This is a genomic window from Ramlibacter montanisoli, assembly GCF_013087525.1.
Taxonomy (GTDB): Bacteria; Pseudomonadota; Gammaproteobacteria; order Burkholderiales; family Burkholderiaceae_C; genus Ramlibacter; species Ramlibacter montanisoli.
Window position 1 is genome coordinate 1,967,246 of record NZ_JABFCS010000001.1, and the last position, 461,373, is coordinate 2,428,618.

Here is a 461,373-nt window from a genome sequence, read left to right on the forward strand (position 1 = left end):
GGACACGCACATCTTCCGCGTCAGCAACCGCACCGGCCTGGCGCCGGGCAAGACGCCGCTGGAAGTGGAGGAGCGGCTGATGCAGCGCGTGCCCAAGGCCTACCTGCAGGACGCGCACCACTGGCTGATCCTGCACGGGCGCTACGTCTGCGTGGCGCGCCTGCCGAAATGCTGGCAATGCGCGGTGGCGCGCTGGTGCGACTACCAGCCCAAGACGCCGCCGCCGGCGCTCAAAACCTGAGCGGCGCGGCCGATGTCACAATGGATCGAACGAGGAAACGCGATGGACCAGGACCAGGAAATCAGGGAGACGCTCGACGTCCACCGGCAAAGCATCCAGGGGTTGGTGGACAACCAGCTGATGCTGGCCGCGCAGGTGCACGTGCTGCAGGCCGCGCTGGCCACCATGCTGCTGCACCACAACGACCGGGCCACCCTGCTGCGCACCTTCAAGGGCTACATGAAGATCTCCAAGGAGTCGACGCCGCAGCTGGCGCGGCACATGGAGGCACTGGAAGGCGGGATGCTGGCGCTGCTCGGGCAGGACACCGAGCCGGAGAAGAAGTAGCGCTGCGCGCATCGCTGGGGTTCCTGCGTCACCCCAGCCTACGAAGCCAGCCTCCTGTAGGCTGGCGGTGAGCCGACGGGCGATCGAGCGCCGCTGCGGCGCGTAGTCTCAGGAGAAGGCGATCAGCCGAACCTGAGGAACCCCAGCTCGCTACGCCGACCAGTCCCCGAACACGAACCTGAACACGCGCGGCTTCGCTTCGCCGTTGCGCGTCATCTGCAGCTGCATTTCCTTCGGCCTCGGCTGGATGGCGATGAACTTCAGGATGCCGGCGCGGTGCCGGCCGCCCGCCTTCTCGCCTTCCCAGGCCAGCGGCTTGATGCGGCGGCCGTCGGCCACCAGCACCACGCTGTCCAGCACCTCGTCGTCGAGGCGCCGGCCCTGCGAATCGAAGGCCACCGCGAAGTCCCAGATGCTCGCGTCCTCGCCCAGGTTGCCCGGCGTCACGGCCACGGTCACGCCCTGCACCACGCTCTTCTGCGTGACGCTCGGCCAGGCGGCCACGCCCACCGAGATGAGGACCGCGAGGATCAGCGCGAACTTGCCGTTGCCCATGGCGGGAAGGTACTCCCGCACGCTGACGGCCATTTGACGCGCGTCAAATGCCCCCGCGCACGTGAGGGGCCTAGAGCCCGCGCCAGCCGCCGCCGAGCGCCTGGATGAGCGCCACCGCCGCCAGCTGCCGGTCGATCTGCGCCTGCACCAGCGCACGGCGCGCCGCGGCCGCGTTCTGCTGGGCCGTGATCACTTCGGTGTAACCGACCTGCCCCGCCTGGTAGCGGTTCAGCACCTGCTGCTCCACCAGGTCCGAAGCGCGGCTCGCCTGCTGCCGGAAGGCCTGCTGCTCCTGCAGCACGCGCAGCGCGACCAGCTGGTCCTCGACGTCCTGGAAGGCGGTCAGCGCGGTCTGGCGGTAGCGCGCGGCAGCTTCGTCCAGCGCGGCACGCGACTGGTCCACGCGCGCGCTGGTGGCGCCGGCGTCGAAGATCATCTGCGCCACCGAGCTGCCCAGCGCCCACACCAGGCTGGACGCGCTGAACAGCTCGCCGATGCTGGCGGCGCTGAGTCCCAGCGAGCCGGTCAGGCTGAAGCTGGGGAAGAAGCCGGCGCGCTGGATGCCGATCTGGTGGTTCGCCTGCGCGACGCGCCGTTCCGCCGCGGCGATGTCCGGGCGGCGCTGCAGCAGCGTGCTGGGCACCTCCGGCGGAATCGAGGGCACGCGCACGTTCCACTTCGGATCGGCCGGGATGCTCAGGTTGGCCGGCGCCTTGCCCACCAGCACCGCGATCGCGTGCTCGAAGGTCGCGCGCTGCCGCTCCAGCGCCAGCAGGTCGGCCTGGCTGTTGGCGAGCTGGCTCTCGGCCTGCAGCACGTCGGTGCGCGCCACCACGCCCGCCTCGTAGCGGTTGCGCGTGATCTGCAGGCTGCGCTGGTAGCCGGCCAGCGTCTCGGACTGCAGGCCGCGCAACACGTCCGCCTCGCGCAGGCCGAAGTAGTTGAGGGCCAGCTCGCCCTGAGCGGCCAGCCGCGCCGCCGCCACGTCGGCCAGCGCGATCTGCTCGCCGGCGCGGGCGCTGTCCACCGCATTGCGCAGCCGGCCGAACACGTCCGGCTCCCAGCTCGCGCCGATGTTCACGGCGTAGGTGCGGCGCGTGGGCGTGTCGCCGCCGCCGCCGGTGACCCGCTGCGACTGGTCCAGGTCCACGCGCGGGAACAGGCTGGCGCGCTGCTCGCGCGTGAGCGCCCTCGCCTGCGCATAGGCGGCGACGGCGGCGGCCACGTTCTGGTTGGAGACCTCCACCTGCGATACCAGCGAATTCAGCACCGGGTCGTCGAACAGTTCCCACCAGGGGCCGCGCTCCAGCGTGTCGCCCGGCGCCGCCGCCACCCAGGCGCCGCGCCCTTCCTTGAAGGCCACGGGCGTGTCCACCGCCGGCACGTCGTACCTGGGCGCGAGGTTCGCGCAGCCGGAAAGCACCAGGGCCGCCAGCAGCGCGGACAGGAGGGGACGCGGAAGGGGACGCAGTTTCATTCGGTTCAGGTCGTTTGCAGCGTGTCGCCGTGCCGCCCGAGCTCGCGCTCCAGCGGGCTGCGGCGGCGCAGCTTGTCCATCAGCAGGTAGACCACCGGCGTCGTCAGCAGCGTGATCACCTGGCTGGCGATCAGGCCGCCGACGATGGCGATGCCCAGCGGCCGGCGCAGCTCGGCGCCCTCGCCGAAGCCGATGGCCAGCGGCAGCGCGCCGAGGATGGCGGCCAGCGTGGTCATGAGGATGGGGCGGAAGCGCAGCAGGCAGGCTTCGCGGACCGCGTCGTAAGGCGACAGGCCGCGCGAGCGCTCGGCGTCGAGGGCGAAGTCGATGATCAGGATGGCGTTCTTCTTGACGATGCCGATCAGCAGGAACAGGCCGATCAGCGCCATGATGGAAAACTCCAGCTTGAACAGCAGCAGCGCCAGCACCGCGCCGACGCCGGCCGAGGGCAGCGTCGAGAGCACCGTGACCGGGTGCACCAGGCTCTCGTACAGCACGCCCAGCACGATGTAGATGACGATGATGGCGGCCAGGATCAGCAGCGGCTGGCTCTGGTTGGTTTCCTGCGCCTGCCGCGCCGTGCCCTGGAAGCTGCCGCGCACGTTGATCGGCATGCGGATCTCCGCCTCGGCCGCGCGCACCGCCGCCTCCTGGCTGTCCGCCAGCGTCGCGCCTTCGGCCAGGTTGTAGGAGATGGTGGTGGCGAGTTCCGCGTCCTGGTGGTTGATGGAGGTCGCGGTCGGCCGCTCGTAGAAGCGCGCGATCGCCGACAGCGGCACCATGTTGGTGGGCGTGGAGCTCACCGCCTGGCCGGTGGAGGCGTCGCGTAGCGAAGGATTCGCGGAGCTGGCGGTTGTGGCCGCGGTGCTGGTCGCTGTCGCCGGTGTCGAAGGCATCAGCGATGCCGCCAGGTCGGTGGGCGCGCCGGTCCCGCGTGCGGGCACGTAGATGTCCTTGAGCGCCTCCGGGCTGCGGATGTAGCGCGGCGCCATCTGCATGATCACGCGGTACTGGTTCACCTCGTCGTAGATGGTCGCCACCTGCCGCTGCCCGAAGGCGTTGTACAGCGCGTTGTCCACGTCGCGTGAGGTGATGCCCAGGCGCGTGGCGCTTTCCTTGTCCACTTCGACATAGGTCTCCACGCCGTTTTCCTGCTGGTCGGTGTCCACGTCCACCAGCGCGGGCTGCCGCTTCATGGCATCGGCCAGGCGCTGCGCCCACAGCTTGAGGTCGGCCTCGTTGTCGCTCTTGAGCGAGTACTGGTAGGTGCTGTTGGACTGCCGCCCGCCCATGCGCAGGTCCTGCACGGGGTTGAGGAACAGGCTGATGCCGGTCACGCGCGCCAGCTGCGGCCGCAGCCGCGCGATCACCGCCTGGCCGCGCTCGGCCTTGTCGCCGCGCTTGAGGTTGACGAACATGAAGCCGCCGCCCGCGCGCCCGCCGCCGGTGAAGCCCACCACGGTGTCGACCGCGGGGTCGTTGCGGATGATGTCCACCGCTGCCGCATCTTGTCCTGCATGGCCTGGAAGGAGATGCTCTGGTCGGCCCGCATGCCGCCCTGGATCTGCCCCGTGTCCTGCTGCGGGAAGAAGCCCTTGGGGATGCGCACGAACAGGAAGCCGTTGAGCGCGATCACCAGCACCAGGATCAGCAGCACCAGCCAGCGCGCGGCCAGCGCCCAGTCCAGCGCCAGCTCGTAGGACTTCTGCAGGCCGCCGAAGCCGCGCTCGGACCAGCGGGCGAGGCGCCCCGGCTTGCGCGCATGGGCGTCCTTGCGCAGCAGCCAGGCGCACATCATGGGCGTGGTGGTCAGCGAGATCACCAGCGAGATCATCACGGCCGCCGAAAGCGTGACGGCGAACTCGCGGAACAGCCTGCCGACCTGCCCGCCCATGAACAGCAAAGGGATGAACACGGCGACCAGCGACAGGCTGATCGAGAGCACGGTGAAGCCGACTTCGCGCGCGCCGCGCAGGGCGGCCTGGAAGCGGTCCATGCCGGCCTCGATGTGGCGCGCCGTGTTCTCCAGCACCACGATCGCGTCGTCGACCACGAAGCCGGTGGCCACGGTCAGCGCCATCAGCGACAGGTTGTTCAGCGAGAAGCCCAGCAGGTGCATCACGCCGAAAGTGCCAGCAGCGAGACGATGGTGGCGACCGCGGGAATGAGCGTGGCGCGCACGCTGCGCAGGAACAGGCTCACCACCAGCACCACCAGCAGGATGGAGATGCCCAGCGTCACCTCCACTTCGTGCAGCGAGGCGCGGATGGAGTGCGTTCGGTCGGACGCGACCTCCAGCTGGATGTCCTGAGGCAGCGCCGCCTGCAGCGAGGGCAGCAGCGCCCGCACGCCGTCCACCGTCTCGATCACGTTGGCGCCGGCCTGCAGCGTCACCAGCACGATCACGGCGGGACGGCCGTTGAACAGGCCGATGGTGTTGATGTTCTCGACGCCGTCGCTGATCTCGGCGACGTCCGCCAGGCGCACCGCGGCGCCGTCGCGCCAGGCGACCACCAGGTTGCGGTAGTCGGAGGCGGACTTGCCGTTGTTGGCCATGCCGGTGCCGGTGTAGATCTGCAGCCGCTGGCCATTGATCTCCACGTCGCCCTTGGGCCGGTTGGCGGTGCCGGCCTGCAGGGCGGCACGCACGTCTTCCATCGCGATGCCGTAGCGGTTGAGCGCGAAGGGGATCAGCTCCACCCGCACGGCCGGCTGGGAGCCGCCGCCCAGTTCGACGTCGCCCACGCCCGGCACCTGGGCGATCTTCTGCTGCACGATGTTGGACACCGCGTCGTAGATCTGGCCGGGCGAGCGCGAGGGCGAGGTCAGCGCCAGGATGATCACCGGCGCCGCGGAAGGATTCGCCTTGCGGTAGGTCGGGTTGCTGCGCAGCGTGGACGGCAGGTCGCTGCGCGAGGCATTGATCGCCGCCTGCACCTCGCGCGCGGCGGCATCGATGTTGCGGTTGATGTCGAACTGCAGCGTCACGCGCGCGCTGCCGTTGCCGCTGTTGGAGGTGATCTCGTTGACGCCGGCGATGGTGGCCAGGCGGCGCTCCAGCGGCGTGGCGACGCTGGTGGCCATGGTCTGCGGGCTGGCGCCCGGCAGGCTGGCGGACACCGAGATCACCGGGTAGTCCACCTGCGGGAGGGACGCGATCGGCAGGTTGAAGAAGGCGGCGATGCCGGCCAGCGCCAGCCAGACCGTGAGCAGGACCGTGCCGACGGGGCGGCGGACGAAGGGGAGGAGAGGTTCATCGGGCCCCTTCGGGAGCGCCCCCGCCCCTACCCTCCCCAGGGGGGGGAGGGAGTCCCTGCCCTGTCCCTCCCCCTCCGGGGGAGGGTTAGGTGGGGGCGCTCGGCATCCTTGCGCCACCGCCGCCCCAGGCTGTCGAACCCGAGATAGATCACCGGTGTCGTGAACAGCGTCAACAGCTGGCTCACGATCAGCCCGCCGAAGATCGCCAGGCCCAGCGGCCGGCGCAGTTCCGCGCCCTCGCCCCATCCCAGCATCAGCGGCACGGCGGCGAACAGCGCCGCCAGCGTCGTCATGATGATGGGCCGGAAGCGCAGCAGCGCCGCCTGGTGGATGGCCTCGCGCGGGGACTTGCCCTCCTCGCGTTCGGCATCCAGCGCGAAGTCGATCATCATGATCGCGTTCTTCTTGACGATGCCGATCAACAGGATGATGCCGATGATGCCGATCACCCCGAGGTCGTTGCCGGTGACCATCAGCGCGAGCAAGGCACCCACGCCGGCCGAGGGCAGCGTGGACAGGATCGTCAGCGGGTGCACGTAGCTCTCGTACAGCACGCCCAGCACGATGTACACGCAGATCACCGCCGCCAGGATCAGCCACAGCTGGTTGCTCAGCGACGACTCGTAGGCGCCAGCCGCGCCCAGGAAGGTGACGTTCACCGTCGCCGGCAGCTTCATCTCCGCCAGCGCGCTGCGGATCGAATCCACCGCGCTGCCGAGCGCCACGCCGGGCGCGGTGTCGAAGCCGATGCTGGCCGCCGGGTACTGCGCCACGTGCGTCACCTGCAGCGGCGCGCGCCGCTCGGTGATCGTGGCCACCGCCGACAGCGGCGTGGGCTCGCCGGCGCTGCCGCGCAGCTGGATCGATTGCAGGCCGTTGGCCGACGGCTGCGCTTCCGGCCGCGCCTCCAGCACCACGCGGTACTGGTTGGTCTCGGTGAAGATGGTGGAGACGATGCGCTGGCCGAAGGCGCTGTACAGCGCCTCGTTGATGGCGGCCGTGCTGATGCCCAGGCGCGCCGCGGTGTCGCGGTCCACGTCCACGTACATCGCCGCACCTGCGGCGCCCGCATCGGTGGTGACGTTGGCCAGCGGCCGCTCCTGCCGCAGCCGGTCGACCACCCGCAGGGCGGTCTCGTTCACGGTGGCCGTGTCGGCGCCTTCGATCGCCACGCGGTACTGCGTGGGGCCGCTTTCCGATTCGATGGTGAGGTCCTGCACCGGCTGCAGGTACAGCTGCACGCCCGGCACGCGCTGGCCCAGTTCGCGCAGCCGGTTCATCACGCCCTGCAGGCTGCCACGCGAGGACTTCAGGTTCACCAGCATGCGGCCGGTGTGCAGCATGGTGTTGTTGGCCGCGTCCACGCCCACGAAGCTGGCGATCGACTCCACCGCCGGGTCCTCCAGCATGCGCCTGGCCACGTCCTGCTGCAGTTCCGCCATGCGCGGGTAGGAGATCGACTGCGGCGCCTCCACGCGCACCTGCAGCTGGCCGGTGTTCTGCGTGGGGAACAGGCCCTTGGGGATGGCGATGTACAGCAGCACCGTGAACACCAGCGTGCCCAGTGCCACCAGCAGCGTCAGGCCCTGGCGCGCCAGCACCCAGGTCAGGGCCCGGTCGTAGTGGTGGATCACGCGGTCGAAGCCCTGCTGCATCCTGCCGCCCCAGCCGGTCTCGGGTGCCGTGTGCGGCTTGAGCCAGCGCGCCGACATCATCGGCACCAGCGTCAGCGAGACCACCATGGAAATCAGGATGGTGATGGCCAGCGTCACCGCGAACTCGCGGAACAGCCGGCCGATCACGTCGCCCATGAACAGCAGCGGGATCAGCACCGCGATCAGCGACACCGTCAGCGAGATGATGGTGAAGCCGATCTCGCTCGCGCCCTTGAGCGCCGCCTGCATCGGCGGGTCGCCGTCCTCGATGTGGCGCGCGATGTTCTCGATCATCACGATGGCGTCGTCCACCACGAAGCCGGTGGCGATGGTCAGCGCCATCAGCGACAGGTTGTTCAGGCTGTACCCCAGCAGGTACATCGCGCCACAGGCCCCGACCAGCGAGATGGGGACGGCCAGGCTGGCGATCAGCGTCGCGCGCGGGCTGTGCAGGAAGGCGAAGATCACCAGCACCACCAGCACCACGGCCAGGATCAGCTCCAGCTGCACGTGGTGCACCGAGGCACGGATGCCCGTGGTGCGGTCGGCCAGCACGTCCACCTGGATCGATTGCGGCAGTCCGGCGGTGAGCTCCGGCAGCCGCTGCTTGATCGCATCGACCGTGGCGATCACGTTGGCGCCCGGCTGCCGCTGCACGTTCAGGATGATCGCCGGCTTCAGGTTGGCCCAGGCACCGAGCTTCACGTTCTCGGCGCTCTCCACGACCGAGGCGACGTCCTTGAGCCGGATCGGCGCCCCGTTGCGGAAGCTGACGATCAGCTCGCTGTAGTCCTCCGCGGTCAGCAGCTGGTCGTTGGAATTGATCGTGTACGCGCGCGTGGGACCGTCGATGCTGCCCTTGGCCGCGTTCGCATTGGCCGAGCCTATGGTGGTGCGGATGTTGTCCAGCGTGAGCCCGAGCGAGGCCAGCGCGCGGTTGTCCGCCTGAATGCGCACGGCGGGCCGCTGCCCGCCCGAGAGCGTGACCAGGCCGACGCCGCCGACCTGGCTGATCTTCAGTGCCAGCCGCGTGTCCGCGATGTTGCGCACTTCGGTCAGCGGAAGCGAGGACGAGGTGATGGCCAGCGTGAGCACGGGCGCGTCGGCCGGGTTCACCTTGGCGTACACGGGCGGCGCCGGCAGGTCCGCCGGCAGCAGCGAACCGCCGGCGTTGATCGCCGCCTGCACCTGCTGCTCGGCGACGTCGAGCTCCAGGCCCAGGCCGAACTGCAGGGTGATGATGGACACGCCGGCGGCGCTGGTGGAACCCATGCGCGACAGCCCCGGCATCTGCCCGAACTGCCGCTCCAGCGGCGCGGTGACGGTCTGCGCCATCACCTCCGGGCTCGCGCCCGGGTACAGCGTCTGCACCTGGATGGTCGGGTAATCGACTTGCGGCAGCGCCGATAGCGGCAGGAAGCGCAGGCCCACCAGGCCCGCGAGCACGATGGCCACCATCAGCAGCGAGGTGGCGACCGGCCGCAGGATGAAGGGGCGCGACGGACTCATTGCGGCTGCGCTGTGCCGGCCGCTTCACGGGCGGCCCGGCGTTGCCGGCGGCGCTCCTCGCGCTCCTCGGGCGTGAGCTTCTCCATCTCGGCCGCCCGCGCCGCGCGCTGTTCCGGCGTGAGGTTCTGCCAGCGGCCCGGGCGGGCGGGGTCGCCGCCGGTGCCGGCGGCAGGAGCCGCCTCGCCGGCGCGTGCCCCCATCATCGCGGAGGCACCGGCGAAGGGCGAGGTGGCTTCGCGCGCCGGAGCGCGGCGGCCGGGCGCCTGCGCGGCCGATGCGCCGGTGAAGGGTTCCGACGCTCCGGGCAGCGCCGCCGATGCGGCGGGCGCGGCAGCCGGTGCGCCGGCAGCCGGTGCCGAGGCACCGTCGCGGCGGCGTCCACCGCCGGCTCCGCCGCCCTGCCCCCTGGGCGTGTCGCCCGGCAGCATCACGCGCGCGCCATCGCGCAGGCGGTCGGCGCCCTCTGTGATCACCTTCTCGCCGATCTGCAGTCCGCTGGTGACCTGCACGCGGTCGCCCACCGGCTGGCCGCGCACCACGTTGCGCAGCTTCACCGTGCGGTCGTCCTGCAGCACGAACACGTATTCGCCGCCGCCGCTTTGCCGCACGGCGGCCACCGGCACCACCACGGCGTTGCGGATGGTGCGGATCTGCAGCTGCACGTTGACGAACTGGCTGGGGAAGAGCTGCTGGCGCGCGTTGTTGAAGCGCGCCTTGGCGCGCACGGTGCCGGTCTGGGTGTCGATCTGGTTGTCGAGCGACGCGAAGGTGCCCGCGTCCAGCAGGTTGGTGCGGGTGCGGTCGAAGGCCTTCACTTCCATGAAGCCGCCGGCGTTGTGCTGCAGCCAGGAGGCGTGGTCCTGCGGGATCGCGAACTCCACGTCGATCGGCGACATCTTCGTGATCACGGCGATGCCGTTGGTGTCGCCCGTGCTCACCTGGTTGCCCACGTCCACGTTGCGCAGGCCCACGCGCCCTTCGATGGGCGCGACGATGCGGGTATAGGACAGGTTCAGGCGGGCCGTGCCTTCGGCGGCCTTGGAGCCGACCACCGCCGCCTCCAGCTGTTTCACGGTGGCGGCCTGGGTGTCGACTTCCTGGCGGGCGATCGAATCCTGCTTCCACAGCGTCTCGAAGCGCGCCAGCGTCACGCGCGCGGCGGCCAGCTGTGCCTCGTCGCGCATGCGCTGGCCCACGGCCTGCTGCAGCGCCATCTCGAAGGAGCGCGGATCGATGGTGGCGAGCAGCTGCCCGCGCTTGACGCTCTGGCCTTCCTTGTAGAGCACCTGCGTGAGCACGCCATTGACCTGCGGGCGCACCCGCACGGTGGCCTGCGGCACGACGGTGCCCAGCGCCTCCAGGTTGACCGGGATGTCGGCCGCTTCCGCCACGGCGAAGCCCACCGTGGTGGCGCCACGACCACCACCGCCGCCGGCCCCGCCCGGGCCGCCAGGCGCGACGCCCGCACCGCCGGCGCCGCCGCGCGCACCGGCTCCGCGTTGCATGGACGACAGCTGCTCGGGCCGCGTCAGGTCCCACGCCAGCCAGGCCAGCCCCGCGGCGACCAGCAGCGCCACCACCGTGCCGATCAGGGAGGCGCGGCGGCTCAGCTTGCGGCGCGGCGGCGGCGCGGCCGGCATGGGCTGCTCGAAGGATTCGGGGGCTCGGCGCGGGCCGGCGGCGGCGGTGTGGGCATCGTGTCTTTCTTGTTCCGTCCGGATGGCGGCCAAGTTCAGCAGGCGCAGAGCGTGCCTGCCGGTGGCTCATCCAGCCGACAGTTCCGGGCGCGAACCTTTGTAGGTCGAATTCTGCTGTGGTCCGCACCTCGAACTGCAAGGGTGCACGATACCCGTAACACGGGCGTAAGCCCCTTGTTGCCCGCAAGTGAAGTTGGCCGCCGTGGCCGACGGCTGGCGCTCAGCGGGGCGCGATCGGCAGGGGCCGGCCCTCGCTGCCGCCCGGCGGCGGCACGCCGAGCAGCCCGGCCAGCGTGGGCGCGATGTCCGCCACTTCCACCCGCGTGGCCACCGGCCCGGCCTTCACCCAGCGCGGGCCCCACATGAGGATGGGCACGTTGGTGTCGTACTCGTAGGGCGAGCCATGGGTCGCGATGTTGGTGCTGGAGCCGTGCATCCAGTAGGGCTTGAGCGCGTACTGCACGTCGCCGGAGACGTCGCGGTGCCAGGTCCTGCGCATCTGCTCGAACATCGGCGCGCCGGCGCGGCTGCCGCCGGCCAGCTCGCCACGGGTATAGGCAGCGGCGATGGCCGGGTGGGCGGCGAGCGCATCGCGGGCGATGCGCGCCACGGCCTCGGCATCCAGTGCGCGTTCGGCCAGCAGCTTGCGGTCGAGCACGATGGCGGAAGCGGACAGCGAGGCGGCCAGCTTGGGCACGCCGAAGCGCTGCTCCAGCGCCGTGTTCACGGTGGCCAGCAGCTGGCTGCCCTGCACCCGGCCGGCGTCCAGCCCGCGCGACTGGCTGACTTCCGGCGCCGGCATGAAGCCATGGTCGGCCGTCAGCACGGCGACGTAGTTGTCGCGCCCGACGGTGCGGTCCAGGTCGGCGAAGAAGGCCTGCAGCATGCGGTCCAGCTGCAGCAGGTGGTCGTGCGACAGGCGCGACTCGGCGCTCCACTGGTGGTTCACGTAGTCGTGGCCCGAGAGGCTGACCGACAGGATGTCTGGCGCGTCGTCGGCACCGAGCTGTTCGCCGGCGATCGCGGCGCGCGCGAAGTCCAGGGTCAGCACATCGGCGAAGGGGCTGCGCAGCAGCGCGGAGTAGTAGTTGGGTCCCGGCGCCTCGTCGGCCGCGGTGCCCATCAGCATCGGCAGCTTGCCGCCGCGCGGGCCGAACCAGGGCTGGCCGTCCGGCAGCGAACGTGCATAGGCGGTCTCGGCCAGCAGCGGCTTCCATTCGGTCTTGAAGAAGCGGTCCGCGGGCTTGGCGGCATTGAAGGCGTTGACCCAGGCCGGATGCTGCTGCATGTAGTAGGTGGTGGAGGCGAACTGGCCGCTGCTGGTCATGTACATGTAGGCCGTGCCGGCCTTGCCCGCCGGCAGGATGGCGCCGCGGTCCTTGCCCGAGATGCCGATCACCTTCGAACGCGGCTCCAGCCGGCGCAGCACGTCGCCGACCGTTTCCACCTTCAGGTTGCGCGGGCTGGTGCCGTCCAGGGCGCCGGTCCGGTGGCCGATGTAGCTGGCCGTGTCGTCGCCCGCGCAGTACATGGGCTTGCCGGAGGCGATGTCCAGCCATTCGTTGCCGATGATGCCGCTGCGGTGCGGATAGGCGCCGCTCAGCACGGTGGCGTGGCCGGCGCCGGTGACGGTGAAGGCGTAGCCGTAGTGCGCCTGCTCGAAGGCCGCGCCGCGTTCCAGGAAGCGGGCGAAGCCGTCGGGCGCGAGCTGGTCACGGTAGGCGGTGACCTGGCGCTGCGGCAGGCCGTCGATCACGAACAGCACCACCAGCTTCGGCCGGGCGGCCGGCGGCTGCGTCGGCGCGACCGCGGTGCACGCGGACAGGGTGGCGGCAAGGAGCAGCGGCGCCCAGCGGCGCAGGAAGGCGTTGGCAGGCTTCATGCGCGGGAGGTTACCGCGACCCGGCCTCCCGCGACGTAGATGCCAACCCAGGGGAAGCCGCGGACTTCGAAGGAGTGAAGCCTTTTGGCCAACATGGTCCAGGGCTGCTCCAGGCCGTCGAGCGAGCTCACGGAATACAGCGCCGCGCCGAGCACGAACAGGTTGGTGGGCACCATCCAGGGCGGCGCCCACTGCAGGCCGCTCGCCACGACGCGGGCGCCCGGCTTCAGGTGCGCGAGCACGTGGTCCAGCGCCGCGGGATTGCGCAGCACGTCGTGCGTGAAGTGGAACAGCGCGGCGTCGGCCAGCCCCTGCAGCGGCGCCTGCTCCGCAACGGCCTCGAGCAGCGCCACGCCGCTCCAGCCATGGCGCGCCACGCGCTTGCGCGCCAGCGCCAGCATCTCGGGCGAGGGATCGACGCCGACGATGCGCCCGGTGGGGCCGATGCGCTCCAGCAGCGGCGCGAAGCTCAGGCCGGTGCCGCAGCCGACGTCCAGCACGGTGTCGCCCGGCCGGGGCGCGAGCATCTCGATGGCCTTGCGGCGCACCGGCTCGAAGGGCGCGAGCTCGAAGTCGTAGTGGGCGGCGCGGAAGCGGTACTTGCCGCGCGAAGACCCTGCTACTGCGTGATCACGACCAGCACGCTGCATGGTGCGTGCTCGATCAGCGCGCCGGAGATGGAGCCGCGCCACCAGCGGGCCGCCCAGCTGTCCAGGTGCTTGTGGCCCACCACGATCAGGTCGGACGCTATCCTGCGCGCGTACTTGGTGATCTCGTCGATGGCCTCGCCGGTGACCACCTCGCCGCGCGCGGTGAAGCCGCCTTCGGCCAGGCGGCGCAGGCCGTCGTCCAGCACGCCGCGGTATTTCTTCTTCTCGCGCTCCTCGAGTTCGACGTCGTAAACGCCGCCCTCGAGCCCGACGAAGCTCATGGCCGACGGCATCACAGCGACCAGGTGCAGTTCGGCCTGGCTCCACTGCGCGATCTCTCCGCAGTCCAGCAGTGCCTTCTGGCCCGCCTCCGAGCCGTCGTATGCCAGCAGGATCTTCTTGTACATCGCAACGCCCCCAAGACGTGCCGCGGCCCCGTGCCACGGCTGGCCTAGTATGGACCGCAAAACGCGGCCAGGGCAACCTTCCTTGTTACGGCGTTTCCCCTGACTGCGCGGCATCGTCCGGTGCGAGTGCGATGCATTCCGCCTGCCCGAAGGCCAGGCCCTCGCGCGGCCAGTCGCCGGCTTGCTGCGGCAGCGCGATGCCGGCGGCCAGCAGACGGACGGCACGCACCACGCCGCCGTGCGTGATCCACAGGGCGTCGCTGCCGGCGCGGCGCGTGTCGGCCAGGGCCTGGCCGACGCGGGCCATCAGCTGCGCGACGCTTTCACCGCCGCCGCAGCGCCAGCCGGGGAAATCCGCCATCCAGGCGTCGAACTCCGCGCGCGCGATCGCGTCCCAGCGCATGCCCTCCCATTGGCCGAAGTCCATCTCGGCCAGCCGCGGATCCTCGCTGCAGGCGAAGTCGGGCCGCAGCGCGCACAAGGCGTCGGCCAGTTGCCGGCAACGCCGCAAGGGCGAACTGCGCAGCGCCAGGCCCGCCGGCAGCTGGCCGGCCAGCTCCTGCGCGGCGCGCAGCGTGGCCTGCGGATCGGCCGGCACGTCGCTCGCGCCGTAGCAGGTGCCGCTGTTCACCAGCGGCGGGCCATGCCGCAGCAGCCAGAGCTTCACAGGGCGAGCGCCAGTGCGAGGTAGCAGGCGATCTCGCAGGCCTGCTGGGTCGCGCCCAGGCAGTCGCCCGTGAAGCCTTGCAGGCGGCGGCGGAACAGCTGCGCCATCACGGCCAGGGCCAGCGCGGAGGCCGCCAGCGGCACCAGCACGAAGGCAGCGCCCTGCAGCGCGCCGATGGCCGCGGCGGCCGCGGCGGCCCACAGCCAGGCGGCGGCCAGGCTGCCGGCGCTGATCGCATCGGCCATGGGCTTGGCCCGCGTGCCGGCGACGTCGCCGACGTAGGGCAGCCAGCGCACCAGCAGCAGAGGCCAGGCGCGTGACAGCACGTGCGCCAGCACCAGCCCCGCGCCCAGCGCGCGCGTCGAGGGCGCCGAGCAGCGCCAGCAGCGACACCTTGGCCAGCAGCGCCAGTCCCAGCGCCAGCGCGCCGAAGGCGCCGATGCGCGAGTCCTTCATGATCTCCAGGGCGCGCTGCCGGTCCAGCGAGCCCCGAGGCCGTCGGCGACGTCGGCCAGGCCGTCCTCGTGCAGCGCGCCGGTGAACAGCACGGTGGCGATGGTGGCGAACACGGCGGCCACCAGCGGCGCGTAGGCCACCGGCGGCAGCAGCGCCAGCAGCCCGCCGGCCACGCCCGCGGCCAGCAGGCCCACCAGCAGGCCGATGCCGGGGAAGTGGGCGGCGCTGGCGCGCAGCATCTCCGGGCTGTAGCCCACCCAGCCGGCCAGCCGCCCCGTCACCGGCACGCGGGTGAAGAACTGCAGCGCCAGCAGGTAGTGCCGCAGCCAGGCCATCAGGCGCTGCGCCCGGACACGCCGGCCGATTCGAAGCTGGCCATCTCGGACAGGATGGCGCAGGCCGATTGCAGCAGCGGCCACGCCAGCACCGCGCCCGAGCCCTCGCCCAGGCGCAGCCCCAGGTCCAGCAGCGCGCGCGCCGGCGTGCGCGCATCGGGGCCCAGGTGGCGCAGCATCAGGCCGTGGCCGCTTTCGTTGGAGCGGTGCGAGAACACGCAGCGCTGCACCACGTGCGGCGCCAGTCCCTTGGCCACCAGCACGGCGGCGCTGGAGATGAAGCCGTCGACCACGATCACGCGCCGTTCGGCGGCGGCCTGCAGCACCGCACCCACCAGCGTCGCGATCTCGAAACCGCCGAAGGCGGCCAGCGCCTGCAGCGGCTCCTTCGCCCCCGCATGCCGCTGCAGCACCTGCGCCAGCAAGGCGCGCTTGCGCTCCATGCCCGCCGCATCCAGGCCCGTGCCGGCGCCCACGCATTCGTCCAGCGGCAGGCCGGCCAGACGCGCCAGCAGCAGGGCGGCGGCGGACGTGTTGCCTATGCCCATCTCGCCCAGCAGCACCGCGTTGCCCGGCAGGCCGGCGACGATCTCGCGGCCGTTGGCGATGGCCTGCTCGCACTGCGCCGCGCTCATCGCCGGGCCCTCCAGGCTGTCGGCCGTGCCGGCCCCGCACTTGCGGACGACCAGGCCGGGACGCGGTGCGAAGTCGTGGCGCACGCCGCAGTCCACCACCGTCAGCGCCAGGCCGTGCTGGCGCGCCAGCACGCTGACGGCGGCGCCGCCGGCCAGGAAATTCTCCACCATCTGCCAGGTCACGTCGCTCGGATAGGCCGAGACGCCGTGCGCGGCCAGGCCGTGGTCGCCGGCGCACACCAGCACCTGCGGCTCGCGCAGGCGCGGCGTCTCGCTGCCCAGCACCAGGCCGATGCGCAGCGCCAGCGCCTCCAGCTGGCCGAGGGAGCCCTGCGGCTTGGTCTTTCCGTCCAGCTTCTGCTGCAGGCGGTGGGCGAGTTCGGGGTCGTGGAGGTCGTTGATGTTCATGTCAGGGGCAGGAGATCAGGCCGGGCAGCACGCCCGGCGGGAAGTGGGCATCGACGAAATCGGCGAGCCCGTCGAACACGGTGTCCAGGGTGGGGACGGCGGCGCCGAACAGCGCGTGCAGCACGGCGGGGTCCTCGAACAGGCCGTGCAGGTACACGCCCAGCACATTGCCCTCGGGGTTCTGCCAGCCCAGGCCGTCCGGCAGCACCGCGGGCGCCGGCGCCATCGCCGGATGCTGCGCGCTGCGGCCATGGTGGATCTCGTAGCCGGCCACCTCGACACCGGCCAGCGCGGACCAGGCCCCGGTGACGGCGCCGAAACGCGCGTGCGTGCGCCGCACCGCCTTGGCCGGCTCGAACTGCGTGACCAGCGGCAGCAGGCCGAGGCCCGGCGCGTTGCCATCGATGCCGTGCGTGTCGACCAACGCCTCGCCCAGCATCTGCAGCCCGCCGCACACGCCCAGCACCGTGCCGCCGGCGCCGGCGTGCTGCGCCACGGCGCGGTCCAGCCCCTGGCTGCGCAGCCACGCGAGGTCGTTGGTTGTGTGCTTGGAGCCGGGCAGGATCACCCAGTCGGCGCCATCGAGTTCCCCCGCGCTGCGCACCCAGCGCAGGCGCACGCCGGGCAGGTTCGCGAGCGGCTGGAATTCGTCGAGGTTGCTGATGCGCGGATAGGCGATGACCGCGATCGTGCGCGCGCCGCTGCCCGCTTTCTGCGGCAGCTGGAACCAGCCGTCCTCCTCGGGCAGGCCGTGCTGCCACCACATCGGCAGCGTCGCCACCGTCGGCACGCCGGTCAGCCGCTCCAGCATGTCCGGTGCGGGCGCCAGCAAGGCGGCATCGCCGCGGAACTTGTTCAGCACGAAGCCCTTGATGCACTGCCGCTCGGATGCGTCCAGCAGCGCCCAGGTGCCGTACAGGTGGGCGAAGGCGCCGCCGCGGTCGATGTCGGTCACCAGCAGGCAGGCCGCATCGGCATGCTGCGCGACGCGCATGTTGACGATGTCGCTGTCCTTCAGGTTGATCTCGGCCGGCGAGCCGGCGCCCTCGATGACGACGACGTCGTTCTCCCGCGCAGTTCGTCCAGCGCCTGCGCGATCCGCGGCCAGACGCTGGCGCTGCGGCCGCGCCAGGGCTGGCGCGTCAGCGACTCGTCCACCTGCCCGAACAGGATCACCTGGCTGTGGGTGTCGCGCTCGGGTTTCAGCAGCAGCGGGTTCATCCGCACTTCGGGCTCGGCGCGCGCCGCCAGCGCCTGGAAGTACTGGGCGCTGCCGATCTCACCGCCGGCCACCACGCGCGCGTTGTTGCTCATGTTCTGCGCCTTGAAGGGCGCCACCTTCAGGCCCTGGCGCGCATACCAGCGGCACAGCGCGGTCGCCAACCAGCTCTTGCCGGCACCGCTGGTGGTGCCCAGCACCATGACGCAGCGCGCGAGCTTCATGGCGCGCGGTCCTCGCTGGGCAGCGCGATCCAGCGGCCATCGAGCGCATGCACCTGCAGGCGCTGGTCGAACACGCGCGCCAGCGCCGCGTGGGTCGCGGGATCGGCGCAGGCGCCCTGGTGGACGATGCGGCCGGCGGCCATCACCACCATCTCGTCGGCCTGCAGCGCGAACGAGATCTCGTGCAGCACGCTGACCACGGTGCGGCCGGCCGCGACCTGCGCGCGCGCCAGCGCCAGCCAGTCGGCCTGGTGCGGCGGATCGAGGTTGGCCAGCGGTTCGTCCATCAGCAGCACGCCCGCCTCCACCGCCAGCGCCCGTGCCAGCAGCACGCGCTGGCGCTCGCCGCCGGACAGGCGCCCGAGCATGCGCCCGCGCCAGTCCCATGCCTGGGTAGCGCGCAGCGCCCGCTCCACCGCGGCCCGGTCGGCGGGGCCGGGCGGCGCCAGCCAGGGCCGGTGCGGCAGCCGCCCCAGCATCGCCACGTCGTAGACGGTGAGGTCGTCGGCCCCGCCCTCGTTCTGTCCCATCCAGCACAGCCGCCGCGCCCGCTCGCGCAGGCGCAAGCCGTGCAGGTCCGCGCCCTGCAGCCGCACTTCGCCCTCGTGCGGCAGCAAGCCCGCCAGAGCCCGCAGCAGCGTCGACTTGCCGGCGCCGTTGGGTCCGACGATGCTGGTCCAGCGGCCCGCGGGCAGCCGCAGGTCGATGGCGTGCAGCACCTGCTTGCGCTGGCCGCCGCGGCCCAGCGCGGCGCGGACGGCGCGGGCTTCGAGTGCGGCGACGCTCATGCGAAACCGCTCCCGCGATTGCCGCGCCGGTGCATCAGCCACAGCAGGTAGCTGCCGCCCAGCACCGCGGTGAGCACGCCCACCGGCAGCTCCTGCGGCGCCACCAGCCAGCGCGCCAGCAGGTCGGCGGCCATCAGCAGCAGCCCGCCCATCAGCGACGCCAACAGCACCAGCCGGCCATGCGGCGTGGGTGCGATGGAACGCACCAGGTGCGGCGCGGCCAGGCCGACGAAGGCGATCAGGCCGGTCTGCGCCACCGCCCCGGCGGTGGCCAGGGCCAGCACCGCCACCAGCGCCGCGCGCACCGCGCCCAGCGGCAGGCCCAGGCTGGCCGCCGTGGCCTCGCCCAGCGCCAGGCCATCGAGCATTCGGCCCAGGGCCCAGGCCAGTGCCAGCAGCGGCAGCAGCAGCGCCAGCATCAGGCCGCAGGAACTCCAGCCGACGAAGCCGGTGCTCCCCAGCATGAAGGCCTGCATGGCCTGCAGGGTCTCGGGCAGTGCCAGCGTGACCAGCTCGCGCGCGGCGCCCAGCACCACGCCGACGATCACGCCCGCCAGCAGCAGCCGCAGCGTGTGCAGCACGCCGTTGGCCAGCAGCAGCGTGAGCAGCACGCCGCCCACCGCGCCCACGAAGGCCGCGCCGGTCAGGCCCAGGCGCACCAGCCACTCGGTGGCCAGCGGCGCGACGCCGAACAGCGCCAGCGCGCAGGCGACACCGAGTGCCGCGCCGGAAGCGCTGCCCAGGAGGTAGGGATCGGCCAGCGGATTGCGGAACAGTCCCTGCGCCACCGCGCCCGCCAGCCCCAGCAGGGCGCCGGCGCTCCAGGCACCCAGGGTGCGCGGCAAGCGGATGTCGCGCACGATCTGCCAGGCCACCGGGTCCTCGCGCGCCGCCAGCACGTTGTCGAAGCCGGTGCTGCCGATGCCGGCACCCAGCAGCAGCAGCGCCGCGGCCGCTGCAAGCAAGGCCAGCGCGAGCCCGTAGCCGCGGCGATCCGCCACCAGCAGCACCGCGCTCATGCCTTGCCCTTCGCGGCGATGCAGCGCGCGAGCAGGCGCGCGGCCTCCGCCATGCGCGGGCCGGGCCGCACCAGCACGTCGGCCTCGTCGGGACTGAACACGCAGATGCGGCCTTCGCGCACGGCCCGCAGGCCGGCCCAGCCGGGACGCTGGCGCAGGTCCGGCGCATCGCGCGCGCCCATCATCACCAGGTCGGGATCGGCGCGCACCACGTACTCGGGATTGAGCAGCGGGAAGGGCCCCAGCTCCGGCGCGACGATGTTGCGCATGCCCAGCCGCTGCAGCAGCTCACCGAGGAAGGAACGCGGCCCGGCGGCATAAGGGCCGCGGCCGACCTCGAAGTAGACACGCGCGTTCCGCACCGCCGGCGGCAGCGATTGCGCCGCGGCCGCCACGCCCGCGTCGATGTCGCGCCAGACGCGCGGCGCATCCGGCACCTCCAGCAGCTGGCCCAGCGTGAGCAGCACGCGTTGGGCGTCGGCGGCGGTCTGCGGCTCCAGCGCGAGCACCTTCAGCCCGAGCGACTCCAGCCGCTCGGCGCCACGGGCCGAACGTGCCATCAGCACGACGTCCGGCCGCAGCGCGACGATCGCCTCGATGTTGGGGTCGATGCCGCCGCCCACCTGCGGCAGCGCGCGCACCGGGGCCGGGAAGTTCGAATAGCGGTCGACGCCGACCAGCCGGCGGCATGCGCCCAGCTCGCACACGGTCTCGGTCAGCGAAGGCAGCAGGCTCACGATGCGCTGCGGCGAGCGCGCCAGCGTCACCGTGGCGCCGCGGTCGTCGGTGAACTGCAGTGCGGCCGCCGGCAGCGCGCAGCACAGGGCCAGGATGGCCAGCAGCTTGCGGATCACGCCTGTCCCTTCAGCACCAGCGGCAGTCCCGCCGCCATCAGCGTGACGCGTTCGCAGGCCAGCGCCGCCTGCTGGTTGATGCGGCCCAGCGCGTCGACGAAGGCGCGGGTGTCGGCGCCCAGCGGGATCACGCCCAGCCCGATCTCGTTGCTCACCAGCACCAGCGGCCCGGCCGCGGCGGCGAGCGCTGCGGCGATCGCGTCGTCGGCGGACTGTGCCGACGGCGCCACCCCGGCCAGCGGCAGCAGCCGCGCGGTCAGCCAGAGGGTGAGGCAGTCGACGATGACCAGGGTGTCGGCGCGGCTGTGCGCGCCGATCGCGCGCGCCAGTTCGTCCGGCTCCTCCACCGTCTGCAGCGCCGGCACCCGCTGCGCCCGGTCGCGCCGGTGGCGCGCGATGCGCTCGTGCATCTCCTCGTCGCCGGCCTGCGCGGTGGCGATGTACACGGCGCGGTGCGCGGCTGACTGCGCCAGCCAAGCCGCGGCCAGCGCCTCGGCGCGGCGCGTCTTGCCGCTTTTCTGGCCGCCCAGGATCAGCTCGCTGCGGGCCACGCGCAATTCAGCCATGGCGGGCACTCCACTCCAGCACGATGCGGTGCAGCTGCTCGACGCCGTCGGTGAGCGCCGCCGGACCCGGCTGCAGGATGTCGGCCGACTTGACCTCGAACAGCTGGCGCTCGCGCACGGCGGTCACGTCCGCCCAGCCGGCGCGCGCCGCCACCTTCTCGGGCCGGAACTTCTTGCCGCACCAGGAGCCGATCACGATGTCGGGATTGCGGCGCACGATCTCGGCGCCGTCCGCGATGATGCGGTCCTTGCCCAGCGGCTGCACGGCGAGCTCGGGAAAGATGTCGTCGCCGCCGGCGATGCCCACGAGCTGCGACACCCAGCGGATGGCGCTGATGTGCGGCTCGTCCCATTCCTCGAAGAACACGCGCGGGCGCTTCGGCAGCGCCCTGCCCGCGGCCTCGATCGCCAGCAGGCGCGCGCGCATGCCTTCCAGCAGTTTCAGGCCGTCGTCGGCGCGGCCCACCATCGCCGCCACCTGGTACAGCATGGAGAAGATCTCGTCCACGCTGCGCTGGTTGAAGATGGTGACCTGCACGCCGCGCTTCACCAGTGCGGAAGCGATGTCGGCCTGCAGGTCGGAGAAGCCGAACACGCAGTCCGGCTCCAGCTCCAGGATCTTGTCGATCTTGGCGCTGAGGAAGGCGCTCACCTTCGGCTTCTCCTCGCGGGCGCGGCGCGGCCGCACCGTGTAGCCGGAGATGCCGACGATGCGCGCCTCCTCGCCCAGCAGGTACAGCCATTCCGTCGCTTCCTCGGTGAGGCAGACGATGCGTTGCGGTCCGCGCGGAATGGCGATCACTGCGCGTCCTCCTAGAACTGCACGCGCAGCGAGGCGCTGAACTGGCGGCCCGGCTCGGGATAGATGGCCGAGGTCTCGCCGCCCGCGCAGCGGAAGGCCTGCGTGAAGTACTTGCGGTCGAAAAGGTTGGTCACGCCCACGGCCAGTTCCGTGTTGCGCAGCACCTGCCAGGCGTAGCGCGCGTCGGCGGTGGTGTACGAGGGCATCCTGCAGGCATTCTCGAAGTCCGGATGCTGCGACGATACCCAGTTCACGCCGCCGTGCAGGCGGTGGCCTGCCGCCGGCGTCCAGTCGGCGCGCAAGGCGACCGCGCGGCGCGGCACCAGCGGCACGTCCTTGCCGGCGTAGGGGCCGGAGCGGAAGCTGGCCTTGCGGGCGGCGGCGTTCAGTCGCAGGCCCAGGCTGGCCGTGAGCGCGTGCGACCAGTCCAGCTCCAGGCCCTGGCGGCGGCTGGGGTCGAAGTTGACGTTCGCGCCGGAGAAGCCGAAGTGACCCACGGCATTCGGGTCGAAGCCGATCTCGTCGCGCAGCCGGTTGCGGTAGGCGCGCGCCTCCAGCTTGCCGCCGGCATAGGACCAGCGCGCGCCCAGCTCCGCGTCGTGCGAGACCTGGGGCCGCAGCGCGGCGCCGGGCGAGGTGAAGTTGAACTCGTCCACGTTGGCCATGCGGAAGCTGCGGCCGACGCGCGCATAGCCGGTCAGCGTGCGGCCGAAGGGATGGCTCACGCCCAGTTCCCAGGCCTCCTGGCGGTCGGAAAAGCCGGTGCCGCTGGAGCTGTTGTCCTTCTCCACGCGCTCGGTGCGTCCGCCCAGCGAGATGCGGGTGCCGCCCGGCAGCGTGACGTCGTCCTTGGCGTAGAAGGCGCGCGACTGCTGCGTGGCCACCGAGCCGAAGCTGCCCAGCACCTCGCGCCGCCAGTCGCCCACGTCGGTGCCCAGGACCAGCGCGTTCTTCAGCGGGCCGAGGGCGGCTTCGTGGCGGGCCCGCAGCGCGTACGTCGTCGCCTCGATGTCGTAGTCGAAGGGAAAGCCGAAGTTGATGCTGCGCACTTCCTTGTCGCGCCGGCCCGCGTCGAAGGCGAGCTGCCAGGCGCCGAGCTCGGCGGCCTGCGCGAAGGCGCTGAGGCGTTGGTTGCGGACGCTGCCGCGATCGTCCGGCGTGGTGGTCTGGCGCGGGTCGGCGGCGTACTCCTGGGCGGTCAAGGCTCCCGGCAGGCGGGCGTCGAGGTCGTCGCGCGCGACGCGCGCACCGAGGCGCAGCCAGCCGCTGGACCACTGCCCGCCGACCGAGCCGGCCTCGCTGTCGGAGGCGGAGTTGGCGCGGTGGCCCTTGGTCTCGCGCTTTTGCGCATGGCCGTCGAAGGTGAAGCCGCTGGCGGTGCTGACGGTGGCGCTCGCGCGGCCGTCGCGCAGCGCGTGCGTGCCGGCGGCGCCATAGAGGCTGCCGCCCGTGGCCTGCTGGCGGCCGGAGCCGGCCTTGGTGGTGATGACGATCACGCCGCCGGTGGCGCCTTCGCCATAGAGCACCGCGCCGCTGCCGCGCAGCACCTCGATGCGCTCCACCGATTCGATCGGGATGCCGGCCAGGCGCGTGCCGCCGAGGTCGGACTCGGTGAGGCGGATGCCGTCGACGACCACCACCTGGTTGTTGTCGGCGGTGGCGCCGAAGCCGCGCAGGTCGAGCGTGAAGTCGCCGCCGTTGAACAGGTCCTGGCGGGCCGGCACGCCGAGCACGCGGATGATGGCGTCGTTGACGGTGGTGGCGCCGCTGGCGCGGATTTCGTCCGCGTTGATCACGCTCACACCGAAGGGCAGCGAGGCGTCGGCTTCGGCGAAGCGCGTGGCGGAGACGCGCGTCTCGGACAGCGTCGGGGTCTGGGCGGAAGCGGGAGAGGCGCACAGGAGACCGCGGCTGCCAGGAGGCAGGCGGGCGCGCGCAGGGGATGCACGATCGTTGTCATTGTGGGTACGGATGGCTCTTTGCCCGCGCCGGCTTCCCCGCTGGCGCATTGGGCGATCACGGCCGCGCGCACGCGCGCAGCCACCTCGTTGGCCGGTATCCGGGCTGGCGGAAGGACTTCCATCGCCTTCCCAGGGCGGCTGTTTCAGGCGCGCCCCAGTGGCTTGTGAGTGATGGACGTGACGCAGGCGATGAAACCCGGTCTCCGCTTACCGTTGCGGGGGCAGCGCAGGTTGGCCTTTGCACGTGCGTGCGCGGGCCCCCTGCTTCCCGTTGAACTGCGGCATGCGAACCACACCGCGAGCACCAACGCGTTGATTCTAAAGCCCTTGAATTAACAAAACCCTACAATTCGCGCATATGGCCAGCGGCTCCCCCATCGACCCCCTCGTCGAACGCGTCGAGCGCCTGCTCGTTCGCTACGAGGAGCTGCAGCGCACCAACGCGCTGCTCGCCGAACAGGTGGAGCTGCTCACGCAGGAGCGCGACTCGCTCAAGTCCCGCCTGTCCGCCGCCGCGCGCGCGCGTCGACGCGCTGCTGGAACGCCTGCCCGACCTGAACACCCCCGCATGAAGCAGCTCGAAGTGCAGATCATGGGCCAGAGCTACCTGCTCGGATGCCCCCCGGCGGCGAGCAGCGGCTGCTGGAAGCGGTGGAGAAGGTGGACACCGCCATGTGCCGCATCCGCGATGCCGGCAAGGTGAAGGCACGCGACCGCATCGCGGTGCTCGCCGCGCTGAACCTCGCCTTCGACGCAGAGCGCAGCGCATCGCAGCAGCAGCTGCACGCCGCCAGCTTCGCCAACGGCGACCACACGCTCAATGGCGCGGCGAACCTCGGCGACGAGGTACGGCTCGCGCAGCTGATGGTCCGCATCGACCAGGTCCTCGGCGACGACGGCCGCCTGCTCTGATTTCCTGATCCCCCAAAGGAAAACGGGCTGCCTTGGGCAGCCCGTTTCGGTTGTTGGCGTCTGCGAGTGGCACCGGACCGCATCCTGAACCGGGGTTCAGGTGGGCGAGGTCAGCACTGGCGTTGGGTTCGTCTGACGCGAGACGATCACGCTCACCAGGCGATGTTCCAAGCCCGCGCTCAAAGAGCATTGGTTCAAGGAAATATAAAGCCCGATACACACTGCAGACGAAGCCATTCTAGGACGCAAAACACGGGTGCGGCGCAAATCCCGCGTGAAGCCATGCAAGTATTCCGGGCTTGACATGCACGTTCCTGACTGAACTGTGCGAGACCGCACGCGCGGGCGCCCGCGCACGCCCTGCGACAATGCGGCCTGCGCCTGCGGCCCCGCGCCCACAAAACAACATGTCGTCCGTGCTGGACCTGCAACTCGTTCTCGAACTCCTCCTGATCGGCACCTGCACCGGCTTCCTCGCCGGCCTGCTGGGGATCGGCGGCGGCATGATCATGGTGCCCTTCGTCACCATGATCCTCACCTCCAAGGGCTACCCGCCGGACTACACGGTGAAGATGGCGGTGGCGACCTCGCTGGCCACCATCTGCTTCACCTCGATTTCGTCCGTGCGCGCGCACCACCGGCGCGGGGCGGTGCTGTGGCCGGTGGTGAAGGTGCTCGCGCCCGGCATCCTGGTGGGCTCTCTGCTCGGAGCGCAGGTCGCCGTGGCGCTCCCGGGCAAGCTGCTCGGGATCCTGTTCGCCGTCTTCGTGGCCTTCTCCGCCACGCAGATGTTCCTCAATCGCAAGCCGAAACCGAGCCGCACGCTGCCGGGACCGCTCGCGACCTTCGGCGTGGGCAACGTGATCGGCATGCTGTCCGCTCTCGTGGGCGCGGGCGGCGCCTTCGTGTCGGTGCCCTTCATGACCTGGTGCAACATCAAAATCCACGATGCGGTCGGCACGTCGTCGGCGCTCGGTTTCCCGATCGCGCTGGCCGGAACGCTTGGCTACATCTGGGCCGGCCAGGGCCTGCCGCAGATGCCGCCCGGCTCCATCGGTTATCTTTACCTCCCGGGGCTCTTCATCATCTCCGCAGCCAGCATGCTGATGGCGCCGCTGGGCGCGCGCACGGCGCACCGCATGGACATCCAGCCGCTCAAGAAGGTGTTCGCGGTGGTGCTGTACTGCCTGGCGGCATACTTCCTGTTTCGCTGATACCCAAGAAGAAAGCTACGGACATGGCGCGCATTGCATTCATCGGCCAGCAGGAGTTCGGCAAGGCCGTGCTCGAAGCCTTCATCGCCCGCGGCGACACCATCGCCGGCGTCTTCTGCATCCCGGACAAGCCGGGCGCCAAGCAGGATGCGCTGAAGGCCGACGCGATCGCGCTCGGCCTGCCGGTGTTCACCTTCGCCAGCCTGCGCAGCCCGGAGGCGGAAGCGGCCATGCGCTCGCTGGACGCCGACATCGGCATCATGGCCTACGTGCTGCAGTTCGCGCCGCAGGACTTCGTCAACATCCCCAGGCACGGCACGATCCAGTACCACCCTTCGCTGCTACCGCTGCACCGCGGGCCGTCCTCCATCAGCTGGCCGGTGGCCCTGGGCCGGCGCGAGACCGGCATCACGATCTTCCGCCCCACCGACGGCCTCGACGAGGGCCCGGTGGTGCTGCAGAAGACCTGCGCGATCGCGCCGGACGAGACGCTGGGCGAGCTGTACTTCAACAAGCTGTTCCCCCTGGGCGTGCAGGCGCTGCTGGAAGCCGCGGACCTGGTGATGGCCGGCCGGCACGAGGAGCGCGTGCAGGACGAGGCGCACGCCACCTACGAAGGCTGGATGCAGGACGAGGAGTGCGAGATCCACTGGCCCGGCCACGTGGACACCATCTACAACCTGATCCGCGCCTGCAACCCGGCGCCGGGCGCGTGGACGGTGCTCGATGGCGTGAAGCTGCGCGTGTACGACTGCCGCAAGCACGTGGTGGGACGCTTCGTCTCGCGCGGCCACAAGCCGGGCGACGTCGCCGGAGTGACCGATACCTCGATCGTCTTCTGGGCCCAGGGCGGCCTGATCGAGGTGCTCAAGCTGCGCGCCGAGGGCGGCGGCAAGATCAGCGCCGGCGAGTACGCGCGCCAGCGCGGCCTGCCTATCGCGACCGACTGGCAGTCCTGGGTGCGGCCCGCGTAGGCGTCTTCATCCCCAGCGCCTGGTCGATCAGCCGGGCGCCGTCGGACAGCAGGAAATTCTTGAAGGCCTGCGCCACCGGCGGCAGGCGCTTGCCGTTGCGGTGCACGACGTACCAGTTCAGCATCAGCGGGAAGCCCTGCACGTCCAGCACCGTCAGCGCGCCCGACTGCAGCTCGCGGCTGATGGTGTGCGCCGACAGGAAGCTCACGCCCATGCCGGCGATCACCGCCTGCTTGATCGTCTCGGTGCTGCGGATCTGCATCGCGATGTTCAGCCCGGGCAGGTTGGCGCCGAAGCCTTCCACCATCGAGTTCCAGGTGTCGGAGCCCTTCTCGCGCACCACGAAGGGCTCGCGGATGATGCGGTACACGGGAATGCGCGGCGTCTTGGCCAGCGGATGCGTGGGTGCGGCGACGATCACGTAGGGGTGCGGCGCGAAGGGCTCGGACAGCGTGTCGCTGTCCTCCGGCGGCCGCACCATCACCGCCAGGTCGGTCACGTTCTCCTTGAGCTGCGTGAGCAGTTCCTCGCGGTTGCACACGCCGAAGTTGAGCGTGACGCCCGCGTGCCGCTGCGCGAACTCCACCAGCAGGCGCGGGAAGTAGTAGTCGCCCGCGCTGATCACCGACACGTTCAGGCGGCCACCCGACACGCCCTTGAACTGCGCCATGGCCTCCTCGGCCTCCTGGAACTTCTGGATGATCTCGCGGCTGGACTGCAGCATCTGCGCGCCCGCGGGCGTGAGATGGATCTTCTTGCCGAGCTGCTCGAACAGCGGCAAGCCGGCGTGCTCCTCGAGCTTGCCGACCTGCGTCGACACGGCCGGCTGCGTCAGGTGCAGTTCCTCGGCCGCACGCGAGAAGCTGCGGTGGCGCGCGACCGCTTCGAACACCTTGAGCTGGCGCAGGGTGGCGTTTTTCATGGCTGCGGATCATAACGCCAGACTGATGGAAATCATCAAATACTTTCACTATCATTAATCGTTGCCGGCTCCTAAAGTTGCCTCCATCGAGATCAAGGAGACGACCATGGGCAAGGACATCTACACCGCCGACGACGAGCTGGACCTCAGCCGCGAATGGCAGAACCTGGCAGCCGACCGCGAGGGCTTCCGCGCCTGGCTGGAGAAGGAGCGCCCGCACCTGCTGCGCTCCTACGACGCGGACTTCCTGGCGAACGCCGTCGAGCGCGCCCGGGAACCGGTGCAGGGCAATCGCTGAACAGGGGAACATTCACGCGCCGCGCGGTGGCCCACTGCGCGGCGCGTTTTCATTCGCACACGTTTCGCATACGTACTCGTACGGATGCAGCTCCTCCCTTGCGCGCGCCATCGTTCACCTTCGTCTTCACGCGCGCGGCGCAACTCTCGGGACTTACCCTAGAAGCCCCTTTGACTTTTGAAAAATTGACCGCAGTCAAGTGCGAACAGGTAGTGTTGGTCGGACCATGCGCTGCGGTCTCGCGATGAACGTCATCAAAGGCCAGATGGCGCGGGCGAGGCGAAACCACAGGAGACAAACCGTGAGACTCACCACCCTCAAGACCGGATGTCCGTCGCTGCCGCGACCGTCATCGCATCGTGCGCGATGCTGGCCGCGCCGCTGGCGCACGCGGCATGGGAACCGACGAAGCCCGTCGAATTCGTGGTGCCCGCAGGCACCGGCGGCGGGGCCGACCAGATGGCGCGCCTGATCCAGGGCATCGTCGTCAAGCACAACCTCATGAAGCAGCCGCTGGTGGTGGTGAACAAGGCGGGCGGCGCCGGCGCCGAGGGCTTCCTGGACGTGAAGAACGCCAAGGGCGAGCCGCACAAGCTGGTGGTGACGCTCTCCAACCTGTTCACCACGCCGCTCGCCACGGGCGTGCCCTTCAACTGGCGCGACATGACGCCGGTGTCGATGATGGCGCTGGACAACTTCGTGCTGTGGGTCAATGCCGAGGCCCCGTACAAGGACGCCAAGTCCTACTTCGACGCGGTCAAGGCCGCGGGCCCGAGCAAGATGAAGATGGGCGGCACCGGCTCCAAGCAGGAAGACCAGATCCTCACCGTCGGCATCGAGAAGGCCACCGGCACCAAGTTCATCTACGTGCCGTTCAAGGGCGGCGGCGAAGTCGCCGTGCAGCTGGTGGGCAAGCACGTGGACTCCACCGTGAACAACCCGGCCGAGGCCGTGGCGCAATGGCGTGCCGGCAAGCTGCGCGCGCTGTGCGTGTTCGACGCCAAGCGCATGCCCTACAAGGAAAAGATCACCGACACGCAGGCCTGGGGCGACGTGCCCACCTGCAAGGAAGCGGGCGTGCCGACCGAGTACACGATGCTGCGCGGCATCTTCATGCCCCCGGGCGTGACCAAGGAGCAGACCGCGTACTACAACGACCTGCTGAAGAAGGTGCGCGCCACGCCGGAGTGGAAGGAGTACATGGAGAAGGGCGCCTTCAACCAGACCGCCATGGACGGCGAGAACTTCAATGCCTGGCTGGGCAAGGCCGAGCAGACGCACCGCGAGCTGATGAAGGAAGCCGGCTTCATCGCCAAGTGAGCTGACCCGCACGCCCCCGCCCCGCGGGGGCGTGCCGCTTCCCCGACCCCTTTCCCCTTCCCCGCTTCCCCACAAGAGCATTGCCGGCCCCACCGGCAGGAGACAAGCGCATGGATTCCCCCAAGAGCTCGCCACCGAAGAGCGCACCGGCGTCCCCACGTTCGCCGTCGAGGCCGCCGTCGCGGCGCTCGTCATCCTGCTCGGACTGGTCGTCCTGTTCGGCAGCCGCAACCTCGGCTCCGGCTGGACCACCGACGGCCCCGGCGCCGGCTACTTCCCCTTCTACATCGGCCTGATCCTGTGCATCTCGGGCGCGGGCACGCTCTACCAGGCACTGCTGGGCAAGAAGCGCAACCACGACATCTTCGTGGACGGCGAGCAGATCAAGCGCGTGCTGTCCGTGCTGGTGCCCGCCGCCGTCTACGTGCTGGCCATCCAGCTGGTCGGCATCTACATCGCCTCGGCCGTGTACATCGCCGGCTTCATGATCATCCTGGGCAAGTTCTCCAAGGTGAAGAGCATCCTGCTGGGGCTGGCGATCGCCGTGTTCTTCTTCGTCATGTTCGAGGTCTGGTTCAAGATCCCCTGGCCAAGGGCATGCTGAAGCCGCTCGAGTTCCTGGGCTACTGAGCCCGGCGACCCCTTCCCACCGAACCGCACCGACTCCAGCGTCATGACCGAACTCAGCGCACTGTTCCATGGCTTCAGCGTCATCCTGACGCCGATGAACCTGCTCCTCATGTTCGTGGGCATCACCCTCGGCGTGCTCATCGGCGTGCTGCCGGGACTCGGCGGCGCCAACGGCGTCGCCATCCTGCTGCCCCTGACCTTCTCGATGTCGCCCACCTCGGCGATCATCATGCTGTCCTGCATCTACTGGGGCGCCCTCTTCGGCGGCGCCATCACCTCGGTGCTGTTCAACATCCCGGGCGAGCCGTGGTCGGTGGCCACCACCTTCGACGGCTACCCGATGGCGCAGAAGGGACAGGCGGGACAGGCGCTCACGGCGGCCTTCACCTCCTCCTTCATCGGCGCCTTCGTCGCCGTGGTGATGATCACCTTCCTCGCGCCCATGGTCGCGAAGTTCGCGCTGAAGTTCGGCCCGCCCGAATTCTTCGCGGTGTACCTGCTGACCTTCTGCAGCTTCGTCGGCATGGGCAAGGGCTCCCCCTTCAAGATCCTCGGCTCGATGGCGATCGGCTTCGCGCTGGCTGCCGTCGGCATGGACACCGTCACCGGCCAGCTGCGGCTGACCTTCGGGCTGGAGGAGCTGATGCGCGGCTTCGACTTCCTGATCGCGGTGATCGGCCTGTTTGGCATCGGCGAGATCCTGCTGTCGATGGAGGAAGGCTTGGCCTTCTCCGGCAAGTCCGCCAAGATCAGCCCCAAGGTGGTGTTCGAGACCTGGAAGCAGCTGCCGCAGTACTGGATGACCTCCATCCGCAGCTCGCTGGTGGGCATCTGGATGGGCATCACCCCCGGCGGCGCGACGCCCGCGTCCTTCATGAGCTACGGCCTGGCCAAGAAGATGTCCAAGGACGGCGCCAAGTTCGGCACCGGCCAGCTCGAAGGCGTGGTCGCGCCGGAAACCGCGGCGCACGCCGCCGGCACCAGCGCGCTGCTGCCGATGCTGGCGCTGGGCATCCCCGGCTCGCCGACGGCTGCCGTGCTGCTGGGCGGCCTGCTGATCTGGGGCCTGCAGCCCGGACCGCTGCTGTTCGTGGAGCAGAAGGACTTCGTGTGGGGCCTGATCGCCTCCATGTACCTGGGCAACCTGGCCGGCCTGATCGTGGTGCTGACCACCGTGCCGCTGTTCGCCTCGATCCTGCGCATCCCGTTCTCGATCATCGCGCCGGTGATCATCGTGATCTGCGCGATCGGCGCCTTCACCGTGCACAACGCGATGTTCGACATCTGGCTGATGCTCGGGTTCGGCATCATGGGCTACGTGTTCAAGAAGCTCGACTACCCGCTCGCGCCGCTCGTGCTGGCCCTGGTGCTGGGCGACAAGGCCGAGGACGCCTTCCGGCAGTCGATGCTGCTGTCGCAGGGCGAGATGTCCATCATGGTGGCCAACCCGCTGGTGGGTTCCATCACCGGCCTGGCGCTGCTGCTGCTGTTCTGGCCGCTGATCGCCCGCCTGATCGCCAAGGTGCGCCCGCCCAAGCCCACCGGCTTCGCGGCGGAACAGCCGGTCGACTGAGCACGAGAACAAGAGAAGGAGGATCGCCATGGCCGTGATTGCACTGACCCAGGAGATGGGCTCGCTCGCCAAGGACGTCGCCCTGCGCCTGGCCGAGGTCGGCCAGCTCGCCGTGATGCGCAACGAGGTGGTGGACAACATCGCCGGCCGCATGCACGTGCCGGCCAGCCTGATCCGCCGCCTGCGCGAAGGCCAGGCGGGCCTGGTGGAACGGCTGTCCACGGACAAGGAGCAGATCGCCCTGTTCACCGCCGAGGAAATGTTCGCGCAGGCCGTGCGCGGCAACGTGGTGCTGCGCGGCTGGGGCGCCACCGTCCTGCTGCGCCCGGTGCGCCACGTGGTGCGCGTGCGCGTCACGCGGCCCTTCGAGCAGCGCCTCGCCTGGCTGATGGACCACCTGGGCACCACCCACCGCGAAGCCGCGGAAACGGAACTGCGCCGCAGCGACCAGGCGCACGCCTCGCGCATGCACGCGGTGTTCGGCGTGACCTGGGGCGACCCCTGCTCTACGACCTGGTGCTCAATACCGAGCACGTCTCGGTGGAAAGCTGCGTCGAGCAGATCCTCGCGCTCTCGCGCCGCCCCGAGTTCCAGGAGACCGCGGACTCGCGCGCCACCCTGGAAGGCCTGGCGCTGAGCGCGCGCGTGCGCGCCGCGCTCAAGGCCAACGAGTCCACCAGCAACGTGGACGTGCAGATCGAATCGCGCGACGGCCGCGTCGTCCTCAACGGCATCGTGGTGAACGAGCAGGAAAAGGCGGAGACCGAGCGCGTGGCCACCGCGGTCGCGGGTGTCGGCAAGGTGGACAACCGCCTGCACCTGATGGCGATCACCCGCAAGTTCACCTACGCGAAGACCTAGATCTTTCCCCGCTGCTTCAGCCTGCTGAGAGTCTCCGCCGACAGGTTGAGGTAGGAAGCGAGTTCCTTCTTCGGCAGCCGCTCCGCCAGTTCCGGGTGCTTGCGCAGGAAGCGCTTGACCCGGCCAGGCGCATCGAGCAGGTGCAGCGTGATGGTGTGCGCCATGATTTCACTCATGTGGTGCATCACCTCGTACTCGAAGACCTGCTTGAGCCCCGGGTGGCGCTCGATGAAGGCGACCCATTCGCGCAGCGGCAGCTTGGCGACGCGCGCGCGACGCACACGATGCTGTAGGGCGCCGGCGTGCCCAGGCGCCAGGCGGCGTAGCTGGTCTCCATCTGCCCTTCGTCGGCGAAGCGCAGGATCATCTCCTTGGCCTCCTGGTTCGCAACCACGCGTTTCAGGATGCCGTCGAGGATGAAGTACTGCTCCATCTCGTGCACGCCCTGGTTCAGCAGTGCCTCGCCCTTCTGGCAATCCACCACCACCAGGTGGGGTTCCAGTTCCGCCATCTGGGCCGCCGTCATGCCCTTGAGCACCAGGTTGTGCGCCAGCTGCACGCGGATCACGTTCCGTTCGGGATGCTTGTCGATGGTGGACATTTCTTCTGTGGCGAGGGATTCCCCGAAAGTGCCCGGCAATTTTTCGAAAATTGACCGCAGTCAAGAGGGATTCCAGAGGGCGACTCCTACCATTCTCGCACTCCCAAACCAGGACCCGAGACCATGACCACCGACACGCAGGATCGCGAGCAGACCGACGGCTTCCACCTCGTCATCGACGCACTGAAGCTGAACGACATCGACACGATCTTCGCCCTGCCCGGCATCCCGATCACCGACTTCCTGCGCATCTCGCAGGCCGAAGGCATGAAGGTCATTTCCTTCCGCCACGAACAGCACGCAGGCAATGCCGCCGCGGCCGCGGGCTTCATCACCGGCAAGCCCGGCATCTGCTTCACGGTGTCCGCGCCCGGCTTCCTCAACGGCCTCACCGCGCTGGCCAACGCCACCACCAACTGCTTCCCCATGATCCTGGTCTCCGGCTCCAGCGAGCGCGAGATCGTCGACCTGCAGCAGGGCGACTACGAGGAGATGGACCAGCTCGCCATCGCCAAGCCGCTGTGCAAGGCCGCCTTCCGCGTGCTGCACGCCGAGGACATCGGCGTGGGCATCGCGCGTGCGATCCGCGCCGCCGTGTCCGGCCGCCCCGGCGGCGTGTACCTGGACCTGCCCGCCAAGCTGTTCGCGCAGAGCATGGACAAGGAAGCGGGCAGGAAGTCGCTGATCAAGGTCGTCGATCCCGCACCGAAGCAGATCCCCGCTCCCGACGCGGTGAAGCGCGCGGTGGACCTGCTGAAGTCCGCCAAGCGCCCGCTGGTGATCCTGGGCAAGGGCGCCGCCTACGCGCAGGCCGATGCCGACATCAAGGCCTTCGTCGAGAAGAGCGGCATCCCCTACCTGCCGATGTCCATGGCCAAGGGCCTGCTGCCGGACAACCACAACCAGTCCGCCTCCGCCGCGCGCTCCTACGTGCTGGCCGAAGCCGACGTCGTGATGCTGGTGGGCGCGCGCCTGAACTGGCTGCTGTCGCACGGCAAGGGCAAGACCTGGGGCGCCGAAGGCTCCAAGTCCGCGGGCAAGCAGCAGTTCATCCAGGTCGACATCTCCCCGACCGAAGCCGACAGCAACGTCGCGATCGCCGCACCCGTGATCGGCGACATCGGTTCGTGCATCTCCGCCTTCAACCAGGCCATGGGGTCCGGCTGGGCCAAGCCGCCGGCGGACTGGACCGGCGCGATCGCCGAGCGCAAGGACAAGAACCTCACCAAGATGGCCGAGACGCTGGCGAAGAACCCGCCGGTGATGAACTTCCACAGCGCCCTGAACGTGATCCGCAACACGGTCAAGGAGAACCCCAAGGCCTACCTGGTGAACGAAGGCGCCAACGCCAACGCGCTGGACTTCACGCGCTCCATCGTCGACATGTACGAGCCGCGCCGCCGCCTGGACGTGGGCACCTGGGGGATCATGGGCATCGGCATGGGCTTCGCCGTCGCGGCGGCCGCCGTCACCGGCGAGCAGGTGATCGCGGTGGAAGGCGACAGCGCCTTCGGCTTCAGCGGCATGGAAGTGGAAACCATCTGCCGCTACGACCTGCCGGTGTGCATCGTCGTGATGAACAACAACGGCATCTACAAGGGCACCGACGTCAACCCGCGCGGCGACGCGATGGCGCCCACGCAGTTCGTCAAGAACGCGCGCTACGACATGATGATGCAGGCCTTCGGCGGCGTCGGCGTGGTGGCGAAGAACCCCGAGGAACTGAAGAAGGCGCTGGACGAGGCCGTGGCCTCGCGCAAGCCGACGCTGATCAACGCCATGATCGACGAGAGCGCGGGCACCGAGTCCGGCCGCATCACCAGCCTGAACCCCGCGGCAGCCAAGAAGAAGTAAGCACGCGGGACGAGTTTCGAAACTTAAGCGATAGGAAAGCAAATGGGCAAAGCACTCGACGGCATCAAGATCCTCGATTTCACGCACGTGCAATCGGGTCCCACCTGCACGCAGCTGCTGGCGTGGTTCGGCGCCGACGTGATCAAGGTGGAGAAGGCGGGTGAAGGCGATGCCACGCGCGGCCAGCTGCGCGACATCGACGGCGTGGACAGCCTGTACTTCACCATGCTGAACCACAACAAGCGCTCCATCACCCTGGACACCAAGAACCCCAAGGGCAAGGAAGTGCTGATCGAGCTGATCAAGCAGTGCGACGTGCTGGTGGAGAACTTCGCCCCCGGCGCGCTGGACCGCATGGGCTTCTCCTGGGAGCGCATCCAGCAGATCAACCCGCGCATGATCATGGCGTCCGTCAAGGGCTTCGGCCCCGGCCCCTACGAGGACTGCAAGGTGTACGAGAACGTCGCCCAGTGCGCGGGCGGCGCCGCCTCCACCACCGGCTTCGACGACGGCCCGCCGCTGGTGACCGGCGCCCAGATCGGCGACTCGGGCACCGGCCTGCACCTGTGCCTGGGCATCGTGACCGCCCTGTTCCAGCGCGAGAAGACCGGCCGCGGCCAGAAGGTGCTGGCCGCCATGCAGGACGCCGTGCTGAACCTGTGCCGCGTGAAGCTGCGCGACCAGCAGCGCCTGGCGCGCAAGGGCGTGATGGAAGAGTACCCGCAGTACCCCGAAGGCGAGTTCGGCGAAGCGGTGCCGCGTGCCGGCAACGCTTCCGGCGGCGGCCAGCCGGGCTGGATCCTGAAGTGCAAGGGCTGGCAGCACGATCCCAATGCCTACATCTATTTCATCACCCAGGCGCCGGTCTGGGGCGCGATCTGCAAGGTGATCGGCGAGGAGAGCTGGATCACGGACCCGAGCTACTCCACGCCCAAGGCGCGCCTGCCGCACCTGAAGACGATCTTCTCGCGCATCGAGGAGTGGACCAAGACCAAGACCAAGTTCGAGGCGATGGAGATCCTCAACAAGTACGACATCCCCTGCGGCCCGATCCTGTCGATGAAGGAAATCGCCGAGGAACCCGCGCTGCGCGCCACCGGCACCGTGGTCGAAGTGGACCACCCCACCCGCGGCAAGTACCTGACCGTGGGCAACCCGATCAAGATGTCCGACAGCGAGACCGAGGTGAAACGCTCTCCCCTGCTGGGCGAGCACACCGAGGAAGTGCTGGCGCAACTGGGCTACAAGCCCGACCAGATCAAAGAACTGCGCGAGGCCAAGGTCATCTGACCTTTGCCTGGATCCGAGACGAGACAAACCATTTTTAAGGGGCACAACATGGCCAACTTCCAAGGCGACAAGCAGAAGGTCCGCGCGATCCTGGACGCGGTGAAGAAAGAGGGCCGCGATTCGCTGACGGCACCCGAGGGCAAGCTGGTGTGCGACGCCTACGGGATCAACGTTCCCAAGGAAGGCGTGGTTTCCAGCGCCAAGGAAGCCGGCACGCTGGCCGGCTCCATGGGCTTCCCGGTGGTGATGAAGATCGTCTCGCCCGACATCCTGCACAAGACCGAAGCCGGCGGCGTGATCGTGGGCGTGAAGAACGCCGACGAGGCCGTCACGGCCTACGAGCAGATCATCGCCAACGCCAAGAAGTACAAGGCGGACGCCAGGATCGTCGGCGTGCAGGTGCAGCAGATGATCAAGGGCGGCACGGAAGTGATCGTCGGCGCCATGACCGACGACAGCTTCGGCAAGCTGGTCGCCTTCGGCATGGGCGGCGTGCTGGTCGAGGTGCTCAAGGACGTCACCTTCCGCCTGGCCCCGGCCACGCGCGAGGACGCCGCCTCCATGCTCGACGGCATCCAGGCCGCCGAAATGCTCAAGGGCGTGCGCGGCGGCAAGCCGGTGAGCCGCGAGGCCCTGCAGGACGTGATCGTGCGCGTGTCGCAGCTCGTGTCGGACTTCCCCGAGATCTCCGAGCTGGACCTGAACCCGATCTTTGCCAGCGAGAACGGCGCCATCGCGGCCGACGTGCGCATCGTGGTGAACTTCGACCAGAAGCCGGCGCGCTTCCGCCCGGACGAGAAGGCCGTCGTCACCTCGATGAAGCGGATCATGCAGCCCAAGGCGGTGGCCGTGGTCGGCGCCTCCAACGAGGCCGGCAAGATCGGCAACTCGGTGATGAAGAACCTGATCAACGGCGGCTACAAGGGCAAGATCTACCCGATCAACCCCAAGGACCCCGAAGTGATGGGCCTGAAGGCCTACAAGAGCGTCAAGGACGTCCCGGACGAGATCGACACCGCCGTGTTCGCGGTGCCCGCCAAGTTCGTCGCCAGCGCGCTGAAGGAATGCGGCGAGAAGAAGATCGCCGGCGCCATCCTGATCCCCTCGGGCTTCGGCGAGACCGGCAACATCGAAGGCCAGGAAGAACTGCAGCGCATCGGCCGCGAGTACAACATCCGCCTGATGGGGCCGAACATCTACGGCTTCTACTACACGCCGTCCAACCTGTGCGCCACCTTCTGCACGGCCTACGACGTCAAGGGCTCCACCGCCCTGTCCTCGCAGTCCGGCGGCATCGGCATGGCCATCATCGGCTTCTCGCGCTCCGCCAAGATGGGCGTGTCGGCGATCGTCGGCCTGGGCAACAAGTCGGACATCGACGAGGACGACCTGCTGCTGTTCTTCGAGCAGGACGACAACACCAAGGTGATCGCCCAGCACTGCGAGGACCTGAAGGACGGCCGCGCCTTCGCCGAAGTCGCCAAGCGCGTCTCCAAGAAGAAGCCCGTGATCGTCCTGAAGGCCGGCCGCACCGCCATGGGCGCCGCCGCTGCTTCCCACACCGGCGCCGTCGCCGGCACCGACAAGATCTACGACGACGTGCTGCGCCAGTCGGGCGTGATCCGCGCCAACAGCCTGCGCCAGATGCTGGAGCTGTCGCGCGGCGTGCCGATCCTGCCCACCCCCAAGGGCGAGAACGTGGTGATCATCACCGGCGCCGGCGGCTCGGGCGTGCTGCTGTCCGACGCCTGCGTGGACAACGGCCTGAAGCTGTTCAAGCCGATGCCGGACGACCTGGACGCGGCCTTCCGCAAGTTCATCCCGCCCTTCGGCGCGGCCGGCAACCCGGTGGACATCACCGGCGGCGAGCCCCCGATCACCTACGTGAACACGGTGCGCCTGGGCCTGGAGGACGACCGCATCCACGCGCTGATCCTGGGCTACTGGCACACGATCGTCACGCCGCCGATGGTCTTCGCCCGCAACATGGTGGAAATCGTCAACGAGATGAAGGCCAAGGGCAAGACCAAGCCCGTGGTCGCCTCGCTGGCCGGCGACGTGGAAGTCGAGGAAGCCGCGCAGTACCTGTACGAAAACGGCATCCCGGCCTATGCCTACTCCACCGAACTGCCGGTGGAAGTGCTGGGCGCCAAGTTCAAGTGGGCCCGCTCCGCCGGCCTGCTGAAGTAAGCGAGTCACGATGGCTGGACATCGCGTCATCCCCATTGCCGCGGCCGCCGCGCTCCCCTGCGGGAGCGCAAGCGCCAGGGTCCCAAGGGGCGCAGGCCCACGGACCAGGCGCTGGCCGAAGTGCGGCAGCTGCTCGGTGACGCGTCGCGCCAGCGCGACCTGCTGATCGAGCACCTGCACAAGCTGCAGGACCATTTCGGCCACCTCTCGGCGGCGCATCTCTCTGCCCTGGCGCAGGAGATGCGCCTCGCCCAGAGCGAGGTGTACGAGGTGGCTTCGTTCTACCACCACTTCGACATCGTCAAGGAAGGCGAGGACGCACCGCAGGCACTGACCGTGCGCGTGTGCGACGGCCTGTCCTGCGAGCTGGCCGGCGCGCAGCAGCTGCTGCAGAAGCTGCCGTCCATCCTCGGGCGCGAAGTGCGTGTGATCGCCGCCCCCTGCATCGGCCGCTGCGAACAGGCACCGGCCGCCGTGGTGGGCCAGAAGCCCGTGCCCTGCGCCACCGTGGACAAGGTGCGCGAGTGCGTCAAGGAAGGCGCGACCAGCCACGAGCCGGAAGGCTACATGGGCCTGTCGCAGTACCGCGCGGCCGGCGGCTACAAGCTGCTGGAGCAATGCCTCTCGGGCGAACGCGACGTGGAGTCCGTCATCAAGGTGATGGAAGCATCCGGCCTGCGCGGCCTGGGCGGCGCAGGCTTCCCGGCGGGACGCAAGTGGCGCATCGTGCGCAACGAACCCTCGCCGCGCCTGATGGCCGTGAACATCGACGAGGGCGAACCCGGCACCTTCAAGGACCGCGTCTACCTGGAGCGCGACCCGCACCGCTTCCTGGAAGGCATGCTGATTGCCGCCTGGGCGGTGGGCGTGTCCGCCATCTACATCTACCTGCGCGACGAGTACCACGGCTGCCGCCAGCTGCTGCAGCAGGAGCTCGCGCGGCTGCAGGCCGACCCGCCGTCGGCGGGGCTGCCGAAGATCGAGCTGCGCCGCGGCGCCGGCGCCTACATCTGCGGCGAAGAGTCCGCGATGATCGAATCCATCGAAGGCAAGCGCGGCATGCCGCGCCTGCGCCCGCCCTACGTGGCGCAGGTGGGACTGTTCGGTCGGCCGACCCTGGAGCACAACTTCGAGACGCTGTACTGGGTGCGCGAGCTGCTGGAACACGGCCCGGAATGGTTCTCCTCGCAGGGCGCCAACGGCCGCAAGGGGCTGCGCTCCTTCTCCGTGTCGGGCCGCGTGCGCGAGCCGGGCGTGAAGATCGCGCCGGCGGGCGTGACCATCCAGGAGCTGATCGACGAGTACTGCGGCGGCATGGCCGACGGCCACAAGTTCTACGCCTACCTGCCGGGCGGCGCTTCGGGCGGCATCCTGCCGGCCTCGATGAACGAGATCCCGCTGGACTTCGACACGCTGCAGCCCTACGGCTGCTTCATCGGCTCGGCGGCGGTGATCGTGCTGTCGGACAAGGACACGGCGACCGGTGCGGCGCGCAACCTGATGCGCTTCTTCCGCGACGAGTCCTGCGGCCAGTGCACGCCCTGCCGCGCGGGCACCGCCAAGGCGCATGCGCTGATCCACCAGCCCCGCTGGGACGTGCCGCTGCTGGCCGAACTGTCGCAGGTGATGCGCGACGCGTCGATCTGCGGCCTGGGCCAGGCCGCACCCAACCCCGTGGACTGCGTGGTGAAGTACTTCCCGCACGAGCTGGGCTGAAAGAAAGAACAACGATGAACGCCGTCACGCGCGCCGAACTGGCGCAGATCGAAACCCCGGTGGTCAAGTTCACCCTCAACGGCAAGCCGGTCGAGGCGCGGGCCAACGAGACCGTGATCGAGGTCGCGGACCGCGAAGGCGTGGAGATCCCGCGCCTTTGCTACAAGCCGGGCCTGGACACCGCGGGCAACTGCCGCGCGTGCATGGTGGAGATCAAGGGCGAACGCGTGCTGGCCCCCAGCTGCTGCCGCAATCCGACCCCCGGCATGGAAGTGACCACCGACAGCGAACGGGCGGTCAAGTCGCAGAAGATGGTGCTGAGCTGCTGCAGGCCGACATGCCGGAGGCCGAGTACACCCGCCACAACGAGGTGGACCAGTGGTCCGCCAAGCTGGGCGTGGGCAAGCCCCGCTTCCCCGCGCGCGGCCAGGTGAGGGCCGACGTCTCGCATCCGGCCATCGCGGTGAACCTCGACGCCTGCATCCAGTGCACGCGCTGTCTCCGCGCCTGCCGCGACGAGCAGGTCAACGACGTGATCGGCCTGGCCTTCCGCGGCGAGCACGCCAAGATCGTGTTCGACATGGACGACCCCATGGGCGTGTCCACCTGCGTGGCCTGCGGCGAGTGCGTGCAGGCCTGCCCCACCGGCGCGCTGATGCCCGCGCGCGGCGCCGCCCTGCCCGTGCCCGACAAGCAGGTCGACTCGGTCTGCCCGTATTGCGGCGTCGGCTGCCAGCTCACCTACAACGTCAAGGACAACAAGATCCTGTACGTGGAAGGCCGCGACGGTCCCGCGAACCACGGCCGCCTATGCGTGAAGGGCCGCTACGGCTTCGACTACGCCAACCACCCGCAGCGCCTGACCAAGCCGCTGATCCGCCGCGAAGGCGCGCCCAAGCTGCCGCACGCCACGCTCGATCCCGACCGCGTGCTGGAAGTATTCCGCGAGGCGAGCTGGGAAGAAGCGCTGGCGGCCGCCGCCGGCAAGCTCAAGACCATCCGCGACACCGCGGGTCCCAAGGCGCTGGTCGGCTTCGGCTCGGCCAAGGGCAGCAACGAAGAGGCCTACTTGTTCCAGAAGCTGGTGCGCACCGGCTTCAAGAGCAACAACGTCGACCACTGCACGCGCCTGTGCCACGCCTCCTCGGTGGCGGCGCTGCTGGAAGGCATCGGTTCCGGCGCGGTGTCGAACCCGGTGATGGACGTGACCAAGGCGGAAGTGATCGTCGTCATCGGCGCCAATCCGACCGTCAACCACCCGGTGGCCGCCACCTGGATGAAGAACGCGGCGAAGAACGGCGCCAAGCTGATCATCATGGATCCGCGCAAGTCGGACCTGACGCGCCTGGCCTACCGCCACCTGCAGTTCAAGCCGGACACCGACGTCGCGATGCTCAACGCGATGATGCACGTGATCGTCCATGAAGGCCTGGTCGACCCCGGCTTCATCGAATCCCGCACCATCGGCTTCGACGAACTGAAGAAGAACCTGGTGGGCTACAGCCCCGAGGAGATGGCGCCCCTGTGCGGCATCGACGCGCAGACGCTGAAGGAAACCGCGCGCCTGTTCGCCACCTCGCGCGCCTCCATGATCCTGTGGGGCATGGGCGTGTCGCAGCACGTGCACGGCACCGACAACGCCCGCTGCCTGATCGCGCTGTCGCTGATGACCGGCCAGATCGGCCGCCCCGGCACCGGCCTGCATCCGCTGCGCGGCCAGAACAACGTGCAGGGCGCGTCCGACGCCGGCCTGATCCCGATGATGCTGCCCGACTACCAGAAGGTCGTGGAGCCCGGTCCGCGCCCGCTTCGAGAAGCACTGGAACCTGAAGCCCGGCACGCTGGACGCCCAGCCCGGCCTGACGGTGGTGGAAGTGATGCACGCCATCGGCGAAGGCAAGGTCAAGGGCATGTACATCATGGGCGAGAACCCCGCGATGTCCGACCCGGACGCGAACCATGCGCGCGAGATGATCGCGGCGCTGGACCACCTGGTGGTGCAGGACATCTTCCTGACCGAGACCGCCTGCCTCGCGGACGTCGTGCTGCCCGCCAGCGCCTTCCCCGAGAAGACCGGCACCTTCACCAACACCGACCGCCTGGTGCAACTCGGACGGCAGGCGATCGATCCGCCGGGCGACGCCAAGCAGGACCTCTGGATCATCCAGGAGATGGCGCGCCGCCTGGGGCTGGACTGGAATTACGGCCACGTGTCCGAGGCCTTCGACGAGATGCGGCACGCCATGCCCAGCATCGCCGGCATCACCTGGGACCGGCTGGAACGCGAGCACGCGGTCACCTATCCGTGCACCAAGGAAGGCGACCCCGGCGACCCGGTGGTGTTCATCGAGGACTTCCCGCGCGCGGACGGCAAGGCGCGCTTCGTGCCCGCCGACATCATCCCGGCCGCGGAGAAGCCCGATGCGCAGTACCCGATGGTGCTGATCACCGGCCGCCAGCTGGAACACTGGCACACCGGCAGCATGACGCGCCGCGCGACGGTGCTCGACGCGATCGAGCCCGATCCGGTGGCGCTGGTGCACCCGCTGGACCTGGCCGCCATCGGCTGCAAGCCGGGCGACCTGCTCACCATCGAGTCGCGCCGCGGCAAGGTCACGCTGTACGGCCGCGCCGACGAGGGCTCGCCGCGCGGCGCGGTCTTCGTGCCCTTCTGCTATTACGAGGCGGCAATCAACCGGGTGACGAACGACAAGCTGGATCCGGTGGCGAAGATCCCCGAGCTGAAGTACTGCGCCATCCGGGTCACGGCGGGCGGCACGGCGCCGGAGCAGGTGAGCTTCGGCGGGGGGGGCAGCTGCTGCGCAGGATCGAGGAAAACGCGGTCTGACCGTCATCCCCGCGCAGGCGGGGACCCAAGGCTCCCAGGAAGCGCCGCTCATGCGGCGCTTTTTCTTTGTGCGCCCCACCCTTGCCCCCCCCTCCCCCGCCGCTAGCATCCGCGCCAAGCCACCGTTTCGCTTTCTCGTGACCACCCCAACCAAGGAGAGACGATGAAGACGGAGCTGTTCTACCTGGCCCTCGTGGCCGCGCTCACGGGATTGCTGTGGGTGCCCTACATCCTGGACCGCATCGCGACCTGGGGGCTGGTCCCGGCGGTCGGCTACCCGCAGAACCCGCCGCCGCAGTCCCCGTGGGCCCAGCGCCTGATGCGGGCGCATTCCAACGCGATCGAGAACCTGGCGGTGTTCGCCGCGCTGGTGCTGGTGGCGCATGCTGCCGGCATCAGCAACGGCGCGATCGCCACGGCCAGCATGGTGTATTTCTGGGCCCGCGTCGTGCACGTGCTGGCCTACACCTTCGCCGTTCCCTGGGTGCGCACGCTGGCCTTCACCGTGGGCTTCTTCGCGCAGGCCGTCATCGCCTGGCAGATCCTCGTGCGCTAGGGTCGGACGTGCTATCTTGGCGGCGCAACCCCAGGCCGCCATGCTCGCCGACGCCCTCGTCCGCCTCGCCGTCCCGGCCGATGCCGGGGCGATCGCCGCCATGTCCCGCGAGTACATCGAGCACGGGCTGCCCTGGAGCTGGCTGCCCGCGCGGGTCGAGCGCGCGATCCGCAATCCCGACACCAACGTCGCCGTGGTCGATGCGCCCGACGCGCCCGGCACGCTTGCCGCCTTCGGGATCATGTCGTACCGCGAGAGCGATGCGCACCTGCTGCTGTTCGCGGTGCACCACCGCCGCCGCCGCGAGGGCCTGGGCAGCGCGCTGCTCCTGTGGCTGGAGGAGGTGGCGCGCACCGGCGGGGCCCGCCGCATCCGCGTCGAGGCGCGCTGGGACAACGTGGCCGCGCGCAACTTCTACAGCGAGCACGGCTACCACGAGCGCACCCTGCGCAAGGCCATGTACAGCGGCACGCTGGACGGCGTGCTGCTGGAGAAGTGGCTGGTGGCGGACAACGGCGGGAGTTGAACGTCGCGGTGCGGCTGCGCGCGCACCACGACCTACAGGGAAACGATCAGCTCGCGAAGGGCGGAAAGGACCAGCTCCGGCTCGGTGAGCTGCGGGAAGTGGCCGCTTTGCTGCGCGATCACCTGCTCGCCCAGCGGCGACAGGCGCGCCAGCTCCTGCTGCTTGGCACGCTTGGCGCCCACGACGGCGGGCGAAGTCGCCGCGGCGCGGGGCGTGAGGCCGCCGGTCACAACGCGCAGCGGCACCGGCGGGAACTCGCCGGCCGAGGCGATCTCGCGCGCGGTCTCCTCCGCGCAGCCCAGTTCAACTTCCACGTTCGCGCGCAGGAACAGTTCCGGCAGCTCCAGCAGCTTGCCCAGCGAACGCACCAGCTGGTCCTCGTGTCCCTGCAAGGCTCCCTGGTCCTCGGGATGCGTCGCCTCCAGGAGCAGGACGCCCGCGACTTCCTGCGGATACAGGCGCGCGTACAGGTTGGCGTACAGGCCGCCCAGCGAGTGCGCGACCAGCACGTAGGGCGGCTGCAGGCCGGCGTAACCGAGCAGCTCGCGCAGCGAGCCGATCACCACCGTGCCGGTCTGGCGGTCGCCGGGCGCATCGCTGCCCTGCATGCCGAAGCGGTTCCATGCGAACACGGTGCCCAGCTGCTCGATCTCCGGGTACAGCGGACGCCAGCCTTCCAGGCTCACGCCCGCGCCGTTGAACAGGAGGATGGCGGGGCTGCCCTGCCCCGACTTCACGTACGTGAGGCGGCCGGAGCGCGTCTGCAGCGCGCGGATCGGCGGCAGCGCTCCCAGCCGCGGCGGCTGCATGCCGCGTTCAGGCGCCGGCACCCACGACGCCGGTGCCCTTGCAGTTGGGGCAAGCGGACGCGGCGATGCGGCCGCTGCCGCCGCATTGCGGGCACGGGGTCGCGCGGGCCGCGGGCGTGCCGTCCTCGGCACGGTCCTGCACGTCGATGGAGGCGCCAGGGTCTTCCTCGCCGGCGACGGAGTTGGTGAGGTCTATGGGGTCGCTCTTCGCGGGCATGGTGCACCTCCGGGGAACGACCCATCCTAGGCAGCGCGGCGGCGGCGCTGCGTAGGACGGAATCGACGGTGCGCAATGCGTAGGGTGGGCTGGCCGAAGGCCACCCCACCGCCGGACCGGTCGTTGGGGTGCGCTTCGCGCAGCCCAACCTACAAAATCAGCGGCCTTTCCAGGCCGGAGGCCGCTTCGCCACGAAGGCCGTGACGCCCTCGCGGAAGTCCTCGCTGCCGTAGGTGCGGCGGATCAGGTCCTCGGCTTCGGGCAGGTCGTGGCGCAGCAGGCGGTTGAGCGCCTCCTTGCTCACCTGCTGCGTCACCGGCGCCAGCGAAGCGAGCTTCGCGCACAGCTTCTGCGCCGCCGCCTCGATGCCTTCGGCCGCGACCACCTCCAGCACGTAGCCGCAGGCCTGCGCCTCCTCGGCGCCCACCATGTCGGCCAGCAGCAGCAGGCGCTGCACGCGCGGACGGCCGAACATCGCCACCAGCCCCGCGATGTTGGCCATCGACAGGCAGTTGCCCAGCGTGCGCGCGATCGGCACGCCGAACTTGCTACCCGGCGTGGCGATCCGGAAGTCGCAGGTGCTGGCGATCGCCAGGCCGCCGCCGATGCACCAGCCCTGCACCACGGCCACGGTGGGCATGGGCAGGCCGGCCAGCAGCTGCATGGTGGCGTCGATCTGCGTCTCGTACTGCACGCCGCGCTCGCCGTTGAAGTCCTGGAACTGCGCGATGTCGGTGCCGGCGACGAAGGCCTCGCCGCCGGCGCCCTGGAAGCGCACGACCCGCACCGAACGGTCCTCGCGCAGCCGCTCGCAGTGCGCGCGCAGCTGCTCGTACATCGCCCAGGTCATCGCGTTGCGCGCTTCCGGGCGGTCGAAGGTGACGGAGGCGATGCCCCCGTCGACCTTCAGGTGGACGGATCCTTCAGATGACATTGCAATCCAGTGAGGTAGTTACCCAGTGCCACCGCGGAACCGGCTTTGCCGGGCCGCTGGTGGCGCCCCCTCTCGGGGAGGCGGCCGCAGGCCGCTTCGGGGTGGGTCAATCCGTCAAGCATCCACCTTGACGTTGGCTTCCTTGATCACGCGGGCCCACTTGGCCAGTTCGACGTGCATGAACTCGCGCATCTTCTCGGTGGAGCCGCCGCCGTCTTCCGCACCGGAGGCTTCCAGCTTCTCGATCACGTCGGGCATGGCCAGCGCCTTGTTCACGTCCTCGTTCATGCGCTTGGCCAGGGCCGGCGACATCTTGCCGGGGCCGACCAGGCCGTACCAGGTGGTGGCTTCGAAGCCGGGGAAGCCGGACTCGGCCATCGTCGGCACGTTGGGGTGGCCGCCGGCGCGCTTCAGGCGGGTCTGCGCGATGGCGACGGCCTTGCCGTTCTTCACGTGCGGCGTGGCGGCCGTCATGGTGTCGAAGCTGTACTGCACTTGGCCGCCGATCAGGTCGGTCAGCATCGGGCCGGAGCCTTTGTAGGGCACGTGGATCGCCTTCACGCCGGCCTGCAGCATGAACATCTCCAGCGCCAGGTGCTGGGCCGAGCCGGGGCCGGCGGAGCCGAAGCTCACCTTGCCGGGCTCCGCCTTGCACAGCGCCACCAGGTCCTTCACGGTCTTGGCCGGCTGCATCTGGCCGCAGATCAGCAGGTTGGGCGTGACGCCCACCATGGCGATCGGCTGGAAGTCCTTCTCGGCGTCGTAATTGAGCTTCTGCAGGTTCGGGACGATGGCATGGCTGTTGATGTGGGCCATGTGCAGCACGGTGCCGTCGGCAGGCTGCTTGGACACGTAGTCGGCGGCGATGGTGCCGGAGGCGCCCGCCCGGTTCTCCACGATGATCTGCGTCTTCCACATCTCGGCCAGCTTCTGGCCGATCACGCGCGACAGGATGTCGGTGCCGCCGCCCGGGGCGAAGCCCACGATGATGCGGACCGGGCCGCTGGGCAGCTGCTGCGCACGGGCCATCGGCAGCGCGATCGACGCTGCGACGCCGGTGACGAAAGTTCTACGTTGCATGTTGTCTCTCTCCTGAGGGGTGGATGGGGGTAGCCGCGGTTATGCCGCTTTTTGGAGCGCCAGGGGAGCGGGATGACCCGCAAAGAACTCCATGGCCGCCGCGACGCCCGATCCCGACAGGCGGACGCCCGACAGCTTCAGGCCCATTTCGCAGCCCGAGAGCGCCGCCATCAGGGTCAGGTCGTTGCAGTCCCCCAGGTGGCCGATGCGGAACATGCGGCCCTTGACCTTGCCCAGGCCCGTTCCCAGCGACAGGTCGAAGCGTTCGTAGATCAACTTGCGCACGGCGTCGGCGTCCACGCCCTCGGGCATGATCACGCCGGTCAGCACCGGCGACTGGCTGGCGACCTCGTTGCACTGCACTTCCAGGCCCCAGGCCTTGACGCCCGTGCGCACGCCCTCGGCCCAGCGCCGGTGGCGCGCGAACACGCCCTGCAGGCCGCCGAAATGCGGGTCCAGCAGCATGTCGCAGGCCTCGGCCAGCCCGTACAGCAGGTTGGTGTTGGGCGTGTAGGGCCAGTAGCCCGTCTTGTTCATCTCCACGATCTCGTCCCAGGCCCAGAAGGCCTTGGGCAGCTTCGCGGACTTGCTGGCCTCGAGCGCCTTGGGCGACAGCGCGTTGAAGCTGATGCCCGGGGGCAGCATCAGGCCCTTCTGCGAGCCGGAGACGGTGACGTCCACGCCCCACTCGTCGTGCTTGTACTCGGCGGACGCCAGGCCCGAGATGCTGTCGACCAGCAGCAGCGCCGGGTGCCTGGCCGCATCGATCGCCTTGCGCACGGCCAGGATGTTGCTGGTGGCGCCGGTGGAGGTCTCGTTGTGCACCACGCACACGGCCTTGATGCTGTGCTCCTTGTCGGCCTTCAGGCGCTCCTCGATCAGGTGCGCCTGCACGCCCTTGCGCCAGCCTTCCACGCCGGGGAGGCCGAGGAACTCGGGCTTCAGGCCCAGGCGCGTCGCCATCTTCTGCCACAGGGTGGCGAAGTGGCCGGTCTCGTACATCAGCACGTGGTCGCCGGGGCTCATGGTGTTGGCCAGTGCCGCTTCCCAGGCGCCGGTGCCCGAGGCCGGATAGATCACCACCGGGTGCTTCGTCTGGAAGATCTGCTGGATGCCCTTGAGCACGCGCAGGCCCAGCGCGCCGAACTCGGGACCGCGGTGGTCGATGGTCGGCATGCTCATGGCCCGCAGGATGCGGTCCGGGACCGGGGACGGACCCGGGATCTGCAGGAAGTGGCGGCCGGTGGGGTGGAAGTCGAGCGTGACCATGTGAGCGGGCTCCGTTGAAGGTCCGCCATTTTTTGCATACAAAATTCTCTTGTCAATACCCGATCACTCTGGATATGGATTTGCACCTTTGCCTTTTTGCATACAAAATCGCCTCCATGTCCGCAGAAGTGATCCCCATCCCCCGCGCGGCCCTGCACGAGCAGGTGGCGCAGCGCCTGCGCCAGATGCTGGTGGAAGGCCGCATCGCGCCCGGCGCCAAGCTCAACGAGCGGGAGCTGTCCGAGCTGCTGAACGTCTCGCGCACGCCCCTGCGCGAGGCGATCAAGATGCTGGCCGCCGAAGGCCTGGTCGAACTGCTGCCCAACCGCGGCGCGGTGGCCGTGTCGCTGAGCGAGCAGGACATCCTGGACACCTTCGAGGTGATGGCCGGGCTGGAAGCGCAGTCGGGCGAGCTGGCCGCCCAGCGCATCACGCCCGAGGAGCTGGCCGAGATCCAGGCCATGCACTTCGAGATGATGGCGGCGTACACGCGGCGCGACCTGTCCACCTACTACGCGCTGAACTCGCGCATCCACTCGGCGATCAGCGCCGCGGCCAAGAACCCGGTGCTGGCGCAGGTGTACCAGCAGGTCAACGCGCGCCTGCAGGCGCTGCGTTTCCGCTCCAACCAGGACGGCGAGAAGTGGAAGCGCGCCGTGAAGGAACACGACAAGATGATCGAAGCCCTGGCGGCGCACGATGGCGCGGCGATGCGCGACGTGCTGCTCACCCACCTGCGCAACAAGCGCGAGGTGGTCCTGGAACAGATGCGTGACGTGCGCCGCAAGGAGGCATCGTGAACGCTCCCCTGCCCCTGGAAGTCACGCGCGAAGCCGCCGGTGCGGCCTACGACAGCGTTTCGAAAGCCAGCAACGAGGTCGCCGGCCGGCTGGCCCAGCGCCTCGCCTCGGAAACGCAGGGCGAAGTCCTGTTCTCCCCGCCGACCGCGGCCGCTATGCCACCGACGCCTCGATCTACCAGGTGATCCCGGTCGGCGTGTTCGTGCCGAAGTCGGCCGAGGACGCACGCATCGCCCTGGACATCTGCCGCGACCTGAAGGTGCCGGTGGTGCCGCGCGGCGGCGGCACCAGCCAGTGCGGCCAGACCGTGGGCGCCGGCCTGGTGATCGACTTTTCCAAGCACGTGCGCAACGTGCTGGAAGTCGATGCGGCGAACCGCACCGTGACGGTCGAGCCCGGCATCGTGCTGGACCACCTGAACGCGCAGCTGAAGAAGACCGGCCTCTGGTATCCCGTGGACGTATCCACCGCGGCCCAGGCCACGCTGGGCGGCATGGCGGGCAACAACTCCTGCGGGAGCCGCAGCATCGCCTACGGCAACATGGTGCACAACGTGCTGGGCGCGCAGGCCTGGACCTCCGACGGCCAGCTGCACAGCTTCGGCCGCTTCGAGGAAGCGACCGGCACGGCGCGCCTGCTGGGCGAACGCGTGCGCGAGCTGGCAATGGCTCTCAAGCCCGAGATCGAGGCGCGCTGGCCCAAGGTGCTGCGGCGCGTGGCGGGTTACAACCTGGACGTCTTCCACAACCAGAACGAGAAGCCGTACACGAACGACGGCAGCGTCAACCTGGCCCACCTGCTGGTGGGCAGCGAAGGCACGCTGGCCCTCACGCGCAGCCTGAAGCTGCAGCTGTCGGACCTGCCCAGGCACAAGGTGCTGGGCATCGTGAACTTCCCCACCTTCTACAAGGCGATGGACTCGGCCCAGCACATCGTCAAGCTGGGCACCGACGGCACGCTCACCGCGGTCGAACTGGTGGACCGCACGATGATCGAGCTGTCGCTGCAGAACCCCGCGTTCGCAGCCACCGTGCGCACCGCGCTGATCGGCTCGCCCGACGCCGTGCTGCTGGTGGAATTCGCCGGCGCCGACAAGACGACGCTGCTGCGCAAGCTGAAGGACCTGGAAGCGCTGATGGGCGACCTGGGCCTGCCCGGCTCCGTGGTGCTGATGCCCGACGAGACGCCGCAGAAGGCGCTGTGGGAAGTGCGCAAGGCGGGCCTCAACATCATGATGAGCCTGAAGGGCGACGGCAAGCCGGTGTCCTTCATCGAGGACTGCGCGGTGCCGCTGCAGCACCTGGCCGAATACACCGACGCGCTCACGCAGGTGTTCCGCAAGCACGGCACCAAGGGCACCTGGTACGCCCACGCCTCGGTGGGCACGCTGCACGTGCGGCCGATCCTGGACATGCGGCGCAACGGCGCGCCCGAGATGCGCCACATCGCCGAGGAAGCCTCCGAACTGGTGCGCAAGTACAAGGGCGCGTATTCGGGCGAGCACGGCGACGGCCTGTGCCGCGGCGAGTGGATCCGCTGGCAGTTCGGCCCGGCGATCGATTCGGCGTTCGGCGAGATCAAGCGCATGTTCGACCCGATCGGGCTGCTCTCGCCCAAGCGGATCATCGATCCGCCGCGCATGGACGACACGCGGCTGATGCGCTTTCCGCCCTCGTACAAGGTGATCCCGCTCAAGCCCGCGCTGGACTGGAGCGCCTGGGACGTGCAGAACGATCCCGCCACCGAGCAGACCACCGCGCCGGGCACCGGCGGCGACCCCGCCAAGGGCTTCGCCAAGGCGGTGGAGATGTGCAACAACAACGGCCACTGCCGCAAGTTCGACGCCGGCACCATGTGCCCCAGCTACCGCGTCACGCGCGACGAGCAGCACCTCACCCGCGGGCGCGCCAACACGCTGCGCCTGGCCGTGAGCGGCCAGCTGGGCCCCGACGGCCTGGTGAGCGACGCCGTGCGCGAAGCGCTCGAGCTGTGCGTGAGCTGCAAGGGCTGCAAGCGCGACTGCCCCACCGGCGTGGACATGGCGCGCATGAAGATCGAGTTCCGCCATGCCGATGGCAGGAAGAACGGCTGGTCGCTCAAGGACAAGCTGGTCGCCAGGCTGCCGGACTATGCGGCCACCGCCAGCCGCTTCGCCGGACTGCTGAACCTGCGCAACAAGAGCGGCCTGCTGGCCGCGCTGGGCGAACGCGTCCTCGGCTTCTCGGCCAGGCGCTCGCTGCCCGAATGGCAGGGCCGCCACTTCTTCAACAGCGGCGTGACCGGCGCCAGCCGCGAGCAAGTGCTGGCCGCCGCGAAACCCGTGGTGCTGTTCGTCGACACCTTCAACGGCTTCTTCGAATCCGCGAATGCGAAAGCGGCGTTCGACGTGCTGCAGGCAGCCGGCTACACGGTGCACATCGCCAGCAAGCAGACGCCGGACGGCAAGCACCTGTGCTGCGGCCGCACCTACCTGTCCAGCGGCATGGTGGACGAGGCGCGTGCCAAGGCAACCGAGCTGCTGGACGCGCTGCATCCGCTGGCGGCCAGGGGCATCGCCATCGTCGGCCTGGAGCCCTCCTGCCTGCTGTCCATGCGCGACGAGATGACCACCATGGGCTTCGGCGAGCGTTCGCAGGTGCTCGCGAAGCAGTCGCTGCTGCTGGAGGAGTTCCTGGCCCGCGAGGCGGCTGCCGGGCGGCTGGAGGAGCTGAAGCGCAAGCTCAGGCCGCTGGACAAGCCGGTGCTGGTCCACGGCCACTGCCACCAGAAGGCTTTCGGCGCGGTGTCGCCGGTGCTGGATGTGCTCAAGCTCATCCCCGGCGTGCAACCGCAGCTGATCGAGTCCAGCTGCTGCGGCATGGCCGGCAGCTTCGGTTACGAAGCGAAGCACCATGCCGTGTCCATGCAAATGGCCGAGCTGAGCCTGCTGCCGGCCGTGCGCGCGGCTCCCGACGCCATCGTGGTGGCCGACGGCACCAGTTGCCGGCACCAGATCCAGGACGGCGCGCAGCGCGAGGCGCTGCACGCGGCGGTGGTGCTTGAAATGGCCTTGCGGGCCTGACCCGCAACCCATCGGCACAGGCACAATGGCCGGGTGACCCCGACGACGCCCTGCACCATCCGCGCCGCCCTGCCCTCCGATGAAGCCGCCTGGCGCCTGCTCTGGCGCGGCTACTGCGATTTCTACAAGGCCCAGCTGCCCGACGAGGTGACCGGCCGCACCTGGAAGCGCATCCTCGACCCCGATTCGCAGGTGATGTGCATCGTGGCCGAGGTCGACGGCCAGGTTTACGGCTTCGCCAACTGCGTGGTCCACGAGAACACCTGGGAGACCCAGGCCGTCTGCTACCTCGAGGACCTGTTCGTCATGCCGGCGGCCCGCGGCCACGGCCTGGGCACCTCCCTGATCGAGTGGCTGCGCAACGCCATGCGCGCCGAGGGCTGGGCGCGCCTGTACTGGATGACGAAGGCGGACAACGTGCAGGCGCGGCGCCTGTACGACCGCTTCGCCCAGGCCGACGGCTTCGTGCGCTACGTCATCCCGCAAAGATGAAGTTGCCGGGTCCAGCCCGCACCCTGCGGTTCCGGCTGTTCCTTCTGGCCGCCAGCGGCCTGCTGCCCCTGGCCCTGGTGGCCGGCGTGGTGCTGGCCTACGTGACCGGCGAGCGCGAACGCGACATGCAGGACACCGCGCTGGCGGTGTCGCGCGCCCTGTCCACTGCCGTGGAAGCGGAACTGAATGCCACCATCGGCGTGCTGCAGAGCGTGGCGCTGGCCGAGGAACTGCAGTCGGGCGACCTGCCCCGCTTCCACGCCCTGGCCCGCCGCGTCGGCGGCAGCCAGGGCTGGCGCGCCATGGTGCTGTCCGACACCGGCGGGCGCGTGGTGCTGAATTCGGCCGTGCCGCTGGAGGCCGTCCGCCCGCAACCGGTGGAACAGGAAAGCATGCGGCGCGCGCTGGCGACCCGCCAGCCGGTGGTGGGCACGGTGGCCGAAGGGCCGCAGCGACAGGGCCCCGCCTTCGCCGTGCGGGTGCCGGTGATGAAGGGCGACGAGCTGGTGCACATCCTGTCGGCCGTGGTGCCGGCGGAACGCATCCTGGCCGTCGTGCAGCGGCAGAGGCTGCCGCCCACCTCGGTGATCGCCATCTTCGACCAGAGCGGCACGCGCGTGGCCCGCTCCATGCTTCACACCAGTCCCCGCCCTTCGCCCTCGCTGCAGGCCTTGCTGGCCAAGGGCTTGCCGGAAGGCGTGGGCCCGACCCACACCCTGGAGGGCGTGCGCAGCGTCACCGGCTACGTCAGGCTGCCGGAGTCCCAATGGGTCGTGGCCACGGGGATCTCGGTGGAGGAAGCCAACCGCGGCTTCTACCAGGTGCTGGCCGCCGTGGCCGCCGGCCTGCTCGCCTCGCTGGGGCTGGCCGCCTTCGTCGCCTGGTATTTCTCGCGCGACGTCACCGCGCCGATCGACGCGCTCAAGGCGGCCGCGGGCGCGCTCGGGCGCGGCGAGCCTGTGCACCTGGCGCCGCTGGGCATCGCGGAGTTGCGCGATGTCGCCCAGGCGCTGGAGCAGGCCTCGGCCGACCGCGACCGCGCCGCACAGGAGCGCGAGACCCTGCTGGCCCGCGCCACCGAGGCCCTGCGCCGCGCGGAGGAGGCGGGCCGCAGCAAGGACGAATTCCTCGCCATGCTCGGGCACGAACTGCGCAACCCGCTGGCGCCCATGGCCACCGCGCTGCACCTGATGGCGCGCAGGGGCGACCCCGGCACCCGCGCCGAGCGCGAAGTGATGGAGCGCCAGGTCGCGCACATGAAGCGGCTGGTGGACGACCTGCTGGACGTCTCGCGCATCACCGGCAAGCGCCTGGAGATGCGCATGCAGCCCTTGCGCATCGCCGACCTCGTGCGCCACGCCAGCCAGTCGGTGCAGCCGGTGCTGGGCCTGCGCCGCCTGGCCGTGGAGGTCGACGAGCACGCGCGCAACCTGTGGGTATCGGGCGACGAGGTGCGACTCGGCCAGGTGCTGAACAACCTGCTGGGCAACGCGATCAAGTTCACCGGGCCCGAAGGGACCATCACGCTGCGGCTGCGCCGCGCGGCCGACGGCCACGCCGAGATCAGCGTGCTCGACACCGGCTTCGGCATGCCGCCGGAGGTGCTGGAACACGTGTTCGACCTGTTCTACCAGGCACCGCAGGGCGCCGACCGCTCGCGCGGCGGCCTGGGCCTGGGCCTGGCCATCGTGCGCAGCCTGGTGGAGATGCACGGCGGCTCGGTGCATGCCGAGAGCGGCGGCGACGGCCGCGGCAGCGTCTTCACCCTGCGGTTGCCGACGATCACGCCGCCGGTGGCGCTCGGCGATCACGGCGAGGCTGGGGCGGCGGGGACGGGGCAGGGACGCGTGCTGCTGGTGGACGACAACCAGGATGCGGCCGACACGGCCTCCGCGCTGCTGGAGATCTCCGGCTACGAGGTGAAGGTGGCGTACGACCCCGGCATCGCGCTCACCATCCTCGACCAGTTCAGGCCGCAGGTGGCCGTGCTGGACATCGGGCTGCCGGGCATGAGCGGCTACGAACTGGCCACGCGGTTGCGCGGCCATCGAAATGGGGCAAACTGCTACCTCGTGGCGCTCACCGGCTATGGGACTTCGGCGGACGTCGCGAACGCCCTCGAGGCCGGCTTCGACCAGCACCTGGTGAAGCCGGCACCCCCGACGCCCTGCTGGACGCGATCCGCCGGGGCATGCAGGACAGGACCCGACGCATGACACGACCGCTCCTCCTCGGCTGCATCGCCGACGACTTCACCGGCGCCACCGACCTGGCCAACAACCTCGTGCGCGCCGGCATGAAGGTGGTGCAGACCATCGGCGTGCCGCGCGGCCCGGTGGAAGGCGTCGATGCCGTGGTGGTGGCGCTGAAGTCGCGCACCATCCCGGCGGCCGAGGCCGTCGCGCAGTCGCTGGCCACGCTGCACTGGCTGCGCGAGCAGGGCTGCGGCCAGTTCTACTTCAAGGTCTGCTCCACCTTCGACTCGACGCCGCAGGGCAACATCGGCCCGGTGGCCGAGGCGCTGCTGCAGGCGCTGGGCGCGGACTTCTGCTGCGTGACGCCGGCCTTCCCGGAAAACGCGCGCACCGTGTACCAGGGCTACCTGTTCGTGGGCGAAGTGCCGCTGAACGAATCGGGCATGCGCAACCATCCGCTGACGCCGATGACCGATGCCAACCTGGTGCGCGTGATGCAGGCGCAGTCGGACGGGCCCGTGGGCCTGATCCCGCACGCGGTGGTGCGCGCCGGCAGCGAAGCGATCCGGCAGCGCATCGCCACGCTGCGCGCGGACGGCGTGCGCTTCGGCGTCGTCGATGCGGTGGCCAACGAGGACCTGATGGCGCTGGGCGCGGCGATCGCCGACGCGCCGCTGGTGGTGGCCGGCTCCGGCGTCGCCATCGGCCTGCCGCGCAACCACGGCCTGGCGCCATCGCCGGCCGCGGCCGCCCTGCCCCCGCCGCGCGGCGCGCAGGCCATCGTGTCGGGCAGCTGCTCGCTGGCCACGCAGCAGCAGGTCGCCGAGTTCCAGCGCAGCGGCGGCGCCTCCTACGTGATCGAGCCGCTGCAGCTGTCCCAGCGGCGCGAGGCCGTGATCGCCGCGGTGCTGGAGTGGGCGCAGCCGCGCCTGGCCCAGGGTCCCGTCCTCGTGTATTCCACCGCGACACCGGACGCCGTGCGCGCCGTGCAGCAGGACCTGGGCGTGCAGCAGGCCGGCGAGCTGGTGGAACAGGCGCTGGCCGCGATCGGCCGCGCCCTGGTGGAACGCGGCGTGCGCCAGCTGGTGGTGGCCGGCGGCGAGACCTCCGGCGCCGTCGTGCAGGCGCTGGGCATCCAGCAGATGCGCATCGGCCCGCAGATCGATCCCGGCGTACCATGGTGCCACGCTGCCGCGACGGCCTGCGAAGCCGAGCTGCATCTCGCGCTGAAGTCCGGCAACTTCGGCACTCCCGATTTCTTCCGCAAGTCCTTCGAAAGGCTCGCATGACCGAATCCCAGGCCCGCGAGGAAATCTGCCGCGTCGGCCGCAGCCTCTACCAGCGCGGCTACGTGCACGCCACCGCCGGCAACATCAGCGTGCGGCTGGACGACGGCTTCCTGATCACGCCGACCGATGCCTGCCTCGGCTTCCTCGACCCGGCGACGCTCTCCAGGGTCGACAACGAGGGCCGCCAGCAGGGCGGCGCGCCGGCGAGCAAGACGCTGGCGCTGCACCGGCGCATCTATGCCGCCAGCCGCGGCGCCGGCTGCGTGATCCACACGCACAGCACCCATTGCGTCGCGCTCACGCTGTCCGAGCCGAGCGGCGACCTGCTGCCGCCGATCACGCCCTACTTCGTGATGAAGGTGGGGCACGTGCCGGTGGTGCCGTATCACCGCCCGGGCGCTCCCGAAGCCGCCGATGCGGTCTCCGAGCTGATCGGCCGCTACGCCGCGCAGGGCACGCCGCTGCGCGCCGTGATGATGACCCGCCTGGGCCCCAACGTCTGGCACGACACGCCGGCGCAGGCGATGGCGGTGCTCGAGGAGCTGGAGGAGACGGCCCGGCTCTGGGTGCTGGCGCGGCCGAAGCCGCAGCCGCTGCCACCCGAAGCGATCCAGGAACTGCGGGTGGCCTTCGGGGCGCGCTGGTAAATCTCCTTCCTGCGGCGCAGGCACGGGGGAACCCCATTGCCCGCGCAGCACGCCGCCGCACAGAATCGTCCGGTCACCCCCACAGGAGATCGGCGCGATGAGCGAAGTGAAATGGACCGGCGGCACGGAACACTGGACGCGCAAGGGCGACGTCAAGCTGTTCCTGTGGAACAAGAAGGCGGCGCCGGGCGTCCCGCACGCGGGCACGCTCTTCTTCGTGCACGGTTCCTCCATGGCCTCGCAGCCCACCTTCGACCTGCACGTGCCGGGCCGCCCCTTCTCCTCGGCCATGGACTGGTTCGCGCAGCAGGGCTTCGACACCTGGACCATGGACAACGAGGGCTACGGCCGCTCGGACAAGCACCGGCCGATCAACTCGGACATCAGCAACGGCGCCGACGACCTGGAGGCCGGCACGGCCTACGTGCGCAAGGCGACCGGTGCCAAGCAGCTGCTGATGTACGGGATTTCCTCCGGCGCGCTGAAGGCCGCGCTGTTCGCGCAGCGCAACCCGGGCGTGCTGGCGAAGTTGGCGCTGGACGCCTTCGTCTGGACCGGCGAAGGCAGCCCCACGCTGGAGCAGCGGCGCAAGAAGCTGCCCGAGTTCCTGGCGAAGAACCGGCGGCCCGCGGACCGTGCCTTCGTGCACAGCATCTTCAACCGCGACCATCCCGGCACCGCCGACGAGGCGACCATCGAGGCCTTCGCCGACGCGATCCTCACGCTCGACTCCTCCCTGCCCACCGGCACCTACGTGGACATGTGCTCGAAGCTGCCGGTGTGCGACCCTGAGAAGATCGACGTGCCCACCATCATCCTGCGCGGCGAGTGGGACGGCATCGCGAGCATGGAAGACCTGCTGGCCTTCTTCCACAAGCTGCCCAACATGCAGAAGCAGTTCAGCGTGATGCGCGGCATCTCGCACGCGAGCTTCCAGCAGAAGAACTACATGATGGTCTACCAGATCCTGCATGCCTTCTTCACGCTGCAGGATCCCGTCTACACGGGGTGACGCCATGAAGTTCCAGGTCCCTGCCCTCCTCCTCGGCTGCGCGCTGTCGTTCGCGCTGCCGCGCCGGCCGCGGCGCAATCGCCCGCCGCGGGCTACCCGAACCGGCCGGTGAAGCTGATCGTGCCCTTCGCACCGGGCGGCTTCACCGACGTGGTGGCGCGCATCCTGGGCAACAAGCTGTCGCAGTCCATGGGGCAGCAGTTCGTCGTGGAGAACAAGGCGGGCGCCGGCTCCACCATAGGCACCGACTTCGTGGCCAAGGCGCCGCCCGACGGCTACACGCTGCTGATGGTGTCCAGCACGCACGTGATCAGCCCCTGGCTGTACAAGAACCTGCCCTACGACCCGGTGAAGAGCTTCGCCGCCGTCGGCAAGCTGGTGGACTCGCCCTACGTGCTGCTGGTGCACCCCAAGGTGCCGGCGAAGAACGTGCAGGAGTTCATCGCGCTGGCCAAGGCCGCGCCCGAGAAGATCCACTACGCGTCCTCCGGCAACGGCAGCGCGCAGCACCTGATGGGGGCCTGTTCGCCGCCATGACGGGCGCGCCCATCAAGCACGTGCCCTACAAGGGCAGCTCGGGCGCCGCCAACGACCTGGTCGCGGGCATCGTCGAGAGCAGCTTCGCCGGCGTGCCCAATGCGCTGGCGCAGGTGCCGCAGGGACGGCTGAAGGCGCTGGCCGTCACCACCGCCCGGCGCGCGCCGCAACTGCCCGACGTGCCGACGCTGCAGGAGGCCGGCGTGGCCGGCTACGATGCGTCGGTATGGTTGGCCCTGCTGGCGCCGGCCGGCACGCCGCCGGAGATCGTGCAGAAGCTCAACGCCGAAGTGGCGAAGCTGATGGCGTCGGCGGAGACGAAGAAGGCGCTGTTCGATGCGGGCGTCGAGCCTTCGCCGTCCTCGCCGCAGGAGATGGCGGCCTACCTCGGGGTCGAGCTGGAGCGCTGGGGCAAGGTGGTGAAGGACGCGGGCGTGAAGCTGGAGTGAGCCTCACACCAGCAGCGCCACCAGGAAGATCCCGATCATCATGAAGGCCAGGACGAACTTGGCCAGCATGCCCGCCATCAGGCCGATCCAGGTCGAGATGCCCACGCGCACCGCCTGCTGGTGGTTGCGCCGCGCCAGGTACTCGCCGGCGGCCGCGCCCACCAGCGGCATGAACAGCACGCCGACGATGCCCAGGAAGATGCCCGCGACCGTGCCGATCGCCGCGCCGATCACCGCCTGGCGGCTGGCGCCGGCGCGCTTGGCCCCCAGCATCGCCGAGATGTAGTCCATCAGCCAGGCGAGCACCGCCAGCACCGCGATCGCGGCCAGCGCGAACCAGCCCACGCGCGTGAAGTCGTCGATCCAGGCGCCCAGCACCAGCCCGGCGAGCACGAGGATGGTGCCGGGCAGCGCGGGCAGCACGATGCCGGCCAGGCCCACCAGCACGAGGCCGGCGCTCAGGATCCACAGCAGGGTCGGGTTCAAGCGGAAATTTCCTTCCAGGTGTCGAACAGGCCGAGGCGCCAGGCGGAGGACCAGGCCTTGAACACTTCCACGCCGCGCACGCTGTGCCCATGCCTGTCGATGGGGGTGAGTAGACGGCCAGGCCCATGCGGCCGGGCACGACGGCGAGGATGCCGCCGCTGACGCCGCTCTTGGCGGGCAGCCCCACCTGGTAGGCCCAGGTGCCGGAGGAGTCGTACATGCCGCAGGTGAACATCAGCGTCAGCACGTCGCGCAGGTGCTCGCGCTTCAGGGCCTGCTCGCCGGTCACCGGCTGCATGCCGCCGTTGGCGAGCGTGGCGGCCATCATGGCGAGGTCCCGCACGTCCACGTCCACCACGCACTGCCGCGCGTACAGCTCCAGCGCGCCGTCGATGTCGTCGCCGATCACCCCGAAGTGCCGCAGCAGGTGCGCGATCGCCAGGTTGCGGTGGCTGCCCTCCAGGCCGGAAAGGTCGGTCGCCTCGTGCAGGCGCGCGGTGCGCCCGAGGTACATGCCGAACATCTCCATGACCTGCTGCGCGGCGCCCTCGGGATCCGCGTGGTGCAGCAGCGCGGACATGGTGATCGCCCCGGAGTTGATCATCGGGTTGTACGGCAGGTGGTCCTCCTCCAGCTCGATGATCGAGTTGAAGGCTTCGCCGGTCGGCTCCACGTTGACCTTGCGGTGCACCGCTTCGCGGCCGAAGCGGTCCAGCGCCAGCCCGTAGACGAAGGGCTTGGACAGGGACTGCAGCGTGAACAGGTGCGTGTCGTCGCCGGCGGAGACCAGCTCGCCGTCGACGCTGGCCACCGCGATGGCAAAGGTGGCCGGATCGGTGGCACCCGCTTCCGGCGTGTACGGCGCGGGCTCGCCGCCCGACACGCCGCGGAAGCGGTCGAGCAGTCCCTGCAGGAAGGCGCCGGCATCGGCGCGGTGGCTCTTCATGGCTGATGAAGATTACGCAAGCCCCGCCGGAGCCTCTGTAGGTGCGTGCCGCCTCCCGCCCGGGCGGCCGGCGTCAGCGCGCGCCTTTCTCCTGCACCAGCAGCCCGAGTGCCGCCCAATCCAGTTCGCCGCGGCCGCCGTCACACAGCTCGCCGACCAGCTGCTCGGCGAGCACCGCACCCTGCAGCCGCGCGCCGGCCGCGCGCGCGGTGGCCAGGGCGATGCGCAGGTCCTTGCGCATCAGGCGGGCGCGGAAGCCCGGCTTGAAGTCGCCGGAGATGACGCGCTCGCCGTGCTTTTCCAGCACGAAGCTGCGCGCGGTGCCGCCCAGCAGCACGTCGCGCATCACGCGCGGGTCTACGCCCTGAGACTTCGCCAGCGCGATCGCGTCGGCCACGCCCAGCAGCGCGCCGGCGACGGCGACCTGGTTGCAGGACTTCACCGTCTGCCCGGCGCCGCTCGCGCCCACGTGCGTGATGGCCTTGCAGAACGCGTTCATCACTTCGCGGCAGGCCCCGACGGCCTCGGCCGGCCCGCCCGCCATGCAGGCGAGCGTGCCGCTCTCGGCGCCCTGCTGGCCGCCGCTGATGGGCGCGTCCAGGAAGGCCACGCCCTGCTGCTTGAGCTTCTCGGCGAAGCGCCGCGCCGAGGTCGCGGCGATGGTGCTGGTGTCGACGACGCACCCGCCCGAGGCGATGCCCTGGGCGACCCCGCCCTCGCCGAACAGCACCTCTTCCACCGCCGCATCGTCCGAGAGGCACAGGAAGACCAGCGGGCAGGCGCGCGCCACGTCCGCCGGCGATGCCGCGCGCCGCGCGCCCGCATCCACCAGCGGCCGCGCCGCCTCGTCGCGCCGCGCGAACACGTGCAGCGCGTAGCCCGCGCGCAGCAGGCAGTGCGCCATGCCGCTGCCCATCACGCCCAGGCCGATGAAGCCGACGGCGGTTTGCTTGTCGAAAGTCCTGGTCACTTCGCGATTGCCTTTCCCATGCGTTTCGGACGCCTCCTCGATCATCGCCTCGATTTCCGCCGATGCCCCGGACCGAGGCCGTCCGGGCATTGCCTAAAGGCCCCTGGGAATGCCCCGTGCGGAAAGTCACAACCCGCGGCGGGCCCGCGACCGGCGGTGCGCTGCTGCCGGTGCACGGTCACGGAAATCCAGCCGGCGCCGATAACCTGTATCAAATAGATACAACTTCTGGAGCACCCGGAAATGACGGTTCTGAAGACGAAAGCGGATTCACTGTTCTCCTGGCGCCGCGCCACGGTGGCCATGCTGCTGGCCGGCGCTGCCTCCGCGCAGGCAGCGGAAACGCCCCCCACCCTGGCCGGGGTCACGGTGGTGAGCGCCGAACAGGCGCGCAAGCTGGCCGACGGCGGCGTGCCCGTGATCGACACGCGCGTGGCCAACGAGTACGTGCAGGAACACATCAAGGGCGCGAAGAACATCCCGTACAAGGAGAAGAGCGCCAAGGACGTGAAGTTCGACGCCAAGGAAGACAGCTTCGACCTCTCGAAGCTGCCCGCCGCGAAGAACGCGCCGGTGATCTTCTATTGCAACGCCGGCGAATGCTGGAAGAGCTACAAGGCCTCCAAGGTCGCGGCCGAAGCGGGCTACTCGCGCGTGCACTGGCTGCGCGGCGGCATCCCGGAGTGGAAGTCCAAGGGCTACCCGGTCGAGTGACGCGCTCACGCGGGGAGAGTCCATGAAGCGGAGCCTGACGCTGGGAATCCGGCAGAAGCTGTATTTGCTGGTCGCCGTCTGCCTGGTCTGCGCGCTCGCGCTGGCCGGAGCGGGCATCGTGTTCTCCAGCCGCGTGATCAACGACCAGCGCCTGGCGCCACTGGCGCGCCTGCAGGAGCTGGATTCGCAGCTGAAGGAAGTGCGCTTCCGGCTGGCCGGCGTGCTGCTGGACCAGATGCCGGTGCAGGGCTCGCGCAACCAGCTGCGCGAGACCATGCAGCAGGCGCCCGAGCTCTGGCGCGGCTTCAAGGCCACCGCCAGCCTCGGCACCGAAGCCGGCAAGCTCACCGCGGAAATCGACGGCAACCTGCAGTCGCTGCAAACCTTCGCCGGCTCGCTGGACAAGGCCTACGAGGCCGGCGACCGCAAGGCGATGCATGGCCTGCTGGAAGACGGCTGGCCCGAGGTGCACCTGAAGGTCGTGAAGCCGCTGGACAAGCTGCTGGCCACCTTGAGCACCGCCGCAGCGGAGGAAACGGAAGCGCTGCAGGCGGCAGCACGCCAGTTCCGGTTGCTCACCGCCGTCGGCGCGGCGCTGCTGGTCGCGCTGGCGCTGCTGCTGGTGGGCCTGATCATGCGCTCGCTGATGCAGGGCCTGGGCGATGCGCTCGCCGCGGCCAAGGCGCTGTCGGCCGGGGACCTCACGCACCAGGTGCGCGTGCGCACCAGCGACGAGATGGGCGAGCTGGCCGGGGCGCTGCAGGAGGTCAACGCCACCCTGCAGCGGCTGGTGGGCCAGGTGGCCGAGCGAGCGCGCAGCGTGTCGGACACCAGCACGCAGATCGCGCAGGGCAACCTGGACCTGTCGCAGCGCGCCGAGGAACAGGCGAGCACGCTGGAGGAAACGGCCAGCCAGATGGAGGAACTCACCTCCACCGTCACGCAGAACGCGGACACCGCGCGCCAGGCCAGCGAGCTGGCGGTCGGCGCCTCGGAAGTCGCGCGCAAGGGCGGCGAGGTCGTGGGCCAGGTGGTCGCGACCATGAACGGGATCTCGGCCTCGTCCAGGCGCATCGCCGACATCATCGGCGTGATCGACGGCATCGCCTTCCAGACCAACATCCTGGCGCTCAATGCGGCGGTGGAAGCAGCGCGTGCGGGTGAACAGGGCCGCGGCTTCGCGGTCGTCGCCGCCGAAGTGCGCAGCCTCGCGCAGCGCAGCGCGGAGGCGGCCAAGGAGATCAAGGCGCTGATCGGCGAGTCCGTGCAGACGGTCGATGCCGGAGGCCGCCTGGTGCAGGCCGCGGGCCAGACCATGGGCGAGATCGTCGCCTCGGTGAAGCGCGTGAGCGACCTGATCGCCAAGATCGCCACCGCCAGCGCCGACCAGAGCGCGGGCATCGGCCAGGTCAACACCGCCGTCGCCCAGATGGACCAGGTGGTTCAGCAGAACGCCTCGCTGGTGGAGGAAGCCACCGCCGCCACCGAGTCGATGAAGGAACAGGCCGCGGCGCTGCTGCAGACCGTGGCGCAGTTCAGGCTGGAGCAGGACGCGGCATCGGCCCGGCCGGGGGTGATCGCCTACCGGCCCTCTGCGGCGACCGCGGCTGCTCCCGCGGCCCTGCCGCTGCGCGAAGCGGTCAACGGCGCCTGGCAGGCGTTCTAGCGGCCAACGCCGCCACCACTTCCTGCGTCACCCGCCGGAAGGACTGGATCGCCGGCGTCTCGTGCCCGCGCCGCCAGGCCAGCGCCACGTGCACCGGCTCGGCCTTGTCGGCGATCTCCAGGAAGCGCACCTGCTTGGGATGCAGGTTGCGCCCGCTCGCCGGAACCACCGCGACGCCCAGCCCCGCTCCCACCAGCCCCACCACCGTGTGGATCTGCGTGGCGTGCTGCACGATGTCCGGGCTGAAGCCGGCCTGCTCGCACATCGCCTGCACGCGCGCGTGGGAACAGCGGCGCGCCGTCCTTGGAGAACATCACGAAGGGCTCGCCCGCCACGTCCTTCAGGCGCACGCGGGTGCGCGCGGCCAGCCGGTGCTTCGCCGGCACCGCCAGCACGAAGGGATCCGGCATCACCGGCACCACTTCGAGCTCCGCCGGCGCGGCCTGCACGCGCAGCAGCCCGAGGTCGATGGTGCCGCGCACCAGCGCCGCGTGCTGCGCGGTGATCGGCAGCTCGTGCAGTTCCAGCTCGATGCCCGGATAGAGCTGGCGGAAGCGCCCGATGATCGAGGGCAGCAGCCCGTAGGTGGACGAGTGGATGAAGCCCAGCGCCAGCCGCCCCAGCTCGCCGGCGCCGGTGCGGCGCACATCGCTCAGCGCGCGCGCCAGGTCCTGCTGGATGGCGCGGCTGCGTTCCAGCAGCAGCGCGCCGGCCGGCAGCAGTTCCACGCGGCGCTGCGTGCGCCGCAGCAGCGGCGTGCCCAGTGCCTCTTCCAGCTGCTGCACCTGCCGCCGCGACAGCGCCGGCTGCGCGATAGCCAGGCGTGCGGCGGCGCGGCCGAAGTGGAGTTCTTCGGCGACGGCCTGGAAATAGCGCAGCTGGCGGATATCGACCACGGTCTTGCGATGCCTGCAGGGCATCAATCCCGGCCCGATTATGTATTGGACGCGCACCGTCCGGCTGGCGGACACTGGCGGCTCCCATGCAGATCGATCCCTCCGCCGGCACCGCCGCCGCAGCGCCGCCCGGGCTGGCCCCTCCCGCGCGCACGCCCGCTCCCCCGCTGCCGGCCCGCCTCGGCCACGTCCTCTCGCTCGACGACTTCGAACAGGCGGCGCGCCGCCACCTTCCGGCGCCGGTGTTCGCGTACATCTGCGGCGCCGTGGAGCGCAACCAGTCGCTGCGCGCCAACGCGGCCTCCTTCGCGCAGTACGAATTCCTGCCGCGCATGCTGGTGGACATCTCCCGGCGCACCACCGCCACCACCCTGTTCGGCAAGCGCTGGTCCGCGCCCTTCGGCCTGGCCCCCATGGGCATCAGCGCGCTGTCCGCCTACCGCGGCGACCTGGTGCTGACGCAGGCGGCGGCCGCCGAGAACGTGCCGATGGTCATGAGCGGCTCCTCGCTGATCCGGATGGAGGACGTGGTGCAGGCCAATCCCGACGCCTGGTTCCAGGCCTACCTGCCGGGCGACGAGCCGAACATCGTGGCGCTGGTGCAGCGCGTGCAGGCCGCCGGCTACCGCACGCTGGTGATCACGGTCGATGCGTCGATCGCCTCCAACCGCGAGCAGAACATCCGCGCCGGCTTCTCCACGCCGCTGCGTCCCAGCCTCTCGCTGGCCTGGCAGGGCATCACGCATCCGCGCTGGCTGTTCGGGACCTTCCTGAAGACGATCGCGGTGCACGGCATGCCGCACTTCGAGAACAACCACGCGCGGCGCGGCGCCCCCATCCTGTCGCCCAGCGTCGAGCGCGATTTCTCCGACCGCGGCCACCTGAACTGGCAGCACTTCCGCATGATCCGCCGCATCTGGCCGGGCCAGCTGGTGATCAAGGGCATCCTGGACGTGCGCGACGCGCGCATCGCCGTGGGCTGCGGTGCCGACGGCATCATCGTGTCCAACCACGGCGGCCGCCAGCTCGATGGCACGGTGCCGCCGCTGCGCGTGCTGCCCGGCATCGTGCAGGCCTGCCCCGAAGTGCCCGTGATGGTGGACAGCGGTTTCCGCCGCGGCACCGACGTGCTCAAGGCGCTGGCGCTGGGCGCGAAGTTCGTCTTCATCGGCCGGCCCTTCAACTACGCCGCGTCGGTGGCCGGCGAGCCGGGCGTGCGCCGTGCGATCACGCTGCTGCGCGAGGAGGTTTCACGCAACATGGCCATGCTGGGCGTCAACACGCTGGGCGAACTCGACGCCAGCTACCTGGTCAAGGCCGGCGGCTGAGCCCTTCCCCCAGGCCCCTAGCGAATCAACGAAGGCAGGGCGGCGGTCCGGGCACGCAGCGCGCGGTCGAGCACTTCGTCGTGCCCGTAAAGGTCGGAGTAGAAGAACAGGCGCCCGGCCTTGGCGATCACCGTGCTGTAGGCGATCAGGACGGGCAGCGGGTGCTTCAGCGGGATCGTGCGGGACACCCCCGCCTCCATCGCCTCACGGATCTTCTCCTCGCTCCATTCCGGGCTGTCCTGCAGCACGAACTTCGCGAGCTCCACCGGCGCCTCGATGCGGATGCAGCCGTGGCTGAAGTCGCGCCGGGCCTGCTGGAACAGCTGCGGCGCGGGCGTGTGGTGCAGGTAGATGTTCTGCTTGTTCGGGAACACGAACTTGATGTCGCCCAGGGCGTTCTTCGGCCCCGGCCGCTGCCGGATGCGCCAGGCCCCGCGCAGCACCGCATCGAGCGCACCGGCCGACAGGCTGCCCACCACTTCACCGGAGCCGGTGACGAACTCGAAGCCCTGTTGGTCGAAATAGCCGGGGTCGCGCCGCAGCCGCGGAATCACCTCGCCGCGCGCGATGGAGGGCGGGACGTTCCAGTAGGGGCTGAACTCGATGAAGCGCATGGGCTCGTCGAACAGCGGCGTGCGCGTGTCCATCGCCTTGCCCACGATCACCTTCATCTGCAGGCGCACCCGCACCTGCGTGCCCTCGACCTCGTAGGCGCGCAGCACGAACTCCGGCACGTTGACCACCACCATGCGCGCGGCCTGCAGCAAGGGCGTCCAGCGCAGGCGCTCCAGGCCAAGTTCGATCTGGCGGACCCGCCGCGCCGGAGGCACGTTCAGCTGCTGCAGCGTGGCGGCGCCCAGCACGCCGTCCGCCGCCAGGCCGTGCCGCTCCTGGAAGGCCTGCAGCGCCGTGACCAGCGTGCCCTCGTAGCGCGGGGGCACGGCGCCACCCGCGGGCAGGTCCCCCAGCGCCTCGAGCCGCTGCGCGAGCACGGGCAGCTGGTCGTAGGCGTCGCCCGGCGAGAGCTTGCGGCGCGGCATGCTCAGGCTGCCGCGCCAGGCCGGATGGTCGGCCAGCGCCCGGTACGCCACCAGCGCGCGCCGCAGCGCCGCGTACATCGGGATGCGGGGCTCCGCCTCGGCGAGCGCCTGCGGCAGCCGCTGCTGCGACACGGCCTCGCGCAGCACGGAGGAAGCGTCGGGGGCGGGCCTGCGCTGCACGTCGAAGCGCGCGTGGATCTCGCGGGGTCGACCCTGCCCACCTGCAGGTCGGCGAGGTAGCGGCGCAAGGCGGCGCTCAGTGCCGCATCGAGCGCTGCCTGCCGGTCCGGCGCGAGCGGCGGGCCGGCCGCCGCGCCGGAGAGCGCTTGCTGCAGCGACGCCGCCTGGTAATCGCGCGGGTCCAGCCCCTGGTCGGCCGCGGCCTGCAGCACCGCCACGGCCTGCGCCGCCGCAGGCACGGGGCGACCTGCGGAGAACCACGCAGGCGCTTCGTTGCCCGCGGCCCGGGCCCCGTCGACGAGGAGCAGCAGGCTGCAGGCTGCCAGGAAGAACGAGCGCCGCGGAAAGGTCATACGGGTGCCCAGTGTGCACCACGCGGCGGGGTGCGCCCCGCGACGGCGCCTGCGTTCGCTAGGCGCCGGAAATCGAACCGCCCGACTGCTCGAGCCGCCGGCGCGCTTCGGCGGCGTCGACGCCGGAGCGCCACATCACGATCGCGGTCTTCACGTGGCCGCCCGACGCATCGAGCAGGCGCGTCGCCTCCGGCCGGTCCACCCCCAGCGTTTCCATCAGGATGCGCTCGCCGCGGTCCTGCAGCTTCTGGCAGGTGACCTGCAGGTCCACCATCAGGTTGCCGTACACCTTGCCGGTGCGCACCATGGCGCCGGTGCTGATCATGTTCAGCACCATCTTGGTCGCGGTGCCGGCCTTCATGCGCGTCGAACCCGTCACGACCTCCGGCCCCACCAGCGGCGCGATCACCACGTCGTGCGACTGCAGCAGTTCCTCCGACGGGTAGGTGCACAGCAGGAAGCCGGTGCGCGCGCCGCGCTCGCGGGCACGCGCCAGCGCGCCGTGCACGTAGGGCGTGGTGCCGGAGGCGGCGATGCCCAGAACGAAATCGCGTCGGTCAACGTTGCGGTCGTCCATCGCCGCGGCGCCGTCGCCGGGATGGTCCTCGGCGCCTTCCTGCGCCCGCAGCAAGGCTTCGTAGCCGCCGGCCATCACGCCCTGGACCATGTCCGGGTGCGTGCGATAGGTGGGCGGCATCTCCGATGCATCGAGCACGCCCAGGCGCCCCGAGGTGCCTGCGCCCACGTAGACCAGGCGGCCGCCCCGACCGAGGCAGTCCACCACGAGGTCGATGGCGCGCGCGATCTGCAGGCGCTCCTCGCTGACCGCGGCGGCGACGAGGCGGTCCTCGTTGTTGATCAGGTCCACGATCTCCAGCGAGGAGAGCTGGTCGATGCGCATGCTGCGCGGGTTGCGCTGCTCCGTCAGCCGCGCGTCGAGCGGCGGCGTGGCGGGAGACGGCGATGACGGCTTGCGCGCGTCCATGGTGGGCGGAACGGCCTTCACTTCAGGCATGAGGATGTCCCATGGTAGAGGTGATGCGATCCTCCTGCCATGCGAGGGGTCAAGCTGTAGGAACTGCGAGGAATCCTTTGTGGTATCCAGGCCGCAAAGCCCTCGCGTGCTACCTCAGCGGCACCTTTGCGGTGCGAACTCAGCCGCGCTGGGCTTCCACCGGCGTCAGCAGCGTCTCCCCGGTCGCCACCAGCTTCTCGCCTTCCGCACCCACGGCGAACAGTTCGCAGGCCGTGAACACCTGCGTGCGGCCGGGCTTCACGACGCGGGCGCGGGCGATGAAGCGCTGCCCCACCGCCGGGCGCAGGCAGTTCACCGCGTAGTGCGAGGCGAGCACGCGGCCCACGACGGTGGCCGCCGCGAAACCGCAGGCGGTGTCGATCAGCGCGCCGACCAGTCCGGCGTGCAGGAAGCCGGAGTACTGGCCCACGTCTTCGCGCCAGGGCATCGCGATCTCGGCGCGTCCCTCGCCGGCGGACAGCACCTCGATGCCGCACCAGCGGTTGAAGGGGGCGCCGGCATTGATGCCGCGGATCAGCGTCAGCGCATCGGGGGTGGGCGAGGTGTCGGCCATGGCGTGCTCCTGGGGTCGAGAGCCGCAATCTACGGGGGCGTTCGCCACCGCCTTGTCATCGCAGCGACCCTCGGTCGCCGCAGCGACAGTGCTAGCGCACCGCCGCCCAGATCAGCGACAGGCCCGAGCAGAGCATCAGCCCGTCGATCAGCGAGCGGTACGCCCCCGGCGACAGCGCCAGCACGATGTAGCGGCCGGCGAAGGAGCCCGCCATCAGCGTGAGGCCGACCATGAGTCCCTGCACCAGCACCTCCAGCGGAAAGGCGCCGAAAGCCTGGAAGGTGGCGACCTTGGCGAGGTACACGCCGATCGATCCCGCCGCCTCCGTGCCCAGGAAGGCGCCGCGCTCCAGGCCGTAGAAGGTGAACAGCGGCACGGTGAGCGGGCCGGTCGAGACCACCAGTCCCGTGAGCAGTCCGAGCGGGCCGCCGAGCAGCACCAGGTGCACCAGCGACAACTTCAGCTCGTGCTTCGCCAGCCAGCGCCGCACCGGGATCAGCGAGAGGAAGAAGATGCCCAGAGCCAGTTCCGCCACGCCCGGCGGAATGGCGAGCAGCAGGCGTGCACCGAGCACCGCGCCCGGCACGGCGGTGGCGCAATACGCGAAGCAGGCACGCCAGTCGATCTCGCGCCGCCAGGCCAGCACGCGCCCCAGGTTGCCCATGATGGCCGCCACCGCCATGATCGGCACGGCATGGCGCGGCCCGAACATGACCACCAGGATGGGCATCAGCACGAGCGAGGAGCCCGTGCCGACGATGCCGCCCAGCGTGCCGGCCAGCAGCCCCGCGACCAGGACGAGGAGGTAGTCCACGCCCCCGAGCGTAGCCGCAGCGGCTCAGCTGCCCTGCCCCGGCGTGTTCCAGGTGTTGGCGTCGCCGGGGAAATCGGCGCGCTGCGGCCGCACGACGCAGAAGCGCTGGCCGGTCGGCGCCTCCATCACCCACCAGCGCTTGACGAACTGCACGCGCTTCGCGCCCAGCGCCTCCAGCCGCGCCACCTCGGCCTCGACGTCGTCGGTCTCGATGTCGATGTGCACGCGGCTGGGGTGCGACACGGCCTGCACCAGCACGGTGGGCTGCTCCGGCGGGCTCGCGAACACGCGGTAGTTCGCGTCCGCTGGATCCTGCAGCGGGCGCGCGGGCCAGCCGAGCGCCTGCGACCAGAAGGCGGTGGCGGCCTCCACGTCCTGCGTCTGGCAGTCGATGACGATGGTGCCCAGGCGGCTCCTGTGCATGCGCGCCGACCTCAGCCCGGGATCTCGGGCTCGACCAGCTGCTTGAGCAGCTGCAGCGACTCCTGCCAGCCCAGGTAGCAGGCCTCGGCGGGGATCATCTCCGGAATGCCTTCCTGCACCACGTGCATCTCGGTGCCCACGGACACCTTGCGCAGCGTGACGGTGGTCGTCATCTCGCCGGCCAGGTTGGGGTCGTCGAAGGCGCTGGTGTAGCGCAGCCGCTCGCCCGGCACCAGCTCCAGGTACTTGCCCCCGAAGGAGTGCTTGTGGCCGTTGCCGAAGTTGGTGAAGGACCCGTGCCAGCTGCCGCCCACCTTGGCGTCCATGCGGTCGAACTGGGCGGTGAAGCCGTTGGGCGGCAGCCACTTGGCCATCGCCTGGGGATCGAGGAAGGCGCGGTAGATGCGGTCGGGCGGCGCGGTCAGGACGCGGTGCAGTCGTACGGTGTTGCTCATCGTGGCTCCTTGGCTGGCAGAGGATGGCCCTCTGCCTGCACGACGAACGACTATCGGGGAAATCGACGGCGGCAGGACCGGGGAAACCCGCAAGGCCCCACCGCCGTGTCGGGACTCAGAAGCGCATCTCCATGTCCTGCGCCAGCAGCCACAGGTTGCCGGCCGTGATGGCCGCGAAGAAGGCCAGCAGCGGCAGCATCATCTTCAGCCGAATGGCGATGCCATCGCCGGGCATCAGGCGGCGGGCCTGGTAGCGCGCGATCTGCACGGCCAGCCAGAAGCCCAGCACCATGAAGCCGGCCTGCAGGGTGAACACCACGCTCTCCGGCGCCACCACCTGCATCATCAGGTCGTGCCGCTCCACGCTGGTCAGCGGCTTGATGCCGATGCCGAAGGGATTGATCAGCAGGCGCAGCACGTCGCCGCCTTCGCGCAGCAGGTGGTCCATGTTGTGCGCCAGGTGGTAGGCGAAGGCCAGCGGCAACGCGGTGAAGGCGAAACCGCCGAACAGCTTGCGGTAGGAGGTGAGGCCCTGGCCGCCGACGTTGGCCGCGGCGATCGCGATGCCGTAGACCAGCACCGGCAGCGCCGACGAGGCCAGCATGCCGGCGACGAAGCTGAAGTAGTACTGGCCCGTTTCGCCGATGGCGGCGGCGGTCTGCTGCAGCCACTCGCCCCACTGCGGGATCATGGTGACGCCGTGGAAGCTGGTGATGCCCAGCAGCAGCAGCATGAACCAGGCGGCGTCCCAGCCGGGCGTGCCGGCCTTCTTCGCCTCGTTGTCCATGGTGCGCAGCTGCCAGGACACGTTCTTGCTCGGGCAGCTCAGCACGCAGTTGCCGCAGGACAGGCAGTTGGTGTTCTCGCTGAAGCGGCCGACCACCAGCTTGCTCGGGCAGGGCTCGATCAGCTGCGAGCCGTGGTAGCACTCCATGGTCTTGCAGCTGTCGCAGGTCGACTGCAGCTGTGGCCGCACCGCGATGGGCGACAGGCGCGAATAGAAGCCGAGCGTGCGGCCGACCGGGCAGGCGTAGCGGCAGAAGGCCTTGCGCTCGAACACCAGCAGGAAGACCACCGACAGCACCAGCATGAAGACGGCCAGCGCGGCGGTGATGACGGGGCTGCCGGTCACGCCCATGCCCAGCTCCAGCCAGGCCAGGCCCATGAACATCAGCAGCGCGATCCACACGTTCTGCAGGTAGCGCGGCACCTGAGGTTCAGGCCGGGGTGCGGCGTCACGCGCTTGAACCAGCTGCGGCGCACGATCCAGCCGGCCAGCGTGTCCCAGGGGCAGATCGCGCACCAGGCGGAGCCGATGAAGAACACCGCCACGATCACCAGCGGCCACCAGATGTTCCAGACGAAGGCGGTGGCGATGTTGTGTTCGGGGTGGATGGTGCCGAAGAAGCCGGCGGAAATCACGACCAGGAACACACTCACCGCGGCCAGGCGCGCGGCCAGCAGCGGATAGGGACTGGCGTTGAGGAAGCGCACCAGCCCGCCGATGACGGGCACGCCCGCCAGGTTGATGCTGCGCGGCGCCGACTCGGCCGCCTTGCCCGCGAACAGGCTCCACAGGCCGATCACGCCCATCAGGGCGATGGAAGCCTGCAGCCATTCCTCGGGCAGGCCGGGGTGGACCATGACGTTCGCGCCTTCGGCGGGCTGCTGTGCAGCGGCGGCGGCCGCCGGTTGGCCCGACCCCGCGACCTCGTCCGGTGCCGCCAGTTCCGTGGCGGTGGAAGGTGCGGCCGCGGCCGGCCGCGGGTCGCTGCCGTGCGCGAACACCGGGCTGAAAGCCACGGTGGCGACCAGGAGGATGAGGGCCAGGAGGATGCGCTTGAACATGGTTGTCCGCGGCAGCAGGGCCGCGCCGGTTTTCCTTGGCCGGGATAGCGCAAGTTCCAGGCCGGGTTGCGGACGGGCAAAGCAGCGTGGCTGCAGCCCGAAATCAGGGGTGGAACGTCCCTTTCTTCCCAAACCCGAAAAAAGCGGCTGGTTTTGGCAACCAAGCCTGGGAACCCCGGTTGCCTCCGGTCCGGGCCGGGATGGGACTGTCCGCCTCTGCGAATGTCCCCCGGCGGGGCCTGAAGGCCCCGCCTCCTCCTTTACTTCGCCGAGTCGGACAGTCCCATCCCGGCCCTGCATCGTGCGGGCGCGGAATGCGTGGCCACCGCTGGTTCGAAGGAGGCAATTCGCCTGGCGCGGCTCTACGCCGACGCAGCCATCAACCGGTGATACGCCTCCGCAATGACCGAGAACGCCTGCGCGAAACCGGCCACGTAGCGCACCGCGCGCGGCTGGATCACGAACAGCGAGAAGTCGCCGAAGCCGAACATCGGCTCGCTGTCCGGGAAGCGCGCGAGGTAGGCGCCGCGGGCCGCCGCGTATTCCGGCGCCTCGGGCGGGCAGCGGCGGGCTTCCCCGTGCAGGGAGGCGCGCGGCTGTTGCTGCGGGAGCATGCCGGCCGTGCGTTCGCCCAGCACCAGCAGGCCCACGCCGGGGTGCTCCTGCATGTCCTTCGTGTGGGTGGCCAGCTGGCTCACGTGGATGACCAGGCTGCCGTCGGCCAGCAGCGCGTACGGCACCATGGAAACGGCCGGCTCGCCCTTGTGCAGCGTCGCCAGGGCCGCGACGTCCTGCTGCTGCAGCAGGTCCTTCAGGGAAGCGGAATGTTCGTCATTCATGACCTATCCTCCTGCGAGGTTGCGGAAGATGTAGCGGCCCAGGGCCGGCCAGAAGTCGCCGCCGGGGTTCTGCTTCGCCAGCGCGCTGAAGTCGGTGTAGCCCTTGTGCAGGATGACGCCGATGATCGCGGCCAGCGCGGCGATCGCCAGCACCTGCAGCACCGTCTTCGTGATCTCGTCGCCGCGCTTGCCCATGACCGGCATTCTGCCGGTTCCGCGCTCAGGCGAGCCCGCACCACTCCGCGACGCGGTGGGCCATGTCCATCCACAGCGCCCAGGCCGCGGTGGCGGCCAGCAGCAGGCCCGCGATGCGGGTGCCCCAGTCCTTGCGCAGGCGGTTGCCCATCTCCTGCAGCTTGCGGAATGCCGAAGGCGCCAGGCCCAGCGAGATGCCGCTGCCGATCGCGAACAGGGCCATGCTGAGCGCGCCTTCCAGCAGGCCGCCGGACAGGGAGGCCACCAGCAGCGCCGAGTACAGCAGGCCGCAGGGCATGAAGGCCCACAGCGCGCCGGTGGCCAGCAGGCCGCCGCGGCGTTGCGCCATCGGGCGGATGCGGCCCCAGACGGTGCGGCCGGCCGATTCCACCCAGGCCGGCTGGCGCGCCTGCGACAGCAGCACCAGGCCCCACAGCAGCACGGCCAGGTGGAACAGGGTCCACACCGGCTTGAGCGCCGCGGTCTGCGAGGACAGCCAGGCGAAGCTCTGCACCGCCAGGCCGGCGGCGCCGCCCGCGATGGAATAGCCGAGGAGGCGGCCGCCCTGGAAGGTCCACATGCCGCGCACCGGCTTGGCGCCGGCGCCGCGGACCACGCCGCCGCAGGCCGCGCCGCACATGGCCATGCAGTGGGGTCCCCCACCAGGCCCATGAGGAAGGCGGTGCCGGCGAGGGTCAGGCTCATTTCAGATGATTCGCGAGAAGCGCGCGCGGTTGCGGTCGGCCTGCAGGTACTTGTCGAACTGCATGGCGACGGCGCGCACGAAGAACCAGCCTTGCGCGGTCACCTGGATGCCGGTGTCGTCGATCACCACCATGCCCTGCTCCTGCAGCTGGCGCATCTGCTCCATCTCGGCGGCGAAGTAGCTCTTGAAGTCCAGCAGCCAGGCGGTCTCGATCGACTCGTACACCAGCTGGCCCTGGCACATCAGCGCCATGATCACCGCCCGGCGCGCGAGGTCGTCGCGGGACAGCGCGAGGCCGCGCACCACCGGCAGCTTGCCCTGGTCCAGCAGGTCGCAGTATTCCTCCATCGTCTTCGCGTTCTGGCTGTAGGTGGCGCCCACCTTGCCGATCGAGGAGACGCCCAGCGCGATCAGGTCGCAGTCGGCCTGGGTGCTGTAGCCCTGGAAGTTGCGGTGCAGGCGGCCCTGGCGCTTGGCGACGGCGAGCGAGTCGCCCGGCAGCGCGAAGTGGTCCATGCCGATGTACACGTAGCCGGCGCTGAGGAAGGCGGCCAGCGCCTGCGACAGCATGTTCACCTTGGCGGGCGCACCGGGCAGTTCCACCGCGATGATGCGGCGCTGCGGCTTGAAGCGCTCCGGCAGGTGGGCGTAGCCGTAGAGGGCGATGCGGTCCGGGCGCAGCTGCGCGACCTGCGACAGCGTGCGGGCGAAGGATTCGGGGGTCTGCCGCGGCAGGCCGTAGATCAGGTCCACGTTGACCGAGTCGAAGCCGATGCGGCGCGCGTCCTCCATCAGCGCGGCGACCTGCTCGTAGGGCTGCACGCGGTGCACCGCCTTCTGCACGTCCGGGTCGAAGTCCTGCACGCCGAAGCTGATGCGGTTGAAGCCCAGGTCGGCCAGCACCTGCAGGCGTTCGGCCGTCACGGTGCGCGGGTCGATCTCGATCGAGCACTCGGCGCCCGGCGCCACCGCGAAGTTGCGGCGCAGCATGGCCATCAGCTGGCGCAGTTCGTCGTCGGACAGGAAGGTCGGCGAGCCGCCGCCCAGGTGCAGCTGGCTCACCGGCTGGCCGGTGCCCAGCACCTCGGTGTGCAGTTCCACCTCGCGGCTGAGGTAGCGCAGGTAGGGGGCGGCGCGCTCCTTGTGCTTGGTGATGATCTTGTTGCAGGCGCAGTAGTAGCACAGCTGCTCGCAGAACGGGATGTGGACGTACAGCGACAGGGGGTGGCCATGGCGGCAGGGCCGTCGCGGCGCTGGGCCAGGGCCTGCAGGTAGTCGGTCTGGCCGAACGCCTCGACGAAACGGTCCGCGGTGGGGTACGAGGTGTACCGCGGCCCGGGGACGTCGTACTTGCGCAGCAGGTCGGGGGAGATCGGAGAGGTCATGGCAACGTGTTCCATTGAGCCCAGATGGTGGGGGGGGGGAAGGCCGACCCGGTTGATCTGAGTCAACCGCGGGGCCCAAGCGCCCGGGACAATTTGACCCACATCAGAGGCCTATCCATGCACTCCTCCGTGAGAACCCCAATGTCCATCTCCGCTGCCAACGATCCCGCACCGCCGCCCAAGCTCAGCCCCGCCAGCGTGAAGGTGGCGTGCTCCAACTGCAGCCTGCGCGAGCTGTGCATGCCGATCGGGCTGTCCGAGGAGGAACTGGCGAAGATCGACGAGCTGATCGCCACCCGGCGCAAGGTCAAGCGCAAGACGGCCCTGTTCCGCAACGGCGAAAAATTCCACGCGCTCTACGCGATCCGCACGGGCGTGTTCAAGACCTGCGTGACCGCGGAGGACGGGCGCGACCAGGTGACGGGCTTCCAGATGGCCGGCGAGATCGTGGGCCTGGACGGGATCGTGAACGACCACCACACCTGCGACGCAGTGGCGCTGGAGGACGCGGAAGTCTGCGTGCTGCCCTTCGACCGCATCGGCGAGCTCTCGCGCGAGGTCGGCGCGCTGCAGCACCACCTGCACCGCGTCATGAGCCGCGAGATCGTGCGCGAGCACGGCGTGATGCTGCTGCTGGGAACCATGCGGGCCGAGGAGCGGCTGGCGGCCTTCCTGCTCAACCTCGTGCAGCGGCTGCAGGCCCGCGGCTTCTCCCGCTCCGAGCTGGTGCTGCGCATGACGCGCCAGGAGATCGGCAGCTACCTGGGGCTGAAGCTGGAAACGGTCAGCCGCACCTTCTCGCGTTTCGCCGAGGAAGGAATGATCGACGTGCACCAGCGCCACGTGCGCATCGTCGACGTCGAGCGCCTGCGCGCCGTGCTCGCGCAGCCCGGCAGCACGTTCTAGCTTTCCGCCGACCCAGGGCGTGGGAATTCACTGATTCGGCCAGGGCCGCCAGGCGCGATCCTCGAGCCGCAGCCGGCGCGCCGGCGAAGGAGAGTCGGATGGATCCACGAGCCCTGCGCGGCCTGCTGGCCGCCGCCGTCGTGACGGCCAGCCTGCCCGCCCTGGCGGACCCATCCTCCCCGGCCTGCGAGCTCCCCGCCAGCGAGAGCGACCCGCTGTCCGACCGCGCCGGCATCCTCGCCCAGTACGAACGCCTGCCCCAGGCCTGCCTGCGGGAGATCTTCTCCGCCTGCAGCACCGCCGCCAGCATGAGCCTGCTCGACTTCAGCAGCGCGGCCGTCTGCTCCTTCGGCTACGAGGCCCTCCTCAAGCAGGGCTTCGGCGGCAACTTCCGCGCGCTCATGGCCTGGTGGCAGGCGCAGCGCGGCCAGACCCTGCAGTGAGCCATGGCCGGCTGTAGAAGCAAGCGGACGGCAATTGCGGCCGCTGGCCACTGCCGGGATGACCGTGATGGCCCAACATGGAAAGCATCAACCACTCATCGAGGAGTTCCGGATGAACAAGCACCAGATCAAGGGCATGACCAACCGCGCCACCGGCGAGATCAAGCAGCAGGTGGGCCGCCTCACCGGCGACAGCAGCACCGTGGCGCGCGGCCAGGCCACCGAGGCCAAGGGCCGCCTGCAGCAAGGCCTGGGCGACGCCAAGGAAGCCGTGCGCCACAAGGAGCGCAAGGTCGAGGAACGCGAGATCGATCGCGAAGTGTCCCGCCGCTCGGGTCGCTGAGCGTCCTGCAGGACATGAAGAAAGCCGGGTCGCCCCGGCTTTCTTCATTGGCTCGCGTCAGGCGCGGGCGAGGTGGCGCTGCCGCTCGCCTCTCTCACCGGCGCCGGGGCCATGAGGTTGCCGGTGGGTTCGCCGTCGATGATGGGCGCCATCCGCGGGCGGACCGGTGCCACGGGGCGAACTCACGCGCCGGCGGCGGCGACGCCGGCACCGCGTCGCGCGCGGCACCCATGGACGACGTCGAAGGCGACGTGGTCGCCGCAGGCGGCGGTGCCACCCGCGCGGGCTGCGCCGGCGCGCGCACCACGTCGGCGGGCAGCGAGGGATCGGGCATGCGCACCGTGGCCTCCGGCACGCGATAGACCTGGGTGCCCGGCACGGTCTCCACCGGGCGGCCGGAGGATTCCAGCGGCCGCGGGAAGGCCGGCACCCGCTGCGGCTCGGAAATCACCGGCGCGTCGGGGGTCACGGGCGGCAGCGGCAGCGGCGCCGGCATGGCCAGCGACTTCGGCGGCGGCTCCAGCGAAGGCGGCTCCAGGCTCACCTCGGGCAGCTTCACCTCGGGCACGGCGGCCACCGCGGGATCGGTCGCCGGCGAGGGCGTGCTGAACACGCTGTTCCACCAGTCGCCCGCGCGATCCAGCAGCGAGGGTTCGTCCTTCATGCGCGGCGCGGCAAAGGCGGCCTTGGCGTCGAGCTTGCCCGCCTTGACCGACTGCTGCATGAAATCGCCCACCACGAACAGCGCGTTGTGCGCGCCCTGCCCCCAGTACTCGCTGCGCATGGTGACGCGGTTGTCGTTGAATCCCATCCAGGCGCCCGCCACCAGCTGCGGGTGCATCAGGATGAACCAGCCGTCAGTGTTGTCCTGGGTGGTGCCGGTCTTGCCGGCGAGGTCCATGCCGTTGAGGCCGAAGCGCGGGCGCAAGCCGGCGGCGGTGCCGCCGTCGACGGTGCCGCGCAGCACGTCCAGCAGGGTCTGCGCGGCCTGGTTGTTCATCGCCTGCTCGGAGGCGCGGGCCCCGAAGCTTTCCAGCACGTTCTTCTGGCGGTCTTCCACCGCCGTCACGATCACCGGCTCGATGTAGTTGCCGCCGTTGGCGATGGTGGCGAAGGAGGCGACCATCTCCTTGAGCGTCACCGGGCTGGTGCCCAGCGCCAGCGAGGGCACTTCGTCCAGCTTGCTCTGGCGCACGCCCATGGAGCGGGCCAGGCTGGCGACGCGCGAGGGCCCCACCCGCATCATCAGCTGCGCGGTGATCGTGTTCTTCGATTTCGCCAGGCCTTCGCGCAGCGTCATCGGCGCGTTGGTCATTCCGTGGAGGTCGGTCGGCCGCCAGACCTTGTTGCGGTCGATCTGGATCTCCACCGGCCCGTCGATGAGGGTCTCGCCCGGCTGGATGCCCATCTCGAAGGCGGCGCCGTACACGAAGGGCTTGAAGGTGGACCCCGGCTGGCGGCGCGCCTGCTGCACGTGGTCGAACTTGTCGTCGTTGTAGTCGCGGCTGCCCACCCAGGCCTTCACCGCGCCGGTGGCCGGCTCGACGGCCAGGAAGCCGGCCTGCAGCATGGTCTTCTGGCGCTTGAGATTCGCCATGAACTGCGCGTTGCCTTCCAGCTGCTTGAGCGCCTCCTCCTCCGACTGGCCCTGTTCGCGCGCCTGCCTGAATTCGGAGGAATCGCGGATCCAGCTGCGCACCAGCGACTTGTTGCTGTTCCAGAAATAGTCGAAGGGAGCGGCCTTGCCGCGCGCGGCGGCGTAGGCGGCGGGGTCGCTGCCCAGCGCGGGCGTCGCGCTGCGGCTCCACTCCACGTCCGCCACCGCCTGCAGCGCCTTGCCCTGGCGCTCCACCGCCTGGTTGGCGATCTCCTGCAGGCGCGAATCAATGGTGGTGCGCACCACCAGGCCGTCGGCGTAGATGTTGTAGTCGTGGCGGTCCGCCCATTCGATCAGCCAGCGGCGCAGGTACTCGGCCAGGTGCGGCGCGTCGCCGCTGAATTGCGGCAGGCGCTCGAAGTCCAGGCGCAGCGGCTGGTTCTTCAGCCTCGAAGCGCGCTTCCGGCAGCTTGTGGTCCTTGACCATCATGGCCAGCACCGTGTTGCGGCGCTGCAGGGCGCGCTCGGGGTTCATCACCGGGTTGTAGTAGGCCGTGCCCTTGAGCATGCCCACCAGCGTCGCGGCTTCCAGCTCGTTCAGGTTCTTGGCCGGCTTGTCGAAGTAGGTGCGCGCGGCCATCTCGATGCCCCACGCGTTGTAGAGGAAGGAGACGGAGTTGAGGTAGGTCTCGAGGATCTCCTCCTTGCTGTAGATCGCCTCGATCTTCAGCGCGGTGATCGCTTCCTTGATCTTGCGTGTGACGGTCTGCTCGCGGCCGATCTGCGACGGGTACAGGTTGCGCGCCGCTGCTGCGTGAGGGTGGAGCCGCCCTCGACGTCGCCGGTGAGCGTGTTGAGCACCGCCTTGGTCGTGCGCTGGAAGTCGATGCCGTGGTGTTCGTGGAAGCGCTTGTCCTCGGTGGCCAGCAGGGCTTCCACCACCTTGGGCGAGATGTCCTCCAGCTTCACCCAGTCGCGGTTGGCGCGCTTGAACACGGCCAGTTCCTTGCCGTCGGCGGAGAGCACCACCGAGGGCGACTCCTGCTTGGACTTGCGGATGTCGCCGATGCTGGGGGTGAAGGGGTACAGCGCCGCCACGTAGAGGACCAGCGCCAGGGGAAGGGCCGCGACGGCCTTGACGGGATGCCGGCGCATCCAGCCACCGACGCGGCGCAGCCGCTGCCCGATGCCTGCCATCACTTCCTCGATTGCTGCCTTCATGATTCGCCTGTCCCAAGTAAGTTCAGGGAATCTACGAAGGTCGGGCGTGACCCGACTGTAGGACGGCTGCGCGACGGAAGGGCGGCTTTCCCCGAGCCAGCGCGTCGCGGCGACTACGGTCCAGGCACCCTGTCGGGCGGGCGACTACATGAGCTTGCGCGCGCGTCCGACATCGGAGCCTGCCGCCGTGAAGGCCCCGGGCGCGATCGCCGAAGCAAGATCACGCCCATGCCAAACGCCCTCGCGCCCGCCGCCTTCATGAGCCGCCTGTTCGGTTTCTCGACGCCGGAACGACCCCGCGTGACCCGCCGGTACGCGGCGCACGTGCGGCAGGGGGCCACCCGCGAGATCGTCCCGCCGTCCGGGCGCATCACGGTGCACCTGCGCGACGGGGAAGCCTGGATCACCCACGACGGCGATCCGCGCGACGTGCTGCTGCAGAAGAACCAGAGCTACACCGCCGACAACGGCGGCCGCATGACGCTGCATGCGCTGCGCGGGACCTGCGTGCTGGAGATCCAGGTCGACGACTAGGAACCCGCAGAGCGCGAACTCCTAGACCGGGTCCGCCAGCCCGTGCTTGATGGCGTAGCGCACCAGCTCGGTCGAATTCGCCAGCCCCAGCTTCTGCATCAGGTTCGCCTTGTGCGTGCTGACCGTCTTGACCGACAGGTTCAGCTTGGCGGCGATGTCGGAGACCGCGTCGCCGGCCACCAGCAGGCGGAACACCTCGAACTCGCGGTCCGAGAGGCTTTCGTGCGGCAGGCTTTCGCTGCCGCCGGGCATGGCGCCCAGCGCGAGCTGTTCGGCGACTTCGGCGCTGATGTACGCGCCGCCGCCCGAGATCTTGCGGATCGCCTGTTCCAGTTGCGCCGGCGCGCTTTCCTTGGTCAGGTAGCCGCTCGCCCCCGACTTGATGGCGCGCACCGCGTACTGCATCTCCTGGTGCATGCTCAGCACGAGGATGCGCAGCTTCGGCTTCTCCGCCTTCGCCAGCTTGATCAGTTCCATGCCGCTGCGCCCGGGCATGGACAGGTCCAGCACCAGCACGTCGAAATCGAGTTCGCGCACGGCGCGCATCGCCTCGGTGCCGTCGGCGGCCTCGCCCACGACCTGGAAGTCGGTGACGTCGGCAACGATGCGCTTGAGGCCTTCGCGGACGATCGCGTGGTCGTCCGCCAGGACGATGCGGACCGTCATGCGGGGCGCTTCCAGACCGGGATGCGGGCCTCGATCACCGTGCCGGTCCCCGGGGCGCTTTCCACCTTGACGTCGCCGCGCATCAGCATGGCGCGCTCGCGCAGGCCCACCAGGCCCAGCGACTGCGGCTTGCGGGGCGCGTTCGGGCGGAAGCCGATGCCGTCGTCCTGCACCCGCAGCAGCAGGTCGTCCCCGCTCGCCTTCACCTCGACTTCCACCTTGGTGGCGCGCGCGTGCTTGCCGACGTTGACCAGGGACTCCTGCACGATGCGGAAGACGCCGGTGGCGAAGGGCTCCTCCAGCTCCAGCGATTCGTCCACCTGCAGCTCGCAGGGGATGCCGGTGCGCTGCGTGAAGTTCTGCGCCACCCATTCGATCGCGGGCACGAAGCCGAGGTCGTCCAGCACCAGGGGCCGCAGGTCGGCGGCGATGCGGCGCACCGACGCGACGGCGGCGTCCAGCATGGACAGCATCTCGGAGATCTTCTCCTGGGCCGTCGCTTCCTCGTCGCCCACGTGGTCGCGCATCCAGATGGTGTCCATCTTCAGCGCGGTGAGCGACTGGGCCAGTTCGTCGTGCAGCTCGCGGGCGATGCGCGACTTCTCCTGCTCGCGCACTCCGGCGGATTCGGCCGCGAAGGACGCGAGCTCCTCGCGCGCGCGCACCCGCTCGGTCACGTCGCGCAGGATCACGGTGTAGAGCTTGCCCTCGGGCGTCTGCAACTGCGAGATCGACGCGTCGATCGGGAATTCGGTGCCGTCCTTGCGCAGCGCGTACAGGACGGTGTTGTCCCCCATGCGGCGCGAGGTGGTGCCGGTGGCCCCGAAGCGGCGGACCTGCTGGTTGTGGCCGCCCCGGTAGCGCTCCGGGATCAGCAGGTCCAGGGGCTTGCCCTGCACTTCGCTGCCGGTCCAGCCGAACATCTTCTCGGCGGCGCGGTTGTACATGACGACCCGCTGGGAATCGTCCACGCTGATGATCCCGTCCATCGCGGAATCCAGCAGGCCCACCAGGCGTGCGGCGGCGTTGGCGTCAGTGAGGAGGGACAGCGGCACTGGGAGTCGTCCTTGGCATCTCCCAAATTACAGCACAACCTCAGGCGTGGAGCACATCCCCTTCCGATCGGGGGCATCCTGGCGCGGGTGGAAGGAGTAATCGCAGCAGCACCCGGCCTCCTGGGCTTGCAGCACCGAATGCACGAAGCCGAGATCCTCCATGGCGGCCGCGAAGGCCTTGACCTGCGCATGGCTCTCCAGCATGGCCGAAGCGAGCAGCTCGCCCCGGTCGTCGCGCACGCCCACGGTCCATGGGCCGTCGTCGCTGCCGGCCACCTGCTTCGCGCGCTCGAGGGCCACGCACATGCCCTGGAAAGGAAGGTTGGGGGATTCGATGACATGCTTCATCCTAGGCACCGGACGCAATGGCTCGGGTAGGAGGCCATCCAGGGTGCTTGTCCACGCCAGCGTGACGCCCACGTCCTACACCCCTGGCCGTGCGGCCCTGACACCTTGCGGGGAACCCGAAAGCCAGACTGCCTTGCCAATCCGGACCTTTCAGGAAGACCGCAGTGCTCGCCATCGAAGATCCGATCGTCACACCCGCCGGGGCCGCGCCGCCGCTTGCCATGGATGCCGCGCCGCAGCGCCAGCGCAGCCTCGCGCGCGCCGCGCAGCACGACATCCTGCGCCGGCTCGCGCCCCCGCTGCGGCACGACATGGTGGTGCACCTGCAGTCGCTGGGCATGATGGCCGAGGCCCTGAGCGCGCGCATGGAACGCGGTGCGGTGGCGTCCGACGACCTGGGCGGCTCGGTCTCCAAGCTGAACCGCCTGTCGCGCCAGGCCGTGGCCCGCTGCCTCGAGGTCTGCACGTGGATGGAGCCCTCCGAAGACGACAACGCACGCCTGGCCGAGGGCGTCACCGAAGTGGTCCGCCTGCTTTCGACCAGCCTGAACTTCCGCGGCTTCGACCTGCGCACGGACCTGGGCGAAGGCGAGCTCGAGGTCTCGCGCAGCGCGCTGCGCTACCTGCTCGCCGCCGCCATCCTGGCGCTCACCGATGCGGCGCCCGCACCGGGCGAAGTCAGCGTGCGCACCGAACAATCCTCCTCCCATGGCGTGATCGCGGTGGAATACCACCCGCAGCCCGAAGGCAGCTTCACCCAGCTGCACGAGCCGGGCGAGGCGCCGCTGTCCTGGCTGGAAGTGCAGGCGCTGGCCGCGCAGCACGGCGTGGAGATGCTGCGCAACGGCCAGACCATTGTCCTGCGCCTGCCGCGCGCGGTGGTCACGACGCCACTGAAGATGGTTCCGGTCTGAGCGGCACGCCGGCCCCGCCCGCGGCGGAGTCGATGAACGCTTCCAGCTCCTCGATCGGCAGCGGCCGGCAGAACAGGTAACCCTGGTAGCGGTGGCAGCCCTGGCGCGCGAGGAAGGCGCGCTGCTCCTCGGTCTCCACGCCTTCGGCGATCACCTCCAGCCCCAGGTTGCGGCACAGCCCGATGATGGTCCCAGCGATGGCCGCGTCGTTGCCGTCGACCAGGATGTCCTTGATGAAGCTGCGGTCGATCTTCAGTTCGTCGATCGGCAGGCGCTTCAGGTAGGACAGCGAGGAGTAGCCGATCCCGAAGTCGTCCACCGACAGGCGCACCCCCAGGTCCTTCAGGTTGCGCATCTTCGCCATGTTGGCGTCGATGTTCTCCGCCAGCAGCGATTCGGTCAGCTCCAGCTTCAGGCGGTTGGGCACGATGCCGGCGCGGCGGATGCAGCTCAGCACCTCGTCGATGAACTCGGGATGGCGGAACTGCCGCACGCTGACGTTGACGGAAATGCTCAGGTGGGCGCGGTCCGGCCGCCTGGCCCAGACCGCAAGCTGCGCGCAGGCCGCCTCCAGCACCCAGTGGCCGATCGGGATGATCAGCGAAGTCTCTTCGGCGGTGGGGATGAATTCGGCAGGACCGACGATTCCACGCTCGGGATGCTCCCAGCGCAGCAGCGCTTCGACGCCGCTCATGTTGCCGTCCATGCCCACCTGCGGCTGGTATTCGACCTTCAGGTGGTTCTCGCGCCAGGCCTGGCGCAGGTCGGTCGCCAGGGTCGCGTTCGCCGTGGCCACGGCCTGCATCTCGGGATCGAAGAAGCGCACGGCGTTGCGGCCGGCCGCCTTGGCCTGGTACATGGCCAGGTCCGCCTGCTTCAGCAGTTCGTTGACGCTGGACGGATTCCTGCCGAACAGCGTCACGCCGATGCTGCAGGTGCTGTGATGCAGGTACCCGGGCAGCACGTAGGGTTCGCCCAGCCCGTCGAGGATGCGCTGGCTGACCACCTGCGCCGCGGTCAGCGGATCGAGCGGTTTTTCCGCGGTGTTCTCCAGCAGCACCACGAATTCGTCGCCTCCGAGCCGCGCGACCAGGTCGCCCTTGGCCACGCAGTTGCGCAGCCGCCGCGCCACCTGCTGCAGCAGCAGGTCGCCCTTCTGGTGGCCCAGGGTGTCGTTCAGCACCTTGAAATTGTCCAGGTCGATGAACATCAACGCGCCGTCTTGCACCTCGCCGCCTTCGTCCACCGCGCGGTTCAGGCGGTCCAGCAGCATCTGGCGGTTGGGCAGCTGCGTGAGCGGGTCGTAGAAGGCCAGGTACTGGATCTTCTCCTCGTCGCGCTTGCGCTCGGTGATGTCGCGGCCGACCGCCACCCAGTGCGTGAGGCGCCGCGTATCGTCCCAGACCGGCGACACGTCGAGGTCCACCCAGTAGGGTTCGCCCGCCTTCGTGTAGTTGATCAGGTCCACGCGCACGCGCTCCCACTGCTCCAGCGCGGCGCGGATGCGATCGAGCTGCGCGCGCTGCGTGTCCGGCCCCTGCAGCAGGCGCGGCGACTGGCCGATCACCTCCTCGCGCGAATAGCCGGTGCGCCGCTCGAAGGCCTCGTTGACGAACACGATGCGCGGCCCCGGGCTGCGGAAGGGCGCCGCCTCCGTGATGATCACGATGTCGTTCAGGCGGGCGATGCTGCCCTCCAGCAGCGTCAGGTGCTGCTGCGCCCGCCGCCGCGCCGACACGTCGCGCAGGTGCAGCGCCAGGCCCGCGCCGAAAGGAAAGCCGCGCAGCTCCAGCCAGTGGCTGACCTGCGCATCCATTTCCTCGAGCTCGATGGCCTCGCGCTTCTCCAGTGCGTGCACGAAGCGTTCCTCCAGCGACAGCCGCGCGCGCTTCTGGAAGAAGCCCCAGATCCGGCGACCGAGCAGCGGCTCGCCGGCCGCCCCGAGCATCTGCTCGGCCTGTTCGTTCGCGTAGCTGATGCGTCCCTGCCGGTCGATCGTGACGAAGGCTTCACCGCTGCCCAGCGCACCGCCCATGCTGACCGTGTGGCGCAGCAGGGTGCCGGGCTGGTAGCCCGCCGGAGCGATCTCCTGCACCAGGCCTTCGGCGCCGGCGATGCTGCCGTCCTCCGCGCGCAGGGGCTGGCCGACACAGCGCACCCAGATGCGCCGTCCCTGCAGCGTGCGCACCTGCACCTCGATGTCGAAGGGCGTGCCCTGCTCCTGGCAGGCGCGCAGCCGCTGCGCGACCTCGGCCCGGTGTTCCTCGGCGTAGTGGTCGAGCGCGTGCTCGAACGTGGGCATGTAGCCTTCGGGCGCGCCGTGCAGCCGTGCAAGTTGCTGCGACCAGTAAAGCGCCCCATGCCGCGCATCGAAGCGCCAGAAGCCCACGAAGGCGCTGCGCTCGACCAGCTGCAGCAGATTCCCTGGGTTGTTCTCGATCACCGGGTCCATGCAAGTCCTTGTGGGCCATCTTACGTTGCGCGTGCGGACAACGGGTTGACCGTAGGCGGGCTCCTACAGGCGGACGCGTACCCCATCCGTACAGGGCGCCGGGCCGCCGGTCTAGAGTGCCAAGCTGCCCCAGGGCCTTCCCCTCAACCCGAGCGAGCGCGTGCAAGTTGCAGCCTTTGTCGTCGAAGACAACACGGAGATCCGAGAGAATCTGGCCCAGGCGCTGGAGGAGCTGACCTGCGTCAAGGTGGTCGCCAGCTCGGCGACGGAGGAGGAAGCGCTCGCGTGGATCGCCGGACACCAGGACTGGGACCTGCTGCTCGTGGACCTCTTCCTCAAGGGCGGCAGCGGCCTGCGGCTGGTGCAGCACGTGCAGCGCACGCGCCCAGGACAGAAGATCGTCGTGTTCAGCAACTACGTCAACGCCAGCGTGCGCAAGCGCTGCGCACAGCTGGGGGTGGACGCCGTCTTCGACAAGTCCACCGAGATCGATGCCCTGGTCGACTACTGCTCGCAGCAATGCGCGCGATAGCCGGCGCACCGGCGCCCTAGGAAACGAACCCGCTTTCGCCGGGGCAGCCGGCGGGACGTTGCCCGCGGTCGAAGGGGCACTCGTTGACTTCCGCGGGGGTGATGCGCAGCAGCGTGGTGAGCGCGCACGCGACCATGCTCACCAGCCAGAACGCGAAGAAGCTGGCCGTGTACACGGTCTGGCGCGACCAGCCGAGCGCCTGCCCGGACCACTGCAGCTCCAGCGGGTCGACGAAAGCGAACACCAGCAGTTCGAGCATGCAGGCGGCCAGGAAGGCGGGCCAGGCGATCCACATCATGCGGTTGACCATCGGTTCCCTTTCTCCTTGTGCTGCGGGGCGCGCCGCTTTCAGGGCGCCACCGGCGTTGCCGCGTGGTTGCGTCCCTGAAGCGCCGGCAGCTGGCTCTTGTCGCGCGCCGCGAGCGTCTTGTTGATCTCGATGCCGCGCTTGTAGTAGTCGGCCGCGACCACCGGGTCGGCGCTGCGCACCGCGATCACCGTGGTGGCGATGCCCGCGAGGATCACGGCCACGGGCCCCGCGATCAGCAGCCACACGTGGCCGTGCTTCCACCAGGGAGCGCCATCGCGCGTCGGGGCTTCGGGGTTCATGGAGGTCTCCTTCACTTCAGCGGGGCACGAGGAACACCGACTTCTCGCGCACGTGGGCTTCGGCGCCCGTGCTGACGATGTCGAAATGGATGGGATGGGAGCCGGGCGCGGCCGTGTGCCGTAGGGCAGCTGCAGGCGCACCGCGACCCAGCGGGATTCGGCGGGGCCCACGTCGACCTCGCGCTCCGAGGCCACGGCCAGGCCTTCCAGGCCGTCGGCCGTGATGCGGTAGCGCTGCGGCGCCTCGGTCGCGTTCATCACCTGCAGCCGGTACACGTTCTCCAGCTTGCCGCCGGCCACGATGCGCGAAAGCGCGGCGCGATCGCGCACCACGTCCACCTTCAGCGGCGTGCGCAGGGCCAGGCTGAACATCATGCCGGCCGTGAGCGCCAGCAGGACCGAGCCGTACACCAGCACGCGCGGCCGCAGCACGCGCTTGAGGATGAAGTCGCGCCCGGCGCCGCCGGTCTTCACGGCGTGCTGCGTGGTGAAGCGGATCAGCCCGCGCGGATAGTTCATCTTGTCCATCACGCCGTCGCACACGTCCACGCAGGCCGCGCAGCCGATGCACTCGTACTGCAGGCCCTTGCGGATGTCGATGCCGGTGGGGCAGACCTGCACGCACAGCTCGCAGTCGATGCACGAGCCCAGGCCCATGGCCTGGAAGTCCTGCTTGCGCCCGCGGGTGCCGCGCGGCTCGCCGCGGCGCGTGTCGTAGCTGACGATCAGCGTGTCCTTGTCGAACATCGCGCTCTGGAAGCGCGCGTAGGGGCACATGTACTTGCAGACCTGCTCGCGCATGAAGCCGGCGTTGCCGTAGGTGGCGAAGCCGTAGAACAGCACCCAGAACCATTCCCAGGGGCCGAAGTTGAGCGTGAACGACTCGGCCCACAGCTGCTGCACCGGCGTGAAGTAGCCCACGAAGGTGAAGCCGGTCCACAGCGCCAGCGCGACCCACAGGAACTGCTTGAGCGCCTTCTTGCCGAACTTGCCGGCGGACAGGGGGCGGCATCGAGCTTGATGCGCTGGTTGCGGTCGCCCTCCACCAGCTTCTCGATCCACAGGAACATCTCGGTGTAGACCGTCTGCGGGCAGGCGAAACCGCACCACAGGCGCCCCGCCACCGCGGTGAACAGGAACAGCGACAGCGCGCTCACCACCAGCAGCCCTGTCAGGTAGATGAAGTCCTGCGGGTACAGCACGTAGCCGAAGATGTAGAAGCGGCGCGCCGCCAGGTCGAACAGCACCGCCTGGCGCTCGCCCCACTGCAGCCACGGCAGGCCGTAGAAGATGATCTGGGTGAGCCACACGAAGGCCCAGCGCCAGCGGGCGAAGGTGCCGCTGACCGCGCGCGGGTAGAGCTTCTTTTCCGATGCGTAGAGTCCCTGGACCTCGCCGTCTTCCGCGGGGGTGACAGGGATGATGGGGATGACTTTCATGTCTCCCGATGATCGGGGGGCAGGCGGGCCGACCGCACTTGACCTTGATCAGACGCAAGGAAATCGGCCGGGGAAAAAAAAAAAAGGCGGCCCGGGGGCCGCCTTGCGGTTCCGTCCCGCTGTTATTGCTTCGCCGCGACCCCGGCCGGCCGATTCGACAGGCTCCAGACGTAGCCCGACAGCACGTGGATCTGCGCCGGCGTGAGCTTCTCGTCCTGGGCGGGCATCTGGTTGGTCTTGCCGGCGACGATCATGTTGATGATCGCCTGCTCGCCCCAGCCGTGCAGCCAGACGTCGTCGGTCAGGTTGGGCGCGCCCATGGCCGGGTTGCCCTTGCCGTCGGCGCCGTGGCAGGCCGCGCAGGCCGCGTACTTGCCCTTGCCGAGCTGCGCGCGCAGCGAGTCGTGCGGGCTGTTGGACAGCGACAGCACGTAGTGGGCGACGTTCTTCACGTCGTCGCTGCCGCCGACCGCCGCGGCCATGGGCGGCATCATGCCGTTGCGGCCCTTGGCGATGGTCTCCTTGATCTTGTCGCCGCCGCCGCCGTGCAGCCAGTCCGCGTCGGCCAGGTTCGGGAAACCCTTGCTGCCGCGCGCGTCGGAGCCGTGGCACTGCGCGCAGTTGTTCATGAACAGGCGCTCGCCGATGGCCATCGCGTTCGCGTCGCCGGCCGCTCCTCCGGCTTCTTGGCCGTGAACTGCGCATAGAGCGGCTCGAGTTCCTTGTTGGCGCGGGCCACTTCGGCGTCGTACTCGCCCTTCTGCGTCCACTTGAGCTCGCCCTCGTAGGAACCGAGGCCGGGATAGGCGACCAGGTAGCCCAGGCCGAACACGATGGTGATGACGAACAGGCCCACCCACCACATCGGCAGCGGGTTGTTCATCTCCGTCAGGTTCTCGTCCCAGACATGGCCGGTGGTGTTGTCGGTGCGGGAGGCGACCTTCTTGCGGCCGGCGATCCAGAGCAGCACGCCGCAGGCGATGATGCCTGCCAGCGTGATGCCGGCGACGTAAAGCGACCAGAAGCCGCTGGTGAAATCGCTCATGGTCTCGTCCTTATTCGTCTTGTTGGAAGGGGATGCGGCCGGCTTCGTCGAAGCCGTCGCGGTTGCGGCGGGCCCAGGCCCAGCCCCAGATCCCGATGAAGGTGACCAGCGAGGCCACGGTGGCGATTTCGCGCAGGATGTTGATGTCCATGGCCCCTCCTTACTTCAGCGTGCGGCCCAGCGACTGCAGGTACGCGACCAGCGCGTCCATCTCGGTCTTGCCCTTCAGGTCGGCCGGCGCCTTGGCGATCTCGTCGTCGCTGTAGGGCGCGCCCAGGGTGCGCAGCGCCTTCATGTGGGTCTGGATGCTCTTGTCGTCGGCCGCGTTCTTCTCCAGCCACGGGTAGGCCGGCATGTTCGATTCCGGCACGACGTCGCGCGGGTTGTTCAGGTGGATGCGGTGCCACTCGTCGCTGTACTTGCCGCCCACGCGGTGCAGGTCCGGGCCGGTGCGCTTGGAGCCCCACTGGAACGGGCGGTCGTACACGAACTCGCCGGCCACCGAGTAGTGGCCGTAGCGCAGCGTCTCGGCGCGGAACGGGCGGATCATCTGCGAGTGGCAGTTGTAGCAGCCTTCGCGCACGTAGATGTCGCGGCCCGCCACCTGCAGCGCCGTGTAGGGCTTCAGGCCGGCGATCGGCTCGGTGGTGGACTTCTGGAAGAACAGGGGAACGATCTCCACCAGGCCGCCGACGGCGACCACCAGCAGGATCAGCACGATCATCAGGAAGTTGCTGGTCTCGATCTTCTCGTGCGAGAAGGTGGCCACTTGTGCGTTGTTGTCGCTCATGGTGATGCTTTCTCTCGGGTCAGGCGTGGGCGACGGCGGCGGGCACGCTGAAGCGCACGGCACGGCCGTTGGCCACGGTCATCCAGGTGTTCCAGGCCATCAGGATCATGCCGCCGAGGTACAGCAGGCCGCCCAGGACGCGGATCACGTAGAAGGGATAGGTCGCCTTCACCGATTCGACGAAGGTGTAGGTGAGCGTGCCGTCGCCGTTGATGGCGCGCCACATCAGGCCCTGCATCACGCCGGCGATCCACATCGCGGCGATGTACAGCACGATGCCGATGGTGGCGGTCCAGAAGTGCACCTCGATCGCCTTGACCGAGTACATCTTCTTCTGGCCGAACAGGCGCGGGATCAGGTAGTACAGCGAGCCCATGGAGATCAGGCCCACCCAGCCCAGCGCGCCGGAGTGCACGTGGCCGACGGTCCAGTCGGTGTAGTGCGAGAGCGCGTTGACCGTCTTGATGGACATCATCGGGCCCTCGAAGGTGCTCATGCCGTAGAACGACAGGGACACGATCAGGAAGCGCAGCACGGGGTCGTCGCGCAGCTTGTGCCAGGCACCCGAGAGGGTCATGATGCCGTTGATCATCCCGCCCCAGCTCGGGGCCAGCAGGATCAGCGAGAAGATCATGCCCACCGACTGGGTCCAGTCCGGCAGCGCGGTGTAGTGCAGGTGGTGCGGGCCCGCCCACATGTAGGTGAAGATCAGCGCCCAGAAGTGCACGATGGACAGGCGATAGCTGTACACCGGGCGCTCGGCCTGCTTCGGGATGAAGTAGTACATCATCCCCAGGAAGCCCGCGGTCAGGAAGAAGCCGACCGCGTTATGGCCGTACCACCACTGCACCATCGCGTCCTGCACGCCCGCGTAGGCGGAGTAGGACTTCATCAGGCCGGTGGGCAGCGCGGCGCTGTTGACGATGTGCAGCAGGGCCACCGCGATGATGAAGGAGCCGTAGAACCAGTTGGCCACGTAGATGTGCTTCACCTTGCGCGTGCCGATGGTGCCGAAGAACACGATGGCGTAGGCCACCCACACCAGCGCCAGCAGGATGTCGATCGGCCACTCGAGTTCGGCGTATTCCTTGCCGGAGGTGTAGCCCAGCGGCAGGCTGATCGCCGCTGCCACGATCACCGCCTGGTAGCCCCAGAAGGTGAAGGAGGCGAGTTTCGGGGCGAACAGCGTGACCTGCGAGGTGCGCTGCACCACCCAGTAGCTGGTGGCGATCAGCGCGCTGCCGCCGAAGGCGAAGATCACCGCGTTGGTGTGCAGGGGGCGCAGGCGCCCGTAGCTGAGCCACGGAATGCCGAAATTCAGTTCGGGCCAGGCGAGCTGGGCCGCGATGAACACGCCGACGAGCATGCCCACCACGCCCCAGACAACGGCCATCAGCGAGAACTGCCGGACGACGGTGTCGCTGTAACTGGCAGGAGTGACGGAGGGTTGGTTCATGAAGCACCTTTTTCAGATGCTTCGAGTCTCACTTCCGGGAGTGGGTGGGCAGTTGATGAAAATCAAGCGCGCCCGGACTCCGCGCGGAATAGAGTGTCAGTCGTTGCCCAGGATGCGCTCGCCTTCGGCGTCGACGCCGTCGAACTGGCCGCGCCACACGGCCCACCCGAGCGCGCCCAGGATGGCGAGCGCGAGCGCGACGGACAGCGGGATGAGCATGAAGAGGATGTCCATCAGGCAACCTTGGGCAGGCGCGCCAGGCGCGCCGCATTGAGGACCACGAACAGGGAGCTGGCGGCCATGCCCAGGCCCGCGAGCCAGGGCGGCATCATGCCGGCCACCGCGAGCGGCACGCACACCGCGTTGTAGGCCGCGGCCCAGAACAGGTTCTGGCGCACCACGGCGCGCGAGCGGCGCGCCTGACGCAGCACCACGGCCACGCCATCGAGCTGGCCACCCTGGATGATGAAGTCGGAACGCGCCTGCGCCACCGGCACGGCCTCGCCCAGCGCGATGGAGACGTCCGCGCGCGCGAGCACGGGGCCGTCGTTCATGCCGTCGCCCACCATCGCCACGCGCCGGCCCGCGGCCTGCAGCTGCGCGACGTGGTCCAGCTTGTCCTGCGGGGTCTGGCGGCCCAGGGCCTTCTGGATGCCGGCGCGACCCGCCAGGCGTTGCACCGCCGGCGTCTGGTCGCCCGAGAGCACCTCCAGCTGCGCGCCCATGCGGCGCAGGCCCGCCACGGCGGCCAGCGCGCCCGTGCGCAGGTTCTCGTCGAGGTCGAAGGTGGCGACCCAGCCGCGGTCGTCGGCCAGGAAGACCTGCGGCGTTTCCGCCTCGGTGGCAGGCCGCAGGCCGCAGAAGGACGCGGAGCCCAGGCGCACGCGGCGCGGCGTGTGGCCGGCCAGCGCGGGCAGCACGCCCTCGACGCCCTGCCCCGCATGTTCCTGCACCTCGCCCAGCGCGATCTCGGGAGCGCCGACGGAGGACGCCACGATCGCGCGCGAGGCGGGATGCAGCGAGTGGCGCGCCAGCGCGCCGGCGAGCGTGAGCGCCTCGGCCTGGCTGGTCCCGTCGCGCGTGCGCATGGCGCGCACCGCGATGCGGTCGGTGGTGAGCGTGCCGGTCTTGTCGAAGATGACGGTGTCCACGGTGGCACCGGATTCCAGTGCCTCCAGCCGGCGCACCAGGATGCCGCGGCGCGCCAGCGCGCCGGCGGCGGCCAGCGTCGCGGCCGGCGTGGCCAGCGACAGCGCGCAGGGGCAGGTCACGATCAGGATGGCGACGGCGATGCCCAGCGCATGGCCGGGGCCTTGCGGCCACCACCACCAGGCAGCCGCGGCCGCGGCGACCAGCACCGCGCCGAGGAAGGGACTGGCGATGCGGTCGGCCAGCCGCGCGATCGCCGGCTTCTCGTGCGACGCGCGCTCCATCAGCGCGACGATCTGGCCGAAGCGGGTGGCGTCGCCGACGCGCTGCACCGCCACCAGCACCGTGCCGCTGAGGTTGCAGCTGCCCGCGATCACCGGCTGCCCCTTGTGGCGGGGCACCGGCGTGGACTCGCCGGTCAGCAGGGCCTCGTCGACCTGCGTGTCGCCGTGCAGGATCTCGCCGTCGGCGGGGAACACCTCGCCGGGCTGCAGCCGGACGTGGTCGCCCACGCCGATGCGGCGCACCGGCACGCGTTCGCTGCTGCCGTCGGCGCGCACGCGCTCCACCGTGTCCGGCAGGCGGCGCATCAGCGCCTCCAGCGAACCCGCGGTGCGGTCGCGCAGCCGCTGCTCCAGCAGGCGGCCGGACAGCAGGAAGAACACGAACATGGTGACCGAGTCGTACCAGACCTCGCCGCCCAGCGGACCCTGCGGGTCGAAGGTGGCGGCCGTGCTGGCGCCGAAGGCGATCAGGATGCCGATGGACACCGGCACGTCCATGCCGATGCGGCCGTGGCGCAGGTCGCGCCAGGCGGAGGAGAAGAAGGGGCTGCAGGAGAACAGCAGCACCGGCAGCGTGAGCAGCCAGGAGGCCCAGCGCAGCAGCGCGGCGACGTCGGGCGTCATGTCGCCCGGCTCGGCGATGTACGCGGGCAGCGCATACATCATCACCTGCATCATGCAGAAGCCGGCCACCAGCCAGCGCCACAGCAGCAGGCGCTGGGCCTGCCGGCGCGGCACGGCGGCGAGCTGGTCGCCCGCGGGCAGGCCGCGGTAGCCCGCGCGCTCCAGCGCGTGCAGCCATTGCGAGGGCCGGCCCTGTGCCGGGTTCCAGACCAGGCGGGCGGTGGCGGTGGAGCCGTTGACGTCGACTTCGGCGACGCCGGGCAGGCCCGTGAGCGCCTGCTCGATGGTCAGCGAGCAGCCGGCGCAGTAGATGCCTTCGATGGCGAGGTAGGACTCCCAGCAGCCGGGGCGCGCTGCCACCGGGCGGCTGAAGGTCTCCCATTCCTCGCGGAGGTCGATCGCGGCGGCTCCCTCGTGCGGAGCGCACGCCGGCACGTCGCCCGCGAGCAGAGGCGAAAGGGTCGCAGCTTGCATGCAGCAAGCCTAAGGGCCGCCCCCGCCCCTCCCGTTGACAAATGTCAACCGGCTCCGGGCCCGCCCCCGTAAGCTCGAGCTCATCGGTTACAAAGGAGACCTCCATGTACAAACGCATCCTCGTGCCCACCGACGGCTCGGCCCTTTCGAAGAAGGCGGTGAAGAGCGCCGTCGAACTGGCCTCCTCGCTCGGGGCCGAGGTCGTGGCGCTGAACGTGGTGCCGCGCTACCCCACCTCGTACTTCGAGGGCGGCGTGTCCATCTCGCCCAGCGAGGTGGCACGGGTGGAGAAGCAGTGGGCCGAGCAGGGCCAGGCACTGGCCGACGAAGTGGAGAAATTCGCCGAGAAGGCCGGCGTGCATGCCAGGGCGGTCACGGTCCGCTCGGACCTGGTGGCCGAGGCGATCATCGCCGCGGCAAAGAAGCACAAGTGCGACGTGGTGGTGATGGCCTCGCACGGCCGCCGGGGCCTCAAGCGCCTGCTCCTGGGCAGCGAAACGCAGCACGTCCTGACGCATGGCAATATCCCGGTGCTGGTCCTTCGCTGACCGGCCCCTTCCCGCAACGACAAGAAAGACCCGAATGAAGATCGTCCTGGCCGCAGACGGCAGCAGCTACACCAAGAAGGCCCTGGCCTTCCTCGTCACCCATGAAGAGATCGCCGGAGGCGATGGCCACGTCGTCGTGGTCAACGTGCAGCCGGCGGTGCCGCCGCGCGTGAAGAGCATGGTGGGCGCCTCCGCCGTGAACGACTACCACGCAGAGGAGGCCGCCAAGGTCCTCAAGCCGATCGAGAAGTTCATGCAGCGGCACAACCTGAGCTACACCACGCGCTGGGCCGTCGGCGCTCCGGGCATGGAGATCGTGAAGGCCGCCAAGAAGGAAAAGGCCAACCTGATCGTGATGGGCACCCACGGCCACGGCATCCTGGGCCGCGCGCTGCTGGGCAGCGTCGCCCAGAACGTGCTGACCGAGTGCGACATCCCGGTCCTGCTGGTGAAGTGACGCGCGGGGCGCCCCGGGCGCCCGTGCGACGCGGCCGCTAGGCTCCCTCGGCGAGCGGCAGGCTGACGGTGAAGGTGCTGCCCAGGCCGGGCCCGGCGCTGTGCACCTCCACCGTGCCGCCATGCATCTCCACCAGGCGCCGGACCAGGGACAGGCCGATGCCCAGTCCGCCCTGCGCCTGGTCCGCGTGGTCCCGCACCTGCACGAACAGGTCGAACACCGTGCCGAGCATGTGCGCGGGGATCCCGTTGCCCGTGTCCGCGACCCGCACCACGCCGCGGTCGCCCGCCCGTTCCACGGCCACCGTGATCCGGCCGCCTCGCGGCGTGTACTTCGCCGCGTTGTTCAGGAGGTTCACGAACACCTGGGCCAGCCGGACGGGGTCGCCCTTCACCTGCAGCGGCTGCGCCGGCAGCTCGACGCGCAGCTGGTGGCCGGCGGCCTCGACCAGGGGCCGGCTCGTCTCCAGCGCCGCCTCGACGGCGGACTGCAGCGAGACCCTGGCCACCTGCAGGGCCACCTTGCCCTGGCCGATGCGCGCGACGTCCAGCAGGTCGTCCACCAGCCGCACCATGTGCACCACCTGCCGGTCCAGGATGTCCACCGCCTTGCCGGCATGCGGGCTGGCCGGGCCCACCCGGCGCAGCAGCTGCACGCTGTTGCGGATCGGCGCCAGCGGGTTGCGCAGTTCGTGCGCGAGCGTCGCCAGGAATTCGTCCTTGCGCTGGCTCTCCAGGCGCAGCGCCTCCTCGCCTTCCTTCTGCTGCGTGATGTCGCTGACGATCGAGAGCAGGTGGCGCACCTGGCCATCCGGGCCGGCCTCGGGCAGGAAGCGGCTCAGGAAGTGGCGGCGGCCGGCGGGCGTGTCATAGGCGAATTCGACGGTCCCGCGCTCGTTGCGCTCGAACGCGCCGCGCAGCGCGGCATCCCACAGGTCGCACAGCTGTGCCGGCATGCCCAGTTCGCGGTTGGTGCGGCCCAGGAAGTCCTCGCGCGGGATTCCGGTGGCGCGTTCGACGGCGGTGTTGACGAACACGTGGCGCAGCCCGGGGTCGAAGCGCGCGACGATGTCCGGCAGGTTGTCCGCCAGCGTCTGCAGCTCGCGTTCGCGCTCGCGCAGCGTCTGCTCCATCCGCACCCGGTCGGTGACGTCGATGGAAGCGCCGATCAGGCCGATGACGGCGCCGTCCGCAGCGCGCAGCGGCGCCTTGGACGACAGCCACCAGGCCGGCGAGCCGTCCGGCAGGCGCACCTCTTCCAGCAGCTTCTGCGGCATGCCGGATTCCATGATCCGCCGGTCGTTGGCCATCACGACCTGCGCCTGCGCGCTGTCGTCCAGGAACTCGGCATCGGTGCGGCCGATGACCTGTTCGGCCGGCTTGCCCACGAGGTCCAGCACGCCGCGGTTGGCCACCAGCATGCGGCCGGCGCTGTCCTTGGCGTACACCACGCCGGGCACGGCCTCGATGAAGGTGCGCAGCAGCGCATTCGCCTGGTCGCGCTCGGCCTCGGCGCGCCGGCGCTCGCCGATGTCCAGCAGCACGCCCGGGAAGCGCAGCGGGGCGCCGTCGGCGCCGAGCTCGACGCGCCCGTTCGCCTCGATCCAGTGGTACAGGCCGTCCTCGCGCCGCACGCGGTACTCGCAGCGGTAGGGGCCGCCGCGCGCCATGGATTCGGCGATCGCGTCCCGCACCCGCGGCAGGTCCTCGGGATGGATCGATTCCATCACCTGCTCGAGCGACAGGCCCTCGCGGCACTCGCGCGGATCCAGGCCGAAGGAGCGCGCGAACAGCGCGTCGGCCGCGAAGTGGTTGGTCGGCACGTGCCAGACCCAGGTGCCGATGATCGCGCCGGCATCCAGGGCCAGCTGCACGCGTTCCGCATGCTCCGCTGCGGCGTGGCGGTGCAGGAGCGCCAGTTCCTCCTCGGCGGCTGCCGCGCGCTTGCGCAGGCTGATGTCCACCACGGTGCCCATCATCAGCTGCGGCTCCCCGTCCGGGCCGTAGCTCGCCCGGCCGCGGTTCTCCACCCAGACCGTCTCGCCTCCGGGGCGCACCACGCGGAATTCGCACTCGTAGGGGCTGCGGGTCTCGATGGCGGCGCGCACCGTGCGCTCCACCCGCTCGCGGTCGTGCGGATGCACCAGGAGGAAGAAATCGGCTGCGTGCTCCGGCTTCTCGTCGCCGCCCAGGCCGTGGATGCGGAAGCACTCGGCAGACCAGCCCACCGCCTCGGTGCGCAAGTCCCAGGTCCAGAGGCCGGTGCCGGAAGCCTCGAGCGCCAGCCGGATGTGGTCCATGGTCGGTTCGAGCAGGTCGAGCGGCGCCAGCCCGCCCGGGGGCAGATCGGGTTTCCACGTCGCCTGCGTCGGCGTGTCGCCGCAGCGGGCGCCGGAATCTGCCATCTTTCTTTGGTGCGGGTGTCGAACCCGGCGATGGTACTCCTCGAAGCGATGTGCATGCGATGTGCGTCCGGCCCGGCCCGCCCGGCGCATGCCGGCATCGGCGCAGGCGCCTGCTCCTACACCAACTTTCGCCGCATCGGTCGTCGCGACGATCCCGGAAAGCAGGGACGCGGGCCCCTGCCCGGCCCATCATCGTCGGGTCAGCAAGAAACGGAAACGCGGATGGAAACGATCGATGGCGGCGCGGAGCCCACCGGCGTGGCGGGACTCGACCAGATCCTGCGCGGCGGCCTGCCGGGCGGGCACATGTACCTGCTGGAGGGCGCCTCCGGCGCCGGCAAGACCACGCTGGGCCTGCAATTCCTGATGGAAGGGCTGCGCCGCGGGCAGCGCGTGCTGTGGTGCACGCTGGCCGAGACGGAAAAGCAGCTGCGGGCGATCGCCCGCTCCCACGACTGGGACCTGCAGGGGCTGGACATCCTCAACATCGCCCACGACCTGCGCGCCAGCGGCATGCTGGACGACGAGTACACCTTCTTCTCGCCCGGCGACGTGGAACTGCAGGACGTGATGCGTTCCGTGGCGGACCGCGTGCGCCGGCTGCGCCCCGCCCGCATCGTGTTCGACCCGTTCTCGGACGTCGAGCTGCTGGCCCGCGATCCCCTGCGCTTCCGCCGCCAGCTCATGCAGTTCCGGGAACTGTTCGCCGAGACCGGGACCACGGCGCTCCTGATCCAGGAGCACGCACTGGAGCGCTCGCGCGAGCCCTCCGGGGAGGGCCTGATGCACGGCATCATCGCGCTGTACCAGACCGCCCCCGCATACGGCAAGCCGCGCCGCCGCCTGCGCGTCCACAAGTTGCGCGGGCTGGACTACCGCGAGGGCTTCCACGACGTGGCGCTGCGCTCGGGCGGGCTGGTGGTGTATCCCCGGCTCACCGCCGAGGAGCACCAGCTGCCGGAAGAAGGCGGACTGATGCGCAGCGGCAGCGTGGAACTCGACGCGATGCTCGGCGGCGGCCTCGACCGCGGCGCCAGCCTGCTGGTGGTCGGTCCCTCCGGCGCGGGCAAGAGCACGCTGTGCACGCAGTTCGCGCTGGAGCGGGCGCGGCACGGCGAGCGTGCCGTGATCTTCCTGTTCGACGAGACCGCCAGGGCCTTCCTGCGGCGCGCCGACGGCCTGGCCATGCCGCTGCGCGAGCGCATCGCCCAGGGGCTGGTGAACCTCGTGCAGGTGAACCCCGCCGAGTTCTCGCCGGGCGAGTTCGCCCACCGGGTGCGCCACGCGGTGGAGGAAACGGGAGCCTGCCTGCTGGCCATCGATTCCCTCAACGGCTACATGAGCGGCATGCCCGACGAAAAGCACCTGGCCATGCACATGCACGAGCTGCTCAGCTACCTGGCGCTGCGCAACGTCGCCACCCTGCTGACGCTGAACCAGTCGGGCGCGCTGGGGGAAAGCGGCTCCGAAGCGGGCGACATCACGCACATGACCGACGCCACGCTGCTGCTGCGCTATTTCGAGGACGGCGGCGCGGTGCGGCGCGCCGCCGCGGTGCTCAAGCGCCGCTGCGGACCGCACGAGGAGGCCATCCGCGACATGCGGATCGCCAAGGGCGGGGTGTTCTTCGGTGCCGCCCTGCAGTCGCTGCAGGGCATCCTCACGGGACAACCCGACCGGGTGGACGCCTCGTCGCCGCCGGAGCAGGAATGACGACGCAGCCGCAGCCCGCCGCCGCCCGCGAAGCCGGCACCTCCGCCCCGGCGGTCCTCATATGCGCGCCCGGCCGCGATGGCCGGCTCGCGTCCGAAATGCTCGAGAGGTACGGCTTCCGCTGCGTGCACTGCGACGGGCCCGAGGCGATGCGCGCGCAGCTCGGCGACGGCACCGGCGCCCTGGTGTTGGCAGAGGAAGCCCTCGACGGCGTCACGCGGACGATGCTCGACGACTGGCTGCGCAGGCAGCCGCCCTGGTCCGACCTGCCGGTGGTGATGGTGGCGCGGGGCAACGATCGCGGCGCCACGCCCGCGATGGGCACGGAGGTCAATGCCAGCGTGCTCACGCGCCCGATGCGGCCGGAGGAGCTGCGCAGCGCCATCTCCGCCGCGCTGCGGGCGCGGCGACGCCAGTACGAAGTGCGCGACCTGCTCGCCGAACTGGAGGACCAGAACCGGCGCAAGGACGACTTCCTGGCCATGCTGGCGCACGAACTGCGCAATCCGCTGGCGCCCGTGCGTTTCGCGGCGCACGGGATCCTGAGGGAAGCGGACGGGGAGCGGCTGCGCCGCCTCGCCGAGGTGGTGGAGCGCCAGGTGGGACACATGGCCTCGCTGATCGACGAACTGCTGGACGTCTCCCGGCTGGCCCGCGGGCAGATGCGGATCGAGCCCGAGACGCTGGACTTTGCGGAAGTCGTGCGCCAGGCGCGCGAGTCGCACCGGGTCACCGCCGAGGCGCGCGGCGTGCGCATCGAACTGGACGCCGCGGCACCGGTGCCGGTGCGCGGCGACCGCACCCGCCTCGCGCAGCTGGTGGAGAACCTCCTGGACAACGCGCTGAAGTTCACGTCCCCGCCGGGGCGCGTGAAGCTGACCGTCGCCGCCGAGGGCGATGCCGCCGTGCTGCAGGTGGAGGACGACGGCGCGGGCATCCCGGCGCACCTGCTGGCGCACCTGTTCGAGCCGCTCACGCAGGCCGATCGATCGCTGGACCGCACGGGCGGGGGACTGGGCCTGGGGCTCACCCTAGTGCGCGGGATCGCGCAGCTGCATGGCGGCACGGCGAGCGCGCACTCGCCCGGCCCCGGGTGCGGCAGCCGCTTCGAGGTGCGCCTGCCCCGCGCGCCGGCGGAAGACCGGGAGCGCAGCCTGCCGTCCACCGCGCCATCCGGCGACGGCCTGGACGCCGTGGACGCCGCGGGCCGCTACATCCTGCTGGCGGAAGACAACCGCGATGCCGCGGCCACGCTGCAGCAGCTGCTCGAGCTGTCCGGGTTCCAGGTGCAGGTGGCGGCCAGCGGCACGGAGGCGGTGCAGGCCGCGCTGCGCCGCCGCCCGGACATCCTGCTGTGCGACATCGGGCTGCCCGGACTCGACGGCTATGGCGTCGCGCGCAAGCTGCGCGCGCGTCCGGGCTGGGACGCGGTGCACATGATCGCGCTGACCGGCTACGGGTCCGAGGAGGACAGGAACCGCGCGATGGAAGCCGGCTTCGACGACCACCTCGCCAAGCCGGTCGCCCCCGACCGCCTGCTGCGCTTCCTGGCGGCCGGGCGCGGCGAAACCGCGTCCTAGCAGTCCGCGCGGCAGGCACCCACGGGCCTGCGCCGTTGACCTGCATCAAGGCCCGCGCGGCCCGCCCTCCTAAGCTGCGGGAGACGTCCCCCGACCATCCGTGCAAGCGCCCCGCACCCTCTCCGCCAAGCTGGTCGCCACCGGGACCAGCCTGCTGGTGCTGGCGCTCGCGTCCATCAGCCTCACGCTGTGGGTCACCTGGAACCTGCAGGGCGGCGCCGCGGCGGTGAACGAGGCGGGCCGACTGCGCATGCAGGCCTACCGCATGGCGCTGAGCCTGGCCGCCGGCAGCGGGCGGGCCGAGCAGCAGGCCCTGGCGCGCAGCTTCGACGAGAGCCTGGAGTTGCTCAAGGACGGCGATCCCTCGCGGCCCCTCACGGTGCCGTGGTCGGGCGAGTCGCGCGAGCGCTTCGACCAGGTGCGGCTGCACTGGGACGCGCTGCGCAGCCGCTGGCTGGCCGACGCGCCGCCCGCGGACCTGCGCAAGGACGCCGATGCCTTCGTGCTGCTGGTGGACGGCTTCGTCGCCGCCATCGAGGCCCAGATCGCGCGGTGGACCGCCATCCTGCACCTGTTCCAGCTGGCGCTGGTGGCGCTGGCCATCGCCGCAGCGGTGGTGATCTTCTATGCCGGCTACCTGTTCGTGCTCAACCCGCTGGCGCGCCTGAAGCGCGGTCTGGCCGCGGTGCAGGCGGGCGACCTCGGCACCCGGGTGGAGGTGGACGGCAGCGACGAGTTCGGCGAGCTCGCGGCCGGCTTCAACGAAATGGCCCGGACCCTGCAGTCGCTGTACGACGGACTGGAGGAAAAGGTGCGCGAAAAGACGCTGCGCCTGGAACTCAAGCGCCAGCGGCTGGCCGACCTGTACGAGGTCACCTCCTTCGTCGCGCAGGCGCCGGCGCTCGACGCGCTGGCCCAGGGCTTCGCCCGCCACGTGCGCCGCATCGCGCACGCCGACGCGGCGGCGGTGCGCTGGTGCGACGAGGGGCGCAAGCGCTACCTGATGCTGGCGCACGACCAGCTGCCCGAAGGGATCGCCGCCGGCGAAGCCTGCCTGGAATCCGGCAGCTGCCAGTGCGGTCCCGCCGCCGCCGACGCGGCCACGCGCGTGTTCGCCACCGGCGGCGGCCAGGGCCTGGGCCACTGCGCGCGCGCCGGCTTCGCCAGCGTGGTGTCGGTGCCGGTGCGGCTGCACGAGCGGATGCTGGCCGAGGTCAACCTGTTCTTCCGCCGGCCCACCGGGCTGGGCGAGGAGGACCGCGAGCTGCTCGATGCCCTGGCCAGCCACCTGGCCAGCGCCATGGAAGGCCTGCGCGCCGCCGCCATGGAACGCGAGACCGCGGTCGCCGAGGAGCGCAGCCTGCTCGCGCGCGAGCTGCACGACTCGATCGCCCAGTCGCTGGCCTTCATGAAGATCCAGGTGCAGCTGCTGCGGCAGGCGATGCAGCGCGGCGACCCGCAGGCCATGCAGCGCGTGGTGGGTGAGCTCGAGGCCGGCGTGCGCGAGAGCTATGCCGACGTGCGCGAGCTGCTGCTGCACTTCCGCACGCGCACCAGCCAGGAGGACATCCAGGCGGCGCTGCGCACCACGCTGCAGAAATTCGAGCACCAGACCGGCCTGCCGGCCCGCCTCACCATGGAAGGCTGGGGGTGCCGCTGGCGGCCGACGTGCAGGTGCAGGTGCTGCACATCCTGCAGGAGGCGCTGTCCAACGTGCGCAAGCACGCGGGAGCCCGGCAGGTCGAGCTGCGCGTGAGCGCCGTGCCGCAATGGCGCTTCGAGGTGAGCGACGACGGCGCCGGCTTCGACCCCGACGACGGCAGCCGCGGCGAGACCCACGTGGGCCTGCGCATCATGCAGGAGCGCGCGCAGCGCATCGGCGCGCGCGTGAGCGTCAGCTCCGCGCCCGGCGTGGGCTGCACGGTGACGCTGGTGCTGCCCTCGTCCGCGCAGGAACCGGCCGGCGCGCTGCGCCCCGAGGAGGCGGCCGCCTGATGGAGAAACCGCAATGACCCCCGTGCGCCTGCTGGTCGTCGACGACCACACCCTCTTTCGCCGCGGCCTGCTCGCGCTGCTCGGCATGGACCCTTCGCTGCAGGTCGTGGGCGAGGCCGGGGACGCGGCGGAGGCGGTGCGCAAGGCCCAGGCGCTGCAGCCCGACCTGGTGCTGCTGGACAACCACCTGCCCGGCGCCACCGGCATCCAGGCGATGGCGGACCTGAAGGAGGCGGCACCGCACGCGAAGATCGTGCTGCTGACCGTGAGCGAGGACGAGAACGACCTGCAACTGGCGCTGCGCGGCGGCGCCAACGGCTACCTGCTCAAGACGATCGAGGGGGACGTGCTCACGGCGGCGATCCACCGCATCGTCGCCGGCGAGCCGGTGATCAGCCCCGAACTGATGGGCAAGCTGGTCGCCGCGCTGCAGGGCGGCGCAGGCGCCGCATCGGCGCCCGCGCCGATCGCAGTGGCGGCCGACACCGGCCCGGCGCTGTCGCCGCGCGAGCAGGAAGTGCTGCGCCAGATCGCGCGCGGCGCGAGCAACAAGGAGATCGCGCGCACGCTGGACATCGCCGAGACCACCGTCAAGATCCACGTGCAGCACATCCTGCGCAAGCTCGGCGTGAGCTCGCGGGTGCAGGCGGCGGTGGCGGTGATGAGCGGGGGCGTGCGGGTCTAGCGCGGGAGGCCTCCCGGGCGCGCCCCGGTCCGGCCTGCGGGATCCTTGATATTTGTCAAGGCCGGCCCGGGCGGCTCGCAGAACAATAGGTGCATTCGAAATGCACCTTATGGAAAGAGGAGCCCGCATGACCCAGACCGCATCCCGCATCGACGTGCGCACCATCGCGCCGCGTGAGCGCCACCCGCTGATCTTCTCCACCTTCAATGGCCTGGCGGCAGGCCAGACCCTGGAGCTGGTCAACGACCACGATCCCCGCCCCCTCTACTACCAGTTCAACGCCCAGATGCCCGGGCAGTTCAGCTGGGAGTACCTGGAGCACGGCCCGGACGTCTTCCGCGTCGCGATCACCCGCACGCAGGCCGGCCCGGCGGCGGAAAGCGGCAGCTGCTGCGGCGGCGGCTGCGGCGGCTGAGCACCCCATCACGGAGGAAAACCAAATGTTGAGAAACGTTCCCACACTCTGGCGCTGGCTGGCACTGGTCTTCGTGCTGTCCTTCGGCGCCCTCGGCTACCTCGGCGTGCAGATCTACCAGTCGGCACCGCCCATCCCCTCCGCGGTGGTGACCACCGGCGGCGAGGTCCTCTACACCGGCGAGCAGGTCCAGCGCGGCCAGCAGGTCTGGCTGGCCGCCGGCGGCCAGCAGCAGGGCAGCGTCTGGGGCCACGGTGCCTACGTGGCGCCCGACTGGTCCGCCGACTGGCTGCACCGCGAAGCCGAGGCGCTCCAGGCGCTGCGCAGCAAGGCGATCGCCGCCGACCCCTCGGCCCTGACCGCCTCCCAGCGCGGCGCCGTCCAGGCCGGGCTGCAGGAAGAGATGCGCCGCAACACCTACGACGCGGCGACCGGCAAGGTCACCGTGAGCGAAGAGCGCGCGCAGGCCATCCGCCAGACCGCCGGCCATTACAGCGCCCTGTTCGGCAACGACCAGAAGCTGTCCAAGCTGCGCGAGCAGTACGCGATGGTCGAGAACAACATCCCCGCCAAGGCCGACCGGGAAGCGCTGACCGCGTTCTTCTTCTGGAGCGCCTGGGCCGCCGCCACCGACCGTCCCGGCGAACAGGGCGTTTCCTACACCAGCAACTGGCCGCACGAACCGCTGGTGGGCAACACCATGACCGCCTCGTCCGCCATGTGGTCCATGGTCTCCATCATCCTGCTGCTGGCCGGCATCGCCGCCATGCTGTGGTTGCACGGCGCCGGCAAGCACGAGGAAGAAGCCGTTCCGCCCAGGAGCGACCCGCTGGCCGGCGCGAAGGCGACCGCCTCCATGAAGGCCACGCGCAAGTACTTCTTCGTGGTGATCGGCCTCATGCTGCTGCAGATCGCCATGGGCGTGGTCACCGCGCACTACGCGGTGGAAGGCCAGTCCTTCTTCGGCCTGCCGATCGGCGAGATCCTGCCCTACGTGACCAGCCGTACCATCCACACCCAGGTCGGCATCTTCTGGATCGCCACCGCCTGGCTGGCCACCGGCCTGTACATCGCGCCCCTGCTGGGCGGCAAGGAACCGAAGTTCCAGCGCCTGGGCACCGACTTCCTGTTCTACGCGCTGCTCGTGATCGTGGTGGGTTCCACCGTGACCAGCTGGCTCGGCACCCTGCAGCGCAGCGGCACCGACTTCAGCTTCTGGATCGGCAACCAGGGCCTCGAGTTCACCTCGATGGGCCGCGTGTGGCAGTACCTGCTGTTCGTCGGCCTGCTGCTGTGGGCCGTGCTCCTGGGCCGCGCCCTGTGGCCGGCACTGAAGACGCCTTCAGAGTCCCGCGGCCTGATCGCCATGGTGTTCCTGTCGGCCACCTGCATCGGCGGCTTCTACGCGACCTCGCTCACCTGGGGCCAGAACACCCACTACTCGATGGTGGAGTACTGGAGGTGGTGGTTGGTGCACCTGTGGGTGGAAGGCTTCTTCGAAGTGTTCGCCACCGCGGTGATCGCGCTGATCTTCACCAAGCTGGGCCTGGTGCGCGCCGCGAGCGCCAACCGCGCCATCGTCGCCGAGACCATCGTGTTCCTGTTCGGCGGCATCCTGGGCACCCTGCACCACCTGTACTGGACCGGCACGCCGGTGTCCGTGATCGCCGTCGGCGCCGTGTTCTCCGCGCTGGAAGTGGTTCCGCTGACGCTGATCGGCCTGGAAGCGCTTCAGACCTGGAGGCGTTCGCAGGGCATGCCCTGGCTGGCGGCCTACAAGTGGCCCGTGCTGTGCTTCGTCGCGGTGGGCTTCTGGAACACCGTCGGCGCCGGCCTGCTGGGCTTCGCGATCAACCCGCCCGCCTCGCTGTACTACGTGCAGGGCCTGAACATGACCGCCGCCCACGGCCACGCCGCCCTCTTCGGTGTGTACGGCATGCTGGGCATCGGCCTGATGCTGTTCTGCCTGCGCGGCCTCTATGCGCGCCACCTGCATGCCGACCACCTGATCAAGCCCGCCTACTGGGGCCTGAACATCGGCCTGGCGATGATGGTGTTCATGTCGCTGCTGCCCGCCGGCATCTACCAGGCGTACGCGGCGATCACCAAGGGCCTGTGGTTCGCCCGCTCCGCGGAGGTCATCCACTCCCCGGTGATGGAAACGCTGGTCTGGCTGCGCGTGCCCGGCGACATCCTGTTCGCCATCGGCGCGGTCTTCCTGGCCCTGTACGCCTTCCGCCTGCTCGGCAGGGGTGGCCGGCAGGCCGAGCCGGTCCTCGGTGGAGACACCGCATCGGCCCGGGGCTGATCCACGTCACACGGCCGGCTCACGCCGGCCTTATTCTTTGGGGAGCGCCATGAAACTCACCTCCTTCACCGACTACAGCCTGCGCGTGCTGATCTACCTCGCCGCCCAGCCGGGGAGCGGGCGACCATCGCGCAGATCGCCACCGCCTTCGACGTCTCGGAGAACCACCTGGTGAAGGTGGTGCATTTCCTGGGCAAGCAGGGCTGGCTGGCCAACGTGCGCGGCAAGGGCGGCGGGCTGAGCTGGGCGAGGCGCCGGAGAAGATCGTGGTGGGCCGCGTGGTGCGCGAGACCGAAGGCAAGGCCGTGGTCGCCGAGTGCTTCGGCGAAAGCGGCGGCGACTGCCAGATCGCGCCCAACTGCCGCCTGCGCGGCGTGCTGGGCGAGGCGGTGACCGCCTTCTACGCCGTGCTGGATCGCTACACGCTGGCCGACCTGGTCAACAACCGCCAGCAACTGGCGCGCATGCTGTTCATCGACCGTCCCGCGCCGGCCAAGTCCGCCCGGGCGGACCGGGGGCACGCGTGAGCGAGGAACGCTTCACCTACGAAGGTCCGCCGGACCTGCTGCCCGTGCTCGTCCAGGCGCTGGAGCGCGTGGTCGATCCCGAGGTGGCCATGAACATCGTCGACGTCGGGCTGGTCTATGGCGTGAAGGTCGCCGACGGCCGCATGGACGTGGACATCACCATGACGTCCGCCGCCTGCCCGGTGACGGACATCATCATCGAGGACGTGGAGAACGAGCTGGACAAGTCGCTGCCGCCCGATCTGAAGATCCACGTCGAACTGGTATGGGAGCCGCCATGGACGCCGCAGCGCATGAGCGCCAAAGCCCGCAGCTTCATGGGCTGGTGACGCCGCGCCGCGCGGTCGCCGCGCTGCTGCTGGCCTGCGTGGCCGCAGCGCTGCTGGCGGGCATCGCCGGCGGCCTGCTGCGCGTGGGCATCGCCCTGGCGCCGGCCGATGCCGCGTGGCTGGGTCGCGCCGCGCTGGCGCATGCCGCGCTGATGATGTGCGGCTTCATGGGCACGGTGATCGGCATCGAACGCGCCGTCGCCTTCAAGCACCGCGCCGCGTGGAGCGCGCCGGTGGCCTCCGGCCTGGCCGGCCTCGCCCTGTTGAACGGAGCCGACGCATTGGCGGCCTGGCTGCTGGTGGCCGCAGCCACCGCCTTCGTGGGCGTGAACCTGTTGCTGCTGCAGCGGCAGCGCGCCAGCCACACCGGCCTGCTGCTGGTGAGCGCCGCGGCCTGGTTCGTGGGCAACGTGCTGTTCGCAGCGGGTGCCAGCCCGGTGGCGGTGCTGCCCTGGTGGTTCGCCTTCCTGGTGATGACGATCGCCGCCGAGCGGCTGGAGATGACGCGGCTGATGCGGCGCCGGCCCGGCGCGCAGCCGGCGCTGTACGTGGTGCTCGCCGTGCTGCTGCTCGGTGCGGTCGCCTCCCCGGTCTCGCCGCTGGCGGGCGGCCTGCTGTTCGGCCTGGCGCTGATGGCGCTCTCGGCCTGGCTCTTCACCTTCGACATCGCGCGCCGCACCGTGCGCGCCGACGGCCTGTCGCGCTACATGGCCATCTGTCTGCTCGGTGGCTACGTGTGGCTGGCGCTGGGCGGACTGGGCTGGGCCGCGACGGCGATCGGCCTGCCGGCGCGCGATCTGGCGCTGCACGGGCTGGGCCTGGGCTTCATCGTCAGCATGATCATGGGCCATGCGCCGGTGATCCTGCCCGCGGTGGCGCGCGTCAAGCTGCTGTGGGGGCCCTTGTTCTACCTGCCGCTGGCCGCGCTGCACGGCTCGCTGCTGCTGCGGCTGGCCGGCGGCTTCGCCGACTTCCAGTGGCGCGCGCAAGGCGCGCTCTTCAACGCACTGGCGATCGCGCTGTTCGCGCTGACGGTCGCCGGTTCCGCATTCGCATGGCGCCGCCGCCACGGGCCGGCCGCCGCTCCCAGGGAAAAGACTTCATGAGCTATCTGCGGATCGAGGAGCCGGCGCCGCCGGCGCCTCCGCGCGGCTTCGCGCTGTGGGAACTGGGCTTCCGCCCCTTCTACCTGCTGGCCAGCAGCTTCGCGGCCCTGTCGATCCTGCTGTGGTCGCTGCAGTTCACCGGGCTGCTGCCCGCGCCCTACCTGTCGGGGCCCGTGTGGCATGCGCACGAGATGCTGTTCGGCTTCACGCTCGCCGTGATCGTCGGCTTCCTGCTCACGGCCGGTCGCAACTGGACGGGCCGTCCCACGCCGACCGGATGGAAGCTCGCCGCGCTGGCCCTGCTCTGGCTGGCGGCGCGCGTGCTGGTGCTCACGCCCTGGGGCTGGGCCTCGGCCATCGCCAATGCGGCCTTCCCGCTGGCCGCGGCGGTCGCGCTGGCGGTCCCCTTCGTCGCCGCCGGCAACCGGCGCAACTACTTCTTCGTCGCGCTGCTCGCGCTGCTGTCGCTGGCTTCGCTGACCGTGCACCTGAACCAGCTGGGCGTGATTTCGCTGCCGGCCGGCGTCGGCCTGCAGGTGGGCCTCGACGCCGTGCTGTTCATCCTGTGCGTGATGGGCGGCCGCGTGATCCCCATGTTCACCAACAACGGCGTGCCGGGCGCCAACGCCCGCCGGCAGCCGCTGCTGGAGAAACTGGCGCTGGGCCTGGTGCTGGCAGTGCTGGCGGCGGACGTGCTGCACGCGCCCGCCTGGCTGGTCGGTACGGTGGCGGCACTCGCCGCGCTGGCGCACCTGGCCCGCTGGCTGCTGTGGCAGCCCTGGGCCACGCTGCGCACGCCGCTGGTATGGGTGCTGCACCTGGCCTATGCCTGGATCCCCGTGCACCTCGCGCTGCGCGCGCTGGCGGCCGCGGGCTGGGTCACTCCTTCCGCTGCCGTGCATGCACTGACGGTGGGCGCGGTCGGCGGGCTGATCATCGGGATGATGACGCGCACGGCGCGCGGCCACACCGCACGGCGGCTGCAGGCGGACCGCTGGGATGTCTGCGCCTACCTGCTGGTCGCCGCGGCGGCCCTGGTGCGCGTGCTGGTGCCGCTGGCCGCACCGGCGTGGACGCTGCAGGCGATCCTCTGCTCCGGCGCGCTGTGGTCGCTCGGATTCGCGGTGTACGCCGTGCGTTATTTCAAGGTCCTGGCCCGTCCGCGGCTCGACGGCAAGGCCGGCTGATTGACCTGGATCAAAGGTGCATTTGCAATGCACCTTCACCTTGCGCTGCATCAAACCACCGAGGACGCGGGCTGCCTACAGTCATTCCAACGGTTCCAAACAAGAAGCCGTTGGCCCCGCGGGGGTCTCACCCGCGAATGACAAGAAAGTCAGGCAGTCCAGATGTTCAACCGCATCGTCGCTCCCATCCCCACCGCCGTCGCCCTGCTGTTCGTGGCGGCTCCCTTCCTCGGCTCCGTTGGGGCCACCGCCATCAACAAGCAGGTCTCGACGACTCCGCAGGCCGTGGCCGCGGCGCCCGCCGGTGCCGTGCAGAAGATCGTCCTGAAGACCGGCATGGCCGGCGGCAAGATGGTGTACCTGGACGAGAAGGGCACCGTGAACCCGGTGCTGCGCGGCAAGGTCGGCGAGACGCTCGAGATCACGATCACCAGCGGCGAAGGTGCGGAGCACGACATCGTGTTCCCCGAACTCGACGCCAAGTCCGAGAAGTTCACCGGCAAGAGCGCACCCGTCAAGCTGCTGGTGAAGCTCACGCAATCGGGCGAGTTCACCTACTACTGCTCCATCCCCGGCCACCGCCAGATCGGCATGGAAGGCGTGCTGGAAGTGACCGGCCCGGCCGACGCGAACGCGAAGGCCAAGCCCGCCGCCCCGGCCGCCACGGTCATGGGCGCCGCCACCGCCAACCCCATCGCACCGGCGGCGAAGAACGCGGTGGTCATCTCGCAGGACCCGAACGCCGTGCCGCAGCCGCTGGGCGCGCGCGCCCCGACGCTGGTGAAGTACGCGATCGAGACGGTCGAACTCGAAGGCAAGCTCGACGACGGCGCCACCTTCACCTACTGGACCTTCGCCCGCAAGGTGCCGGGCCCGATGCTGCGCGTGAAGAAGGGCGACATGGTCGAGATCAAGCTGAGCAACAATCCGAACAGCAAGGCCGTGCACTCGATCGACCTGCACGCCGTGACCGGCGGCATGGGCGGCGGCGAGCACACCCAGGTGGCGCCCGGCGAGACCAAGACGATCACCTTCAAGGCGCTGAACCCCGGCCTGTACGTCTACCACTGCGCCACGCCTTCGGTGGCCCACCACATCTCCGCCGGCATGTACGGCCTGATCCTGGTCGAACCCGAGAAGGGCCTGCCCAAGGTGGACAAGGAGTTCTACGTGATGCAGGGCGACCTGTACACCAACCACGCGTTCGGCACCAAGGGCCATCACGAGTACAGCCCCGAGAAGGCAGCCGACGAACTGCCCTCCTACTTCACCTTCAACGGCTCGGTCGGCGCGCTGACCAAGGAGCACAAGATGTCCGCCAAGGCGGGCGAGACGGTGCGCGTGTTCTTCGGTGTCGGCGGTCCGAACAAGGTCTCGTCCTTCCACGTGATCGGCGAGATCTTCGACAAGGTGTACAGCGAGGGCGCCACCAACACCATCAAGCAGAACGTGCAGACCACGCTCGTGCCCGCCGGCGGCGCCACCATCGTCGACTTCAAGGTGCAGTACCCCGGCAAGTACCTGCTGGTCGACCACGCGCTGTCCCGCGCAGCCAAGGGCGGCATCGGCGCCCTGGAGGTGACCGGCCCGGCCGACGACAAGGTGTACAAGGCCTCCGAACCCGGCCACGGCAACATGGCGCACTGAGCGGACACCCTCCCCTGCTCAGTCTTCGGCCCGCGCCTGCGGGCCTTTTTGTGGGTGCGGCGGGCGTCGCTCGGAGCACACCGCAAATGAAGAAGCCCGGCTGAGCCGGGCTTCGATCCCCGCTGCGCGGGGTGGCGCTGATCGCGCCAGGGGTCCCGCCGTGGCACCGGCGGGTGAAGTCATGGTGGCACTGCGCGTGCCCCGAGTCTTGCGCCAGGTCAAACATCGCGCGCGAGTAGTTCCACGGAACGATCCCCCTCCTCCTTCACGACCGCCCGTGCTGTGCCACCGGGGGATGTTGCGAAGCGCGCGCACGCGCGAAAGTCCCATGCGTCGAGACAGAGAGAGAAACGGAGAGCGACGTGTCCACTGCAACCCTTCCCGCCGCCGGCAAGGCCTCCGGTGCCGCCGCCACGGCGACCGGCCAGGCCTGGTCCGTGCTGGCGGTCAGCACCCTGGCCTTCACGGTCTGCTTCATGGTCTGGATGATGTTCGGCGTGATCGGGATCCCGATCAAGAAGATGCTGAACCTCAACGCCACGGAGTTCGGCCTGCTCACCGCCACCCCCGTGCTCACCGGCTCGCTGATCCGCGTGCCCCTGGGCATCTGGACCGACCGCTTCGGCGGCCGCATCGTGATGGCGGTGCTGATGGCGGCCACGGTGCCGGCGATCTTCCTCATGGCCTACGCCACCGCCTACTGGCACTTCCTGGTGATCGGCCTGTTCGTGGGCCTGGCCGGCGGCTCCTTCTCGGTCGGCACGCCCTACGTCGCGCGCTGGTTCCCCAAGAAGCAGCAGGGCTTCGCGATGGGCGTGTACGGCGCCGGCAACTCCGGCGCGGCGGTCAACAAGTTCGTGGCGCCGGTGATCCTGGTCGCGCTCGGATGGACCGCCGTCCCCACCGTCTACGCCGCGGTGATGCTGGGCACGCTGGTGCTGTTCTGGATGTTCAGCTACAGCAACCCGCAGCACCTGGTGCCGCACACCGTGAGCTTCCGCGACCAGCTCAAGGCGCTGAAGGACCCCAAGGTGCTGCGCTACTGCCAGTACTACAGCATCGTGTTCGGCGGCTACGTCGCCCTGTCGCTGTGGATGGTGCAGTACTACGTCGGCGAGTTCGGCCTGGACATCCGCGTGGCCGCCCTGCTGGCCGCCTGCTTCTCGCTGCCCGGGGGCGTGCTGCGCGCCATCGGCGGCTGGCTCTCGGACAAGTACGGCGCCCACAGCATGACCTGGTGGGTGATGTGGGTCAGCTGGATCTGCCTGTTCCTGCTGTCCTATCCGCAGGCCGACTTCACCATCGTCACCGTCAACGGGCCGAAGACCTTCCACGTCGGCCTGAACGTGTACACCTTCACCGCGCTGATGTTCATCCTGGGCATCGCCTGGGCCTTCGGCAAGGCCAGCGTCTTCAAGTACATCAGCGACGACTTCCCGAAGAACATCGGCGCCATCTCCGGCATCGTGGGCCTGGCCGGCGGCCTGGGCGGCTTCCTGCTGCCGATCATGTTCGGCGCCCTCATGGACCTCACCGGCATCCGTTCCAGCGCCTTCATGCTGATGTACGGCGTGGTGTGGGTCTCCCTGATCTGGATGTACTACACCGAGGTCCGCAAGACCCAGGTGATGGGCAGCCATGCCGCTGCATCCCCCTCGTTCACGAACTAGCCAAGGAGCATCGCCATGGCCATCACCACCACGCCCGAAGTCGCCCTGGGCCGCAAGGGCCGGACCCTGACCGTCTGGACGCCGGAAGACAAGCAGTTCTGGGAAACGCAGGGCGAAGCCGTCGCCAAGATCAACCTGTGGATCAGCGTCCCGGCGCTGTTCCTCGCCTTCGCCGTCTGGCAGGTCTGGAGCGTCGTCGCCGTGGGCCTGCCCGGCCTCGGCTTCAAGTACTCCACCAACCAGCTGTTCTGGCTGGCGGCGGCGCGGCGGCGCTCTCGGGCGCGACGCTGCGCATCTTCTACTCCTTCATCGTGCCGCTGGTGGGCGGGCGCCGCTGGACCGCGATCTCCACCGCCACGCTGCTGATCCCGGCCATCGGCATCGGCTACGCGGTGCAGGACAACACCACGACCTACCCGACGATGCTGATGCTCGCGCTGCTGTGCGGCCTGGGCGGCGGCAACTTCAGCTCCAGCATGGCCAACATCAGCTTCTTCTTCCCGAAGGAGCGCAAGGGTTCCGCGCTGGGCGTGAACGCCGGCCTGGGCAACCTCGGCGTCTCGGTCGTGCAGTTCCTCAGCCCGCTGGTGATCACCGCCGGCGTGTTCGGCGTGCTGGGCGGCGATCCGCAGACCATCATGAAGGGCGGCCAGCAGGTGCAGGTGTGGACGCAGAACGCGGCCTTCATCTGGGTGCCGTGGATCGCCATCGCCTCCGTCGCCGCCTGGTTCGGCATGAACGACATCGCCGACGCCAAGGCTTCCTTCGCCACGCAGGCGACCATCTTCGGCAAGAAGCACACCTGGCTGATGTGCCTGCTGTACCTGGGCACCTTCGGCTCCTTCATCGGCTACGCCGCCGGCTTCCCGCTCCTGATCAAGAGCCAGTTCCCCAACGTGAACCCGCTGGCCTACGCCTGGATGGGGCCCCTGGTCGGCGCCGTCATCCGCCCCTTCGGCGGCTGGCTCTCCGACAAGCTGGGTGGCGCCCGCGTGACCTTCTGGAACTTCGTGGTGATGGCCGGCGCGGTGCTCGGCGTCCTGTACTTCCTGCCGGTGGCCGGCCAGGGCGGCAACTTCACCGGCTTCTTCCTGATGTTCCTGGTGCTGTTCCTCACCACCGGCATCGGCAACGGCTCGACCTTCCGCATGATCCCGGTGATCTTCCTGAACCAGGCGCTGCAGGGCGTGCCGGCCAACGACAAGGAAGCCTTCACCCGCGCCAGCCGCGAAGGCAACACCGAAGGTGCCGCGACGCTGGGCTTCACGGCCGCCTTCGCGGCCTACGGCGGCTTCTTCATCCCCAAGAGCTACGGCACCTCGATCACGATGACCGGCGGCCCCGAGGCGGCGCTGTACGTGTTCGTCGCGTTCTACCTGCTGTGCATCGCCATCACCTACTGGTACTACGCGCGCAGGAACGCGGAGATGCCCTGCTAGCGCCCCACCCCAGCCCTCCCCCGCAGGGGGAGGGAGCCAAACCGGAAGGAACGAACAATGAGCCATTTCCTCGACCGCCTCACCTGGTTCCAGCAGCCGCGCGAGTCCTTCGCCGACGGCCACGGCCAGGTGACGAACGAAGACCGCAGCTGGGAGCAGGCCTACCGCGACCGCTGGGCGCACGACAAGATCGTGCGCAGCACCCATGGCGTGAACTGCACGGGCTCCTGCTCGTGGAAGATCTACGTCAAGGGCGGCATCGTCACCTGGGAGACGCAGCAGACCGACTACCCGCGCACCCGCTGGGACATGCCCAACCACGAGCCGCGCGGCTGCGCCCGCGGCGCCAGCTACAGCTGGTACCTCTACTCCGCCAACCGCGTGAAGTACCCGCTGGTGCGGGGGCGCCTGCTCAAGCTGTGGCGGGAAGCCCGCCGCACGCTGCCGCCGGTGGCCGCCTGGGCCAGCCTGGTCGGTGACGAACAGCGCCGCAAGAGCTGGCAGGAAGTGCGCGGGCTCGGCGGCTTCGCGCGTTCCAGCTGGGACGAGGTCAACGAGATCGTCGCCGCCTCCAACATCCACACCATCCAGAAGCACGGCCCCGACCGCGTGATCGGCTTCTCGCCGATCCCGGCGATGTCGATGGTCAGCTACGCCGCCGGCTCACGCTACCTGTCGCTGATCGGCGGCGTCTGCATGTCCTTCTACGACTGGTACTGCGACCTGCCGCCCTCTTCGCCGCAGATCTGGGGCGAGCAGACCGACGTGCCGGAATCGGCCGACTGGTACAACAGCAACTACATCATCGCCTGGGGCTCCAACGTCCCGCAGACCCGCACGCCCGACGCGCACTTCTTCACCGAGGTCCGCTACAAGGGCACCAAGACGGTGGCGATCACGCCCGACTACTCCGAGGTCGCCAAGCTGGCCGACCTCTGGATGCACCCCAAGCAGGGCACCGACGCGGCGCTCGCCATGGCGATGGGCCACGTGATCCTCAAGGAGTTCTACTTCGACCAGCGTTCGGAGTACTTCGACGACTACGCGCGCCGCTACACCGACCTGCCGATGCTGGTCATGCTCAAGGAGCAGGTGCTGCCCAACGGCCAGACCGCGCTGGTCCCTGACCGCTACGTGCGCGCCTCGGACTTCAACGGCAAGCTGGGCCAGTCCAACAACCCCGAGTGGAAGACGCTCGCCTTCGACGCCGAGGGCAAGGTCGTGGTGCCCAAGGGCGCGATCGGCTTCCGCTGGGGCCCGGATGGCCGCCCGGACGCGGGCCAGTGGAACTTGGAAGCCAGGGAAGCGCGCGGCAACGCCGACGTGAAACTCAAGCTCTCGGTGCTGGAAGGCGAGAACAAGGAAGCTTCCACCGCCAAGGTCGCCTTCCCCTACTTCGGCGGCATCGCGCACGAGCACTTCCCGCACAGCGCGCACGGTGACGTGCTGGTGCGCACGGTGCCGGTGCAGCGCATCAGGCTGGGCAAGGCCGGCGAGGAGCGCCACGCCACCGTCGCCACCGTGTTCGACCTCCAGGCAGCGCAGTACGGGGTGCCGCGCGGCCTGCCGATGGAGTACGCGGCGAAGAACTACGACGAGGACACGCCCTACACGCCCGCGTGGCAGGAAAAGATCACCGGCGTGCCGCGCCAGCAGGTGATCACGGTAGCCCGCCAGTTCGCCGAGAACGCGCACAAGACGCACGGCCGCTCGATGGTGATCATCGGCGCCGCCATGAACCACTGGTACCACAGCGACATGAACTACCGCGGCGTCATCAACATGCTGATGATGTGCGGCTGCATCGGCCAGAGCGGCGGCGGCTGGGCGCACTACGTGGGCCAGGAGAAGCTGCGGCCGCAGACCGGCTGGACCGCGCTGGCCTTCGCGCTCGACTGGATCCGGCCGCCGCGGCAGATGAACTCCACCTCCTTCTTCTACGCGCACACCGACCAGTGGCGCTACGAGAAGCTGGGCGTGGAGGAGGTGCTGTCGCCGCTGGCCGACCCGGCCAAGTACAAGGGCAGCCTGATCGACTACAACGTGCGCGCCGAGCGCATGGGCTGGCTGCCGTCGGCGCCGCAATTGCAGACCAACCCGCTGCAGGTGGTGAAAGACGCCAAGGGCGGCGACGTCAGGACTACGTCGTCAAGTCGCTCAAGGACGGCTCGCTCAGGATGTCCTGCGAGGACCCGGACCATCCCGCCAACTGGCCGCGCAACCTGTTCGTCTGGCGCTCCAACATCCTGGGCTCCTCGGGCAAGGGCCACGAGTACTTCCTCAAGCACCTGCTGGGCACCTCGCACGGCGTGCAGGGCAAGGACCTCGGGGCTGACGAGGCCAAGCCAACCGAGGTGGTCTGGCACGACAAGGCGCCTGAAGGCAAGCTCGACCTGGTGGTGACGCTGGACTTCCGCCTGTCCACCACCTGCCTGTACTCGGACATCGTGCTGCCCACGGCCACCTGGTACGAGAAGAACGACCTCAACACCAGCGACATGCACCCCTTCATCCACCCGCTGTCGACGGCGGTGGACCCGGCCTGGGAAGCGCGCAGCGACTGGGAGATCTACAAGGGCTTCGCGAAGAAGTTCAGCGAGCTCGCGCCCGGCCAGCTGGGCGTGGAGAAGGAAGTGGTGCTGTCGCCGCTGATGCACGACACGCCCGCCGAACTGGCGCAGCCCTTCGGCGTGCAGGACTGGAAGCGCGGCGAGTGCGAGCTGATCCCCGGCAAGACGGCGCCCAACATCGCGGTGGTCGAGCGCGACTACCCGAACGTGTACCAGCGCTTCACGGCCCTGGGCCCCTTGATGGACAAGGTGGGCAACGGCGGCAAGGGCATCAGCTGGAACACCCAGGACGAGGTGCAGCAGCTGGCCGAGCTCAATGGCAAGGTGCGCGAGCCCGGCGTCAGCCAGGGCATGCCCAGGATCGTGACCGACATCGACGCCTGCGAGGTGATCCTGCAGCTGGCGCCCGAGACCAACGGCCACGTCGCGGTCAAGGCCTGGGAGGCGCTGTCCAAGGCCACCGGCCGCGAGCACGCGCACCTGGCGCTGCACCGCGAGGACGAGAAGATCCGCTTCCGCGACGTGCAGGCGCAGCCGCGCAAGATCATCAGCTCGCCCACCTGGAGCGGCCTGGAGAGCGAGAAGGTCTCGTACAACGCCGGCTACACCAACGTGCACGAGCTGATCCCATGGCGCACGCTCACGGGGCGGCAGCAGTTCTTCCTGGACCACCCCTGGATGAACGCCTTCGGCGAGCAGTTCTCCAGCTACCGGCCGCCGGTGGACCTGAAGACCACGGGCGCGATCGCGGGCATCAAGCCGAACGGCAACCGCGAGATCCAGCTGAACTTCATCACGCCGCACCAGAAGTGGGGCATCCACTCCACGTACAGCGACAACCTGATCATGCTGACGCTCAACCGCGGCGGCCCGGTGATCTGGCTGTCGGAGGACGACGCGAAGAGCGCGGGCATCGTCGACAACGACTGGGTCGAGCTGTTCAACGTCAACGGCGCGATCACGGCGCGCGCGGTGGTCAGCCAGCGCGTCAACCCCGGCATGGTGCTGATGTACCACGCGCAGGAAAAGATCGTGAACACGCCCGGCTCGGAGATCACCGGCGCGCGCGGCGGCATCCACAACTCGGTGACCCGCATCGTGGTCAAGCCCACGCACATGATCGGCGGCTACGCGCAGTTCAGCTACGGCTTCAACTACTACGGGACCATAGGGACCAACCGCGACGAGTTCGTGGTGGTGCGCAAGATGAACAAGGTGGACTGGATGGACAGCGAAACCGAGTCCGCCGCTGAAGGAGCACAGGCATGAAAGTCCGCGCACAGATCGGCATGGTGCTGAACCTGGACAAGTGCATCGGCTGCCACACCTGTTCGGTGACCTGCAAGAACGTGTGGACCTCGCGTCCCGGCATGGAGTACGCGTGGTTCAACAACGTCGAGACCAAGCCCGGCATCGGCTACCCCAAGGAGTGGGAGAACCAGGGCAAGTGGCAGGGCGGCTGGATCCGCAACGACGACGGCTCGATCGAGCCGCGCCAGGGCGGCAAGTGGAAGCTGCTGATGCGCATCTTCGCCAACCCCAACCTGCCGCAGATCGACGACTACTACGAGCCCTTCACCTTCGACTACGAGCACCTGCAGACGGCGCCCGAGATGAAGGCCGCGCCCACGGCGCGCCCGCGTAGCCTGATCACCGGCCAGCGCATGGAGAAGATCGAGTGGGGCCCGAACTGGGAGGAGATCCTGGGCGGCGAGTTCGCCAAGCGCAGCAAGGACCAGAACCTGGCCACCTTCGACCGCGTGCAGAAGGAGATGGTGGGCCAGTTCGAGAACACCTTCATGATGTACCTGCCGCGCCTGTGCGAGCACTGCCTCAACCCGGCGTGCGTGGCCTCCTGCCCCTCGGGCTCGATCTACAAGCGCGAGGAGGACGGCATCGTCCTGATCGACCAGGACAAGTGCCGCGGCTGGCGCATGTGCGTCTCGGGCTGCCCCTACAAGAAGATCTACTACAACTGGCAGACCGGCAAGGCCGAGAAGTGCATCTTCTGCTACCCGCGCATCGAGGCGGGCCAGCCGACGGTGTGCTCCGAAACCTGCGTGGGCCGCATCCGCTACCTGGGCGTGGTGCTCTATGACGCGGACAGGATCGACGCCGCCGCCAGCGTGGAGAACGAGCAGGACCTGTACGAGGCGCAGCTGGGCGTCTTCCTCGACCCGAACGACCCGGCCGTGATCGCGCAGGCGCGCAAGGACGGCATCCCGGAAGCCTGGATCGAGGGCGCGAAGAACTCGCCGGTGTGGAAGATGGCGATGGACTGGAAGGTCGCGCTGCCGCTGCACCCCGAGTACCGCACGCTGCCCATGGTCTGGTACGTGCCGCCGCTGTCGCCCATCACCTCCGCCGCCAACGCGGGCTTCGTGGGCGTCAACGGCCAGTTGCCGGACGTGTCCGAGATGCGCATCCCGGTGCAGTACCTGGCCAACCTGCTGACCGCCGGCCAGACCGGCCCGGTGATCCGCGCCCTGGAACGCATGCTGGCCATGCGCGCCTGGCAGCGCGGCAAGCACGTGGACCACGTGGAGAACACCGAGGTGCTGCTGCAGGCGGGACTGACCGTGGCCCAGGTCGAGGACATGTACCGGATCATGGCCATCGCCAACTACGAGGACCGCTTCGTGATCCCGTCCACGCACCGCGAGTACGCGGAGAACGCCTTCGACGTGAAGGGCGGCTGCGGGTTCAGCTTCGGCAACGGCTGCTCCGACGGGGCCAGCGAGGCCAGCCTGTTCGACGGCAAGAAGAAGCGGACGATCCCGATCGCGGTGGAGAAGGTGTGAGCATGAACAAGAACACGAAGATCAGCCACACGCTGCGCGCGCTGGCGCTGCTGCTGTCCTACCCGGACCAGAAGGTGCGCGACCTGCTGCCGGCCCTGGCGACGGCGATCGACGAGGAGCGCGCCCTGTCCACGGAGCGCTGCTCGGAGATCCGTTCCCTGGCCTCCGAGATGGCGGTGGCCGACCCCATCGCCGTCGAATCGCGCTACGTCGAACTGTTCGACCGCGGGCGCAGCACCTCGCTGCACCTGTTCGAGCACGTGCACGGCGATTCGCGCGACCGCGGCCCGGCGATGATCGACCTGGTCAAGCACTACGAGGCCGCCGGCCTGTTCTTCGACGGCAAGGAGCTGCCCGACCACCTGTGCGTGGTGCTGGAATTCGCTTCCACCCAGCCGCCCGCGCAGGCCAAGGAGTTCCTGGGCGAGATGGCGCACATCCTGCAGGCGCTGTTCAGCGCCTTGCGCCAGCGCGAGAGCGGCTACGCCTCGCTGGTCGCCGCGGTGCTCGAACTGGCCGGCCAGAAGGTCGAGGCCGTGCCCGTCACGCCCGACGAGGCGCTCGACGCGAGCTGGGCCGAGCCCGAGGCCTTCGGCGGCTGCAGCACGCAGGGCCAGGCCGCGCCCGGCCAGCCGCAACCCATCCAGATCGTCCGGCGGCCCGCCGCCACCCAAGGAGCACGTTCGTGACTTACTTCGACCGCTTCCTGTTCGGCTACTACCCCTACCTCGCGCTCACGGTCTTCCTGCTCGGGAGCCTGGTGCGCTTCGACCGCGAGCAGTACACGTGGAAGAGCGACTCCTCAGCTGCTGCGCCACGGCACGCTGCGCTGGGGCAGCAACCTGTTCCACGTCGGCGTGCTGTTCCTGTTCGTCGGCCACGGCATCGGCATGCTGACGCCGCACTTCCTGTACGAGCCCTTCCTGGGCGCCGGCACCAAGCAGCTGCTGGCCATGGTCACCGGCGGCATCGCCGGCTTCCTGGCCTTCATCGGCGTGAGCCTGCTGCTGCACCGCCGGCTGTTCGACGCGCGCATCCGCGCCACCTCGCGCACCGCCGACATCGTGCTGCTGGTGCTGCTGTGGGTGCAGCTGGTGCTGGGACTGGCGACCATCCCGCTGTCGGCGCAGCACCTGGACGGCTACATGATGCTCAAGCTGGCCGGCTGGGCGCAGCACATCCTGACCTTCCGCACTGGCGCGGTGGAACTGCTGGCCGAAGCGGGCTGGGTGTTCAAGGCCCACATGTTCCTGGGCATGACGCTGTTCCTGGTGTTCCCCTTCACCCGCCTCGTGCACGTGTGGAGCGGCTTCGGCACGCTGGCCTATGTCGTGCGGCCCTACCAGGTCGTGCGCACCAAGCGCCGCATCGTTGCGCAGGCGGCGGCGCAGGTGGCAGCGCCTTCCGCGATGCCGCAGCCGGTGCCCGACTTCGAAGCCCGGAGGCCGGCATGAGCTGCGGCGGAACCGGCGCCTGTACCTGCGGCGGCAAGTCGCAGACCGTCGCCGCCATCAACGGCATCGCCCTGCACGAAGCTGGCGAACAGCTGACGGCGGAGGAGCTGCGCGAGCGCGCCTGGGGCGAGCTGCTGCGGCAGGAAGCGGTGCGCCAGGGCCGGCTGCCGCTTCACCGCGAGCTCACCTCGCCCGGCATCAGCCAGGGCGACGAGGCCGTGATCCAGGCCATGCTGGAGGAGCAGGTGCCGCTGCGCCAGCCGGGCGACGAGGAGTGCGAACGCTACTACGCGGCCCACCGGCAGCGTTACGTGCAGGGCCGCCAGTCCCAGGTCAGGCACATCCTGTTCGCGGTGACCGGTGGCGTCGACGTGTCCGCCCTGGCGCGGCGCGCGGAGCAGGCGCTGCTGGAACTGGCGCACCGCGATGCGCCGGCGACGCGCTTCGGCGAGCTGGCGCGGGAACTGTCCAATTGCCCCAGCGGTGCGCAGGGCGGCGATCTCGGCTGGCTGCGGCCCCAGGACTGCGTGCCCGAATTCGCGAAGGCGATCTTCGACGAGAGCGACGCCAGGGGGCTGCGGCCGCAACTGGTGCACAGCCGCTTCGGCTTCCACATCGTCGACGTGAGCGCGCGAGAGTCGGGCGAGGTCCTGCCTTACGCGCAGGTGCGCGAGCGCATCGCCATGGAACTGGCGCAGCGCTCGCGGGCGACGGCGCTGCACCAGTACATCCGGGTGCTCGCGGGCAAGGCGGTGGTGGAGGGCGTGGAGCTGGAAGCGGCCGAGACGCCACTGGTGCAATGACCGACAAGGGAAGCGACGAACTTCTGAGCCGCCTGCGGCGCTTCCACTCCGACTATTTCCCGCGCCACCAGCAGCGCTTCCAGGACCTGGTGGCGCAGGGGCAGCACCCCAAGACGCTGTTCATCGGCTGCTCCGACTCGCGCCTGGTCCCTTACCTGCTCACGGGCGCGGGACCGGGCGAACTGTTCATCGTCCGCAACGTGGGCGCCTTCGTGTGCCGCCTTACGACGGCTCGCACGGCCTGCACGGCACCACCGCGGCGATCGAGTTCGCGGTGCTCACGCTGGAAGTGGAGCGCATCGTGGTCTGCGGCCACAGTCACTGCGGCGCCATCCGCGCGGCCTATGAAGGCGTGCCGGACGAGGCCATCAACCTCAAGGAGTGGCTGAAACTGGCCTCCGAGGCCCTGCTCCCGGTCCGCGCCTGCCCCGAGGCCCTTCGGCGCACGGAACAGCGTGCCGTCGTGCTGCAGCTGGAGCGGCTGATGGAGTATCCGATGGTAAAACGACAGGTCGAAGCCAGGAAACTGTCGCTCTACGGCTGGCATTACGTCATTGAGGATGGAGAAATCCATGTGTTTGATGCGGCGCAACTGGCCTTCGTGCCCGCTTCGGTAGCCTCCACACCCGGAACCGGTCCTTACCGGGAATACGTGGAACACGATGGACAAATCCTCTGTGACTGACATGGCCACCGCCGCCGGCCTGAATTTGTGGCAATTCCGGGGGCGTGCGCTGTTGCCGGTCGTCCAGGGGGCATGGGCGTGGGCATCTCGGCCGGCCGCCTGGCGGGCACCGTCGCGTCCTTCAACGGCGTGGGCACGATCTCCTCGGTGGACCTGCGCCGGCTGCATCCCGACCTGTGGGAAAAGACCGAGCACCTCGAAGGCCCTGAGGCCAAGGCGGTCATCGACGCCGCCAACCGCGAAGCGCTGGACCGCGAGATCAAGCGCGCCCGCGAGATCTCCGGCGGCCGCGGCCTGATCGCCGTCAACGTGATGAAGGCGCTGGACCAGTACGAGACCTACGTGCGGCAGGCGCTGGAGAGCGGCGCCGACGCGCTGGCCGTCGGTGCCGGCCTGCCGCTGGACCTGCCCGAGCTGGCCAAGGACTTCCCGCACGTGGCGCTGATCCCGATCCTCTCCGACGCGCGCGGCGTGCAGCTGCTGGTGCGCAAGTGGGAGAAGAAGGGGCGCATCCCCGACGCGATCGTGATCGAGCATCCGCGCCTGGCCGGCGGCCACCTGGGCGCCGCCAAGATCAGCGACCTGAACGACCGCCGCTTCGACTTCGACGTCGTGCTGCCCGAAGTGCTGGAGTTCTTCCGCAAGTCCGGCATCAGCATTCCGCTGATCGCCGCCGGCGGCATCTCCACGCACGAGGACGTGCGCCACCTGCAGGCACTGGGTGCCGCCGCCGTGCAACTGGGTACCGCCTTCGCCGTCACCGTGGAAAGCGACGCCAGCGATGCCTTCAAGGAAGTGCTGGCCGGTGCCAAGCCCGAGGACCTGGTGGAGTTCACCAGCGTCGCCGGCCTGCCGGCGCGCGCGGTGCGCACGCCCTGGCTGGACAAGTACCTGCGCCTGCAGGACCGCATGCAGAAGGCTGCCCACGTCAAGACCCACTGCACCATGTGGTTCGACTGCCTGGCCAACTGCGGCCTGCGCGACGGCCATGCCAGCTGGGGCCAGTTCTGCATCGACAAGGTGCTCGGCCATGCGTTCGACGGGGACGTCCGCAAAGGGCTATTCTTCCGGGGTGCAGGCCGCCTGCCCTTCGGCAACCAGATCCGCCCGGTGCGTGACCTGCTGGCCTGCCTGATGGGCAACGTGATGCCCGCCGCCCTGACCAAGAACGCCATCCAGACTGCCGAGGTGCAACCCGCATGAAGCGCGATCCGTCGCCGACCGAACTGCCCGAACTTCCCGCCCAGCCCATCAGCCAGGACGTCCTGCGGGAGAAATACCTCAAGACCGGAGAAAGCACCGAAGCCGACCTGCTGCGCCGCGTGGCGCGCGCGCTCGCCTCGGTGGAAGCGGAGCCCGCCCGCGCAGAGTGGGAACAGAAGTTCTTCGACAACATGCTGGCGGGCGCGATCGGCGCCGGCCGCATCATGAGCGCCGCGGGCACCGACCTGCAGGCCACCCTGATCAACTGCTTCGTGCAGCCCGTGGGCGACGCCATCCAGGGCCGCGACGACGAAGGCTTCCCGGGCATCTACGAAGCGCTGCGCGAAGCCGCCGAGACCATGCGGCGCGGCGGCGGCGTCGGCTACGACTTCTCGCGCATCCGCCCGCGCGGCGCCGAGGTGCGCGCCACGGCTTCGCAGGCTTCCGGCCCGTGCAGCTACATGGACGTGTTCGACCACTCCTGCTCCACGGTGGAAAGCGCCGGCGCGCGCCGCGGCGCGCAGATGGGCGTGCTGCGCATCGACCATCCCGACGTGCTGGAGTTCATCACGGCCAAGCGCACGCCGGGCCGCTGGAACAACTTCAACGTGTCGGTGGCGGTCACCGACGAATTCATCCGCACCCTGCAGGCCGGCGGCGACTGGGCCCTGGTGCACAAGGCCAAGCCGGGCGGCTCGCTGGTCGCCCAGGGCGCGCACCTGCGCGGCGACGGCCTGTGGGTCTACAAGACCGTGCCGGCGCAGCAGCTGTGGGACACGGTGATGCGCTCGGCCTACGATTTCGCCGAGCCGGGCATCCTGTTCGTGGACACGATCAACCGCGAGAACAACCTGCGCTATGCGGAAGGGATCACGGCGACCAACCCCTGTGGTGAGCAGCCCTTGCCGCCCTACGGCTGCTGCGACCTCGGCCCCATCATCCTGACGAAGTTCGTGCGCCACGCCTTCGGCTTCGGCGGCGTGCCGCAGTTCGACTTCGCGGCGTTCGCGCGTTCGGTGGCGACGCAGGTGCGCGCGCTGGACAACGTGCTGGACCTCACCTTCTGGCCGCTGGACCAGCAGAAGAAGGAAGCTGCGGCCAAGCGCCGCATCGGCGTGGGCTTCACCGGCCTGGGCAACGCGCTGGCCATGATGCGCGTGCGCTACGACGCACCCGACGGCCGCGACCTGGCCGCGCGCATCGCCCGCTGCATGCGCGACGCCGCCTATGCGGCCTCGGTGGAACTGGCGAAGGAAAAGGGCGCCTTCCCGCTGTTCGACGCGGACAAGTACCTGGAGGCCGGCACCTTCGCCAGCCGCCTGGACGACGCGCTCAAGCAGGACATCCGCAAGCACGGCATCCGCAACAGCCACCTGCTGTCGATCGCACCGACCGGCACGGTGAGCCTCGCCTTCGCCGACAACGCCTCCAACGGCATCGAGCCGCCCTTCTCCTGGACCTACCGCCGCAAGAAGCGCGAGTCCGACGGCAGCACCAGCGAGTACGACGTGGAAGACCACGCCTGGCGCCTGTACCGCTCGCTGGGCGGCGACACGACCAAGCTGCCGCCCTATTTCGTCTCCGCGCTGGAGATGCCGGCCGCGGGCCACCTGGCGATGATGGAAGCGGTGCAGCCCTTCATCGACACGGCGATCTCCAAGACCGTGAACGTGCCGGCGGACTACCCGTACGGCGACTTCCAGGGCCTGTACCTGGAAGCCTGGCGCGCCGGCCTCAAGGGCATGGCCACCTACCGGCCGAACGACATCCTCGGCTCGGTGCTGTCCACGACGCCCGAGACGAGCGAGCGGCCGCCCGAGAAGGAACGCCGCAAGACCGACCCGATGCGCTCGGTGATCGAGAAGCGCCCCAAGGGCCAGCTGCCCGCGGTGGCCGAGAAGGTCGAGTACTGGACGCAGCAGGGCCGGCAGACGCTCTACATCGTCGTGTCGTTCATGCCGACGGAAGACAACCGCGAACGCGCGGTGGAGTTCTTCATGCCGGTGGGCCAGAGCGGCGAGTCGCAGCAGTGGATCACCTCCAGCATGCGACTGCTGTCGCTGGCCGCGCGCGGCGGCTTCCTGGACCGCGCGCTGGCCGACATGCGCAAGGTGGCGTGGGACCGCGGTCCCGTGCGCCTGGGCACCTATGCCAAGCCGGACGGCGGCACGGTGCCGCTGTGGCACGACTCCGAAGTCGCCGCCATCGCCTACGCGGTGCAGAACATCATCTCGCGCCGCAACGGCGAGCCGGTGGCCGAACTCGCGACGCCGCCCACGCCCGCCACTTCCGCGCCGCCCGCCATGGCCGGTGCCAAGTGCCCGGAGTGCGGGGCGCACGCGATGATCCGCAAGGACGGCTGCGACTTCTGCACGCAGTGCGGCCACGTGGGAGCCTGTGGGTGACCCAGCCCGTGGATGCGGCGCTCGCCGGCGAATGGGCCGACGCGCTGATCCACGGCCGGCGCACCGTGCTGCCCAAGCGGCTGGCGGCCCCGGGCCCGACGCCACGCAGCTGCAGCGCATCCTGGGCGCCGCGGCGGCGGCCCCTGACCACGGCGAACTGATCCCGTGGCGCTTCGTGATCATCCCGGACGACGCGCGCTCCTCGCTGGCCGACGCGTTCGCCGCCTCGCTGCGCGAGCGTGACGCGCAGGCCACCGAGGAACAGCTCACCCAGGCACGCGACAAGGCCTTCCGCTCGCCGCTGCTGCTGCTGGCGGTGGCGACCATGGGCGAGCCCGCCGGCGACATCCCCCCACCGAGCGGCTGCTGTCGGCCGGCTGCGCGATCCAGAACATCCTGCTGATGGCCACGGCCCTGGGCTTCGGCTCCGCGCTCACCAGCGGCAAGGCCCTGGGCTCGCCGGCCCTGCGCGCGCTGTTCGCGCTGGCGCCCGAGGAACAGGCGCTGTGCTTCATCAGCATCGGCACCATCGCCGGCGCGCGCGCGCGCGCACGCGGCCCGGCGTCGAGCGCTACGTGAGCGAACTCAAGGTCCGCCGATGATCCAGCCGATCCGACTGCAGTCGCTGGTGGCCGCGCCGGCGGCGGGCTTCGAGCAGCCCTTCGAGATGCTGGAAGCCTGCCACGAACGCGTGCACCGCATGCTGGCGCTGCTCGCCCGCCTGCGCGAGCACCTGCGCGCGCACGGCGCCGACACGCAGGCGCAGCAGGCGGCACGCGACGTGATGCGCTACTTCGACCAGGCGGCGCCGCAACACCACCAGGACGAGGAACTGCACGTGTTCCCGCCGCTGCTGGCCCAGGGCGACCCGGAGACCGTCGCCGTGGTCGCGCGCCTGCAGCAGGACCACCTGCAGATGGAGTCGCGCTGGGGCGCCGCGCGCCAGGTGCTGGCGCTGGTGGCGGAGGGACGGATCAATGCGCTGTCCGCCGAGGACGAAGCGGTGCTGGATGCGTTCACGGGGTTATACGGCGCGCACATCGAGGCGGAGGAAGGGATGGCCTACCCGGCCGCGCGTGCGCTGTTCGACGAGGCCGCGACGGCCGCGATGGGGGAGGAGATGATGCGGCGACGGGGGTGAAATAGCGCCGGTGCGCGCCCCGCCCCCACCCCAACCCTCCCCCGGAGGGGGAGGGAGAAAAAGAGAACTCAGCGCAGCCGCGGCGGCGCCGCCAGCTGCTCCGGCGTCGTGAAGTAGTCCGCCCACTTGCCCCGCTGGTCCCCCGCACGGCGCAGTTCGCCGCGCGCCACGGTGCGCAGGTGCACCTCGTCCGGCCCGTCCATGATCCGCAGCGCCCGGCCCCAGGTCCAGAGGTAGGCCAGCGGCGTGTCGGGCGACAGGCCCATGGCGCCGAAGACCTGGATCGCGCGGTCCACCACGCGGGTCTGCAGGCGCGCGGCGACCACCTTGATGGCCGCGATCTGCTCGCGCAGGTCCGGCGGCGGTTCCGGCTGGTCGAGTGCCCAGGCCGTGCGCAGCACCAGCAGGCGGGCCTGGTCGATCTCGATGCGCGAGTCCGCGATCCATTCCTGCACGTTCGACTGCTGCGACAGCGGCTTGCCGAAGGCGCGCCGCTCCAGCGAGCGGTCGCAGGCCAGCGCCAGCGCCAGCTCGCACTGGCCGATGGTGCGCATGCAATGGTGCACGCGGCCGGGCCCCAGGCGCGACTGCGCCAGCGCGAAACCCTCGCCCCAGCGGCCCAGCAGGTAGGCTTCGGGCACGCGCACCTGGCGGAACAGCATCTCGCAATGGCCTTCCAGCGAGGTGTGCTGCACGATCGGGATGTTGCGCGCGACCTCCACGCCGGGCGCATCGGCCGGCACCAGCACCAGGCTGTGCGCGCGGTGCTTCTCGTCGCCGTTGGCGTCCGCGTTGCGGCAGACCACGATCAGGAAGCGGCAGTCCGGGTGGGCGGCGCCCGTGATGAACCACTTGCGGCCGCTGATCACCTGCTGGCCGCCCTCGCGCCGCACCTCGGTCTGCAGGTTGGTGGGATCGGAGGAGGCGACGTCCGGCTCGGACATCGCGAAGGCCGAGCGGATCACGCCCGCCAGCAGGGGTTTCAGCCACATCTCGCGCTGCGCCGGCGACGCGTGCTTGAGCAGCAGCTCCATGTTGCCGCTGTCCGGCGCATTGCAGTTGAAGACCTCGGCGGCCCAGGGCAGCCGGCCCATCGCTTCGGCCAGCGGCGCGTAATCCAGGTGCGGCAGCGCGGTGCCGGGGGCGTCGGCGGGCAGCGCGGGCAGGCACAGGTTCCACAGGCCTTCCTCGCGGGCCAGCGAGCGCAGGTCCGCCATGAACTCCGGCTGCCGCCCCTGCGCGGCGCTGGCGTGCCAGGCCGCGTTGAACGGCAGCAGGTAGCGCTCCAGGAAGGATTCCAGCCGTCGCAGCCACTGGTCGGCGCACTCGGACTGGCGGAAGTTCATGGCCATGGCCCACCATAGCCGCCCGTTTGGGGGATGGCCCTGACCTGGGTCAACTGCGAAGCTTCGCACTGTCGCGTACCGGTCATCCCACGGTCCCCGCCGCCCGGCCCCCTTTTGCCGACGTGCCGGGAGCCGCTGGCGAGAATCCGGAAGGCGCCGATTGCAGGCTCTCCTGAAAGCTGGCCCTCCCTGTGCGTGTCCTGACCGATCCCGACCACATCGTCCCGCTGCTGCTGGTGGTGCTGGCGATCGCCGCCGCCGTGGTGCTGTGGCGGCTGCGCGCGCGCATGGTCAAGCGCGCGGCCCTGCGGCGCGCGGCCGGCTACCAGCTGATGGACTGCCTGAAGGCCTACACGGTCTGGATCGACTGGCACCGCGACGAGCCGCTGCTGCACCAGGACCCGGAGACCCTCAGCATCCCCGCGTCCCTCAAGCAGGCCGTGGAGCTCAAGGACGAGCACTTCCCCGAGCTGGCCAAGCTGATGCTGCAACTGCTGCAGACGCACCGCGAGCTGATGAAGTACCTGTGGGAAGAGAACATCCTGCGCATGACGCATTCGACGCAGCGGCCGCACTACGCCGACCCGCGCTACCACCAGCTGCGCGACACGCAGGACGCGGCGCTGGACAGCCTGTTCGTGCGCTGCCGCCAGCTGATCGGCGACAGCAACGGCGAATGGCGCCGCACCCGCAGCGACTTCAGCTTCTCCAGCGGCATGGAAGGGCCTTCCCGCCCCTCCACGCCGAATTGACGAACTGAATCAGGTCCAGGGCAAGGCCTCGAGCACCCGCTCCCAGTCGGCGTCGCCCGTTTCGGCCAGGGGCGGCTGCATGGGAGCCACGGCCGGTGCACTGAGCAGGCGCTCGCCGTCCCAGCGCAGGCTGCGGTCGGGCGTGAGCAGGATCCAGCGGCTCGAGGGGTCGCGGGTGGCGAGCCAGCCGCCGACGATCTCGCACACGTAATGCGCGGGCTCGTACCAGGCCACGGCGACGCCCTGGCCCTTCAACTGCAGCAGCCGGAAACTCAGCTTGCCCTTCATCTTCTGGATGTCGCGCCGCACGGCCTGCGCCATCTGCCGCAGCCTGGCCAGGTCGTGGTCGCCGAAGTCGTGCTTGAGCTCCGGCTCGTACACCAGGCGCCACAGGGAGCGGTAGAGCAGGTCGAAGCGATCGGGGTCGCGGTGCAGCACCACCAGCTCGCTCATGCGGATGAAGGACTGCGGGATGATGGCGCGCGCGGCGCGATTGCGGATGGCCGCACGGCCGGCCTCCAGCGGCTCCTCATCCACGGATTGCGCAGGCGCCGCGGTCCACTCGACCTTGTGCGGCGGGACCTGCTGGGCGAGCAGCCGCGTGGCCTCGCTGTGGAAACCGGCAATGTCGACCTGGTGGGACAGCGGGACGTGCACCGAGTGCAATCAGTGAGAAGACGCCAACATTGTGCGCGCCCCGCTTTGGGCGCGGGGCACTTTGTTGCACTTTTTCCGCCCGGCCTTGGAACAAACTGCTGCCGCGCGCCGGCAGCGCTCAGCTCGCCGGCAGGAAGCCCTCGACCGAGAGATAGCGCTCGCCGGTGTCGTAGTTGAAGCCGAGCACGGTCGCGCCCGCCGGGATGTCCTTGAGCTTCTGCGCGATGGCCGCCAGCGTGGCGCCCGAGGAGATGCCCACCAGGATGCCCTCCTCGCGCGCGGCGCGGCGCGCCATCTCGCGCGCGGGCTCGGCATCGACCTGGATCACGCCATCGAGCAGCGAGGTGTCCATGATCTTGGGGATGAAGCCGGCGCCGATGCCCTGGATCGGGTGCGGCGAAGGCTGCCCGCCGGAGAGCACGGGCGATGCCACCGGTTCCACGGCGAACACCTTGAGCTGCTTCCACTGCTGCTTGAGCACCTTGGCGCAGGCCGTGATGTGGCCGCCGGTGCCCACCCGGTGATCAGGTAGTCCACGCCCTGCGGGAAGTCCTCGAGGATCTCGCGCGCGGTGGTGCGCTCGTGCACCTCCACGTTGGCCGCGTTCTCGAACTGCTGCGGGATCCACGAACCTTCCGTCTGCGCGGCCAGTTCCTGCGCGCGCGCGATCGCGCCCTTCATGCCCTTCTCGCGCGGGGTGAGGTCGAAGCTGGCGCCGTAGGCCAGCATCAGCCTACGGCGCTCGACGGACATGCTGTCCGGCATCACCAGCACCAGCTTGTAGCCCTTCACCGCGGCCACCATCGCCAGCCCGATGCCCGTGTTGCCCGAGGTCGGCTCGATGATGGTGCCGCCGGGCTTGAGCTTGCCGCTGCGCTCCGCGTCCTCGACCATCGAGAGCGCGATGCGGTCCTTGATCGAGCCGCCCGGGTTGGAGCGCTCGGACTTGATCCACACCTGGTGGCCGGTTCCGAACAGGCGGTTGATGCGGATGTGCGGCGTACGGCCGATCGTGTCGAGGATGCTGTTGGCCTTCATGGGGACTCTCCTTCGGGAAGGAGGGTATTGTGCCGCCCCACCAGCTGCAGGCAGCGATGGCGCAGCGCGAGCACGCACGCCGCGTGGCGGTCGCGCCGGGCGGCCAGCTGCGCGAGTCCATCGGCCGTGCCGCCGGACTGCCCCTGCCACAGCAGGTGCATCAGCTCCGCATGCGCGATCAGCAGTTCGACCCATTGCAGGCCGGCCACCGGCAGCGCGTTGCTGTACATGCGGATCGTCTCCACCTGCTCGCCCACGCTGCGATACAACGCCATGTCCGGCCAGCCCGCGACCATGGCGGCCGCGTCCCTGTCGTAGGGATCGAGGGCCGCGGCCAGCTGCAGGGCGATGGCGTCGAGGGCGGGAGCTTGCGATGCGGACATTGGCGCCAGTTTACGCAGCGCCGACTGCACGATCCCAGGAAAACCGCCTATGGATTCCAAAAAATCCTGGCAGCAGTCCGCGGACAGCGCCAATGTACGGATTCGTACTCAGGCGAACAGCGTCTTGTGCTGCTCGCGCAGCAGGTTCTTCTGCACCTTGCCCATGGTGTTGCGCGGCAATTCCTGCACCACGAAACAGCGTTTCGGGATCTTGAAATTGGCGAGCTGGGACTTCAGCGTGGACAGCAGCTGGTCGGCCTCGATCGCCGCACCCGGTTTCGGGATCACCACCGCCACGCCAACCTCGCCGAAGTCCGGGTGCGGCACGCCGACCACCGCGCTCTCCGCCACGCCGGGCATGTCGTTGATGTAGCCTTCGATCTCCGCCGGGTACACGTTGTAGCCGCCGCTGATGATCAGGTCCTTGCTGCGCCCGACGATGGTGACGTAGCCGCGCTCGTCGATCTTGCCGACGTCGCCGGTCTTGAACCAGCCGTCGGCGGTGAACTCTTCCTTCGTCTTCTCGGGCATGCGCCAGTAGCCCTTGAACACGTTGGGGCCCTTCACCTGGATGCCGCCGATCTCGCCCGCCGGCACTTCCTTGCCCTGGTCGTCGCGCACGCGCACGCCCACGCCGGGCAGCGGGAAGCCGACGGTGCCGCCGCGGCGCTCGCCGTCCTTCTCGTCGTAGGGGTTGGAGGTGAGCATGATGGTCTCGCTCATGCCGTAGCGCTCCAGGATGGTGTGGCCGGTGCGTTCCTTCCACTCGTTGAAGGTCTCCAGCAGCAGCGGCGCCGAGCCCGAGATGAACAGGCGCATGTTGCGCGCCACCACCTTGTTCAGGCGCGACTCTGCCAGCATGCGCACGTACAGCGTGGGCACGCCCATGAAGACCGTGGCATCCACCATGCGCTCGATCACCTTCTTCGGGTCGAACTTCGAGAACCAGATGATCTTGCTGCCATTGAGCAGCGCGCCGTGCAGCGCGACGAACAGGCCGTGCACGTGGAAGATCGGCAGCGCGTGGATCAGCACGTCCCCTTCGCGCCAGCCCCAGTAGGTCTTGAGCACTTCGGCGTTGGACAGCAGGTTGCCGTGCGTGAGCATCGCGCCCTTGCTGCGGCCGGTGGTGCCCGAAGTGTAGAGGATGGCCGCGAGGTCGTCGTCGCCGCGCTGCGCCGGCTGGTGCCGGTCGGACTGCCTGGCCGCGCGCTCCAGCAGCGAGCCGTTGCGGTCGTCGCCCAGCGTGAACACGTGCTGCGTGCCGGCCTGGAAGGCGATCTTGCTCACCCAGCCGAAATTGGCCGGGCTGCACACCACCACCGCGGGTTCCGCGTTGCCGACGAAGTATTCGATCTCGGCCTTCTGGTAGGCGGTGTTCAGCGGCAGGAACACGTAGCCGGCGCGCAGCGTGGCGAGATACAGCATCATCGCCTCGACCGACTTCTCCACCTGCACCGCGATGCGCGCGCCCGGCTCGATCCCAAGCGAGTCCAGCAGGTTGGCGATCATCGCCGTGCCGCGCTCCAGGTCGCGCCAGCTGTAGTGCAGGCCGGTTTCGGTCTCGACGGCGACGGCGTCGAGGTCTTGCGGGAAGGCGGCGCGCAGCGCCGCGAACAGGTTGCGGTTTTCCATCTCTGTCGGGGTCCGTCTTAGAAGCGAGGGGTTCTTTTTTCGAGGAAGGCGGAGATGCCTTCGCGGTGTTCGGCGCTGGTGGCGTAGTCGTAGGCGCGCTCCAGCAGGTCGACCGGCGGCGGCGCGTCGGCGGCGCGCCCGGCGACGCGCCGCAGCGTGCGCTTGTTCATGCGCGCCGCCTGCGGCGCGAGCTGGGCGATGCGCTCGGCGGTGGCCTGCACTTCCAGTTCCAGGTTCTCGGGCGGCACGACGCGCTGCAGGAAGCCGCGCGCCTTCATCTCGCGGGCGTCCAGCTGCACCGCCTCGAGCAGCATCTCGCGCAGCGTGGCCTCGCCGGCGACCGCGGCGACCAGCTGCGCCTCGCGCGGCGCCATCGGGAAGCCGAGCCTGGCGATCGGCGCGCCGAAGCGCGCGCCGGTGTTGGCGATACGGATGTCGCAGCAGCAGGCGATCTCCAGGCCCGCGCCCATGCAGGCGCCTTCGATCTGCGCGACCACCGGCACCTCGCAGGCAAGCATGGCCGACAGGCCGCCCCACACGTCCTCTTCATGGAAGCGGCGCAGCGACTCGGGATGGAAGCGGAACTGCGGGTACTCCGCGATGTCGCCGCCGGCGCAGAAGCCGCCGTTGCTGCCGCCCACCACCACGCAGCGCAGCTCGCGCTGGCCCTGGATGGAAAGGAAGGCCTCGCGCAGCTCGCGCCACATGGCGCGCGACATCGCATCGAGCTTGCCGGGGTGCGACAGCGTGACCCGCGCCACGGGGCCCAGCAACGCCAGTCGCACCTGTCCGGCCATCTTCTTCAGTCCGCCTTGACGTTGGAGGCCTTCACGACCTGCGCCCAGCGCTTGATCTCGGCGTCGATGAAGGACGCGAACTGCGGCTGGCTCAGGTTGGGGAACTCGGCACCCTGGTTGGCCCACACGGTCTTGAGGCGTTCCGACTGGATCGCCTTGCGGATTTCCTCGGCCATGCGCGCCTGGATCTCCGGCGGCGTGCCCTTGGGCGCCCACACGCCGTACCAGGTGGTCACGGTGTAGTCCGGCAGGCCCAGCTCGGAGGCGGCCGGGATGTCCGGGAAGGCCGCCACGCGCTTGTTGCCCGCCACCAGCAGTCCCTTGATGCGGCCGCCCTTGATGTGCGCGGCGGAGGAACCCAGGCCGTCGAACATCAGGTCCGCGCTGCCGGTGATCAGGTCCTGCAGGGCCGGGCCGGCGCCGCGGTAGGGGATGTGCGTGATGAAGGTCCTGGTCTGCAGCTTGAACAGCTCGCCGGCCAGGTGGTGCGAAGTGCCGTTGCCGGCCGAGGCGTAGTTGTACTTGCCGGGGCTGGACTTCACCATCGCCAGGAACTCCTTGTAGTCCTTGGCGGGGATGCGCGTCGGGTTGACCACGATCACCTGCGGCACGCGCGCCACCAGCGAGATCGGCACCAGGTCCTTTTGCAGGTCGTAGTCCAGGCGGGGGTAGATCGAGGGCGCGATCGTGTGGTGCACGGCGCCCATGAAGAAGTTGTAGCCGTCCGGTGCCGCGCGCGAGGCGAGCGTGGCGCCCACCGTGCCGCCGGCGCCGCCCTTGTTGTCGATCACCGCTGCTGCTTCGTCTGCTCGGCGAACTGCGCCGCCAGCGGGCGCGCGAACGCATCGGTGCCGCCACCCGCAGGGAAGGGAACGATGATCTGCACGGGCTTGTTGGGCCACGCCGAGGACTGCGCGTGCACGAAGGGCACGGCGGCCGTCGCGCCGGCCGCAGCGGCCACGCGCAGCACGTCGCGCCGGGTCAGGCGGGTGGGTTGCATGTTCTTGTCTCCTAATGAAATGCCGTCTGGAAAAACCGGCTAACGGTACAGATCCTCGATGGCCCCTGCTATCGGGATTTCACCTTGCGACAGCATGGTGCGATGCTTGTCGAGCCGCTTGGGATCGTACAAGTAGTTCACCATGAGGCCGAAAGACTGTTTGATGCCCTTGGTGGACGGATCGCCCGCCCAGTTCAGGCGCTCCACGCGCGCGCCGTTCCCGAGGTGGAAGCGCGCGACCGGGTCGACCGGCTTGCCGTCCTGCAGTTCCTTGCCCAGGTACTGCGCCGCCCACGCGAGCAGCTCGGCCCGCTCGGGCGACTTGGGTCCGAGTTCCAGCGGCTTGTCCCAGGATGCGAGCTTGTCCGCCGGCACCTGCTTGACGAGCCAGGAACGGAAGCCCGGGATCGGCGACAGCGTGGCGAAGGTCTTGAGCTTGGGGAACTCCTCCTTCAGCGTCTCCACCACCCGCTTGATCAGCGAGTCGCCGAAGCTCACGCCGCGCAGCCCGGTCTGGCAGTTGCTGATGGAATAGAAGATCGCGGTGGTCGCCCTCTTCAGGTCCGACGCGGCGGCGTGCTCGTCCAGCAGCGGCGTGATGCAGTCGGAGATGCTGTCGGTGAGCGCCACTTCCACGAAGATCAGCGGGTCGCCATCGAGCTTGGGATGGAAAAAGCCGTAGCAGCGGCGGTCGCTGTCCAGGCGGTTCTTCAGGTCCGCCCAGCTGCGGATGTCGTGCACCGCCTCGTACTTGATCAGCTTCTCGATCAGCGAGGCCGGCGAGTCCCAGGACAGCCGGCGCAGTTCGAGGAAGGCGACGTCGAACCAGGTGGAGAACAGCGTCTCCAGTTCCGCGTCCAGCGCCAGCAGGCGCTTCTCGCCCTTCAGGTGCGGCAGCAACTCGGCGCGCAGGTCCACCAGGAAGCGCATGCCTTCCGGGAAGGCGGCGAAGCGCTGCAGCAGGCGCGTGCGCGGCGACACGAAGGCGCGGCGCAGGCGGATCTCGGCCGCGCCCTCTTCCGGCGTGCCTTGCGCGGCCTCGTACTGTTCGCGCGCGGACTGCAGCTTCTTCGGGTCCGGGCCGAACTGCTCGCTCATGAGCAGCCAGGCATCGTGCCGCTCTTCGGCGCTGGCGCCTCGGTACCAGGTGGCCAGCGCCAGGGCGCGGCGGCCGCCCTCGACCTCGCTCACCTTGGGATCGACCACCGCCTGCAATTCCGCCAGCGTGCGCCGCAGCACGCGCGGCGACAGCGCTTCCTGGCCCTTGCGCCAGGTGGCCTGCAACCGCTCGCGCGTGGTGCGCGAGGAAGGCGGCTGCGACGCGGCACCGGGCACCGCGGACGCGCTGGGCTTGGGCTCGCGGCCCGTGCCGGCGGAGGCTTTCTCGAAGCCGGGGCGCCAGAGGGCGACGCCGCGGGAAATCCAGTCGACTGGGCTCACTTGGGGCCGCCTTTGCACGGAGTTTGGAAAAGGTGTTCGCACATCACGCCAGCCTCGGCCGGTGGGCCCGTGCGAGTTCGCGCAGCGCTTCGCTGGCGCGAGAGATGGGTGCGCATGGCGGCCTCGGCGCCCTCGGGGTCGCGCGCCTTGAGCGCCGCGAACACCGCCAGGTGCTCGGACAGGCTCTGCTCCAGGCGCCCCGGGGCATGCAGCTGCTGCAGCCGGGCGAGCTTCACGATCTTGCGCAGGTCGCTGATCACGCCCGCCAGCCAGCGGTTGCCGGCCAGCGCGATGATCGCCTCGTGGATCGCGAAGTTGGTATCGTAGTACTCGTTGATCCGCTTGGCCTTGGCGTGGCGGCTCAGCTTCTGGTGCATGTCCTCCAGCGTCGCCAGGTCGGCATCGGTGGCATGCTGCGCCGCCTCGAAGGCGCAGCGCCCTTCCAGCAGCGCGATCACCGGGAAGATCTCGTCCAGGTCCTTCTCGGTCACTTCGTTGACGAAGCAGCCCCGGCGCGGCTCGTGCCGCACCAGGCCTTCGGCCGTCAGCACCTTGAGCGCCTCGCGCAGCGGCGTGCGCGAGATCTTCAGCTGCTCGGCCAGCCGCACCTCGTCCAGGAACATGCCCGGCGTGAGCTCCCCGAGAAGATGCGCTCGCGCAGTTGCGCCGCGACTTCGTCGTGCAGGGAGTTGTGGACCAGGCGCATGGAGGGCAGCCGATAATTTTGCGTAATTACGCATAATTATGACCAGGAAAGGCCGATTCGTGTTGCCGGCCAATCTAGGGAATACCCCGGCAGCCGGGGCAGGACGGGCTAGCGCGCCGCCGGCCGGTGGCCCGCGGGTGGCCGGCCGGTGCTGTCCGTGCGGGTTTCCGCCCAGACCCACAGCAGCACCCCGCCCAGGATCATGGGGATGCACAGCCACTGCCCCATGCTCATCTTCAGCGCGACGATGCCCAGGTGGGCGTCCGGCTCGCGGAAGTACTCGGCCGTGAAGCGCGCCACGCCGTACCCGATCAGGAACATGGCCGAGACCTGCGCCTCCTTGCGCTGCCTGCGCGCATAGAGCCACAGGAAGACGAACAGCACGATGCCTTCCAGCAGCAGTTCGTACAGCTGCGAGGGATGGCGCGGCACGCCGGTGCCGCTTTGCGGGAACACCATCGCCCAGGGCAGCTCCGGGTCGGCGGCGCGCCCCCACAGCTCCCCGTTGATGAAGTTGCCCAGGCGCCCGGCCCCCAGGCCCAGGGGCACGCAGGGCGCGATGAAGTCCATCAGCTGCCAGAAGGGCTTGTGGTGGGTGCGCGCGTACCAGATCTGCGAGACGATCACGCCGATCAGCCCGCCGTGGAAGCTCATGCCGCCCTGCCAGACGAACAGGATCTGCAGCGGGTTCGCGAGGTAGAACGCCGGCTTGTAGAACAGGCAGTAGCCCAGGCGCCCGCCGATCACCACCCCGAGCACGCCGATGAACAGCATGTCCTCGATGTCCTTCTTGCTCCAGGCGCCGGGGCCCTGGACCGAGCGGAAGGGCTCGTGCTTCAGGCGCATGTGCGCCAGCAGCATGAACAGGCCGAACGCCAGCAGGTAGGTCAGGCCATACCAGTGGATGGCCACGGGGCCGAGCTGCAGGGCGACGGGATCGATCTTCGGATGCACGAGCATGGCGCGATTGTCGCCCAGGCTCGGGACGGCAGGGGTTGGCGGCGGTGGGGGCGGGCCCCGCCCGCTGGCATACTCGACCTTCTCCCGCACCGACAGCACCGCACCATGGACAAGAAGACCATCCCGATCCGCCCATTGCGCAGCGACAACATCACGCAGGGCAAGTCGCGCGCCCCGAACCGTTCCATGTACTACGGCATGGGCTACAAGGAGACGGACTTCGGCAAGCCGATGGTGGGCGTCGCCAACGGCCACAGCACCATCACGCCCTGCAACAGCGGCCTGCAGAAGCTGGCCGACGCGGCGGTGCGCGGCATCGAGGAGGCCGGCGGCAATCCGCAGATCTTCGGCACGCCGACCATTTCCGACGGCATGGCCATGGGCACCGAAGGCATGAAGTACTCGCTGGTCAGCCGCGAGGTGATCGCCGACTGCATCGAGACCTGCGTGCAGGGCCAGTGGATGGACGGCGTGCTGGTCGTGGGCGGCTGCGACAAGAACATGCCCGGCGGCATGATGGGCATCCTGCGCGCCAACGTGCCGGCCATCTACGTCTATGGCGGCACCATCCTGCCCGGCAAGTGGAAGGGCCAGGACCTGAACATCGTCAGCGTGTTCGAGGCCGTGGGCCAGAACGCCGCCGGCAAGATCAGCGACCAGGAATTGAAGGACATCGAGCAGCACGCGATCCCGGGCACGGGCTCCTGCGGCGGCATGTACACCGCCAACACCATGTCCTCCGCCTTCGAGGCGCTGGGCATGTCGCTGCCCTTCTCCTCCACCATGGCCAACCCGCACGACGAGAAGCAGAACTCGGCCAAGGAATCGGCGCAGGTGCTGATGGAGGCGATCAGGAAGGACCTCAAGCCGCGCGACATCGTCACCAAGAAGGCGCTGGAGAACGCGGTGGCCGTGATCATGGCCACCGGTGGCTCCACCAACGCGGTGCTGCACTTCCTGGCCATCGCGCATGCGGCCGAGGTCGAGTGGACCATCGACGACTTCGAGCGCATCCGCAAGCGCACGCCGGTGCTGTGCGACCTCAAGCCCTCGGGCAAGTACCTCGCGGTGGACCTGCACGAAGCCGGCGGCATCCCGCAGGTGATGAAGGTGCTGCTGAACGCGGGCCTGCTGCACGGCGACTGCATGACGATCACCGGCAAGACCATCGCCGAGACGCTCAAGGACATCCCCGCGCAGCCGCGCAAGGACCAGGACGTCATCCGCACCATCGAGAACCCCATGTACAAGGAAGGCCACCTGGCCATCCTCAAGGGAAACCTCTCGCCCGAAGGCGCGGTGGCCAAGATCACCGGCCTGAAGAACCCCGTGATCACGGGTCCGGCGCGCGTGTTCGACGACGAGCAGTCGGCGCTGCAGGCGATCCTGGACGGCAAGATCAAGGCCGGCGACGTGATGGTGCTGCGCTACCTCGGCCCCAAGGGCGGCCCGGGCATGCCCGAGATGCTGGCGCCCACGGGCGCGCTGATCGGCGCGGGCCTCGGCGAGAGCGTGGGCCTGATCACCGACGGCCGCTTCTCGGGCGGCACCTGGGGCATGGTGGTGGGCCACGTGGCGCCGGAAGCGGCGGCCGGCGGCACCATCGCCTTCGTCAAGGAAGGCGACTCGATCACCATCGATGCGCACCAGCTCAAGCTGCAGCTGAACGTCCCGGACGCGGAGATCCAGAAACGCCGCGCCGGCTGGACCGCGCCCGAGCCGCGCTACACGCGCGGCGTGCAGGCGAAGTTCGCGTTCAATGCGTCGAGCGCGAGCAAGGGCGCGGTCCTGGACCTCTATTGACGCCACCCCCGCGCAGGCGGGGATGACGAAGGCGCTGCTGTCGTCCCCGTCCTACGGCTTCCTTCCGGAGCGCTGCCTACGATGAGGTCTTTGGCAGGGAGGTCTTCATGGAGACGCTTTCCGTCTGGCGCGGCACGGCAGCGCCCACCGGCTACGCCATGCTGCAGGGGGACTTCACCGCCGACGTGCTGATCATCGGCGGCGGGATCACCGGTGTCACGCTGGCCGACCTGCTGGCCGAACAGAAGACCGCGAACAAGCCCAAGGTGGTGCTGCTGGAAGCGGGCGAGCTGGGGTGCGCCGCCACCGGCAATTCCACGGGCAACCTGTACGAGACCGTCTCCGGCGGCATGCGCGAGATCGTTTCGCGCTGGGGCGCGGAGGTCGCGCGCCAGGTCGCCAACGAGCGGCGCGGCGCGGTCGCCTTCATCGAGGAGCGCAGCCGTTTGCTGGGAGACGTGGGCTTCCGCCGCTGCCCGCTGGTGCAGTGGGCCGATGCCGCGAACAACGAGGCGCTGCAGAAGGAATACGACGCGCTGCGCGCGGCCGGCTGCGCGGTGGACCGCGGCGGCTCCATCCCCGCGCCATTGCCGCCCGCGGAAGGCGACGTGCTGGTGCTGCGCGACCAGGCACAGTTCCAGCCGCAGGCCTATGTCGTCGCCATGGCGCGCCGGGCCGCCGAGGCCGGCGCGGTGATCCACGAGCATTCGCGCGTGCTCGAACTGGACACCAAGGCCAGGCGTGCCGTCACGGCCACCGGCTCGGTGACGGCGAAGGAAATCGTGATGGCGACGCACACGCCGCTGGGCGTGCACCTGGTGCACACCGAGATGCCGGTGCACCGCGAATACGGAATCGCCTTCGAGTGGGCCGGAGAAGCGCCGCCCGGCCCCGGCACCTGGTGGTGGAAGGCGACCGATCGCCTGTCGATCCGCACCACGCAGCATGGTGGCCGCCACTACCTGGTCTGCGTCGGGCAGGAGCACAAGGTGGGCATCCACAACGCTACCGCGGGCCTGCTGGCGCTGGAGCAGCTGGCCAGGAAGCATTTCGGCGACCGGCCGGTCACGCATCGCTGGTCCGCGCAGAACTACCGCGGCGCCGACGCCCTGCCCTACATCGGCCGCAACCATTCGGACTGCTTCATCGCCACCGGCTTCGCCACCGACGGCCTCGTCTGGGGCACGGTGGCGGCCCGCCTGGTCGCCGCGGAGCTGCTCGGGCACAAGGCCTCGTTCGCGGAGCTGGTGAAGCCGGGACGGCTCTCGCCCCTGAAGGGCGGCAAGAACATCCTGGAGGAGAACGTGCTGGTGGTGAAACAGCTGGTGAAGGACTACCTGACGAAACGCCAGGACGAGAAGCTGTCCTCGCTCAAGCCGGGCGACAGCGCGATCGTGGACGCCGAGGGCGAGACCTTCGCGGCCTGGCGGTCGCCGGACGGGGAGCTGTTCGCGGTGTCCAACGTCTGCACCCACGTGGGCTGCAAGGTGCACTGGAACAGCGTGGAGACCAGCTGGGACTGCCCCTGCCACGGCAGCCGGTTCCGGCCGGACGGCACGGTGATCGAGGGTCCGGCGATCCGGCCGCTGAAACGGAAGGAGGCGCCGCCCCTGGGGGACGGCTGAAGCCGGCTCAGCGCCGGCCGGATTTCTTGGTGCCCAGGCCGAGCTGTTCGCGGCTCTTGTCGATGCGCGCCTGGCGGCGCGCGTTCTCGCGCTCGACGGCCTTGCGCTTGGTGTAACCGGACCAGTCGGCCCAGGCCCACCAGGCCACCGCCAGGGCGAACGGGGACAGCACGCCCCACCAGGACCACTGGGCCGGCGGGCCGATTTCCAGGTACTTCATGGCCAGCAGGATGATGCCCAGTCCGAGCAGATACATTCGTCCCTCCAGGTTGCAATTCCAGTCCGCCGGGCGGGGTCAACGCCCAGCCGTACAATGGCGTTGAAGCACTGTAACTCAACGAGGACGCATCACCATGAAACGAGCCCTGTTTGCGCTGGCTGCCCTGGCCGCCATCTCCGCGCCGGCTCTGGCCGACCAGGCGCTGGCCACCGCCAAGAACTGCATGGCCTGCCACGCCACCGACAAGAAGCTGGTCGGCCCGGCCTACAAGGAAGTCGCCATCAAGTACGCGGGCCAGAAGGACGCCGTGGACAAGCTGGCCGTCAAGATCATCAAGGGCGGCTCCGGCGTCTGGGGTCCCGTCCCCATGCCCGCCAACGCCCAGGTCAGCGAAGCCGAAGCCAAGAAAGCTGGCTTCCTGGGTGCTGACCCAGAAGTAAGCCCCGGGATCTTTCCCACGGCACGAAGGCCTGCGCGAGCAGGCCTTTTTTCTTGCCGCTGCGCTAGGCTCCTGCTCCATGGACATGCTGCTCGACCCGAACATCTGGATCGCCTTTTTCATGCTCACCGCGCTGGAGATCGTGCTGGGCGTCGACAACATCGTCTTCATCTCCATCCTGGTCGGGCGGCTGCCGCCGGAGCAGCGCACCCGGGCCACCCGGCTCGGCCTGGGCTTTGCGATGCTCACGCGGCTGGGGCTGCTGTTCTCCCTCAGCTGGGTGATGGACCTGACCAACCCCCTGTTCACGCTCCTGGGCCGCGGCTTCAGCGGCCGGGACCTGGTGCTGTTGGCAGGGGGCCTCTTCCTGCTGTGGAAGGCATCGCACGAGATCTTCGTGGAGGTGGAGGCGCGGGAGGAGCAAGGCACGGCGTCGCAGGCGCGCTGGCGTGCCGGCGGCGCGGTGTTCTGGAGCATCATCGGCCAGATCGCGATCATCGACATCGTGTTCTCGCTCGACTCGGTGATCACCGCCGTCGGCATGGTCGATGAACTGCCGGTGATGGTGGCCGCGGTGGTGGCGGCGGTGGCGATGATGATGTTCGCGGCGCGGCCGGTGGGCAACTTCGTGCAGAACCATCCCTCGGTGAAGGTGCTCGCCCTGGCCTTCCTGGTGATGGTGGGCATGGCGCTCACCGCGGAAGCCTTCGCCTTCCACGTGCCCAAGGGCTACATCTACGCCTCGATGGCGTTCTCGCTGGTGGTGGAAATGCTGAACATCCGGGCCCAAAGAAACGCCGCGCGTTGCGCGCGGCGGCTTGAAGGCCTGTTGGGGTGCGCTGCGCGCAGCCCAACCTACCGGGAATCACCCGATCAATTGCTTTCAGACAATTGATCGAGGATTGCGGGGTTTTCCAGCGTCGTGATGTCCTGCGTGATCTTCTCGCCCTTGGCGACGCTGCGCAGCAGGCGGCGCATGATCTTGCCGGAGCGGGTCTTGGGCAGGTTCTCGCCGAAGCGGATGTCCTTGGGCTTGGCGATCGGGCCGATTTCCTTGGCCACCCAGTTGCGCGCTCGTTGGCGATCTTCTTGGCTTCCTCGCCGGTGGGGCGCGGGCGCTTGAGGACCACGAAGGCGCACACGGCCTCGCCGGTCAGGTCGTCGGGACGGCCCACCACGGCGGCTTCGGCCACCAGGTCGGTCTTGGACACCAGCGCCGATTCGATCTCCATCGTGCCCAGGCGGTGGCCCGACACGTTCAGCACGTCGTCGATGCGGCCGGTGATGCGGAAGTAGGCCGTCTTGGCGTCACGCACCGCGCCGTCGCCGGCCAGGTACAGCTTGCCGCCCATTTCCTCGGGGAAGTAGCTCTTCTTGAAACGCTCGGGGTCGTTCCAGATCGTGCGGATCATGGACGGCCAGGGGCGCTTGATCACCAGCATGCCGCCGGAGCCGTTGGGGATGTCGTGGCCGGCCTCGTCGACGATGGCGGCCATGATGCCCGGCAGGGGCAGCGTGCAGGAGCCCGGAACCGTCGGCGTGGCGCCCGGCAGCGGGGTGATCACGTGGCCGCCGGTCTCGGTCTGCCAGAAGGTGTCGACGATCGGGCAGCGCTCGCCGCCCACATTGCGGTGGTACCACATCCAGGCTTCGGGGTTGATCGGCTCGCCCACCGTGCCCAGGATGCGCAGCGTGGACAGGTCCCAGTTCTTCGGGTGCACCTTCTCGTCGGTCTCGGCCGCCTTGATCAGCGAGCGGATCGCGGTGGGCGCCGTGTAGAACACGCTGACCTTGTGCTTCTCGATCATCTGCCAGAAGCGGCCGGCGTGCGGGAAGGTCGGGATGCCTTCGAAGATCACCTGCGTGGCGCCGGCCGCCAGCGGGCCGTAGGCGACGTAGGTGTGGCCGGTGATCCAGCCGATGTCGGCCGTGCACCAGAACACGTCCTTGGCGGTGATGTCGAAGGTCCAGTCCATGGTCAGCTTGGCCCACAGCAGGTAGCCGCCGGTGGAATGCTGCACGCCCTTGGGCTTGCCGGTGGACCCCGAGGTGTAGAGGATGAACAGCGGGTGCTCGGCGCCCACGGGCTCCGGCTTGCACTCGGTGGACTGGCCCTTGAGCACTTCGTCGAAGCTCTTGTCGCGGCCGCCGACCATCTTGCAGGCGGTGGGCGTGCGCATGTAGACCAGCACGCTCTTGATCGTGTCGCAGCCGCCCATGTCGAGCGCCTCGTCGACGATGGACTTCAGGCCCAGTTCCTTGCCGCCGCGCATCTGGAAGTTGGCGGTGATGACGGCCACGGCGCCGGCGTCGATGATGCGTTCCTGCAGCGACTTGGCGGAGAAGCCGCCGAACACCACGCTGTGGGTGGCGCCGATGCGGGCGCAGGCCTGCATGGCGATCACGCCTTCCACGCCCATGGGCATGTAGACGATGACGCGGTCGCCCTTCCTGATGCCCTGCGCCTTGAGCGCGTTGGCGAACTGGCTCACCTTGGCCAGCAGTTCCTTGTAGGTGACCTGCGTGACCTTGCCGTCGTCGGACTCGAACACGATGGCGGTCTTGTTCTCCACCGGCGTGCCGACGTGCTTGTCCAGGCAGTTGGCGCTGGCGTTCAGCTCGCCGTCCTCGAACCACTTGTAGAACGGCGCCTCGGACTCGTTCAGGGTCTTGGTGAAGGGCTTGGTCCACTTCACGTTCTCGCGCGCCAGGCGCGACCAGAAGCCTTCGAAATCCGTCTCCGCTTCCTTGCACAGGGCCTGGTAGGCGGCCATGCCGGAAATGCGCGCGGCCTTGACGGTCGCCTCGGTGGGGGGAAGACGCGGTTCTCGACCAGGACCGACTCGATGGCGCTCATTTGCTTTGTCTCCGGAGAAAGGTGAATGCGGCGGTAATGTCAGTTTTGGCACTTACAAGCCACTGACTGGCGCGGGACTTACAGGCAGCGCCCAATCTACGCCCGCCGGGCCGGAAACTACAATCGCGCGGACCCGTAGAAACCCACTCCATGCGAAAAGAACCCGTCCTCGGCACCGCCTCCCCCTGCGCCCCCTCCCCAACCTGATCTTCGCCAGCCGCTGGCTGCAACTGCCCCTGTACCTGGGCCTGATCGCGGCGCAGGCGGTGTACGTGGTGCACTTCCTGCTGGAACTGCTGCACCTGGTGGAAGCGGCCGCCGGCAGCCAGGCGGCGCTGCAGCAGCTGATTTCCAGCATCGGTTACAAGACCACCACCCAGATCACCTCGCTGAACGAGACCATCATCATGCTGGTGGTGCTGGCGCTGATCGACGTGGTGATGATCTCCAACCTGCTGATCATGGTGATCGTAGGCGGCTACGAGACCTTCGTGAGCCGGATGAACCTGGAGGGCCATCCCGACCAGCCCGAGTGGCTGAGCCACGTGAATGCCTCGGTGCTGAAGGTGAAGCTGGCCACCGCCATCATCGGCATCTCCTCGATCCACCTGCTCAAGACCTTCATCAACGCCGAGAACTACTCGGACAAGGTGCTGATCGCCCAGACGGTCATCCACATCACCTTCCTGCTGTCCGCCATCGCCATCGCGTACACGGACAAGCTGATGTCCGCCCCGGCGCACCGCAACACCGAAGTGCTCTGAGCGGCCGGCCTTCCCGCCGCAAAGTGTCGACGATTCGCGTGACAACGTCGACAGGATTCCTATAATTGCCGACATCGCCGCCCCGGCGGCGGTGCCGCCCCGCCCATGAACGCCGTCCCCCATCACCACCGCCGAAGGCCTGTCCCGCAGCATCGCGGAACAGCTCAAGCAGGCGATCTACGCGGGCGAATACAAGGCGGGCGACCGGCTGAACGAGGCGGCGCTGGCGGTGCGCATGGGCACCAGCCGGGGCCCGATCCGCGAGGCGATCCGCATCCTGACCGGCACCGGCCTGGTCACGCCGGTGGTCAACCGCGGGGTGTTCGTGCGCAAGGTCTCGATCCAGGAGATGCTGGAGATCTACGACCTGCGCGCGCTGGTCTTCGGCTTCGCCGCGGAACGCGCCTGCGAGCACGTCACGGACGCCGACCGCGCCAATTTCGAATCCTTGCTGGAAGGCATGGACCAGGCCGCGCAGGCGGGCGACAGCGGCCTGTACTACGACCTCAACGTGCAGTTCCACGCGCTGGTGCTGGCGCTGTCCCGCAGCCAGCGGGCGCACCAGCTGTACGACAGCTACGTGAAGGAACTGCACCTGTACCGGCGGCAGAACTTCAACGCGCCGGGCAACATGCGGCGCTCGAACGTGGAGCACCGGAAGATCTTCGAGGCGATCTCGAAGGGGAATGCAGCGAAGGCCAAGCAGTATGCCGAGGAGCATATCCAGGCGGGGCGGCAGCGGCTGCTGGCGCTGGCGGATTCGTAGGTTGGTGGTGAGCCGAAGGCGAACCCCAGCGCTTTCGCGCATCGCTGGGGTTCCTGCGTCACCCCAGCCTACAGGTTGCCGATCACCGCGCGCGTGAAGCTCTCCGTGTTCCCGTAGCCGCGAATATCCCCCGTCCGCGCCTTCCCATCCCCCAGCGCCGCTGTCAGGCCCTTCTCCATGCTGCCCGCCGCCGCCACGGCCTCGGCGATGCCCTTCCTGCGCCCCAGCCAGTCCAGCAGCATCCGCGTCGAATCCACCATCGCGTAGGGATTGGCGATGCCCTTCCCCGCAATATCCGGGGCCGAGCCGTGCGTGGCCTGCGCCATCGCGAAGTCGCCGTCGCCGATGCACAGGCCGGGTGCCATGCCCAGGCCGCCCACCAGCCCCGCGGCCTCGTCGGTGAGGATGTCGCCGAACATGTTGGTGGTGACCACCACGTCGAAGTTCTGCGGGTCGCGCACCAGGCGCATCGCCATGGTGTCCACGATCACCTCGTTGACCCTCACGTCGGGGAAGTCCTTCGCGGCCTTCAGGCACTCCTCCACGAACATGCCGCAACCGAGCTTGAACACCGTGTTCTTGTGCACCACGGTCAGCAGCTTGCGCCTGCTGCGCGCGAGCGCCAGCGCCACGCGCGCGACCCGTTCGCTGCCCTTGCGCGTGATGACGCGCACCGAGATCGTCATGTCCTCGCTCGGGCGGAACTCGCCCGAGCCGGCCACCACGTTGCGGTCCGGCTGGAAGCCTTCGTTGTTCTCGCGCACGATCACCAGGTCCACGTCGTCGCGCAGACAGCCGATGTCGGGATAGGAGCGCGTGGGCCGCACGTTGGCGAACAGGTTGAAGTGCTTGCGCATGATCGGGTGCGGGTTGATCGCGCCCGGCCCCTTCGGGTAGTCGCGGTGGCCGATCGGACCCAGCACGAAGCCGTCCATCTTCGCCAGCGTCTCCAGCGTGCCGGCGGGCAGCGTGGAGCCGTGCGTGTCGAGCGCGCGCCGGCCGACCGGCATCGGCTTCCATTCGATGCGCAGGCCGTGCTTCTCGGCGGCGGCCGACGCGATCTGCACGGACGCCGGCACCACTTCGTGGCCGATGTCGTCGCCTTCGAGCACGCCGAGGATCAGGTGGGGATTTTTCATGCGTGTGCGTCGTTCCGGCGCGCCAGCGCCATCCGCGCCGCGATGCGCAGCGCCTGTTCCAGCGCGCCGGTGTCGGCCCTGCCCTCGCCGGTGATGTCGAAGGCCGTGCCGTGGGCGGGCGTCGTGTACACGGTGCGCAGGCCGGCGGTCACGGTCACGCCCTTGTTGAACCCGAGCAGCTTGGTCGCGATCTGGCCCTGGTCGTGGTACATCATCACCACGCCTTCGTACTCGCCCTTGAGGGCCTTCAGGAAGATCGTGTCGGAGGAGATGGGGCCGCTGACGGCGATGCCCTCCTCCGCCAGCAGCCGCACCGTCGGCGCGATCAGCCGGATCTCCTCGTCGCCGAACAGGCCGCCTTCGCCGCAGTGCGGGTTGAGCGCGGCCACGCCGATGCGCGGGCGCGCGTGGCCGGCGGCGCGCAGGCTGCGGTCGGCCAGCCGCACGGCGGCGGCGATGCGCTCGGGCGTGACCAGTTCCAGCGCCTGCCGCAGCGCCACGTGCGAGGTGACGCGGAAGGTGGAGAACTGCTCGATGACGTTCATCTCGCCGAAGAAGCCCTGGTGCCCGTTCCAGGCCGCGAACATCTGGTGCTCGTCGTGGTACTTCCAGCCGCCGCGGTGCAGCGCCGCCTTGTTCAGCGGCGCGAAGGTGATGCCTTCCAGCTCGCCCTGCAGCGCGAGCTCCGTCATGTGGTGCAGGGTCTCGCCGGCGAGCCGCCCGGCATCGGGCGAGACCTCGCGGCGCGTCAGCTTCGCGGGATCGACGTTGCCCAGGTCCACCAAGGGGATCTCGTCGAGCGACCAGTCGATCGCCGCCACGCTGCGGTAGGCGCGCCAGGCCGGCTGCACGCGCGCGTCCCGGCAGCCCATCTCCAGCACGCGGGCGTCGCCGATCACCGCGATGCGGGCCACGTCCTGCAGCCTGCCACTGGCGAGCAGCTTCGCGCTGATCTCGGGGCCGATGCCGGTGGGGTCACCGAGCATCAGGCCGAGGATGGGCTTCATGCGACCAGTGCGTTCGTCAGCGCCGAAATCGAAGGCAGCGACTCCAGGTCGCGCACCATCGCCACCACTTCCTCCGCGCGCGCCTTGGAGAACTTGGCGAACTCGGCGTTCTCGCGGAACTTGTCGGCCACCTCGTTGTAGCTCATGGGCATGGCGGGGCTGCCCTTGCCGAAGTCGGCGCGGCCGGAGATCTTGCGGCCGCCGGCCAGCTCGATGTCGATGAGCGTGGTCATCTTGTGGTATCCGGCGGCTTCCGCTTCCTTGTCCACCACGAAGTCGACCTTCTCGATCATCTTCTGCACGTCGGGGCGCAGCACGACTTCGTCCGTGAACTCGTTGAGGCCAGCGCGGCCTTCGATCAGCAGGATCGCCATGCAGAACTCCATGGAGAACTTGGCCTGCAGCTCGTTGGTCGGGCGGTGGTGGATCAGCGCGTTGGGCATGTTGTGGTTGGTGCCCACGCGCACGCGCACCACGTCCTTGGCCTGGATGCGGTGCTCGCGGATCAGGCGCAGCATCTCGGTCATGCCGGGGTGCGTGAGCGAGCCGCTCGGATGCGGCTTGATCGACACGCCCGGCTCGGCGAAGGTCCAGGGCCTGCCCAGGCGGCCGGCGATCGCGTTGGCGTCGTAGCCGCCGCCGGCGGCGCTGAAGAAGCCGCGCGGCGCTTCCAGGATCCTGTCGGTCGCGGTCCAGCCGTAGCCGGCGAACTGCGCCGCCGCCACGCCGCTTTCCGAGGAGCGGCCGGCGTGGAAGGGCTTGGTCATGGTGCCGAAGTTCTCGCGCAGGCCGGCCGACTGGCTGCCGGCGATCGACAGCGCGCGGCAGGTCGCCTCCTCGCTCAGGCCCATCAGCTTCGAGGCCGCGGCGGCGGCGGCAAAGGTGCCGCAGGTGGCGGTCGAATGGAAGCCGGTCTGGTAGTGCCGCGGGTTGATCGCCTCGGAGATCTTGCACTCGACCTCCACGCCCAGGTGGTAGGCCAGCATGGCCTGCGCGCCGCTGGCGCCGGTGGCTTCGGCAACGGCCAGGGCCGCGGGCAGCGCCGGTGCGGTGGGGTGCGTGAGCAGCCCGTACACCCGGTCGGTGGCCACCGCGAGCTGCGTGTCGTCGTAGTCGTCGGCGTGGATGCCCACGCCATTGGCGAAGGCGGCGAAGCGCGGCGCGACCTTCAGGCGCGTGCCGATCACGGTGGAGGGACCGGTGCCCAGGTTCAGCTCCCCCAGGTGCTTGCGCACCAGCGCGCCGCAGTGGCTGGCACCGCCGGACAGCGCCAGCCCGAGGCCGTCCAGGATGGACTTCTTGCCGAGCCCCACCACGTCCTGCGGCAGGTCGGCCAGCTTGGTGCCGCAGATGAAGTCGGAAACGTAGTGCGTCAGGTGTTCCGCGGCCTGCTGCTGGATGATGCTCACTTCTTGGCTCCTCGTTGTGTCGGTGTTGGCGGAAAGCTTGCGGATTCAGTGCGCGAGCGCGCGGCAGTTCTCGGGCGCCAGGTGCAGCCACACCGGCGAGCCGGCGGGGATGCTGGTCGTCGAAGGCGTCACCGCGCGCACGGTCTCGCCGTCAGCCAGCTGCACCAGGTAGTCACGGTGCGAGCCCAGGTAGATCTGCCGCGTCACCGTGCCCTGCACGCCATTGGTGGGCCCGGTGGGCGCGCGGTCGCTCAGGTGCACGTCGTGGTGGCGCACCGAGACGGCGGTGTCGCCCTCGCCGGCGAACTCCCCGAGCCGCAGCGCAGGAGCAGGCCGTTGCCGCAGGCCACGCCGTCCGATCGGTCCCAGCGGCCCTTGAAGATGTTGGTGCCGCCTATGAAGCGCGCCACGAACTCGGTGCGCGGCCGCTGGTAGATGTCCTCGGGCGTGCCGGCCTGCTCGATCACGCCCAGGTTCATCACCACGATCATGTCGGCCGTGGTCATGGCCTCGGACTGGTCGTGCGTGACGTACACCGTGGTGTAGCGGAACTTGTCGTGCAGCCGGCGGATCTCGAAGCGCATCTCCTCGCGCAGGTTGGCGTCCAGGTTGGACAGCGGCTCGTCCAGCAGCAGCGTCTCGGGCTCCACCACCAGCGCGCGCGCCAGCGACACGCGCTGCTGCTGGCCGCCGGACAGCTCGCCGGGATAGCGCGGCGCCAGCTGCGACAGCTTGGTGGCGGCCAGGATGGTGTCGGCGCGCTGCTGCGCGTCGGCCTTGGTCAGGCCGCGCAGCTTCAGGCCGTAGGTGACGTTCTCCATCACCGTCATGTGCGGCCACAGCGCGTAGCTCTGGAAGATCATCGACATGTTGCGCCGCTCGGGCGCCTCGGTGTCGCCGGGCGCCGAGACGCGCCGGCCGCCGACGCGGATCTCGCCGCCGTCGGGCTCGAGGAAGCCGGCGATCAGCCGCAGCGTCGTGGTCTTGCCGCAGCCGGAAGGGCCCAGCAGGCAGACCAGCTGCCCCTTCTCCACCCACAGCGACACCTCCTTGACCACCGCCGCCGTGCCGTAGTGCTTGGTCAGGCCTTTCAGTTCCAGGAATCCCATGCGTTCTCGTGGGTTGGTTAACGGAGCACCGGCACCCGCTGGTTGCCCAGCACCGGCAGGCGGTTGGCGATGATCACCACCGTGAAGGACACGACCAGCAGCATGATCCCCAGCACGGAGATCGCGCCCATGTCGCCGCTTTCGTTCAGGTCGTAGATGACCACCGACACCAGCTTGGTGTTGGCCGTGGTCAGCAGGATGGTGGCGGAGAGTTCGCGGATGGTGCCGATGAACACGAAGCACCAGGTGGCGATGACCGAGGTGCGCAGCAGCGGCGCGGTGATCAGGCGCAGCGTCTTCAGGCGCGAGGCGCCCAGGATGCGGCTGGCATCCTCCAGCTCCGGATGGATGCCGTGGAAGGCGGCCGACATCTGCTGGTAGCCCGCCGGCATTTCGATGGTGAGGAAGGCGATCAGCAGGATCCACAGCGTGCCGTACAGCATCAGCTGCGGATGCGAGTAGGTCAGGAACATGCCCACGCCCAGCACGATGCCGGGGATGGCCACCGGCGCGGTGGCCAGCATGCCCAGCGCGCCGGCGCCGCGCACCGGCGCACGCGAGACCATGTAGGCCGCCACCAGCGCGAGCCCCGTGCCTATCGTGGCCGTGGAGAAGCCGAGCAGGAAGGTGTTCCACATCGCCTTGCGCGTGGCGGAGAACTCGAAGAACACGAAGTTGAAGTTGTGCAGCGTGAGCGTCGCCCAGGTCAGCGGCTCCGACACGTTGCGCGTCAGCGCGGTCTTCAGCAGCGCCATGTAGGGCAGGATCACGGTGAGCGAGAGCACGAACACCGCGAAGGCGACGCCGGCGATCTTCCAGCGGCCCATCTTCAGGATGCGCGGCTCGCCGCTCTTGCCGCCCAGCACGGTGTAGCCCTTGCGGCCCAGGATCCAGCTCTTGCCCTGCAGCAGCAGCACCGTGATCAGCAGCAGCGGCAGCGCCGCGGCGGCCGCCAGCCCCGGCTTGGGCGGGAACTGGAACAGGCTCCAGATCTTGGTGGTGATGACGTGGAAGCCGGCCGGCAGCGCCAGGATGGCGGGCGAGCCGAACATGGTCAGCGCCTGCAGGATCGCGATCAGCGAGCCGGCCAGCATCGCCGGCAGCACCAGCGGGATCGTGATCTTGCGCAGCGTGGTCCAGCGCGCGCGCCGAGGATGGACGAGGCGTCTTCCAGGTCCGAAGGCACGCGGTCCAGCCCGTTGGCCACCAGCGTGAAGACGTAGGGGAAGGTGTAGCAGGAGATGGCGAACACCAGCCCGGGAAAGCTGTAGATATTGAGCAGGGGCGCGTCATACGGCTGGCCGCCGGCGAGGTAGCGGTAGAAGACGTTGATCAGGCCGCTGTTGGGCGCGGCCAGGATCTCCCAGGCGATCGCGCCCAGGAAGGGCGGCGTCACGAAGGAGGCCGTGACCAGCGCCCGCACCAGCCGGCGCCCGGGCAGGTCGGTGCGCGCCACCAGCCAGGCCAGCGGCGTGGCGACGGCGCAGGACAGCACGCCGACGCCCAGCGCCATGGCGATGGCGATGGCGAAGGGCCGCCGCAGCGTGGCGTCGGTGACCAGGGTCGCGAAGTTGGCCAGCGTGAGCTGGCCGTCCTTGTCCACCAGCGCGTAGTACAGCAGCCACGCGAGCGGCAGCACCACCAGCACGGCCAGGATCGCGGCCAGCGCGTAGAACGCCGGCCGGACCAGGTCGATGCGGAAAGGAGCCTTGGCGAGCGATTCGGCAGCGGGAACGGCAACCGTCATCGCGTCCTCAGGTGCCGAAATACTCTTCGTACTTCTTCTTGATGTTGTCCGGCTGCAGCTGCGCCGGGTCGGAGTTCAGCAGCTTGATCTGCGACAGCGGCATGCGGCCCGCCTTCTCCTTCACCTCGGGGTGGAAGGAGCGCAGCCCGCCGACGTCGCTATTGAGCTGCTGCGCCTCGTGCGTGAACATGAAGTGGTAGAACAGGCGCGCCGCGTTCGGGTTGGGCGCGTTCTTCAGCAGCGCCGCGTTGCCGATCACGATCGGCGTGCCTTCGGTGGCGTACACCGGCTCGATCGGCACGCCGCTTTCCTTGAGCACGAACACGTTGTATTCGTTGCCGTCGGCCATGACGGGCCGCTCGCCCTGCGCCAGCTTCTTGGGCGGCTCGGTGGACGACTGCACCTGCATCACCTTCTGCTTGCCCAGCTTCTCGAAGTAGCTCCAGCCCAGGGGCGACTGGCTCAGGGCCTGGGTGCCGGTCATGATGGTGCCGCTGTAGCCCGGGTGCGCCTTCACCAGCTTGCCCTGCCACTTGGGATCCAGCAGGTCGGCGTGCGACTTGGGCGCCTGCTCCTTGGGCACCAGCTTGGTGTTGTAGGCGATCACCGAGAGGTGGGCGCGGTAGGCGGCGTAGGTGCCGTCGGCGTCCTTGTATTCCTTGGGCCAGTGCTTCGCCACTTCACTGGGCACCGCCGGCTGCAGCCAGCCCTGCTTCTTGAAGTGCACGAAGTGCACCGCGTCCGAGGTCTCGATGACGTCGGCCGCGTGGATCTTGCTGCCGTATTCCTGGTTGATGCGCTGGAACAGGCGCTCGGCGCCGGAGCGCTCCACCTGCACCTTGATGCCGGGGTACTTGGCCTCGAAGGCGCGCGCGAGCTTCTCGGCGACCTGCACGTCGGTGGCCGAGTACCACACGATCTTGCCTTCCTTCTGCGCGGCGGCCACCAGCTGCGGCGTCGCGTCGTAGGGGGCGGGAGCTTGGGAATGGGCCACACCCGAGGCGAGTGCGGCCACGAGCGCCAGGACGGCGGCGGCGGGCTGGGCTGACATGTTGTCTCCTTGACGCGGTTTCGCTGCGAACCGCTGCGGGGAGATACTGAACGCGCTTTCCTGAAGTGTCAACAGTTCAGACCATAACGTCGACACTGATGGGGAAGTCTCAAACCATGTCTTGCGGCCGCACCCACTGGTCGAACTGCTCCCCGGTCAGGTGGCCGGAGGCGACCGCGGCCGCGCGCAGGCTGGTGCCTTCCTTGTGCGCCTTCTTGGCGATGGCCGCCGCCTTGTCGTAGCCGATGTGCGGGTTCAGCGCCGTCACCAGCATCAGCGAGCGGTCCACCAGTTCGGCGATGCGTTCGCGGTTCGGCTCTATGCCCACCGCGCAGTGGTCGTTGAAGCTGCGCATGCCGTCGGCCAGCAGGCGCGCGCTCTGCAGGAAGTTGTGCGCGATCATGGGCCGGAACACGTTCAGCTCGAAGTTGCCGGAGGCGCCGCCGAAGTTGATGGCGACGTCGTTGCCGAACACCTGGCAGCACAGCATGGTCAGCGCCTCGCTCTGCGTCGGGTTGACCTTGCCCGGCATGATCGAGGAGCCCGGCTCGTTCTCCGGGATCGTGAGTTCGCCGATGCCGCTGCGCGGGCCACTGGCCAGCCAGCGGATGTCGTTGGCGATCTTCATCAGGCTGGCCGCCAGCGTCTTGAGCGCGCCATGCGCATGCACCAGCGCATCCGCCGCCGCCATCACCTCGAACTTGTTGTGGGCGGTCACCAGCGGCAGGCCCGTCAGGCGGGCGAGCTCGCCTGCGACCTGCTCCGCATAGCCCTTGGGCGCGTTCAGGCCGGTGCCCACCGCGGTACCGCCCAGTGCCAGCTCGCACAGGTGCGGGATGGCGGCGTGCAGGTGCCGGTCCGCCTGTTCCAGCTGCGCGACGTAGCCGGAGAACTCCTGCCCCAGCGTCAGCGGCGTGGCGTCCTGCAGGTGCGTGCGGCCGATCTTCACGATGTCCCGGAAGGCGTCGGACTTCGCGGCCAGCGTGTCCCTCAGCTGCGCGAGCGCCGGCAGCAGGCGGTTGCGGATCGCATCGACCGCGGCGATGTGCATCGCCGTCGGATAGACGTCGTTGGAAGACTGGCTCTTGTTGACGTCGTCGTTGGGATGCACCTTGCGGCCTTCGCCGCGCGCGCCGCCCAGCAGCTCGCTGGCGCGGTTGGCCAGCACCTCGTTGACGTTCATGTTGGTCTGGGTGCCGGAGCCGGTCTGCCACACCACCAGGGGGAACTCGGCATCGTGCCGGCCGGCAAGCACCTCGTCGGCGGCGGCGACGATGGCGGCCGCCTTCTGCTGGTCCAGCAGGCCGAGGAGGTGGTTCACCACGGCGGACGAGCGCTTGACCTGCGCCAGCGCACGGATGATCTCGCGCGGCTGCCGCTCGCCCGAGATGTCGAAGTTCTGCAGGGAGCGCTGCGTCTGCGCGCCCCACAGCCGGTCGGCGGGCACCTGGATGGGCCCGAAGGTGTCGTGTTCGATGCGCGTGGCCATGCGCGGACCCTAGCAGCTTTGCCCGCGGGCGTGCAGCGATGCCCTTTACTGACGAGCATCAACAGGCGATCCGCGACCGCACTTTTTCGCAGGGATGCGCGATGCGCGCCGGCCGCCCTGTGATCCAATCTCCTGCGCAGAGGCAGATCCCGTGGCATCCCCAGAACCGCACCAGTGCACCCAGGCCAGGACCGGGCGCTCGCTGCGGCGCGCCTGCGCCGTGGCGATCGTGCTTTCCGGCACCGGGTGCGCCGACCTGGAACAGGCAGCGCGCCAGCTTCCGCAGCCGGCCGCCGGCGGCGGCGGGGGCATCCGCGAGCAGCGGGAAATCGAGATGAACCGGCGCTGGCAGGACCAGCCGCTCACGCAGCTGGTCGCGGAACTGGGCAAGCCGATGCTGACCCTGAACATCCCCGGCGGCGGCACCCCACCCGGTTTCGTGGTGGTCTACGGCGAACACGGCTCCAGCGGCTGCATCGACGCCTTCGCCGTGAACTCGGGCGGGGAGCCCCGCATCCGCCTGTACTACTGCCGCTGACCGGCCGGCGCGCCTGCGGTCGCGCTGGCAGCGGCCGCTGCCACAATCGGGCGATGTCCCTGTTGATGCATTTCCTGCGCTCGCTGCTGGCATCCCCGTCGCCGCAGCCAGTCACCGGGCCCGCCATCGCACCGCCGCAACTGCCTCCGCCGGCCGATCGGCCCGCTCCCAGGGCCGCATCGGACGAGCCGCCGGCCTGGCGGCTGCTGGAGGCACAGGCCGGCGTGCAGGACCTCGATTACGGCGACCACGCGCGTCCCGGCATCCAGCACCTGTTCGGGCACCAGCCCCGCCGCATCCTGGACATCGGCTGCGCCTCGGGTGCCGTCGGCGCCGGGCTGAAGGCGTCGGATCCCGGCCTGTGGGTGTGGGGCTGCGAGCTGAACGAACGGGCGGCGCGCGTGGCCGCCACGCGCCTGGACCACGTCACCCCCGTCGCGCGTGCGCAGTGGCCCGAGTCCGACCGGGCACTGCTGAAGTCCGTGGACACCGTGCTGCTGCTCGACGTGCTGGAGCACATGTACAACCCCTGGGCGGAACTCGAGTTCCTCTCGGAGCACCTGCCCGACGAAGCGCAGGTGATCGTCAGCCTGCCGCACGTGGGCCACCTTTCGGTCATGACGCAGCTGGCGAAGGGCAGCTTCGACTACCGGCCCACCGGCATCCTGGACGTGACGCACATCCGCTTCTTCACGCTGCCGGGCATGCACGAGATGTTCGACCAGACCGGCTTTGCCGTCGACGAACAGTGGGTCCTGAGCAGCTCGCGCAACATCGCGATCGAGAGTTTCCCGACGCAGGTGCAGGCCGGCGAGCTGAAGCTGACCGTGGAAAGCGCCGAGGAGTGGGAACGGCTCAACGTCATCCAGTACGGCTTCCGGCTGTCGAAGAAGCGGGGGTCTCGCGTGGCTGCGGCAGACGACACGCCGGCCTGGCGGCTGCTCGCGGCGCAGGCCGGGGTACAGGAACATGACTATGGCGAGGGGAGCGGCTCGGCGTGCGCGAGCTGTTCGGCCACGCACCGCGCCGCGTGCTGGACATCGGTTGCGCCGCCGGCGCCATCGGCGCCGGCATGAAGCGATCCATGCCGGGGCTGTGGGTGTGGGGCTGCGAGCTGAACGAGCGCGCGGCCAGCGTGGCCGCCGGCCGGCTGGACCACGTCACCACGTTGCCGCGCGAGCAATGGAGCGCCGCGGACCGGGAGCGGGTTGCCGGCGTCGACACCGTGCTGCTGCTCGACGTGCTGGAGCACATGTACAACCCCTGGGCCGAACTGCAATTCCTCTCGGCGAACCTGCCGCCGGACGCGCAGGTGATCGTCAGCCTGCCCAACGTCGGCTACCTGTGGGTCATCGAAGCCCTTTCGCGCGGCGTCTTCCAGTACCTGCCGGCCGGCGTGCTCGATGTCACGCACATCCGCTTCTTCACCCTGGACACCATGCGATCCATGTTCGAGGAGACCGGCTTCGAGGTGGAGGCGATCGCCGTCCTGGGCAGCTCGGGCGAGCAGATGGAACGCTTCCCCGCGCCGGTCGCGTGCGGCAAGCTGCTGCTGACGGTGGAGAGCGCCGAGGAATGGACGCAGCTCAATGCCACCCAGTTCGGCTTCCGCCTGCGCCCGAGGCGGCGCGGGCCTCACGCCGTGTAGCAGTCGGCGGGGCTCAGCCTCCGCCGCGCCGCGCCGGCCCGCCCTGTTCCAGCGTGACCGTCGGGATGTCGTCGGCATGGGCGATCACCTGTCGCTGCGGCAGGTAGTGCAGCAGCAGGTCCGTCTCCCTCTTCACCACGCGGTAGCACTCGCAACTGAGGGATTCGAGGCGTGCGCGGTCCATCACCCTGATCATTCCCCGTTCATAGGAGATCACCCCGAGGTGTTCCAGCTTCGAGGCGGCGACCGTCACGCCCGGCCGGCGGACCCCGAGCATGTTGGCGATGAATTCCTGGGTCATCGTCAGCCGGTTGTGCGACAGCCGATCCATGGAAAGAAGCAGCCATCGGCAAAGCTGCTGGTCGATCGTGTGGTGCCGGTTGCACACGGCGGTCTGGGCCACCTGCGTGATGAGTGCCTGCGTGTAGCGCAGCATCAGCAGCAGCACTCTCCATGCCGGTTGAATTCATCCTTCACCCGCGGCCTCGGCAGGCGGTAGGCATGGCCCGCGCTTTGCACGATGGAGCGGCTGGGCGTGCCCTCCCCTCCCATGTACAAGGTGATGCCCAGCAAGCCCTCGTTTCCCACGACCGAGATCGCCGTGGAGGCACCGTTTTCCATCAGGTACTGCATGGAGATGATGGAGTCGGTCGGGAAATAGACGTGTCGCATGGGCCGCCCCGCCTCGTACATCAAGGCGCGCAACGGCAGTTCGGCAAGCTCCAGGTGCGGGAAGAGGCGCCCCTGGACCTCGGGGGACAAGGCGGCGAGCAGGTGGTTCTGCCTGGGTTCCGGAGGGGGAGCGGCATGGGGAGATCCCTTGCGGCCGGCAGGTGGTTGCGCCATGTCCGCAGTCTAGATGCAGGCGGCGCTTGCCGGGGAGTGTAAGAAGGTGCTCAGCAGCGTTTGGGATAATGGACCCGGACCCTCCTTCACCCTTCCACACCATGCCCACCACGATCAAAGCCGCCGACCTGATCGAATCCGTCGCCGCGGCGCTGCAGTACATCAGCTACTACCACCCCGCCGACTACATCGCGCACCTTTCGCGCGCCTATGAGCGCGAGCAGAGCGCCGCTGCCAAGGACGCGATCGCGCAGATCCTGACCAACAGCAAGATGAGCGCGATGGGCCACCGGCCGATCTGCCAGGACACCGGCATCGTCAACGTGTTCCTCAAGATCGGCATGGACTGCCGCCTCGAAGGCTTCACCGGCAGCCTGGAGGACGCGGTCAACGAAGGCGTGCGCCGCGGCTACCTGCACCCGGACAACACGCTGCGCGCCTCGGTGGTCGCCGATCCGCAGTTCGAGCGCAAGAACACCAAGGACAACACGCCGGCGGTGGTGAACGTCGAACTGGTTCCGGGCAACAAGGTGGACGTGACCGTCGCGGCCAAGGGCGGCGGCAGCGAGAACAAGAGCAAGATGGTGATGCTCAACCCGAGCGATTCCATCGTCGACTGGGTGCTCAAGACCGTGCCCACCATGGGCGCCGGCTGGTGCCCGCCCGGCATGCTGGGCATCGGCATCGGCGGCACCGCGGAAAAGGCGGTGCTGCTGGCCAAGGAAGCGCTGATGGAAGACATCGACATGTACGAGCTGCAGGCGAAGTCCGCGCGCGGCGAGAAGCTGTCGAAGCTGGAAGAGATGCGCCTGGAGCTGTTCGAGAAGGTCAACGCGCTGGGCATAGGCGCGCAGGGCCTGGGCGGGCTGACCACCGTGCTGGACATCAAGATCAAGATGTTCCCCTGCCACGCGGCGGGCAAGCCGGTCGCCATGATCCCCAACTGCGCGGCCACCCGCCATGCGCACTTCGAGCTGGACGGCTCCGGCCCGGCCTACATCGATCCGCCGAGCCTGGACCTGTGGCCCAAGATCGACTGGGCGCCCGACACCCAGAAGAGCAAGCGCGTCGACCTGAACACGCTGACCAGGGAAGAGATCGCCACCTGGAAGGCCGGCCAGACGCTGCTGCTCAACGGCAGGATGCTCACCGGCCGCGACGCCGCGCACAAGCGCATCCAGGACATGCTGGCCAAGGGCGAGAAGCTGCCGGTGGACTTCACCAACCGCGTCATCTACTACGTGGGCCCGGTCGACCCGGTGCGCGACGAAGTGGTGGGACCGGCCGGCCCGACGACCTCCACCCGCATGGACAAGTTCACCGACATGATGCTGGCGCAGACCGGGCTGATCGGCATGATCGGCAAGTCCGAGCGCGGCCCGGAAGCCATCGAGTCGATCCGCAAGCACAAGGCGGCCTACCTGATGGCCGTGGGCGGCGCGGCCTACCTGGTGTCCAAGGCCATCAAGAAGTCGAAGGTGCTGGGCTTCGAAGACCTCGGAATGGAAGCGATCTACGAGTTCGACGTGGTCGACATGCCCGTCACGGTCGCGGTGGATTCCAGCGGCACCAGCGTCCACACCACCGGCCCGGCCGAGTGGAGCAGGAAGATCGCGACCGGCGAGTTCAAGAAGATTCCTGTCGCGGCGGCCTGAAGCTGTCTGGCAAGGCGGGGCTCCCGTCCCGGTAGAGTCACGGGCATGGACCGTGACCGCCCCATCGGCGTATTCGACAGCGGCGTCGGCGGGCTCAGCATCCTGCGGGCCCTGCGCGCCGAGCTTCCCGGCGAGGACTTCGTCTATTTCTCCGACGCGGGGCATGCGCCCTATGGCGAGAAGGGCGAGGAGTTCGTGTCCAACCGCTCGCTCGCCATCGCGGTGGACCTGCTGGAGCAGCACCGAATCAAGGGCCTGGTGATCGCCTGCAACACGGCCACCGCCGCGGCGGTGCACCTGGTGCGCGCGAGGCACACCCACCTTCCCGTGGTCGGCGTCGAGCCGGCCCTGAAGCCGGCCGCGGCCCTGACGAGGACCGGCCACGTCGCCGTGCTCGCCACCCGCGGCACCCTGTCCAGCGCCAAGTTCAAGGCCCTGCAGGAATCCTTGAAGGACCAGGCGGAGTTCGTGCTGGTGCCCTGCGACGGCCTGGCGGCGGCCATCGAGGCGCACGACGAGCCGCGCATCCGCGAGCTGTGCCGGCGCTACACCCGCGAGGCCTGCTGCTTCGGCACCGGCCCGGGCGAGATCGACACCCTGGTCATGGGCTGCACCCACTACCCCTTCGCGGCGGACGTCTTTCGCGAGCTGCTCGGCCCGGACGTGCAGCTGGTGGAGACCGGGCAGCCGGTGGCGCGCCAGACGCGCCGGCTGCTGGAAGCGCAGGACCTGCTCAATCCCGCCGGCAGCGGCCGCGTGCAGTGGCACACCACGGGGTCCGCGCAGGAGCTGCAGCAGGCCGCCTCACGCTGGCTGGGCCTGTAGCGCCGCCGCGCGCCCGCGCTGCACGTCGATCTTCGTCAGCAGCACCAGCCCCACCACGAACATCGCCGCCGTCGAGAGGATCGCCAGCCGCTGGTTGCCGCCGGTGGCCCAGGTGATGGCGCCGTAGGTGAGCGGCCCCACGATGCTGGAGAGCCGCACCGCGAAGGTCCACAGCCCGTAGAACTCGGCGAGCTGCCGCTGCGGCGCGAACATGCCCGCCATCGCGCGGCCGGCCGACTGGCTGGACCCCATGCACAGGCCCGCGATCGCCGCGGCCCACCAGAACTGGCCCTTGGTCGCGGACAGCGCCGCGATGACGCAGGTGAGGATCCAGCCCACCAGCGTGCTGCCCAGCGCGATCTTGTGGCCGATGCGGTCCTGCAGGTAGCCCCAGGCGAAGGCGCCGGCGGCGGCCGCGAGGTTCAGCACGAAGATCAGCACCATGGTTTCCTGCGGCTGGAAGCCGATCACGGTCTCCGCGTAGATCGCCGCCAGCGTGATGGCCACCGCCACGCCGCCCTGGTAGAACACCGCGCAGGCCAGCAGCCACATGAAGTCGCGGTAGCGCCGCGCGTCCGCGAAGGTGCGCTTCAGGCGGTGCAGCGAAGCCGCGAAGCCGCCTTCCTGCAGCGCGCGCGGGTTCGGCTGCGCGCGCTCGCGCAAGAGGCGGAAGGTCACCAGCGAAGCCGCGCCGTACAGCACGGCGGTGATCAGCATCGTCACCGGCACGAAGTCGGACGCGGGGATCTTCTGCCCCTGCGCCCACAGCACGTAGCCCAGGCAGATGCCCAGGGCCAGCATGCCGCCGAAGTAGCCGAAGCCCCAGCCCCAGCCGCTGACCTTGCCCAGCGAGTCGGGATGCGCGAGCTCCGGCAGGAAGGCCGCCGTCAGCGACTCGCCATAGCTGTAGAACACGTTGGACACGATGATCAGCAGCATCGCCATCGCCACCGCGCCCGGCTTGGCGAGCGCCAGGGCGGCGGTCCCGAGCACGCAGCCCGCGGTGACGATCATCAGCAGCCGCTTCTTGGCCGCCCGCAGGTCCGCATAGGCACCGATGCTGGGCATCGTGAGCATCACGATCGCGTAGGAGATGCTCAGGGCCAGCGTCCAGGCGAAGGTGGCCCATTCCGCCTTCTGTGCGATGCCGCCCACGAAATAGGCCGCGAAAACGGCGGTGATCACCACCGTGGTGTAGCCGGAGTTCGCGAAGTCGTACATCGCCCAGCCGAACACCTCGCGCTTGCGCACGCCGGGATTCAGCGCGTCCTGGGAAAACAGGGCCATGGGCACCTCCTGGGGCGCAGAGCATAGCCGAGCCGTGCGCGCAGCGAGCGACCTTGATCTGCCTCATGGCGCCGTCCACCCACGCGCCAATACTGTGCGAAGCCGTACCGGCCTCGCCCGGCGACAGGAGACAACGATGCCGCAAGCGTCCGCCCCGCCCACGCTCGACACCATCGCGTACGCCGACGCCTGGACGCTGCCCGCGCTGTTCGAGCGCCGGTACCAGCGCTCTCCCCAGGCCGAGGCCTACCGCCAGTTCCAGCCGGCGATGGGCAGCTGGCGCAGCTACACCTGGGGCGACCTGCACGCGCTGGTGCGGCGCTGGCGCGGCGCCTTCGTCGTCCGCGAGGCGCTGCCGGCGGGCGCCCGCGTGGCCGTGATGCTGCGCAACAGCGTCGAATGGGTCTGCTTCGACCAGGCCGCGCAGTCGCTGGGCCTGGTGGTCGTGCCCCTCTACGCCACGGACAACCCCGAGAACATCGCCTACATCCTGGGCAACTGCGGCGCGCGCGTGCTGCTGGTGGGGGACGCCAGGCAGTGGCAGGCGCTCGCGCCCCACGCCGCGCAACTGCCGCAGCTCTCGCGCGTGCTCCTGTGCGCGTCCGGCACGGCGCCGGAAGCCGGCGACCTGGTGCGCACCGTGGACCAGTGGCTGGCCGGGGTGCACGAGAGCGACGCCCGCGTGGGCGTCGACGCCGACGCGCTCGCCACCATCGTCTACACCTCCGGGACCACGGGCCGGCCCAAGGGCGTGATGCTGTCGCACCGCAACATCCTGTCCAACGTGGACGCCGTGCTGCAGACCGTGCCGGTGTACCGCGAGGACCTGTTCCTGTCCTTCCTGCCGCTGTCGCATGCGCTGGAGCGCACCGTGGGCTACTACGCGCCCATGGCCACGGGCAGCGCGGTCGCCTTCTCGCGCTCGGTGCCGGACCTCCCGGAGGACCTGGTGACCATCCGCCCCACCGTGCTCGTGTCGGTGCCGCGGATCTACGAGCGCATCTACGCGAAGATCCAGCAGGGCCTGGAGGCCAAGGGCGCGCCGGCGCGGCAGCTGTTCGCCTGGGCGGAGACGGCGGGCTGGCACCGCTTCGAGGCCGCGCAGCATCGCGGCGAGCCGCCCGGCCCCGCGGCCGACATGATGTGGCCGGTGCTGCGGCACCTGGTGGCCGACAAGCTGCTGGAGCGGCTGGGCGGGCGCCTCCGCATCGCGGTGTCCGGCGGCGCACCGGTGTCCAAGAAGCTGATGCACTGCTTCATCGGCCTGGGCCTGCCGGTGCTGCAAGGCTACGGATTGACCGAGGCGGCGCCCATCGTCTCGGCCAACCGCCCGGAGGACAACGTGCCCGAGTCGGTCGGCCGTCCGCTGCCGGGCATCGAGGTGAAGCTGGGGCCGGCGGACGAACTGCTGGTGCGCGGCCCGAACGTGATGCAGGGCTACTGGCAGGACCCGGCCAAGACGGCCGAGACGATCGACCCCGAGGGCTGGCTGCACACTGGCGACATCGCCCGCATCGACGAGGGCGGGCACGTCCACATCGTCGGGCGGCTCAAGGACATCCTGGTCACCTCCACGGGCGAGAAGCTGCCGCCGGCGGACCTGGAACTGGCGATCACCGAGGACCCGCTGTTCGAGCAGGTGATGGTGATCGGCGAGGGCCGGCCCTTCGTGGCGGCGCTGGCGGTGCTGAACCGCGACGAGTGGGAGAAGCTGGCCACCACCCTGGAGCTGGACCCGCAGGCGCCGTCCTCGCTGCAGCGGCCGGCGGCGACCGAGGCCGTGCTGCGCCGCATGGCGGAACGGCTGGCGGCCTTCCCCTCCTATGCGCGCGTGCGGCAGGCCTCGCTGACGCTGGAACCCTGGAGCACGGACAACGGGCTGATCACGCCGACCATGAAGCTGCGGCGGCGCCAGCTGGAGGCGCGCTTCGAGCGCGAGATCGAGGGGATGTACGCGCCGCGGTGAAGGCTAGTGCAGGTGCCGCGGCCGGCGCCCGCCGCCATGCCCTCCGCCGCCACCGCCGCTGCCGCGCGGCGGCTTGCCCAGTTCCAGCGAGCTCACCAGCTTGTCGAAGCGCTCGGCGAACAGCTTGTCGATCTCCGCGACCACGCCGTCGAGCTCGTTGGGCTCGAAGTGCCGCTCCATCAGGTTCACCACGTCCTGCACCAGCAGGTCGCGCTGCACCTGCATGATGGCCGCCGGCGTCGGGCCGACGAACAGCATCACGAAGTCGTCGCGCGACTCGGCGTCGGCCTCGGCCTCCTCCTCGTCGAACTCGGCGTCGTAGAAGGTCACCTCGATCGCGGCGCCCTCCTCGGCCAGCTCGTTGAGCGACATGCACATCTCGTCGAGCTGCTGGCGAAAGTCCAGGTCGCCCGCGACCGTCCAGCACATCGTGAGCATGCGCTCGGGGGCGTCGAACTTGATGCCGGGCTCTTCCTCGTAGGCGCTCTCGGCGCCGTCGGCCAGCGACTTGGCGCCGGCATAGGTCCACAGGGGCTTGAGCGCTTCCTGCAGCTGCGCGTAGGTCACCCCGGTGCGAAGCGGCACGTCGCCGTGCACGTGGATCTCGAAGGGGGCATCGTATTGGGACATGGTGCTCTCCGGCCCTATTGTGGACTCGTCCGGCCGGTCGTAAGTTCTTCTGCAGGGATGGCTGGTGCCTCGAGCCGGGATCGAACCGGCACGCTCCGGTCAGGGAGCGGCGGATTTTAAGTCCGCTGTGTCTGCCAATTTCACCATCGAGGCGGCAGTGGCACTGTACGGCATCAACGAAACAGCCCCGGCAACGGCGGTTGGCGGGGCTGGAGGTCTGGAGGCGCGTCCCGGAGTCGAACCGAGCTAAACGGATTTGCAATCCGCTGCATAACCGCTTTGCTAACGCGCCGCACTCTAAGGAAAAAGGGAAGCTTGCGGCTTCCCTTTTCGGATCTGGAGCGGGAGAAGAGTCTCGAACTCTCGACCTCAACCTTGGCAAGGTTGCGCTCTACCAACTGAGCTACTCCCGCGTCGAAGCCGAAATTATAGCGGAGTTTTTGCGGCTCCTGACGAGTTCCTGAAAAAGGTGCCGCACCTGCGCGCGGCACCTTCCGCGGGCTCCTTCAATGCTTCACGGCGACCGGCGTCGCGCCGCCCACCACGGGCGCGGCCGCCTGCGGCTCCTCGTCCGGCAGCGGCGTAGGGTGGCGTTCCAGCGCCACTTCCAGCACCTTGTCGATCCAGCGCACGGGGACGATCTCGAGGTCGTTCTTCACGTTCTCGGGGATGTCCTGCAGGTCCTTGGAGTTCTCCTCCGGGATCAGCACCGTCTTGATGCCGCCGCGCAGGGCCGCCAGCAGCTTTTCCTTCAGGCCGCCGATCGCCGTGACCTCGCCGCGCAGCGTGATCTCGCCGGTCATCGCAACGTCGGCACGCACCGGGATGCCGGTGAGCGCGGACACGATGGCCGTCGTCATCGCCGCGCCGGCCGAAGGACCGTCCTTGGGCGTCGCGCCGTCGGGCACGTGCACGTGGATGTCCTTCTTCTCGAACACGTCGTCCTTGATGCCCAGGGCGCGGGAGCGGCTGCGCACCACGGTGCGCGCGGCTTCCACGGACTCCTTCATCACGTCGCCGAGCGAACCGGTGCGCAGCACGTTGCCCTTGCCGGGCATCAGCGCCGCCTCGATCGTCAGCAGGTCGCCGCCGACTTCGGTCCACGCGAGACCGACCACCTGGCCCACCTGGTTCTGCTGCTCCGCGCGCCCGTAGGTGAACTTGCGCACGCCCAGGAAGTCGTTCAGGTTCTCGGCGTTGACCTTCACCAGCGGCGTCATCTTCTTGAGCTGCAGGCCCTTGACCACCTTGCGGCAGATCTTGGACAGCTCGCGTTCCAGCGAGCGCACGCCGGCTTCCCGGGTGTAGTAGCGCACGATGTCGCGCACGGCCGATTCCTCGACCAGCAAGCTCGGTTTCCTTCACGCCGTTGTTCTTCATCTGCTTGGGCAGCAGGTAGCGCATGGCGATGTTGGTCTTCTCGTCCTCGGTGTAGCCCGAGAGGCGGATGACTTCCATCCGGTCCAGCAGCGCCGGCGGGATGTTCATCGAGTTCGAGGTCGCCACGAACATCACGTCCGACAGGTCGAAATCGACCTCGACGTAGTGGTCGCTGAAGGTGTGGTTCTGCTCGGGGTCCAGCACCTCCAGCAGTGCCGAGGCCGGGTCGCCTCGGAAGTCCTGTCCCAGCTTGTCGATCTCGTCGAGCAGGAACAGCGGGTTGCGCGTGCCGACCTTGGACAGCGACTGCAGCACCTTGCCCGGCATGGCGCCGATGTAGGTGCGGCGGTGGCCGCGGATCTCCGCCTCGTCGCGCATGCCGCCCAGGGCCTGGCGCACGTACTTGCGGCCGGTCGCCTTGGCGATCGACTGCCCCAGCGAGGTCTTGCCGACGCCCGGGGGCCGACCAGGCACAGGATGGGCGCCTTGACCTTGTCCACGCGCTGCTGCACCGCGAGGTATTCCAGGATGCGGTCCTTGACCTTCTCCAGGCCCCAGTGGTCCTCGTTCAGCACGTCTTCCGCGTACTGCAGGTCGTGCTTGATCTTGGTCTTCTTGGCCCAGGGCAGGCCGGTGAGCACGTCGATGTAGTTGCGCACCACGGTCGCTTCCGCGGACATGGGCGACATCAGCTTGAGCTTCTTGAGTTCCGCGTCCGCCTTCTTCTTGGCGTCCTTGGGCATCTTGGCCAGCTTGATCTTCTTCTCGATCTCCTCGATGTCGGCACCTTCCTCGCCTTCACCGAGTTCCTTCTGGATGGCCTTGACCTGCTCGTTCAGGTAGAAGTCGCGCTGGTTCTTTTCCATCTGGCGCTTCACGCGGCCGCGGATGCGCTTGTCGACGTTGAGGATCTCGACCTCGCGCTCGATCTGCTCGAACAGGTTCTCCAGGCGCTCCTTGACCTCGGCCAGGTCCAGGACCACCTGCTTGTTGTCCAGCTTCAGCGGCAGGTGCGCGGCGATCGTGTCCGCGAGGCGCCCCGGGTCGTCGATCGAGGCGATCGAGGTCAGGATCTCCGGCGGGATCTTCTTGTTCAGCTTGACGTACTGGTCGAACTGCTGGAGCACGGCCCGGCGCAGCGCCTCGATTTCGGGCGACTTGCCGTCTTCGGCCGTGTTCTCCACCGGCACGACCGTGGCGGTGAAGTGGGCGTTGCCGTCGGTGATCTTGGCGACGCGGGCGCGCTGCTGGCCTTCGACCAGCACCTTTACGGTGCCGTCAGGCAGCTTGAGCATCTGCAGTATTGTGGAGATGCAGCCGACCTCGAACATGTCGGCGACCGAAGGCTCGTCCTTGGCGGCGGCTTTCTGGGCCACCAGCATGATGCGGCGCTCGGCCTCCATCGCGGCTTCCAGGGCCTTGATGCTCTTGGGCCGGCCCACGAACAGGGGGATGACCATGTGGGGAACACCACCACGTCGCGCAGGGGCAGCAGCGGCAGGTCCATCGGGTCAGCAGGCAGGGGCGTGTGTCCGGACATGGAGATCCTTATAGTGACTCAACGGAATATGGCTGGCAAAAGTCCATTTTCAACCCGGCCGCACCCTTGCGGGGTCGGACCAGGGCCAATGGCACCAAAAAATGAGGGGGACAGGAGGGTCGGCCGTTGCGGCCTGAAGGGGGAAGTTCCTGTTCCCGGGTCATCAGGCCTTCTTCGCCGCCTCGCGGTACACGAGCAGCGGTGGCTTGCTTTCCTCGATGGTGTTCTCGTCGACCACCACCTTCTCCACGTTACTGATGTTCGGAAGTTCGAACATCGTGTCGATCAGTGACTGTTCCAGGATCGAGCGCAGGCCGCGGGCGCCGGTCTTGCGGTTCAGCGCCTTGCGGGCGATCGCCTTCAGCGCGCTGGGCCGCACCTCCAGCTCCACGCCTTCCATGGCCAGCAGCTTGGCGTACTGCTTGACCATCGCGTTCTTGGGCTCGGTGAGGATCTGCACCAGCGCGTCCTCGGACAGCTCCGCCAGCGTGGCGACCACCGGCAGGCGGCCGACCAGCTCGGGGATCAGGCCGAACTTGATCAGGTCTTCCGGCTCGACCTCGCGGAACATGTCCGACAGGGTGCGGTCCTTCTTGCTGCGCACGTTGGCGCCGAAGCCGATGCCGGAGGCTTCCGTGCGCTGCTCGATCACCTTCTCCAGGCCGGAGAAGGCGCCGCCGCAGATGAACAGGATGTTGGTCGTGTCGATCTGCAGGAAGTCCTGGTTCGGGTGCTTGCGCCCGCCCTGCGGCGGCACGCTGGCCATGGTGCCTTCGATCAGCTTGAGCAGCGCCTGCTGCACGCCCTCGCCCGACACGTCGCGGGTGATCGACGGGTTGTCCGACTTGCGCGAGATCTTGTCGATCTCGTCGATGTAGACGATGCCGCGCTGCGCCCGCTCCACCTCGTAGTTGCAGTTCTGCAGCAGCTTCTGGATGATGTTCTCGACGTCCTCGCCGACGTAGCCGGCTTCCGTCAGCGTGGTGGCGTCGGCCATCACGAAGGGCACGTCCAGCATGCGCGCCAGGGTCTGCGCCAGCAGCGTCTTGCCGGAGCCGGTGGGACCGATCAGGAGGATGTTGCTCTTGGTGAGCTCGACGTCGTCCTTCTTGGCCTTTTCCTTGTGGCGCAGGCGCTTGTAGTGGTTGTACACGGCCACCGACAGGGCGCGCTTGGCGGCTTCCTGGCCGATGACGTAGTTGTCCAGGTTGGACTTGATCTCCAGCGGCGTGGGCAGGTCGCCGCGCGACTCGCGCTGGTCGTCACCCGCGGGCAGCTCGTCCCGGATGATTTCGTTGCACAGGTCGATGCACTCGTCGCAGATGAAGACCGACGGTCCTGCGATGAGTTTCTTGACCTCGTGCTGGCTCTTCCCGCAGAACGAGCAGTAAAGCGTTTTCTCGCTGGAAGAACCTTTTCGGTCGGCCATGGGTCCGTGCCTTCGTAACTGGATTCAATGATAACCATACAACAAACGGCGCCCCGGTTTCCCGGAGGCGCCGTCGTTGCCGTTCTGCAACCGAGGGGGCGGGATTTACGGTCTTTTTGCAATGACCTGGTCCACGAGGCCGTAGGCCCTGGCCTCTTCGGCCTCCAGGAAGTAGTCGCGATCGGTGTCGCGCTCGATCTTTTCCAGGGGCTGGCCGGTGCGTTCCGCCAGGATCTTGTTCAACTGCGCCTTGGTCTTGAGGATGTCGCGCGCGTGGATCTCGATGTCCGTCGCCTGGCCCTGCATGCCGCCCAAGGGCTGGTGGATCATGATCTTGGAGTTGGGCAGCGCGAAGCGCTTGCCCTTCTCGCCCGCCGCCAGCAGGAAGGCGCCCATGGAGGCCGCCATGCCGGTGCACAGGGTGGACACCGACGGCTTGATGAAGTTCATCGTGTCGTAGATCGCCATGCCGGCGCTGACGCTGCCGCCCGGGGAGTTGATGTAGAGCGAGATGTCCTTGTCCGGGTTCTCGGACTCCAGGAACAGCAGCTGCGCGACGACCAGGTTGGCGGTCTGGTCGTTCACCGGGCCCACCAGGAAGATCACGCGCTCGCGCAGCAGGCGCGAATAGATGTCGTACGACCGCTCGCCGCGGCCGGACTGCTCGATGACCATGGGGATCAGGCCCAGGCCCTGGGTTTCAAGTGCGCTCATGGGGGAATGTGCTCCGAAAGACTTGGCTGTACTTTAGCCTGAATGGAATTGGGGCCGGACCGGCCTTTCGCAAGACCGCTCCGGCCCCATGGCGGGTGCTGGGAGGCTTTACGCCTGCTGCTGCCCCATCAGCTCGTCGAACGCCACGTTCTTCTCGACGGTCTTCGCCTTCGACAGGATGTAGTCGGTGACGTTGTTCTCGATCACGATCGCCTCGACCTCGGCCAGGCGGCGGTTGTCGCCGTAGTACCAGCGCACCACGTCGGCGGGGCGCTCGTAGCTGGCGGCCAGCTCCTCGATGTGCTGCTTGATCTGCTCCGGCTTGGCTTCCAGGCTGTTGCCGCGCACCAGCTCGGCGACCACCAGGCCCAGGCGCACGCGGCGCTCGGCCTGCGGACGCACGATGTCCTCGGGGATCGGCAGCTTCTCCACGTCCTTCAGGCCGCGCTGCTTGAGTTCGTTGCGCTGGGCTTCGATCAGGCGGTCGATTTCGTTCTGCACGATGGACTTGGGCAGGTCCAGCTCGGACTTGGCGACCAGCGCGTCCATGGCGGCCTGCTTGTTGCGGGCCAGCAGGCGGAACTTCACCTCGCGCTCGAGGTTCTTGCGGATGTCGGCGCGCAGCGCTTCCACCGTGCCGTCGGGAATGCCCAGGGACTTGGCGAAGGCCTCGTTCACTTCCGGCAGGTTGGACGCCTCGAGCTTCTTCACGGTGACCATGAAGTCGGCGGTCTTGCCGGCCACGTCCTTGCCGTGGTAGTCCGCGGGGAAGGCAAGCGGGAAGGTCTTGCTCTCGCCGGCCTTCATGCCGCGCACGGCCTCGTCGAATTCCTTGAGCATCTGGCCTTCGCCGACCATGAACTGGAAGTCCTCGGCCTTGCCGCCCTCGAAGGGCTCGCCGTCGATCTTGCCTTCGAAGTCCACGCTCACGCGGTCGCCGGCCTGCACGGTGGCGTCGTGCGGGCGCTGGGCGAAGGTGCGGCGCTGCTTGCGCAGGATGTCCAGCGTGCGGTCGATCGCCTCGTCGGTCACCTCGGTGCTGATCTTCTCGACCTCGGCATCGGCCAGGTCGCCGATCTTCACTTCGGGGTAGACCTCGAACACGGCGTCGAAGGCCAGCTCGCCCTCGGGCGCGCCTTCCTTCTCGGTGATCTTGGGCTGGCCGGCCACGCGCAGCTTGGCCTCGTTGGCGGCGGCGGCGAAGGCCTCGCCCACCTTGTCGTTCATCACCTCGAACTGCACGGAGTAGCCGTAGCGCTGGGCGACGACCGACAGCGGCACCTTGCCGGGGCGGAAGCCGTCCATCTTGACTGTGCGCGCCAGCTTCTTCAGGCGGGAATCGACTTCGGACTGGATGGCGTTGACGGGCAGCGTCAGCGTCATCTTGCGTTCCAGCTTGTCCAGGGTTTCTACGGTCACGGCCATGATCAATCTCGGTTGGGAAAAGAGTGTGGTGCGCGGGGGGGACTCGAACCCCCACACCATTGCTGGCGTCAGGACCTAAACCTGGTGCGTCTACCAATTTCGCCACCCGCGCCGGTCACTGGAAAGGGAAAAGCGGACGGCCAGGACACCCTGACCGCCCGCTCGAATCCGGTCAACAAAAGATTTTAACCGACCGGAGGGCCCGCCAGCTCTGCCGGTGCCAGCGATCAGGGCGGCTGGATGGTCGACTTGCCGGTTTCGTTCGGGGTCGCGGCCAGCGGCGGGAAGGCGGCGAAGGACTTCGTGACCGAATAGCTCCTGGCCATGGCGATGTCGATGCCGTCGTTGGCCTTGTTCTGGTTCATCACCGGGAAGTACATCTCGAAGTGCTTCATGGGAAAGCAGTCCTGCCGGAACTTGCGCGCTCCCGCGGGGGAGATCGTGTACGCCGGGATGCCGACGGTCCGGTCCAGCGCGAGGGGATACGACGGGGTCGTCAGGGCCTGGAAGCCGTCCATGTTCTCGCACAGCAGCTGGTGGTTGAACAGCATGACCGCCGGCGTCACGCCCGGCAGGGACATCAGCGAGATCACCGAGTCCGTGTTCCAGCCCCAGAGGATGAAATCCCAGTCGGGCGGCAGGTGCGCCATGAGCTTGCGCGACGCCTCGGGGAAATCGAGGCGGAACACCGCGTCGTCCTCCGCCACCGTCAGCGGCCTGTCCTGCGCGATCGCCGCGTCCCACTGCGCCAGGTGCGACAGGGCGCAACCGTAGGCGCCGCGGCTGGGAAAGCGCAGCGGCGGGATGAAGTGGCGCGGGTCCGCCAGCTGGGCCTCGGTCAGCGCGGCGCCGTCATGGGCTTCGACGAACTCGTAGGCGATGTGCGCGTTGCGGCGGGCGAATGTCTCGCGCCGGTCGGCCGACCGGCGCAGGTTGATGACCTTGATGGGGATGTCCACGGCTGGATGCTTGGCTGATGCGCTGGAGCAGCCGCGAAGCATACGCGAGGCGCGCGCCCCGCCCGGGCTACGCGGGGGCTTGCACGAAGGCGCCGGCAGCCGCAGGTCGCTCGCGCTTCACCCGGAACCAGGCCGCGTACATCGCCGGCAGGGCCAGCAGGGTCAGCACGGTCGCCACCACCAGCCCGCCCATGATCGCCACCGCCATCGGGCCCCAGAACACCGAGCGCGACAGCGGGATCATGGCCAGCACCGCCGCCGCCGCGGTCAGCACGATGGGGCGCAGCCGGCGCACCGCCGCTTCCACGATCGCATCCCAGGCCGGCACGCCGCGCGCGCGGTCCTGCTCGATCTGGTCGATCAGGATGACCGAGTTGCGCTGGATCATGCCCATGAGCGCGATCACGCCCAGCAGCGCGACGAAGCCGAAGGGCCGGTTCAGCAGCAGCAGCGCGCCGGCCACGCCGGCGATGCCCAGCGGCCCGGTCAGGAACACCAGCATCGCCCGGCTGAAGCTGTGCAGCTGCAGCATCAGCAGCGTGAAGGTGAGGAACAGCATCACCGGCACGCCGGCGGCAATCGAGGACGAGCCCTTGTTGCTCTCCTCCACCGCCCCCGCCACCTGGATGCGGTAGCCCTGCGGCCAGCCGGCCTCCAGCTTCTTCAACTGGGGCAGCAGTTCCTGCGTGACCGTCGCGCCCTGCAGGCCTTCGACGATGTCGGACTGCACGGTGATCGCGTAGTTGCGGCCCTCGCGCCACATCACGCCCGGCTCCCAGGTGAACACCGGCCGCGCGATCTGCGTCAGCGGAATGGCCTTGCCCGAGGCGGTGGGCAGGTAGGAGTTGCCCAGGTCGCTGATCGCGTTTCGCTCGTCCGCCGGCTGGCGCAGCACGATGTCGATCAGCTTGTCGCCCTCGCGGAACTGGCCGACCGGCGTGCCGGCCAGCATGGTGCGGCTGGCCTGCGCGATCGACTGGCTGGTGACGCCCAGCGCGCGCGCCTTGGCCTGGTCCACCTCCAGCCGCAGCACCTTCACCGACTCGTTCCAGTTGTCGTTCACGCCGCGGGTGTTGGTGCTCTGGCGCATCGCCGCCTTCACTTCGTCGGCGCGCTCGCGCAGCACCTGCGGGTCGGGTCCCAGCACGCGGAACTGCACCGGGTAAGCCACCGGCGGGCCGTTGGGCAGCAGCTTGACGCGCGCGCGGACTTCGGGGAACTCCTGCGCGAGCAGCGTGGGGAGCTGCTTGCGCAAGGCCTCGCGCGTGGGCAGGTCCTTGGGCAGGATGATCAGCTGCGAGGCATTGCTCTGCGGGAAGATCTGGTCCAGCGGCAGGTAGAAGCGCGGCACGCCCGAACCCACCCAGGTGGTCACGGAGGTCACGTCGGGCGTGGCGAGCAGCCGGGCCTCCAGCCGCTTGGCCACCTCCTCGTTGGCCGCGAAGGAGGTGCCTTCGGCGAACCAGATGTCCACCAGGATCTCCGGCCGGCTCGAATCGGGAAAGAACTGCTGCTGCACCTTGCCCATGCCGGCGATGCCCAGCGCGAAGGTGAGCAGCGTGGCGCCGATGGTGATCCAGCGGTGCTCCACGCACCAGTCCACCGTGCTGCGGAAGTGCCGGTAGAAGGGCGAATCGAAGTGCTCGTGGTGCTCGGCCGAGACCGGCTTGGCCTTGAGCAGCAGCGTGCCCAGGTAGGGCACGAAATACACCGACACGAACCAGCTCAGGACCAGCGCGATCACCGTCACCGCGAAGATGGCGAAGGTGTACTCGCCCACCGTGGAGCGCGCCATGCCGATCGGCAGGAAGCCGGCGGCCGTGATCAGCGTGCCGGTGAGCATCGGCATGGCCGTCACTTCGTAGGCGAAGGTGGCGGCGCGGACCTTGTCGTAGCCCTCCTCCATCTTCCGCACCATCATCTCCACGGCGATGATCGCGTCGTCCACCAGCAGGCCCAGCGCGATGATCAGCGAGCCCAGCGAGATCTTGTGCAGGCCGATGCCCCAGTAGTGCATGGCCAGGAAGGTCACGGCCAGCACCAGCGGGATCGTGATGCCCACCACCAGGCCGGGACGCATGTCCACGTACCAGCGCTTCCACAGCGGCAGCAGCGCCGCCTGCGGACGCCGGTGCAGCCCCAGGCTGATGAAGCTCACCGCCAGCACGATCACCACCGCTTCCACCAGCGTCACCACGAACTCGTTGACCGAGGTCGACACCGCCCTGGGCTGGTCCTGCACCTGCACCAGGCGGATGCCGGCGGGCAGGCCGTCGTCGATGCGGCCGGTGGCGGCCTTCAAGGCGGTGCCCAGCCGGATGATGTCGCCGCCCCTGGCCATGGACACGCCGATGGCGATCACTTCCTTGCCGCCGTGGCGCACCTTCACCTGCGGCGGATCGACGTAGCCGCGCCTGACTTCGCCGATGTCGCCCAGGCGCAGCTGGTTGCCCGAGCCGCCGCGAATCGGCATGGCCCGCAGCTGTTCGACCGCTTCGAACTGGCCGGCCACGCGCACCTGCACCACCTCCAGCGGCGTCTGGATCGCGCCGGCCGATTCCACCGCGTTCTGCTGCCCCAGCTGCTGCAGCACCTGGTTCAGGTCCAGTCCCAGCTGCGCCAGCCGCTTCTGCGAGATCTCGACGTACAGCTTCTCGTCCTGCACGCCGAACAGTTCCACCTTGGCGACGTCGGGCACGCGCAGCAGCTGCTGGCGCACGTCGTCGGCGAAGGTCTTCACCTCCGCGTAGCTGAAGCCCTGGTCCGCCTCCAGCGCGTAGATCACGCCGTAGACATCGCCGTATTCGTCGTTGAAGAAGGGACCGACCACGCCGGCGGGCAGCGTGCCGCGCATGTCGCCCACCTTCTTGCGCACCGCGTACCAGACGCCGGGCACTTCGGCCGCGCGCGAGGAGTCCTTGATCTGCAGGACGATCAGCGCCTCGCCCGGCTTGGAGTAGCTGCGGATGATGTCGGCGTACGGCACCTCCTGCAGCGTGCGCTCGAGCTTGTCGGTGACCTGTTCGGCCATCTGCTGCGCGGTCGCGCCCGGCCAGAACACGCGCATGACCATCGCGCGGAAGGTGAAGGGCGGGTCCTCGTCCTGCCCGAGCTGGAAGTAGGCGAACACGCCCAGCAGCATCAGCACCACCATCAGGTAGCGCGTGAGGGCCGGGTGCTCCAGGGCCCAGCGCGAGAGGTTGAAGCGCCGGCGCTCCGGGGTGTCGTCGCTCATCGCCGCCTCAGCGCGTGGTGGGCAGCGTGGCCGCCTGGGCGGCGCCGGCGACCGGGTTGGCGGCCGGCTGCGTGGCCACCGGCGGCAGGCCGGACGTCTTTTCCTGCCAGACCGAGACCTTCTGCCCCGGCGCCAGCACGTGCACGCCGGCGGCGACGATCACCATCCCGGGCTGCAGGCCCGCGGCGATGACGGCATCGTTGCCGTCGGCGGTGGCCACCTGCACAGTCTGCGACTTCACGGTCATGGTGGCGCGGTCCAGCACCCAGACGGCGGTGCCCTTGCCCTCCTGGCGCAGCGCGCTGGTCGGGATCTTGATCACCTGCGTGCCGGCGGCCTGCGCGGCGAGCTGCGGCAGCACGGTGACGGTGGCACCCAGGGGCGGCGGCGTGGTCGTCTCCAGCGAGACCTTCACGGGATAGGTGCGCGTCACCGGGTCGGCGCTGGCGGCGACTTCGCGCACGCGGCCCTGCAGCTGCGACTGGCTGGCCCACAGACGGACGTTGACCGGGGTGCCGGTTCGCAATGCAACGATCTTGTCTTCCGGTACGGAGAACACGACGTCGCGCGGGCCGTCGGCGGCGATGCGCACCACCGGCGTGCCGGCGGCGACCACCTGCCCGGGTTCCGCCTCCACCGCGGTCACGACGCCGGAGACGTCGGCGACCAGGTTGGTGTAGCGCGCCTGGTTGCCCTGCGAGGCCAGCTGCGCCTGCGCCTGTTCCAGCTGCGCCTGCGCCGCCTTCAATGCCGTCTCGCGCCGCTCCAGCTCCGCGCCGCTGATGAAGTTCTGCTCGCGCAGCGTGACGAAGCGCTTGTAGTCGGCGGCAGCCAGGTCGCGGTTGGTGGTGGCGGCAGCCACCTGCGCGCGGGCCGCGTCGGCGGCCAGGCGGTAGTCCTGCGGGTCGAGCTGCGCGAGCACGGTGCCGGCCTTGACGTGCTGGCCCATTTCCGCCGCCCGCTGGGTGATCTTGCCGGCGACGCGGAAGCCCAGGCGCGACTCCACGCGCGCCTTCACTTCCCCGGAGAACTCGTGCCGCGCCTCCATGCCGGAAGCCGTCACCGTGATCACCTTGACGGCGCGCACGGGCTCGGACGGCGCCTGCCCGCGGGAGCAGCCCAGCAGGAGCACCAGCGGCAGGAGGACCGCGCTCCACAACGCAAAGCGGGACGAAAGGGCACTGACCATACGAATCCGTGAACGGGAGACCGCCATCCAGGACCGGCGGATGGCTGGGAAAACGTTAATGACTGACCGGTTAGTAATCTAGGAGATGCCTGCAGAGCCTGTCAAGCGACAATCGGGAGGTGAGCGCCTTCCCCGACGACCGGTACCGCCCGGTCGAGCACTACGAAAACTTCCCCGTCGCCTCGTGGCTCTGCCCTCCCCGGCTGCGCCGCCCGATCGCGGCGATCTACTGGTTCGCGCGTACGGCCGACGATATCGCGGATGAGGGAAATGCAACAGAGGGTGAACGGCTGGCCGATCTGCTTACATACCGAAACGAGCTGGCGGCGTGCCTGGCCGGCAACAGCGGCTCCGGCCGCTGGGGCAACCTCTTTGCCGCACTGGGCACGGCGCGGGTGGAGTTCGCCCTGCCCGAGCAGCCCCTGTTCGACCTGCTGGCCGCCTTCCGGCAGGACGTGGAAAAGACGCGCGACCGCGCCGGCTACCGCGACCGCGCCGACCTGGTCGACTACTGCAGCCGCTCCGCCAACCCGGTGGGCCGCCTGCTGCTGCACCTGTATGGCGTGACGGACGCGAAGTCGCTGGCGCAGAGCGATGCCATCTGCACCGCGCTGCAGCTGGCCAACTTCTGGCAGGACCTGAGCGTGGACCTGCCGCGCGGGCGCTACTACCTGCCCGCCGAGGATTGCCGCCGGCATGGGCTCGATCCTTCGCGGCCGCGCAGCTGGCCCATGAACCCGAACGCGCCCCAGCTGGTGCGCGAGCTGTGCACCTGGACGCGGGACCTGATGCTTTCGGGTGCACCCCTGGTGCACCGCGTGCCCGGCCGCGCGGGCTGGGAACTGCGCATGGTGGTCCAGGGCGGACTGCGCGTGCTGCGCCGCATCGAGGCCATGGGCCACCGCACCATGCAGCGGCGGCCCGCGCTGGGCCCGCTCGATGTGCCGACCATGCTGTGGGGTGCGCTGTGGATGTGAGAATCGGGGCCCACAAGAACAACATGACGCCCGAACAGTACGTCCAGCAGAAGGCCGCCGCCTCGGGCAGCAGCTTCTACTACGCCTTCCTCTTCCTGCCGCCCCCGCGGCGCGCGGCCATCACCGCCTTCTACGCCTTCTGCCGCGAGGTGGACGACGTGGTGGACGAAGTGACCGACCCCGGCGTCGCGCGCACCAAGCTCGCCTGGTGGCACGCCGAGGTGGCCAAGGCCTTCGCCGGCAACGCGACCCATCCCGTGATGCAGGCCCTGATGCCGGGCGTGCGCGAGTACGGGCTGCAGCAGGAGCAGCTGCAGTCGGTGATCACCGGCTGCGAGATGGACCTGGACCAGACGCGCTACCTGGACTTCCAGGCGCTGCAGCGCTATTGCCACCTGGTGGCCGGCGTGGTGGGCGAGGTGTCGGCGCGCATCTTCGGCCAGACGCAGCCGCGCACGACGGAGTACGCGCACAAGCTCGGCCTGGCCTTCCAGCTGACCAACATCATCCGCGACGTCGGCGAGGACGCGATGCGCGGGCGCATCTACCTGCCGGTCAACGAGCTGCAGCAGTTCGACGTGAAGGCGCACGAGGTCCTGCAGCGCAAGCACTCCGACCGCTTCATCGCTCTGATGCGCTTCCAGGCGCGGCGCGCGCATTCCCTCTACGAAGAGGCGCTGGCGCTGCTGCCGCCGGAGGACCGGCGCTCGCAGAAGCCCGGGCTGATGATGGCGAGCATCTACCGCACGCTGCTGCGCGAGATCGAGGCCGAGGACTTCCAGGTGCTGCACCAGCGCATCAGCCTCACGCCGTTGCGCAAGTTCTGGCTGGCGTGGAAGGTGCAGGCTCTGGGAAGCATGGGGTGAGCCGGCGCGTCGCCGTCATCGGTGGCGGCTGGGCCGGACTCGCCGCGGCAGTGGAGGCCGCCAGCCGCGGGCACGTGGTGAGCGTGTTCGAGGCTTCGCGCGCACTGGGCGGACGCGCCCGCACCGTGGAAGTCAGCTTGCCCGAAGGCGGCAGCGCGCTCCTGGACAACGGGCAGCACATCCTGATCGGCGCCTACCTGGAGACGCTGCGCCTGATGGAAAAGGTCGGCGTCGACACCGAAGCGGCCTTGCTGCGCCTGCCGCTGGTGCTGCACGACCTGCGAGGCCAGGGACTCGCCCTGCCCGCCTGGCCCGCGCCCTGGGACGCGGCCGCCGGCATCCTGCGGGCGCGCGGCTGGAGCTGGCGCGACCGGCTGTCGCTGCTGCGCGCGGCGGCGGGGTGGCAGCTCTCCGGCTTCCGCTGCCATCCTGCGGCGACCGTCGCCGAACTCACGCGCGCACTCACGCCGAAGGTGCGCGAGCAGCTGGTGGAGCCGCTGTGCATCGCCGCATTGAACACGCCTTCGGACCGGGCGAGCGGCGAGGTCTTCCTGCGCGTGCTGGGCGACGCCCTGTTCGGATGCGGGCACCGGGACTGGGGCAGCTCGAACCTGCTGCTGCCACGGCAGGACCTCGGGCGGCTGTTCCCCGATGCCGCGCAGCGCTGGCTGCTCGCCCAGGGGGCACAGCTGCGCCTGGGCGAGCGGGCGCACGTCGAACGGCATCCGCGGGCGGGGTGGACGGTGGCCGGCGAGCGCTTCGACGAAGTGATCCTGGCCACGCAGCCCGTCGAGGCGGCACGCATCGTGCGCGAAAGCGGGGTGCCCGTGGCCGACTGGCTCGTGCGCACCGACGCCCTCGCCTACGAGGCGATCGCCACCGTCTATGCCACCGGCGGGCCCCGGCTGCCGCTGCCGATGGTGGCCCTGCCTTGCGGCCCCGGCGCGCCCGCGCAGTTCGTGTTCGACCGCGGCCAGCTCGGGGGCCCGCGGGCCTGCTCGCCTTCGTGGTGAGCGCCAGCAACGCGGACAAGGACAGCCTGGAGCGCGAGGTGATGGTGCAGGCGGCGAACCTGGGCTGGAAGGTGCAGCCGCTGAAGACCATCGTGGAAAAGCGCGCCACCTTCGCCTGCGTGCCGGGGCTGCGCCGTCCGCCGCTGGCCATCGCGCCCGGCTTGTGGGCCTGCGGCGACTACGTCGAAGGCCCTTACCCGGCGACGCTGGAAGGCGCGGTGCGCGCGGGCCTCGCCGTCGCCGAGAGCGTGGGCCGTTAGGGAATCAGGTCGCTCAGGTCGCCGAGGTGGGCCAGCTCGATGTGCGGCTCCTGCTCGTGCGGCCAGATCGCATCGGACCGGTTCAGCCACGCGGCCTGCATGCCGGCGTTCAGCGCGCCCAGGGCATCGAGCGTGGCGTCGTCGCCGATGTGCAGGATGTCCTGCGGCATCGTTTCGGCCGCTCCGGCGGCGGCGTGGAAGATGCGGGGATCGGGCTTGCCCACGCCGAACTCGCGGGCACAGATGCTGGCGCGGAACAGGTGCGCCAGACCGATGCGGCGCAGGTCCGCATTGCCGTTGGAAAGCGCCACGAGCGGAAAGCGGGCCGACAGGTATTGCAGTGCGGGCAGCGCGTCCTCGAAGAGGGTGACGCGCTGGCGCTCGGCGAAGAACACCTCAAAGGCCGTGTCGGCCATCAGGGGGTTCTCTCCCGCGCGGTACAGCGCCAGCCGGATCGATTCGCGCCGCAGCGCGCTCATGTCGTGCTTGAGGTCCGGGCGCGCGCTGGTCATCTCCGCGCGGATGTCGCGCAGCGCCGCGGGGTTGGCGAAGAGGGCCGCCGTCATGGGCGCGTAATCGCACAGCCACTGGTGCAGCGCCTTCTCGGCCCGCTCGATCGTGGGCCAGATCGGCCACAGCGTGTCATCGAGATCGATCGTGATGGCCCTGATTTTCCCGACGTCCAGCATGGCGGCGAGAATACCTCATGCCCGCGACCGCCAGCACTCCCGCCCGCCCCGCCCACCAGCACGGGCAGGCCCCTTCACCGCCGTCCTGCTTTGCAACCTGGGAACGCCCGACGAACCCACGCCCGCCGCCGTGCGCCGCTACCTGGCGCAGTTCCTGGCCGACCCCCGCGTGGTGGAGATCCCGCGCGCCGTGTGGCTGCCGCTTCTGTACGGCGTGATCCTGCCGCTGCGCTCGGCGAAATCCGCGGCCAAGTACGCGACGATCTGGACGCCCGAGGGCTCGCCGCTGAAGGTGTGGACCGAGCGCCAGGCCAAGCGCCTGCAGGGCTGGCTGGGCGAACACGGGCACCGGGTGCGCGTCGCCTACGCGATGCGTTACGGCAACCCGTCGATCGCCTCCGAGCTGGACGCGCTGGCCGACGCGGGCGCCGAGCGCATCCTGATCCTCACCGCCTACCCGCAGTACTCCGGCACCACCACGGCGAGCGTGATCGACGCCGTGGCGCAATGGGCGCAGGCGCGGCGCGCGGTGCCCGAGCTGCGCTTCGTCAACCGCTACCACGACGACCGCGGCTACCTGCAGGCGCTGGCGCGCAGCATCGAGCGGCACTGGCGCGAACACGGAAAGCCCGACCACCTGGTCATGAGCTTCCACGGCGTGCCCGAACGCACGCTGCACCTGGGCGACCCCTACCACTGCGAATGCCGCAAGACCGGCCGCCTGCTGGCCGAGCTGCTGCAGCTGCCCGCAGACGCCTGGACGCTCACCTTCCAGTCCCGCTTCGGCAAGGCCAAGTGGCTGGAGCCCTACACCGAGCCGACGCTGCAGGCGCTGGCGCGCGAGGGCAAGCGGCGCGTGGACGTGGTGTGCCCCGGCTTCAGCAGCGACTGCCTGGAGACGCTGGAGGAAATCGCGCAGGAAGGCCGCGACGCCTTCCTCGCCGCCGGCGGGCGCAGCTTCCAATACATCCCCTGCCTGAACGACGACACGGAGTGGATCCGCGCACTCGGCGCGATCACGCAGCAGCACCTGGCGGGTTGGCCGACGCAGGCGGTGGCGGATCCGAAAGTGCTGCAGGAGCAGAAGGAACGCGCCGTGGCATTGGGAGCGGCCCGCTGATGTGCCTCAGCTCTCCGCGGTCTCGATGAACGAGCGCACCAGCTCCAGCTGCGCCGGCACGTTCAGCGCGGGCGCATGGCCGCAGCCCGGGATCTCCACCACGCGCGCGAGCCCCAGGGCCCCCGGCCCGCGCGTCAACATCTCCGCCGCCGCATCGGGCAGCACCAGGTCCGAGTCCGCGCCGCGCAGCAGCAGCACCGGGATGCGCAGGCGGTCGTAGTGCTCCCAGAGGTCGTAGTCCTTCGGGTGGTCCGTGAACTGCCGCACCATCGCGGGGTCGTAGTGCGGCGTCACGCGCCCGTCCGGCAGGCGCCGCGCGGAGGTCTCGGCCAGGCGCCGCCACTGCTCATCGGACAGCCAGCCATAGGGCTTGTAGACCTGCCGGAAGAAGGCTTCCAGTTCCGCCATCGTCGCGAACGCCGGCGGGTTGCCCGCATAGGAGCGATGCGCTCCACGGCCGGTGCCGCCAGCCGCGGCGCGTTGTCATTCAGGACCAGGCTGAGGATGCGGTCCTTCAGCGCCGGCTGGAACAGCCCTGACGCGCAGACCGTGCCGATCGCACCGCCCATGGAGGTGCCGACCCAGTGCGCGCGCGCGATCCCGAGCTGGTCCAGCAGGTCCGCGGCGATGCGCGCGTAGAACTCCAGCCTGTATTCGTTGCCGGGGTCGGGGCTCCACTGGCTGAAGCCGCGGCCTATCGTGTCCGGGCAGATCACGCGCCAGCCGGAGGACAGGAATTCGGCCAGTTCGTCCATGTCGCGCCCGGTGCGCGCCAGGCCATGCCAGGCGATCACCGTGCGCCCATGCTGCGCGCCCCACTCCGTGTAGTGGATCTCGCGTCCCGCGCAGGTGGCGTACTTCGAGACGAAAGGCATGGTCCTGTCCTCCTTGGGCATCGTCACTCCGCGCGGATGCTCTTGTTCGAAAGGGTCGCGTCGAACACCAGCTTGTTCGGCCACGCCGGCCACGCCACGCCCAGCGAGACGTTGTTGGGATCGCCATTGCGCGCGAAGCTGCCCAGCGTCTGCATCATGGCGGCCGAGAGTTCCAGCCGTCCCGGCGCGTTGGCGTTGCTGAACCAGACGTTCGAGAACAGCGAGGGGCCGAAGTTGCCGAAGATGAAGGGCAGGTCCACCACGTGCACCGCGCCATAGATGTCGTTCCACGGCGCCGGCTGCTTGTCCCAGTCGAAGCGGTAGTACCAGACGTCGGACTGCTGCGTCTTCAGCGCGTTGAGCACGTTGTCGCGGCTGCGCAGGAAGAAGATGCTGTTCAGCGCTTCGGCGCGGGCGGTGAAGCCGGTGACCGGTGCGTTCGCCGGAAGCACGGACGCCACCAGCCAGTCCCCGATCGGCGTCTGCACCGCGGCATTCGGGTCGTTCGAGAAATGGTGCGCGAAGAGCTGTGCGTCCGAGACCTTGCGGACGGTCGGGAACTCCGCGCCGACGATGAACAGGAAGGACGGGAACAGCTTGCCCTCGTCGCGCGTGTTGCCGGCCAGCACCGGCACCTTCACGTAGTTGCCGGCCTTGATCGCCTCGATCGGGTCGCTCGCGACCACCGTGCCGTCCGGGATGGGGCCCGAGCCGGCGAGCGTGGGCATGCGCGTGAGCAGCGTCGTGAACAGCTGCTGCGGCGCCTTGCCCCGCAGGTAGGCGGCGATCTCGGCCGGCGTCCTGCCGGCGATGTACGCGTTCGCGCTGGCTGCGTCGGTGGCCAGCCCGTCGACGATCAGAAGGTTCTGCAGCAGCGCCGTGCCCTGCCCCTGGTAGAAGCTGCGCGGGTTCAGCGTCGGCAGGCTGCCCGCCGGCAGGTTGGTGGCCAGCGAGATGCCGCCGGACAGCGGCACGTTGCGGTGGAACAGCTTCGGCGTCGCGGCCGTCATGAGCGGCGAGGTCTGCAGCGCCCAGACGTTGATCGCGCCGGCCGACTGGCCCATGATCGTGACGTTGTCCGGGTTGCCGCCGAAGGCGCGCGCGTTCTTCTGCACGAACTCCAGCGCCTTGATGCTGTCCAGCATCGTGAAGTTGCCGGAATCGTTGGACGCGTCGCCGGTCTTGAGCTGCGGCAGGTCCAGGAAGCCGAGGATGCCGAGGCGGAAGTTGGCGGTGACCACGACCGCGTTGGCCGCCTTGGCGAGCGCCGCGCCGTCGTACATCGGGTCGGCCGTGTAGCCGGAAACGTTGCTGCCGCCGTGGAAGAACACGATCACGGGCAGCTTGCCGCTGGCGTTCGCCGGGCTCCAGACGTTCAGGTACAGGCAGTCCTCCTGGCCCACCGCCAGGAACAGCGTGCTGCCGATGGTCGCGTCGTAGCGGTTGTTCGCACCCGGGCCGTAGATGCGGCCGTACTGAGAGCACGCATTGCCGAAGGCCGTGGTGGTGCGCACGCCGGTCCACGCGTCCGCCTCCTGCGGGGCCTGCCAGCGCAGCGCACCGACCGGCGCCTTGGCGAACGGGATGCCCTTGAATGCGGTCACCCCGGCCAGGGCCTCGCCGCGCACCACGCCCAGGTGCGTCTTGCGCACGGTCACGTTGGAGTCGGCCAGCAGCTCACCGCCCTGCGCCGTCGTGCTCGCGCCACCGCCACCGCCACATGCCGCCAGCAGCATGGGGATCACGAGCGCCGCGACGGCGCCGCCCAGGCGCGTCCGCCAGCGGCCAGCAAGGCGCGCGGTGGACTGCAATGACTTTTCAGTTCTCAACATAGTCTCCTTCGATGGCGTTGCTGGGGGCGGCCGGGGAAGCCGCGGTGGGGGAAGCGTTTCGGCGCGCGGGCGCCGCGCGCAGGGCGCGCAGGCGGCCGACCACGCCGGTGGGGAAGTAGTAGACGGAGAGCACGAACAGCAGGCCGAGCCAGAGCAGCCAGCGGTCCGGCGACAGCAGTGCGGCCAGCCAGGGCAGCCCGGAGACCGCGTCGCTTCCGAGCTTGAGCAGGTCCTGCAGGTAGCTTTGCGCCACCAGGAACAGGCCCGAGCCGATCGCCGCGCCGTAGATCGTGCCCATGCCGCCGATCACCACGATCAGCAGCACGTCCAGCATGATCTCGAAGGACAGCGTGGTGTCCGGCCCGTTGTAGCGCAGCCAGATGGAGAGCATCGCGCCCGCCAGCGTGGCGAACAGCGCCGACAGGATGCTGGAGATGGTGCGGTACACCACCACGCGGTAGCCGATCGCCTCGGCGCGGAACTCGTTCTCGCGGATCGCCTGCAGCACGCGGCCGAAGGGCGAGTTCACGATCCGCAGCATGGCCAGGAACAGCACCAGGGCCACCACGAACAGCAGGTAGTAGCAAAGCAGCCGGCCGTCGAGCGACACGCCCAGGAAAGGCGTCTCCGACAGCTGGAAGCCCGGCGACAGCACCTCGGGCATCTTGAAGGTCAGGCCGTCCTCGCCGCCCGTGATTTCGGACAGCTGCGAGGCCAGCGTCTGGAAGGCCGCGGCGAAGGCCAGCGTGATCATCGAGAAGAAGATCGCCCGCACGCGCAGCGAGAAGAGGCCGATGGCCGCGGCCAGCACGAAGGACACCGCCAGCGCCGCGAGCGTGCCCACCAGCAGCGCGCCCCAGCCGGGGCCCATGCGGGTCGACGCGATCGCGATGCCATAGGCGCCGATGCCGAAGAACATGGTGTGCGCGAAGCTCACGATGCCCGTGTAGCCGAGCAGCAGGTCGAAGCTCGCCACCAGCACGATGAACACCAGCACCTTGGCGGCGACGTTCAGCGCCTTGACGCCGGGGAACAGGAAGGGCGTGAAGGCCAGCGCCAGGAAGATCAGCACCAGCACGGCCGCGAGCACGCGGCTGCGGGGAAAATCATTGGACAGGAGTCGGGTCAGCATGGCGTGATCACTTGTTCAGGGCATAGACGCCCTGCGGACGCCACAGCAGGATGGCCATCATCAGCAGGATGTTGGAGAACAGCGCCATCTTGGGCACCAGGAAGCCGGTGTAGTTGGCCATCAGGCCTACCAGCAGCGCGCCCACCAGGGCGCCGGTGGTGGAGCCCAGGCCGCCGATGATCAGCACGATGAAGATCAGCACGTTGACCTGCGCGCCCATCTGCGGGATCACGTTCTGCTGGTACAGGCCCCACATCACGCCGCCCAGGCCGGCCAGCGCGCTGCCCACCATGAACACGCCCACGAACAGCACGCGGATGCGGTAGCCGAGGGACTCCACCATCTCGCGGTCCTGCACGCCGGCGCGGATCAGCAGGCCGATCTTGGTGCGCGTGAGCGTCCACAGCAGCAGGCCGAACACCACCACGCCCACCACCACGGCGATCAGGCGGTACTTCTCCACCGCGGCGTCGCCGAGGTACAGGCTGCCCCTCATGCCTTCCGGCAGCGGCAGGGGGATCTGCAGCGGGCCCCAGATCACCTTGATCAGCTCCTCGCCGATGATCATGCCGCCCATGGTGATGAGGATCTGCTTGAGGTGGTTGCCGTACACCGGCCGCACGATGAAGCGCTCGAAGGCCAGGCCGATCGCGCCGGCCACCAGCATCGCCACCACCATCGCGGGCAGCACCGCCAGCATGTTCTTCCACAGGCTGGCGGAGGCCGTGTAGTCGCCCATCGCGCCCAGCACGCTGGTGGCGACGAAGGCGCCCAGCGCGATGAACACGCCGTGGCCGAAGTTCAGCACGTCCATCAGGCCGAACACCAGCGTGAGGCCCGAGGCGATGATGAAGATGATCATGCCCATGGCCAGGCCCGCCACCGTGAGCGTCACCCAGGTCGAGGGCGAGCCGATGAAGGGCAGCACCAGCAGTGCGAGCACCGGCACCAGGGCGAGCGGCTTCCAGTCGAAGTCCTTGAAGAAAGTCATGGAGCCCCCACGCTTGTCACTTCGTGTACTGCGCTGCCCCCCGGGGGCCTTCGCGGCTTGGAGCGGTCCGGCGCCGCTCATAGCGCCAGCCCCAGCAGCGAGTGCTGCAGTTCCTCGTCTTCGGCGAGTTCCTTCATGGAACCCGCGTGGACCACCACGCCGTTGTCCATCACGGCCACCGTGTCGCCCAGCCGCTTGGCGAAGTTGATGTTCTGCTCCACCAGCAGGATGGTCACGCCCTTGGCCTTGAGCTGCTCGAAGGCCCCGATCATGTTGTTGATGATCGCGGGGGCCAGGCCCTTGCTGGGCTCGTCGATGATCAGCAATTCGCGCGGCTCCACGATGGCGCGCGACACCGCCAGCATCTGCTTCTGGCCACCCGAGAGCTTGCCGGCCGGGTGGTTCCAGAACTTCTCCACGGCGGGGAACAGCGAGAAGATCCACTGCAGCCGTTCGCCGTCGATCTGGCTGGCGTTCTTCGCGCCGCGCGCGGCCAGCACCATGTTCTCCTTGACCGTGAGGTCGGCGAAGATGCCCATGTTCTCCGGCACGTAGGCGATGCCGCGGCCCGCGATCTGCGGCGTGGCGGCCTGCGTGATGTCCTGGCCGTCGAACACGATGCGGCCCTGCGACGCGCGCCAGAGGCCGAGGATGGTGCGCAGCGTCGTCGTCTTGCCCGCGCCGTTGCGGCCCAGGAGCATGGTGAGCTGGCCGCGCGGCACGGCAAGTTCCACGCCGTGCAGGATGTGGTACGCACCGATGTGCGTGTGCACGCCGGAGAGGGTGAGGAGCTTGTCGCTCATTGCATTGCTCCTTCCCCCTCTGGGGGAAGGCCGGGATGGGGCGCTGCGGCGCCACGCCCAGATAGGCTTCCTGCACCACCGGCGACGCGATCACCTCCGCCGGCTCGCCATCAGCCACCAGCGAGCCGTTGTGCAGCACGATGATGCGGTCGGCCAGCTCGCGCACCACGTCCATCTTGTGCTCCACCAGCAGGATGGTCTTGCTGCGGTCCGCCTTCAGCTTGCGGATCAGGTCCAGGATCACCGGCGCCTCGGCGTGGTTCATGCCTGCCGTGGGCTCGTCGAACATGTAGACCTGCGGCTCCATCGCCATCAGCAGCGCGACTTCAAGCTTGCGCTGGTCGCCGTGCGGCAGGTTCGCCACCAGCTCGTCCTCCTTGTCCTTCAGCGCGATCTCGGCGAGCAGCTGGTCGGCGCGCGCGCGCAGGTCGGCGTGGTCGCTCCACACGCTCCACAGGTTCAGGCCGCGGCGATGCGGGCCCTCGCGCGTGGCCTGCACCGCCAGCCGCACGTTCTCCAGCACCGTCAGGCGCGGGAACAGGTTGGTGAGCTGGAAGGCGCGGCCCAGCCCGGCGCGCGTGCGCTCGGACGCGGACGCGGACGCGCCGGACAGGTTGCGGCCGCCCAGCGTGACGGTGCCGCTGCTGGCCTTGAGCTGGCCCGAGATCAGGTTGAAGTAGGTGGTCTTGCCGGCCCCGTTCGGGCCGACGATGGCGGTCAGGGTCCCCGGCTCGAAGGAGCAGGTGACCGCGTTGACCGCCACGTGGCCGCCGAAGCGGACCGTCAGGTCATGCGTGGCGAGTAGGCTCATGGAATGCAGGCATGGATCAACAGGTGCCGATCACGTAGTAGTTGGGACCGGTCTGCTTCAGGGTGGTGGTGACGAAGACGTTCCACAGGCCCATGTTCTGGTTGGACCCGTTGGCGTAGGTGTAGCCGCCCGCGGTGTAGGCGCGGCCGGCGGTGGTGTGCGCGTAGTTGGTCGCGGTGTAGCAGGTGGCGGCCGTTCCCGTGGTGGTGCCGCTCACCGGGGCCGACTGTGCGCCCTGCACGCCGTTGGCGTCCAGTGCCGCGACGGTCCAGGAATAGGTGGTCGCGGACGCCAGCCCGCTGTCGGTGTAAGTGGTGCCCGTGATCGCCAGCGCGTTGTCCTTGGTGCCGTTGCGGAACACGTTGTAGCCGGAGGCGCCCGTGACGGCGGACCAGCCGATGTTCATCGAGCTGCTGGTGGCGCCCGAGGTCGTCACGCCCGTGGGCGCGGGCAGCGTGCCGCCGCCACCTCCACCCCCGCCGCCCGATGACACGGTGTCCACCATTGCCTTGAGCGCGGCGACCTGCGTTCCGGCCTTCCTCGCGAAGTTGCTGCCGTACCAGCCGATCCAGTCCCAGCAGGCGTTCGGGTTGGCCAGCGAGCCGCTCGCCGCGGTCTGGCGGCTGGTGCTGTCCACCTGCGTCTGCGGGAACAGCACGATGATGCTGTTGGTGTCGGCCCAGCGGGTGTAGCCGGTGTTCCTGATGAACTTGTCGCCGATGTTGGAGTAGCTTTGCTGGCAGCCATGCAGCGCCACGTGCACGCGGCACTGCGCGCCCGCGGCGCAGTTGGCCGGCACGTACACCCAGCCGGTGGGCGCCATGCCCGGGTTGGAGGTGAAGGCGCGCTGGTCGAACTCGATGTAGTTGCCGGCGGCCGGCGCGTTGTTGCGCGCATTCAGCGTTCCGTACAGCTTGGTCAGCACTGCCTTGGCGCCGTCGTAGCCGCAGTTGCTGATGTAGGGCGAGGCGCTCGAGCTGCAGGCGTTGTTGCCGGTGGCGTCGAAATCGGTGGGGAATACGTGCGCCGTGCTGGCGCGCTGCACGTACTCGAGGTTCGCTGCCGGCACGCCGTTGTTGGTGTACTGCGTGCGCAGCGCCGCCATCGGGTTGGGACCGACGGTGAAGTCGCTGCTGCCGACGAACATGTAGATCTTCTGCGTGGCGACGCCCGACTTCGGGTCGATCGAGCCGGCCGAACTGAAGCTGTCGATGCTGCCCTGCATCGTCGAGAGCTGCGCGCTGCCGATGGTGGCGTTGTACATGCACGCCGTGTAGTTGTTGTGCCCGGCGCACATGTAGGGGCCGGCGGCGAAGATGCCGACGCCGCGGAACAGAGACGAATGGGCCCATCCCAGCTGGTTGGCCATGAAGCCGCCGGAGGACAGGCCGGACACGGTCGTCTGCGACCGGTCGACGTTGTAGCCCGGAAGCGGGACGGCGGCATGGGAGGCCGTGGCGGCCAAGGCCGCGGCCACGGCAAGCAGGCGCAGGTTGCGGATCATCTTCGAGTGTCTCCTGTGGTTTTCGGACGTGCGAATCCCCGGCCCCCTGTGCCGGGGGCTCTCTCCTCGAACTGCGGAAAATGGCGGGGCGGCGCGGGCCGCCCCGTTGTCTCAGCCGGTCAGCGCTTGTTCCGGATCGGAACGGCCATCTCTTCCGGCTTGATCTCGCGCACCAGCTTCGGCACGCCCCAGGCGAACGCCGGGTCGACCTTGATCTTGAAGTGGTACATGCTCTGCATGGCCTGGTGGTCTTCCTTGCGGAAGGTCATCCTGCCCTTGGGCGTGTCGAAGGACATGCCTTCCATGGCGCCGATCAGCTTCTCGGAGCCGGTATCGCCATTGGTCTTCTTCAGCGCCGTCACCAGCGCCATCGCGGCGGAGAAGCCACCGGCGGTGAAGAAGTCCGGCGGTGCCTTGAACTGCTTGTAGTGCTGGGAGACCAGCGCCTCGTTCACCGGGTTCTTCGGGATGCCGAAGTAGTAGTAGGTGGCGCCTTCCATGCCGGGGAAGTTCTTGTACGAGGCCATCGCCGGCAGGATGTTGCCGCCGGTGGCGATCTCGATGCCGTGGCGCTTCAGGTCCAGGTCGGCGATCTTGAACGGGTTGCCGGCACCGGCCCAGATCACCCAGATCACCTTGCGGCCCGGCTGGTCCTTCAGCTTGTCGATCAGGCGCTGCGCACCGGCGGTGAAGTCGGTGGTGTTCTGCGGCAGGTATTCCTCGTGGACGATCTTGGCCTTCTTGACCGATTCCTTGAAGGCTTTCACGCCGTCGCGGCCGAACGCGTAGTCCTGCGCCAGCGTGGCGATGGTGGTGCCGGGCTTGTCCAGCGCCACGGCGTTGGAGATCGCGTCCTGCGAGCTGTTGCGGCCGGTGCGGAAGATGTACTTGTTCCACTTGTCGCCGGTGATGGAGTCGGCCACGGCGGGCTCGACCAGCAGCACCTTCTTGTATTCCTCGGCGACCGGCAGCATGGCCAGCGCGACGCCGGAGGACGTGGGGCCGACGGCGATGTCGACCTTGTCGTCGGAATAGGCGGTGGCGAGCAGCGACTTGCCGAGGTCCGGCTTGCCCTGGTCGTCCTTCTCGATCACGACGATCTTCTTCCCGTTGATCGTCATGGTGCCGCCGGTGGCGTAGTCCAGTCCCATCATCAGGCCGGTCTGCGTCTGCTTGCCGTAGGCTTCCAGCGGGCCGGTGCGGCTGTAGATGTGCGCGATGCGGATTTCCTTGGACTGGGACCAGGCCAAGGGGGTGGCCAAGGCGGCGGCTGCGACCGCGGAGGCCGCGATCCAGATGCGTCTTTGCATGCTTTTGTCTCCTGAACTACGTTGGGGTGAACCGGCGCGCAGATGCACTTCACGTGCCAGCACGCAAATGCTTGTCGCGCAATGACTTTTTGGATGTGGTCGGGCGCGATGCCTGCTTTCCGTACAGCCCAGTCCGCCTGATTTCCAGACATTTGTCTGGTTTTCAGGCAACCAGTTCCAGGCGTTCGTAGAGCTTGGCGCGCGAGATTCCCAGCAGGCGGGCGGCGGCGAGCTTGTTGCCGCCGGTGGCTTCCAGCGCCGCCTGGATCGCCTGGCGCTCCACCTCGGCGACCTGTTCGGCGAGCGGCCGCAGCACATTGCCGGCCGGCGCCAGGTTGCGCGGCGCGGGGGCCGGCGGCACGCGTTCGATGCCCGCTTCGCGCAGCACTTCCTCCACGGCCGGCGCATCGATGTGCCGCGAATCGCTGCGCATCGCCGCCTGTTCCAGCACGTTGCGCAACTCGCGGATGTTGCCGCGCCAGCGCTGCGAGGACAGCATCGCGAGCGCGTCGGCGCCCAGGTCGAAGGGCGCGGTGCCGTTGCGCATGGCGATGTCCTCCACCAGCACTTCGGCCAGCGCCGGGATGTCCGCGCGGCGCTCGCGCAGCGGCGGCACCTTGATCGGCAGCACGTTGAGGCGGTAGTACAGGTCCTCGCGGAAGCGGCCTTCACGCACCAGCGCGCAAGGTCGCGCGAGGTGGCCGCGATCACGCGGGCGTCGAAAGGCACCACCTTGTTGGAGCCGAGCGGCTCGATCTCGCCTTCCTGCAGCGCGCGCAGCAGCTTGGGCTGCAGCGCCAGCGGCATGTCGCCGATCTCGTCGAGGAACAGCGTGCCGCCGTCGGCCAGCTTGAACTTGCCGTCGCGGCCCTTGCGGTCGGCGCCCGTGTACGCACCGGGCGCCACGCCGAAGAACTCCGCTTCCAGCAGCGTGTCGGGCACCGCGGCGATGTTGACGCTGACGAAGTTGCCGCGCGAACGCGCCGACGCCGCGTGGATCGCGTGGGCCAGCAGTTCCTTGCCCGTGCCCGTTTCACCGAGCAGCAGCACCGGGCTGGACGACTGGGCGGCCTTGCGCGCCTGGCGCTTCACTTCGACGGCGGCGGTGCTGCCGCCGACGAAGCTGGCCAGGGTGTACTTGCTGCGGCGCTGGCTCGCGAGTTCGCGGCGGGCGTCGTCCAGGTCGCGCTGCAGGTTGGCGAACTTGTGGATCAGCGGCTGCAGCGTCGTCTCGGGATGGTCGAACAGCACGATGCCCAGGGCACCGATCACCTTGCCGGCCTCGTCGCGCAGCGGGATGCGGCTGACGCCGAAGGTGCCGGCCTTGTTGGACAGCAGGTCGATCAGGATCGGCTTGCCGGTCTCCAGCACGCGGTGCATCTGCGTGTTCTGCACGACCTCGGACACGGGGTGGCCGACGAAGTCCTCCTCGCGCTGGAAGCCCAGGGCCGGCAGGTAGCGCCGGTACTGGTCGTTGATCCAGACGACGCGCGCGTTGCGGTCCACCAGCATCATGCCTTCGCTGGCATTGGCGAACAGGTCGAACATGGAGCGCGCCGCCAGCTCCAGGATGCGCTGGCCGTCCAGGGGCAGCGATGCGTCGGACTTCATGGCCGGAATGGTAGCGCCCGCAGGGCGCGTGTCACTCCGGCCGGACCCTCAGGGCTCCACGCCCCCGTGCGGCAGGGTCGTCGCCCCCGCCTGCGCGCCTGCACCCGCTTGTAGATCCGCGGCAGCAGCAGCACCGCCACGATCACCGCCACCAGGAACAGCGACATCGGCCGCTGCAGGAACACCAGGAAGCTGCCCTCGCCGATCGACACCGCGTTGCGCATCTGCGCTTCGGCCAGCGGGCCGAGGATCATGCCCACCACCACGGGAGCGGTCGGGAAGTCGAAGCGGCGCATCACCACGCCCACCAGGCCGATCGCCCAGAGCAGCACGAGGTCGAAGGCGCTCTGGCGCATGCCGTAGGCGCCCACGGTCGCGAAGATCAGGATGCCCGCGTAAAGCTGCGGCTTGGGGATCTTCAGCAGCTGCACCCACAGCTTCACCAGCGGCAGGTTCAGGATCAGCAGCATCACGTTGCCGATGTAGAGCGACGCGATCAGCGCCCACACCAGCGCGGCGGAGGTGGTGAACAGCTGCGGTCCCGGCTGGATGCCGTAGTTCTGGAAGGCGCCCAGCAGGATGGCGGTGGTGTTGGACGTGGGGATGCCCAGCGTCAACAGCGGGATCAGCGCGGTGGTGACCGTGGCGTTGTTCGCCGCCTCCGGGCCGGCGACGCCTTCTATGGCGCCGGTGGTGCCGAACTCCTTCTTGTCCTCGCCCTTGGCCAGCTTCTTCTCCACCGCGTAGCTCAGGAAGGTGGGGATCTCGGTGCCGCCGGCCGGGATGCAGCCGAAGGGCGCGCCGATGAAGGTGGCGCGCAACCATGCCGGCGCCGAGCGCCGCCAGTCGCGCACCGACATGTACACGCGGCTCATCTTGTTCTGCGTCTCGACCACGCGGCCTTCGAACAGCGCGAAGTAAAGGATCTCCGCCACCGCGAACAGGCCCACGGCCACGAGAACGATCTCGATGCCATCGAGCAGCTCCGGCACGCCGCCCGTGTAGCGGCCCTGCCCGGAGATCTGGTCCAGGCCGATCAGGCCCAGCGCCAGGCCGAGGAACAGCGAGGTCATGCCGCGCAGGGTGCTCTGCCCCAGCACCGCGCTGACCGTGGTGAAAGCCAGCACCATCAGCAGGAAGTACTCCGGCGGGCCGAGCTTCACCGCGAACTCCGCCACCGTCGGCGCGAACAGCGTGACGATGACGGTGGCAATGGTCCCCGCCACGAAAGAGCCGATCGCCGCCGTGGCCAGCGCCGCCCCCGCGCGGCCACTCTTGGCCATCTTGTTGCCCTCCATCGCGGTGACCATGCTGGCGGTCTCGCCCGGCGTGTTCAGCAGGATGGAAGTGGTGGAGCCGCCGTACATCGCGCCGTAGTAGATGCCGGCGAAGAAGATCATCGAGGCGGTGATGTCCACCTTGCCCGTGATGGGCAGCAGCATGGCCACGGCCACGGCCGGCCCGATGCCGGGCAGCACGCCGACGGCGGTGCCGAGCACGCAGCCGACGAAGGCCCACACCAGGTTGATCGGGCTGATCGCCGTGGCGAAGCCTTGCAGGAGGGCGGAGAAGATGTCCATGTCAAATCCAGCCGGAGGCGGTGATGCCGGGGAGGTTGATGGCCAGGAACTTGGTGAACATCCAGAACACCGGCGCCGACAGCGCGAGGCCCGTCACGAGGTCCGCCAGCAGGCTGCCTGTCGTGGTCGCCTGCCCCTGCGCGCGCCGCAGGCCCTGCACCGCCAGCATGTAGCACAGCGTGCAGCTCAGGATGAAGCCGATGGTGGTGATCAGCGCCGCGTTGGCCAGCATGCCGGCCGACACCCAGACGAGCCCGGGCCACCAGCCGCGGTCCCCGCCCGAGGGTTCCTCCATGTCGCGAAAGCCCCCGGTGAAGGCCTCGCGCACGATCAGGATGCCGCACACGGTCAGCACCGTCGCCACCACCCAGGGCAGGAAGTTCGGCCCGACGCCGCCATAGCCGGCCTCGCCGGGGATCTTCAGCGCGCCGCCCGCCAGCCCGAGGCCGGTGAGCAGGACCAGTGCGCCCACCAGCGCCTGCGGCTTGCGGGGGATGTCGTGTCTGCCATGGAAGCCTCCTCGGCGGTCGGAAAAAGAAACGCCCGGGCGAGCCGGGCGTATTGCCGACGGCTCGGCGTCAGAGCATGCCGGCCTTGGCCATGGTGGCGCGCAGCAGGGCGAACTCGTCGTCGACGAACTTGTCGAACTCGGCGCCGGCCAGCACCGCCGGCGTCCAGGCGTTCTTCTCCATCGCCTCGGCCCAGGACTTGGTCTTGATCGCGGCCAGCACTGCATTGGTCAGCGCCTTGCGCTGGTCGGCCGTGATGCCGGGGGCGCCGTACACGCCGCGCCAGTTGCCCAGTTCGACGTTGATGCCCTGCTCCTTCAGCGTGGGCACATTGATGCCCTTCAGGCGCTGCGGGGAGGTGACGGCGATCGCCCTCATCTTGCCGGTGTTGATGTACTCGGCGAACTCGCTGTAGCCGCTGCCGCCCACCGTGACGTTGCCGCCCAGGATGGCCGCGGTCGCCTCGCCGCCTCCGCGGAAGGCCACGTAGTTGATCCGGGCCGGGTCCACGCCCACTTCGCGCGCCAGCATGGCCGCAGCGATGTGCTCGGTGGAGCCGCGCGAGCCGCCGCCCCACTTGACGCTGCCCGGGTCCTTCTTCAGCTGCGCGACCACGTCGGCCATGGTCTTGAAGGGCGAGTTGGCCGGCAGCACGTACACGTTGTATTCGCTGGTCAGGCGCGCGATCGGCGTGGCCTGCGACAGGTTCACCGGCGGCTTGCCGGTGATGATGCCGCCCAGCATCACGGCGCCCATCACCATCAGCGCCTGCGGGTCGCCCTTGCTGCCGTTGACGAACTGCGCCAGGCCCAGCGCGCCGGCGGCGCCGCCCTTGTTCTCGTAGGTCACGTTGTCGGCGACCTTGGCGTCGATCATGGCCTTGCCCAGCGCGCGGCCGGTGGTGTCCCAGCCGCCGCCCGGGTTGGCGGGGATCATCATCTTCCAGGTGGGGGCCGCCCGGGCCGACAGGGGCAGCGCGCCGGCGGCCGCCAGAGCCGCCAGGGTCTTGAGGAATTCGTCGCGACGCATGGTCTTGTCTCCTTGGTTGGAACAGCAGGATGGTGGGGCCCGCCGCTGTCATTCGGCTGTCCTGGCGTATTAGGGAAAGCGCTAATGTCGATTCGTTTATGGTCGAAGAAATGAAGCTCCTGCTGGTGGAAGACGACCCCTCGATGCAGACCGCGCTCAAGCGCGCGCTGCAGAACCGGGGCATGGACGTCGAGCTGTGCAGCGACGGCCGGCAGGCGCTCGAGCGCTGGAAGGGCGCGCCGCCGGACGTGGTGATGCTCGACCTCACGCTGCCCGGCATGGACGGCCTGCTCGTGCTGGAGGAGGCGCGGCGCAGCGGCCTGGCCACGCCCGTGCTGATCCTCACCGCGCGCGGCACGGTGGGCGACCGCATCATCGGCCTGAACACCGGCGCCGACGACTACCTGCCCAAGCCCTTCGACCTGGACGAACTGGAAGCGCGCCTGCGTGCCCTGAACCGGCGGCGCCCGAGCGCCGGGCCGGCCGCCACCGACAGCGGGATCGGCGGCCTGCACTGGGACCGCCAGAGCGGCGCGATCCACTGGCGCGACGAGATCCTGAGCTGGCCCCGCGCGAGGCCGCGCTGCTGCAGGCGCTGCTGGCCCGCCCCGGGCATGCCGTGCCCAAGGAGCGCCTGTTCGAACTCGTGTTCCCCGGCGAGACCGAGGTGCAGTACGAGGCGATCGAGGTGGTCGTGTACCGCCTTCGCAAGAAGCTTGCGCACACCGGCGTCAAGCTGGTGACGCTGCGCGGCCTGGGCTACCTGCTCAAAGCCGGCGAATGAGCTTGCGCACGGTCTCCTGCGCAGCTACCTGCTGGCGGGCATCCTGGTTCCGGTGGGCATGGTCGTGGCAGTCAACGCCGCCACGCTGTACGGCAAGACGCTGCAGGCCGTGAACACGGCCTACGACCGCACGCTGCTCGCGTCCGCCAAGTCGATCGGCGAGCAGCTCGACGTGCAGGGCTACGACGAGCAGGCCGCGCTGCGCGCCACCGTGCCCTACTCCGCGCTGGAGGCTTTCGAGGCGGACGTGCAGACGCGCATGTACTACCGCGTCTCCAGCCTGCGCGGGCAACTGGTCTCCGGTTTCGCCGACCTGCCCTTCTGGCAGGGGCGCATCCCGCCGCAGCCGCCCTATGCGGCCCTGGTCGATTTCTACGACACCAGCTTCCGCGACAGCCAGGTGCGCGTGGCGGTGCTGCTGCAGCCGGTGGCCAGTCCGAACGGCCGCGGCATGGCCGTGATCCAGGTGGCCGAGACGCTGGAACTGCGCCGGCGCCTCACGCGCCAGATCCTGCTGGACTTCCTCTGGCAGCAGGCACTGCTGGTGGCCGTGATCGCGCTGGTGGTGGTGCTGGTCGTGCAACGCGCCACGCGGCCCGTGCGCAGGCTCAGCGACGAACTGCAGGCGCGGCGGGAAGGCGACCTCACGCCGCTGGCCGCAGCCGGTGCGCCGCGCGAGCTGGTGCCGCTGGTGGACGCGACCAACGAGGTGATGGCACGCCTGGCGCTGCTGCTGGACAACCAGAAGCGCTTCGTGCGCGACACCTCGCACCAGCTGCGCACGCCGCTGGCGGTGCTCAAGACGCAGGTGCAGTCGGCGCTGCGCGGCGACGTGGAGCCGCGCCAGGCGCTGCAGGAGATCAATGCCACGGTCGAACGCGCGACCGTGCTGGCCAACCAGATGCTGTCGCTGGCGAAGGTGGAGCAGCTGCGCGAACAGGGCGGCTCCGAGGTGAACGACCTGTCGCAGGAAGTGCGCGCGATGGCGCTGGAACTCGCCCCCTGGTGGCCGACAAGGACATCGAGTTCGACATCGAGACGCGGCCGGCGCCGGTGCGCGCGCACGAGTGGATGCTGCGCGAGCTCTCGCGCAACCTGCTGCACAACGCGATCAAGCACACGCCTCGCGGCGGCACGCTGTCGGTGCGGGTGTTCACCGACGGCAACAGGCGGCGCTGGTGGTCAGCGACAGCGGCCCCGGCATCCCTGCAGAGCTGCAGCCGCGGCTGTTCCAGCCCTTCTCGGCCGGCGACGTGCGCAGCGGCTCCGGCCTGGGGCTGGCGATCTGCCACGAGATCGCGGGCGCGCTCGGCGGCACGATTCAGCTGGAAAACCGTGAAAAGGACCGCCGCACGGCGGGACTCGACGCGACCGTGCGGCTGCCGCTGGCGGAGAATGCTTCCTGAATGGACCGATTGCGGATCGACAAATGGCTGTGGGCGGCGCGCTTCTACAAGACGCGCAGCCTGGCGACGGATGAAATCGACAAGGGCCGGGTGAGCATCAACGGCCAGGACGTGAAACCGGCGCGCGAGGTGAAGGTGGGCGACACCGTGGCCATGCGCCGCGAAGGCAGCACGCGCACCGTCGTGGTGAAGGGCGTGTCCGATGTGCGCGGCCCCGCGCCCGTCGCGCAGCAGATGTACGAGGAAACCGCTGAGAGCCTGCAGGAGCGCCAGCGCGCCGCCGACCAGCGCCGCTACGCCCGCGAGCCCGCACTGGCGATCGAGCACGGCCGCCCGACCAAGCGCGGCCGCCGCGAGCTGGACGAGGCGCAGCGCCAGGGTTGGGGAGATCGCTGGAGCGCATCGGTCGACGACCAGGGGCCTCCCAAGAAGTGAATTCCCCAGCTTGGTGCTTCCACTAGGCTGAACCCCCTCGCGGCGATGGTCTACTTCCTGCTTTGCCGAACTGTCGTCACGAGGAGTTTTCCATGAGCATCCAGAAGTGGGCCGCGGCCCTGGCCGCCACGCTCGCCTTTGCCGGCGCCGCACACGCGCAGCAGTTCTTCCGCATCGGCACCGGCGGCACCGCCGGGACCTACTACCCCGTGGGCGGCATGATCGCCAATGCGGTGTCGCAGCCGGGCAAGATCATCGCCACCGCGCAGGCCAGCAACGGCTCGCTCGCCAACGTGAACGCCATCGCCGGCGGTTCGATGGAAGCGGGCCTGTCGCAGTCCGACGTGGCCACCTGGGCCTACACCGGCACCGGCGCCTTCGAAGGCAAGCCGAAGATCGGCGACCTGCGCATGATCGCCAACCTGTACCCCGAGAGCATCCACCTGGTGGTGAAGAAGGGCTCGGGCATCCGGAGCGTCGCCGACCTCAAGGGCAAGCGCGTCGCGCTGGACGAGCCGGGTTCCGGCACGCTGATCAACGCGCGCATGGTGCTCGCGGCCTATGGCGTCAAGGAGTCCGACATCCGTCCCGACTACATCAAGCCGAACCAGGCCGGCGACAAGCTCAAGGACGGCTCGCTCGATGCCTTCTTCTTCGTCGGCGGCGCGCCCGCCGGCGCCATCGCGGAACTCGCCTCCAGCGGCGTGGGCATCGAGCTGGTGCCGCTGACCGGCGCGCCGGCCGACGCGTTGCGCAAGTCCAATCCCTATTTCGCGGTCGACACGATCGCCGCCAGCACCTACAAGGACGTGCCCTCGGTGCAGACGCTCGCCGTCGGCGCGCAGCTGGTGACCAGCGCGAAGGTGCCGGTGGAAACCGTGTACGAGATCACCAAGGCCATGTACAGCGAGTCGACGCAGAAGACGCTGGCCGCCGGCCACGCCAAGGGCAAGTTCATCACGCGCGAGAATGCGGTGCAGGGCGTGGGCATCCCCTTCCACCCGGGGGCCGAGAAGTTCTACAAGGAAGCGGGCCTGCTGAAGTAAGGCCTTCGCGACAGGTCGCGCGGCAGGGAGGCAGCACCTCCCTGTTTTCGTTTCTGGAGGGATAGGGATGACGCTGAACACGGCGCTGGACGAGCGCAAGCTGCAGGAGCTGGAAGAGAAGTTCGACCCGGAGATCCGGTTCCGGCCGACCGTGCCGCCCGCGACCTGGCTGGTGATGGGGCTGCTGATCGCGCTGTCCCTGTTCCATTACTACACGGCCGGCTTCGGCCTGCTGCGCGAGACCACGCACCGCGGCGTGCACATGGCCTTCGTGCTGGGGCTGATCTTCCTGGTGTTCCCGCGCAGCCGCCGCACCTACGACAGCCCGGTCGCCGCGGGCTGGCACTCGCCGGGCGGCGTGCCGCTGTCGGACTGGCTGCTGGGCATCGCGTGCGCCGCGAGCGTGCTCTACATCCCGTGGGTGTTCGACGACCTCGCCTTCCGCGTCGGCAACCCGAGCACCATGGACGTGGTGATGGGCTCGGTGCTCTTCCTCACCCTGCTGGAGGCGACGCGTCGCTCCATGGGCTGGCCGCTGCCCCTGATCGCGCTCGGCTTCACCGCATACGCCCTCGCCGGCCCCTGGTTCCCCGGGCTGCTGAAGCACGCCGGCTCCAGCTGGGGCCAGATGATCAACCACCAGTACCTCACCAGCCAGGGCATCTACGGCGTGGCGATCGGCGTGGTGGCGACCTACGTCTTCCACTTCGTGCTGTTCGGCGTGATGGCCACGCGCATCGGCCTGGGGCAGCTGTTCCTCGACATCGCCTCGACCGTCGCCGGCCGCTACGCCGGCGGGCCTGCCAAGGTCAGCGTGTTCGGCTCCGCGATGTTCGGCATGCTCTCCGGCTCCTCGGTCGCCAACGCGGTGACGGTCGGCTCGCTCACCATCCCCGCCATGATCCGCGTGGGCTACAAGCGCGAGTTCGCCGGCGGCGTGGAAGCCGCCTCGTCCACCGGCGGGCAGATCACGCCGCCCGTGCTCGGGGCCGCCGCCTTCCTGATGGTGGAGTTCCTCAACGTCTCCTACCAGACCATCATCGCCGCCGCCGTGGTGCCGGCCTTCATGCACTTCTTCGGCGTGTTCATGCAGGTGCACTTCGAGGCCAAGCGCCACGGGCTGCGCGGCCTCACCGAGGAAGAGATGCCCAAGCTGCGGGAATCCTTCCGGCAGCGCTGGCCGACGCTGATCCCGCTGTTCCTGCTGATCTTCATCCTGGTGTCCGGCCGCACGCCCTACCTCGCGGCCTTCGCGGGCATCACCTCGTGCGCGATCGTGGGCCTCACCACGCGCAGCAGCGGCAACGGCGCGGGCAACTGGACGCTGCTGGTGCTGCTGCACGTGCTGCTGGCCGTCATCTGCTTCGCCGACCTGGGCGTGGACAGCGAGCAGGTGAAGATGGCGCTGTTCGCCGCCGGCGTGCTGCTGGCCCTGGCGGGCTGGAAGCTGGCGGGCATCACCGGCCGCATCTCCCACGGCGTGCTGGTCGAGGCCCTCGAGACCGGCGCGAAGTACGCGCTGGCAGTGGGCGCCGCCGCGGCCACGGTGGGCATCGTGATCGGCGTGGTCACGCTCACCGGCGTGGGCTTCAAGATCAGCTTCATCATCACGGGCTGGGCCCAGGCGATCGCGGGCGGCCTGTCGATGGTGATCCCCGCCTTCATGGCGGACACGCGTTCGCTCACGCTGTTCGCCGCGCTGGTGATGACCGGGCTGGTGTGCATCCTCATGGGCTGCGGCATCCCCACCACCGCGAACTACATCATCATGGTCACGGTTGCCGCGCCGACGCTCGTGCAGCTGGGGGTGGAGCCGCTGGTGGCGCACTTCTTCGTCTTCTACTACGGCGTGCTGGCGGACATCACGCCACCCGTGGCGCTGGCCGCGTACGCGGCCGCCGGCATGGCCGGCAGCGACCCCTTCCGCACCGGCAACGCGGCCTTCCGTCTCGGCCTGGCCAAGGTGCTGGTGCCCTTTGTGTTCGTGTTCTCGCCCTCGCTGCTGCTGGTGGCCAAGGGCTTCACCCTGCAGGCCTTCCTCATCACCTTCGTGGGCTGCGTGCTCGGCATCACCATCCTTGCCGCGGCCCTGAGCCGCTTCATGCTGGTGGAGCTCAGGCGCTGGGAACAGCTCCTGTGCTTCGCTTCCGCGCTCCTGCTGATCGCGCCCGGCCTGTGGGTCTCGCTCGTGGGCGTGGCGCTGGTGCTGCCGGTGCTGGTGCGGCAGCTGGCGGCGCGCCGCAATGCAGCCTTACCCGTGCCACCGGCCGAGCTGGATGTCAGATACCGCTGACCTGTCGTGGCGCACCGCGCTGGCAGGGCCGTCCAGGCGCGGCCCCGATACTTGCCGCACTGCAGTCACACGGCAAGACGTCAGGGAAGAAGCGGTACAGGGAACAAGAACGAGATGAGCGATACAAGAACGACAGAGATCCTGCAGCGGGTGCCCGCCATCCTGGCGGTCACGGCGAATTCGTACGGCCTCGAAGCGAAGGCCGGCGGAACGCGCAAGCCCGAGGCAGCCGGTGATCGGCGACGCAATGGACGCAGCAAGGCGGGCGACAAGCCGGCCGCGCAGAAATAACAAGGACGCGTCTGGGAGTGGAAAGCCGCCCCCTCGGGGGCGGCTTTTCTATTTGCCGCGCCGTTCGCGCGCGCGCCGCACCTGGCGGCTCTCGCCTTCGCGGCGCGCCGCCTCCTCCTTCTCGCGCCGTTTCCGGCGCCAGTTGCGCGACAGGATGCGGGCGACGGTGAAGGTGATGGCGGAAGTCACCACCAGCAGGAGGATGCTGGCGAAATCGGTGGGCATGGCGGATGGTCGCGGAAATGAAAAGGGCCGCTCGAAGCGGCCCGGCGGGGAGCGGCGCGGAGCCTACTTCTTGGTCTGCGCCAGAATGTACTCCACCAGGTTCTTCACCTGCGCCATGTCCTTGGCGGGACGGGTGGCGATCACCTTGTGCTCTTCCTCGGTGCCGTCGGCCAGCTTGACCTTGGGCGACGAGGTCAGGTGCTGCACCAGCTTGTCCGTGGCATCGGCCTTGCCCTTGTACTTGTCCGCGATCTTGCGGAAGGACGGGCCTTCCTTCTCGCGTTCCATGTGGTGGCACTTGTTGCAGTTGTTCTGCCGCTGCAGGGCCAGCGCGGCATCCACGTCGAGCGCATGGCTCGCCAGGGGCAGCGCTAAGCCGGCCAGCGCGACGCCGGCAAAGAAGGCGGGACGGAGGTTGAGCATGTTCGGACTCCTTGGTATGCCTCAAGTGTATTCAGGAAGGGGGCCCGCGCTTGACCTGCGTCAGCCGCGGGCGCCCGCCCGGCTACTCTTCCTCGGGATCCTTGTATTCCTTCGGCAAAGAGTGCGCGATGCCCTTGTGGCAATCGATGCAGGTCTTGCCTTCCTTCTGCGCCGCCATGTGCTTCTTGTAGGGCGTGGCCTTCTGCAGGTCCTTGCTCATGGCCTCGAAGCTGTGGCAGTTGCGGCATTCCTGCGAGTTGTTCGCCTTCATGCGGTTCCACTCGTTGGTGGCCATCGCCATCCGGTGCGTCTCGAACTTCTCCCTGGTGTCGATGTAGCCCGTGAGCTTGCCCCATACCTCCTTGGTCGCCTGCACCTTGCGCACCAGCTTCGGGCCCCACTCGTGCGGCACGTGGCAGTCCGAGCACTTGGCGCGGATGCCCGTGCGGTTGCTGTAGTGGATCGTGTCCTTGTACTCCGCGAAGGCGTTGTCCTTCATCTCGTGGCAGCCGGTGCAGAACTCCAGGGTGTTGGTGGCTTCCATCCCCCAGTTGAACCCGCCCCAGAACACGATGCCGCCCAGGAAGAAGGCAACCGGGATCAGGAGCACGGACAGCTTGGTGCCCTTGCGCATGCGTGCCCAGAGGCCGGGCTTCTTGCCGCCCGGGGGACCTGGTTCTTATCGGAAGGTGTAGACATAGCTGACGCTGAGTGCGTGCACGTTGTAGTCGGGGGCGCGCATCCCGGGGCCGATGTAAGCCTGCACGCTGGTGATGCCGAACAGGTCGAACTGCGGGTCGGAAGAACGCAGCCGGCGGAACAGGTAGCCCAGGCGGACCGCCGATTCCTTGGTGAAGTCGTACTTGGCGCCCAGGCGGAAGTCCGTCATCGTGCTGGTGATCCCGGGCATGTTCACGGCCGGCACGAACACGCGGGTGGTCGTGTTGCGCGCGCCGCCCGTGAAGTCCATGTTCGTCTTCGCGCGCGCATGCACCACGTCGCCGGTGAGCGTCAGCTTGCCGCCCATGTGCGCGGACTTGGCACCGACGCCCAGCGTCCAGACACGGTCGTTCTGTGTGAAGCTCCACTCGCGGCAGGGATCGGCGATGTTGCTCGACGAGCCGGCCGCCGCGGTGACCGCGCAGTTCGGGTTGATCGCGTAGGGCAGCGCCGCGGTGCCGCTCGCCAGCTGGTACTGGTTGGCGCGGGTTTCGCCGTCCTCGAAGGACACGAAGCCGTTGAAGCTGATGCGGTCGCTCGCTGCATACACGCCGTCCAGCGTCCAGGTCGTCATCCCGGCCCGGTTGAGGCCGTAGCGCGAATCCGGATAGCGGTCCTGCAGGTGTTCCACCGTGCCCTGCACCCACAAGGCCTCCGTCGCCTGGTAGTCCACCGAGGCGCGCACCTTGTTCTGGTCGCGCGACGCCAGGAAGAACTGCCGGAAGCCGGGCACCTGCGGGAAGATGCCGGGAGCCGGGGTGGCTGCGGTCCGCGGGAAGTCGAAGTACGGGCCGGCTTCGCGTTCCGAGCGCGACAGGTTGACGTGGCCGTTCAGGCTCTCGCTGAACGCATGGCGGTAGCCCAGGCGCACCGTGTTCTGCGTCGCCTCGCCGGACAGGAAGGGCTGTTCCTGCGTGGCCAGGGACACCGCCGGCGCATCGACGCTGCGGTGGATGCGCAGGTGCTCCACGCCGCCGGTGAACGTGCTGCCCTGCCGCAGGTCATACCTGCCGTCGACCGCGAAGGTCTGCTGGCGGCGGTTCTGCGGCAGGTTGTTCACCACACGATTGGCGGCCAGGGGCGGCACGGCGGTCGGGTCCGCGGCGGCGAACGCGTACAGCCCGATCGGCGTGCGCGTGTCGCGGTGCTCGTAGCGGAACAGGCCGGTCACGTCGAACGACCGGGACACGGCGTGGTTCAGGCGCGCCAGGAAGTTCTGCTGCACCTGCTCGGCGTCCACGCGGGTGGCGCCGTTGTTCACGATCTGCCCGGGGTGCTGCTGGAAGCGGAAGTCCTCGTTCTGCTTCATCTTGGCGTAGGCCGCCGAGACGACGGACAGCTTGGTCGCGGGGTGAAGCGCCAGCCACCGTCGGCGGTGAGCTGGTGCATCGAGTTGTCCGGCGCACCGGCCATCACGACCCGGTTGTTGAAGGTGGCGTTGTTGGCGAAGGGGTTCTCGGCGCTCCAGGCGTCGACGCGGTTCGTGAACAGTGAAACGTTGTAGCCCAGCGTGAGGTGCGCGGTGTTCCCCGCCGGTAGCGCAGGGACGTTTCGACGATGGTGGTCTCGTAATCGATCGGCTCGGGCAGGTAGGCCCCGCGAAAGCCGCCGAAGGCGATGCCGGTGAGCTTGGTGCCGTCCTTCTTCTCGTGGCGGGCGCCCACGCCCACGCTCCACTGCGGCGACAGGATCAGGTCGCCCGCCAGGCCCATCCGGCGCCGCTGCGTCTGCAGCGTGTGGCCCGTCAGGCCCGCGGCGATGGCCGCGGCGGGAGCCGCGTTCTGGATGTTGTTGAAGGTCGCGGTGCGGGTGCCGGCAGCCGGGTAACCGGGCGGCAGCACCAGCGTGCTGGTGCCCGCGCCGCGCCACAGCGTGACGTAGTCGTCGGCGAAGATGCGCTGCAGCTCGTCGTACTCGAAGCCGATGGTCCAGGAGCCCTGGTCGGCGAACTCGCCGCCGAAGCTGCGCACCGGCAGGCCCAGCTGCGAGCCGTAGATGCGCCAACGTTGCGTGCTGCCGCTTTCCGGCTGGTAGGCGCCGCCTCCGCGCACGTCGAAGTCCAGCAGCGGACGGACCCCTTCGCGGTGCAGGCCGTTGTACTCGCCGAACTTGCCGGACGGACTGTCGACGCCGATCACGCCGGCTTCGATGGTGTTGACCGGGCGGACCAGATCCTGCACGGCCGCATCCTCGAAGCTGGGGCCGGAGGGCACCTGGCCGGCCGGCTGGGCCGGCACCTGGGCCGATGCGACCGATGCGAACAGGGCCAGCGCTCCGTGGAGCGCGACCACCAGGGCGCGAAGCGCCAGGGGAGGCCTGTGGTTGTTTGCCATTTCTCTTCTCCTGTCTTTCTTTCTTGCCTGCGCTAGCGCAGCAGCGAGCGGCCGGCCGGGTGGTTGGAACCGTGGACCGCCTGGTGGCAGTTCACGCAGCCCCGGAAGGCCATCTGCACCGGAGGATTGGCTCCGGCGGGACCGGGTGTCGGGAGGCCCGTGCCGCTGTAGATGCTGCCGGGGTGCCCGGAGACTTCCGCGTGGCACTGCTGGCACAGCCAGGGCCCGCGTGCCTTCAGCAGCGGAGCCACCGTGGAACCGTGCGGCGTGTGGCAGTTCATGCAGTCGTCGTTGGCCGAGGTGTGCTGCCACAGGAAGGGGCCGCGCTTCTCGGCGTGGCAGCTGAAGCAGGTCTCGTTGACGTTGTTCTTCTTCACCAGCTTGTCGCCGGTGGAGCCGTGCGGGTTGTGGCAGTCGGAACAGGTGACCTTGCCGGCGTCGATCGGGTGCGTGGACACGCGGTGCGTCTCGGCGCGCTGCTTCTTGTGGCAGGTGAAGCAGGCCTCCGGCTGCGTGGCCTTGGCCAGCATCCGGTCCTTCGGCTTGTGCACCTGGTGGCAGTCGTTGCACGCAACGCCGTTGCGATCGTGCTGCGCGCCGTCCCAGTGCGTGCGGTTGCCGCCCTCGTGGCAGGTCAGGCAGGTCTGGCCGCGCGCCTTCTCGTGCGACACCGGGTAGGCGCCGCCCTTCTTGAACTGCACGTCCGGCGGCGGGCGCTTGCCGCCGCCGCTGCCACCCGTGGGGGCCTTGACGTGCGCATCGCTCTCGCCGTGGCAGGACTGGCACGAGGGCGTGCGGGCATCGCCGCGCACGCCGTGCTTGGTCTGGTACAGGGAGAGGATGGGCGCCTGCTCGGTCTCGTCGTGGCATCGGGTGCACACGGCGTCCTTGCGCAGTTTGTCCTGCGCGATGGCGGCTTTCGCCGCCGGTCCTGCACCGAGCTCGGGCAGGTTGTTCGGTGCCGACAACGCCGGCCCCGCGGTTGCCGCGCCTAGCAGGAGTGCGAGCACCCCCAGCGCTTTCCTGATCGTGTTCATCTTGCCCTCGCTCCTTGTCGCGTTCTGTTACCGTCACCTTAAGCGCCAGATAAGAAAGCGGAGATACCCGACCAAGGTTTCTGCTGCGTACTTGATGTGCGTCAGTTGCACCCGGTGCTGCGGCACCACACTCTCAAAATCGGGAACGCTAGCAAGTTGACGGCCTGTTGAACAGTCGCCATAAGGCGTGGGGCGGCGCCTTTGGTCGTACCAAAAAGCAAAACCCGCCTTGCGGCGGGTTTCGTGTTCTTGGCGGAGCGAGAGGGATTCGAACCCTCGATGCAGGTTTTTGCCCGCATACTCCCTTAGCAGGGGAGCACCTTCGGCCACTCGGTCATCGCTCCGGACCTTGCGATTATGCCCCAATGCAGCCCGGCGGCAGGCGCCGGCGGCGCCTACGCGGCAGGCTGGTCCAGGTCGAACGCCCGGTGCAGGGCGCGCACCGCGAGTTCCATGTACTTCTCGTCGATCACCACCGAGGTCTTGATCTCGCTGGTCGAGATCATCTGGATGTTGATCCCCTCCTCCGACAGCGCGCGGAACATGCGCGAGGCGATGCCCACGTGGCTGCGCATGCCGATGCCGACGATGGAGACCTTGCAGATCCTGGTGTCGCCCTCGATCCGGTCGGTGCCGAGCGACGGCACGACCTTGGTCTTGAGCACGTCCACCGTGCGCGCGTAGTCGTTGCGGTGCACCGTGAAGCTGAAGTCCGTCTTGCCGTCGTGGGAGACGTTCTGGATGATCACGTCCACCTCGATGTTGGCGTCGGCCACGGCGCCGAGGATCTGGTACGCGATGCCGGGGCGGTCGGGCACGCCCAGGATGGAAATCTTGGCTTCGTCGCGGTTGAAAGCGATGCCGGAGACCACGGCTTGTTCCATTTTCTCGTCTTCCTCAAAAGTGATCAGCGTGCCGGAGGTCGCCTCTTCCTCGATGGCGATGTCCCAAGGGGTGAAGCTCGACAGCACGCGCAGCGGAACCTGGTACTTGCCCGCGAATTCGACCGAACGGATCTGCAGGACCTTGGACCCCATGGAGGCCATCTCCAGCATTTCCTCGAAGCTGATGGTGGACAGGCGCCGGGCTTCCGGCACCACCCGCGGGTCGGTCGTGTACACGCCGTCCACGTCGGTGTAGATCAGGCACTCGGCGGCCTTGAGCGCCGCCGCCACCGCCACCGCGGACGTGTCGCTGCCGCCGCGGCCCAGGGTGGTGATGTGGCCCTGGTCGTCCACGCCCTGGAAGCCGGTGATGATCACCACCTTGCCGGCCTGCAGGTCCTTGCGCACGCGCGCGTCGTCGATCGACTCGATGCGGGCCTTGGTGTAGGCGCTGTTGGTGCGCACCGGCACCTGCCAGCCGGCGTAGCTGACCGCGGGGACGCCTTCGGCCTGCAGCGCCAGCGCCAGCAGGCCGACGGAGACCTGCTCGCCGGTCGAGGCCAGCATGTCGAGTTCGCGCTGCACGGCCTCGTCGGCCCGGGCCGGCTGCAGTTCCTTGGCCAGGCCGAGCAGGCGGTTGGTCTCGCCGCTCATGGCGCTGGGCACGACCACCATCTGGTGGCCGGCGCGCGCCCACTTGGCGACGCGCTTGGCGACGTTGCGGATGCGCTCGGTCGAGCCCATCGACGTGCCGCCGTATTTGTGAACGATCAATGCCATCGGGACGGGGATGTGAAGGCCGCGGCGCGGCCGAAAGGCGGAGGGCCCGCGCGCACGGGCGCGCGGAACTGCGGGATTATACCTAGGGGGCCGCCCGCCTCAGGACTGGTAGCCCAGTCGCTCCCCTGCCGCACCACGAAGCCCTCGCCCACCTTGATGCGGATCTGGTGGCCGCGCGTCTTGCAGTCGGCAACCTGGTCCAGCAGTTCCTCCAGCTGCGCGGCGCTCGCGCTCGCCGCGTGCGCGCTGCGCAGCCAGTGGCGCAGCACGTTGGCCTGGCGGCCGCGCGCCAGCTGCTGCAGCGCCGTGATGCCGGGCGTGCCGCCCATGCGCGCCAGGTCCTCCGCCGCCACCGCCTCCAGCAGTTCCTGCGCCTGCGCGGCATGGCGCGAGGAGCGGGCGAAGGTTTCGCGGTACTGCGGGAAGCACTCCTCCAGCGCCGGCAGCAGCAGGTGGCGGATGCGGTTGCGGGTGAAGGAGGTGTCCGCGTTGGTGGGATCCTCGATCACCGGGATGCCCTGCTCCGCGATCCATTCGCGGATGCCCCGCGCGCCCAGCGCCAGCAACGGCCGCACGAACACCATGCCCTCGCGCTGGAACACCGGCGGCATCGCCGCCAGCCCGGGCAGCCCGGCGCCGCGGCTCAAGGCCAGCAGCAGCGTCTCGACCTGGTCGTCGGCGTGCTGCCCGAGCAGCACGGACTTCAGCCCGGCGTCGCGCGCGGCCCGCGCGAGTGCCTGGTAACGCGCCTGGCGCGCGGCGTCCTCCGGGCTTTCGCCCGGCAGGTTGCGCGCGTTGACGCGCCGCACCTGCAGGGGAATCGCAAGCTGCGCACACACCTGGCGGCAGTGCTCGGCGAAGGTATCCGCCGCGTCCTGCAGTCCGTGGTGCACGTGGATGGCCTGCACCTGGCCGGGCCAGCGCTGCACGGCGGCCAGCAGGAGGACGGTGGAGTCGGCGCCGCCGCTGTAGGCCACCGCGAGCGGCAGCGGCAGCTGCAACCCGGCAAGCGCTGCGGCCGCCGGGTTGCCGGGGAGATCAGGCAGATTCCGCCTTGGTGTCGGAGTAGCGGCCATAGCTTTGCAGCCGCTCGTAGCGCCGGTCCAGCAGCTCGCGCACCTTCAGGTCGCTCACCTGCCGCCACGCGTCGTTCAGGCCGCGCTTGAGGAAGGCCGCCATCTGCTTGTGGTCGCGATGGGCGCCGCCCACGGGCTCGTTCACGATCTTGTCGATCAGGCCCAGGGCCTTCAGGCGGTGCGCCGTGATGCCCATGGCGTCGGCCGCGTCCTGGGCCTTCTCGGAAGACTTCCAGAGGATGGACGCGCAGCCCTCGGGGCTGATCACGGAATAGATCGAGTACTGCAGCATCAGCACCTGGTCGGCCACCGAGATCGCCAGCGCGCCGCCGGAGCCGCCCTCGCCGATGATGGTGGTGATGATCGGCACTTCCAGCTGCGCCATCTCGTAGATGTTGCGGCCGATGGCTTCCGACTGGCCGCGCTCCTCGGCGTCGATGCCGGGGTAGGCGCCGGGCGTGTCGACGAAGGTGAACACCGGCAGCTTGAACTTCTCGGCCGTCTTCATCAGCCGCAGGGCCTTGCGGTAGCCCTCGGGGCGGCTCATGCCGAAGTTGCGCTGCGCGCGCTCCTTGGTGTCGCGGCCCTTCTGGTGGCCCAGCACCATGCAGGGGCTGCCGTTGAAGCGGGCCAGGCCGCCGACGATCGACAGGTCGTCGGAGAAGTGGCGGTCCCCGTGCATCTCGACGAAATCCGTGAAGATCTCGTTGAGGTAGTCCATGGTGTACGGCCGCTCCGGGTGGCGCGCGATCTTGGTGATCTGCCACGGGGACAGCTGGCTGTAGATGTCCTTGGTGAGCTGCTGGCTCTTCTTGCCCAGCTGCTCGATTTCCTCGGAGATGTCGACGGCCGATTCGGTCTGCACGTAGCGCAGCTCCTCGATCTTCGTCTCCAGCTCCGCGATGGGCTGCTCGAAGTCCAGGAAGGTTCGTTTCGCCAAGCGTTTGCTCCTCTGTGTGCCGCCCGCCTGTTCGCCGCGGTCAGTAGGCCACGGGCAGCGGGTCGAGCGATCGCCAAATATACCAAGTCGCCACGGAGCAATAGGGATTCCAGGCGGCCGCCACCTCCCGTGCGTCGCTCCGGGAGACCGGATCTCCGGAAAAGTAGTTCCGGCTGATGCCCGTGATCAGGCCGACGTCGTCCAGCGGTAACACGTTCGGCCTCATCAGGTGGAAGATCAGGAACATCTCGGCGGTCCAGCGGCCGATGCCGCGGATGCCCACGAGCTCCGCGATGATCTCCTCGTCCGCCATGTCGCGCCAGGACTCGACGTGGATCGCGCCCGAGTCGAAGTGCAGCGCCAGGTCCACCAGGTACTCGATCTTGCGCGCCGACAGGCCCGCGGCGCGCATGTCGTCCACCTTCAGCTTCAGCACGCTGGCCGGCGTCATGCGCTTGGGCAGCGCGGAGAAGCGTTCCCACACGCTCTGCGCCGCCTTCACCGAGATCTGCTGGCCGACGATGCTGCGCGCCAGCGTGTTGAAGGCGTCGCCGCGCGACTGCAGGCAGGCGCTGCCGAACTGCGGGATCAGGCGCTTCATCACGCGGTCCTTCCGGGTGAGGTACTTGCGCGCCTCGTCCCAGTACTCCGGCGTCACCAGCTCGATCTCGTCGCTCACTGTTTCGCTTCCCAGGTCGTGCCGGCGGGCGAGTCCTTCAGCACGATGCCCTGCTCCAGCAGTTCCTTGCGGATGCGGTCGGCCTCGGCGAAGTCCTTCGCCTGCTGGCGGCCGCGCGCGCCGCTATCTTCTGCTGGATGGTGGCTTCGTCGAGCGCGGCGCCCGCCTGCAGGAAGGCCTTCGGGTCGCCCTGCAGCAGGCCCAGCGTGGCGCCCAGCGCCTTGAGCAGGCCCGCGCGCTCGGCCGACTTCGTGCGGTTGGCTTCCGCCGCCAGGTCGAACAGCACGGCGACCGCTTCCGGCGTGCCGAAATCGTTGTCCATGGCGGCCTTGAAGCGCGCCGCGCAGGGATCGTTCCAGTCCACCTTCACCGCGGCGGGGACGACGGCATCCAGCGCGGTGTACAGGCGCCTGAGCGCGCCGCGCGCGTCGTCCAGGTGGACGTCGCTGTAGTTCAGCGGGCTGCGGTAGTGCGAGCGCACGATGAAGAAGCGGATGGTCTCGCCGTCGAACTTGCGCAGCACCTCGCGCAGGGTGAAGAAGTTGCCGAGCGACTTCGACATCTTCTCGTTGTCGATGTTGACGAAGCCGTTGTGCATCCACACCTTCGCCAGCGGCACGCCGTTGGCGCCCTCGCTCTGCGCGATCTCGTTCTCGTGGTGCGGGAACTGCAGGTCGGCGCCGCCGCCGTGGATGTCGAAGGTGTCCCCGAGCAGCGCGCAGGACATGGCGGAGCACTCGATGTGCCAGCCCGGGCGGCCGCGGCCGTAGTCGCTGTCCCACTGGGCGTCCGGCGGTTCGGTGGCCTTGGCGGCCTTCCAGAGCACGAAGTCCAGCGGGTCGTCCTTGCCCTCCAGCACGGCCACGCGCTCGCCGGCGTGCAGTTCGTCGAGCGACTTGCCGGACAGCTTGCCATAGCCGGGGAAGCGGCGGACCGCGTAGTTCACGTCGCCGCCGGCGCGGTAGGCGAGGCCCTTGTCCTCGAGCTTGCGGACGATGTCCAGCATCTGCGGTACGTAGTCGGTGGCGCGGGGATCGTGGGTCGGTCGCTCCACGTGCAGGGCATCGAAGTCCCGGTACATCTCTTCGATCATGCGGTCGGTGAGCGAGCGGACAGTCTCACCGTTTTCCAGCGACCTGCGGATGATCTTGTCCTCGATGTCCGTGATGTTTCGCACGAAGGTGACGCGATAGCCGCTCGCCTTGAGCCAGCGCTGCACGATGTCGAAGGCGACCGCGGAACGGCCGTGCCCGACGTGGCACAGGTCGTAGACGGTGATGCCGCAGACATACATCCGGACATGCCCGGGCTCGAGGGGGAAAAATCCTCCAGAGCACGCGTGAGCGTGTTGTAGATGCGCAGGCTCATTGGATCGAAGGGTGCGCGGCGGGCGCCGACGGCCGCGCGCTGGATGTTGTACGAAGGGGAGAAGCCGAGCCGCGGCGCGGCCCCACGGCTACAATCGGCACGCAGTATATAGCCCCCTTCCGCGGCTATTTACAAGCGTTGGAACCAGAGGCCTCATGAAGCTCGCGCGCACGAAGATCCGGACATCAGCGGGACTCGCAGTCCTCACGGCCGCCCTGCTGGCGGGCGGCGCGGTGCGCCGACGAGTATGGCGACGTGAACCAGCTGCTGCGCGCCGGCCAGCATGCGGAAGCCCTGAACAAGGCCGACCGGTACCTCGCCGGCAAGCCCAAGGACCCGCAGATGCGCTTCCTGCGCGGCGTTGTGCTCACCGAGGCGGGCCGCCCCGACGAGGCAATCGCCGCCTTCCAGAAGCTCACCGAGGACTATCCGGAGCTGCCCGAGCCCTACAACAACCTGGCGGTGCTGTACGCGGGCCAGGCCCAGTTCGACAAGGCGCGCGCCGCCCTCGAGATGGCGATCCGCACCAACCCCAGCTACGCGACGGCGCACGAGAACCTTGGCGACGTCTACGCCAAGCTCGCCAGCCAGGCCTACAGCCGGGCGCTGCAGCTCGATGCCGGCAACACCGCCGTGCAGCCGAAGCTCGCCCTGATCCGCGAGATCTTTGCCGGTCCCGGCGGACGCCCTGCCGTTTCCGACAGGGAAGCGCCGGCCCCGACGGCAGGTCGCGCGGCCGCTCCCCGCCGCTGAAGCGGAGCTCACCAGGCAAAGCCGTCAGAGCGCGCCAGGCTGCGGAATCGCCCGGTCCGGCGCCGGACCGTCAGGCTCCCCGTGGTGGTAATCTTCGCGCAGGTCCCCGGTGGACGATTTTTCGAAGGAGTGATCGGTTGATGTTTTCCCTCACGCGCCGGGCTGCGGGCCTGGCGATCGCGCTGTGCTTCCTGGCCGGCGCCGCCTCGGCCCAGAAGGCCCCCAGGTCAGGTTCAACACCACGGCCGGCGAGATCCTCGTCGAGGTGTATCCCGACAAGGCCCCCAAGACCGTCGAGAATTTCCTGCAGTACGTGCGCGACAAGCACTACGACGGCACCATCTTCCACCGCGTGATCGACCGCTTCATGGTCCAGGGCGGCGGCATGGACCGCAACATGGTGGAGAAGAAGACGCGCGCGCCGGTGGTGCACGAAGGCCGCGCCGCCTTCGACCAGGGCCTGCGCAACCAGGTCGGCACGCTGGCCATGGCGCGCACCAGCGACCCGAACTCCGCCACCGCGCAGTTCTTCATCAACGTGAACAACAACGCCTTCCTCGACCCGCAGGGCAACAACCCCGGCTACACGGTCTTCGGCAAGGTGGTGGGCGGCATGGACGTGGTCAACAAGATCAAGGGCGTGCAGACCGGCACTGCCGGCATGCACGGCGACGTGCCGCTGGCGCCCATCGTCATCACGTCCGCCACGATCGTCCCATAAGAAGAGGCATCCCATGAATCCCAAGGTGGAACTGCACATCGCCGGCCACGGCGTGGTCACGCTCGAACTCGACGAGCAGAAGGCGCCCAAGTCGGTCGCCAACTTCCTCGCCTACGTGAAGAAGGGCCACTACGACGGCACCATCTTCCATCGCGTGATCGACGGCTTCATGATCCAGGGCGGCGGCTTCGCCCCGGCATGACCCAGAAGCCGACCGATGCGCCGGTCGAGAACGAGGCCAACAACGGCCTGAAGAACGTGAAGTACAGCGTGGCGATGGCCCGCACTTCCGCGCCGCACTCGGCATCGGCGCAGTTCTTCATCAACGTCGCCGACAACGACTTCCTGGACCACAAGTCGCCCACGCCGCAGGGCTGGGGCTACGCGGTCTTCGGCAAGGTGGTGGGCGGGCAGGACATCATCGACCGCCTCAAGGGTGTGGCCACCGGCAACCGCGGCGGCCACGGCGACGTGCCCAAGCAGGACGTCGTGCTCGAAAAGGCGGTCGTGGTCTGAACACGCCGTCCCTGCCCCCTGCTGAGCAGGCGCAGGAACTGCAGGCCGCGCCGGGCTGGCGCACGGTCGAATGCATCTCGGACCTGCATTTGCAGGCCAGCGAGCCCGCCACGTACGCCGCCTGGCGCCGCTACATGGCGGCCACGGCGGCCGACGCGGTCTTCATCCTCGGCGACCTGTTCGAGGCCTGGGTCGGCGACGACGCGGCGGGCGTGCCGGGCTTCGAGCTCGAATGCGCGGAGGTGCTGGCGCGGGCGGCGGCGCAGCGGCCCGTGTTCTTCCTCGCCGGCAACCGCGACTTCCTGGTGGGCGAAGCGCTCGCGCAGGCGACCGGCCTGACGCTGCTGCGCGACCCCACGGTGTTCACCTTCGGCGCGCAGCGCTGGCTGCTGTCGCACGGCGACGCGCTGTGCCTGGCCGACACCGAGTACCTGGCCTTCCGCGCCCAGGTGCGCAGCCCCGCCTGGCAGCAGGCCTTCCTGGCGCAGCCGCTGGCCAGGCGCCAGGAGATCGCGCGCGGCATGCGGGCGGAAAGCGAGCAGCTCAAGCGCAGCGGACGCGAGTACGCGGACGTGGACACCGCCGCAGCACTGGAATGGCTGCACGCCGCCGATGCGCCGGTGCTGGTCCACGGCCACACGCACAAGCCCGCGGACCATGCACTGGATGGCGCGCACCGGCGCATCGTCCTGAGCGACTGGGATGCGGGCGCGGTGCCGCCGCGGCTGCAGGCCCTGCGCCTGCACGCCGACGGGCGCGCCGAGCGCATCCCGCTCGCGTGATGTGGGGCTGGCTGCGCCGGCGCCGCAGCGTGCCGGAGATCCCCGATCCGCTGTGGTGCGCGACGCTCGCCCGCTATCCCTTCCTGGCCGAACGCCCTGCCGATGAAGTGCAGCGGCTGCGCGCGCTGGCGGCGGAGTTCCTGGCGCACAAGGAATTCCATGGCGCCGGCGGCCTCGCCATCACCGACGAAATCGCGCTGGCGATCGCGGCGCAGGCGGTGCTGCCGGTGCTGCACCTGGGCCTCTCCTGGTACGACGACTTCGTGGGCATCGTGGTGCATGCGGACGAAGTGCTGGCGCGCCGCAGCACGGTGGACGACACGGGGTCGTGCACGACTGGAACGAGGTGCTGGCCGGCGAGGCCATGGAACGCGGGCCGGTGATGCTGAACTGGCACGACGTGGCGCACGCCGGCGCCACCGCCGACACCGGCTTCAACGTGGTGATCCACGAGTTCGTCCACAAGATCGACCTGCGCGACGGCGCCCCCGACGGCTGCCCGCCCCTTCCCTCGCGCGAGGCGCGGCGCCGGTGGCTCGCGGTGCTGCAAGCGCAGTACGCGCATTTCCGCGAACAGGTGATCAAGGCCGAGCGCTTCGGTGAGCCGGCGCCCTGGCTGGACGACTACGGCGCCACCGCGATCGACGAGTTCTTCGCGGTGGCGTGCGAGGCCTACTTCGTGAACCGCGAGCGGTTCACGCGGGAGTTTCCGCCGCTGACGGTGTTGTTCGACGGCTTCTACCTGCCGGCCGCGTGAACGCTGGGGTTCCTTCGTCACCCCAGCCTACGTAGGCTGCCGGTGAGCGCAGCGAACCCCAGCTCCCGTCAGCGCCGCAGCAGCGCCTTCAGCGCATTCTGCAGGCGCCGCGCCGCATTCGCGTCGTACCCGGTCGCCAGCACCTTCGCCACATCGGCACCCCAGGTCTCCTGCGGGCCGGCCTCGTGGCGGCGCGTGAGCAGCTGCAGCTGCAGCGCGCGCCGCGCGGTGATCTGCTCGGCGGGCGTCGGCACGTCGGCGGCGATCTCCAGGCGCAGCAGCGCCTCGGATGCATCGCCGCTCGCCGGCTTGCCCAGCGCCTGGATCCAGCCCTGGCGCGCCTGCGTGCTGACCACCTTGCCGAGTTCCTGGTGGCTGGGGACCTGCTCCCCCGAACGCTGCTCCCAGGCCGCCATCAATTGCGTGAGCGCCTCGCCGTGCGCCTGCGCGGCGAGCTTGCGCAGCGCCGCCTGCGCATGCTCCAGCGCCTCGCGCTGCGCGCGGAAGGCCGCGTCGCCCAGGCGCGGGCCGCGGTCTTCGCGGCGATCGTCGCGGTCGGGACGGAAGCCGGCACCGCCGCGGCGGTCGTCGCGCTGGTCGCGGCCGCCCGGGCCCGGACGGCGCGCGTCGAACTTGCCGCCGCGGCCCGCGGGGGCCGTGTCGGGCCGGCGCGCACCCGGACGGTCGTCGCCGCGCATGGCCACCAGGCTTGGGCGCGGCCTTGGGCGCCGCGGCCGGAGCAGCGGCAGCTTCGCCGTCGCCGTCCTGCGTGGCGGTGGCTTCGGCGGCCGCGGTTTCCGCGGACCCAGCAGCGGGCGCAGCCGGTGCAGCGGCGGCGGCAGGCGCGGCAGCGGCTTCGGCATCGTCGCGCGCGCGCAGCGCCTGTTCCAGCGTGGCCATCGCGGTGCGGATCTTCTGCGCGTCGCCGCTGGCGGTCGCCTCTTCCACCGCGCGCGAAGCTTCCAGCACCGCGCGGTCGCGGCCGCTCATGGCGGCGCTGGTCTTCTCGCGCTCGGCGGTCTTGCGGTTGAAGGCGTCGTCGATCGGCTTGCGGAACGCGTCCCAGAGCTTCTGCTCCTGCTTGCGGTCCAGCGGCACCGCCTGCGCTTCGGCCTGCCAGCGTTGCTGCAGCGACTTGACGGCGTCGATGCGCAGCATGGGCGCCTCGCCCAGCACCCTGGCCTCCTCGATCATCGCGTTGCGCCGCTCGATGCTGGCCTTCTGCGCGCGCTCCAGCGGTGCGGCCGCGTGCGAGATCGCGTCCTTCCACTGCGGCTGCATCTCGGCGAAGGCCTTCTCGCTCAGGTGGCCCGCCTCGCGCCAGCGCTCGGAGAACTGGTGCAGCGCGCGGTTGAACCCCTTCCAGTCGCCGTTGGGCGCATCCGGATAGGTGACGGCCCAGGCCTTCACCTCGTCGATCAGGGCCAGGCGCGTGGCGCGGTGTTCGGCCGCTTCGGCCTTCACCTTGTCCAGCCACTCCTGCACCACCTTGTAGGCTTCGTTGCAGGCTTCGTCGAAGCGCTTCCACAGCGCGTGGTTCGGCGGGCCGCCCTGGTCCACCTGCTTCCACTGCTCGCGCAGGCTGCGCAGCGTCTCCTGCATCTTGCGGCCGCCATAGCGGGGCTTGCGCACCGCGGGCCCGGCGGGCGCCACGGGCGCGGCCGATGCTGCGGCGGGCGCCGCTTCGGCCGGGGCCGCTTCCGCGGCAGCCGGCGCGGCGGCAGCGACTTCGCCTTCAGCTGCCGGTGCATCCGCTTGCGCCGCGGGTGCGGGGACAACGGGTGCAGCGGGCTCGGCCACCTGCTTCGGCCCGCGCGGCGCCACCGTTTCGAACAGCGCTTCCGCCTTGGCCACCAGCTCCTGGCGCAGCTGGTCGGCACGCCAGCGCTGCCAGCCTTCGAGTTCGGTCGCGGCGCCGAGGGCCGCATGCGCCTGCACTTCCAGCTTGTCGTCGACCAGCTTGCCGTGTTCCTTCAGCGCGTTGCGCAGCGCGTTCGCCGCGCCGGCGGTGGCCTTGCCGTGGCCCTGCGCGACTTCCTGTTCCAGCTTGGCCATCGCTTCGCCGACCACCTGGTTGGCGCGCGTGCGCAGCTCGGGATCGACCTTGGGCCTGGCCGGCTTGGGCGGCGCGCTCTCGGCGGGCAGGCCGCGCGCCTGGCGCAGTTCATCGGCCCACACGGGCACCGGCGGCAGGGGCGCCTCGGCGCTGGCGGAGGCGGCGGTCGCCTGGGCCAGTGCGTTCTGGAACGCATCCCACACCACCTGCAGCTGGGTGCGCGAGGCCTCCAGCAGCGGCGGGAACTTGGTGTCCACGCTGACCCAGTTGGAATCGTCGAGCAGTGCCTGCGCCTGCGCCTGCCATTGCGGCACGTCCACGCGCAGCGCTTCGGCCGCAGCCTCGGCATCCTTCCAGGACTTCGTGGACAGCACCTCGATGCGCTGCGCCAGCAGCACCGCGGCTTCGCGCTGGATCTGGACCCGGTTCTGCAGGTCCTCGATGCCCCTGATGCGATCGGCCAGTTGCGCCTTCACCGTGGCCAGCGGCTCGCGGCTCAGGGGCGCGCCGGCCTTGGCGGCGTCGCGCTGCCAGGCCATGGCGTCGGCGATGTTCAGGCGGGGCTGCGTGAGCAGGCCGCGCGCCTTCTCCGCCCATTCCGCGGCGATGGCTTCCTGCCCCTTGGCGCGCTTGATCTCGTCGAGCTTCCGCGCAGCAGGCGCGCAGCGCCCTTGTCGCGCGCACTGAGCTCGCGGAACACCTCCTGCATCTGCTCGGCGCTCGGTTCGGCGGCCAGCCACTCGCGCACGCGGGCGGCGCGTTCGCCGGAAGTCGGCGCGGAGAAGGGCACCCCGGTCAGCGCGTCCAGCGCCTGGGTGTCATGGGTTTTCAAGGTGCTCACTGCAGATTCGTCGGTGGGAAAGGGAAAGCCCCGGCAGGGGGCAAGGGCCGTATTCTCGCCGCGAAACGAACATGGATGGAGAAGGCGGCTTCCGCGCGCTCCCGGAAGCCGCAAATGAAAAGCCCGGCGAGGCGCCTGAAGCCACCTGCCGGGCTGGACGGTCCGACCTGAAGTCGCTGCCGCCTGGGTTCGCAACACGAACAGGGTGTCCGCACTGCGCCGGAAGCAAAGATTGCTTCCAAGAGGGGCCGGGGCTACCACGGGTGTGGCCCTACCGGCTGATTGCCTGATCACTCAGGCCCTTCCAACTTAGGCGAGGGCCGCCGCTTATTCAAATGCGCCTTTTCAATGGCGCAGCGCAACACGATTGCCGCGCAAGGACGAGTTGCTGCCCGGACCACTGGTCTTCCGGACAGCCGGCGGGCCCCCGTCCACCCGGCCGACGAGCGGTGGCCGAGCCTGCAGCATGGCCGACGCGCTCCTGAATCCATAGCGTCCGACAGCATGTCAGGCACGGCCGACAGGGTGCGGCGTCTTCTTCCCACGGAACTTCCGGCTGGCTCAGCCCTAAATTAGCGCGACGGTTATACATTCATGAGCATAAGAACTCAGCCAAACATCCTTGACCGGACATTTAGCGCCTGCCTAGAATCCGCCCGATTCCTGGACTTCCCGTCCGGGTGCGACCAGAAACCCGCTGCCGAACCCGGCGAGTCGGAACGTGACAGGCCCCAGAACCAGGCCTCCGGTCCGACGGCGTACCAATCCAAACGAGGAGCCGACGGTGAAAGCGTTGCCCCCAGGGTGGCGCGACAACGCGGATCCACGCGTAGAAAGGAAGTGCTATGACAGCGTTAGGGAAACTGGCCCGGGGCATCCAGACCTTCGTCTCGGACGTCGCCCAAGGCTTTTTCGAGATCACGCACAACGGCTTCGCGGTGGTGGGGCTGGCAGTCGTGTTCTCCGTCCTGACCCTCCTTGCCCGGCCCGACCTGCGTCAGGCCGGCGAATCGCAGATGCTCACCTGGCTCCATGCGCGCCAGGCGCAGGCGCTCGGCCTGGTGCCGGAGCCGAAGCTCGATGCCATCGACCGCGCCACGGCGGTGAACCCGAAGGACCTGCCCAAGCAGCAGGCCGCCGTCGCCTACTGGCTGAGCAAGAAGTACCGCGTGGCGCCGGAGCCCCTGTCGGCGCTGGTGGCCGAGGCCTATGAAGTGGGCGAGCGCACCAAGATCGACCCGCTGCTGCTGCTGTCGGTGATGGCGGTGGAGTCCAGCTTCAACCCCTTTGCCCAGAGCCCGGTGGGCGCCCAGGGCCTGATGCAGGTGATGACCGGCATCCACAGCGACAAGTACGAGAATTTCGGCGGCAAGCTGGCGGCCTTCGACCCGGTGACCAACCTGCGGGTGGGCGCCAAGGTGCTGCAGGAGTGCATCCAGCGCGCCGGCTCGGTCCAGGCCGGCCTGAAGTTCTACGTGGGCGCCGCCCTGCACCCGGACGACGGCGGCTATGGCGCCAAGGTCCTGGCCGAGCACGCCCGCCTGCAGGCCGTGGCCGCCGGCCGCGCCGTGCCGCTGCCCACCCCGCAGCCGGTGCGCACCGCTGCGCCGATCGAGACGCCCCCGGTCATCAAGACCGAGGAACCGGCGCCCGCCGTCTGAGCGGGTAAACTAGCCGGCGTACGCGACTGGCGATAGGCGCCCCGCCGCAAGGCAGGGCGCTGACGTGGAATCCATCGGGGCCCCGCCCCTGCAAACCACTGGGAAGCGTGCCGCGCTTTCGAGCCGCAGAAGGCCGCTGCTCGAAAGTGCGTTCCGCCGTTCGCCTGGGCAGCCTTGTTTCCAGAACAGGGACATCGTCCGAACGACTGCCATGTACGACCGCAAGATCCTCATCGAACAGACCGACCCCGAACTCTGGGCCGCCATCCAGGCCGAGAACCGCCGCCAGGAAGAGCACATCGAGCTGATCGCCAGCGAGAACTACGCTTCCCCGGCCGTCATGGCCGCGCAGGGCACGCAGCTGACCAACAAGTACGCCGAGGGCTATCCCGGCAAGCGCTACTACGGCGGCTGCGAGAACGTCGACATCGCCGAGCAGCTGGCGATCGACCGCATCAAGCAGATCTTCGGCGCCGCCGCCGCCAACGTGCAGCCGCACTCGGGCGCGCAGGCCAACGAGGCCGTGTTCCTGGCCTTCCTCAAGCCCGGCGACACCATCATGGGCATGAGCCTGGCCGAAGGCGGCCACCTCACGCACGGCATGGCGCTCAACATGAGCGGCAAGTGGTTCAACGTGGTGAGCTACGGCCTGAACAAGGAAGAAGAGATCGACTACGACGCGATGGAGCGCAAGGCCCACGAGAGCAAGCCCAAGCTGATCATCGCGGGCGCCTCGGCCTACTCCCTGCGGATCGACTTCGAGCGCTTCGCCAAGGTGGCCAAGGACGTCGGCGCGATCTTCATGGTCGACATGGCGCACTACGCCGGCCTGATCGCCGCGGGCGTCTACCCCAACCCGGTGCCGCACGCGGACGTGGTGACCTCCACCACCCACAAGAGCCTGCGCGGCCCGCGCGGCGGCTTCATCCTGATGAAGCCGGAGCACGAGAAGGCGATCAACAGCGCCATCTTCCCCGGCCTGCAGGGCGGCCCACTGATGCACGTGATCGCCGCCAAGGCGGTGGCCTTCAAGGAGGCGCTGGCGCCGGAATTCAAGGCCTACCAGCAGCAGGTGGTGAAGAACGCCAGGGTCGTGGCCGAGACGCTGATCGAGCGCGGCCTGCGCATCGTCAGCGGCCGCACCGAAAGCCACGTGATGCTGGTGGACCTGCGCTCCAAGGGCATCACCGGCAAGGAAGCCGAGGCCGTGCTGGGCGACGCCCACATGACCATCAACAAGAACGCGATCCCGAACGACCCGGAAAAGCCGATGGTCACCAGCGGCCTGCGCGTGGGCACGCCGGCCATGACCACGCGCGGCTTCAAGGAAGAGGAAGCGCGCCTGACGGCCAACCTGGTGGCCGACGTGCTGGACAAGCCGCGCGACCAGGCCAACATCGCCAGGGTGCGCGAGCAGGTCAACGCCCTGACCCGCCGCTTCCCGGTCTACAAGTAGGCCGGCAGCATGAAGTGCCCGTTCTGCAGCCATGCCGACACCCAGGTGGTGGAGACGCGCATGGCGGAGGACGGGGACTTCATCCGCCGCCGCCGCCAGTGCGCGCACTGCGAGAAGCGCTTCACCACCTACGAGCGGCCGGACGTCACCTTCCCCGCGGTGGTGAAGAAGGACGGCCGGCGCATCGAGTACGAGCGCGCCAAGCTGCTCGGCTCCTTCCACCTGGCGCTGCGCAAGCGCCCCGTGAGCACCGAGCAGATCGACGGCGCGGTGGAACGCATCGAGGAGAAGCTGCTCAACCTGGGCGTGCGCGAGGTGCCCAGTTCCCGCATCGGCGAGCTGCTGATGATGCGCGAGCTCAAGAAGCTGGACAAGGTGGCCTACGTCCGCTTCGCCAGCGTGTACCGCAGCTTCGAGGACGTCGACGACTTCAAGAACGTGGTCGACGAGTTCCGCCGCTAGCCTGCGTCATCCGCACGAGGGCAGTTCCACCTTCTGGGTGCGCGGCCGCCCGGTGGCGTTCACGATGACCTGCCGGCCGGTGCCCTTCTCCCCGAGGCGCTGCACACGGTCAGCGTGCCCGCCTGGAAGCCTCCGCCCACCAGCTTCGTCGTGCCGTTGGGCGCATAGCTCACGTACTTGGCCACGGTGGCGGTGCCGGTCATTCGCATCGCGTTGCCCAGGGCCGGCTGCACGTACAGGACGGGCTCCCCGGCGCTGCGCTCGCCGTCGCCGTCGGCATCGGCGAACACGATCCAGCCCTGCTGCCAGCCGCCGGAGGCCGCGCAGCCCTGCGCGTCGGCCGAGCGGCACATCACCACGCGGTGCTTGCGCTTCATCGCCTCGCTGCGCGTGAGCAGCAGGCTGGCCAGGAATTCATTGGCCGCGCTGGAGACGCGCGTGCCGCGCAGCACCGCAGCGAGCGAGGGCGCGCCAAGCAGGAACAGGGTGCCGGCGACGGCCAGCACCGCCAGCATCTCGACGAGGGTGAATCCGCGGCGTGCACGCATGCCGCGAATCTAGGAGGCGGCGGCGCGCGCCAAAAGCAAATCCGGCCGCCTTTCGGGCGGCCGGATTGCGGAGGAAGCGTGCCTGGCAGGTCACATGGAAGCTGCCGGACCCGGCACCGGAACGGTGCTACTTCTTGTACCAGTAGGTGCGCTTGAGGTTCTTCGGGATCAGCGTGCCGGTCGGGCAGTTCTCCAGCGCGGACGTGCAGGGTGCGCCGTTGTCGCCGCCCGTGCCGTCGCCCGCGGTGATGCCGCAGCCGATGCAGAACTTCTCCTGCGTTTCCACCGGGTTGCCGTTGGCATCGCGGTCGACGATGGTGATCAGGCCGCTCACCGCGCTGGGCGGCAGGCCGCCGCCGGCCAGTTCGTTCTGGATCTGGCGGCCGGTGAAGGGGTTGATCGCATAGGCCCGCGCGGTGCCCAGGTTGGCCACGCAGGTGTTGGTCTTGTCCTTGGGCTGGTTGGTGGCGAAGAAGATCTGCCCGTTCACCGCCGTCGGCGCGTTCACCGCCTTCTCGCCCTTGGTCGGCGTCTTGGCCGGGTCCGGCTGGTCGGTGGACTCGTTCCAGGCGGCGCCGATGAAGTTGATGAAGAAGCCCTTGCGGGTGCCGTCCCAGAGCGCGTAGGTCGCGTCATACAGGTCGGTGGAGCTGGCGGTGACGTCCACCGTGTTCAGGCTCAGGTCGGTCACCGAGGTGCCCAGGTCCTTGACCATGAAGAAGCGGTCGGTGACGTTGAACGCGGAGTTGGCGTTCGCGGCGTCGCGCAGCGGGTGCTCGCGGTCGCCGGACACCATCGACAGCGCCTCGTACGAACCGGTCGCGCCCGACGGGCGCACGGTCAGCACCGACGGCGGGAAGAAGAACTTGCGCGGCGTGGTCCCGAAGGGGCACTCCCCGACGTTGCAGCCCAGTTTCGCGACGCGGTTCACGGTCCAGTCCGCCGGGCTGGCCGCGGCCACGTCGGCACGCCAGACGTTGCCGCCCAGGTCGCCCCAGTAGAACTTGTCGGTGAAGCCGTCGATATCGCGGTCCACGAACGCGATGTCCGCGGGCGTCGCGTACTTCATGGCCGTGTGCTTGCGGCAGTTCGCCGTGCTGTCGGGGCAGGAACTGCTGGCGCTGAACACCTTGCTGCCGTCGAGCGCGTTGACCACGAAGATGCCGCGGCCCATGGTGTCGCCCGTGGGCGGCTCGGCGTCCTGCGCGGGGTCGTAGCCCGCGCCGAACACCAGCACCGGGATCGGCAAGTTGCTGGCATCCTTGTAGGACTGCAGCAGCGTCAGGCGCGGGCGCGACCAGGTCTGCCCCAGCTCCTCGAACCCCGTGTCCTGGTGGCTCTTGGACCACACGTACTTGGGCGCCAGGGGCTCCGTCACGTCGATCGCGTAGATGAAGCGGCCGCCGCGGCGCATCGTCAGGTAGATGATCGCCTTGTTGATCGTGCCGTCCGCATTGAGCTTCTGGTACACGCCGGTCGGCCCGTCCACGAAGTAGTCCTTCGGCTGGGCGGTGGACAGGAAGGTGCCGGGGAACTTGAGTTCCGGCGAGTTGGTGCGGTAGCGGTTGATCAGCTGGTAGTGGTCCGGCAGGATCAGGCCCCACAGCTCGCCGCCCGCGGGGACGGTGACGCTGCTCGCGCCGATGGTCCCGCTGATCGCGTTCCTCTGGTTGCCGTTGACCGCGCGGTACACGCCGTCGTTGGAGCCGTAGAACACCACGATGCCGCGACGCGTGTCGCCATAGTTGATCACCAGCGGGCGCGAGTGCAGCACGTCGCCGTGCACCGAGGGGCGCACCGTGACGGTGTTGCCGGGGCCCTTCTCGTCGCCGTGGTTGTCCTCGCCGCGCAGCCACTTGATCAGCACGTCCTTGTCGGGCGAGGTGCTGCCGCTGTAGGCCTGCCTGTTCGCGCCGGAGCCCTCCAGCGGCGTGGTGTTCACCGGGCCGAAGGTGAACGAGGAGCAGGTCGCGTCGGCGCCGCAGGAGATCGTCCAGGTGCCCACGTAGGCCGCCTCGGTGTCCAGCACCGAGCCGCTGGCCGGCGAGATGGCGACCGTGCTGCCGTTGGCGAAGATGCCGCCCGTGACGCCGCTCACCCGCGCCGTCTTGGGGTCGGCCGCAAGGCGGGTGATGTTGCCGGCGGCGATGGTGGCGCTGCCCGCGCCCGAACCCGGAAGGCCGACCGTGCCGAAGGACGTCCCGGCGGCGGCCGGGCTGACGGTGATCGGGTAGGTGAAGGTCGTGCAGTCGCCCGAGCAGGTGATCCTCGCCTTGCTCACCACGTAGGAGCCGGCGCCGCCCGCGGCGCCTTCGCCGGCGGCCGTGCCCGAGGAGATCGTGACGTCGATTTCATCGCCGTTGGCGAACCACTTGGACGGCATGCCGCTGACGACGGCGGCGTTGGAGACCACCGAGTTGGTGCGCGTCGGCCTCGTCAGCTGCGCCGTGAGGGAGGGGCTCACGGAGCCGGTGGTGGCGCTGCCGGGCGAACCGGCGGGCGGCTTGATCACGAAGGTCCGCGCGGTGACGGACGTGATCTCGTGGGTCGTGTTGTATTCGGTCCGGTTCGCGCCCTTGATGCCGGAGATCGTGACGAACTGGCCGGCGTGGAACAGGTGGTCGGCACTGGTCGCCACCGTATAGACGCCGCCGCTCGCGGTGATGCTGTTGACCGGCACCGAGCGCGGCGAATGCACGATCGAGTAGGTGTTCAGGGCGGGCGCGTTCGGGAACACGGGGATGCTGAACCGGAACTGGTTGAGGGTCGGGGCATCGTAGACCGTCCAGTTGCCGTTGAATTCGGCGGGGGCCACGCCGCTGATCTGCACGACGGTGCCGGGCAGGTAGCCGTGCGGGGTGGCAGTGTTCACCGTCATCAGGTCCGTGGAGGTGCCGCTGGTGGCGCGGGCCATGGAGGTGATCGAGGTGCCGCCCGGAATGCTGACGGTATAGGCCGTCGTCGTGGGGGCGGTGGGCAGGTCCGGCATGCCGGCGACCGTGAACTGGGTGGCGTTCAGGACCGTCACCGCCTTGGTGACGTTGAACTCGGTTTCCGCGACGTTCCGGATCGTGACGACCGAGCCGGTCTTGAAGCCGTGGCTGCCCGAGGTGGTCACGGTGATCGTCGTGCCGGAACGGACGATGGAGGTGATCGGGATCGTCAGCGTAGAGCCGAAGGCGGCCGCCGGGATCTTGCTGTTGGTGGTCGAGAAGTCGTTGTCCGCGTGCGCCAGGTCGGTGGCGCAGCTGGCCGCGGAGTCCGGGCAGTACGTATAGAGGCGCCGCGGGTTGCCGCTGGTGCCGCTGGCGCCGCTGAAGGTGGCCACGACGTTCTGTTTGCGCAGCTGCTGGGCGACACCGCCCTTTTCCACCACCTCGCCGTCGCCGCCGACCAGGCCTTCCGGCGTCGTCGGGGGATAGTCGTACGTGGACGCGGGCTGGCCCTTGGGTTCGTTCAGGAAGAAGCCACCCACGCTGTCCGGCAGCACGCTGGTGTCGCGGTAGGTCCAGAAGCTCAGTGCATTGGGCGAGAGGAAGCCGGTGCCGCCCGACGAGATCGCCGACTTCGGGCAGTAGGTCGTGCCGTCGGCGCAGAGCGTCGCGTCACCCATGACCAGTTGCCCCGTGTTGTTGCGGAACAGCTGGTATTGCTTCAGGTTGCCCAGCCAGCGGGGCGAACCCGTGGCGTCCGGGCGGAACATGCCCAGGAAGATCTGGTTCAGGTAGCTGCCTTCGGCGTTCACCGACACCGGCAGCGACGCGGACGAAAACACGCTGTTGACGGCCTGCACTTCGTTGAGCGCCTCGGCCAGGGCCTTCTTCACCTCGCCCGCATCGCTCACGCGGTAGGGCTTGCCGCCACCGTTGACGGCCATCGACTGCAGCAGCGCGGGGTAGTCGGCCGTGCACTGGTTGGCGGCGTTGTCGATGATGCCGATGGTGTAGGTCGTGATGTTCTGCGAGCCCTCCATCACGTCGGTGCCGCCGTCCTGCCTGAGCATCAGACGGGCCCACTCGTCGGCCCAGTTGGAGGACCAGTCGTTGGCGTTGCTGCCGACCGCGATCTGGCCGATGTTCTTCGGGCCGCAGATGGGAGGATCGAACTTCAGCGGGTTGGGCGCGATGATCTTGTTGCGCAGGCTCGTACTGGCGCCCGCCGCGGCCAGCGCCGTGGGCCCCGACAGGTCCTCGGCCGGCGTCTTGTCCGTGTTGCCGAGATAGATGATGAAGTTCTTCTGGCAGGCTTCCAGGATGCTGCCGGTGTACGTGCGGCCGGACAGTCCGGTCTTGCCGTTGTAGTAGGCCCAGGACTCCTGCATCATGCTGCCCGAGGGGGCACCGGTGACGGTGAAGGGGAAGTTCGTCGGCGATTCCGGACTGTTGTTGCTCTTCCACCTCTTGATGAATGCGATCATCGCCGGCCGGTTGGCGGCATTGACGGTGGTCAGGGCCTGCAGCAGGCAGCCGCCGTCCTTGCCGACACAGCCCTTGGAAGTGGCGAAGCCGTTGGCGTTACCGGTCATGATGCCGACCTTCAGGCGGTCGTCCGGCAGGCCGTTGAGGGTGTCCACCAGGGCGCACTGGATCACGCCGCCGGCCGTGTTGGTCCCCAGCGATGGCGCCCCGCTGCCGTCGGCGTAGCCCGCGCAGCCGCCGCCTCCCAGGTGGAGCCGAGGTTCGAGCTGTTGTCGATGACGAACAGCACGTTCGGCAGGTCCCCCCCGTGGAGTTGTCCATGTAGATGTCGATGTCCTCGGCGCGCAGGCTGCCCGTGTACACCAGCGCTCCCAGCGCCATCACTCCCAGGACCGATTGTGCGAACTTCTTGATTGTCTTCATGGTAGCTCCAGCGCCCTTGCGGGCCTGTAAGGTCACGGGCACTGCACCTCGGCCCCGACGCGGACCGAAATACCCTGCAGCATCGACGTCTTGGCGCCGGACTTGGCGCTGTCGTCGACGCTCGCCAGAACATCCCACTGCTGGTTCTTGCAGGCCGTGGGAACTGTGGTGAGCGTGTTGTTGGCCGTGATCAGCTTCTCGGTGTCGGTGGTCTCGAAGCAAGGCAGGTCGCCGGCCTTGGTCGGGTCCAGTTCCGAGTTGTTGATGTTCTTGTTGAAGATGCACGCGGGCTTGACCACCGTCACCGTGTAGTCGCGGCCGCCGGTCGAGACCGTCATCTGCTGCGTGGCGAGGGTGCTGATGTTCGGCGTGGTGTTGATCGTCTTGACCATCGTCTCGATGGCCACCTGCGTGGCCGCCGAGGCCTCGGTCTCCGACTGCACGTTGCCGGCGATGCGCAGGTTGATGTTGCCGAAGCGGATGGCCGAGACGACCAGCAGCGTCAGCACGACGAGCATCACGAGCGAGACCACGAGGGTCATGCCTTGCTGGCGGTCCGACCGGTTCACGACGACCTCCTGGCGCTGGGGTTGACCAGCCGCACCGATTGAACGAACGCGTGGCGCTTGAAGCCCAGGTCGGCGCCGGTCGGAGTGATCGTGCCAGCGGTTCCCAGGGGTAGGTCTTGTTGTCGACGAAGTCCGCCGACCGCTCCAGGCTGCGGGCCAGCAGGTGGATCTTCACCGACATCACGTCGCCCCAGGTGGCGGTGGTGAGCAGGTCGCCGTTCACGTCGTCGCCGTCCGGCGCGCCGTCGGCATTGGTGTCCACGCCGTAGTCGACCTGCATGTTCTCGATGCCTTCGGCGATGGTCACCGGCGCGGCCCAGGCGGCCACGCCGCCGGTGACCGTCAGTTCGATCATCTTCAGCGTGGGCAGCGGGTTGCCGGCGTCGGCGCCGGCGCAGCTTCCGCCCACCTCCACGCTGCAGTTGGCCACGTAGTAGATGCGGGTGACCATCTTGCGGATGGTGGCGCGCGTGACCTTGTCCTTCTTCAGCAGGGTGAAGTTCGTGGTGTTCGTGGCCGAGCTGCTGCCGAAGCGGACGATGGAGGCGAAGGTGGCTGCGGGATTGAGCCCGGTCTGGATGTACAGCTGGTTGGTGGCCAGCTTGCCCATGTCCGGCGCGCCCGCTGTTTCCACCGAGCTCGAGTCCGGGTCGGCGCGGCGCACCACCAGGATGTCGGTGCCGGCGCGCTGGTTGCTGACGCAGGCGGGCACGGAAGCGGAGGCCGGCGCGTTGAGGCCCTGCACGTGCAGCTGCGAGGCGGCTTCCAGCGTGGCGAGGTCCAGCGCGCAGGGATCCGGCATGGCGGCCAGGGCCGCGGCCGTGGGCACGCCGCTGAGTTCGCCCCAGTAGCCGGCCATCTGCAGGTCGTCGGTCAGGGCGCGGATGCCGTAGCGGCCGTTCTCGATCAGGCGCCCGGCGCGGTCGACTTCGGCGCGGTTGCTGCTCTGGCTGGCGATCAGCGTCGCCACCGCCGCGACGAGCAGCAGGCCGATGGTGATCGAGACCATGAACTCGACCAGCGTCAGGCCCCGCTGGCTGCGGCGCGGCGCGCCGCGGAAGGAAGTGTTCGCAGTGGCCATGGTCTCAGGAGTTGGCCGGCAGCACGGTGATGCTGACCGCGCGCCGGAATGCTTCGCCACCGTAGTTCGCGGCGTCATTGCCGCAGGTGATGCCCGCGGGCGGCGCGCCGCCCGGGTCCGTGGCCTGCCAAGCCACGCTGACCTGGAACACGCCGCTGGCCGCGTCGCGCGTGATGCAGCCGCGCGCGCCCAGGATGCCGCCCACCTTGTTGCCGCCGGAAACCTCGGCGCTGCCCTTGAGCAGGTCGTTCCAGGCCACCAGGTCCTTGGTCACCCGGGTCTTCTGGGCGACGTCGCCGCTGCCGCAGCCGGAGGCATCGGGCGTGGCGGTGTAGCCGGTGCCCAGCGTCACCGCCGCCTGTTCGTAGCACAGGGCGGCGGCCTGGTTGGCGTTGATGCGGGACGCCATGTCCTGCACCAGCAGCAGGGCCTGCACGCGCTGGTAGGACTCCAGCTGGGTGCGCTGGCTCTGGATCATCACCCCGACCAGGCCCAGCAGGCCGACCATGAGAATGAACAGCGCCACCAGGACCTCGATGAGGGTGGCGCCGCCCTGGCGGCCGCGCTGCATGCGAAGGGGCATCCTGCTCATGTCGGGCAGCTCGTCGTGGTGGTGTTGGGGATGCCGGTCGGGCTGATCGTCACGCAGCGGACCGCGGTGGTGTTGGGCGTTTCCAGCTGGAAGCGCACCGTCGCCGCCACCCGGCCGGTGCCCTGGAAGGCGACGCTGGCGGTGGCCGGGTCCGGGTTGGTCGTGATGTTCACGTTGCCGGTGGAATCCTTGTTGACCAGGGTGGTGCCGCCGACGACGACGGTCCAGCCATGGGTCCAGCCGCCGGCGGCCTGGTTCACCGAAACGGGGGTGTTGCGCTTGACGGCCTCGCTGCGGGCCATCATGAGGGCGGTCACCAGGTCGAAGGAAGCGGTCTTGACCCGCTGGCTGGCCATGAACTCGCGGAAGGACGGCACCGCCAGGCCCACGAGCACGCCGGCCAGGGTGAGCACGACCAGGATCTCGATGAGGGTGAAGCCGGAGTGCCGCTTCATGGCGGGCCTGCTCACCAGCACTCCGAGCCGCCGCCCGAAGCGGTCTTCACGCCGGTGTTCGTCAGCCGCAGGGTGCCGCAGCGGGCGTCCTGGGCGGCCTGGCCGGGCTTCGGGGCGGCCTCGACGTAGAAGGTCGGGGGCGCTGCCGCGTTGTCCGCCACCACCGAGAGGGTGTAGGTGTTCGACACGTCGGCGGGGACGTTGACCTGCAGGTCGGCCAGGGCGCCGGCGTAGCTGCGGGCGTTGAGCATGTACTGCTCCTGCTTGCTCGCGGCAGTCTGCATGACGGCCTGGGCCGCCGAGCGCTTCGTGCGGACCACGTACTTGGTGTACGACGGGTACGCGACCGATGCCAGGATGGCGACGATCGCCACCGTGATCATCAGCTCGATGAGCGTGAAGCCGCGCTGGATCGATTTCAAGTGCTCTCTCCTGGTCCCAAAATGTCTCTGAATGCTGGGACCTTAACGGAGGCTGAAATTGCGTTCACCCCAGCGCAGACAACCGGTCGGATCGAATGCGCGAAAGGTGGCGCGCCCTCCCAATGGATGAGAATGGGGGATGAACGTGCCTGATCGATTCGTGCGCGAGGCCCTCGCGCTCGCCCTGCGCAGCGTCGGCCACACCGAGCCGAATCCGCGCGTGGGATGCGTGATCGTGTGCGCCGACGGCTCGCGCGTGCTTGGCTCCGGGCACACGCAGCCGGCGGGACAGGCCCACGCGGAGGTCATGGCCCTGCGCGACGCGGCGGCGCGCGGCGAGGACGTGCGCGGCGCCACCGCGTACGTGACGCTGGAGCCCTGCGCCCACCAGGGACGCACCGGTCCCTGCTGCGACGCGCTGGTGGCGGCGGGGATCGCCCGGGTCGTTGCCTCGGTCAAGGATCCGAACCCGCTGGTGGCCGGTCAGGGTTTCGACAGGCTTCGTGCGGCCGGCGTCCAGGTGGAAGTGGGCCCCGGCGCCGCCGAATCGCGCGAGCTGAACATCGGCTTCTTCAGCCGCATGGTGCGCAGGCGCCCCTGGGTCCGGCTGAAGGTCGCCGCCTCGCTGGACGGGCAGACCGCCCTGGCCAACGGCCAGAGCCAGTGGATCACCGGGGAGGCGGCCCGCGCGGACGGCCACGCCTGGCGCGCGCGGGCGGGTGCCCTGCTCACCGGCATCGGCACCGTGCTCGAGGACAACCCGCGGCTCGACGTGCGCCTCGCCTCCGTGGGCCGGCAGCCCCCGCTGGTGGTGGTGGACAGCCGCCTGCAGACGCCGGAGGACGCCGCCCTGTTCGAGATCGCGCAGCGGCCGGTGTGGATCTACGCCGCCGAGGCCCACCCCGAAGCGCAGGCGACGCTGGAAGCGCGAGGCGCGACCGTCACCCGGCTGCCCGGCCCCGGCCAGAAGGTGGACCTGGCCGCCCTGCTCCAGGACCTGGCCGCCCGCGGCGTCAACGAGCTGCACGTCGAGGCGGGCTTCAAGCTCAACGGATCGCTGCTGCGCGAAGGGCTGGTCGACGAGTTCCTGGTCTACCTCGCTCCCAGGCTGCTCGGTGCCGGCCAGGGCATGGTGAACATCGGCCCGCTGGCCTCGCTGGCCGAGGGCGTGCCCCTGGAATTCACCAGCGTCGAGCCGGTCGGACCCGACCTGCGCATCGTGGCGCGCCCTCCCGGACGGGCCGACTTCTAGGCTCATTGCGCTGGCGCAGGAGGGGCCCGCCGCGACTCTGCGAAAATAGCGCGATGTTCACCGGCATCATCACCGGCGTCGGGCGTATCGCCGCCATCGACGACCTCGGATCTTCCCAGCAGCACGGCAAGCGGCTCACCATCACGGCGCCCGCCGGCTACCTGGACGACGTGGGGCTGGGGGACAGCATCGCGCTCAACGGCGCCTGCATGACCGTGACCTCGCTGGACGCCAACGCCGGCCGCTTCAGCATCGACATCTCCGCCGAATCGCTGGACAAGACCGCCGGCCTGGACCGCCAGGGCGCGGTCAACCTGGAAAAGGCCTTGCGCCCGCAGGACCGGCTGGGCGGCCACCTGGTCTCCGGCCACGTGGATGGCGTCGGCCGCGTGCTGAAGATGGAACCCGTGGGCGAAAGCTGGGAGCTGCGCATCCTGGCCCCTCAGGGGCTGGGCAAGTACCTGGCGTACAAGGGCTCGATCACCGTCAACGGCGTGAGCCTGACGGTCAACAGGATCGCCGACAGCGCCGAAGGCACCGAACTGAGCATCAACCTGATCCCGCACACCGTGCAGAACACGGCGCTGCACGCGCTGGCCGCCGGCAGCCGGGTCAACCTGGAGATCGACCTGATCGCCCGTTACGTCGAGCGCATGCTGAGCGCCGGAAAGGTCAACGCATGAACGCACGCACGCCCCTGAATCCCGTCCCCGTCGCGCCGGTCGAGGAGATCGTGGCCGAGATGAAGGCCGGCCGCATGGTCATCCTGGTCGACGAGGAGGACCGCGAGAACGAGGGCGACCTGGTGCTCGCCGCCGACCACGTCACGCCGGAGGCGATCAACTTCATGGCCCGCTTCGGCCGCGGCCTGATCTGCCTGACCCTCACGCGCGAGCGCTGCGAACGCCTGCAGCTGCCGCCCATGGTGGCGCGCAACGGCACGAAGATGGGCACGGCCTTCACCGTCTCGATCGAGGCGGCCGCCGAAGGCGTGACCACCGGCATCTCCGCCGCCGACCGGGCCCGCACCGTGCAGGCCGCGGTCGCGCGCCACGCCAAGCCGCAGGACCTGGTGCAGCCCGGCCACATCTTCCCGCTGCAGGCGGTGGACGGCGGCGTGCTGATGCGCGCCGGCCATACCGAGGCGGGCTGCGACCTCGCGGCGCTGGCCGGCCAGTCACCGGCCGCCGTGATCTGCGAGATCATGAAGGACGACGGCACGATGGCGCGGCTGCCCGACCTGCAGCTGTTCGCCGCGGAGCACGGCCTGAAGATCGGCACCATCGCCGACCTGATCGGCTACCGCAGCCGCACCGAAAGCCTGGTGGAAAAGCTCGCGACCCGCCCGCTCGCCACCGCCTACGGCGAGTTCATCGCGCACGCCTGGCGCGACAAGCCCAGCCAGGGCCTGCACCTGGCGCTGGTGAAGGGCGAGTGGCAGCCGGACCAGGAAGTGCCGGTGCGCGTGCACGAACCGTTGTCGGTGCTGGACGCACTCGAAGTGAACCGCAGCATGCACTCCTGGAACCTGGACGCCAGCCTGAAGCACATCGCGGCCACCGGCTACGGCGTCGCCGTGCTGCTCAATTGCGGCGAAGGCGCCGAGCAGCTGCTGGCGCAGTTCGAAGGGACGGCCAAGGCATCGCACGCGCCCGAGCGCGGCCGCATGGACCTGCGCAGCTACGGCGTGGGCGCGCAGATCCTGCGCGAATGCGGCGTGCACCGCATGAACCTCATGGGCACGCCGCGGCGCATGCCCAGCATGGCGGGCTACGGCCTCGAAGTGGCGGGCTACACACCCCGCCCGAACGCATAAGAACAAAGGGATCCTCATGTTTGGTGCAGACAAGGGCACGTCCAGCCGGCTGGACGGCAAGCAGCTGGTCATCGGCATCGTGCAGGCGCGCTTCAACCAGTCCGTGACCAACGCGCTGGCCAAGGCGTGCTGGGACGAGCTGCTGGCGTGCGGCGTGCAGGAGAAGAACATCGAGCACGTGCAGGTGCCGGGCGCGCTGGAAGTGCCGGTCGCCCTGCAGGCGATGGCGGAAAAGGGCGGCTACGACGCGCTGATCGCGCTGGGCTGCATCATCCGCGGCGAGACCTACCACTTCGAGCTGGTGTCCAACGAATCCGCCGCGGGCGTCACGCGCGTGTCGCTGGACCACCAGCTGCCGATCGCCAACGCGATCCTCACCACCGAGAACATGGACCAGGCCGTCGCGCGCCAGGTGGACAAGGGCCGCGACGCCGCGCAGGTGGCGATCGAGATGGCCAACCTGCTGGACGACCTGGCATGAGCGCCGCCCCCACGCCCGCCCGCAAGACCTCGGCCAAGCCGCCGCCGCGCAGCCGCGCCCGCGAGTTCGCCGTGCAGGCCCTGTACCAGCACCTGGTCGGCCGGCAGGACGCCGCGTCCATCGACGAGTTCACCCGCGGCCTGTCCGGCTTCCACAAGGCCGACGCCGTGCACTACGACGCCCTGCTGCACGGCTGCATCCGGGAAGCCGCGGAACTCGACGCGCTGATCCTGCCGCTGCTGGATCGCAAGCTGGAGGAGATCTCCCCATCGAGCATGCGGTGATGTGGATCGGCGCCTACGAGTTCCTGCACGCGCCGGACGTGCCCTGGCGCGTGGTGCTCAACGAATGCATCGAGCTGGCCAAGGAGTTCGGCGGCACCGACGGCCACAAGTACGTCAACGGCGTGCTCAATGGCCTGGCCCCCAGCTGCGCGCGCCCGAGGTCGAGGCCGACCGCGCCACGGGAAAGGCCCGCTGATGAGGATCTCGAAACGCGCCGAGCGGATCGAGCCCTTCTACGTGATGGAGGTCGCCAAGGCGGCCGCGCAGATGGCGCGGGAGGTCGCGCGCAGCGACACGCCGATGATCTTCCTGAACATCGGCGAGCCGGACTTCACCGCGCCGCCGCTGGTGCAGGAAGCCGCGGCGCGCGCGATCCGCGACGGCCGCACCCAGTACACCCACGCGACCGGCCTGGACGCGCTGCGCGAGCGCATCAGCGGCTGGTACACGCAGCGCTTCGGCGTGGACGTGCCGGCGCGCCGCATCGTGGTCACCGCCGGCGCCTCGGCCGCCTTGCAGCTGGCCTGCCTGGCGCTGGTCGAAGCGGGCGACGAGATCCTGATGCCGGACCCGAGCTATCCGTGCAACCGCCACTTCGTGAGCGCGGCGGACGGCAACGCGGTGCTGATCCCCACCACCGCCGAAGAGCGCTACCAGCTCAGCGCCGCCAAGGTGCAGGAGCACTGGGGGCCGAAGACGCGCGGCGTGCTGCTGGCCTCGCCCTCGAATCCGACCGGCACCTCGATCCACCCCGAGGAGCTGCGCAGGATCCACGCCTTCGTGCAATCGAAAGGCGGCATCACGCTGCTGGACGAGATCTACCTGGGCCTGTCCTACGAGGACACCTTCGGCCACACGGCGCTGGCGATCGACGACCAGGTGGTCAGCATCAACAGCTTCTCCAAGTACTTCAACATGACCGGCTGGCGCCTGGGCTGGATGGTGGTGCCCGAAGCGCTGGTGCCGGCGGTGGAGCGGCTGGCGCAGAACCTGTTCATCTGCCCGAGCACGGTGGCGCAGCACGCGGCGCTGGCCTGCTTCGAGCCGGAAAGCATCGCCGAATACGAGCGCCGGCGCGCCGAGTTCAAGGCGCGGCGCGACTGGTTCATCCCGCAGCTGCAGGCCATGGGCCTGCGGGTGCCGGTGATGCCCGACGGCGCCTTTTACGCCTGGGCCGATTGCAGCGAGGCCGCGCAGCGCCTGGGCGTGCAGGGCAGCTGGGACTTCGCCTTCGCGGCGATGGAGCGTGCGCACGTGGCGGTGACGCCGGGCCGCGACTTCGGCCACGCCGAAACGAGCCGCTTCATCCGCTTTTCCACCGCCAATGCGATGGCGCAGCTGCAGGAAGCGGCGGCGCGCCTCAAGGACCTGCTGCGATGAACAGGCCCCAGGTCTTTACCTGGCCGATACGCGTGTACTGGGAAGACACCGATGCGGGCGGCATCGTCTTCTATGCAAACTACCTGAAGTTTTTCGAGCGGGCGCGCACGGAGTGGCTGCGTTCCCTCGGCGTATCGCAGGGCGCGTTGAAGGAGGATGGCGGCGGCATGTTCGTGGTGAGCGAGACTTCGGTGCGCTACCTGCAGCCGTCGCGCCTGGACGATGAACTTCTTGTTACGGCCCAGCTGGAAGCCGGCGGCCGCGCCTCTCTCATAATCGCGCAAAGAGCGTTGAGGGGCGGCACCGTGCTGTGCGAGGGAACGATCCGCATCGGCTGGGTCGATGCCGCGACGCTGCGGCCGGCGCGCATCCCTGGCGCGATCCTCGAAGTGCTGAACACGAAGGCATGAACCAAGACCTCTCCATCCTGCAGCTCGTCCTCGGCGCAAGCCTGGTGGTGCAGCTCGTCATGTTGCTGCTGCTGGTGGTGTCCGTCACCAGCTGGGCGGCGATCTTCCGCAAGCTGTTCGCGCTGCGCCGCGTCAAGACGCTCAACGCCGACTTCGAACGCGAGTTCTGGTCCGGCACCAGCCTGAACGACCTGTTCTCCTCCGCCGCCCAGAACGCCAAGATGGCCGGCCCCATGGAGCGCATCTTCGCCTCCGGCATGCGCGAGTACCAGAAGCTGCGCGAGCGCCGCATCGGCGACGCGGGCACGCTGCTCGATGGCGCGCGCCGCGCCATGCGCGCGAGCTTCCAGCGCGAACTCGACGCGGTGGAAAGCAACCTGTCCTTCCTCGCCTCGGTCGGCTCGGTCTCGCCCTACGTGGGCCTGTTCGGCACGGTCTGGGGGATCATGCATGCCTTCACCGGGCTGGCCGCGCTGCAGACGGTGACGCTGGCGACCGTGGCGCCCGGCATCGCCGAAGCGCTGGTGGCCACGGCGCTCGGCCTGTTCGCCGCCATTCCCGCCGTCGTCGCCTACAACCGCTTCGCGCGCGACATCGACCGCGTCGCGATCAACCTGGAGACCTTCATCGAGGAGTTCTCCAACATCCTGCAGCGCAACCTGGGCGGGCTCACGGGTACCGCCTCCGGCCACTGATGCCGCAGGTCACGCATCGCGGCCGCGGCCGGCGCACGATCAACGAGATCAACATGGTCCCGTTCATCGACGTCATGCTGGTGCTGCTGATCATCTTCATGGTGACGGCGCCGCTGATCACGCCCAGCCTGATCGACCTGCCCAGCGTGGGCAAGGCCTCGCGCAAGCCCGACAAGGTGATCGAGGTGCTGATCGGCAAGGACGAACGCCTGAGCGAGGAACGGCGACCGCACGGTCGCGATGACGCTCAAGGACATCGGCCCCTCGGTGAAGCAGGCGCAGTCCGGCCAGCCGCCCGGGTCGGTGGCCGTCGTGATCAGCGCCGACCGCAACGTGAAGTACGAGGCGGTCGTCAAGGTGATGGACACCTTGAAGCGTGCCGAAGTGGACCGCGTCGGCCTGTCGGTGCAGACCACCCCCGGACCATGAACGCCGCCGCGGAGCGCCTGGAGTTCGCGCCGCCTCCGCAACCGGGGCTGCTGCGCGGCTTCGCGCTCGCGCTGCTGGCGCACGGCCTGCTGGTGGCCGCACTGATGCACGGCCTGCAGTGGAAGCGCGACGCGCAGGATGCCGCGGTCGAGGCCGAACTGTGGTCGGCGCTGCCGCAGCAGGCGGCGCCACGCGAAGTGCAGCCGCCGCCTCCTCCCCCGCCGCAGCCCGTGGTGAAGGCACCGCCCGAGCCGGTGGTGAAGGCCCCCCGCAACCGGACCCGCAGGTGCAGCGCGACGCGCAGATCGCGCTGGAGCGCGAAAGGGAGAAGCGCGAACGCGAGCTGGAGAAGCGCGAGCTGGAAAAGCGCAAGCTCGTGGAGCAGCGCGCGAAACTCGAGGCGCAGAAGAAGAAGCAGCGCGAGGAGGAACTCGCGAAGAAAAAGCTGGAGCAGCAGAAGCTGGTGGCCGAGGCGAAGCGCAAGGACGAAGAGAAGCGGCGCAAGCTGGAAGAGCAGGAAGCCCGCGACGCGAAGAAGCTCGCGGCGATCCGCGAAGAGAACATGAAGCGCATGCAGGGCATGGCCGGCACGGGCGCGCCCTCTTCCACCGGTGCCGCGGCGCAGTCCTCCGGTCCTTCCGCGGGCTGGGCAGCCCGCGTGATCGGGAAGGTGCGGCCCAACATCGTCTTCACCGAAGTGGTCACCGGCAACCTGGAAGCCGTCGTGGAGGTGCGCCTGGCACCCGACGGGACCATCGTCGGCAAGCGCCTGAAGAAAGCCAGCGGCAACAAGGCCTGGGACGAAGCGGTGCTGCGCGCCCTGGACAAGACCGAGGTGCTGCCGCGCGATCCGGAGACCGGCCGCGTGCCCAACGGCGCGGATCTCGTGTTCCGCCCGCGCAGCTGAGCGCCAGGCAGGTCGCCGCGCCGGGGTGAGCGCGAAGCCGAACCCCGACAGGCCTTTCAGTTCTCGTAGACGATCTGCGCCAGCCCCGTGCGCCTGTGCCATCCAGCTGGCCAGCGCCGCGTCGCTCGGGAAGAACTTGGCCTGTTCGCCCAGCTGCAGTTCCGCCACCGCCGCATCCCGCTGCACCAGCAGCCGCACGCCGAGTCCGCGGACCAGTTCGCCCTGCTCCGACATCTCGCGCCTGGGCGGGAAGTCGCGCAGCAGCCGCTGGATGTCCGGCGCAGCGCCGTTGACCGCCACCTTGAGGTACTTGCCGAAGCGGCAGCGGGCGGTGGCCAGGTCCCAGATCTGCTGCACGTTCAGCCGGAAGCCGCCGGAGAAGCGGTCCGGCTGCAGCTTGGCCATCACCACCACCAGCTCGTCGTCCTTGAACCAGGCGCGGTGCGGGTTGAACACGCCCTCGTCGGCGGCCGCGTCGATGGCATCGCTCTTGTCGTCCAGCTTGAAGAGGGCGAGCTTGCCGCGCTGGCCGTTGATGATGCGCATGTCGGTGACGATGCCCGCCAGCAGCAGCGGCTCGCGCGTGTCCACCAGCTCCTCGATGCGCCGCTTGCAGAAGCGCCGCACCTCGCGCTCGACCTCGTCGAACAGGTGGCCCGAAAGGTAGAAGCCGATGGCGGTCTTCTCCTGCGACAGGCGCTCCTTCACGCCCCAGGGCGTGGCCTCCACGAGTTCGGGCTCCTGGTGGCTGGCGCCGTGCGTGTCGCCCATGTCGAACAGGCCGCCCTGGTTGGCGTTGGCCTCCGCCGCGTTGGCGAAGTCGAAGGCCCGATCGATCGACGCGACCAGCGAGGCGCGGTTCATCTGCAGCGCATCGAAGGCGCCGGCCTTGATCAGCGCTTCCACCGTGCGCTTGTTGATGCGGCCGCGGTCCACGCGGCAGCAGAAGTCGTACAGGCTCTTGAAGGCGCCGCCCTCTTCGCGCGCCGCCACGATCGCCTCGATCGCGGACTGGCCCGTGCCCTTGATCGCGCCCAGGCCGTAGCGCACCACCTTGTCGGAGATCGGCTCGAAGCGGTAGGTGCCGCGGTTCACGTCCGGCGGCTCGAAGGTGAGGCCGAAGCGGTTGACCGCGTCCTCGAACAACACCTTGAGCTTGTCGGTGTTGTCCATTTCGATGGTCATGTTGGCGCAGAAGAACTCCGCCGTGTAATGGACCTTCAGCCAGGCCGTGTGGTACGCCAGCAGCGAGTAGGCGGCGGCGTGCGACTTGTTGAAGCCGTAGCCCGCGAACTTCTCCATCAGGTCGAAGATCTCGTCGGCCTTCTCCTGGGGGATGCCGTGCGTCTTGTCGGCACCGGCGCGGAAGCGCTCGCGGTGCTCGGCCATCTCCTCGGCCTTCTTCTTGCCCATGGCCCGGCGCAGCAGGTCGGCGCCGCCGAGCGAGTAGCCGCCCAGGATCTGCGCGGTCTGCATCACCTGCTCCTGGTAGACCATGATCCCGTAGGTCTCGCTGAGCATGCCTGCCACCGCCGGATGCGGGTACTCCACCGTTTCGCGGCCGTGCTTGCGCGCCACGAAGCTGGGGATCAGGTCCATGGGACCCGGGCGGTACAGCGCGTTCAGCGCGATCAGATCTTCCAGGCGCGTGGGCCGCGCGTCGCGCAGCATGCCCTGCATGCCGCGGGATTCGAACTGGAACACGGCTTCGGTCTTGCCGTCGGAAAAGAGCTTGTAGGTCGCCGCGTCGTCCAGCGGCACGCCTTCGAAGTTGAAGCCCTCCTGCCCGGGATGCCGCTGCACGATGAACTGGCGCGCGAGCTCCAGGATGGTCAGCGTGGCGAGGCCCAGGAAGTCGAACTTCACCAGGCCGGCCGCTTCCACGTCGTCCTTGTCGTACTGGCTGACGGCCGAATCGCTGCCCGGCTGCTGGTACAGCGGCGTGAAGTCGGTCAGCTTGCCCGGCGCGATCAGCACGCCGCCGGCGTGCATGCCGACGTTGCGGGTCATGCCTTCGAGCTTCTGCGCCAGGTCCAGCAGCGTCTTGACCTCGTCCTCGCGCTGGTAGCGCTCGGCCAGGATCGGCTCCTGCTTCAAGGCATCGGCGATCGTGATGTGCGTGCCGGGCTTGTTCGGGATCAGCTTGCTGATGCCGTCGCAGAAGGTGTAGCTCATGTCGAGCACGCGCCCGACGTCGCGCACGGCCGCGCGCGCAGCCATCGTGCCGAAAGTGGCGATCTGCGACACCGCGTCGCGCCCGTACTTTTCCTTCACGTACTCGATCACGCGGTCGCGGTTGCCCTGGCAGAAGTCGATGTCGAAGTCGGGCATCGACACGCGTTCCGGGTTCAGGAAGCGCTCGAACAGCAGGTTGTACTGCAGCGGATCGAGGTCGGTGATCTTCAGCGCGTAGGCCACCAGCGAGCCGGCGCCCGATCCACGCCCCGGGCCCACCGGGCAGCCGTTGCTCTTCGCCCAGTTGATGAAGTCGCCCACGATCAGGAAGTAGCCGGGGAAGCCCATCTTCAGGATGGTGCCCAGCTCGAACTCCAGCCGCTCCTCGTAGCGCGCGCGCTGCTTCTCGCGCTCCGCCGCATCCGGGTAGAGGTGCAGCAGCCGCTCCTTCAGGCCCTCGTGCGAGGCGTAGCGGAAGTACTCCTCGATCGGCATGCCGTTGGGCGTGGGGAAGTTCGGCAGCCGCGGCTTGCCCAGTTCCAGCACCAGGTTGCAGCGGCGCGCGATCTCCGCCGTGTTGGCGATCGCCGAAGGGATGTCCTCGAACAGCGCCTCCATCTGCGCCACGGTCTTGAAGTACTGCTCGCGGGTGAACTTGCGCACCCGGCGGGCATTGCCCAGGATCTCGCCTTCGGAGATGCACACGCGCGCCTCGTGCGCCTCGTAGTCGTCTTCCTTGGTGAACTGCACCGGATGGGTGGCCACCACCGGCAGCTTCAGCCGCGCGGCCAGCTGCACGGCGGCCGCCACGTGCGCCTCGTCGTCGTTGCGGCCGGCCCGCTGCAGCTCGATGTAGAAGCGGTGCGGGAACAGGCCCGCCAGCTGCAGCGCCACTTCGGACGCACGGCTCTCGTCGGCCTGCAGCAGGGCCTGCCCGACCGGGCCGGCCTGCGCGCCGGACAGCAGGATCAGGCCTTCGCCCAGTTCCTGCAGCCACTCGAGCTTCGCGATCGCCTGGGCCCGGACCACGTTGCGTGTCCAGGCGCGCGCCAGGATCTCGCACAGGTTCAGGTAGCCTCGGTGGTTCTGCACCAGCAACACCAGCCGGGAGATCGTGGCCGGGTCGCTGCCCAGGCCCTGCAGCATGAGTTCGCAGCCGATCACCGGCTTCAGGCCGGCGCTGCGCGCTGCCTTGTAGAACTTGATCGCCCCGAACAGGTTGTTGAGGTCGGTGATGCCCAGGGCCGGCTGGCTGTCGGCCGCCGCCGCCTTCACGATCTCCTCGATGCGGTTGGTGCCGTCGACGACGGAGAATTCGGTGTGGAGGCGCAGGTGCACGAACATGGTTCGATTGTAGGAAACGCGGCCCCCTTGACATCAGGAGAGATTCCCTTGCCGTGAACAAAGTCCTGAACATTTCCGCGTACAAGTTCGTGCCCCTGCCCGACGCCGCCGGCCTGCGGGAGCCCTTGCTCGCGCGCGCGAAATCGCTGGGGCTCAAGGGCACGATCCTGCTGGCCGAGGAAGGCATCAACCTGTTCCTCGCGGGCGCGCCGGAGGGCGTGCGGGCGCTGCTGGCCCACCTGCGCGCGGACCCGCGCCTGGCCGACCTGCAGGCCAAGGAGAGCTGGTCGGCCGAGGTGCCCTTCGGGCGGATGCTGGTGAAGCACAAGCGCGAGATCATCCGCATGAACCACCCGGCGATCCAGCCGGCGGCGGACGCGCGCCGGCGCTGGAAGCCAGGACGCTGAAGCGCTGGCTGGACCAGGGGCACGACGACGCGGGCCGGCCGGTGGTGACGCTGGACACGCGCAATGCCTTCGAAGTGGATTACGGGACCTTCGCGGGCGCCATCGACTGGCGGCTGGAGAGATTCAGCGAGTTCCCCGAGGCGCTGCGCGATCACGTCCAGGACCTGCAAGGCAAGACGGTGGTGAGTTTCTGCACCGGTGGCATCCGCTGCGAGAAGGCGGCGCTGGTGATGCGCGAGGCCGGGCTGCAGGATGTCTGGCAGCTGGAGGGCGGGATCCTGAAGTACCTGGAGGAGACCGGCGGGGCGCACTTCCAGGGGACGTGCTTCGTGTTCGATGAACGGGAAGCGCTGCAGGCCGACCTGGCGCCGAAATCTCGCGGCTAGGAGCGCGGCTCCGGCGGCGTGAACCGCGTCGGCGGCAGCGGAATGAACTCCGTCTCCCCGGCACCGCCGGCATGCGCATCGCTTCCCAGTCCGCGCTGGCCTGCAGGATGCGGTCCTTGCGGCTGGACACGAAGTTCCACCACATGTGGCGCGGCGCATCCAGCGGCGCGCCGCCCACCAGCACCACGCGCGCGCCGGCCGGGGCGAACAGCTTCGCCGGCAGGCCGGCCACCAGCGTGCCCATCTGCCGTTCCGGCAGCAGCTCGCCGTCCACCTCGATGCTGCCCTCCACCGCGTACAGCGCCACTTCCGGCGCCAGCGGCGGCAGCTCCACGTGGCCTCCGGCCGGCAGCCACACGTCCAGGTAGAGCGTGGGCGACAGCGCCGGCACCGGCGAGCGCGCGCCGAAGGCTTCGCCCACCAGCACGCGCACGCGCGCGTCGCCGACGCTCACCTCCGGAATCGCGCTCGCGGGCGTGTGCGAGAACGAAGGCTCGGTCTCCTCGTGCGACAGCGGCAGCGCCGTCCACAGCTGCAGCCCGTGGTTCACGAAGCGCGTGTCGCGCAGGTGGGCGGGCCGGCGCTCGGAATGCACGATGCCGCGGCCGGCGGTCATCCAGTTGATGGCGCCCGGCTCGATCAGCTGTTCGGTGCCCAGGCTGTCGCGGTGCATCATCGCGCCGTCGAACAGGTAGGTGACCGTGGCCAGGCCGATGTGCGGATGGGGCCGCACGTCGTGGTTGACGCCCGGCAGCTCCTCGGCGGGGCCGAAGTGGTCGAAGAAGATGAAGGGCCCGACGCTGCGCCGGCGCGCGTCGGGCAGCAGGCGGCGGACCAGGAAGCCGCCGCCGAGGTCCTTCTCGTTTCCGTTCAGCTGCTGTGCGAGGGGCATGCCCCCGAGCTTACTTCTTCCAGCGCGCCGCCGCCGCGGCCACCCGCTGGCCGAACTGCCGGCCCGTTTCCAGGTCGCCCGGCAGCATCTCCTGCACCGAGGCGTCGGCCGGCGACTGCGACACCGCGCCGCTGAAGGTCCCCAGGTAGTTCACGTCGTTGCGCTGCGCGGCCTTGGAGTTCGCCGGCATCATGCCGTTGCCCACCCACACGCCGCCGTGCTGCATGGCGAGCGTGAAGAAGTAGCTGAGCGTGCTGAACTTGTCGCCGTTCATGCTGGCGCTGTTCGTGAAGCCCGCGAACATCTTGTCCTTCCACGCCCCGCCGAACCAGGGCTTGGACGAGGCGTCCGCGAACTTCTTGAACTGCCAGCTCGGCCCGCCCATGTAGGTGGGCGCGCCGAACACGATCGCGTCCGCCTGGGCCAGCCGGTCCCAGGCGCCTTCGGGCAGGTTGCCCTCGGCGTCGATCGCGACCAGCGGCGCGCCGGCTCCCTCGGCAACGGCCTGCGCCAGGCGCTGGGTATGGCCGTAGCCGGAGTGGTAGACGACGACGACATTGGCCATGGAGGCTCCCTTGTTCTTGTGAGGCAGGCGGATGGCGGGTCAGGCCCGCCATGACAGGGCGAAATCAGGGCACCCGGCGTCGCCCGTCCATGCTGTACGCGCCGGCGCCGAAGGCGGCAAGCGCCAGCAGGCCGCCGACGATGGCGTAGTTCTTGAAGAAGGCCTGCTTCTGCATCATGACCTGCGCTTCCGGCATGGCCCAGTAGTTGTGGAACATGGGCGTGATCACGGCCACGAAGATCGCCAGGCCCAATGCCGCCCAGCGCGTCTTGAACCCGACCACGAGCATGATGCCCAGCACGAGCTCGGCGGCGATGGCGATCGCCGTCGCCACTTCCGGCAGCGGGATGCCCTTGGAGGCGATGTAGCCGGCGGTGCCGGCGAAGCCGCCGATCTTGCCCCAGCCCGCGGGGATGAAGAGCACGGCGATCAGGATGCGCCCGAGCAGCGCCGCCAGATTCTGCGCGGGCGTCAGCGCCAGGCCGGTAGTGGAATCGACCGCGTAACCGGGGGCATTGGAAGTCAGCGTTGCCATCGAAGCTCCTTGGTGAAGAAAACAGCGTCCAGGATCAGTGTTCCGTCAGTTCGAACACCAGCACTTCGGCGTCCTTGCCTTCGGCCACGGTGAGTTGCGCCTCGCCTTGCAGCTTGGCGGCATCGCCGGCGGCCAGGCGGGTGCCGTTGACCGACAGCTCCCCGCGCACCAGGTGCACGTAGACGGGGCGCTGCGGGTCGAGCGCGATTGTTGCCTTTTCCGCGCCATCGAACAGGCCCGCGTACAGCCGGGCGTCGGCGTGGATGCGCACGGAGCCTTCCGCGCCGTCCGGCGACGCGACCAGGCGCAGCCGCCCGCGCTTTTCGCTGTCGGGGAAGCGCTTCTGTTCATAGCTGGGCTCGATGCCGGTCTCGTTGGGCTCGATCCAGATCTGCAGGAAGTGGGTGGTGCGGTCCTTGGCGTGGTTGAACTCGCTGTGCATCACGCCGCGCCCCGCGCTCATCCGCTGCACTTCTCCGGGCGGGATGCCCTTGACGTTGCCCAGGGTGTCCCGGTGGGCCAGCTCGCCGGACAGCACGTAGCTGATGATCTCCATGTCCCGGTGGCCGTGGTTGCCGAAGCCGGTGCCTGGGGCAATGCGGTCTTCGTTGATCACCCGCAGGTTGCCGTAGCCCATGTGCTCCGGGTCGTAGTAGCCGGCAAAGGAGAAGCTGTGGAAGGACTTCAGCCATCCGTGGTCGGCGTAGCCGCGGTCCTGGGATTTGCGAAGGGTCACCATGGGTCAATTCCTTTGAATGGTTGGACTGTAGGTGCGCCCCAAAGCCTTGAACTCAGCCGTTTTTTGATGGCATCATTCAAAATATTCGAACGATCGACTCGAAAATGTCCTCTCCGCGTGAAGTATTGACGCCTGACGCGCTCGGCGTGGTCCAGGCGGTCGCCGTGCACGGCAGCTTCGCCGCGGCCGCGCGCGAGCTCGGGCTGGTCCCCAGCGCGGTCACCTACCGGATCCGCCAGCTCGAGGACGCGCTGGACGTGCTGCTGTTCGACCGCAGCTCGCGCCAGGCGCGGCTGACGCCGGCGGGCAGCGAGCTGCTGTCAGCCGGCCAGCAGCTGCTGCAGGACATCGACACCATGGCCAATCGCGTCAAGCGGGTGGCCACCGGCTGGGAAGCCGAGTTCACGGTCGCAGTGGACACGGCGCTGTCGGCGTCCACGGTCATGGAGCTGGCCGAGTCCTTCTATGCGCTGCAGCCGACCACGCGGCTGCGGCTGCGGGAGGAGGCGCTCGCGGGAACGCTGGAGGCCGTGACGACGGGCCGCGCCGAACTGGCCCTCGGCGTCGTGGTGGAGCCCGGCACCACCGCGGGCATCAACAGCCATGAACTGGGCGACCTGCTGTTCGTGTACGTGGTCGCGCCGCACCATCCCCTGGTCGGCATTCCGGAACCCATTGCCGACGACGTGCTGGTGCGGCATCGCGTGGTGGCGGTGTCCGATTCGGCGCTGCAGCGCAGCCTGGCGCTCACGCTGGGCCTGCTGACCGGGCAGGACGTGCTGACCGTGCCGACCATGCGCGCCAAGCTGGACGCACAGCTGCGCGGCCTGGGCGGCGGCTTCCTGCCCGAGCCCCTGGCGCGTCCTATATAGAAAGCGGTCGCCTCGTGGTGCGCGAGATCCGGCGCGCGCCGCGCCGCACCCTCCGGCTGAGCTATGCGTGGCGCAGTCCTGGCAACCTGGGCCCCGGCCGCGCGCTGCAGTGGTGGCTGACGCAGCTGGAGAGCCAGAAGACGCGCACGGCCCTGCTCGAAAGGCACCGTTCCGCATGAGCGGCTACCGCGGCAGGTTCGCGCCCTCGCCCACCGGCCCGCTGCACGCGGGCTCGCTGGTGGCCGCGCTGGCGAGCTGGCTCGATGCGCGCGCGCACGGCGGGGCCTGGCTGGTGCGCATCGAGGACGTGGACACGCCGCGCTGCGTGCCGGGCGCCGGCGAGGAGATCCTGCGCCAGCTCGCCGCCTGCTTCCTGCTGCCCGACGAAATTCCGCAATGGCAGTCGGCGCGCGCGCCGCTGTACCAGTCCGCGCTGGACCGCCTGGTGCAGGCCGGGCGCGCCTATCCCTGCGCCTGCTCGCGCAAGGACATCGAACTGGCGCTGCGCGCGCAGGGACGCGAGCGCACGCGGCACGGCGAGCTGGTGTATCCGGGGACCTGCCGCGCGGGACTGGGCGGCAAGGAGCCGCGCGCGTGGCGCTTCCGCGTTCCCGATGGCACGGTCGCATGGACCGATCGCCGCGTCGGCGTGCACCTGCAGGACGTGGCGCAGGAAGTCGGCGACTTCGTCCTCAAGCGCGCCGACGGACTGTTCGCCTACCAGCTGGCCGTGGTGGTCGACGACGCCGAACAAGGCATCACGCACGTGGTGCGCGGCGCGGACCTGGTGGACAACACGCCGCGCCAGCTGCTGCTGCAGCAGGCGCTGGGCTGCCCGCAGCCCTCCTACCTGCACGCGCCGCTGGTGCTGGGTCCCAACGCCGAGAAGCTGTCCAAGCAGAACGGGGCGGCGCCGCTGGACCTGCGCGAGCCGCGGGCCGCGGTCGCGGCGGCCGCGTCCGTGCTGGGCATCGCGCTGCCCGCGGAAGGGACGTTGCCAGACGCGCTGGCGGAAGCGGTGCGTTCCTGGGGCCGCCGCTGGCCGTAGGGGACAATCGGGGCATGAGCGACGAATCGAACACGCCCGAGAGCGTGCCCCATCCCCGCGGCATCCGCAGCTATGTGCTGCGCACGGGCCGCACCACCATCGGCCAGGCCAAGGCGATCGAAACGCTGGGCCCGAAGTACCTGGTGTCCTACCAGCCGCATCCGGTGGACCTCGCCGCAATGTTCGGCCGCACGGCGCCGACCGTGCTGGAGATCGGCTTCGGCATGGGCGAAGCCACGGCGCACATCGCCGGCCTGATGCCGGAGAAGAATTTCCTGTGCTGCGAGGTCCACACGCCCGGCGTGGGCGCCTTGCTCAAGCGCATCGGGGACCTGGGATTGACCAACATTCGCATCGTCCAGCACGACGCGGTGGAAGTGCTGGACCACATGCTGCCCGCTGCCTCACTTGCGGGCGTGCACATCTTCTTCCCGGATCCCTGGCACAAGGCCAGGCACAACAAGCGGCGGCTGGTGCAGCCGCACTTCGTGGCCAAGCTGCTGCCACGGCTGGAAAGAGGCGGCTACATCCACTGCGCCACCGACTGGGAGCCGTATGCGCAGCAGATGCTGGAGGTGCTGTCGGCGGAGCCCGCGCTGCAGAACACCGCGGAGGGATTCGCGCCGCGGCCGGAGTACCGGCCGCTGACGAAGTTCGAGAACCGGGGCCTGCGCCTGGGCCACGGGGTGTGGGACGTGGTGTTCCGTAGGCTGGGGTGACGCAGGAACCCCAGCGCTGGGGTTCGGCTGCGCCTCACCGCCAGCCTACGAGCGAACCGCGGGTCGGACTCAAACCCGCTCGGCCACCCACCCCTGCACGGAGCTCAGCGCCCCCGCCAGCTTGCTCGCATCGGTCCCGCCGGCCATGGCCATGTCGGCCTTGCCGCCGCCCTTGCCGCCCACCTGCTGGGCGACGAAGTTCACCAGGTCGCCGGCCTTGACCTTGCCCATGCTGTCGGCGGTGACGCCGGCGGCCAGCTGCACCTTGGCGCCGTCCACCGTCGCCAGCACGATGGCCGCGGACTTCAGCTTGTCCTTGAGCTTGTCCATGGTGTCGCGCAGCGCCTTCGCGTCCGCGCCGTCCAGGCGGGCCGCCAGCACCTTGATGCCCTTGACGTCCACGGCCTGGCTGACCAGGTCGTCGCCCTGCGAGGACGCCAGCTTGCCTTTCAGCTGCGCCACTTCCTTCTCGAGGCTGCGCACCTGCTCCAGCACCTGCGTCACGCGGCCCTGCAGCTCCATGGGCGCCGTCTTCAGCGATCCGGCCACCGTCTGCACCGTGTTTTCCAGCTGCTGCAGGTAGGCCAGCGCGTTGGCGCCGGTCACCGCCTCGATGCGGCGCACGCCCGCGGCGACGCCGCCTTCGCCCACCACCTTGAACAGGCCGATGTCGCCGGTGCGCTGCACGTGCGTGCCACCGCACAGCTCGCGGCTGGAGCCGATGTCCAGCACGCGCACGGACTCGCCGTACTTCTCGCCGAACAGCATCATGGCGCCGGTCGCCTTGGCGGACTCGATGTCCATCACGCGCGCCTGCGTCGCGTGGTTGTCCAGGATCTCGGCGTTCACGCGCGCCTCGATCTCGCGCACCTGCTCCGGCGTGAGCGGCGCGTTGTGCGTGAAGTCGAAGCGGGTGCGCTCGGAATCCACCAGCGACCCCTTCTGCTGCACGTGCGAGCCCAGCACTTCGCGCAGTGCCTTGTGCATCAGGTGCGTGGCCGAGTGGTTGCGCACGGTCGCGGCGCGCCGCTTCATGTCCACCTTGGCGTTCACGTGGTCGCCGACGTTCAGCGTGCCGTGCGCCAGGCGTCCGTGGTGGCCGAACACGTCGGCCTTGATCTTCTGCGTGTCCTGCACCAGGAAGCTCGCCGAACCGCTTTCCAGCACGCCCTCGTCGCCGACCTGGCCGCCGCTCTCGGCGTAGAAGGGCGTGGAGTCGAGCACCACGATGCCTTCCTGGCCGCTCTTGAGCGCCGCCGACGGCGTGCCGTCGACGTAGATCGCGACGATCTTCGCGCCCTCTTCCAGCTTTCTCGTAGCCGACGAACTTGTTGATGGCGCCGGCGTAGTCCAGCACGCGGTCCATCTTGAACTTGCCGGCGGCGCGGCCCGCGGCCTTCTGCTTTTCCATCGCGGCGTTGAAGCCGGCCTCGTCGACGCTCACGCCGCGCTCGCGGCAGACGTCGGCCGACAGGTCCAGCGGGAAGCCGTAGGTGTCGTGCAGCTTGAAGGCCACCTCGCCCGGCAGCACCTGCTGGCCGCCGCCCAGGGCCGCGTCCAGGATCTCCATGCCGTTTTCCAGCGTCTCGTAGAAGCGCTCCTCTTCCGCCTTGAGCACTTCCATCACGCGCTGCTGCGCCTTGGCCAGGTGCGGATAGGCCTCGCCCATCATCCTCACGAGGTCGGGCACCAGCTTGTGGAAGAAGGGCTTCTTCTGGCCCAGCTTGTAGCCGTGGCGGATGGCGCGGCGGATGATGCGCCGCTGCACGTAGCCGCGGCCTTCGTTCGAGGGGATCACGCCGTCGGCCACCAGGAAGGAGGTGGCACGCACGTGGTCGGCGATCACGCGCAGAGAGGGGTTGCTCAGGTCCTGCGTCTTGGTCTCGCGGGCGGCGGCGATGATCAGCGCGTCGAAGATGTCGATCTCGTAGTTGCTGTGCACGTGCTGCAGGATCGCGGCCAGCCGCTCCAGGCCCATGCCGGTGTCCACGCAGGGCGCGGGCAGCGGGCGCAGCGACCCGTCGGGCTGCATGTCGAACTGCATGAACACGTGGTTCCAGATCTCGATGTAGCGGTCGCCGTCCTGGTCCGGGCTGCCCGGGGCCGCCGGCGATGTGCGGGCCGTGGTCGTAGAAGATCTCCGAGCACGGGCCGCAGGGGCCGGTGTCGGCCATCATCCAGAAGTTGTCGCTGGCGTACTTGGCGCCCTTGTTGTCGCCGATGCGCACCACGCGCTCCGGCGGCAGGCCGATCTCCTTGGTCCAGATGTCGTAGGCCTCGTCGTCGTCGATGTAGACGGTGGCCCAGAGCCGCTCGGCCGGCAGCTTGTACACCTGCGTCAGCAGTTCCCAGCCCCACTTGAGCGACTCGCGCTTGAAGTAGTCGCCGAAGGACCAGTTGCCCAGCATCTCGAAGAAGGTGTGGTGCCGCGCCGTGTAGCCCACGTTCTCCAGGTCGTTGTGCTTGCCGCCGGCGCGGAGACACGCCTGCACGGATGCCGCGCGCACGTAGGGACGCTTGTCGGTGCCGAGGAACACGTCCTTGAACTGCACCATGCCCGAGTTGGTGAACATCAGCGTCGGGTCGTTGCCCGGCACCAGCGGGCTCGAGTCCACCACCGTGTGCCCCCGGTCCTTGAAGAAATCGAGGAAGGTCTGGCGGATGTCGGCGACGGTGAATTGGGGGTGCTCATGGGGGTCCAGCTGAACCTTTGATTATAGGTTTCGGCCCTCACGGCTCCTGCCGCGACGGTGGGAGAGACCCTCCGTCGCGCCGCGCGCGCGAGCCCACCCCGCGCGCACCGGCTGGGACTAACCTCGCCCCCATGGAATTCGGCATGCTGCTCGCCATCGCGCTGGCCGGGGCGCTCGCCTCGCCCCTGGGCGGCCTGGTGTCCCTCTGGTGGCGCCCGGGCACGCTCGCCTGTCGATCGCGGTGGGCTTCGCCGCCGGTGCCCTGCTGGGCGCCTTCGCCTTCGAGATGCTGCCCAAGGCCGCCGAAGTGGCCTCGCTGCCGATCGCCGTGGGCGGCTTCGCGGCGGGTTTCGCCGTGCTCTACGCCCTGGACCTGTTCGTGCACCGCGGCGCCAGCGCCGGCGACAAGGCGGCGCAGCGCAACTGGGTGCGCAGCGTGCAGCGCCGGCGCGGCCAGCGTGGCGACGACGTGACCGTGCTGGCGGGCGGCACCAGCGCCGAGGAACTGGTCGAAGGCCTCACCATCGGGATCAGCGCGGCCGCCGATCCCTCGCTGGGGATGATCGTGGGCCTGGCCATCGTGATCGACAACCTCAGCGAGGCCATGAGCATCGGCGACCTGGTCCACGAAAAGGGTGGCGAACACCAGACCCGCCGCATCCTGGGATGGACCAGCCTGATCGGGGTGTCGCTGTTCGTCTCTGCCATGGCCGGCTGGTTCCTGCTGCGCTCGCTGCCGCAGTCCACGCTGGGCCTGCTGCTCGCTGCCGGCGCCGGCGCGATGTTCTACCTGACGATGACCGAGCTGGTGCCGGAAGCGGAGAGCCACCAGTTCCAGCAGTCCTCCGCCATCGCTGCGGCCACCGGGCTGCTGGTGATCTTCACGCTGTCGCGCCTGCAGGCCTGAGCGCTCAGAACGGCGGCGGGATGTCGCGCCCGGGCAGGCGCTGCCACAGCCATGCGAGGGCGCGGCCCACGTCGCCGCGCGAACCCCCGCCCTGCGGCTGCACCGGTACCCATCCTTCGCCGTTGCGGCGCGCCACCACGAAGGAGAAGGTGTAGTGCGGCTCCTGGCCCATGCGCAGGTCGGTGATCCAGGCGTGGCCCTGGCGCTCGTGCAATTTGTAGAAGCCCTGCGAGAAATGCGCCAGCCGCCGCACGCCCTCGATGCCGGCGAGCTCCTGGCGCAGGCGCGGCGCCACGTCGAGCTGCGCCAGCGCAGGTCGTGGCCGTCGAACAGCGAGCGGAAACCTTCCCGGTAGCTGCCGTCCGGGCCGATCGCCACCACCCGCCACAGCACGGTGTTGAAGGGGTGGGCGTGACCAGCAGGGTGGCCGGGCCGCCGCCCTGCGCGGCCAGCGCTTCCTGCGCGGCGTCGCGCACCTGCGCCTGGGCGACCACGCTCCAGGCCAGGTAGGCCGTGGACAGCGCCAGCCCCGCGCCGTTCCAGCGCAGCCGCGCGCCGTCGCGGCGGCTCAGCGCGATGCCCACGCCCACCAGCAGCGGCACGGTGTACAGCGGATCGATGATGAACACGCTGCCGACGGCGAAGGGATGGTCGCTGAAGGGCAGCAGCAGGCGCGTGCCATAGACCGTCATCGCATCCAGCAGCGGATGGGTGACGAGCGCGAGCCACATCGCCAGCCACCAGCGCGTGAACAAGGGTCGTTCGCGGTGGACCGCCGCGGGCAAGGCCGCCATGAGCGGTGACACGACGCTCAGCCAGAACAGCGAATGGCTGGCGCCGCGGTGCATGGTCATGTTGCGCAGCGCGTCGCCATGGTCGATCACCACGTCCAGGTCCGGCAGCGTGCCGGCGATGCCGCCCCACAGGGCGGCCTTCCACAGCGCCGTGCGGCGGCCCATGGTGGCGATGCCGACGGCGGCGCCGAGCGCGATCTGGGAAATGGAATCCACGGGCCGGAAGACTAGCGCAAGCGGGCGCCGGACGCCGCGCGTGGGGGCATACACTGGCCGGCGATGTCCCCGTCCCGACCCGCTGCACCTTCCGCCGGCAAGCGCCCGCTCGTGCGCATCGCCGACCTGCGCGGCTCGGTCCGGCTGGCGGTCGACGGCGTGCAGGGCGTGACACACATCGCCGAAGGACTGCACGGCAACATCGCGCGGCTGGCGCCACCCCTGGGCACCGTCGCGCCGCGGCCGGCGGGCGGCATCGCGGGCTTCGTGTACCGCACCGTCCGCGGCACCAGCGGGCTGGTCGGCCTCGGGCTGGATGCGCTGCTGGCCGGGGTGCAGCGAATGCTGCAGCAACCGGCCGAGGGCGACGCGACCGTGGGAGAAGGACCCCGGCGCCAGGCGATCCTCGCGGCGCTCAACGGCGTGCTGGGCGACCACCTCGCGCGCACCGGAAATCCCCTGGCGATCCCGATGGAGCTGGTGGTGCGCGGACCCCCGCGGCCGCGCGTGCTGCTCCTGGTGCACGGACTGTGCATGAGCGACGGCCAGTGGCTGCGCGGCGGCCACGACCACGGCACCAGCCTCGCGCGGTCGCTGGACTGCACGCCCGTGTACCTGCGCTACAACTCGGGCCGCCACGTCTCGCAAAACGCGGCCGAACTCGCCGCGAAACTGCAGGAACTCGTGGCGCGATGGCCCATGCCGCTGGAGAGCCTGGCCATCGTCGGCCACAGCATGGGTGGCCTGGTGGCGCGCAGCGCGGTGCGACAGGCGCTCGAAGCAGGCATGGCCTGGCCCGGCCTGCTGCGCAAGATGGTGTTCCTGGGCACGCCGCACCAGGGTGCAGCGCTGGAGCGCGCCGGCAACTGGCTGCACACGGTCCTGGGCGTGAGTCCCTACCTGGCCCCCTTCTCCCGGCTGGGCCGCCTGCGCAGCGACGGCATCACCGACCTGCGCCACGGCAACCTGCTGGAAAGCGACTGGCGCAGCGGCCGCTTCGCGCACCGCGACACCCGCACACCCGTCGCGCTGCCCCAGGGCGTGGCCTGCTACGCGATCGCCGGCGCGCTCGGCAAGGGCCGGGACCCGTCCTGGGGCGACGGACTGGTCAGCGTCGCCAGCGCGCTGGGCCGCCATCCCCGCGCCACGCACGACCTGCACCTTCCGGCCTCGCGCACGTGGGTGGCGCGCGGCGTGCACCACCTCGACCTGCTGGCCAGCGAGGCCGCCTGCCGCAAGATGCGCGTCTGGCTGTCCTGAGCCGCCTTACTTCAAGGTCGCGAGGTAGGCCCATCTCGCGCGCCTCGCGCTCGCCCACGCCCAGCTGCGGCATGGCCGTGCCGGGCTTGACCTGCTGCGTGTGCATGATCCAGCGCGCCATGTTCTCCGGCGTGTTGGGCAGCGTGCCCGCGATCGTGCGCCGGCTGCCGATGCCATCCAGCCTCGGACCCACGTGCACGCGCGCGCCGGTGACGCCGGGGATGATGTGGCAGGCACTGCAGGCATGCTGGTGCAGTGCCATGCGTCCGCGTGCGAGATCCGGCGGGGCGGCGGCAGCGGTGGCCGCCGGCAGTTCGCCGCCGCAGGCGGGTGCGGGCGGCGCCCGCCGCATCCAGTCGGCATACTGCGGCGCATTCAGGTCCGGCAGCCGCTGCATGAAGGCCACCAGCTCCCACAGCTCCTGCTCGCGCAGGCGGAACTCCCAGGCCGGCATCCCGCTCATCCGGATGCCGTGGCGCGTGAGCCAGTAGAGCTCGCGCGGGCGCCAGTGCAGGCGCGCGTCCACCAGCGGCCCCGGCAGCGGCTGCATGCTCTTGCCGATGTCGTCCTGCGCCACGCCCGGTGCGCCGTGGCACTGCTGGCACTTGTCGCGAAAGCAGCCGGCGCCGCGCAGCGCCATCGCTTCGTCCGCGAGCGGCGGCTCGGCGATGTCGCGCGCGCGCAGGCGGACCGACTGGCGCATCGCCGTCTCCACCAACGCGTAGGTCGGCTGCCAGTGTTGCGTGGTCGATGCCACGTCGTAGAGGCCGCCGAAGACCACTGCGGCGCCGACCACTGCCGCGCCGACGCCGAGGACGGCCGCGGTGGCGGCGGCGACGAGGAGCACCGGTCTCTTGCGCATGGAGCGCGATTCTGGCCCACGGCGGCGCAACTGAGGGCCAGAATGCGCCGATGCCAACGTTCCAACTTGCCGTCCCGCTGGCCCTGCTGCTCGCAGCTGGCCTCGCGGCCGCCAAGGGGGAGCGCGTCGAGCGCGGCCGTGCGCTGCTCGCGCAGTACCAGTGCGGCGCCTGCCACGCGATTCCCGGCGTGCCGGCCTCGCGCGGCGTGATGGCGCCGCCGCTGGACGGATGGCGCCACCGCAGCTACATCGCCGGCCGCCTGCCCAACCGGCCCGAGCTGCTGGCGCGCTGGATCGTCGCGCCGCAGTCGCTGGTGCCGGGAACGAAGATGCCCAGCATGGGGTGTCGCCGCCCGAGGCGGAAGCCATGGCGGCCTACCTCATGTCGCTGGAGTGAACGTGGGCGGCGTGATGCAGGCAGCCGGCGAGGCGGCACGTTCCATCGAAACGATTGCGTGGGTGCTGTTCATCGGCGGCGGGCTGATCCTCGCCGGCGTGATGCTGTTGCTGGCGCGCTCGCTGCGGCGGCGTGCGGGCACGGTGAACGCGCGGCTGTGGGTGGTCGGCGGCGGCCTGGTGTTCCCCGGCGCGGTGCTGGCGGCGCTGTTCGCCTGGACCCTGCCGAAGACGCCCTCGTGGAAGCCCGTGCCCGCGCCCGGCGCGCTGGTGGTGCGCGTGACCGGCCACATGTGGTGGTGGGACGTGCAGTACGGCGATGCGGCGGTGCGCACCGCCAACGAGATCCGCATCCCGGTCGGCCGGCCGGTGTTCCTGGCGCTGGACAGCGCCGACGTGATCCACAGCTTCTGGGTGCCGCAGCTCGCGGGCAAGCTGGACATGGTGCCTGGGCGGCTGCAGCACCTGCAACTGACGGCGGACCGGCCCGGCACCTACCGCGGCCAGTGCGCCGAGTTCTGCGGCGAGCAGCACGCCAACATGGCGCTGCACGTGGTGGCGCTGCCGCCCGCGGAGTTCGATGCCTGGTTGGCGGCGCAGGCGCAGCCGGCGATGGCGACACCCGCGCAGGAGGCCGGCCGGCAGGCTTTCCTCGCGCAGCGCTGCGATGCCTGCCATGCGGTGCGCGGCGTGACGGGCGAGTCCCGTCTCGGGCCCGATCTCACGCACGTGGGCAGCCGGCTGCAGCTGGCGGCGGGGACGCTGCCGAATACGGAGGCGGGACGGCGGCAATGGATCGCGCACGTGCAGAAGCTCAAGAGCGGGGCCCGCATGCCTTCCTATGAAAGGCTGGGGGACGAGACCATCGCCGCGATCTCGGAATGGCTGGGGGCGCTCAAGTGAACGCGGACGCCTTGGGTCCCCGCCTGCGCGGGGATGACGGGAAGCGCGGGGATGACGAATTGCCGAACCGCTTGCCGAGACCGGCCGGCGAACTCGAGGCACTGCAGCGTGCCTGGGAGCCGCCCACCGGCTGGCGGCGGCTGACCGCCGTCAACAACACGCAGATCGGCCTGTACTACCTGGCCACCGCGCTGCTGTTCTTCGTCGGCGCCGGCGTGCTGGCGCTGCTGATGCGCGCGCAACTGGCGGTGCCGGGCAACACGCTGGTGGATGCGTCCACCTTCAACCAGCTCTTCACCATGCACGGCACGGTGATGATGTTCCTGTTCGCCGTGCCGGTGGTGGAGGCGGTGGCCGTCTGGCAGCTGCCCAACATGCTCGGCGCGCGCGACCTGCCCTTCCCGCGCCTGTCCGCGTATGCCTTCTGGGCCTATGCGATCGGCGGCGCGGTGTTCTTCTGCACCATCTTCTTCGGCGCCTCGCCCGACGGCGGCTGGTTCATGTACCCGCCGCTCACGGGCAAGGAGCATTCCCCGGCATCGGCGCGGACTGGTGGCTGCTGGGCATCGGCTTCATCGAGATCTCCGCCATCGCCGGCGCGATCGAGCTGATCGTCGGCGTGCTGTGCACGCGCGCGCCCGGCATGAGCCTGTGGCGCATGCCGCTGTTCGCCTGGGCTTGCCTGGTGACGGGGCTGATGATCGTGTTCGCCTTCCCGGCCATCATCGCCGGCACCATCCTGCTGGAACTGGAGCGCGCGCTCGACTGGCCCTTCTTCATCCCGGCGCGCGGCGGCGACCCGCTGCTGTGGCAGCACCTGTTCTGGTTCTTCGGCCATCCCGAGGTCTACATCATCTTCCTGCCGGCCGCCGGCATGGTGTCGATGATGGTGCCCACGCTGGCGCAGACGCCGCTGGTGGGCTACCGCGCGGTGGCCTGGGCGCTGGTGGGCGTGGGCGCGATCAGCTTCCTGCTGTGGATCCACCACATGTTCACCGCCGGCCTCGGCCCGCTGGCGCTGGTGCTCACCGCCATTGCCAGCTTCGCGGTGGCGATCCCGAGCGGCGTGCAGGTGTTCGCCTGGATCGCCAGCTTCTGGAAGGGCCGCGTGGCGATCAACGCGCCGACGCTCTTCCTGCTCGGCTTCTTCTTCATCTTCGTGCTGGGCGGACTCACCGGCGTGATGGTGGCGGTGGTGCCCTTCGACTGGCAGGTGCACGACACCTACTTCATCGTGGCGCACCTGCACTACGTGCTGATCGGGGGATGGTGTTCCCGCTGTTCGCGGCCATGTACTACTGGGCGCCGCTGCTCAAGGGCCATGCCATGTCGGAGAGCCTGGCGCGCTGGACCTTCGGCCTGATGTTCGGGGGCTTCAACCTCGCCTTCTTCCCGATGCACATCGCGGGGCTGCAAGGCATGCCGCGGCGGGTCTACACCTACGCGGACGGCCTCGGCTGGAACACCTGGAACCTGCTGTCCACCCTCGGCGCCTTCGTGTTCGCCGCCGGCGTGCTGCTCGCCTTCTTCGACCTCGCGCGCGCGCTGCTGAAACGCGAGCAGGAGGCCGGCAACCCCTGGAACGCCGCCTCGCTGGAGTGGCTGCCCCAGGAAGACTACGGCGTGCGCAGCATTCCGCAGGTGCGTTCGCGCGACCCGCTGTGGGAACAGCCCGGGCTGGCGCGCCAGGTGGTGGAGGGCCGGCACTGGCTGCCCGGCACGGCCTTCGGTGGCCGGGAGACGCTGCTGACCACGCCCTTGCGCGCCGAGATCCGCCACCTGATCCGCTTGCCCGGCGACGGCTGGATGCACTTCGTCGCCGCTGTCGGCACGGCGGGATTCTTCCTGCTGCTGACGGTGTCCTGGTACCTGGCGGCCACGGCCTGCGGCATCGTGGCGATCGCCGCCATCGTGGCCTGGCTGTGGCAGCTAGACCGGCCCCCGCCGCAACCGACCGCGCAGATCGGCGAAGGCGTGCACGTGCCCGCCGTGGCCTTCGGCCGGGCCTCGCATTCCTGGTGGGCCATGGTGGTGCTGGCCGCGGTGGATGCCACCGTGTTCGCCTCGCTCGCCTTCGCGCACATCCACGTGTCGATGAAGCTGGACGTGTGTCCGCCGGCGGGCGCGCAACTGCCGGGTGGGGGCGTATGGGCCGCGGGCCTGCTGCTGGCGGCGTCCGCTCTCATGCTGTTCGCGCTGCGCCGGCTGCGCCAGGAAGGCCAGGCCCTGCTGCGCTGGGCCGTGCTGCTGGCGACGCTGTGTTCGGTCGGCGCCTTCGCGCTCGACCTGGGCGCGCACCTGCGCGCCGGGCTCGCGCCCACGCACCACGCCTGGGGCGCGACGGTCGCGGCGATGCTCGCCTGGCAGGGCTTCCATGCCGCCGTCCTGCTGGTCATGGGCGGCTACGTGATTGTCCGCTCGGTCGCCGGCGCACTGCGGCCCGATGCCCGGGCCACGCTCGACAACAGCGCCCTCTTCTGGCACTACACGGGCGCGCAGGGCATCGCCATCCTGGCGCTGGTGCGGCTGCTGCCCGGCTGGATGCAAGGCTGAGCGCGAAAATCCGCACATGCGGCATTCGCCTACAGCGCGCAACGCAAGGGCAGCCAAACATGCGCGCATGAAAAAGCTCTCGCGCCGCAACCGCATCCTCGTCCCGCTGGCCGCCATCGCCCTGGTGGCCTGCGCGGGCGGCATGATCTCGCAGGCCTCGCTGCCGGGCGTGGGGCCCAACCCGCCCTTGCCGGCGCCGGAGAAAAGCCTGATCCCGACCGTGAACATCGCGCCGGCCGAAGGCTGGCCCGAAGGCGCCATGCCGCGCGCGCCGCAGGGCTTTCGCGTCACGCCCTTCGCCCGCGGGCTGGAGCATCCGCGCTGGGTCTACACGCTGCCCAACGGCGACGTGCTGGTGGCCGAGAGCAACAAGCCGGCCCCCAAGGACGGCGCGAAGAACGTGCACGCCGAAGGCATCCGCGGCAAGGTGATGGGCTTCGTGATGAAGCGCGCCGGCGCCGGCGTGCCCAGCGCCGACCGCATCACGCTGCTGCGCGACGCCGACGGCGACGGCGTGGCCGAGACCCGCACGGTGTTCCTGTCCAAACTGGTGTCGCCCTTCGGCATGGCGCTGGTGGGCAACGAGCTGTTCATCGCCAACGCCGACGCGATCGTCAAGGTGCCCTACCAGCCGGGACAGACCACCAGCCAGGCGCAACCGGTGAAGGTGACCGACCTGCCCGCGGGCGCCAACCACCACTGGACCAAGAACGTCATCGCCAGCCCGGACGGCAGCAAGCTGTACGCCACCGTCGGCTCCAACAGCAACATCGGCGACAACGGCATGGAGTCCGAACAAGGCCGCGCCGCCATCTGGGAAGTGGACCGCGCCACCGGCGCCAAGCGCCTGTTCGCCAGCGGCCTGCGCAATCCCAACGGCCTGGGCTGGGAGCCGCAGAGCCGCGTGTTGTGGACGGTCGTGAACGAACGCGACGAACTGGGGAGCGAGCTGGTGCCCGACTACCTCACCTCCGTCAAGGACGGCGCCTTCTACGGCTGGCCCTGAGCTACTGGGGCGCCAACGTGGACACCCGCGTGAAGCCGGCCAATCCGGAGATGGTGGCGCGCGCGATCGCGCCGGACTACGGCCTGGGCGCGCACGTGGCGCCGCTGGGCCTGACCTTCTCGGATGCGCGCATGCCGGCCAACTACGCCAGCGGCGCCTTCATCGGCCAGCACGGCTCCTGGAACCGCAAGGACCTGGCCGGCTACAACGTGGTGTTCGTGCCTTTCGCCAATGGCCGCCCGACGGGCCGGCCGGTGGAATTCCTGGGCGGCTTCGTCAACGACAAGGGCCGCGCCTGGGGCCGGCCGGTGGGCGTGGCACTGGACGGCAAGGGCGGGCTGCTGGTGGCCGACGACGTGGGCAACACCATCTGGCGGGTGGCGGCGGTGCGCTGAGCAGGGCGTTACCATCGGGCCCGGAAACCGACCGGAGCCGCCCGATGGACATGAAGACTTCCCCCTCTCCCTGCTCAAGGACCCCAGCCTCCTGAAGACCGACGCCCTGATCGACGGGCAGTGGGTCCAGGGCACCTCGCGCTTCGCCGTGCACGACCCGTCGAACGGCGCCAAGCTGGCCGAAGTGCCCAACCTCGGCGTCAACGAAGCGGAGCAGGCGATCGCCGCCGCCAACACGGCGTGGCCCGCATGGCGCGCCAAGACGGCCAAGGAGCGCAGCACCATCCTGCGCAAGTGGTACGACCTGCTCATGGCCAACCAGGAAGACCTGGGCCGCATCATGACGGCCGAACAGGGCAAGCCCTTCCCCGAGGCCAAGGGCGAAGTGGCCTACGGCGCCAGCTTCGTCGAGTGGTTCGCCGAGGAAGCCAAGCGCGTCAACGGCGAGACCCTGCCGCAGTTCGACAACAACCGGCGGTTGATGGTGATCCGCCAGCCCATCGGCGTCTGCGCCGCCATCACGCCCTGGAACTTCCCGCTCGCCATGATCACGCGCAAGGTCGCGCCCGCGCTGGCCGCCGGCTGCCCGGTGGTGATCAAGCCGGCCGAACTCACGCCGTTGACCGCACTCGCCGCGGCCGAACTGGCGATCCGCGCCGGCATCCCCGCCGGCGTGCTGAACGTGCTCACTGCGGATGGCCCCAACAGCATCGCCATCGGCAAGGTGTTCTGCGCCAGCGACGTGGTGCGCCACATCAGCTTCACCGGCTCCACCGAAGTGGGCCGCATCCTGATGGCGCAGAGCGCGCCGACGGTGAAGAAGCTCTCGCTCGAACTCGGCGGCAATGCGCCCTTCATCGTGTTCGACGACGCCGACATCGATTCGGCGGTGGAAGGCGCCATCGCCAGCAAGTACCGCAACGCCGGCCAGACCTGCGTGTGCGCCAACCGCATCTACGTGCAGAACGGCGTGTACGACCAGTTCGTGCAGAAGTTCGCCGCCAAGGTGAAGACCATGAAGGTCGGCAATGGCTTCGAGGAAGGCGTGGTGCAGGGCCCGCTGATCGAGGACGCGGCCGTGGAGAAAGTGCAGCGCCACGTGCAGGACGCGCTGAGCAAGGGCGCCAAGATCGTCACCGGCGGCCAGAAAGCTGCAGGGCCAGTTCTTCCAGCCGACCGTGCTGTCCGACGCCACCGGCGACATGCTGTGCGCGCGCGAGGAGACCTTCGGCCCGCTGGCGCCGGTGTTCCGCTTCCGCACCGAGCAGGAAGCCATCGACGCCGCGAACAACACCGAGTTCGGCCTGGCCAGCTACTTCTACAGCCGCGACATGGGGCGCATCTTCCGCGTGAGCGAAGCGCTGGAGTACGGCATGGTCGGCATCAACGTGGGCATCATCGCCACCGAGCACGTGCCCTTCGGCGGCGTCAAGCAGTCGGGCCTGGGCCGCGAGGGCTCGCACCACGGCATGGAAGAGTACGTGGAGATGAAGTACCTCTGCATTGGGGACGTGCTGAAGTAAGTCTCGCTGCCGCGTCAGGCCGCTCCTACAGGGGCTGCGGGACAGGGACGACCTCCCGGTGAATGTAAAGGATTGACAGTGTGTGGAGTCGTTACGTCATCCACTGCTGGAGATCCTGTTCATGCCCACCCAAGTCACCGAATGGAGCGACGCGATGTTCACGTCGCTCGCCGCGGCGATGGCCCTGCTGTTTTCGGCCATCCCCAAGATCCTCGGCTTCCTGCTGATCATCGTCGTCGGCTGGTTCGTCGCCTCGCTGATCGAGCGCGGACTGGCCGCCCTGCTGCGCTCCATCAAGTTCAACGAGCTCTCCGAGCGCGCGGGGCTGAGCGACTTCATCCGCCGGATGGGCATGAACACCGACGCGGCCGGCATGATCGGCCTGGTGGTCAAGTGGTTCGTGCGCCTGATCGCGCTGGTGGTGGCCTTCGACGCGCTGGGCCTGCCCGCGGTGTCCGAGGTGCTGCGCCAACTGCTGCTGTGGCTGCCCAACGTGGTGGTGGCGCTGGTGGTGCTGGTGATCGGCGGCCTGGCCGCGCGGGCCCTGAGCAACGTGGTGCGGGGCGCCGCCAGTGAAGCGGACCTGAGCAACGCCGACTTCCTGGCCAAGACGGCGTCGGTGGTCGTGTGGGCCTTCGCGATCGTGGTGGCGGTGAACCAGCTGGGCATCGCGACCGAGCTGGTGAACACGCTGTTCATGGCGATCGTCGGCGCGCTCGCCCTGAGCCTGGGCCTGGCCTTCGGCCTCGGCGGCCGCGACACGGCGGCGGAGATCGTGCGCAAGTGGTACGGCAAGGCGCAGGACCGCTCCGGCGACATGAAGCAGCTGGCCGAGAACATGGGCGAGCGGATGGAAGCAGGCGGCGCCCGCCGCGCCGATCCCGCGCATGGTTCCGGCCAGTGGCCCACGGGAGGCTATCCGCAGGGTGGCGGAACGCAGGGCGGCGGCGGCGGACCGTTGCCGGCGGACAAGCGACCGGACCTCGACGGCGGCTGAGCGCGCGAGCAGCGTTCGCGACGAGCCCGCGGGCTCCGGCAGGACCGCGGGCTCCTTCCTTCCCGCTCTCAGGGCAGGCGGTAGCGGCCCCAGTCGCGGCGGCAACCCTGCACGGTCGGAGGATCCACCGCCCGCGCGTCGAACAGTTCGCGGAACGTCCCGCCGCCGCTGATGCCCTTGAGCTTGCCGGTGCCGCTCAGCCAGGTGAACGAAGGCTCTCCGGCCGCGGGGAAGTCGAACTCCCCCACCGCCGTATCGCCGCCGGCCTGCATCCACTTGCACACGCCGCGGCCCACCCGCTTGCCGCCCAGCACGCGCATGTAGCCGAGGCAATGGGTGCTGGCGTTCTCCCATTCGCGCGACGAGCTGCTGGCGACCACGCCCCAGTTCTCCACCGCGTAGGCGACGATGTCCGCGTTGGCCTCGAGCGGACTGCCCTTGCCGTGCGTGCACACCACGAAATCGTAGGCCGCCTCGGCGGCCTGGGAGGCGGACGCGAACAGCAGCAGCGCCGCGGCGACCGTGAGTCTTGCTCTCATCGGATGCTCCTCGGTGATGTCGAGGATTCCTGTGTACTTCGGCGCGGGGATGCAGGTCCTTGAGCGGCGTCAAGCTGGCGCGCCAGCCCCGAGCCCTTGCCAGAGCGAGCGCGTGCCGGAAATGCCTAGTGGCTGGACGGCCGCTCGGAGCGCGGCGACGCCTTCTGCAGGTGCTCGCGCACGCGGTCCGCATCGTCCCCGACCGCGGCCACCGCTTCCTTGACCTTCTTCTCGCTCACGTTGAAGTGCCGCGCCCAGGCGCACACGGCGTAGTCGTGGGAAAGGTCGATGCGCTCCTTGCGGGAGGAGCGCTCACTGTCCTGCGGGTGGATCATCGCTTCGTTCTCTTCCGTCTTGTTGTCGAAAACGAGGATGCTAGGGAAGCAGGGGTTGCGCGTTGTAGGACCCGGCGGATGGGGTGCCGAGGAAAACGCGCAAGGGGGAGTGGAGCGGGCGATGGGAACCAGCCCCATTGTTTGAACCGCTCGCAGGTCGTTGATTTGAAAGACCAATCCTAGCACCTGGAGGGCGAGCGGGCGGCGATTTCGTAGCACCCCTTCGTAGCAGTCCACCAGTAGCAGTTCAGCTCTCGTGGTGCCACTCAGTCTCGCGCAGCCGGTGCAGGTGCTGCGCGAACAATTGCAGTGCCCCACCAGCCGCCGCGGCCAAGATCTGCCGCTTCAGCAGCGCCCGCTTGTTCGAATCAGTCAACAACCGCCACTCGCTCTCGCCCGGCGCCATCGGAATCCAGACATCCGCGTTGGCGCTGATTAGTCCCACAGGATTCATCATGGCCATCCAGTGAATGGAAAGAGGACAGACCCGACGGTTATGCGTCACGTACGCCAGCACGTCATCTATCGACTGCGGCGGTAGTTTCGGAAGCGACCGGGTTTGTTCACTTTCGCCCCTCCACGGGCGAGCCGAGTGTTGCCTCCCGTGCCCAAAGAGCCAATCGTCTTCACCCCTCAGGTGGCCACCACCACTCGGGGGTACGTAGCCGGGGTTATTCCCCGAGTAGGCAGACTTAGGACGTTTGTAGCCCTTGACCATTGCAACCTCCGACACTTGGGGGATGAGCACCGGATTGATATGCTGCATAGTGCCATCTGTCAATCCGGCGGGCACCCCGGTCAGCCGGAGCGTTGCGACTTCGTCGATCGGTTTCACCGGTTCCGCCATTGCCCGGACCTTGCACCCCTTATCTGGAAACACGCGCCCCCTGGCCCTTGGCGCCGTTTTTCCGGGGCCGGCTACCGAAACCGCTTATAGGGCCATCACGCCTCGAATCAGGCTGAAGCCCATTCCGCGGACAGACTCTCAGCCTGACGCAGAACGGTATCCGTGGCCTCCTCCTGACGGTCTGGGGGTACTTGTAACGACGCAGCAGCGTCTTCACCATGACGCGCAGCTTGGCGCGCACGGCCTCGCGTTTTGCCCAGTCCACGGTGACAGACCTGCGCAGATTGACCGTCAGTTCGACGGCGATCTTCTTGAGCGTCATGTCCCCGAGTTCACGCACCGCCGCTTCATTCGTCGCCAAGGCGTCGTAGAAAGCAAGTTCGTCGTGGCTCAGGCCGAGGCTCTCCCTCGGTGAGCCGCTTCCTGAAACTTCTTGGCCATCTCGATCAGCTCCTCGATGACCTGAGCAGTCTCGATCGCGCGGTTCCGGTAGCGCGTCAGGCTATGTTGGAGCAACTCCGAGAACTTGGCACTTTGCACGACGTTGGTGCGGAAGCGCGACTTGATTTCACCCTTCAGGAGTCTCTCCAGCAGTTCGACTGCAAGGTTGCGCTCCTTCATGTGGCGCACGTCCTCCAGGAATTCGTCCGAGAGCACCCCGATGTCCGGGCGCTTGAGGCCGGCCGCGGAGAAGATGTCGATGACCTCGTCGCTGACCACGGCGCGGCTGATGATCTGCCGGAGCGCATGCTCCTTCTGTTCATCAGTCAGCTTCTTGTCCGTGGTCGCGTGCTTTGTCAGTGCCGCCTTCACCGCCTGAAGAAAAGCGAGCTCGTCGCGGTACACCAGGGCCTCATCCAGCGTACAGCACAAGGCAAACGCCTTGCCTGCCGCCAGCACCGCATCGGCGAAGCGCTTCTTGCCGTCTTCCATGCCCAGCACATGGTCCGCCACGGGCGGGAGGAGCTGCCAAGCCTTCGTTCGGAACTCCCCATACGACACTCCGTCGAGAATTCCGTGCAGCACATCCATCTGCTCCTGGAACACGGCAAGCGCCTCGTAGGCGTCGACTGTCGGTTTCCCCCGGCCCTGCGCCTGCGTGTAATCCGCCAGGGCGGCCTTCAGTTCGTTCGCGATCCCGATGTAGTCCACCACCAGGCCGCCCGGCTTGTCCTTGAACACCCGGTTCACCCGGGCGATGGCCTGCATCAAGTTGTGCCCGCGCATCGGCTTGTCGACATACATGGTGTGCAGGCACGGCGCGTCGAAGCCAGTCAGCCACATGTCACGCACGATCACCAGCTTGAAAGGATCGGCCGGGTTCTTAAATCGGGTCTCCAGGCGCTTGCGCACGTCCTTGGGACAGATGTGCGGCTTCAGCAGCGACTTGTCTGACGCCGAACCGGTCATCACGATCTTGATGCTCCCCTGCAGCGGGTCGTCGCTGTGCCAGTCCGGCCGCAGCGCAACGATCGCGTTGTACAGGTGCACACAGATGTCGCGGCTCATGGCCACCACCATCGCCTTGCCGTCTATGACGGTCAGTCGATTCTCGAAGTGGGACACGATGTCCGCCGCAACCTTCTGGATCCGAGGTGGGGCGCCGACGAGTTGCGCCAGGGCTGCCCAGCGTCGCAACTTGGCTACGCGCGCGGCGTCACCTTCTTCGTCCTCGGTCAGTTCGTCGACTTCGCTGTCCAGCTGGCTGACGTCAGCACCCTTCAAGTCCAGTTTCGCAAGTCGGCTCTCGTAGTAGATCGGGACGGTCGCGCCGTCCCTGACCGCCTGCTCAATGTCGTAGATGTGTACGTAGTCGCCGAACACCGCACGGGTGTCACGATCGACCAAGGACACCGGCGTGCCGGTGAACGCTACGAATGTCGCGCCGGGGAGTGCGTCGCGCAGGTGCTGCGCGTAGCCGACCTGGAGCCGCCCCACGGCTCTGTAGGTTTCCGCAGCTTCGGCGGACTGGTCACCGGTCCCAACTGGACCTGCGGAGGCTGGAAGGAACTGCGCCTGTGCCGCCGCTCCTTGCGCTGGCGCGGGAAGGCGGGCACCAAAACCGTACTGGGTTCGGTGGGCCTCGTCGCAAATCACGACGATATTCTTTCGATCCGAGAGCACCGGGAAGGCGTCCTCATCCTCTCCCGGAGTGAACTTCTGAATCGTCGTGAATATGATCCCGCCAGAAGGTCGGTTCGCCAGCAACCGGCGCAGCTCGGGCCGGGTGTCTGCCTGCGCTGGCGTCTCGCGCAGCATTTCACTTGCCGCGGCGAACACACCAAACAGTTGGTTGTCCAGATCGTTGCGGTCAGTCACTACCACAAGCGTCGGGTTGCCCATGTCCGGGTGCGCCATCAGGGCACCTGCCAGGCACGTCATCTCGATGCTCTTGCCGGCGCCCTGGGTGTGCCAGACGACCCCGCCCTTGCGCGTTCCGCCAGGCTTTGAGGCCTTCAAAACGCTCTGCACCACCGCCCGAACCGCATGGAACTGGTGGTAGCCGGCCACCTTCTTGATTAGCTTGCCGTCGTCCTCGAACAGGACGAAGTGCCGCAGGTACTCCAACAGCAGCTCGCGCTGACACAGGCCCAGCACCAGCGTCTCCAGCTCGCGCATGAGGCCCAGCGGGTTTGTGGCTACGCCGTCGATGGTGCGCCACGCCATGAAGCGCTCGCGGTCGCTGGTGAGGGAGCCCATGCGCGCCTGAATGCCGTCGCTGATGACCTGGAGCGCGTTGAAGTGGAACAGGTCAGGGATGTCCTGCTGGTAGGCCTGGAGCTGGTTCCAGGCGGCCCAGATGTCGGCGTCTTCGTCGCCGGGATTCTTCAGCTCGAAAAGCACCAGAGGCAGGCCGTTTACGAAAAGTACCACGTCGGGTCGGCGCGTCAGCTTCGGCCCTTGCACGCTGAATTGGTTGACGGCCAACCAGTCGTTCGCCGCCGCGTCGGTGAAATCGATCAGCCGCACGCGGTGACCGCGCGTTTCGCCGTCCTTCTGAAACTCTACCTGCATACCGTCCACAAGCCAGCGATGCACCTGGCGATTGGCGTTGACCAGGCCTGGCACGTTGGGGTTGAGCACGCGCCGCAGCGCGTCGTCGCGGGCACCAAGTGGGATGTGCGGGTTCAGGCGGTCGATGGCCTCCCGCAGGCGACCGACCAGCGCCGCCTCGCGGTAGCTGGGCGCTCGGCGCCCGGAGTCTTAGCATCAGGCGGGGAGATGTCGGGGCCATGGGCGGTGGCCCAGCCCAGGCTGGCAAGCCACCGAAGCGCGGCCTGTTCGACGTCATCCTCGCTGATGCCGCTCATGCGATGGCCTCTTCGAGTTGAGCTTGGGCTTGAGGAATGCGGAGCTTGCCGGAGACGAGGCGGGGGAGTAGCGCATCGCGCAACTCTGCCAAAGTGCCAGCGCGTCTACGGTTCTCTGCCTGCGCGGATACAAGCGCTTCCGTCGTCGCACCGAAGCACATCATCAGCGACGTTGGCGGCGCGATGATGCGCAACGATGCAAGCAGCTTAGTCGTCAGACTGCCGCGTATGCTGTGCGAGTCAGACAGGCCGCGCAGTTCGTCATAGCGACGCGCTAAGTTGTAGAACGTCCAAGTTGGGCTCGATACTTCCCGGCTTGTCCGGACACTGACGACCGACTGATTGATGTACGTTTCGATTGCACAGTAAGACGTCTGACCGCGCGTGAGCCCCTGCCCGGCGGAGGCAATAAGGATGTCCCCAGGTCGTGCCAGCCGCGTCGATGAGTTCTCGACGGCGGCTTCTGTGATGTGCTTCTCCGTGTCAATGACAACGCTTTCGCGGGTCTCGCCAGAAGAGAACCACGGCAGCGTTCCATTCCAGTACTCGGTCCTTCGGGTATCCGGCGTCCCGCCGCTGAAGATGCTTTCGCACAAGTCGCTCAGGGCACATACTCGCCACCCCTTCGGAATCTGCCCCACGGCCGACTCCTCGAACTCCGCGGGGAACAGCGCCGCCGTGGCGATGTCCATACCTTCGGGCTCGCGGCCCTCGGCCTTGGCGCGCACTGGATCGAAGTCGACGAACCAGCTCTTGAACAGGGCTTGCGCGATGGATTCGAAGGTGGCATTCGTTTGCCGCAGGATATAGATGCGCTCGGTAAACAACTCGGAAAACTCTCCGATGGCCTGGGCGATGCTGATGTCATCGGGGATTGGAATGGGTAGCGACTTGATTTCCTTGAGATTCAACGTCGGTTGGACAGTCGTGTTGAGCATGCCAAGGATGATGCTTTTCATCACCGAGCTCTCAAGTACTGCCTTTAAGTAGGGACGCAGGTTCGGCGATCTAAGCCTCGCCACGGCCAATGCACGTGCAACATTCCACCCTTTCATCCTAGGTCGGGCAATTACGCACGCCCCCGGCTTTCCAACCAAGGTGATTAGGAGCTCATCGCCTTTTAGCTCAGTGCGACGGTACTCGAAATGAACGTCGGAGCTCACCCGCATCTGCGGCTCCGCAATTGCGCCTCCCTCCTGGACGTCGCCCACTCGTATAAGAGGTACCCCTGAATCCGTGTGATCGCCTGGATACATCACGCCGACCGCAATCGATTTGGGTGACGCAAGCAGGTCATCGAACGGGACCAGACGCCACCCATCGAGCAGTGTGCCACCAGCTGCGGCCCAAAGCGAAGGGTTCCAGGTCGCCTCATACGCCATAACCAAGCGCCCCCAACTTCTCCCGAATCAGCCTATCTAATTCCACCCCCTTCACCATCTGTTCGGCAAGCTGCGCGGTCAGCCGCTCCATCTTCTCGTTGAAGGCCTCATCGTCGTCCTCGGCCGCCTCAGAGCCAACGTAACGCCCCGGCGTCAGCACATGGCCGTGCTCGGCAATCTCTGCCAGCTTCACGGCGCGGCAAAAGCCAGGCGCTTCCGCAAAGAGCTCGTCGGAACCATCCTCACCATCAGCACGCCAGCGATGCACGGTGCCGGCGATCCGCGCCACGTCGTCGTCGTCAAACACACGGGTCACTCTCGTGGCCATGCGCCCCAGCTTCCGCGCATCGATGAACAGTACCTCTCCCCGCCGGTCGCGGCCCCTCCGGCCGCCCGGGCCGGCAACACCGCTCTTGTCCCGGGCCAGAAACCACAGGCAAGCCGGAATCTGGGTATTGAAAAACAGCTGCGGCGGCAGTGCCACCATCACATCCACAACGTCCGCCTCAACCATCGCCTTGCGGATGACTCCTTCGTTGTTCTGGTTACTGCTCATGCTGCCGTTTGCCAGCACTACGCCGGCTTGGCCCCGCGGGCTCAGGTGGTGCAGGATGTGCTGCAGCCAGGCGTAGTTGGCATTCCCGGCCGGCGGGGTGCCGTAAACCCAGCGCCGATCCTCCCTAAGGCGCTCCCCGCCCCAGTCGCTGATATTGAAAGGCGGGTTTGCCAGAACATAGTCCGCCCGCAGGTCGGGATGCTGGTCGCGATGGAAAGTGTCCGTCGGCTCCTTGCCCAAATCCGCCGCGAAGCCGCGGATTGCCAGATTCATCGCCACCAGCCGCCAAGTTGTGGGATTTGCCTCTTGGCCATAGATGCTGATGTCGTCGGCCTTGCCACCGTGCGCCTCGATGAACCTCTCACTCTGGACGAACATCCCGCCAGAACCGCAGCAGGGGTCGTAGACGCGCCCCTGATGCGGTGCCCAGCACCTCCACCAGCACCTTCACCACCGACGCGGGCGTGTAGAACTGCCCGCCCTTTTTACCTTCGGCGTTGGCGAACTGGCCGAGGAAGTACTCATAGACCTCGCCGAGAAGGTCCTTGGCATGGTGACCCTCGCCAAAGCCGATGGTGGAAATCAGATCAATCAGTTCCCCTAGCCGCCCAGGCTCCAGCTGCGTTCGTCCGAAGCGCTTGTCCAGGATGCCCTTCAGGCGAGGGTTGTCGGCCTCGATCGCTTCCAGTGCGAAGTCGACACGCACCCCGATGTCGGGCTGCTTGGCCTGGGCGCGGATCGCCTCCCAACGCGCCGAGGCCGGCACCCAGAAGACGTTAGCCATCGTGTAGTAGTCACGCTCCTCAAGCGCTTGGCCATGATCTCCGGCATCGGGCAAGTACAGATCGCCGGCCTGGTCGGCAAACGCCGCCTGAAGCTGCGTGCGACGCTCGTCAAAGGCGTCGCTGATGTACTTCAAAAATATCAAGCCGAGCACGATGTGTTTGTACTCGGCGGCATCCATGGAGGACCGCAGTTTGTCGGCAGCGGCCCAGAGTGTTCTTTTTAGGTCTTGGTTCATTCAGTTTGGTGGACAAGCCCAGGAGTCGTGCCGAAACGCACAGGACCGCTCCGCTCCCCCAGAGGTCGCTATTGGACCTGTGAGGAGGGATCTCTGCAATAGGAGGCGCGGCTCGCCGGTCATCAGGGGCTCGCTACTGTGTGCGGGAGTCTGTGCTCTCCACGAACCGGGCGGAAACCTGCCTAGGTCAGCACCTTGGCCTTTGCTCGGTCGAACTCCTCGGGAGTAAGCACGCCTCGCTCCCTCGGCTCGCCGAGCAGGCGTAGGGTATCGATCAATCCACCGTCTTCGGGAGCGCTTGGCCGTTGCGCCTTTACCTCCTGCGCGGGCGGATTGCGAAGGAGGGCTTGGATTTTGTCCATGACGTGGCGTCTAGAAGGAGAACTTTCCACGTAATTGATGACACTCTGCGGGAAACCATCCCCTCGCGGTTTAGCAGCAGCATGAGGACGTCGATGAGCGACGCGCACCCGGCAACTATGAGCATGTTCTGCCGAAAATTTAGCTTGCCCAAGTTGTACACGCTGCCGTAGCCGGAGCTCACCGTCGGATCGAAGATCACAAGGCGTAGACACCGACCACTACTCCTACTCCAACCAGAAAAAACAGCAAGACCGCGCAGATCACCTCCCAAGATTCAGGAAGGCAGCTTTGCCACAGGCTTTGGTACCTACTTGGCGTAAGTCAACGTTTAGGGCCTCGGTGCGCTCGCGCCCCCGATGCCGTGCGCGCGCCAGCATGGATGCCCTGGAATGCCCTGGACGCCCTGGGACGATGGCCCAGGCGATGAAGTCGTTCGGGTCCGAGAGGGGCTGAGGGACTTCTTCTTGGCCGCGGGCAGCTCTCTGAAGGCTTGCCTGCGCGATACACCTCGGCCACCTGAACCCCGGGCGGACGCGAAGGTAGTCGCGGCGCTCCCGAAATTTGATCCAAAGCAAGGGGCAGTCGCCTATCCGCCGAAGACCACGCCATAAAGCAGCCCTAAGATGCCGGATCAATAGCAAGAATCGATGCAACATGGGCAGAAAACCGACTGGATCCGAAGCCCTCGACCGCGCTTTCCAGGCTGTTCGCACGGCGCAGACATTGACGGACCTCAGAGCCGCCCAGGCCGTCCTCCTGCCTCTCAAATACGGTCTTAGCCTGGAAGACACAGGAAAGATCCTTGGGCGCACTTCCACTTGGGTTTCCAGGACCCGGAGGCACTTCATCCACGGTGGAGACTCGCCATCACCGCACGCGGGCCGAGGTGGACGTCGGCACTCGATCCTCTCTGTGGAAGATGAAATGCTGATGGTCAAGGCTGCGGTTGTGCTCAGCAACCGCATCGGCGGTCCCAGTGTGCGGAATCAGCTCCAAACGCTGCTTGATGAACGCGGGCTGCACGCCAGCCCGTCCACGCTGACGGCGATCATGCAGCGGGTGACCAGCAAGCTCTTTCCTGGGGAGAAGGCTTCGTACCTGAGCGATCAGCTCGGCTACTTGACCCAGCTTTGGCTGCCTGAACTCCCTCTGAAAATCAGACGGCGGCGACGCGCATACTTTCTTTTTTGACTTGTCATGCGGCCCTAAATTTAGCCGCGCCAATCGCTCCTGGTCTGCGCAGTGTGCGTGGGCAGTAACAGGAGAAATTGGCAAATGGATTCCATCAATGCCGGCGACGCCGGTCCCATCAACCTGTCCGACCTGACCTTCAGGGCGAAGATCGACTTCGTGACCGTCCGCACGCCGGGGAAGGTGCAGCTGCGCAAGCTGCTCGGCAAGCCGCGGTGGGCTCGGAGTGAGCACTACAAGAAGCTCACCATCCACGATGCTGCCCCTGAAGACGTCCGGGTCCTCGTGCAGGACTTGGCCAACCCCGCATCGCCGAACTGGAAATCGCCGTCGACATCAGCTACAAGCCCGCTGTTTCGGCAAAGCAGCGCGGTGCGGTCATCGATGCGCTGATGGTGCACCTGATCGCCAAGGGGCTGCGGCCGAAGGTAGAAGACAAGGAGTTCAAGTTCCGCGGCGTCTTCGAGGGCGGTCGCACTTGCTTCACCCTTCGCCCGTTCAACCGCGTGCTTCCGTCCCCGCGCGGCCAGCAACTGCACGGCCGGCGCCACGACCCCTCCAGGTGAAGGGATACGGCAAGAGGATCGATCAGGGTGCGGACCTCCATCCCTCGCAATGGGTCGCGCGCACCGAGGCCAGGCTGTCCGCGAGCGGCCTGGAGTCCCGCGGGCTGGAGAGGCTCTCGGATCTCACCGATTTCCGGTTTCGCAAGGTCCTCATGCCGTACTTCAGCCTCGTCCGCGGCGCCAAGCTGCGCGTGCTGAAGTCGGACGCCGACCGTCCCATGCTGGCGATGCTGAAGACGAAGCAGCAGGAGTATGTCGATGCCGAGTGGGCCCGGGTCGGGGTCGGATGCGCCCTGCGGGGCGGCAAGTACGAGGGCTACAAGCTCCGGTTCCTGAGCCACACCGCCGTGAACAACCGTATTGGCCAGGCGCTGTTGCGGCTTGAACAGCGTATGGACGCGGAATTCGTGCGCGACAGGCCCGACGGCGTCCAGGAATAGTCAGTCCTGACAACGCTTTAGGGCACTTCCGACACAGTGCCCTATTACTTACTTACTTAGATCCTTGTCCATGCACGAGAGGCACTGGCTACTCATGCCTGACTGTGCCCCGTGGATGGCATCTCCCTTTCAAGACAACCGGACGAACACGAACATGACCGACAACTACACGGCGCCTGCCCTGTCCTTCGATGGGGAGGAGATTCTGACGCTCGAGTTCGAGGACGAGATTCTGCGAAGCAACGAACATCCCGTCGACGAAGCTACGGCAACCGAGCCCCTGGACGAGGCGGTGGTGCCGTTCGAGGACGAGATCACCCTCGTCACTGAGGTAGCCCGGAACGAGGGACAGGCAACCGAGAGACCCGAAGTCACGCTCCAGCCCGGGGTGTTCAGCGGCCAGTTCGTGACCGGCGACGAACCCGTGCTGGACGAAACCCCTGATGCCGCCGCCGGAACTGAGGTTGCCGACCCCGCCGGAACCACGGAAGCCGTGGTACCTAGGCAGATCATCGAGCCCATCGAGGTTGTGGAACGGCCGGGGTCCGAGAAAACCGATGAAACCGAGCAGTCGAACACCTCCACCGGCTTCGATGACGGGCGGATCATTCTGCGCCACCAGGGCTCCGACATCCGGCGCACCCGGTCCATCGTGCTTACCAGCCTGGCCAACACCGGCAAGGTATTCGAACAGGGCGGCTCGATGGTCACCTTGAAGACCGACTCGGTGACTGGCGAAGTAACGCCCGGCGCGCTCAACTCTGCGCAGCTGGTGCTGGCCGTCGACGAGGCGGTGGCTTGGGAGCGCTTCGATTCCCGGAAGCAGGAGTTCGTTCGGACCGCGCCCCGGAGTCGTTCTGCGGCGCCCTGCTGCGCACGGACGTGACGGGCGCACTGCCCGCGCTCGCCGGCGTCGTGCAGCAGCCCTTCATGCGCCCGGACGGGACCATCTGTACCACGCCCGGCTACGACCCCGCCACCCGCCTCTACGGGTCGTTTGGCGCCCCCAACGGGTCCCGGGCGGAGGACCCTACGCGAGATGACGCCGAGGCCGCTCTGGCCCGTCTGGACGCGCTGCTCGAGGAATTCCACTTCGTCGATGCAGTAGACCGTGCGGCCGCGCTCTCCGCGATGCTCACCGCGGCGGTTCGCCCCGGACTGCCCACGGCGCCCATGTTCGTTGTTCGTGCCCACGTCCCCGGGTCGGGCAAGAGCTACCTGTGTGAGCTGATCTCGGCAATTGCGTCGCCGCGCCGTGCTGCGCCCCTCGCCTTCCCGGGCAGCGACGACGAGTGCGAGAAGGTGCTGCTGGCCCAGTTCCGTCGCGGTTCCGCCGTGATCGAGTTCGACAACGTGACCCGCGACCTGCAGCCCTATAAGACGCTGTGCACTGCGCTCACCAGCGAGCGGATCAGCGGCCGGGTGCGCTGGGCGTCGAGGATCATCGAGTTGAGCACCCGGTCGCTCATGCTGGCGAACGGCAACAACGTCGACCCCGTGGGCGACCTCGCCCGCAGGTGCATCACCGTCAGGCTGGACGTGCTCACTGAGCGGCCGGCGGAGCGCTCCTTCAACGAACCCAACTTGCTGGAGGTGGTGCGGCAGCACCGCGGCGAGTATGTGGCCGCGGCCCTGACGGTGGTGCGCGCCTGGCTGGTTGCCGGCATGCCCAAGACGGAATGCCCTGAGCAGGGCTCCTTCAACCGCTGGTCTGACTGGTGTCGTCACCCGCTGCTGTGGCTGGGGAAGCCCGATCCGGTTGGCAGCATGAGGGTGGCCCACCAGGAGGACCCCGGGCGCGTCCTGCTCGGACGCCTGCTCACCATCTTGCATGGCCGGGCAGGGAGCGGACCGGTGATGGCGCGGGACCTCGTGGGTTGGGCGGCCGATGAGCACCCGGGTGCGGATGACGAACAGAGCCTGGGGGAGATCCTGGACGAGATCGCTGGAGACCGGGGTGGCGCGATCAACCGCCGGCGCCTGGGTAGGTGGTTGAAGGCTCAGACGGGCCACATCGTCGGTGGTCTCCGGCTGCAGCGTTACCCGCGCCGCATGAACGCAGAGACCTGGCACGTCGTGGCTGCGGTTTAGTCGGTTCTGCGGCGGACTCGGCGGCGATCACGCCGCCGAACTCGAGCAGCGTTCCGCATACGGCTGAAGGCCCTGATCTATAGGAGCCGCCCCTGGGGGAGGCGCTCAAGATTGAAGGGGTTCTTGGTCAAAAAAGGGCAGGATTCTGGCAAACGGCCGATTTGGTCAAGAACAGTGCAAAAACAGGTCAAGAAGAACGCAAGTTCAATGACTTCTCTGACGAGGGGATGCCAGACCGGTGTCCCGCGGCGGTAATCCGAATGCGGTCGCGAAAGCTCGCACCCTGACCCGTAGGTCGGGTCCACACTGCTGCTCGCCGCGGCCCCAAGACCGCCGCGCGGACGAAGGCAAGTAGCGCGGTGGCCTGCTCCACACCGTAGCCAAGTGCGATTGCCTGCTGGTCGCGCGAGGTTCCATGACTATAAAGAGTTCATCGATTCTTCAATAACCCGGGAACCAAGATGAACATGAAAGAGAACCTGGCGACGCTGCTCACCACCCAGCAAGCTGCACTGAAGCTCACCGACAAGGAGCTGGCCGAAGCGCTCGGCTACAGCAATGAGCGGCTGATTGCCATGATCAAGGCGGGCACGATGAACCTCCCGGTCAACAAGGTCCCGGCGCTTGCCAAGGCACTGCAGTTGGACAGCTTCGAGCTGCTGCGAACGGTGCTCTCCGAGACTGCACCGGAGCTCTGGAATGCCATCGAAAGCATCGCAGTCCCTCTCGGTGCTCTGCACCCGACCGAGGTCAACCTTCTGCGGCACCTGCGCGTCCTGCGGGCCGGGCGCGAAGCAAGCCCCATCGTGTTCGATGGGAAGGGCGTGATCGCCCTGATCGCGGTGGAGTGACATGGTCATGCCCCTCGACCCTACTGAAATCGTCGGACCGCTGTATCTCTCCGGTCGCGAGATCCAGCATCTCTTCCCCCGCTGCTGGCTCAGTGGAGCTCTGAACGGTGATGAAGTGCAGGAAGCCTGTGACGTTGTGCTTCGCGGCGGGCCACCCAACACGCAGGCGGTTATCGGCGTCGGCTGGACGCCACTACGAACGGCCCGTTTCATCAAGGACTGCACTCGGACACTGGCAAGGCCCGAGAGCTGGGGTCACAACCCTAATACTTGGGTCATGTCCCTTCACCGGATCGATAGGCCTTGTGCGGATATGCCGCTCGGTTTCATCGGTTTCCGTCCTGAGCTGTCGTTCGACCGGATGCAGGAGCCTTCTTGCAGTTCGATCTCAACCTGGACTTGGTCTGGGTGCTTCCCGCCCTGCGCGGGCAAGGCTATGGTCTACACCTCGTCGCACACCTCGTGCGGTACTTCGACACTAACCAGGTCCCGGAAAGCCACTTCGGCAACACGCTGGAAGGGATCAAGGTACGCATTACCAGACCGCCCGCATCTGGCTGCGTCTGGACTGCCAAGAAGCTCGCAGACTCATTTGATCAGCACAGATGCCTGGCCCAGATGGGGCAGACTTCTGCCCGCCCACCAGTCAGCTGGCCAGTTCTCGAGGTCAGCGTGCACGACGACGATTGACACCTTGGCTCGAGGCGGCCGGCTTGGTCAAGCAAGGTTCCTGAGTGAATCCTTGTGACAGACGGTGCGACCCGGCTTGGCGGCGCACCATCGACCCTGGCAATGCGCTGGTCACCATAGCCAAGCAGATCGCGGATTCCGCGGCTTTGCGGGACGCTACGATGCGTTCCAGGTGCCGGTCCACGAACGGCGAGCGGGAAGGATTTGCTGTGTCTTCCATGCCCCCATGGTGTCCCACGGTTCCCTAGACCAATATGACGGACGCCCAGCGACTCTGTTATTGGGGCTCTGATTCCCTGTGCAAGAATTCGCTTGCGCACCATCGCGCGAATAGAGAAGACCCATGAAGAAACTCGTCACCCTCGCCTTGATTGCGTTCGCTTCTTCCTTTGTCCATGCCGCGGACTCGGCCTGCGTAGCTGCTGCCAAGGAGAAAAAGCTGGCCGGAGCCGCCCAGAAGTCCTTCGTGAAGAAGTGCGAAACAGACGCGAACGCTAAGTGCGAGCTGACCGCTGACGAAAAGAAGCTCAAGGGCGCTGCGAAGACCAGCAACGTGAAGAAGTGCGTAAGGGAGACGGGTCCGGCCGCGTAACACCGGCGTGGCCTAAGCTGAAGTCCTGCGAAGCATTGACGAGCTGAAAGGACGCAACGTCGCTGCCTCCTTGGGCACGCGAGCGCCCTTCAGTCGTCCGAAGTCAGCACCACCGGCCACAGGTCGCAACAGATCGCACAAACGGCGCGAGCTTCCTCCATCGTTGCGTAAGGGCGCGACGCTTCGACGTCACGATCCTTGATCCCGCCACAGTCCGAAGTATTCAGACTTGCTGGTGATACCAGCAACAAGAGAGGCGTACTTCGCAGGAGAAGTTCCCCAGCTACTCGGCTGACGCGGCGCGTGCGGTTCTCGATCGAGCCGAGCTTGCTCCTGCATTCGGAGGACCGCAGTGCGGTTGCCCCGCTTCAGCATTCCGATGATGCGGGCCTCCGCCTCTTCGGGTCGAGCGGCAGGGTCAGATGCCCATTTTATGAACTCGCGCCACTCCAATTCATCAGGAGTAAATTTAAGGTCCTTGCCCGCCATTGATGCTCCTTGTTTGTGCCCAGACTGTAGCGAGTTCCGCCCAAGCTCCAAAGAGACACTGAACGCGCGCTGATGAATGGCCGCAGGACCAGCGGAAAAATGCGCCCAGCGGTAGCGTCGAGCGACACCCTCGCCGATCCATCCAGCCCATCGAGCGCGGCGCCGGAGGTTCTCTCATGAGGCACTGGTTCAGTAGGCCGTCTGAAAGGTAGTGACACCACCCAAGACCCGGCGGCTCCAGCCCGGATGCCCGTTGCTGGGAGCCAGCGGCAAGGTTCAAACGGCGGCTGCGCGCCCCCACTCGGCGATCTCGGCCGCGAGCTTCGCGACGTCGTCGGATTGGCCAAGGTGCAGTGTCGCCGGGCACCGGTACACCACGTTGTCAATCACGCCGTCGATTGCGAGCTGGTCCTTGCGGCTCCTGTTGCGAGGGCGGAGGACGAACAACCCGAGGGCGCGCTTCTGACGGTACCGCGCCGCACATTCCAAGTCCAACACGCTGTCCATCAGGTGGGTGCGCAGTGTGTTCGCGTTGTAGTAGGCGCTCCTGATCGTTCCGACACCATTCCGCGGCTGAAGCGGGATCACCATGGTGCGTGGGCCACGGTCGGTATTCACAATCACCTGCGGGTGTGTTCGCCAGCAGCTCGAAGTCGAGCCCGATCTGATCCTTCACGGCATTGGCGACGCGAGTTTGCGCGACGTCGTCCGGGAGCTCTTCTCGCATTGCTGGATCGCGGTGCGGCAGCGCCACCGTGACTTGGTCGGCGAAGGTGTTCTCCACCGCCTGATCCAGAGTGGAGTTGAAGTACGGCGCTGGGTCGTCAAAGACAATCTGCGCCGAGGGCGACGGGGCGCCGCGCTCCGCGGCCTCAAGCGCGGCCTGTGCGAGCATGAGCACATTGACGGACTGCTCCCCGTACAGGCACTGCAACCGCGCCGGCTCTGTCACAACCTTTGCTTTCCGCCGGCCCTTCGGGTCGACAGCGCAAACTCCCACATTGATCTGCTCGCCAGTGAATATGTCCGGCGTGCAGCGAATCACAAAAATCACGCCAGCGGGCTCCAGCCGCGCACTTGGAGGAGTCTTGAGCAGGTCAAGCCAGCTGTTCATGCAACCAACTTTAAACGCTCGCGGAACCACTCCGCAATCGGAATGCATCGCCACCAGACAGCATCCATCGCAGCAGCAGCCTCGACGGAAGAGCCACACTCCAGCGCTACGCGAAGCTCATTCTGCGTTTCGAAGAACTTGTCCGCCACGAGCTGTGCGCTCACGTAAAGCGCGCTGCGCAGCTCCGGCCTCAGAGAGTCGATAGGCACGAGATTCTCAATGAGCTTGCTTGGCGCCCACTGCTGCGCGAACCACATGTCCCCAAGCTGCCAGTTTCCGCCGCCAAGGATCTCCCCATGGTCGATGGCCACGAAGCTGCTCTTCCCCGTCAGCACCAGGTTCCCGATGTTGCGGTCCCCGTTTTTCAGCAGCTGGTCCGCGGCAATCAGAAGGGGCAAGGCCGGGCACGTGAAGAGTCGCTGGACGAGCTTTGCATGCTGCTGCGGGTCCAAGTAGTTGTAGATCTGCTTCGGCGTTCCTTCAAACGTCGGGCGCGGCTCGCAGCTGACGAAGGCCCAGGCCCAAGGCTTGGCGGGGAGTACGTCGATCGGCGCGGGCATCACAGCGACCTCAGGCTGAGGGACCCCGAGTGCAGACATCACCACGTATCCGAACACCTCGTTGAACATGCCGCGTGGCGTGTTGCCTGGAAAGTGCTTCACGTATGCGCGCATCGCAAGACCCAGCGGCGAGCGAACCTCGGCCAAGTGAGTAGCGGCGCTAACACCGCCTCCTTCCTGCCGGATTGCTCGAACGTATTGGGCCGCCGTCCACACCTGCGGGCGCTTGAGCGTCGGTGTGCTGGCGCTGGTCACCCCTGCACCCTTGCATCGATGCACATAGCCGAAAGCCTCCCCTTCACGCCGGCACCGCCGGTCAACTGTTGTGTTCAGAGTGAATCGTGCCATAGCGCCACGCCGCAAGGCTACTGTATGCTTTCACAGTATGCGGGTCAAGGTGTTGCTTCGGCGTGAAGGAGGGGCTTTCAGGCCACCCTACGGCCAAGGTCACGCCGCGACGGGCGATCTCCACCTCACCCACCGCACCGCCGACGGCCGCCGAATCCCCCTTCTCCAACTTCTCGGCGCGAATCAACAATGGCCCTCCCTTTTCGATCCTCGCCTTGTCTCTCTCTCTGCCCGCCAACTCGGATTCATCGGCTTCGAACGGCACGGCCAAGCGTGGGTGCTACAGCAGTGGGACTGCGAAGTCCTGTAGCGAAAAGGTCGTCCTTCATTCAGACGAGAGATCACCCGTTCAGGAGAGCTGGAACCTTGGTCGCGCCTGAAGAATGCGCCGGCAGCCGCCTTGGCTGCGCATGCGGGAGGACCCATGGCTGTCTTGCTCGTGACGTACGATTTGCGCAAACCCGGTCGAAACTACGAGCCCGTCTTTGCATACCTAAAGCGCTTCACGTACTGCAAGGGCATGGAGTCGGTATGGCTGCTGGACACTCCGGTTCCTACTGCCCAGATCAGAGACTCACTGAAGGCACTGGTGGACGCGAACGATCGCCTGTTTGTCGTGCGACTAGCGCGGGACTGGGCCAGCCTGAACTATGACTGCGCAGGGTGGCTAAACGACACGGCGCGCAGTTGGTAGGTATTACCTCCAGCCCCCGGACGGCAGCTGACAACCTCGTGCGATCATCCCCGCGTGGTGAGAGACAACCGTCGAGGGGACGCTCGGACTCACTTACCTGCCGCGTTATGGCTCGTCGTCCCACACGATGGCATGGGTAGAAATCACCGCCGCGATCTCTGAGGCCGAGAGTTTCTTATGCTGAAGAAGCGCTTCGGCGAGACTTACCACCTTTGGCCAGAGATTCAAGACCATAGAGTCGACCACCTTGAACAACTGTTCCGGCGAGTACTGCCCTGGAACCACACCGTCTCCAAAGACTCGCCCTAGGTGCTCGTGTAGCTCCTGTCGGTCTCTCCCCGACCTCAGGTGCTCACTGTCGGGAATATCCAGCCCTTCGGACTCGTAGAACCCTCTCTCAGCAGCCTCTCCCGCCAGCAGAACGAGCGCAGTAGCCCTGAAATGCTTCCAGTCGCCAGGCCCCATAAAATCCGGCTCGTAGGGCCGGTAACGCAAGCCGTCAAACGATTGGCCTCCGTCATCGCCAATTCGAACGCTGCTTCCGGGCGCACCTAGGGCGTGGGCAACCACTTGGTGACCAGCCTCGTGGTATGCCAAAGCACGTAGAAGATCGTCTTGAGCGTTGTCCCTGCCTGGCCGATCACGATCTGCACACCCGTCTTCCCTCAAGTCCTCACTCGGTCTCGATGTGCATCTTCGACTCGCCGCTCGTTCTAGAAATGACCGATTCAAACTCAATTGCGCCCCCTTGTGAAAGCCTCGAGGCGAGGTCTGAATACGTTCACAAACCGATTGGTCATAGTGAGTAGGTAATCTAGAGCCCGTACCCGCTCGCCCTCGGATGACCATTCCCCCAAGGGCGCTTTCACTCCCACTGAATACACCTTGCCGTTGTATGACCACGCGACGGAGTCCTCGATTGCGATCTCAATCGCCTCTTTGTCGCCTTGGAGATACTCGAACGCGCTTGCAGCGTCGGCGTACGTGCTCGCCCACGTGAGGTAAACGCCGACCACACCCGATGATCGGGCAACGTAGGCAGAAATCCAGCTCTCAGCTCCCGAAGGCGGCATGGGAAAGTAGGCATTTGTGCTTCGCGGAACCGTCTTGGGAATTGGCTGGCGTGTGTCATCCAGCTTCAGCCGCCGCATGTACTCGGCCCAAAATGACTGTAACCACCGCTGGTAATCCGTGAGCTGCGTCTGATCCAACCCTCCTTCGGTCTGTGCAGCTGCCATGAGATCACCAGCGGCAAGGTCAATCGCCAATTCCCCACCAGCACGGTCTACCGGCACGACGACGACGCGCCTCATGACCTCTGTCTTGGCGAGCACGCGGGGCTGCAACAGAACATCGCCGTCGCCTACGTCGTAGGCGGCCACCTCAATCAACCCAAATGTGAAGCGCAGACTCCCGTACCTCTCAAGAAAGGCAACCAGCGCCTCCGCCCCCGTGCGAATACCGTCGCCGACGACAAGCAGGACGATGTCTCCGGTGCGCAGGTTGTGGTTGATGCCATCTACGAATCGAGCTTCGTCCAGATCCGGATAACGCCCCCTTGCGACGTCCAGCAGGTATTTGGGGCCGCGTCCGGTAGCGCGGGCGACCTCCCGCGCAAGATCCTCATACGTCCACGTGGTGAGTTCCTTGGCGTAATCGAGAATCTGTGCGATTACTTCACGGCGGGCTTCAGGATTTCGCCAGAGTTTGGTCTCCACCAAGATGATCTGTCCCGTGCCCGTGACATACAGGATGTCGGCGGGACCGGCGACGGTGTTCAGCTCCATGCACACCGGCACAGGCTCGGAGACATTGGGAGCAATCTCGCGAAGGGGAAGCGCAAGGGGATGCTCGAACAACTGCTGCTGAAGCCACTTTTCAGAGAAAGCCGAGTGGGAGGCGGTGAGCGGAATACGAGGCAGAACGTTCGCTGCCCCGTTGCGCACTAGGATCGGGCTGGTGAAGGCGTTCAAGGCTTCGATCCTCCTTCGAGGGGTGCAAGACCTGAGCAGCGTACACAAGACTGCGCCCTGTTGTCCACAAATGTAGATTCACTTAGCATCTTCTGCATGGACGATCCGGCTCGCGAGTACAACACACATACCCGCTCTGCAGCCTGGAAACCGCTTTGCGCCCTGTTCACTGGGAAGGTCGATGAGTTCACGAGGCGTCATGCGCATCAACGGTTCTCAGAGAAGGCCCACATCGGCTTAGCCATGTGGAACTGGATGCTGCAAGAGGGATATGTCGCCCGGAACTGCTTCCGGACGCGGAGCGGATCCACTTCCGGCCCAAGAAGGAGAAGGGTGGCTTGCCTCTGTGGCGCTTGGCTTTCAAGGCTACCGTGAGGAACACCCCCGGCGTCGACGCACTTTTCGAGGGCAAACGCAAAGGACCGACTCCCCAGTACGCACGCCTATCGGATGCTGGCGTTGTTCCGGTCGACCCTGCACATGTTGTGCCGCAGCCTGAAGAACCCGTCTTGCGGTCAAATGCGGCGCCGGTTAGCCGCTACGCTGCGCGCGAAGAGTTCGTGGCCCAAGACGACGGACTGGAGTGGCTGTACATCTACAGCACCGCCCGAGAGATCGATAACTTTGTAGGCCATGGAATCGAACCACTTGTGAAAATCGGCTGCAGTCGGAACCACTACACACTGCGCATATCCCAACAGGCCGGGTCAACCGCGGCAGGAACGACTCTCGTTTGCCTGTACGCCTACAGACTTCGCAACGCTCATCAGGCCGAGTCTTCCGTGCACCACGCCCTGAAGTTGCAGGGAAAGCACGTCAAGGATGCTCCGGGTATCGAATGGTTCGAAGTCAGGCCGCAATCGGCGCACAAGCTCGTGGAGGCAATCTGCGGTAGCCTCACGCGCACGCCGAGGGACTCCAAATAGTGAGCTGCATGAGTGTTTCATCGTGCGCGATCTACTCGGTGCGAAATAAACACGGCACGTCGCCGCCCTCATTCACGCGCCAACCTGGTCGTACGCCTTCTGAATGTACGGCTTCAGCTGCTCCAGGTCTGCGTCACTCTTCACCGTAACTTCCAGATCGCCGGTTCCGAAATGACCGATGTCACGCATATCCCGTGAAATCCCAGGCGGACCTGGTTCCTTTCCTGGGTCCAGCTTCAGAAAGAACAGGATCTTTTGTTTCTGAACCTCCATGCACACGATGTTCTGAGTGGTTCGATAAGCGACGTAGAGCTTCTTCGGCGCTTCCTCAATGGCAGGGTCCAGTGTGAGGATGAATTCCTGCGCTGCGAGAGCAAGGCTCTTGATGGCGTCCGGCCTCCCATCAAGATGCTGGTCAAAAGTCCAACCTCCTTGTGCCTTCGTGAGTGCTGCCTTCTTACCGGCTTCGACCATCACTGGATTCTTGTCGCCTAGCGCTGCCTCCTGAAGGGAGACTTGACCACCACGGAATGCTTCTTCGAACAAGATTGCCTCATTTGAATATAGGCGATAGGTCCAAAGCTCTATGTTGGCACCCATGGCTTGCACGGCATGCTGATCGAACTTCTTGTACGAGGGTGCGAGACAAATGACGCGGATCTCGCTCCAGTCTATGGACGCCTTCCCGCCCAATGCCTTCTGCGCGGCGAGCTCGAAGTCTCCATGATGGTCCTTGAGCCAACTCAAGTAATACAACCCCTGGAGCACTACCTCACCTGAAGCAACCTTCTTGTATTCGATGATGACCGGATTACCGTCTTCCGAGAGACCTAAGGTGTCGATTCGGCCGGCATGAACGGCCCCAGTCTTGAATTCCGAAGCGACGAAAGAGCAGTTGAAAATCGCCTTTAGATTCTTCTCCACGAAGGACTGGAGAACCTTCTCCGAAGGGAATTCGACTTGGCTTACCGGGACAGCTTCGTGCCCCTTGATCTCGAACAGCGGCATGCACCCCTCCTATTGGAGTCATCTTCTCACACCGGATCGCTGCGGTTTCGTAGGCAACTATTCAGGCTGTCCGCTAGTCGCTGTCATCGAGTTCCTCCCGTCGCCTGGTGCTTTCGTCATAGGCAGCATTGTGCTGCTCGAGATAATGCCACTGCTCGGCGGATGGCTCCTTGGCCAGGTCGTGTAATGGTCCGAGGAGAAGGCGCTCTCCGACGGTGATTAGCGGGGAAACGCGAATCGTGCCCTCTCGGTCGAATGAGACTAGATGCTTGTCAAACAGCGCATCGAGGTTCGCGGACAACAGCAAACCGTTGTTTGGGTCAAGCCGCTGTTCGTCGGTGGCGCTCCTCCACGGCAGAACGTGCGAGGCTCGAAGAGCCTGGCGCAGGCCCAAGCCTGTTGCGGCGCAGCGATTCTTGAAAACCCTCTCCAGATCCCGTCGGAATTTGCCTTGACCGACCCGAGCCAGTACCAGCTGGTCCCGCGTCGTCGCTGGAATGTCGGCGCGGCCACGAATCTGGTCCAGATCCTGTTCGACTTCGGACGTACTCGAATCGGCATCGCCTCCGAAGATCTGTTCATCGATGCGTGCTGCCGTTGCGAGCAGCAGTTCTAAGGCAATATCCACATCGCACACCCGCAGATACCATGCATCCGGTTCCTTCCGAACGAAGAAAGCGTCCGCGTCGCATCCGTGCCGGCGGCTGAACATTTCCAAATCAAAACCGGTCGGACAAGCGTTAGCCGCTTCGGGAGTTCCAGCGGCGAATCGGTAACCCAGCACATGGCCGCTGTTCCACATTCGGTCCTTCATATAGCCGACGTACACGCCGCGCCACTCCACCCGTAGCGTCCAACGCCTCCCCGCGCGCCCTCGATCACTTGTTCCGATTGTGAAACCTTCGTTCTCAAGCAGGTTGCAGAAGGCAGCGACCTGGGGTGGGAGTGGTGTGTGTCCAGCGTAGTTTGTGAGGTCGACCATATTGGAGGAGCATACCCAAGGTAGGTCGCTAATCCATTGAGCGCCGCCACGTTCCTGGTTTCCAGCGAGCCGACGCCTTAGACGCCCATGTGGCCCACAGCCCTATTCCACCCGCAGCGCCATCTCGGCCCGCCGATTGCCCGAGGTGATGGTCGCCGTCACATCACCCTGCAAGCTATGCGCGCGATTGCCGCAGCCTCCGCATCCATCTTCGCCTGGAACTTCCCATAGTTAGAGAAGTGAAGGTGACGGTAAATGGTGACTCCCTCACCTTTGTGAATTGCGGGTAGCACATCGCTGGGCGAGCTCGCCTTCGCAACGGTCGGAAGAAACCCCCTGAGACCATCAGCTGAAGAACTCCTGATGACACGAACACATTCCTTGGCTTACCGTCAGTCAGCAGAGACTTGATTGTGTTCACGTGATACTGGGCCAGATCGTCAAGTGTCAGCTTGCTTCTCCCGGTGGTCGGCACGTGGAGCAACTCGATGAATGAGACCCTCTCGGCATCTTCGGCGGTGAGACCAATGCGAGAGAAATTCAGGTGGTATCTACGCCCGTCGCCACGGTATCCAGGCAGCAGAAACGGGTGATGGACGCCGTGCTTGCGCCAGAACGCCGGTCCATCCCGGTGGTAGTCCAGAATAGTCTCGAATGCCGGAGTCCCTTCGATGTCCGCTGCGTAATTTGCATCCAGACCCACGAAGATCAATTGGGCTTGCTTTGGCTCTGCGCCCTGGAAAGGGCGTGCCCGAAAGAGCTCGTTCAACCTTCTGCTGGGATGCTGGAGATACATGGGACGTCCGACCGTGCAGGCACATAGCATGATGCCGCAACTGGCGGGGCGAACAAAACCGGCATTCGGAGGACCCGCCCAGCGCCCTTCACGCCGCGGCTGTCACTGGCGCCGATGGCTTTTCTTCAGGCGCAAGGCGTCGCGGACGGCATCCATTCCCGCTTTGACCGAGAAACGTGCAACTGCGGGGAGTCCATAAGAGAGAGCCGCCACGTACTCCGCCAGCTTTAAGAGTTGGGCACCCTTGTCATACCTGGACTCCACCAGTGCGTTACTGCGCGAGTGTCCCATCAGGTCCGACTTAACAGGACGAGGCACGTCGGCCACACCTAAGGCGGTGGCAAAGTTGTGCCGAAAGGAATGGAAGGTCTTGCGGCCATTGCGCTCCATCTTGAGTCGGTTTCCCAGGAAGCGCTCGTTGAACCAGCTCCCCGCAGCCTTGCCATAGCCCTTGCGCTTGTCGTGCCCGCAACTCGGGAACAGTCTGACTTCGCCAGCCTCCCGCAGGGCCGCCGCGTACTGAAGCAACCCGAGCTCGATGAGGTGTTGGTGAAGTGGGACAATTCGCTCAGCGTTCACAGTCTTGAGGGATTTGTCCTCTGCGGCGTTCGCGTCGTCGTCTGCTGCCACTTTGTCATCAGCGTTCAGGTTGAAGTCCACATACCAGACGCCACCCTCCTCCACCAGATCACTCAAGTACAGCTGTGCAAGCTCGTTGAGTCGGCCGCCGGTGTAGAGTGCCAAGAGGGGCAACCAGTAGTAGTGCGGCCGGTATGAGTGGAAGCGGCCCTCAGGAGTGGGAGTGCCAGCCCCCTTTAAGAACCACTCAGCGCCGAAGATTTGGGCGAGATCAGCGTCGGAGAAGGCATCGCGCTGGTCCTGCGCCTTTGACTTACCGCCGGTGGATTTCTTCTGAATCTCCATGCCAAGGCCAATGGCGGGGTTCATCGAGAGGTGGGTCTCTTTCACCGCCCAACTGAAGACTTCGGAGATCCCATCCATGAAGCGACGATGCGAGTCCGGGGTGATCCGGGCCAGGGCATGCGTATCCGCGAGGTCAATCAGCTCGCGGAACCCAGCCTCGGGGCACTTGAATCGCCGGCGCACTGCGCCTCGGTTGCTGGGGAGCTTGCCCAGCTCGTCGGAGAATCGACGCACCAGCGGCCTCGTGATCTCCGACATCAGGGGGTCGCCCATCAGCTCTTGGAACGCCCGGCACTGATCCATCTTGCGTTCTGTTTGGTCTTCCTTCCAGTCGCCCTTCTTGCGTTTCAGGAACTCCACGACGAGGTCGGAGAAACGCATGCCCGCAGGCGCAGCCTCTGAGAGAACCGCGTTGGCAGGGGTCGCATCAGGCCTGAGCTGTGAAGCCAAGGAGTCCCGCAGACTCTCAACTGCTTCTCGTTCGACTAGCAGCTCCGAGGACGTGACGAGTTGCCCCGGCAGGTCCACAACGAAGCCACGTTCCTGCGACGGCCAAGCCAGGAACTGGCACACCCGCGCAGCACCTTCGGCTGCTTGCAGTGCCTCCTCGCGATGACGGATCCGCGCGCGACCTCCGAAGACCGTCGGGACCCCGTCTCGCGGGGGAAGAACCATCGACGCCCGCCCGAACTCGTCGTGCTCGTACTCGACGCTGTCGTAGATCGAATCGAGCGCCCAACCCTGCCAGTCCCGGGCGTCGACGTAGAACCGCGCACCGCGATCTGCAAGGCGCGCGGCCAGGTCGGCGGGAGGAGCGGCACCCAGCTCCGCCGCGGCCTTCTCCAAACCGATGAAACCGTTCCCCAGAAGGGAGATCGACCCTGCCTTGATCTTCGCCGCGTCCATAGCCTGTACCGCTTCAATCGCCCGATGCCAATGCGCCGCGATCTCCGCGGCGACGATCTTCGCCAACCGGAGGTCCCGACAGCCTGTGGAGCGGTGGATCTCGCCCTTGCCCACCGCGTGCTTCAGACGCGCCGGGACGCAGAGACGGACAAAGTAGGTGCCGCTGGCGCGGCGGTAGAGATACTGAGCACCCATTTCGTAGCCTGCTTTCGTAGCAGACATGCGAGTCGGTGCGTCGTCCCACAGAAACAGCAAGCATATCAAGCACTTGCAGAACTATGGAGCGGGCGATGGGAATCGAACCCACGTCTTGAGCTTGGGAAGCTCAGGTCCTGCCATTGAACGACGCCCGCGGGACTGGCGCGATTCTAACCGTCCGGCCCTCCGGGAATCCCCTGAGCGCCTTTTGGTCAGCCGCTGGTAAAACCACGGTCATGACAAGACCCAAGGCGCCGAACATCACCCGCGCCGGTTCCGAGCCGCAGGGCAGCGGCTTTTCCAAGGTGTTCGACTTCCTGCGCGAGCAGCTGCTGGACGGCAGCATCCGCAATGGCGACCGCCTGCTGCCCGAGCGCGAGCTGGCCCTGCAGCTGGGCGTCAGCCGGCCGATCGTGCGCGAGGCGCTGCGCGCCCTGTCGATGATGGGCGTGGTGGAGATCCGCGAGCGCGTGGGCACGGTGGTCTGCCGGCCCGACGTCTCCGTGCTGGGCGACGTGTTCGCCTTCTCGCTCGCGCAGGTGCCCGACGCGATCGACGACGTGATGCAGGCCCGCATCGCTCTGGAGTGCCAGGCGATCCGCCTGGCCTGCCAGCGCGCCACCACCGCCGACATCGAACGCATGCGCGATGCGCTGGACTCGATCGAGGCGACCGTGGACGACGCCACGCACGGCGGCCTGGCCGACTTCGATTTCCACCTGGCGCTGGTGCGCGCCAGCAAGTCCGACACGCTGATCCAGCTGTATGGCGCGATGGCCACCCTGCTGACGCGCTCGCACCGCGACCGCCGCCAGCTGGTGGGCGACCACCACGACGAGGCCATGAAGCGCACCGTGGTCGAGGACCACCGCCACCTGCTGCAGGCCGTGATCGACGGCGACGAGGACGCGGCGGACCAGGCGCTGCGCCAGCATTTCCGCATCGGCGACGACCTTCGCCGGCAGAAGGCGCTGGCGCCCAGCCGGCCGGCGGCCGCGCCCGCGCGGGCCCGCAAGACGAAAGAGACCACGCAATGACGCAGACCACCGCCGGCGCCGTCGGCTTCATCGGCATCGGCACCATGGGCCGCGAGATGGCGATCAACCTCGCCAAGGCCGGCCACCGGGTGGCCGCGTACGACGTGCGGCGCGAGGCGGCCGAGGCGCTGGCGCCCTTCGGCATCCGCGCCGCCGCGAGCGTCGCGGACGCGAGCCGCGGTGCCGACGCCGTCATCACCATGCTGCCCGACACGCCGGACGTGGAAGCCGTCGTCTACGGCGATGGCGGCCTGCTGGCCAACCCGCCCGAAGGCCGGCTGGTGATCGACATGAGCACCATCGCCCCTGGCGCGGTGCGCCGCATGCATGCCGACCTGGCGCGCGCCGGCGTCGCCTTCATCGACGCGCCGGTGTCGGGCGGCCCGGTCGGCGCGAAGAACGCCACCCTGTCGATCATGGCCGGTGGCGAAGCCGCGGCCTTCGCGCAGGCGCAGCGCTTCTTCGCCGGCATGGGCACCACCATCACGCACGTCGGCGAGAGCGGCGCGGGCCAGACCGTGAAGCTGTGCAACCAGCTGATCTGCGGCATCAACATCCAGGCGATCTGCGAAGCGCTCGCCCTGGGCCGCGCCGCGGGTGTCGACCTGCAGCAGCTGCGCAAGGTTCTGCTGGGAGGCTCCGCTGCGTCGTGGATGCTGGACAAGCTCGGGCCGCAGATGATCGAGGGCGACGCCTCCGCGGGCTTCCGCATCGACCTGATGCTGAAAGACCTGCGGCTGGTCGCGCAGCAGGCGCAGGAAACCAACGTGCCCCTGCCCGCCACCGCGCTGGTCACCACGCAATATCTGGACGCGCGCGCATGGCGAGGGCGGCAACGGCAACCAGGCGCTGTTCCGCGTGTACGACCGCATGAGCGGGCAGGTGCGGCAGTGACGCTGGACTTCGCCGCGGTCCTTTCGCGCTGGCCCATGTTCCTGGACGGCGCGGCGATGACCATGAAGCTCGCGACCGGCGCCACGCTGATCGGCTTCGCCATCGGCACCTTGTGCGCGATCGGCAAGCGCAGCAAGCTCGGATGGGCGCAGCGGGGCGCCACCGTGTACGTCGAGGTGATCCGCAACACGCCGCTGCTGGTGCAGATCTTCCTGGTGTACTTCGGCCTGGCCAGCCTGGGCCTGAAGCTGCCGGCCTTCACCGTGGCGCTGGCGGCGCTGACCATCAACGTGGGCGCCTATGCCACCGAGATCATGCGGGCCGGCTTCGACTCCATCCACAAGGGGCAGCTCGAGGCGGCCGAGTGCCTGGCGCTGAGCCGCCGGCAGGTGTACTGGCACGTGGTGCTGCTGCCGGCGATGGAGCGCGTGTACCCGGCGCTCACCAGCCAGTTCGTGCTGCTGATGCTCGCCTCCTCGGTCTGCTCGCAGATCTCCGCCGAGGAACTGACGGCCGTCGCCAACTTCGTGCAGTCGGACACCTACCGCCCGCTGGAGACCTACGTGCTGGTCGGGCTGGCCTACGTGCTGCTGTCGCTGGCGATGCGCGCCGGCTTCTGGGGACTGGGACTCATGCTGTTCCCGCGCCGCCGCCGGCTGGGGACCACGCTGTGAGCACCGCCCTGACCGCCAACCACCTGTGGTTCCTGCTGCAGGGCGCGGCCTGGACCGTCGGCCTGTCGCTGATCGCCTTCGTCGGCGGCGGCCTGCTCGGGCTGGCGGTGGCGCTGTGCCGGGTGTCGCCGGTGAAGGCCGTGCGCGTGCTCACCGCCGGCTACGTGCAATTGATCCAGGGCACGCCGCTGCTGGTGATCCTGTTCATGACCTTCTTCGGGCTGCCGGTGCTGGGCCTGACCATCTCGCCGCTGGCCGCCGCCGGCGTGTCGCTGACGGTCTACGTCGGCGCGTACCTCGGCGAGATCTGGCGCGGCTGCATCGAATCCGTTCCGCGCGCGCAATGGGAAGCGGCCGAGTGCCTGGCGCTCACGCGCATCCAGCGCATGCGGCTGGTGGTGCTGCCGCAGGCCGTGCGCATCGCCACGCCGCCCACCGTGGGCTTCATGGTGCAGATCGTCAAGAACACCTCGCTCGCCTCGGTCGTCGGCTTCGTGGAGCTCGCGCGCTCCGGGCAATTGATCAACAACTCGGTGTTCGAGCCCTTCCTGATCTACCTGGTCATCGCCGCCATGTACTTCGCGATGTGCTATCCCCTGTCCCGCTGGAGCCAGCGCCTGGAGCGCCGCGCCGCACCGCTGCAGCAGGCCGGCGCCACGCCGCTGCCGCAGCCCGCCACCCTGTCCCTCACATGAACACTCCGACCAACGAGAGCGGCGCGGCCGTGGTGCTGCGCGACGTGCACAAGAGCTTCGGCGCGCACAAGGTGCTGGCCGGCGTCAACCTGGAGGCGCAGCGCGGCCAGGTCACGGCCATCATCGGCCGCAGCGGCTCGGGCAAGAGCACGGCGCTGCGCTGCATCGACCGGCTGGAGACCGTCGACAGCGGCGAGATCACGGTGTGCGGCCGGCGCGTGGACGACCCGCACGTGGACCTCAAGGCCCTGCGCCTGGACGTGGGCATCGTCTTCCAGAGCTACAACCTGTTCCCGCACCTGAACATCGAAGAGAACATCATGCTGGCGCCGCGCGCCGCCAAGGGCCTGGACAAGGCAGCCGCGCGCGAACTCGCGCACAGCGTGCTGGCCAAGGTGGGCCTGCGCGAGAAAGCGACCGCGTATCCGGAGCAGTTGTCCGGCGGCCAGCAGCAGCGCGTGGCGATCGCCCGCTCGCTGGCGATGCAGCCCAAGGTGATGCTGTTCGACGAAGTGACCTCGGCGCTCGACCCCGAGCTCACCGGCGAGGTGCTCAAGGTGATCGAGGAACTGGCCGCCGGCGGCATGACCATGGTGATGGTCACGCACGAGATGGCCTTCGCGCGCCGCGTGGCCGACCAGGTGGTGTTCATGAACGCCGGCCGCGTGTGGGAACAAGGCAGCGCCGACATCCTCACCAACCCCACGACACCCGAATTGAAGCAGTTCGTGCAGAGCGAGCTGTAGACCCGTTTTTCAACCAGAGAAGACCCAGGAGACACCATGACCCTGTTCCGTTCCGCCCTCGTGGCGACCTGCCTGACCGTCGCCGCGATGGGCGCCCATGCCGACCTGCTGGACGACATCATGAAGTCCAAGAAGATCCGCATCTCCACCGACTTCGCGATCCCGCCCGCCGGCATGATGGATGCCAACATGCAGCCCAGCGGCTCCGACGTGGAGACGGCCAAGCTGCTGGCCAAGGACTGGGGCCTGGAGATCGTCTGGGTGCCCACCACCGGCGCCACCCGCATCCCCAACGTCAACACCGGCAAGGCCGACATCATCATCTCCACGCTGTCCGTCACGCCGGAGCGCGCCAAGGTGATCGACTTCTCCAAGCCCTACGCCGTGCTGCAGTCGGTCGTGGGCGCGCCCAAGGCCACCGCGATCAAGGACTGGGCCGACCTGAAGGGCAAGAGCGTCACCGTCACCCGCGGCACCACGCAGGACACCGAGCTCAGCGCCATGGCCAACGACAAGGGCTTCAAGGTCGTGCGCTACGACGACGACGCGACCATGGTGACGGCGGGCGCCACCGGCCAGGCCGAAGCGGTCGCCACCTCGGTCGCGCTGGTCAACGCCATCTCCAGCAAGAGCCCGAACAAGCCCTGGGAGCCGAAGTTCGTGATCCGCAACTTCGACCTGGCCATCGGCACCAAGCAGGGCGAGCCGCGCCTGCAGGCCAAGCTGAACGAGTGGGTCACCGCCAACCTGAAGAACGGCAAGCTGAGCGACATCTACAAGAAGTACTACGGCGTGGCCCTGCCCGCCTCCATGACCAACTGATCGCGACCAAGGAAGCACATGAAGATCGTCATCGGCTCGGACCACGCGGGCTGGGCACTCAAGGGGGCGGTGATCGCCCACGTCAAGGCGCTCGGCCACGAGGTGATCGACGTCGGCAGCCACGACCCGAAGCCGGTCGACTTCCCGGACATCGCGGGGGCGCTGACCTCCAAGGTGCTGTCCGGCGAGGCGCAGCGCGGCATCATGGTCTGCGGCACCGGCGTCGGCGCCTCGATCGCGGCCAACAAGGTGCGCGGCATCCGCGCCGCGGTCTGCCACGACATCCACTCGGCGCACCAGAGCGTGGAGCACGACGACGTGAACGTCATGTGCATCGGCGCCCAGATCGTCGGCCCCTGGCTGGCCAACGACCTGGTCGGCTCCTTCCTGGATGCGAAGTTCGTCGACAACGAGGACCACCGCCGCCGCGTCGCCAAGCTCCACGAGATGGACAGCGCGTTCAAGTGAAGACGGACGCCGTGCGCCGCAAGGTCGTCGTCTTCGGCAGCCTGAACATGGACCTGGTGGCCCGTGTCCCGCGCATGCCGGAGCCGGGCGAGACCCTCATGGGCCACGGCTTCCTCTCCAACCCGGGCGGCAAGGGCGCGAACCAGGCGGTCGCCTGCGCGCGCCAGGGCGCGCGGGTGGAGATGGTGGGGCGCGTCGGCAACGACGGCTTCGCCGCGGAATTGCGCGCGGCCCTGGCCGCGCAAGGCGTGGCGGCCGACGGCGTCGCCACCGCCGAGGGACAAGGCACCGGCGTCGCCATGATCATGGTCGACGACGGTGCGCAGAACTGCATCGCGGTGATCCCCGGGGCGAATGCCGCGGTCGGCATCGCCGATGCGCAAGCCTTGCGGCCGCGGTTGCAGGATGCGTCCTTGCTGCTGCTGCAACTGGAAGTGCCCATGGAGGCCGTGGTGCGGGCCGCGGAGGGGCGCGCGCGGCCGGCTGCGCGGTGCTGCTCAATCCGGCCCCGGCACGGGAGCTGCCGGCGGCACTCTGGCCGCTGGTCGACATCCTGGTGGTGAACGAAACCGAGGCCCGCATGCTGGCCGGGCTGCCGGCCGTCAGTCTGGACAACGCGGCCCATGCGGCCGCGGCACTGTGCCGTCGAGGTCCGCGCGAGGTGCTGGTCACGCTGGGCGAGCACGGCGTGACCTGGGTGTCGCCGGAGGGATCGCAGCACTTCGACGCCGTGCGGGTGCAGCCCGTGGACACGACCGCGGCGGGCGACACCTTCATCGGCGCGCTCGCGGCCTTGCTGGTGGAAGGCCGGGCCATGCCCGAAGCCGTGCGCCACGCGATCAAGGCGGCCGCGATCTGCGTGACGCGGCCCGGGGCGCAGGCGGCGATGCCTTCGCGCGAAGAGGTCGATCGATTCGGCACGACGCCACCCTGAGGGGTCCTGTCAATATCGCTTGCCCCTAGCCAAAGCGCGCAAACAGTCCACACCCGCGCGGCGCGATTCCTAGAATGGACCGGCATTTTCCCAGGGTTCACTCAGGAGACAGCAGCCATGAAACGCGCATTTCACGGAGTCCGTCGTTCCCTCCTGGCCGCGTCCGCGCTGGCCCTGGCGCTGGGCGGCATCGCCCTGCCGGCCGGCGCCCAGCAGGCCATCACGCTGCACGGGGCCTCGCAGTTCAACGACGACCACGCCTTCACCAAGACCATGGTGAAGTTCGAGGAGCTGGTGAAGAAGTACTACGGCAAGCCGGTCAACTTCGTCCTGCACAAGAACAGCGAGCTGGGCCTCGAGAAGCAGTACTTCGAGTACATGTCCCAGGGCAAGGCGGTCGACTACGCGGTGGTGTCGCCGGCGCACATGTCCACCTTCTCCAAGGCAGCCCCCTTCATCGACGCGCCTTTCCTGTTCCGCGACCTCGCGCACTGGAATAAGGTGCTGGATGCCGATACCTTCAAGCCGATCGCCGACGAGATCGCGCAGCGCGCGGACGTGATGCTGATCGGCTACGCCGGCGGCGGCGTGCGCAACATCTTCTCCAACAAGCCGGCGTCCAACCTGAACGACATCAAGGCACTGAAGGTGCGCGTGCAGGGCGCTCCGATCTGGAGCCGCGCCTTCACCGCCGTGGGCATGGCGCCCACGGTGATCGCCTACAACGAGGTCTACAACGCCATCCAGAACGGGGTGATCTCCGCCGGCGAGAACGAGGCCGCGGGCGTGGAGCAGATGAAGTTCAACGAGGTGGCGCCCAACCTGCTGATGACGCAGCACGCCATCACGATCCGGCCCCTGTGCTTCTCGGGCAAGACCTTCAAGACGCTGCCGCCCGACCTGCAGCGCGCCATCGTCCGCGCGGGCAAGGAAGCCGGGGCCTACGGCCGGCAGATCGAGTCGTCCGAGGACGGCGCCAAGCTGGACGCCATGGAGAAGGCCGGCAAGCTCAAGCGCATCGCCTTCGCCGACCGCGCGAAGATGAAGGCGCTGGTGGACCCGGTGATCGCGGCCTACGCCAAGGAGATCGGCGCCGAGGCGATCTACACCAAGATCAACGCCACCAAGTGAGCGCCGCGGGCGGGGCCTGGCGCCGCTTCACCGCCGGCTTCGCACGGCTCCTGGACTGGCTGCTGATCGCCACCGTGATGGTGCTGATCGTGCCGGTGACGATGCAGATCGTCTCGCGCTACACGGACCTGATCCCGCCCTACATCTGGACCGAGGAGCTCGCGCGCTTCCTCTTCATCTGGATGATCATGATCGGCGCGATGGTGGGCGTGCGCGAGATGGCGCACTTCAACGTGGACATCTGGCGCCAGCCCTCGCCGCGCATGAATGCGGCGCTGAACCTGGTCACGCACCTGTGCACGCTGGTGTTCGCGCTGGTGTTCGTGGTGGCGGGCGTCGAGTTCACGCGCTTCGCCCTCTACCGCATCTCCGAGCTGGCCGAACTGCCCCTGTGGACGATCCACGTGGCCTGGCCACTGACCGGCCTGGCCTGGATCGTCTTCCTCGGCGAGCAGGTGGCCGACGAGATCGGCGTGCTCACCGGCAGGCTGCCCGCATGAACGGCGCCGTCCTGTCGCCCGCGGTCGCCAGCGCCATCCTCTTCTTCGTGTTCTTCGGGCTCATGGCGCTGCGCGTGCCGGTGGCCTTCGCGCTCGGGCTGGCCTGCCTGCCGATCCTGCTGATCGAGCCGCGCCTGTCCGCCATGGCGCTCATGAGCGAGACCTTCAACGCCTACAACTCCTTCATCCTGCTGGCGGTGCCCTTCTTCCTGCTCACCGCCAACCTGATGAACGTGGGCGGCATCACGGACCGGCTGCTCAAGTTGTCGCGCACGATGGTGGGCCATTTCCCCGGAGGGCTGGCGCGGCGCAGATCAACGTGGTGCTGTCGCTGTTCTTCGCGGGCATCTCCGGCTCGTCGACGGCGGACGCGGCCAGCCAGTCGAAGATCTTCATCGAGGCGCAGCGCCGCGAGGGCTACGACGACAGCTTCTCGGTGGCGATCACGGCCGTGTCGTCGGTGCTGGCGGTCATCATCCCGCCCTCGATCCTGATGATCGTTTGGGGCGGCGTGCTGTCGGTGTCGATCGGCGCCCTCTTCCTGGCCGGCATCATCCCCGGCCTGCTGCTGGTGGCGGTGCAGATGGCCACCGTCCATGCCTACGCGAAGCTGCGCAAGTACCCGACCTATCCGCGTGCCACCTTCGTCGAGTTCCTGAAGTCGGCGGCCGTGTCCGTGCCGGCGCTCATGACCCCGGTGATCATCATCGGCGGCAAGATCTTCGGCTGGTTCACCGCCACCGAGTCGGCGGCCGTGGCGGTGCTCTACGCCGGCGCGCTGTCGATCTTCGTGTACCGCGAGATCGACCTCAAGGGCGTGCTGCACGCCTTTGCCGACACGGGCAAGTTCGCCTCGGTCACGCTGTTCTGCGTGGGCACGGCCAGCGCCTTCGGCTGGCTGATGGCGTATTACAAGATCCCGCAGGCCCTGCTCTCCGGTGTCTCGGCCTGGGGCATGGGCTGGGTGGCCACGGGCTTGTTCATCGCCTTCGTGTTCCTGGTCGTCGGCTGCTTCCTGGACGCCATCCCGGCCATCATCATCGTGGGCACCATCCTGCAACCCATCGCCGCCGCCGCGCACATCGACCCGGTGCACTTCGCGATGATCGGCATCGTGTCGCTGGCCTTCGGGCTGGTGACGCCGCCCTACGGGCTGTGCCTGATGATCTGCTGCAAGATCGCCGAAATGCGCATGGCCGATGCGCTGAAGGACGTGATGCTGATGCTGCTGCCAATGATCGGCGTGCTGGTGCTGGTGATCGTCTGGCCGCAGCTGGTGCTGTTCCTGCCGGGGCTGATCTCGCCGGAATTCCTGAAGTGAAGAGGGGATGCCGGGCGCTCGCCCGGTGCCTCCCGAGCGCCCGGATCCGCTGCCACACCACCGCCTTCGGATCGCGCATCGCCATGGCCTGCATGCAGCGATCCAGCCAGCCCTCGCGCATCTTCATGCGGTCGGTCGCCAGGTCGAGGTCCGCCAGGGTGCTGACCCCGCAGACGACGTCGTCCTGCGCAGGGGTCTCGAAGGCGATGCGGCCTTCCAGCACGATTTCCAGCTTGACCGGCTGGCCGTCGATGGCGACGCGCGTGCGGATCCCGTACTGGTCCGCGCGCAGTTCGCCGACACGCTCCAGGGGGCCAGGCCCGCGGGCCCGGTCAACGCGGTCCGCAATGCGCGGTAGTGCTCCACCGCGTAGTCCGCCAACTAGCCCGCCTTCGGCTCCTCCGCTTCCACCGCAGGGACGGCCAGTTCCTTGCCCACCATCGCGCGGGCGTAGAGGTAGTTGTTGCGTGCCGTGTCGCTCAACCCGTCCAGGTCCACCCTGCCCGCGCCGTCGCAGGGGAAGGCGTAGCCCCGGCCACTTGCGAACAGCGAACGGAAGCACAACCGGAAAGGTCCGTTGCCTGCACCTCGAGAGTCCATCATGGGCACCTCCTTCGCTTTCCTGTTCAACGCGGCAGGGCGGTGGCGGACGACATCCTGTTGCAAAGCAGGGGTGAAGACTGTGATGGAGGGCTACCGGGGTGGCCTGCCAGGTCCGGTCAGGTCTTGGCCTTGGACCGCGCGGGGACCTCTCGGGGCGGAACCGGCCGGCGGACACTCCGGCTCTCGAACAGTTGCAGCACCCGCGGCGCATGCGCCTGGACCGATTCCGAATTCCTGTGGTACCAGTCGAGCACGCGCTCCTCCGGGACTCCCAGTGCATCGGCTTCCCCAGGAGCTCGCCGTTCGGACGTCCCTCCTTCTGCAGCAGCGCGGCTTTCGCATAGAGCGCCGCTGCCAGGTTCAAGCGGGCGACGCCGTGGTCCATCACCTGCAAGGCTTGCCTGCCGTACTCGATCGATTGATCGAGCAGGTCCGCTTGCGTGAAGTGGTACGAAAGGGCGCCGAGCACCCAGGCGTCGCGGGGATTCCTCAGCTCGAGAAGGCGCTTTGCCAGCGAGCGGACCAGGTCCTGGTTCTCCGGATGGGCGAACCTGCTGATCTGCGCCTGGAGCGAGATGACGCACGCGCGGCGATAGTCGGGATCGCTGTCGCAGGCAGGCGTCAGGATGGAGTTGAGGGTCTCGCCCCGTTGCGGGCCCCAGCCGATGGCCCTGTAGTACTCGGCGAGATTGAGCTTCAGCCACGGATCCCCGGGTGCGAGCTCGAGCCCGCGGTGGATGGTCTTGACTGCTTCCACGTTGGCGCCCGAAAAGAGGTAGATCTCGGCCCTGAGCGACAGCGCCCTCACGTTGTCGGGATCGAGTTCCAGCGCCTTGAGGACCAGGAAGCGGTAGGCGTCCTTCGTGCCTGGCGCAAACTGGTCGGAAACGATGTGACCGCCCTTGATGGTGATGCGCGCCGCTTCCACATACCCGGCCGACGAATTCGGGTTCTTCCTGAGCACCTCCGAGACGATGGTTGCTGCGCGTTGCAGCAGGCTCGAATCGCCGTAGTAGTTTGCGATGAGGGTGCGCGCCTGGTCCAGTTTTTCCTTCTCTCCAGGGCTTGGCTGGTTCCCGGCCCAGGCAAGGGGCAGCATCAACGTGATGGCTGCAGCAATCGTCGCAGCACGCAGTCTGATCATCCTTTTCCTCCCTCTTTGACTTGGTGCAGCAAGGATATAGGCGGGTTTCTGCATTCCCGCCAATGCGCCTGAGATGCCCGGGGATGTGTTGCGCAGACGCACTTCGCGTCGGCCTCATCGCTCAGTGAAAGTCCCGGCTGGCGCCCAGCGTCCCCAGCCTTCCCAGCAAGGGCGTCAGGTCCTCCAGCCTTTCCGCGATCAGGTGCCGCACCTGCCCGCCGCTGTCCACGTCCCGCTGCCAGACACCGCGCACGGCCAGCAGCTTCGATTGCAGCAAGGCATCGCGATGCTGCTCGCGCACGTGCTTCCAGACGATCACGTTGACCGGTCCCGTCTCGTCCTCGAGGGTCACGAAGATGGTGCCCTTGGCGGTCTGCGGCTGCTGGCGGACGGTGACGATGCCGCAGGCACCGACGCGGCGGTTGTGCGGCAGGTCGTGCAGCTCGCCGGCGCTGAGCAGCTTCATGCGGGCCAGGCGGGGACGCAGCAAGGCCACGGGGTGCTTGCGCAGCGTGAAGCCGAGGGAAGCGTAGTCGAAGAAGATCTCCTCGCCTTCCCTGGCGGCCGGCAGCAGCAACTGCTGTTCGTTGATCGGGGCGTCGCGCAGCATGCCGGGGGCCTTCTGCTGCGCGGAGGCTTCCCAGACCTGCTGGCGGCGGTGGCCTGCGAGGGACTTCAGGGCATCGCCGGCGGCCAGCGCGTTGAGGTCCTTCAGGTCGAGCTGCGCGCGCAGGGCCAGGTCCTCGACGCCCTCGAAGGAACGTTCCGCGCGCGCATCGACGATGCGCCGGCCGCCTGCTTCGCTGAGGGAGCCGATGAGGCGCAGGCCGAGGCGCACCGCGGGACGCGGGAAATTGGAATCTGACCCCAATTTGGAGTCCCAGTCCGAATGGCAGACATCCGCCGGCAGCACCTGCACGCCATGCCGCTGCGCATCCTGGATCAACTGCGAGGGCGCATAGAAACCCATGGGCTGCGAGTTGAGCATCGCGGCCAGGAAGCATTCGGGTTCGTGGCATTTCAGCCAGCTGGAGTCGTACGCCAGCAGCGCGAAGCTGTAGGCGTGGCTTTCGGGGAAGCCGTATTCGCCGAAGCCCAGGATCTGCTGGAAGATGCTTTCGGCGAACTCGCGGCGGTAGCCCTTGGCCAGCATGCCGTCGATCAGGCGGTCCTGGAACTTGTGGACGCCGCCGCTGCGTTTCCAGGCGGCCATGGAGCGGCGCAGCTGGTCGGCTTCGTCGGCGGAGAAGCTGGCGGCGATCATCGAGATCTGCATCACCTGCTCCTGGAAGATCGGGATGCCCAGCGTGCGCTCCAGCGCGGGCCGCAGCTCCTCGCTTTCGTAGCGGATCGCCTGCCCCTGGCGCAGTCGCTCCCGCGCCTTCAGGTAGGGATGGATCATGCCGCCCTGGATCGGGCCGGGCCGCACGATCGCCACCTCGATCACCAGGTCGTAGAACTCCCGGGGCTTCAGGCGCGGCAGCATGGACATCTGCGCGCGGCTCTCGATCTGGAACACGCCCACCGTGTCGGCCCGGCAGATCATGTCGAAGGTGGGCTGGTCCTTGTCCGGGATGTCGGTGAGCGTGAACGGACGGCCGCGGCGCTGCCCCACGAAGGCCAGGCAGCGGCGGATGGCGGTGAGCATGCCCAGCGCCAGCACGTCCACCTTGAGCAGGCCCATCTCGTCCAGGTCGTCCTTGTCCCACTGGATCACGGACCGGTCCTTCATCGCCGCGTTCTCCACCGGCACCAGCCGCGTGAGCTTGCCCTGCGTGAGCACGAAGCCGCCGACGTGCTGGCTCAGGTGCCGGGGAAATCCCATCAGCTCCTCGGACAGCTCCATCCACAGGGCCAGCGATTTCGCCGGCACCTCCAGCTGCAGGTGGGCCGCGAGCGCGGAGAGTTTCTGCACGCGCAGGCCGCGCTCGTCGAACCAGAAATGGTCCTTGGCGAAGGCATCGACCATCTGCTCGGGAATGCCCATGGCCTTGCCCACGTCGCGGATCGAACTGCGCGCCCGGTAGGTGGCGACCACCGCCGCGATGGCCGACCGGTCCCGGCCGTACTTGCGGTAGATGTACTGGATCACCTCCTCGCGCCGCTCGTGCTCGAAATCGACGTCGATGTCCGGTGGCTCCTTGCGCTCGCGGCTGATGAAGCGTTCGAACAGCAGGTTCGAGCGGGCCGGATCGACGGCGGTGATGCCCAGGCAGTAGCAGACCGCGGAATTCGCCGCCGAACCCCGGCCCTGGCACAGGATGTCCTGCGAGCGCGCGAAACGCACGATGTCGTGCACGGTCAGGAAGAACATCTCGTAGGCGCAGTCGGAGATCAGGTCGAGTTCGCGCACCAGCTGCTTGCGCACCCGCCAGGGCACGCCCTGCGGATAACGCTGGCCCGCGCCTTCGATCGTGAAGCGGCGCAGCGCCTGGCGCGGGGTGCATCCCGCGGGCACCGTTTCCAGCGGGTACTGGTACTTGATCTCCTCCAGGCTGAAGCTGCAGCGGTCCGCGACTTCCACGGTGCTTTCCAGCAGTTCCTGCGGATAGAGCGAGGCCAGGCGCATGCGGTGGCGCAGGTGGCGCTCGGCATTCACCTGCAGTCCGAAGCCGCAATCCGACACCGGCTTGCCCAGGCGCACCGCCGTCATCACGTCCTGCATCGGCTTGCGCGAGCGCGCGTGCATGTGCACGTCGCCCGCCGCAACGAGAGGCACCCCGCTTTCCTCGCCCGCCTCCTGCAGCTTCTTGAGCCAGAGGTCGTCTTCGCCATCGAGCAGCAGTTCGGCGGCCAGCCAGAGGCTGCGGCCGAAATGGCTGCGGGCCCATTCCAGTCGTTCCGTGATCGCGTCCGTGGACAAGTCTTGCGAAGGTGCGAGCAGGATCTCGCATTCGCGCAGCAGGGAAAAATCGCTGCCCTCGCGCGTGCACACGTACTCGCCCTTCTCGGCCACCCGCCGCGCCAGCGTGATGAACTCGCACAGGTTGCCCCAGCCCGTGACGTTGCGCGCCAGCGCCACCAGCCGGAAGCCGTCGAGGGCGAACTCCGCACCCAGCAGCAGCTTCAACCCGAGCTTCTTCGCTTCCCCATGCGCGCGCACCACGCCGGCCACCGAGCATTCGTCGGTGATCGCCAGTGCGGTGTAGCCCAGTTCGTGCGCGCGCTGCACCAGCTCCTGCGGGTGCGAGGCACCACGCTGGAAACTGAAGTTGGAGAGGCAGTGCAGCTCCGCGTAATCCGGCAACCAGGACATGCGCTCCTCCTCAGGCGTACACGCCGTGCAGGAACCACTGCGCGCGCTCCTGTTCGGCCGCCAGCCGCTCGCGGAACACCCACAGCAGCCCCGCCGATGCGCTGCGGGCGATGAAGTAGTCGCGCACGGCCGGCTCCCTGCGCTGCGCATCCCACCAGGCGGCTTCCAGCCTGCGCGCGCGCGTGAGCAGTTGCAGCGGCCCCTGGTAGCAGGGCTTGTCGCCCTTCACCTGCAGGCGCAGGGGTTCACGCAGCAGCCAGGGCGGCAACAGCGCATCTCCTCCCGCTTGCTGGATGGCCGCCGCTGCCCCCGCGGTCCGGGCGGGCAGCCACTGCTGCATGCACTCGGGCCGGTGGTCCTGCAAGGCCTGCGGCACGGTGACGTTCTTCTCGCCCAGCCGCACGCTCAGCCGCTCCACCAGCTGGTGCAGCTTTTCGCCCGGCTTGTTGTCCTCGGGCAGCAGGCTGGTGGTGAGGCCGCCCCAGGGCGTGGTCTCCAGGGTGCGCAGGCGCAGCTGGTTGGCCGGCGCGGACAGGCAGCTGCGTGCCAGCTGCTCGGACGCCAGCCGCCGCAGGTGCTTCATGTCCTGCGTCGCTTGCGCCGTGCGCAGCGCGATCTTCTCGGTCGGTGGCAGGGGCTTGCCATCCAGCTTGCGCAGGTCCAGCGTCCATTCCAGTTCCACCGCGAGCGCGCCGAGGTTGCGGGCCTGCAGCCACATCTGCAATCGCGTGAGCAGGTGCTGCGCCGTGAACAGCAGGTCGGGAGCGGAGGTCGCGAGGGATTGCAGTTCGAGCTTCTGGTCGAAGGTGGCCGGCAGCGCGACCCACGCATAGCGTTCCGGCCGCTGCCCGAAAGCCGCATCCAGCGCCTGCAGCAATTCCGCGCCGAAGCGGCGGCTCAGCCCCCGCGCGGGGCAGGCTGCGCAGCTGGCCGAGGGTGGTGCAGCCGATGCGCTCCAGGGTGGGCAGGTGGGGCCGTGCTGCCGTGAAGTGCAGCAGCGGCAGTCCTTCCGGAAGAGGGTCGGGCAGCTCGCCGCCTTGCAGCTTCACTCGCGACTTCGCCAATGCGACCAGCGAAGTCGCGCCGCTCGCCCAGCCGGCGAATTCCAGTTCGGGCTGGCCTTTCAGCAGCGCGCGCAACAGGTTCCTGCGGCCTCCGAACAGGCGTTCGGAGGCACCCGCTTCCAGCAGGACCGCTTCGTCCACGAAGGCGACCCGGGGCGTGAACTGCAGGCAGCGCCAGGCCCAGGCCGTCGCGTCCTCATTCCGCGAGGGATGCAGTGCGATCCAGTACATGCGATCCGGTGAATTCGAAGGGAAGGACGATGCTGCTGCGCCGGGACTTGCGGGCCGCCAGCAAGGCGGACAGCTTCTGGGGGTGCGTGCGCAACTGCAGCGGAACCAGCAGGGGCGGCCCCCTGCGCTTGAGGATCTGCACCTCCAGTTGCGCGTGGGCCTGCACCAGCAGCCGCACCCGCGCCGGCGAGGACTGCGCGCGCGCCTCCACCCCGCGGAACACGAACAGCAGCTTCTCGCCCGATTGCGCGCACAGGTGCAGGCGCCGCAGTTCCTCGGTGCGGGCCTGCGGCAACCAGGCGAGCACGACGCAGACCTCGGCGCACTTGAGCGCCTGTTCCGCCGCCCACAGGCGGGCCTGCGCCTTGTCGGCCTGCACGCACAGCAGCTGCTCGGGGAAATGCCCTGGCCCCGGAGGGAGGGACCGAAAGGCTGGTAAGGTGGCTGCACCAGCACCGCGGGATGGCCCGTGCGGCGCATGGCTTCCCCACGGCGGGACCGGTGAGCTGCCACACATGCTGCTGTGCTTCGCGCTGCAGCACCTCGATGAGGTGGCCCACCGGCCAGCCTTCCCCCGGCAGCTGGGCATCGAGTGCCGCGTGGCCGCTGGAAAGCGTCCTTTCCTGCGCCTGCGCGAGCTCCCTGCCCCGCCAGACCTGGGGCGGCAGTGGGAAGTCGGCGTGGGACGCGAGGACAGTCATGGCAAGCTACAATACTGTCTGTTTATACAGTGTTTTGCAGCCCGCCGGAAGCCATCCGGGCGCACCCGCGCAGCCATCCCCCGAATCCGTCAATACTTCCGCTCCACTGTCGCGGGAGCGCTAGTCCCTGGAGTCCCTCGCTTGTTCCGGCTGTTCGAGAAACTTGTTCACCCCTACCCGGAGGCCGAGCCCCCGGAGCTGCCGAAGAGCTTCTTCTCCTTCGTGTGGGCCTGCACGGCGGGCATGCGCGGCTACCTCGTCGGCCTGGCGGTCCTGAGCGCGGCCATCTCCACCTGGGATGCCTGGCTGTTCGCCGTGCTCGGCCGGGTCGTGGACTGGCTGGCGAATGCCCGGCCCGAGCTGCTGTGGGAGCAGGAGCGCGGGACCATGCTGGTGTTCGTCGCCTTCCTGTTCGCGAGCGTCCCCCTGGTCGGCTTCCACACCTTCCTGAAGCACCAGACGCTGTCGATCAACTTCCCGCTGCGCCTGCGCTGGAACTTCCACCGCATGATGCTGGGGCAGAGCCTGGCCTTCTACTCCGACGAATTCGCGGGTCGCATCACCACCAAGGTGATGCAGACGGCATTGGCGGTGCGCGAGATGCTGTTCACGATCATCGAGGTCGTGATCGCCATCGGCGTCTACTTCATCACCATCATGGCGCTGGCCGGCAGCTTCGACCGCCGGCTGGTGCTGCCGCTGGCCGTCTGGCTGGTGCTCTACGCCTTGTCCTGCTGGTACTTCGTGCCGCGGCTGGCGCGCGTCGGCCGGGCGCAGGCCGATGCGCGCGCGATGATGACCGGGCGCATCACCGACGCGTACACCAACATCTCCACGGTGAAGCTGTTCTCGCACACGCAGCGCGAGGCTGGCTTCGCGCGGCAGGCCATGTCGGAGTTCATGACCACGGGCCACCGCCAGATGCGGCTGGTCAGCGGCTTCGAGATCGTGAACCACACGCTGGTGGTCTCGCTGATCGTCTCGGCCTGCGGCTACAGCGTGTGGCTGTGGACGAAGGGCCAGATCGGCCCCGGCGCGGTGGCGGCCGTGACGGCGATGACGCTGCGCGTGAGCGGCATGTCGCACTGGATCATGTGGGAGATGGCGTCCCTGTTCGAGAACGTGGGCACGATCCAGGACGGCATCGGCACCCTCACGCGCCCGCGCCAGGTGCTGGACCGGCCGGACGCCAAGCCGCTGCAGGTCACGCGCGGCGAGGTGCGCTTCGAGCAGGTGCGCTTCGGCTACGGCAAGGCGCAGCCGGTCATCGCCGACTTCAACCTGGTGGTGCGCCCCGGCGAGAAGGTGGGCCTGATCGGCCGCTCGGGCGCCGGCAAGTCCACGCTGGTGAACATCCTGCTGCGCTTCTACGACCTCGAAGGCGGCAGCATCCAGATCGACGGCCAGGACATCGCCGGCGTCACGCAGGACAGCCTGCGCGCCAACATCGGCATGGTCACGCAGGACACTTCGCTGCTGCACCGCTCGGTGCGCGACAACATCATGTACGGACGGCCCACCGCCTCCGAGGAGGAGATGGTGCAGGCGGCCCGCCGGGCCCAGGCGCACGCCTTCATCCAGACGCTGACGGACCCGCAGGGCCGCGCCGGCTACGACGCGCACGTGGGCGAGCGCGGCGTGAAGCTCTCCGGCGGCCAGCGCCAGCGGGTGGCGATCGCGCGCGTGATGCTCAAGGACGCGCCCATCCTGCTGCTGGACGAGGCCACCAGCGCGCTCGACTCGGAAGTGGAAGCCGCGATCCAGGCCAGCCTGAAGGACCTGATGCAGGGCAAGACGGTGATCGCCATCGCGCACCGGCTGTCCACCATCGCCGCGCTCGACCGGCTGGTGGTGATGGACCAGGGCCGCATCGTCGAACAGGGCACGCACCGCGAACTGCTGGCGCAAGGCGGCGTGTACGCCGGGCTCTGGGCGCACCAGAGCGGCGGCTTCCTGGGCGAGGACCGCGAGGAAGAACTGGCCGATGCCTAGGCGGCTGCGTTCCAAGGACTTCGCCGGTGACGCGCCTGAGGTGGCGCGCGCGCTGATCGGCGCGGTGCTGCTGGTGGACGGCGTCGGCGGCCGCATCGTCGAGACCGAGGCCTACGACCGCGAGGATCCCGCCTCGCACAGCCACTCGGGGCCGACGCCGCGCAACCGCGCGATGTTCGGCCCGCCGGGCCGCGCCTACGTGTACCGCTCCTACGGCATCCACTGGTGCCTGAACTTCGTGTGCCGCGAGGACGGCCATGGCGCCGGCGTGCTGATCCGCGCGCTGGAGCCGCTGCAGGGCATCGACGTGATGTGCGAGAGGCGCGGGATGCACGACGTGCGCCTGCTGTGCGCGGGACCCGGCCGCGTCGGGCAGGCCCTCGCCATCGTCCACGACTACAACGGGCACCGCCTGGACCAGAAGCCCTTCGAGGTGCATGCGCCGGAGCGGCAGCACGAGGTGGTGGTGGGTCCGCGCATCGGCATCAGCAAGGCCGCGGACGTGCCCTGGCGCTTCGGGCTGGCCGGCTCGCCGTTCATGAGCCGGCGCTTCCGCTAGGACCGCCGCCTAGTTGCGGCGGATCGAGACGTTGTTGCCCTGCTGGATGATGGTCATCGGCGGGTCGCGCATCTCGGTGATCACCGTCTGGGGACGCGCCGGGGCCGGGCCCGCGCCCATGGCGGCGGTGTTCGGCACGGCGGCACGGGCGATCGCCGTGTCCGCCGGGATCACGTTGAAGGTGCGCAAGTCGGCGCGTGCGGCGGCGGCGCCCGTCACCATCACCACGTCACCCGACAACACCGTATAAGGCAGCTGCTGGCGCTGCGCCGTCTCGCGGTCGGTCAGCAGCGGCGCCGAGCTGGTGGGCGAGATCTGGCGGCCGGTGCGTTCCATGCGGATCGTGTTGGGCGGCACCATCGGGCCGGTCGGCCGCGCCACCTGCGCGATGCTCACCGGCGTGCACGTGGACGCCTGGTCGAACACCATGCTGGAGCCCGCCGGGAAGCGGCCCGCCAGCGCTTCGTGCAGCGGCAGGCTCATGTCCACCGGCGCATCGAGGCCGCGGTAGACCACGCGGTTGCTGTTGTCGTAGACCGTGTAGCAGGCCATGGCATTGGCGCCCGCCGCCAGCAACCCGAACAGAACGACCAGTTTCGCTTTCATTTGTGTGCCCTTCCGCCGCGGATCACGGCGCGAATCTGAATGGCCGGATGATGAGGATCCGACCGTGCAAAGTACGCAGGCGAAGCCAGTGAACGGGTGTCAGCAACCATCCCGAGGCTCTACCGGACGTTACCAGCGCGCCTCTGAATCTCCCGGCCGCTCCGACGGGCGGCGCCAGAGTGCGGGGGTGCGGCCCAGCCCGGCGCTGTGCCGCACGGCCCGCAGCGCGCCGTAGCGGGAAGCGGTGGTTTCGAGCAAGGGTTCGAGCTCGGGCGGCGTGACGGCGAAGCCGTTCGGCACCCGGCCCAGCTGGCGCAGCCAGTGGCCGGTCTGGGCCAGCGACACCTGCACGTGCCAGCTGCCGCCCTCCAGCTGCTGCCGCCGCAGCGCCGCCGCGGCACCGAAGGCGATCAGGTAGCCGCTGGCCTCGTCGAGGATCTGCATCGGCAGGGCCCGCGGCCGCCCGGGGTCGCCCGCCGCTTCGGCCTCGGCCAGGTTGAAGCCGGTGGCCGTCTGCACCAGCGAGTCGAAGCCGCGCCGGTCCTTCCACGGTCCCTGGGGGCCGTACGCCGACAGCGACACGCAGACGATGCCCGGCCGGCGCAAGGCCAGCTGCTCCGGCCCGTAGCCCAGCCGGTGCAGCGCGCCCGGGCAATAGCCTTGCACGAACACGTGCGCGCCCGCCACCAGGTCGTCCATGGCGGCGCGCCCTTCCGGCGTGCGCAGGTCCACCAGGGCCGAGCGCTTGCCCCGGCTGGTGTCGGCGATGGCTTCGATGTTGGGCAGGTGCGGTGCATTGACCAGCATGACGTCCGCGCCGTAGGCAGCCAGCGCGCGCCCTCCCACGGGACCGGCCAGGATGCGCGTGAGGTCGAGCACGCGCACGCCTTCCAGCGGCCGGTGCTGCGCCGACAGCGGCGGCAGCGGCAGCGGCTCGGCATCGCCCAGCCGCGTGAGGGTGAACAGGGGCTGCGCGGCGATGGCGCGGCCGGCCTCGGTCGCATCCCACTGCGCGAAGCTGCGACAGGCCGTGGCGACCAGGCCCGCCCGCGCCGCCGCGTCCTCGAAGGCCTGTGCCGCCCAGGACAGCATCGCCTGCTCGGCGGCCTTGCGGTCGGCATGTCCGGGGTCCAGCCCGAGCAGGCGCAGCGCGCCCTCGCGGTGGTGCCGGAAGTTGGCGTGCACGCGCACCCAGCCGTCGCGGGCGCGATAGAGGCCGGAGAACTTGTCCCAGAGTTCGGGCGCGCGGCCGTCGATGCTGAACCAGCCCAGGCATTCGGCCGCCGCATGCACGGCATCGACGCTGACGCGCTGGCGCTCCGTGCCTCGGACGTGGCCCACTTCGCAGGCGGCGAGCGCCGCCGCGGCGATGGTGGCCTGGGCCGCGGTGGCGACCGCGAAGGAGGAGGGGTAGACCGGGTCGGAGCCGGTGAGGTGGGCGCAGGCGAGCGCGTCGTCGGGGAGCGCGGCGAGCCGCCAGAGCGCCGCGAGGGCGTCGCTGGGGTCGCTGCGCTCACCGCCAGCCTACTGCTGCAGGAGCTTGACGCCGGTCTTGGACTGCACGAGGTCGAAGCTGACCTCGGGCGCCAGTTCCACCACCTTCAGGCCCTTGGGGGTGACGTCGAACACGCCCAGGTCGGTGATGATGCGGTCCACCACGCCCACGCCCGTCAGCGGCAGCGTGCACTTGGGCAGGATCTTCAGGTCCTCGGTGCCGTCCTTCTTCTTGGCGACGTGCTCCATCAGCACGATCACGCGCGGCACGCCGGCCACCAGGTCCATCGCGCCGCCCATGCCCTTGACCATCTTGCCGGGGATCATCCAGTTGGCCAGGTCGCCCTGCTCGCTGACCTGCATGGCGCCCAGGATGGACAGGTTGATCTTGCCGCCGCGGATCATGGCGAAGCTGTCGTGGCTGCCGAAGATCGACGAGCCCTTGATGGTGGTGACGGTCTGCTTGCCCGCGTTGATCAGGTCGGGATCGACCTCGTCCTCGTAGGGGAAGGGGCCGATGCCCAGCATGCCGTTCTCGCTTTGCAGCCACACCTCGATGTGGTCCGGCACGAAGTTCGCCACCAGCGTCGGGATGCCGATGCCGAGGTTGACGTAGAAGCCGTCCTGCAGTTCCTTGGCCGCGCGCGCGGCCATCTGGTCTTGGGTCCAGGGCATGTCCGTCTTCTCCTTACTTGCGGTCGCGCAGCGTGCGCTTCTCGATGCGTTTTTCCGGCGTCGGGTTGTGCACGATGCGGTGCACGTAGATGCCCGGCAGGTGCACGTCGTCCGGGGCGATCTCGCCCACCGCCACGATGCGCTCCACTTCCACGATGCAGATCTTCCCGGCCATCGCCGCGGCGGGATTGAAGTTGCGCGCGGTCAGGTTGAAGCGCAGGTTGCCCGAGCGGTCGGCCACGTCGGCCTTCACCAGCGCCACGTCCGGCAGCAGGGCGCGCTCCATCACGTAGGTCTCGCCGTCGAACTCGCGCAGTTCCTTGCCTTCGGCCACGATGGTGCCCACGCCGGTCTTGGTGAAGAAGGCCGGGATGCCGGCGCCGCCGGCGCGCAGCTTCTCGGCCAGCGTGCCCTGGGGCGTGAATTCCAGCTCCAGCTCGCCCGCCAGGTACTGGCGCTCGAACTCCTTGTTCTCGCCGACGTACGAGGAGATCATCTTCTTGATCTGGCGCGTCTGCAGCAGCTTGCCGAGGCCGAAGTCGTCGACCCCCGCGTTGTTGGAAATGGCGGTCAGGTTCTGCACGCCGCTCTCCTTCACCGCCTCGATCAGCGCCTCCGGGATGCCGCACAGGCCGAAGCCGCCGACGGCGATGAGCTGGCCGCTTTTGACCACGCCGGCGATGGCCGCCGCCGCACTGGGATAGATCTTGTTCACTCCACTCTCCTGCTGCAAGACGCGGGCGCGCGGGAGCCACCCGGATGAGGGGGTACGATACTACCTAGCATGTTACGTAGTACTCCTTAGAGAATCGCACCGATGGATGTCGATTACCGGCTGGCTTTCGAGCACGCGCCCGTGGGCCTGTGCCTCTCGCGCAACCGCGTCATTGTGGACTGCAATGCGCAGCTTTGCGAGATGTTCGGCTGGTCGCGCGAGACGCTGACCGGCCAGTCCTTCCTGGTGCTCTACCCGAGCGCGGAGGAATACGAACGCCTGGGCAAGCGCATGGTGCCCATCCTGAACGCCAAGGGCCACTACGGCGACGACCGCATCATGAAGCGCGCCAGCGGGGAGGTGTTCTGGTGCCACGTCACCGGGCGGGCCCTCAACCGGGAAGCGCCGCACGAGTCGGGCATCTGGGCCTTCGAGGACCTGAGCGCCCAGCGGCCGGTGAAGGCGGAACTGACGGCGCGCGAGCGCGAGGTGGCCGCGCGCCTGCTCGAGGGCCTGACGTCCAAGGAAATCGGCAAGACGCTCACCATCAGCCATCGCACGGTGGAGATCTACCGGGCGCGCCTGATGCGCAAGTACCGCGCCAACACCACCGCCGATCTGGTGCACAAGCTGATGGCTGGTTCCTAGGGTCCTCGCGCACTTGATCTGGCGCAAACGGAGGGGAGTCCGGGACGTTATCGTCGTTGATAGATTGAAACGCCCCGCCGCCCCCGTCCGCGCCCTGCCCACCCTGCGGCAACTGCTGTTGCTGCTGGCGTTCGCCTGCGTGCTGCCGATGGCCGCGCTCGCCTTCGCGCTGGTCGCCCACCAGTACCAGCGCGAGCGAAGCCAGACCGAGGCGGACGCGATCGGCACCGCCCGCGCCCTGATGGCCGCGGTCGACGACCGCCTGCGCAACACCGAGTGGGCGCTGCTGGCGCTGGCGAAGTCGCCTTCCCTGGCGCAAGGCAATCTCGCGCGGCTGCATGGCGAAGCCCTGGTGCTGCAGGGTGCCGAGGACGCGGCCAACGTCCTGATGCTGGATGCCTCGGGCCGCCAGTCCATGAACACGGCCGCCGCGCTCGGCACGCCGCTGCCCGCCGAGGCGTCGCCGCAGATGCTGGAGGCGATCCGCACCGGCAGGCCCTCGGTCATCGACCTGTACCGCTCGCCGCTCACCGGCACCCCCTGGTGGGCGTGGGCGTGCCGGTGCAGGGCCCCGCGGGGACGCGGCACGCGGTCAATGCGGACATCGCCCCCGCGACGCTGCAGCAGGTGCTGGCGCGCCAGAAGCTGCCCCCAGCTGGATCGCGGCCGTCCTGGACCGCTCCGGCGCGGTCATCGCGCGCACCCGCGACCACGAGCAGCACCTGGGCAAGCCGGCGCCCGCGGCGCTGGTCGCGCGCATCGGCGAGGTGCCGGAGGACGCGGTGCAAAGCGTGACGCTGGAAGGCGTGCCGGTGGTCACCGCCTTCAGCCGCTCGCCGCACTACGGGTGGGCGGTCGTCATCGGCATCCCCGAGTCCGAGCTGGCCGCGCCGCTGGTGCGCTCGTCGGGCGTGCTGCTGGCCGGAACCGGCGGCGTGCTGCTGCTGATCGTCGCGCTGGCCTGGTGGATGGCCAACTCGCTGGGCGCCTCGGTGGAGGCGCTGGGAAGCGCGGTCCGGGCCATGGGCCACCACGCGAAGCTCAAGCTGCCCGAGCCCGTGTTCCAGGAGGCGCGGCAGCTCGGACTGGCCTTCGCCCACGCGCACGCCGCGCTCGACGACGCGCACGCCGCCCTGGCCCAGGGCGAGGAGCGCATGCGGGCCATCCTGGCCGCCGCCACGGAAGCCATTGTCACCGCCGACGACGCCGGCCGGATCGTGCTGTTCAACCCGGCGGCCGAGAAGCTGTTCCGGCTGCACGCCGAGGACGCGCTGGGCTCGCCGATCGAGTCGCTGGTGCCGCAGCCGGCGCGGGCTGCGCATGCGGCCATGCGGCAGCGGGCCGCGCAAGGCCTCACCCGTCAGATGGCCGGCGGGCGGGTGATCGAGGGCGTGCGGGCCGACGGCCTGCACTTCCGCGCGCAGGCGTCGATCTCGGTGGCGGAAGTCCGCGGCGGCCGCCTCTACACCATCATGCTGCGCGAAGTGCCGGCCGCGGCGCACGCCTGAGGGCGGCGCTCAGAACTCGTTGAGCAGCTGCTGGCGGCGCTGGGCGTACCAGCGCACGAGGCAGCCGCGGTCCTGGCACTGGCTGTCGCGCTGCGCCTGCGCCCAGGCATCGCGCGCACGCATGCCGCGCGGGTCGCGCGCCACCCGGCTGGCCTGCGAGCGCAGGCGCTGCAGGTCGCTCTCCATCTGCGAGAGCTCCGGGTCGGAGCGGATCAGGACGTGCGCGTTGCCGGCCATGGCCGGGCGGCCGGGGATGTCCGCGGAGCCAGATCGCGCGGCGCCCATGGTGGCGGTCGGGTCACCCGCTTGCTGGCGCAGCGCGGCGCGCAGGGTGGCCGGCTCGCGCACCGAGGCCAGCCGGCGCTCCGCCATCCGGGTGCGCGAGGCGTTGCGGCCCAGCGCGCTGGCGAAGGCCTGCGCGCTTTCGGAGAACAGCGTGGAGGCCCGCTGCAGCAGGCCGTCGCGGGCGGCTTCCGTGCGTTCCTGCGCGGCGAGCGTCACGTAGTGCTGGCCCATGTGCGATTTCATGTCGGCCACCGGCGCGGACTGCGCGCCGGAGGAGCGCTCGGCCACGTGGCAGGCGGCGATCCACGCCACTTCCGCGTCGCGCATGCGGCCCTGGGAGGCGGCTTCGCGCGCCACCGCAACGAAGGCGGCCGCTTCGGTCGGCGTCCTGGCGGACAGCGCCGCCTGCAGCAGGAACTGGCCGTCGCCTTCGCCGCGGGCCTGGAGGATCGGCTGCGCCGGGCAGGTGCTGGCGGCAGCGACGGCGGCCGGCTGCGCCGCCACCGGCACCGCGGCGAGCGGCGCGCTGGTCGCGCCGTGCAGGACGGGCTGCGCGGACCGCGGCGCGGGACCGAAGGCGCCGACGTAGGCGGCCAGCAGCATGGATCCCGCGGCGACGATCGCGGTCAGGACCAGGCCCGTGGTGCGCCAGCTGTTCATGCCCCCACGATAGCCCGGCCGCAGCCGCCCGGGAGCGCAGGCTCACCACTTGCTGCACCCGTCACATTCCGCGACGGTCATGCAGAGGCAGCAGGGGTTATTTGGCGTCGATCACTTCTGCTGCGGTGCGGAAGGCATCCAGCGCCGCGGGAAAGCCGCAGTACACGCTGGCGTGCAGGAAGATCTCCTGCAGTTCCGCCGGGGTCACGCCGTTGTTCAGGGCGCCGCGCACGTGGATCTTCAGCTCGTGCATCTTGCCCAGGCCCACCAGCATGGACACGGTGACGATGCTGCGGGTGCGCAGGTCCAGGCCGTCGCGCTGCCAGGTGTTGCCCCAGGCGTGCTTGGTCACCAGCTCCTGCAGCGGCGCGGTGAAGGGCGTGGCGCGATTCAGCGAGGCATCGACGTAGGCGTCGCCCAGCACCTTGCGGCGGGTGACCAGGCCGGCCTGGGTTTCGGGGTCCTTGGACAGTTCCAGCATGCGGGTCTCCTCGATTGAAGCCGCGAGCATAGCCCGCGTGCGACGGCTGCGTTAACCTTGCGGCCTCAAGGAGACCCGCATGAACCGCTACCCCCTGCCCGAACTGAAGGACCTGCCGGAGGACATGCGCCAGCGCATCCTGGAGGTGCAGGAAAAGAGCGGCTTCGTGCCCAACGTCTTCCTCGCGCTGGCCCGCAGGCCGGCCGAGTGGCGCGCCTTCTTCGCCTACCACGACGCGCTGATGCTCAAGGAGACGGGCTCTCTCACCAAGGGCGAGCGCGAAATGATCGTCACGGCGACCAGCGCGGCCAACGAGTGCCTGTACTGCGTGGTGGCGCACGGCGCCATCCTGCGCATCTACGAGAGAAGCCGCTGGTGGCCGACCAGGTGGCGGTGAACTACCGCAAGGCCGACATCAGCCCGCGCCAGCGCGCGATGCTCGATTTCGCGATGAAGGTCTGCCTGCGCTCGCAGGAGATCGCCGAGGCCGACTTCGAGGCGCTGCACCCGTACGGCTTCGACGACGAGGACATCTGGGACATCGCGGCGATCACCGCCTTCTTCGGCCTGAGCAACCGCATGGCGAGCTTCTCGAACATGATGCCGAATCCGGAGTTCTACCTGATGGGGCGGGTGCCGCGGGAGAAGAAGGCGTGAAGGAAGCTGGGGTTCGCTGCGCTCACCACCAGCCTACACGAACCCGCCCCCGTAGGCTGGCGGTGAGGCGAAGCCGAACCCCAGCTCAGGACACGATCTCGCGGAACCACGCCGGCATGGGCACCGACTTCTGCTTCGGGAAATCCACCCACACCGTGGTCGCGCCTCCGCTCGCGTAGACGGTGTCGGGGTCGTCCACCCGCACGATCTCGTTCCAGCTCTCGAAGCTGCTGCGTCCCGGGTCGCTGACGTACATCTTCACCACGATGTCGCCCGGGTACTCCAGCTGCTTGTGGAAGTTGCAGAAGGCATTCACGATCAGCGGCCCCTCGCCCTGCGGATTGACGTTGCAGCCGATCGTCTGGAACCAGTCGATGCGCGCCACTTCCAGGTAGCGGAAGTAGAGCGTGTTGTTCACGTGGCCCATGGCGTCCATGTCGCCCCAGCGGATCGGCATCTGCAGGGTGTGGACCAGTTTCCTGTTCGCGGGGAGTTCGAGCTTCATCGGTGCGCCTTGATGGATGCGAGGATACCCAAGGTGAAGAGGACGACCGCCGCCCATTGCGCCAAGGTCGGCCAGCGGCCGTCCCAGGCGAAGGAATAGGCCAGCGCGAACAAGGTCTCGCTCACGATCAGTTGCCCGCACAGGCTGGGCGACAAGCGCCGGCTCGCCATGTTCCACAGGATGGTGGCCAGCCAGGCGGAGCCGGCCCCGGTGGCCAGCGCCAGCCCGAGGAACAGGGGCGCATCCGGCAGCGTCGCCAGCGTGCGCAGGTCGGAGCCGGCCACGGCCCACAGCACCAGCGCGCCGGCGCCGGTGGCCAGTCCCAGCCAGTTGGCCCAGTCGGTGGCGCTCACCTCGGGGTGGCGCTTCAGCCAGGCCGCATTGAGCAGCGCGAACGCGGTCCACGAGGCCAGCGAGGCGCAGGCCCACAGGATGCCGCGCCAGTAGTGCTCGCCCTGGACGCCGCCGTCGCCCGCCTGCGGAGCCAGCGTCATCAGCGCCAGTCCCGCGGCCGTCAGCAGGATGCCCGGCACCAGCGCGGCCCAGCGCAGGTGCCCGGGCTTGCCGAGCAGCATCACCCAGATCGGGATGGTGCCGATGACCAGGCTGGGGACTTCGGTGCCCGCGTCGCGGATGGCCAGCACCAGCAGCAGGTAGTAGCCGGTGAAGCCCAGCAGGCTGAGGCCGATGGCGGACAAGGCCTGCCGCGCGTCGGGCAGCGCGCGTCGCGTGGCTGCGCACACGAGCGCCGCCACCAGGCCGTAGGCGACGAAGCGGCCGGCGGTGAGATCCACCGAGTTGTAGCCCTCGACCATGCGCGGCGCGACGAACACCACGCCCCAGAGGGCGCCGGCCGCCAGGCCGGCGAGCACGCCGGTCAGCATGCGCGCCCGCGCGCCGGCTTCACAGGCTGAAGCCGTCGTCCGCCGAGATCACCGCGCCGTTGATGAAGTGGCTGCGGTCGGAAGCGAGCATCAGCAGCGCCGCGTCCAGGTCCTCCGGCTTGCCCACGCGCTTGCGCGGCAGCATCTGCACCAGCTTCTGGCCCTGCTCGGTCTGCCAGTGGTGGTGGTTGATCTCGGTGTCGATGTAGCCCGGGCACAGCGCGTTGACGTTGATGCCGAAGCGGCCCCACTCCAGCGCGAAGGCCTTGGTCATGTGGACCACCGCCGCCTTGCTCATGGCGTACACGCCGATCTGCGGCAGCACGCGCAGGCCCGCGGCCGACGCGATGTTGATGATGTGCCCGCCGGTGCTTGCCCGGCGCCGAGCCTTGGAACGCGCCAGCATGCGCTTGCCGACTTCCTGCGCGACGAAGAAGGCGCCCTTGGTGTTGGTGTCGAAAACGTAGTCGAAGTCTTCCTCGGTCACGTCCTGGATGCGCTGCGTGGTGCTGACGCCCGAGTTGTTCACCAGGATGTCGATCGAGCCCATCTCGGTCTCGGCATGCGCCACCGCCGCCTTGATGCTGTCGATGTCGGTGACGTCCAGCCCCACCACGTGCGCGTCGCCGCCCTCGCCTTCGATCTGCGCGCGCAGGTCCTTCAGCTTCTCGATGCGGCGGGCGGCCAGCACCACGGCCGCCCCGGAGCGCGAAAGCACGCGTGCGAACTGCGCACCCAGGCCGCTGGAGGCGCCGGTAACGAACGCGACACGGCCGGACAAGTCGATGCTGTAAGTCACTGGGTGTCCTCTCTAGAATTCGAATGGAACGGTCGTTCGATGCCCCGGGCGCGGCGCATAGAATGCTGCAGCCCCGCGGCACGGTGCGCGACGCGCGAGTGCAAACCATTATCGGCGAGACCCATGACACAAGAAGAGATCCTGGCGCAGTACGGACCCCGCGAAGCGATGGAATACGACGTGGTGGTGGTCGGCGGCGGGCCCGGCGGGCTGGCCACGGCGATCCACCTGAAGCAGATCGCCGCGCAGGAAGGCAAGGAAGTCTCGGTGGTCGTGCTCGAGAAGGGCTCCGAGCCCGGCGCGCACATCCTGTCGGGCGCCATCATCGACCCGATCGCGATCGACGAGCTGTTTCCCGACTGGAAGGAAAAGGGTGCCCCGCTGAACCAGCCGGTCACCGAGGACATCTTCCTGTTCCTGGGCGAGAACGGCGGCAGCCGGGTGCCCAACTTCCTGCTGCCGAACAACTTCGGCAACCACGGCAACTACATCGTCAGCCTGGCCAACGTCACGCGCTGGATGGCGCAGCAGGCCGAGGCGCTGGGCGTGGAGATCTTCCCCGGTTTCCCCGCGGCCGAGGTCCTCTACAACGAGGACGGTTCGGTCAAGGGCGTGGCCACCGGCAACATGGGCATCGGCAAGGACGGCCAGCCCACCGACAACTTCCAGCTCGGGATGGAACTGCACGCGAAGTACACGATCTTCGCCGAGGGCTCGCGCGGCCACCTGGGCCGCCAGCTGATCGCCCGCTACAAGCTCGACGCCGACCGCGATCCGCAGAGCTACAGCATCGGCATCAAGGAAGTGTGGGAAATCGATCCCTCGCGCCACACGCCCGGCCTGGCGCTGCACAGCGCCGGCTGGCCGCTGGACGAGATGACCTACGGCGGCTCCTTCATGTACCACCTGGAGGACAACCAGGTCGCGATCGGCTTCGTGGTCGGACTGGACTATTCCAATCCCTACCTGTCGCCCTTCGAGGAGTTCCAGCGCTTCAAGACGCACCCCAACATCCGCTGGTACTTCGACGCCGGCAAGCCCAAGCGCCTGGGCTACGGCGCGCGGGCGCTCACCGTGGGCGGCCTGCTGTCGCTGCCCAAGACCGTGTTCCCGGGCGGCGCGCTGGTCGGCTGCGACGCCGGCTACCTGAACGCCTCGCGCATCAAGGGCAGCCATGCGGCCATGAAGACCGGCATGCTGGCCGCGCGCGCGGCCTTCGATGCGCTGATGGCGGGGCGCCAGCACGACGAGCTCACGGCCTACCCGGAAGCCTTCGAGAATTCCTGGCTGTACACCGAGCTGAACAAGGCGCGCAACTTCAAGACCTGGTTCAAGAAGGGCCGCTCGGTGGCGACCTTCATGACCGGCATCGAGCAGTTCGTGCTGCGCGGAAGCATCCCCTGGACGCTGCACCGCGACCGGCCCGACCACACTTACCTGAAGCCGGCGGCGCAGTGCAAGCCGATCGCCTATCCCAAGCCCGACGGCAAGCTGACCTTCGACCGGCTCTCCTCGGTGTTCATCTCGAACACCAACCACGAGGAGAACCAGCCGGCGCACCTGACGCTCAAGGACGCCTCGGTCCCGGTCAACGTGAACCTGCAGAAGTACGCCGGCCCCGAGAGCCGCTACTGCCCGGCCGGCGTGTACGAGTTCGTGGAGGAAGGCGGCAGCCCGCGCCTGCAGATCAACGCGCAGAACTGCGTGCACTGCAAGACCTGCGACATCAAGGACCCGACGCAGAACATCGTCTGGGTCACGCCCGAAGGCGGCGGCGGGCCGAACTACACGAACATGTAGCAATCGTCATCCCCGCGCAGGCGGGGACCCAAGGCGTTCCCGATCGTTGACAACAAGCTGACACTCCCCGTCCGTACAACCCCCGTTCCGCCCCCGCCCCACCGTCGGGCATGATCGCGGATTCGTACCCGCCTTCCCCCAGGAGACCCCATGAAGTTCACCAAGCTCTTTGCCGTGCTGTCCGCCGGCCTGCTGGCCAGCTCGCTGGCCGCCGCCCAGACGACGATGAAGATCAGCATTTCCACCTCGCAGAACTCGCACCAGGGCATCGCCATCGACACCTTCGCCAAGGAAGTCGAGAAGCGCACCAATGGCCGCTACAAGGTCCAGACCTTCTACAACGGCTCCCTGGGCGGCGAGCGCGAGTCGATCGAGGCGGTGCAGCTGGGCACGCAGGAACTGGCCTTCTCCTCCACCGGCCCGGTGCCCAACTTCGTGCCCGAGACCAAGATCCTCGACGTCCCCTTCCTGTTCCGCGACAAGGCGCATGCGCGCGCGGTGCTCGACGGCCCGATCGGCCAGGAGATGCTGCAGAAGTTCGAGTCCAAGGGCTTCAAGGCGCTGGCCTGGGCCGAGAACGGCTTCCGCCACATGACCAACAGCAAGCGCTCGGTCAACGCGCCGGAAGACCTCAAGGGCCTGAAGATGCGCACCATGGAGAACCCGGTGCACATCGCCGCCTACAAGGGCTTCGGCATCATCACCACCCCGATGGCCTTCCCGGAAGTGTTCACGGCGCTGCAGCAGGGCACCGTGGACGGCCAGGAGAACCCGCTGTCCGTGATCATCTCGGCCAAGTTCGACCAGGTGCAGAAGCACCTGTCGCTGACCGGCCACGTGTACTCGCCGGCGATCTTCGTGATGAACAAGGCGGCCTTCGACAAGCTGTCGGCCGCCGACAAGCAGGCCTTCATCGACGCCGCCAAGGAAGGCACCAAGGCCAACCGCGCCCGCGTGGACGAGGACGACGCCAAGGGCGTGGCCGACCTGCGCGCCAAGGGCATGACGGTGGTGGACAATCTCGACAAGACCAAGTTCGTCAAGGCGCTGGCGCCGGTGAACGCGGAGTTCGAGAAGCAGTTCGGCAAGGCCGCGCTGGACAAGATCCGCAACCACAAGTGACGTGCGTCGCGCGCCGCGCGGCATCGCATGTCATCCCCGCGCAGGCGGGGATCCTGGGAGGCCCGCGCACCGCGGGCCTTTTCACGCTGAGAACGAGGTGCCCGTGAAAGAAACCTTCCTGCGCATCGAGCGCTTCACCAGCGGCGTGGCCCTGGCCGGCGCCTGCCTGATGCTCGTCATCGCCAGTGCGCTGGCGATGTTCCAGATCGTCACCCGCTTCGTGCTGGAGCAGCCGGCGGAGTGGACCGAGATCCTGATCCGCCTGTCGCTGATCTGGATGGTGTTCCTCGGCATCCCCATCGCTTTCCGGCAGGGCGCGATGGTCAGCGTGGACGTGCTCTATCGCGTGATCCGCCCGCGCGGCCGGCGCGTGCTGGACTGGGCGGTGGCCCTGGCCTCGCTCGCCCTGATCCTCGTCATCCTCTGGTGGGGCTGGGACTACGCTGTGCGAGGCCAGGTGCAGTCGATGGCGGGCCTGGAGTCCATCTCGATGTTCTGGGGCTACCTCGCGCTGCCCGTCGGTGCCCTCTTCTGCATCCTCGGGATCGTCGGCAACCTGCTCGATCCGCAGCGCCACGAACTGGAGACCGCGCAATGACCACCGCCATGCTCGCCACCATGGTGCTGTGCTTCGCGCTCAGCGTCTCGGTCGCCGTTTCCATCGGGCTGGCGTCCCTGGTCGGGATCCAGGCCAGCAACGCCCACATGCTGATCTCCGTCAAGGAGATGTTCAACGCCATCAACAAGTTTCCGCTGGCGGCCATCCCCTTCTTCATCCTGGCCGGCAACCTGATGGAAACCGGCGGAATCTCGCGCCGCCTCGTGGAATTCGCCAAGAGCATCGTCGGCGGCGTGCAGGGCGGCCTGCCCATGACCTGCGTGCTGACCTGCATGATCTTCGCGGCGGTGTCCGGGTCTTCGGTGGCGACGACCTTCGCCATCGGCGCCATCCTGATCCCGGCGCTGATCAAGCACGGCTACCCCACCAGCTACGCCGCGGCGCTGCAGGCGACCAGCGCGGAGCTGGGCGTGATCATCCGCCCTCGATCCCGATGATCCTGTACGGCGTGAGCGCCGAAGTCTCCATCGGGGAACTGTTCATCGCCGGCTTCGGCCCGGGGCTGCTGATCGGCGGCGCGCTGATGGTGTTCGTGTGGATCTGGTGCAAGTGGAAGGGCTGGGGCAAGAACGACGGCGACGGCCGCCTGCCCTTCGGCCGCGCCTTCCTGCAGGCCGGCTGGGCGCTGCTGATGCCGGTGATCATCCTGGGCGGCATCTACGGCGGCATCTTCACGCCGACCGAGGCTTCGGCGGTGGCCGTGTTCTACGCGCTGGTGGTCGGGGTGTTCGTCTACCGCGAGATCGGCGTGCGCGACCTCTACATGATCCTGCGCAAGTCGGTGATCTCCTCGGCGGTGATCATGTTCATCATCGCCAACGCGGGGCTGTTCGCCTTCCTGATCACGCGCGCGGGCGTGCCGGAAGCGATCGGCATCTGGCTGCAGGACGTGCTGAAGAGCCCGGCGATGTTCCTGCTGGGCGTGAACGCGGCGCTGTTCATCATCGGCATGTTCATCGAGACCAGCGCCTCCATCATCGTGCTGGCGCCCATCCTGGCACCGGTGGCGATCCACTTCGGCATCGACCCGGTGCACTTCGGGCTGGTGATGGTGGTCAACCTCGCGCTGGGCATGATCACGCCGCCCTTCGGCGTGAACCTGTTCGCCGCCTGCACGGTGGCCAAGATCTCGCTCGACCGGATCATCACGCAGCTCGTTCCCTTCGTGCTGGTGGTGCTGGCCTGCCTGATGGTGATCACCTACGTGCCTTCGCTGTCGCTGGGACTGCGCGACCTGGTCTACGCGAAATGACGATGGGCTAGAATCCCGGCCGTCAGGAGAGAGCATCGCTTCGAGCGAAGCCGCCGAAGGCGCAGGCGCACAGCCGAACGCTCAGGCACCAAGGACTGGCAAACGCCCCGCTCGCCGGGGCGTCACCTTGCTGGAGAGAGGCGGCTGCGGATGAGCAGTCACCCACCGAAGGAGCAAGCCCCCGCAAAGGGTGAATCTCTCAGGTAAAGCGGACAGCACGGGCCCGCCGCCCATCGTGTGTACGATGGCCTTCAGCCTGTTGGAGCCCGCGTGTCCGCCCCTCAAGAAGAGCTTCAGAAGACACCCCTGCATGCCCTGCACCTGGAACTGGGTGCGCGCATGGTCCCGTTCGCCGGCCATGCCATGCCGGTGCAATATCCCGCCGGCCTGATGGCCGAGCACCACCACACGCGCGCCAGTGCCGGCCTGTTCGACGTCTCGCACATGGGCCAGCTGCGCCTGGTGGGTCCCGATGCCGCCGCGGCCTTCGAGACCCTGATGCCGGTGGACGTGATCGACCTGGCGCCGGGCAAACAGCGCTACGGCCTGCTGCTCACCGACGAAGGCACGATCATCGACGACCTGATGTTCGTCAACCGCGGCAGCGACCTGTTCGTGATCGTCAACGGCGCCTGCAAGGTCGGCGACATCCAGCACATGCAGGACCGCATCGGCAGCCGCTGCCAGGTCATCCCCATGCCGGAGCGCGGCCTGCTCGCACTGCAAGGGCCGAAGGCGGTCGATGCCCTGAAGCGGCTGGTGCCCGGCGTGGAGAAGCTGGTGTTCATGACCGGCGCCGGCTTCCAGTGGAAGGGCGTGGACCTGTTCATCACCCGCAGCGGCTACACCGGCGAGGACGGCTTCGAGATCTCCATCCCCGGCATGCAGGCCGAAACCTTCGCGCGCGAACTGCTCGCGCAGCCGGAGGTGAAGCCGGTCGGCCTGGGCGCGCGCAACTCGCTGCGCCTGGAAGCGGGCCTGTGCCTGTACGGCAACGACATCGACACGACCACCACGCCGGTGGAAGCGGCGCTGAACTGGGCGATCCAGAAGGTGCGGCGCACCGGCGGCGCGCGCGCCGGCGGCTTCCCCGGCGCGGCCAAGGTGCTGGCGCAGCTGGATGGCAGCGAGGCGCTCACGCGCAAGCGCGTGGGCCTGGTGGCGCTGGAGCGCGTGCCCGTCCGCGAACACACCGAACTGCACGACGCACACGGCATGGGCAGCCAGGCCATGCGCGTCGGCGAGGTCACCAGCGGCCTGCTGGGGCCCACGGTGGACCGGCCGATCGCCATGGGCTACGTCCCGCCGAAGCTGGCAACGCCCGGCACCCGCCTGCAGGCGATCGTGCGCGGCAAGCCCGTGCCCATGGAAGTGAGCGCCATGCCCTTCGTCCCCAACCGTTACTACCGCGGCCCGGCCGCCTGAGCAAAGGAGCAACCATGACCGTCAAGTACACGCCCGAGCACGAGTGGGTCCAGCTGGAGGACCACGAATACGCGGTGGTGGGCATCACGCTGCATGCGCAGGACGCGCTGGGCGACGTGGTGTTCGTGGACCTGCCCGAAGTCGGCAAGGTCTACCAGAAGGGCGAAGTGGCCGGCGTGGTGGAATCGGTCAAGGCCGCGGCCGACGTGTACATGCCGATCGCCGGCGAGGTCACGGAAGTGAACGAGGACCTGCGCGCCGACCCGTCGATGGCCAACAAGGACCCGATGGGCAGCGGGTGGTTCTTCAAGATCCTGATCAAGGACATGGCGGAATTCGACGTGCTGATGGACGAGCCGGATTACTCCAAGTTCGTCAAGGCGAACGCCTGACGCCCGCTGCGCGGGCATGACCCCCGCGCCTGCGGCAAAGTCATTTGTCATCGAAAGTCTGAATGCTGATGCAATCCGCCCGGCCGCTCGGCGAGCTGGAAAACACCACCGAATTCATCCCGCGCCACATCGGCGTGTCCGAGGCCGACGAGCGCCACATGCTGTCGGTGATCGGCGAGGCTTCGCGCCGCGCGCTGATAGACAGCATCGTGCCGCGCTCGATCGCGCGCGCCAGCGCGATGCGCCTGCCGCCGCCGGCCACCGAGGCGGCGGCGCTGCTGGAACTGCGCGCGATGGCCAGCCGCAACCAGGTCTTTCGCAGCTTCATCGGCCAGGGCTATTACGGCACCTTCACGCCGGGCGTCATCCTGCGCAACATCCTGGAGAACCCGGCCTGGTACACCGCGTACACGCCTTACCAGGCGGAGATCAGCCAGGGCCGCATGGAAGCGCTGGTGAACTTCCAGACCATGGTGTGCGACCTCACGGCCATGCCCATCGCCAATGCGTCCATGCTGGACGAGGCGACCGCCGCCGCCGAGGCGATGACGCTGGCCAAGCGCAGCGTCAGGAGCAAGTCGAACACCTTCCTGGTCGCCGGTGACTGCCATCCGCAGACCATCGAGGTGGTGCAGACCCGCGCCAAGCCCCTGGGCATCGAGGTGGTGCTGGCCAATTCCCGCGAGGAGTGGCAGAAGGCGATCGCCGGCGACTACTTCGCCGTGCTGGCGCAGTACCCGTCCACCAGCGGGCGCATCGACGACCTGCGCGCCGACGTGCAGCAGGCCCATGCGAAGCAGGCGGCCTTCATCGTCGCCGCCGACCTGCTGGCGCTGACGCTGCTGGTGCCGCCCGGCGAGTTCGGCGCCGACATCGTGGTCGGCACCACGCAGCGCTTCGGCATGCCCATGGGCGCGGGCGGCCCGCACGCGGCCTACCTGGCCTGCCGCGACGAGTTCAAGCGTTCGATGCCGGGCCGGCTGGTGGGCGTCAGCGTCGACACGCACGGCAATCCGGCCTACCGGCTCGCGCTGCAGACGCGCGAACAGCACATCCGCCGCGAGAAGGCCACGTCGAACATCTGCACCGCGCAGGTGCTGCCGGCCGTGGTCGCCAGCATGTACGCCGTGTACCACGGGCCGCAGGGCCTGCGCCGCATCGCGCAGCGCGTGGCGAGCTACACCGCGATCCTGGCCAAGGGCCTGGAGCAGCTGGGCCATGCGCCGCAGAAGGCCGCCTTCTTCGACACGATCTCGCTGCGCACCGGCGAGGCCACGCAGGCGCTGGTGGCCAAGGGCCACGCGCTGCGCGCGAACCTGCGCATGGCCTGGGACGAGTACATCTGCATCTCGCTGGACGAGACGAGCACGCGGGCCGACGTGGAACTGATCTGGAGCATCTTCGCCAAGCCCGGGCAGGCGCTGCCGGACTTCGCGCCCTTCGAGAAGGGGATCGAGCCGCGCATCCCGCAGGAGCTGCGCCGCACCAGCGACTTCCTCACGCACCCGGTCTTCAACACGCACCACAGCGAGACCGGCATGCTGCGCTACATCCGCGCGCTCTCGGACAAGGACCTCGCGCTGGACCGCAGCATGATCCCCTGGGCAGCTGCACCATGAAGCTGAACGCCACCAGCGAGATGATCCCCATCACCTGGCCGGAGTTCGCGCACGTGCATCCCTTCGCGCCGCGCGACCAGCTGCAGGGCTACGCGGAGCTCGACGCGCAGCTGCGCGCCTGGCTGTGCCAGGCCACCGGCTATGCCGGCATCAGCCTGCAGCCCAACGCCGGCTCGCAGGGCGAGTACGCCGGCCTGCTGGCCATCCGGGCCTGGCACGAGAGCCGCGGCCAGGCGCACCGCAACGTCTGCCTGATCCCCTCCTCCGCCCACGGCACCAACCCGGCCAGCGCGCAGATGGCCGGCATGCAGGTGGTGGTGACCGCCTGCGACGACAACGGCAACGTGGACATGGCGGACCTGAAGGCCAAGTGCGAGCAGCACAGCGCCAAGCTGTCCTGCATCATGATCACCTATCCCAGCACGCACGGCGTGTTCGAGATGAAGGTCAAGGAGCTGTGCGCGCTGGTGCACCAGCACGGCGGCCGCGTGTACGTGGACGGCGCCAACATGAACGCGCTGGTGGGCGTGGCAGCGCCCGGCGAGTTCGGCGGCGACGTGAGCCACCTGAACCTGCACAAGACCTTCTGCATCCCGCACGGCGGCGGCGGCCCCGGCGTGGGTCCCGTGTGCGTGGTGGAGGACCTCGTGCCCTTCCTGCCCGGTCACAAGGCCGGCGGCCTGCCCGAGCACCCGGTGGGCGCCGTGTCGGCCGCGCCGCTGGGCAACGCCGCGGTGCTTCCCATCAGCTGGATGTACTGCCGCATGATGGGCGCCGAGGGCCTGACGCAGGCCACCGAGGTCGCCATCCTCAGCGCCAACTACATCAGCGCCCGCCTGCGCGAGCACTACCCGACGCTGTACGCCAGCGAGAACGGCCATGTCGCGCACGAGTGCATCCTCGACCTGCGGCCGCTGAAGGACAGCAGCGGCGTGACCGCCGAGGACGTCGCCAAGCGCCTGATGGACTACGGCTTCCACGCGCCGACCCTGAGCTTCCCGGTGCCCGGCACGCTGATGGTGGAGCCCACCGAAAGCGAGACGCTGGAGGAGATCGACCGCTTCATCGCCGCGATGATCGCCATCCGTGAGGAGATCCGGCGCGTCGAGCGCGGCGAATGGCCGCAGGACGACAACCCGCTGAAGCACGCGCCGCACACGGCCGCCACCCTGCTCAAGGGCGAGTGGACGCATGCCTACCCGCGCGAGGTGGGCGCCGCGGTGCTGGACGAACGCCGCCACGCCAAGTACTGGCCGCCGATCGGCCGCGTCGACAACGTGTACGGCGACCGCAACCTGTTCTGCAGCTGCGTGCCGATGTCGGCGTACGAGGAATGACCGTCCCGCCTTCGCGGGGATGACGTGGAACTGATCCTCGTCGTGGCCCTCGGCGCGGCCCTCGCGGGCTTCGTCCAGGGCCTTTCGGGCTTCGGCTTCGGCCTCACCGCCATGGCGCTGTGGGCCTGGACGTTGGACCCGAAGCTGGCCGCCTCGCTCGCGGTGTTCGGCGCGCTGGTCGGCCAGCTGCTCGCCGCCTTCACCGTGCGCCGCGGCTGGGACTTCAAGGCGCTGCTGCCCTTCCTGGCCGGCGGCCTGGCCGGACTGCCGCTGGGCCTCTACCTGCTGCCGCGCCTGGACGTCCCGATGTTCAAGGCGCTCCTGGGCCTGATGCTGGGGGTCGTCTGCCCGCTGATGTTCTTCGCCAGCCGGCTGCCGCGCGTGAACGGCGGCCTTGCGGGCGACACGCTGGCCGGCGCGGCCGGCGGCGTGATGGGCGGCCTGGGCGGCTTCACCGGCGTGGTGCCCACGCTGTGGTGCACGGTGCGCGGCTTCGACAAGGACCGGCAGCGCGCCATCATCCAGAACTTCAACCTGGCGATGCAGCTGGTGACCTTCGCCAGCTACCTGGCCACCGGCATCATCGAGCCCCACATGCTGCCACTGCTGGCGATCGTCGCGCCGGCCGTGGTGATCCCGGTGCTGCTGGGCACGCGCATCTACCTGGGCATCAGCGACCTGGCCTTCCGCAAGCTGGTGCTGGGCCTGCTGGCGGCCAGCGGCGTCGCCCTGCTCGCCTCGTCCGTTCCGGTGCTGATGGCGCGCTGGAGCGGCCCATGAGAAGTGGCGCGGCTCAGGCCGCCACCATCCGGTCCGCGTCTTCGCGCTCGCGCGGCCACAGCAGGCGCCGGTGCGCGTCCCTGACGGCGCGGTAGCACTCGCAGGCGCGCGCCTGCACGCCCGGGCGATCCAGCACGGTGATGTGGCCGCGGCCACAATGGACCAGGCGGCCCGCCTCCAGCCGCCCCAGCGCCTCCGACACGCTTTCCCGGCGCGCGCCCAGCATCTCGGCGACGGACTGGTGCGTGACGGCGATGTCATTGCCGGGCAGGCGGTCCATGCACTCCAGCATGCAGCGGCAAAGGCGCTGCTCCAGGGAGTGATGCCGGTTGCACGCGGCGCCCTGCGCGATCTGCTCAATCAGCGCCTGCGTGTAGGCGAGCAGCAGGCTCCGCAACGCGGCGAAGCGGTGCCGGTCGTCGCGCACCAGGTCGACGTTCAGGCGCCAGCCCTGGCCTGCCGCAATCACGGTGGCCCGGTCGTGCGCGCCGGGCCCCGCGAGCAGCAGCGGAATGCCGACGACGCCCTCCCGGCCCGCCAGCGCAACCATCATGGTGTCGCCGTTCTCCAGCAGGGAGGAAGTCGCGGCGATGCCGCGGGTGATGAAGCAGAGGTGGCGGTCGAACGCGGCGCTTTCGCCGAACGCCAGGCCCTGCCGCAGCACGCAGGGCTGCAGGTGGGGTGCGACCTGTTCGAAATCGGGAAGGGGCAGGCTGCCGAGCAGGCCGTTGTCGCGGGGCATCATCGTTTTCCTTCCCTGGAAGCATTCGCCTATGCGCGTTCTCAGTATGGGCTCGCCTCGGTGCGGTAACGTACGAAACTTCGGTAAACGACCCGCTTGCTTGACGTTCGTCAAGTCCCGCTCCCCCTGCCGCACCCCCTTGAAAGCCCGCGCGGCCGCCCCTAATTCGGGATCGCCGACGCGCTGACAAGGAGAAGGCACATGACAACCATGTTCAGATCCTCCGCGGACCTGTTCGCGGACCTCAACCGTATGCAGACCCTGCTGGACCAGGTGTTCCCCACCGGACGCTCCAGCATCCGTTCCTCGGGGGCGGGCTTCCCGGTGCTCAACGTGGGCACCACGCCGGGCAGCGTCGAGATCCAGGCGCTGGCGCCCGGGCTCGATCCCTCGAAGCTGGAGATCACGGTCGACCGCGGGCTGCTGGTGATCGCGGGCGAACGCCAGACCGAGCTGCCGCCCGCGGGCGAGCGCACCAGCGTCTACGCCAACGAACGCTTCAGCGGCAAGTTCCGCCGCGTGGTGAGCCTGCCGGAGGACGCCGACCCCGCCCGCGTGCAGGCGAACTACCGCGATGGCGTGCTGCGCATCAGCGTGGCCAAGCGGGAGTCCTCGCTGCCGCGCCGCATCGAAGTGAATTGAAGGAGACCGTCATGAACAACCAGGTCCAGGCCACTTCTTCTTCCACCACCTCCGCCACGCAGGACACCGCACCCGAGCGCTTCGTGGTGCCGCCCGTGGACGTGTACGAGAACGATTCGTCCATCACGCTGCTGGCCGACCTGCCCGGCGTGCCGCGCGAGCAGCTGCACGTGCGGGTGGACGGCGACAACCTGCTGCTGGAGGCCACCGCCGTGACCAGCGGTCCCGAGAACATGGAGCTGGTGTACGGCGAGGCGCAATGCCCGGCCTACCGGCGCCAGTTCACCCTGAGCCGCGAACTCGACCCCTCGCGCATCGAGGCGCAGCTGCGCGACGGCGTGCTGCGCCTGACCATCCCCAAGGCGGAGGAGGCTCGCCCGCGCCGCATCCAGGTGCAGGCTGGCTGACGGAGCGCAAACTTCCGTCCGCGCGCGCCCCCTCGCGCGGGTGTGCTTCAGTGCAAAATCCCTCGACAGCGGCCCGGCACCGCTGGCCGAGGAGAAGCTGTTGGCGCTGAAGGCATTCGTCGTGGAGGACCAGGACTCCATCCGGGAGAGCCTGGTCGAAGCGCTTTCCGAGCTGGCGGGCATCGAGGCCACGGGCTGGGCGACCAACGAGAAAGCGGCGACGGCCTGGCTGCGCAACCCGGTCAACCAGTGGGACATCGCGATCGTCGACCTGGTGCTGGAGCCCGGCGGCGGCAGCGGCTTCGGCGTGCTGCAGGCGCTGCGCACCCGGCCCGCCACGCAGAAGATGGTGGTGCTCACCGGCACGGCGGACCCGCAGGTGCGCCGCAGCTGCGAGGAGATGGGCGCCGACGGCGTCTTCGACAAGGCGATGGAGACCGAGGCGATGCTCGATTACTGCGTCGCGCTGGCGCGCGCGGCCGGCGGGCACTAGGCCGCGGAAGACTGCGCCGCGAGCTGCCGCAAGGCCTGCTCGAACACTTCCGGCGGCTGGCCGCCCTGGATCAGGTGGCGGTCGTTCACGATCACCGAGGGCACGGCGCTGATCCCCATCTGCTGGAACTGCCGTTCGCGCGCGCGCACTTCGTCGGTGTAGCGGCCGCTCTCCAGCACCTCCTGCGCTTGCTTGCGGTCCAGGCCCACCGACTCCACGACTTCCAGCAGCACCGCATGGTCCGCCGGGCTGCGGCCTTCGCCGTGGTAGGCCTTGAGCAGCGCCATCTTCAGGTCGCGCTGCTGCTTCGCACCCTGCTCGCCCGCCCACATCAGCAGCCGGTGCGCAGCGAAGGTGTTCCACACGCGCCCGCGCCCTTCCTTGCGGAAAGGTGAAGCCGACGGCCGCACCGCGCGCGGCGATGCCGGCACGGGCCTGCGCCTGCTGCTCGGGGGTGGAGCCGTACTTGGCGGCGAGGTGCTCGCCCACGTCCTGCCCCTCGGGGCCCATCTGCGGGTTCAGCTCGAAGGGCTGGAAGTCGATGGCGACTTCCACCTCGCCCTGGAGCTTGTCGATCGCGCGTTCGAGGGCGGCCAGGCCGACGGCGCACCAGGGGCAGGCCACGTCGGAAACGAAGTCGATGTGCAGGGGGTAGGCATGGCCCTATTCTCGCCAATCCCGCACAGGCGGGAATGACGCCCCATCAAGACCCCACCGAGCCCGTCACCGGCAGCACGATGCCCGTGATGTAGCTCGCGCAGACCGGCGAGGCCAGGAACACGTAGGCCGGTGAAAGCTCCTCGGGCTGCGCCGGCCGCTTGAAGTCGGTCTGCTTGCCGAACTCCGTGATCTCCTCGGCGCTGCGGTCGGCCGGGTTGAGCGGCGTCCACACCGGGCCGGGCGCGATCGCGTTCACGCGGATGCCCTTCTCCAGCAGGCTGGAGGCGAGCGACATGGTGAAGGCGTGGATCGCGCCCTTGGTGGCCGAATAGTCCAGCAGCTGCGGGCTGCCGCGCAGGCCCACCACCGAGCCGGTGTTGATGATGCAGGAGCCCTTCTTCAGGTGCGGCAGCGCGGCGCGCGCCATGTAGAAGTAGCCGTAGATGTTGGTCTTGAAGGTCTCGTCCAGGCGCTCGTCGGTGATGTCCTCGAGCTTGTGCGCATGCTCCTGGAAGGCGGCGTTGTTCACCAGGATGTCGAGGCCGTCGAATTCCTTGACCGTCCGGTCGACGGCCTCCTGGCAGAACTTGGGGTCCTTCACGTCGCCCGCGATCAGCAGGCACTGGCGGCCTTCGCGCTCGACGTGGCGCCTGGTCTCCTCGGCGTCCTCGTGCGAGGAGAGGTAGACGATCGCGACGTCGGCTCCTTCGCGCGCATAGAGCACCGCCACGGCCCGGCCGATGCCGGAATCGCCGCCGGTGATCAGCGCCACCATGCCCTTGAGCTTGCCGCTGCCTTCGTACTCCGGCGCCAGGAACTGCGGTTTGAGCTCCATGTCCGCTTCCAGCCCGGGCTTCACCAGGTGCTGGGCCGGCAGCTCGCTCGGGTACTTCTGCCTGCTGGTCTGGGGCGGCACCTTCTCCTTGTCGCCCGAGCCGCCCTCGGCGGGTTCCTTGCGGTCCTGCTCGCGCTGCAGCGCGCGCTGCTTTTCGGCGGCGGCTTCATTGGCCGGTGCGCGGCCCTTGTCCTTGGCCTTTGGCTTGTTCATGGGAGGCGTCCTGTGCAAACCTCCATCGTGCGGCGCGCACCGCAGGCCACGCCGCCGACAAGGGCGGACCGACGCGTCGGAAGATGCCTACACGTGGCCGATGACCGGATGCGGCTCGTAGGGCGCCTGCAGTTGCCGCACTTCTTCCTCGTCCAGCACGAGGTCGACGGCCGCCGCGGCCTGGTCCAGCTGGTGCAGCTTGCTGGCGCCGATGATGGGCGCCGTCACGCCCTTGTGCAGCAGCCAGGCATAGGCCAGCGTGGCATTGGTGACGCCGCGCTTCTGCGCCAGCGCCGACAGGGCCTCGACCACCTGGAAGTCGCTGTCGCGGTAGTAGTACTTCTGCGCGATGTCGTCGGTCTTCGCGCGCGAGGTCTCGCCGCTGTCCTTGTCCTCGCGCTTGCGGTTGCCCGCGAGGAAACCACGCGCCAGCGGGCTCCATGGGATCAGGCCCACGCCCTGGTCGCGGCACAGCGGGATCATCTCGCGCTCTTCCTCGCGGTAGGCGAGGTTGTAGTGGTTCTGCATGCTCACGAAGGGCGTCCAGCCGCGCTCCCTGGCGATCTGCTGCATGCGCGCGAACTGCCAGGCGTACATGCTGCTCGCACCCAGGTAGCGCACCTTGCCCGACTTCACCACGTCGTGCAGCGCCTCCATGGTCTCCTCCATGGGCGTGCCGTAGTCGAAGCGGTGGATCTGGTAGAGGTCGATGTAGTCGGTGCCCAGGCGCTGCAGGCTCTGGTCGACGGCGTGGAAGATGCGCTTGCGCGACAGGCCGTCGGCGTTGGGACGCTGCGGCGGCTTCACGCCCAGCGCCGCGCCGCCCTTGAAGTCCAGGTCCACCGGGTAGAACAGCTTGGTGGCGACGACCACTTCCTCGCGCTGGCAAAACTCGCGGAGGAACCTGCCGGTGAGCATCTCGCTCTGGCCGCCCGAATACAGGTCGGCGGTGTCGAAGAAGTTGATGCCCAGCTCCACCGCATGCCGCACCAGCGGCCGCGACGCTTCCTCGTCCAGGATCCACGGGCGCCACTTCGGCGTGCCATAGGTCATCATGCCCAGGCAGATGCGGGAAACCTTCAGGCCCGTGCGGCCCAGGCGCGTGTACTGCATCACTCCTCCTCATCGTGCCGGCCGGCGCCGGCGGCTCGCCTCACCGGGCGTGGATCTTCTTCTGGCGCAGGTAGCGTTCCACTTCCTCGACCTGGTGGCCGGCATGGTGCACGGCATCGCGCAGCTGGTCCATGCTGACGTCGAACACGCGGCACCAGAACTGTACGTCGGTCTGGCTGGTCAGGTCGATCAGGCGGGGGCTGGCAGCAGGGCTCGTGTTGTTGTCCATGTGGAACTCTCCTTGGGCCGGGCTGCAATGATGACGCGAAACGCGCCGCCGTGCAGCCCCCGGGGAGCTCAGCCGCGGGAGCTTTGGCGGGTGACGCGCCGCCTGGCGGCGACCACGGCGTAGGCCTGGCGCTCGAAGTGGTTCTCGCGGTAGGGATTGCGGCCCCGCAGCAGCTGCAGCAGGCTGGAGCCCAGGTAGGCCGGCAGGAACAGCGGGCCCCAGCGCTCGTACTGGCGCACGTGCACGTGCTCGTGCAGGCGCAGCTGGCCGAGCGCAGAGCGGTCCACCGCCAGGATCACGTGGCCCAGCGTCATCGCCGAAAAGCGCAGCGGTTCGGGCAGCCGCGCCAGCTGCCGGCCCAAGCTGCCGCCGCAGATCTCGATGACGCCATGGTGGCGCCGCGCGGTCGCACCGAACGGGATGGCCACGGCGCCCAGCAGCAGGCCCAGCGCCGTGTAAGGCACGGGCCAGAGGTAGCGGAGCAGGCGGGCGGCCCTTGTCATCCGCGCCATTGTGGGGCGGGAAGCGAATTCCTGCTGGAACCGGGCATCCCGACCCGGCGTCAGACGGGGGCGGCGCGGCTTTCCAGCCGCCGCACCCGCCAGGCGCAGCCCAGGGCCAGCAGGCCCAGCACGGCGGCCGCCGCGTAGAGCAGCTCGAAGCCCCAGCGGTCCGCGATCGCCCCGCCGGCCAGCACGCCGGCCACGCCGCCGAAGCCGTAGCCGATCACCGTGAACAGGGCCTGCCCACGCCCGCGCATCCGGCCGGGGAAGTGCTTGCTGACCATGGCGATGCAGGCCGTGTGGTGGGTGGCGAAGCTCAGCGCGTGCAGCGTCTGCGCGAGGTAGAGCGCGGCGAGCCAGCCGCCCAGCCCCGCCGTCATCGCCATGCGCAAGATGGTGGCCACGGCGCACACCACCAGCCACTTCTCCATGCTCAGGCGGCCTATGAAGCGCCCCTGCACGTAGAACCAGGCGATCTCCACCACCACCGACACCGCCCACAGCGCGCCGATGGTGGCCTTGCTGTAGCCCAGGCTGTCCAGGTAGAGCGAGAAGAAGCCGTAGATGGCGAAGTGCGCCATCACGTGGAACAGCAGCGAGGCGAAGAACCAGCGCACGGCCGGCTGGCGCAGCACCGGCAGGATCGGTTCGCGCTCGACCTGCGCGTGGTGGGCGGCCTCCTTCACGTTGGGCAGCCACCAGGTGCAGGCCAGCACGCCGGCCAGCGTCACCGCGGTCCAGGCCGGGAAGCTGCCCATGCCGAAGCGCTCGAACCAGGCGCCCGCCGCGAACACCGTGACCATGAAACCCGCGGAGCCCCACAGGCGCACGCGGCCGTAGCGGCCCCAGTCGCCGGCCACCAGGTGCGCCATCGCCGCCTCGGTCAGCGACATCATCGAGCTGGTGTGCGTGAACAGCAGCAGCAGCACCAGCGCGATCCACCACGCCCCGCCCGGCCACCACAAGCCCGCCGACGCGGCCAGCGCCACCAGCGCGCTGATGCGCAGCAGCTTCACGCGCTCGCCCGTGTGGTCGCTCAAGGCGCCCCAGGCATAGGGCGCGAACACCCGGGTGAGCGACTGCACCGAGGCCAGCAGGCTGATCACCGTGATCGGCAGCCCCAGCGACTTCAGCCAGAGCGGCAGGTAGGGATTGAAAAAGCCGATGTGGGCGAAGTAGGTCGCCGACAGCGCCGCGAACGGCACCAGCTGGCGCGGGCCCGCCACCTCCGGGGGACGCGCCATTCAGAGGAAGGAGGAGGCGATCGGGGCCAGCGGCGTCTCGACGTCGCCGCATTGCGCGCGGTGGCGCAGCGCCAGGTCCATCACCACCAGCGCCAGCATCGCCTCCGCGATCGGCGTGGCGCGGATGCCGACGCAGGGGTCGTGCCGGCCCTTGGTGACCACCTGCGTGGGCTGGCCGTGGATGTCGATGCTGTCGCGCGGCGTGATGATCGAGCTGGTGGGCTTGACCGCGATCGAGACTTCCAGGTCCTGGCCGGTGCTGATGCCACCGAGCACGCCGCCCGCGTTGTTGCTGGCAAAGCCGCCGGGCGTGAGCGAGTCGCCGTGCATGGAACCGCGGTGGGCCACGCTGGCGAAGCCGGCGCCGATCTCCACCCCTTGACCGCGTTGATGCCCATCATCGCGTAGGCGATCTCGGCATCGAGCTTGTCGAACAGCGGCTGGCCCAGGCCCACCGGCATGCCGGTGGCCGTGACGCGGATGCGCGCGCCGCAGGAGTCGCCCGCCTTGCGCAAGGCATCCATGTGCGCCTCCAGCGCCGACACGTCCGCCACCGGCGCGAAGAAGGGGTTGTTCGGCACGTGCTCCCAGCTCTCGAAGGGAATGACGATGTCGCCGATCTGCTGCATGCAGCCGCGGAAGGCCGTGCCGTGCTTTTCCTTCAGCCACTTCTTGGCCACGGCACCCGCGGCCACCATGGGCGCCGTCAGGCGCGCCGAGGAGCGGCCGCCGCCGCGCGGGTCGCGCAGGCCGTATTTCTGCAGGTAGGTGTAGTCGGCATGGCCGGGCCGGAACTTCTGCCCCACTTCCGAATAGTCCTTGCTGCGCTGGTCCGTGTTGCGGATCAGGAGGCAGATGGCGGTGCCCGTGGTCCTGCCCTCGAAGACGCCGGAGAGGATCTCCACCTTGTCCTCTTCCTGCCGCTGCGTGACGTGGCGGCTGGTGCCCGGCCGGCGCCGGTCCAGGTCCGGCTGGATGTCGGCTTCCGACAGCTCCATGCCGGGCGGGCAACCGTCGATCACGCAGCCGATCGCCGGCCCGTGCGATTCGCCGAAGTTGGTGACCGCAAACAAGGTGCCGAAAGTGTTGCCGCTCATGGGTCGGGATTATCCCATTCGTCCCCTTGCGGCTTGCCGCGCCCAGCCCCTCCCCCAGAGTGGCCGGCACGGAGGGAACCATGAGACCCACAACGCTGCGGGCGCTTGCTGCCACGCTCCTGTTCGCGGCCGGCGCCGCGATCGCGCAGTCCCCGAACCACGAGGCGGAGCAGAAGGCCGCCTTCGAGGCCGCCGACAAGGCCAAGGTGGTCGGCCCGGCCAACGTGAGCCTGCGCGACCAGGCCACGATGAGGCTGCCCGAGGGCTACCTGTACATCCCCATGCCGGCGGCCGCGCAGGTCATGCAGGCCATGGGCAACCGCAGCGACGAGCGCCTGGTGGGCATCGTGTTCCCGGCGGCCAACGAGCCCTGGTTCGTGGCCATCAAGTTCGTCAAGGAAGGCTACGTCAAGGACGACGACGCCCGCGACTGGAAGCCGGACGACCTGCTGCAGAGCCTGCGCGAAGGCACGGAAGCGGCCAATGCGGAACGCACCAAGCGCGGCTTCCCGGCCATCGAGGTGGTCGGCTGGGCCGAGGCGCCGCGCTACGACAGCGCCACCCACCGCCTGGTGTGGTCGGCTTCCTCGCGCGAGCGCGGCACCGGCGCCAGCGCCGACCAGGGCGTCAACTACAACACCTACGCCCTGGGCCGCGAGGGCTACATCAGCCTGAACCTGATCACCGACCTCGACAAGCTGGGCAAGTACCGCCCGGACGCCCTGAAGCTGCTGGGCGCCCTGGACTACCTGGAGGGCAAGCGCTATGCCGACTTCGACAGCTCCACGGACAAGGTGGCTGCCTACGGGCTGGCCACACTGGTGGCCGGCGCCGCGGCGAAGAAGCTGGGGTTTTTCGCGGTGATCCTGGCCTTCCTGGCCAAGTTCGCCAAGGTGCTCCTCGTCGTGGCCGGGGCGGCGATCTGGGGCCTGGTGAAGATGTTCGGCGGCAGGAAGCCCGAGCAGCGGGCGGAGCCGCGCGAGCCGGTGCTGCTGGCCGAGGCCACGCGGCCGCCGCCGGTGGCCTGAGCGGGGAAAGCGAAGGGGCGCCGCGGCGCCCCTTTTTCCTGGCTACAGCGACGCGGTCGGCTGCGAGTCCTCGCTGGCCGGCCAATCCCGGATGTAGGCCTTGAGCATGCGGTTCTCGAAGTTCTGGCTGTCCACGACCGCCTTGGCGACGTCGTAGAAGCTGATCACGCCCATCAGCATGCGCTTGTCCATGACCGGCATGTAGCGCGCATGGCGCTCCAGCATCATGCGGCGCACTTCGTCCAGCTCGGTTTCCATCGTGCAGGTGAGCGGATGGTCGTCCATCGCCGTGCGCACCACCGTCTGGCCGACGATATGCTGGTTGGCGACGATGCACTGGATCACCTCGCGGAAGGTGAGCATGCCCACCAGGTCGCCGTGCTCCATCACCACCAGGGACCCGATGTCCTTTTCGGCCATGATGTCGATGGCGCGCGCCAGTGGCTCTCCGGGGCCCACCGTGTAGAGGGTGTTGCCCTTCACCCGCAGGATGTCGCTGACTTTCATGGCCGTCTCCTTGGACCGGCCGAACGCGGAACCGCGGGCCGGGTCGTAAAGAATATAGCCCACAATCCCGACCAGTTCCACCAGAGGAGGGAACCGCCCTATGCCCGGTTATTCAGACCCCGGTTTCGACACGCTGGCCCTGCATGCCGGCGCCGCCCCCGACCCCGCCACCGGCGCCCGCGCCGTCCCGATCCACCTGAGCACGTCCTTCGTGTTCGAGTCCAGCGACCATGCCGCGGCGCTGTTCAACCTGGAGCGTTCGGGTCACGTCTACTCCCGCATCAGCAACCCCACCAATGCCGTGCTGGAGCAGCGGGTGGCGGCGCTGGAAGGCGGCATCGGCGCCATCGCCACCGCCAGCGGACAGGCGGCGCTGCACCTGGCGATCGCCACCCTGATGGGGGCGGGTTCGCACATCGTGGCCAGCACCGCCCTCTACGGCGGCTCGCAGAACCTGCTGCACTACACGCTCAGCCGCTTCGGCATCGCCACCACCTTCGTCAAGCCCGGCGACATCGACGGCTGGCGCAACGCGATCCGGCCCGACACCAAGCTGCTCTTTGGCGAGACCGTGGGCAACCCGGGGCTGGACGTCCTGGACATCCCCACCGTGTCGGCGATCGCACACGACGCGGGCCTGCCCTTGCTGGTGGATTCGACTTTCACCACCCCTTACCTGATGAAGCCCTTCGACCTGGGCGCGGACCTGATCTACCACTCGGCCACCAAGTTCCTCTCGGGCCACGGCACGGTGATCGGCGGCGTGGTGGTGGACGGCGGCAGCTTCGACTGGGAGCGCTCGGGCCGCTTCGCGGAGCTGACCGCGCCCTACGAGGGCTTCCACAACATGGTGTTCAGCGACGAATCGACCGTCGGCGCCTTCCTGCTGCGCGCGCGCCGCGAGGGCCTGCGCGACTTCGGCGCCAGCATGAGCCCGCACACGGCCTGGCTGATCCTGCAGGGCATCGAGACGCTGCCGCTGCGCATGGAAAAGCACATGAGCAACACCCGCAAGGTGGTGGAGTTCCTGGCATCGCAGCCTTTCGTCGAACGCGTGGGCCACCCGATGCTGGAATCGCACCCCAGCCACGCGCTGGCGCAGAAAGCTGCTGCCCAGGGGCGCGGGCTCGGTGTTCAGCTTCGACATGAAGGGCAGCCGCGAACAGGGCAAGAAGTTCATCGAGACGCTCAGGCTTTTCAGCCACCTGGCCAACGTCGGCGACTGCCGCTCGCTGGTGATCCACCCGGCCAGCACCACGCACTTCCGCATGACCGACGAGGCGCTGCGCAGCGCCGGCATCGGCCCCGGGACGATCCGGCTGTCGATCGGCCTGGAGGATCCCGACGACCTGATCGACGACCTGAAGCGGGCGCTGAAGGCCGCCGAGAAAGCGTGAGGAAGCCATGGGCATGCAACTGACCGTCAACGGCGCCAAGACCTTCTGCTACACCGGCGCAAAACCCTTAGCCGCCGCACAACCCACCGTGGTCTTCATCCACGGCGTGCTGAACGACCACAGCGTCTGGATCCTGCAGACCCGTTACTTCGCGCACCACGGCTGGAACGTGCTGGCGCTGGACCTGCCGGGCCACTGCAAGAGCGAAGGCGATCCGCCGAAGAGCGTGGAGGAAGCGGCGGACTTCGTGCTGGCGCTGCTCGATGCCGCCCAGGTGCAGCAGGCCGCGCTGGTGGGCCACAGCTTCGGCTCGCTGGTGGCGCTGGAAGCCGCCGCGCGCGCGCACCCGAGCGCATCACGCACCTGGCGCTGGTGGGCTTCGCCTACCCGATGAAGGTCACGCCTGCCCTGCTGGACAACTCCCAGAACGCGCCGATGAAGGCCATCGACATGGTCAACGTGTACTCGCACTCGATGATGGCGCCGCCGCCCTCCTCGCTGGGTCCGGGCACCTGGCTGCACGGCGGCTCGCGCGCGCTGATGCGCCGGGTGCTGGCGAGCAACACCAAGGTCAATGTGTTCCACCGCGGCTTCGTGGCCTGCGACAGCTATGCGGGCGGCGAGGCGGCGATCGAGAAAGTGAAGTGCCCGGTGCTGTTCCTGCTCGGGAAGAGCGATGCCATGGCGCCCCCGAAGGCGGCCCAGGCCCTGCGGCAGAAGGCGGGCAACGCGAAGACCGTGATGGTGGAGGCCGGGCACCAGATGATGACCGAGGCGCCGGACGCCGTGCTGTTCGCGCTGCGCGACTTCCTCAAGGGCTGAAGCGGTGCAGGTCACGCCCCCGATGGCGGTCGAACGCGCGCGCGAGATCGCGGCGTCCTTCGACCTGCGCGCCCTGCCCCCGGACTTCTACGCCAACCCCTTCCCGGTGTACGCGGCGCTGCGCGAGAGCGAGCCGCTCAAGCGCATGCCGGACGGCTCCTGGTTCCTCACGCGCTACGCCGACCTGGTGGCGGTGTACCGCGATGCGCAGGTGTTCAGCTCCGACAAGAAGGTGGAGTTCACGCCCAAGTACGGCGCGGGCTCGCCCCTGCTGGAGCACCACACGACCAGCCTGGTGTTCAACGACCCGCCGCTGCACACGCGCGTGCGCAAGCTGATCATGGGTGCCCTCACCCGGCGCGCGATCGCGGAGATGGAGCCGGGGTTGATCCTGCTGGTGGAGTCGCTGCTGGACGCGATCGAGGCGAAAGGCGGCGGCGACCTGGTCGAGGACTTCGCCTCCGCCATTCCCGTGGAGATCATCGGCAACCTGCTGGCGGTGCCGCACGAGGAGCGCGGGCCCTTGCGCGCCTGGTCGCTCGCCATCCTCGGCGCGCTGGAGCCCAGGCTCACGAAGGAGCAGGAGGAACTGGGCAACCGCAGCGTGCGCGAATTCCTGGACTACCTGCGCGTGCTGGTGGCGGACCGGCGCCGCAACCCGGGCGACCCGGAGCACGACGTGCTGACGCGCCTGATCCAGGGCGAGTCCACCGGCGAGAAGCTGTCGGAGACCGAGCTGCTGCAGAACTGCGTGTTCATCCTCAACGCCGGCCATGAGACCACCACCAACCTGATCGGCAATGCGCTGGTCGCCCTGGAAGAGTGGCCGCAGGAGAAGGACAGGCTGCTGCGCACGATCGGCAGGCAGCCCGACTGGGATGCGCTGGAGCCGGCGATGACGCTGGCGGTCGACGAGTTCCTGCGCTTCGAGTCGTCCAACCAGCTGGGGAACCGGCGGGCGCTGCGGGCCTGCGAAGTCGGCGGCGTGCAGCTGCCGGCAGGCGCGCTGGTGACGCTGTGCATAGGCGCGGCGAACCGCGATCCGGCGCAGTTCGAGCATCCGGACGTGCTGGACCTCGCGCGCGAGAACAACCGGCACCTGGCCTTCGGCTTCGGCATCCACCAGTGCGCTGGGCTGAGCCTGGCACGGCTGGAGGGTCGGGTGGCGATCGGGCGCTTCCTGGCGCGGTTCCCGCACTATCGCTTGACGGAAGCGCCGACGCGGGGTGGGCGGGCGCGGTTTCGGGGGTTCCTGGAGGCGCCGTTCTCGATCGTGTGACAGCCGGTTTTCGTAGGCTGGTGGTGAGCCCGAAGGCGAACCCCAGCGGTCGGCGACTCCGAGCAAGCTGGGGTTCGCCTGCGGCTCACCACCAGCCTACAGGACATCCTTCAGATAAACCGCCGACAAGCGCCCCGTCTGCCACAACTTCGCCGTCGCCTCCGACGCCGGCAGCAGCAGGTGCCGCATCAGCGGCTCCAGCGCGGTGGATTGTTCGTCGGCCAACAGCACATAGCGCGTGCCGTCCTGGTCTTCGATCTCGTTGAGCCGCCCGATCCAGTCCAGCTGCACCAGCGTCTGCAGCACCGGCTCCAGCTGCAGCACGTCCACTTCCATCCCATCTGCCAGCTCCATCGCGCTCAGCCCGCGGCGCGCGCCCTTGCGGGACTCGTGCAGGTGCTTCAGGACTTCCAGTGCCAGCTGGAATTGCCAGCCATGGCCACCGCCGCGACGGCGCGGGCCGGCCAGCAGGCTGGGGAGATAGGCCGCGATCACCGCGCCGAACAGCACGATCAGCCAGGCGATGTAGATCCACACCAGCATGATGGGCACGGTGGCGAATGCACCGTACACCACCGAGTAGGTCGGCACGAGGCCGAGGTACCAGGCCAGCAGGCGCTTGGCCAGCTCGATGCCCACGGCCGCGAACACGCCGCCGACCAGGGCATGCGAGCGCCGCACGGGCGTGTTGGGCACGTAGCGGTAGAGCGCGGTCAGCGCGCCGGCGAGCAGCACGAACTCGACCGAATTGAGCAGGAAGGAGACCACGCCCGGGATCGCCGACACCAGGCCGCGGCTGGCCGAGATCACGTACGAGGTGGTGCCCAGGCTGGCCGCCAGCAGCAAGGGCCCGAGCGTGATCGCCGCCCAGTAGATCAGCACCTTCTGCCCGAGCGGGCGCGAGCGCCTCACGCGCCAGATGCCGTTGAGCGTGCGGTCGATGGTCAGCACCAGCGCGAGCGCGCTGGCCACCAGCGCCGCGAGACCGACGCCGCCGAGGCGGCTGGCCTTGCCCGCGAACTGCGTCATGTAGCCCAGCACCTGGCGGGCGATGGCGTCCGGCACCAGGCTGGCCACCAGCCACTGCTGCAGGTTGGTCTGCAGCTTGCTGAAGATCGGGAAGGCGGTGAACACGGCCAGCGCCACCGTGAAGAAGGGCACCAGCGCGATGGTGGTGGTGAAGGTCAGGCTGCTGGCGGACAGGCCGAGGCGGTCTTCGCGGAAACGCTCGCGCAGGGTCAGGGCCGTGGAAAGCCAGGGAAAGCGCGCGAGGTCCTCAAACAGCTGGCGCAGGTTCTGGCGAACATTCATCGCTCGCTATGATGCCACTGGCCATGCAGTCCTCCGAAGCCATCTCCGTCCCGCCCGTTGTGGAAGCCACACGCTGGATCGCCGTCTCCAGCCTCCTGGGACTCATCGTGGTGTGCCTCGCCTGGGAGCTGTGGCTTCCGCCCAAGCCGAGCCTGTGGGTGATCAAGGTGCTGCCACTGTGCATCCCCGTCGCCGGCCTGCTGAAGCGCCGCATGTACACCTATCGCTGGGTCAGCCTGCTGGTGTGGCCCTATTTCATGGAAGGCGTGGTGCGCGCCAACGAGGGCCTGCCGGCCGCGCTGGAGATCGTGCTCACGCTCACCCTTTTCATCGCCTGCTCCCTGCACGTGTGGCTGCGCCTGCGAAATGCGAAACATGAACGAACTGATCACCCAACTGCGTAGCGCCGTCGGCGCCGGCAACGTGCTGACCGAAGGCGACCTGAGCGCCTATGAGATGGACTGGCGCCGCCGCTCGCGCGGCAAGGCGCTGGCCGTGGTGCGCCCCGGATCCACCGAGGAGGTCGCGGCCGTGGTGCGCGCCTGCGCCGCCGCCGGGACCCCCATCGTGCCGCAAGGTGGCAACACCGGCATGGTGGTGGGCTCCACCCCCGACGATTCGGGCCGCGCCATCGTTCTGAGCCTCACGCGCATGAACCGTGTGCGCGCAGTGGACGCCGGCAACCTGACCATCACCGTCGATGCCGGCTGCATCCTGCAGAACGTGCAGGATGCCGCCGAAGCGGCCGGCTACCTGTTCCCCTGAGCCTGGCCGCCGAGGGCAGCTGCACCATCGGCGGCAACCTGGGCACCAACGCCGGCGGCACGCAGGTCGTGCGCTACGGCAACACGCGCGAGCTGTGCCTGGGACTGGAAGTGGTCACCGCGCAGGGCGAGGTGTGGGACGGCCTGTCGGGCCTGCGCAAGGACAATACCGGCTACGACCTGCGCGACCTGTTCATCGGCAGCGAGGGCACGCTGGGCGTGATCACCGGCGCGACCCTGAAGCTCTACCCGCTGCCCAAGGCGACGCTCACCGCCTGGGCCGCCGTGCCCTCGATGGATGCGGCGCTGGCGCTGCTCGGGCTGGCGCACAAGCACCTGGGCGCGGGCCTCACCGGCTTCGAGGTGATGGGGCAGTTCGCGCTCGGCCTGGTGGTCAAGCACATGCCGCAGCTGCGCGTGCCCTTCCAGCAGGAGTCGGCCTACTGCGTGCTGCTGGAGAACGCGGACCAGGAGTCAGAGGAACATGCCCGGGCGCAGTTCGAGCGGCTGCTGGAAGCAGCGCTGGAGGAAGGCTGCGCCACCGACGCCGTGGTCGCCGAGAACATCGCGCAGGCGCGCGCGCTCTGGCACATCCGCGAGAACATCCCGCTGGCGCAGGCCGAGGAAGGCCTCAACATCAAGCACGACATCTCGATCCCGGTGTCGAAGATCCCTGCCTTCTGCACCGAGACCGACGCACTGCTGAAGAAGGACATCGCCGGCGTGCGGCTGGTGAACTTCGGGCACCTGGGCGACGGCAACCTGCACTACAACGTGCAGGCGCCCGAGGGCGGCGACATGCAGGCCTTCCTGCGCGACCAGGAGGAGCGCGTCAACGCCCTGGTGTTCGACCAGGTGCGCAAGTTCGGCGGCTCCATTTCCGCCGAGCATGGCATCGGCACGCTCAAGGTCGGCAAGCTGCCGCACTACAAGTCGCCGGTGGCGCTGAAGATGATGCAGGCCGTGAAAAAGGCGCTGGATCCGCAGGGCATCATGAATCCCGGCAAGGTCCTCCTCGCCTGACAGCCCCGATAATCGCGCCATGACGACGACCCGCCCCGTCCGCTCGCAGTACGAAGACTTCATGCGCCATGTGTACACGCATGGCACGCCCAAGACCGACCGCACCGGCACCGGCACGCGCAGCGTCTTCGGCTACCAGATGCGCTTCGACCTGAACGAGGGCTTCCCGCTGGTGACCACAAAGAAGGTGCACCTGAAGTCCATCATCCACGAGCTGCTGTGGTTCCTGGAAGGCTCGAGCGACAACAACAAGCTGCGCGAGCGCGGCGTCACGATCTGGGACGAGTGGGCGCGCGAGGACGGCGACCTTGGGCCCGTGTACGGCGTGCAGTGGCGCAGCTGGCCCACGCCCGGGGCGGGCACATCGACCAGATCGCCGAGGCGGTCAAGACCATCAGGACGAATCCGGATTCGCGCCGCATCATCGTCAGCGCCTGGAACGTGGCCGACCTGCCCAAGATGGCACTGGCGCCCTGCCACGCCTTCTTCCAGTTCTACGTGGCGGACGGCAAGCTGTCCTGCCAGCTGTACCAGCGCAGCGCCGACATCTTCCTGGGCGTGCCCTTCAACATCGCCAGCTACGCGCTGCTCACGCACATGATGGCGCAGCAATGCGACCTGGGCGTGGGCGACTTCGTCTGGACCGGCGGCGACTGCCACATCTACAGCAACCACCACGAGCAGGTGGAGCTGCAAATGAGCCGCACGCCCTACCCCTATCCCGTGCTGAACTTCCAGCGCAAGCCGGCCTCCATCTTCGACTACCGCTTCGAGGACTTCGAGGTGGCGGACTACCAGTGCCACGGCGCCATCAAGGCGCCGGTGGCGGTGTGACGCGGCGATGCGCGTCGGCCTGATCTACGCCCGCGCCCGCAACGGCGTGATCGGCCGCGAGGGCGTGCTGCCCTGGCACCTGCCGGAGGACCTGGCGCACTTCAAGCGCACGACCATGGGCGCGCCCGTGCTCATGGGCCGCAAGACCTGGGACTCGCTGCCCCCGCGCTTCCGGCCGCTGCCGGGACGGCGCAACGTGGTGATCACGCGCGATGCGCAGTGGCACGCGCCGGGCGCGGACCGGGCGGGGACGCTGGACGAGGCGCTGGCGCTGTGCGCGGGCGCGCACACCGTGTGGGTCACCGGCGGCGCGGAAATCTTCCGGCTGGCGATGCCGCGCGCGGATGTGGCCGTGGTGACGGAGATCGATGCCGATTACGAAGGCGACGTGCACGCGCCGGAACTCGGGACTGGCTGGCGCGAGACGGCGCGCGAGCGGCATGTGTCGGCGGGGGCGTGCGCTTCAGTTTCGTGACGTACGAGAGGTAGGGCCGGCCAATCGTAGGCTGGGGTGAGCGCGTAGCGAACCCCAGCGCTTCGCGCACCGCTGGGGTCCGGCTTCGCGCGGACCGCCAGCCTACGACGACTCCATGCCGTCTTCGTGCGTCAATGCCCCTTGACCTTCTCCATCAAGGCCTTCGCCTCTTCCTTCCGCCCCTGGTCCGCGATCGGCCGGCCCGGACGCGGCGGCGCCTGCAAGGCGCGCTCGAGATAAGGAACCGCTTCCTCCGCCTGCTTGGACTCCACGAGGTACTCCGCGAAGAAGTAGTTCGGGTCGATCCCCTTGGGATTGATCGCCAGCGCCTTCTGCAGCAGCTCGCGCGCCTTCTTCTTGTCGCCGAAGCCCACCGGCCAGCCCGGCACCTTGTAGTACAGGACGCCCAGGCTGTTGTACGCCGAGCCATCGAGCACGTTGCCGTCGATCTGGATCGCCTGCTCGTACAGCGCCTTGGCCTGCTTGACCAGCGACAGCGCGCCCAGGCCGCCCTTCTCGCCGGCCAGCGAGCTGACGATGATGCCTTCCCACACCAGCGGCTCGGCGCGGCCCGCGTGGGCTTCGCTGACCTGGCGCGCACGGGCCGCGAGCGCTTCGAAGCGTTTCTGCCGCTCGGCAGGAGGTGCCTGGTAGCGGGTCACTTCCCACTCGCGCTGCAGCTCGGCGACCGCGTCGTCCACGGGCGCGGCCCAGGCGAAGGGGATGGCGAAGGCGAGCGCCGTCACGAGGAGCACGCGGCGGGATGCGTTGGAGAGTTGGGCGATCATCAGGATCCGGTCCTTTCCGGCAAGGTGGCAAGGGTGGCGAGGCTGCGGCCGTGGCGGCGGAAGCTGCCGTCCATGGCCGTGGGGACGAGGCCGTTGAGGCGCACGCCGAGTCGTTCGGGGAAGCCGAGGAAGCGCTCGGCCTCTTCGTCCTCCAGCATGCGCAGCAGGGCGGCAGCCACGCTGGCCGCGCTGTCCATGGCGGTGCCTGTGGCCTGGTTGTAGGCCTGCACGTCGGCGCCGTTGAAGGCGGTCTGCGTGCTGCGCGGGCCGAGGTACTGCACCTTCACTTCGGTGTCGGCCAGCTCGCGCCGCAGCGCCTCGGCGAAGCCGCGCAGGCCGAACTTGCTGGCGCTGTACACGCTGTAGCCGGGCAGGCCGATCGCGCCCAGCACCGAGCCCACGAACAGCACCTGCGCGCCCGGCTGGCGGCGCAGCGAAGGCAGCATCGCCCGCGTCAGCTGCATGGGTGCGATCAGGTTGGTCTGCATCACCGCGGCCATGGTGGCGGCGTCGATCGCGTGCAGCGCGCCGAAGGCCGGCGCGCCGGCCGCGTGCACCAGCACGTTGCACTGCCAGCCGGCCGCATGTTCGGCCAGGCGTTCCAGTTCGCGCGGCTCGCGCAGGTCGGCCACCACCCAGGGCAGGTCCTGTTCGGCGAGGCCGTGCCGGTCGCGCAGCTCGCGCGCGAGTGCGGCCAGCGACTGCGGCGAGCGCCCGGTGAGCATGAGCCGCGCCCCCGCTCGCAGGAAGGCCCCGGCCGCCTCGCGGCCGATGCCACCGGTGGCGCCGGTGAGCAGGATGCGTGCGACGGCGGGCTTCATGCCATGGCCTCCGGCCGGCGCGCGTCCTGCGCCTGCGGCAGCGGCAGGCCGCGGAACACATCGCCGTACAGGCGGTAGAACACGCGCGTCGCATGCACGATGTCGGCCTGGTCGCGCGGGTCCTCGATCCGGTTCATCAGCACCTCGAAATGGGCGGTGTGCTCGCGGTCCAGCGTGCCGTGCGAGCGCAGGTAGCTGAAGGCGGAATCCGGCAGGCCCAGCGGCTTCTGGATCTGGTCGGCGGCCAGCAGCGCGAGGTTCACGCTGGTGCCTTCCAGCACGTGGACCATGCCGAAGAAGCCGAGCGGGTTGCGCCGCGCGATCGTGTCGTAGGCGTAGGCCACCATCACCTCCACCGGGATGCCGGGCTCGCCCGTGCGCACCGCCTGCGCGTCGGCGCCGCAGGCGCGCAGGTCGTCCAGGATCCACTCGTCGTGCTCCTGTTCTTCCTCGATGTATTCGTCCAGCGGGCCGCGCAGCCAGGCATGGCGCGCGGGCAGCGCGGCCCGGCAGGCCTGCAGCAGCGGCACCGTGTGCCTGACGTGGTGCCAGGCCTGCGTGAGGAAGGCCACATAGCTGGGAAGAGACACGTCCCCGCGCAGGCAGCCCTGGATGATGGGGGCCGACAGCAGGCCGAGGCGCGCGTCCTCGGTCTGCCGCAGCAGCTCAGGAAAAAGGGCATGCGTTGCTCTCTGGAAGGCGGGGGAGCGATGCCGAGCGCGTCGGCATGCATGGCGAGGATCGCGTCGCGCTGCGGCCGGCCGTTGGCCGTGGCCAGGCCGTTCTGCACGCTGAAGCCGGCGCGGCCGCGCACCCAGCGCGCCACCCGCGCGTAATCGGGCAGCGAGGCATTGGCGGCCTGCACCGCCGATTCGATCTCGGCATCGGGCAGCGTGGCCGCCAGCGGCCACACCACGGCGCTCAGCGCCGCCTGCCCTTCGCCGAACACCACCGCCTGCGCCACCATCTGCTGGCCGCGCAAGGCCGCCTCCACCCACTCGGGCGACACGTTGCGCCCGAAGCCGGTGATCAGCACGTTCTTCTTGCGGCCCTGCACGTACAGGAAGCCGTCGGCGTCGACGCTGCCCAGGTCGCCGGTGGGCCACCACCTGGACTCCGATTCCATCTGCCCGAGGTAGCCGGCCATCAGCGTGCCGCTGATCTCGATCTCGCCGTCGTCGGCGATGCGCACGCGCGCGTGTGCGGCAGCGGCCGGCCCGCGCTGCCGGGACGGTCGGCGCCCGGCAGGTTGAGCGTCTGCACCGAACCGCCTTCCGACAGGCCGTAGCCTTCGTAGGCGGGAATGCCGCAGGCGCGCGCTGCGCGCACCAGCGTCTCGCCCACGGCGGCACCGCCGACGGCGGCGATCTTCAGGCTGGCGGGCGCACGATCGCCGGTGTGCTGCAGCCAGCCGGTCCAGGCGCGCAGCATCTGCGGCAGCAGGATCAGGCTCTCGGGCGCGTAGCGGCGCACCGCGGCATCGAAGGCGGCCGGATCGAAGCCGGACGATCCGGTCAGCCCCACTTCGGCCAGCGGCGGCACCACCACCGTGGCGCCTCGGGCCAATGGCGCCAGCACGCCGGCCATGTTTTCCAGCAGCACCGCCAGCGGCAGCACACACAGGTGCCGGCGGATGTCCAGCGGCTCCAGCGCGCTCACCAGGCCCCAGGCCGAACGACGGATCGCCTTCTCGTGCAGGCACACGCCCTTGGGCGTTCCCGTGGTCCCGGAGGTGAAGGTGATCTTGGACGTGCACGCGGGCATCTGCACCGCGTAGCCGGGCAGCGTCAGCAGGGCCAGCCGCTCGCCCGCCACCTCGAGGTCCTGGCGGGGCATCTGCAGCCAGGACGTGGCCAGGCGGGGCGCCGTCAGCAGCGTGTCCACGCCGGCGGCCTTCAGCGCATGCTGCAACTGTTCCGAGTTGAAGAAGGCCGGCAGCGGCACGTGCACCACCCCGGCCAGGCTGGCGGCGAGGTCCGCCACCACCCACGCGGGCGAGTTGTCCATCAGCGTGGCCAGCACCCAGGCGCCGCGCGCCTGGAGCGTGGCGGCCAGCCGCGAAGCCGCGGCGTCCAGCTCCTGGCGGCTCCAGGAAATGCCGGGGCCCACCAGGGCGGGAAGTTTCTCTCGCATCATGCAACCAGTTCCTGTTCCCGGAATCCGCGGCGCGCCAGCCGGCGCAAGGCGGGCTGGATCTCGCCGGCCAGCACCAGGGGCTGGTGTTCGTAGTAGCTGCCCCAGAAGACGGCCTCGTCGCCCAGGGCGGCGGGGTCGGCCGCGGCCAGGGCCAGGGGAGCGATGCCCAGGCGGCCGATCATCTGCCGCAGCTCCTGCGTGAGCGTGGCCACCGCCCAGCGGAAGCGCAGCTGCGCCAGGTGCGGCCCGAGCTGCAGCATCAGGCGGCGTCCGGCGCCGGGCCGGGCGGACGCCAGGTGGCCGACTTCCGCCACTTCGCGGCGCGAGAGCGCGCGGCCGGCGTGCCAGGCCAGTTCTTCCTCGATCGGCTCGCGCAGGTAGCGTTCCAGGTACAGCGCGCCCGCGGCGGCGCTGCGGTAGCCGGCCGCTGCGATGATTTCGCCATCGGCATCGGCCAGGCTCACCAGGACCGGCGTGAAGGCCCGGATGCTGGCGCCGTAGTGGCGGTGGTACACGCCGCGGATGAAGTCCTCGACTTCGGCGCGGCAGGGATCCTCGGGGAAGTGCAGACGCAGCGCGGCGCCGTCGGCGGGGCTGCCGGCCGCGGTCTCCGGCCGGAGGCGGCGCGAGGCAGTGAGCAGTGCCATTCCCAACTCCTTCTTGCGCCCGTTGTTCGGACGCGTCGCGAGGGATGGTGGGAGCGGGAGATTAACGGGAGATTAAGGGTGAGTGTTCCGGTCGGCTGCATAGAATCGCCGGACCATCGCACCAGAGGAGAAAGCATGTCCGGCGGCACCTTCCACGTCCACGGCCCCCACGACCATGAACTGGAGCACGCCACCCAGCACGCCGCCCACGGCGAGCAGGCCCAGCACGGGGTGGGCGGCGGCAGCATGACCAACCAGATCGCGATGTTCACCGCGGTGATCGCCACCGTGGGGGCCATCTTCGCCTACATGGGCGGGGCCACGCAGGCCAATGCCGGCCTGTACAAGAACAACGCCGCGATCAAGAAGACCGAGGCTTCCAACCAGTGGAACTACTTCCAGGCCAAGTCGACCAAGCAGTCGCTGGCGGAAGTCTCGCGCGACCTGGCGCCCAACGCCGGCGACCGCGCCCGCTACGAAGCCAAGATCGACCGCTACGAGAAGGAAAAGAAGGAGATCCAGGGCAACGCCGAGAAGATCGAGGCGGAAGCGAAGGACTGGGACAGGAAGAGCGACGAGCAGATGCACCTGCACCACCGCTGGGCGCAGGCCACCACCGCGCTGCAGGTGTCGATCGCGCTGGCCGCCATCGCGCTCATGACCCGGAAGAAGTGGCTGGAGCTGGGCATGTTCGCCGTCGGCGCCATCGGCGTCGGCATCGGCGTGATGGCGATGCTGCACCTGTGAAGATCACCACCTGGAACGTCAACTCGCTGGCGGCGCGGCTGCAGCACGTCCTGGACTGGACGGCCGCCAACCCGGTGGACGTGCTGTGCCTGCAGGAACTGAAGCTCACCGACGACAAGTTCCCGCTGGACGCGCTGCGCGAGGCGGGCTACGGGTACTGCGCGGTGTTCGGGCAGAAGACCTACAACGGCGTGGCGGTCATGAGCCGCGCGCCGCTGCGCGACACGGTGAAGAACATCGTCGGCTTCGAGGACGACAACTCGCGTGTCCTGTCGGTGACACTGGACACGCCGGCGGGCGAGCTGCGGCTGGTGAACGGCTACTTCGTCAACGGCCAGGCGCCGGGCACCGAGAAGTTCGACTACAAGATGTCGTGGCTGCGCGGGCTGCGCGACTACGTGCGCGAGGAGCTGGCGCACCACCCCAGGCTGGTGCTGCTGGGGGATTTCAACATCGCGCCGGAAGACCGCGATTCCTTCGACCCGGTGGGGCTGAAGGAAACGATCCACCACACCACCGAGGAACGGGACCACTTCCGCAAGCTGCTGGAGCTGGGACTGGTGGACAGCTTCCGGCTGTTCGAGCAGCCGGAGAAGAGCTACAGCTGGTGGGACTATCGGATGCTGGGCTACCAGAAGAACCGCGGGCTGCGCATCGACCACATCCTGGTGAGCGAGGCGGTGAAGCCGCTGGTGAAGGGCTGCAGCATCGACCGGGCGCCGCGGAAGTGGAAGCAGCCGAGCGATCACGCGCCGGTGACGGTGGAACTGGATCTCGTCATTCCCGCGCAGGCGGGAACCCAGGGCGGCGAGGTGCCTGGGTCGCCCCAGCCGGGGCTTTTCTGAGCGCTCCAAGTCGCGGTTCGCCTGCGGGCTCGCCACCACGCGTGCGCCGCACCATCGTCAATGCCGGAGGATCCAGGGAATCACGATCGCCAGCTCGGCATCCGTGATCTGCGGATTGGCCGGCATCGGCACGCTGCCGAAGGTACCCACGCTTCCCAGCTTCACCCGGCTTTCCAGTACGCCGGCCGCGGCCGGGCTGGTGCGGTAGCGGTCGGCGATCACCTGGAAACTCACGCCATTGACGCTGCTTGCCGCGCCGCGGGCCGAGTGGCACACGGTGCAGTTCTTCGCGACGGCGATCGTGGCCGGATCGGTCGAATCGGGGGAGAGGAAGCGGCAATCCGCATTCCGCAGTGGTGGCCACCTGCTGTCCCGCGGTGCAGGTGAATTGCGCGAAGCCGCGGCGGGTGGGATCGGTGTTGGCAACCAGGCTGCTGGCGAATTCCGCCGCCGCAAGGGCCTCGCCGCTGCAGCTCAGTCCGTTGACGGTCCACGTCACGGGACTGGTGCTGCAGTCGGCCGGCGCCACGACGGGCGCGGGCGCTGCGGAGCAGGTGGACGCGCCGCGCGTCCAGGTGCCCGATTGGCAGGTGTAGGTGGCGCTGCCGGTCGCCGGGCCGTTGATGTCGGCAAGCAGCCGGCTCGTGCCGGAGACGGCTGCCGGGAGCGAGCCGCCGCAGCTGTCCGTTCCCCAGTTCACGGCCGTGGCCGCGCAGGCTGCCACCATGGGTGGCACCGAGGCGACGAAGTCCGCTCCGACGGACATGTTCATGTCCGAAGGGTAACCGTCCGGGCCCATGACCGATGTGCCTTCGTACAGCTTGCCGTTTTCCACCAGCCAGAGGCTGCGGAAGTCGATCGGCGAAAACAACATCGCCAAGGCGCGCAGGCGGATGGCGCCGCCGAACTCCACCCGGTCGCCAGGCACCCGCACCCCGCCCGCCGGCGCTGCCACCGCATAGGTGACCCGCTGGACCGCCTTGCCCTGCACGGTACCCGGACCGTCGAACACCACCCGGTTGGCCGGATCGTCGAAGGAAAGGTAGCCGGCGGGACTGGTGGCGCAAACCGGGTCGGTGTGGAAGTCGATCCGCAATGAAAGCCTGGCCACGTTGCCGCTGGGGGCTGCCACGGTCAGGTAGGTGCGGGAGCTCACCCGGTCACCGTCCGCCGTGACAACGAGCGGGGATTCGAAGCACGGCCCCATGAAAGAACCGAGGAATGCCGCCGGTACGCTCGCCGCCGTTCCCGTGCCGCCGGTCGCGCCCGTGCCGCTGCCTGCCGTCGGGGCCGCACCGCTCCCGCCGCCTCCCCGCCTCCACCGCCGCAGGAAACCAGCCCCGCCAGCGCCAACAAGGCGGCCGCCTGCATCCACCGTGATTTCATTCACCCTCCCCTGGGGCTGGTGCCCCGAGCGCAGCGGATTCTTCCCGCCGGGCGCGTGTACGGGTCAGGGGATTACCACGAGCCTTCCTCCACTTGGAGGAGGGTTTATTCCAGTCCCAGCTCCTGGATCTTCCGCGTGATCGTGTTGCGCCCGATGCCCAGCTTCTGCGCGGCCTCGATCCGGCGTCCGCGCGTGTTCTGTAGCGCGGTCAGGATCAGCCGCGACTCGAAGCGGCGCGTCAGCTGGTCCCACACGTCGTGGTGGCCGCTGGCCAGCAGCTGCAGCGCTTCCGCTTCCAGCCCCGACTCCCAGCCGCCGCCGTTGCCGAAGACCGGCGTCGCAGGCAGGGTTGGCAACGCCGCCGCGGCGGATTCCGCCGACGCCACCGGCATCGACGTCACCAGGACCTCGCCCGCGGGCATGGCGCGCGGCACGCTCGCCTCCGCCGGCCCCGCGCCCACTTCCGGCGGCAGGTCCTTCGGTTCGATCAGCTGCGCCGGCGCCATCACGGTCAGCCAGTGGCAGATGTTCTCCAGCTGCCGCACGTTGCCGGGGAAGGCGAAGGTCGTGAGGCGCTCCAGCGCCGCGTCGGAGATGCGCTTGGGTTCCACGCCCAGCTGCTTGGCGCTTTGCTGCAGGAAGTGGCGCGCCAGCATCGGGATGTCTTCCAGGCGCTCGCGCAGCGCCGGCAGCCGCAGCCGGATCACGTTCAGGCGGTGGAACAGGTCCTCGCGGAACACGCCTTCCTTGACGCGCTGCTCCAGGTCCTGGTGGGTGGCGGCGATCACGCGCACGTTGGCCTTGATCGCGTTGTGCCCGCCCACGCGGTAGAAGTGGCCGTCCGACAGCACGCGCAGCAGGCGCGTCTGCAGGTCGAAGGGCATGTCGCCGATCTCGTCGAGGAACAGCGTGCCGCCCTCGGCCTGCTCGAAGCGCCCGCGCCGCATGGTCTGCGCGCCGGTGAAGGCGCCGCGCTCGTGGCCGAACAGCTCCGACTCCAGCAGGTCCTTGGGGATGGCCGCGGTGTTGATCGCCACGAAGGGCCCGCTGGCGCGCGGCGAGTGCTTGTGCAGCGCGCGCGCCACCAGCTCCTTGCCGGAGCCGGACTCGCCCGTGATCATCACCGTCACGTTGCTCTGCGACAGGCGCCCGATCGCGCGGAACACGTCCTGCATCGCCGGCGCCTGCCCCAGCATCTCGGGCGCGGCGGCCATGGCCTGCTCGGCGACTTCCTCGCGCTGGCTTTCCTCCACCGCGCGGCGAATGAGTTCCACCGCCTTGGGCAGGTCGAAGGGCTTGGGCAGGTATTCGAAGGCGCCGCCCTGGAAGGCCGACACCGCGCTGTCCAGGTCGGAGAAGGCCGTCATGATGATGACGGGCAGCCCCGGGTGCTTCTCCTTCACCTTGGTGAGCAGGTCCAGGCCCGAGCCGCCCGGCATGCGGATGTCGCTCACTAGGATCTGCGGGCCGTCGTCGTCGTCGGCTCCCTCGAGGGCGGAGAGCACCTCCTTGGCGGTGGTGAAGCTGCGCGTGGGCAGGTCTTCGCGCATCAGCGCTTTTTCGAGCACGAAGCGGATGGATTGGTCATCGTCAACGATCCAGATCGGCTTCATTTGTGCTTCTTTCCCAGTCGCCTCATGCATGTCGGACTTCCTCAGGGCAAGGGGATGAGGATCTTGAAATCCGTCCTCCCCGGGACGCTGTCGCACTCGATCAGCCCATGATGCTGCTGCACGAAGGTTTGCGCCAGCGTCAGCCCCAGGCCGGAGCCGCCTTCCCTTCCCGACACGAGCGGAAAGAAGATGCGGTCCTTGATCGAGTCCGGCACGCCGGGCCCGTTGTCGATGACATGCAATTCCAGTGCCAGTCGATAGCGCTGCTTACCGAAAGTCACCTGTCGGCCGATGCGCGTGCGGAACGTGAGCTGCGCGTCGCCCGCCGCGATGCGCTCGGTCAGCGCCTGGCAGGCGTTGTGCGCGATGTTCAACACGGCCTGGATCAGCTGCTCGCGGTCGCCGCGGAACTCGGGGATCGAGGTGTCGTAGTCGCGCACCACCCGCAGGCCCTTGGGGAATTCGGCCAGCACCAGCGAGCGGACGCGCTCGCACACCTCGTGGATGTTCACGTCGCCCACCACGTGCGGACGGCGGTGCGGCGCGAGCAGGCGGTCCACCAGCGTCTGCAGGCGATCGGCCTCGTGGATGATCACGCGCGTGTATTCCTTCAGCTGCGGATCGATGTCCATCTCCAGCAGCTGCGCCGCGCCGCGGATGCCCCCGAGCGGGTTCTTGATCTCGTGGGCGAGGTTGCGGATCAACTCCTTGTTGGCCTGCGCCTGGTCGATCAGGCGCTCCTCGCGGTCCTGCCGCGTCTGCGCCTCCAGCGGCAGCAGTTCCACCACGAATTCGTCGGGCACCTCGGTCTGCGCCAGCACCACGTGCACCGGCATGGGCTCGGCCTGGTGGCGCACCAGCCGCGCGTCGTAGCGCAGCGCCGCGTACTCGTTGACGCGCGCGCCGTCGAGGGCGGTGCGCAGCACGTGCGGTTCGGCGAAGCAGGGGAGGAAGCTCGCGCCCTCGATGGTGCGGCGGGAGGAGCCGAGGGCGTCCTCGAGGGCGGAATTGGCGAACAGGACGGTGCCGTCGCCGCGCACCACGGCCACCAGGGTGGCCAGCAGGTCGAAGGACTGGAAGCGCTGGGTCGATGCGGAGGGCTTGTTCAAGCCCTCATTTTGCAGCCGAGCCGCCCGTGCGGCCGAGCTCACGGCGCAGCCCCGCGATGTCCTTCTCGTTGCGCTCGATCGCGGCCTTCATGTCGGCCACGCGGTCCAGGTACTTCTGGTAGTTCTTGTGCTCGGGGCCCATGCGCTCGGGCTCGCCGTTGTTGTATTCCTTGACCAGCTCGGCGTGGCGCGCCTCGGCCTTCTTCAGTTCGGCCTCGAGGATCGCTCGCGCGTCGGCGTCGCGCGCCTTCTGGTCGCCGGCCTCCACGCGCTGCGGGCTGGCCGCCGTCTGCGGCGCCGTCGCCACGTTCACGGGCTTGCCGGTGACCCGCGTGCCCTGCACGACCGTCACGTTCCCGCCTTCCACCAGCTTGCAGTTCTTGGCCGCGGCCTCTGCCTTGTCGTTGGTGTAGGAGTTGCCGCAGCGAAAGATCGCCGTCTGGGCGGAGGCGCCCAGGACGAAAGCGAAAGCGGCAAACGGAATCAGCGCGTAACGAGTCTTCATGCGGTCTCTCCTGGCATCGGTGATGCGCGGGATGGCTTTCCAGTATGACCCAATCTCTGCAGATTGCCAATTAAGGTGTTGATTTAAAAAGAAAAGGGGCGACAAAAGTCGCCCCTTTGGACTGGCACCTGTGGAATTTGGCCGGTGCCGGGCCGCCCCAAACGGCCGCGCCCCTCTGGGGGTACGGCGCCGCCGTTGGGGGCCCTATTTCACAGGCTGTAGTACATGTCGAACTCGATCGGGTGCGTGGTCATGCGGAAGCGGGTGACTTCCTGCATCTTCAGCTCGATGTAGGCATCGATCATGGTGTCCGTGAACACGCCGCCCTTGGTCAGGAAGGAGCGGTCCTGGTCCAGGTACTCCAGCGCCTGGTCGAGGCTGTGGCACACGGTCGGGATCTTCGCGTCCTCTTCCGGCGGCAGGTGGTACAGGTCCTTGGTGGCGGCTTCGCCCGGGTGGATCTTGTTCTCGATGCCGTCCAGGCCGGCCATCAGCATGGCGGCGAAGCCCAGGTAGGGGTTCATCGTGGGGTCCGGGAAGCGCACTTCGATCCGGCGGCCCTTGGGGTTGGCCACGTACGGGATGCGGATGGACGCCGAGCGGTTGCGCGAGGAGTAGGCCAGCTTCACCGGGGCCTCGAAGCCGGGCACCAGGCGCTTGTAGCTGTTGGTGCCGGGGTTGGTGATGGCGTTGAGCGCGCGCGCGTGCTTGATGATGCCGCCGATGTAGTACAGGGCGATGTCGGAGAGGCCGGCATAGCCTTCGCCGGCGAACAGGTTCTTGCCGCCCTTCCACACGGACTGGTGCACGTGCATGCCGGAGCCGTTGTCGCCGACGATGGGCTTGGGCATGAAGGTCGCGGTCTTGCCGTAGGCGTTGGCGACGTTCTGGATGATGTACTTCTGCAGCTGCGACCAGTCGGCGCGCTGCACCAGCGTGCTGAACCGGGTGCCGATCTCGTTCTGGCCCGCGCCCGCCACTTCGTGGTGGAACACTTCGACCGGGATGCCCATCTGCTCGAGGATCAGGGACATCTCGGCGCGCATGTCCTGCGTGCTGTCGACCGGGGGCACCGGGAAGTAGCCGCCCTTGGTGGTCGGACGGTGGCCCTTGTTGCCGCCTTCGATCTTCTTGCCGCTGTTCCAGGGCGCTTCGTATTCGTCGATCTCGACGAAGCAGCCGTTCGGGCCGGCGCTCCAGCGCACGTCGTCGAAGATGAAGAATTCGGGTTCCGGGCCGAAGAAGGCCGTGTCGCCGATGCCGGAAGCCTTCAGGTAGGCCTCGGCGCGCTTGGCGATCGAACGGGGGTCGCGGTCGTAGGCCTTGCCGTCGCCCGGCTCGAGCACGTCGCAGGACAGGATCAGCGTCGTTTCTTCGAAGAAGGGGTCCACGTTGGCCGTGTTCGGGTCCGGCATCAGCAGCATGTCGGAGGCTTCGATGCCCTTCCAGCCGGCGATCGAGGAGCCGTCGAAGGCGTGGCCCGAGCTGAACTTGTCCTCGTCGAAATGGGAGACGGGCACGGTCACGTGCTGCTCCTTGCCGCGGGTGTCGGTGAAGCGGAAGTCGACGAACTTGACTTCGTTGTCCTTCACCAGCTTCATGACATCTGCGACGCTCTTGGCTGCTGCCATCAGGTTTCTCCTGGGGATTGGTTGGTTGTTGATGAATGTGCGGCTGGCGGGGATGCAGGTTTTGTGCCAAAGCTGGTGCATGCGGCACCACGCGCAGCGGGGCGATTGTGCGCGATCCTGAGCACTTTTCCCTACGGAAGCCTTGCGCGAGCAACTCATCCGTGCACCTCCGAGGTGCAGCAGCGAGGATGCACCGCGGTGGTGCGGATCAGCTGCGCACCAATTCAGGGCCGAGTCGGACCTTCAGGACGGCCAGGCCGTCCAGCAAGGTCCGGTAGGCCGGGTCCACGTCCGAGGGGGTGCCCTTCACGCCCAGGTCGATGTGGCGGCCGTAGGTGGGGTGGTCCACGCTGGGCAGGCTGAACACCTTCACCTGGGGGTGCTCGCGCTCCACCTGCTCCATCAGCGGCGTGAGGGTGGCTTCCATCGAGCCGAACACGATCACGGACTTCTCCAGGTAGGCGCCTTGCTGGAACAGGTGGCGGTAGTGGGTGTCCAGCACGCTTTCCATCATGGGCCAGGCCATCACGGGGAAGCCGGGGACAAAGTGCACGGTGCCGACCGTGAAGCCGGGGATCTTGTTGTACGGGTTCGCGATGATGGCCGCGCCCCTGGGGAACACGCCCATGTTCAGGCGGTGGATGTTGTCGGCGCGGTCCGGCTCGTAGGGCACGCCCTGCTCCCTGGCCACGTCCTGCATGCGCTCGCGGATCAGGGCTTCGGCCTGCGGGTGCAGCTCGAGCTCGACCCCGAGCGCCTTGCCGGCGCACTGGCGGGTGTGGTCGTCGGGGTGGCGCCGATGCCGCCGCAGGAGAAGACGATGTCGCCGGAGGCGAAGGCACGTTTCAGCGTCTCGGTGATCCGCTCCGGCTTGTCGCCGACGTATTCGGCCCATCCGAGTTGCAGGCCGCGGGCATTGAGCAATTCGATCAGCTTGGGCAGGTGCTTGTCGGCACGCTTGCCGGAGAGGATCTCGTCGCCGACGATGATGAGGCCGATGTCGGGGCGGGTGGTGGTCATGGCCTCGCATTTTTCCACGCCTTGGGTTCCCGCCTTCGCGGGGATGACGAAACATTCTTGCCGCCCGGTACCATCCACGGATGGCTTCCATCACCCCCGTCATCCTCTGCGGCGGCTCCGGCACGCGCCTGTGGCCGCTGAGCCGCAAGAGTTTCCCCAAGCAGTTCGTTCCCCTGATCGGCGACAAGAGCCTCCTGCAACTGACGCTGGAGCGCGTGGGGGGCTGGGCGGGCGCGTGGTGACGGTGGCCGCCGAAGAGCACCGCTTCCTGGTCGCGGACAACCTGCGCCTGGCCAGGCTGCAAGGCACCGTGATCCTGGAGCCCGTCGCGCGCAACACCGCGGCGGCCATGGCGCTCGCGGCCCTGCATGCCGCGCCGGAAGAGTTCCTGCTGTTCTGCCCGGCCGACCACCACATCCCGGACGCAGCCGCCTTCGCCCGCACCATGAAGGAAGGCCTGACCGCCGCCGCCAACGGCATGCTGGTCACCTTCGGCGTCGTGCCCAGCTTCCCGAGCACCGCCTACGGCTACATCCGCCAGGGCGCGCTGCGCGCCGACGGCAGCATGCAGGTGGCGCAGTTCATCGAAAAGCCGGATGCGGCGCGCGCGCAGCAGTTGCTGCTGCAAGGCGACGTGCTGTGGAACGCAGGCATCTTCCTGGCGCAGGCGCGCTTCCTCGTGGAGGCGCTGGAGCAGCACGCACCCGACATCCTGCAGTCCTGCCGCCAGGCCATGGCCGCCCCGCGCACGGAAGCCCCGGGCAGCGCGGCGCCCGGCGTGAGCTTCGTGCGCCCCGAGCGCGCCGCCTTCGAGGCCTGCCGGTCCCAGAGCATCGACTACGCGGTGATGGAGAAACACGCCGACGTCGCGGTGCTGCCCTTCCGCGGCCAGTGGAGCGACGTGGGCAGCTGGAACGCCGTCGCCGACCTCGCGCCGGCCGACGCGCAGGACAACCGCATCCAGGGCCAGGGCTGGGCGCACAAAGCGAACAACACGTTCATCCACGCGCCCCACCGTCCCGTGGTGGCCCTGGGCACGCACGACCTGTTGATCATCGACACGCCGGATGCGGTGCTGGTGGCGCAGCGCGATTGCGCGGAACAGGTGAAGGACGTGGTGGCGCTGCTCGAACAGGGCAACGCGGCGCAGGCGGCGTTCCACCGCAAGGTCGTGCGGCCCTGGGGCTGGTACGACAGCGTCGACGCCGGTGAACGCTTCCAGGTCAAGCGCATCGGCGTGAAGCCGGGTGCATCTCTCAGCCTGCAGAAGCACCATCACCGCGCGGAGCACTGGGTGGTCGTGCGCGGCACGGCGGAGGTCACCCGCGGCAGCGAGACCTTCCTCCTGAGCGAGAACGAGTCGACCTACATCCCCATCGGGGAGGTCCACCGGCTGAGGAATCCCGGGAAGATGGAGCTCGAGATGATCGAGGTGCAGTCGGGGGCGTACCTGGGGAGGACGACATCGTGCGGCTCGAGGACAGCTACGGCAGATCCTGAACCACCAGGTTAGCGGCCGCCGGGATGGCCGCAACGGGCACCTTTCGCATCTGGTCCAGCGCCGCCAGGCAGTAATGCGAGAACCAGAGCGACGAGAACACGAACACCAGCGTGTAGATCCAGATCGCCGCCGGGATCAGGATCGGGAACGCGGCGGCGAAGAACCAGCCCGAGGCCCACACGATGCTGGGCGCCGCGCCGAGGTACCCCGTCGCGATCCCCATCAGCAGCAGCCACATGCGATGCGTTCGGAAGACCAGCCGGCGCTCGTCGCTGCTGGCGTGGTCGGCCAGGGCATCGAAGGTCATCACGCGGTACGTGAGCCAGCCCCAGATCAGGGGCGGCAGCACCAGGATCAACGGCGGGATCAGCCACAGCGGCAGCGAGATCACCATCGCGAACAGCGCCAGCAGCATGGAGCCCAGGGACCAGAAGGCGCCGCGGGCAAAGGAGGCACCGTGCCTGCGTTCCAGGTCGGGAAAGCGGCGCCGGCTGACCAGGTTCACCACCGAGGGCGTCATCAGCAAGGCCACGAAGAACAGCACCACCACCACCATGACCGGCGTGACGGCGAAGATCACCAGCAGCGGTGCCAGCGCGTTCTTCAGGCCCGCCAGCCCCATGTCTTCCAGCCAGTTCGTGGCGCTGGCCAGCCACTCGGTGCCCTCCAGCCAGACGAAGACGGAGTTCACCGCGCTGTCCCAGAAGAAATAGCCCAGCCCCAGGCCCAGGACCACCAGCAGCACCAGCGGCAGCAGGGAGATGGCGATGATGCGCGGGTGCAGGCAGTAGGCGACGGCGCGCCAGAAGGAGTCGAGGAAGAGGGACATCGGGCGCGATGTTAGCGAGCCGGCAGCAGGCCGGCGCTTCCGCAGGTTGCCCACCGGGGGCCGTGCTGATACATTGCCGAGGCCCTGGCGATCACGTCGGTGGCAACCGGGACCGATGGCTCGCAAGCGGTCCATCCAGGGACGTCGAAGGTCCGCCACTCCACTACGATGCGCTGAACAAGGTGAGATGAAGGCAGCTTATGGAACTGCGTGACAAGACATTGGCGGTGATCGGCCTCGGTTATGTTGGCCTGCCCCTCGCCGTCGAATTCGGCAAGCACCGGAAGGTGATCGGCTTCGACATCAACCCGAAGAGGGTGCTCGAACTTCGGGCGGGTGAGGACCACACGCTGGAGTGCAGCCGGGCCGAGCTGAAGGCGGCGACGCACCTGGCCTACTCGGATGATCTCGCCGACCTGCGGCAGGCGCAGGTTTTCATCGTCACCGTGCCAACGCCGGTCGACCAGGCGAAACGGCCCGACATGACGCCGCTGGTCAAGGCCAGCGAATCGGTCGGCAAGGTGCTGAAGAAGAACGACGTGGTGATCTACGAATCCACGGTCTACCCGGGCGCGACCGAAGAAGTGTGCGTGCCGGTGCTCGAGAAAGTGAGCGGGCTGAAGTTCAACGTGGACTTCTACTGCGGCTACAGCCCGGAGCGCATCAACCCGGGCGACAAGGAGCATCGCCTGCCGACCATCAAGAAGGTCACCAGCGGCAGCACGCCCGCCGTGGCCGACGGGGTGAACGCGCTGTACGCAGAGATCGTCACCGCCGGCACCCACAAGGCGAGCAGCATCCGCGTGGCCGAAGCGGCGAAAGTGATCGAGAACACGCAGCGCGACGTGAACATCGCGCTGATGAACGAGCTGAGCCTGATCTTCCACCGCCTGGGCATCGATACGCTGGAAGTGCTTCAGGCGGCGGGCACCAAGTGGAACTTCCTTCCGTTCCGGCCGGGGCTGGTCGGGGGCATTGCATCGGCGTCGATCCTTACTACCTGACGCACAAGGCGCAGGAGGTCGGCTACCACCCCGAGGTGATCCTCTCCGGACGCCGCATCAACGACAACATGGCGCGCCACGTGGCGGACGAAACGGTGAAGCTGATGCTGCGCAAGGGCCTGCCGGTCCTGGGCAGCAAGGTACTGGTGCTGGGCCTCACGTTCAAGGAGAACTGCCCGGATGTGCGCAACACCAAGGTGGTCGACATCGTGCGGACCCTGCACGGCTACAACACGCAGGTCGATGTGTACGACCCCTGGATCAGCGCCGAGGAGGCGGAGCACGAATACGGGCTGAAGTGCCTGCGCGAGGTCCCGGCGAAGCAACAGTACGCCGCGGTGGTGCTGGCCGTGGGCCACAAGCAGTTCCTCGAACTCGGCGAGCAGGGCATCAAGGCATTCGGCCAGCCCGGCGCGGTCCTCTACGACGTGAAGGGCATCCTGCCGCTGGGCGCCGCCGACGGACGACTGTAGGCATTGCAGATCCTGCCTGCATGCGCCGCGTTTCATCGGCATGCACGCCGGCCTCCTCCCGCCCGGGCGGTGCGGCGAAGTCGTGGACGCACAACCTCGAGGGCGACTACGGCGCCAACAGGGAGGTGCGGCCGGGGAGGCACCACCTGAACACAGGATGCGGATGGGCCGGATTCCTTTAGCATCGACCCATGCCGACCGCGAAAACCTATCATTTCCATGAGGTGGAGCGGTGCGTCATGTGCGGCGCGGACGGCCGGAGCGCACGCGTCCTGGGCCTGCGCCTGAACGGCAGCCAGGGGCGCTCTCCCCGGCAGAAGACCGGCATCGCCGTGTCGATCTGCCAGTGCCGCCGGTGCGGCCTCAATTTCCCGCAGCCGCTGCCGGTGCCGGGCTCGATGTCCGACCACTACGGAGTGCCGCCGGAAAGCTACTGGAAGGACGCCTACTTCGATTCGGACCCGAACTACTTCGCCCGCCAGATCGCCGACGCCAAGCGGCTCCTGGGTTTCAGGCCTGCCATGCGCGCGCTCGACATCGGCGTGGGCATCGGCAAGGCGGTCAAGTCAATGCGCGCGGCCGGCTTCGAGGTCTGGGGCATGGAGCCGTCGAAGCCGTTCCACGAGAAGGCGCTCGAATGGACCGGAATCGAACCCGGGCGCCTGGCGCTTGCCGGAATCGAGGACGCCGAATACCCGGAAGATTTCTTCGACTTCGTCACCTTCGGGGCCGTGCTGGAGCACCTCTACGATCCGGGCGAAGCGATCCGCCGGGCCTTGCGCTGGCTCAAGCCGGGCGGAGTGATCCAGGCCGAGGTGCCGTCGTCCAGGCACCTGATGGCCTCGCTGCTGAACGCGTACTACCGGCTGCGGGGGACCAACCTCGTGACCAACCTCAGTCCGATGCACTCCCCTATCACCTGTACGAGTTCACGCCCGACAGCTTCCTGCTGCACGGAAGGAGGGCCGGGTACGATCTGGCCGAGCACTATGTGGATGTGGCGAGCATCCGCCACGTGCCATCGCTGGTGCAGCCTGCCCTGCGCTGGCTGATGTCGCAGCGCGGCTCCGGCATGCAGCTCACGGTGTGGCTGCGCAAGAAATCCGGGCCGGGCGCGACGGCGGCCGCCAGCTAGGGCAAGGGCGCACGGGAGCCGCAGTCGCCCCGGCGCCGGGCAACGGACAGCGGCGCGAGAAGTCGACCCGCCCATTCCGCGGCAGGATACCGCGCCGCATCCAGGCCATCGCCGCTCGGTACGAAGCTGTCCAGCGTCAGCGGATGGTTCCTCCGTGGCGCATCCGGTGCCGGAGCAGGCACCACATGGAATCCGGCGGCCTCGAACAGCGCACGTGCACGGGGCATGTGGACCGGGTCGGTGAGCAGGGCAACCCGGGTGATGGCAGCTCCGGCCAGGATGCAGCGCGAGTAGAGCGCGTTCTCCAGCGTGTCAAAGGATTCGGCTTCCACCCAGCGCGGCGTGATCCGGTATTGCTGGTGGAGTATCTCCACCATCTTCTGCGACTCGGCGGCGTAGGGGTGGTCACCGGTGCCCTTGCCCGTGAGCAACAAGGGCAGGCCGGACTGCCGATGCAGCGCGGCCGCGTAGTGGGCGCGGTGCGTCCGCCCGCCCAGCACCACGATCGCCTCCACCGTCCGCAGCTGCTCGGAACGGACCGGCGCAGACTGCCGCTCCAGCGCATACAGCAGGAATGCCGCCCCGGCCTGCGAGCCAAGCAGCACCATCAACGAAAGCACGAACCCGCAGGCAGCCGTCAGCCAGAGGAATCCGCGCAGCATGCTGCCTCAGGCCCGGCCCACCAGCCGCAGCAGCCCCAGCCACTGCTGCGACCAGAAGCCGCGGCCGTAGTCCCTGCCCTTTTCCACCTGGTCGCGCACGCCTGTGGGGTCATAGCGCACTTCGAAATTGGCGGTGCCGAAGATCACGTCCCACCAGGGCAGCAGCACGCCGAAGTTGTGGCCGCCCAGCGCGGGGCTGCGACCACCGCGCAGCAGCTCGCCGTCGGCCTTGCGCTCGTGGCCCAGGCCGATGCTGTGGTGCAGGCGGTGGAAGCGCGGGCTGATCCACAGCCGCTCGCCGATGCGGCCGAAATGCATGCGCACGTTGGCGTGCTGCAGGCTTTCACTGAGCTGCGCGATGGCGACGATCGCCACGAACTGTCCGGGGCCGACCCCGATCAACTGTCCCACCACCACCAGGATGCAGTCCCGCAGCAGGTCGTCCAGCAGGTGGTTGCGGTTGTCGCTCCACATCGTCATCTGCCGCTGCGCGTGGTGCAGCGAATGCAGGCTCCACCACCAGTTGAAGGCATGCTGGCCGCGGTGCATCCAGTAGTCGACGAAGTCGAACACGACCAGGTAGATCAGGAAGCTGATGAAGGGATGCGCCGTGCCGCCCGCCATCAGCTGGTCGATGTGCACCGTGCTCATGCCCGCCATGCGCAGCATGGAGAACAGCTCGTCGAACAGCGGCTCCACGCTCAGGAACAGCGCCACGCGGAAGATGCCCAGCCGGTGGACCAGCGTGTAGATGATGTCGGTGCGGATGCTCGCCGCATCCACCATGGTCTCCACCGGCCGCCAGCGTTGCAGCGGCCCGATGATGGCCAGCAGCACGGCGATCTGGATCAGGCCGACCAGCAGCCAGCCGGTGGCCGCGTAGCCGTCTTCCAGGAAGTTGCCCAGCCCGAACGAATACATGATCGGCTGGATGGCCGACTCGAACAGCCCCTGCTGGGCCCACTCGAAGAGGTCCTGGATCCACTGCATGGTCTTACTTCCTGCCCATGATCCAGGAACGGTATGCGGGATGCTCGCGCAGGGTGGCGAAGCAGAACCCCCTGGCCTTCAGCCCCTTGATCAGCGGCTCCAGCACCGCCGGCGCCCACGGGTCCTTGCGCGACCAGATCCCCAGGTGCGCCAGGAGGATGTCGCCGCTGCGGATGTCGCGCAAGGCCTTCTGCAGCAGTTGCTGGTTGCTCACCGTTTTTCGCTGGGCAGCTCGTCGCCCAGGAAGCCGGCCGGCGACCAGCCGACGTGCTGGTAGCCGCAGGCGCGGGTGGCGGCCAGGAAGCGCTCGGAGGTCTTGCCGCCCGGCGCGCGGAACAGCGGCAGCGGCGCCTTGCCGGTCAGCTCCTCCAGGCGCAGCGCGGCGCGTTCGATCTCGCGGCAGTACTCCGCCGCCGTCCAGGTCGATTCCTTGCCGGCGTCCGGCCCGGCCGACGGCCGCACGCGGAAGCGCGGAGGCTTGCCCGGCACGTCCGCCACCCAGTAGGCGTGGTCCCAGGTGTGCGAGGCGAACTCGTGGCCCTCGGTGCCGCGCGCGCGCCACCAGTCGGCCCAGTCGCGGCTGAGGCTGGCGCCGCCTTCCTTGGTCTTCTCGTTGGCGGCGAAGAAGGTCACCTTGACGTCGTTGCGCTTCAGAACATCGGCGATCAGTTCGGCCACGGCCATGTGGCCGGTGTCCAGCGTGAGGTAGACGGGCTTGTCGCAGGCGGGTTGGGCGGTGGCGATGGAGGCGGCCAGCGCGAGCGCCCCCACCCCTGCCTTCCCCCAGAGGGGGAGGGAGCAAAGAAGAGAGGCACGGGGCTGCATCACTGCCTCGGCGCGTGATCGAGCGTCCAGACGCCGTGCGGCGACTTGCCCACCGGCACCTGCCGCACCACTTCGCGCTTCTCGGTATCGATGACGGTCAGCTTCTTCGACCAGCGCGAGGTGGTCAGCAGGTAGCGGCCACCGGCGAGCAGTTCCATGCAATCGGGGCCGCCCGGCGCCGGATAGCTGTCCACCACCGTGAGCGTGCCGAGGTCGATCTTGCTGATCGTGTTCGCCACGCGATTGCTGAGGTACACGTGCTTCCTGTCGCCCGCGCCCCTGAAGGCATGCGCGCCGGCGCCGGTGCGGATCCGCTTGATCGACTTGGGCGTGGGCCCGCTCACGTCGAACACTTCCACCGAGTCGCTCCCCGTCAGGCCCACCAGCACCAGCTTGTCGTCGGCCGTGCCGAACACGTCCGCCGGCAGGGGGCCGGTCTTGATGCGCCACTTGATCTCCTGCTTCGCCAGGTCGATGGCCACCAGTTCGTCGCTGTCCTGCATCGTGGAATAGGCGATGCTGCTCCTGCTGTCGATCCACAGGTGGCTGGGCGTCTTGCCCGTCGGCAGGCGCTTGGCCAGCCGCAGGTCCACGCCGTCCCAGCGGTACAGGTCCACGTGGTTCAGGCGGTTGCCGGCGGTCACCAGCCACTTCATGTCCGGCGAGAAGCGCAAGTGGTAGGGGTCGAGCACGCCCCGCACTTCCTTCTGGATCTCCGCCGTGCGCGGGTCGATGAAGGTCAGCGAATCGGCCAGCGCATTGGCGACGATGATCGACTTCTCGTCCGGCGTCATGTACAGGTGGTGCGGCTCCTTGCCGGTGCGGATGCGCTTGATCTCTCGCCAGGTGGCGGGATCGATGACGCTGACGTCCGCGTCCAGGGAGTTCAGGACGAACAGGGGGCGGCCTGAACAAAGCTGCCGCACAGGAGCACGGCCGCCGCGAAGGCGCGGCAAACAAGGGAAATTTTCACGGAAATTCGACACCTCGGGTCGCAGCGCAGGCCTGCGGGCCAGGCGTGCGTCAGTTCAACGCGCCAGCACGCTCGAAGGCGGACGGCGCCAGGCCGATATTGTCCGCGATTCGGCCCGCGTGGATGGGTGGCAACGGTACGCGGATGCAGGGTGCGCCGCGGGAGTCAGCGTAAGTTAAGCTCGGCCATGCCCGGGAGGCCTCTCGCGGCGCAACAGTGGAAGACGGAAGAAACGCGCATGTGCGGCATCGCAGGGTTCGTGCAGCGCGGGTGGCGCCCGCAGGACGCGCAGCCCGTGCTCGAAGGCATGCTGGATGCCATCCGTCACCGGGGCCCGGACGACCAGGGCACCTGGCTCGACCCGGAAGCGGGCGTCGCCCTCGGCCACCGGCGACTGTCGATCCTGGAACTGACGCAGGCCGGCCACCAGCCGATGGCCTGCCCGTCGGGCCGTCACCTGGTGATCTTCAACGGCGAGATCTACAACCACCTGGAACTGCGCGAGACATTGCGCCGGGCGGGCTGCGAGCCGGCCTGGCGCGGCCACTCCGACACCGAGACCCTGCTCGCATGCATCCGGGCCTGGGGCATCGCCCGCACCCTGCAGGCCTGCACGGGCATGTTCGCGCTGGCGGTCTGGGACCGCGAGCGCCGCACCCTGACCCTGGCGCGCGACCGCCTGGGCGAGAAGCCCCTCTATCACGGCTGGCAGGACGGCAGCTTCCTGTTCGGCTCCGAACTCAAGGCCCTGCGCTGCCACCCTGCCTTCGCCGGCACGCCGGACTGGGACGCGGCGGCCGCCTTCCTGCGCCTGGCCTACGTGCCGACGCCGCAGACCATCTACCAGGGCATCCGCAAGCTCCCCGCGGGAACGATGTTGACGCTGGGACCGGAGGAGCTCGCCACGCGCCGAGAACCCGGTGGCCTACTGGTCGCTCGCGGAAGCCGCGGCGCGCGCGGAGGAGCGCCCGTTCGCCGGCAGCTATGCCGACGCCGTCGATGAACTGGAGACGCGATTGCGCCGCGCGGTGCGGATGCAGTCGGTGGCGGACGTGCCTGTCGGCGCCTTCCTCTCCGGCGGCATCGACTCCTCCACCGTGGTCGCACTGATGCAGGAGGCGCCCGGCGCGCGCGTCACCACGTTCTCCATCGGCATGCCCGACCAGCGGATGGACGAATCCGCGCATGCGGCCGCCGTCGCCCGCCACCTCGGCACCGAGCACGTGGCCCATGCCATCCAGCCGGCCGAAGCACTGGCGCTGATCCCGCAGCTGCCCGGCATCTGGGACGAGCCCTTCGGGGACAGTTCGCAGCTCCCCACCCTGCTGGTCAGCCGACTCGCGCGCCAGCGGGTCACCGTGGCGCTGTCTGGCGACGGCGGCGACGAATTGTTCCTGGGCTACCCGGAGTACCGGGTGATGGAGCGGCTTTGGCGACTGCGCCGCCTGCGCCACCTGCCCTGGAACGCCGGACTGCGCGCCGCCGCGGTACTGGGCGGTCCATGGCTGCAGAGGCCCTTGCGCGGCGCGCGCATCGTGGTCGGCGCCTGGCGGCAACCCGACGTGCTGCGCATGAACGACTGGTGGATGGACCCCTACAACGACGATGCCGTCCCGTTGCGGCAGCAGGTCTCCGCGCGCGCGCTCCAGAGGCCGCTGCGCCGCTCGCCGGCCGAAGCCGCCGCGGTCGCCGACGCCGCGGCTTACCTGCCTGACGACATCCTGGTCAAGGTGGACCGGGCCGCCATGTCCTGCGGCCTGGAAACGCGCGCACCCCTGCTGGACCACCACGTGGTGGAGTTCGCGCTGTCGCTGCCCCTGGGCTACAAGCTGCGCGGCAACCAGGGCAAGTCCGTGCTGCGCGAGGTGCTGTACCGCCGCGTGCCTCGTTCGCTGGTCGACCGGCCGAAGATGGGTTTCTCCATCCCGCTCCAGCACTGGCTGCGCCGCGAACTGCGGCCCTGGGCGGAGCAACTGCTGGCCACCATTCCCGCGGATTCGCACCTGCTCGACAAACCCGAGCTCGAACGCATGTGGCAGTCGCATCTGTCGGGCGGCCGCAACCGCACCGACCAGTTGTGGCCGGTGCTGATGCTGGCCGCGTGGAGCGCCGAACATGGGGTGGCGCTGTGACGGAAGCGGACCCGCGGCTGGTCGTCTACACCTGCATCACGGCGGCTTACGACGAGGTGCGGCCGGTGCGCCATGCCGAACCGGGGGTCCGCTACGTCTGCTTCTCGGACCGGCCGGTCGACGCGGCCAGCGGCTGGGAAGGGCACCCGCTGCCGCGCGCCGACCTGGACCCCGTGTCGGCCAATCGCTACGTGAAGATGCACCCGCATGCGCTCTTCCCGGAACACCGGCGCAGCATCTACGTCGACGGCAACTTCGAACTCGGGCCGGGCGTGCGGGCCTTCGCGGAGGAGGCACTGCGCGAGCATCCGCTGGCACTCTTCTCCCACCCGGAACGCGAGTGCCTGTTCACCGAGGCGGCCAAGTGCGCTTCGATCGGCCATGGCTGGATCTGGAGCTACGCGAAGCAGCTGGGCCGCTACCACGCGGAGGGCATGCCGGCGCGCGCAGGGCTCTACGAATGCGGCGTGCTGCCCAGGGCGCACCATGCACCGCCAGTGCAGGAGCTCATGGCGGCCTGGTGGCAGGAGTTCCGCGCCGGCGTGCGGCGCGACCAGGTCAGCATGCCCTACCTGCTGTGGAAGCTGCGCACGCCCTGCAAGGTCGTGGGCCCGAGCCGCTTCCGCGGCGGCGACACGCGCTTCATCCTCCACCCCGGTCACAGCCCCAGCCCCCTGCCGCGGCTGCTGCGGGGCCAGTTGAACCGCCTGACGCCGCAGTTCTGGCTGCTGCGGCGCGGCCATGGCTGACGGGAACCCGCGTTGATCCCCGCGGCCGGCCCCTGACATGCGGCGCACGCTGTCCATCGGCCTGTTCGCCGCCGCCAGCATCGGCCTGGCGTTCGTCTCGCAGTGGTACGTGCTGACCCACCTGGGCGCCGGCATCGAGACCGATGCCCTGTTCGCCGGCATGACCTTGCCGCAGCTGGTACTGGCGGTGATCAGCGGCTCGCTGGTGCACGTGCTGGTGCCGCTGCTGGCCGGCGAGGACGAGCGCAGCCTGCACCACGACGCCTGGGCGATGCTGGTGCTGGTGGGCGGCTCTTTCGCCCTGCTCGCCCTGGCGCTGTACGCGACCGCGCACTGGTGGACGCCGTGGCTGGTCCCCGGCTTCAGCCCCGCCGCCCAGGCGCTGACGGTGGAACTCACGCGCATCCAGCTGGCAGGCATGGTGTTCGCCGCCGTCAACGGCGTGCAGCTCGCCGCGTACCACGCGCGCGACCGCTTCGTCTGGCCGGAGGTCACGCTGGCGCTGTCCGGGCTGGCCGGCTTCGCCGCCATCGTGGCTGCTCCCCCGCTACGGCGTGGCGGCCGTCGCCTGGATCACTTCCGCGCGCCTGGCATTGCAGACGGTGCTGCTGCTGCCAGGCATGGGCAAGCCGGTCTGGCCCGACCTGCGCACGCCGGCGATCGCCCTGGCATGGCAGCGCGTGAAGCCCCTGCTGCTGGGCACCACCTACTACAAGACCGACGCGCTGGTCGACCGCTTCCTGCTCTCCGCCGCCGCCAGCGGCAGCCTGTCGCTGTATTACCTGGCGCAGCAGCTCTATACCGCCGCGACCGAGGTGATGGACAAGGCGATCGCGGCGCCCCTCGTGCCGCGCCTGAGCACGCTCCACAAGCAGGGCGACCGCGCCGGATTCCGGCGGACCTACCAGCGCGGCGTGCTGGTCGTCAGCGCCTTGAGCCTCGCCGGCCTGCTGCTCCTGGGCGTGGCCGGCGAAGGCCTGCTGGACCTGGTCTTCGGCTACAAGAACTTCAGCGCCGGCGACGTGCAGGCGCTGTGGTGGATCCTGATCTGGCTGGCCGGCATGTTCATCGGCGCCATCGCGGGGCAGGTGGCGGCAACGGCCTTCTACGCGCTGGGCGACACGAGCACGCCGACCTGGACGTCGGCGGTCGCGTACACGGTCTACATCCCCTGCAAGGTCGCCGCCTTCTCCCTGTACGGCGTCATGGGACTGGCCGTCGCGACCAGCCTTTACTATCTGGCCAACCTGCTCGTGAAGTTGGTCCTGCTCCAGAGATCGTTCGCCGATGAACCAGCGCCCTGCCCCTCGCCTTGAGGACGTCGACTGCCCGCTCGGCTGCCCGCGGCAGGACACGCCCGTCCTCACCGGGCGGGACCTGCTGCACGGCGTGCCGGGCGAGTTCAGCGTCGTGCGCTGCGCTGCGTGCGGGCTGATGCGGACCAATCCCCGGCCGGCGCCCGAATCCATGGGCCTCTACTACCCAGCCGATTACGGCCCCTACCTGGGATCGAGGGTGGAGGCCGCCGGCCCGGCCAGGCGGCGCTCGCTGTTCGCCAGGCTGCTGGGGCCGCTGCTGCGCTTCAACACCGAGGAACTGCCCGCCCTGCCGCCCGGGCGCATGCTGGAGGTGGGCTGCGCGTCGGGCGCCTTCCTGCACCGGATGGCGCAGCGCGGCTGGCAGGTGCAGGGCATCGAATACTCGGACGGCGCGGCCCAGGCGGCGCGCGCCCTCGGCTATCCCGTGCACACCGGCTCGCTGGAGACCGCACCGGCACCCGATGCGCCCGTGGACCTGGTCGTCGGCTGGATGGTGCTGGAGCACCTGCACGACCCGGTGGCCGGCCTGCGCAAGCTCAGGGCCTGCGCCAAGCAGGGTGCATGGCTGGTGCTGTCGGTGCCCAATGCCGGCTCGTTCGAGTTCCGGGTGTTCCGGCGCAACTGGTACGCGCTGCAGTTGCCCACCCACCTGCAGCACTTCACGCCGCGCACCCTGGATCGCCTGCTGGCCGCCGGCGGCTGGAAGATGGAGAAGGTGTTCCACCAGCGCATCCTCGGCAACCTCGTCGCAAGCCTCGGCTACGTGCTGCGCGACCGGGGCTTCGCGCGCGCGGGCGAGAAGCTCATCGCCTTTCCGGACCGCCCGGGACCGGGCCAGTACCTGCTGTACCCGCTGGCCTGGCTGCTCTCCTGGTTCGGTCAGACCGGCCGCATGACGGTGTGGGCCAGGGTCGCGCCGTGATCAAGGTGTCCGTGATGATCCCGACCTACAACCAGGCGGGGTTCGTCCGGGAGGCGATCGCATCGGCGCTGGCGCAGACCCACCCGCACCTCGAAGTGATCGTGGGCGACGACGCCTCGAGCGACGACACGGCGGCTGTTGTCGCAGCGGTCGCCGACCCGCGCTTGCGCTACGTCCGGCACTCCGCCAACCTCGGACGCACGGGCAACTACCGCGCCCTGCTCTACGAGCACGCCACGGGTGACTTCGTGGTGAACCTGGACGGGGACGACTATTTCACCGACCCCGAATTCATCGCGCGGGCCGTGCGCTGCGTCGAGGCGGATCCCGAAGTGGTCATGGTGGTGGCGCAGGTGACGAGCCGGTCGGAGACCGCGGACTTCGTCTCGCAACTGCCGCCGCACGAGGAGCTCGCCGGCCTGGACATCCTGCGCCGCCTGCCGGCCAGGCCCTACCTCCTGATGCACATGGGGGTGCTGTACGCGCGCCGGGCCGCCCTGGCAATCGACTTCTATCGCTCTCCCGCCATCAGCTCGGACTGGGAATCGCTGTATCGCCTGTGCCTGCGGGGCAAGGTGCGTTACCTGCCACGGCCAGTCGGCGTGTGGCGCGTGCACGGCGGCAACGAGACGGGCACCGGCAACGTGGCCAAGCTGCTGGCCAACCTGGACATCTGGGAGCCGGTCTACCGGGACGCCGTGAAGTTCGGCATGTCGCCCCTGCGAGCCCGGCTGGCCCGTGCGCGCATGGTCGCCTTCCTCGCCGTGGAGCACCTGCCCGCCGTTTCGCACGGGGGAAACAGGGCTCTCGTGGCGTTCCTCGGCGCGCTGGCCGCGAAAGACGTGCCCGCGCTCCTGTTCATCGCCCTGCACCCTCGCTCGGCGGCCACCCTGGCTGCGGGCTTCCTGGGCTACTTCCGGCGCGACAGGGCCCTGGCAACCCGCTGAGCCCCGGGCCGGCGAGGCGTCATCGCCCGCGATCCGTGGCGGCCGCCAGGGTTTCGGGCGTCAGCCAGCGCCACTGCCCGGGTGGCAGGTCGTCCGGCAACTGGAGGCTGCCGATGCGCGAGCGATGCAGGCCCACCACGCGATTGCCGACGGCCGCCAGCATCCGCTTGACCTGGTGGTACTTGCCTTCGGTGAGCGTCAGGCGCAGCGCGTGCGTGCCGGTCGCCTCGCAGGCGGCGGCGCGCACCGGCTTCGGATCGTCATCCAGCACCACGCCTTCGAGCAGCCGAGCGACCTGGCGCGCATCCACCGGATCTGCGGTGCCGATTTCATAGACCTTGGGCACGTGGTGCCTGGGCGAGCTCATCCGGTGGATGAAGGCGCCGTCGTCGCTGAGGAGCAGCAGGCCGGTGGTGTCCTGGTCCAGGCGGCCGATGGCCTGGACGCCCGGGGTCGACCCCTTGTTGGGACGCTGGCGCAGGGGCGCCGGCAGCAGGGTGTAGATGCTCGGCCAGGCGCCCGGCTTCTGCGAGCACTCGTAGCCCGCGGGCTTGTGCAGCATCAGGTAGGCCTTGGCGTGGTAGCTCCACGCCTTGCCCTCCACGGTGAACTGCAGGCCTTCGGGATCGAAATCCGCATAGGGGTCGTCGCAGGGCTGGCCGGCCACCGTGACCAGCCCGTTCTGCACCAGGCCCAGGCAGACCCGGCGCGCGCCGAAGCCCTGGGAGTAAAGGATGTCCTGCAGTTCCATGGGCGGGCGAGGCTACCATGCCGCACCCTGGCTCGACTCGCGGTTGACATGCTGAAGATACTTTGCACGCTCGTGGCGCTCTGGTGCGGGACCGGTGTGGCGCTGGCGCAGGTGGCCGGTTCGCCGGCGACCGACATGCTCACGGTCGTGCAGGACGGCCGTGCCCTCACGCCGGTCTTCCTCTCCGCCGACGCCGGGCCGGTGGAAAAGGACGCCGCCGCCGACCTGGTGAAGTACGTGGAGCTGATGACGGGCGCCCGCCTGCCGCTGCAGGTGATTCCCTCCGGAACCCGCGCCCCCACGGGCCCCGCGATCCTGGTGGGCCGGGTGGCGCTGGCCGAGGACGGCAGCCTCGCAGCCCGCCTGCGCGCGGCGGCCAAGAAGGACCCGCTGGTCAACGCCGACGCGATGGTCCGCCGCCGCAGCGGCGACCGGCTCTACCTCGCGGGCAACAACGACAGGGCGCACGCCTTCGCGGTGTCGCAGCTGCTGCAGGACTGGGGCTGCCGGTGGTACATGCCGACGGAGTTCGGCGAGGTGGTGCCGGAGCACCGGACGCTGCAGGTCGGCGCGCTCGACCACGCCTACGGCTCGCCGTTCGAGATCCGCAACTACGTCCTCGGCTGGCTGGCGGACACCAGCGGTTCGGCTGACTTCCAGCGCCGCAACTTCTCCAACCCCTCGCCCTTGCCCGTCTTCGGGCACGCACTGGGCAAGTACACCAAGGCACTGGTTCCGCAAGGGAAGTCCCTGTTCGACGTGCCCCTGGCCGAGCCCGCGACGGCAGCCGAGGTGGCGCGCCAGATCGAAGCCGAATACGCAAAGGGCGTGCCGGGGATTTCACTGGCCATCGAGGACGGCATCTACCGCAACGACTCGCCCCGGGACCGCGCGCTCCAGGCGCGCATCTTCGACAAGTACATGCTCGCGCTGTCGAACACCGACCCGATGATGAGCTTGTACAACAGCGTCGCGCGCACGCTGCGCGAGAAGTACCCCGCCAGCCCGACGCGCATCGGCGGCCTCGCCTACGCGAACGTCACCCTGCCGCCGCAGAGCGTGACGCAGATCGAGCCCAACGTCGTGATGTGGCTGGCGCCGATCGACATCGACCCCAACCACGGCATGGACGACCCGCGCTCCGCGCCGCGGCAGGAGTACCGCGGCATGATGTACCGGTGGGCCGAGCTGCTCAAGGGGCGGCTCGCGATCTACGACTACGACCAGGGACAGCTGGTCTGGCGCGACCTGCCCAATCCCTCGCACCACGTGTTCGCGCAGGATGTCCGCCACTACCGCAAGGCGGGCATCCTCGGGGTCAGCACGGAAAGCCGCGGCGCGACCGCCACCACGTTCCTGAACCTGTACTTCCGGCTGCAGCTGCTGTGGAACCCGGACGCCGACGTCGATGCCATGCTGGCGGAGTTCTATCCGGCCTTCTACGGACCCGCCGCGGTCCCGATGCGCGAGTACTGGGAGGCGATCTTCGACGCCTGGAAGGCCACCCTGGTGACCGAGCACGAACACTACATCGCGCCGGTGATCTACACGCCCGAACTGGTGGAGCGGCTGCGTGCCAGCCTGCGGGCCGCGCAGCGTGCCGTGGCGCCGCTGAAGGCCCGCAGCGGGCTCGGCCGCAACGAGGCGCTGTACCTGCAGCGCATGCAGTTCACCGAACTCTCCTTCGCGCTGATCGACGACTACACCGCCATGGTGCGCGCCGCGGCCAGCGACGGTGACTATGCGAAGTCCGCGGCACTGGGCGACAAGGCGCTGGCCACGCGCGAGCGGCTCACCGCGATGAACCCCACCTTCACCACCTACAAGCGCTTCGGCGAGAAGGGCCATAGCTGGTTGCCGGGGGAAGTGCAGCAGATGCGGGAGCTGGCGCAACTGACGAATGGACCCAGGGGCACGCTGGTTGCGCGCACGCCGCTCGAATGGTCGTTCCGCCGCGATCCGTACGACACGGGGCTCGCCCGCGGCTGGGCATACACGCGCGCGGGCGCCGACGGCCAGCCTTCGGAGCGGCTGCGCACCGACACCTACCTGCAGGGACAGGGCGTGCTGCTGCCGGACGGCCAGAGCTTCGTGGGCTACTACTGGTACCAGACGGAGCTGGATCTCACGCCGTCCCAGGCCGCGGGGAACCTCCACCTGATGTTCCCCGGCCTGTTCAACGAGTGCTGGTTGTACGTCAATGGCACGCTGGTCGCGCACCGGCCGGTACGCGAACCCTGGTGGCTGACGGACTATCGGTTCGAATGGGACGTGGACCTGACCGGGAAGCTGCCCCCGGGAAGACCCTGATCACCGTGCGCGGCATGAATCTGCACCATTTCGGCGGCATGTTTCGCAGGCCTTTCCTGTACCGGAAGATCGATACTCGCGAACCTGCTCGGCCGTAGGAAGAACGGGCCGGCGACCTTCCTGCGCGAACTCCGACGCTGCTACACTGCTCACTCTTGAACGGTCCGGCGGTTCGCCGGACCGGACGAGGACTCGATCAACGCCGTGGCCAGCAGACATTCCGATCTCGCAGAGGACCTGCATTTCCGCGTGCTGCGCCTGCTGCAGGAACACCCTGACCTGTCCCAGCGCGAGCTGGCCGCGAAGCTGGGGGTCAGCAACGGCAAGTTGCACTACTGCATGAAGGCGCTGATCGAAAAGGGACTGGTGAAACTGGGGAACTTCGCGAACTCGAAGCACCATCTCGGTTACGCGTACCTGCTCACGCCCAAGGGCATCGCGCAGAAGGCACGCATGACCAGCAACTTCCTGCGAAGGAAGATGGCGGAATACGAGGCGCTGCAGGCGGAGATCACAGGGCTGCAGCGCGAGTTGAAGACGCAGGCCGAGGCGCCGGCAAAGAAGTCGGCGCGAGGCGCGCAGTGAGCAATTTCCGGGGAGGAAGTCGGCAGATGGGCCTGAATGAGAAGCTGCGCGGCCGCGTGCCGCCTGTGAACGGTTCCAGATGAGCCCATACCAGGACCTGCTCCAGCGACTTCCCGGCCAGCCCAGGACCTGGCTGGTGACCGGCTGCGCCGGCTTCATCGGCTGCAACCTGCTGGAGGCGCTGCTGCACCTGGACCAGCGCGTGATCGGCCTGGACAACTTCGCCACCGGGCTGCAGGCGAACCTGGACGAGATCCGCGCGAGCGTCACTCCGCAGCAGTGGGCGCGCTTCACCTTCCATGAAGGCGACATCCGCAAGCTCGACGACTGCCGGGGCGCGTGCGAGGGCGTGGACCACGTGCTGCACCAGGCCGCGCTCGGATCGGTGCCCCGGTCGCTGGCCGACCCGCTCACCACCAATGGCACCAACATCGACGGCTTCCTGAACATGCTGGTTGCGGCGCGTGACGCCAAGGTGGCCAGCTTCACATACGCCGCCAGCAGTTCCACCTACGGCGACCACCCGGCCCTGCCGAAGGTCGAGGAGCACATCGGCAAGCCGCTGTCGCCTTACGCGGTGACGAAGTACGTGAACGAGCTGTACGCCGACGTGTTCGCGCAGCGCTACGACTTCCACACCGTCGGGCTGCGCTACTTCAACGTCTTCGGCCGCCGGCAGAACCCGGACTCGACCTATGCGGCGGTGGTGCCGAAGTGGGCCTCCTCCATGATCAGGGGCGAGGAGGTGTTCATCAACGGCGACGGCGAGACCAGCCGCGACTTCTGCTACATCGAGAACGCGATCCAGGCCAACCTGCTCGCGGCCGTCGCCACCGATCCGGCCGCGCGCAACCAGGTCTACAACGTGGCCGTCGGCGACCGCACCACCTTGAACCGGCTGTTCGAGCTGATCCGGGACAACCTCGCCTCCCAGGGCGTGCGCGCCGACCTCAGACCCACGTACCGCGACTTCCGTCCCGGCGATGTGCGCCACAGCCAGGCCGACATCGGCAAGGCCCGGCGCCTCCTGGGCTATGCGCCGACGCACCGGATCGAGCAGGGCGTGGCCGAGGCCATGCGCTGGTACGTGCAGTCGCTCTGACGGCCTCCGGAAGCAGCAAAGGAGGAAAGAACAATGGCCATGAAAGCAGTCATCCTCGCCGGCGGGCTCGGCACCCGCATTTCCGAGGAAACGCACCTCAAGCCGAAGCCGATGATCGAGATCGGCGGCAAGCCGATCCTCTGGCACATCCTGAAGCTGTACTCCGCGCACGGCGTGAACGACTTCATCATCTGCTGCGGCTACAAGGGCTACGTCATCAAGGAGTACTTCGCCAACTACTTCCTGCACATGTCGGACGTCACGTTCGACCTGAGCGACAACCGGATGGTGGTGCACCAGCGCAAGGCGGAGCCCTGGCGGGTCACCCTGGTCGACACGGGCGACGAGACGCTCACGGGCGGGCGCCTGAAGCGCGTGGCCGACCACATCCGCGACGAGGAAGCCTTCTGCTTCACCTACGGCGACGGGCTGAGCAACGTCGACATCGCCGCGTCGATCGACTTCCACCTGCGCCACGGAAAGATGGCCACCGTCACCGCGGTGCTGCCGCCGGGACGCTATGGCGCCATCGAACGCAAGGGCGACCGGGTGACACGCTTCGTGGAGAAGCCGCGGGGCGACGGTGGGATGATCAACGGCGGATTCTTCGTCCTTGCGCCCAAGTGCCTCGAGTTGATCGAGGGTGACGCCACCAGCTGGGAGGGCCCGCCGCTCACGGAACTGGCCGAACGGGGCGAGATGATGGCGTTCGAACACCATGGCTTCTGGCAGCCGATGGACACGCTGCGCGACAAGAACCTGCTGGAGGAGCTCTGGGCCTCGGGGCAGGCTCCGTGGAAGATCTGGAAATGAGCGGGCGCAACCGACCGGATCCCTCGTTCTGGCGCGGCAAGCAGGTCCTGCTCACCGGCCACACCGGATTCAAGGGTGCGTGGCTCGCGATCTGGCTGCACCGGCTCGGCGCCAGGGTCACCGGCATCGGCCTGGAGCCGGCCACCCAGCCGAGCCTGTTCTCGCTCGCGCAGGTCGCCCAGCTTTGCTCCAGCCAGATCTGCGACATCCGTGATCCGTCCGCCCTGGCGGCGCGCGTGCGGCCGGCGGAACCCCAGATCGTGCTGCACCTTGCGGCGCAGCCGCTCGTACGCGAAGGCTATGCCCGGCCGGTCGACACCTTTGCGACCAACGTGATGGGGACGGCGCACCTGCTCGAAGCACTGCGCGGCATGTCCGGGGTGCGCGTCGCGCTGGTCATCACGACCGACAAGGTCTACCGCAACCTCGAGCAGCCCTACCCCTACCGAGAGGACGACGCGCTCGGCGGGCACGATCCGTACAGCGCCAGCAAGGCGGCCTGCGAAATCGTGACGGCCAGCTACCGCGACGCCTTCCTGCGGGCACAGGGCGTGACGGTCGCGACCGCCCGCGCCGGCAACGTCATCGGCGGAGGCGACTGGTCCGCTGACCGCCTGTTGCCCGACGCGGTGAAGGCCTGGGCCTCCGGGACGCCGCTGCAGATCCGCCGCCCGGACGCGATCCGGCCGTGGCAGCACGTTCTGGAGCCGCTCGCCGGCTATCTCGCGCTGGCCGAAAGGGCCTGGAGCGACCCCGGCGTCTGCGGCGGCTGGAACTTCGGCCCGCTGACGCACGAAGCGGCGACGGTGAAAACGGTGGTCGAACTCGCGCGCGGTGAATGGCCCGGCGCGCAGGTGCACTATGGCGACGGCAGCGAAGGCCCGCACGAGGCCGGCTGGCTCGCGCTGGAGATCGCCAAGGCGCGCAGCGCCCTCGGTTTCCGGCCGCGCTGGTCGCTGGCCGAGGGCGTCCGCAGGACCATGGCCTGGTACCTGCAACAGCGGGACGGTGCCGCTGCACGGGCGCTGTGCGAAGCCGAGATCGCCGCCTGGGAGGAGGCCGAATGAGCCGCTTCACCTTCGAGCCGCTGCCCCTGGACGGATTGCGCGCGGTCGTCCGGCAGCGCATGGGCGACAGTCGCGGTTTCCTCGCGCGGATCTTCTGCGCCGGGGAACTGGCGAGCGCGGGCTGGGACAAGCCAATCGCCCAGATCAACCACACCTTCACGGCGCGCCGCGGGACGGTGCGCGGCATGCACTACCAGCGCCCCCCACGCGGAGATGAAGCTGGTGACCTGCCTCAAGGGCGAGGTGTGGGACGTGGCGGTGGACCTTCGCAGCGGCTCGCCGACCTTCCTGCAGTGGCACGCGGAAACGCTCTCCGCCGAGAACGGCCGCGCCCTGCTGCTGCCCGAGGGCTTCGCACACGGCTTTCAGGCCCTCACCGAGGACGTGGAGCTTCTGTATTGCCATTCGGCGGCCTATGCGCCGGCCGCGGAAGGCGGCCTGCATCCGAGTGACCGGCGGCTGGCCATCGAATGGCCCTTGCCGATCACCGAGATCTCGCACAGGGACACCCAGCACCCGGTGCTGGACGAGGAATTTGCAGGGGTCGCCGTATGAAATGCCGCCATTGCGCCGCGCCGCTCACGCACACCTTCCTGGATCTCGGCTTCGCGCCGCCGTCCAACGCGTACCTGGCCGCCGCGGACCTGAGCCGCCCCGAGAAGTACTACCCGCTGCGCATCATGGTGTGCGACGGCTGCTGGCTGGTGCAGACCGAGGACTACGCCGGCGCCGACGAGCTGTTCAGCGCCGACTACGCCTATTTCTCCAGCACCTCGAGCGGGTGGCTGCAGCATGCGGCGGAGTACGCCACCCGCATGACACGCCGGCTCGATCTGGGATCGGGCAGCTTCGTGATCGAGGTGGCGTCCAACGACGGCTACCTGCTGAAGAACTTCGTGGCCGCCGGCATCCCGTGCCTGGGCATCGAGCCCACCGCCAGCACCGCGGCGGCGGCGGAGTCCCTCGGCGTCCCGGTGCTGCGCGAATTCTTCGGCGAAGCCGTGGGCAGCCGGCTGGCGGCGCAAGGCAGGCGGGCCGACCTGATCGCCGGCAACAACGTCTACGCCCACGTCCCCGACATCAACGACTTCACGCGCGGGCTGGCGGCCGTCCTGAAGCCGCAGGGGACCATCACGCTCGAGTTCCCGCACGTGATGCGGCTGATCGAGCAGTGCCAGTTCGATACCGTCTACCACGAGCACTTCTCCTACCTGTCGCTCGCCGCCGTGCAGCGCATCTTCGCCGCCGCCGGCCTGCGGGTGTGGGACGTCGAGGAACTCCCGACCCACGGGGGCAGCCTGCGCGTGTACGGCTGCCATGCGTCCGACCCGCGCGCGACCGCCGCCGCGGTGGAGCGGCTGCTGGCAGAGGAAGATCGGCACGGCTTGCGCACCCTCGCCCCCTACGCGGCCTTCCAGGCGCGCGCCGACCGCGTCAAGGACGACCTGCTCGCCTTCCTGATCGAGCAGAAGCGCGCCGGCCGGAAGGTGGCCGCCTACGGTGCCGCCGCCAAGGGCAACACGCTGCTGAATTACGCCGGCGTCAAGCCGGACCTGCTGCCCTACGTGTGCGACGCGGCGGCGGCCAAGCAGGGCAAGTTCATGCCCGGCAGCCACGTCCCGATCCTGCCGCCGTCCGCCCTGCTCGAAGGCCGGCCTGACGACGTGCTGATCCTGCCGTGGAACATCGCCGCGGAGGTCCGCCAGACCCTGCACGCGGCCGGCCTGCGCGGCGTGCGCTACGTCACGGCCGTCCCGGACATCCGGGTGCACCAGGACGCCGCGGCATGATCCTCCTGACCGGTTCCAGCGGTTTCGTCGGCCGCCAGGTGCTGCGCTTCCTGGCGGCGCGCGACGTCCCGCTGCGGCTGGTGCAGCGCAGCGGCAGCGCGCCGGCGGCACCGCAAGGCGCGCGCACCGAGATCGTCGAGTGCGCCGACCTGTTCGCCGCCGGCCGCGACTGGTGGCGCCCGGTGCTGGCCGGCGTCGACACCGTCATCCACCTCGCCTGGTATGCCGAACCCGGCGCCTACCTGCAGTCGCCGCGCAACCTGGACTGCCTGACCGGCACCATCGAGCTCGCCCGGGCCTGCAGCGAAGCGGGCGTGCGCAGATTCGTCGGGGTGGGCACCTGCGCGGAGTACGACCTCGGCCAGGGCACGCTGCGCGCGGACACCCCGCTGAAGCCGCAGACGCTCTATGCGGCCTGCAAGGCCTCGGCCTTCCAGGTCCTGGGGCAGTTGCTGCCGGCCGCGGGCGTCGAGTTCGCCTGGTGCCGCCTCTTCTACCTGCACGGCGAGGGCGAGGACCCACGCCGGCTGGTGCCCTACCTGCACCGGCAGTTGCAGGCCGGGCAGCCGGCGGAACTCACCAGCGGCAACCAGATCCGCGACTTCCTCGACGTGCGCGAGGCGGGTGCCAGGATCGCGCTCGCCGCCCTGGGGGACCAGCGGGGCGCGCTGAATGTCTGCTCCGGCGTGCCGGTGACCGTGCGGCAACTGGCCGAGACGATCGCCGACGGCTACGGCCGGCGCGACCTGCTGCGCTTCGGTGCCCGGCCGGACAACCTGTTCGATCCGCCCTGCGTCGTCGGCGTGCCGGCGGAACTGGCAGCCCCATGAAAGCGCAAGCCGTGCAGCGCCTCCTCTACGAGCAGCAGCAGTTCCCGATCTTCCAGAACCGGATGTACGACTCCGCCGTTGCGGCAAGGAACTGCACCCGGGGCGACATCCGGCTGGTCGAGGACCTGCGCAGCGGCCTGGTCTACAACGCCGCGTTCGAGCCGGCGCTGATGCAGTACGACGATCACTACCAGAACGAGCAGGCGGTGAGCGGGATGTTCCAGCGGCACCTGCAGCAGGTGGCCGAGGTGGTCGCCCGCGGGCTCGGGCGCGATCGGCTGGTGGAGGTCGGCTGCGGCAAGGGACACTTCCTGGAGACCCTGCAGGCCGGCGGCTTCGACATCACCGGCTTCGATCCCGCCTACGAAGGCAGCAACCCCGGGGTGCGCAAGGAGGTCTTTTCGGAAGGCGTGATGAGCCCGGCGCGCGGCCTCATCCTGCGCCACGTGCTGGAGCACATCCCCGACCCGGTGGCGTTCCTGGGCCAGCTGGCCCGCGCCAACGGCGGCGCCGGCCGGATCTACATCGAGGTTCCCTGCTTCGACTGGATCTGCCGTCGCCGCGCCTGGTTCGACGTCTTCTACGAGCACGTCAACTACTTCCGCCTGACGGATTTCCACCGCATGTTCGGCCGCGTCGTGGAGTCGGGCCGGCTGTTCGGCGGGCAGTACCTCTACGTCGTGGCCGAACTCGACACGCTGCGCCAGCCCGAGCGCGATCCGGCCGACGCCGTCGCCTTTCCGGACGACTTCACGGCCACGCTGGCCCACTTCGACGGCGTGCGCGACTGCGCCATCTGGGGCGGGGCCTCCAAGGGCGTGATCTTCGCCCTCCTGAAGGAGCGCCGGGGCTCACCCGTGGGCACCGTGATCGACATCAATCCGGCCAAGCAGGGCAAGTTCCTGCCCGGCACGGGCCTGCGCGTCGGCGCGCCCGCCGAGGAGATCGACCGGCTGCCCACGGGGACGCCCGTCTTCGTGATGAACTCCAACTACATCGAGGAGATCCGCGCCATGTCGCGCGGCCGCTTCGAACTCATCCCCATCGATACCACGCACAAGGAAAGCTGATGACGACCGAATTCGAACGCGAGGTGAGCCAGCGCGTCGCCGCCAATGCGAGCGACACCGCCCTGACCCAGGCCACCCGGGCCTTCACGCTCGCATCACTGACGTCCAGGTATTCGTACAACTACTTCTGGCTCGGCCGCCCGATCATCCAGTACCCCCAGGACATCGTGGCCATGCAGGAGCTGATCTGGACGGTGAAGCCCGACCTGATCGTGGAGACGGGCATCGCGCACGGCGGCTCGCTGGTGTTCAGTGCCTCGCAGCTCGCGCTGCTGGACCTGTGCGATGCGGCCGAACGGCGCACCGTGCTGGACCCGAGCGCCAGCAACCGCAAGGTGATCGGCATCGACATCGACATCCGGCCCCACAACCGCGAGGCCATCGAGGCGCACCCGATGGCCTCGCGCATCCAGATGATCCAGGGCTCCAGCATCGCGCCCGAGATCGTGCAGCAGGTGAAGGACGCGGCGCGGGGCTACCGGCGCGTGCTGGTGTGCCTGGATTCGAACCACACCCACGACCACGTGCTTGCCGAACTGGAGGCGTACGCGCCCATGACCAGCGTCGGCAGCTACTGCGTGGTTTTCGACACGGTGGTCGAGGACGTCCCCAAGGAACTGGCCGGGGACCGCCCCTGGGGCCCCGGCAACAACCCGAAGACCGCCGTGCGCCAGTACCTGAAGTCGCACCCGGAATTCGAAGTGGACAAGAGCATCCAGGACAAGCTCCAGATCACGGTGGCGCCCGACGGCTACCTGAAACGCGTGGCCTGAAGCGCCGGCACCGGGTTCAGGAATGCTGAAGCGCAACCTCGTCGCCAACTACGCCGGCCAGGCCTGGTCGGCGGTGATGGGGCTTGCCTTCATTCCGGTCTACATCCGCTACCTCGGGATCGAGGCCTATGGGCTGATCGGGCTGTTCGCCGTGCTCCAGAGCTGGTTCGCGCTGCTGGACATGGGGCTGACCCCACGCTGGCGCGCGAGATGGCCCGCTACACCGGTGGCGGCCACACGGCGCAGGGCGTGCGCGACCTGCTGCGCAGCACCGAGTGGGTGGCCGGCGGCATCGCCGCGGCCATGGCACTCGTCGTCTGGTCCGCCTCGGGCTGGCTGGCCGTCCACTGGCTGCAGGCGAACCAGTTGTCCACCGCGGTGGTCGCGCAGGCGCTCGCGGTCATGGCCTTCGTCACTGCGCTGCGCTTTGCCGAAGGCGTCTACCGCAGCGCGGTGGTCGGCCTGCAGCAGCAGGTGCTGCTGAACGTGGTCATGTCCGCGCTCGCCACCGTGCGCTGGGTCGGCGCCATCGCGGTGCTGGCGTGGGTGTCGCCGACGCTCACCGCCTTCTTTGCCTGGCAGGCCGCCGTGTCCGCCGCCACCATCCTGGTGCTGTCCCGGGTGACCTACATGCACATCGAGGCCGGCGACCGGCCGGCGCGCTTTTCGCTCGCCGCCTTGCGCGGGGTGTGGCGCTTCGCCGCGGGCATGTTCCTGATCGCCCTGCTCTCCTTCCTGCTGACGCAGGTCGACAAGATCCTGCTGTCGAAGATCCTGGGGCTGCGCGAGTTCGGGCAGTACATGCTGGCGGCCACGGTGGCGGGCGGCCTGTACATGCTGATCATGCCGATCACGCAGGCGGTGTACCCGCGGCTGTGCGAACAGCTGGCCAGCGGCGACACGGCGGCCTTCGCGCGGACCTTCCACCGCGGCGCCCAGGCCATGACGGTGGCGGTGGCCAGCACCGCCGTGGTGGTGGCCCTGTTCGCCGACGTCCTGCTGCGGCTCTGGACGCGCGACGCCGGACTGGCGGAACACTCGGCGCGCCTGCTGGCGCTGCTTGCGCTGGGCAACATGCTGCACGCCTTCATGGGAGTCCCCTACCACGCCCAGCTGGCGACGGGCTGGACGCGACTGGCCATCGGGACCAACCTGGTGGCCATCGTGGTCATCGTGCCGGGCATCGTCTGGAGCGTGCCGCGCTACGGCGCGGAAGGCGCCGCCTGGGCCTGGCTGTGCCTGGCCGCCGGCTATGTGCTGATCAGCATGCACGTGTTCTTCGCCCGCATGCCCCACCTGGACAAGGTCCGCTGGTACTGGAACGACGTCGCGCTGCCGTTGCTGGGCGCCTGCTTCGTGCCGGTGTTGCTGCGCTGGCTGGCGCCGTCACCCCAGACATCGATGGAACAGCTTGCCTGCCTGCTGCTGGCGTCCGCCGGCGCCTATGCGGGCGCGGCACTGTGCGCGGGAGAGGTCCGCCATCGCATCCTCCTGCAGATCGCCCGGATCAGAACCAACACGAGCTCATGAGCGAGCCTCTTTTCTCCGTCGTCGTGCCCACCCGCAACCGTCCCGCGACGGCCAGGCAGGCGCTGGACTCCGTCCTGCGGCAGAACTGCCGGGACTTCGAGCTGATCGTTTCGGACAACTCCACGACGGCCAGTACCGAGCTCGAAGAGTGGCTGCGGGCCCGGCCGGACCTGCCGGCCCGGTTCGAGTACATACGAACCGGTGGCGGGCTGGAAATGGACGCGAACTGGGAGGCTGCCTCCCTGCGCGCGCGCGGTCGCTACCTGATGATGTTCCCGGACCGGTGGGTCATGCGGGGCGGCAGCCTTGCATTGCTGGCATCCATCATTGCCCAGCAGGATCCGGAATGCGTGATTTGGGATTCCAGATTGTCGATCCAGGAGGACGGACGCTTCCGGAGCGAGGTCGAGTCCGCTGGTCCGGTCCGCTGCGAGATCCGAAGGTCCGAAGATCTGTTGGAGAACCTGCTTGCATTCCGTGGATACAAAGACAAGACGGTATATACGCAACCCTTCCCCCGCGGCCTGAACTGCGTCACGCGGCAGGATGCAATCGACGCAGTGCGAAGTCGCGTGGGCACGTTGTTCGCACCTAATGCGTGCGACTACACCTCTGGTGTCAGTTTGCTGCTGCACACCCGCAGGATCACCCACGTGCTCGATTCCCTGTACGTTGCGATCGGCAAGGAAAGCAATGGCGAGCGACTTACCATCCACGGCATTCCTCCGTCCTTGAAGCACGCCACCCGCTGGCGGGGGCTCGAAGTCGACGCCGTTCTGCTCACGGTCATGAACGACATCGATGCCACGCTGGAGCGTCATGGTGAGCAGCAATGGAGCGAACGAATGGACGTCGGTAACGTCCTGCTTTCCCTGCTTAGCGAAATCCACACCAAGGAATGGCACGGCTCGCCGCTCGACACGGTAGAAATGCGTGAGAGGATCTTCTCGTACGCCACTCTCCATCGGGATACGTTGCGTCCCTCGCTGGCCGCCGAGCTTGCCGCGTACGATCTCCAGTTCGCACCTGGACTGCGCCAAGGTCGCAAGCTCCTGCAGAAGCTGAAACTTTTCTACAAGGTGTATGCGCTGAAGCATGCGATGGCGCCTGGCAGGCCGAGTGCGCGGCACACCTATTGCGACGATCTCCTGAGCACAAGGTCCGTTGTGGTGGCGCAGCAGGCAGGCAGCTACTGAGATGGGGAACCCCATGCGCCATGTCCCGAACTTTCCGCAGCTAGCGCACGTGGCGTGGCTGCGGCTACCGGTCGGCCTAGCTCATGAATCGAACAGAACCTCCTCGATTATGTGCAGCATCCAGCGAGGCGAAGCCTCCAACATGGCGGCCTGACATGCTCACCACCACGGCCACGCCGACCGAGACCCTGCCCGGCCTGAAGGCGCTGCTCAGGGAGACGGCGCTGCGGGCGCTCGGCAGCCGCCTGCGCGTGCTTTATCGCGTCAGGAAACTCGGCCGCGGCAACTGGCGGATCGTGCTGAACCTGCACCGGGTGGGCCTCGCCGACGGCAGTTCCTATGCACCGCTGCGCCCCGCCCTGTTCGACGAACTCCTGGTGTTCCTGACACGCGAGTTCCAGCTCACCACGTTCGAGGCCGGAGAGGAAGCCGCGCGGAAGCCGCTGGCCATCCTGTCCTTCGACGACGGCTACAAGGACTTCATCGAGGTGGCCGCGCCGATGCTGAGGCGCCACCGCGTCCGCTGCAACCACAACGTGATCCCGGAATGCATCGAGACGCAGCGGCCGCCGCTGAACGTGCTGGTGCAGGATTTCATCGGCATGGCCCCGGCCCGCATCGTGCAGCAACTGGACATCCCGGGTTTCCGCGTCGACGCCGGCCCCGCGCTCGGCCTGCGGCTGTCGGCGTTCATCAAGAACAAGCCCAGCCGCGAGCAGCGCGAGCTGGCGGACCTGCTGCTGCCGCAACTCTATGCCTGGGAGGGCTTCCGGCCGACGCCGATGATGACCCTCGAAGAAGTGCGCCAGATCGCCGGCGAGCACGAGCTCGGAGCGCACTCCTACTCCCACGCGTCCATGGCCTGCGAGACCGACGAGTACCTGCAGCAGGACGTGCGCAAGTGCCAGGACTACTTCCGCGAGAAGCTGGGCACGCCGGTGACGATCTACGCGTTCCCGAACGGCAGCTACGCACCCGGACAGCTCGAGCTGGTGGAAGGCGCCGGCATCCGGCATGTGCTCCTGACCGGCGAGGACTTCGATCGCGGCGCCACGCGGCACGCACGCTTCACCTTCCACGCCGGCACTTCGAGCGAAGTGCGCTTCCGCGCCACCGGCGGCCTGCGGCCGATCCCGGAATGAAGACCGGCTCCCATCCCCCATGGCCCCCATGCGGACCGGTTCCGCGGGCATGCCCCCACCTGGAGTGACACATGATGGACACACGCATGCAGGCCGACGCGAACCTCGCGAAGTACGAGACCGGTGAAGTCGTTTCCTACTACGAGCGGCAGACGGAGCTCCAGCCGGCCGAGGCCCACCTGTTCTCCAGGCACCTGCGCCCCGGCCTGGCGATCCTCGACATCGGGGTGGGTGGCGGGCGCACCACGCCCCACCTGGCCAAGGGCGCGGCGCGCTACGTCGGCGCGGACTACTCGAAGGCGATGGTCGACTCCTGCCGGGCGCGCTTCCCGGCGCTGGAGTTCCGCCACTGCGACGCCACCGACATGTCGCAGTTCCGGGACGGCGAGTTCGACGCCGTCGTGTTCTCCTTCAACGGGATCGACGTCATCCGCAGCGACGAGGGACGCAAGCGCTGCCTGGAAGAGACCGCCCGGGTGCTGAAGCCGGGCGGCGTGTTCATCTTCTCCTCGCACAATGCCAGGATCCTGGGCGTGTGGCCGGAGCTGCACGGCGCCCGCCCGCACCAAGTCGCCTGGCGCATGGTCCGCGCCTTGGGCAAGTCCGCCCAGTTCACGCTGAAGGCACTGCGCGGCAAGGTGTTCGCCGCCGGCCAGGGCTACATCCACGACCCCGTCCATGGCGGCATGGACCACTACGTGTCGACACCGGAAACCATGGCGCCGCAGTTGCAGCAAGCCGGCCTGGAGATCCTCGAGCAGGTCGCCGGCCCCTCGCCACAGGTGCGTTCGCCCTACCTCGTGCCCTGGCATTACTACGCGTGTCGGAGGACCCTCCCTTCATGAGCAGGCCCGCCTACCGCAGCGTCTTCCTCGACGCGGACAGCCCGCACCAGCGCTTCTTCGGCTGGACGGCGGAAGAGGACCAGGCCGGCTTGCGCGTGCTGCGCAAGCGCTATGGGGTCGTCAACCGCAGCCTGGTCCTGCTTTCCGCCCATGGGCTGCCCGCCCTGCCGGCCGTCCTGCGCCGCACGGCGGGCAGGATCACCTGCGCCGATGTGTACGTGCACGACTTCGACGATGCCATCGGCGACGCGTCCTTGCTCGCGGGCCTGCCCTTCCACCGCGCGGCGGCCTCCGAGCGCCTGCTCAACGTGGCCACTTTCGTGATCGACCTGTCGCAGGACGAATCCGCGCTGCGCTCGGCGATGAGCACGGACTATCGCCGCAAGCTGCGCAAGGCCGAAGGCTGCGGCGTCGAGGTCGAGGTCCACGAGCGGCCGGGAGAGGCGCTGCTGGACGAGTTCCTGTCGGCCTACGCGGCGATGGCCTCGGAGCGCGGCCTCTCGCCGGTGCGGCGCGACGTGGTCCGCCGCATGTACGCGCAGGGCTGCGCACTGCTGCTCGCCGCGCGCCGCGGCGCGGAGGCGACCAACTTCCTGCACCTGTACACGACCCGCGACACCGGCTTCTTCATGTACGGCGTCAATCCGGCCAGGGAGAACGACGGGGTGGGCCAGTTCATCCACTGGCGGGCGATGCAGGAGCTGAAGGCGCGCGGCCTGGCCTGGTACGACCTGGGCGGAGTGCCCAGCCTCGATCCGGCCAACGGCATCCACCAGTTCAAGCAGAAATTCGGCGGCCAGCTGGTGCGGCTCGGTTCGGAGTGGCGGCACCTGGGCAAGGCCATGAAGCCGCTCACGCTCGCTTCAGGCTGGATGCGGCGGAATCCCGTCGTCGGGAGCGCCCGATGAACGCGGCTCCGCTGCAGGACGCAGCCCTGCCGGTGGCATCCGCGGGCGCACCCAGGCCGCGCCGCGTCGCCACCGTGCTGCCCAGCCTGTATCCGACCTACGGACTGGAGCGCCTGGTGATCAGCCAGGCCGAGGAGTACCTGCAGCTGGGGCTGGAGACCGACATCGTCTGCCTGAACGAGCCGCACGACGTCAGCGGACTGCTGCCGCCCGGCTGCCGCCTGTTCAACCTCGGCGTGCCCCAGATCCGCAATGCGCTCGGCCCCCTGCGCCGCTACCTGCGGGCCGAGCGGCCCGACGCGGTGCACGCGGCCCTGTGGCCCGTGACCTGCCTCACCGCGGTGGCGCACCGCCTCGCGCGGCTTCCGGGCCGCATCGTCCTGAGCGACCACAATCCGCTGTCGCTCCAGTACGCCTCGCGCGGCAGCGCGCACCGGCTGCTGCAGCGCGTCTCCGTCGCCCTCACCTACCCGCTCGCTTCGGCCCGCATCTGCGTGTCGGGCGGCGTCGCCGACGACCTGTCGCGTCTCTCGGGTCTGCCGCGGCGGTGGTTCAGCGTGGTCCACAACCCGGTGGCGATCGGACTTCCGGAGCCGGCTGCGCAGCAGGCCGCGGAGGCTGCGTGGGGTGGCTGGCATGGCAAGCGCATCCTCACCGTGGGCCGGCTGAAGGCGCAGAAGAACCATGCCCTGCTGCTGCGCGCCTTCAAGCAGGTGCTGGCGCGGGTCGACGCCCGGCTGATGATCCTGGGCGAGGGCGACCTGGGACCGAGCATCGCCGAGCTCGCGCGCTCCGAAGGGCTCGAGGACAAGGTCCTGATGCCCGGCCACGTCGACGATCCGATCTCCTACTATCTTTCGTCCGACCTGTTCACCCTTTCCTCCGACTACGAAGGCTTCGGCAACGTCATCGTCGAAGCGCTGGGCTGCGGGGTGCCGGTGGTGTCGACCGACTGTCCCGGCGGGCCGGCCGAGATCCTCGAGGGCGGCCGCTATGGGCGGCTGGTGCCGGTGGGCGACGCCTCCTCGCTCGCCTCCGCCATGGTCGCCGCGCTGCTGGAACCCCCGGACCGCCGCCTGCTGATGTCCAGGGCGGCGGATTTCGCGCCGCGCGTGGTGACCCGCAAGTACCTGGACCTCATGTTCCCGGCGGGGGAACAGTTCGCCGAATCCTCCCTGACAAGTCCCTCCAAATGATCGAAGTCGTCAAGACCGGTTTCTGGTTCCTCCAGCGCCCCCGTTTCTGGGCGCACGCCGCCGCACTCGGCTGCCGCAGGTTCAGGAGCAGCGGCGACACCCCCGACCACCAGGCGCACGCGACGCGCTGGGCCGCAGAACGCGCGGTGCCCGTGGACGCCGCTCTGCGGACCGTCGGCATCGGCGCCGCAGGCCCGGCGGAGTTTCCGCGGCTGCCGCAGGCGCTGAAGGACGAAGCGCACCGGCTCGCCTCGGCCGCGAGCGTCACCATGGGCGGGCCGGGCGACATCGACCTGCTCTACGCCGCGGTGATCCTCTCCGGCGCCGAGCGCGTGGTGGAAACCGGTGTCGCCTACGGCTGGTCCAGTCTCGCGGTGCTGGCGGGACTCGCCGCGAACGGCAAGGGCGCGCTCGCGAGCGTGGACATGCCCTTATCCGAAACTGAACAACGAAGCCTGGGTGGGCGTCGCCGTGCCGCAGCGGCTGCGCGCGCGCTGGCTCCTGATCCGGGAGCCGGACCGGTGGGGACTGAAGAAGGCGCTGCGCCACTTCGGCGGACGCATCGACCTGTGCCACTACGACTCCGACAAGTCCTGCGACGGGCGCCAGTACGGCTACGACCTCATGTGGAAGGCATTGCGGCCGGGCGGGGTCTTCATCTCCGACGACATCCAGGACAACCTCGCGTTCCGGGACCTCATCGAAGCCGTGGGTGCGCCCTTCGCGGTGACCGAGTACCAGGGCAAGTACGTGGGGATCGTGCGCAAGCCATGAGGTCCATCCTGTACATCACGTACGATGGATTGCTCGAACCGCTCGGGCAGAGCCAGGTGCTGGCCTATCTCGTCCAGCTCGCGGCCGACCACCGCGTGCATATCCTGTCATTCGAGAAGCAGGCGGACCGCAGGAACGGCCCCGCGATGGCGGCCATGCGCACGCGCCTGCAGGGGCTGGGCATCGGCTGGACGCCCCTGCCCTACCACAAGACACCCTCGGCGCCCGCCACCGCATTCGACGTGGCGGTGGGGGCGGTCACGGCGTTCTGGCTGGTGCTGCGGCTGCGCGCGCGCATCGTGCACGTGCGCTCCTACGTACCGGCGCTGATGGCGCTGCCGGTGCGGCGGCTGACGTCCTCCAAGCTGCTGTTCGACATGCGCGGCTTCTGGGCCGACGAGCGCGTCGATGGCGCCTTGTGGCCCAGGGGCGGAACCCTCTACCGCGTCGCCAAGTCGCTCGAGACCCGCTTCCTGCGCGCGGCCGACCACATCGTCACGCTCACGGCCGCGTCCGCCAGCGAACTGCGCCGGTTCGACGTGCTGCGCAGCCGGCCCAAGCCGATCACGGTCATCCCGACCTGCGCCGACCTGGTGAAGTTCCATCCTTCGGGGCGCCGCGAGCCGCGGCCCTTCCTGTTCGGATACGTCGGCTCGGTCGGCACCTGGTACCTGTTCGAGGAGACGCTCGCCTTCTTCCGGCAGCTGCTGGTGCGCCGGCCGGACGCGCGCTTCCTCGTCGTGAACCGCAAGGAACACGACCTGATCCGGCGGCTCGCCGCCGCGCAGGGCATTCCTGCAGACCGCATGGAACTGGTCTCCGCGGCGCACGACGAGGTGCCCGCGCTGATCCAGCGCATGCACCTGGGTGCGGCGCTGATCAAGCCTTCGTACTCCAAGATCGCCAGTGCGCCCACGAAAATGGCGGAGTATCTCGGTTGCGGCGTGCCGTGCCTGGGGAACAGCGGCGTGGGCGACGTCGCGGAGGTGCTGAAGGGCAGGCGCGTGGGCGTGGTCCTGCAGGACCTGCAGGCAGGCAGCATCGCCGCCGCCGTGGACGAGGCCTTGCGGCTGGTCGAGGACCCCGCCTTGCCGGCCCGTTGCGAAGCCACGGCGCGGGAGCTTTTTCGCTCGAGCACGGCGTGGCCGCTTACCATTGATCTACCAGTCGCTCGTGCCGCAGGCATAGGCAGGAACAGGAAGCACAGATGCAGACAGGGGCACCGCGCAACATCGACCCGCAGACCGTGGCGTCCTTCGGAAGCGAGTGGGCGCGATTCGACCAGTCGGAGCTGTCGGCAGACGAGCTCGGCCGGCTGTTCGACACCTACTTCGACGTGTTCCCCTGGGACCGCCTGCCCCCGGCCGCCGTCGGCTTCGACATGGGCTGCGGCTCGGGTCGGTGGGCCAGGCTGGTGGCGCCCCGGGTGGGCCAGATGAACTGCATCGACCCATCCGCGGAAGCACTGGCGGTGGCAGCGCGCACGCTGGCCGGCTTCGACAACGTGAACCTGGTCCATGCCTCGGTCGACACCGTCCCGATGGCCCCCGCCAGCCAGGATTTCGGCTACTCGCTGGGCGTGCTGCACCACATTCCCGACACCGCGGCAGCCCTAGCGGCCTGCACGCGCCTGCTCAAGCCGGGCGCGCCTTTCCTGCTGTACCTGTATTACCGCTTCGATAACCGGCCGTGGTGGTTCCGCCTGCTGTGGCGCGCCTCGGACTGGCTCCGGTCCGGGATCAGCCGGCTGCCAGACGCCCTGAAGGCGGCAACCACCGACCTGCTGGCGGCCATGCTGTACTGGCCGCTGGCCCGCCTGGCGCGCCTGGTGGAGCGGGCGGGAATGAACCCGGCTGCGCTGCCCCTGTCCTTCTACCGCAACGCGTCCTTCTACACCATGCGAACCGACAGCCGTGACCGCTTCGGCACGCCGCTGGAACAGCGCTTCACGCGCCGCGAAATCCTGGAGATGATGCAGGCCGCCGGGCTGGAACAGGTCCGCTTCTCCGACAAAGAGCCATTCTGGGTGGCCGTGGGGGTCAAGGCAGCATGAGATCCGCCCGCCGCAGGATGCTGGTGCTCTGCCCCTTCCCGGTGGGCGTCGCGGCCGGCCAGCGCCTCAAGTACGAACAGTATCTCGACGACTGGCGCGCGATGGGCTGGGACATCGACGTTTCGTCCTTCATGGACCTGCCGATGTGGCAGGTCGCCTACGAACCGGGCCGGCTGGCCAGCAAGGCTTTCGGCGTGCTGCGCGGCCATCTCAGGCGGCTGCGCGACCTCACCCGTGTCGGCCGCTACGACCTCGTGTACGTGTTCATGTGGGTGACGCCCTTCGGGTCGTCGGTGATGGAGCGCATCGTGCGCAGGCTGGCGCCCCGGCTGGTGTTCGACGTCGAGGACAACGTGGTGGTCGGGCAGCGCCTGCCCAGGGGATACAACCCCAACGCCATCGTTGCGCGCCTGAAGGGTCCCGGCAAGGCGACCTTCCTGATCCGCCATGCCGACCACGTGATCGCGTCATCCCCCTTCCTGCGCGACTTCTGCCTGCAGCAGCACGGCGCCCGCGCGAGCACGTACATTTCATCGTCCGTGGACACGCACAGGTTCGTACCGCGGCCGCACCCGGGCACCGGCCGCAAGGTGGTCGTGGGCTGGACCGGCACCTTCTCCTCGCGCGTGTACCTCGACCTGCTGCGGGAAGTGTTCCAGCGGCTCGCCCGCCGCGTCGACTACCGGCTGCGGGTGATCGGCAATTTCGACTACGAATTGCCCGGCGTCGACCTGGAGGTGGTCCGCTGGACGAAAGAAGGGGAAGTCGAGGACCTGCAGGCGCTCGACATCGGGGTATACCCGCTTCCGCGGGACGAGTGGGTAATGGGAAAGAGTGGATTGAAGGCGATCCAGTACATGGCGTTCGGCCTGCCGACCGTGGCGAGCGATGCGGGGATCACGCCCATGATCATCCAGCACGGCGTGAACGGGCTGCTGGTGCGTACGCCGGACGAATGGGTGGATGCCCTGGAACGCCTGATCGGCGATGCAGAACTGCGGCGCAGGCTGGGCGCCGCGGCGCGGCAGGACGCCGTGGCCAAGTATTCGACGACCGCGATCAGTACGCAGTACCGCGGCGTCCTCGAGAAAGTGTCCTAGGGGCTCGAACATGCAAGACAAACGAATCTACATGGCTGGCAGCGGTGGCATGCTGGGAGAGGCATTCCAGAAGCTGTTCGCTCCGCACAACACGCTGCGCTGCACCGACAAGGATGTCAATGCCGACTGGCTCTCGTTCCTCGACTTCAGGGACGGCGCGGCCTATCGCCGCGACGTGGAGGAGTTCCGGCCCGACTACCTGTTCCACCTCGGCGCGCACACCAGTCTCGAGTACTGCGAGGAAAACCCGGACGACGCCTACGCGACCAACACGCTGCCGGTGGAGGACGCCGTGCACGTCGCGAACAAGCTCGACATCCCGCTGCTCTACATCTCCACCGCCGGCATCTTCGACGGCCGGCAGGACACGTATGACGACTGGGACACCCCCAATCCGCTGGGCCACTACGCGCGCTCCAAGTACATGGGCGAGCGCTTCGTGGCCGAGAACTGCCGCCGCTACCTGGTCTGCCGCGCCGGCTGGATGATGGGCGCGGGGCCGGCGAAGGACAAGAAGTTCATCCAGAAGCTGATGCTGCAGATCCGCGACGGCGCGCGGGAACTGCACGTGGTGGACGACAAGCTGGGCACGCCGACCTACACCCACGACTTCGCCGCCAACGTCAAGGTGCTGCTGGAGCGCGAACTCTGGGGCGTGTACAACATGGTGTGCGGCGGCGTGACAGGCCGGCTGGAGGTCGCGCAGGAACTGGTGGGCATGCTCGGCCGCCGGGACAGCATCCGCGTCACGCCGGTGAACTCGGCCTTCTTCTCGAAGGAATACTTTGCCGCGCGCCCACCCTCGGAACGCCTGATCACGAAGAAGCTGGACCTGCGGGGAGCGAACGTGATGCGCGACTGGCGCACCTGCCTGCGCGAATACCTGCGCGACTACTACGTCGGCTACCTGGACTAGAGAAAGGCCGCGATGTTCATCTACTGGGCCATGGTCCTGTTCCCGGCGCTGCTGTCGCTGGCGCATCCTGCGCGGCGCACGGTGCTGGCGCAGATCGCCATGTCCGTGCTGTTCGTGGCGCTGTTCCTCATCCTGTCGCTGCGGGAAACGGGCGGCGACTACCCCATGTACCTGAAGCTGTACGAGCTGCTGGTCGGGGCATCGCTGGGCGAGGCGATGGAGGTGGTGGAGCCGGGCTACGGCCTGCTCAACTGGCTGTCGTCGCAGCTGGACCTGGGCATCTATGGCGTCAACGGCGCCTGCGCACTGATCGTCCTGTACTGCCTGTTCAGCGCCGCCGCCCGGGAACGCGATCCGCTCTTGCTCCTCACGCTGGCCATCCCTTATTTCGTCATCGTCATCGCCATGGGGTACACGCGGCAGGGCGTGGCGGTGTCGCTGGTCTGGCTGGGAATGATCCAGATGCGGGAGGCGCGGCTGGGCCGGGCAGCCATCGCGATCGCACTCGGCGCGACCTTCCACTTTTCGGCCTTCGCCGCCATGGCCTTTCCGATCATCGCGGTGACGCGGGAACAGAAGGGCGTGGCCTGGTTCGCCTCCCGCGCGCTGCTCGCGGCGGTGCTGGCCTTCGCGGCGCGCTACCTTTTCGACGACACGCTCGAGGGCTATGCCAGCAACTACCTCGAATCGGACCGGTACGAATCCGGCGGGGCCTTCCTCCGGGCCTGCGTCACCGGCCTGGCCGCCGCCGTGTTCTTCCTGAAGACGCGCCGGTTCAAGGCCGTCTATGACGATTACGGCATCTGGCTGCCCTTCGCCGTGCTTGCACTGGCCTTCGTGCCCCTGTCGATCTACGCGAGCACGCCCGCGGACCGCGCCGGACTCTACCTGTTCCCGTTCCAGCTGGTGGGATTCGCCAGGATGCCCAGCTTGCTCTGGGATGGCAGGTACTACACCGTGATGCGCGCAGCCATCGTGGTGAGCTACCTGGGCTACTTCTTCGTGTGGCTGCACCTCGGTACCTACTCGGCGGAATTGTGGGTGCCGTACAAGTGGCTGTTCTCGTGAGGCGCGTCCCTTGAAGTCAGCGCTGGAACACAACCTGGGCACCCTGGCGGGCGACCTGCGTTCGCCCACGCTGGTGTCCTTCCTGGACCTGGCGAGGTGGTTCGCCGCCTCGCTGGTGTTCGTGGCACACCTGCGCAATCCGCTGTTCCTGGGCTACGGGCAGGTACCCGCCACAGACCGCACCCTCGGCGTGCAAGTCTGGTACTTCCTCACCGGATGGCATGCCGAAGCGGTGACCGTCTTCTTCGTCCTGAGCGGGCTGCTGGTCGGCGGTGCCGGCCTCGCCCGCGTGCAGGCCGGGAAATTCGATCCAACGGGCTATGCGCTCGACCGGCTCACCCGGCTTTACCTGCCTTTCCTGCCCGCCCTGCTGCTGGGCTATGCCATGGACGTGGTGGGCAGCTCGCTGCTGCACCAGGTCGGCTTCTGGGACCACTCGCACCCCATGATCGCGCAGAAGGTCACCGCCCCACCCTTCGCAAGCGGCCTGTCGCCCGAGACGCTCTTCGGAAACATCCTGATGGTGCAGCACTACCTGGTCGCGCCGGCGGGCAGCAACCAGCCCTTGTGGACCATTTCGGGCGAGTTCTGGTTCTACGCCGTCTTCCTGCTGGCCGTCTCCGCCGCCACGCTGGCGCGCACTGCCGGGGCGCGCCTGTTCGCGGCGCTGCTGCTGGTGGTCGCAGTCGGCCTGCTCGGTGCGAAGTTCCTGGTGCTGCTGGGACTGTGGTGCACGGGGGTGGCCGTCGCACTGGTGCCCGCGCGAAGGGCGGGGCCACCGGCCATCGCCGCGGCCACCTTGCTGCTCGTCCTGGTCGCCGCGCGCCTGGCGCAGGCGCAGCTGGATGCGTTCCCGTTGCTGCGCGAGGCCAAGAACTACCTGGTGGCCATTTCTTTCGCGTGGCTGCTGGTGGCCCTGCGCGGACGCACCTACGGCTGGCTGGAACGGGCTGCCGGACTCAATGCGTTCCTGGCCAGCTTCTCCTTCAGCCTGTACCTCCTGCACTTCCCGCTGATGCTGTTCATCCTGGCCTTGCTGCACGCCACCGGCGCCTTGCCCGGCATCGCCAGCGGCTTCAACCCGACGGATCCCGTCGGCATCGCCGTCTACCTCCTGACGATCGTGCTCGTGTACCTGTTCTCCTGGTTGTTCTCGCTGGCGACCGAACGCAACACCGATGCCGTCCGCAGGCTGCTGAAGAAGCGCATCTCGGTGCTCGCGGCGCGTCCATCCGCCCACTACTGAACCCGACATGTGCGGCATCACAGGCCTTCTCACCTTTGGCTCCGTCGGGCGGCCTGAGCTGCTGCACGTCGTCGGCCGCATGGCACAGGCGATCGCGCATCGGGGTCCCGACGACCACGGCGAGTGGGCCGACGCCCGGCACGGGGTCGCGCTGGGCCACCTGCGCCTCTCGATCGTCGATCTGTCCGCCGCCGGCCACCAGCCCATGGTGTCGGCCTCCGGCCGCTTCGTGCTGGTGTTCAACGGCGAGGTCTACAACCACGCCGAACTGAGGCGGGCGCTGGAGTCGGAAGGGGCTGCGCCTGCCTGGCGCGGCCACTCCGACACGGAAACGCTGCTCGCCGGCTTCGAGTGCTGGGGCGTGGAGGCGACGCTGCTGCGCTGCGTCGGCATGTTCGCGCTGGCCCTCTGGGATACCCGCGAACGGCGCCTGCAGCTCGCACGCGACCGCTTCGGCGAGAAACCCCTGTACTACGGCTGGGTGCGTGGGGCGTTCGTCTTCGGTTCCGAGCTCAAGGCCCTGCGCGCGCATCCAGGCTTCGCGGCACCGGTGTGCACCCACGCGGTCGCCGAATACCTTCGCCTCCTCTACGTCCCCGCGCCCTGGTCCATCCACGAGGGCGTGTACAAGCTCGAGCCGGGCTGCCTGCTGACGGTGCAGGACAAGCCGCCGGAAACGGCGCCCTCCCAACCGATCCGCGCCCCCGGCGCCCACGGCACGCTGTCCGTGCACCGCTGGTGGAAGCTCGCGCAGGTCGTGGAGCAGGCAGCTCGCGAACGCTTGCGGGACGATGCGGAGGCCATCGAGGTCCTGGAAGCCCGGCTTGCCGAAGCCGTGCGGCTGCAGTCGCTCGCCGACGTTCCGCTCGGAGCCTTCCTCAGCGGAGGCGTCGATTCGTCCCTGATCGTCGCCCTCATGCAGCAGCAGAGTGCGCGGCCGGTGCAGACCTTCACCGTGGCATTCGAGGATCCCAGGTACGACGAATCCCCGCACGCGGCCGCCGTGGCCCGGCACCTGGGCACCGAGCACCACGAGTTGCGCGTCACCTCGGCGGAAGCGCGCAGCATCGTCCCCGAGCTGCCGACGATGTACGACGAGCCCTTCGCCGACTCGTCCCAGATCCCCACCCACCTCGTGTGTCGGGCGGCTCGGTCGCAGGTCACGGTGGCGCTCTCCGGCGATGCCGGGGACGAATTGTTCGGCGGCTACAACCGCTACCTCTGGGCACCTCGCGTCTGGGGCCACGTTTCCTGGCTGCATCCCGCCGCGCGACGCGCCGTCGGCGGCGGCAGCCTGCGCGTGGCGGCATCCGCGAGCGAACACGCCGCCGTTGCCTTGCGCCACGTGCGCCATCCGGCCGAGAAGATGCGCAAGCTGGCCACGGCGATGGAAGGCGCGCACTCGGTGGACGACCTGTATCGCAACCTGGTCGCCTGCTGGCCCGCGCCGCGCGCGCTGCTCCAGGATCCGGCGGGGCTTCCGGAGCGACGGATGGAACTGCCGGAGTTGCCGCACGCGGGCCTCGACGGCTCGCCGGCCCGCATGATGTACTGGGACGCGCTCACCTACCTGCCCGACGACATCCTGTGCAAGGTGGACCGCGCCGCGATGGCGATCAGCCTGGAGACGCGGGTCCCCTTCCTGGACCACCGGGTGGCCGAGCTCGCCTGGCGCCTGCCGCCGCAGATGAAACTGCGGGCCGGACAGACCAAGTGGGCACTGCGCCAGGTTCTGTACCGCCATGTGCCGCGGGCGCTGGTCGAGCGGCCGAAGAGCGGCTTTGCCATTCCCCTGGCCGACTGGCTGCGTGGCCCCTTGCGCGAGTGGGCGGAGAGCCTGCTGGAGGAAGCCGGCTTGCGCGACCAGGGCTTCCTGCAGGGGCGGCCCATCCGGCTGGCGTGGCAACAGCACCTCGCCGGCTCGCACGACTGGAGCCAGCGGCTCTGGAGCGTGCTGATGTTCCAGTCCTGGCTGCGGACGAACCGCGTCGCCTGACCGTGGGAGCACCGCCCGTGAAGGTCCTGCTTTTCGCCAATACCGAGTGGTACCTGTTCAACTTCAGGCTTTCACTGGCGCGGGCGCTGCGCGATGCCGGCCACGAAGTCCTGCTGGTGTCGCCGCCGGGCCCCTACGGCCAGAAGCTGAGGGACATCGGCTTCCGCTGGGAGTCCGCGCCCATGGTGCGACGCAGCCTGAATCCATTGCGCGAGTTCGCGCTGGTCCAGTGGCTCAGGAGGCTGATCGCGCGCGAGCAGGTCGACCTCGTGCACGGGTTCACCATCAAGTGCGCCGTGTACGGATCGATCGCCGCGCGGCTGGCGGGCATTCCGGCGCGGGTGAACGCGGTGGCCGGCATGGGCTACGTCTTCACCAGCAACGAACCGAGGGCTCTCGTGCTGCGCCCGATCATCCGCAACCTGCTGCGGTTCGCGCTCGACGGCGAAGGGGCGCGCCTGATCCTGCAGAACCCCGACGATGTCGACCTGTTCGCCCGCGCGCGCCTCGTCAAGCCGGAGCGCGTGCGGCTGATCCCCGGCTCCGGGGTCGATTGCAGCCGCTTCACCCCACCGACCGGCGAAGCCGCGCCGGCGAGCAAGGACCGCTTTCGCGTGCTGCTTCCGGCGCGACTGCTCTGGGACAAGGGAGTGGCCGAGTACGTGGACGCAGGCAGGCAGGTGCGTGCCGCCGGCCTTCCCATCGATTTCCTGCTGGCCGGCGACCCGGACCCCGGCAACCCGGCAGCGGTGCCGGAGGCGGTCATCAAGGGCTGGGTTGCCGAGGGCGTGGTCGAGTGGCTGGGGCACGTGCACGACATGCCGGGCCTGTTCCACTCCGTCGATGCGGTGGTGCTGCCGAGCTATCGCGAAGGCCTGCCGAAGGGTTTGATCGAGGCCGCGGCCTGCGGGCTGCCCATCGTCACGACCGACGTGCCCGGGTGCCGCGAGGTGGTCACCGACGACGTCGACGGCCTGCTGGTGCCCGCCAGGAACGCCACTGCACTGGCCGCGGCGATTGTGCGCCTGCACGCGGAACCCGCGCTGCGCAAGCGCGTCGGCGCGGCAGCTCGCGCCAAGGCGGTGGCCGAATTCGACGAGCAGCGCGTGGTCGAGAGAACGCTCGGGGTCTACCGCGAGCTGATTCCAGGCCTGTGAAGCAAATGCCGGCGTCGCACGTGGGGCTCGCACGGATGGCAGGAGCCCTGCGCGGTGGCATCATTCCATTCCTGCAAACCAAAGGGCGGGTTCGTGCTGCAGCCTAGTTCCCCGGATCCCCTGAACGAGTCACCCGCCGTGACCCAGGACCGGCCGCACCGCGCCGGCAAGCGCCTGCGCTTCACGCCCTGCGCCTGCGGGGCGTCCCACTACCGGCTGCTGCCGCGCAAATGGTGGATGCGTGTTTTCGTCGGCCGCCGGCGCTATCGCTGCCGGATGTGCAAGGCGACGCTGCTGCTGCCCGGCGCCAAAGTCAACGTCAAGCGCACCTTCCTGCGCGCCGTCGTGGTCTTGCTGGCGGTCATCGCGACCATGTACGTGGTGGAGGTGCTGCAGCAGGTCGACGAACACCAGCGGCGCAAGGGCGAAGAGGCCCGCCAGGAATAGCCCGGGCTGCCAGCGCGCTTCAGGTGGGCAAGGCGCGGAATGCGTGGCGGCAGGCGGCGCAGTAATAGCGCCGCCACCGGGGAAGCAGCCTTTCCCACCAGTTACGGCGGATCCGCTGGACGACCGTGCTCTTGCATTTCGGGCAGATCATGGAAATCCCGTCATCCGGCGCATGCCAAAAGCTCTCCGCACTGGCTCCGCCGTCGACGACAGAATAGCAAACAACTGCCTTCCGAATGAATGGTGGAGCTGGCGGGAATTGAACCCGCGTCCGCAAGCCTTCTACGAACAGTTCTACATGTTTAGCGATCTGGTTTGTGTCTCGCCAACCGGATCGCGCAGTCGCACGCTATCCGGCCGGCCAGCACCCTATTTTCTCGCTCCCGACCAAGGTACCCGGTCGGGGGCCAGCCAATGTAGATTACCTTGCAGCTAGGGGATTGCTCCCTTTTGCCCAGCCCATCGGCCGACTGTTGCAAGGCTCACCGGTGTTTAAGCGGCGAGGGCGAAACGTTCGTCGTTCGCAGTTGGTTTGTTTCAGATGGATTAACGAGGTAACTGAGCCTCGACATGCCCTGCTGCGTGTCCGAACCCACGTCGAAACCGGTGCAGCCCCAGGAAGACGTATCTTACGGCACGCGGGGAGAATTCAAGGGTCGGGCTGCCGGTCGGCCCCGAAAACTGCCCGGCTATAGTCGCGGCAATCGCGGGGCTGGCCCGCAAGGACATCCCTCCCTCTCACGCATGACTTCCCCAGCCGTTTCCGCGACCCGCAGCGTCCTCCTCACCGGCGGTGCCGGCTACATCGGCAGCCACACCTTCGTCGCCCTGCGGGAAGCCGGCTTCGAGCCGGTGATCCTGGACAACTTCGCCAACAGCCATCCTGCCGTGCTGGAGCGGCTGGGGCGGATCACCGGGCGCGCGCCGGTGATCGAGCAGGGCGACGTGCTGGATACCGCTTTCGTGGAGGCCGTGCTTCGGCGGCACCGGCCGGTGGGCGTCATCCACTTCGCGGGGGACAAGGCGGTGGGGGAGAGCGTGGCCCAGCCGTTGAAGTACTTCCACAACAATATCGGCGGGGCGGTGAGCTTGTTGCGGGCGATGGAAGAGGTGTGCCTGGGCCAGGGAGCTTCGGGTCTGCCAACGCTCGTCTTTTCCAGCAGCGCGACGGTGTACGGCGACCCCGCCACGGTGCCGATCACCGAGGATTTCCCCCGCAGCCACACCAACCCCTACGGCCACACCAAGCTGGTGATCGAGGACATGCTGCAGGCAGTCCTGCTCGCCCAGCCCGCATGGCGCATCGGCGTGCTGCGCTATTTCAATCCGGTGGGCGCCCACCCCAGCGGGCTGATCGGCGAGGATCCCTCGGGGATTCCCAACAACCTGATGCCCTACGTCACGCAGGTGGCGGTGGGACTGCGGCCGCACCTGAACGTGTTCGGCCACGACTACCCCACCCCCGATGGCACGGGCGTGCGCGACTACATCCACGTGCAGGACCTGGCCGCCGGCCACGTGGCGGCGCTGCAGGCGCTGCTGGCGCGGCCCCGGAGCTTCACCGTGAACCTGGGAACGGGCCGCGGATACAGCGTGCTGGAAGTGGTGCGCGCTTTCGAGCAGGCCAGTGGGCGGCCGGTGCCGTACCAGCTGGTCGATCGCCGTGCGGGCGACGTCGCCCAGTGCTATGCGGATCCGTCCCTGGCCCGCGAGCTGCTCGGGTGGGAAGCGCGCCGCAGCCTGCAGGAGATGTGCGCCGACGCGTGGCGCTGGCAAAGCGGGAACCCGCGGGGCTACGCGACGGCGTGATCGCCGGGCCGGCGGCCGCCGCCGGCATCAAGGGACGCTCTTGCCGCCCCCCACGAAGCGCGCCACCGTCTGCCCCGCCAGCACATGGCCCGCATTCGACCAGTGGGTGTCGTCGGGGTTGTACAGGTCCACGACCGTGTTGATGCGCCTTTCGTATTCGGCCGTCATGTCGGGCGCGTTGACTCCCGCGGCGATCAGCAGCTCGTTGATGCGCGGCGCGCGCGAACCCGGCCGCGCCTCGACGAAGCAGGTGCTGTACACGGCGGACTTGTCGGGCGCGAGCACGAAGACGAAACGCTTGCCCGCCTGCTCCACCGAGCGCTGGATCTCCAGGATGCGGGCGACCGATGCCCGGACGTCGGCGTCGCTCCAGCCCGCCTTCAGGTCCTCTTCCGCGTAGTACAGCAGCCGGTCGCTGCGCCGGCTGGAAAAGCGCGCGCAATCCTTGCGCAAGGGGACGTTGACCGTCCTGGACTTGCCCGCACCGGTTTCTCCCCGAAGGACGCGCGTGCCAGGTTGAGCGCAGTGCGCCCCAGGTAGCGGGCATCGAGCGTGAGCGGCCACCGCTGGCGCTCGTTGATCGTCGGCCCCGCCTCGACCTCGAATGGCCGGATCCTGGCCTGCCCGCAATCCGGCACCCGGGCGAAATGCGCGATCACGCCTCTTTCGACCGATTGCAGGACGATCACGCTGCTGGACCGGTCGGCCAGCGCAACCGCCAGCCATTCCGTGAGGCAGGTCCGGTCGAGGTCGAAGGACTGGACGCTGCGCCCGCTGCTTTCCTGCAGGACGGATTGCCAGAGGTTGTCGCGCGCGAAGGAATCGCCGAGGACGAGGATGGACGCGTTGCGTTGCCGTCCGGAGGTGGCGCGGCGACGGCTATGGGCACGGCCGGCTCCCTCGGGCCGTAATCGCGTTCGGGCCACATGCCGACGCGCGTCAGGTCCCCGTGCAGCGGCTCGATCCACCACGAGAACGCCACGATCGGAACGAAGACGACCAGCGCAACCAACAGGACATGGAGCACGTAGCGGCGCATGGTCAGAACTGGAAGTACAGGAACTCGCTCACGCGCGTCAGGTTGAGCAGTGCGGCCACGCAGAGCAGGCCCGTGAACCAGGCCCAGGCACGCGAGGGCCTCCACGCCAGCCGCGCCTGGACCCGGGACGACCCGCGCGCGCCCTCCGGCCGGCTGGCACGGACGCCCGGAACTTCCTCATCCGAGCCTTCGCCGCACACCGGCCGGTAGCTGCGGAAGATCTGGTGGACGTTGGGCAGGCACCAGACGATGGCGAATCCGAGCACGAGGTGCCCCAGCGCCTGTCCGGGGCTGAACAATCGGGTCGCCTTGTCGGCCATGGCCACGCCGGCATTCCCGTCATGCCCTGCAGCATGGTCACGGCGGACGCCATGCTGTCCGCGCGGAAGAACACCCAGCCGACGACGACGGCCAGGAAGGTCAGTGCGCCGGCGGCCAGGGCCGCCGCGCGCCCTCCTTCACCCCAGCCGTGCCTGCGCCTGAATGCGCGCCACGCGTGGTTCACCAGCAGGTAGCAGCCATGCAGCGTGCCCCAGACGACGAAGGTCCAGCCGGCCCCGTGCCACAGGCCGCCCAGCACCATGGTGGTCATCAGGTTGGCATAGCGCCGCGCGTTGCCGGCGCGCCCGCCGCCGAGCGGGATGTAGAGGTAGTCGCGCAGGAAGCGTGACAGCGTCATGTGCCAGCGCCGCCAGAAGTCGATGATGCTGGTGGCCTTGTACGGAGAGTCGAAGTTCAGCGGCAGGCGCACGTTGAACATCAGCGACAGGCCGATCGCCATGTCGGAATAGGCGGAGAAATCCAGGTACAGCTGCAGCGTGTAGGCCAGCGCGCCGACCCAGGCCTCGAACAGCATGGGCTGCGCTCCGGCCTTGACGCCGTCGAACACCGGCGAGGCGAACTCCGCGATCGAGTCCGCCAGCAGCACCTTCTTGGCCAGCCCCAGGACGAAGATCGACAGGCCGACGGCCACGTTCTGCCAGTCGATGCGGCAGACCGCCTTGCGGGCGAACTGCGGCATCATTTCCGCGTGGTGCAGCACCGGCCCCGCGATCAGGTGCGGGAACCAGGTGACGAACAGCGCGTAGCGGAAGAAGTTGAACTCCGTCACCTTGCCCTGGTACGTGTCCACCAGGAAGGCGATCTGGGTGAAGGTGTAGAAAGAGATCCCCAGCGGCAGGATCACGGTGGCCAGCGCGAGGTCAGCCCCGGCGAGCTGGTTGAGGTTGTCGACGAAGAAGTTCGCGTACTTGTAATACGCGAGCAGGCCCAGGTTGGCGGCGACGGCAGTGGCCAGCAGGGCCTTGGGGCCTGGAAGCCTTGGGTCCCGCCTGCGCGGGGATGACGGGCGCGGGCGATCAGGGCGCCGGCGAAATAGTTGAAGGCGATCGAGGCCAGCAGCAGGGCGACGTAGCGCACGTCCCACCAGCCGTAGAAGAACAGCGAGGCGATCGCCAGCCAGAGCGTGGCCAGCGCATGGCTGCTGCGGCCCACCAGGTAGAAACCCAGGAGCACGACGGGCAGGAACGCGAAGAGGAACGGGTAGGAATTGAAAAGCAGGACGACCCCGCGTGGGTCAGGCCGCCTGCCGGAACTGCAGCAGCGACAGCAGCGCCATCGGCGCCTCGATATGCCGGTCCGCGCCCCAGTCCTTCACGTCCACGCTGCCGAGGTAGCCATAGGTGGCCGCCACCGTGCCCATGCCGGCGGCCTTGCCGGCCAGCACGTCGCGCATGTCGTCGCCCACGTAGATGCATTTCGTCGGGCACACGTCCACCTGCCGCGCCGCCTCCAGCAGCGGCGCCGGATGCGGCTTGGCATGCGGCGTCGAATCCCCGCCGACCACCGTGCGGGCGGTGGAGAACAGCGTCATGCCCTTGGTCAGCGGGCCGGTGAAGCGCATCGACTTGTTGGTCACCACGCCCCAGGGCACGCCCTGGTCCACCAGCGCCGCGATCATCTGCGCCACGCCTTCGAAGGCATAGGTGCGCTGGGTCATGCAGCTTTCGTAGTTGCGGAAGAACTCCTCGCGCATGGCGGGGAAGTCGGGGTGTTCCGGCGTCATGCCGAAGGCCACGCCCAGCATGCCGCGCGCGCCGGCGCCGGCCATGGGCCGGTACCGGTCCAGGGGCAGCGAGGGCAGCCCGCGGTCCGTGCGCATCTTGTCCGCCGCCGCACCCAGGTCGGGTGCGCTGTCGATGAGGGTGCCGTCCAGGTCGAACAGGACGGCTTTCACGTCTTGCGCAAACATCACATCCTGCGGGCGGCTGCCAGGTAATTGACGCTCGTGTCCCCGGACAGCCAGTAGCGGCGGGTGAGCGGGTTGTATTCCATGCCCTGCGTCTGCAGCACGTCCAGCCGCGCCATGCGGCACCAGGACGCCAGCTCGCTGGGCTTGATGAACTTCAGGTATTCGTGCGTGCCCCGGGGCAGCATGTTCAGCACGTACTCCGCCCCCACGATCGCGAACATGAAGCTCTTGGGGTTGCGGTTGATGGTGGAGAAGAACACCCAGCCGCCCGGCTTCACCAGGGCGGCGGCCGCCTGCACCACCGATTCCGGGCGCGGCACGTGTTCCAGCATCTCCATGCAGGTGACCACGTCGAACTGGCCCGGCTGCTCCGCCGCCAGCGCCTCGGCGCTCACCTCGCGGTATTCCACGTTGGGCGTGCCCGCCTCCAGCGCATGCAGCTGGAGCGACGCGCAGCGCCTTGGTCGCCAGGTCGATGCCCAGGACGTTCGCGCCCCGGCGCGCCATGCTGTCGGCCAGGATGCCGCCGCCGCAGCCGATGTCCAGCACCCGCTTGCCCGCCAGTTGCGCCATGCCGTCGATCCACTGCAGGCGCAGCGGGTTCAGGGCGTGCAGCGGCCCGAACTCGCTGTCCGGATCCCACCAGCGGTGGGCCTGCTCGGAGAACTTCGCCAATTCCGCGGGATCGGCGTTCAGGGTTTCATTCATGGCTGTGGCAGATTGTGGAGCTTGTAGCTCGTGAGCAAATGAAAAAAGGCCCCGCCGAGCGGGGCCTTTCGTGCACGATTTCTCGTGGCTGTGGGATCAGCGGTTGGCGCGCGTGCCGACCACTTCGATTTCCACGCGGCGGTTCTTCGCGCGGCCTTCGGCGGTCTTGTTGTCGGCCACGGGCTGCTTCTCGCCCTTGCCTTCGGTGTACACGCGGTTCTTCTCGATGCCCTTGGAGACCAGGTAGTTCTTCACGGACTCGGCGCGCGCGACGGAAAGCTTCTGGTTGTACGCGTCGTTGCCCACGGCGTCGGTGTGGCCCACGGCGATGATCACTTCCAGGTTGATGTCCTTGATCTTGCCGACCAGGTCGTCCAGCTTGGCGCGGCCTTCGGGCTTGAGCACAGCCTTGTCGAAGTCGAAGAAGGCGTCGGCAGCGTAGGTCACCTTGGTAGCGGCGGGCGGCTGGGGAGCCGGAGCCGGGGCGGGCGGCGGCGGGGGCGCCGGGCGGGCGGCCGGAGCCGGGGCCGGGGCGGGCGCGGGAGCGGCCACCACGGCGGGTGCGCGGACCAGAGCGCCGTCGCAGCCGACGGCGGCAGTGGCGGGGGTCCAGTTGGCATCGCGCCAGCAGAGTTCGTTGGTGCCGTTGCGCCACACGTACTCGCCGGTGCCGTTCTGCCAGTTGTCGACGACGGTGCCACCGTTGGCGGCCACCACGCGGCCGCCGCTGGCAGGTGCCGTGGTGGACATCACGCCGCAGCCAGACAGCAGCGCAGCGGAAGCAAACATCAGCGCTACTTTATTCAGTTTCTTCATGGTTCTCCTCTTGGGGAAAAGTCGCAGCAGCGCTGCGCCAACACTACGTCCTTAGTGACCAATTCACCAGTTACGTCCGGGGCATTGTGCCATACGCACTTACACAATCAACGGCTCGGCCAGGGGCCGGTCCGTAGGACGGAACCGCAATCCGGGCTTCCGTTGCCCTGACGCGACAAGGCGGTAAAAACGTAAAATCGACGGTTTCGCGCCTGCTTGCAGCACCCAATGACCTCCTTCGCCAAAGAAACACTGCCCGTCAGCCTCGAAGAGGAGATGCGGCGCAGCTACCTCGACTACGCCATGAGCGTGATCGTGGGGCGCGCGCTGCCCGACGCGCGTGACGGCCTGAAGCCGGTCCACCGCCGCGTGCTGTTCGCGATGCACGAGCTGAACAACGACTGGAACCGGCCGTACAAGAAGTCCGCGCGCATCGTCGGCGACGTGATCGGCAAGTACCACCCGCACGGGGACCAGTCGGTGTACGACACCATCGTGCGGCTGGCGCAGGACTTCTCCATGCGCCACATGCTGGTGGACGGCCAGGGCAACTTCGGCTCCGTGGACGGCGACAACGCCGCGGCGATGCGGTACACGGAAATCCGCCTGGCCAAGATCGCCCACGAGATGATCTCCGACATCGACAAGGAGACGGTCGATTTCGGTCCCAACTACGACGGCTCGGAGCGCGAGCCGCTGGTGCTGCCCTCCAAGCTGCCGAACCTGCTGGTCAACGGCTCGGGCGGCATCGCGGTGGGCATGGCCACCAACATCCCGCCGCACAACCTCAACGAGGTGGTCGACGCCTGCCTGCACCTGCTGCGCAACCCGGAAGCGACCATCGACGAACTGATGGAGATCATCCCGGCGCCGGACTTCCCCACCGGCGCCACGATCTACGGCATCTCCGGCGTCAGGAGGGCTACCGCACCGGCCGCGGCCGCGTGGTGATGCGCGCCAAGTGCCACTTCGAGGACATCGACCGCGGCCAGCGCACGGCGATCGTCGTCGACGAGATCCCCTACCAGGTCAACAAGAAGACCCTGCAGGAGCGGATGGCCGAGCTCGTGCACGAGAAGAAGATCGAGGGCATCAGCCACATCCAGGACGAGAGCGACAAGTCCGGCATGCGGCTGGTGATCGAGCTCAAGCGCGGCGAGGTGCCCGAGGTCGTGCTGAACAACCTCTACAAGCAGACCCAGCTGCAGGACACCTTCGGCATCAACATGGTGGCCCTGATCGACGGCCAGCCCAAGCTGTGCAACCTGAAGGACCTGATCCAGGTCTTCCTGCAGCACCGCCGCGAGGTGGTCACGCGCAGGACGGTGTTCAACCTGCGCAAGGCGCGCGAGCGCGGCCACGTGCTGGAAGGCCTGGCGGTGGCGCTGGCCAACATCGACGAGTTCATCCGCATCATCCGCGAGTCCCCCACCCCGCCGGTGGCCAAGGCCGAACTGATGAACCGGCCGTGGGACTCGAGCCTGGTGCGCGAGATGCTCACGCGCGCCCGTGAAGACGGCACGGTGATCAACGCCGACGACTACCGGCCCGAGGGACTGGAGAAGCAGTACGGCATGCACGCCGACGGCCTGTACCGCCTCTCGGACACGCAGGCCCAGGAAATCCTGCAGATGCGCCTGCAGCGCCTGACCGGCCTGGAGCAGGACAAGATCGTCAACGAGTACCGCGAGGTGATGGCGGAGATCGACGACCTGCTGGACATCCTGGCCAAGCCGCAGCGCGTGTCCACCATCATTTCCGAGGAACTCACGGCCCTGCGCCACGAGTTCGGCCAGACCAAGCTGGGCGCGCGCCGCAGCGTGATCGAGCACAACGCGCAGGACCTCGCCACCGAGGACCTGATCACGCCCACCGACATGGTGGTGACGCTCTCGCACTCGGGCTACATCAAGAGCCAGCCGCTGAACGAGTACCGCGCCCAGAAGCGCGGCGGCCGCGGCAAGCAGGCCACCCAGACCAAGGAAGACGACTGGATCGACCAGCTCTTCATCGCCAACACGCACGACTACCTGCTCGCCTTCTCCAACCGCGGCCGCCTGTACTGGCTCAAGGTGTGGGAAGTGCCGGCGGGCTCGCGCGGCTCGCGCGGCCGGCCCATCGTCAACATGTTCCCGCTGGCCGAAGGCGAGAAGATCAACGTGGTGCTGCCGCTGACCGGCGAGTTCCGCAGCTTCCCGGCCGACCACTACGTGTTCATGGCCACGTCCATGGGCACGGTGAAGAAGACGGCGCTGGACGAGTTCAACAACCCGCGCAAGGCCGGCATCATCGCCGTGGACCTGGACGCGGGCGACTACCTCATCGGCGCGGCGCTCACCGACGGCAAGCACGACGTGATGCTGTTCTCCGACGGCGGCAAGGCGGTGCGCTTCGACGAGAACGACGTGCGTCCCATGGGCCGCAACGCCCGCGGCGTGCGCGGCATGATGCTGGACGAAGGCCAGGGCGTGATCGCGATGCTGGTGGCCGAGGACGAACAGCAAAGCGTGCTGACCGCCACCGCCAACGGCTACGGCAAGCGCACGCCGATCGGCGAGTACACGCGCCACGGCCGCGGCACCAAGGGGATGATCGCCATCCAGCAGAGCGAGCGCAACGGCAAGGTCGTGGCCGCCACCCTGGTGCACGCCGACGACGAGATCATGCTGATCACCGACCGCGGCGTCCTCGTGCGCACCCGGGTCAGCGAGATCCGCGAACTCGGCCGGGCGACGCAGGGCGTCACCCTGATCGGGCTGGACGAAGGTTCCAAGTTGAGCGGACTGCAGCGCATCGTGGAGAATGACGCAGGCGCCGCCGAGGGTGAGGACACCAACGGCAGCGAGACCCCCGCCTCCTGATGCCCAAGACCCTCGCCGAACTCCGCACCGGCATCGACCAGGTCGACCGCGAACTCCTGGTCCTGCTGAACCGCCGCGCCGCCCTCGCCAACGAGGTCGGCGAGATCAAGCGTGCGGAAGGCTCGCCCGTGTTCCGGCCGGAACGCGAGGCACAGGTGATCAACGGCCTGCAGGCCGCCAACCCCGGGCCGCTGAAGCCGGACAACATCGCCCACGTCTGGCGCGAGATCATGTCCGCCTGCCGCGCCCTGGAAGCGCCGCAGCGCGTGGCCTACCTGGGCCCGGCCGGCACCTTCAGCGAAGCGGCCGCATTGCAGTTCTTCGGCTCCAGCATCGAGCACGTGCCCTGCGTGAGCATCGACGAGGTGTTCCGGGCCACGGCGGCGGGCACTGCCGAATACGGCGTGGTCCCCGTCGAGAATTCGACGGAAGGCGTGATCGCACGCTCGCTCGACCTGTTCCTCGGCTCGCCGCTGCACATCGTCGGCGAGACCAGCCTGCTGGTGCGCCACAACCTGCTGCGCCAGCAGAACACCCTGGAAGGCATCGAGGCCGTGCTGGCCCACCCGCAGGCCCTGGCGCAGTGCCATGGCTGGCTGAACAACCACCTGCCCGAGGTCGAGCGGCGCGCCGTCTCCAGCAACGCCGAAGGCGCGCGGCTGGCCGCGAGCAACCCGAAGTGGGCGGCGATCGCCAGCGAGCGCGCCGGCGCCGAGTTCGGCCTGCACATCGCGGCCCACGCCATCCAGGACGACGCCTTCAACCGCACGCGCTTCGCCGTGGTGTGCCTGCCGCAGACGCTGGCGGCACCGGAAGCGAGCGGCAAGGACTGCGTGAGCCTGATCGTCTCGGTGCCCAACCGCCCCGGCGCGGTGCACGACATCCTGGTGCCGCTGAAGCTGCACGGCGTGTCGATGACGCGCTTCGAATCCCGCCCGGCGCGCTCGGGCCAATGGGAATACTATTTCTACATCGACCTGCAAGGCCACCCCTCGCAGCCGCACGTGGCGGCGGCGCTGAAGGACCTGCAGGCCCTCTGTGCTTTCTACAAGGTGCTCGGCACCTATCCCTTGGGCGAATAATAAAAATGGCCGCGATGTTCGAGCAGTTGGGTTTGATCGGGTGCGGCCTGATGGGCGGCTCGTTCGCCCTGGCCATGAAGCGCGCCGGCCTGGTGAAGCGCGTCGTCGGCTACAGCAAGTCGCCCAGCACCACGGAACGCGCCCGCCAGATGGGCGTGATCGACGTCGAGGCGCCCTCCGCGCTGCTGGCCGTGTCGGGCGCCGACATCGTGCTGCTGGCGGTGCCGGTGGCCGCGACCGAGGCGACCTTCAAGGCGATCCGCCACCTGGTCACCGCCAACATGCTGGTCATGGACGTGGGCTCCACCAAGCGCGACGTGGTCGATGCCGCGCGCAAGGTGCTGCGCGACCACGTGGGCTCCTTCGTGCCCGCCCACCCGATCGCGGGCAAGGAAGTGTCCGGCGTGGACCACGCGGACGCCGACCTGTACCACGGCAAGCAGGTGATCCTGACGCCGATCGAGAAGACCCAGACCGTGCAGCTGCAGAAGGCGCAGGCGCTGTGGGAAGCCCTGGGCTGCCACGTGCAGCAGATGGCGCCCGAGCAGCACGACGCCGCCTTCGCCGCCGTCAGCCACCTGCCGCACCTGCTGGCCTTCGCGCTGGTGCACGCCATCGTGAGCCAGCCGCAGGGCAAGGAAATCCTGAGCCTGGGCGGCCCGGGCTTCAAGGACTTCACCCGCATCGCCGCCAGCGATCCCAAGATGTGGCGCGACGTGCTGCTGTCCAACCGCCACGAGCTGGTGGAGCAGGCCAAGATGTTCCAGCGCAGCCTGGCCAACATGCTGACGCTTGCCGAGGAAGGCAACGGCGAGAAGCTGGAAGAGATGATCGCGCTGGCGAGCAGCACCCGCTCGCACTGGCGCATGGGCCAAAAGGCCAAGTAGGTCTCCGTGTTCACCACCGCCTTCCTGGACCTCGCCCCGCTCGAGGAGGCTGGCGGCACGGTCGCGCTTCCGGGGTCCAAGAGCATTTCCAATCGCGTGCTGCTGCTGGCGGCGCTGTCGGGCGGGACCACCGTGGTCCATGACCTGCTGGATTCGGACGACACGCGGGTGATGCTGGATGCGCTGCGGGCGCTGGGGTGCGGGGTGGTGGCCAAGGGCAGCACCGTCGAAATCACCGGGATCGGGACGCCTTGGATCCCCGCCTCTCCCACCCGCCTCTTCCTCGGCAACGCCGGCACGGCCATGCGCCCCCTCACCGCCGCCCTCGCGCTCCTCGGCGGCGACTTCGAGGTCTCCGGCATCCCGCGCATGCACGAGCGCCCGATCGGGGACCTGGTCGATGCCTTGCGCCAGCTCGGTTGCCGCATCGATTACCTGGGCAAGGACGGCTACCCGCCCCTGCGCATCCACCCGGCCCCCGCCCTGCAGCTGGACGCCCCCATCCCCGTGCGCGGCGACGTCTCCAGCCAGTTCCTCACCGCCCTCCTCATGGCGCTGCCCCTGGTGGCCACCCGCGACATCGTGATCGAGGTGGTCGGCGAGCTGATCTCCAAGCCCTACATCGAGATCACGCTCAACATGCTGGAGCGCTTCGGCATCGCCGTGCGGCGCGACGGCTGGCAGCGCTTCACCATCCCGGCCGGCAGCCGCTACCGCTCGCCGGGCGAGATCCACGTCGAGGCCGACGCCTCCTCCGCCAGCTACTTCATCGCCCTGGGCGCGCTGGCGGCAACGAGCGAGCCGGTGCGCATCGAAGGCGTGGGGGCCAGCTCGATCCAGGGCGACATCCGCTTCGTGGAGGCGGCGCAGAAGATGGGCGCCGCCGTCACCAGCGGACCGAACTGGCTGGAAATCCGGCGCGGCGCCTGGCCGCTGCGCGCGATCGACCTGGACTGCAACCACATCCCGGACGCGGCGATGACGCTGGCCGTGATGGCGCTCTACGCCGACGGCCCCACGACCCTGCGCAACATCGCCAGCTGGCGCGTCAAGGAGACCGACCGCCTGGCCGCCATGGCGATCGAGCTGCGCAAGCTGGGCGTCGGGGTCGAGGAAGGCGCGGACTTCCTGCGCGTGACGCCGCCGGCCAGCTGGCGGCCGGCTTCGATCCACACCTACGACGACCATCGCATGGCGATGTGCTTCGCGCTGGCCGCCTTCAACCCGGCCGGCGTGCATGTCCGCATCGAGGACCCGAAGTGCGTGGCCAAGACCTTCCCGGAGTTCTTCGAGGCCCTGTTCTCGGTGGCGCGCACCGGCACGCCGCACATCCCGGTGATCACGGTGGACGGCCCCACGGCCTCCGGCAAGGGCACGCTGGCCTCGGAAGTGGCGCGCCGCCTGGGCTACCACTACCTCGACTCGGGGGCGCTGTACCGCATCACCGGCCTGGCCGCCACCCGCGCCGGGCTGGCGCTGGACGTCGCCCACGAGCACACCATCGCGCGCATGGCCGAGGGCCTGCCGATCCTCTTCCTGGACGGCCGGGTGATCCTGGACGGCCAGGACGTCACCGACGCCATCCGCACCGAGGAAGCCGGCATGAACGCCTCCAGGGTGTCGGCCCTGCCCGCGGTACGGACCGCCCTGGTGGCCCTGCAACAGGGCTTCCGCAAGCTGCCGGGCCTGGTCGCCGACGGCCGCGACATGGGCACCGTCATCTTCCCGGACGCCCCGCTGAAGGTCTACCTGACCGCAAGCGCCGCCCAGCGCGCCGAGCGCAGGCATAAGCAGTTGATTTCAAAGGGCATTTCGGCTACACTCCCCGCTCTTCGCGCGGACCTCGAGGCGCGTGACGCCCGCGATTCCAATCGCAGCGTCGCACCTCTCAAGCCAGCCGAAGACGCCCTCCTCCTGGACAACTCGCAGCAGACGGTCGAAGAATCCGTCGCCCAGGTTCTCCAGTGGTGGGAGCAAAAGCAGGCGTTCCCCAGGAACGCTTGATTTAGCAGGCTGGTGGTGAGCGCAAGCGAACCCCAGCGATTGGCCCCCGACACTCCCTCCGCGCAGCAAGCGCACCGGTGGCGGGGATCATCAACAACCAACCCGCGGGTCAATCCGCAAACTCAATGTCTGAATCTTTTGCCGCCCTGTTCGAAGAATCGTTGCAGCGTTCCGAAATGCGCGCGGGCGAAGTCATCACCGCCGAAGTCGTGCGCGTGGAGCACAACCACGTCGTGGTGAACGCCGGCCTCAAGTCCGAGGCTTACATCCCGATCGACGAATTCAAGAATGACACGGGCGGTGTCGAGGTCCAGGAAGGCGATTTCGTCTCCGTGGCCATCGACGCGATCGAAAACGGCTACGGCGACACCATCCTGTCGCGCGACAAGGCCAAGCGCCTGGCCTCGTGGATGTCCCTCGAGAAGGCGCTGGAGTCCGGCGAATTCGTCACCGGCACCACCACCGGCAAGGTCAAGGGCGGCCTCACCGTCCTCGTGAACGGCATCCGCGCCTTCCTGCCCGGCTCCCTGATCGACACCCGCCCCATCAAGGACTTGTCTCCCTACGAGAACAAGACCATGGAGTTCAAGGTCATCAAGCTGGACCGCAAGCGCAACAACGTGGTGCTGTCGCGCCGCGCCGTGGTCGAAGCGTCCATGGGCGAAGAGCGCGCCAAGCTGATGGAAACCCTGAAGGAAGGCTCCATCGTCCGCGGCGTCGTCAAGAACATCACCGAGTACGGTGCGTTCGTGGACCTCGGCGGCATCGACGGCCTGCTGCACATCACCGACATGGCCTGGCGCCGTGTCCGCCACCCGTCCGAAGTCGTGACGGCCGGCCAGGAAATCACCGCCAAGATCCTGAAGTTCGACACCGAGAAGAACCGCGTGTCCCTGGGCCTCAAGCAGATGGGCGACGACCCGTGGATGGGCGTCGGCCGCCGCTACCCCAACGGCACCCGCATGTTCGGCAAGATCACCAACATCGCCGACTACGGCGCGTTCGTGGAACTGGAACCCGGCATCGAAGGCCTGGTGCACGTCTCCGAAATGGACTGGACCAACAAGAACGTGGCCCCGTCCAAGGTCGTGTCCCTGGGTGACGAAGTCGAAGTCATGGTCCTCGAGATCGACGAGGACAAGCGCCGCATCAGCCTGGGCATGAAGCAGTGCAAGGCCAACCCCTGGCAGGAATTCGCGCAGAACACCAAGCGCGGCGACCGCGTCAAGGGCCCGATCAAGTCGATCACCGACTTCGGCGTGTTCGTCGGCCTGGCCGCCGGCATCGACGGCCTGGTGCACCTGTCCGACCTGTCCTGGAGCGAAGCCGGCGAAGCCGCCGTGCGCAACTACAAGAAGGGCCAGGAAGTCGAGGCGATCGTCCTCGGCGTGGACGTGGACCGCGAGCGCATCTCCCTGGGCATCAAGCAGCTCGATGGCGACCCGTTCTCCACCTTCACCTCGGTGCACGACAAGGGCTCCACGGTGACGGGCAAGGTCAAGACGGTGGACCCGAAGGGCGCCGAGATCGACCTGGGCCAGGACATCACCGGCTACCTGCGTGCCTCCGAAATCAGCCGCGACCGCGTGGAAGACGCGCGCAACGTGCTGAAGGAAGGCGACGAAGTCACGGCCGTGGTCGTGAACATCGACCGCAAGACGCGCAACATCCAGCTGTCCATCAAGCAGAAGGACATGATCGACGAGCAGGGCGCCATGGCCAACCTGAGCCAGCAGTCCGCCCGCGAGCAGGCCGGCACCACCAGCCTGGGCGCGCTCCTGCGTGCCAAGCTGGACAACGCCGACAAGCCCTAAGTGGAACCACGACGCGGGCCAGCGCCCGCGTCGCCAACCTCCGTCCCATGACCCGATCTGACCTCGTAGAAGAACTGGCGGCCCGTTTCAGCCAGCTGACCCATCGCGACGCGGAATACGCGGTCAAGACCATCCTTGACGCGATGAGCGAAGCGCTGGTGCGCGGCCACCGCATCGAGATCCGGGGCTTCGGCAGCTTCTCGATCAACCGGCGCCCGCCCCGCATGGGCCGCAATCCCCGTTCGGGCGAGAGCGTGCACATCCCGGAAAAGCGGGTTCCCCACTTCAAGCCGGGCAAGGCCCTGCGGGAGGCGGTCGACCAACGAACGGCGGAAATGGGCAAATGAGCCCCCAACGGCTTCGCCGTACCCCCGAGGGGGCGCTCCTCGGCTTGGGGCGGCCCGGCGCCGAGGATCCTGACCCGTACAATTCGTCGCGGACGAGGAGCCCGATGAAATACCTGACATGGCTGCTCAAGGCAGCCATTTTTTTACGCTGTTCGCCTTCGCGCTGAACAACCAGCAGGACGCCACCGTGCACTTCTTCTTCGGCACGCGGTGGACGGCGCCGCTGGTGCTGGTGGTGCTGGCCGCTTTCGCGGCCGGCCTGGTCATCGGCGCACTGGGCATGGTGCCGCGCTGGCTGAAGCACCGGCGCACCGCACGTGCGGCGCCGGTGGACGCGCAACCCAGCACGCTGATCGGACAGGGCACGCCCCCGACGCATGGACTTTGACCTCACCTGGCTGCTGTGGGGCCTGCCGATCGCCTTCGCGCTCGGCTGGTTCGCCTCCCGCCTCGACCTGCGCCAGCTGCGCATCGAGAACCGGCTGGCGCCCAAGGCCTACTTCCGCGGCCTGAACTTCCTGCTGAACGAACAGCAGGACCAGGCCATCGACGCCTTCATCGAGGCGGTGCAGAACGACCCGGACACCTCCGAGCTGCACTTCGCCCTGGGCAACCTGTTCCGCCGCCGCGGCGAGTACGAGCGGGCCGTGCGCGTGCACGAGCACCTGCTCTCGCGCGCCGACCTGTCCCGCGCCGACCGCCACCGCGCCCAGCACGCGCTGGCGCTGGACTTCCTCAAGGCCGGCCTGCTCGATCGCGCCGAGGAGGCGCTGCGCAAGCTGGAAGGCACGGCCTACGAGGAACAGGCGCTGCTGGCCCTGCTGGCGATCTACGAACGCTCGCGCGACTGGGTGCAGGCCTCCGAGATCGCGCGCAAGCTCGATGCCGGCACCGCCGGCCAGTTCGCCGGCCGGCAGTCGCACTACCTGTGCGAACTGGCGGCGGCTGCCTCGCCGGCCGAGGCCGAACAGCTGCTGCAGCAGGCACGGCTCGCCGCGCCCGGGTCGCCGCGCCCGCGCATGGACCTGGCGGCACTGCGCCGCAAGGCCGGCGACGCCCGCTCGGCTTTCGAGCTGCTGCAGGAGGCTGCCGGCTCCAACCCCGGTTCGCTGCCGCTGCTGGCCAGGCCGCTGGTGGAAGCCGCGGTCGCCTGCGGCCGCCAGGACGAGGCCCGCGCGATGCTGCAGGCCGCCTACGAGCAGACGCCCTCGCTCGACGTGCTGGACGGCCTGACCGCGCTGGACAGCGATCCGGAGGCGGCGCGCACCCGCTACGTGCAGCACCTGCAGCGCGAGCCCTCGCTGGTGGCCGCCGCCAAGTGGATCGCCGGCGAGAAACTGGAACACGAGCAGTTCCACCCCGACGTGCAGCGCGCGCTGGACCACGCCGTGAAACCGCTCACCCGCTACCGCTGCGCCGCCTGCGGCTTCGAGGCCAAGCAGCATTTCTGGCAATGCCCCGGCTGCCAGGCCTGGGACAGCTATCCGGCCCGCCGGGTGGAAGAACTCTGAACATGAACCCTAGCAAACAACAGATCGCCAAGGCGCACGTGCTGGTCGTCGGCGACGCGATGCTGGACCGCTACTGGCACGGCGCCGTGGAGCGCATCTCGCCGGAAGCGCCGGTGCCGGTGGTGAAGGTCTCGCGCGAGGAAGAGCGCATCGGCGCCGCCGCCAACGTGGCCTACAACGTCAGCACGCTGGGCGCGCACGCCGCCTTCCTGGGCGTGGTCGGCGACGACGAGGCCGGCCACAAGCTGGAGACGCTGCTGAAGGAAACGGGCATCGACACGCACCTCAAGCGCGATCCCGGCTTGCGCACCACCGTGAAGCTGCGCGTGATCGGCCGCCAGCAGCAGCTGCTGCGCATGGACTTCGAGAACGAGCCGGACCACGAAGTGCTGGCGCTGCAGAACGCCAGCTTCGCGCAGCTGCTGGCGCTGCAGGACGCCGTGCTGTTCTCCGACTACGGCAAGGGCGGCCTGGCGCACATCCCGGCCATGATCGAGACGGCGCGCGCCGCGAACAAGCCGGTGCTGATCGACCCCAAGGGCTCCGACTACACGCGCTACCGCGGCGCCACGGTGATCACGCCCAACCGCGCGGAACTGCAGGACGTGATCGGCCGCTGGAACTCCGAGGACGACCTGCGCACGCGCGCCCACAAGCTGCGCACCGACCTCGGCTTCGATGCCCTGCTGCTCACGCGCAGCGAGGAAGGCATGACGCTGTTCGACGCGCAGGGCGACTTCACCGTCAAGGCGCAGGCGCGTGAGGTGTTCGACGTCACCGGCGCCGGCGACACGGTGATCGCCACGCTGGCCACCATGGTGGCCGCGGGCGTGCCGCTGCGCGACGCGGTGCCCATCGCCAACCGCGCGGGCGGCATCGTGGTCGGAAAGTTCGGCACCGCCACCGTGTCCTACGAGGAGCTGTTCGCATGACGCGCGTGGTGGTCACCGGCGCCGCCGGCTTCATCGGCAGCAACATCGTCAAGGGACTGAACGCGCGCGGCATCACCGACGTCATCGCCGTCGACGACCTGACCCAGGGCGACAAGTTCCGCAACCTGGTGGACCTGAAGATCGCCGACTACGTCGACCGCGACACCTTCTACGCCACCCTGGCCGAGGGCGGCTTCGGCAAGGTCGACACCGTGTTCCACGAGGGCGCCTGCAGCGACACGATGGAGCAGGACGGCAAGTACATGATGGACAACAACTACGGCGTGTCCCTGTCCTTGTTCGAGACCTGCCAGAAGCGCGGCACGCGCCTGCTGTATGCGTCCTCGGCGGCCGTCTACGGCGGCTCCGACACCTTCCGCGAGACGCCGGAGTTCGAGCGGCCGCTGAACGTGTACGGCTACAGCAAGCTGCTGTTCGACCAGCGCATGCGCATCGAGCTGGGCAAGGACTTCAGGAAGGCGAAGCGCCAGGTGGCGGGCTTCCGCTACTTCAACGTGTACGGCCCGCGCGAACAGCACAAGGGCCGCATGGCCAGCGTCGCCTTCCACCAGTTCAACCAGTTCCGCGAGCAAGGCAAGGTCAGGCTGTTCGGCGAGTACGGCGGCTACGGCGCCGGCCAGCAGACGCGCGACTTCGTGTTCGTGGACGACGTGGTGGCGGTGAACCTGTGGTTCTTCGACCATCCCGACCAGTCCGGCATCTTCAACCTGGGGACCGGCCGCGCGCAGCCCTTCAACGACGTGGCGCTGGGCGTGATCAACGCATTGCACCCGGGCGGCGTGCAGGACGCGGCCACGGCGGTGGACCTGGGGCTGCTGGAGTACATCCCCTTCCCCGACGCGCTGCGCGGCAAGTACCAGTGCTACACGCAGGCCGACCTGACGGCGCTGCGGGAGGCAGGCTGCGACCATCAGTTCGCCGACGTCGCCACCGGCGTGGCGAAGTACATGCAGGCCCTGTCCTCCTAGGGTTGTCCCCTAGGCTCGAGGTCAACGCGGCCTTGGCGCCTGCCGTTGAAGGTTGGCGTGGCCCGCCGGGCCGCCCAACCTGATGTGGAGTTCACATGCTGAAGAAGATCCTGGCCATCGTGGCCATGCTGTATGCCGCGGCTGCCTTCGCCGCCGTCGACGTCAACAAGGCCACCGCAGCCGAACTCGACGGCATCAAGGGCATCGGCCCGGTGATGTCCAAGCGGATCATCGACGAGCGCAAGAAGGGCGAGTTCAAGAGCTGGGACGACCTGATCGCCCGCGTCAAGGGCATCAGCGACGGCAATGCCGCCAAGTTCGACGGCCTGACCGTCAAGGGCGCCGAATTCAAGAAGGCCGCCGCGAAGAAGGAAGCCAAGGCCGACGCGAAGGCGGACAAGAAGGAAGCCAAGGCGGACGCCAAGGACACGAAGAAGGACGCGAAGGCGGACAAGAAGGACACCAAGGCCGCGGCGACGCCCGCGACCCCGGCGACGCCTGCAAAGCCGGCGACCGCCACCACGGCCGCGACGCCTGCCAAGCCGGCAACGCCCGCCACGCCGGCGGCCAGCGCGAAGAAATAGCGCTTTCGTCATCCCCGCGTCAGGAGCGACGCGTACGTGGGGACCCAAGGCGTTCGAGGAAGCCCCGCACTGCGGGGCTTTTTCTTTTCCTTTCTCGCCTTCCAGGGGACGGACATCTTGGGTTTCGTTACGCCCCAAGCTTGATGCGTCGCAAACCTCCTCCCCCACCCGCGGTCTATTGTCCGTACGGCCCCTTCCCTCCGGGAGACCGTCATGCCTCCACTGCTCGCCAATTGCAGGCGCGGGCTCGACCGCTACTTCGCCAATGCGGCCATGCGCTACACGCAGTTGCCCCAGCAGGTGCTGATCGCCCTCGTCGCGGCGGTCCTGGCGCTGGCCGCGCGCTGGGCCGTCGACCCCTGGCTGGGCGACCGCCACGAATACCTCAGCGCCTACCTCGCCATCGGCGCGGTGACCTGGCTCGCGAGCTGGCGGGCGGGTTCGCTGCTGGCCCTTCTCTACTTCATGGCCCAGGAAGCGTTCTTCGCCCTGCCGCGCAGCGACGCCGACGGCTCGCAGCTGCACGGCCTGCTGGCCCTCGCGTCCTTCGGGCTGGTCTGCGCCGTGCTGGTCCTCGCCGTGGATCGCGCGGCGCGCGCGCACCATGCCCTGGAACACCGGGTCGAGGAACTCGACGAAGCGGACCACCGCCGGTCCGACTTCATCGCACTGCTGGCCCACGAGCTGCGCAACCCGCTGGCGGTGCTCACCACGGGCACGCAGCTGATCAAGGGCGGAAAGCTCGACCAGGGAAGGCAGGACCGCGCATGGGAGCGGCTCGAACGCCAGACCGCGCGCATGAAGCGCCTGGTGGACGACCTGCTGGACAGCGCCCGCGTGGAACAGGGCAAGCTCTCGCTGGTGCGCCATGCCGCCGACATCGGCGACATCGTGGCCCAGACCGTGGCCGACGCGGACACCTTCACGGCGCCGCGGCAGCAGCGCCTGCGGCTCGACATGCCCAACCCGCCGGGCGACGCGATCGTGGATCCGCAGCGCGTGCGCCAGGTGCTGGAGAACCTGCTGCACAACGCCTCCAAGTCTCGCCCGCCCGACGGCGGGCTGATCACCGTGGCCGTGCGCTCCACGTCCTTCGACGTTTCCATCCTCGTGCGCGACACCGGGATCGGCATCCCGCCGGCGCAGCTGCGGGCGATCTTCGGGTCCTTCGTGCAGATCGATCCCGCAGCCTCGAAGCACCGGGGGCTGGGACTGGGCCTGGCCCTGTGCCAGAAGCTGGTGGAGATGCACGGCGGCATCATCGAGGCGCGCAGTGCCGGCAAGGGCCGCGGCTCCGAGTTCCTGGTGCGCCTGCCGCGCGCACCGGGCATGGTCCCGCCGGACTACGCGGCGCCGAAGCCGCCGCCGCCGGGCGTGTGCACCTCGAACACGTCGCCGGAAGCCATCTCCGCCGAGCCGATGTGATCCAGCTGCTCCACCTGCCCGGTCGCTCGCACCACGCGGTTGATGCCGACCTGGCCGGGCTGGCCGCCGGCCATGCCGAATGAGGGCACCTTGCGGCCGTTGGACAGGATGCTGGCGGTCATGGGCTCCAGGAATCGCACGCGCCGCACGCCCCCGTTGCCGCCCTGCCAGCGGCCCGGTCCGCCGGAGCCGTCGCGGATCTCGTAGCTTTCCAGCCGCACGGGGAAGCGGAACTCCAGCACCTCGGGATCGGTGAGCCGCGAGTTGGTCATGTGCGTCTGCACGACGCTGGTGCCGTCGAAGCCGCTGCTCAGGTGGCCCTGCGCGTCGTAGATGCCGCCCGCGCCGCTGCCGCCCGAGATCGTTTCGTAGTACTGGTAGCGCGCGTTGCCGAAGGTGAAGTTGTTCATGGTGCACTGGCCGGCCGCCATCACGCCCAGCGCGCCGTACAACGTGTTGGTGATGCAGGTGGAGGTCTCCACGTTGCCCGCCACCACCGAGGCCGGCGGGTTCGGGTTGAGCATGCAGCCTTCCGGCACGATCACCTTCAGGGGCTTCAGGCAGCCGGCGTTGAGCGGGATCTCGTCACTCACCAGCGTGCGGAACACGTAGAGCACCGCGGCCATGCAGACGGCCTTGGGCGCATTGAAGTTGTTGACCTGCTGCGGCGAGGTGCCGGTGAAGTCGATCTCGGCCGAGCGCGAGGCGGCATCGACGCGGATCGCCACGTGGATCTGCGCGCCGTTGTCCAGCGGCAGGGTGAACTGGCCGTCCTTCAGGCGCGTGATCACGCGGCGCACGGATTCCTCCGCGTTGTCCTGCACGTGCCGCATGTAGGCCTGCACCACATCCAGGCCGAACTGGTCCACCATCTTGCGCAGTTCCTGCACGCCCTTCTCGTTGGCGGCGATCTGCGCCTTGAGGTCGCCCATGTTCTGCTCGGGGTTGCGGCTCGGGTATTGACCGCTGCGCAGCAGGGCCAGCATCTCCTGCTCGCGCAGGACGCCCGCATCGACCAGCTTGAAGTTGTCGATCTCCACGCCCTCTTCCTCGATGCGCGTCGAGAAGGGGGCATGGAGCCGGGGGTGGTGCCGCCGATGTCGGCGTGGTGGCCTCTCGAACCCACGTAGAACGTGGGTTCGGGGCCCTTGGCCGTCATGGGCTCCCCCCTCCGGTCCTCCCCTCGGAGGGGGAGGGAGTCGAGAGGTACACCGGCGTGATCACCGTCACGTCCGGCAGGTGCGTCCCCCGTGGTACGGGTCGTTCAGCACGTACACATCGCCCGGCCGCATGGTCGCCCGGTTCTCGCGGATCACCGTCTTGATGCTCTCGCCCATGCTGCCCAGGTGCACCGGCATGTGCGGCGCGTTGGCGATCAGGTTGCCTTCGGCGTCGAACAGCGCGCAGGAGAAGTCCAGGCGCTCCTTGATGTTCACCGAGTAGGCGGTGTTCTGCAGCTGCAAACCCATCTGCTCGGCGATGTTCATGAACAGGTTGTTGAACACCTCCAGCAGCACCGGGTCCACCTGGGTGCCGGCGGCGAACTTCACCGCGCGCGGGACCGCGCGATCCAGCACGATGTGGTCCAGCCCCGTGATGCGCGCGCGCCAGCCCGGCTCCACCACGGTGGTCGCGTTCTGCTCCGCGATGATCGCGGGACCGTCGATGACGTCACCCGGGCGCAGGTCCTCGCGCACGCACAGCGCGGCTTCATGCCATTGCCCGCCCGAATACATGCGCACGGTCTCGCGCCGCGGCAGCTCGCGCGGCGGATGCTCCGCGTGGAGCGGCTCGGCCGGCGCATCGCCGGCGACAATGGCCTCCACCGACACCGCCTCGGCGATCATCGGCTTGCCCGGCATCAGGAAGGAGAAGCGCTGGCGGTAGGCCGCCTCGAAGCCGGCGACGATCTCCTGCAGCGTGCCGAAAGGCACCACCAGCGCGGAATCGCTGCCCTGGTAGCGCACGTGCACGCGCCGGCGCACCTGCACCGCGTTGCCGCTCACCTGCTGCCGCTGCAGCTCGGCCTGCGCCGCACCCGCCAGTTCCGACAGCTTCTGCGCGATCTGCGGCAGGTTCCCGGCCGCCAGCAGCACTTCCACCGCCTGCTCGCGGATCACGTTCTGGTCCGCCAGGCCCATGCCGTAGGCCGACAGCACGCCCGCCAGCGGGTGCACGAACACGCGCGACATGCCCAGCGCATCGGCCACCATGCAGGCATGCTGGCCGCCGGCGCCGCCGAAGCACTGCAGCGTGTAGCGGGTGACGTCGTAGCCGCGCGCCACCGATATCTTCTTGATCGCATTGGCCATCTGCTGCACCGCGATCGAGATGAAGCCCTCCGCCACATCTTCGGCGCTGCGGCCGGTGCGCTCTGCCAGTTCCGCGAACTTGCCGGTGACGGCATCGACGCTGAGCGCTTCGTTGGCCTGCGGGCCGAACACCTGCGGGAAGTAGCGCGGCTGGATCTTGCCGACCATCACGTTGGCATCGGTCACCGCCAGCGGGCCGCCGCGGCGGTAGCTCGCCGGCCCCGGGTTGGCACCGGCGCTCTGCGGACCGACGCGGAAGCGCGCGCCGTCGAATTCCAGGATGGAGCCGCCACCGGCCGCCACCGTGTGGATGCTCATCATCGGCGCGCGCATGCGCACCCCGGCCACCTGCGTCTCGAACTCGCGCTCGAACTCGCCGGCGAAGTGGGACACGTCGGTGGAGGTGCCGCCCATGTCGAAGCCGATCACCCTGTCGTGGCCCGCGAGCTGCGCCGTCCGTGCCATGCCGACGATGCCGCCGGCCGGGCCTGACAGGATCGCGTCCTTGCCCTGGAAGGCGTGCGCATCGGTGAGGCCGCCGGAGGACTGCATGAAGAACAGCTTCACGCCCGGCATCTCGCTGGCCACCTGCTCCACGTAGCGGCGCAGGATGGGCGACAGGTAGGCGTCGACGACGGTGGTGTCGCCGCGGCTCACCAGCTTCATCATCGGGCTGGTCTCGTGCGAGGTGCTGACCTGCGTGAAGCCGGCCTCGCGCGCGAGATCCCGCGCCGCCTGCTCGTGCGCCGTGTAGCGGTAGCCGTGCATGAACACGATGGCCACGCTGCGCAGGCCGCGGCCGTAGGCCTCCTGCAGCGAGTGGCGCAGGTGCGGCACATCCAGTGCCTCCACCACCTCGCCGTGCGCCCCGACGCGTTCGTGCGCCTCGATCACCTCGCTGTACAGGAGCTCGGGCAGCACGATGTGGCGGTCGAACAGCCGCGGCCGGTTCTGGTAGGCGATGCGCAGCGCGTCACGGAAGCCGCGCGTGGTGACCAGCAGCGTGCGCTCGCCCTTGCGTTCCAGCAGCGCGTTGGTGGCGACCGTGGTTCCCATCTTCACGCAGTCCACCTGGTCCGGCGTGATCGGCTGCCCCGGCGCCAGCCCCAGCAGGTGCCGGATGCCCGCCACGGCGGCATCGGGGTACTGCTCGGGGTTGTCCGACAGCAGCTTGTGCGTGACCAGCGTGCCATCGGGCCGCCGGCCCACGACGTCGGTGAAGGTGCCGCCCCGGTCGATCCAGAACTGCCATTTGGGGATGGTGGGAGTCATGCGGCGATTATGGAAGAACAGCCCCTACACTCGGGGCCCGACAACGAGGGGCTTCATGCGACGCTTGCTGGACTTCCTGTACGACGCCTCCGCCTGGCTGGCCGCGCTGGCCATGGTGGGGGTCCTGCTGATGGTGCTGCTGTCGATCGTGAGCCGGCAGGCCGGCTTCCACGTGCCGGGGACGGATGCCTACGCCGGCTACGCCATGGCCGCCGCCGGCTTCCTGGCCCTGGCGCACACCCTCAAGCGCAACGAGCACATCCGGGTGACCCTCCTGCTGGGGCGCCTGAAAGGCGGCGCCCGGCACGGCCTGGAGATGTGGGCGCTGACCGCGGGCGTGGGCCTGGCCGCGCTGTTCGCCTGGTACTCGGTGCGCCTGGCCTGGGTCTCGCGCAGCATCAACGACATCTCCACCGGCAACGACGCCACGCCGCTGTGGATCCCGCAGCTGGCCATGGCCCTGGGCACGGTGGTCCTGCTGGTCGCGCTGGTGGACGACTGGGTGCTGAGCTGCGCGGGCGGCGGCAGGTGGTCGACAGCGAGGAGGCCCTGCACAATGAATGACGTCGCCGTCACCACCCTGCTGGTCGTCTGCCTGTTCCTGCTCCTGGGCAGCGGCGTCTGGATCGGCCTCACGCTGGCCGGGGTCGCCTGGATCGGCATGCAGCTGTTCTCCTCCCGCCCCGCCGGCGATGCCATGGCGGTCACGGTCTGGGGCACGGCCTCCAGCTGGACCCTTACCGCCTTGCCGCTGTTCATCTGGATGGGCGAGATCCTCTTTCGAACCAAGCTGAGCGAAAGCATGTTCCGCGGCCTGGCGCCCTGGGTGTCGCGCCTGCCCGGGCGGCTGCTGCACACCAACGTGATCGGCTGCACCATCTTCGCGGCGGTGTCGGGATCCTCCGCCGCGACCTGCGCGACCATCGGCAAGATGACGCTGCCCGAGCTGGACAAGCGCGGCTACCCCGAGGACATCACCATCGGCTCGCTGGCCGGCGCCGGCACGCTGGGCCTGCTGATCCCGCCGTCGATCATCATGATCGTGTACGGCGTGACGGCCGACGTGTCGATCGCCAAGCTGTTCGTGGGCGGGATCATCCCGGGCATCGTGCTGGCGTCGCTGTTCTCCGGCTACCTGGCCGTGTGGGCCGTGATCAACAAGCAGCGCATCCCGCTGCCCGACCAGGTGCTGACCTTCGGCGAGAAGGTGCGCGAGTCGCGCCACCTGATCCCGGTGGTGGTGCTGATCGCGGCCGTGCTCGGTTCCATCTACTCCGGCGTCGCGACCGCCACCGAGGCGGCGGCCGTCGGCGTGGTGGGCTCGCTGGTGCTGTCCGCGGCGCAGGGCTCGCTGAACTGGAACACTTTCCGCGACTCGCTGATGGGCGCGACGCGCCTGTACTGCATGATCGCCCTGATCCTCGCGGGCGCCGCCTTCCTGACGCTGTCGATGGGCTACATCGGGCTGCCGCGCCACCTGGCCGAGTACGTGCGCTCGCTCGGCCTCACGCCCTTCATGCTGATGATCGCGCTGGCGATCTTCTACATCATCCTGGGCTGCTTCCTCGACGGCATCTCGATGGTGGTGCTCACCATGGGCGTGATCCTGCCGACGGTGCAGGCCGCGGGCTTCGACCTGGTGTGGTTCGGCATCTTCATCGTGGTCGTGGTGGAGATGGCGCAGATCACGCCGCCGGTGGGCTTCAACCTGTTCGTGCTGCAGGGCATGACGGGCAAGGAGATCACCTGGATCGCGCGGGTCACGATGCCTTTCTTCTTCCTGATGTGCGGGATGGTTCTGCTGCTGTGGTTCGTGCCGCAGATCGCGACCTGGTTGCCGTCGAAGATGTGAAGAGCTTGCTGGGGTTCGCTGGCGCTCACCACCAGCCTACGGGGACGACGTGCCTTCGTAGGCTGGCGGTGAGCCGGAGGCGAACCCCAGCATCGCGCTAAGCCGCCACCCCCACATCCAGCTCCTGCAGCCACGCCGCCACCTCCGCGGCCACCGCCTCCGTGCCGCCCGGGATATCCCCCTGCAGCGACAGCAGGTGGTCCATCCCCTCCACCACCTTCAGCCGCGCATCCGGCCGCGCCGCGTGCAGCTGGCGCGCGTCTTCCACGTCCACCTGGACGTCGGCCGTGCCTTGCACCAGCAGCACCGGCTGCGACAGCTCCGCGAGCACGGCGGCCGGGTCGTAGCGGAACCAGGACATGAGATAGGGCTGCACGGTCGGCCGGAACAGCAGCACCAGCGCATCCGGCACGTCCTGCACCGCCTGCTGCGACTCCAGCGTCGCCAGGGTCGCGAGCGCGGGACCGGCGATGTCGGCGGGCAGGTGGCCCTCGATCTGCTTGCGCATCAGGGCCGACGCGCGCCGGCCGGCACCGGCGATCGACACCACGCCCTGCGCCTGGGCATCTTCGGCCGCCAGCGCCGCGATCAATGCACCTTCGCTGTGCCCGACCAGGGTCACGCGCGTCACGCGCTGCTCGCTCGCCAGCCGCGCGGCCAGCGCCACGGCATCGTCCACGAGGTGCTCGAAGCGCAGCACCTCTTCGCTCAGGCCGGGGTACACGCTCGCGCCGACGCCTCGCTTGTCGTAGCGCAGCGTGGCCACGCCGCGCGCGGCCAGCGCCTCGGCCAGCCGCCTGATGTTGTCCAGGGGCGCGGGCAGCAAGGGGTTGTTGCCGTCGCGGTCGGTCGGGCCGGAGCCGGCGATCAGCAAGGCGGCCGGGCACGGGCCGTCGCCCGCCGGCAGCAGCAGCGTGCCGGCAAGCCTGCCCCACGGGGTGGGGAGTTCGACCTGGGATTCGACCATCGGACCACTCTAGCAGCGGGTTTGCAAGGCCCGCGTCGGACGAGGCAGCACGCTCCCGTGCGCTTCGGGAAACACCGCATCCGCGGGTCCGCGAATTGCTCTTAAGCTGACTTACAGTCCACTACCTCATCCATCCGGAGCCTCCATGAAACTGAAGTTCGCGTTGTCGCTCGCCACCTTCGCCCTCGCGGGCGCGGTGTCCGCCCAGACCAAGTGGGACCTGCCGGCGGCCTACCCGGCCTCCAATTTCCACACCGAGAACCTGGTGCAGTTCGCCAACGACGTGGACAAGGCCACCGGCGGCAAGCTCAAGATCACCGTGCACCCCAACGCCTCGCTGTTCAAGGCGCCCGAGATCAAGCGCGCCGTGCAGGGCGGGCAGGCACAGATCGGCGAGATCCTGCTGGTGAACTTCCAGAACGAATGGCAGATCTTCGGCGCCGACGGCATCCCCTTCCTGGCCGACAGCTACGACTCGGCGGCGAAGCTGTGGCGTGCGCAGCGCCCGCTGGTGGAAAAGAAGCTGGGCGAGCAGGGCATGATGGTGCTGTACGCGGTGGCCTGGCCGCCGCAGGGCATCTACAGCAAGAAGCCGATCAGCTCGGCCAGCGACATGAAGGGCCTGAAGTGGCGCGCCTACAGCCCGGCCACCGCCCGCATCGCCGAGCTGGTGGGCGCGCAGCCGGTCACGGTGCAGGCCGCGGAGCTGTCGCAGGCCATGGCCACCGGCGTCGTGGACTCCTACATGTCCTCCGGCTCCACCGGCTTCGACAGCAAGACCTACGAGCACATCAAGAACTGGTACGACACGCAGGCCTGGCTGCCGAAGAACGCGGTGATCGTGAACCGCGCCGCCTTCGCCGCGCTCGACAAGCCGACGCAGGACGCGCTGCTGAAGGCCGCCGCCGATGCGGAAACGCGCGGCTGGGCCGCCAGCCGCCGCACCAACACCGAGGTGCTGGAGAAGCTCAAGGCCAACGGCATGACCATCCACGCGCCCTCGGCGCAGCTGAAGGCCGACATGAAGAAGGTCGGCGACACCATGCTCAAGGAATGGCTGGAGAAGGCCGGGCCGGAGGGGCAGCAGATGGTGGAGACCTATCGCAAGATGTAAGCCTCGCGGGAATGAAAAAAGCGCCGCATCCGCGGCGCTTTTCTTTGGGGCGAGCCCGTGACGTCAGCGCGCGCACACGATGCCGCCCGCATCGTTGCCCTGCACCGCCCGCAAATTCTTCGCCTGCGCCACCTCCATGTCGCGCGGCAGGGCCACGCCGTTCTTCACGGCGAGGATCTCCGCCATGATGCTGACGGCGATCTCGGGCGGCGTCTTGCTGCCGATGTACACGCCGATCGGTCCGCGCAGGCGCTGCAGGTCGGCGGCGCTCAGGCCGAAATGTTCCACCATCCGCTGGTGGCGCGCCTCGTTGTTGCGGCGGCTGCCGATGGCGCCGACGTAGAAGGCATCGGTCTTGAGCGCCTCCATCAGCGCCAGGTCGTCCAGCTTGGGATCGTGCGTCAGCGCCACCACGCAGCTGCGCCGGTCCGGCTTGAAGGACAGCACCACGTCGTCCGGCATGTCGCCCACCACCTTGGCGCCGGGCACGCTCCAGGCGCCGCGGTACTCCTCGCGCGGATCGCACACCGTCACCGCGAAGCCGCTGAACAGCGCCATGGTGGCGAGGTACTCGGTGAGCTGGCCGGCGCCGATCATCAGCATGCGGTACTCGGGGCCGAAGGTGTTGACCAGCACGCCGCCGGCCATGGCCAGCTCCTCGGGGGCCAGGGCTTCCTCCAGCGTCACCGCGCCGTCGGCCAGGCGCACCGTGCGGCGCATCAGCCGGCCGGCTTCCAGCGCCTGCACCAGCCTGTCCAGAGCGGCGGGCTCCGGGTCGTATTCCAGCAGCAGTTCCAGCGTGCCGCCGCAAGGCAGGCCGAAACGATGGGCCTCGTCGGCCGTCACGCCGTACTTCACGAAGGAAGGAGGCCCCGAGGGGATCTCGTGGCCGGGCTCCTTGCCCGAATACGCCTGGGTGTGGCGGTAGATCAGGTCGTCCTCGATGCAGCCGCCGGACACGGAACCGACCACCGCGCCGTCCTCGGCCAGCGCCATGATCGAGCCGATCGGCCGCGGCGAGGAACCCCAGGTGCGCACCACCGTCGCCAGCAGCGCGCGCTTGCCGGCCTGCCGCCAGTCCCGCAGGGTGCGCAACACCATCACGTCGATGTTTTCCATGTCCTGTCCTTTGCCGCGCCTCAGAACGCGTAGGCGGCGTTCACGCCCAGCAGCCAGGTGCGGCCCGGTGCCGGCTCGAAGAAGCGGCTGTTGCCTTCATTGACGATCACCGAGCCCACGTAGTTCCGGTCCGCGAGGTTGTCCACCCGCAGGAATTCCCTGAAGGTCCAGCGGTCCACCTTCTGCGCCAGCGAAAAGCGCAGGTTGAAGACGGTGGCGGCGGGGGCGAAGTCGGTGTTCGTATCGTTCACGGCGATGCGGCCGATGTGGCGCGCCTCCAGTGCCGTCTCGAGGCCCCAGGGGCGGTGCTTGTACGCGACTTCCGCGTAGGCTGTCACGCGCGGGATGCCGGGGATGCGGCTGCCCGCGGGGACCGAGCTGAAGGCCGTCTCGTAGGTGGCGTCCAGCCAGGTGAGCGCCGCATGGGTGGACCATCCCGTCGCCCACTCGCCGGCGAGCGCGGCTTCCACGCCGCGGCGACGGGTCTCGCCGGCGTTGCGGAAGGTGCTGCGGCCGCCCGTGTTCGACGCCACCACGATCTCGTCCTCGGTGCGGGCCTGGAACAGTGCCGCATTCAATCGCCAGTTCTGCCGCAGCGCCGTCTTGACGCCCAGCTCCCACTGCTTGCTGCTCGCGGGCTGGAGCGCGAAGTTCAGGCCCGGGCTCCCGTCGGGGCGATAGGACAGTTCGTTGAAGGTCGGGGTCTCGAACCCGCGGCCGACCGCGGCATACAGGTTGGTGCTCTCGTTCAGGTGGTACACGGCGCCGAGCACGGGCGTCGTCGCCCCGTAGCGGGCGGAACCACTGTCGTCCGGGTTGCCGGTGGCGATGAACAGGTCGCGCGACTCGAACTTCACGACCGAATGGCGCACGCCGGCCGTCACGCTCAGGCGATCGCTGTCCCACGTGCCCTGGACGTACTGGTCGAAGCTGCGCACCCGGTTGTTCTCGTTGCGCCGCAGCGCGCCGAGCACCCCGAGCGTGGTGCCGACGAAGTTGCGGAAACCCTGGCGGTGCTCCTTCAGCTCGTCGGCCGTGACGCCGGCCGTGAGCGTCACGGGATGGTCGCCCGCGCGCAGCTTCGCTATCCATTGCGCATCGATGCCGCGGTAGTCGCGGTCCAGTCCGATCACGCCGCCGGGGTGCGTGTTCACGTTCGCCGGCGAGGTCTGCACGAACACGGGGATGGACTGGAACTGCTCCGTGCCGCGCTGGCCCGCCCAGGTCGTCACCTTCACCGCATGCACCTCGTCGACGCGGTGCTCCAGGATCGCGCCGACCTGCTGCTGGTCCACCGACTTGCGCGTGTTGAACTGCAAGGCCGCGGGACTCGCCTGCCGCGGATTCGCCTCGTACTCCGCGCGCGTCAGCCCCAGCGGATCCTGCACGTCCGGCATGTCCACCGCGTTGGCCACCAGCGTGATGCGCGTGTCCGCCGTCGCCTTGAACTTCAGCTTGCCGTTGAAGCCCATGCGCCTGGCGGCGCTGTGGTCGCGATAACCATCGGTCTCGAAGTTGGTCGCGCTCAGGTTCCAGTTCCATGCGCCCTGCTCGCCGGCGAAGCGCAGGTTCTGCCGCCGCACGCCGTCGCTGCCGAAGGCCGCGCCCGCTTCCGCCTGCAGGCCGGGCAGGCCGTCGGCGGTGAACAGCGCGATCACGCCGCCCGAGGAGTTGCCGTACAGCGAGGAGAAGGGTCCGCGCAGCACCTCGACCCGGTCGGCCGACGACAGGTCGAAGTGCGAGACCTGGCCCTGCCCGTCCGGCGCCGTTGCGGGAATGCCGTCGGAGAACATGCGCAGTCCGCGCACGCCGAAGGTGGAGCGGGCGCCGAAGCCGCGGATGGAGATCTGCAGGTCCTGCGCATAGTTCTGGCGGTTCAGGGCGACCACGCCGGGCACGCGCACCAGGCTTTCGGAGAGATTCACCTGCAGCTGCGCGTTGCGCAGCGCTTCGCCGCCCACCACGTCCACCGAAGCCGGCGTGTCGAAGGCGTCGCGCGCCACGCCCGGCGTGGGCGTCACCACGACCGGGCGAAGGGTGCGCTCGGGCGGGTCGGCGGCCTGCGCATGCGCCTGCGTCGCGGCAAGCACCGCGGCGGCCACGGCCGCCAGCTGGAGGGGTCCCCTGGTGTTCATGGTGCTAGGGTACAGGCAGACCCGCCACCTGACTACCGGAGCGCCCCGCGGCACGCGCTCTCGCCTGCGTCGAAACCCAGCGTGTCGAGCGCGCTGCGCGGATGCGGGAAGCCGTCCAGCGGGGCGACTTCGGCCACGCCGTTGCCGTGGGCAAGCAGCACGGGCTGGCGCAGCTGGCCGTCCCAGCCGCGGAAAGTGAGGCGCTGGCCCTTGAAGCCGTCCACGGCGATCGCTCCCTGGCGCAGGGCCTGCAGCTGCTGCGCGATGGTGGAGCGGTTGTAGGCGCCCACCACCTCGGCCGCGGCCCGCGCCGCGATCCAGGTAGCCCAGTCATGGCTGGCCATCGCGCGGCCGGTGCGGCGCAGGAAGCGGCGCGACAGCTGCGGCGCGCCGTGCCGCTCGTGGAACGGGCTCCAGGCCTGCGCGACCAGCCCGTTGCTGCCCAGGACGGGCCGCGGCAGCAGCGTGCGGTAGGGCAGCTCGCGCGCGAACTCGCCCTGCGCGTCCAGCACCACCACCGCGTCGTACTCGCGCTCGCTGGTCAGCAGCCGCGCGTTCTCCGGCTCGCGCTCGCGCGAGCTGCCGGCGGCCTGGAAGGAGCGTTCCGCCACGCTGCGCACGCCGAAGCGCTGCGCGCTGCGCTGCCAGGCCGCCAGCAGCAGCTGGTCCCCGGCAGCGGGCCCACCAGCACCAGCGGGCGGATCCACTTGCGCGCCACCAGCAGCTGCGCGATGGCGTCCATCTGCATCGCGTGGCTGGGCAAGGTGTGCAGCAGGTGCGGCGCGCATTGCGCGCCACGCAGCGCGTCCTCGGGCGCGGCGGTGTTGAACAGGATCACGTCCCTGCCGGCCGTGGCGGCCGCCACCGCGGCGACGCCGGCGGCCGGCAGCTCCAGCAGGATGTGGCGGGTGCCCCGTTGCAGCAGCCGTTGCGTGGCCGCAGCCAGGTCGGCGGCGCTCGCGGCTTCCACCGGCAGCAGGCGCGCGGGCGACCAGCCGGCGAGCTGCAGCGTGACCAGGCTGTCGTTCAGCGCGAGCTCGGCGGCCGGGGCGGAGCGGCCCGAAGGGGCGTCAGGGAAGGCCTGCTGCAGGGCGCGCGCCGCGTAGCGCGAGTCATCGGCCTGCGTCAGCAGGCCCAGCGTGAAGGCGCGTTGCTGCGCGCGCGCCGGCAGGGACGCAGCAGCGCCTGCCAGCAGCAGCGCCCGGCGGGTCCAGCGTGGCGCGGGCGGCAGCATGGCGTCCTTCAGCTCGCCGCCAGCAGCAGCAGTGCCAGCAGCACCGCCACGCCGAAGGCGATCCAGGCCCAGATCGGCATGCGCCGGCCGGTCGCGGCGGCCGCTGCTTCGACCGGCGCGGCGGCGGGGGCGGCCGCATAGGCGTCCGGGTGGCGCCGCTGCATCTCCTCGTCGAAGCGGCGGAAGAAGTCTTCGGCCATGGACTTCGCCACGCCGTCCACCAGGCGCTGCCCCACCTGCGCGATCTTGCCGCCCACCTGCGCGTTGGCGGTGTAGCTCAGCTCGCAGCCGCTGCCTTCGGCGGGCGGCGCGAGGTTCACCTTGGCCGTGCCCTTGCCGAAGCCGGCGGCCCCGCCCTGCCCTTCGAAGGACAGCGTGTAGCTGCTGGGGGGCATGACGTCGAGCAGCTGGATCTTGCCGTTGAAGCGCGCGGCGACCGGGCCGACCTTCACGGCCATGCCGATCGCGTACTGGTTCTCGCCGGTGGGCTCCACCCGGTCGCAGCCGGGGATGCAGGTCTTGAGCACCTGCGGATCGTTCAGCGCCTCCCAGGCCTGTTGCTGGGAGACCGCGAGGTGGCGGCTGCCTTGCATTTCCATGGTGTCGTCTTTCTTCGTTCTACTTGTGCAGCAGCGCGGCGAGGCTGCCCGCCAGGTCCTGCAGCCGGGCCAGGTTGTGCACGGGCAGCATGGCGTGCGCGTGCCGGTGCAGCACCGCCGCGCCGCGCGCCAGCGGAGCATAGCCTTCGAAGCGCAGTAACGGGTTCAGCCACAGGAGCCGGCGACAGCGGTGCGTCAGCCAGTCGAGCTCGCGCGACAGGTCCTCGGGCTCGCCGGTGTCCAGGCCGTCGCTGATGATGAGCACCAGCGTGCGGCGGCCTACCAGCCGGCGCGCATGGCGCTGGCGCAGCGTGGCGAGCGATTCGCCCAAGCGGGTGCCGCCGGCATAGTCGGCGATGGCAGCGCTGGCCGCGGCCAGCATGTCGTCGCTGTCGGCGAGCCGGAAGGCGGGCGTGAGGTCGGTGAGCTGCGTGCCGAAGGCGAACACGTCGCGCCGGCGGTGCGCGCGCGTGGCGGCGTGCAGGAAGGCGAGCAGCAGGCGCGCGTAGCGCTCCATCGAGCCGGAGATGTCCACCAGCACCAGCAGCGGCAAGGGCTCGCGGCTGCGCTGCATGCGCCGCAGCACCATCAGCTCGCCGCCGGTCTGCGCGGCCTGCCGCAGCGAGCGCGACCAGTGCAATTGCGGGCCGCGCATGCCGGGCCGCATGCGGCGCATCTCGAACTCGGGCACCGGCAGCGCGATGTCGCGCGCCAGCCGTTCGACCAGGTGGAACTCGCTGGCCGAGAGGCCGTTGAAGTCGGCGTGCTTCAGGCGATCGAGGTCGCTGGCGGTCATGGCCGCATCGAACTCCACTTCCTTGTCCGGCTTGCGTTCGCCGCCGCCGAAGCGCTTCTGCGGCGCCAGCGCCTCGCTCACCCGCGGCCTCCGCTTGGAGGGCTCGGCCTTGCCCTCGGCCGAGGGCAGCATCTGCGCCAGCAGCTTGTGCGCGATCTCGGGATCGCGGAAGTAGGCATCGAACAGTTCGCGGAACACGCCGCGCTCCTGTTCGCGGCTGACCAGCACGGCTTCCATCGCCGCGGCCAGGTCCTGCTTGTCCTGCACGCCGACCAGCTGCGCGGCCTCCTGCGCCAGGCCGATGCGCGCGCTGTCCACGCGCAGGCCGGCGCGGCGCAGGGCGCGGCCGAAGCCGGCGATGTTGTCGGCGAGTTTCCCGCTGCGGGCGTCACCGAGGGGCGTCATGCCGCGGCGCGCTTCAGGCGGGTTCCGCCTGCGGCTTGAGCAGCTCGCCGGCGAGGTCGCGCGTGAGCGCGGCGACGTCCTCGCGCTGCTTGAACAGGATGCCGGCGGTGTCGCTCACGATCTCCGGGTCCAGCGCCAGCGTGTCCAGCGCCACCAGCGCCTTGGCCCATTCGACGCTTTCGGCGATGCCGGGCGCGCGCTGGAAGGCATTGGCGAAGGGCTGGCTGCGCAGGCGGCCGACGAACTCCGCCACCTGCCTGGACAGCGCCTCGCTGGCTTCGGGCACCCGCGCCCGCACGATGGCCAGTTCGCGTTCGCGCTCCGGGTAGTCCAGCCAGTGGTACAGGCAGCGGCGCTTGACCGCGTCGTTCAGCTCGCGCGTGCGGTTGCTGGTGAGGATGGTCACCGGCGTGGCCCGCGCGCGGATGGTCCCGATCTCCGGGATGCTGACCTGGTACTCACCGAGGTATTCCAGCAGGAAGGCCTCGAAGGGCTCGTCGGCGCGGTCCACCTCGTCGATCAGCAGCACCGCGCCGGGCTCGGGCGCCTGCAGCGCCTGCAGCAGCGGGCGGCGGATCAGGTAGCGGTCCTGGTAGACCTCACGCTCGATCTGGTCGGTGCTCTCCTTGCCCTCGACGGCCCGCATGTGCAGCAGCAGTTGCGCGGCGTAGTTCCATTCGTAGAGCGCCTCGCGCAGCTCCAGGCCGTCGTAGCACTGCAGGCGCAGCAGCGTGCGTTGCAGGGCGACGGCAAGTGCCTTGGCGAGCTCCGTCTTGCCGACGCCGGGCTCGCCTTCGAGCAGCAGCGGGCGCTGCAGCTTGAGGGCGAGGAAGACGGCGGTGGCGAGGCGGCGCTCGGCGAAGTAGCCGGCGTCGCGGAGGGACTGCTGCAGCGCGTCGATCGAAGGCAGGGTCATGGATGTATTGTCCCCCTCCCCCTCCGGGGAGGGTTGGGGTGGGGGCGCTGCGTCCGGGGAGCGCCGCCACCCCCGCCCTCCCCCGGAGGGGAGGGAGTAAAGGAGCGTCAGCCCAGCGCCTGGCGCACCGCCCGCTGCGTGAGGACCGAGATCAGGTTCGCCCGATACGCCGCACTCGCATGCAAATCCGCCGACAGCTCGCCCGCATCGATCTTCACCGCGGCCGCCGCCTCGGGCGTGAAGCTCTTGGCCAGCGCCTGCTCCAGCCCCGCGTGCCGGAACACGCCGCTGCCGCCGCCGGTGATCGCGACGCGCACGCCGCTGTCGGTCTGCGCGACGCAGACGCCGATCAGCGCGAAGCGCGAGGCCGGCTGCTTGAACTTGATGTAGGCCGCCTTCTTCGCGGCCGGGATGATCACGGACGTGATCAGTTCACCGTCCTCCAGCGCGGTGGTGAACATGCCGGTGAAGAACTGGTCGGCCGGGATCTTGCGCTTGGTGGTCTGGATCGTCCCGTTCAGCGCCAGCACGCCGGCCGGATAGCAGGCCGAGGGATCGTTGTTCGCCAGCGAGCCGCCGATGGTGCCCATCGCGCGGACCTGGCGGTCGCCGATGCCGCCGGCCAGTTCGGCCAGCGCCGGGATCGCCGATTGCACGTCCTTGCTGGCGGCGACGTCGGCATGGCGGGTCATCGCGCCGATCACCAGCGCGTTGCCCTCGCGGCGGATGCCGGAGAGTTCGGCGATGCCGCCGAGATCGACCAGCTTCTCGGGATTGGCCAGCCGCAGCTTCATCGAGGCCAGCAGCGTCTGCCCACCGGCCAGGACCTTGGTGCCGCCGGCCTGCGCGGCGCGCTGCGCGTCGGCCAGCGAGGCCGGACGTTCGAAGGTGAATGCATACATGTCTTGGTCTCCTTCGGGTTCAGGGCTTCGCGGCCTGGATGGCTTCCCACACCCGGCTGGGCGTGGCGGGCATGTCGAGGTCCTGCACGCCCAGGTCCTTCAGGGCATCGAGCACCGCGTTGATCACCGCCGGCGGCGAGCCGATCGCGCCGGCCTCGCCGCAGCCCTTGGTGCCCAGCGGGTTGTGCGTGCAGGGCGTGCACACGGTGTCCAGCTTGAACTGCGGGAAGTCGCTGGCGCGCGGCATGGCGTAGTCCATGAAGGAGCCGGTCAGCAGCTGGCCGGTGTCCTTGTCGTACACGCACTGTTCCAGCAACGCCTGGCCGATGCCCTGCGCCACGCCGCCGTGCACCTGGCCCTCGACGATCATCGGGTTGATGATGGTGCCGAAGTCGTCCACCGCCGTGAAGCGATCGACCCGCACCTGGCCGGTGGCGGGGTCCACCTCCACCTCGCAGATGTAGGTGCCCGCGGGGAAGGTGAAGTTGGTCGGGTCGTAGAAGGCGGTCTCGTTCAGGCCCGGCTCCAGCTTGTCCAGCGGGTAGTTGTGCGGCACGTAGGCCGTCAGCGCCACCTGCCCGAAGCTCACCTTCTTGTCGGTGCCCTTGATGCGGAACTCGCCGTTGCTGAACTCGACGTCGCCGTCGCCCGCTTCCATCAGGTGCGCCGCGATCTTCTTGGCCTTGGTCTCGATCTTGTCCAGCGCGCGCATGATCGCCGCGCCACCGACGCTGATCGAGCGCGAGCCGTAGGTGCCCATGCCGAAGGGCACGCGGCCGGTGTCACCGTGCACCACGTCCACGTTCTCCACCGGGATCCCGAGGCGCGCGGCGACGACCTGCGCGAAGGTCGTCTCGTGGCCCTGGCCGTGGCTGTGCGAGCCGGTGAACACCGTGACGCTGCCGGTCGGGTGCACCCGGATCTCGCCGCACTCGAACAGGCCCGCGCGCGCACCGAGCGCACCGGCGATGTTGGACGGCGCGATGCCGCAGGCCTCGATGTAGCTGCTGTAGCCCATGCCGCGCTTCAAGCCCTTGGCTTCGCTGGCCTTGCGCCGCTGCTCGAAGCCCTTGACGTCGGCCAGCGCGTTCGCCTTGAACAGGGCCGCGAGGTAGTCGCCCGTGTCGTACTGCAGCGCCACCGGCGTCTGGTAGGGGAAGCTCGTGATCATGTTGCGCTCGCGGATCTCGTCCTGCGGCAGCCCCAGGTCCCAGGCGCAGCGCGTCACCAGCCGCTCCAGCAGGTAGGTCGCCTCCGGCCGGCCCGCCCCGCGGTAGGCGTCCACCGGCGCGGTGTTGGTGAACCAGGCGTCGACCTCCACGTAGATCTGCGGCGTCGTGTACTGGCCCGCCAGCAGCGTGGCGTAGAGGATGGTCGGCACGGCGGTCGAGAACGTGGAGAGGTAGGCGCCCAGGTTGGCGTCGGTGTGTACGCGCAGCGCCAGGAACTTGCCCTGGCTGTCCATCGCCATCTCGGCATGCGTCACGTGGTCGCGGCCATGTGCGTCGGACAGGAAGGATTCGCTGCGGTCGGCCGTCCACTTGATGGCGCAATTGAGCTGCTTGGCGGCCCAGGTCAGCGCCACGTCCTCCGCGTACAGGAAGATCTTGGAGCCGAAGCCGCCGCCCACGTCGGGCGCGATCACGCGCACCTTGTGTTCCGGCAGGCCCAGCACGAAGGCCGTCATCAGCAGGCGCTCGACGTGCGGGTTCTGGTTGGCGACGTAGAGCGTGTATTCGTCGTTGGCGCGGTTGAAGCTGCCGATGGCCGAACGCGGCTCGAGTGCGTTGGGGATCAGCCGGTTGTTGGTGAGGTCTATCTTGCTGACCTTGGCCGCCTTGGCGAACACCGCGTCCACCGCCGCCTTGTCGCCGATCGCCCACTTGTAGCAGCGGTTGTCCGGTGCCGCGTCGTGCAGCGGCGTGGCCTTGGCCGCATCGCGCACGTCCACCACGGCGGACAGCACGTCGTAATCGACGTCCACCGCTTCGGCGGCGTTGCGCGCCTGCTCCAGCGTGTCGGCCACCACCATGGCCACGTGGTCGCCGACGTAGCGCACCTTGCCCTGCGCCAGAACCGGGTGCGGCGGCTCCTTCATGGGCGTGCCGTCGGTGCTGGTGATCAGCCAGCCGCAGGGCAGCCCGTTCATCTTGCCGGCGATGTCCTGGCCGGTGAACACCTTGGCCACGCCCGGCATGGCCTCGGCGCGCGAGGTGTCGACGCTGCGGATGTTGGCGTGCGCATGCGGCGAGCGCACGAACACGGCGTAGCGCTGGTTGCCCAGGTTGATGTCGTCGGTGTACTGGCCGCTGCCGGTGAGGAAGCGGTAGTCCTCCTTGCGGCGGACGGCCTCGCCGATGTGCGGCAGCTTCGCGAAGTTGTCGGATGCACCCATGGCTTGTCTCCTCAGGGCTTTCCGGCCAGCGCAGCCTGACCCTGCTGCACGGCCTTGACGATGTTCTGGTAGCCGGTGCAGCGGCACAGGTTGCCTTCCAGCTGCTCGCGGATCTCGGTCTCCCCCGCGTTGGGATGGCGCTGGCACAGGTCGAGCGCGCTCAGCACCATGCCGGGCGTGCAGAAGCCGCATTGCAGGCCGTGGCACTCCTTGAAGGCCGCCTGCATCGGGTGCATGGTCCCGTCCGCCTTGGCGAGGCCTTCGATCGTGGTGATCTCGGCGCCGGGGTGCTGCGCGGCCAGGGTGTTGCAGGACTTGACGGCGCGCCCGTTCACGAGGACGGTGCAGGCACCGCACTGCGCGGTGTCGCAGCCCACGTGGGTGCCGGTGAGCTTCAGGTGCTCCCGGATCGCGGTGACCAGCAGTGTGTTGGGGGCGACGTCGACGCTCGCCGCCTTGCCGTTGACCTTGAGTGATACCAGCATCGTCTGTCTCCTGTGCGGACTCCGGGAGGGGCATTGTTGGATTCGCCCCCTGGGGCCCTGCTAGGGCGTAACCCTAGGTTGACCAGGGGCTGGCGGGAAATTCTCAAAATGGAACAATGCGCACTCCGCACCGCAGGAGCGCACGCATGACCGTCCCCGCCGCCCACGACGGCGAAGCCCGCCTCCGCCAGATCGCACGCGCGCGCCAGGCCGTGATGGAGGAAGGCCGCTCGATGACCGACGTGCTCATCGGTGGCTGGTACGAGCAGGCGTGGATCGAGCGCTCCTGGCGGCGCTGCCTCACCAGCGGGCTGCGGCCGCAGGACCCGGTCACTTTCGATGTCGTGTCGGCGCAGCAGATGCGGCGCACCGCGGAAGCGAACCACCTGCTGGTGGACGCCGCGCGGCCGGTGCTCGAGCAGCTCGGCCGTGCGATCGCCAGCACGCGCTATTTCGCCATCCTCACCAACCGGGACGGCGTGGTGGTGGACGCGCACGGGCCGGTCGATCGCGACGATCCGCGCGCCACGCTGATCGCGCGCATCGGGGTGGACCTGTCCGAGCGCAGCGTGGGCACCACCTCGATCGGCGCCACGCTCGCGGAACTGCAGCCGGTGTGGCTGCACCGGGGCGAGCACTTCTTCCAGGACACCAGCTGCTACAGCTGCGCCGGCGCGCCGCTGTTCGGCCCGGACGGCGCTTGCGTGGGCATGCTGGATCTCACCGGCATCGACGCGGCGGAGCGGCCGGAATTGAAACACCTGGTCACGCAGTCGGCCCGCAGCATCGAGAACGCGCTGGCCCTGTCGCGGCCGCACCGCATCGTCCTGCGCCTGAACTGGCCCGGGCGGCTGCTGGGCGAGGACGACGACGGCCTGCTGACGCTGGACGGCGACGGCTGGGTCACCGGCAGCAACAGCGCCGCCCGCCAGATGCTGTCCGCGCTGGCGGAAGGCGCAGGAAATCCGGTCCATTGCAGCGAGCTGTTCGCGCAGCCCTGGGAACCGTTGTTCGACCTGGCGCGGCACGCCGAGCAGGTGCCGGTGGACGTGGCCCTGTGGTCCGGCCTGCACCTGGCCTGCGTGGCGCAGCCCGCGGGCGAGCCGCGCGCCGGCGGCCCTCGCGGCTGCCGCTGCGCGACGTGGAGATCGCCCTGATCCGCAAGGCGGTGAGCGACGCGCGCGGCAACGTGATGGAAGCGGCGCGGGCCCTGGGCATCAGCCGCGCCACCGTCTACCGCAAGCTGGCGCTGAAGCCCACGGTCAAGGGCTGATCGGGGCGCGTCCGACCAACGCGCAGCAGCGGCAGGCGGCGGCCTTCCTATACTCCCGGTCAACCACTTGCTCGACAGTCGCCCATGATCCGCCGCGCCCTCCTCCTCGCCGCCCTGCTCGCCGCCGGTTGCGCGCGGGCGGGCGACGTGCAGGTGGCCGCCGCCGCCAACCTGGGCAACACCATCCAGCGGATCGCCGCCGCCTTCGCCCGCGACACCGGCCACCGCGCCGTCGTGTCGCTGGGCTCCACCGGCAAGCTGCACACGCAGATCCGCAACGGCGCGCCCTTCGAGGTGCTGCTGGCCGCCGACGAGGAAACGCCGCGCAAGCTGGTGGCCGAAGGCTGGCGCGCGGCGACACCCGCTTCACCTACGCCATCGGCCGCCTCGTCCTGTGGAGCGCGGCCGAGGGCGTGGTCGATCCGCGCGGCGAGATCCTGCGCCGGCCGCCGGAAGGCAAGCTGGCGATCGCCGACCCGCGCGTAGCGCCCTACGGCGCCGCCGCCATGGCGATGCTGGAGAAGATGGGCGTGCTGCAGGCCTGGCAGCCGCACCTGGTGCAAGGCGAGAGCATCGGCCAGGCCCACCAGTTCGTGGCCAGCGGCAACGCCCGCATCGGCTTCGTCGCGCTGGCGCAGGTCGCGGAGCTGGGGCGGGTGGCGCGCGGCTCCGGCTGGGTGGTGCCGGGGCCGCTCTATCCGCCGCTGCTGCAGGACGCCGTGCTGCTGAACACCGGTGCCGGCAATCCCGCCGCGGTCGCCTTCCTCACCTACCTGCGCGGCAACGCGGCGCGCGCGATCCTGCGCAACGCCGGCTACACCTTCTGACCCTGCATGGCGTTCAGCTCCAGCGACCTGCAGGCGATCTGGCTCACCTTCAAGCTCGCAACGGCGACGACCCTCCTGCTGCTGCTGCTGTCCACGCCGCTGGCCTGGTGGCTGGCGCGGACGCGCTCGCGCTGGCGCAGCTCGGTGGCCGCGATCGTCGCCCTGCCCCTGGTGCTGCCGCCGACCGTGCTGGGCTTCTACCTGCTGGTGGCCTTCGGCCCGCGCGGCTGGGGCGGGCAGCTGACCGAGGCGCTGGGCATCGGGCTGCTGCCTTTCACCTTCGGGGGCTGCTGCTGGGATCCATCCTCTATTCGCTGCCCTTCGCGGTGCAGCCGCTGCAGCACGCCTTCGAAGGCGTGGGGCGGCGGCCGCTGGAAGTGGCCGCGACGCTGCGCGCGGGCCCGCTGGACACCTTCTTCCACGTGGTGCTGCCGCTGGCGCGCGGCGGCATCGTGCAGGCGGCGGTGCTGAGCTTCGCGCACACCGTCGGCGAATTCGGCGTGGTGCTGATGATCGGCGGCAACATTCCCGAGCGCACGCGCGTGGTGTCCACGCAGATCTACGGCCACGTCGAGGCACTGGAATACACGCAGGCGCACTGGCTGTCGGCCGGCATGTTGCTGTTCTCCTTACTGGTGCTGCTGGCGCTGGCCCGCCTGAACCGCCGCAGCGTGCGGGTGCTGGGATGAGCGCGGACGCCATCGATCTGCGCGTTCGGCTGCCGCGACAGGACTTCCTGCTCGATGTGGACGTGTCGCTGCCGGGGCGCGGGATCACCGCGATCGCGGGGCCGTCCGGCTCCGGCAAGACGACCCTTCTGCGCTGCGTGGCCGGCCTGGAAAGGGCGCAGGACGCGCGCGTACGCATCGCCGGCAAGACCTGGCAGGACAGCGGCGCGGGCGTGTTCCTCCCGACCTGGCAGCGGCCCCTGGGCTACGTGTTCCAGGAAGCGAGCCTGTTCGATCACCTGGACGTGCGGGCCAATCTCGCCTTCGGGCAGGAGCGCTCGGGCAGCAAGTCTTCGGACCTGCACGACCTGCTGGCCTTGCTGGGGATCGCCCAGCTGCTCGATCGCCGGCCGCACCAGCTCTCAGGCGGCGAGCGCCAGCGCGTGGCGATCGCCCGCGCGCTCGCGACGCAGCCGCGCATCCTGCTGCTGGACGAGCCACTGGCCGCCGTGGACTACGCGCGGCGGCGCGAGATCCTGCCCTGGCTGGAGAAGCTGCGCGACGAATTGCGCATCCCCATGCTGTACGTGACGCACTCGGGCGAGGAGGTCGCGCGGCTGGCCGACCACCTGCTGCTGCTGGACGAGGGCAAGGTACGCGCGGCCGGCCCGCTGGCCGAGACGCTCGCGCGGATCGACCTGCCCGCCATCCCGGGCGAGGAAGCGGGCGCGCTGCTGCACGCCACCATCGGCGAGCGCGACGCGCGCTGGCAGCTCGCGCGGGTGGACTTCGACGGCGGCGCTTTGTGGGTCGCGGACGCAGGGCTGGCCGCGGGCCATGCGGTGCGCGTGCGGGTGCTGGCGCGCGACGTCAGCCTGGCGCTGGTGCCGCCGGAGCGCAGCAGCATCCAGAACGTGCTGCCCTGCACCGTGCGGGCCATCGCGCCCGGCGCCCACGGCTCGCAGGCCGTGGTGCAGCTCGCCTGCGGCCGCTCGCTGCTGCTGGCCCGGATCACCGCCCGGGCCGTGGACGCGCTGGCGCTGTCCGCAGGCACGCCCGTGTGGGCGCAGGTGAAATCGGCGGCGCTGGTCGTCTGAACGATACTGCGGCGATGCCGACGGCCGTGAAGACCCCCACGATCTGGCGCTGTGCGCTCGCCCTGTGGCTGCTCGCGTTCGCGGCCGCCGCGCAGGCGGTGGTGGTCGGCTCCAAGCGCTTCACCGAAAGCTACGTGCTCGGCGAGATCGTGCGCCAGGTGCTGGCCGATGCCGGCGTGCCCGCGCAGCACCGGCAGGGCCTGGGCAACACCGCGGTGATGGAGCAGGCGCTGGCCAACGGCAGCATCGACCTGTATCCCGAATACACGGGCACCATCGTGCGCGAGCTGCTGAAGAAGGAGGGCTCGCCTTCGCTGGAGGAGCTCAATGCCTGGCTGGCGCCGCGCGGCCTGAAGGCCTCAGTGCCGCTCGGCTTCAACAACAGCTATGCGCTGGCCATGCGCGAGGCCGATGCGGCGCGCCTGGGCATCGCGACGATCTCCGACCTGGCGCGCAGCAAAGCCGCGCTGCGGCTCGGCCTGTCGCACGAGTTCCTGGTGCGCGCCGACGGCTGGCCCGCCTTGCAGCGCGCCTACGGCCTGCCCTTCACACCCGGTAGCGGCCTGGACCACGGCCTCGCCTACCAGGCACTGGCGGCCGGCCAGGTGGACGTGATCGACGCCTATGGCACCGACGCGCAGATCGCGCGCCTGGGCCTGCGCGTGCTGCGCGACGACCGTGCCTTCTTCCCGCGCTACGACGCGGTGCTGCTGATGCGGTCCTCGGTGGACGAGCGCCCGCTGGCGGCGGCACTGAACGGCCGCATCGACGACGCCACCATGCGGGCGCTGAATGCGCAGGTGGAAATCGACGGCCGCTCCTTCGAGGCGGTGGCGCGCGACTTCCTGGCGCGGGTGAAGCCCGCCGCGTCCCGCCAGCCCGGTTTCCTGGACCGCCTGTTCGCACCCGACCTGCCGCGGCTGCTGCGCGAGCACCTGGTGCTGGTATTCGCGTCGCTGGCCATCGCGGTGGTGATCGGCATCCCGCTCGGTGTGCTGGCCCACCGGCGGCCGAGGCTGGCTGCCTGGGTGATGGCCGCGGTCGGCATCGTGCAGACGGTGCCCTCGCTCGCCCTGCTGGCATTCCTGATCGCGATCGTCGGCGCGATCGGCTTCGTGCCGGCGCTGCTCGCGCTGTCGGTCTATGCGCTGCTGCCGATCGTGCGCAACACGCACGCGGGCCTCGCGTCGCTGCCCCTGGGCATGCGGCAGGCGGGCCTGGCGCTGGGCCTGCGCGACGGACAGGTGCTGCGCGGCATCGAGCTGCCGCTGGCCGCGCCGGCGATCTTCGCCGGCATCAAGACCGCCGCGGTGTGGAACGTGGGCATGGCGACGGTCGCCACCTTCATCGGCGCCGGCGGCCTGGGGGAGCGCATCGTCGCCGGACTGGCCGTCAACGACACCGCCTTCATGCTGGCCGGCGCGGTGCCGGCGGCGCTGCTGGCGCTGGCGATGCAGTGGCTGTTCGACGGGATCGAGCGATGGGTGGCCCCCGTCATTCCCGCGCAGGCGGGAAGCCAAGGCTTCCGGACTAGCGCGCGGCGTTCGGGAAAAACAGCTGCTTGCCGTCGATGCGATAGGCCGCGATCGCCTCCTGCCCCGCCGGCGACACGATCCAGTCTACGAACTTCTGCGCCTCCGCCGCCTTCACGTGCGCGAACCGGCGCGGGCTGACCACCATCACGCCGTACTGGTTGAACAGGCGCGTGTCGCCTTCGACCAGCACCGCCAGCCCGCCGCGGTTGCGGAAGCTCAGCCAGGTGCCGCGGTCGGCCAGCGCGTAGGCGCCGGTGGAGGCCGCGATGTTCAGCGCCGGGCCCATGCCGCAGCCGCATTCGCGGTAGCCGCTGCCCTTCGTGCCTCCCGCCAGGCCCCAGTAGCGCAGTTCCGCCGCATGCGTGCCGCTCTTGTCGCCGCGCGAGACGAACAGCGCGTGGGCCGCCGACACCTTGCGCAGCGCGGCGACCACGTCCTTGCCGCGCACCTGCACCGGGTCCTGCTGCGGGCCCACCAGCACGAAATCGTTGTACATCACCGGATGCCGCTGTTCGGCGTAACCCTCGGCCACGAACTTCTCCTCGGCCGCCTGGTCGTGCACGAACAGCAGGTCGGCGTCGCCGCGCCGCCCCATGTCGATCGCCTGGCCGGTGCCCAGCGCCACCACCTTCACGGCGATCCCGGTCGCGCGCTGGAACGCCGGCAGGAGATGCCCGAACAGGCCGGACTGCTCCGTCGAAGTGGTGGACGCCATGACGATGGACTGGGCCATCGAAGCCGTGGCGGCCAGCGCGAGAGCGCATGCAGCCAGGAGCCGGCGGAATTTCATCCCAGTTCCCCCTTGACGAACATCTCGGCTTCGCGCGAGGTCTCCCCAGCGCGCCATGGAAGAAGGCATGCACCGGCAGGTCGGCCAGCACCCGGCCCTGCTCCATGTAGACCACGCGGGTGGCCAGGCGCTTGACCTGGCCGAGGTTGTGGCTGGCGAACACCAGCGTGGTGCCGGACTCGGCGAAGTCCGCCATCAGCGCTTCCACTTCGCGCTTGGCATGCGGATCGAGGCTCGCCGTCGGTTCGTCCAGCAGCAGCACGTGCGGCTGCAGGCTCCAGGCGCGCGCCAGCGCGAGGCGCTGCAGTTGCCCGCCGGACAGCGTGCGCGCGTTGCGCAAGGCAATGCTGCCCAGGCCCACCTTGCGCAGCGCCAGCAGCGCCTGGTCCTTGGCATCGCGCCAGCCGGTGCCGCGCAGCCACAGCGCCAGCGCCACGTTGGACAGCGCGGTCATGCGCAGCGCGAAGGGCCGCTGGAACACCATCGCCTGGCGCATGGAGCCTTCGCGCTGCACGCGGCCCTCGGTGGGCCGCAGCAGGCCGTGCAGCACGCGCAGCAGCGTGCTCTTGCCGCTGCCGTTGGCGCCGATGATCGCGACCCGCTCGCCGACCGCGATGCGCAGGTCCACGTCGTTCAACGCGCGCACCGTGCCGTAGCGCAGGTCCACGCCCTGCAGTTGCACCCACGGGATCATGCGGCCGCTCCCGCCAGCACCACGCCTTCGGCATGGGCGCCGCGCCAGCGCGTCACCAGCGCGATCACGGCGTTGAGCGCCAGCACCACGGCGAGCAGCACCAGGCCCAGGGCGAGCGCCAGCGGCAGGTCGCCCTTGCTGGTCTCCAGCGCGATCGCCGTCGTCATCACGCGGGTGAAGCCTTCGATGTTGCCGCCGACGATCATCACGGCGCCGACTTCGGACACGGCCCGGCCGAAGCAGGCCAGCAGCACCGTCAGCAGCGCATAGCGCTCGTCGAAGGCCAGCAGCAGGCTGCGCAGCCCGCCGCCCGCGCCCAGCGACTGCAGCTGTTCGCCGTTGGCGCGGTCCGCGTCCTCCACCACCTGCCGGGTGAGCGCGGTGCACACGGGCAGCACCAGCAGCACCTGCGCGACCACCATGGCCTGGAAGGAGAACAGCCAGCCGAGGAAACCGAGCGGCCCCGAGCGGGACAGCAGCAGGTACACGACCAGTCCCACCACCACCGAGGGCACCGCCAGCAGCGTGTTCAGCACGGTCACCAGCGCGCCGCGCGCTGGAAAGCGCGCCACGCCCAGCCATCCGCCGAGCACCAGCCCCAGCGCGCAGCCGATCAGGCACGCCAGTCCGCTGACGGCGAGCGAGCGGCCGACGATGGAAAACAGCAGCGGATCCGCGCCCGCCACCAGCTGCAACGCGCGCGCCAGGCTCTCCTGGAAGGTGTTCATGGGGCGCCATGCTACGTGTTCGTACGATCGCCGCCCCCGGGGCTTGCGAGTTATGAAGGGGGCTGCATAGGCGCGCCGCGCTGTCGCATACTGGCAGCCATGCGCAAGGTGGAACTCTCCTACGACTTCGCCGCACGCCGGCAGGACGGCTGGGTCCGCAACGCGCTGATCGACCTGCTGCATGCCGTGCAGGAAGAGGGATCGATCTCCGGCGCGGCCAAGGCGCTGGGTTTCTCCTACCGGCATGTCTGGGGCGAGCTGCGCCGCTGGGAGACGCAGCTCGGGCATCCGCTGCTGGTCTGGGAGAAGGGCCAGCGGGCGCGCCTGGCCCCCTTCGGCGAGAAGCTGCTGTGGGCCGAGCGGCAGGCGCAGGCGCGGCTGGCGCCGCAGATCGAGGCCCTGCAGGCGGAACTGGAACGGGCCTTCGCGGTGGCCTTCGACGACAGCGCCCAGGTCCTCACCCTGTTCGCCAGCCACGACGACGGGCTGTCGCTGCTGAGGGCCTATGCGGTGAACGAGGCGCAGCTGCACCTGGACGTGCGCTTTTGCGGCAGCGTCGATGCCATCGCCGCGCTGAACACGGGCCGCTGCACGCTGGCCGGCTTCCACAGCTCGCAGCAGCCGGGGCTGGGCAGCCACACGCAGCGCACGTACCAGCCCCTGCTGGAGCCGGGGCAGCACAAGCTCATAGGCTTCGCCGAGCGCAGCCAGGGGCTGATGCTCGCGCCGGGCAATCCCCTGCAGCTGCAGTCCATGGCCGACGCCGTGCGGCGCCGCGCCCGCTACGTGAACCGCGCGCCGGGCAGCGGCACGCGCCTGCTGTGCGACGAGCTGCTGGCGCGCGACGGCATCGCCGCCAGCGACCTGCAGGAACAGGAGCGCGAGGAGCCCTCGCATGCCGCCGTGGCGCAGGCCATCGCCTCCGGCAGCGCCGACGCCGGCCTGGGCATCGAAGCCGCCGCCCGCGCCCGCGGCCTGGACTTCGTGCCGCTGCTGCAGGAACGCTACTACCTGGTGTGCCTGAAGGAAGCGCTGGACGCGCCGCCGATCGCGACGCTGCGGCGGCTGCTGCAGGGCGAGGCCTGGCGCAAGCAACTGGCGGCCCTGCCGGGGTATGCACCCTGGCGCAGCGGCGAGGTGTTGAGCCTGAAGGCGCAGTTGCCCTGGTGGGACCTGCCGCCGAAGACGCTCACAAGGCGCAGGTCCTGAACCCCACGAAAGCCTCGTCCCGCTCCGGCAGCGCCCAGGCCCGCGCCTTCGGATGCCGCATGCGCGAGCGGCTGGCGAAGGAGGCGCCGCGCAGCACGCGCGCGGCGTTCAGCACGCCGGCCACGTCCATCTCCGCATGCGGCGCCCAGGCGTCGGGCCGGTAGCCGGCGAAGGGCCTCAGCGTGCCGGCGGTCCATTCCCGCACGTCGCCCCAGCGGAAGCCGCGGCGCGCGCCCTGCATGGCACCGATCTCCCATTCGGCCTCGGTGGGGATGCGGCGGCCGGCCCAGCGCGCCAGGCATCCGCTTCCCACCAGTTCGCGTGCATCACCACCTGCGTGCCGCCCATGCGCGTGGCCTTGCCGAACATGGTCTGCAGCACCGCGCCGCTGGCCACGCCGATCTGCTCCACGTGGCGCGGGCCGCGCCGGCCTTCCTGTTGCGCCTCCCGCTGCAGCCACTGCCAGCCGCGGGGGTGCCACAACTCCTCGCGGTCGTAGCCGCCGTCGTCGATGAACTCGACGAACTGCGCCCAGGTCACCGGCTGCGCGTCGATCTCGAACTCGGGCACCTGCACCGGCTCGTGGCCGCGCTCGATGTCGAGGGCGAAGCTCGCGTCCTCGGACCAGCCGAGCGTCCAGCGGGTGGCCGGCATCAGCAGCGCCGGACGCGCCGCCACGCCCGTGGGCAGCGCCAGGCCGAGGGGCACGCCCACGGTCTGCGCGATGGTCACCAGTTCCTCGCCGCGCAGGTCCTCGTGGAACAGCACCATGCGGTAGAAGTAGAGCGCATCGTCCTCGTCGGCCGTGTGCTCCAGCAGTTCCAGCGTGGTTTCCAGCGTGTCCAGCAGGTAGGCCTTGACGGCGTTCGCATCGGGCAGCGGCAGTTGCCAGCGCTCCTCGTGCGGCGCCAGGCGCGGGTCGAACCACTGATCGGCCTGCGGCTCGATCGAGGCCAGGCGCACGCAGTCGGCCGGGCAGCGGGGCCCCAGCCCGCGCTGCGGATTGCGCGCGATCCAGTACTCGGCGAGCCAGGCGACATGGCCTGCCAGCCACAGCGGCGGCACCGTGTCGGGGGACGGGGGAACCCGCACGTCCTCGCCCAGGCCTTCCTCCAGCCGGGCCAGGATCTGCAGCGTGTAGTTGCGCGCGTCCATGAGCGCGAGCGAGAGCTGCTCGCGGCTCGCTCGGCGCATGTGGGGAGTGTCGATGACGGCAGGTGCGGCGGACATGCTGGAACACGGCGGCCCGTCGACCCGTACAAACACCAATGCCACAGGAGCTCTGCTGTCACGATGCTGTCAGGTTGGCCCGGACCGTATTTCTAGAATTTCGGGTCTTTCTTCTTACTCTACCTGACAATCGGGGGTCGTCCGGCTCACCGATGGAGACAACATGCGCGCTTTACTGAAGTTCTCCAGGGCGGTCGACTGGATCAACGCCCAGGTCGGCAAGTGGGTGATCTGGCTGATTCTCGGGTCCACCGTGATCAGCGCCATCAACGCCCTCGTGCGCAAGATCTTCAACACCAGCTCGAACGCCTACCTCGAGGTGCAGTGGTACCTGTTCGCCGGCGCCTTCCTGCTGGCTGCCGGCTACACGCTGCTCAATGGCGAGCACGTGAAGATCGACGTCATCTCCAGCAAGCTGTCCAAGCGCAAGCAGATCTGGATCGACATCCTGGGCTTCACCTTCTTCCTGATGCCGATGTGCCTGGTCATCCTGTACTACGGCATTCCCTTCTTCCTGCAGGGCTTCCGCTCCGGCGAGGTGTCGTCCAACGCGGGCGGCCTGATCCGCTGGCCGGTCTACATCCTGATTCCCACCGGCTTCGCGCTGCTGATGCTGCAGGGCCTGTCGGAACTGGTCAAGCGCATCGCCTTCCTGCAGGGCCTGATCCCCGACCCGACGGTGAAGCTGCAGGGACGGACGCCCGAAGAAGAACTGGTGGAGGAAATCCGCCGCCAGGCGGAACTGGCCGAAGCCCGCAAGAACGCCGCCGCCTGAGCGGACGGAGACAAGAGACATGACCCAGTTCATCGCGCAGAACCTCGCCCCGATCATGTTCGCGGGCCTGTTCGTCTTCCTGCTGCTCGGCTTCCCCGTGGCCTTCAGCCTCGCCGCCTGCGGCCTGTTCTTCGGCTGGATCGGCATCGAGCTGGGCGTGCTGCCCACCTCGCTGCTGCAGGCGCTGCCGCTGCGGATCTTCGGCATCATGCAGAACGACACGCTGCTGGCCATTCCCTTCTTCACGCTCATGGGGCTGATCCTCGAGCGCAGCGGCATGGCCGAGGACCTGCTGGACACCATCGGCCAGCTGTTCGGCCCGGTGCGCGGCGGCCTGGCGCTGGCCGTGATCTTCGTGGGCGCGCTGCTCGCCGCCACCACGGGCGTGGTGGCCGCTTCGGTGATCTCCATGGGCCTGATCTCGCTGCCCATCATGCTGCGCTACGGCTACGACCGGCGCATCGCCTCCGGCGTGATCGCCGCGTCCGGCACGCTGGCCCAGATCATCCCGCCCTCGCTGGTGCTGATCGTGCTGGCCGACCAGCTCGGGCGCAGCGTCGGCGACATGTACAAGGGCGCCTTCATCCCCGGCTTCGTGCTCACCGGCCTGTACGCGGGCTACGTGATCCTGCTGGCGGTCTTCCGCCCCAAGATGGTTCCGGCGCTGCCGCTGGAAGCGCGCACGATCCGCGAGGACAACGGCGCCACCGGCCTGCCCTCGCTGCTGGTCCTGACCATCGTCTCCACCACGGCCGCCATCACGCTCGGCAAGAACTGGGAACGCGTGGTGAGCTGGTGGACCGACGGGCGCGTGACGACCGCCGCCACCGACGAAACCATCGTGGTCTCGCTGTGCGCGGGCGTGCTGCTGGCGTTCGTGATCGCCCTGTTCAACAAGGTGACCCGCCTGGGCCTGCTTTCGCGCATGGCCGAACGCGTCACCTTCGTGCTGATCCCGCCGCTGCTGCTGATCTTCCTGGTGCTGGGCACCATCTTCCTGGGCATCGCGACGCCTACGGAAGGCGGCGCCATGGGCGCGCTGGGCGCCTTCGTGATGGCGGTGGCCCGCGGCCGCCTGTCCTTCGCGCTGCTCAAGCAGGCGCTGAACACCACCACCAAGCTGTCCTGCTTCGTGGTGTTCATCCTGATCGGCGCCACCGTGTTCAGCCTGAGCTTCCAGGGCGTGGACGGCCCGCGCTGGGTGGAACACCTGCTCACCTCGCTGCCCGGCGGCCAGCTCGGCTTCCTGATCGTGGTGAACATCCTGATCTTCCTGCTGGCCTTCTTCCTGGACTTCTTCGAGCTGTCCTTCATCGTGGTGCCGCTGCTGGCCCCGGTGGCCGAGAAGCTGGGCATCGACCTGATCTGGTTCGGCGTGCTGCTGGGCGTGAACATGCAGACCTCGTTCATGCACCCGCCCTTCGGCTTCGCGCTGTTCTACCTGCGCAGCGTCGCGCCCGACAAGGCCTACGTGGACCGGCTCACGCGCAAGGAAATCGCGCCTGTGACGACCGGGCAGATCTACTGGGGCGCGGTGCCCTTCGTGATCATCCAGATCATCATGGTGGGCCTGATCATCGCCTTCCCGGGCATCGTCTCGCGCGACGTCGAGGAGAAGATCGACCTCGACAAGGTGAAGATCGAGATGCCGGCCGACGTGCAGGGCACGGGCAACGATCCCTTCGCCCCGCCGAACGACCTGCAACCGGCGCCCACCCCGGCCGAGGCGGCCTCGGCGGCGCAGGCGACCGCCGACGAAGAACAGAAGAAGATCGACGACCTGTTCAAGAAGTGAAGCGTGGATCCCGGGGCTGGCCCGGGATGACATGCCATCGAAAAAGGGCCCTGCGGGGCCCTTTCCGTTGGACGCGGACCGCTACAGCAGCAGGAACGCCGCGGCCGCGATCGCGGTCGGCAGCAGGGCACCGAGCAGCAGGCCCAGCGCGCCGATCGATTCGTCGGCGAAGCCCTTCTTCAGCAGCGCCACTCCCGCGGGATTGGGCGCGTTGGCGATCACCGTAAGCCCGCCGCCCGCGACCGCACCGGCCACGAGCGCGTACTTCGCGGCCTCCGACATGCCCTCGATAAGCGAGCCCAGGTAGGTGAGCGCCGCGTTGTCGGTGATCGCGGTCAGGCCGATGGCGCCGAAGAACAGGGCGCCGGGCGACAGCGAGGACACCACCGGCTGCAGCCACCACTGCTGCAATCCCCCAGCACCACCAGTCCCGCCAGGAAGAAAGCCACCAGCAGGGCCTCCTTGATGATCAATGGATCCTGGTGCCTCTCGTAGGCCTGCGTGAATCCCAGGAACATGAGGAACAGGCCGAGGAAGGCGACCGGGTGGTGTGCCAGCAGGACCACCGCGGCCAGGAAGGCGAGATGGATGGCCGTGACCGCCAGCGGCGTCTCCGGCATCGGCGGGCGGGCGGGCCCCGCACCCGCGCCGAGATGGCGGCGCAGGACCATGACGGCCAGCGTCGCATTGAGCAGCACGGCGAGCGCGGCCTTCCAGCCGAAGGTGGTGAGCATGAAGGCCGAATCCCAGCCCCAGGTGGCCGCCACCATCAGCACGGGCGGTGCGGCGAAGGAAGTCAGGGTGCCGCCGATCGAGACGTTGACGAACAGCACGCCCAGCGCGAAGTACTTCGGGGTTCGGGCAGGTCGGGACGGAAGATCTGCGGTGCCAGAACCAGCGCCGCCAGCGTCATCGCGGCCGGTTCGGTGATCAGGGACCCGATCAGCGGGATCGCCGCCAGGCCCAGCCAGGCCTGGCCCACCGCGGCCGGCACCGGCAGACACCGGCCGACGGCCTCCATGAGCTTCATCACCCCGGCCAGCACCGGGCGGGACGCCGCGATCACCATCACCACGAACACGAACAGCGGCTCGGTGTACTGGCGCGACTCCGCGTACTGCAGGGCCAGGCCGGGGCCGCCCAGGAGCGCCAACGACAGCACGAGGACGATCGCCCAGAAGCCGAAGACGACCTCGACCTCCCCGAGCAGGTGCAGCAGTCCCGCGTGGCGCGGGAAGCGATGCGCCAGGCGTTCGAAGTACTTGGTGCTGAAGGTGTGCAGGAGGGCCGCGGCGAACAGGGCGGCGGCGACGTAGCGGATGGCGGGTTGCTGGAGTTGTTCCATGGGGGCGAGCGGATTCCCGCGCGGCGGCCCGACCTGCGCATGAACCTGCTCCGGCGGACGCTGGAACACCCGCGGCCAGTCTACCCCCTTCGCCTGCCGGCAGGTGCCGCCGCCCTTCAGGCCCCCGCCGCGCAGCGCTCCAGCACGTGCCGCGCCATGGCCTGCGCCAGTTCGTGCTCGCCCAGGAACACCCGGCCTTCGGCGATCTCTTCCTGCAGCAGCCGGGCCTCGTCCTCGTTGTGCGAGCGCACGGCGATCTCGATCTGGGGGTTGAGCAGGCGCGCGTGGACGGCCATGCGCCGCGCGGCCAGCGCGTCGTCGCCGGCGATCACCAGCATGCAGGCGCGCGCGACGTGCGCCTGCACCAGCACCTCCGGCTGCGAGGCATCGCCGACCACCGCGGCCAGCCCGCGGGCACGCAGCTGCTCCACCAGCTCGCGGTTCTGCTCGGCGACCACGAAAGGGATGCCTTCTTCCTCCAGCGCGTCCGCCACGCGCCGCCCCACGCGGCCGTAGCCGACCAGCACGACCTGCCGCGAGAGGTATTTCTCGTCGGTGGTCATGGGTAGCTCCGCCAGCGGGTCGTCGCGCGCGGCCAGGTCGCGCGCCACCTGCGAACGCGCCAGCAGCCAGCGCTGCAGCGGCGCGATGGAACGGAACACCAGGGTGTTCAGCGCGATCGAGATCAGCGCACCGGCCACCACCAGGCTCTGCGCCTCGGGCGGCATCACCCCGAGCGCGGCGCCCAGGCCGATCAGGATGAAGGAGAACTCGCCGATCTGCGCCAGGCTGGCCGAGACCGTCAGCGCGGTGTGCAGCGGATAGCGCAGCAGCAGCACCAGCAGCGCCGCCGCCAGCGACTTGCCCACGACGATGATGCCGACCACCGCCAGCACGCGCAGCGGCTGGTCCACCAGGATGCGCGGGTCGAACAGCATGCCGACCGACACGAAGAACAGCACCGCGAAGGCGTCGCGCAGGGGCAGCGTTTCCTGCGCCGCCCGGTGGCTGAACTGCGACTCGCGCAGCACCATGCCGGCGAAGAACGCCCCGAGCGCGAAGGACACGCCGAAGATGCGCGTGGCGCCGTAGGCGATGCTCACCGCCGCGGCCACCACGCACAGCGTGAACAGCTCGCGCGAGCCGACCTTCTGCACCTGCCACAGCAGCCAGGGGAAGACGCGCCGGCCGACCACCAGCATCAGCGCCACGAACAGCCCCACCTGGAACAGCGTGACCAGCAGTTCGCGCCAGAGCGACCCGTCGGCGGGCGCGCCCTTGCCCGCCATGCCGCCGGCCAGCGGCGGCAGCAGCACCAGCACCAGCACCATGGCGAGGTCCTCGACCACCAGCCAGCCGACGGCGATGCGGCCGTTGAAGGATTCCAGCGCGCCCTGCCCTTCCAGCGCGCGCAGCAGCACCACCGTGCTGGCCACCGACAGCGAGATGCCGAACACCAGGGCCGCAGGCACGCTCCAGCCCCACAGCATGGCCGCCCCGAAGCCCATCGCGGTCGCGGCGGCCATCTGCACGATCGCACCCGGGATGGCGATGCGGCGCACCGCCAGCAGGTCGCCCAGCGAGAAGTGCAGGCCGACGCCGAACATCAGCAGCATCACGCCGATCTCGGCGAGCTGCGAGGCCAGCGCCGTGTCGGCGACGAAGCCCGGCGTGAAGGGGCCGATGAGGACGCCGGCCAGCAGGTAGCCCACGAGGGCCGGCAGGCGCAGGCGGGCCGCCAGGAAGCCGAAGACGAGGGCGAGTCCCAGCGCCGCGGCGATGGTGGTGATGAGCGGTAGGTCGTGGTCCATGGATGGACCACTTTACACAGGACGCCGCGGTCGCGGTGCGGCCCGCTACTTCGCGCCCTGCCTGCGCGCCGCCGATGGATGCCGCAGCACCCGCACGAGGTACCAGATGGCGATGATGGCGAAGATGCCCGTCGCCACCGGGTTGAGCCACTTGCCGATGCGCTCGTACTGGCTTTCCAGCAGGTAGCCGGCGAGCGTGAGCAGCGAACTCCAGAGCACGGATCCGGCGAGCGTCCACAGCACGAAGGGGACCAGCCGCATGTTCGCCAGCCCCGCGGGCAGCGCGACCACGGTGCGCAGCGCCGGCACCAGCCGCCCGAACAACAGCACCAGCGGGCCGCTTCTCGAACAGGCGCGTGCCGCGGTCGATCTCGTCGGGCGTGAGCGCGATCCAGCGGCCGTGCCGCTGCGCCATGCGCTTGAGCCGCTCGGCGCCGACCTTGCGGCCGGCGTAGTACCAGGGCAAGGCCCCGAGCAGCGAGCCGAGCGCACCCGCAGCCACCACCAGCGCCGGGTGCAGATCGCCGCGCGCGGCGAGGAAGCCGGCGAAGGGCATGATGAGTTCGGAGGGCAGCGGGGGAACAGGTTCTCCGCCAGCATCAGGAAGGCGATGCCCGCATAGCCGAACCGCCCGATGGTATCGATCACCCACTCCGCCATCGGCCCAGTGTAGGGGCCTCGTGCGCGGCCGTGCGGCCACGGGACCGGCTTGCAGGCACAAAAAAGCCGCCCCTCGGGGCGGCTTCCTCGCGTGCCCTGAAGATCAGATCTTCACGGACGTCATGTAGGAGTCGAAGCGGTACTCGGAGAAGCGCGTCCACAGGATCTGGTCGCGCTGGAAGGCGCGCATGTCCTGGTGGATCTTCTTGAAGTCCGGGCTCTTGCCCTCGTGCTCGGCGAACACTTCCATCGCGGCCTTCCAGCCGGCGTCCATGATCTCCTTGGAGAAGGGCATGAGCTTGGTCTTGGCGGCCACCAGGCGCCTGAGCGCCGTCGGGTTCACCGCGTCGTACTTGGCCGTCATGTCGCGCGCGGCGACCTGCGTGGCGGCGTCGACGATGGCCTTGTTCTCGGCGGACAGCGCGTTGTACGCCTTGGTGTTCACGAAGAATTCCAGCTCGGCGCCGCCTTCCCACCAGCCGGGGTAGTAGTAGAAGGGCGCGACCTTGTTGAAGCCCAGCTTCTCGTCGTCGTAGGGGCCGACGAACTCGGTGGCGTCCAGCGTGCCCTTCTCGAGCGCCTGGTACACCTCGCCCGCGGGCATGTTCTGCGCGACCACGCCCAGCTTGGCCATGGTCTCGCCGAACAGGCCGCCGCCCAGGCGCATCTTCAGGCCTTGAGGTCGGCGACGGTCTTGATCTCCTTGCGGTACCAGCCACCCATCTGGGTGCCGGTGTTGCCCGCGCTGAAGCTCTTCATGTTGTACTTGGCGTAGAACGCGTCCATCAGCTTGCGGCCGTTGCCGTGCTCCATCCAGGAGTCCATCTGGCGCGCGGTCAGGCCGAAGGGCACGGCGCAGCCGAACGCGAAGATCGCGTCCTTGCCGGTGAAGTAGTAGGGCGCGGTCTGCGCCATCTCGATCGTGCCGTTGTTGATGGCATCGACCACGCCGAAGGCGGGCATCAGTTCACCGGCCGCGTGCACGGAGACTTCGAACTTGCCGCCCGAGAGTTCCTTGACGGTCTTCGAGAAGGTCTCGGCGCTGCCGAAGATTGTGTCCAGCGACTTGGGGAAGCTGGAGGCGAGGCGCCAGCGCACAGCGGCCTGTGCATGCACCGCGGGGGCGATGCCGGAAGCGAGCACGCCGGCGATGCCGGCGCGTTGGATGAGGGAACGACGGTCCATGGGGAGGTCCTGACTGCAAAGGGAAACAAATGCGGGGGCATGATGCGTCCTCGCATGGTACGAAGCTGTCAGAAGGCTTGCATGGACGGGCTGCGCGGCTAGGGGTTTGCGCGCGGCTGTAGATCGAAACGATGCAATCCTGGCTCGTCAGTGACGCATCAGCTCAGAGCTTCTGCGCCTGCATGAAGCGGTCGAAGGTCGCCTCGGTGAAGCGGAACCACAGGTTCTGGTCGGCGCGGAACTTGGCGAAGTCCGTGTAGACCTTCTTCCAGTTCGGGTTCTTGGCCGACAGCTCGTCGTACACCTGCATCGCGACCTTGAAGGTCTCGGCCATCACGTCGTTCGGGAAGGGGCGCAGCTTGGCGCCGCCGGCCACCAGCTGCTTGAGCGCGTTCGGGTTGCGCGCGTCGTACTTGGCCTGCATGTCCACGTGCGTGTAGCCGGACGCGGCCTCGATGATCGCCTTGAACTCGCCGGGCAGCGCGTTGTACGCCTTCTGGTTCACGTAGAAGTCGATCTGCGGACCGCCCTCCCACCACGCGGGGTAGTAGTAGAAGGGCGCCACCTTGTGGAAGCCCAGCTTCTGGTCGTCGTACGGGCCCACCCACTCGGCCGCGTCGATGGTGCCCTTCTCCAGCGCCTGGTAGATCTCGCCGCCGGGGATGTTCTGCGGCACGCCGCCCATGCGCTCGACGATGCGGCCGGCGAAGCCGCCGATGCGGAACTTCAGGCCCTTCATGTCGGCCACCGACTTCACTTCCTTGCGGAACCATCCGCCCATCTGCGCGCCGGTGTTGCCGCCGGGGAAGTTGATGATGTTGTACTTCGCGTAGAACTCGCGCATCAGCTTCAGGCCGTTGCCCTCGAACATCCACGCGCTCATCTGCCGGCTGTTCAGGCCGAAGGGGATGGCCGCGCCGATGGCGAAGGTCTCGTCCTTGCCGAAGAAGTAGAAGGGCACCGTGTGGCAGGCTTCGACCGTGCCCTGCTGCACGCCGTCCACCACGCCGAAGGCCGGCATCAGCTCGCCGGCCGCGTGCACGGAGATCTCGAACTTGCCGCCCGACATCGCCTTGACCTGCTGCGAGAACACTTCCGCGCCGCCGTAGATGGTGTCGAGCGACTTGGGGAAGCTGGAGGCCAGGCGCCAGCGGATGGTGGTTTGCGCGTGCACGGCAGGTGCCGCAGCGGCGGCGAGGATGCCGGCGATGCCGGCATTCTGGAGGATGGAACGACGATCCATGTGGACGAACTCCTGGGGGCGTTGATGCGCGCGGATGATCCGCGCGCGGCACGCGCCCAAGCTGTCAGATCGCTGGCAGGGCCCCGGCAGGCTGCGGGGACCCCGCGCGTTCCTTGACGCGGGTCAGAGTTTCTGCGCCTGCATGAAGCGGTCGAAGGTCGCCTCGGTGAAGCGGAACCACAGGTTCTGGTCGGAGCGGAACTTCGCGAAGTCGCCGTACACCTTCTTCCAGTTCTCGTTCTTCGCCGACAGCTCCTCGTACAGCTTCATCGACTGCTTGAAGGCCTCCGCCATCACGTCGGCCGGGAAGGGACGCAGCTTGGCGCCCGCGCCCACCAGCTGCTTGAGCGCAGACGGGTTCTTCGCGTCGTACTTGGCCTGCGTCTCCACGTGCGCGAAGGTCGCGGCCGCCTCGACGATCGCCTTGTTCTCGGGCGACAGCGCGTCGTAGGCCTTCTGGTTCACGTACAGGTCCAGCTGCAGGCCGCCTTCCCACCAGCCGGGGTAGTAGTAGAAGGGCGCGACCTTGTGGAAGCCCAGCTTCTGGTCGTCGTAGGGCCCGATCCACTCGGCCGCGTCGATGGTGCCCTTCTCCAGCGCCTGGTAGATCTCGCCGCCCGGGATGTTCTGCGGCACGCCGCCCATGCGCTCCAGCACCTTGCCGGCGAAGCCGCCGATGCGGAACTTCAGGCCCTTGAGGTCGGCGACGCCCTTGATCTCCTTGCGCATCCAGCCGCCCATCTGGGCGCCGGTGTTGCCGCAGGCGAAGTTGACGATGTTGTACTTGGCGTAGAACTCGCGCATCAGCTTCAGGCCGTTGCCCTCGAAGGTCCACGCGCTCATCTGCCGGCTGTTCAGGCCGAAGGGGATGGCGCCGCCGATGGCGAAGGTTTCGTCCTTGCCGAAGAAGTAGTAGGGCGCGGTGTGCGCGGCTTCGACCGTGCCCTGCTGCACGCCATCCACCACGCCGAAGGCCGGCATCAGCTCGCCGGCCGCGTGCACGGAAACTTCGAAGCGGCCGTTCGACAGCTGCCTGACCTTCTGCGAGAAGACTTCGGCCGCGCCGTAGATGGTGTCGAGCGACTTGGGAAAGCTGGAGGCCAGGCGCCAGCGCACGGCGGACTGCGCGTGCACGGCGGGCGCGGCGCCGGCGGCGAGGACGCCGGCGATGCCGGCATGGCGGAGGGCGGAACGACGATCCATGAGGAAACCCGTGTGGTTGATGACGAACGGGCCGGATCATCGGCCGCGCGCCGCACGGGAGGCTGTCGCCGCGCTGGCGGCACGCATTGGGACAAGTCCCTAGCACCGCCGTCAGCGTGCGTCAGCAAGGAAAAAGGGCTCCCCGCGGGGAGCCCTTTGCGTGGCGCGCGGCGCCGG

General features: G+C 68.8%; 366 protein-coding genes, 6 tRNA genes, 1 other RNA gene, 81 pseudogenes and 3 riboswitches (1 of these 457 running past the window's edge). Of the genes and pseudogenes, 229 read left to right on the top strand and 225 right to left on the bottom strand.

Annotated elements, in window-relative coordinates; genetic code table 11:
• Positions 1-241, top strand: the 3' portion of a protein-coding gene (gene nth, locus HK415_RS09805) for an endonuclease III (RefSeq protein WP_171558554.1). The gene continues 413 nt to the left of window position 1, outside the view; only the last 241 of its 654 coding nucleotides appear in the window; its start codon lies off the left edge, out of view; it ends in the stop codon at positions 239-241.
• A 42-nt stretch (positions 242-283) separates the two neighbouring features.
• Positions 284-568: a hypothetical protein gene (locus HK415_RS09810; RefSeq protein ID WP_171558556.1), complete on the top strand. Its 285-nt coding sequence runs from the start codon at positions 284-286 to the stop codon at positions 566-568.
• A 150-nt stretch (positions 569-718) separates the two neighbouring features.
• Here the strand turns inward: HK415_RS09810 and HK415_RS09815 are convergent, their stop codons facing one another.
• The 19 genes and pseudogenes from HK415_RS09815 to HK415_RS09905 all read right to left on the bottom strand — a co-directional run bounded on the left by HK415_RS09815 (position 719) and on the right by HK415_RS09905 (position 23,604).
• A complete protein-coding gene (locus HK415_RS09815) occupies positions 719-1,156 on the bottom strand; it encodes a hypothetical protein (protein WP_171558558.1) in 438 nt (145 codons plus the stop codon).
• A gap of 37 nt (positions 1,157-1,193) precedes the next feature.
• Positions 1,194-2,600, bottom strand: coding sequence for an efflux transporter outer membrane subunit (locus HK415_RS09820; RefSeq protein ID WP_171558560.1), 1,407 nt, complete (start codon positions 2,598-2,600; stop codon positions 1,194-1,196).
• 5 nt (positions 2,601-2,605) lie between these two features.
• Positions 2,606-5,857 (bottom strand): annotated as a pseudogene (locus HK415_RS24915) (efflux RND transporter permease subunit).
• Between the two features lie 27 nt (positions 5,858-5,884).
• Positions 5,885-9,022 (bottom strand): efflux RND transporter permease subunit, encoded by a 3,138-nt coding sequence (locus HK415_RS09835; RefSeq protein WP_171558566.1) that lies wholly within the window; start codon positions 9,020-9,022, stop codon positions 5,885-5,887.
• A complete protein-coding gene (locus HK415_RS09840) occupies positions 9,019-10,662 on the bottom strand; it encodes an efflux RND transporter periplasmic adaptor subunit (protein ID WP_171558568.1) in 1,644 nt (547 codons plus the stop codon). Before HK415_RS09840 ends, HK415_RS09835 begins: the two co-directional genes overlap by 4 nt.
• 277 nt (positions 10,663-10,939) lie before the next feature.
• Entirely contained in the window at positions 10,940-12,601 is a 1,662-nt protein-coding gene (locus HK415_RS09845; RefSeq protein ID WP_171558571.1) for an alkaline phosphatase family protein, read from the bottom strand.
• Positions 12,598-13,251, bottom strand: a complete 654-nt coding sequence (locus HK415_RS09850; RefSeq protein ID WP_171558574.1) for a class I SAM-dependent methyltransferase — start codon at positions 13,249-13,251, stop codon at positions 12,598-12,600. The genes HK415_RS09845 and HK415_RS09850 overlap by 4 nt, the downstream gene beginning before the upstream one ends.
• Complete coding sequence (locus tag HK415_RS09855) at positions 13,221-13,658, bottom strand: universal stress protein (RefSeq protein WP_171558576.1); 438 nt, start codon at positions 13,656-13,658, stop codon at positions 13,221-13,223. Before HK415_RS09855 ends, HK415_RS09850 begins: the two co-directional genes overlap by 31 nt.
• Before the next feature lie 85 nt (positions 13,659-13,743).
• Positions 13,744-14,325 carry a histidine phosphatase family protein gene (locus HK415_RS09860; protein WP_171558579.1) on the bottom strand — a complete coding sequence of 194 codons (582 nt, stop codon included), beginning with the start codon at positions 14,323-14,325 and terminating at the stop codon, positions 13,744-13,746.
• Positions 14,322-14,781, bottom strand: a pseudogene (locus HK415_RS27535) (adenosylcobinamide-GDP ribazoletransferase). Before HK415_RS27535 ends, HK415_RS09860 begins: the two are co-directional and overlap by 4 nt.
• On the bottom strand, positions 14,778-15,116 hold the full coding sequence (locus tag HK415_RS27540; RefSeq protein WP_507236450.1) for an adenosylcobinamide-GDP ribazoletransferase: 339 nt from the start codon (positions 15,114-15,116) through the stop codon (positions 14,778-14,780). The pseudogene HK415_RS27535 and the gene HK415_RS27540 overlap by 4 nt, the downstream one beginning before the upstream one ends.
• The gene (gene cobT, locus HK415_RS09870) at positions 15,116-16,159 is read right to left on the bottom strand and encodes a nicotinate-nucleotide--dimethylbenzimidazole phosphoribosyltransferase (protein ID WP_171558582.1); all 1,044 of its coding nucleotides are present in this window, start codon (positions 16,157-16,159) and stop codon (positions 15,116-15,118) included. Before cobT ends, HK415_RS27540 begins: the two co-directional genes overlap by 1 nt.
• A gap of 1 nt (position 16,160) precedes the next feature.
• A pseudogene (locus tag HK415_RS09875) lies at positions 16,161-17,602 on the bottom strand (cobyric acid synthase).
• Positions 17,599-18,390 (bottom strand): ABC transporter ATP-binding protein, encoded by a 792-nt coding sequence (locus HK415_RS09880; protein ID WP_171558584.1) that lies wholly within the window; start codon positions 18,388-18,390, stop codon positions 17,599-17,601. Before HK415_RS09880 ends, HK415_RS09875 begins: the two are co-directional and overlap by 4 nt.
• On the bottom strand, positions 18,387-19,409 hold the full coding sequence (locus tag HK415_RS09885; protein ID WP_171558586.1) for a FecCD family ABC transporter permease: 1,023 nt from the start codon (positions 19,407-19,409) through the stop codon (positions 18,387-18,389). Before HK415_RS09885 ends, HK415_RS09880 begins: the two co-directional genes overlap by 4 nt.
• Positions 19,406-20,260, bottom strand: a complete 855-nt coding sequence (locus HK415_RS09890) for an ABC transporter substrate-binding protein (protein WP_171563295.1) — start codon at positions 20,258-20,260, stop codon at positions 19,406-19,408. Before HK415_RS09890 ends, HK415_RS09885 begins: the two co-directional genes overlap by 4 nt.
• Entirely contained in the window at positions 20,260-20,829 is a 570-nt protein-coding gene (locus HK415_RS09895; RefSeq protein WP_171558587.1) for a bifunctional adenosylcobinamide kinase/adenosylcobinamide-phosphate guanylyltransferase, read from the bottom strand. Before HK415_RS09895 ends, HK415_RS09890 begins: the two co-directional genes overlap by 1 nt.
• On the bottom strand, positions 20,822-21,631 hold the full coding sequence (locus tag HK415_RS09900) for an ABC transporter substrate-binding protein (RefSeq protein ID WP_373684560.1): 810 nt from the start codon (positions 21,629-21,631) through the stop codon (positions 20,822-20,824). Before HK415_RS09900 ends, HK415_RS09895 begins: the two co-directional genes overlap by 8 nt.
• 11 nt (positions 21,632-21,642) lie before the next feature.
• Complete coding sequence (locus HK415_RS09905; RefSeq protein ID WP_373684641.1) at positions 21,643-23,604, bottom strand: TonB-dependent receptor; 1,962 nt, start codon at positions 23,602-23,604, stop codon at positions 21,643-21,645.
• A gap of 60 nt (positions 23,605-23,664) precedes the next feature.
• A riboswitch (cobalamin riboswitch) is annotated at positions 23,665-23,916 on the bottom strand.
• A gap of 34 nt (positions 23,917-23,950) precedes the next feature.
• Between HK415_RS09905 and HK415_RS09910 the strand changes: the two are divergent.
• The 4 genes and pseudogenes from HK415_RS09910 to HK415_RS09925 all read left to right on the top strand — a co-directional run bounded on the left by HK415_RS09910 (position 23,951) and on the right by HK415_RS09925 (position 26,692).
• Positions 23,951-24,164 (top strand): annotated as a pseudogene (locus tag HK415_RS09910) (cell division protein ZapB).
• A pseudogene (locus HK415_RS09915) lies at positions 24,161-24,504 on the top strand (cell division protein ZapA). Before HK415_RS09910 ends, HK415_RS09915 begins: the two co-directional pseudogenes overlap by 4 nt.
• Positions 24,505-24,911: 407 nt before the next feature.
• The gene (locus HK415_RS09920; protein WP_171558591.1) at positions 24,912-25,718 is read left to right on the top strand and encodes a sulfite exporter TauE/SafE family protein; all 807 of its coding nucleotides are present in this window, start codon (positions 24,912-24,914) and stop codon (positions 25,716-25,718) included.
• Positions 25,719-25,741: 23 nt separating this feature from the next.
• Positions 25,742-26,692, top strand: coding sequence for a methionyl-tRNA formyltransferase (locus HK415_RS09925; protein ID WP_171558593.1), 951 nt, complete (start codon positions 25,742-25,744; stop codon positions 26,690-26,692).
• Here HK415_RS09925 and HK415_RS09930 read toward each other — a convergent pair.
• Positions 26,652-27,614: a LysR family transcriptional regulator gene (locus HK415_RS09930; RefSeq protein WP_171558594.1), complete on the bottom strand. Its 963-nt coding sequence runs from the start codon at positions 27,612-27,614 to the stop codon at positions 26,652-26,654. The two genes, HK415_RS09925 and HK415_RS09930, sit on opposite strands and share 41 nt — an antisense overlap.
• Before the next feature lie 106 nt (positions 27,615-27,720).
• Here HK415_RS09930 and HK415_RS09935 point away from each other — a divergent pair, with 106 nt between their 5' ends.
• The 6 genes from HK415_RS09935 (at position 27,721) to HK415_RS26290 (ending at position 32,296) form a co-directional block, all read left to right on the top strand.
• Positions 27,721-27,912, top strand: a complete 192-nt coding sequence (locus HK415_RS09935; RefSeq protein WP_171558596.1) for a hypothetical protein — start codon at positions 27,721-27,723, stop codon at positions 27,910-27,912.
• A 327-nt stretch (positions 27,913-28,239) separates the two neighbouring features.
• Positions 28,240-29,232 carry a Bug family tripartite tricarboxylate transporter substrate binding protein gene (locus tag HK415_RS09940; RefSeq protein WP_171558598.1) on the top strand — a complete coding sequence of 331 codons (993 nt, stop codon included), beginning with the start codon at positions 28,240-28,242 and terminating at the stop codon, positions 29,230-29,232.
• 31 nt (positions 29,233-29,263) lie between these two features.
• Complete coding sequence (locus HK415_RS09945) at positions 29,264-29,836, top strand: tripartite tricarboxylate transporter TctB family protein (protein ID WP_309246645.1); 573 nt, start codon at positions 29,264-29,266, stop codon at positions 29,834-29,836.
• A 69-nt stretch (positions 29,837-29,905) separates the two neighbouring features.
• Positions 29,906-31,435 (top strand): tripartite tricarboxylate transporter permease, encoded by a 1,530-nt coding sequence (locus HK415_RS09950; RefSeq protein ID WP_171558600.1) that lies wholly within the window; start codon positions 29,906-29,908, stop codon positions 31,433-31,435.
• A 28-nt stretch (positions 31,436-31,463) separates the two neighbouring features.
• Complete coding sequence (locus HK415_RS09955; RefSeq protein WP_309246646.1) at positions 31,464-32,072, top strand: cytidylate kinase-like family protein; 609 nt, start codon at positions 31,464-31,466, stop codon at positions 32,070-32,072.
• An 8-nt stretch (positions 32,073-32,080) separates the two neighbouring features.
• On the top strand, positions 32,081-32,296 hold the full coding sequence (locus tag HK415_RS26290) for a BON domain-containing protein (protein WP_309246647.1): 216 nt from the start codon (positions 32,081-32,083) through the stop codon (positions 32,294-32,296).
• Here HK415_RS26290 and HK415_RS09960 read toward each other — a convergent pair.
• Positions 32,293-32,897 (bottom strand): annotated as a pseudogene (locus HK415_RS09960) (Crp/Fnr family transcriptional regulator). The gene HK415_RS26290 and the pseudogene HK415_RS09960 overlap by 4 nt on opposite strands.
• 123 nt (positions 32,898-33,020) lie before the next feature.
• Here HK415_RS09960 and oxc point away from each other — a divergent pair.
• The 7 genes and pseudogenes from oxc to HK415_RS09995 all read left to right on the top strand — a co-directional run bounded on the left by oxc (position 33,021) and on the right by HK415_RS09995 (position 43,877).
• The gene (oxc, locus tag HK415_RS09965) at positions 33,021-34,751 is read left to right on the top strand and encodes an oxalyl-CoA decarboxylase (RefSeq protein ID WP_171558602.1); all 1,731 of its coding nucleotides are present in this window, start codon (positions 33,021-33,023) and stop codon (positions 34,749-34,751) included.
• A 42-nt stretch (positions 34,752-34,793) separates the two neighbouring features.
• Positions 34,794-36,041 carry a formyl-CoA transferase gene (frc, locus tag HK415_RS09970; protein WP_171558603.1) on the top strand — a complete coding sequence of 416 codons (1,248 nt, stop codon included), beginning with the start codon at positions 34,794-34,796 and terminating at the stop codon, positions 36,039-36,041.
• A gap of 48 nt (positions 36,042-36,089) precedes the next feature.
• Complete coding sequence (locus HK415_RS09975; RefSeq protein WP_171558605.1) at positions 36,090-38,231, top strand: acetate--CoA ligase family protein; 2,142 nt, start codon at positions 36,090-36,092, stop codon at positions 38,229-38,231.
• A gap of 120 nt (positions 38,232-38,351) precedes the next feature.
• Positions 38,352-39,947, top strand: a complete 1,596-nt coding sequence (locus tag HK415_RS09980) for an NAD(P)H-dependent oxidoreductase subunit E (protein WP_309246648.1) — start codon at positions 38,352-38,354, stop codon at positions 39,945-39,947.
• A 14-nt stretch (positions 39,948-39,961) separates the two neighbouring features.
• Positions 39,962-42,757, top strand: a pseudogene (fdhF, locus tag HK415_RS09985) (formate dehydrogenase subunit alpha); the annotation flags it as partial.
• Between the two features lie 201 nt (positions 42,758-42,958).
• A complete protein-coding gene (locus HK415_RS09990) occupies positions 42,959-43,351 on the top strand; it encodes an MAPEG family protein (RefSeq protein WP_171558607.1) in 393 nt (130 codons plus the stop codon).
• A gap of 40 nt (positions 43,352-43,391) precedes the next feature.
• Positions 43,392-43,877, top strand: a complete 486-nt coding sequence (locus HK415_RS09995; protein ID WP_171558608.1) for a GNAT family N-acetyltransferase — start codon at positions 43,392-43,394, stop codon at positions 43,875-43,877.
• A gap of 32 nt (positions 43,878-43,909) precedes the next feature.
• On the opposite strand, the gene HK415_RS10000 is transcribed toward HK415_RS09995, so the two are convergent.
• The 5 genes from HK415_RS10000 to HK415_RS10020 form a co-directional block, all read right to left on the bottom strand.
• Positions 43,910-44,686: an alpha/beta fold hydrolase gene (locus tag HK415_RS10000; RefSeq protein ID WP_171558609.1), complete on the bottom strand. Its 777-nt coding sequence runs from the start codon at positions 44,684-44,686 to the stop codon at positions 43,910-43,912.
• Between the two features lie 7 nt (positions 44,687-44,693).
• Complete coding sequence (locus HK415_RS10005) at positions 44,694-44,903, bottom strand: hypothetical protein (RefSeq protein ID WP_171558611.1); 210 nt, start codon at positions 44,901-44,903, stop codon at positions 44,694-44,696.
• Between the two features lie 157 nt (positions 44,904-45,060).
• Positions 45,061-45,837 carry an enoyl-CoA hydratase/isomerase family protein gene (locus tag HK415_RS10010; protein ID WP_171558612.1) on the bottom strand — a complete coding sequence of 259 codons (777 nt, stop codon included), beginning with the start codon at positions 45,835-45,837 and terminating at the stop codon, positions 45,061-45,063.
• A gap of 114 nt (positions 45,838-45,951) precedes the next feature.
• Positions 45,952-46,917, bottom strand: a complete 966-nt coding sequence (locus HK415_RS10015) for a Bug family tripartite tricarboxylate transporter substrate binding protein (protein ID WP_171558613.1) — start codon at positions 46,915-46,917, stop codon at positions 45,952-45,954.
• A 39-nt stretch (positions 46,918-46,956) separates the two neighbouring features.
• Positions 46,957-48,186, bottom strand: a complete 1,230-nt coding sequence (locus HK415_RS10020) for a pyridoxal-phosphate-dependent aminotransferase family protein (RefSeq protein WP_171558615.1) — start codon at positions 48,184-48,186, stop codon at positions 46,957-46,959.
• A 116-nt stretch (positions 48,187-48,302) separates the two neighbouring features.
• On the opposite strand from HK415_RS10020, the gene HK415_RS10025 reads away from it, so the two are divergent.
• The 9 genes and pseudogenes from HK415_RS10025 to HK415_RS24925 all read left to right on the top strand — a co-directional run bounded on the left by HK415_RS10025 (position 48,303) and on the right by HK415_RS24925 (position 58,668).
• Positions 48,303-48,986 (top strand): GntR family transcriptional regulator, encoded by a 684-nt coding sequence (locus HK415_RS10025; protein ID WP_171558617.1) that lies wholly within the window; start codon positions 48,303-48,305, stop codon positions 48,984-48,986.
• An 8-nt stretch (positions 48,987-48,994) separates the two neighbouring features.
• Positions 48,995-52,047 (top strand): annotated as a pseudogene (locus tag HK415_RS10030) (FAD-binding and (Fe-S)-binding domain-containing protein).
• 33 nt (positions 52,048-52,080) lie between these two features.
• The gene (locus HK415_RS10035) at positions 52,081-52,539 is read left to right on the top strand and encodes a GNAT family N-acetyltransferase (RefSeq protein ID WP_309246649.1); all 459 of its coding nucleotides are present in this window, start codon (positions 52,081-52,083) and stop codon (positions 52,537-52,539) included.
• On the top strand, positions 52,536-54,755 hold the full coding sequence (locus tag HK415_RS10040) for an ATP-binding protein (RefSeq protein WP_171558619.1): 2,220 nt from the start codon (positions 52,536-52,538) through the stop codon (positions 54,753-54,755). Before HK415_RS10035 ends, HK415_RS10040 begins: the two co-directional genes overlap by 4 nt.
• Entirely contained in the window at positions 54,752-56,023 is a 1,272-nt protein-coding gene (gene otnK, locus HK415_RS10045; protein ID WP_171558621.1) for a 3-oxo-tetronate kinase, read from the top strand. The genes HK415_RS10040 and otnK overlap by 4 nt, the downstream gene beginning before the upstream one ends.
• Positions 56,020-56,670 carry a class II aldolase/adducin family protein gene (locus HK415_RS10050; protein ID WP_171558622.1) on the top strand — a complete coding sequence of 217 codons (651 nt, stop codon included), beginning with the start codon at positions 56,020-56,022 and terminating at the stop codon, positions 56,668-56,670. Before otnK ends, HK415_RS10050 begins: the two co-directional genes overlap by 4 nt.
• Positions 56,671-56,767: 97 nt before the next feature.
• The gene (locus HK415_RS10055) at positions 56,768-57,682 is read left to right on the top strand and encodes an alpha/beta hydrolase (RefSeq protein ID WP_171558624.1); all 915 of its coding nucleotides are present in this window, start codon (positions 56,768-56,770) and stop codon (positions 57,680-57,682) included.
• Between the two features lie 108 nt (positions 57,683-57,790).
• On the top strand, positions 57,791-58,219 hold the full coding sequence (locus tag HK415_RS24920) for a tripartite tricarboxylate transporter substrate-binding protein (protein ID WP_309246650.1): 429 nt from the start codon (positions 57,791-57,793) through the stop codon (positions 58,217-58,219).
• The gene (locus tag HK415_RS24925; RefSeq protein WP_253261836.1) at positions 58,216-58,668 is read left to right on the top strand and encodes a tripartite tricarboxylate transporter substrate-binding protein; all 453 of its coding nucleotides are present in this window, start codon (positions 58,216-58,218) and stop codon (positions 58,666-58,668) included. Before HK415_RS24920 ends, HK415_RS24925 begins: the two co-directional genes overlap by 4 nt.
• Positions 58,669-58,671: 3 nt before the next feature.
• Here HK415_RS24925 and HK415_RS10065 read toward each other — a convergent pair whose 3' ends face one another.
• From HK415_RS10065 to HK415_RS10075, 3 genes and pseudogenes are all read right to left on the bottom strand, one after another.
• Complete coding sequence (locus HK415_RS10065) at positions 58,672-59,154, bottom strand: DUF456 domain-containing protein (RefSeq protein ID WP_171558627.1); 483 nt, start codon at positions 59,152-59,154, stop codon at positions 58,672-58,674.
• 130 nt (positions 59,155-59,284) lie between these two features.
• A pseudogene (gene glsA / locus HK415_RS26965) lies at positions 59,285-60,100 on the bottom strand (glutaminase A); the annotation flags it as partial.
• A gap of 73 nt (positions 60,101-60,173) precedes the next feature.
• Entirely contained in the window at positions 60,174-61,070 is an 897-nt protein-coding gene (locus HK415_RS10075) for an NAD(P)-dependent oxidoreductase (RefSeq protein ID WP_309246651.1), read from the bottom strand.
• Positions 61,071-61,313: 243 nt separating this feature from the next.
• Here HK415_RS10075 and HK415_RS10080 point away from each other — a divergent pair, with 243 nt between their 5' ends.
• Positions 61,314-61,784 (top strand): rhodanese-like domain-containing protein, encoded by a 471-nt coding sequence (locus HK415_RS10080; RefSeq protein ID WP_171558631.1) that lies wholly within the window; start codon positions 61,314-61,316, stop codon positions 61,782-61,784.
• Positions 61,785-61,806: 22 nt separating this feature from the next.
• A complete protein-coding gene (locus tag HK415_RS26045) occupies positions 61,807-63,450 on the top strand; it encodes a methyl-accepting chemotaxis protein (protein ID WP_290427342.1) in 1,644 nt (547 codons plus the stop codon).
• On the opposite strand, the gene HK415_RS26970 is transcribed toward HK415_RS26045, so the two are convergent.
• Positions 63,425-63,715 (bottom strand): LysR family substrate-binding domain-containing protein, encoded by a 291-nt coding sequence (locus HK415_RS26970; RefSeq protein ID WP_373684562.1) that lies wholly within the window; start codon positions 63,713-63,715, stop codon positions 63,425-63,427. The two genes, HK415_RS26045 and HK415_RS26970, sit on opposite strands and share 26 nt — an antisense overlap.
• 25 nt (positions 63,716-63,740) lie before the next feature.
• A pseudogene (locus HK415_RS10090) lies at positions 63,741-64,370 on the bottom strand (LysR family transcriptional regulator); the annotation flags it as partial.
• A gap of 62 nt (positions 64,371-64,432) precedes the next feature.
• On the opposite strand from HK415_RS10090, the gene HK415_RS10095 reads away from it, so the two are divergent.
• Positions 64,433-65,674, top strand: a complete 1,242-nt coding sequence (locus HK415_RS10095) for an alpha-hydroxy acid oxidase (protein WP_171558634.1) — start codon at positions 64,433-64,435, stop codon at positions 65,672-65,674.
• Positions 65,675-65,691: 17 nt separating this feature from the next.
• On the opposite strand, the pseudogene HK415_RS10100 reads toward HK415_RS10095, so the two are convergent.
• From HK415_RS10100 to hemN, 12 genes and pseudogenes are all read right to left on the bottom strand, one after another.
• A pseudogene (locus HK415_RS10100) lies at positions 65,692-67,247 on the bottom strand (L,D-transpeptidase family protein).
• Between the two features lie 58 nt (positions 67,248-67,305).
• On the bottom strand, positions 67,306-68,262 hold the full coding sequence (gene murQ / locus HK415_RS10105; protein WP_216369764.1) for an N-acetylmuramic acid 6-phosphate etherase: 957 nt from the start codon (positions 68,260-68,262) through the stop codon (positions 67,306-67,308).
• Positions 68,263-68,401: 139 nt separating this feature from the next.
• Positions 68,402-68,836, bottom strand: a complete 435-nt coding sequence (locus tag HK415_RS10110) for a PaaI family thioesterase (protein WP_171558636.1) — start codon at positions 68,834-68,836, stop codon at positions 68,402-68,404.
• 91 nt (positions 68,837-68,927) lie between these two features.
• Positions 68,928-69,650, bottom strand: a complete 723-nt coding sequence (locus HK415_RS10115; RefSeq protein WP_171558638.1) for a sulfite exporter TauE/SafE family protein — start codon at positions 69,648-69,650, stop codon at positions 68,928-68,930.
• Between the two features lie 24 nt (positions 69,651-69,674).
• Positions 69,675-70,073: a VOC family protein gene (locus HK415_RS10120; RefSeq protein WP_171558640.1), complete on the bottom strand. Its 399-nt coding sequence runs from the start codon at positions 70,071-70,073 to the stop codon at positions 69,675-69,677.
• Between the two features lie 11 nt (positions 70,074-70,084).
• The gene (locus HK415_RS10125) at positions 70,085-70,528 is read right to left on the bottom strand and encodes an SRPBCC family protein (protein ID WP_171558642.1); all 444 of its coding nucleotides are present in this window, start codon (positions 70,526-70,528) and stop codon (positions 70,085-70,087) included.
• A 115-nt stretch (positions 70,529-70,643) separates the two neighbouring features.
• Positions 70,644-71,738: a 4Fe-4S binding protein gene (locus HK415_RS10130; RefSeq protein ID WP_171558644.1), complete on the bottom strand. Its 1,095-nt coding sequence runs from the start codon at positions 71,736-71,738 to the stop codon at positions 70,644-70,646.
• Positions 71,699-72,376 (bottom strand): 4Fe-4S binding protein, encoded by a 678-nt coding sequence (locus HK415_RS10135; RefSeq protein WP_171558647.1) that lies wholly within the window; start codon positions 72,374-72,376, stop codon positions 71,699-71,701. The genes HK415_RS10130 and HK415_RS10135 overlap by 40 nt, the downstream gene beginning before the upstream one ends.
• A gap of 362 nt (positions 72,377-72,738) precedes the next feature.
• On the bottom strand, positions 72,739-73,215 hold the full coding sequence (locus HK415_RS10140; RefSeq protein ID WP_171558649.1) for a HugZ family pyridoxamine 5'-phosphate oxidase: 477 nt from the start codon (positions 73,213-73,215) through the stop codon (positions 72,739-72,741).
• Positions 73,216-73,218: 3 nt separating this feature from the next.
• Positions 73,219-73,410 carry a hypothetical protein gene (locus tag HK415_RS10145; RefSeq protein WP_171558652.1) on the bottom strand — a complete coding sequence of 64 codons (192 nt, stop codon included), beginning with the start codon at positions 73,408-73,410 and terminating at the stop codon, positions 73,219-73,221.
• 25 nt (positions 73,411-73,435) lie between these two features.
• Positions 73,436-74,056 (bottom strand): sulfite exporter TauE/SafE family protein, encoded by a 621-nt coding sequence (locus HK415_RS10150; protein WP_309246652.1) that lies wholly within the window; start codon positions 74,054-74,056, stop codon positions 73,436-73,438.
• A gap of 60 nt (positions 74,057-74,116) precedes the next feature.
• Positions 74,117-75,501: pseudogene (hemN, locus tag HK415_RS10155) on the bottom strand (oxygen-independent coproporphyrinogen III oxidase).
• Positions 75,502-75,642: 141 nt separating this feature from the next.
• Between hemN and fnr the strand changes: the two are divergent.
• The 3 genes from fnr (at position 75,643) to HK415_RS10170 (ending at position 77,193) form a co-directional block, all read left to right on the top strand.
• Positions 75,643-76,407, top strand: a complete 765-nt coding sequence (gene fnr / locus HK415_RS10160) for a fumarate/nitrate reduction transcriptional regulator Fnr (protein ID WP_171558654.1) — start codon at positions 75,643-75,645, stop codon at positions 76,405-76,407.
• 98 nt (positions 76,408-76,505) lie between these two features.
• Positions 76,506-76,850, top strand: a complete 345-nt coding sequence (locus tag HK415_RS10165) for a hypothetical protein (protein WP_171558656.1) — start codon at positions 76,506-76,508, stop codon at positions 76,848-76,850.
• A gap of 112 nt (positions 76,851-76,962) precedes the next feature.
• Positions 76,963-77,193, top strand: a complete 231-nt coding sequence (locus tag HK415_RS10170) for a CsbD family protein (RefSeq protein ID WP_171558658.1) — start codon at positions 76,963-76,965, stop codon at positions 77,191-77,193.
• Between the two features lie 94 nt (positions 77,194-77,287).
• Here the strand turns inward: HK415_RS10170 and HK415_RS10175 are convergent.
• Positions 77,288-79,987 (bottom strand): annotated as a pseudogene (locus HK415_RS10175) (penicillin-binding protein 1A).
• 252 nt (positions 79,988-80,239) lie between these two features.
• Here HK415_RS10175 and HK415_RS10180 point away from each other — a divergent pair.
• Entirely contained in the window at positions 80,240-80,545 is a 306-nt protein-coding gene (locus tag HK415_RS10180; protein ID WP_171558660.1) for a DUF2917 domain-containing protein, read from the top strand.
• Positions 80,546-80,566: 21 nt separating this feature from the next.
• On the opposite strand, the gene HK415_RS10185 is transcribed toward HK415_RS10180, so the two are convergent.
• Genes HK415_RS10185 through HK415_RS10195 form a run of 3 tightly spaced genes read right to left on the bottom strand, consistent with a single transcriptional unit; the run spans position 80,567 to position 82,686 of the window.
• Entirely contained in the window at positions 80,567-81,211 is a 645-nt protein-coding gene (locus HK415_RS10185; protein ID WP_171558663.1) for a response regulator, read from the bottom strand.
• The gene (locus HK415_RS10190) at positions 81,208-82,266 is read right to left on the bottom strand and encodes a PAS domain-containing sensor histidine kinase (RefSeq protein ID WP_309246653.1); all 1,059 of its coding nucleotides are present in this window, start codon (positions 82,264-82,266) and stop codon (positions 81,208-81,210) included. Before HK415_RS10190 ends, HK415_RS10185 begins: the two co-directional genes overlap by 4 nt.
• 27 nt (positions 82,267-82,293) lie before the next feature.
• Complete coding sequence (locus tag HK415_RS10195) at positions 82,294-82,686, bottom strand: hypothetical protein (RefSeq protein ID WP_171558665.1); 393 nt, start codon at positions 82,684-82,686, stop codon at positions 82,294-82,296.
• A gap of 92 nt (positions 82,687-82,778) precedes the next feature.
• Here HK415_RS10195 and HK415_RS10200 point away from each other — a divergent pair, with 92 nt between their 5' ends.
• Positions 82,779-83,528: a hypothetical protein gene (locus HK415_RS10200; RefSeq protein WP_171558667.1), complete on the top strand. Its 750-nt coding sequence runs from the start codon at positions 82,779-82,781 to the stop codon at positions 83,526-83,528.
• Here HK415_RS10200 and HK415_RS10205 read toward each other — a convergent pair.
• Positions 83,497-85,980 (bottom strand): sensor domain-containing protein, encoded by a 2,484-nt coding sequence (locus HK415_RS10205; protein WP_171558668.1) that lies wholly within the window; start codon positions 85,978-85,980, stop codon positions 83,497-83,499. The two genes, HK415_RS10200 and HK415_RS10205, sit on opposite strands and share 32 nt — an antisense overlap.
• A 160-nt stretch (positions 85,981-86,140) precedes the next feature.
• Here HK415_RS10205 and HK415_RS10210 point away from each other — a divergent pair, with 160 nt between their 5' ends.
• Positions 86,141-86,512, top strand: a complete 372-nt coding sequence (locus HK415_RS10210; protein WP_171558670.1) for a response regulator — start codon at positions 86,141-86,143, stop codon at positions 86,510-86,512.
• 16 nt (positions 86,513-86,528) lie between these two features.
• On the opposite strand, the gene HK415_RS10215 is transcribed toward HK415_RS10210, so the two are convergent.
• The 9 genes and pseudogenes from HK415_RS10215 to HK415_RS10255 form a co-directional block, all read right to left on the bottom strand.
• Positions 86,529-86,822, bottom strand: coding sequence for a hypothetical protein (locus HK415_RS10215; RefSeq protein ID WP_171558673.1), 294 nt, complete (start codon positions 86,820-86,822; stop codon positions 86,529-86,531).
• A gap of 38 nt (positions 86,823-86,860) precedes the next feature.
• The gene (locus tag HK415_RS10220) at positions 86,861-87,121 is read right to left on the bottom strand and encodes a FixH family protein (RefSeq protein WP_171558675.1); all 261 of its coding nucleotides are present in this window, start codon (positions 87,119-87,121) and stop codon (positions 86,861-86,863) included.
• Positions 87,122-87,137: 16 nt separating this feature from the next.
• Positions 87,138-88,560 (bottom strand): annotated as a pseudogene (gene ccoG, locus HK415_RS10225) (cytochrome c oxidase accessory protein CcoG).
• A gap of 122 nt (positions 88,561-88,682) precedes the next feature.
• Positions 88,683-89,605: pseudogene (ccoP, locus tag HK415_RS10230) on the bottom strand (cytochrome-c oxidase, cbb3-type subunit III).
• A gap of 10 nt (positions 89,606-89,615) precedes the next feature.
• Positions 89,616-89,756 carry a cbb3-type cytochrome oxidase subunit 3 gene (locus HK415_RS10235; protein ID WP_171558678.1) on the bottom strand — a complete coding sequence of 47 codons (141 nt, stop codon included), beginning with the start codon at positions 89,754-89,756 and terminating at the stop codon, positions 89,616-89,618.
• Positions 89,757-89,765: 9 nt separating this feature from the next.
• Entirely contained in the window at positions 89,766-90,395 is a 630-nt protein-coding gene (gene ccoO, locus HK415_RS10240) for a cytochrome-c oxidase, cbb3-type subunit II (RefSeq protein WP_171558681.1), read from the bottom strand.
• Positions 90,396-90,414: 19 nt separating this feature from the next.
• A complete protein-coding gene (ccoN, locus tag HK415_RS10245; protein ID WP_171558684.1) occupies positions 90,415-91,851 on the bottom strand; it encodes a cytochrome-c oxidase, cbb3-type subunit I in 1,437 nt (478 codons plus the stop codon).
• A gap of 96 nt (positions 91,852-91,947) precedes the next feature.
• Entirely contained in the window at positions 91,948-92,085 is a 138-nt protein-coding gene (gene ccoS, locus HK415_RS10250) for a cbb3-type cytochrome oxidase assembly protein CcoS (protein WP_171558686.1), read from the bottom strand.
• Positions 92,085-94,382 carry a heavy metal translocating P-type ATPase gene (locus HK415_RS10255; protein ID WP_171558689.1) on the bottom strand — a complete coding sequence of 766 codons (2,298 nt, stop codon included), beginning with the start codon at positions 94,380-94,382 and terminating at the stop codon, positions 92,085-92,087. Before HK415_RS10255 ends, ccoS begins: the two co-directional genes overlap by 1 nt.
• 104 nt (positions 94,383-94,486) lie before the next feature.
• Here HK415_RS10255 and HK415_RS10260 point away from each other — a divergent pair, with 104 nt between their 5' ends.
• Both HK415_RS10260 and HK415_RS10265 read left to right on the top strand, forming a co-directional pair.
• A complete protein-coding gene (locus HK415_RS10260) occupies positions 94,487-94,930 on the top strand; it encodes a universal stress protein (protein ID WP_171558692.1) in 444 nt (147 codons plus the stop codon).
• A 34-nt stretch (positions 94,931-94,964) separates the two neighbouring features.
• Positions 94,965-95,387, top strand: coding sequence for a universal stress protein (locus HK415_RS10265; RefSeq protein WP_171558694.1), 423 nt, complete (start codon positions 94,965-94,967; stop codon positions 95,385-95,387).
• Positions 95,388-95,424: 37 nt separating this feature from the next.
• On the opposite strand, the gene HK415_RS10270 is transcribed toward HK415_RS10265, so the two are convergent.
• Positions 95,425-97,791: a PAS domain-containing sensor histidine kinase gene (locus HK415_RS10270; protein ID WP_171558696.1), complete on the bottom strand. Its 2,367-nt coding sequence runs from the start codon at positions 97,789-97,791 to the stop codon at positions 95,425-95,427.
• A gap of 222 nt (positions 97,792-98,013) precedes the next feature.
• Between HK415_RS10270 and HK415_RS10275 the strand changes: the two genes are divergently transcribed.
• From HK415_RS10275 to HK415_RS10385, 28 genes and pseudogenes are all read left to right on the top strand, one after another.
• Positions 98,014-99,504, top strand: a complete 1,491-nt coding sequence (locus HK415_RS10275; RefSeq protein ID WP_171558699.1) for an ATPase domain-containing protein — start codon at positions 98,014-98,016, stop codon at positions 99,502-99,504.
• Entirely contained in the window at positions 99,501-101,084 is a 1,584-nt protein-coding gene (locus tag HK415_RS10280) for an ATP-binding response regulator (RefSeq protein ID WP_171558701.1), read from the top strand. Before HK415_RS10275 ends, HK415_RS10280 begins: the two co-directional genes overlap by 4 nt.
• Before the next feature lie 100 nt (positions 101,085-101,184).
• Positions 101,185-102,840 carry a type IV pili methyl-accepting chemotaxis transducer N-terminal domain-containing protein gene (locus tag HK415_RS10285; protein WP_309246654.1) on the top strand — a complete coding sequence of 552 codons (1,656 nt, stop codon included), beginning with the start codon at positions 101,185-101,187 and terminating at the stop codon, positions 102,838-102,840.
• On the top strand, positions 102,735-103,079 hold the full coding sequence (locus tag HK415_RS26295; protein ID WP_309246655.1) for a sensor histidine kinase: 345 nt from the start codon (positions 102,735-102,737) through the stop codon (positions 103,077-103,079). Before HK415_RS10285 ends, HK415_RS26295 begins: the two co-directional genes overlap by 106 nt.
• 13 nt (positions 103,080-103,092) lie before the next feature.
• Entirely contained in the window at positions 103,093-103,764 is a 672-nt protein-coding gene (locus tag HK415_RS10290; protein ID WP_171558703.1) for a response regulator, read from the top strand.
• A gap of 127 nt (positions 103,765-103,891) precedes the next feature.
• The gene (locus tag HK415_RS10295; RefSeq protein ID WP_171558706.1) at positions 103,892-104,179 is read left to right on the top strand and encodes a DUF2249 domain-containing protein; all 288 of its coding nucleotides are present in this window, start codon (positions 103,892-103,894) and stop codon (positions 104,177-104,179) included.
• A gap of 25 nt (positions 104,180-104,204) precedes the next feature.
• Positions 104,205-106,487, top strand: a complete 2,283-nt coding sequence (locus tag HK415_RS10300; RefSeq protein ID WP_171558708.1) for a nitric-oxide reductase large subunit — start codon at positions 104,205-104,207, stop codon at positions 106,485-106,487.
• Between the two features lie 49 nt (positions 106,488-106,536).
• Positions 106,537-106,662 (top strand): hypothetical protein, encoded by a 126-nt coding sequence (locus HK415_RS26975; protein ID WP_373684564.1) that lies wholly within the window; start codon positions 106,537-106,539, stop codon positions 106,660-106,662.
• Complete coding sequence (locus tag HK415_RS26980; RefSeq protein WP_373684642.1) at positions 106,623-106,880, top strand: hypothetical protein; 258 nt, start codon at positions 106,623-106,625, stop codon at positions 106,878-106,880. Before HK415_RS26975 ends, HK415_RS26980 begins: the two co-directional genes overlap by 40 nt.
• Positions 106,769-107,014, top strand: a complete 246-nt coding sequence (locus HK415_RS26985) for an Rrf2 family transcriptional regulator (RefSeq protein WP_373684643.1) — start codon at positions 106,769-106,771, stop codon at positions 107,012-107,014. The genes HK415_RS26980 and HK415_RS26985 overlap by 112 nt, the downstream gene beginning before the upstream one ends.
• On the top strand, positions 107,011-107,343 hold the full coding sequence (locus tag HK415_RS10310; protein ID WP_171558710.1) for a metal-sulfur cluster assembly factor: 333 nt from the start codon (positions 107,011-107,013) through the stop codon (positions 107,341-107,343). The genes HK415_RS26985 and HK415_RS10310 overlap by 4 nt, the downstream gene beginning before the upstream one ends.
• Complete coding sequence (locus tag HK415_RS10315; protein ID WP_171558712.1) at positions 107,340-108,449, top strand: DUF8744 domain-containing protein; 1,110 nt, start codon at positions 107,340-107,342, stop codon at positions 108,447-108,449. Before HK415_RS10310 ends, HK415_RS10315 begins: the two co-directional genes overlap by 4 nt.
• Positions 108,446-109,636 (top strand): NnrS family protein, encoded by a 1,191-nt coding sequence (locus tag HK415_RS10320; protein ID WP_171558714.1) that lies wholly within the window; start codon positions 108,446-108,448, stop codon positions 109,634-109,636. Before HK415_RS10315 ends, HK415_RS10320 begins: the two co-directional genes overlap by 4 nt.
• Positions 109,637-109,798: 162 nt before the next feature.
• On the top strand, positions 109,799-111,283 hold the full coding sequence (nirK, locus tag HK415_RS10325) for a copper-containing nitrite reductase (RefSeq protein ID WP_216369765.1): 1,485 nt from the start codon (positions 109,799-109,801) through the stop codon (positions 111,281-111,283).
• Positions 111,284-111,645: 362 nt separating this feature from the next.
• Positions 111,646-112,953: an MFS transporter gene (locus HK415_RS10330; RefSeq protein ID WP_171558716.1), complete on the top strand. Its 1,308-nt coding sequence runs from the start codon at positions 111,646-111,648 to the stop codon at positions 112,951-112,953.
• Between the two features lie 15 nt (positions 112,954-112,968).
• Positions 112,969-114,392, top strand: a pseudogene (locus HK415_RS10335) (MFS transporter).
• A 57-nt stretch (positions 114,393-114,449) separates the two neighbouring features.
• A pseudogene (locus HK415_RS10340) lies at positions 114,450-118,231 on the top strand (nitrate reductase subunit alpha).
• Entirely contained in the window at positions 118,228-119,763 is a 1,536-nt protein-coding gene (narH, locus tag HK415_RS10345; protein WP_171558719.1) for a nitrate reductase subunit beta, read from the top strand. The pseudogene HK415_RS10340 and the gene narH overlap by 4 nt, the downstream one beginning before the upstream one ends.
• A gap of 2 nt (positions 119,764-119,765) precedes the next feature.
• Entirely contained in the window at positions 119,766-120,452 is a 687-nt protein-coding gene (gene narJ / locus HK415_RS10350) for a nitrate reductase molybdenum cofactor assembly chaperone (protein WP_171558721.1), read from the top strand.
• Positions 120,449-121,217: pseudogene (gene narI, locus HK415_RS10355) on the top strand (respiratory nitrate reductase subunit gamma). Before narJ ends, narI begins: the two are co-directional and overlap by 4 nt.
• On the top strand, positions 121,214-122,020 hold the full coding sequence (locus tag HK415_RS10360; protein ID WP_171558723.1) for a peptidylprolyl isomerase: 807 nt from the start codon (positions 121,214-121,216) through the stop codon (positions 122,018-122,020). Before narI ends, HK415_RS10360 begins: the two are co-directional and overlap by 4 nt.
• A pseudogene (locus HK415_RS10365) lies at positions 122,017-122,705 on the top strand (carbonic anhydrase). The gene HK415_RS10360 and the pseudogene HK415_RS10365 overlap by 4 nt, the downstream one beginning before the upstream one ends.
• 1 nt (position 122,706) lies before the next feature.
• Positions 122,707-123,908: pseudogene (locus HK415_RS10370) on the top strand (NAD(P)H-dependent flavin oxidoreductase).
• On the top strand, positions 123,905-126,313 hold the full coding sequence (locus HK415_RS10375) for an adenosylcobalamin-dependent ribonucleoside-diphosphate reductase (protein ID WP_171558728.1): 2,409 nt from the start codon (positions 123,905-123,907) through the stop codon (positions 126,311-126,313). Before HK415_RS10370 ends, HK415_RS10375 begins: the two are co-directional and overlap by 4 nt.
• Complete coding sequence (locus HK415_RS26300; protein WP_309246869.1) at positions 126,310-126,474, top strand: hypothetical protein; 165 nt, start codon at positions 126,310-126,312, stop codon at positions 126,472-126,474. The genes HK415_RS10375 and HK415_RS26300 overlap by 4 nt, the downstream gene beginning before the upstream one ends.
• Positions 126,435-126,716, top strand: a complete 282-nt coding sequence (locus HK415_RS26305; RefSeq protein WP_309246822.1) for a nitroreductase family protein — start codon at positions 126,435-126,437, stop codon at positions 126,714-126,716. Before HK415_RS26300 ends, HK415_RS26305 begins: the two co-directional genes overlap by 40 nt.
• Positions 126,707-126,892, top strand: coding sequence for a nitroreductase family protein (locus HK415_RS26310; protein ID WP_373684644.1), 186 nt, complete (start codon positions 126,707-126,709; stop codon positions 126,890-126,892). The genes HK415_RS26305 and HK415_RS26310 overlap by 10 nt, the downstream gene beginning before the upstream one ends.
• A gap of 19 nt (positions 126,893-126,911) precedes the next feature.
• On the top strand, positions 126,912-127,454 hold the full coding sequence (locus tag HK415_RS10385) for a hemerythrin domain-containing protein (RefSeq protein WP_253261839.1): 543 nt from the start codon (positions 126,912-126,914) through the stop codon (positions 127,452-127,454).
• 68 nt (positions 127,455-127,522) lie between these two features.
• Here HK415_RS10385 and HK415_RS10390 read toward each other — a convergent pair whose 3' ends face one another.
• Entirely contained in the window at positions 127,523-128,800 is a 1,278-nt protein-coding gene (locus tag HK415_RS10390; protein ID WP_171563319.1) for an acyl-CoA dehydrogenase family protein, read from the bottom strand.
• Positions 128,801-128,991: 191 nt separating this feature from the next.
• Here HK415_RS10390 and HK415_RS10395 point away from each other — a divergent pair, with 191 nt between their 5' ends.
• Positions 128,992-129,552 (top strand): hypothetical protein, encoded by a 561-nt coding sequence (locus tag HK415_RS10395; RefSeq protein ID WP_171558731.1) that lies wholly within the window; start codon positions 128,992-128,994, stop codon positions 129,550-129,552.
• Between the two features lie 9 nt (positions 129,553-129,561).
• Here the strand turns inward: HK415_RS10395 and HK415_RS10400 are convergent, their stop codons facing one another.
• The 9 genes and pseudogenes from HK415_RS10400 to lgt form a co-directional block, all read right to left on the bottom strand.
• Entirely contained in the window at positions 129,562-130,209 is a 648-nt protein-coding gene (locus HK415_RS10400; RefSeq protein WP_171558733.1) for a DUF4130 domain-containing protein, read from the bottom strand.
• 118 nt (positions 130,210-130,327) lie between these two features.
• Positions 130,328-131,247, bottom strand: a pseudogene (cysK, locus tag HK415_RS10405) (cysteine synthase A).
• Complete coding sequence (locus tag HK415_RS10410) at positions 131,244-131,630, bottom strand: hypothetical protein (RefSeq protein ID WP_171558735.1); 387 nt, start codon at positions 131,628-131,630, stop codon at positions 131,244-131,246. The pseudogene cysK and the gene HK415_RS10410 overlap by 4 nt, the downstream one beginning before the upstream one ends.
• Positions 131,631-131,738: 108 nt before the next feature.
• Complete coding sequence (locus HK415_RS10415) at positions 131,739-133,265, bottom strand: malonate--CoA ligase (RefSeq protein ID WP_171558737.1); 1,527 nt, start codon at positions 133,263-133,265, stop codon at positions 131,739-131,741.
• 17 nt (positions 133,266-133,282) lie between these two features.
• Positions 133,283-134,062, bottom strand: a complete 780-nt coding sequence (locus tag HK415_RS10420) for an enoyl-CoA hydratase/isomerase family protein (RefSeq protein ID WP_171558739.1) — start codon at positions 134,060-134,062, stop codon at positions 133,283-133,285.
• 5 nt (positions 134,063-134,067) lie between these two features.
• Positions 134,068-135,062 (bottom strand): annotated as a pseudogene (locus HK415_RS10425) (Bug family tripartite tricarboxylate transporter substrate binding protein).
• Positions 135,063-135,101: 39 nt separating this feature from the next.
• A complete protein-coding gene (locus tag HK415_RS10430; protein ID WP_373684566.1) occupies positions 135,102-136,502 on the bottom strand; it encodes a malonyl-CoA decarboxylase in 1,401 nt (466 codons plus the stop codon).
• A gap of 43 nt (positions 136,503-136,545) precedes the next feature.
• A pseudogene (locus HK415_RS10435) lies at positions 136,546-137,208 on the bottom strand (GntR family transcriptional regulator).
• Positions 137,209-137,316: 108 nt separating this feature from the next.
• Entirely contained in the window at positions 137,317-138,168 is an 852-nt protein-coding gene (gene lgt / locus HK415_RS10440; RefSeq protein WP_171558741.1) for a prolipoprotein diacylglyceryl transferase, read from the bottom strand.
• Between the two features lie 105 nt (positions 138,169-138,273).
• Here lgt and ilvD point away from each other — a divergent pair, with 105 nt between their 5' ends.
• Complete coding sequence (ilvD, locus tag HK415_RS10445) at positions 138,274-139,971, top strand: dihydroxy-acid dehydratase (protein ID WP_171558744.1); 1,698 nt, start codon at positions 138,274-138,276, stop codon at positions 139,969-139,971.
• Between the two features lie 107 nt (positions 139,972-140,078).
• Positions 140,079-141,596, top strand: coding sequence for an FAD-dependent oxidoreductase (locus HK415_RS10450; RefSeq protein ID WP_171558746.1), 1,518 nt, complete (start codon positions 140,079-140,081; stop codon positions 141,594-141,596).
• A 7-nt stretch (positions 141,597-141,603) separates the two neighbouring features.
• On the opposite strand, the gene HK415_RS10455 is transcribed toward HK415_RS10450, so the two are convergent.
• Positions 141,604-141,852, bottom strand: coding sequence for a TIGR04438 family Trp-rich protein (locus HK415_RS10455; protein ID WP_171558749.1), 249 nt, complete (start codon positions 141,850-141,852; stop codon positions 141,604-141,606).
• A gap of 97 nt (positions 141,853-141,949) precedes the next feature.
• On the opposite strand from HK415_RS10455, the pseudogene HK415_RS24935 reads away from it, so the two are divergent.
• Together HK415_RS24935 and HK415_RS10460 are read left to right on the top strand one after the other, a co-directional pair.
• Positions 141,950-142,256, top strand: a pseudogene (locus HK415_RS24935) (c-type cytochrome).
• 78 nt (positions 142,257-142,334) lie between these two features.
• The gene (locus HK415_RS10460) at positions 142,335-143,150 is read left to right on the top strand and encodes a TerC family protein (protein WP_171558751.1); all 816 of its coding nucleotides are present in this window, start codon (positions 142,335-142,337) and stop codon (positions 143,148-143,150) included.
• On the opposite strand, the pseudogene acs reads toward HK415_RS10460, so the two are convergent.
• Positions 143,129-145,112, bottom strand: a pseudogene (gene acs, locus HK415_RS10465) (acetate--CoA ligase). The gene HK415_RS10460 and the pseudogene acs overlap by 22 nt on opposite strands.
• A gap of 122 nt (positions 145,113-145,234) precedes the next feature.
• On the opposite strand from acs, the gene HK415_RS10470 reads away from it, so the two are divergent.
• Both HK415_RS10470 and HK415_RS10475 read left to right on the top strand, forming a co-directional pair.
• Complete coding sequence (locus HK415_RS10470) at positions 145,235-145,876, top strand: TIGR00645 family protein (protein ID WP_171563323.1); 642 nt, start codon at positions 145,235-145,237, stop codon at positions 145,874-145,876.
• A gap of 151 nt (positions 145,877-146,027) precedes the next feature.
• Positions 146,028-146,642 carry a GntR family transcriptional regulator gene (locus tag HK415_RS10475; protein WP_309246825.1) on the top strand — a complete coding sequence of 205 codons (615 nt, stop codon included), beginning with the start codon at positions 146,028-146,030 and terminating at the stop codon, positions 146,640-146,642.
• A gap of 68 nt (positions 146,643-146,710) precedes the next feature.
• Here the strand turns inward: HK415_RS10475 and HK415_RS10480 are convergent, their stop codons facing one another.
• From HK415_RS10480 to fumC, 9 genes are all read right to left on the bottom strand, one after another.
• Positions 146,711-147,781, bottom strand: a complete 1,071-nt coding sequence (locus HK415_RS10480; RefSeq protein ID WP_171558754.1) for an isocitrate/isopropylmalate dehydrogenase family protein — start codon at positions 147,779-147,781, stop codon at positions 146,711-146,713.
• Positions 147,778-148,788 carry a PdxA family dehydrogenase gene (locus HK415_RS10485; RefSeq protein ID WP_171558757.1) on the bottom strand — a complete coding sequence of 337 codons (1,011 nt, stop codon included), beginning with the start codon at positions 148,786-148,788 and terminating at the stop codon, positions 147,778-147,780. The genes HK415_RS10480 and HK415_RS10485 overlap by 4 nt, the downstream gene beginning before the upstream one ends.
• Positions 148,785-150,197 (bottom strand): MmgE/PrpD family protein, encoded by a 1,413-nt coding sequence (locus HK415_RS10490; protein ID WP_171558759.1) that lies wholly within the window; start codon positions 150,195-150,197, stop codon positions 148,785-148,787. The genes HK415_RS10485 and HK415_RS10490 overlap by 4 nt, the downstream gene beginning before the upstream one ends.
• Positions 150,198-150,242: 45 nt before the next feature.
• The gene (locus tag HK415_RS24940) at positions 150,243-150,473 is read right to left on the bottom strand and encodes a TOBE domain-containing protein (protein WP_309246656.1); all 231 of its coding nucleotides are present in this window, start codon (positions 150,471-150,473) and stop codon (positions 150,243-150,245) included.
• On the bottom strand, positions 150,449-151,306 hold the full coding sequence (locus HK415_RS10495; protein ID WP_253261840.1) for an ABC transporter ATP-binding protein: 858 nt from the start codon (positions 151,304-151,306) through the stop codon (positions 150,449-150,451). Before HK415_RS10495 ends, HK415_RS24940 begins: the two co-directional genes overlap by 25 nt.
• Positions 151,307-151,323: 17 nt before the next feature.
• Positions 151,324-152,412: an ABC transporter permease gene (locus HK415_RS23900; RefSeq protein WP_216369766.1), complete on the bottom strand. Its 1,089-nt coding sequence runs from the start codon at positions 152,410-152,412 to the stop codon at positions 151,324-151,326.
• Complete coding sequence (locus HK415_RS23905) at positions 152,382-153,053, bottom strand: ABC transporter permease (RefSeq protein ID WP_216369767.1); 672 nt, start codon at positions 153,051-153,053, stop codon at positions 152,382-152,384. The genes HK415_RS23900 and HK415_RS23905 overlap by 31 nt, the downstream gene beginning before the upstream one ends.
• A 7-nt stretch (positions 153,054-153,060) precedes the next feature.
• Positions 153,061-154,104: an ABC transporter substrate-binding protein gene (locus HK415_RS10505; RefSeq protein ID WP_171558762.1), complete on the bottom strand. Its 1,044-nt coding sequence runs from the start codon at positions 154,102-154,104 to the stop codon at positions 153,061-153,063.
• Positions 154,105-154,213: 109 nt separating this feature from the next.
• Positions 154,214-155,593 carry a class II fumarate hydratase gene (fumC, locus tag HK415_RS10510; RefSeq protein ID WP_171558764.1) on the bottom strand — a complete coding sequence of 460 codons (1,380 nt, stop codon included), beginning with the start codon at positions 155,591-155,593 and terminating at the stop codon, positions 154,214-154,216.
• 151 nt (positions 155,594-155,744) lie between these two features.
• Between fumC and HK415_RS10515 the strand changes: the two genes are divergently transcribed.
• From HK415_RS10515 to HK415_RS10525, 3 genes are read left to right on the top strand one after another with little or no spacing between them, the layout of a single operon-like run.
• Positions 155,745-156,131 carry a hypothetical protein gene (locus HK415_RS10515; protein WP_171558767.1) on the top strand — a complete coding sequence of 129 codons (387 nt, stop codon included), beginning with the start codon at positions 155,745-155,747 and terminating at the stop codon, positions 156,129-156,131.
• Positions 156,132-156,184: 53 nt separating this feature from the next.
• Positions 156,185-157,207, top strand: a complete 1,023-nt coding sequence (locus HK415_RS10520; RefSeq protein WP_171558769.1) for a class I SAM-dependent methyltransferase — start codon at positions 156,185-156,187, stop codon at positions 157,205-157,207.
• Complete coding sequence (locus HK415_RS10525) at positions 157,129-157,779, top strand: methyltransferase domain-containing protein (protein WP_171558772.1); 651 nt, start codon at positions 157,129-157,131, stop codon at positions 157,777-157,779. Before HK415_RS10520 ends, HK415_RS10525 begins: the two co-directional genes overlap by 79 nt.
• 13 nt (positions 157,780-157,792) lie before the next feature.
• Here HK415_RS10525 and HK415_RS10530 read toward each other — a convergent pair.
• A pseudogene (locus tag HK415_RS10530) lies at positions 157,793-158,625 on the bottom strand (Crp/Fnr family transcriptional regulator).
• 101 nt (positions 158,626-158,726) lie between these two features.
• Here HK415_RS10530 and HK415_RS10535 point away from each other — a divergent pair.
• Both HK415_RS10535 and murI read left to right on the top strand, forming a co-directional pair.
• Positions 158,727-160,280 carry a fumarate hydratase gene (locus tag HK415_RS10535; protein WP_171558775.1) on the top strand — a complete coding sequence of 518 codons (1,554 nt, stop codon included), beginning with the start codon at positions 158,727-158,729 and terminating at the stop codon, positions 160,278-160,280.
• A gap of 45 nt (positions 160,281-160,325) precedes the next feature.
• Positions 160,326-161,105, top strand: coding sequence for a glutamate racemase (gene murI, locus HK415_RS10540; RefSeq protein ID WP_171558778.1), 780 nt, complete (start codon positions 160,326-160,328; stop codon positions 161,103-161,105).
• Here the strand turns inward: murI and HK415_RS10545 are convergent.
• Positions 161,085-162,392, bottom strand: coding sequence for an MFS transporter (locus HK415_RS10545; protein WP_171558779.1), 1,308 nt, complete (start codon positions 162,390-162,392; stop codon positions 161,085-161,087). The two genes, murI and HK415_RS10545, sit on opposite strands and share 21 nt — an antisense overlap.
• Before the next feature lie 136 nt (positions 162,393-162,528).
• Here HK415_RS10545 and HK415_RS10550 point away from each other — a divergent pair, with 136 nt between their 5' ends.
• The gene (locus tag HK415_RS10550) at positions 162,529-164,358 is read left to right on the top strand and encodes an AMP-dependent synthetase/ligase (RefSeq protein WP_171558781.1); all 1,830 of its coding nucleotides are present in this window, start codon (positions 162,529-162,531) and stop codon (positions 164,356-164,358) included.
• Positions 164,359-164,361: 3 nt separating this feature from the next.
• On the opposite strand, the gene HK415_RS10555 is transcribed toward HK415_RS10550, so the two are convergent.
• The 12 genes and pseudogenes from HK415_RS10555 to HK415_RS10610 form a co-directional block, all read right to left on the bottom strand.
• The gene (locus HK415_RS10555) at positions 164,362-164,988 is read right to left on the bottom strand and encodes a DUF6806 family protein (RefSeq protein WP_171558784.1); all 627 of its coding nucleotides are present in this window, start codon (positions 164,986-164,988) and stop codon (positions 164,362-164,364) included.
• 62 nt (positions 164,989-165,050) lie between these two features.
• Positions 165,051-165,141: transfer RNA gene (locus HK415_RS10560), tRNA-Leu, on the bottom strand.
• A gap of 65 nt (positions 165,142-165,206) precedes the next feature.
• Positions 165,207-165,280: transfer RNA gene (locus tag HK415_RS10565), tRNA-Cys, on the bottom strand.
• Between the two features lie 45 nt (positions 165,281-165,325).
• Positions 165,326-165,401 (bottom strand) — tRNA-Gly (locus HK415_RS10570).
• 93 nt (positions 165,402-165,494) lie between these two features.
• A pseudogene (gene lon / locus HK415_RS10575) lies at positions 165,495-167,908 on the bottom strand (endopeptidase La).
• 163 nt (positions 167,909-168,071) lie between these two features.
• Positions 168,072-169,337, bottom strand: coding sequence for an ATP-dependent Clp protease ATP-binding subunit ClpX (gene clpX / locus HK415_RS10580; RefSeq protein ID WP_171558786.1), 1,266 nt, complete (start codon positions 169,335-169,337; stop codon positions 168,072-168,074).
• A 105-nt stretch (positions 169,338-169,442) separates the two neighbouring features.
• A complete protein-coding gene (gene clpP / locus HK415_RS10585; protein WP_171558789.1) occupies positions 169,443-170,051 on the bottom strand; it encodes an ATP-dependent Clp endopeptidase proteolytic subunit ClpP in 609 nt (202 codons plus the stop codon).
• Between the two features lie 108 nt (positions 170,052-170,159).
• Positions 170,160-171,476, bottom strand: a complete 1,317-nt coding sequence (gene tig / locus HK415_RS10590; protein WP_171558791.1) for a trigger factor — start codon at positions 171,474-171,476, stop codon at positions 170,160-170,162.
• A 26-nt stretch (positions 171,477-171,502) separates the two neighbouring features.
• A tRNA-Leu gene (locus HK415_RS10595) sits at positions 171,503-171,588 on the bottom strand.
• Positions 171,589-171,703: 115 nt separating this feature from the next.
• A complete protein-coding gene (locus tag HK415_RS10600) occupies positions 171,704-172,435 on the bottom strand; it encodes a glycosyltransferase family 25 protein (protein ID WP_171558793.1) in 732 nt (243 codons plus the stop codon).
• A 67-nt stretch (positions 172,436-172,502) separates the two neighbouring features.
• Positions 172,503-175,670 carry an efflux RND transporter permease subunit gene (locus tag HK415_RS10605; protein ID WP_171558796.1) on the bottom strand — a complete coding sequence of 1,056 codons (3,168 nt, stop codon included), beginning with the start codon at positions 175,668-175,670 and terminating at the stop codon, positions 172,503-172,505.
• A gap of 7 nt (positions 175,671-175,677) precedes the next feature.
• Positions 175,678-176,859: an efflux RND transporter periplasmic adaptor subunit gene (locus HK415_RS10610; RefSeq protein ID WP_171558799.1), complete on the bottom strand. Its 1,182-nt coding sequence runs from the start codon at positions 176,857-176,859 to the stop codon at positions 175,678-175,680.
• A gap of 119 nt (positions 176,860-176,978) precedes the next feature.
• Here HK415_RS10610 and hpnC point away from each other — a divergent pair, with 119 nt between their 5' ends.
• From hpnC to hpnE, 3 genes and pseudogenes are all read left to right on the top strand, one after another.
• A complete protein-coding gene (hpnC, locus tag HK415_RS10615; RefSeq protein ID WP_171558801.1) occupies positions 176,979-177,836 on the top strand; it encodes a squalene synthase HpnC in 858 nt (285 codons plus the stop codon).
• A gap of 23 nt (positions 177,837-177,859) precedes the next feature.
• The gene (gene hpnD, locus HK415_RS10620) at positions 177,860-178,702 is read left to right on the top strand and encodes a presqualene diphosphate synthase HpnD (RefSeq protein WP_171558804.1); all 843 of its coding nucleotides are present in this window, start codon (positions 177,860-177,862) and stop codon (positions 178,700-178,702) included.
• Positions 178,699-179,975 (top strand): annotated as a pseudogene (gene hpnE, locus HK415_RS10625) (hydroxysqualene dehydroxylase HpnE). The gene hpnD and the pseudogene hpnE overlap by 4 nt, the downstream one beginning before the upstream one ends.
• Here hpnE and HK415_RS10630 read toward each other — a convergent pair.
• The gene (locus HK415_RS10630; RefSeq protein ID WP_171558807.1) at positions 179,972-180,664 is read right to left on the bottom strand and encodes an HAD family hydrolase; all 693 of its coding nucleotides are present in this window, start codon (positions 180,662-180,664) and stop codon (positions 179,972-179,974) included. The pseudogene hpnE and the gene HK415_RS10630 sit on opposite strands and share 4 nt — an antisense overlap.
• Positions 180,665-180,794: 130 nt before the next feature.
• Between HK415_RS10630 and hemH the strand changes: the two genes are divergently transcribed.
• The gene (gene hemH / locus HK415_RS10635; protein ID WP_309246657.1) at positions 180,795-181,784 is read left to right on the top strand and encodes a ferrochelatase; all 990 of its coding nucleotides are present in this window, start codon (positions 180,795-180,797) and stop codon (positions 181,782-181,784) included.
• Between the two features lie 6 nt (positions 181,785-181,790).
• Here the strand turns inward: hemH and HK415_RS10640 are convergent.
• The 13 genes and pseudogenes from HK415_RS10640 to HK415_RS10695 form a co-directional block, all read right to left on the bottom strand.
• A pseudogene (locus HK415_RS10640) lies at positions 181,791-182,659 on the bottom strand (alpha/beta fold hydrolase).
• Positions 182,660-182,682: 23 nt separating this feature from the next.
• Positions 182,683-184,491, bottom strand: a complete 1,809-nt coding sequence (locus HK415_RS10645) for a carboxylesterase/lipase family protein (protein ID WP_171558809.1) — start codon at positions 184,489-184,491, stop codon at positions 182,683-182,685.
• Positions 184,478-185,623 (bottom strand): branched-chain amino acid ABC transporter permease, encoded by a 1,146-nt coding sequence (locus tag HK415_RS10650; protein WP_171558811.1) that lies wholly within the window; start codon positions 185,621-185,623, stop codon positions 184,478-184,480. The genes HK415_RS10645 and HK415_RS10650 overlap by 14 nt, the downstream gene beginning before the upstream one ends.
• Positions 185,624-185,630: 7 nt before the next feature.
• Positions 185,631-186,614 carry a branched-chain amino acid ABC transporter permease gene (locus HK415_RS10655; protein ID WP_171563329.1) on the bottom strand — a complete coding sequence of 328 codons (984 nt, stop codon included), beginning with the start codon at positions 186,612-186,614 and terminating at the stop codon, positions 185,631-185,633.
• A gap of 77 nt (positions 186,615-186,691) precedes the next feature.
• Positions 186,692-187,417, bottom strand: coding sequence for an ABC transporter ATP-binding protein (locus tag HK415_RS10660; RefSeq protein ID WP_171563331.1), 726 nt, complete (start codon positions 187,415-187,417; stop codon positions 186,692-186,694).
• A 43-nt stretch (positions 187,418-187,460) separates the two neighbouring features.
• A pseudogene (locus tag HK415_RS10665) lies at positions 187,461-188,228 on the bottom strand (ABC transporter ATP-binding protein); the annotation flags it as partial.
• Between the two features lie 16 nt (positions 188,229-188,244).
• A complete protein-coding gene (locus tag HK415_RS10670) occupies positions 188,245-189,732 on the bottom strand; it encodes an extracellular catalytic domain type 2 short-chain-length polyhydroxyalkanoate depolymerase (protein WP_171558814.1) in 1,488 nt (495 codons plus the stop codon).
• A 119-nt stretch (positions 189,733-189,851) separates the two neighbouring features.
• A complete protein-coding gene (locus HK415_RS10675; RefSeq protein ID WP_171558816.1) occupies positions 189,852-191,042 on the bottom strand; it encodes a substrate-binding domain-containing protein in 1,191 nt (396 codons plus the stop codon).
• A gap of 163 nt (positions 191,043-191,205) precedes the next feature.
• A complete protein-coding gene (locus HK415_RS24945) occupies positions 191,206-191,589 on the bottom strand; it encodes a helix-turn-helix domain-containing protein (protein ID WP_309246826.1) in 384 nt (127 codons plus the stop codon).
• Positions 191,590-191,717: 128 nt separating this feature from the next.
• A pseudogene (locus HK415_RS24950) lies at positions 191,718-192,653 on the bottom strand (sigma 54-interacting transcriptional regulator); the annotation flags it as partial.
• The gene (locus tag HK415_RS10685; RefSeq protein WP_171558819.1) at positions 192,650-194,233 is read right to left on the bottom strand and encodes a tripartite tricarboxylate transporter permease; all 1,584 of its coding nucleotides are present in this window, start codon (positions 194,231-194,233) and stop codon (positions 192,650-192,652) included. The gene HK415_RS10685 and the pseudogene HK415_RS24950, both read right to left, overlap by 4 nt.
• A 1-nt stretch (position 194,234) precedes the next feature.
• Positions 194,235-194,729, bottom strand: coding sequence for a tripartite tricarboxylate transporter TctB family protein (locus tag HK415_RS10690; protein WP_309246827.1), 495 nt, complete (start codon positions 194,727-194,729; stop codon positions 194,235-194,237).
• 82 nt (positions 194,730-194,811) lie between these two features.
• Positions 194,812-195,771, bottom strand: a complete 960-nt coding sequence (locus HK415_RS10695; RefSeq protein ID WP_171558822.1) for a Bug family tripartite tricarboxylate transporter substrate binding protein — start codon at positions 195,769-195,771, stop codon at positions 194,812-194,814.
• A gap of 98 nt (positions 195,772-195,869) precedes the next feature.
• Here HK415_RS10695 and HK415_RS10700 point away from each other — a divergent pair.
• From HK415_RS10700 to HK415_RS10725, 6 genes and pseudogenes are all read left to right on the top strand, one after another.
• A pseudogene (locus HK415_RS10700) lies at positions 195,870-196,555 on the top strand (response regulator).
• A gap of 58 nt (positions 196,556-196,613) precedes the next feature.
• Positions 196,614-197,961, top strand: a pseudogene (locus tag HK415_RS10705) (sensor histidine kinase).
• Entirely contained in the window at positions 197,962-198,396 is a 435-nt protein-coding gene (locus HK415_RS10710; RefSeq protein WP_171558825.1) for an RNA-binding S4 domain-containing protein, read from the top strand.
• A gap of 92 nt (positions 198,397-198,488) precedes the next feature.
• Positions 198,489-199,442: a TAXI family TRAP transporter solute-binding subunit gene (locus tag HK415_RS10715; RefSeq protein WP_171558827.1), complete on the top strand. Its 954-nt coding sequence runs from the start codon at positions 198,489-198,491 to the stop codon at positions 199,440-199,442.
• A gap of 67 nt (positions 199,443-199,509) precedes the next feature.
• Positions 199,510-201,735, top strand: a complete 2,226-nt coding sequence (locus HK415_RS10720; RefSeq protein WP_171558829.1) for a TRAP transporter permease — start codon at positions 199,510-199,512, stop codon at positions 201,733-201,735.
• A 114-nt stretch (positions 201,736-201,849) separates the two neighbouring features.
• Positions 201,850-202,026 carry a hypothetical protein gene (locus HK415_RS10725; protein ID WP_171558831.1) on the top strand — a complete coding sequence of 59 codons (177 nt, stop codon included), beginning with the start codon at positions 201,850-201,852 and terminating at the stop codon, positions 202,024-202,026.
• Between the two features lie 48 nt (positions 202,027-202,074).
• On the opposite strand, the gene HK415_RS10730 is transcribed toward HK415_RS10725, so the two are convergent.
• From HK415_RS10730 to cysS, 13 genes and pseudogenes are all read right to left on the bottom strand, one after another.
• Positions 202,075-202,251, bottom strand: coding sequence for a hypothetical protein (locus HK415_RS10730; protein ID WP_171558834.1), 177 nt, complete (start codon positions 202,249-202,251; stop codon positions 202,075-202,077).
• A gap of 63 nt (positions 202,252-202,314) precedes the next feature.
• Positions 202,315-202,674, bottom strand: coding sequence for a c-type cytochrome (locus tag HK415_RS10735; protein ID WP_171558837.1), 360 nt, complete (start codon positions 202,672-202,674; stop codon positions 202,315-202,317).
• Between the two features lie 82 nt (positions 202,675-202,756).
• Positions 202,757-203,308, bottom strand: coding sequence for a NapC/NirT family cytochrome c (locus tag HK415_RS10740; RefSeq protein WP_171558840.1), 552 nt, complete (start codon positions 203,306-203,308; stop codon positions 202,757-202,759).
• Between the two features lie 45 nt (positions 203,309-203,353).
• Entirely contained in the window at positions 203,354-204,757 is a 1,404-nt protein-coding gene (locus tag HK415_RS10745) for an MtrB/PioB family outer membrane beta-barrel protein (RefSeq protein ID WP_373684645.1), read from the bottom strand.
• A complete protein-coding gene (locus HK415_RS26990; RefSeq protein ID WP_171563337.1) occupies positions 204,700-204,903 on the bottom strand; it encodes an MtrB/PioB family outer membrane beta-barrel protein in 204 nt (67 codons plus the stop codon). Before HK415_RS26990 ends, HK415_RS10745 begins: the two co-directional genes overlap by 58 nt.
• Positions 204,807-205,727: an MtrB/PioB family outer membrane beta-barrel protein gene (locus HK415_RS10755; RefSeq protein WP_171558843.1), complete on the bottom strand. Its 921-nt coding sequence runs from the start codon at positions 205,725-205,727 to the stop codon at positions 204,807-204,809. The genes HK415_RS26990 and HK415_RS10755 overlap by 97 nt, the downstream gene beginning before the upstream one ends.
• Before the next feature lie 32 nt (positions 205,728-205,759).
• Complete coding sequence (locus tag HK415_RS10760) at positions 205,760-206,764, bottom strand: DmsE family decaheme c-type cytochrome (protein WP_171558846.1); 1,005 nt, start codon at positions 206,762-206,764, stop codon at positions 205,760-205,762.
• A gap of 250 nt (positions 206,765-207,014) precedes the next feature.
• Positions 207,015-207,108: transfer RNA gene (locus HK415_RS10765), tRNA-Ser, on the bottom strand.
• A 51-nt stretch (positions 207,109-207,159) separates the two neighbouring features.
• On the bottom strand, positions 207,160-208,428 hold the full coding sequence (locus HK415_RS10770; RefSeq protein WP_171558850.1) for an aspartate kinase: 1,269 nt from the start codon (positions 208,426-208,428) through the stop codon (positions 207,160-207,162).
• The gene (gene tilS / locus HK415_RS10775; RefSeq protein WP_171558855.1) at positions 208,419-209,504 is read right to left on the bottom strand and encodes a tRNA lysidine(34) synthetase TilS; all 1,086 of its coding nucleotides are present in this window, start codon (positions 209,502-209,504) and stop codon (positions 208,419-208,421) included. The genes HK415_RS10770 and tilS overlap by 10 nt, the downstream gene beginning before the upstream one ends.
• On the bottom strand, positions 209,467-210,444 hold the full coding sequence (locus tag HK415_RS10780; protein ID WP_171558859.1) for an acetyl-CoA carboxylase carboxyltransferase subunit alpha: 978 nt from the start codon (positions 210,442-210,444) through the stop codon (positions 209,467-209,469). The genes tilS and HK415_RS10780 overlap by 38 nt, the downstream gene beginning before the upstream one ends.
• A 40-nt stretch (positions 210,445-210,484) precedes the next feature.
• On the bottom strand, positions 210,485-211,138 hold the full coding sequence (locus HK415_RS10785; protein WP_171563339.1) for a DNA-3-methyladenine glycosylase family protein: 654 nt from the start codon (positions 211,136-211,138) through the stop codon (positions 210,485-210,487).
• A pseudogene (gene cysS, locus HK415_RS10790) lies at positions 211,120-212,491 on the bottom strand (cysteine--tRNA ligase). The gene HK415_RS10785 and the pseudogene cysS overlap by 19 nt, the downstream one beginning before the upstream one ends.
• 255 nt (positions 212,492-212,746) lie before the next feature.
• Here cysS and HK415_RS10795 point away from each other — a divergent pair.
• The 5 genes and pseudogenes from HK415_RS10795 to HK415_RS10815 all read left to right on the top strand — a co-directional run bounded on the left by HK415_RS10795 (position 212,747) and on the right by HK415_RS10815 (position 216,020).
• Entirely contained in the window at positions 212,747-213,244 is a 498-nt protein-coding gene (locus HK415_RS10795) for a tetratricopeptide repeat protein (protein WP_171558863.1), read from the top strand.
• A gap of 265 nt (positions 213,245-213,509) precedes the next feature.
• Positions 213,510-213,965, top strand: a complete 456-nt coding sequence (locus HK415_RS10800) for a peptidylprolyl isomerase (RefSeq protein WP_373684569.1) — start codon at positions 213,510-213,512, stop codon at positions 213,963-213,965.
• A gap of 13 nt (positions 213,966-213,978) precedes the next feature.
• Positions 213,979-214,481, top strand: a pseudogene (locus HK415_RS10805) (peptidylprolyl isomerase).
• 11 nt (positions 214,482-214,492) lie between these two features.
• Positions 214,493-215,263, top strand: coding sequence for a UDP-2,3-diacylglucosamine diphosphatase (locus HK415_RS10810; protein ID WP_171563341.1), 771 nt, complete (start codon positions 214,493-214,495; stop codon positions 215,261-215,263).
• Positions 215,263-216,020, top strand: a pseudogene (locus HK415_RS10815) (M90 family metallopeptidase). The gene HK415_RS10810 and the pseudogene HK415_RS10815 overlap by 1 nt, the downstream one beginning before the upstream one ends.
• A gap of 68 nt (positions 216,021-216,088) precedes the next feature.
• Here the strand turns inward: HK415_RS10815 and HK415_RS27450 are convergent.
• Positions 216,089-218,785, bottom strand: a pseudogene (locus HK415_RS27450) (DUF349 domain-containing protein).
• A gap of 977 nt (positions 218,786-219,762) precedes the next feature.
• Between HK415_RS27450 and HK415_RS10825 the strand changes: the two are divergent.
• From HK415_RS10825 to nrdR, 3 genes are all read left to right on the top strand, one after another.
• A complete protein-coding gene (locus HK415_RS10825; RefSeq protein WP_171558867.1) occupies positions 219,763-220,578 on the top strand; it encodes a lytic transglycosylase domain-containing protein in 816 nt (271 codons plus the stop codon).
• Between the two features lie 211 nt (positions 220,579-220,789).
• Positions 220,790-222,034 (top strand): serine hydroxymethyltransferase, encoded by a 1,245-nt coding sequence (gene glyA, locus HK415_RS10830; RefSeq protein ID WP_171558871.1) that lies wholly within the window; start codon positions 220,790-220,792, stop codon positions 222,032-222,034.
• 9 nt (positions 222,035-222,043) lie between these two features.
• A complete protein-coding gene (gene nrdR, locus HK415_RS10835) occupies positions 222,044-222,496 on the top strand; it encodes a transcriptional regulator NrdR (RefSeq protein WP_171558875.1) in 453 nt (150 codons plus the stop codon).
• A gap of 59 nt (positions 222,497-222,555) precedes the next feature.
• On the opposite strand, the gene HK415_RS10840 is transcribed toward nrdR, so the two are convergent.
• From HK415_RS10840 to HK415_RS27005, 4 genes and pseudogenes are all read right to left on the bottom strand, one after another.
• Positions 222,556-223,044 carry a GspH/FimT family pseudopilin gene (locus HK415_RS10840; RefSeq protein WP_171563343.1) on the bottom strand — a complete coding sequence of 163 codons (489 nt, stop codon included), beginning with the start codon at positions 223,042-223,044 and terminating at the stop codon, positions 222,556-222,558.
• Between the two features lie 127 nt (positions 223,045-223,171).
• Positions 223,172-227,635 (bottom strand): pilus assembly protein, encoded by a 4,464-nt coding sequence (locus HK415_RS10845; protein ID WP_171558879.1) that lies wholly within the window; start codon positions 227,633-227,635, stop codon positions 223,172-223,174.
• A 282-nt stretch (positions 227,636-227,917) separates the two neighbouring features.
• Positions 227,918-228,454 carry a PilX N-terminal domain-containing pilus assembly protein gene (locus HK415_RS24955; protein WP_309246658.1) on the bottom strand — a complete coding sequence of 179 codons (537 nt, stop codon included), beginning with the start codon at positions 228,452-228,454 and terminating at the stop codon, positions 227,918-227,920.
• 160 nt (positions 228,455-228,614) lie between these two features.
• Positions 228,615-228,905: pseudogene (locus HK415_RS27005) on the bottom strand (PilW family protein); the annotation flags it as partial.
• Between HK415_RS27005 and HK415_RS24965 the strand changes: the two are divergent.
• Positions 228,898-229,305, top strand: coding sequence for a hypothetical protein (locus HK415_RS24965; protein WP_253261843.1), 408 nt, complete (start codon positions 228,898-228,900; stop codon positions 229,303-229,305). The pseudogene HK415_RS27005 and the gene HK415_RS24965 sit on opposite strands and share 8 nt — an antisense overlap.
• 128 nt (positions 229,306-229,433) lie before the next feature.
• Here HK415_RS24965 and HK415_RS27010 read toward each other — a convergent pair.
• From HK415_RS27010 to HK415_RS10865, 4 genes and pseudogenes are all read right to left on the bottom strand, one after another.
• A pseudogene (locus tag HK415_RS27010) lies at positions 229,434-229,613 on the bottom strand (PilW family protein); the annotation flags it as partial.
• A complete protein-coding gene (gene pilV, locus HK415_RS10855; RefSeq protein WP_253261844.1) occupies positions 229,540-230,127 on the bottom strand; it encodes a type IV pilus modification protein PilV in 588 nt (195 codons plus the stop codon). The gene pilV and the pseudogene HK415_RS27010, both read right to left, overlap by 74 nt.
• A complete protein-coding gene (locus tag HK415_RS10860) occupies positions 230,124-230,597 on the bottom strand; it encodes a GspH/FimT family pseudopilin (protein WP_171558885.1) in 474 nt (157 codons plus the stop codon). The genes pilV and HK415_RS10860 overlap by 4 nt, the downstream gene beginning before the upstream one ends.
• The gene (locus tag HK415_RS10865; protein WP_171558890.1) at positions 230,594-231,004 is read right to left on the bottom strand and encodes a type IV pilin protein; all 411 of its coding nucleotides are present in this window, start codon (positions 231,002-231,004) and stop codon (positions 230,594-230,596) included. The genes HK415_RS10860 and HK415_RS10865 overlap by 4 nt, the downstream gene beginning before the upstream one ends.
• A gap of 139 nt (positions 231,005-231,143) precedes the next feature.
• On the opposite strand from HK415_RS10865, the gene ribD reads away from it, so the two are divergent.
• The 10 genes and pseudogenes from ribD (at position 231,144) to tolA (ending at position 238,658) form a co-directional block, all read left to right on the top strand.
• A complete protein-coding gene (gene ribD / locus HK415_RS10870) occupies positions 231,144-232,256 on the top strand; it encodes a bifunctional diaminohydroxyphosphoribosylaminopyrimidine deaminase/5-amino-6-(5-phosphoribosylamino)uracil reductase RibD (RefSeq protein WP_171558893.1) in 1,113 nt (370 codons plus the stop codon).
• Positions 232,257-232,309: 53 nt separating this feature from the next.
• Positions 232,310-232,939 (top strand): riboflavin synthase, encoded by a 630-nt coding sequence (locus HK415_RS10875; RefSeq protein ID WP_171558896.1) that lies wholly within the window; start codon positions 232,310-232,312, stop codon positions 232,937-232,939.
• A complete protein-coding gene (ribBA, locus tag HK415_RS10880) occupies positions 232,936-234,072 on the top strand; it encodes a bifunctional 3,4-dihydroxy-2-butanone-4-phosphate synthase/GTP cyclohydrolase II (RefSeq protein WP_171558901.1) in 1,137 nt (378 codons plus the stop codon). Before HK415_RS10875 ends, ribBA begins: the two co-directional genes overlap by 4 nt.
• Before the next feature lie 16 nt (positions 234,073-234,088).
• Positions 234,089-234,553 carry a 6,7-dimethyl-8-ribityllumazine synthase gene (gene ribH / locus HK415_RS10885; protein ID WP_171558904.1) on the top strand — a complete coding sequence of 155 codons (465 nt, stop codon included), beginning with the start codon at positions 234,089-234,091 and terminating at the stop codon, positions 234,551-234,553.
• Positions 234,550-235,033, top strand: a pseudogene (nusB, locus tag HK415_RS10890) (transcription antitermination factor NusB). Before ribH ends, nusB begins: the two are co-directional and overlap by 4 nt.
• Complete coding sequence (locus tag HK415_RS10895) at positions 235,033-236,217, top strand: pyridoxal phosphate-dependent aminotransferase (protein ID WP_171558908.1); 1,185 nt, start codon at positions 235,033-235,035, stop codon at positions 236,215-236,217. The pseudogene nusB and the gene HK415_RS10895 overlap by 1 nt, the downstream one beginning before the upstream one ends.
• Positions 236,214-236,627, top strand: coding sequence for a tol-pal system-associated acyl-CoA thioesterase (gene ybgC, locus HK415_RS10900; RefSeq protein ID WP_171558912.1), 414 nt, complete (start codon positions 236,214-236,216; stop codon positions 236,625-236,627). Before HK415_RS10895 ends, ybgC begins: the two co-directional genes overlap by 4 nt.
• A complete protein-coding gene (tolQ, locus tag HK415_RS10905; protein WP_171558917.1) occupies positions 236,624-237,322 on the top strand; it encodes a protein TolQ in 699 nt (232 codons plus the stop codon). Before ybgC ends, tolQ begins: the two co-directional genes overlap by 4 nt.
• Positions 237,322-237,751 (top strand): annotated as a pseudogene (locus HK415_RS10910) (biopolymer transporter ExbD). The gene tolQ and the pseudogene HK415_RS10910 overlap by 1 nt, the downstream one beginning before the upstream one ends.
• A 286-nt stretch (positions 237,752-238,037) precedes the next feature.
• Positions 238,038-238,658, top strand: a complete 621-nt coding sequence (gene tolA / locus HK415_RS10915; protein ID WP_309246829.1) for a cell envelope integrity protein TolA — start codon at positions 238,038-238,040, stop codon at positions 238,656-238,658.
• Positions 238,659-238,714: 56 nt separating this feature from the next.
• Here tolA and dnaE read toward each other — a convergent pair.
• Positions 238,715-242,177 (bottom strand): annotated as a pseudogene (dnaE, locus tag HK415_RS10920) (DNA polymerase III subunit alpha).
• A gap of 53 nt (positions 242,178-242,230) precedes the next feature.
• Between dnaE and HK415_RS10925 the strand changes: the two are divergent.
• A pseudogene (locus tag HK415_RS10925) lies at positions 242,231-242,970 on the top strand (sulfurtransferase).
• Here HK415_RS10925 and HK415_RS10930 read toward each other — a convergent pair.
• The 4 genes and pseudogenes from HK415_RS10930 to HK415_RS10945 form a co-directional block, all read right to left on the bottom strand.
• Positions 242,967-243,862: pseudogene (locus HK415_RS10930) on the bottom strand (pirin family protein). The pseudogenes HK415_RS10925 and HK415_RS10930 sit on opposite strands and share 4 nt — an antisense overlap.
• Before the next feature lie 10 nt (positions 243,863-243,872).
• A complete protein-coding gene (locus HK415_RS10935) occupies positions 243,873-244,427 on the bottom strand; it encodes a flavodoxin family protein (protein WP_171558920.1) in 555 nt (184 codons plus the stop codon).
• A 64-nt stretch (positions 244,428-244,491) separates the two neighbouring features.
• Positions 244,492-244,962, bottom strand: a complete 471-nt coding sequence (locus HK415_RS10940) for a DoxX family protein (protein WP_171558923.1) — start codon at positions 244,960-244,962, stop codon at positions 244,492-244,494.
• 34 nt (positions 244,963-244,996) lie between these two features.
• Positions 244,997-245,701, bottom strand: a complete 705-nt coding sequence (locus HK415_RS10945; protein WP_171558927.1) for a pirin family protein — start codon at positions 245,699-245,701, stop codon at positions 244,997-244,999.
• Between the two features lie 104 nt (positions 245,702-245,805).
• On the opposite strand from HK415_RS10945, the pseudogene HK415_RS10950 reads away from it, so the two are divergent.
• The 3 genes and pseudogenes from HK415_RS10950 (at position 245,806) to trmB (ending at position 248,340) form a co-directional block, all read left to right on the top strand.
• Positions 245,806-246,752: pseudogene (locus HK415_RS10950) on the top strand (LysR family transcriptional regulator).
• Positions 246,749-247,621, top strand: a complete 873-nt coding sequence (gluQRS, locus tag HK415_RS10955) for a tRNA glutamyl-Q(34) synthetase GluQRS (protein WP_171558930.1) — start codon at positions 246,749-246,751, stop codon at positions 247,619-247,621. Before HK415_RS10950 ends, gluQRS begins: the two are co-directional and overlap by 4 nt.
• Before the next feature lie 14 nt (positions 247,622-247,635).
• A complete protein-coding gene (trmB, locus tag HK415_RS10960; RefSeq protein ID WP_171558934.1) occupies positions 247,636-248,340 on the top strand; it encodes a tRNA (guanosine(46)-N7)-methyltransferase TrmB in 705 nt (234 codons plus the stop codon).
• Between the two features lie 69 nt (positions 248,341-248,409).
• Here the strand turns inward: trmB and alaS are convergent.
• Positions 248,410-251,042: pseudogene (alaS, locus tag HK415_RS10965) on the bottom strand (alanine--tRNA ligase).
• A 777-nt stretch (positions 251,043-251,819) separates the two neighbouring features.
• The gene (locus HK415_RS10975) at positions 251,820-252,950 is read right to left on the bottom strand and encodes a metal-dependent hydrolase (RefSeq protein WP_309246659.1); all 1,131 of its coding nucleotides are present in this window, start codon (positions 252,948-252,950) and stop codon (positions 251,820-251,822) included.
• 63 nt (positions 252,951-253,013) lie between these two features.
• On the opposite strand from HK415_RS10975, the gene HK415_RS27015 reads away from it, so the two are divergent.
• Positions 253,014-254,210: an esterase/lipase family protein gene (locus HK415_RS27015; RefSeq protein ID WP_171558938.1), complete on the top strand. Its 1,197-nt coding sequence runs from the start codon at positions 253,014-253,016 to the stop codon at positions 254,208-254,210.
• A gap of 445 nt (positions 254,211-254,655) precedes the next feature.
• Here HK415_RS27015 and HK415_RS27020 read toward each other — a convergent pair.
• Positions 254,656-255,441: pseudogene (locus HK415_RS27020) on the bottom strand (c-type cytochrome); the annotation flags it as partial.
• Between the two features lie 30 nt (positions 255,442-255,471).
• On the opposite strand from HK415_RS27020, the gene coxB reads away from it, so the two are divergent.
• The 5 genes and pseudogenes from coxB to HK415_RS11010 all read left to right on the top strand — a co-directional run bounded on the left by coxB (position 255,472) and on the right by HK415_RS11010 (position 262,845).
• The gene (gene coxB, locus HK415_RS10990) at positions 255,472-256,371 is read left to right on the top strand and encodes a cytochrome c oxidase subunit II (protein ID WP_309246660.1); all 900 of its coding nucleotides are present in this window, start codon (positions 255,472-255,474) and stop codon (positions 256,369-256,371) included.
• Positions 256,372-256,394: 23 nt separating this feature from the next.
• Positions 256,395-258,924, top strand: a pseudogene (locus tag HK415_RS10995) (cbb3-type cytochrome c oxidase subunit I).
• 67 nt (positions 258,925-258,991) lie between these two features.
• Positions 258,992-260,325 (top strand): annotated as a pseudogene (locus HK415_RS11000) (PQQ-dependent sugar dehydrogenase).
• A 44-nt stretch (positions 260,326-260,369) separates the two neighbouring features.
• A pseudogene (locus HK415_RS11005) lies at positions 260,370-261,848 on the top strand (NAD-dependent succinate-semialdehyde dehydrogenase).
• 121 nt (positions 261,849-261,969) lie between these two features.
• Positions 261,970-262,845, top strand: coding sequence for a mechanosensitive ion channel family protein (locus tag HK415_RS11010; RefSeq protein ID WP_171558942.1), 876 nt, complete (start codon positions 261,970-261,972; stop codon positions 262,843-262,845).
• Positions 262,846-262,913: 68 nt separating this feature from the next.
• Here HK415_RS11010 and HK415_RS11015 read toward each other — a convergent pair whose 3' ends face one another.
• The 7 genes and pseudogenes from HK415_RS11015 to HK415_RS11045 all read right to left on the bottom strand — a co-directional run bounded on the left by HK415_RS11015 (position 262,914) and on the right by HK415_RS11045 (position 271,198).
• Complete coding sequence (locus tag HK415_RS11015; RefSeq protein ID WP_171558947.1) at positions 262,914-263,384, bottom strand: hypothetical protein; 471 nt, start codon at positions 263,382-263,384, stop codon at positions 262,914-262,916.
• Between the two features lie 125 nt (positions 263,385-263,509).
• The gene (locus tag HK415_RS11020) at positions 263,510-263,719 is read right to left on the bottom strand and encodes a DUF3606 domain-containing protein (protein WP_171558950.1); all 210 of its coding nucleotides are present in this window, start codon (positions 263,717-263,719) and stop codon (positions 263,510-263,512) included.
• 247 nt (positions 263,720-263,966) lie between these two features.
• Positions 263,967-264,554: a hypothetical protein gene (locus tag HK415_RS11025; protein WP_171558954.1), complete on the bottom strand. Its 588-nt coding sequence runs from the start codon at positions 264,552-264,554 to the stop codon at positions 263,967-263,969.
• Between the two features lie 119 nt (positions 264,555-264,673).
• Positions 264,674-267,877 (bottom strand): annotated as a pseudogene (locus HK415_RS11030) (type I restriction endonuclease subunit R).
• Positions 267,874-268,836 (bottom strand): restriction endonuclease subunit S, encoded by a 963-nt coding sequence (locus HK415_RS11035; protein WP_171558957.1) that lies wholly within the window; start codon positions 268,834-268,836, stop codon positions 267,874-267,876. Before HK415_RS11035 ends, HK415_RS11030 begins: the two are co-directional and overlap by 4 nt.
• Positions 268,837-269,248: 412 nt before the next feature.
• Positions 269,249-270,836, bottom strand: a pseudogene (locus tag HK415_RS11040) (type I restriction-modification system subunit M).
• A 182-nt stretch (positions 270,837-271,018) separates the two neighbouring features.
• The gene (locus HK415_RS11045; protein ID WP_171558962.1) at positions 271,019-271,198 is read right to left on the bottom strand and encodes an SHOCT domain-containing protein; all 180 of its coding nucleotides are present in this window, start codon (positions 271,196-271,198) and stop codon (positions 271,019-271,021) included.
• A 655-nt stretch (positions 271,199-271,853) separates the two neighbouring features.
• Here HK415_RS11045 and HK415_RS27545 point away from each other — a divergent pair.
• The 9 genes from HK415_RS27545 to HK415_RS11090 all read left to right on the top strand — a co-directional run bounded on the left by HK415_RS27545 (position 271,854) and on the right by HK415_RS11090 (position 277,620).
• Entirely contained in the window at positions 271,854-272,390 is a 537-nt protein-coding gene (locus tag HK415_RS27545) for a helix-turn-helix domain-containing protein (protein WP_507236451.1), read from the top strand.
• An 84-nt stretch (positions 272,391-272,474) separates the two neighbouring features.
• A complete protein-coding gene (locus HK415_RS11055) occupies positions 272,475-272,783 on the top strand; it encodes a hypothetical protein (protein ID WP_171558969.1) in 309 nt (102 codons plus the stop codon).
• Complete coding sequence (locus HK415_RS11060) at positions 272,783-272,956, top strand: hypothetical protein (RefSeq protein ID WP_171558973.1); 174 nt, start codon at positions 272,783-272,785, stop codon at positions 272,954-272,956. Before HK415_RS11055 ends, HK415_RS11060 begins: the two co-directional genes overlap by 1 nt.
• Positions 272,953-273,396: a hypothetical protein gene (locus HK415_RS11065; RefSeq protein ID WP_171558976.1), complete on the top strand. Its 444-nt coding sequence runs from the start codon at positions 272,953-272,955 to the stop codon at positions 273,394-273,396. Before HK415_RS11060 ends, HK415_RS11065 begins: the two co-directional genes overlap by 4 nt.
• A 154-nt stretch (positions 273,397-273,550) precedes the next feature.
• Entirely contained in the window at positions 273,551-274,282 is a 732-nt protein-coding gene (locus HK415_RS11070; protein ID WP_171558979.1) for a hypothetical protein, read from the top strand.
• Complete coding sequence (locus HK415_RS11075; RefSeq protein ID WP_171558982.1) at positions 274,279-275,487, top strand: hypothetical protein; 1,209 nt, start codon at positions 274,279-274,281, stop codon at positions 275,485-275,487. Before HK415_RS11070 ends, HK415_RS11075 begins: the two co-directional genes overlap by 4 nt.
• Positions 275,488-275,954: 467 nt before the next feature.
• Entirely contained in the window at positions 275,955-276,338 is a 384-nt protein-coding gene (locus tag HK415_RS11080; RefSeq protein ID WP_171558986.1) for a hypothetical protein, read from the top strand.
• 375 nt (positions 276,339-276,713) lie between these two features.
• Positions 276,714-277,028 (top strand): GNAT family N-acetyltransferase, encoded by a 315-nt coding sequence (locus tag HK415_RS11085; RefSeq protein WP_171558989.1) that lies wholly within the window; start codon positions 276,714-276,716, stop codon positions 277,026-277,028.
• Positions 277,029-277,371: 343 nt separating this feature from the next.
• Positions 277,372-277,620 carry a hypothetical protein gene (locus HK415_RS11090; protein ID WP_171558993.1) on the top strand — a complete coding sequence of 83 codons (249 nt, stop codon included), beginning with the start codon at positions 277,372-277,374 and terminating at the stop codon, positions 277,618-277,620.
• A gap of 189 nt (positions 277,621-277,809) precedes the next feature.
• On the opposite strand, the gene HK415_RS11095 is transcribed toward HK415_RS11090, so the two are convergent.
• The 6 genes from HK415_RS11095 to HK415_RS11120 all read right to left on the bottom strand — a co-directional run bounded on the left by HK415_RS11095 (position 277,810) and on the right by HK415_RS11120 (position 282,798).
• Entirely contained in the window at positions 277,810-278,109 is a 300-nt protein-coding gene (locus HK415_RS11095) for a hypothetical protein (protein ID WP_171558997.1), read from the bottom strand.
• 382 nt (positions 278,110-278,491) lie between these two features.
• Complete coding sequence (locus HK415_RS11100) at positions 278,492-279,223, bottom strand: DUF3037 domain-containing protein (protein ID WP_171559000.1); 732 nt, start codon at positions 279,221-279,223, stop codon at positions 278,492-278,494.
• On the bottom strand, positions 279,220-280,038 hold the full coding sequence (locus HK415_RS11105) for a hypothetical protein (RefSeq protein ID WP_171559003.1): 819 nt from the start codon (positions 280,036-280,038) through the stop codon (positions 279,220-279,222). The genes HK415_RS11100 and HK415_RS11105 overlap by 4 nt, the downstream gene beginning before the upstream one ends.
• Positions 280,039-280,099: 61 nt before the next feature.
• Positions 280,100-280,402, bottom strand: coding sequence for a hypothetical protein (locus HK415_RS11110; RefSeq protein ID WP_171559007.1), 303 nt, complete (start codon positions 280,400-280,402; stop codon positions 280,100-280,102).
• 528 nt (positions 280,403-280,930) lie between these two features.
• On the bottom strand, positions 280,931-281,290 hold the full coding sequence (locus HK415_RS11115) for a hypothetical protein (protein WP_171559010.1): 360 nt from the start codon (positions 281,288-281,290) through the stop codon (positions 280,931-280,933).
• A 269-nt stretch (positions 281,291-281,559) separates the two neighbouring features.
• Positions 281,560-282,798, bottom strand: coding sequence for a DUF4268 domain-containing protein (locus HK415_RS11120; protein WP_171559013.1), 1,239 nt, complete (start codon positions 282,796-282,798; stop codon positions 281,560-281,562).
• 371 nt (positions 282,799-283,169) lie between these two features.
• On the opposite strand from HK415_RS11120, the gene HK415_RS11125 reads away from it, so the two are divergent.
• The gene (locus HK415_RS11125) at positions 283,170-283,724 is read left to right on the top strand and encodes a GIY-YIG nuclease family protein (protein ID WP_171559016.1); all 555 of its coding nucleotides are present in this window, start codon (positions 283,170-283,172) and stop codon (positions 283,722-283,724) included.
• Between the two features lie 72 nt (positions 283,725-283,796).
• Here the strand turns inward: HK415_RS11125 and HK415_RS11130 are convergent, their stop codons facing one another.
• From HK415_RS11130 to HK415_RS11145, 4 genes are all read right to left on the bottom strand, one after another.
• Positions 283,797-284,732, bottom strand: coding sequence for a DUF5655 domain-containing protein (locus tag HK415_RS11130; RefSeq protein WP_171559019.1), 936 nt, complete (start codon positions 284,730-284,732; stop codon positions 283,797-283,799).
• Between the two features lie 73 nt (positions 284,733-284,805).
• Positions 284,806-285,561 (bottom strand): HNH endonuclease, encoded by a 756-nt coding sequence (locus tag HK415_RS11135; RefSeq protein WP_216369769.1) that lies wholly within the window; start codon positions 285,559-285,561, stop codon positions 284,806-284,808.
• A 1,051-nt stretch (positions 285,562-286,612) separates the two neighbouring features.
• Complete coding sequence (locus tag HK415_RS11140) at positions 286,613-288,535, bottom strand: site-specific integrase (protein WP_171559027.1); 1,923 nt, start codon at positions 288,533-288,535, stop codon at positions 286,613-286,615.
• A gap of 84 nt (positions 288,536-288,619) precedes the next feature.
• Positions 288,620-288,693, bottom strand: a tRNA-Gly gene (locus HK415_RS11145).
• Between the two features lie 81 nt (positions 288,694-288,774).
• Here HK415_RS11145 and HK415_RS11150 point away from each other — a divergent pair.
• The 14 genes and pseudogenes from HK415_RS11150 (at position 288,775) to HK415_RS11205 (ending at position 298,118) form a co-directional block, all read left to right on the top strand.
• Complete coding sequence (locus HK415_RS11150; RefSeq protein WP_171559032.1) at positions 288,775-289,575, top strand: FadR/GntR family transcriptional regulator; 801 nt, start codon at positions 288,775-288,777, stop codon at positions 289,573-289,575.
• Positions 289,572-290,402 (top strand): annotated as a pseudogene (locus HK415_RS24975) (NAD(P)-dependent oxidoreductase); the annotation flags it as partial. The gene HK415_RS11150 and the pseudogene HK415_RS24975, both read left to right, overlap by 4 nt.
• A 102-nt stretch (positions 290,403-290,504) precedes the next feature.
• Positions 290,505-291,143: an amino acid ABC transporter permease gene (locus HK415_RS24980; protein WP_171563348.1), complete on the top strand. Its 639-nt coding sequence runs from the start codon at positions 290,505-290,507 to the stop codon at positions 291,141-291,143.
• The gene (locus HK415_RS11165) at positions 291,140-291,838 is read left to right on the top strand and encodes an amino acid ABC transporter permease (RefSeq protein ID WP_171559035.1); all 699 of its coding nucleotides are present in this window, start codon (positions 291,140-291,142) and stop codon (positions 291,836-291,838) included. Before HK415_RS24980 ends, HK415_RS11165 begins: the two co-directional genes overlap by 4 nt.
• Positions 291,835-292,584, top strand: coding sequence for an amino acid ABC transporter ATP-binding protein (locus HK415_RS11170; protein WP_171559040.1), 750 nt, complete (start codon positions 291,835-291,837; stop codon positions 292,582-292,584). The genes HK415_RS11165 and HK415_RS11170 overlap by 4 nt, the downstream gene beginning before the upstream one ends.
• A gap of 36 nt (positions 292,585-292,620) precedes the next feature.
• Positions 292,621-293,406 (top strand): transporter substrate-binding domain-containing protein, encoded by a 786-nt coding sequence (locus HK415_RS11175; protein ID WP_171559044.1) that lies wholly within the window; start codon positions 292,621-292,623, stop codon positions 293,404-293,406.
• Positions 293,407-293,424: 18 nt separating this feature from the next.
• Positions 293,425-293,874, top strand: a complete 450-nt coding sequence (gene rpiB / locus HK415_RS11180; protein WP_171559047.1) for a ribose 5-phosphate isomerase B — start codon at positions 293,425-293,427, stop codon at positions 293,872-293,874.
• Positions 293,871-294,437, top strand: a complete 567-nt coding sequence (locus tag HK415_RS26315) for a PfkB family carbohydrate kinase (protein ID WP_309246661.1) — start codon at positions 293,871-293,873, stop codon at positions 294,435-294,437. The genes rpiB and HK415_RS26315 overlap by 4 nt, the downstream gene beginning before the upstream one ends.
• Positions 294,365-294,808 carry a PfkB family carbohydrate kinase gene (locus HK415_RS26320; protein ID WP_309246662.1) on the top strand — a complete coding sequence of 148 codons (444 nt, stop codon included), beginning with the start codon at positions 294,365-294,367 and terminating at the stop codon, positions 294,806-294,808. The genes HK415_RS26315 and HK415_RS26320 overlap by 73 nt, the downstream gene beginning before the upstream one ends.
• A 117-nt stretch (positions 294,809-294,925) precedes the next feature.
• Complete coding sequence (locus HK415_RS11190) at positions 294,926-295,939, top strand: TRAP transporter substrate-binding protein (protein WP_171559051.1); 1,014 nt, start codon at positions 294,926-294,928, stop codon at positions 295,937-295,939.
• The gene (locus tag HK415_RS11195) at positions 295,936-296,439 is read left to right on the top strand and encodes a TRAP transporter small permease (protein ID WP_216369771.1); all 504 of its coding nucleotides are present in this window, start codon (positions 295,936-295,938) and stop codon (positions 296,437-296,439) included. The genes HK415_RS11190 and HK415_RS11195 overlap by 4 nt, the downstream gene beginning before the upstream one ends.
• Positions 296,436-296,717, top strand: a pseudogene (locus HK415_RS25905) (TRAP transporter large permease subunit); the annotation flags it as partial. The gene HK415_RS11195 and the pseudogene HK415_RS25905, both read left to right, overlap by 4 nt.
• Positions 296,718-296,758: 41 nt before the next feature.
• Positions 296,759-297,760, top strand: a complete 1,002-nt coding sequence (locus tag HK415_RS11200) for a TRAP transporter large permease (RefSeq protein WP_216369772.1) — start codon at positions 296,759-296,761, stop codon at positions 297,758-297,760.
• Positions 297,761-297,767: 7 nt separating this feature from the next.
• The gene (locus HK415_RS11205) at positions 297,768-298,118 is read left to right on the top strand and encodes a hypothetical protein (protein WP_171559054.1); all 351 of its coding nucleotides are present in this window, start codon (positions 297,768-297,770) and stop codon (positions 298,116-298,118) included.
• Positions 298,119-298,141: 23 nt separating this feature from the next.
• On the opposite strand, the gene HK415_RS11210 is transcribed toward HK415_RS11205, so the two are convergent.
• The 4 genes from HK415_RS11210 to HK415_RS11225 form a co-directional block, all read right to left on the bottom strand.
• Positions 298,142-298,324, bottom strand: a complete 183-nt coding sequence (locus HK415_RS11210) for a hypothetical protein (protein ID WP_309246663.1) — start codon at positions 298,322-298,324, stop codon at positions 298,142-298,144.
• A 1,304-nt stretch (positions 298,325-299,628) separates the two neighbouring features.
• Complete coding sequence (locus tag HK415_RS11215) at positions 299,629-302,763, bottom strand: error-prone DNA polymerase (protein ID WP_216369773.1); 3,135 nt, start codon at positions 302,761-302,763, stop codon at positions 299,629-299,631.
• Between the two features lie 10 nt (positions 302,764-302,773).
• Positions 302,774-303,640: a DNA polymerase Y subunit UmuC family protein gene (locus HK415_RS11220; protein ID WP_253261846.1), complete on the bottom strand. Its 867-nt coding sequence runs from the start codon at positions 303,638-303,640 to the stop codon at positions 302,774-302,776.
• 383 nt (positions 303,641-304,023) lie between these two features.
• The gene (locus HK415_RS11225) at positions 304,024-304,437 is read right to left on the bottom strand and encodes a hypothetical protein (RefSeq protein ID WP_171559061.1); all 414 of its coding nucleotides are present in this window, start codon (positions 304,435-304,437) and stop codon (positions 304,024-304,026) included.
• A 463-nt stretch (positions 304,438-304,900) separates the two neighbouring features.
• Between HK415_RS11225 and HK415_RS11230 the strand changes: the two genes are divergently transcribed.
• Positions 304,901-306,751: an ABC transporter ATP-binding protein gene (locus HK415_RS11230; protein ID WP_171559064.1), complete on the top strand. Its 1,851-nt coding sequence runs from the start codon at positions 304,901-304,903 to the stop codon at positions 306,749-306,751.
• Positions 306,744-307,310: a DNA-3-methyladenine glycosylase gene (locus HK415_RS11235; protein ID WP_171559067.1), complete on the top strand. Its 567-nt coding sequence runs from the start codon at positions 306,744-306,746 to the stop codon at positions 307,308-307,310. Before HK415_RS11230 ends, HK415_RS11235 begins: the two co-directional genes overlap by 8 nt.
• Positions 307,311-307,319: 9 nt before the next feature.
• On the opposite strand, the gene HK415_RS11240 is transcribed toward HK415_RS11235, so the two are convergent.
• The 4 genes from HK415_RS11240 to HK415_RS11255 all read right to left on the bottom strand — a co-directional run bounded on the left by HK415_RS11240 (position 307,320) and on the right by HK415_RS11255 (position 310,800).
• Positions 307,320-307,916: a hypothetical protein gene (locus tag HK415_RS11240; RefSeq protein ID WP_171559070.1), complete on the bottom strand. Its 597-nt coding sequence runs from the start codon at positions 307,914-307,916 to the stop codon at positions 307,320-307,322.
• A gap of 129 nt (positions 307,917-308,045) precedes the next feature.
• Positions 308,046-309,257 carry a CoA transferase gene (locus tag HK415_RS11245; RefSeq protein ID WP_309246664.1) on the bottom strand — a complete coding sequence of 404 codons (1,212 nt, stop codon included), beginning with the start codon at positions 309,255-309,257 and terminating at the stop codon, positions 308,046-308,048.
• A 183-nt stretch (positions 309,258-309,440) separates the two neighbouring features.
• Positions 309,441-310,085, bottom strand: coding sequence for a CoA transferase subunit B (locus HK415_RS11250; RefSeq protein ID WP_171559073.1), 645 nt, complete (start codon positions 310,083-310,085; stop codon positions 309,441-309,443).
• Positions 310,086-310,098: 13 nt separating this feature from the next.
• Positions 310,099-310,800: a CoA transferase subunit A gene (locus tag HK415_RS11255; protein WP_171559076.1), complete on the bottom strand. Its 702-nt coding sequence runs from the start codon at positions 310,798-310,800 to the stop codon at positions 310,099-310,101.
• Positions 310,801-310,902: 102 nt separating this feature from the next.
• Between HK415_RS11255 and HK415_RS11260 the strand changes: the two genes are divergently transcribed.
• Both HK415_RS11260 and HK415_RS26325 read left to right on the top strand, forming a co-directional pair.
• Entirely contained in the window at positions 310,903-311,448 is a 546-nt protein-coding gene (locus HK415_RS11260) for a LuxR C-terminal-related transcriptional regulator (protein WP_171559079.1), read from the top strand.
• A 767-nt stretch (positions 311,449-312,215) separates the two neighbouring features.
• Positions 312,216-312,956, top strand: coding sequence for a PAS domain S-box protein (locus HK415_RS26325; protein WP_171559084.1), 741 nt, complete (start codon positions 312,216-312,218; stop codon positions 312,954-312,956).
• Between the two features lie 9 nt (positions 312,957-312,965).
• Here the strand turns inward: HK415_RS26325 and HK415_RS11270 are convergent, their stop codons facing one another.
• The gene (locus HK415_RS11270; RefSeq protein WP_171559087.1) at positions 312,966-313,901 is read right to left on the bottom strand and encodes a hypothetical protein; all 936 of its coding nucleotides are present in this window, start codon (positions 313,899-313,901) and stop codon (positions 312,966-312,968) included.
• Positions 313,902-313,998: 97 nt separating this feature from the next.
• Complete coding sequence (locus tag HK415_RS11275) at positions 313,999-314,382, bottom strand: carboxymuconolactone decarboxylase family protein (RefSeq protein WP_171559090.1); 384 nt, start codon at positions 314,380-314,382, stop codon at positions 313,999-314,001.
• A gap of 79 nt (positions 314,383-314,461) precedes the next feature.
• On the opposite strand from HK415_RS11275, the pseudogene HK415_RS11280 reads away from it, so the two are divergent.
• Positions 314,462-315,039 (top strand): annotated as a pseudogene (locus tag HK415_RS11280) (peroxidase-related enzyme).
• Between the two features lie 85 nt (positions 315,040-315,124).
• Here HK415_RS11280 and HK415_RS11285 read toward each other — a convergent pair.
• Genes HK415_RS11285 through HK415_RS11295 form a run of 3 tightly spaced genes read right to left on the bottom strand, consistent with a single transcriptional unit; the run spans position 315,125 to position 317,227 of the window.
• Positions 315,125-315,544 (bottom strand): acyl-CoA thioesterase, encoded by a 420-nt coding sequence (locus HK415_RS11285; RefSeq protein WP_171559095.1) that lies wholly within the window; start codon positions 315,542-315,544, stop codon positions 315,125-315,127.
• Positions 315,541-316,428, bottom strand: a complete 888-nt coding sequence (locus HK415_RS11290) for a DMT family transporter (protein ID WP_171559098.1) — start codon at positions 316,426-316,428, stop codon at positions 315,541-315,543. Before HK415_RS11290 ends, HK415_RS11285 begins: the two co-directional genes overlap by 4 nt.
• A 19-nt stretch (positions 316,429-316,447) precedes the next feature.
• Entirely contained in the window at positions 316,448-317,227 is a 780-nt protein-coding gene (locus HK415_RS11295) for an SDR family oxidoreductase (protein WP_171559102.1), read from the bottom strand.
• Positions 317,228-317,350: 123 nt separating this feature from the next.
• Here HK415_RS11295 and HK415_RS11300 point away from each other — a divergent pair, with 123 nt between their 5' ends.
• The 8 genes and pseudogenes from HK415_RS11300 (at position 317,351) to HK415_RS11335 (ending at position 327,573) form a co-directional block, all read left to right on the top strand.
• Positions 317,351-319,027 (top strand): electron transfer flavoprotein-ubiquinone oxidoreductase, encoded by a 1,677-nt coding sequence (locus HK415_RS11300; RefSeq protein WP_171559107.1) that lies wholly within the window; start codon positions 317,351-317,353, stop codon positions 319,025-319,027.
• A 150-nt stretch (positions 319,028-319,177) separates the two neighbouring features.
• The gene (locus HK415_RS11305) at positions 319,178-320,149 is read left to right on the top strand and encodes a TRAP transporter substrate-binding protein (RefSeq protein WP_171559110.1); all 972 of its coding nucleotides are present in this window, start codon (positions 319,178-319,180) and stop codon (positions 320,147-320,149) included.
• Positions 320,150-320,252: 103 nt separating this feature from the next.
• Entirely contained in the window at positions 320,253-320,747 is a 495-nt protein-coding gene (locus HK415_RS11310; RefSeq protein WP_171559115.1) for a TRAP transporter small permease, read from the top strand.
• Positions 320,744-322,020 (top strand): annotated as a pseudogene (locus HK415_RS11315) (TRAP transporter large permease). The gene HK415_RS11310 and the pseudogene HK415_RS11315 overlap by 4 nt, the downstream one beginning before the upstream one ends.
• A 13-nt stretch (positions 322,021-322,033) precedes the next feature.
• Positions 322,034-322,128: riboswitch (glycine riboswitch) on the top strand.
• A 12-nt stretch (positions 322,129-322,140) separates the two neighbouring features.
• Positions 322,141-322,246, top strand: a riboswitch (glycine riboswitch).
• Between the two features lie 44 nt (positions 322,247-322,290).
• Positions 322,291-323,445, top strand: coding sequence for a glycine cleavage system aminomethyltransferase GcvT (gene gcvT, locus HK415_RS11320; protein WP_171559118.1), 1,155 nt, complete (start codon positions 322,291-322,293; stop codon positions 323,443-323,445).
• Between the two features lie 14 nt (positions 323,446-323,459).
• Entirely contained in the window at positions 323,460-323,837 is a 378-nt protein-coding gene (gene gcvH, locus HK415_RS11325) for a glycine cleavage system protein GcvH (RefSeq protein WP_171559122.1), read from the top strand.
• A 62-nt stretch (positions 323,838-323,899) separates the two neighbouring features.
• A pseudogene (gcvP, locus tag HK415_RS11330) lies at positions 323,900-326,793 on the top strand (aminomethyl-transferring glycine dehydrogenase).
• Between the two features lie 24 nt (positions 326,794-326,817).
• On the top strand, positions 326,818-327,573 hold the full coding sequence (locus HK415_RS11335) for a sulfite exporter TauE/SafE family protein (protein WP_171559126.1): 756 nt from the start codon (positions 326,818-326,820) through the stop codon (positions 327,571-327,573).
• A gap of 13 nt (positions 327,574-327,586) precedes the next feature.
• Here the strand turns inward: HK415_RS11335 and HK415_RS11340 are convergent, their stop codons facing one another.
• Complete coding sequence (locus HK415_RS11340) at positions 327,587-328,429, bottom strand: Crp/Fnr family transcriptional regulator (RefSeq protein ID WP_171559130.1); 843 nt, start codon at positions 328,427-328,429, stop codon at positions 327,587-327,589.
• Positions 328,430-328,516: 87 nt separating this feature from the next.
• On the opposite strand from HK415_RS11340, the gene HK415_RS11345 reads away from it, so the two are divergent.
• The 3 genes from HK415_RS11345 (at position 328,517) to HK415_RS11355 (ending at position 329,857) form a co-directional block, all read left to right on the top strand.
• Entirely contained in the window at positions 328,517-328,957 is a 441-nt protein-coding gene (locus HK415_RS11345) for an Hsp20/alpha crystallin family protein (protein ID WP_216369775.1), read from the top strand.
• Positions 328,958-328,968: 11 nt separating this feature from the next.
• Positions 328,969-329,364, top strand: a complete 396-nt coding sequence (locus HK415_RS11350) for an Hsp20/alpha crystallin family protein (protein WP_171559135.1) — start codon at positions 328,969-328,971, stop codon at positions 329,362-329,364.
• 100 nt (positions 329,365-329,464) lie between these two features.
• Positions 329,465-329,857, top strand: coding sequence for a response regulator transcription factor (locus HK415_RS11355; RefSeq protein ID WP_171559138.1), 393 nt, complete (start codon positions 329,465-329,467; stop codon positions 329,855-329,857).
• Here the strand turns inward: HK415_RS11355 and HK415_RS11360 are convergent.
• From HK415_RS11360 to aroC, 7 genes and pseudogenes are all read right to left on the bottom strand, one after another.
• A pseudogene (locus HK415_RS11360) lies at positions 329,854-330,505 on the bottom strand (DsbA family oxidoreductase). The gene HK415_RS11355 and the pseudogene HK415_RS11360 sit on opposite strands and share 4 nt — an antisense overlap.
• Before the next feature lie 55 nt (positions 330,506-330,560).
• The gene (locus tag HK415_RS11365; RefSeq protein ID WP_171559142.1) at positions 330,561-331,565 is read right to left on the bottom strand and encodes an SDR family oxidoreductase; all 1,005 of its coding nucleotides are present in this window, start codon (positions 331,563-331,565) and stop codon (positions 330,561-330,563) included.
• An 87-nt stretch (positions 331,566-331,652) separates the two neighbouring features.
• Positions 331,653-332,678 carry an aldo/keto reductase gene (locus HK415_RS11370; RefSeq protein WP_171559146.1) on the bottom strand — a complete coding sequence of 342 codons (1,026 nt, stop codon included), beginning with the start codon at positions 332,676-332,678 and terminating at the stop codon, positions 331,653-331,655.
• Between the two features lie 40 nt (positions 332,679-332,718).
• Positions 332,719-332,907, bottom strand: a complete 189-nt coding sequence (locus HK415_RS11375; RefSeq protein WP_171559150.1) for a DUF3606 domain-containing protein — start codon at positions 332,905-332,907, stop codon at positions 332,719-332,721.
• A gap of 68 nt (positions 332,908-332,975) precedes the next feature.
• Positions 332,976-333,410 (bottom strand): hypothetical protein, encoded by a 435-nt coding sequence (locus tag HK415_RS11380; protein WP_171559153.1) that lies wholly within the window; start codon positions 333,408-333,410, stop codon positions 332,976-332,978.
• A gap of 59 nt (positions 333,411-333,469) precedes the next feature.
• A complete protein-coding gene (locus HK415_RS11385) occupies positions 333,470-334,654 on the bottom strand; it encodes an MFS transporter (protein ID WP_171559158.1) in 1,185 nt (394 codons plus the stop codon).
• Positions 334,655-335,751 (bottom strand): annotated as a pseudogene (gene aroC, locus HK415_RS11390) (chorismate synthase). It abuts the gene before it with no gap.
• Between the two features lie 80 nt (positions 335,752-335,831).
• Here aroC and HK415_RS11395 point away from each other — a divergent pair.
• Positions 335,832-336,779, top strand: coding sequence for a DUF2167 domain-containing protein (locus HK415_RS11395; protein WP_171559161.1), 948 nt, complete (start codon positions 335,832-335,834; stop codon positions 336,777-336,779).
• Positions 336,780-336,821: 42 nt separating this feature from the next.
• Here HK415_RS11395 and HK415_RS11400 read toward each other — a convergent pair whose 3' ends face one another.
• Positions 336,822-337,286, bottom strand: coding sequence for a CBS domain-containing protein (locus tag HK415_RS11400; protein ID WP_171559165.1), 465 nt, complete (start codon positions 337,284-337,286; stop codon positions 336,822-336,824).
• A gap of 100 nt (positions 337,287-337,386) precedes the next feature.
• Here HK415_RS11400 and HK415_RS11405 point away from each other — a divergent pair, with 100 nt between their 5' ends.
• The 3 genes and pseudogenes from HK415_RS11405 (at position 337,387) to HK415_RS11415 (ending at position 340,784) form a co-directional block, all read left to right on the top strand.
• Positions 337,387-338,706, top strand: a complete 1,320-nt coding sequence (locus tag HK415_RS11405; RefSeq protein WP_444965407.1) for an O-acetylhomoserine aminocarboxypropyltransferase — start codon at positions 337,387-337,389, stop codon at positions 338,704-338,706.
• A pseudogene (locus HK415_RS11410) lies at positions 338,697-339,505 on the top strand (alpha/beta fold hydrolase). Before HK415_RS11405 ends, HK415_RS11410 begins: the two are co-directional and overlap by 10 nt.
• A gap of 22 nt (positions 339,506-339,527) precedes the next feature.
• Entirely contained in the window at positions 339,528-340,784 is a 1,257-nt protein-coding gene (locus HK415_RS11415) for a cytochrome P450 (RefSeq protein ID WP_171563356.1), read from the top strand.
• A gap of 96 nt (positions 340,785-340,880) precedes the next feature.
• Here HK415_RS11415 and HK415_RS11420 read toward each other — a convergent pair whose 3' ends face one another.
• The gene (locus HK415_RS11420) at positions 340,881-342,095 is read right to left on the bottom strand and encodes a YihY family inner membrane protein (RefSeq protein WP_171559169.1); all 1,215 of its coding nucleotides are present in this window, start codon (positions 342,093-342,095) and stop codon (positions 340,881-340,883) included.
• An 11-nt stretch (positions 342,096-342,106) separates the two neighbouring features.
• On the opposite strand from HK415_RS11420, the gene HK415_RS11425 reads away from it, so the two are divergent.
• The 4 genes and pseudogenes from HK415_RS11425 (at position 342,107) to HK415_RS11440 (ending at position 345,205) form a co-directional block, all read left to right on the top strand.
• Positions 342,107-342,499 carry a DUF2069 domain-containing protein gene (locus tag HK415_RS11425; RefSeq protein ID WP_171563358.1) on the top strand — a complete coding sequence of 131 codons (393 nt, stop codon included), beginning with the start codon at positions 342,107-342,109 and terminating at the stop codon, positions 342,497-342,499.
• A pseudogene (locus tag HK415_RS11430) lies at positions 342,471-343,882 on the top strand (FAD-binding oxidoreductase). The gene HK415_RS11425 and the pseudogene HK415_RS11430 overlap by 29 nt, the downstream one beginning before the upstream one ends.
• A 61-nt stretch (positions 343,883-343,943) precedes the next feature.
• Positions 343,944-344,716, top strand: a pseudogene (locus tag HK415_RS11435) (thymidylate synthase).
• A gap of 7 nt (positions 344,717-344,723) precedes the next feature.
• A pseudogene (locus tag HK415_RS11440) lies at positions 344,724-345,205 on the top strand (dihydrofolate reductase).
• Positions 345,206-345,322: 117 nt separating this feature from the next.
• Here the strand turns inward: HK415_RS11440 and HK415_RS11445 are convergent.
• The 6 genes and pseudogenes from HK415_RS11445 to HK415_RS11465 form a co-directional block, all read right to left on the bottom strand.
• Positions 345,323-345,979, bottom strand: a complete 657-nt coding sequence (locus HK415_RS11445; RefSeq protein ID WP_171559177.1) for a TRAP transporter TatT component family protein — start codon at positions 345,977-345,979, stop codon at positions 345,323-345,325.
• Entirely contained in the window at positions 345,979-346,800 is an 822-nt protein-coding gene (locus HK415_RS11450; protein WP_171559181.1) for an SDR family oxidoreductase, read from the bottom strand. Before HK415_RS11450 ends, HK415_RS11445 begins: the two co-directional genes overlap by 1 nt.
• Complete coding sequence (locus HK415_RS11455; RefSeq protein WP_253262180.1) at positions 346,797-347,465, bottom strand: iron-containing redox enzyme family protein; 669 nt, start codon at positions 347,463-347,465, stop codon at positions 346,797-346,799. The genes HK415_RS11450 and HK415_RS11455 overlap by 4 nt, the downstream gene beginning before the upstream one ends.
• A gap of 128 nt (positions 347,466-347,593) precedes the next feature.
• A pseudogene (locus HK415_RS27455) lies at positions 347,594-347,947 on the bottom strand (AMP-binding protein); the annotation flags it as partial.
• On the bottom strand, positions 347,947-348,936 hold the full coding sequence (locus tag HK415_RS11460) for an AMP-binding protein (protein WP_253261848.1): 990 nt from the start codon (positions 348,934-348,936) through the stop codon (positions 347,947-347,949). The pseudogene HK415_RS27455 and the gene HK415_RS11460, both read right to left, overlap by 1 nt.
• Entirely contained in the window at positions 348,933-349,583 is a 651-nt protein-coding gene (locus tag HK415_RS11465; RefSeq protein WP_171559184.1) for a thermostable hemolysin, read from the bottom strand. Before HK415_RS11465 ends, HK415_RS11460 begins: the two co-directional genes overlap by 4 nt.
• 135 nt (positions 349,584-349,718) lie before the next feature.
• Between HK415_RS11465 and HK415_RS11470 the strand changes: the two genes are divergently transcribed.
• Entirely contained in the window at positions 349,719-350,330 is a 612-nt protein-coding gene (locus HK415_RS11470) for a DUF4337 domain-containing protein (RefSeq protein ID WP_171559187.1), read from the top strand.
• Positions 350,327-351,175 carry an exodeoxyribonuclease III gene (gene xth, locus HK415_RS11475; RefSeq protein ID WP_171559190.1) on the top strand — a complete coding sequence of 283 codons (849 nt, stop codon included), beginning with the start codon at positions 350,327-350,329 and terminating at the stop codon, positions 351,173-351,175. The genes HK415_RS11470 and xth overlap by 4 nt, the downstream gene beginning before the upstream one ends.
• On the opposite strand, the gene HK415_RS27460 is transcribed toward xth, so the two are convergent.
• From HK415_RS27460 to HK415_RS11505, 6 genes and pseudogenes are all read right to left on the bottom strand, one after another.
• Complete coding sequence (locus tag HK415_RS27460) at positions 351,108-352,331, bottom strand: hypothetical protein (RefSeq protein ID WP_171559194.1); 1,224 nt, start codon at positions 352,329-352,331, stop codon at positions 351,108-351,110. The genes xth and HK415_RS27460 overlap by 68 nt on opposite strands.
• Before the next feature lie 335 nt (positions 352,332-352,666).
• Positions 352,667-354,175 (bottom strand): nitrogen regulation protein NR(I), encoded by a 1,509-nt coding sequence (gene ntrC / locus HK415_RS11485; RefSeq protein WP_171559199.1) that lies wholly within the window; start codon positions 354,173-354,175, stop codon positions 352,667-352,669.
• Positions 354,176-354,216: 41 nt separating this feature from the next.
• A complete protein-coding gene (glnL, locus tag HK415_RS11490; RefSeq protein ID WP_171559203.1) occupies positions 354,217-355,284 on the bottom strand; it encodes a nitrogen regulation protein NR(II) in 1,068 nt (355 codons plus the stop codon).
• Positions 355,285-355,288: 4 nt separating this feature from the next.
• A complete protein-coding gene (locus HK415_RS11495) occupies positions 355,289-355,789 on the bottom strand; it encodes a hypothetical protein (RefSeq protein WP_171559207.1) in 501 nt (166 codons plus the stop codon).
• 209 nt (positions 355,790-355,998) lie between these two features.
• On the bottom strand, positions 355,999-357,420 hold the full coding sequence (glnA, locus tag HK415_RS11500) for a type I glutamate--ammonia ligase (RefSeq protein ID WP_171559210.1): 1,422 nt from the start codon (positions 357,418-357,420) through the stop codon (positions 355,999-356,001).
• A gap of 208 nt (positions 357,421-357,628) precedes the next feature.
• Positions 357,629-358,440: pseudogene (locus HK415_RS11505) on the bottom strand (competence/damage-inducible protein A).
• A gap of 80 nt (positions 358,441-358,520) precedes the next feature.
• On the opposite strand from HK415_RS11505, the pseudogene HK415_RS11510 reads away from it, so the two are divergent.
• Positions 358,521-359,940, top strand: a pseudogene (locus HK415_RS11510) (mannose-1-phosphate guanylyltransferase/mannose-6-phosphate isomerase).
• Here HK415_RS11510 and HK415_RS11515 read toward each other — a convergent pair.
• On the bottom strand, positions 359,925-360,770 hold the full coding sequence (locus HK415_RS11515; protein WP_171559214.1) for an EI24 domain-containing protein: 846 nt from the start codon (positions 360,768-360,770) through the stop codon (positions 359,925-359,927). The pseudogene HK415_RS11510 and the gene HK415_RS11515 overlap by 16 nt on opposite strands.
• A gap of 200 nt (positions 360,771-360,970) precedes the next feature.
• Here HK415_RS11515 and tviB point away from each other — a divergent pair.
• Positions 360,971-362,247 (top strand): annotated as a pseudogene (gene tviB / locus HK415_RS11520) (Vi polysaccharide biosynthesis UDP-N-acetylglucosamine C-6 dehydrogenase TviB).
• Between the two features lie 191 nt (positions 362,248-362,438).
• The gene (locus HK415_RS11525) at positions 362,439-363,299 is read left to right on the top strand and encodes a class I SAM-dependent methyltransferase (protein ID WP_216369777.1); all 861 of its coding nucleotides are present in this window, start codon (positions 362,439-362,441) and stop codon (positions 363,297-363,299) included.
• A gap of 79 nt (positions 363,300-363,378) precedes the next feature.
• Here HK415_RS11525 and HK415_RS11530 read toward each other — a convergent pair whose 3' ends face one another.
• The 4 genes and pseudogenes from HK415_RS11530 to HK415_RS11545 form a co-directional block, all read right to left on the bottom strand.
• Positions 363,379-364,044 (bottom strand): YdcF family protein, encoded by a 666-nt coding sequence (locus HK415_RS11530; RefSeq protein ID WP_171559216.1) that lies wholly within the window; start codon positions 364,042-364,044, stop codon positions 363,379-363,381.
• Positions 364,045-364,050: 6 nt separating this feature from the next.
• On the bottom strand, positions 364,051-365,034 hold the full coding sequence (locus HK415_RS11535; protein ID WP_171559219.1) for a sterol desaturase family protein: 984 nt from the start codon (positions 365,032-365,034) through the stop codon (positions 364,051-364,053).
• A gap of 4 nt (positions 365,035-365,038) precedes the next feature.
• Positions 365,039-365,859 (bottom strand): annotated as a pseudogene (locus HK415_RS11540) (polysaccharide deacetylase family protein).
• A complete protein-coding gene (locus HK415_RS11545; RefSeq protein ID WP_309246665.1) occupies positions 365,859-366,785 on the bottom strand; it encodes a YVTN family beta-propeller repeat protein in 927 nt (308 codons plus the stop codon). The pseudogene HK415_RS11540 and the gene HK415_RS11545 overlap by 1 nt, the downstream one beginning before the upstream one ends.
• Before the next feature lie 285 nt (positions 366,786-367,070).
• Between HK415_RS11545 and HK415_RS25000 the strand changes: the two genes are divergently transcribed.
• The 6 genes from HK415_RS25000 to HK415_RS11570 all read left to right on the top strand — a co-directional run bounded on the left by HK415_RS25000 (position 367,071) and on the right by HK415_RS11570 (position 372,901).
• Positions 367,071-367,835, top strand: coding sequence for an asparagine synthetase B family protein (locus HK415_RS25000; protein WP_253261849.1), 765 nt, complete (start codon positions 367,071-367,073; stop codon positions 367,833-367,835).
• Positions 367,753-368,964, top strand: coding sequence for an asparagine synthetase B family protein (locus HK415_RS25005; protein ID WP_309246666.1), 1,212 nt, complete (start codon positions 367,753-367,755; stop codon positions 368,962-368,964). The genes HK415_RS25000 and HK415_RS25005 overlap by 83 nt, the downstream gene beginning before the upstream one ends.
• The gene (locus HK415_RS11555) at positions 368,961-369,713 is read left to right on the top strand and encodes a glycosyltransferase domain-containing protein (RefSeq protein WP_171559226.1); all 753 of its coding nucleotides are present in this window, start codon (positions 368,961-368,963) and stop codon (positions 369,711-369,713) included. Before HK415_RS25005 ends, HK415_RS11555 begins: the two co-directional genes overlap by 4 nt.
• Before the next feature lie 554 nt (positions 369,714-370,267).
• Positions 370,268-371,029, top strand: a complete 762-nt coding sequence (locus HK415_RS23915) for a lipid II flippase MurJ (RefSeq protein WP_216369779.1) — start codon at positions 370,268-370,270, stop codon at positions 371,027-371,029.
• Complete coding sequence (locus HK415_RS11565; RefSeq protein ID WP_171559229.1) at positions 371,001-371,954, top strand: class I SAM-dependent methyltransferase; 954 nt, start codon at positions 371,001-371,003, stop codon at positions 371,952-371,954. The genes HK415_RS23915 and HK415_RS11565 overlap by 29 nt, the downstream gene beginning before the upstream one ends.
• The gene (locus HK415_RS11570; protein ID WP_171559232.1) at positions 371,951-372,901 is read left to right on the top strand and encodes a glycosyltransferase family 2 protein; all 951 of its coding nucleotides are present in this window, start codon (positions 371,951-371,953) and stop codon (positions 372,899-372,901) included. The genes HK415_RS11565 and HK415_RS11570 overlap by 4 nt, the downstream gene beginning before the upstream one ends.
• A 19-nt stretch (positions 372,902-372,920) precedes the next feature.
• On the opposite strand, the gene HK415_RS11575 is transcribed toward HK415_RS11570, so the two are convergent.
• The gene (locus HK415_RS11575; RefSeq protein ID WP_171559236.1) at positions 372,921-373,652 is read right to left on the bottom strand and encodes a pseudouridine synthase; all 732 of its coding nucleotides are present in this window, start codon (positions 373,650-373,652) and stop codon (positions 372,921-372,923) included.
• Between the two features lie 48 nt (positions 373,653-373,700).
• On the opposite strand from HK415_RS11575, the gene HK415_RS11580 reads away from it, so the two are divergent.
• The 26 genes and pseudogenes from HK415_RS11580 (at position 373,701) to HK415_RS11700 (ending at position 401,566) form a co-directional block, all read left to right on the top strand.
• A complete protein-coding gene (locus HK415_RS11580; RefSeq protein WP_171559241.1) occupies positions 373,701-375,962 on the top strand; it encodes a DUF4838 domain-containing protein in 2,262 nt (753 codons plus the stop codon).
• A gap of 204 nt (positions 375,963-376,166) precedes the next feature.
• On the top strand, positions 376,167-376,547 hold the full coding sequence (locus tag HK415_RS11585; protein WP_171559245.1) for a MarR family EPS-associated transcriptional regulator: 381 nt from the start codon (positions 376,167-376,169) through the stop codon (positions 376,545-376,547).
• Between the two features lie 79 nt (positions 376,548-376,626).
• Complete coding sequence (locus HK415_RS11590) at positions 376,627-377,649, top strand: NAD-dependent epimerase/dehydratase family protein (RefSeq protein ID WP_171559250.1); 1,023 nt, start codon at positions 376,627-376,629, stop codon at positions 377,647-377,649.
• Positions 377,650-377,688: 39 nt separating this feature from the next.
• Complete coding sequence (rfbF, locus tag HK415_RS11595; RefSeq protein ID WP_171559254.1) at positions 377,689-378,462, top strand: glucose-1-phosphate cytidylyltransferase; 774 nt, start codon at positions 377,689-377,691, stop codon at positions 378,460-378,462.
• Entirely contained in the window at positions 378,459-379,529 is a 1,071-nt protein-coding gene (rfbG, locus tag HK415_RS11600; protein ID WP_171559257.1) for a CDP-glucose 4,6-dehydratase, read from the top strand. The genes rfbF and rfbG overlap by 4 nt, the downstream gene beginning before the upstream one ends.
• Positions 379,526-380,084: pseudogene (locus tag HK415_RS11605) on the top strand (dTDP-4-dehydrorhamnose 3,5-epimerase family protein). Before rfbG ends, HK415_RS11605 begins: the two are co-directional and overlap by 4 nt.
• Positions 380,081-381,319, top strand: coding sequence for a class I SAM-dependent methyltransferase (locus tag HK415_RS11610; protein ID WP_171559261.1), 1,239 nt, complete (start codon positions 380,081-380,083; stop codon positions 381,317-381,319). Before HK415_RS11605 ends, HK415_RS11610 begins: the two are co-directional and overlap by 4 nt.
• On the top strand, positions 381,316-382,149 hold the full coding sequence (locus HK415_RS11615; protein ID WP_171559266.1) for an NAD-dependent epimerase/dehydratase family protein: 834 nt from the start codon (positions 381,316-381,318) through the stop codon (positions 382,147-382,149). The genes HK415_RS11610 and HK415_RS11615 overlap by 4 nt, the downstream gene beginning before the upstream one ends.
• Positions 382,146-383,219: a class I SAM-dependent methyltransferase gene (locus tag HK415_RS11620; RefSeq protein ID WP_171559270.1), complete on the top strand. Its 1,074-nt coding sequence runs from the start codon at positions 382,146-382,148 to the stop codon at positions 383,217-383,219. The genes HK415_RS11615 and HK415_RS11620 overlap by 4 nt, the downstream gene beginning before the upstream one ends.
• On the top strand, positions 383,219-383,992 hold the full coding sequence (locus HK415_RS11625) for a cephalosporin hydroxylase family protein (RefSeq protein WP_171559274.1): 774 nt from the start codon (positions 383,219-383,221) through the stop codon (positions 383,990-383,992). The genes HK415_RS11620 and HK415_RS11625 overlap by 1 nt, the downstream gene beginning before the upstream one ends.
• A gap of 162 nt (positions 383,993-384,154) precedes the next feature.
• Positions 384,155-385,522, top strand: a complete 1,368-nt coding sequence (locus tag HK415_RS11630; protein ID WP_256373099.1) for a lipopolysaccharide biosynthesis protein — start codon at positions 384,155-384,157, stop codon at positions 385,520-385,522.
• The gene (locus HK415_RS11635; protein WP_171559283.1) at positions 385,519-386,718 is read left to right on the top strand and encodes a glycosyltransferase family 2 protein; all 1,200 of its coding nucleotides are present in this window, start codon (positions 385,519-385,521) and stop codon (positions 386,716-386,718) included. The genes HK415_RS11630 and HK415_RS11635 overlap by 4 nt, the downstream gene beginning before the upstream one ends.
• 155 nt (positions 386,719-386,873) lie before the next feature.
• On the top strand, positions 386,874-387,860 hold the full coding sequence (locus HK415_RS11640) for a polysaccharide deacetylase family protein (protein WP_171559287.1): 987 nt from the start codon (positions 386,874-386,876) through the stop codon (positions 387,858-387,860).
• 71 nt (positions 387,861-387,931) lie between these two features.
• On the top strand, positions 387,932-388,705 hold the full coding sequence (locus HK415_RS11645) for a class I SAM-dependent methyltransferase (RefSeq protein WP_171559290.1): 774 nt from the start codon (positions 387,932-387,934) through the stop codon (positions 388,703-388,705).
• On the top strand, positions 388,702-389,613 hold the full coding sequence (locus tag HK415_RS11650) for a GNAT family N-acetyltransferase (protein ID WP_171559293.1): 912 nt from the start codon (positions 388,702-388,704) through the stop codon (positions 389,611-389,613). The genes HK415_RS11645 and HK415_RS11650 overlap by 4 nt, the downstream gene beginning before the upstream one ends.
• Positions 389,610-390,809, top strand: coding sequence for a glycosyltransferase (locus tag HK415_RS11655; protein WP_171559297.1), 1,200 nt, complete (start codon positions 389,610-389,612; stop codon positions 390,807-390,809). Before HK415_RS11650 ends, HK415_RS11655 begins: the two co-directional genes overlap by 4 nt.
• 459 nt (positions 390,810-391,268) lie before the next feature.
• Positions 391,269-391,583 carry a class I SAM-dependent methyltransferase gene (locus tag HK415_RS11660; protein WP_171559301.1) on the top strand — a complete coding sequence of 105 codons (315 nt, stop codon included), beginning with the start codon at positions 391,269-391,271 and terminating at the stop codon, positions 391,581-391,583.
• Positions 391,580-393,022: a glycosyltransferase gene (locus tag HK415_RS23920; RefSeq protein ID WP_216369780.1), complete on the top strand. Its 1,443-nt coding sequence runs from the start codon at positions 391,580-391,582 to the stop codon at positions 393,020-393,022. Before HK415_RS11660 ends, HK415_RS23920 begins: the two co-directional genes overlap by 4 nt.
• Positions 392,965-393,636 carry a class I SAM-dependent methyltransferase gene (locus HK415_RS11665; RefSeq protein ID WP_253262187.1) on the top strand — a complete coding sequence of 224 codons (672 nt, stop codon included), beginning with the start codon at positions 392,965-392,967 and terminating at the stop codon, positions 393,634-393,636. Before HK415_RS23920 ends, HK415_RS11665 begins: the two co-directional genes overlap by 58 nt.
• Complete coding sequence (locus HK415_RS11670) at positions 393,633-394,736, top strand: glycosyltransferase family 4 protein (RefSeq protein ID WP_171559309.1); 1,104 nt, start codon at positions 393,633-393,635, stop codon at positions 394,734-394,736. The genes HK415_RS11665 and HK415_RS11670 overlap by 4 nt, the downstream gene beginning before the upstream one ends.
• A gap of 10 nt (positions 394,737-394,746) precedes the next feature.
• Positions 394,747-395,652, top strand: coding sequence for an SDR family oxidoreductase (locus tag HK415_RS11675; RefSeq protein ID WP_171559312.1), 906 nt, complete (start codon positions 394,747-394,749; stop codon positions 395,650-395,652).
• Positions 395,653-395,664: 12 nt separating this feature from the next.
• Positions 395,665-396,720, top strand: coding sequence for an EpsG family protein (locus HK415_RS11680; RefSeq protein WP_171559317.1), 1,056 nt, complete (start codon positions 395,665-395,667; stop codon positions 396,718-396,720).
• A 10-nt stretch (positions 396,721-396,730) separates the two neighbouring features.
• A complete protein-coding gene (locus HK415_RS11685) occupies positions 396,731-397,966 on the top strand; it encodes an acyltransferase family protein (RefSeq protein WP_171559320.1) in 1,236 nt (411 codons plus the stop codon).
• Between the two features lie 7 nt (positions 397,967-397,973).
• The gene (asnB, locus tag HK415_RS11690) at positions 397,974-399,962 is read left to right on the top strand and encodes an asparagine synthase (glutamine-hydrolyzing) (protein WP_171559323.1); all 1,989 of its coding nucleotides are present in this window, start codon (positions 397,974-397,976) and stop codon (positions 399,960-399,962) included.
• Positions 399,963-399,979: 17 nt separating this feature from the next.
• The gene (locus tag HK415_RS11695; RefSeq protein ID WP_171559326.1) at positions 399,980-401,119 is read left to right on the top strand and encodes a glycosyltransferase family 4 protein; all 1,140 of its coding nucleotides are present in this window, start codon (positions 399,980-399,982) and stop codon (positions 401,117-401,119) included.
• Positions 401,120-401,257: 138 nt separating this feature from the next.
• A complete protein-coding gene (locus HK415_RS11700; RefSeq protein WP_171559329.1) occupies positions 401,258-401,566 on the top strand; it encodes a hypothetical protein in 309 nt (102 codons plus the stop codon).
• Positions 401,567-401,807: 241 nt separating this feature from the next.
• On the opposite strand, the gene ssrA is transcribed toward HK415_RS11700, so the two are convergent.
• Positions 401,808-402,182: a transfer-messenger RNA gene (gene ssrA / locus HK415_RS11705) on the bottom strand.
• A 128-nt stretch (positions 402,183-402,310) separates the two neighbouring features.
• Here ssrA and galE point away from each other — a divergent pair.
• Entirely contained in the window at positions 402,311-403,375 is a 1,065-nt protein-coding gene (gene galE, locus HK415_RS11710; protein WP_171559334.1) for a UDP-glucose 4-epimerase GalE, read from the top strand.
• A 27-nt stretch (positions 403,376-403,402) separates the two neighbouring features.
• Here galE and HK415_RS11715 read toward each other — a convergent pair whose 3' ends face one another.
• The 6 genes and pseudogenes from HK415_RS11715 to ompA form a co-directional block, all read right to left on the bottom strand.
• Positions 403,403-403,828: an alginate O-acetyltransferase AlgX-related protein gene (locus tag HK415_RS11715; protein WP_171559337.1), complete on the bottom strand. Its 426-nt coding sequence runs from the start codon at positions 403,826-403,828 to the stop codon at positions 403,403-403,405.
• Positions 403,829-404,451: 623 nt separating this feature from the next.
• The gene (locus tag HK415_RS11720; protein ID WP_309246667.1) at positions 404,452-405,600 is read right to left on the bottom strand and encodes an MBOAT family O-acyltransferase; all 1,149 of its coding nucleotides are present in this window, start codon (positions 405,598-405,600) and stop codon (positions 404,452-404,454) included.
• A complete protein-coding gene (locus HK415_RS25010) occupies positions 405,597-405,929 on the bottom strand; it encodes a hypothetical protein (protein ID WP_253261850.1) in 333 nt (110 codons plus the stop codon). Before HK415_RS25010 ends, HK415_RS11720 begins: the two co-directional genes overlap by 4 nt.
• A 61-nt stretch (positions 405,930-405,990) precedes the next feature.
• The gene (locus HK415_RS11725; protein ID WP_171559341.1) at positions 405,991-406,665 is read right to left on the bottom strand and encodes an HAD-IA family hydrolase; all 675 of its coding nucleotides are present in this window, start codon (positions 406,663-406,665) and stop codon (positions 405,991-405,993) included.
• Positions 406,665-407,373, bottom strand: a pseudogene (ubiG, locus tag HK415_RS11730) (bifunctional 2-polyprenyl-6-hydroxyphenol methylase/3-demethylubiquinol 3-O-methyltransferase UbiG). The gene HK415_RS11725 and the pseudogene ubiG overlap by 1 nt, the downstream one beginning before the upstream one ends.
• Before the next feature lie 96 nt (positions 407,374-407,469).
• A complete protein-coding gene (ompA, locus tag HK415_RS11735; RefSeq protein ID WP_171559345.1) occupies positions 407,470-408,189 on the bottom strand; it encodes an outer membrane protein OmpA in 720 nt (239 codons plus the stop codon).
• Positions 408,190-408,417: 228 nt separating this feature from the next.
• On the opposite strand from ompA, the pseudogene gyrA reads away from it, so the two are divergent.
• The 12 genes and pseudogenes from gyrA (at position 408,418) to HK415_RS11795 (ending at position 422,625) form a co-directional block, all read left to right on the top strand.
• A pseudogene (gene gyrA, locus HK415_RS11740) lies at positions 408,418-411,050 on the top strand (DNA gyrase subunit A).
• The gene (pheA, locus tag HK415_RS11745; protein WP_171559349.1) at positions 411,050-412,132 is read left to right on the top strand and encodes a prephenate dehydratase; all 1,083 of its coding nucleotides are present in this window, start codon (positions 411,050-411,052) and stop codon (positions 412,130-412,132) included. Before gyrA ends, pheA begins: the two are co-directional and overlap by 1 nt.
• A gap of 14 nt (positions 412,133-412,146) precedes the next feature.
• Positions 412,147-413,019 carry a prephenate dehydrogenase gene (locus HK415_RS11750; protein ID WP_171563362.1) on the top strand — a complete coding sequence of 291 codons (873 nt, stop codon included), beginning with the start codon at positions 412,147-412,149 and terminating at the stop codon, positions 413,017-413,019.
• Positions 413,020-413,025: 6 nt separating this feature from the next.
• On the top strand, positions 413,026-415,023 hold the full coding sequence (locus HK415_RS11755) for a bifunctional 3-phosphoshikimate 1-carboxyvinyltransferase/cytidylate kinase (RefSeq protein WP_171559353.1): 1,998 nt from the start codon (positions 413,026-413,028) through the stop codon (positions 415,021-415,023).
• A 38-nt stretch (positions 415,024-415,061) separates the two neighbouring features.
• Positions 415,062-416,837, top strand: coding sequence for a 30S ribosomal protein S1 (gene rpsA, locus HK415_RS11760; RefSeq protein ID WP_373684647.1), 1,776 nt, complete (start codon positions 415,062-415,064; stop codon positions 416,835-416,837).
• Between the two features lie 11 nt (positions 416,838-416,848).
• Positions 416,849-417,184 (top strand): annotated as a pseudogene (locus tag HK415_RS11765) (integration host factor subunit beta); the annotation flags it as partial.
• A gap of 104 nt (positions 417,185-417,288) precedes the next feature.
• Positions 417,289-417,572: pseudogene (locus HK415_RS11770) on the top strand (LapA family protein).
• Positions 417,562-418,695 (top strand): lipopolysaccharide assembly protein LapB, encoded by a 1,134-nt coding sequence (gene lapB / locus HK415_RS11775; protein WP_171559365.1) that lies wholly within the window; start codon positions 417,562-417,564, stop codon positions 418,693-418,695. The pseudogene HK415_RS11770 and the gene lapB overlap by 11 nt, the downstream one beginning before the upstream one ends.
• Before the next feature lie 2 nt (positions 418,696-418,697).
• Positions 418,698-419,627, top strand: coding sequence for a D-glycero-beta-D-manno-heptose-7-phosphate kinase (gene rfaE1 / locus HK415_RS11780; protein ID WP_171559368.1), 930 nt, complete (start codon positions 418,698-418,700; stop codon positions 419,625-419,627).
• Positions 419,624-420,616 (top strand): ADP-glyceromanno-heptose 6-epimerase, encoded by a 993-nt coding sequence (gene rfaD / locus HK415_RS11785; RefSeq protein WP_171559371.1) that lies wholly within the window; start codon positions 419,624-419,626, stop codon positions 420,614-420,616. Before rfaE1 ends, rfaD begins: the two co-directional genes overlap by 4 nt.
• Before the next feature lie 95 nt (positions 420,617-420,711).
• Positions 420,712-421,200, top strand: a complete 489-nt coding sequence (locus HK415_RS11790; RefSeq protein ID WP_171559376.1) for a ComEA family DNA-binding protein — start codon at positions 420,712-420,714, stop codon at positions 421,198-421,200.
• 213 nt (positions 421,201-421,413) lie between these two features.
• Positions 421,414-422,625, top strand: coding sequence for a sensor histidine kinase (locus HK415_RS11795; protein ID WP_171559379.1), 1,212 nt, complete (start codon positions 421,414-421,416; stop codon positions 422,623-422,625).
• Here the strand turns inward: HK415_RS11795 and HK415_RS11800 are convergent.
• Positions 422,544-426,209 (bottom strand): annotated as a pseudogene (locus HK415_RS11800) (hydantoinase B/oxoprolinase family protein). The gene HK415_RS11795 and the pseudogene HK415_RS11800 sit on opposite strands and share 82 nt — an antisense overlap.
• Before the next feature lie 130 nt (positions 426,210-426,339).
• On the opposite strand from HK415_RS11800, the pseudogene HK415_RS25015 reads away from it, so the two are divergent.
• Both HK415_RS25015 and HK415_RS11810 read left to right on the top strand, forming a co-directional pair.
• Positions 426,340-426,702 (top strand): annotated as a pseudogene (locus HK415_RS25015) (TRAP transporter small permease); the annotation flags it as partial.
• A 63-nt stretch (positions 426,703-426,765) separates the two neighbouring features.
• Positions 426,766-428,061: a TRAP transporter large permease gene (locus tag HK415_RS11810; RefSeq protein WP_171563364.1), complete on the top strand. Its 1,296-nt coding sequence runs from the start codon at positions 426,766-426,768 to the stop codon at positions 428,059-428,061.
• Between the two features lie 97 nt (positions 428,062-428,158).
• Here HK415_RS11810 and HK415_RS11815 read toward each other — a convergent pair whose 3' ends face one another.
• A complete protein-coding gene (locus tag HK415_RS11815; protein WP_171559383.1) occupies positions 428,159-429,028 on the bottom strand; it encodes an alpha/beta hydrolase in 870 nt (289 codons plus the stop codon).
• A 145-nt stretch (positions 429,029-429,173) separates the two neighbouring features.
• On the opposite strand from HK415_RS11815, the gene HK415_RS11820 reads away from it, so the two are divergent.
• Positions 429,174-430,142, top strand: coding sequence for a TRAP transporter substrate-binding protein (locus HK415_RS11820; RefSeq protein ID WP_171559388.1), 969 nt, complete (start codon positions 429,174-429,176; stop codon positions 430,140-430,142).
• Between the two features lie 63 nt (positions 430,143-430,205).
• Here the strand turns inward: HK415_RS11820 and HK415_RS11825 are convergent, their stop codons facing one another.
• From HK415_RS11825 to HK415_RS11865, 10 genes are all read right to left on the bottom strand, one after another.
• On the bottom strand, positions 430,206-431,261 hold the full coding sequence (locus tag HK415_RS11825) for an XdhC family protein (protein WP_171559391.1): 1,056 nt from the start codon (positions 431,259-431,261) through the stop codon (positions 430,206-430,208).
• Positions 431,262-431,281: 20 nt separating this feature from the next.
• Entirely contained in the window at positions 431,282-433,396 is a 2,115-nt protein-coding gene (locus HK415_RS11830) for a TonB-dependent receptor family protein (RefSeq protein WP_171559395.1), read from the bottom strand.
• Positions 433,397-433,428: 32 nt separating this feature from the next.
• Positions 433,429-434,007, bottom strand: a complete 579-nt coding sequence (locus HK415_RS25020) for a type 1 periplasmic-binding domain-containing protein (protein ID WP_253261851.1) — start codon at positions 434,005-434,007, stop codon at positions 433,429-433,431.
• Positions 433,938-434,630 carry a hypothetical protein gene (locus HK415_RS25025; RefSeq protein WP_253261852.1) on the bottom strand — a complete coding sequence of 231 codons (693 nt, stop codon included), beginning with the start codon at positions 434,628-434,630 and terminating at the stop codon, positions 433,938-433,940. Before HK415_RS25025 ends, HK415_RS25020 begins: the two co-directional genes overlap by 70 nt.
• Positions 434,631-434,638: 8 nt before the next feature.
• The gene (locus HK415_RS11840; RefSeq protein WP_171559399.1) at positions 434,639-435,229 is read right to left on the bottom strand and encodes an SRPBCC family protein; all 591 of its coding nucleotides are present in this window, start codon (positions 435,227-435,229) and stop codon (positions 434,639-434,641) included.
• Between the two features lie 19 nt (positions 435,230-435,248).
• A complete protein-coding gene (locus HK415_RS11845; RefSeq protein ID WP_171559402.1) occupies positions 435,249-436,430 on the bottom strand; it encodes a vWA domain-containing protein in 1,182 nt (393 codons plus the stop codon).
• Positions 436,431-436,443: 13 nt separating this feature from the next.
• Entirely contained in the window at positions 436,444-437,346 is a 903-nt protein-coding gene (locus HK415_RS11850; protein ID WP_171559405.1) for an AAA family ATPase, read from the bottom strand.
• Positions 437,347-437,453: 107 nt separating this feature from the next.
• Positions 437,454-438,248 (bottom strand): FAD binding domain-containing protein, encoded by a 795-nt coding sequence (locus HK415_RS11855; protein WP_171559408.1) that lies wholly within the window; start codon positions 438,246-438,248, stop codon positions 437,454-437,456.
• Between the two features lie 19 nt (positions 438,249-438,267).
• Positions 438,268-440,643 (bottom strand): xanthine dehydrogenase family protein molybdopterin-binding subunit, encoded by a 2,376-nt coding sequence (locus HK415_RS11860; protein WP_171559412.1) that lies wholly within the window; start codon positions 440,641-440,643, stop codon positions 438,268-438,270.
• An 11-nt stretch (positions 440,644-440,654) separates the two neighbouring features.
• Positions 440,655-441,128, bottom strand: coding sequence for a (2Fe-2S)-binding protein (locus HK415_RS11865; RefSeq protein ID WP_171559415.1), 474 nt, complete (start codon positions 441,126-441,128; stop codon positions 440,655-440,657).
• Between the two features lie 146 nt (positions 441,129-441,274).
• Between HK415_RS11865 and HK415_RS11870 the strand changes: the two genes are divergently transcribed.
• The 6 genes and pseudogenes from HK415_RS11870 to HK415_RS11890 form a co-directional block, all read left to right on the top strand.
• Positions 441,275-442,285, top strand: a complete 1,011-nt coding sequence (locus HK415_RS11870; protein ID WP_309246668.1) for a sigma-54-dependent Fis family transcriptional regulator — start codon at positions 441,275-441,277, stop codon at positions 442,283-442,285.
• On the top strand, positions 442,270-442,401 hold the full coding sequence (locus HK415_RS26330) for a helix-turn-helix domain-containing protein (protein WP_309246669.1): 132 nt from the start codon (positions 442,270-442,272) through the stop codon (positions 442,399-442,401). Before HK415_RS11870 ends, HK415_RS26330 begins: the two co-directional genes overlap by 16 nt.
• An 84-nt stretch (positions 442,402-442,485) precedes the next feature.
• Positions 442,486-443,228: pseudogene (modA, locus tag HK415_RS11875) on the top strand (molybdate ABC transporter substrate-binding protein).
• Positions 443,229-443,234: 6 nt separating this feature from the next.
• Positions 443,235-443,917, top strand: a pseudogene (gene modB / locus HK415_RS11880) (molybdate ABC transporter permease subunit).
• A complete protein-coding gene (gene modC / locus HK415_RS11885) occupies positions 443,914-444,993 on the top strand; it encodes a molybdenum ABC transporter ATP-binding protein (protein WP_171559418.1) in 1,080 nt (359 codons plus the stop codon). The pseudogene modB and the gene modC overlap by 4 nt, the downstream one beginning before the upstream one ends.
• Positions 444,994-445,007: 14 nt before the next feature.
• Positions 445,008-446,468: pseudogene (locus HK415_RS11890) on the top strand (ABC transporter permease/substrate-binding protein); the annotation flags it as partial.
• 55 nt (positions 446,469-446,523) lie between these two features.
• Here HK415_RS11890 and HK415_RS11895 read toward each other — a convergent pair.
• The 3 genes and pseudogenes from HK415_RS11895 to HK415_RS11905 form a co-directional block, all read right to left on the bottom strand.
• Positions 446,524-447,318: an ABC transporter substrate-binding protein gene (locus HK415_RS11895; protein ID WP_171559423.1), complete on the bottom strand. Its 795-nt coding sequence runs from the start codon at positions 447,316-447,318 to the stop codon at positions 446,524-446,526.
• Positions 447,315-448,012: pseudogene (locus HK415_RS11900) on the bottom strand (ABC transporter ATP-binding protein). The gene HK415_RS11895 and the pseudogene HK415_RS11900 overlap by 4 nt, the downstream one beginning before the upstream one ends.
• A complete protein-coding gene (locus HK415_RS11905; RefSeq protein ID WP_171559428.1) occupies positions 448,009-448,740 on the bottom strand; it encodes an ABC transporter permease in 732 nt (243 codons plus the stop codon). The pseudogene HK415_RS11900 and the gene HK415_RS11905 overlap by 4 nt, the downstream one beginning before the upstream one ends.
• Positions 448,741-448,839: 99 nt before the next feature.
• Between HK415_RS11905 and HK415_RS11910 the strand changes: the two genes are divergently transcribed.
• Positions 448,840-449,949: a substrate-binding domain-containing protein gene (locus HK415_RS11910; RefSeq protein ID WP_171559433.1), complete on the top strand. Its 1,110-nt coding sequence runs from the start codon at positions 448,840-448,842 to the stop codon at positions 449,947-449,949.
• On the opposite strand, the gene HK415_RS26335 is transcribed toward HK415_RS11910, so the two are convergent.
• Both HK415_RS26335 and HK415_RS11915 read right to left on the bottom strand, forming a co-directional pair.
• Positions 449,930-450,190, bottom strand: coding sequence for an SUMF1/EgtB/PvdO family nonheme iron enzyme (locus HK415_RS26335; RefSeq protein ID WP_309246670.1), 261 nt, complete (start codon positions 450,188-450,190; stop codon positions 449,930-449,932). The genes HK415_RS11910 and HK415_RS26335 overlap by 20 nt on opposite strands.
• Positions 450,127-451,143, bottom strand: coding sequence for a DinB family protein (locus tag HK415_RS11915; protein ID WP_309246671.1), 1,017 nt, complete (start codon positions 451,141-451,143; stop codon positions 450,127-450,129). The genes HK415_RS26335 and HK415_RS11915 overlap by 64 nt, the downstream gene beginning before the upstream one ends.
• A gap of 199 nt (positions 451,144-451,342) precedes the next feature.
• On the opposite strand from HK415_RS11915, the gene HK415_RS11920 reads away from it, so the two are divergent.
• Positions 451,343-451,954, top strand: coding sequence for a TRAP transporter small permease subunit (locus tag HK415_RS11920; protein WP_171559436.1), 612 nt, complete (start codon positions 451,343-451,345; stop codon positions 451,952-451,954).
• A gap of 19 nt (positions 451,955-451,973) precedes the next feature.
• A complete protein-coding gene (locus HK415_RS11925) occupies positions 451,974-453,749 on the top strand; it encodes a TRAP transporter large permease (RefSeq protein ID WP_171559439.1) in 1,776 nt (591 codons plus the stop codon).
• A gap of 81 nt (positions 453,750-453,830) precedes the next feature.
• Here HK415_RS11925 and HK415_RS11930 read toward each other — a convergent pair.
• The 6 genes and pseudogenes from HK415_RS11930 to HK415_RS11955 all read right to left on the bottom strand — a co-directional run bounded on the left by HK415_RS11930 (position 453,831) and on the right by HK415_RS11955 (position 461,196).
• Positions 453,831-455,094, bottom strand: a pseudogene (locus tag HK415_RS11930) (putative Na+/H+ antiporter).
• 116 nt (positions 455,095-455,210) lie between these two features.
• A complete protein-coding gene (locus HK415_RS11935; protein WP_171559442.1) occupies positions 455,211-456,905 on the bottom strand; it encodes a cation:proton antiporter domain-containing protein in 1,695 nt (564 codons plus the stop codon).
• A gap of 45 nt (positions 456,906-456,950) precedes the next feature.
• Positions 456,951-457,553, bottom strand: coding sequence for a DedA family protein (locus HK415_RS11940; protein WP_216369783.1), 603 nt, complete (start codon positions 457,551-457,553; stop codon positions 456,951-456,953).
• Positions 457,554-457,668: 115 nt separating this feature from the next.
• A pseudogene (locus HK415_RS11945) lies at positions 457,669-458,750 on the bottom strand (TRAP transporter substrate-binding protein).
• 163 nt (positions 458,751-458,913) lie between these two features.
• Positions 458,914-459,993, bottom strand: coding sequence for a TRAP transporter substrate-binding protein (locus HK415_RS11950; RefSeq protein ID WP_171559445.1), 1,080 nt, complete (start codon positions 459,991-459,993; stop codon positions 458,914-458,916).
• Between the two features lie 123 nt (positions 459,994-460,116).
• The gene (locus tag HK415_RS11955; RefSeq protein WP_171559448.1) at positions 460,117-461,196 is read right to left on the bottom strand and encodes a TRAP transporter substrate-binding protein; all 1,080 of its coding nucleotides are present in this window, start codon (positions 461,194-461,196) and stop codon (positions 460,117-460,119) included.
• Between the last annotated feature and the right edge of the window lie 177 nt (positions 461,197-461,373).

What these genes read in the sequence shown, in the direction of transcription:
- HK415_RS11060 (WP_171558973.1), top strand. Translation starts at nt 272,783, where the DNA reads ATGGTGCACCTGATCGCCAAGGGGCTGCGGCCGAAGGTAGAAGACAAG.
- HK415_RS23905 (WP_216369767.1), bottom strand. Translation starts at nt 153,053, where the DNA reads ATGACGGTTGCCGTTCCCGCTGCCGAATCGCTCGCCAAGGCTCCTTTC.
- HK415_RS11285 (WP_171559095.1), bottom strand. Translation starts at nt 315,544, where the DNA reads ATGAAGCTCGAACTCCCCGCGAACAGGAAACTGGTCCACACCCTGCAG.
- HK415_RS10170 (WP_171558658.1), top strand. Translation starts at nt 76,963, where the DNA reads ATGAACAAGCACCAGATCAAGGGCATGACCAACCGCGCCACCGGCGAG.
- HK415_RS11795 (WP_171559379.1), top strand. Translation starts at nt 421,414, where the DNA reads ATGCCTCCACTGCTCGCCAATTGCAGGCGCGGGCTCGACCGCTACTTC.
- HK415_RS10840 (WP_171563343.1), bottom strand. Translation starts at nt 223,044, where the DNA reads ATGCGTGCACGCCGCGGATTCACCCTCGTCGAGATGCTGGCGGTGCTG.
- HK415_RS11860 (WP_171559412.1), bottom strand. Translation starts at nt 440,643, where the DNA reads ATGGGTGCATCCGACAACTTCGCGAAGCTGCCGCACATCGGCGAGGCC.
- HK415_RS10410 (WP_171558735.1), bottom strand. Translation starts at nt 131,630, where the DNA reads ATGTCCGCATCGCAAGCTCCCGCCCTCGACGCCATCGCCCTGCAGCTG.
- HK415_RS11525 (WP_216369777.1), top strand. Translation starts at nt 362,439, where the DNA reads ATGCCGACCGCGAAAACCTATCATTTCCATGAGGTGGAGCGGTGCGTC.
- HK415_RS10020 (WP_171558615.1), bottom strand. Translation starts at nt 48,186, where the DNA reads ATGGTCACGCTCGACTTCCACCCCACCGGCCGCCACTTCCTGCAGATC.
- nirK (WP_216369765.1), top strand. Translation starts at nt 109,799, where the DNA reads ATGTTCAACCGCATCGTCGCTCCCATCCCCACCGCCGTCGCCCTGCTG.
- HK415_RS11235 (WP_171559067.1), top strand. Translation starts at nt 306,744, where the DNA reads ATGCCTAGGCGGCTGCGTTCCAAGGACTTCGCCGGTGACGCGCCTGAG.
- HK415_RS10605 (WP_171558796.1), bottom strand. Translation starts at nt 175,670, where the DNA reads ATGAGCGACGACACCCCGGAGCGCCGGCGCTTCAACCTCTCGCGCTGG.
- HK415_RS09855 (WP_171558576.1), bottom strand. Translation starts at nt 13,658, where the DNA reads ATGTACAAGAAGATCCTGCTGGCATACGACGGCTCGGAGGCGGGCCAG.
- HK415_RS10235 (WP_171558678.1), bottom strand. Translation starts at nt 89,756, where the DNA reads ATGGACATCAACATCCTGCGCGAAATCGCCACCGTGGCCTCGCTGGTC.
- HK415_RS11625 (WP_171559274.1), top strand. Translation starts at nt 383,219, where the DNA reads ATGACGACCGAATTCGAACGCGAGGTGAGCCAGCGCGTCGCCGCCAAT.
- HK415_RS11250 (WP_171559073.1), bottom strand. Translation starts at nt 310,085, where the DNA reads ATGCCCTGGACCCAAGACCAGATGGCCGCGCGCGCGGCCAAGGAACTG.
- HK415_RS11020 (WP_171558950.1), bottom strand. Translation starts at nt 263,719, where the DNA reads ATGATCCACCCGCAGGACAGTGAGCGCTCCTCCCGCAAGGAGCGCATC.
- HK415_RS09950 (WP_171558600.1), top strand. Translation starts at nt 29,906, where the DNA reads ATGACCGAACTCAGCGCACTGTTCCATGGCTTCAGCGTCATCCTGACG.
- HK415_RS11680 (WP_171559317.1), top strand. Translation starts at nt 395,665, where the DNA reads ATGTTCATCTACTGGGCCATGGTCCTGTTCCCGGCGCTGCTGTCGCTG.
- HK415_RS09935 (WP_171558596.1), top strand. Translation starts at nt 27,721, where the DNA reads ATGGGCAAGGACATCTACACCGCCGACGACGAGCTGGACCTCAGCCGC.
- HK415_RS10520 (WP_171558769.1), top strand. Translation starts at nt 156,185, where the DNA reads ATGTCCCTGTTGATGCATTTCCTGCGCTCGCTGCTGGCATCCCCGTCG.
- HK415_RS11870 (WP_309246668.1), top strand. Translation starts at nt 441,275, where the DNA reads ATGACCGTCCCCGCCGCCCACGACGGCGAAGCCCGCCTCCGCCAGATC.
- HK415_RS10895 (WP_171558908.1), top strand. Translation starts at nt 235,033, where the DNA reads ATGAGGATCTCGAAACGCGCCGAGCGGATCGAGCCCTTCTACGTGATG.
- HK415_RS11415 (WP_171563356.1), top strand. Translation starts at nt 339,528, where the DNA reads ATGGCGGTCGAACGCGCGCGCGAGATCGCGGCGTCCTTCGACCTGCGC.
- HK415_RS10260 (WP_171558692.1), top strand. Translation starts at nt 94,487, where the DNA reads ATGTACAAACGCATCCTCGTGCCCACCGACGGCTCGGCCCTTTCGAAG.
- rfaE1 (WP_171559368.1), top strand. Translation starts at nt 418,698, where the DNA reads ATGAACCCTAGCAAACAACAGATCGCCAAGGCGCACGTGCTGGTCGTC.
- oxc (WP_171558602.1), top strand. Translation starts at nt 33,021, where the DNA reads ATGACCACCGACACGCAGGATCGCGAGCAGACCGACGGCTTCCACCTC.
- glnA (WP_171559210.1), bottom strand. Translation starts at nt 357,420, where the DNA reads ATGGCAGCAGCCAAGAGCGTCGCAGATGTCATGAAGCTGGTGAAGGAC.
- fumC (WP_171558764.1), bottom strand. Translation starts at nt 155,593, where the DNA reads ATGGCCACGCGCATCGAACACGACACCTTCGGGCCCATCCAGGTGCCC.
- HK415_RS10735 (WP_171558837.1), bottom strand. Translation starts at nt 202,674, where the DNA reads ATGCTCAACCTCCGTCCCGCCTTCTTTGCCGGCGTCGCGCTGGCCGGC.
- HK415_RS11375 (WP_171559150.1), bottom strand. Translation starts at nt 332,907, where the DNA reads ATGGACAACAACACGAGCCCTGCTGCCAGCCCCCGCCTGATCGACCTG.
- HK415_RS11150 (WP_171559032.1), top strand. Translation starts at nt 288,775, where the DNA reads ATGACAAGACCCAAGGCGCCGAACATCACCCGCGCCGGTTCCGAGCCG.
- HK415_RS11395 (WP_171559161.1), top strand. Translation starts at nt 335,832, where the DNA reads ATGAGACCCACAACGCTGCGGGCGCTTGCTGCCACGCTCCTGTTCGCG.
- HK415_RS10050 (WP_171558622.1), top strand. Translation starts at nt 56,020, where the DNA reads ATGACCGAATCCCAGGCCCGCGAGGAAATCTGCCGCGTCGGCCGCAGC.
- gcvH (WP_171559122.1), top strand. Translation starts at nt 323,460, where the DNA reads ATGACCGTCAAGTACACGCCCGAGCACGAGTGGGTCCAGCTGGAGGAC.
- HK415_RS11895 (WP_171559423.1), bottom strand. Translation starts at nt 447,318, where the DNA reads ATGAAATTCCGCCGGCTCCTGGCTGCATGCGCTCTCGCGCTGGCCGCC.
- modC (WP_171559418.1), top strand. Translation starts at nt 443,914, where the DNA reads ATGAGCGCGGACGCCATCGATCTGCGCGTTCGGCTGCCGCGACAGGAC.
- HK415_RS10940 (WP_171558923.1), bottom strand. Translation starts at nt 244,962, where the DNA reads ATGGCAACGCTGACTTCCAATGCCCCCGGTTACGCGGTCGATTCCACT.
- HK415_RS25025 (WP_253261852.1), bottom strand. Translation starts at nt 434,630, where the DNA reads ATGCTGCCGCCCGCGCCACGCTGGACCCGCCGGGCGCTGCTGCTGGCA.
- tilS (WP_171558855.1), bottom strand. Translation starts at nt 209,504, where the DNA reads ATGGCCGCTACTCCGACACCAAGGCGGAATCTGCCTGATCTCCCCGGC.
- nrdR (WP_171558875.1), top strand. Translation starts at nt 222,044, where the DNA reads ATGAAGTGCCCGTTCTGCAGCCATGCCGACACCCAGGTGGTGGAGACG.
- HK415_RS10610 (WP_171558799.1), bottom strand. Translation starts at nt 176,859, where the DNA reads ATGGTCAGTGCCCTTTCGTCCCGCTTTGCGTTGTGGAGCGCGGTCCTC.
- HK415_RS11175 (WP_171559044.1), top strand. Translation starts at nt 292,621, where the DNA reads ATGACCCTGTTCCGTTCCGCCCTCGTGGCGACCTGCCTGACCGTCGCC.
- HK415_RS27545 (WP_507236451.1), top strand. Translation starts at nt 271,854, where the DNA reads ATGGGCAGAAAACCGACTGGATCCGAAGCCCTCGACCGCGCTTTCCAG.
- HK415_RS10005 (WP_171558611.1), bottom strand. Translation starts at nt 44,903, where the DNA reads ATGCCCGCGAAGAGCGACCCCATAGACCTCACCAACTCCGTCGCCGGC.
- hpnD (WP_171558804.1), top strand. Translation starts at nt 177,860, where the DNA reads ATGACGCCCGAACAGTACGTCCAGCAGAAGGCCGCCGCCTCGGGCAGC.
- HK415_RS09895 (WP_171558587.1), bottom strand. Translation starts at nt 20,829, where the DNA reads ATGGCTGAATTGCGCGTGGCCCGCAGCGAGCTGATCCTGGGCGGCCAG.
- HK415_RS11010 (WP_171558942.1), top strand. Translation starts at nt 261,970, where the DNA reads ATGCCCACCCAAGTCACCGAATGGAGCGACGCGATGTTCACGTCGCTC.
- HK415_RS11850 (WP_171559405.1), bottom strand. Translation starts at nt 437,346, where the DNA reads ATGACCCTGCCTTCGATCGACGCGCTGCAGCAGTCCCTCCGCGACGCC.
- HK415_RS11530 (WP_171559216.1), bottom strand. Translation starts at nt 364,044, where the DNA reads ATGCTGCGCGGATTCCTCTGGCTGACGGCTGCCTGCGGGTTCGTGCTT.
- HK415_RS11450 (WP_171559181.1), bottom strand. Translation starts at nt 346,800, where the DNA reads ATGAAGCCCGCCGTCGCACGCATCCTGCTCACCGGCGCCACCGGTGGC.
- HK415_RS10040 (WP_171558619.1), top strand. Translation starts at nt 52,536, where the DNA reads ATGAAGTTGCCGGGTCCAGCCCGCACCCTGCGGTTCCGGCTGTTCCTT.
- HK415_RS10420 (WP_171558739.1), bottom strand. Translation starts at nt 134,062, where the DNA reads ATGGCCGGACAGGTGCGACTGGCGTTGCTGGGCCCCGTGGCGCGGGTC.
- HK415_RS10025 (WP_171558617.1), top strand. Translation starts at nt 48,303, where the DNA reads ATGTCCGCAGAAGTGATCCCCATCCCCCGCGCGGCCCTGCACGAGCAG.
- HK415_RS10645 (WP_171558809.1), bottom strand. Translation starts at nt 184,491, where the DNA reads ATGTTGAGAACTGAAAAGTCATTGCAGTCCACCGCGCGCCTTGCTGGC.
- HK415_RS10760 (WP_171558846.1), bottom strand. Translation starts at nt 206,764, where the DNA reads ATGAACACGATCAGGAAAGCGCTGGGGGTGCTCGCACTCCTGCTAGGC.
- rfbG (WP_171559257.1), top strand. Translation starts at nt 378,459, where the DNA reads ATGAGCGGGCGCAACCGACCGGATCCCTCGTTCTGGCGCGGCAAGCAG.
- rfbF (WP_171559254.1), top strand. Translation starts at nt 377,689, where the DNA reads ATGAAAGCAGTCATCCTCGCCGGCGGGCTCGGCACCCGCATTTCCGAG.
- HK415_RS11620 (WP_171559270.1), top strand. Translation starts at nt 382,146, where the DNA reads ATGAAAGCGCAAGCCGTGCAGCGCCTCCTCTACGAGCAGCAGCAGTTC.
- HK415_RS11640 (WP_171559287.1), top strand. Translation starts at nt 386,874, where the DNA reads ATGCTCACCACCACGGCCACGCCGACCGAGACCCTGCCCGGCCTGAAG.
- HK415_RS11420 (WP_171559169.1), bottom strand. Translation starts at nt 342,095, where the DNA reads ATGAATGTTCGCCAGAACCTGCGCCAGCTGTTTGAGGACCTCGCGCGC.
- HK415_RS10145 (WP_171558652.1), bottom strand. Translation starts at nt 73,410, where the DNA reads ATGGGCAAGCGCGGCGACGAGATCACGAAGACGGTGCTGCAGGTGCTG.
- HK415_RS10265 (WP_171558694.1), top strand. Translation starts at nt 94,965, where the DNA reads ATGAAGATCGTCCTGGCCGCAGACGGCAGCAGCTACACCAAGAAGGCC.
- HK415_RS10650 (WP_171558811.1), bottom strand. Translation starts at nt 185,623, where the DNA reads ATGCTGACCCGACTCCTGTCCAATGATTTTCCCCGCAGCCGCGTGCTC.
- HK415_RS10135 (WP_171558647.1), bottom strand. Translation starts at nt 72,376, where the DNA reads ATGTTCAAGCGCATCCTCCTGGCCCTCATCCTCCTGGTCGCCACCGTG.
- HK415_RS10945 (WP_171558927.1), bottom strand. Translation starts at nt 245,701, where the DNA reads ATGGTGACCCTTCGCAAATCCCAGGACCGCGGCTACGCCGACCACGGA.
- HK415_RS11575 (WP_171559236.1), bottom strand. Translation starts at nt 373,652, where the DNA reads ATGGAACTGCAGGACATCCTTTACTCCCAGGGCTTCGGCGCGCGCCGG.
- HK415_RS10710 (WP_171558825.1), top strand. Translation starts at nt 197,962, where the DNA reads ATGGACCGATTGCGGATCGACAAATGGCTGTGGGCGGCGCGCTTCTAC.
- ribBA (WP_171558901.1), top strand. Translation starts at nt 232,936, where the DNA reads ATGAACGCACGCACGCCCCTGAATCCCGTCCCCGTCGCGCCGGTCGAG.
- HK415_RS10720 (WP_171558829.1), top strand. Translation starts at nt 199,510, where the DNA reads ATGACGCTGAACACGGCGCTGGACGAGCGCAAGCTGCAGGAGCTGGAA.
- HK415_RS11920 (WP_171559436.1), top strand. Translation starts at nt 451,343, where the DNA reads ATGCGCGCTTTACTGAAGTTCTCCAGGGCGGTCGACTGGATCAACGCC.
- asnB (WP_171559323.1), top strand. Translation starts at nt 397,974, where the DNA reads ATGTGCGGCATCACAGGCCTTCTCACCTTTGGCTCCGTCGGGCGGCCT.
- HK415_RS10505 (WP_171558762.1), bottom strand. Translation starts at nt 154,104, where the DNA reads ATGTCAGCCCAGCCCGCCGCCGCCGTCCTGGCGCTCGTGGCCGCACTC.
- HK415_RS10390 (WP_171563319.1), bottom strand. Translation starts at nt 128,800, where the DNA reads ATGAACTTCCGCCAGTCCGAGTGCGCCGACCAGTGGCTGCGACGGCTG.
- HK415_RS11935 (WP_171559442.1), bottom strand. Translation starts at nt 456,905, where the DNA reads ATGGACCACGACCTACCGCTCATCACCACCATCGCCGCGGCGCTGGGA.
- murI (WP_171558778.1), top strand. Translation starts at nt 160,326, where the DNA reads ATGGACCGTGACCGCCCCATCGGCGTATTCGACAGCGGCGTCGGCGGG.
- HK415_RS11405 (WP_444965407.1), top strand. Translation starts at nt 337,387, where the DNA reads ATGCCCGGTTATTCAGACCCCGGTTTCGACACGCTGGCCCTGCATGCC.
- cobT (WP_171558582.1), bottom strand. Translation starts at nt 16,159, where the DNA reads ATGAACATCAACGACCTCCACGACCCCGAACTCGCCCACCGCCTGCAG.
- narH (WP_171558719.1), top strand. Translation starts at nt 118,228, where the DNA reads ATGAAAGTCCGCGCACAGATCGGCATGGTGCTGAACCTGGACAAGTGC.
- HK415_RS10165 (WP_171558656.1), top strand. Translation starts at nt 76,506, where the DNA reads ATGGATCCACGAGCCCTGCGCGGCCTGCTGGCCGCCGCCGTCGTGACG.
- HK415_RS10730 (WP_171558834.1), bottom strand. Translation starts at nt 202,251, where the DNA reads ATGCCCACCGATTTCGCCAGCATCCTCCTGCTGGTGGTGACTTCCGCC.
- HK415_RS10460 (WP_171558751.1), top strand. Translation starts at nt 142,335, where the DNA reads ATGGACATGCTGCTCGACCCGAACATCTGGATCGCCTTTTTCATGCTC.
- HK415_RS27540 (WP_507236450.1), bottom strand. Translation starts at nt 15,116, where the DNA reads ATGGCCTGGCTGCGGCACTACCTGCTGGCGCTGCAGTTCTTCACCCGC.
- HK415_RS10375 (WP_171558728.1), top strand. Translation starts at nt 123,905, where the DNA reads ATGAAGCGCGATCCGTCGCCGACCGAACTGCCCGAACTTCCCGCCCAG.
- HK415_RS10095 (WP_171558634.1), top strand. Translation starts at nt 64,433, where the DNA reads ATGCAGATCGATCCCTCCGCCGGCACCGCCGCCGCAGCGCCGCCCGGG.
- lapB (WP_171559365.1), top strand. Translation starts at nt 417,562, where the DNA reads ATGGACTTTGACCTCACCTGGCTGCTGTGGGGCCTGCCGATCGCCTTC.
- HK415_RS10385 (WP_253261839.1), top strand. Translation starts at nt 126,912, where the DNA reads ATGATCCAGCCGATCCGACTGCAGTCGCTGGTGGCCGCGCCGGCGGCG.
- HK415_RS11365 (WP_171559142.1), bottom strand. Translation starts at nt 331,565, where the DNA reads ATGAACAAGCCAAAGGCCAAGGACAAGGGCCGCGCACCGGCCAATGAA.
- HK415_RS11645 (WP_171559290.1), top strand. Translation starts at nt 387,932, where the DNA reads ATGATGGACACACGCATGCAGGCCGACGCGAACCTCGCGAAGTACGAG.
- trmB (WP_171558934.1), top strand. Translation starts at nt 247,636, where the DNA reads ATGAGCGACGAATCGAACACGCCCGAGAGCGTGCCCCATCCCCGCGGC.
- HK415_RS10480 (WP_171558754.1), bottom strand. Translation starts at nt 147,781, where the DNA reads ATGAAAAATCCCCACCTGATCCTCGGCGTGCTCGAAGGCGACGACATC.
- clpX (WP_171558786.1), bottom strand. Translation starts at nt 169,337, where the DNA reads ATGGCCGACCGAAAAGGTTCTTCCAGCGAGAAAACGCTTTACTGCTCG.
- fnr (WP_171558654.1), top strand. Translation starts at nt 75,643, where the DNA reads ATGTCCATCTCCGCTGCCAACGATCCCGCACCGCCGCCCAAGCTCAGC.
- HK415_RS11460 (WP_253261848.1), bottom strand. Translation starts at nt 348,936, where the DNA reads ATGATGCGAGAGAAACTTCCCGCCCTGGTGGGCCCCGGCATTTCCTGG.
- HK415_RS11170 (WP_171559040.1), top strand. Translation starts at nt 291,835, where the DNA reads ATGAACACTCCGACCAACGAGAGCGGCGCGGCCGTGGTGCTGCGCGAC.
- HK415_RS10875 (WP_171558896.1), top strand. Translation starts at nt 232,310, where the DNA reads ATGTTCACCGGCATCATCACCGGCGTCGGGCGTATCGCCGCCATCGAC.
- HK415_RS10150 (WP_309246652.1), bottom strand. Translation starts at nt 74,056, where the DNA reads ATGGCCATGTGCGGCGCGGCCTGCGGCGGCGTGGTCCGCGGCGCCGGC.
- HK415_RS10320 (WP_171558714.1), top strand. Translation starts at nt 108,446, where the DNA reads ATGAGCTATCTGCGGATCGAGGAGCCGGCGCCGCCGGCGCCTCCGCGC.
- HK415_RS11215 (WP_216369773.1), bottom strand. Translation starts at nt 302,763, where the DNA reads ATGTCCTGGTTGCCGGATTACGCGGAGCTGCACTGCCTCTCCAACTTC.
- HK415_RS09880 (WP_171558584.1), bottom strand. Translation starts at nt 18,390, where the DNA reads ATGAGCGTCGCCGCACTCGAAGCCCGCGCCGTCCGCGCCGCGCTGGGC.
- ompA (WP_171559345.1), bottom strand. Translation starts at nt 408,189, where the DNA reads ATGAAGAAACTGAATAAAGTAGCGCTGATGTTTGCTTCCGCTGCGCTG.
- HK415_RS11565 (WP_171559229.1), top strand. Translation starts at nt 371,001, where the DNA reads ATGAACCAGCGCCCTGCCCCTCGCCTTGAGGACGTCGACTGCCCGCTC.
- HK415_RS11675 (WP_171559312.1), top strand. Translation starts at nt 394,747, where the DNA reads ATGCAAGACAAACGAATCTACATGGCTGGCAGCGGTGGCATGCTGGGA.
- HK415_RS11100 (WP_171559000.1), bottom strand. Translation starts at nt 279,223, where the DNA reads ATGAACAGCTGGCTTGACCTGCTCAAGACTCCTCCAAGTGCGCGGCTG.
- HK415_RS11515 (WP_171559214.1), bottom strand. Translation starts at nt 360,770, where the DNA reads ATGTCCCTCTTCCTCGACTCCTTCTGGCGCGCCGTCGCCTACTGCCTG.
- HK415_RS11370 (WP_171559146.1), bottom strand. Translation starts at nt 332,678, where the DNA reads ATGCAGTACACGCGCCTGGGCCGCACGGGCCTGAAGGTTTCCCGCATC.
- HK415_RS10550 (WP_171558781.1), top strand. Translation starts at nt 162,529, where the DNA reads ATGCCGCAAGCGTCCGCCCCGCCCACGCTCGACACCATCGCGTACGCC.
- HK415_RS10655 (WP_171563329.1), bottom strand. Translation starts at nt 186,614, where the DNA reads ATGACTTTCTTCAAGGACTTCGACTGGAAGCCGCTCGCCCTGGTGCCG.
- HK415_RS10935 (WP_171558920.1), bottom strand. Translation starts at nt 244,427, where the DNA reads ATGGCCAATGTCGTCGTCGTCTACCACTCCGGCTACGGCCATACCCAG.
- HK415_RS11035 (WP_171558957.1), bottom strand. Translation starts at nt 268,836, where the DNA reads ATGAAAAGCATCATCCTTGGCATGCTCAACACGACTGTCCAACCGACG.
- HK415_RS11130 (WP_171559019.1), bottom strand. Translation starts at nt 284,732, where the DNA reads ATGCCGCTGTTCGAGATCAAGGGGCACGAAGCTGTCCCGGTAAGCCAA.
- HK415_RS09995 (WP_171558608.1), top strand. Translation starts at nt 43,392, where the DNA reads ATGCTCGCCGACGCCCTCGTCCGCCTCGCCGTCCCGGCCGATGCCGGG.
- HK415_RS10140 (WP_171558649.1), bottom strand. Translation starts at nt 73,215, where the DNA reads ATGAATGACGAACATTCCGCTTCCCTGAAGGACCTGCTGCAGCAGCAG.
- rpiB (WP_171559047.1), top strand. Translation starts at nt 293,425, where the DNA reads ATGAAGATCGTCATCGGCTCGGACCACGCGGGCTGGGCACTCAAGGGG.
- HK415_RS11115 (WP_171559010.1), bottom strand. Translation starts at nt 281,290, where the DNA reads ATGGGGCCTGGCGACTGGAAGCATTTCAGGGCTACTGCGCTCGTTCTG.
- ntrC (WP_171559199.1), bottom strand. Translation starts at nt 354,175, where the DNA reads ATGAAGCCGATCTGGATCGTTGACGATGACCAATCCATCCGCTTCGTG.
- ribD (WP_171558893.1), top strand. Translation starts at nt 231,144, where the DNA reads ATGAACGTGCCTGATCGATTCGTGCGCGAGGCCCTCGCGCTCGCCCTG.
- HK415_RS10185 (WP_171558663.1), bottom strand. Translation starts at nt 81,211, where the DNA reads ATGACGGTCCGCATCGTCCTGGCGGACGACCACGCGATCGTCCGCGAA.
- HK415_RS26970 (WP_373684562.1), bottom strand. Translation starts at nt 63,715, where the DNA reads ATGTGCGAGCAGGCCGGCTTCAGCCCGGACATCGTGCAGCACGCCACG.
- HK415_RS11925 (WP_171559439.1), top strand. Translation starts at nt 451,974, where the DNA reads ATGACCCAGTTCATCGCGCAGAACCTCGCCCCGATCATGTTCGCGGGC.
- HK415_RS09885 (WP_171558586.1), bottom strand. Translation starts at nt 19,409, where the DNA reads ATGAGCGCGGTGCTGCTGGTGGCGGATCGCCGCGGCTACGGGCTCGCG.
- HK415_RS10000 (WP_171558609.1), bottom strand. Translation starts at nt 44,686, where the DNA reads ATGCAGCCGCCGCGGCTGGGAGCGCTGCCGCCGATCCGCGCGCTGCAG.
- HK415_RS11205 (WP_171559054.1), top strand. Translation starts at nt 297,768, where the DNA reads ATGCCGGGCGCTCGCCCGGTGCCTCCCGAGCGCCCGGATCCGCTGCCA.
- HK415_RS10485 (WP_171558757.1), bottom strand. Translation starts at nt 148,788, where the DNA reads ATGAAGCCCATCCTCGGCCTGATGCTCGGTGACCCCACCGGCATCGGC.
- HK415_RS11445 (WP_171559177.1), bottom strand. Translation starts at nt 345,979, where the DNA reads ATGATCGCCCAACTCTCCAACGCATCCCGCCGCGTGCTCCTCGTGACG.
- HK415_RS11270 (WP_171559087.1), bottom strand. Translation starts at nt 313,901, where the DNA reads ATGAACAGCTGGCGCACCACGGGCCTGGTCCTGACCGCGATCGTCGCC.
- ribH (WP_171558904.1), top strand. Translation starts at nt 234,089, where the DNA reads ATGTTTGGTGCAGACAAGGGCACGTCCAGCCGGCTGGACGGCAAGCAG.
- HK415_RS11400 (WP_171559165.1), bottom strand. Translation starts at nt 337,286, where the DNA reads ATGAAAGTCAGCGACATCCTGCGGGTGAAGGGCAACACCCTCTACACG.
- HK415_RS10295 (WP_171558706.1), top strand. Translation starts at nt 103,892, where the DNA reads ATGACCCAGACCGCATCCCGCATCGACGTGCGCACCATCGCGCCGCGT.
- HK415_RS10685 (WP_171558819.1), bottom strand. Translation starts at nt 194,233, where the DNA reads ATGGACATCTTCTCCGCCCTCCTGCAAGGCTTCGCCACGGCGATCAGC.
- HK415_RS10555 (WP_171558784.1), bottom strand. Translation starts at nt 164,988, where the DNA reads ATGTCCCAATACGATGCCCCCTTCGAGATCCACGTGCACGGCGACGTG.
- HK415_RS11810 (WP_171563364.1), top strand. Translation starts at nt 426,766, where the DNA reads ATGAATGACGTCGCCGTCACCACCCTGCTGGTCGTCTGCCTGTTCCTG.
- HK415_RS11865 (WP_171559415.1), bottom strand. Translation starts at nt 441,128, where the DNA reads ATGCTGGTATCACTCAAGGTCAACGGCAAGGCGGCGAGCGTCGACGTC.
- HK415_RS10015 (WP_171558613.1), bottom strand. Translation starts at nt 46,917, where the DNA reads ATGCAACGTAGAACTTTCGTCACCGGCGTCGCAGCGTCGATCGCGCTG.
- HK415_RS10825 (WP_171558867.1), top strand. Translation starts at nt 219,763, where the DNA reads ATGACAGCGTTAGGGAAACTGGCCCGGGGCATCCAGACCTTCGTCTCG.
- HK415_RS11825 (WP_171559391.1), bottom strand. Translation starts at nt 431,261, where the DNA reads ATGGAAAACATCGACGTGATGGTGTTGCGCACCCTGCGGGACTGGCGG.
- HK415_RS10770 (WP_171558850.1), bottom strand. Translation starts at nt 208,428, where the DNA reads ATGGCATTGATCGTTCACAAATACGGCGGCACGTCGATGGGCTCGACC.
- HK415_RS11665 (WP_253262187.1), top strand. Translation starts at nt 392,965, where the DNA reads ATGGGCTGCGGCTCGGGTCGGTGGGCCAGGCTGGTGGCGCCCCGGGTG.
- HK415_RS11915 (WP_309246671.1), bottom strand. Translation starts at nt 451,143, where the DNA reads ATGCGCCGAGCGAGCCGCGAGCAGCTCTCGCTCGCGCTCATGGACGCG.
- HK415_RS11820 (WP_171559388.1), top strand. Translation starts at nt 429,174, where the DNA reads ATGAAACTGAAGTTCGCGTTGTCGCTCGCCACCTTCGCCCTCGCGGGC.
- clpP (WP_171558789.1), bottom strand. Translation starts at nt 170,051, where the DNA reads ATGAGCGCACTTGAAACCCAGGGCCTGGGCCTGATCCCCATGGTCATC.
- HK415_RS24945 (WP_309246826.1), bottom strand. Translation starts at nt 191,589, where the DNA reads ATGCGCAACGGCACCGCGCCCTTCGACCTGGGCGCCGACGCGCTCGCG.
- HK415_RS10740 (WP_171558840.1), bottom strand. Translation starts at nt 203,308, where the DNA reads ATGCGCAAGGGCACCAAGCTGTCCGTGCTCCTGATCCCGGTTGCCTTC.
- HK415_RS09930 (WP_171558594.1), bottom strand. Translation starts at nt 27,614, where the DNA reads ATGAAAAACGCCACCCTGCGCCAGCTCAAGGTGTTCGAAGCGGTCGCG.
- HK415_RS11580 (WP_171559241.1), top strand. Translation starts at nt 373,701, where the DNA reads ATGCTGAAGATACTTTGCACGCTCGTGGCGCTCTGGTGCGGGACCGGT.
- gluQRS (WP_171558930.1), top strand. Translation starts at nt 246,749, where the DNA reads ATGAGCGGCTACCGCGGCAGGTTCGCGCCCTCGCCCACCGGCCCGCTG.
- HK415_RS11140 (WP_171559027.1), bottom strand. Translation starts at nt 288,535, where the DNA reads ATGGGTGCTCAGTATCTCTACCGCCGCGCCAGCGGCACCTACTTTGTC.
- HK415_RS10450 (WP_171558746.1), top strand. Translation starts at nt 140,079, where the DNA reads ATGGAGACGCTTTCCGTCTGGCGCGGCACGGCAGCGCCCACCGGCTAC.
- HK415_RS11385 (WP_171559158.1), bottom strand. Translation starts at nt 334,654, where the DNA reads ATGGCGCGTCCCCCGGAGGTGGCGGGCCCGCGCCAGCTGGTGCCGTTC.
- HK415_RS10675 (WP_171558816.1), bottom strand. Translation starts at nt 191,042, where the DNA reads ATGCAAAGACGCATCTGGATCGCGGCCTCCGCGGTCGCAGCCGCCGCC.
- otnK (WP_171558621.1), top strand. Translation starts at nt 54,752, where the DNA reads ATGACACGACCGCTCCTCCTCGGCTGCATCGCCGACGACTTCACCGGC.
- tig (WP_171558791.1), bottom strand. Translation starts at nt 171,476, where the DNA reads ATGGCCGTGACCGTAGAAACCCTGGACAAGCTGGAACGCAAGATGACG.
- HK415_RS11300 (WP_171559107.1), top strand. Translation starts at nt 317,351, where the DNA reads ATGACACAAGAAGAGATCCTGGCGCAGTACGGACCCCGCGAAGCGATG.
- HK415_RS11650 (WP_171559293.1), top strand. Translation starts at nt 388,702, where the DNA reads ATGAGCAGGCCCGCCTACCGCAGCGTCTTCCTCGACGCGGACAGCCCG.
- frc (WP_171558603.1), top strand. Translation starts at nt 34,794, where the DNA reads ATGGGCAAAGCACTCGACGGCATCAAGATCCTCGATTTCACGCACGTG.
- tolQ (WP_171558917.1), top strand. Translation starts at nt 236,624, where the DNA reads ATGAACCAAGACCTCTCCATCCTGCAGCTCGTCCTCGGCGCAAGCCTG.
- HK415_RS23920 (WP_216369780.1), top strand. Translation starts at nt 391,580, where the DNA reads ATGAGGTCCATCCTGTACATCACGTACGATGGATTGCTCGAACCGCTC.
- HK415_RS10415 (WP_171558737.1), bottom strand. Translation starts at nt 133,265, where the DNA reads ATGGAAAACCGCAACCTGTTCGCGGCGCTGCGCGCCGCCTTCCCGCAA.
- HK415_RS11345 (WP_216369775.1), top strand. Translation starts at nt 328,517, where the DNA reads ATGACAACCATGTTCAGATCCTCCGCGGACCTGTTCGCGGACCTCAAC.
- HK415_RS26335 (WP_309246670.1), bottom strand. Translation starts at nt 450,190, where the DNA reads ATGCAGGGCGCGCGCCGCGGCTTCCGCTGGGGCGACGTGCGGGAATGG.
- HK415_RS10535 (WP_171558775.1), top strand. Translation starts at nt 158,727, where the DNA reads ATGCCCACCACGATCAAAGCCGCCGACCTGATCGAATCCGTCGCCGCG.
- HK415_RS10725 (WP_171558831.1), top strand. Translation starts at nt 201,850, where the DNA reads ATGAGCGATACAAGAACGACAGAGATCCTGCAGCGGGTGCCCGCCATC.
- HK415_RS10695 (WP_171558822.1), bottom strand. Translation starts at nt 195,771, where the DNA reads ATGCGTCGCGACGAATTCCTCAAGACCCTGGCGGCTCTGGCGGCCGCC.
- HK415_RS11425 (WP_171563358.1), top strand. Translation starts at nt 342,107, where the DNA reads ATGCCACTGGCCATGCAGTCCTCCGAAGCCATCTCCGTCCCGCCCGTT.
- HK415_RS11905 (WP_171559428.1), bottom strand. Translation starts at nt 448,740, where the DNA reads ATGAACACCTTCCAGGAGAGCCTGGCGCGCGCGTTGCAGCTGGTGGCG.
- HK415_RS09940 (WP_171558598.1), top strand. Translation starts at nt 28,240, where the DNA reads ATGTCCGTCGCTGCCGCGACCGTCATCGCATCGTGCGCGATGCTGGCC.
- HK415_RS26975 (WP_373684564.1), top strand. Translation starts at nt 106,537, where the DNA reads ATGAAACTCACCTCCTTCACCGACTACAGCCTGCGCGTGCTGATCTAC.
- HK415_RS10670 (WP_171558814.1), bottom strand. Translation starts at nt 189,732, where the DNA reads ATGATCCGCAACCTGCGCCTGCTTGCCGTGGCCGCGGCCTTGGCCGCC.
- HK415_RS24980 (WP_171563348.1), top strand. Translation starts at nt 290,505, where the DNA reads ATGTTCCTGGACGGCGCGGCGATGACCATGAAGCTCGCGACCGGCGCC.
- HK415_RS11095 (WP_171558997.1), bottom strand. Translation starts at nt 278,109, where the DNA reads ATGGCGGGCAAGGACCTTAAATTTACTCCTGATGAATTGGAGTGGCGC.
- HK415_RS11535 (WP_171559219.1), bottom strand. Translation starts at nt 365,034, where the DNA reads ATGCAGTGGATCCAGGACCTCTTCGAGTGGGCCCAGCAGGGGCTGTTC.
- HK415_RS09990 (WP_171558607.1), top strand. Translation starts at nt 42,959, where the DNA reads ATGAAGACGGAGCTGTTCTACCTGGCCCTCGTGGCCGCGCTCACGGGA.
- HK415_RS10120 (WP_171558640.1), bottom strand. Translation starts at nt 70,073, where the DNA reads ATGCACAGGAGCCGCCTGGGCACCATCGTCATCGACTGCCAGACGCAG.
- HK415_RS10630 (WP_171558807.1), bottom strand. Translation starts at nt 180,664, where the DNA reads ATGCTGGACGTCGGGAAAATCAGGGCCATCACGATCGATCTCGATGAC.
- HK415_RS11950 (WP_171559445.1), bottom strand. Translation starts at nt 459,993, where the DNA reads ATGGATCGTCGTTCCATCCTCCAGAATGCCGGCATCGCCGGCATCCTC.
- HK415_RS10755 (WP_171558843.1), bottom strand. Translation starts at nt 205,727, where the DNA reads ATGGCAAACAACCACAGGCCTCCCCTGGCGCTTCGCGCCCTGGTGGTC.
- HK415_RS10660 (WP_171563331.1), bottom strand. Translation starts at nt 187,417, where the DNA reads ATGAGCGACAAGCTCCTCACCCTCTCCGGCGTGCACACGCACATCGGT.
- HK415_RS10360 (WP_171558723.1), top strand. Translation starts at nt 121,214, where the DNA reads ATGAGCTGCGGCGGAACCGGCGCCTGTACCTGCGGCGGCAAGTCGCAG.
- HK415_RS26045 (WP_290427342.1), top strand. Translation starts at nt 61,807, where the DNA reads ATGAAGCGGAGCCTGACGCTGGGAATCCGGCAGAAGCTGTATTTGCTG.
- HK415_RS10220 (WP_171558675.1), bottom strand. Translation starts at nt 87,121, where the DNA reads ATGAACCCCGAAGCCCCGACGCGCGATGGCGCTCCCTGGTGGAAGCAC.
- HK415_RS11470 (WP_171559187.1), top strand. Translation starts at nt 349,719, where the DNA reads ATGTCCGGCGGCACCTTCCACGTCCACGGCCCCCACGACCATGAACTG.
- HK415_RS11305 (WP_171559110.1), top strand. Translation starts at nt 319,178, where the DNA reads ATGAAGTTCACCAAGCTCTTTGCCGTGCTGTCCGCCGGCCTGCTGGCC.
- HK415_RS10275 (WP_171558699.1), top strand. Translation starts at nt 98,014, where the DNA reads ATGGAAACGATCGATGGCGGCGCGGAGCCCACCGGCGTGGCGGGACTC.
- narJ (WP_171558721.1), top strand. Translation starts at nt 119,766, where the DNA reads ATGAACAAGAACACGAAGATCAGCCACACGCTGCGCGCGCTGGCGCTG.
- HK415_RS09820 (WP_171558560.1), bottom strand. Translation starts at nt 2,600, where the DNA reads ATGAAACTGCGTCCCCTTCCGCGTCCCCTCCTGTCCGCGCTGCTGGCG.
- HK415_RS09845 (WP_171558571.1), bottom strand. Translation starts at nt 12,601, where the DNA reads ATGAAGCCTGCCAACGCCTTCCTGCGCCGCTGGGCGCCGCTGCTCCTT.
- HK415_RS11070 (WP_171558979.1), top strand. Translation starts at nt 273,551, where the DNA reads ATGACCGACAACTACACGGCGCCTGCCCTGTCCTTCGATGGGGAGGAG.
- HK415_RS11015 (WP_171558947.1), bottom strand. Translation starts at nt 263,384, where the DNA reads ATGAGAGCAAGACTCACGGTCGCCGCGGCGCTGCTGCTGTTCGCGTCC.
- HK415_RS11350 (WP_171559135.1), top strand. Translation starts at nt 328,969, where the DNA reads ATGAACAACCAGGTCCAGGCCACTTCTTCTTCCACCACCTCCGCCACG.
- HK415_RS10300 (WP_171558708.1), top strand. Translation starts at nt 104,205, where the DNA reads ATGTTGAGAAACGTTCCCACACTCTGGCGCTGGCTGGCACTGGTCTTC.
- HK415_RS11590 (WP_171559250.1), top strand. Translation starts at nt 376,627, where the DNA reads ATGAGCCCATACCAGGACCTGCTCCAGCGACTTCCCGGCCAGCCCAGG.
- HK415_RS09920 (WP_171558591.1), top strand. Translation starts at nt 24,912, where the DNA reads ATGTCGTCCGTGCTGGACCTGCAACTCGTTCTCGAACTCCTCCTGATC.
- HK415_RS10455 (WP_171558749.1), bottom strand. Translation starts at nt 141,852, where the DNA reads ATGTATCTGCTCGGACTGGGCATCATCCTGCTGGCCATGAAGTACCTG.
- HK415_RS24925 (WP_253261836.1), top strand. Translation starts at nt 58,216, where the DNA reads ATGACGGGCGCGCCCATCAAGCACGTGCCCTACAAGGGCAGCTCGGGC.
- HK415_RS11955 (WP_171559448.1), bottom strand. Translation starts at nt 461,196, where the DNA reads ATGGATCGTCGTTCCGCCCTCCGCCATGCCGGCATCGCCGGCGTCCTC.
- HK415_RS10280 (WP_171558701.1), top strand. Translation starts at nt 99,501, where the DNA reads ATGACGACGCAGCCGCAGCCCGCCGCCGCCCGCGAAGCCGGCACCTCC.
- HK415_RS10125 (WP_171558642.1), bottom strand. Translation starts at nt 70,528, where the DNA reads ATGAGCAACACCGTACGACTGCACCGCGTCCTGACCGCGCCGCCCGAC.
- galE (WP_171559334.1), top strand. Translation starts at nt 402,311, where the DNA reads ATGACTTCCCCAGCCGTTTCCGCGACCCGCAGCGTCCTCCTCACCGGC.
- HK415_RS11495 (WP_171559207.1), bottom strand. Translation starts at nt 355,789, where the DNA reads ATGAAGACTCGTTACGCGCTGATTCCGTTTGCCGCTTTCGCTTTCGTC.
- HK415_RS11670 (WP_171559309.1), top strand. Translation starts at nt 393,633, where the DNA reads ATGAGATCCGCCCGCCGCAGGATGCTGGTGCTCTGCCCCTTCCCGGTG.
- ccoO (WP_171558681.1), bottom strand. Translation starts at nt 90,395, where the DNA reads ATGAGCGACAACAACGCACAAGTGGCCACCTTCTCGCACGAGAAGATC.
- HK415_RS11725 (WP_171559341.1), bottom strand. Translation starts at nt 406,665, where the DNA reads ATGTTTGCGCAAGACGTGAAAGCCGTCCTGTTCGACCTGGACGGCACC.
- ilvD (WP_171558744.1), top strand. Translation starts at nt 138,274, where the DNA reads ATGGACAAGAAGACCATCCCGATCCGCCCATTGCGCAGCGACAACATC.
- HK415_RS10215 (WP_171558673.1), bottom strand. Translation starts at nt 86,822, where the DNA reads ATGGTCAACCGCATGATGTGGATCGCCTGGCCCGCCTTCCTGGCCGCC.
- HK415_RS10270 (WP_171558696.1), bottom strand. Translation starts at nt 97,791, where the DNA reads ATGGCAGATTCCGGCGCCCGCTGCGGCGACACGCCGACGCAGGCGACG.
- HK415_RS09840 (WP_171558568.1), bottom strand. Translation starts at nt 10,662, where the DNA reads ATGCCGGCCGCGCCGCCGCCGCGCCGCAAGCTGAGCCGCCGCGCCTCC.
- HK415_RS10290 (WP_171558703.1), top strand. Translation starts at nt 103,093, where the DNA reads ATGACCCCCGTGCGCCTGCTGGTCGTCGACGACCACACCCTCTTTCGC.
- HK415_RS11840 (WP_171559399.1), bottom strand. Translation starts at nt 435,229, where the DNA reads ATGGAAATGCAAGGCAGCCGCCACCTCGCGGTCTCCCAGCAACAGGCC.
- HK415_RS10545 (WP_171558779.1), bottom strand. Translation starts at nt 162,392, where the DNA reads ATGGCCCTGTTTTCCCAGGACGCGCTGAATCCCGGCGTGCGCAAGCGC.
- HK415_RS11275 (WP_171559090.1), bottom strand. Translation starts at nt 314,382, where the DNA reads ATGCTGGAACTGTCCAAGGACCCCGAAACCCAGGCCGGCCTGGTCACC.
- lgt (WP_171558741.1), bottom strand. Translation starts at nt 138,168, where the DNA reads ATGCTCGTGCATCCGAAGATCGATCCCGTCGCCCTGCAGCTCGGCCCC.
- HK415_RS09925 (WP_171558593.1), top strand. Translation starts at nt 25,742, where the DNA reads ATGGCGCGCATTGCATTCATCGGCCAGCAGGAGTTCGGCAAGGCCGTG.
- HK415_RS10495 (WP_253261840.1), bottom strand. Translation starts at nt 151,306, where the DNA reads ATGGGATTCCTGGAACTGAAAGGCCTGACCAAGCACTACGGCACGGCG.
- HK415_RS10110 (WP_171558636.1), bottom strand. Translation starts at nt 68,836, where the DNA reads ATGGCCGACACCTCGCCCACCCCCGATGCGCTGACGCTGATCCGCGGC.
- HK415_RS10180 (WP_171558660.1), top strand. Translation starts at nt 80,240, where the DNA reads ATGCCAAACGCCCTCGCGCCCGCCGCCTTCATGAGCCGCCTGTTCGGT.
- HK415_RS11635 (WP_171559283.1), top strand. Translation starts at nt 385,519, where the DNA reads ATGAGCGAGCCTCTTTTCTCCGTCGTCGTGCCCACCCGCAACCGTCCC.
- HK415_RS10255 (WP_171558689.1), bottom strand. Translation starts at nt 94,382, where the DNA reads ATGCAAGCTGCGACCCTTTCGCCTCTGCTCGCGGGCGACGTGCCGGCG.
- HK415_RS11610 (WP_171559261.1), top strand. Translation starts at nt 380,081, where the DNA reads ATGAAATGCCGCCATTGCGCCGCGCCGCTCACGCACACCTTCCTGGAT.
- HK415_RS11465 (WP_171559184.1), bottom strand. Translation starts at nt 349,583, where the DNA reads ATGGCACTGCTCACTGCCTCGCGCCGCCTCCGGCCGGAGACCGCGGCC.
- HK415_RS27015 (WP_171558938.1), top strand. Translation starts at nt 253,014, where the DNA reads ATGTCCCCGTCCCGACCCGCTGCACCTTCCGCCGGCAAGCGCCCGCTC.
- HK415_RS11290 (WP_171559098.1), bottom strand. Translation starts at nt 316,428, where the DNA reads ATGCTGACCGGCGTGCTCGCCGGCCTGGCGGCCGGCGCCCTCTGGGGC.
- HK415_RS10205 (WP_171558668.1), bottom strand. Translation starts at nt 85,980, where the DNA reads ATGGACCCGGTGATCGAGAACAACCCAGGGAATCTGCTGCAGCTGGTC.
- HK415_RS11045 (WP_171558962.1), bottom strand. Translation starts at nt 271,198, where the DNA reads ATGGACAAAATCCAAGCCCTCCTTCGCAATCCGCCCGCGCAGGAGGTA.
- HK415_RS11910 (WP_171559433.1), top strand. Translation starts at nt 448,840, where the DNA reads ATGCGCAAGGTGGAACTCTCCTACGACTTCGCCGCACGCCGGCAGGAC.
- HK415_RS09835 (WP_171558566.1), bottom strand. Translation starts at nt 9,022, where the DNA reads ATGAGTCCGTCGCGCCCCTTCATCCTGCGGCCGGTCGCCACCTCGCTG.
- HK415_RS10055 (WP_171558624.1), top strand. Translation starts at nt 56,768, where the DNA reads ATGAGCGAAGTGAAATGGACCGGCGGCACGGAACACTGGACGCGCAAG.
- ybgC (WP_171558912.1), top strand. Translation starts at nt 236,214, where the DNA reads ATGAACAGGCCCCAGGTCTTTACCTGGCCGATACGCGTGTACTGGGAA.
- HK415_RS09955 (WP_309246646.1), top strand. Translation starts at nt 31,464, where the DNA reads ATGGCCGTGATTGCACTGACCCAGGAGATGGGCTCGCTCGCCAAGGAC.
- HK415_RS11830 (WP_171559395.1), bottom strand. Translation starts at nt 433,396, where the DNA reads ATGAACACCAGGGGACCCCTCCAGCTGGCGGCCGTGGCCGCCGCGGTG.
- HK415_RS11855 (WP_171559408.1), bottom strand. Translation starts at nt 438,248, where the DNA reads ATGTATGCATTCACCTTCGAACGTCCGGCCTCGCTGGCCGACGCGCAG.
- HK415_RS11845 (WP_171559402.1), bottom strand. Translation starts at nt 436,430, where the DNA reads ATGACGCCCCTCGGTGACGCCCGCAGCGGGAAACTCGCCGACAACATC.
- glyA (WP_171558871.1), top strand. Translation starts at nt 220,790, where the DNA reads ATGTACGACCGCAAGATCCTCATCGAACAGACCGACCCCGAACTCTGG.
- HK415_RS09810 (WP_171558556.1), top strand. Translation starts at nt 284, where the DNA reads ATGGACCAGGACCAGGAAATCAGGGAGACGCTCGACGTCCACCGGCAA.
- ccoS (WP_171558686.1), bottom strand. Translation starts at nt 92,085, where the DNA reads ATGGACATCCTCTTCATGCTCATCCCGCTGTCCGTCGCGCTCGCGCTC.
- HK415_RS10715 (WP_171558827.1), top strand. Translation starts at nt 198,489, where the DNA reads ATGAGCATCCAGAAGTGGGCCGCGGCCCTGGCCGCCACGCTCGCCTTT.
- HK415_RS09815 (WP_171558558.1), bottom strand. Translation starts at nt 1,156, where the DNA reads ATGGCCGTCAGCGTGCGGGAGTACCTTCCCGCCATGGGCAACGGCAAG.
- HK415_RS11655 (WP_171559297.1), top strand. Translation starts at nt 389,610, where the DNA reads ATGAACGCGGCTCCGCTGCAGGACGCAGCCCTGCCGGTGGCATCCGCG.
- HK415_RS11080 (WP_171558986.1), top strand. Translation starts at nt 275,955, where the DNA reads ATGAAAGAGAACCTGGCGACGCTGCTCACCACCCAGCAAGCTGCACTG.
- pilV (WP_253261844.1), bottom strand. Translation starts at nt 230,127, where the DNA reads ATGAGCAGGATGCCCCTTCGCATGCAGCGCGGCCGCCAGGGCGGCGCC.
- ccoN (WP_171558684.1), bottom strand. Translation starts at nt 91,851, where the DNA reads ATGAACCAACCCTCCGTCACTCCTGCCAGTTACAGCGACACCGTCGTC.
- HK415_RS11790 (WP_171559376.1), top strand. Translation starts at nt 420,712, where the DNA reads ATGCTGAAGAAGATCCTGGCCATCGTGGCCATGCTGTATGCCGCGGCT.
- HK415_RS11615 (WP_171559266.1), top strand. Translation starts at nt 381,316, where the DNA reads ATGATCCTCCTGACCGGTTCCAGCGGTTTCGTCGGCCGCCAGGTGCTG.
- pheA (WP_171559349.1), top strand. Translation starts at nt 411,050, where the DNA reads ATGCCCAAGACCCTCGCCGAACTCCGCACCGGCATCGACCAGGTCGAC.
- HK415_RS25000 (WP_253261849.1), top strand. Translation starts at nt 367,071, where the DNA reads ATGTGCGGCATCGCAGGGTTCGTGCAGCGCGGGTGGCGCCCGCAGGAC.
- murQ (WP_216369764.1), bottom strand. Translation starts at nt 68,262, where the DNA reads ATGCCTGAAGTGAAGGCCGTTCCGCCCACCATGGACGCGCGCAAGCCG.
- HK415_RS11240 (WP_171559070.1), bottom strand. Translation starts at nt 307,916, where the DNA reads ATGAAAGCGAAACTGGTCGTTCTGTTCGGGTTGCTGGCGGCGGGCGCC.
- HK415_RS11260 (WP_171559079.1), top strand. Translation starts at nt 310,903, where the DNA reads ATGGATGTCGATTACCGGCTGGCTTTCGAGCACGCGCCCGTGGGCCTG.
- HK415_RS11055 (WP_171558969.1), top strand. Translation starts at nt 272,475, where the DNA reads ATGGATTCCATCAATGCCGGCGACGCCGGTCCCATCAACCTGTCCGAC.
- HK415_RS11815 (WP_171559383.1), bottom strand. Translation starts at nt 429,028, where the DNA reads ATGGTCGAATCCCAGGTCGAACTCCCCACCCCGTGGGGCAGGCTTGCC.
- HK415_RS09975 (WP_171558605.1), top strand. Translation starts at nt 36,090, where the DNA reads ATGGCCAACTTCCAAGGCGACAAGCAGAAGGTCCGCGCGATCCTGGAC.
- HK415_RS09850 (WP_171558574.1), bottom strand. Translation starts at nt 13,251, where the DNA reads ATGCAGCGTGCTGGTCGTGATCACGCAGTAGCAGGGTCTTCGCGCGGC.
- rfaD (WP_171559371.1), top strand. Translation starts at nt 419,624, where the DNA reads ATGACGCGCGTGGTGGTCACCGGCGCCGCCGGCTTCATCGGCAGCAAC.
- HK415_RS10080 (WP_171558631.1), top strand. Translation starts at nt 61,314, where the DNA reads ATGACGGTTCTGAAGACGAAAGCGGATTCACTGTTCTCCTGGCGCCGC.
- HK415_RS11750 (WP_171563362.1), top strand. Translation starts at nt 412,147, where the DNA reads ATGTTCGAGCAGTTGGGTTTGATCGGGTGCGGCCTGATGGGCGGCTCG.
- HK415_RS11380 (WP_171559153.1), bottom strand. Translation starts at nt 333,410, where the DNA reads ATGACAAGGGCCGCCCGCCTGCTCCGCTACCTCTGGCCCGTGCCTTAC.
- HK415_RS11190 (WP_171559051.1), top strand. Translation starts at nt 294,926, where the DNA reads ATGAAACGCGCATTTCACGGAGTCCGTCGTTCCCTCCTGGCCGCGTCC.
- HK415_RS10010 (WP_171558612.1), bottom strand. Translation starts at nt 45,837, where the DNA reads ATGTCATCTGAAGGATCCGTCCACCTGAAGGTCGACGGGGGCATCGCC.
- HK415_RS11090 (WP_171558993.1), top strand. Translation starts at nt 277,372, where the DNA reads ATGAAGAAACTCGTCACCCTCGCCTTGATTGCGTTCGCTTCTTCCTTT.